Source organism: Dokdonia sp. Hel_I_53 (assembly GCF_007827465.1).
Classification (GTDB): Bacteria; Bacteroidota; Bacteroidia; order Flavobacteriales; family Flavobacteriaceae; genus Dokdonia.
On the sequence record NZ_VISL01000001.1, the window covers coordinates 2,540,757 to 2,930,000 of the forward strand.

The following is a 389,244-nucleotide window of genomic DNA, read 5'->3' on the forward strand; positions in this document are numbered from 1 at the left end:
AAGTAAGAATCAATAAAGAGTCCTGTTTGTTTATGTACATAATTATCAAGGCCCTGAGATTTAAGTTGTTCACAAATTTTGTTAGTGCGTTTGTCTAACCATACAATGGCGTTGTAAATGGGCTCGCTTGTATGTTTATCCCATACAACTGTAGTCTCCCGTTGATTTGTTATTCCTACAGCAGCTATCTCTTGGATATCAATCTCTGAGGTTTCAATTATTTCTTTTAAAGTTGCTTTTTGTGCTTCATAAATTTCTATGGGGTCATGTTCTACCCACCCTTTTTGAGGATGTTGTTGGGTAAGTTCTTTCTGAGCAATATTTCTAATGTTACCAGCGTCATCAAAAATAATTGAGCGGGTACTTGTGGTACCTTGATCAAAAGCAATTATATATTTCTTTTTCATAGAAGCGCTCTGTATGAGAGTTTCCTAAAATTAAGAAATATTATATGCCTAAGCCTTAGATTATGTGATTTCTATTTGATAAGCTCTAGTACTCGTTCCATTTTCATTCCTCTGGAGCCTTTTATAAGTATAGTACTATCTTTAGGTATTCTATAGGAAAATGACTGACTAAAGGCTTCATAGTTACAATGCACTTCTTGATTTTTGTGTTTTTTCGAAAAACCAAAATCTGGGCCTACCGCAAAAAGTTTATTGATAGTTAGTGTTGCTGCAAAGTCTAATATATTTTGATGTTCTTCTTTGGAAGTTTCACCTACTTCAAACATATCACCTATAAAGGCTATATGGTTTTTTGTAGGTTGCAAATCTAGATTCTCAAGAGCAGCAATCATACTAGTAGGATTTGCATTGTAAGCGTCTAAAATAATATGATAACCATCTCGTGAAATTATTTGAGATCGATTATTTTCTGGGATATATTTTTCAATACCATTCTTAATATTAATAGTTTCTAAATCAAAATATTTACCTATAGAAATCGCTGCTGCAATATTTGAAAAATTGTAACTTCCTATAAGGTTGCTTTCAATAAAGGTATCTTCAATTTTTATTTCAAGAGCCCCAGAACTATTGGTAAGCGAGATAGGACAGTCACTTTGACTATTTCCAAAGGTGATACGCTTTACCCCAGTTGATTTCTCGATTTGTATGCTGTCAGTATTGTTTACAAATGCAATGCCATCACTCTTTCTCATAAAGTCATATAATTCACTTTTTCCTTTAATTACTCCTTGAAAGCCGCCAAAACCTTCTAAGTGGGCTTTCCCAAAGTTTGTGATATATCCAAAATTAGGCTCAGCAATTTTAGAGAGCATATTTATTTCCCCTTGGTGATTAGCTCCCATTTCTACAATACCTATCTCTGTAGTTTCATCCATAGAAAGTAGAGTGAGTGGCACTCCGATATGGTTATTAAGATTTCCTTGAGTGGCAACAGTCCTGTATTTCTCAGATAGCACTGCGTTTATAAGTTCTTTAGTAGTAGTCTTCCCGTTACTGCCCGTAAGACCGATGATAGGTACATTAAGATAATTACGATGATAATGAGCTAATTTTTGTAATGTGATTAATACATCATCTACAAGTACAGATTTTTGTGCTAGATCTTTTTTTTCATCAACAATAGCAAGTATAGCTCCATTTTTGATAGCATTTGCTGCAAATTTGTTTCCATTAAAATTTTCTCCTTTTAGTGAAAAATAAATTTGTCCTTTTTTGAGTGTCCGTGTATCTGTGCATACTCCGGTACTATTTAAAAAGTGAAAGTGCAATTCAGCTATAGTCATAATTTCGAGGTTTTTATAATATAAAAAAGCCCTCAAAGAGGGCTTTTAAATATACTATAATAGATTAAGATTATCTTGGGCTTTTTGCTCTTTTAGATTTTGACCCTACTCTTGACATTGCATTACGGAAACCAATGTCGTCTGTAGCCATTCCTTGAGGAAGGAAGCGTCTTTGAGCTGGATCTAACCAATAAGCTCTATCTCTCCAAGACCCACCTTTATACACTCGTACTTCGTCATTTACTAAAGATGTTCTTTTATTTGAGTTATCGTAAGTACGATCTAATTCGCCATCTTCATTTTTATTAATACTGTGTGTAGGTGCATTGTACATGCGTCTCTCGGTATTATCTGCATCTTGATTAAAAGATTCAAAATATCTTGTAGATCGTCTGTCTCCATCTCTGTAGTTACGGTTGTCACTTGTTGAGAATTGAGTTCTTAAATATGTGTCTTCTTCTGTTACAGGAACTTGGAGTATTTCTCCAGGTAGGTCACGTGCGATGATAGTTCCATCAGCAATAGTGTCATATACAATAGAGTCTGTACTTACTACTTTTACCTTTCCATCTTCTCCTATAGCATTTTTTGTATAGACATTACCACGATAGTAGTTAAAATCGTTAAACTCATCATCAACTATTGGGCGATATACATCTGCTACCCATTCTGAAACATTACCAGCCATATCATATAACCCGAAATCATTAGGTTCATATGTTTTAACCTCTGCAGTAATATCTGCATTATCATCAGACCATCCAGCGATTCCTCCGTAATCTCCATCTGCTTGTTTAAAGTTTGCGAGATGATCTCCACGAGTACGGCGTTTTGAAGAACGTGTATAAGAACCATCCCAAGGATATTTCTTACGTCCACGGTATACATTGTAGCTCCTTAATTCTGTAAGGCCAAGTGCTGCATATTCCCACTCTGCTTCTGTTGGAAGTCTATATTTCGGTAAGAGAATACCGTCACTAAGTTGTACGAAAATGTCTGTACTGTCATTTGCTTTCATTCTGCGCTCACTCGATCTTCCTCCACGAGCAAGACTGTCGCTACCACCGTATGTAAGTGTAGGTGCATTCAAATAAGTATCGGTATCAAATGTGGAAGAAGCATCAACATCAAAACGGGCTCCACGAGCTGTATAGCCTTGCTCTTCTAAAATAAGTTCATTTACACGATTTGATCTCCAGTTTGAAAACTCGACTGCTTGTAACCAATTTACTCCAACTACTGGGTAGTTTGCATACGCAGGATGACGTAAGTAGTTTTCTGTCATCGTTTCGTTAAAACCTAAACGATTTCTCCACACTAAAGTGTCTGGAAGTGCCCCTTTATAAATATTTCTATAATTTGGATCAGAAGGAGGGAAGACCTTCTTTAACCAATCAAGGTATTCTAGGTACATACCATTTGTAACCTCAGTTTCATCTATGTAAAATGATTGAATGTGCTGTTGATTAGGAGCGTTATTCCAATCGTGCATTACATCATCCTGTACTTTACCCATGGTGAAAGTACCACCTTCTACGAATACTAAACCAGGCCCAGTAGCTTGTTCTTGATAATCCGTTTTTAGTTTAAAGCCGCCGTCTCTTCCGTCGACATTCCAACCTGTTCCTCGCGAGCTATCTTTGTAGTTGTTTGATTTACTACAACTTGCTAGCATAAAAGATAACGTTGCTAGCGCCAGCATTTTTAATGCAAAGTGTGATTTCATAGGTTTTTGTTCATTAGATTTAAGAGCGCAATATAGGAAAAACTCGTTAAAGTGCAAGTATTTTACGATGATATGCTCAAATTTATTTTCGGTGCTAATAATCTATATAATAACGCCGCTTTTATTTCTTTATTATTGTCTTGCAAAAATACTTTATTTGCACAAGTTTTTACTTATCATACTAAGAATAATACCCTTACGTTAGCTACATATGAAATTACTTTTTACCTGTCTTATTTTTTTTGCTACAAATTTGTACGCGCAAAAGGATTCTTTTTCTATTCAATGGGAATCAAGTAAAAATGATTCAGAAAAAAATGGGGAGCGTTTGTATTTGCATCTTACAGAAAGCGAAGAAGGTGTTTGGTCTTATCAAGAGCAATGGCTTTTACCGCAACCCATAAATGCTTCTTCAACAAAGCTGGTTAATATAAGTTATGAGCCAGTCCCTAGAAGCTGGCTTTCAAAATTGAACCCTAATAAAGTACCTAATGAACCCAGAGCGATTTTTGCAACTGCTACTTCAAGAAGTGATCATTATGCAGTTGTTAAATTTTCTCCATTTGTGAAGCAAAATGGGCAAATTTATAGAGTGGTCAGTGGTGAGGTTGATTACGCTTTCGCGAAAGCGCAACCTACTTCTTATAAATCGTCTTTACCAATTACTAATAGTATTCTTGCTAATGAAAACCTCTACAAATTTTATGTAGAAAATACTGGTGTCCATAGAATTGATAGAGAATTCTTAAGTAATTTAGGTGTCAATACTAATGCTATAAACCCTCAACGAATCAAGGTGTATGGTTTGGGTGGTTCTCCTTTACCCCTGCGTAATAGTGATAATAACACCTATGATTTAAGAGAAATCCCCGTACAAGTTACAGGTGAAGAAGATGGTTCTTTTGACTCAAATGATGATATTTTATTCTATGGTGAGAGTACTTATAAATATCACGAAGAGTTGAATACGCATATTAACCCTTATTCTAATAAGTCTTACTATTATATTACTGTAGAGGGAGCAAACGGTCTTAGAGTACAGCCATATACGGAGCCTGTAGGGACTCAAGTTGCGACTTTTTCAACATATGATCAGTATGCATTTCATGAAGAAGATAATACAAATATTGTGCGCATTGGCCGTCGTTGGTTTGGTGAGCGGTTTAATTTTGAAACAAATCAAAGTTTTGAGTTTAGTTTACCAAATGCTATTCCTGGAGAGATAGCTAGGCTCAAAGTAGTAGTCGCAGCTGTTTCAGAAAGTGCGACTTCTTTTGATATTTCCGTTAATGGAGTGGTAGTGGGTACAATACCCCTTGCTGCGATATCAACAATTTCCCTTGCACGTGGAAATCAGATAGAAATCGATGTTCCTATAAATAGCCAGTCTGCTATTGTAACACTTACATATAACAATAATGGTAATCCTTCAAGTACAGGGTATTTAGACTACATAAGTTTAGATGTTCCCTCCCAGTTAACGGGCACAGGTGATCAATTTATTTTTAAAAATAATTCAGCAGCAGCGCAGTCAGGAATTGGCGCTTATGAATTGAATGAAATGCAAGAATATACTCAAATATGGGAGGTGACAGATCAAACAGATATACGTGCGTTGCCTTTGGGAGGATCTCCGGATGTAGTTTTTAAGAGTATGCTCGGGAGTGAACGTAAGTTTGTAGCTGTTACTACTAGGGATTATTTCTTACCCTTGCGCGAAAGCGGAAATTCTCAAGTAACAAGACAAAATTTAAAAGGCACGGTTTTTCAAGGCCCTAACGGGACTTTTGAAGATGTAGATTATCTGATGGTGACAAGTAATTTATTGCGACCTCAGGCCGAAAGACTCGCGCAGCATAATAGATTATATCGTGGACTGAATGTCAAGACTGTTACTCTAGAAGAAATCTACGAAGAATTTGGTGGGGGACGACAAGATATAGGGGCAATACGTAATTTTATTAAGTATGTATATGATAATGCTTCAAGCGATGTTGAGAGGGTAAAATATGTTTGTCTTTTTGGAGATACTTCTGTAGATTATAAGGATCGCATACCTGCAAATAACAATGTGATGCCTACTTTTCAAACGTACGAAAGTTTTAGTCTTGTAAGCTCATTTATGAGTGACGACTTTTACGGATCTATGGATCCAGATGAAGGTACTATGCGTTCAACAGATAGATTAGATATAGCTGTAGGTCGAATTGTTGCAGATACTCCTCAACTTGCAGCAACCATAGTGGACAAAATTATAAATTATAATGACCGTTCATCTTATGGCCGATGGCGTAATAATTTTGTCCTTGTTTCTGATGATGTTGATGAGGTTTTTGAATTTACAGAGCTTCAAGGCACCTTAGATGATCTTGGTGATCAAATAAGTATGCAAAAACCTTTTGTAAACGTTTATAAAATACATAGTGATGCCTTTAGGCAGCAATCCTCTGCAGGGGGTAATAGGTACCCAAAAGTAAATGAGGCTATAGCAAATGCGATTGAGGTAGGCTCTCTAGTGGTTACCTATCTTGGTCATGGGGGCGAGGAATTACTTGCCTCAGAAGCTATTGTCACTCAAAATGATATCGATAGACTTGATAATGGGGAGAAACTCCCGCTTATTGTTACAGTTACTTGTGAATTTGGAAAATTTGACAATCCAGAACGACCTACTGGAGGAGAGCGTCTCTTGTGGAATCCCAATGGGGGTGCGGTTGGTATGGTTACAACAACCCGAGAGATAAGTGTTAGTTTAGGTGTGCAGTTTAATAATGTACTTGCGGGAGAAATATTCTCTTTTGGGAGTAATGTAGTTGAAAGTGTTGCCGAAAATCTGAGAGCATCAAAAAATACTATTCCTAACGGTTTGCGGCGAGTTATTTTTTTCTGCGGAGACCCAGCAATGAAGCTTGCGTTTCCAAAACCAGATATACAGCTTACTGCAATTAATGATATAGCTGTGGGCACCACATTGCCAGAATTAAAAGCCCTTGATCTTGTAAAAATGAGTGGAAGAGTGTTGAATGAATCTGGACAGATATTATCTGATTATAGCGGAACACTAGCGGTGACTCTTTTTGATAAGCGTATTGAAAGGCAAACGTTAGGAAACGACGGTACAACAAATGGTGCAGGTGAACTTCTCATAATGGATTTTACCACTCTAGGTGCGATTCTCTATAGGGGGCAAGCATCAGTGACTAATGGAAATTTTGAATTTACTTTTCGGATGCCTCGAGATACCTCAATTCCTTTAGGTAATGGGAGGCTTAATTTTTATGCCGAGCGCACGGGTGCCTTAGAGGATCAAACTGGTGTGAATATGAACATCATTGTAGGGGGGCTTAATGAAAATGCACCAGAAGATAACGAAGGTCCAAAAATAAGTCTCTTCATGAATGATGAAAACTTTGTGGATGGCGGTATCACAAATGACTCGCCTATTATATTAGCAAAGTTAGAAGATGAGAACGGAATTAATACAGCGAGTGGTATAGGTCATGATATGATTGCTATCATTGATGGTGACGAAACTAACCCTATTGTATTGAATGATTTTTATGAAACAGATGTTGATGATTTTATGAAAGGGACTGCTGCGAGGAAATTAAGGGATTTAGAATCTGGCTTACATACCCTTTCTTTTAAAGCTTGGGATGTTTATAATAACAGCTCAACAGCAGAATTGCAGTTTGTTGTGGCAGGTAATGAAGAGCTTGAAATTAATAACGTACTTAATTACCCAAACCCATTTGTTAATTATACAGAGTTTTGGTTTAATCATAATAGGCCTTTTGAGCCACTTGATGTTCAAGTTCAAATTTTTACTGTAACTGGCAAAGTGATCAAAACTATTAATCAGTCAATAGTTACAGATGGATTTTTATCTAGAGATATTACATGGAATGGGCTCGATGATTTTGGACAAGCTTTAGGAAAAGGTGTGTACGTGTATAAGATTACCGTAAAATCTACGTTAACTAACAAGCAAGTGGAAAAAATCGAGAAGCTCGTAATCCTCTAAACCTAAAAATATAAAAAGTCTATATTTGCCAAAATTCTATCTTTTATGAATAAGTTTTCTCTACTGCTTTTGGTAGTTTTTCTATTGTCTTCTACTATTGTGAGTGCTCAGCAAGATGACCGTAATGCAATAACAACAGCTGTTCCTTTTATTATAATCGCAGGTGATGCTAAAGCTGCTGGAATGGGGGAGCAGGGTGTTGCAACTAGCCCCGATGCTTACTCAGGGCAATGGAATCCAGCAAAAATGGCTTTTATAGAAAGTAAATACAGTGTAGGTTTCAATTATACGCCCTATTTAGGGAATCTTGTTAATGATATTGGTTTAATGCAATTGTCTTATGTAAATCGTCTTGACGAGCGTAGTGCATTTGGTGCTAGCTTACGATATTTTAGTTTAGGGACTATAAATACAAGAAGAGATGCTAGTGACGTGGGTCTTGATGTAAAGCCTAACGAGTTTGCTTTTGATGCTACGTACGCATTAAAACTTGATGATCAATTTTCAATGGCAGTGTCAGGACGCTTTTTACAGAGTAATTTGAGATTGAACGGTCTTGATGATTTACAAGATGCAAGTCCAGCGAGTTCTTTTGGGGTAGATATTGGGGCTTACTATCAATCTGAGCAAAAAACATATACAGATTTTGATGGTCGCTGGAGGGGAGGTCTTAATATCTCAAATATAGGTCCTAAGGTTAAATATAGTGATGCTGGAGAGGAAAATTTTATACCAACCAATCTAAAGATTGGGGGAGGTTTTGACTTCATACTAGATGATTATAATGAAGTGTTTGTGGGGTTAGAATTTAATAAATTACTGGTACCTACACCTCCAAGATTCGGGAGAGTAGATTCTAATGGTGATGGAGAAATTACAAATGATGACGATGTCGTGATTGTTGCGGGTCAAGATGATGATGTAAACTTTTTTACTGGAATTTTTCAATCATTTGGAGATGCTCCAGATGGGTTTAGTGAAGAACTCAAAGAGATAACATGGTCATTAGCGGCAGAGTATACCTATGATGATGTTTTTGCACTGAGATTGGGGTACTTTAACGAAAGTGATCTAAAAGGGGCTCGTAAGTTTGCAACCTTAGGAGCTGGCTTTGAATTTAACTCTATTGACTTAGACCTTTCTTATTTGTTCTCAACAGGTTCTGTGAGAAGTCCTTTAGAAAATACACTTCGATTTGGTCTTACATTTAGTTTTGGTGATAAATACGAAGAGTATTAATAGTATATGAAAAAAATAAAAATAGAATCGTTTTTGGAAGTTTTTGAATCAGTAGATGCACTTCCAGAAACGATTTCTGCATTAATGGAAACTGCATTTGAAGCTAGAGAGAAGGCATATGCACCTTATTCTAATTTCTACGTAGGTGCTGCACTATTGTTAAACAATGGAGAGACAATTTCTGGTAACAATCAAGAGAATGCAGCATATCCTTCTGGTCTTTGCGCAGAACGCACAGCAATCTACTATGCATCTGCAAAGTATCCGCACGCTAAGATGGTAGCTATGGCGATTACTGCTAGGGCAAAAGAAAAAGTCACTACAACGCCTATTCCGCCCTGCGGGTCATGTCGTCAGGCCATAGCAGAATATGAAATTAAACAAAAATCACCTATTCCATTATATTTTATGGGAGAGCGTGGTGAGGTGATGAAAAGTGATTCTTTGGAGAATTTACTACCATTCTTATTTACTGCAGATTACTTATAGGATAAATACGTTAATGATAATTATTAAATAAGTTGACTTCTTCTCTTTGCCTTATTTATTGCTATCCTTATAATTTTCGCGAAAGCGAAATCTTTTTGAATAAAGTCATTTTTTGACCAAAAGTTATTGTTAGATAAAGAATTTTCATTGTTTCAATTTACTCGTTTGCGTATTAATTTTTACAAGATACAGTTTCTCAAATCTCCTTAAAGTGTTATTTTTGATAGTAGTTCAAATTTGAGCTACTTTTATACGCGTATAGATGAAAAAAATTACCAAAAAGACGTATCTTAATTGGTACGAAGAAATGCTTTTCTGGCGTAAGTTTGAAGACAAACTTGCTCAAGTATATATTCAACAAAAAGTTCGAGGGTTCTTACACCTATACAACGGACAGGAGGCTATCCTGGCGGGATCTCTTCATGCAATGGATTTATCAAAGGATAAAATGATTACTGCTTATCGTAATCACGTACAACCTATAGGTATGGGGGTAGACCCTAAGCGCGTAATGGCAGAGCTTTTTGGGAAAGCAACAGGAACTTCTCAAGGGCTAGGTGGGTCTATGCATATTTTCTCTAAGGAAAAAGGATTCTATGGAGGTCACGGTATTGTGGGAGGTCAAATCCCATTAGGTGCGGGTATGGCTTTTGGAGATAAGTATAATGATACTGGAGCTGTCACGCTTTGCTTTTTTGGTGATGGTGCAGCACGTCAAGGCTCTCTACACGAAACATTCAACATGGCGATGCTTTGGAAACTACCTGTAGTATTTTGTGTTGAAAATAATGGTTATGCGATGGGTACCTCTGTGGCGCGTACTGCAAACCATGAAGATATTTGGAAGTTAGGTCTTGGCTATGAGATGCCTTGTGGTCCAGTAGACGCAATGGATCCAGTAGCTGTGGCTGAAGCAATAGATGAAGCAATGGAACGAGCACGTCGTGGTGATGGACCTACATTTTTGGAACTAAAAACCTATCGTTATAGAGGGCATTCCATGTCTGATGCGCAGCATTATAGAACTAAAGATGAGGTGGCAGAGTATCAAAAAATAGACCCTATAACTCAAGTAAAGCAAATTTTACTTGATAAGAAATATGCCACAGAAGAAGAAATCAAGGAGATGGATAAGAATGTAAAAAAACGTGTAGCAGCATGTGAAAAATTTGCAGATGAAAGCCCATTTCCAGATATTAATGTCATGTATGATGTCGTATATGAGCAAGAAGATTATCCATTTATATCTCATAAATTATAAGCTATGGCAGAAGTAATTAACATGCCGCGATTAAGCGACACTATGGAGGAAGGGACTGTTGCTACATGGCTTAAGAATGTAGGTGATGCAGTTTCAGAAGGTGATATTCTAGCAGAAATAGAGACCGATAAAGCAACCATGGAGTTTGAATCCTTCAATGAAGGAGTATTACTTCATATTGGTATTCAAGAAGGAGAAACTGCAAAGGTAGATACACTGCTAGCAATTATAGGAGAGGAAGGAGAGGATATTGCTGATTTAATATCAGGCGATAACGCTTCCGCGAAAGCAGATAAAAGCACAGACGATTCCGAAGAAAGAGATACATCTAATAAAGATGAAGGAGAATCAAGTGATGAAAATGAAAACTCTCCAGATGTAAATGATTCTAACGCTGGTTCAAAGGTGCCTGAAGGAGTTATTGTAGTTACAATGCCTAGGTTATCTGATACGATGGAAGAGGGAACTGTAGCCACTTGGCTCAAAGGAATTGGCGATGAAGTGGCAGAAGGAGATATTTTAGCCGAAATTGAAACAGATAAGGCTACTATGGAGTTCGAGTCATTTCAATCTGGGACTTTACTTCACATAGGTATTCAAGAAGGGGAAACAGCAAAAGTTGATGCATTGCTGGCTATAATAGGTCCAGCTGGTACAGACGTTTCTGAAATTGCCAAAGAACAAAAGACTGCGGCTTCAAAGAATACACCTAAAACAGAAAGCAAAAAAGAACCCACAAAAACAGAAAGCAAAGAAGGTAATTCTAAAATGCCCCCAAAAGCAAAGTCTAATGCAACACCAAGTTCAGGCAGTTCTTCTTCACCAACTGTAATAACCAGTGGCGGTAGAGTGATAGCTTCACCATTAGCTAAAAAAATAGCAGAAGAAAAAGGGATTAACCTAACTGAGGTGAAAGGATCTGGAGAGAATGGCCGTATAGTAAAAAGTGATGTTGAGAATTTCGTTCCTGGTAACAATACAGCTGGTTCAACCGTACAGCAATTTGTAGCAACGGGAGAAGAAAGCTATGAGGAAGTAGACAACTCACAAATGCGTAAAGCAATTGCAAAAAGTCTTGGTAAATCAAAATTTACAGCGCCTCATTACTACTTAAACGTAGAAATGAACATGGAAAATATGATGAACTTCCGAGGGCAGTTCAATCAACTTCCAGACACGAAGGTTTCTTATAATGATATAATCATTAAAGCAACGGCAATTGCGTTAAAGCAGCACCCACAGGTTAACTCTCAATGGTTTGATGATAAAATGCGTTTAAACCATCATGTCCATATTGGAGTAGCAGTAGCCGTTCCTGATGGATTAGTAGTTCCAGTAGTAGAATTTGCTAATGAGAAATCTTTACAACAAATAAATGCAGAAGTAAAGGTTCTTGCTGGAAAAGCTAGGGATAAAAAACTAAAGCCAGATGAGATGTCTGGATCAACGTTTACGATTTCAAATTTAGGGATGTTTGGAATAACAGATTTCACCTCTATAATTAATCAGCCTAACAGTGCAATTCTTTCAGTAGGTGCTATTGTTGAGAAGCCAGTTGTTAAAGAGGGACAGATTGTGGTAGGTCATACTATGAAGTTAACACTTGCTTGTGATCACAGAACGGTGGATGGAGCCACAGGGGCTCAATTTTTACAAACGTTACGTACTTATATTGAGAATCCAGTGCTAATGCTAGCGTAACCGTAATCTAAATTAAAAATGTATAACCCACGCAAACGCGTGGGTTTTTTTATCTTTACGATTATGAAAAACTTTGTTCTTATCACAGTAGCAGTACTTTTTATAGCTTGTGGATCTACTCCTCCACTAGTTCCAGTATCAACCACTAATATACCTGTTACTTCCACTATCTCTGATCCAGAGATGGATCAAGTGACAATGGTCTTGCCAGATATTTCAAAAATGACTTCTGTCCAAAAGACACTAGAATTTCTAGCAGCAGATGAGCTTCAGGGAAGAGATACAGGGAGTCCAGAAATTGAGATGGCAGCACAATTTATAGAAGCACGTTTTGAACATGCAGGTGTCAAGCCATATTATGAAACATATAGAGACGAGTTCATTGCAATGGGAAAGGAGGCTTTTAATATAGTAGGGGTATTGCACGGAAGCGATCCATTACTTAAAAAAGAAGTGGTTTTGATAGGAGCCCATTACGATCATATAGGAACTGGTAAAGCTATAGGAGGTGATACCATCGCAAATGGAGCAAATGATAACGCGGCGGGAACTACAGCAGTACTCGCTCTAGCAGATCACTTTGCCAAAACAAAATCAAATAAGAGAACACTCGTTTTTGCTTTATTTTCTGCCGAAGAAAAAGGGTTGTTAGGCTCAAAACATCTTGCAAAAAAAATGAAAGAGGCTGCTGTAGATCTTTATATGATGTACAATATTGAAATGATAGGAGTACCGATGGAAGGAAAAGACCATCTTGTCTATGCTTCTGGGTACGAGTTGTCTAACTTTCCAGAAAAATTCAATGAATATACAGGAAATAACTTAGTAGGTTTTTTACCAAAAGCAAAAGAGTTTAATCTTTTTATGCGTAGTGATAATTATCCCTTTTATCAAGAATTTACTGTTCCTGCACATACGGTCTCATCTTTTGACTTCACAAATTTCGAGCATTACCATAGTGTTAAAGATGAAGTTGAATTAATAGATATCCCTTTTATGGAAAAGCTTATTGCTCAGATGGCAACAGGCCTAGAGGGAATCTTAAGTAGTCCTACAAAGGAAATAATGATAAAATAGTAAAGCGGTCCTAACGTTACTCCTTCGATCACCCTTCAAATAATTGTATAGTATCTAAGAATGAAAAGAATCATAATAACTGGAACAAGTAGAGGAATAGGTTTTGAGCTGGCTAAAAAATTTGCTGCCGAGGGTCATCAGGTACTTGCGCTTTCGCGAAAGCATACTCAGTGTAGCGACTTGAATTTACAGAATCTTACAGCCTTTTCATTTGATATTACAAACGCAACACATTTTCAAAAAGTTATTGATTTTATCGAAAGCGATTGGGAAGGAGTAGATATCCTCATTAACAATGCTGGAGCTTTCCTTAATAAGCCATTTCAAGAAACGACAATTGCCGATTTTAAGGCAATTTATGATGTAAATGTTTTCGGAGTCGCAGAGCTCACCAAAATTGTCTTGCCTTATATGAATAAAGGTTCTCACGTAGTTACCGTTTCAAGTATGGGAGGTGTTCAAGGAAGCATGAAATTCCCAGGACTATCTGCATATAGCTCAAGTAAGGGAGCTGTAATTACTTGGAGCGAATTGCTTGCTGAGGAATACAAAGAACAAGGAATTTCCTTTAATGTATTAGCATTAGGAGCTGTACAAACAGAAATGCTAGAAGAAGCTTTTCCTGGATATGATGCGCCTCTTACAGCAAGTCAAATGGCAAATTACATTTTTGATTTTTCGCTCACGGGTCATCAATATTTTAACGGTAAGATGTTAGAGGTTTCTGCAACGACACCTTAATGAATGGTAGAGACACTTAAAAAATATATACCTGAGAGAGCAGCTGCTCCCATATTTGAGCTTATAAAAAGTCATGCAGTATATTTAAAGATCGTAAATGAACGCGTGAGTAGGCATGGGGATTATCGTGTGTTAAAAAATGGACAACATCAAATAACCGTAAATGTATCTCTCAATCAATATCGGTTTTTAATTACTCTAGTACATGAGATAGCCCATCTCGTTGCTTTTAAAAAATATGGTAGAGGTATTAAGCCCCATGGTCGCGAGTGGAAATATACTTTTCAAACCTTGATGCTCCCTTTTATACGGCCAGAGATTTTTCCTCAAGATGTATTGCCTTTCTTGGCTAGACATTTCAAAAGTCCCAAAGCAAGTAGTGATACAGATGCACATCTATCTGTTGCATTAAAAAAATATGATCCCCCCTCTGATAAAAATTTTATATTTGAAATACCCAGAGGGTCAATTTTTCAAATTTACAATGGAAAGATTTTTAAAAAAGGAGCTAAACGTGTGAAGCGATATGAATGTACAGAAATAAGCACAGGGAAAGTGTATTTGTTTCAACCCAATGCTGAGGTGGATAGACTTGAGTAATCTAAAGAAATATGAAAGATAATAGTAATTACTATGCCTTGTTAATGGCAGGTGGTGTAGGTTCCAGATTTTGGCCGGTTAGTACTCAATCGTTTCCTAAGCAGTTTCACGATATGCTTGGAACGGGAGAAACGTTATTACAAAAAACATTTAATAGACTAGCTGACCTTGTTCCAAGAGATCAAATCTTAGTACTTACAAATGTCGCTTATAACGATATTGTCAAAGAACAACTCCCAGAAATTGCTCAAAAAAACATTGTGCTTGAAAGTGCAATGCGTAATACGGCACCTTGTATTTTACTGTCTTCACTTAAGGTAGAAAAAGAGAACCCTGATGCGGTAATGATAGTTGCACCTAGCGATGCATGGATAGAGGATGAGAAAGCATTTTCAAAAGACCTAGAACTTGCTTTTGAGGCTGCACAACAACAAGAAACAATTGTTACTCTAGGGATTAAGCCTAGTTTTCCTAATACAGGCTATGGTTACATTAAGTACGACAAGGGTGATTCCGCTTTCGCGAAAGCGGTAGATCGTTTTACAGAGAAACCAGATTATAAGCAAGCAAAGAATTTTGTAGAAAGTGGCGCATACCTGTGGAATGCAGGCATGTTTATTTGGAGTGTAAAAACAGTGATTGCTAGCTTTAAAAAATTTTTGCCAGAGATGTATCATCTCTTAGCGGCCGGAAAAGATGTCTATAACCTCTCTCAAGAGCAAGAATTTATAGATAAAGAATACCCCAAGGCAGAAAACATATCTATTGACTTTGGGATCATGGAAAAGCATCAAAACGTAAAAGTGGTTCCAGCATCATTTGATTGGAATGATTTAGGTACTTGGGGCTCATTATATGATAAGAAAAAACGTTTTTCTGGCGCAGATGCAGTAATTAATTCAAAAGTTCTTTCTTCTAATTCCTCAGGAAACATCATCCGTACAGAGCACAATAAAGTAGTTGTTATAGATGGTTTAAAAGACTATATTGTTGTTGAAAATGATGATGTTTTAATGATCGTTCCAAAAAGTAAAGAGCAAGACATTAAACAAATTCGAGAAGAAGTGAAAAATAAATTTGGTAGTGATTTAGGCTAGTGGAGAACAAAAATAATATAGGATCAAATCCAGATGTTGAAAAGAAAGATTTAAACATCGGATTACCCCCAAAGGAGGGTATGCCTAAGGACGCCCAAGGTGTATGGCAAGTTATAAAGGCATTTTTACAAGACTTATTAGATATACGTACAGATACTGATCGAGATGCGACTATTTCTGCAGTTCGGAAAGATATTCCTTTTAAGGGACATAACGCTTGGATTCTAATCTTCTCTATTTTTGTAGCTAGTATTGGTCTTAATGTGAGCAGTACCGCTGTTGTTATAGGTGCCATGCTTATAAGTCCGCTTATGGGACCTATTGTAGGCGCTGGACTAGCAGTAGCTATTAATGACGGAGTCATGATGAAGCGGTCATTACTCAATCTTTTGGTGATGATGGTGCTTAGTGTTTTAACGGCTACGATTTACTTTAGTTTGTCTCCTATGAAAGAGGAGACGACTGAGTTACTAGCGCGCACTTACCCAACAATACTAGACGTGTTAGTTGCAATTTTTGGTGGTTTAGCATTGATAGTTGCAAAAACCAAGTCAGGAACCATTGCGAGTGTAATTTTTGGAGTTGCAATTGCCACTGCTTTAATGCCTCCATTATGTACTGTAGGGTATGGTATTGCTATTTCTAACTGGAACTACGCAAGCGGCGCATTGTATCTATTCTTTATAAATGCAGTATTTATTGCGCTATCTGCTTTTACTGTGGCTAAATTACTTAGGTTCCCATTGGTAAAGTATGCAAACCAAAAAAAGCGAAAACGTACTACAGCATATGCTACAATTATTGCATTACTAGTGCTCGTCCCAAGTATCTGGACATTTTATAAATTATTAAAAAAACAGGTATATATATCAAAAGCTGAGACATACATTACAGACACTGTACGGTATGATGGCGCAGAAATTTTAAAGAGAGTTGAGGACCCAGAAACAGAGACCATAGATATTTATTTTATAGGAGCTTTAATACCACAGTTTAAAATATCTGAATGGAAGGAGAAACTTAAAGGTATAAGTGGCTTAGAAACCTCAACATTAGTAATTCATCAAGGTGCAGATCAAAGTAATGAGCTGGCAGAGCGCTTAAGTACAGAGCTTCGTTCTGGTATTCTTGAAGATTTATATGTAAAAAATCAAGAGGCTTTGACTTCTAAAGACGCTAGGATTTCATTTTTAGAATCAAGATTGACAGATTTACAAGCTTCTAAAATTCCATTTGAAACTGTACGTAAAGAAGCAAAAATAAATTACGACGGCTTAGAAAGGTTCGGATATTCTACACTAATAACCTCAGATTTTGATAATGAGCCTGATACATTAACAGTAATTAAAGTTCAGTGGTCTAGAAAAATTAGGAGTAGAGATAGAATCAAGCAGCAGCAGAAGATGCAGTTATGGTTAAAAGAGCGTTTTAAACTAGATACGCTTGTTGTCGAAGGTAATACTCGTTAAAAGCATACTTAAATTAACATTCGTTTGCTTTCGCGAAAGCAGAAACTAACTTTCTATAAGTGGTATTGATTAAGCATTTTGCGCTTCTCTTACCATTTTGAATAGATTTGAAGAATATACAAAATTTGTAACATCTTTATTATCTGTTTTAAAGATCTCATTTTTAGTCCCCTCCCATGCGAGGTGACCTTTTTGTAAGTAAACAATATGATCGCCAATTTCCATCACAGAGTTCATATCATGCGTGTTAATAATGGTCGTCATATTATATTCAATCGTGATCTCGCGTATTAAGTTGTCTATGACTGTTGCGGTATTAGGATCGAGACCAGAATTAGGCTCATCACAAAATAAATATTTTGGATTATTTACGATTGCTCGTGCTATTGCCACCCTTTTTTGCATTCCACCAGAAATTTCTGAAGGTAGTTTATGATTTGCATTTTCTAGATTAACACGATCTATTACAATGTTTGCGCGTTCAATACGTTCACGTTTTTTCATTTTCGTAAACATCTTTAGCGGGAAGGCTATATTCTCTTCAACGGTCATAGAGTCAAAAAGTGCGCTTCCTTGAAAAACCATTCCTATTTGCTCACGAAGAACACGCTGCTCCTCGTCACTTATTTCGGAATAAGGATTACCATCATATATAATCTGGCCGCTATCAGGCTTAAAAAGACCTAGCATTGTTTTTAAAAAAACAGTCTTACCTGATCCAGAAGTACCAATGATCAAATTTGTTTGCCCAGGCTTGAAGATGGTAGAAAATCCTTTAAGAACTTCTACATCACCAAATCCCTTACGTATCTCTCTAACTTCTATCATTTAGCTTAATAATATTTGAGTTACTACAAAATTAACAAGTATGATAGATACACTCGTCCATACAAAAGAAGTGGTACTTGCCTTTCCTACCTCTAATGCTCCACCTTTCATATAGTATCCATGATATGCAGGTACGGTTGCTAGTAAAAAAGCAAACAGAAAAGTCTTAAAGAAGGCATAGAAAATTTGAAAAGGTATAAAGTCTTCTTGTAGGCCTGATAAAAATGCGCTACTTGGTGCAAATCCTCCGTAAACTGCTGCAAAATAAGCCCCTATAATCCCAAGAAACATACCGATGGCAATGAGAAAAGGATAAACAAACATAGCCACTATCTTGGGGAAAACAAGGTAGTTTAAAGAGTTGATCCCCATAACCTCTAGAGCATCTATTTGCTCTGTTACTCTCATGGTACCTATACTAGACGTGATGTAAGACCCTACTTTACCAGCCATAATGATAGACACAAAAGTGGGTGCAAATTCTAGAATGATAGATTGTCTTGCTGCAAACCCTATAAGAGATTTTGGTAATAAAGGATTGTTTAGGTTTAAAGCAGTTTGTATCGCAACAACGGCTCCCACGAAGAAAGCGATAAAGGCAACGATCCCTAATGAACCTATAATTAAGTCATCTATTTCTTTAAATATTAGATCTCGTAATACTTTACCCTTTGTAGGTTTTATAAAAGTATTCTTAATCATTAAAAAGTATTCACCTATGGAATGTAGGTACGACATTGGCTGTGTTTAGATGGCTAAAATAGTGATTTTGATATTTGTTAAAATAGGTTTTAAGATAGCTTTATGATGCTATTCTTTTAGTAATCTTTTCATTTTATCGTAGACGGCGGTATTTTCATAAATTCCAGAAAAGAGAGAAGACCCAGGGCCATAGGAAAATACAGGAACCATAGTTGCACTATGTCCTCCTGTAGAGAAAGAAGGCTTTAGCTTATTATAGTTTCCATTATCTGCAGCAAGCGTAAACCCTCCTGTTTCATGATCTGCAGTTACAATAACAAGCGTGTTTCCATCTTTCTCTGCATAATCAAGCACTAGGCCTAATACAGTGTCAAAATCGATGAGCTCACTTATTAAGTACTCAGCATCATTGTTATGTCCTCCCCAATCTACTTGTGAACCTTCAACCATTAAGAAGAACCCTTTTTTATTCTGTGATAATTTTTTAAGACCCAATTTTGTAGCGTCGTATAGAAAAGAGCCGCGTCCTTCTAGTATTTTAGGCATTCCGGCATCAGCTAGCAAGTAACCATATTTTTCATTTTTTTTCATTCGTTTAGAAGGGTCAAGTCTATCTAATTGCATTACATAGCCTAAATCTTCTAATGCTGCTACCAGATTAAGTTTATCTTCTCTATTTTCAAAAAACTTCCGTCCTCCACCTGCAAAAAAATCTACTCCAGAAGTAAGAAGATCTTCTGCAATTTCAAGCTCCATTTTTCTAAATTTCTGATGAGCATAAAAGCTTCCTGGTGTTGCGTGAGTGATAGTGGATGTAGCGATAACTCCAGTTGAGAATTGTCTTTTTTCGAGATCCTCTAAAATCGTAGGAACTGCAATAGTATCTGTATTCACTCCTATTGCTCCATTATATGTTTTAATACCTGCCGAAAATGCAGTTGCACCGGCTGCAGAATCAGTGATTAAATCACTAGATGAACTTGTTTTTATGAGACCTATGTTTTTAAAGCGCTCATAATTAGAAGGCTGGCTATTATAAAACTGACTTGCAGAGATTTGACTTAGACCAGTACCATCTGCTATCATTAAAATGATATTTTTAGGCTTTTTGTTTTGTGCAGTAGTAACGGTAGAGGCACATGAAATGGTAACAAATACAATAGCAATACTAAAGCATCTTAAAATTCTTCTAAGAGACATAGATTTATTTTTATTCAAAAATAACTATTGTCCAGATAGCTATCCCAAAAAAGTACGTTAAGAATTACAAAGAGAGCTTTGATTTAATACCATCCCACCTTAGTTTTCTGATAAACTCACCTTCTTTTTCAGACACTAAAAATTTTGTATTAGATCGCTTAGCGCGAAAATACCCATGCAGATAGTCCTTGAGTAAAGAGTAATTTCCTTTGCGATTTGCCAACTTTGCCGATGCAAATGAAGTTAACAGAAATCCATAACGCATTCTATAAAATGCTTCCCCTTGTTTAAACTGTGCGGCCTTATTGTAAGTGTTACCAGTAGGTTTAAGATGTTTAACCTGCAGTGAATCAACTGTTATAATTTCCCAGCCGTGATACTTTGCGAGTAGTTCATCAATTGTGTCCCAACCCATCGCCGCTTTTAAACCATCTATTTCTTGAAAGCATTCTTTTCTATACGCTTTTAAAGCTCCACGTATATGGTCTTTATTTGTGAGGTTTTCTAAAACCCACTCACCATTTTTTTCAATATAGCAGAATCCTCCAGCCATTCCGATTTTTGGATTTTTCTCAAAACTTTCTGCGATAGTTTCTAAATAATTCGAAGGGAAGATGAGGTCTGCATCAAACTTGCAAACGATGTCATAATTGTCGTCAAGAGTTACATAACCTTTGTGAAAAGCCTGTATGACTTTGCTGCCGGGTAGGTGTTCATCGCTACTTGTGATATCTAATAACTCAATGTAAGTGTACGCTTTCGCGAAAGCGGTAATAATTTCACCACTCGCGTCCGTGCTCTGGTCATTTACCACGACTATTTTCTTTGCAGGGAGCGTTTGTGTCACCAAAGATTCTAAAGTCTTCTTTATAAATGAAGCTTCATTGTGACAAGGAATAACGATGTAAAAATCCATTATGATTTTCTTTCTGCGTAAATCAAATAATAGCGAGGTGTGATTTTTCTTAAAAGAGGTCTGATACCTATTTTATTTACAGGATTTGTGAATTTTTCTCGTCTTATTATTTCCCAACCTGCCTTTTCAAAAAGCCAGTCAAATTGCCAATCTTCAAATTCGTGGTAATGTCGATCCCATGGATCTGTTTTAGAGCGATAGGCTGGAGAAAACCATAGTCTGAGAGGCACACTAGCCACTATTTTAGTTGCTTTGATATCTCTAAGGACATTAAAAGGCGCAAGTAAATGTTCAAAAATTTCAAAAGCGGTAATCACTTCTGCATCAGTTTGTAGAACAGCAGAGGTGTCTGTATCTAAATCTTCTCCAGAAGTATTTTGCACAGTATATCCCTCACGCTCCATATACTCTACAAAAGGATTACGTACCCCAAGGTCTAGAATCTTTTCATCTGTAGATACCACTTCTTTTAAGAAAGTGATTGTGTGCTTGTATCTTTTATTTGGAAAAGTGGTTTCGTACAATGTGAAAAATTTTGAAAGCTAGTATAACTTAATAACGATACACAATCGCATTAATATTCATCCCAGCACCTACACTTGCAAAAATAATAACATCTCCTTTATTTATTTCGTGATTTTCCAGTGCTCCAGTACGAACCAAATCAAATACAGTAGGAACGGTGGCAACAGAACTATTACCCAACTTTGCAATACTCATAGGCATGATGTGCTCAGGCATTTCTAGTTCGTGAAGTTTATAAAAACGACTTACAATAGCTTCGTCCATTTTCTCGTTTGCTTGATGAATAAAGATTTTCTTCACTTCATCTATAGAACAGCCACTATTTTCAAGACATGTTTTCATGGCTTGTGGTACTTGAGTAAGCGCAAAGTTGTAGATCTTACGACCATACATTTTAATGTATTTTGTTTGCTGCTCTGCTTCGGTATTATAGCTAGACCCATTAAAGAGAAAAAAAGCCTCATCATAGGTAAAAGTGGCAGTTTCAAATGCTAATATACCTGTATTGCTATCGTCTTGTTCAATGATAGAAGCACCCGCTCCATCACTGTAAATCATACTATCTCTATCGTGATTATCTACCACTCTAGAGAGCATCTCTGTGCCTATTACCAAGCATTTTCTTGCCATTCCGGCTTTAATGTATGCTTGTGCTTGTATCACACCTTCAATCCATCCTGGGCAACCAAATAAAATATCATAGGCCACACACTTAGGGTTCTTTATACGCAAATTGTATTTTATACGTGAGGCAAGACTAGGAACAATGTCAGAAAAGTTTGATCCTTTTTGTACATCTCCATAGTTATGTGCACAAATTATATAATCTAACGTTTCAGGATCTACACCAGCATCGTCAATCGCTTTTTGAGCTGCGCGTGTCCCTAAATCTGATGATTTTAACTCTGATGGAGCATAACGCCGCTCTTCAATACCTGTAATAGCTTTGAATTTTTCGATAATTATGGTGTTATCAGAATTAATGGCAGAACCATCCATGTTTAAAAATTGATGCTTTCCAAAAGAATCATTTGTAGTTACAACATCTGGAATGTAACTGCCTAAGCCTGTAATCTTAATTGCCATAAAGGGGTGTTTCTAAGCGGGTAAAGTTAAGGAATCATAACGGGATACAGACCGTTAAATCGCATTCCTAAATCTATTGCATTATTGATAATTATTAATCGAAATAATAGCTATTTTTTTATGAGGGATAAAGAAGATAGAAGTTTATTAAAGAATTGGTAATGAGTGCGATTCCGCTTTCGCGAAAGCGAATTCATAAACTTTAAAATTTAAACGGTCAAGAGCAAGATTGTCCTCTTGACCGAATATTCTTTGACTTAAATAAAGTAGATCATCCCTATCTCTTATGCTTCCATATATTCTTCTATAGGAGCACAGGTACAAATTAAATTACGATCTCCATATGCATCATCAACACGACGTACCGTTGGCCAAAATTTATTTTCAGCTACATAGCTTAAAGGGTAGGCCGCTTTCTCACGAGAATAAGGAAATTCCCAGGTATCTGCAGTAACCATGGCAAGCGTGTGTGGTGCGTTTTTCATGATGTGATTTCCGTTATCTTTTGTAGCTTCAGAAATTTCTTTGCGAATAGATAGCATGGCATCACAAAAACGATCAAGCTCTTCTTTGCTTTCACTTTCTGTAGGTTCTATCATAATCGTTCCTGCTACAGGAAAAGAAACTGTAGGAGCATGAAAACCATAATCCATCAATCTCTTTGCAATATCTGTAACCTCAATACCATTCTCTTTAAAAGGACGACAATCGATAATCATTTCGTGTGCTGCACGCCCACGTTCACCCGTATATAAACATTGATACTGTCCGTTAAGACGTTCCTTGATGTAGTTGGCGTTTAATATCGCATATTCCGTAGAGTGTCTTAAACCTGGTTCCCCTAGCATCGTGATGTATGCGTAAGAAATTAAACAAGCAAGAGCAGAACCCCAAGGAGCTGCGCTTATCGCAGTAATCGCTTTTTCACCACCAGTAGTTATAACTGGATTCGTAGGTAAGAACGGAACTAATTGCTTTGCTACACAAATGGGTCCTACTCCGGGACCACCACCACCATGAGGAATTGCAAAAGTTTTATGTAGGTTTAAGTGACAAACATCTGCACCAATAGCACCTGGATTTGTAAGTGCAACTTGCGCGTTCATATTTGCCCCATCCATATATACTTGGCCGCCGTTGTCATGAATAAGCTGTGTAATTTCTTTTACAGCACTCTCATACACCCCATGTGTAGAAGGATACGTAATCATTAAAGCAGCCAGATTGTCTTTGTGTTTTTCAGCCTTTTCACGAAGATCCTCTACATCTATGTTTCCATTTTCCAAGGCCTTAGTTACTACAACTTTCATACCCGCCATTACAGCACTGGCAGGGTTTGTTCCGTGTGCAGATGAAGGAATTAGACAAATATTTCTATGACTGTCACCTCGAGATTCGTGATATGCACGTATCACCATAAGACCTGCATATTCTCCTTGTGCACCAGAATTGGGTTGTAGAGATGTACCAGCAAACCCTGTGATTTCCGTAAGTTGATCTTCCAACTTTTTAAGCATTGTTTGATATCCTTCGGCTTGATCTAATGGTGCAAAAGGATGCATGTTTCCCCACTGTGGATCAGATAGGGGTAACATCTCAGAAGCAGCATTCAGTTTCATGGTACAAGAACCTAGGGAAATCATCGAGTGATTCAATGACAAATCTTTGCGTTCTAATTTTTTAATATAACGCATCAATTCTGTTTCAGAATGATAGGTATTAAATACGGGAAGCGTTAAAAATTCGGTTTCACGAGCCACGTTTGAAGGAATTCCTTTTCCTTCAATTATTTCAGCGACAGAAATAGTTTCTTTTGAGGACGCTTTCGCGAAAGCGGAAACAATATCATTTACATCTTGTAATGTAGTTGCCTCATGAATGGCGATACACACCGTGTCTGCATCTGGGTAGTAGAAATTGATTTCTAATTCTTCGGCGGCTTTAGCTACTTTGCTAGCATCTGCTTTTACCTGAATTGTATCGAAGTAATTTTCATTAATTTGATACAAACCTAACTTCTCGAGAGCGTCTGCTACTGTTGCAGCAGTGTTGTGTACTTTATTTGCAATATTTTTTAATCCTTCGGGACCGTGATAAACGCTGTACATTCCCGCCATAACAGCAAGAAGTACTTGAGCGGTACAGATATTTGAGGTTGCTTTATCTCTCTTGATATGTTGCTCACGTGTTTGTAATGCCATGCGTAAAGCACGCTTTCCATCTGTATCTTTTGTTACACCAATGATACGACCAGGAATACTTCTTTTATATTCTTCTTTTGTGGCAAAATAAGCGGCATGGGGTCCTCCGTAACCTAATGGAATTCCGAAACGTTGTGTTGTGCCCACTACTACATCTACACCAAATTCTCCTGGCGAACGAAGCTTAACGAGACTCAAGATGTCTGCGGCGACAGCGACTTTAATAGCTGCAGCATTTGCTTTTTCAACAAAACCTGCATAATCAAATACTTTTCCAGATACCCCTGGGTATTGTAAAATAGCCCCAAAGAATTCCGTTGAAAAGTCAAACTCTTCATGATTACCTACCACTAATTCAATCCCGATAGGAGTGGATCTAGTTTGTAGTAATGAAAGCGTTTGAGGAAGGATTTCTTCTGAAACAAAGAATTTATTGACATTAGCCTTTTTTTGGTCACGATTTCTCACAGAAAAAAGCAATGCCATTGCCTCTGCAGCAGCAGTTGACTCATCAAGTAATGATGCATTTGCCAGTTCCATACCTGTGAGGTCAGTAATCATGGTCTGGTAGTTAAGCAACGCCTCTAAACGACCTTGAGCAATCTCTGCTTGGTAAGGTGTATACGCAGTATACCATCCTGGATTTTCTAAAATATTACGTTGTATGACTGCAGGTGTAATTGCTTGGTGATATCCTAAACCTATAAATGATCTAAAGACCTTGTTTTTATTAGACAATGCCGTAATGTGGGCAGCAAACTCATGTTCACTCAATGCAGGATCAAGTTGCAAAGGATTACTTAAGCGTATGTTGTCTGGAATGGTCTCAAAAATGAGTTGCTCCATAGTATCTACCCCTACCGTCTTTAGCATCTTAGGAAGATCACTTCTACGTGGACCAATGTGGCGTAATGCAAATGAATCTGTATTCATTGTTGTTGTGTTTTTTAAGATGCACAAAAATACAGCAAATGATAGAGTTATTTTATCAATTTATACGCTTGAAATATTAATGTTTTCAACTAAAACTTAACTTATTAACAGTTGTGTTATTTTTGTTTCATGCACATCATGCGACGTTTATTTCATTTTTATATCAATAGTAGCATTCACGTAAGTTTTGCTGTACTTGCGCTAGCTTATGTCACGGCTATAAAGTTTGGAATTGAACTAGATATTAGATTTATAGCTTTCTTGTTTTTTGGAACAATTACCGCCTATAATTTTGTTAAGTATGCTGAGGTTGCAGGCTTGAATCACCGTAGCCTTGCACGTTCCTTAAAAGAGATTCAGTTTTTTTCTATACTCTCCTTAGTTGGTTTAATCATATCTGTTTTTTGGATCAATTTAGAAGTGATTTTAGTGTGCATTTTTTTAGGATTACTCACCCTTTTTTATGCAATACCTCTATTTTTTAAAGACAAAAATTTGAGGTCAATTAGCGGAATCAAAATTTTTATTATTGCTTTTGTATGGGCAGGGGTAACCGTTATACTGCCTATTTTACAAAATGAACTAAACATTACACAAGAAATATGGTGGATAGTCTTGCAACGTTTTTTTTACGTTCTTGCAGTAATGATTCCCTTTGAAATACGGGACTTAAAATACGATCATTCAGCGCTTAAGACACTTCCGCAGCAATTTGGTGTTTTAAGAACAAAGCTTGTAGGATATACAATCGTCATTTTTTTCTTTGCGATAAGCTTGATGTTGTATTTTAATTTACCAAAACATCTTTTGATAGACGGTATAGTAGCTTTAATTGTAAGCTTTGCGATAGGATATACAACTGTAAACAAAAGCCGATTTTATTCTTCTTTTTGGGTTGAGAGTATTCCTATACTGTGGGTGTTGTTATTAATTTTTGGATTGTGAGTTTATAAATCGCTGGACACGTTGTTGTAATATTTCTTTCTCAGATTTAGTGATGGTGAAGATCTTATTTTTATCTAAGAACTCAGATAATTTAGAGTTATTATTGGAATAATCTCTACAGGCCTTACAGTATAGTAAGTGAAAGTAGAGCTTTCCTTTTTCCCAAAAATTAGACTCTTTGTATTGTTTTTTATCGCAAAAATGATTTGCATCTTCACAAACTACTTTTAATTTCATCTCTTTTGTTTTTGTGCCTAAACTCAGTTTATAGCCAATTTTTCTCCATACAGCTTGCCATTGCAGTTCGAGCACGATGGATGATTACCCAAAAATTAGACGGAGTAATACTAAATTCATTACAAATTGCCTCCGTATCAAAATTTTCAATAGTTTTCATCTTAAAAATTTGAGCTTGTTTTTGCGGTAGTTTATCAAGACAATTGAAAATTGCATTTGACAGTTCTTCGTTCTCTAGAGAATCTTCTGCCGTTTTATCATAAGGATCTGCAACTCGTTCCTCTAGCCATTCTCCCTCGCTTTCCTCATCTCTATAATTGATACGTATTTCTGCCTTTCCTTTTTTCGAATTGTTTTTACGGTATTGATCAATTATTTTTCTCTTTAAAATTGAGGTCAACCAAGTGCGCTCTGTCGCCTCTCCTTTAAAGTTCTTCATTGATTTTAATGCTGCAAGAAAAGTTTCAGATATTAAATCTTTTGCCATTTCTCGATCATTAATTCGGGCAAAGGTGTAATTAAACAGGTAGTCTGAGTATAAATCTACCCATTTTGTAGGGTCTATTTGATTAGTAATCATAGTGATTGGGTAGCTAGTTGTACCAAAAATAATACATAAATGACAATGATTAATAGACTTAACATTTTATATAGAAAGGAGGATAATCGCTTTCGCGAAAGCATGAAAAACTAACCAAATACCTGAAATTTAGATATTAGCAGATTCTAACGAGCTTTTCAATGCTGCATTGCGGTGCTCAAGAAATCTTATGAGGTAGCCCTTCAAGAACAGTTTATCAAAAAGTTTCCCAATAACTCCATACGGTACTTTGTATGATAGACTGTCTGTCATCAATGTATAATCATCCTTTTGGCTGAAATGGTGTTCGTGAACAAACGAACTAAATTTACCTTCAATCATTTTATCCACAAAAAAATATGGAGGATTAAACTTCGATATTTTACTAGTGTGAGTGAGCCAAACACCAAAGTGCTTTCCTTTCCATTTTACAATCTCTCCAGAACCTATTAACCCAGTGGTTACTCCTGCGATTGCCTTTTCGCTAGTTTGAGACGCAGATTTCATGTGAAAATCGATATTTCTAGATAAGTCAAATACGTGTAATACGGGAGCGTTGATTTTTGTGATTAGCTTAATAACTGTCATTAAATTTTAATTAGGTGCATAAATTATTAAGGGCTTGATTTAAGTTCTGGTACTCGAATTTAAAGCCGTGCTTCATCAATTTTTCTGGAATTACATTTCTACTTTTTAGCAATAATTCCGTTTCAGTTCTAATTATAAAAGCTCCAATCTCTAATATGGGCTTTGGAGCAGGTATACCAAATGGCACATTCAAATTGCTGCGCATTAATTCCATAAGTTCTACATTGGTCGATGGATTGGGGGAAACAATATTTATAGGACCCTCCATGTCTGAATTATTAATAATATATTCTAAACCTCGTAAGAAATCGTCTTCATGAATCCAGCTGAATTTTTGATGACCGCTACCTTGCTTTCCACCCAAACCTATTTGAGTAATTGTTTTAATAGGTTGTAGTGCACCTCCATTTTTTCCTAAAACAATCGCAGTACGTAAAGCTACCTTACGAGTTTCTGGAGTATCACTCAAGAAAAATGCGTGTTCCCAGGCCTTTGCTACATCAACTGAGAACCCGCTACCAATCTCTCCATGATTTTCAGTCATTTCTTTGTTTAATGAATGCCTATAAATTGTAGCTGTAGAGGAGTTAAGCCACACCTTTGGCGGGTTATGGCAACGTGCAATAGCTTCTCCTAAAATTGTTGTGCTATCTACTCTAGAATTTAAAATAAGATTTTTGTTCTTCGATGTATAGCGACAGTCTACAGATCTTCCAGTCATATTAATGATCACTGCCTCTCCCTCTAGTTCATGTTCCCATCCTGTAAGTGTTTTGGCATCCCAAACCACGGTTCTTACATTATCTTGAGATGGAGTACGCTTTCGCGAAAGCGTAACTACTTCATCAAATGAATTTTTGAAATAAGATGCAATGGCAGAGCCTAAATAGCCCGACCCTCCTGCAATGATTAGCTTTTTCATAAGAGAGAAGTTTTAGGGTTTACTGTAGATTGGTTAGCAATTTTTGACTTTTTACGGCCTCTAAAAAACATAAATAAATTTAGAAAAAGCATTACCCCAAGATACATAGAAAAGCCACCTATTTTACTGCTTAAAATTTCTACTAGACTTTGATAGGTCTCATTAAAATTATAGTACTCTATTTTCAAGATAAGTAAACCAAAACCGAGGTTAAGTAGATAAAAGCCAACTTCAAAAAGTTTGTTGGTTGAATTTGCAATGTTTTCTTTTCCTTTAAATATATCTAGCATAAAGATTTTGCCATTTTTAAAAAGTGTTTTAGATACAAAATAAGTGAGCACAATGATTACAGGTAAATAAATAAAGTAACCGATAAGAATTTTTGAAGTTTCCATAATTTAAAGTTTTTGTGTTGATTGTTTATTAAAAAAGAATTGAATCCAAGCCATGTTAATGTAGTGTAACATACCAAGTAGTAAAATTATTTGAGCTGCATTTGTTGCTATGGTTGAGACTATATCTTCAATTGTGGTGATGAGATTCCAAGTTGACATCATATAGACGGTGTAACCAATGTTGACTAAGTAATAACCAGCTAAAAGTATTTTATTTAATTGCAGAGCAAAAGATGTCCTCGATGGCATAAGTTGATTCATTAATACAATACCGTTGCGATAACAAATCAATCCTACATGTATAATAATGAGACTCATGAATACGATATAGATGAGATAGGCTAGGAGATTATGATTGAGGTCCATTAACATTTGATTTTAAATATAGATCAGACAATTTTTTAGAGATATATAAAAAATAAAGCTCCAATAAACCAGAAATTATCAATAGCATAGATAGAATTAGGTCATTGTAATATTCTGATGCAGAACTATAGTAAATGCCTATAAAGATTATTAAACAAATTGCGACATACACGAGCAGCTGTTTTTTATTACTTTGAGGGATTTGGTTCCATTTCATTACGTAAATAAAAAATAGAATTATCTGTACAACCCCTGTTATTATCATAAAGAGTAAGCCGAAATATGGAATTATAAAAAGCCCTATATTTATTATGATTAGAATTTTATTTAATGAGTAGATCTTTTTCATGTATATTATATTTTCAGAAATAAATGAAACTTATTTTGATTTAAAAAGCACATATTTCAGTGCTTTTATCTATTTTTTGGTTACGATTACTTCATCAGTTTCATAATCGTTTTTGTAATCCAGTTCTCTTTATAATCAGTAATTTTTTCTAGCATGGTGTCGGCACGGGAAACAAACTCATACAGTTCGGCAGTTTTTGTTTTAAAATGTTGCGCTTCTGTAGTGGTTGTGTTATGTAGCGAACTCACTTCTTGTAACACTCTAAGCGTAGGTTTGATCTCACGCTTACTTCTTTCTTTGGCAATTTTACGAGCCAGCTCATCAATATTGCTTTCTGCTATAAAGTATTCTCTGCGCTCTCCCGGTTTATATTCCTTAAAAACAATTCCCCAGTCAATTAAATTACGCAAGTTCATACTCGCATTACCTCTAGAAATGTGCAACTCTGCCATTACATCTTCCATAGAAAGAGCCTCAGGAGATACCATTAATAAGGCATGGATTTGAGCCATGGTTTTATTAATACCCCATTGAGAACCTAAAGCTCCCCAAGTTTGAATGAATTTGTTTTTTGCTACGCTGAATTCCATACTACAAATATAATAATGTTATTGTAATTTCAAAAATATATGAAACATATTTTTCAAGTGAGGTTTTAATTTGATAGTATCTTTACCTCATGAAACTTCTAGTAATAAGTACAGTTTGGGTAGAACCTCGATCCTCGGCAGCTGGTAGTCGTATGTTACAGCTGTTAGCTCTTTTTCAAGAAATGTCGTTTGCTATAACCTATGCCAGTACTTCTGGACCTTCTAATCATAGCACAGACCTTCATTCTTTGGGTTTCCAGACTGCCTCAATAACTTTGAACGATCCCTCTTTTGATACATTCTTAAAAGAACTAAAACCTGATGTAGTGCTGTTTGATCGATTTATGGCAGAAGAGCAATTCGGCTGGCGTGTTGCCGACATACGTCCTAATGCTCTTAGAATTTTGGATACTGAAGATTTGCATTGTTTACGGAAGGCAAGAGAGGTAGCAGTAACTCAAAACAGAAAACTAAACGCAAAGGATTTACAGTCTGATGTTGCTCTGCGCGAGATCGCATCAATATTTCGTTGTGATCTTGCTCTCATGATTTCTGCTTATGAGATGGAATTACTTCAAACTTTTTTTAAAGTACCCGCTCACTTACTCTTATATATTCCGTTTTTACTTCCCGAACTAAATGGCAATTTTTTACGGTATGAAGATCGTCAGCATTTCGTGGCAATTGGTAATTTTTTACACAAACCTAATTGGGACGCCACCTTACAATTAAAAAACCAAGTGTGGCCGCTTATAAGAAAAGAGTTGCCCCAAGCAGAATTGCATATCTATGGAGCGTATAGTTCAGAAAAAGTGCATCAGCTTCATAATGAAAAACAAGGCTTTGTGATTAAAGGCAGAGCAGAAGGTGCCGCTGAGGTAATTTCTCAAGCGCGTGTTTTATTGGCACCGCTGCGATTTGGTGCTGGTCTAAAGGGAAAATTTATTGATGCTATGCAGCAGGGAACTCCTTCGGTCACCACAGCGATAGGAGCAGAGGCCATGACTGATGGTTTAGATTGGGGCGGAGCTATTGAGGATGAGAATTCCGCTTTCGCGAAAGCGGCCATACAACTTTACACCAATAAAGAAAATTGGTTAGTCGCACAGCTTAACGGAACTAGAATCATCAATAAAAATTTTCAAAAACGACACTTTTCAGACGATTTCAAATCAAAAATCTCATTCTTGCTAGAGCATATAGATGCACATCGTACATCAAACTTTACCGGTCAAATGCTCCAACATCAAAGTATGCGCAGTACAAAGTTCATGTCCTTGTGGATTGAGGCAAAAAACACATAAAAAAAAGCCGATTTAGATTAGTTTTCAAAAATCGGCTTCTTGTAATTATATCATTTTCTTGACTTCTAACAAGCCAGCTCTTTTGAGTAGGGCTTCTGGTTTTGGCTCATGACCACGAAAGCGTTTATAAAGTGTCATAGGATTTTCAGTACCTCCTTTTGATAACACATGCTCTTGGAATTTCTTACCTATCTCAGGATTAAAAATTCCTTCTTCTTTAAAGTACTCAAAAGCATCTGCATCGAGTACTTCGGCCCATTTGTAGCTGTAGTATCCAGAAGAATACCCACCTTGAAAGATATGAGCAAATGAGGTGCTCATACAAGTTTCTGGGGTTTCTGGGTATAAATTTGTTTCTTGAAATGCTTCTGTTTCAAACTTCTTTATATCCTCAATTCCAGAAGGGTCATTCCCGTGCCAAGACATATCTAACAATCCAAAACTCAATTGCCTCAAGGTTTGAATTCCTTCTTGAAATGTAGCAGCATCTTTTATCTTTTGTACTAGTTCCATAGGGATTACTTCGCCAGTCTCGTAGTGAGTTGCAAATAGCTCTAGAGCTTCTTTTTCATAACACCAGTTTTCTAAGACTTGGCTAGGTAATTCCACAAAGTCCCAGTATACAGATGTGCCAGATAGACTAGGGTACGTCGTGTTTGCAAGCATACCGTGTAGGCCGTGACCAAATTCATGAAACAAGGTAGTTACTTCATTAAAAGTAAGTAGCGATGGTTTGCTAGGTGTTGAAGGCGTGAAATTACATACATTAGAAATTTGTGGTCTTTCATTTATCCCATTTTCTATCTTCTGTCCTTTAAAAGAGGTCATCCAGGCGCCACCTCGTTTACCTTTACGGGGATGAAAATCAGCATAAAATAAGGCAATATAGTTACCATTATTATCAGTAACGCGATAGGTTTTTACGTCTTCATGATACACATCTACATCATGAACCTGTTCAAATTGTAAACCAAATAATTTCTCTGCTACCTTAAAAACGCCAGCAATCACATTTTCAAGTTTAAAATATGGTTTTAGCTGTTCGTCATCTAGACTAAAGAGTTGTTGCTTCAGTTTTTCACTATAATAAGCGCCATCCCATTTTTGAAGTGTAGCAATATTGTCCTGGTCTTTGGCAAAATTTTCTAGCTGTGCAAACTCTCTTTCAGCTGCGGGCTTAGCCTTCTCTAGGAGTTCATTTAAGAAGTTCTCTACTTTTTCTGGATTTTCTGCCATACGCTCCTCAAGAACAAAATGTGCGTGTGTCTGATACCCCAATAAGTTTGCACGCTCATGGCGAAGCTTGACAAGTTCCAAAATAGTAGCTTGATTATCATGTGCATTTCCTTTAAAAGCTCTACTTCCAAAGGCTAGGGCAAGTTCTTTTCTTAGCGCCCGATTATCGGCATATTTCATAAAAGGAATATAGCTTGGATAATTAAGTGTAATCACCCAGCCTTCTTTATCTCTTGACGTAGCTTCGGCAGCAGCGGCTTCCTTTGCACTATCTGGAAGTCCCTCGAGATCTTTCTCATTTGTGAGGTGAAGTTCGTAAGCATTAGTCTCTGCTAGTACATTTTCACCAAAAGTGAGCTTCAATTTTGAAAGTGCAGCATCAATTTCGCGTAAGCGTGACTTTTTATCTTCAGAGAGATTGGCTCCGTTACGTGTAAAACCTTTATACTTTTTTTCAAGTAATGTTTTTTCTTCAACAGAAAGATCTAAATCATCTTTCTGAGCGTATATATTTTTGATGCGTGAGAACAATTGCTCATTGAGCGTAATGTCATTACCTAGCGCTGATAACATAGGAGAAACCTCTTGAGCAATTTTTTGAATCTCGTCATTAGTCTCTGCACTATTAAGGTTAAAAAAGATAGACGAGATACGTTCCAGCTGCTCTCCGGAGTAATCCAGAGCTGCGATCGTATTTGCAAAAGTTGCTGGTGTTTTGTTATCTGAAATACCATCAATCTCTTTTCGAGTTTTTGCAATTGCTTCTTCAAAAGCCGGCATGAAGTGACTGTTTTCAATTTTTGAAAATGGTGCTTCAGAAAAAGGATTTAGTAGCGGATTAGTGTGTTGTGACATAGTATCTTAAGTAATGCTATTATATTAAATTGTGTATTTTGTCGAAAATAATGGTACATAAACGATAAATGACAGATTTTTCTTATATTTGTTTTTCTGTCAAAAAACGTAACGATCCCCCATTCAATGCAGCAATATAAAGTTTTGATTACTATTTAGAATGGTTAATAAATACAGCATCATTATCTTAAAACTGCATTGATTCGAGACCGCCTTTTAAGGCGGTCTTTTTTATTTAAGGCTTTTTGCTCCTTCTATAACTTTTTGTTTGAGATCTTCTTTATAGCTTATAATTTTTTCTTGTAAAACAGAATTAGTAGCTCCTAAGATTTGAGCAGCTAGAATTCCCGCATTTTTTGCACCATCAAGAGCTACCGTTGCGACTGGTACCCCACCAGGCATTTGTAAGATAGAGAGTACAGAGTCCCAACCGTCAATAGAGTTTCGAGATTTTACAGGAACCCCTATTACAGGCAGTGGTGACAAAGAAGCCACCATCCCAGGTAAATGTGCAGCACCTCCTGCACCAGCAATAATCACATTGATTCCTCGTGTATGTGCATTCTTACTAAAATCGAATAATTTTTCTGGAGTGCGATGTGCACTTACAATATCAACCTCGATGTCAATATCTAGATCTTTTAAGAAGTCTATGGCTTCTTGCATTACTGGTAAGTCACTAGTACTCCCCATGATGATAGCTACTTTCATAAAAATTTTTTAATTACGCTTTCGCGAAAATGTGATGATTATCAACAAATTCAAATCTATGTGGTTATGACTTCAATACAATTTTTTACTTGAGATGCAATTTCTCTTGCCTTGTAGAGGTCATGGTTTATAATAGTTACGTGTCCCATCTTTCTAAAGGGTCTCGTTTCTTTTTTTCCATATATATGTGGAGTCACACCATCCATTGCCATGATAGTTTCTATATTTTTATATGTGACACTACCCGTATGACCTTCTGATCCTACAAGATTGACCATAACGGAGGCTGTTTTATTTTCAGTGTTTCCTAGAGGTAGGTCTAATATAGCTCTCAAATGTTGTTCAAACTGACTAGTAAAGCTAGCTTCTATGGTATTGTGTCCACTATTATGTGGTCTAGGAGCAACCTCGTTGACTAAAATTTTATCGTCTTCGGTTTGAAATAACTCCACAGCAAGAAGCCCCACATGACTAAATGCATTTGAAACTTTGCTGGCAACCGCTCTTGCTTTTTGAGCAACTTCATCACTTATTCTTGCAGGACAGATCACATATTCAACTTGATTTGCCTCTGGATGAAATTCCATCTCTACAACTGGGTATGTCTCTACCTCACCAGAGGGATTACGAGCTACGATAACAGAAAGTTCATTTTTAAAAGGAATCATTTGCTCTGCAATACAGGGTACATGTGGTAGTGTATCTAGGTCTTCTATGTTTCTAATTACAGTTACTCCTTTTCCATCGTAACCCCCTTTACATGATTTCCAAATAAAAGGAAAGTCAAATGTAGATTTTCCCTCAGTAATAGCATTCTTTAAAATTTTCGCAGAAGCGTATTTTTCATAGCTAGCCGTAGGGATTTGATGTTTTTTATAAAAATCTTTTTGAACCCCTTTATCTTGAATGTTGCGCAACACAGCGGGTTGAGGAAAAACTTTAATGCCTTCTTTTTCTAAAGTTTCTAGCGCGTCTACATTAACACTTTCAATCTCAAAAGTAAGTATGTCAACCTTACGTCCGAAAGCTAATACGGCCTCATAATCTAGTAAATCTCCCTGCTCAAAGTGATTACATGCAATTTTACATGGTGCTTCTTCACTAGGGTCTAATACATAGGTCTGGATGTCGTATTTACGGGTGTCGTAGAGCATCATCTTGCCTAGCTGGCCTCCACCTAGAATGCCTAATTTAAAAGAAGAAGAGAAGTAATTTGTCATTGTGTATGTTGCTTTTAGACTCGCATATAAATCACTTCAAAAATACAAAATAGACTGAGAGTATTTCATAATTATACATTCATATCCGTATAACTATCGGGACTTAGTTTCAAGTAGTATCTTTGCCCTTTGTTACTTATGAAAAATACAATTACACTACACGATCTTACCTTTGAAAAATTTATTTCAAAAACAGAGGTACAGCAGGCTGTAAATGGTGTCGCTGTTAGGTTAAATGATGATTATCAAGGTAAGAGGCCAGTATTTCTTACAGTTCTCAACGGTGCTTTTTTGTTTAGTGCAGAGCTTATAAAAAAGTTTGACCATGAGTGTGAGATGAGCTTTATAAAGGTAGCTAGCTACGATGGGCTCAACCAAAGCGATGAGATTTCTACAGTTATGGGAGCAGAGCCTTCTCTTAAGGGTAGGGATGTAATTGTGGTAGAAGATATTGTTGACTCTGGAAACACGATAGAAACTATCATCCGTATTTTAGAGCAAGAAGAAGTAGCATCTTTTAGGATAGCTTCGCTATTTTACAAACCAGCAGCATATAATAAACCTTATACGATTGACTACGTAGGACTGGAGATTCCTAATGATTTTGTCGTAGGGTTTGGTTTAGACTACGATGGTCTAGGTCGTAATTTTACATCTATATATAAACTTAAAGAAACTCAAATGACTAATCTTGTTTTATTTGGCCCTCCAGGTGCTGGTAAAGGAACTCAAGCAGAAGTATTAAAAGAAAAGTATAATCTAGTACATATTTCTACAGGAGATGTTTTTAGATATAATATTAAAAACCAAACTGAGCTAGGGACTCTTGCTAAATCATTTATAGATAAAGGTCAATTAGTTCCAGATACGGTTACTATAGATATGCTAGCCGCTGAGGTTGAGAAGAACAATGAAGCGCAAGGTTTTATATTTGATGGTTTTCCACGTACAGAAGCACAAGCAGAAGCGTTAGATGCACTGTTGTCAAAAAAAGGAACAGAAGTAGCCGCTATGGTGGCTCTCGAGGTTGATGATGAAGTTCTTGTAGAGCGTTTACTAGCGCGTGGTAAAACGAGTGGTCGTGCAGATGATGCAGATGAAAATGTCATACGTAATCGTATAAAAGTCTATTATGCTGAGACGGCAATTTTAAAAAATCATTACGAGAAACAACATAAATACCACGGCGTGGACGGTGTAGGTTCCGTAGAAGACATTACAGAGCGTTTGAGTAATGCGATTGATAAGATTAAAAAATAATTACAGTAGTTTTAGTAGTACCTCAAATACGCTTTTGCGAAAGCATCTAATTACAATAGACAATTAAAGCCATTTTCTAATGACGGAAGGAAATTTTGTAGATTATGTAAAGATTCACACGACTTCAGGTAATGGAGGCAGTGGCTCTGCGCATTTACATAGAGAGAAATTTATAGAAAAAGGAGGTCCAGATGGTGGAGATGGAGGTCGTGGAGGGCATGTAATCGTGAGAGCAAATCCTAACTTATGGACACTATTGCACCTTAAATTTAAACGTCACATTCGTGCAGGCCATGGTGGTAACGGCGCAAAATCTAGGTCTACAGGTTATGATGGGGAAGATATGTATATCGACGTTCCTCTAGGGACTACCATTAAAGATACAGAGACAGACAAGGTTCTATTTGAAATTACTGAAGAAGGTCAAGAATATATTGCCACTGAAGGTGGAATGGGAGGCCGTGGTAACTGGCATTTTAAAAGTAGTACTAACCAAACCCCTAGATATTCACAACCAGGAATCGACGGCAAAGAAGTACAACTTACATTGGAACTCAAAGTGCTTGCAGATGTAGGACTAGTAGGGTTTCCAAACGTAGGTAAATCTACACTTCTTGCAGCTATTACTGCTGCAAAACCCAAAATAGCCAATTACGAGTTTACAACACTCAAACCTAATCTAGGAATTGTGCAATATCGCGACCATCGTTCATTTGTAATGGCAGATATTCCTGGTATCATAGAAGGCGCAGCAGAGGGTAAAGGTATCGGTCATCGTTTTTTGAGACATATAGAGCGTAACTCTACATTGCTCTTTATGATTCCAGCAGACGCAGATAGTATCTCTGAGCAATATAGAATTCTTTTGCATGAACTACAGAAATACAATCCAGAATTACTGGATAAAAGTAAATTTGTGGCTATTACAAAAAGTGATATGCTTGACGAAGAGCTTAAGGCAGAACTTACTGAAGAGTTAGATAATGAGCTCCCAACACCCTATCTATTTATCTCAGCAGTAGCACAGCAGGGTCTTGTTGAGTTGAAAGATGAACTTTGGAAAATGATGAATAGTTAATAAAAATTTAAACACAACAATCCGGATTTTTCTATGTTTACCTTTATGTAAAATTAGAATGATGCGGATTTTTTTATGCCTTATAACGATTGCTACTTTGAATAGTTGTGGCAGTACTTTTGTAGAGTACGATTATGACAAAAATGTAGATTTTTCTAAGTATCAAACTTTTGCTTATGATTATGAGAATATTAGTGGTTTTTCAGACTTTGATGAAAAACGATTTACAAAAGCAGTAGACACTGTATTAGAAGCTCGTGGCTGGGCTTTTTCTGAAACTGCAGAAATGCTCATAGGTGCACAATCAACAACATACGAAACTACATCCCGTAATGCACTAGGAGTGGGTATAGGTGGGAGTGGTGGAAGTGTGGGTGTAGGTGTAAGTGGAGGTATACCTATGGGAGGTAGAGAATTGCACCGAGTTTTAACACTCACTATGTATGATGAAAATAGTAAAGCAACAATTTGGGAGGCCATAAGTGAAAGTGATTTAAAAGTAAATGCTACTCCAGAACAGCGGGAGGAATATTTTTATAATCTCATTTCTAAAATTCTAAAGAAATTCCCGCCTGAGAGAAATTAATTTCTTTGGCATCATATTAGTATATATTTGCTCAAAATGAACACTATGATAAAATGGATTCTTTTATTTCTTATTCCATTCTTGAGTTTTGGTCAAGAGTATAACGCTTTCGCGAAAGCGGAATCCCTTTATAAAGCTGGAAAATATCAAAAAGCCAAACCTATATTTGAATCCTACTTAAAGTCACATCCTAATAATCTTCGAGTAATAGAGTACTTAGGTGATATTGAGGGGTACGCAAAAAGATGGGATGCAGCCATTCCCTATTACAAAACTTTAATTGAAAAGGATGTTAGAAATCCAGATTATCACTACAAATACGGTGGTGTACTAGGAATGAAAGCGCTGGAAGTAAATAAGTTTACGGCTCTTACGATGATAGGAGATATAAAAGAAGCCTTTGAAATGGCTGCTACCCTTGATCCTAAGCATATTGAAGTTAGGTGGGCATTAGTTGAATTTTACATACAATTGCCATCTATTGTTGGGGGTAGTATAAAGAAAGCTCAAAATTATGCAGACGAGTTACTTCGTATTTCTGAAGTAGATGGATATCTAGCTCATGGTCATATTGCAGATTACAATGATAACCCTAAGGATGCTGAAAGATTTTTTAAAAAAGCACTTTCTGTAGGTGGCTCTGTTACTTGTTATGAAAAGCTATCAGATCATTATGAGAAAAACGGAGTGCCAGAAAAATCTCAAAGCACTTTAAAAAAAGCCCAAGAAGTACATAAAACTTCAAATAGGTTGCACTATCAATTTGGCAAAATTGCGGGTCAATACGGGATCGGTTTAGATCAAGGTATTGCTTGTTTAAATCAATACATTAAAAATTATACAGTAAAAGATAGTGTACCCAAGGATTGGGCTTATTTTAGGTTAGCTCAGATCTATAAACATAAAGGGGACAAAGAAGCTGCACTTTCTTGGATAAACAAAGCTTTAAGTGATCGTAATAATTTTAAAGAAGCGATCGCAGAAAAGAAAAAAATACTTTCAATCTAACTCAATAGATCTGGGTTGATATCAAGGACATTGTCTTTTAGATAGCGATCTACAAATGTTGTTGTGAAGTTATCACTCCCCATGAGTCTATTAGATTGTAATATCTTGAGAATATCTAGTTTTTTATATTCATGTAAGTACTCTAGTGAAAGAGGTTTATAGCTGTAATGCCATGGCTCATACTTAAACCCCTTGCGATGATATGTATCTGTATACACAAGGTAGAAGCCATAAGCATTTGCATTCTCATTCATCCATAGCTTAAATTTACAAAAGGGTCCGTCTCCATGAAATTTTGAGGGCACTAATAAGTCTCCATTTGCGTTTTTGCTTCCATCAACAATATCTAAGTCTGTTCCCCAGTGATGTCTCGAGGTGCCTGGAATTGTAGAGTATTCAATTATTTTTTCAATGGCTTTTATTGGAGTGAGACCACTCTTAATAAATTTTCTATACTTACGTTCCCATATCCTGTTTTGATGGTTGTAATCTCTATAGCTAGACACTACTTTAAAATCAATACCATCCTTTGCCGCAGCAGAGCGCATATTCTCATAGGCTTTTGCGGCTTCTGGGCGTAGCTTATAAGAAACGGTTTCTATTAAGGCAGGAGAGCCTTTACCTAACAATTCATTTTTAGATAATATATTAAAAAAGGTGTTTGTAGCATTAACTGGTGCTGATGCAGCAATAATCCCTAGTGCGGATAGTTTTGAAAATGTGCGTCTATTCATAATTCTTTTTTCATTGTATAATGAGGGCCAACTTGTGAGATGTGAAACTCTTCACTTGTCATTTTATAGCCTAGGTTCTTATAAAAACTTAAAGCATTTGCTCTTGCGTTAAACCACAGTAGCGATCTGTTTCTGTTTTTAAGTATTTTTTCACCATGTTCTAATAACCATCGAGCAATCCCTTTCTTTCTGTACTCATCTAATACAGCCATTCCTCTCAACCTCGATTGAAATCCAGAAAAATCAGGGTGTGTGTCTTCCATAAAGCTAGCGACTCCCACAATTTTTGAGTTATGAAAAACGCCCAAATGAAATGTGCTTTCTTTTTCGTCTGACTCCATATACACGTCTTCCAGGGGTCTGTTTTTTCTAAGTACGGGGTGTCTTACAGGCCATGTCTCGGCTGCTGTGATCTCTCTAAGTTCAAATTCGGTATTTTTAAGATAATATAATAAGGTAGGTTGATTGTCGTAGATTATTTGCTCTTTTTCTGTAAAGCCGCATTTTATTAAAACAACTTGTGAGGCTTTATTATTGATATGTGCATGTGCAATTAATTGAATTAATTTAAGTTCTCTAAACGCATATTCAATCACTTTTCTTGCACTTTCTGTGGCAAAACCTCGGTTCCAAAAGTATTGATGAAAACGGAAACCCAGATCTACCGCATTGATTGTCGAATTAAATTTAAGACCGCACCATCCTAAAAAAACGTGGTCAGTTTTTCTCATTACCGCTAGACGCCCAAGGTGTGTAGGCGCTCCATTTGTAGGATTGTAATACACGTTTTTAAAGTAGTGATCTATAAATGCCTGTGTTTCTTGAGAGGATGTAAATGGAACATCTCCAGTAAACCTCAAAACTTCAGGATTATTGTTGAGCTGAAATAAATCCAACGTATCCCCTTTTATAAACTGTCTAAGATAGAGGCGATCTGTCTCTAGTATCTTCTTCATCAAGCAAGCACTTCCTTATATGCTGGGTTACGATCAAACTGCACTTCTGCAAACGGACAGAGAGGGTTTATTTTTAAATTGTGCTCCTTTGCATACTGTACTGCATGTGCAACCAGTTTTGATGCTAGGCCTTGACCTTCTTGAGCAACCTTAGTTTCCGTATGGTCTATTACCAATATATTAGAATTGTTGCGGGAATATGTGAGTTCTGACAAGACGCCATTCTCATCTTTTATATAGAAGATGCCTCTATCTTCTCTTTCTTTGTGTTGGATAGTCATTTTTCTTGAAAAATACGTATTAATATGATGCAACGCAATCCTTGATGTATTCTGTGCGTGTATAAATAGTGTAAATCTTAAGTGATATGTGTATTATTAGTTTAAATATTTGGTTAGTAGTTTATTAAGTCTATTTGACTTTACTCAAATCTTTTAAATGGCAGAAAAAAAATAAAAATCTATATTTTTATTTTTGTAAGACTAGTACAATTCAAAAATTATATTATTTTTGCTTCGCTTTAGAAACTAAGGTTTGCCAACAAACTTTGTAGTCGTTTCTATTTGTAATTGCGGGAGTAGCTCAGTTGGTAGAGCGTCAGCCTTCCAAGCTGAATGTCGCCAGTTCGAACCTGGTCTCCCGCTCAATAACCTCACAGTATGTGGGGTTTTTTTATGCTTTCGCGAAAGCGTACTTATCTAAGTAGTATTTCAGTTCCTGTGCTTACCTCATATGGCGTTACGCCTATTTTAAACACACGGGCACTCTTAGAACCTTGCAACACTATTTCATCACCTTTTACTTTGAGCCAGCTACCTTCTCTCAATCCCAATACAGGTACAGTATTATACGTGTGATACTCTTTGATACGAGTTTCTCTAGTTTCCCCCATATGTGTCGAGCCTTCTGTAGGATCAAGATAGTGGGCGTTTATGTTAAAAGGGATCACTCCTGTGGTCTTAAAACTAGGCGGATACACGATAGGCATGTCGTTTGTGTTTTGCATGGTCAACCCACAAATGTTACTACCAGCACTTGTGCCTAAATAAGGTGTTCCATTGAGAATTTTTGTACGTAATACTTGCATTATATCTTCTTGATATAACGTATTTACTAATACAAATGTATTGCCGCCGCCAGTAAAGATTCCTTTTGCTTGCGCTAAGGCTTCCTTTGCATTATCAAAAGTATGTATGCTTATTACCTTTTTATTAATTATTTGAAAGGCTTTACGTGCAACGGCTGTATACTCGTCATGTGAAATTCCTCCAGGCCGTGCATAGGGGATAAAAAGAATTTCTTCTATATCTTTAAAGAGCGTTTCTAACTCAGGTAGCAAATAGCTCAAATAATCACTACCGAAAATAGTAGAAGTGCTAGCTACAATAATATTTTTTGACATTTTTTATTTCAAAAATACTAAAAGCACTACCTAATTAAAGCACAAAGTAGCAATGAAGCATTAAACTATTAAATAGATTATGAATCTACTTATATGTGAGTAATTTATATCAATAATCATTTGTAATAATTTTGATCTCTCAGAGCTTACAAAATCGAAAGAGTCTTTTATTAAAAAACTATAATTCTTGAGGTTTTATAGTATAATTAATTAGCCCATGAAGCACAGCTATCTTTTACTTCTAATGCTTTTACTAAGTAGTTTATTTTTACAAGCTCAAGATACAATTGTCTTAGAAGGTCAAGTACTTAATGATACGATAGATAAATCTAACCTCACCATCGTTAACCGTACTTTAAAACGTGGGACGACCACTGCAAATAATGGTTCTTTTCGTATCGAGGTACAACTCAATGACACCATTAATATAAGTGCTGTACAATATGAATCTCGACAATTTGTAGTAAATGAAACTATTTTTATTAGGGGGCGCATTACACTATACCTCATCCCTAGAGTAACTGAACTTGACCAAGTCACTTTAAGCAATGTAGACCTTACAGGAGACATGAAAAAAGACGTACAAAATACGCCATACAAACCTACAATAACCGCAAGAGAACTAGGTATTCCAGAAAACACAGCTCCAGAGCGTACTGTGGAGGAAAGGCGCTATTATACGGCCATAAGTAGTGGAGGTGGTGTTCCGTTAGATGGTCTTATAAATTCAATTACAGGACGATTAAAAATGCTAAAAAAGCATATAGAAGTGTCTCGCTTTCAAAAATTAGTTGAGGAAAGCCGTTATACCTTTTCAGATAGTATTTATATGAAAGAGCTTGCTATTTCAAAAGAGTACATAGCAGACTTTGTATATTATGTTTTTGAAGACCCCAAAGCAAAATCTTTGGTAGATAATGATGATGTGTTGGGTCTTTTAGAATTTATGAAAGAAAAGGCGATTACCTATAAAGCAATCAATAAGAGAGAGTAATGGTATGTTTTTTGAATTGTGTGGAAGTAGTACATTTACGCTTTCGCGAAAGCGTGTAAGGCCTAATAATTATCCATTTATTAAGTTGATATATGAAAAGACTATTTATTTTAGTATTAATCACTCCTCTTTTAGTAGCTGCATCCATACATAAATACTATTTAAGTGTGACAGATGTCGTATATAATGAAGAGTCACAATCAGTACAAATGATTACAAGACTTTTTTATGATGATTTAGAAGATGTGCTACAGGAAAGATATGATAAGACACTAATTGTAGATGCTACTTATGATCAAGATAATCTTGATCGTTATCTCAAAAAATATTTATCTCAAAAAATCGTAATTACAATCAATGGGGAGAAAGAAGAAGCTGTGTATATAGGTAAAAAGTATGAAGATGATTATGTAGTATGTTACTTAGAAGTACCTAATATAAAGTCTGTAAGTGGTTTGCAAATTTACAATACACTTCTCACAGATTTATTTCCTGACCAAAAAAACATGGTTCACACAGAAGTTTACGGGAAGAAAAAAAGTTTTCTTTTTACTCGCGAAAAGCCTAAGGGCTTGTTAAAATTTTAATAATTAAGCCTTAAAGAGAAGGGCTTTTGGCTACTTTTAGAAGCTAAAATAAACTCAACATACACTTATGATTCGTTACACGTACACGCTACTTGCAGCTTTCTTACTTATAGGGGCGCCTACATTTGCTCAAGAAGAGCAGCAAGCAGAGGAAAAACGTCCTATGGGACATGAAAATACTAACAGGTTTAGACAACTTTATAACGAGATGTCTACACCTAATGAATACCGTACAGCTTCTGGTGCTCCTGGTCATGCTTATTATCAAAACCATGCCGATTACAAAATGAGCATCGAGCTTAATGATAATACACAAGTTCTTCAAGGATACGAGACAATAACTTATAAAAATAATTCTCCAGACGATCTAGAATACCTTTGGGTGCAACTCGATCAAAATGTACGTGAGAAAAATTCACCTGCTGCCGAAAAAAATGGAGGAGGAGTAGGAGCGGTATCTCAACCCGGTTCTTTTGTGGGAAGTTATATGAAAGGGGAGCCTTTTGACGGTGGTTTTAAAATCCAAGCGGTTACTGCAAATGGTAAACCACTCAAGCACACAATTAACTGGACAATGATGCGTATAGATATGCCAGCACCTTTGAAGGCTGGGGCATCTTACACCTTTTCAATAAAATGGAATTATAATATCCCAGAGCATACTGTAGATCGTGCTCGTTCTGGTTTTGAAACATACAAAGACGGAAATAAAGGATATATTATTGCACAATTCTTTCCAAGAATGGCTGTGTATAATGATGTAGAAGGATGGCAAAATTATCAGTTTTGGGGTAATGGAGAATTTGCACTTCCTTTCGGGAATTATGAAGTAGATATAACTGTTCCAGCAGACCACCTTCTAGACGGAACGGGAGAGATTACTAACCTAAAAGATGTCTACAGTAAGACAGAAATGAAGCGTTGGGAACAGGCAAAAAATTCTTACGAAAAACCAGTTATTATACGTACGCAAAAAGAAGCTGAAAAAATAGCTTCTGGCCGAGTGAAATCTACAAAAACTTGGAAACTCAAAGCAGAAAATGTACGTGACTTCGCCTGGACAAGTTCAAGAAGGTATATTATGGATGCACAAGCAGTAAAATTTCCAGAACGTGATGTGATGGCAATTTCTATTTATCCTCCAGAGGGTAATCCTCTTTGGGAAGAGTACTCTACTAAGGCAATTGTTCAAACACTTGATACGTATTCTAAATATACATTTAACTATCCTTATCCTAAAGCCATTTCTGTCCATGCAAAAGGTCAAGGAATGGAATACCCAATGATTTGCTGGAACTACGGACGTCCTAACGAAGATGGTACTTATAGTGACCGTACTAAGTACGGAATGATCTCAGTAATTATTCATGAAGTAGGGCATAACTATTTCCCTATGATTGTAAATAGTGATGAACGCCAATGGGGATGGATGGATGAAGGATTAGATACGTTTATGCAATACCTTACCGAGCAAGAATTTGGTCAAAATTTTCCAGAAGCAATAGGAGATAATGATACCTATCCTTCAAGACGTGGAGCTCCATCTAAAATTGTAAATTACATGAAAGGAGATCAAAATTTTATTGCCCCTATTATGTCTAATCCAGAAAATGCATATCAACTAGGGAACAATGCGTACGGAAAACCAGCCACTGCTCTAAATATTTTAAGAGAGACGGTTATGGGGCATGAGCTATTTGACCATGCTTTTAAAACCTATGCACAAAGATGGATGTTTAAGCATCCTACCCCAGATGATTTTTTCCGCACTATGGAGGATGCTTCTGCTGTAGATTTAGATTGGTATTGGAGAGGATGGTTTTATAGTACTGATTATGTAGACATAGGGGTTAAAGAAGTGAAATCATATTATGTAACAGATACAGCCACAGAAGCTGGAAAAGAAATGTTATTGCGATATGGGATTACTGATCCTAGTTCTATTGATGCCGTTTATGTCATTGATGAAGATAGTCCTGAGTTTAAAGAAGAGATGAAAAGTCAAGATATGCTGGCTGCCTCAAAAACGCTTCAAGAATATTTAATGGATAATTTTACACCTGCAGAACGTGCAAAAATCAAGTCTCCTAAACATTTGTATAAAATTGTATTTGAAAAACCAGGTGGGATTCCAATGCCTATTATTGTAGAATATGAGTACGCAGATGGTACTAAAGAAAAAATCACATATCCTGCACAAGTATGGAGAAAAAATGATACTGAGGTAAGTAAAGCAATTGCTACAGATAAAGAGATTGTTAAAGTAACAGTTGATCCAGATCTCGAAACAGCAGATATTGATACCGATAACAATAGCTGGCCTAAGGCAAAAAAGCTTGGGGAATTCAATAAGTTTAAGAACGAAGTAAAAGAATAATAAATTTATTTTACAATATTCTTTTTGAAATACTAAAGGCCGTTTAAGTTTTCTTAAACGGCTTTTGTATTTTATAAAAATATAATTCACTAACTACGTTTAAGTTCGATCAAAACTATATTCACATCTAAGAGTGTCTTTATATATACGCTTTTAAACTGCTCAAAATATCTTTGAGCTATTGCTAAAGTACTTTGTGAGATAACATTTTTTTCTATGTGTTGCAGTAAATGACCTTGTTGGGTCATACCTAAGTTCATAAAGCTAGACTTCATTTTATGAGCGATTAGGCTTGCCCTAGGATAGAATTCTCTATCCATACAAGCGCATAAGCTTTTATAATCCTCTGGTGTGTCTTCTATAAAAACTTCTAAAAGTGACATTATAAAAGCATCATCATTGTCAAAAGTTTCCCTAAGTTGATCGATCGCAATATAATTTCTGTCTGATTGGTTTTTTTGAGAGGCTACTATTTCTAAATTAGGATCTTCATCAGAAACAAGCCAAAACAATACCTCTTTTATCGCCTCTTCATCAACAGGCTTGGTTAAATAAAAATCAATGCCCGCTTTGATAGCTTCTTTTCTAGATTCAGGAAACACATCTGCAGAGCATATGACGATAGGAACTTTTTTGAGAGAATATTTTCTAGAATCTCTGATTTCCTTTATAGCATCTACACCTCCCATTATCGGCATATGCATATCCATTAAAATGAGATTATAATAATCGCCATCTTTAGATGTGTATATATCAATAGCTTCTTTTCCGTTTGTAGCAATATCAACCTCAATATCTAAGTTATTAAGCAACTGTTTGATGTAAAATTGATTCATTGTATTGTCTTCGGCTACAAGTACCTTAAGGCCTTTTAATTGATTTTCATTTTGATTATTACGACCATTAAAAGCTTGTATGTTTTCTAGTTTACTTTTGATAAGTGGTAGCGTGAAGTAGAAACTAGAACCTTTTCCTACTTTGCTAGTAGCCATTAATTCTCCTTCTTGTAGGGCAATAAGTTCTTTAGTTATAGCCAAACCTAGACCTGTACCTTTTACCTTAGAATTAGTTTCTTCTTGTACTTGATAAAAGCTTTCAAATATATTCTGTAGTTGATCTTGTGGGATGCCAATTCCAGAATCTTTTATTTCAAAAGAGACTTCTACCTTATCATCGGTAGCATCCTGTTGAGTTACTATAATTTCTACTTGACCAGTATTTGTGAATTTTATTGCATTTCCTACGAGATTTGTAAGTATCTGATTGAGTCTATATTGATCACCAGTAACAATATTAGGTATGTCTTCTGCTATATTTGTATTTAATTCTAGCCCTTTTTCATTTGCCTTAGTCAGAAACCCATCAGCAAGTGATGTGATTACTTTTCTGATGTTATAATCGTAAGATTGAATAGATAACTTGCCAGCTTCAATTTTAGAGAAGTCAAGGATATCATTTACGATAGAGAGCAAATTTTTTGCAGAAAAATCGATGCCATCTATGTTTTTTTTGAGTAGAGCAGCATCTTTAGTTTCATTCCTTTTAATAATCTCTGACAATCCTAAAATCACATTAAGAGGCGTTCTGATCTCGTGACTCATATTTGATAAGAATGTAGACTTTGCTTTCGCAGCTCTTTGGGCAGTTTCCATTTCCTTATTAATGGTAGCAATTGTATTTTTTTTCTTTGAAACATTCTTAAGTAACATACAATAAGTATCTACTTCTGTATAATTATTTGAAGTACTTATGTCAAAAAAAGTGGTGCTACCATCTGCGAGTTGTATAGGAGATTCTAAGCGTTTTCCAAGAAGATTTTTCTCTATCATATAGCTATTGGGAGCTATATCCTCTTTAAGTTTTTTTACAAGACCTTCGGATAACAGATCAAAAATATTAGATGCATTTTCTTTGCTGTTTTCTATTTTAAAGACAGATCTAGCACTTTCGTTGCTATATAAAATGGTTCCATTTCTATCAAAAACAATTGCTTTGTCAACAAGGTTTTCAAGAACTGCATGGTGGTCGTTATAATCATTTGTTTCTACTTTATAAGTAGGCGTAGTGTCTAAGAGTATATTTTTATAAGCAACAATTTCATTACTATCATTAGTATGTGTTGTAGGGTTAACGAAATCTTTGTCAGGATTTATATAATATTTTTCATCTAAAGGGTCATAAATCGTTGTAAATCTTTCAATCCAGTTTTTTATTAATAGTTGATCATATTCTTGGTTGACTACATTTAATATTTGAGTTTCTAACTCAACGAAGTATGCTTTAATAATTTTTTGAACATGAGCATAGTGCGAAAAGTCGGTTTCTAAGATTTCAAAATTAATTTGGCTTCTTAATCTTGAGTCAGGAGCTAATAGATGTATATTAGCAAAGTACATGGTTGCATTTGTGTAAAGAAAATATACTAATAATAGATTTAACTCAACTTCAAGACTCTTGTTTTGCTTAAATAAAACACTAAAGGGAAGCGTATTTGCAATTTCTGGATAATTGGTTTTGAGATCTTTTCTTAAGTCTTTTTGAGTACTTAAATTACCTTCATTATTCACTAAGTGATTTTCAATCTTAAGATAGTTTTTTGCGAGTTCAAAAAGTGAATGAATTTCATTTCTTTGGAAGTGGTCAGTGTTATCTTTAAAAGATTTGAAAAGATCTTTGAGTACTTCAGGCGCGCTTTTTTGAAAATACCGATTTTCTAGTTCGCTTGTATATGTATCAGAATTTCCAAAACTTGATTTTTGGTTTTCTTTTTCAGACTTAGGGAAGAATTTATTAAGTAAATAATTCATTAGCAGTCAATAATATAAGAAAGCACAATATATGTATTTATTAAAAATAGGCCTAATAAAATATAGATGTATGGTATAATTTAGAACCTTCTAGTTGCTTTGAGTTATATCTGTGTCCCCTCTAAATCTACACACTTTGAATTCTTAAAATAAAGTTAATTCTTTTTAGGTGGGTGTTTTTTAAAAACATATTTTTGGCTCTTTAATTTTTATTTCACAAATTATAACTAAGAAATTTTATTAATTATGAGATTATTATTACCTGTTTTTATACTAATAGCTTCTGTTGCTTTTGGTCAAAGCGCAAACATTGATAAAGAGACTATTAATGTTTCATATATTAAGCTACCAAGCTCACCTGTTTTAGAATTTGATAAAAGAACATTTAAAACAACTATTCCAGGTTTACGAATTAATGGATTTACTAAGACAGATTCCAATCCTACACTTGATATAGAATATACAGTAGATGGAACTATGGTTGATAATGTAGATGTCGAAAAGAAAAAATATGAAAAGAAGGACAAAGATGGGAATGTAATTTCTACATACTATAGATATAAAGCCAAAGCGACATATACAACAAATAGCACCTTGTATGTCACAAACAATAATGGAGGAGTCAATTACGATCGTAACTTCTCAGAGTCATTCGATTTTGAAAGTAGCGAGTACAATTCAAGTAGAGAAGCTTCTTCATTTTATAATACTAATAAAGGTAGTTTACTTAGTAAATATCGTAATAGCCAACGTAAATCTTTAGAAGGATCAGTAAAATCTGTTTTAGCATCAAAATATGCATACAGACCTCAAGATAAAAATTATTCTTACTTATGGATTTTACGCTCTAAAAAACATCCAGAACGTGATGCACATCACAAAGCTTACGAGGAGGCTAAAGCAGCATTTGATCTTATGACTCCAGAAGGATCTACAGAAGAGGTTGCTGCAGCACTTAAGCCAATCATGGATTATTTTGAGGCAGTAATCCCACGTTTTGAGGGTAAGAAAAAGAAAATGCGTAAAGTACGTTTTGCAAGTTTATATAATATTGCTACTATGTATTACTACTTAGATAATGTCGAAAAAACAGCCGAATACGGACAAAAAATAATTGATAATGATTACAGTAAGTCTGATGGTCGTCAGTTTATCAAGATGGCAGAAAATCTTAAGAAATCTTTAGAAACGAACCAAGTTGACTCACGTCATTTTGTAATCGAATCTCCAGAGGTAGAATAATTTCAAATCACACATCAAAAGATCCTCATCAATATGTTGATGAGGATTTTTTTGCTTTCGCGAAAGTGTAAAATGCAGAGAAGTATAGAAGAGGTTTACAATATTCCTTACCAGTCTCATCATTTTACAAAAAATTCAGGTGTATCAAAGAAGTTGTATGAAGCGTTAATAGATAATTTGTACCCAAGCTTTTATAGGTGATTTTAATTATTTTTTTTTCTCTTAAATTTCCGCCCGTACCATAATAATAAACCTGTAACAGGTAGGCTAGCTATTAGAAGACTCACCAGAAAAGCTATACATTTTCCTAAAACTCCACCAATAGCTCCTATATGAATATCATAATTCATGCGTAAAATTTTGTCAGCTATTTTTGCTTCTCTGTATTTGCCATAAATAGTTTCTGATACAATAGGTGTTAACGTGTATTGATCAAAAAATAAGAAATCTGAATCATAATATAATCCTTCACTATTATTGACCTCGACATAAATCGCATCTGAATCACTATAGGGATAGTGTATTTCAAAACTCTCTGCATTTGGATTTTCGTTTTTAAGCTTTGCCAGGAGGTTGTCAATTGGTAAAATAACCCTTGAAAATACAGCATCTTCACTCTTAGTTTCACTTTTAGGAATGAGAAATGTGGGGTTTTTATCACCACCTAGTATATTATAAATTGATTTTTGAAACCAATCATAAGACATCACAGTACCTGTAAATGCTAAAATGAGAGCTAGTGAGCACACATAAAAGCCTACAATTGAGTGTAGATCAAAATTTTTACGTTTCCAGCGTGTGGTTTTCTTCCAGTCAAAGAACATCCGTTTCTTGAGATTTTTACGTCTTTTGGGGAGCCAAAGAATGAATCCAGAAATAATAATTAAAATGAATAACAAAACAGAGATCCCTACCACTTGCTCTCCAATTTCTTTAGGCAACCAAAGCCTTGTATGTCCCTTCAAAACGAATGCAAAAAATCCAGAGAGATGATCTTCTATATGTATAATCTCTCCAGTATACGGATTGAGAAATATGCTTCTGTAAAACTCAGGATCTGCATCGTAGAAAATAACCTCAATGGCATCCTCTTTTTTTTTGAAGACTGTGCCGTGCACTAAGTTCTTTGAATAGACTTTTTCTGCAATAGCTCTAGCTTGCGAGGTACTAATAATAGGACTCTCTAGAGGCTTAACTTTTTTATGTCCATCATAAAGGCTTTCAATGTCTTCTTTGAATACCCAGCAGCAGCCAGTAATTGCAACAATAAATACTACAATGCCAGTAATTAAACCAAGAATTTTATGGAGTTGAAGAATGATTTTTTTTGATCTCATAGGAAAATTATAATAAAGGGAGTCTCAAAAAAAGACTCCCCATTTACAACAGCTAATTAAAATTTATAAGAAACATTTGCTAGCACGGCACGTGGCATTTGTGGATTTATAGTTGACCATCCTTTATAGTATTCTTTATTAAATACATTGTTTAATTTTAAACTAATCCGATAAGCAGCTGCTTCATAAAATAATGCTGCATTTGCAACAGTATAACTAGGAAGTGTAAAATTACCTGTAGTTGTGTAATTTTTTACAAAACGCTTGCTTGCGCCATTCATTCCAATACCTGCACCAAATCCAGCTAATGTTCCTGTTTGAAATGCATAATTTGCCCAAAGATTGTAAAGTGTCTTTGGTCCTGCTTCTAATGGACGCTTATTTAGAATTAAGGGATCGTCTGTCTTGGTAGTTTTACTTTCATTATAACTATAACCTGCTCTTATGTTCAATCCATTAATAGGATTTGCATTGAGTTCAAACTCTAAGCCTTGACTCTCAATTTCTCCACCTTGAATTCTATTAAATGGAGAACTAGGGTCTACGATAACTCTATCTTTGACCTTAATGTCATAATAGCTTAATGTTGTATTTATACGGTTAGTGAGTAGATTTGTTTTTATACCAATTTCTAATTGGTTTGCTTGCTCTGGTTTAAATGTTTCTAAGCGCTGAGGACCTTCGTCTGGATTTCCAACTAATTGTGGGGCTACATTGTTAAAGCCATTTTGGTAATTTATAAATAAGGAAAGCTCATCTTCTATTGGCTGGTATAAGAGTCCCAACTTAGGTGAAAAAGCTGTTTGCTCAAAATTATCCTCGCTAGATTTTACATCACCTTCATTATCAAAATGATCAATGCGTAATCCAAACATTGCAGAAAATTTGTTTGTGATATTTAATACATTAGAAGCATAGAGACTGTAAATACCATAAGATGATTTAATGTTTCCAACAGCTTGAGAGGCCAAAACATTATCTACACCTGCTGTAGATAACGGATACAAATCTGCTTCCACAATATCTGGTGTAAAGGGATTGTCACCATTAGATCCGCCTTCTGGAGTAACATTTCCATAAAATGCGTAGCCACTATTTTGACTAGTTTCTGTGGCAGAAAAATAATCTAACCCAACGACAATTCTGTTTCTTAGTGTAGCTACCTCAAAGTCACCTATAAAATTTTGTTGTATGTCGGCTGTTTGGGTGTTTGCATTTTGTTTGCTTATAAAACGGGAGAAAGTATCATTTCCAAGTATTCCATATTCAAAGAGGTATGAGTAATAACCTTTTGTAGAAGAATTACTGGTGGATACTAAAGTCTGTGACTTCCATGAGTCTGATAATTTATAGTCCATTTCTAGTCTATAATTCTGTGTAGGATTCTCTAATGTTAACTCATTGCTAGTAAAAGATAACTTATTATTATAGTTGAGCTGCGCTAGATTAGCAGACTCGGTGGGAGCGCTTCTATTTAAGAATAAAAATGTTGGATTTGTTTGTTCAGCCTGGGTGATTTCTCCATAAAAAGAAAAAGAAAGTCTATTATTTACTTTATAAGATATGGAGGGCGCAATAAAGAAGGACTTCCTAAAACCTGCATCTTGGAAACTTTGCTGTGTCGTGTAAGCGGTATTTACTCTAAAGAAAAGAGATTTTGATGCATCTAATGAGGTGTTGTAATCAGCTAAAAGTTGGTTCAGACCATAGCTCCCGGCGGTGTAGGAGAATTGACCTCCTGTACCTACATACGGTTTTTTTGTTACGACATTTATAAGCCCTCCGTAAGAGCTTACTGCATTTCCAAATAGAGTAGCAGAAGGACCTTTAATCACCTCAATACGCTCTACATTTGCAGCGTTAATGGTACCATTAGTTAGTCCTGGCAACCCATTTACTAGTTGAGGTTGTACAGAAAAGCCACGCAATGAATAATACCCTGCACCATCACCACTACGCCCAGTAGAGGACCATAATTGTTCCACGCCCGTTGCATTTTTAAGGGCATCATCAAAATTAGTAACAAGCTGACTTTCTATAAGTTCTGTAGTAATGGTACTGTAAACCTGAGTGTTCTCAATATCTTTGAGGGGCAACTTAGCAACATATGCTGTTTGCTTTCTAGAAAATTTATTTCTCCGTTTTCCACTGACAACGACCTCGTTTAAGATTTCATTTCCTTCATATAACGTTATTGGATCTAGAACTAATGATTGATCAGTTTTTAAAGTGACTGCTATATTTTTTGATTTATACCCAAGATGGGAAATGGAAACTATATAATTTCCAGCTTCTAGATTAAAAAAGGTAAAGGTCCCGTTCTGATCTGTAAGAGCCCCTTCAAGGCTGTTTTTTAAAATTACTGTGACAGCTTCAAGTTTGCGGTGAGAATTGTTGTAAATACTACCTCTTATCGAGGCATTTTGAGCAATACAAATAAGGGGACTTAGTAATATAAAAAAGAATATAATTTTTTTCATTTATTTTTATTTAGACTAATTACAAATAATAATTCAAGTCAAAAGTATCTTCTTTTGATTAAATACACAAATTATTTATAATAATTCTAAATAATATTCGAGTCTGCTTTCGCGAAAGCAGATTAAAAAAGATTAGAGGGAGTGATATAAGTTATATGAATGATTCAAAAAGGGAAATAGTGCACTTATTCTTAATCAAAAACTTGGTTAAAAAAATCGAATCGAAATAATAACATAGAATTAATTTAAAAGGTCTATACATTGGTTATTATTCACAATAGCCTAACAGAAATTTGAAGCCATAACTGTATGATTTATAGATATTTTGTAATGTTATTTCAGAGGAATGAAACAAAAGAAATACACTTTGCATTAGTTCAATTAGTCTCGATGCTACATGATTTATAAACGATATAAAATGTAAATAGAAGGTAGTCAAAGTGCTTTTTGCTGGAGAAACTGTTTATGAGCTTTTTAATTTTAAAATTAGATTTTCTATTTATGAATTATTTATATAGTAGAGCGAAACATTGTTTGAAATTTATAAAATTATACTCATCATTCATAAATTATTAAAAATTTGATACATTCGCTCCGCATTTAACAAATCATATATTAAAAACTTAAACACTTCGTATGAAAAAAACAATTACTCTGATTTTATTTAATTTTCTATTTGCTTGTAGCCTCTTTGCGCAACAGGATAGAGAATGTGCTACAATGGAAAATTTAGCACTTAGACAATCACAAGATTCAGACCTATTAAATAGGATGGCAGAAATCGAATCTTTTACTGAAAAAAAGATTTTAGAAATGAAATCTTCTCAGAACAGAAATGCAGCAACAGTGATTAGTATTCCTGTGGTTGTGCATGTTATTTACAGTAATTCTAATGAGAATATTAGTGATGCTCAAATCTTGTCTCAAATTCAAGTCTTAAACGATGATTTTAGAAGACAAAACTCAGATGCAGATAATACATGGTCTCAAGCTGCCGATACTCAAATTGAATTTTGTCTAGCGACGGTAGATCCAAATGGTAATGCAACTAACGGTATCACAAGAAAATCTTCTTCCAGAACCTCTTGGGGAACTAATGATGATATGAAAAGAGCATCGCAAGGAGGTGTCAACCCTTGGAATACTTCAGAGTATCTCAATATGTGGGTCTGTAACATTGGTGGCGGCACATTAGGATATGCACAATTTCCAGGTGGTAGTAGTGCAACTGACGGTGTAGTTATGGGACCTCAATATTTTGGAACATCAGATGCTGGTTCAGGTTTTTATCTATCTGCTCCATTTGATAAAGGAAGAACTACAACTCACGAAGTTGGTCATTTTTTTAACCTTAGACACATATGGGGAGATAGTAATTGTGGTAATGACTTTGTAAGTGATACTCCTACACATCAGTCTTCTAACGGTGGCTGTCCAGTAGGTCAAGTCTCATGTAGCTCAACAGATATGGTTCAGAATTATATGGATTATACAAACGATACATGTATGAACTTGTTTACGCTTGGTCAAAAAAACAGAATGAGAGCAGTACTTGAAGCTGGTGGAGTGAGAAGTTCACTTGCATCTTCTAATAAGTGTGGTGCTGTAGCACAACCTACATGTACTGATGGTGTACAAAATGGCGATGAGACGGGAATAGATTGTGGAGGTTCTTCGTGTACTCCTTGTCAGACTGCTGGACAATACTGTGCCTCTCAAGGAAATAGTGTTAATGATGAATATATCTCAAGAGTTCAAGTGGGAAGCATTAATAATGCTTCTGGAACTCAATTATATTCAGACTTTACAAGCACATCTACAGATTTAAATAAAGGTTCTAACTATACAATAACAGTTACTCCTACATGGACAGGTACTGCATATAGTGAAGGCTACGCTGCTTGGATAGATTATAATGAAGATGGTGACTTTTTAGATTCTGGCGAATTAATATTCTCTAAGGCTGCATCTACTACTTCTCCTGCTACAGGAACCTTTACAGTCCCATCTGGAGCAACTAATGGTGACAAAAGGTTACGTATTTCTATGAAGTATAATGGTATTCCTACATCTTGTGAAACATTTGATTATGGTGAGGTAGAAGACTATACCGTAACTATAAAAACTGGAGTAACAAATCCGCCAGCGCAGTGCTCTGGAGCAATTTCATCTTTCCCTTATAATGAAAGTTTTGAATCTGGGTTTGGGGCATGGACTCAAGCTTCTGGTGATGACTTTAACTGGACGAGAACTTCAGGTTCTACCCCTTCAGGTAGTACCGGTCCATCTAGTGCTAGTGATGGATCTCAATATGTGTTTATGGAATCATCTACGCCTAACTATGCTACAAAGAGAGCTATTTTGACATCTCCTTGTTTTGATTTGACAAGCCAGAGTGATGCAACTCTAAGTTTTGATTATCATATGTATGGAGCAGCGTCAATGGGTAACTTAAAATTAGCATTGAGTACAGATAGTGGTACAACTTGGTCTACAGTATGGACAAAGTCTGGAAATCAAGGAAACTCTTGGCAAACGGCAACAATTAATCTTTCTTCTTATGCAGGAAGTTCTATTAAATTAAGATTTGATGGAACTACAGGAACTACATGGCAGGGCGACATGGCTGTAGATGCTATAAGTATTGCTGATGTTTCAACACCAGCAGATAAATGTGCAGGCGTAGCACCTTATAACAGTACTCAATCTTATTTTGTAGGAGATCAAGTAACTTATCAAGGAAATTTATATGAGCGTACTTCTACAGGATGGACTAACCTAGGTGCTTGTGGAACAGCAAGAATAGCTAGTGAAGGTTCTGTTCAATATTTAGATGTACAAGTATCTGTATATCCAAACCCTGTAAGTGGTAACACGTTATTTATTGAGAGTAATGTAGAAAATTTATCTTTTACAGTAGTGAATCTTCTAGGTCAGAAAGTTTCTGAAGGTTCATCTAATACGGGTATAGATGTTGGTCGCCTTGAAGCAGGATTATATCTTATCCAATTTAATGTAAACGGTAAGACGCAAACTAGAAAATTTATCAAGAAATAACGATAAATACCTAGCATAGCCTATATTCAAAAGCCTCGGAATTTTCCGAGGCTTTTTTGTTTTATAATTTAATTTTCAATGCTATATTTTCATCGTATATAAACTAACTATTAGGAATTTGTGCATACGCTTTCGCGAAAGCGGAGAAGTATAGAAATAAAATATAATTCTCTTGTACATTTTAGATTAGGCAATCAAGGTCAAGTTATTGCGAAATATATATATTCATACTTCCAAGTCTCTCTATAGAAGTTAGCAACACATTTAAATATCAACGTCACAAACAGATTAAAATGAAAACAATATCGTTTGCCTTTTACAAAGAAACTACATTAAAGACTCAAGGTAATGTTTTATAAAACGCTAAGAGGTATGAAAATTCTGTAGAGTCGTATAAACTAAAATTTACTGCACAGCAATTGATTTGATAAATATCTCAAAGTTCTCTTCCTTTTTATTGCCTATTAATAATTGCATTTCAAGAATGTTTTCTCCTTTGTAATTAGGAACTTCAACAGGCTCACCACGAAATTTGGCTTTCATTTTATCAAAGGGTATGGTAATTGATTCCCAGTTACCAGTTGTATTTGTTTTAAAGGTAAAGCCATATGAATGGCGTCCATTAGGAGTTCGTACTCTAAAAGTGTAGTCTTTCCCATCTCCCATAACGACCAATTTGAAAGCACTTAAAGTTTCAGAAAGTACATAAGGCTCATTTTCTGTTGTCATGTGAATGGAACAGAATCCACCGTTATTTTTTAGAGAGACATGACCAGAGAAATGTGCAACTTTATTATCAGTTAATTTCAAGTTACTATCTGAGCGCCCACCCATAACTACATCATCTTGTACGCGCCATTTTCCTTGTCCCTGTTCTGGGAAGCTATAAAGTGTTTTTTCAGAACTATTATTTTTTTGAACTTCTGTATTATTTTTTGACATATCGCAGGTAGTTAGTAAGGTAAAAAGTATGGTAATTAATAATCGCATCAGATGATAGTTTTGCTGATTTTATTTTTAGAATATAAAAGTTACTCTTTTTCCATTTAATTTGTTCTCGTTTAACTTTATTATAGGGATTAAAATAATTTAAGATCTCTCTAATAGAACTAAAAAAGCTTTAAAGTAGCTCTTTGATAAAGAACAATTGATATGCCTTAAGATCCCCATTTGGGTTAGCTCTAAATTTAGGCCATTCCAAAATAAATACAGATTAGCGCAATAGTATCAAAAAAGCCATGTACTGCTATAATAAACCACAGATCATACTTACGTAAGTAAAATATAACAGCTAGAAGTCCTCCTACGATCCCTGTTACAAGTTGCCCTGTGATTCCTTGATAGCTATGCATAAAACCGAAAAAGCATGCAAATAAGAAAATATTAAATGAAATGCTGACTTTAGTTCCGCCAAAAAACTTCACAAATTGTCTCATAAAATAACCGCGAAAGATAATTTCTTCTCCAAACCCAGCAGATACCCATACCACTACTAACCCAACGACACATGCTGAAAGATTTCCTTCTAATTGCTTAAAACTTGCATAATCTATTGGGTCTCCTGTAAGTCTCGTAATTCCAGGTACAAGTACAAAAACCTTCGATTATTATATACTTTTTCAAGCATGCGAGCCCTCTAGCCAATCAGACTGCCACGTTGTTATATATGGTTTGTTGCGTGTTTCAAGCAACTAATTTAGTAAATAATTACCGACCAAGAAAGTCCGCGAGGACTTTCGAAAGTAAGCTAAAACTAGCAATAAATTATATACGGTGTTGCAAGCAGTACTTTTTTTAGTTCGTTATAATAAAGTTTTTTTTTCTTCGTTTCTCAAATAGCTAAAGAATATAATACACAATTACATATACTATTAACTAATTAAATCAAATATTATGAAACGTTTATTGTTGTGTTTTTCCATTATTGCATTTACTTTTTCTTGTACTGAATCAGATAATTCTGAAAATCAAATTAATCAACCTGATGTTAATTTTTTCGCTTTAACAATTGGTAATTCTTGGGTTTACAAAAATTACAAATACAATGCTGGCACAGAAATGTATGATGATACTGGTGTAATAGACTCGATAAGTATTGTTGGTATTCAAGATTTTTCAGGTGAATCCTACTATAAATTTAGAAGATTAACAACAGGAAATGAAGAAGGAATCACTTTTTGTAATCCTAATGGTGAACATTTCGAGTTTTTGAGAGAATTTGAGGGAAGCTTAATAAACGAAGAAGGTTCTATAATATTCACAAATAGTAATAATGAAGAACGTTTATTACAAGAAAATGAATGGGGAAATATTTATGAGATTCTTGTAGAAGGTAATACCGTAATTAGTGTTGAAGCGGGCGAGTTCGACTGCATAAATTCAGAACGATATGCTAAAAATTCAGATGGTGAGCAACTGCCAGGTTTAGACCGTTTTTATTACGCAAGTGGTATAGGACTTATTTATGATTCTTCATCATTTGTTTCTAATTCTACACCAAGTATTATAAGACGTTTAGATTCTTATGAAGTTCAATAATCAAAAGTAAATAAAATACAAAAAGAAACGTAATCTTAATTGAACGTTTTTTTTTGTCCGTATTGCTTGCAACAGGCCACTGCATAAAGCGAGTGCGGCATTTTGCTGATTTGCTTTAGTTGTGGGTCTGTCTTTGTTTTGTCTAAATATACACTTATTTGTGAATCTGTGGGCCGCACATTAAGCTTTCAAAAATGCCTCATTCGCTTTATGCTTGAGTTCTTGGATCCGACGCAGGAGCACAGCGACTAAGAGGAATGCACAAGTTGCAACTACGTTTCGATTTGGCTATAATTTTGCTGTATACTTTTAGGCATTTTTGAGCAGTGGCCTCTAGCCTCCGACGAATGAGGCATGAATGAGAGGAAGGCTTACTGATTAATTCCCATCACCAACGAAAGAGGTACGAATTAGAGGATGATGCTAGAAGCTGTAAAATTTACTTTTGATGTATTCCTAATTTTAACAAAGCCAGAAACATTGCCGTTTATGTATTACTTAAGATAATTATGAATTTTTCAGCGGAGCCATACGACCAAGCGGTTATTAGCATATGTGCAAGAACCTTAGATAATTATATACTTTTATAAGTATGCGAGTCCTCTAGCCAATCAGACTGCCACGGTTTCGTATAACCGTCAGTTACGGCTTAAAATTAACCAATATTTCGGCAGTGACCGACGGTAGCAATTCCGAGTGGATTCGGATGTAGTCGAATCCGCCGTAATTGCGGTTATACATTGTTGTGCTTCGTTTTCTTCAGAAATCTAAATTAGATTTATATTCTGATTCTTTTTTAATTATTTTTATAAATATTTGATTATTAAATTTACACCTTTTTTATGCCACTAATTAGAATAGATCTTCAAGAGGGAAGATCAGAAGAAGAAATTAAGAATATAATGGACACAGTTCAAGATTGTTCTGTGGAAGCTTTTAACGTTCCAGTAAAGGATCGCTACCAGATTGTTACGGAACACAAACCAGGTAGAATGATTTTGCTAGATACGGGCTTAGGTTTTGAACGTACCGAAGAAGCTATCGTTATTCAAGTTTTTACAAGCCCCAGAGCAACGATTAACAAAAATAAATTTTACTCATTATTGTCTGAAAAATTACAAGCGAATTGTAATCTAGCTCCTAAAAATTTGCTAGTTTCTGTTATGACTAATACTGATGTGGACTGGAGCTTTGGGTTTGGAGAGACTCAATATTTGTCTGGAGAGCTGCCTAAGGATAAGGATTCTTAAGAATTTGGATGGTTGATTTTAAATAAGAGCTTTATATTTTTATAAAGCTCTTGCATTTTTAGAGTAAGAGATTAAAGTATTTTGTAATATAAGTTTCTTGCAAGTTATTCTTTCCTTTTTTGCCAAGGAAACTTTCCTTCCAGTTCTACTTGTAATGATAAGCTTAGAAATGTTCTAATAAGTACAATTAAGCCTAAGATAGAAACAGATTTTAGTGTAGGTTCTGTAACAACAGTTGCCATAATATCTGCAGCTATCAGAATTTCCAGACCTAAAAGTATTGCTTTTCCAACAGAATGTCTCAGATTAACATATGTATTGTGGACATCTTTTTTTTGATGTATAATAAACCTAATTAGAGCAATTACGGTTCCTACAAATATGATTAGAACACCAATACCTTCTACAATAGCAGCTATATAATCAATGTATAATTTAATGTTTTCCATTATCTATTTTATTTATATCAAGTCTTCTTAGTTATTTAAACAATACACATAGAATATTTCTGGCTTATTTATAATTGAATTTTCCGTAACGTATAGAATTTGTTTTATCGCTACAGTTATTTAGATTCTTTTTCGGATATTAATTTCTTATTGATTAATTCTAACATAAAACAAAAGAAAATAATTCCTACAGAAATTAACACACCTACTTTATTACTGCCAAATTGCTGAATGAGAAGTGTAAAAAAGGCTAATAGGCATAATAAACTCGCTAGAATGTGTATCCATTTTTTTGAAGTTAATTCTTTATGCTTTTTATATCCAATGTAATTGACTATAGCAAAAATCAATAAAAAACCTGCGCTTCCAGCTGTGGATATACTTTGTAAATTGAAAACGTTAACCAGCGTTACAGATAATATCGTTGTTATGAGGAAACCAATTGGCTTGTTCCAAAACTTGTGTGTAAAATATTTAGGTAATTCATCATCCTCGGCGATGTCGTAATTCACACGACCACTTCCTAAGACAGTAGCATTAATAGCAGAAAATGTAGATATCAAAGCTGTAATAGTAATAATTGTAAAGCCTATTTGGCCTAAAGTAGGTTCTGCAGCCTTCGCTAAAACATAATCTTGAGCGCTCGCAATTTTTTCAAAAGGTAAAGCTCCCACAGTAACAATTGCTATTAAAATATAAAGAATAATTACAAAGCCAACGGCACCAAAATATGCCTTCTCTGTATTTTTTTCTCTGTCTTTTAGGTCTGAAATAGAATTAGCAATTAACTCAAATCCCTCATACGCCACAAAAATCACCATTCCACCAGAGAGTAGAAGTAGAGGATTCTCCCAATTTTCGGGTGATAATTGGCTTAAATTTTCAGGGTTAGTAGAAAGTCCATAAAAGCCCACGCCAATAAATCCTACTAAGATTAAGAGTTTAATAATTACTGCAACAGATTCTATTCCACTTACCAGCTTTACGCTTAAGTAATTTATAAGTAAAGCAATAATGAGAATGCTAGACTGATAAATGTGGACATCCAGAGTTTTAGAACCAGTGAGAGAAATCAACTCAGAACCATATGAACCAAAAGCTGAGGCATAGAGAGCGAGCATAACAATATAGCTTACCCAAAGTAAGTTATTGATACTACCTGAAAATATACCGTTACCAAATTGAACATTAACAAATTTTACAGTTCCACCATCCTGTGGATATTTTTTGGAAAGTTTAGCGTAAGAATATGCTGTTAACAAAGCAATTATGCCTGCGAATAAAAAGGCTATAGGTGTTCCGCCTTTAGCCAATGAAACTGCTAATCCTAAAACCGCAAATATTCCTCCACCAACCATTCCACCAATTCCTATAGAAATAGCATCTTTTAATCCAATTTTTTTATTCATAAGTATTACTTTAATGAAGCACAACAGGCCACTGCATAAAGCGAGTGCGGCATTTTGCTGATTTGCTTTACTTGTGGGTCTGTTTTTGTTTTGCCTAAATATATAGTTATTTGTGGTTCTGTGAGCCGCACATAGAGCTTTCAAAAATGCCTCATTCGCTTTATGCTTGAGTTCTTGCATCCGACGCAGGAGCGTATCGACTAAGAGGAATGCACAAGTTGCAACTACGTTTTGATTTTTATATAATCTAGCTGTATCCTTTTAGGCATTTTTGAGCAGTGGCCTCTAGCCTCCGACGAATGAGGCACGAATGAGAGGAAGGCTTATTGATTAAGTAGGGCGGGAGCTGTAAAATTTACTTTTGATATATTCCTAATTTTGATAAAGCCAGAGACTTTACCGTTTATGTATATCTTAAAATGGTTATGAATTTTTCAGCGAAGCCATACGACAAAGCGGTAATGAGCTGATGTGCAAATGCCTTCGATATTTATATACTTTTACAAGTATGCGAGTCCTCTTGCCAATCAGACTGCCACGGTTTTGTGTATGATTTCGTTGCGTGTTTAAACACTAAAGTTAGCGAATAAATCACATATATAAAGTCCACGAGGACTTTCGTAAGTAGGCTATAACTAGCAATGAATTATAAACGGTGTTGTGCGTTCGTTTTTATTTCAGTTCGTATTCAGTTAATTCCTCTTTTAGCTCTTCTGACGTCAAAAGCAGTTTCCTTTCCAGATGAGCAAAGCCATATCCATTTCCTTGAACAAAAGCAGGTAAATATTTTTTTCCAATTTCTAAAATTATTCCAACGTCAATTAAGTTTGAAAATTCTCCGTTTACTTTTTTAGCTTCATCTGAATTCGGTTTGCATATAATTTCGTCGTGATAACTACTTGTAGTTCCATCGAGTAATTTTTCGATTTCACTTTTTCTTATTCCGGCTATTTTACTTAACATTCTGTTCCATTTCGAGTCGACTTTTTCAGGTTCAGTTATCGTATCGGTAAAGTATAATAAAGTCCGAACAGATTTGATGTCCGTTATTGGTTTATTTTCTACAATTACTTTTGCATTTTTATAAGGCAAGTAACTTTTTTTAAATTCCCGAACTTTTAAAGTCATAGCTTCGTCCGCTTTATTTTGAGAACTTGCAATTTCTGGAACACATTCCAATTCAACATAATATTCATCAAACTCAAATATGACTTTAATAAATTCAGTCCATATTCGTTTTGGTTCAGAGTTTTTAAGCCTCTGAATAATGTCTTTTTCTATTTCGTTAAATGTGTAGTTCAATTTTTTCTTAAATGACGCACAACAGGCCACTGCATAAAGCGAGTGCGGCATTTTGCTGATTTGCTTTACTTGTGGGTCTGTAATTGTTTTGCCTAAATATACAGTTATTTGTGGTTCTGTAAGCCGCACATAGAGCTTTCAAAAATGCCTCATTCGCTTTATGCTTGAGTTCTTGCATCCGACGCAGGAGCACAGCGACTAAGAGGAATGCACAAGTTGCAACTACATTTCGATTTTTCTATAATTAAGCTGTATGCTTTTAGGCATTTTTGAGCAGTGGCCTCTAGCCTCCGACGAATGAGGCACGAATGAGAGGAAGGCTTATTGATTAAGTAGGGCGGGAGCTGTAAAATTTACTTTTGATGTATACCTCAAGTTTTGACAAAGCCAGAGACTTTACCGTTTATGAATTGATTAAGATGGTTATGAATTTTACAGCGGAGCCATACGACAAAGCGGTAATTAGCTGATGTGCAAATACCTTCGATAGCTATATACTTTTACAAGTATGCGAGCCCTCTAGCCAATCAGACTGCCACGGTTCGTATAACCGTCAGTTACGGGTTTGTATGCGTTAATTTTCGGTTAAGCACTGACGCTCGCAATTCCGAGTGGATTCGGACGTAGTCGAATCCGCCGTAATTGCAGTTATACATTGTTGTATGTAGTGCTTTCACATTTTTCTTTTAATTCATGGTTCGAGTATGTTATTTCATAAATCCATTTTCTTCCCTCATTTTCACGTTCTCGAATAAATTCCTCGGTTTTTTCGACACAAATGAATCCAGTACTTTTTGGATTAAATAAATAAATTTCGTCTTGGTCAATTTCGATTAAGTCAATCCAATTGTCACTTAATTTTTCCTTCGTTATTTTAATCAGTCCGAAGTTATAGTTCATAAGGAAAATATAAAGTTCAGAGTCTGTTATTAGGTCAAGAAAACTCTTTATGATATTTTGAATTATCAGAGTGTTTTCAATTTCGGTTTGAAAGTATAAGTTTTCTTTCCATTTGTCATTTGGCCAATCGTCCGTTTCAGATTGAAAAGAGTCAGATTCCTCAAAACTTAAAAAATCAAATGTGTTTTTTGGTAATATTGAATTAAGTTTCGGTTCGAGTTTTGCCCGTTTTTCTTTCCGTTCAATTTCCCACCTCAATTCTGCAATTCTATTTTTTTCTTTATCTATCATTTGAATTTCTCCGTTTTTACGGCATTACACACAACAGGCCACTGCATAAAGCGAGTGCGGCATTTTGCTGGAAGGCCTGTATTTGTTTGTATGTTAAATACTTGTATAAATATACACTTAATTTTGGGTCTGTCAGCCGCACTTAGAGCTTTCAAACCTGCCTCCGACGAGCAAAGCGAGAGGAAGGCATAACATTCGCTTTATGCTTGAGTTCTTGCATCCGACGCAGGAGCGTAGCGACTAAGAGGAATGCACAAGTTGCAATTACATTTCGATTGGTCTATAATTAAGCTGTATTCTATTGAGCATTTTTGAGCAGTGGCCTCTATCCTCCGACGAATGAGGCACGAATGAGAGGAAGGATCACTGATTGAGTCCCATCACCAACGAATGAGGTACGAATGAGAGGATGATGCAAGGAGCTGTAAAATTTACTTTTGATGTATACCTAATTTTAACAAAGCCAGAGACTTTACCGTTTATGTATTCATTAAGATGATTATGAATTTTACAGCGGAGCCATACGACCAAGCGGTAATGAGCTGATGTGCAAAAACCTTCGATAATTATAAACTTTTATAAGTATGCGAGCCCTCTAGCCAATCAGACTGCCACGGTTCGTGTAAGGATGGTTGCGTGATTGAGCAACTAACTTAGTAAAAATGGAACGAACCAAAGGAAAATCCGCAGGATTTTCCGAGTAGTCTAGAACCAAGCAATTATTTTTACACTTTGTTATATGCAGGTTTTATTTCAGTTTTTCCTTTAAACGCTTTTCAATCCGAAAAATAAGATGGAAAACAAAATCGAAATAAAGTTTAGCATTTTCTTTCGCAAAATTCTCCATTTGTAAAGCTTGAAAAGTCGGTATGATTTTTTGATTTATACTAACTTCTTTTAAATCAGCATTTGGATTTGTAAAACTTCCTTGAAACATAGGTGAATTATCAGGTAAGTCAGCTAAAATTTTACTTGGGTCAGCGTGTGAAAATCCATTTCTTATTAACTCACGAATTATATCGAATAGAAAGTTTTTTTCTTTGTCCGAAATTAGTTTAAGTTTTTTACATTTTTCAATTGAATTCCCTAATGGAATTGAACCATATTTTTCATTCGGTTCTTTAAACACGTCATTCCATTTTTCAATTGGTATTGGTCCAATTCCTGTGTCGTCTTTAATCAAAGCAAGTTTTAAAAGACGTTCCAGTAAGTTGTTAGTTAGTGTTATTGTAGCTCTATCAAATTCGAGAATTAGGCACTTGTTTATCTCAAAAATTAAAGTGTTAAATTCACAGAAAACTTCTAGATTAAAATCAAAATATTTAGATAACTCCGGAAAATTTTTGTCCAGTTTTTCAATAAAGCTTTTTTCGAAAACTACTTTTTCCATTTGAGTGATTTTTCAACTTGCATATAACAGGCCACTGCATAAAGCGAGTGCGGCATTTTGCTGGAAGGCCTGTATTTGTTTGTTTTTTAAATACTTGTATAAATATACATTTATTTATGAACCTATGAGTCGCGCATAGCATACTTCGACAAGCTTAAGTTACTCTTTTCGATCTTACTTCTATTATGATGATCGAATAAGCATAGCGACTAAGACAAATACACAGGTTTTCTCTACAATTTAAAAACGCTAGAACTTAACAAAATATATGATTTCTAAGTAATCAGACTGATTCTCTAGAAAGCTTTTAACTTTTCGTGAAAGCGTAAAAAAAAATCGGCTACCCTTTGTAGGATAACCGATTTTCTATAAAATATAAGCTGTAAATAGATATCTAGTACTAAAGACTAGTCTCTCTTACGATCATCACGTCTGTTGTCACGACCTCCACGATTACGATCACGGTCATTATTCTCTCTTGGTGGACGTGCTACATATCCTTCTGGCTTCTCCATAAGTGCCTTACGAGATACTTTTTCTTTACGCGTACGTTTGTCTAAGCCAAAGTATTTTACATCAAGCTCTTCACCCATAGAAAGTACATCAGAAGCATTTTCTGTGCGTTCCCATGCGATTTCAGATACGTGAAGTAATACTTCATTACCTGGAGCGTCAAGATATTCTACCACCGCACCAAAGTCTAGCATCTTAATAACCTTTACCTTGTAGGTATTTCCTACCACAGGCTTAAAAGTAATAGAGTCTATCTTAGCCAGTACAGCATCAATTCCTGCTTGTCCAGTTCCTAATATTTCAACAACACCTTCTTCAGTCACTGGATCTTCGTTTATTACGATTGTAGTTCCTGTCTCTTTTTGAAGTTCTTGTATTACTTTACCACCAGGTCCTATTAAGGCACCTATGTACTCATTAGGGATACGTACGCCTACCATTTTAGGAGCATATTCTTTTACGTCCTCACGTGGTGCTGCAATCGTATCAGTTATTTTCTCAAGAATGTGTAAACGACCTGCACGTGCTTGTTGTAAAGCATTTACAAGAATCTCGTAAGAAAGTCCTTTTACTTTAATATCCATTTGACATGCAGTAATACCATCTGCCGTACCAGTTACTTTAAAGTCCATATCTCCTAAGTGATCTTCATCACCAAGGATATCAGAAAGTACTGCATACTTTCCAGAGTCTGCATCTGAGATTAATCCCATCGCAATACCAGAAACTGGTTTTACCATCTGTATTCCTGCGTCCATCATCGCCATAGTTCCTGCACAAACAGTCGCCATAGAAGATGATCCGTTAGATTCTAATACCTCAGAAACCACACGTACCGTGTACGGGCAATCTTCTGGTACCATACCTTTTAACCCACGTTGTGCAAGGTTACCGTGACCTACCTCACGACGTGAAGTCCCACGTATAGGTCTCGCTTCACCAGTACAAAAAGGAGGGAAGTTATAGTGTAAGTAAAAACGCTCTTCACCTTCATAAGACGGCATATCAATTTGATTTGCATCTCTAGAAGTTCCTAGTGTTACCGTTGCAAGTGCTTGTGTCTCTCCACGAGTAAATACAGCAGATCCATGTACAGATGGAAGGTAATCTACCTCACACCAGATGTCTCTTACCTCTGTAGTTTTACGACCGTCTAGACGTAAACCTTCATTTAAAGTAAGGTCACGTATGGCAGCCTTTTCGGCAGCACGGTAATATTTAGATACCAGTCCGCCATAATCTTCTAGTTCTTCTTCAGAAAAAGTAGCTTTAATTTCTTCCTTTATTTCAGAGAACGCCATACCGCGTTCTTTTTTTGAAGATCCTGCTTGAGCGATAGCATATACTTTATCGTATGCCATGTCATGTACTTTTTTCTTAAGATCTGCATCTTCACGCTCTGCTGGGTACTCACGTACTTCTTTACGGCCTACAGCATCTGCAAGACGTAATTGCGCCTCACACTGTACTTTAATGTGATCGTGAGCAAATTTGATAGCGTCTGCCATTTCTTCTTCAGAAATTTCGTCCATCTCACCTTCTACCATCATCACAGAGTCTATAGAAGCTCCTATCATCATATCAATGTCAGACTCTTCTAGCTGTGCTCTGGTAGGGTTAATGATAAACTCACCGTTTACACGACCTACACGTGCCTCAGAAATCGCACACTCAAATGGGAAGTCAGATAACTGGATTGCTGCAGAAGCGGCAAGACCTGCCATTGCATCTGGCATTACATCATCATCATGAGACATTAGTTGGATCATTACCTGCGTTTCTGCATGGTAATCCTTTGGAAAAAGTGGGCGTAATACACGATCTACTAGACGCATGGTCAATACTTCCCCGTCAGATGGGCGAGCTTCTCTCTTAAAGAAACCTCCTGGGTAACGACCTGCAGCTGCAAACTTCTCACGGTAATCTACCGTAAGTGGTAAGAAGTCAAGATCTTTTGCTTCATAGTTAGACACTACAGTACAAAGCATCATACACTTACCAGACTGTACTACTACAGATCCGTGTGCTTGCTTTGCAAGTTTTCCTGTTTCGATAGAAATTTCTCTTCCATCACCAAGGTCAATGACCTCTTTGTAAACCTTTGGAATCATAAAATAAATTGTTTTTCATCCTCCCTAGAGAGAATTGTTTTTTGCAAGTGAGACGGGTAACGATACCTATCTCGCTTTCGCAAAAATGTTAGTTTCTGGAACACTCTTCGTGAGTATTCACCTGTGTCGTTGTGTTGTAGTTGTAGTTGTAAGGTGATAAAGAGGTAGTTACTTCTCCTTATCGAGACACCAATGAAAAACTAGCTGTTTCAGCTTTCTCGGCCATTTGTAAAACTAAAATGGTCTTAAGTATGTATTGCCTTTCGGCGAAAATGTGCTTCAATTATATAATCGCTACACATTTTTGATCCGTTTCTTAGGGTGCTACGCTTTCGCGAAAGCGGTAAAAGAAACATCAGAATTTTTAAATCTTCTTAGGACAAGTGTATCAAAACCTCCTGCCTAAATTTATTAAAATAAAAATGGGAGCTCTTTACAAGCTCCCATTTTTAATATATTATTTACGGATACCTAGTTCCTTAATAATAGCACGGTAACGTAAAATGTCTTTTTTGATTAAGTAATCAAGTAAAGAACGACGCTTACCTACGAGCATTACTAGTGCACGCTCTGTGTTATAATCTTTACGGTTCTTTTTTAAGTGCTCCGTAAGGTGACTAATGCGTTGTGTAAAAATTGCAATTTGTCCTTCTGCAGATCCAGTATCGTTTTTACCTTTTCCGTGTTTTGCAAAAAGATCTTCTTTTTGTTCTTTTGTTAAATACATTCCAATATTGTTTTAAATGAAATTCATGTATGTGATAGCGTATCTATCAGCGCGCAAAGATAGTATTTATTTTTAGGATGCTTTCGTTTGAGCGTAACAAATTTAGCCTAAAACCCAAAAATATTAGAGAACGTGAGAAAGATACCGTAGTTGTAGTCTAGTTGGCCTTTTTCATTCCCCAAAAATTCATAATTTTCTAAGAGCGCGTCGTTCATCTGATAATATATGGCCGCTTGTATGCCTAAGAAGATCTCAGGAGCCAGTTCTTTTTTATATTGAAATCTGGCAAAAGCAAGCTCACGGTATTTTTCAGTATGAGAAGCATATCTTTCATCTGGAATACCATTAAAACTGTTATTGTCCGTTTTAGTACTGTAAGTGTTTAATATAGTATTGCTTTTTGCACTTGTGAATCCGTTTGCTTTGTAATAGCCTGTAAAGAATTTCCAATCATCATATTGATAGCCTACAAAACCATAGATAGCGTTACCACTCATAAATGAGTAGGTGTCGTTACTTTCATTACTAGCACTATATAAACCATACATGGAGCCAAAAAGTACATTCTTTTGATTAAGATGATACGCATAAGCAACACCTAGAGCGGTACTGTTTAAATTGACTTTTAAGGATGCATCGTCATCAGAAAATCGATTTTTTTGATTGATTTGCCCACCTTTATGATAATAAATATGTTGTAGAGAGGTAGATAATTTACTTTTTGGAGTGCTTACAAATAGATGCTTGAAGTTGAGACCAAGAGTGAAGATTTCACGTTCTTTATCGAGGGGTTCGATAAAATTTTCCCAGTCTATCCAAGTTTCTAGATGGGTTTTCTCTGCACGATAGGTGTAGGAGAATCCAGTTTCTAACACTCGCTCGTTTAGTACTTTTTCATTACTCATTAATGGTTCTATGAGCCCATGGTTATCCCTTGCATCTAGGTTGCCTATGGTAAAGTGATGTGAGTTTTTAATGTATTGAGCCGTAAATACGGGGATTGCTGTATCCAGACGGTCTTCACCAAAGTTTTTGTATAAGAACACCCCTGCATACAAAGTAATTTCTTTACTAGCTTTGTAATATAATGAGGTCTGTAACTGGGTTCCTAAAATGGTCTCCCCATCTGCAATGTAATTAAAGTACTCTTTATTTTTAATACTATTTAAATTCCGTACTTCAATCCCTAGGCTAGTGTTAGTGCTGTCTACTAAAATTTTTTTCGTAAAAAAAACAGATTCTTGTGCCTGTAGTGATGGTAGATGGCTGCAGCAATAGAAAGCAATGAGGAGAATATAGCGCATATTATTTTTTAATTAACCGTGTACGTAATTCCAATTCCTGACTCAATATCTGGAGCATTATTTACACTTAGATCTTCTTTGAGGTACACATGATAGTTTATTTTTTTTCTCCCATGTGTATATTGTAGTGTCCAACTACTTAAATATTCTAATAAGGTAGTGTACCCATTATGCCATCCCGCATTGATCGATTCCCAATCTCCCTTCAAGTGAAAATAATCTTTTTCCTCTTTTTTTCTAAAAGGTGTTTGTAGTTGGTAGTGAATTTGTAAAGCATTAAAATTGCCTCGATTTGTATAGGTAGTCCATTCTAGTGACATTTCTGTGGCGCCTTGGATTCTATTATTTCCTAATGAAACGTTCTTTTTAAAGTCAATCACATTATTGTATTGCACGTTGATGCCAGTTGCAAAACGTAAAAACTGGTGATCTCTAAATGGCCATTTTTTTTGAATAGCTCCTTGAATCCCTATATCGACACTATGATTAAACCGAGTAGTGTTCCACCCTGCTGTAATCCCAATATTGGTAGCTATATGTTTGTTTGATAACCCGCGATTTGCTGGATAGTAGTTGTAAGTGGCATCAATTCCCCCAAGAAAAAATTCACCTCTTTTCATTGTTAATGTTCTTCCTCGATTGTCCGTGTATCTAAATTTTACTTGATCATAGCCGTAAAATTTTCTCCCAAAAGGGTCCTCACCGCCAGCTATATTACTATGAAACCATTCAATATTAGCATCGTTAGAAAAGATAGACCATGGGTTCTTTCCTGCTACAGCCATAAATCCCCTAGCGCCTATATGTAGATCTTGCTTTTTAGCTAGTGGAATTAGTAGGGTCGCACGGTATACTTTAATAACCGCGTCAAATTCGTATGAATATAGTTGAGCAGGTGTCTCTTCCTGATTCTCATAATCAAACACTCTGTAAAACCAAGGTAGCGAGCTAAACTGCTGACGGATGTTTGGGTCTTCAGGTAAATATGCGGTTACTTGCGGTTGGAAAACATTGCCACTTTGTTGTTGTAAGATGAGTTGCGTCTTTTTAACAGCATGCTCCCTAAAGTTTTGCGAGATCTGTGTGCTGTAGATTCCAAGAGGGTGGGTAGAGGCGAGGTTTAATTTAGTAATCCCATTTTTAGTGACCAGAGAATCGATAGACACAATTTGTCCTAACAAAGGGAAGGCAGCCAAAAAGAGTATAATTTCTAGTACTTTTGGACTCATAAAATAGTTTAGAACGTTCGACACACCTTTCTTTTATAGCATTTATGCCATGAAACTTCTATCACTTATCTTTCAGTAAGCTCTAGAAATAGGCTTTCCAGACTCACATTTTTCTGATTTAATTGTAAAATTTTAAGCTGATTGTCGTGGGCAAAGTCAAAAACCGTACTGCGCATATCCTCTTTTGTTGAGAAGGTAATTTCATAGGTAAAATCATGTGTATTTTTAACTCCAGTGACATTTGCTAGTCTACTAAGTGCAACTTCTTCCACGCGATAGTCAAATGCGACAACAACGATTTGCTGCTGGCCATCGCGTAATTCACTCATTTTTTTGTCTGCGACGATATGTCCTTTATTGATAATAATGACACGATCACAAATAGCTTCTACTTCTTGCATAATATGAGTGCTCATTAATACTGTTTTTGTTTTACCTACATTTTTAATAAGCGATCTTATCTCTAACAATTGGTTGGGGTCTAACCCAGTGGTAGGTTCGTCTAAAATTAACACTTCGGGATTGTGCAATAGTGCATTGGCCAGCCCTACACGTTGTCTGTATCCTTTTGAAAGTTGCCCTATTTTTTTGTGCGCCTCTGTCGTAAGTCCTGTAAGTTCAATAACCTCTTGAATTCGTTCCTTAGCAATACGGTATATCTCTGCATTAAACTTTAAATATTCTCGCACGTACATCTCAAGGTACAAAGGGTTGTGCTCAGGTAAATAGCCTATAGAATTGCGGACTTGCTGTATGTTTGTTGCAGTATCAAAATCATTTACCGTCGCTGTACCTGCACTAGGGGCAAGGTATGTTGTAAGGATTTTCATGAGGGTGCTTTTTCCTGCGCCATTAGGTCCTAAAAAACCTACGATCTCTCCCTTTCTGAGCGAAAAAGAAACACTGTCAAGTGCTTTTTGACTCCCATAACTCTTAGAAATCTCTTTTACTGTAATAGACATAGATGTATGTTTGAGAGTATCAAATGTAATAATTATGTATGGGTACTCGTATTTAAAATTAGGAGGCTTTAAAATTTTAATGGCAGCAGAGTGCATTTATAATGTAACGTCAAGATATTTACAGATTTCACAAAATAAGCGCTACAGCTAAATTTTTTTCACAAAAATTATTTATGGCTATTGTATAGGAGGATTTTTTTTCTACTTTAGCAGCATAACAAGTCATAATGTTAAATACAGTTTATTTCTGGAACAATTTCTTCTATTTCTTCTTTTATAAGAAGAGATCAGGATTGTTGTTGTGATAAGCTACCACTTAAAACTCATAAAAAGTCCTGATAAAATTATTTATCAGGACTTTTTTTTTAATAGCTAGTGATCAAAAGCATGAAAATAGGCATACAAGGCGTACGAGGTTCTTTTCACCATAAAGTGGCAGAGCACTACTTTGGAAAAAATGTAGATATTTTAGAATGTATGTCGTTTCCATCACTTATTGACGCATTACTAGATGATGAAATTACAGATGCCGTTATGGCTATAGAGAACTCTATTGCTGGTGCTATCTTACCCAATTATGCCTTACTTGATGCAAATCAATTACATATAGAAGGAGAATATTACCTAGATATACAGCACAATTTACTAGGTCTAGCGGGTCAAAGGATTACAGATATTAAGGAAGTATGGTCACACCCAATGGCTATTTTACAGTGTAGAGAATTTTTTAGAGATTATCCAGAAATAAAAATGGTAGAGGATAATGACACCGCTGCAGTAGCACAACGTATACAGCAAGAGCAATTATACGGTGTAGGGGCGATCGCGAGTCTAGAGGCAGCTCAGATTTACAAACTCAATACGATTGCCAGTAGTATACAGACCATACAGCAAAATGCTACTCGTTTTTTTATACTTAACAAAAACGCGCGATCCATGGGTGATGCTTTAAACAAAGCATCACTGAGGTTTACTACAGATCATAAAAGAGGAAGTCTAGCTGCTATATTAAATGTATTGAGTGATTGTAATATGAATCTCACCAAAATCCAATCGATGCCCGTAATTCAAACTCCTTGGAAATATGCTTTTTTTGTGGATGTAACTTTTGATTCCTACGAAGAGTTTAAAAAAGCAGAGGAGTTACTACGCATCATGGCGCTTGAATTTAAAGTGCTAGGTGTGTACAAAAACCAAAGAAATTAATGGAACCAGCAAATCGTCTACAAGAAACTAAAGAATACTATTTCTCTCGCAAACTGAAAGAAGTAAGATCTCTTGCTGCAGCAGGTTACCCTATTATTAATATGGGTATTGGCAGTCCAGATTTGCCAGCACCACAACTTGCAATAGATGCCTTAGTGGCCAGTCTCAATGATAAAGTTGCACATCAATATCAGAGTTATATCGGTATTCCGGAGTTGCGAGAAGCAATGGCGTGTTTTTATAAAAGCCAATACAACTTGACATTAGATGCAGAGCGTGAAGTATTGCCGCTTATGGGTTCTAAAGAAGGTATCATGCATATCTCCATGGCCTTTCTTAATCCTGGCGATAAAGTGCTTATACCTAATCCTGGTTACCCAACGTATGCTGCGGTTACTAAGTTAGTGGAGGCTCAAACTGTACCTTACAACCTTAGAGAAGAAAAGGGATGGCTACCTGATCTAGAAGAATTAGAAAAGCAAGATCTTTCGGCGGTAAAGTTAATGTGGGTCAACTATCCTCATATGCCTACGGGGGCAACTGTGCCAGAAGGTTTTTTTGAAAAGTTGATCGCTTTCGCGAAAGCAAATAAAATCCTTATCATTAATGACAATCCGTATAGCTTTATTCTCAATGAGCACCCGCAATCGTTACTAGCGACTAAAGGTGCCAAAGAAGTAGCGCTGGAATTAAATTCCCTCAGTAAAACATTTAATATGGCAGGCTGGCGTGTAGGAATGCTAGCAGGAAGCGCCGAACATTTAGGACATATTTTACGAGTAAAATCAAATATGGATAGCGGTATGTTTTATAGTTTACAAAAGGGAGCGATTGCTGCCTTAAATTTAGATCAAAAGTGGAATACAGAATTAAACACCATTTACAAAAAGCGACAGGCACTGGTGTTCCAGTTGGTTGAAAAATTGGGCTGTACTTATGATAAAAATCAAGTAGGTCTCTTTGTTTGGGCAAAGCTACCATACAACCAAGACGCTGAAATTTTTATTGATTCCGTTTTAAGAGAGAAGTTTATATTTATTACCCCTGGTACTGTTTTTGGGTCGATGGGTAAAGGGTATATAAGATTAAGCCTTTGTGTGACAGCAAAAGAAATTAAAGAAGCGATAACTAGATTTGATGCACAGTAGAGATGGAGCAACGAGAAGACATAAAAAATTACAGAGAAGTTTCACAGATAGTCAAAGTGTTAATCTCAATACTTAAACGATGAAAAAGATATACATCATAGGTTTAGGACTCATTGGCGGTTCATTTGCTAGAGACTTGAGGAGGCACATGCCTAAGACTCGTTTGTTCGGTATTGATACTAGTGAGCAACATCTACAAGAAGCTCTAGCTTTAGTACTTGTTGATGAGGTAGCAACGGTAGGAGATTTATCAGATGCAGATATGGTCGTGCTTGCTGTTCCCGTAGACACTGCAGTTCAAATACTTCCTACTGTTCTTGATAATATTGACGATAATACCATTGTGGTAGATATGGGTTCCACAAAGCAAGCGATTTGCGAAGCCGTTGTATCGCATCCTAAGCGACGTAATTTTTTAGCTTGTCACCCCATTGCTGGGACCGAATTTTCTGGACCAAATGCTGCTATCGATCAATTATTTAAGGGTAAAACTAATATTGTATGCGAGGTAGAAAAGACAGCTCCAAAACTGCAAGAAACCGTTCTTAATTTATTTAAAGAAATGGGGATGCGTATACGTTATATGGATCCTATTTCTCACGATAAACATATTGCATATGTATCACACCTGTCCCACATAAGCGCATTTATGTTAGGGAAGACTGTTATTGAAAAAGAGAAGAATGAGCGGGATATATTTGATATGGCGGGTAGTGGTTTTGCCTCTACGGTCAGGCTGGCAAAGAGTAATCCAGTAACTTGGACTTCTATTTTTAAACAAAATAAAACCAATGTTTTGGAGACTTTAGAAGAGTATATCTCAAATCTAACGCATTTTAAAACGCTATTAGAAGCTGAGAACTATCAGGGAATTCATGATGAGATGAAAAATACCAATCATATAAAAGAAATTTTAAACGGAATAAATTAAGAGATTTACGCTTTCGCGAAAGCGTACTAAATACAAATATCAAAAGTCCCTAGTGGCAATATTTAAAAGACTATGGAAAATAAAAAAGAACTTAGAAATTGGTTAGATGCTTATGGGCTGGATCACCCGCTCGTAATTGCAGGGCCTTGTAGTGCAGAAACAGAGGAGCAAGTACTCAAAATAGCTCACCAACTAAAGGATAGTGATGCTACCGTGTTTAGAGCAGGAATTTGGAAGCCTAGAACTAGACCAGGAAACTTTGAAGGTGTAGGCGCGTTAGGTCTCAAATGGTTGCAAAGAGCAAAAGAAGAAACGGGAATGCAGATTACCACAGAGGTGGCAAATGCAAATCACGTAGAACTTGCTTTAAAGCATGATGTAGATATCCTTTGGATAGGAGCACGAACAACGGTATCACCATTTATAGTACAAGAAATCGCAGAAGCCCTAAAAGGAACTGATAAACCGGTGCTTATTAAAAATCCCGTAAACCCAGATTTATCCCTATGGCTTGGTGCTGTAGAGCGATTTTATACTCAGGATATTAAAAACCTTGGAGTTATTCATAGAGGATTTTCAACGTACGAAAAAACACGATATAGAAATAATCCAGAATGGCAAATTGCAGTAGACCTTCAAAACAGGTTTCCAGATTTACCATTAATACTTGACCCTTCACATATTGCCGGGCGTAGAGATATTATTTTTGATTTATGTCAGACTGCTCTAGACCTTAATTATGACGGGATGATGGTGGAGACCCATTACGATCCAGATAATGCTTGGAGTGATGCTGCACAGCAAATTACTCCGGATGCATTAAAGCAAATGACTGTTGATTTAAAAATACGTAAGGAAGAAGGCACAGCAGTAGAGTATAAAAACAAGCTTAATACGCTCCGCACCAAGATTGACGTAGTAGATCACCAGCTTATTGAAAGCTTAGGGAAACGTATGAAAATCTCCGATCAGATAGGAGAACTCAAAGCCGATAATAATGTGGCGATCCTACAAACAAAAAGATGGAACGAAATCTTAGGTAAAATGATACTTGAGGGAGAACAAAATAACCTTAGTGAAGAATTTATCTTAAGAGTTTTTAAAGCCATACACCAAGAATCCATCAACCACCAGCAAAAAGTGGCAGACTTGCAGAGAAGTTAAACTGTAATCTAAAATTCGTGAAATAAAAAAGCAGAAACCGAGGTTTCTGCTTTTTTATAACTTTTCGTCAGTATTTTCTGTATAAAACTTACTCTATTTTTAGAGATCCTAACCTGGTTTCAGATCTATTTGATCCGTATATAATAGCTTCATTGTTATTTAACTGATATCCGACACCAGGTCTCACAACGATTTGCTTCTTTTCAAAGTCTTCTGGATCGATACGAGTCATTTCTCCTGTGCTATCATCAAATTCGAAAGCTACGGGAATCATTTTATTAATTCTCCTTACTTTTTTGACATCATCCATATTCGTAATACCTATATTTTTAGGATCATCATTTACTAATACCGTTAACTTATTGTCATTATAGAAAGGCATAGAGCTTAAATATTCAGGTCCGTCACCCATTGTGCCTATTGGGAACATTATTGCAGCAGATATTGAAACAGCACCACTAGAGCCACCCCCTATAAAACCTACTGAGATTACATTTACACCTGCTTTTTGTTCCTTTGGAATCACATTGCTCCACGCTAAAGTTCCGTCTGCATTAAGGGCAGTCACAATAATTTCATTTGTATCATAGATAATTGGTGTGGCAGAAACTCCTACTCCGGCGATTCCTATTCCTGTAGATCTGCCAATAGTTTTAAAGTAATATTCTGAAAGAACGATAACTCCTCCATTATCACGTTCAATAAGATCTGTATTTTTGTAGAATGGTTTTAGGTTTTTTCCTTTTTTAGCTCTTCGTTCTCCTATTAATTTACTTTTAGTTTCAACAGTAAAATCATTGAAGACTTTTTTGTTAATAGAATTATCTAATGTGCTTACTGCAATATCAAAAATACCTTCAATTTTATATTCAGACCTTCCGCTCTTTTTGAGTTTAGAATAAAACCCTACTAGCTGTACTTTGTTTTCTGTATAAATAAGATCACAGTTTACAACACGTTTTCCATCAAGAGGTATTTTTGTTTCAATCAATTCGTAATTATTGTTTCTATAATAAGTTTGAAGAGTAATGTTGTTCTTAGTTGTTTTTGCTTTTTTGTCTCTATAGCTTTCTGTGTACACTATAAAGGCGTCTCCATTCTCATTTACACCGAAATCTGCAAAATCAAAAAACAGATCTTTTCTGTCTTTAAAACTTACGGTGTTTGTATCTTCTTTTACCGCATTTAAGTCAGCATCTAATAATGAAAACTCATATTTCAGTAATTCTTTTCTATCGTTGATATACACATGAGTAATCATATAATTGATTTCATCATATGACATTTCAAAAAGAAAAACACCTTTTTTAGATCGACTGTCAACTTCTGAAGATAATACTGTAACAGGATCCCCCATTTGCAAATCTTCAAGTATTTCAAGAGCTGCAAAATTGTAGGTTTTATCGTCCTTGTTATAGTAAGAAGCCATTACATACGCTCTGTCCTCTATGACAACAATATCCTCTACATATGCCTTGCTATTATTTATTTTATCTAGCTTGAGTACTTCACTACCTGTGTTTTCTTTAGTGTCACTAGCAAAGGTTTGTAGGTAAAATTTCTTCCCTTTTTTTGATAGCGTATATATTTGGTTGTCTTTGATCCCAGCGATATTGATAATGTTTCCTTCTGTTTCAGAAATATCGGCACCAAAATCAAGTTTGACATTCCCTACTTCTAATTGTGCAAAAGTGGTAGACGCAATTAAAAAAAACAGGATACTGAGGTAGTGTTTCATAATTTTAAGATTTTTTTAAGAAGTGGCAAATCACGTGAATTACATTCGAACATCAAAACTTTTCTCAATAATTAATTTAAGAGATTTCTTTTTTGCTATAAAAAACTGATTATACGAACCTTTAAGGTTGTTTGAGAATTTTTTGATTTTCATGATAGCCTGTCATTAAAGTATTTTATTTTTACAGTCTATACAAATCTATGACAGGAACTGTTTATAAATCTACTGGAAGTTGGTACACCGTTAAAGCGGAAAATGGCCAGTGGTTTGAGTGTAGGATTAAAGGTAAATTTCGCATTCAAGGGATTAAAAGCACGAATCCTGTATCAGTAGGAGATGTAGTTGATTTTGAAATTGACACAAAGAGTGATGTAGAAACAGGAGTGATCACAAACATACACGACAGAGAGAACTATATCGTACGCAAATCTGTCAATCTCTCTAAGCAAACACATATTATTGCAAGTAATGTAGATGTTGTTTTTTTATTGGTCACGCTCAATAATCCGCCTACATTTACTCCATTTATAGATCGATTTTTAGTGACTGCAGAAGCATATCATATCAAAGCTGTATTGCTCTTTAATAAAATAGATACCTACGATGAAGAGGAATTACTGGAGATCAAATTTCTAGCAGCTATGTACCGAGAGATTGGTTATGAATGTGTAGGAATATCTGCAGCGACAGGAAAGAATATTGATATCGTTAAAGAAATGATGGAAGGTAAGACCTGTATGTTTACGGGTCATAGTGGTGTAGGGAAATCTACCTTAGTAAACGCTATTGAGCCATCCCTTGATTTAAGGACTAAGCAAATAAGTATTCAACACTCGCAAGGTCAACACACTACCACATTTGCAGAGATGTTTGACCTACACTTTGATGCTCGTATTATTGATACACCAGGAATTAAAGGCTTTGGAATTGTAGATATGGAGCGAGAAGAAATAGGTGATTATTTTCCCGAGTTTTTTGCTCTTAAAAATGAGTGTAAGTTTAATAATTGCTTGCATCTTGAAGAACCTAAATGCGCTGTAAAAGACGCCTTAGATAACGACGAGTTATTTTGGTCTCGTTATAAAAGTTACACCCAAATACTAGAGGGTGATGATGAGCAGCATTATCGAAAAGATCATTATCCAGAGGAACAATGAAAGCTGTAATACAAAGGGTAACTCAGGCTTCTGTCACAATAGACGGAGTGGTTAAGTCAAATATACATCAAGGCTTACTTGTGTTGTTAGGGGTAACACATACTGATACAAACCAAGATATTGACTGGCTTACAAACAAAATTATGGGACTCCGTATTTTTAACGATGCTCAAGGTGCCATGAATCTATCTGTGGGTGATGTAGATGGCGACATTTTAGTAATTAGTCAGTTTACGTTGTATGCTAGTACAAAAAAGGGAAATCGTCCTTCATTTTTGGAAGCAGCACGACCAGAAAAAGCCATCCCTATGTATGAGGAATTTGTGAATACGCTTTCGCGAAAACACAATAAGCCTATTTATACTGGTGAATTTGGTGCAGATATGAAAGTACAATTACTTAATGATGGACCAGTAACTATTATACTGGACACCAAAAATAAAACTTAAGAAAAAATGAGTATTTCTAATACACAACAGGCTGTAGATGATTGGATAAAAGCACACGGAGTACGTTATTTTAACGAGCTTACAAATATGGCACAGCTTACCGAAGAAGTAGGGGAGGTGGCACGCATAATCGCACGTCGCTATGGAGAGCAGAGTGAGAAAGAAAGTGATAAAAATAAAGACTTAGGAGAGGAGCTAGCAGATGTTCTGTTTGTGGTGTTGTGCCTTGCAAATCAGACGGGAGTCAATCTTGAAGAGGCATTTAAAAAGAAGCTTGCTATTAAAACTGAGCGAGATCACGACCGTCATCACAATAATAAAAAGTTACAGTAAAAAAAAGAATATGCTTCTTAAAATTCACCACCCAAATACACATTGCGAAGGAAGCATACAGATCACTGGATCAAAAAGTGAAACCAATAGACTGCTAATTTTGCAAGCGCTTTTTGAGGGTATAAGCTTGAAAAATGTTTCAAATAGTGATGATGCAAAAGTGATGCAGCAAGCATTATTGTCAGATCAAAAAGAAATAGATATTCATCATGCGGGCACAGCAATGCGCTTTCTTACAGCCTATTTTTCTATACAAAAAGGTCGCGAGACGTTACTCACTGGAAGCTCACGTATGCAAGAACGACCCATAGAAATCCTTGTAGATGCTGTAAGGCAATTAGGAGCAATTATTAGGTACACAAAAAAGGAAGGGTTTCCACCTATTCAAATTCACGGTAAAAATCTCACTAAAGACACCATAACTCTTAAAGCAGATGTGAGTAGTCAGTATATTTCTGCATTGATGATGATGGGAGCAAAACTTGAAAGTGGTCTGACGATTCACTTAGTGGGTAAAATTACTTCCATTCCTTATATCTATATGACTTTGGCGTTACTGAGACAAATAGATGTAGAAGCTACATTTAAAGACCAAACTATCGTTATTTCCTCTGGTAGAAAGACTAAAGTGGATCGCAAAGTGGTCGTAGAGTCAGACTGGAGTAGTGCTTCTTATTTTTATAGCATTATTGCGCTTTCGCGAAAGCGTATCTCTAACCCATCAATTATCTTAGGAAGCTATAGAGAGAATAGTCTTCAGGGCGATGCGGTGCTACAAGAAATTTATAAAAAATTAGGAGTAAGCTCTATTTTTAAAGATGACAAATTACAGCTAAAACTCATCAGAGATTTTGAGCTACCCAAAACCATAACTTTAGATCTAGTGCGTTGTCCAGACATTGCACAAACAATAGCGGTAACGTGCTTAGGACTAGGAGTGGGCTGTCATTTAACAGGATTACACACCCTTAAAATAAAAGAAACAGATAGGCTAGAAGCGCTCAAAGAGGAGATTACAAAACTAGGTGGAGCAATAATGGTTACAGAAAAAGACCTCACATTATTGCCTCAAAAAGCCCCTCTTAATGAGAATATAACCATCGCTACCTATCATGATCACCGTATGGCAATGTCATTTGCACCATTAGGATTACAGATACCTATGTTAATTGAAGATGCAAGAGTAGTTTCAAAATCTTACCCAGATTATTGGAATGACCTAAAAAGTTTAGGCTTTGTACAAGAGATAATTGGTTAAAGACTTGACAACCCCTATCCCGAAATTGTATATTTGCGGTCTTGCTAAAATCCCTTGTGTAAAGCACAAGAACACATATTTTAAAACGAGACACCTATATGAAATTATCACATTTTAATTTTGACTTGCCAGATGAATTACTAGCAGATCGCCCAGCAGAAAACCGCGACGAATCTCGCCTCATGGTAGTAGATAGAAAGAAGGGCACGATAGAGCACAAGATGTTCAAGGATCTCATTGATTATTTTGAGCCAGAAGATGTGATGGTACTCAACAATACGAAGGTTTTCCCAGCAAGACTGTATGGAAATAAAGAAAAAACAGGTGCCCGTATAGAGGTATTTCTTCTTCGTGAGCTTAACTCAGAAACACGTCTTTGGGACGTGCTTGTCGATCCAGCACGTAAGATACGTATAGGTAACAAGCTCTACTTTGGAGATGATGAAACACTAGTAGCAGAGGTAATTGATAATACGACATCAAGAGGACGTACTTTACGTTTTTTATATGACGGTTCTTACGAAGAGTTTAGAAATAAACTTACTTCTCTGGGGGAAACTCCATTGCCAAAATATATTAATCGAGAGGTAGAGCCAGAGGATGAAGAGCGTTACCAGACTATTTACGCTAAAGAGGAAGGAGCTGTAGCGGCGCCTACTGCTGGGCTACACTTCTCAAAACACCTATTAAAGCGTCTGGAAATTAAGGGTGTAAATTTTGCTGAGGTGACACTGCATGTAGGTTTAGGAACGTTTAGTCCAGTAGAGGTAGAAGATTTATCTAAACACAAAATGGATAGTGAAGAGGCTTACATACGCAAGCCAGCCACAGAAATTATTAATAAGGCCTTATCAGAAAAAAGACGCATTTGCGCAGTAGGAACAACTGCAATGCGTGTTATGGAAAGCGCTGTTTCAAGCAACAATAAATTGAATGAATTTGAAGGTTGGACAAACAAATTCATTTTTCCTCCTTATGATTTCAGTATTGCAAACTGTATGATTACGAATTTCCATACACCTAAATCAACTTTGTTAATGATGGTTTCTGCATTTGCTGGTCACGACCTCATGAAAAAAGCATACGATGAGGCAGTAAAAGAAAAATATAAATTCTACTCGTATGGAGATGCGATGCTTATCATCTAATGTTTAATGCATATAATAACAAGATCCAAACAGTATTGTTTGGATTTTTTTTTGGAGCAAAGGATTGTGGGGTACTAGTATGGGAGTATCCCGCTTTACGTTACAATTCCTCACGACGCCTCCGGCAGACCGCTGCGGGATTTTCACTACAATCGGGGCTATTAATGCAAGGCTAGGGTGACCCTAGTACCATAAGACAAGGAGTATATATTTAACAGTGAAATTTCTTCATTAAATGATTCTCAAAAACTTTGAAGAAGGTAGCACCTTCTTTTTGAAAGCCTAGCAATACAAGTTGAATTTTGAAATCTTACCTTTGCAACGTGAAAGCAGATAAAAAAGACATACGAAAGCTTACAAAAGAAGAATTAAGAGCATTTTTTGTCGCACAAGGTGATAAAGCATTTCGTGGTAATCAAGTATACGAGTGGCTCTGGCAAAAGGGTGCTCATGATTTTATTGATATGACTAATATCTCTAAAGAAACGCGCATACTTCTAGATGAACATTTTGTGATTAATCATATACGTGTTGACCAAATGCAACGTAGTAATGATGGTACTATCAAAAATGCGGTTAAACTGCACGACGGACTCGTTGTGGAATCTGTCTTGATTCCCACGGCAAAGCGCACTACAGCTTGTGTGTCTTCACAAGTGGGGTGTAGCCTTAATTGTAAATTTTGTGCTACAGCTCGTCTTAAACGCATGCGAAATCTTAATCCAGATGAGATTGTAGATCAAGTAGTGGTCATAGATCGTCAAAGCAAATTATATCATGACAGACCACTTTCAAATATTGTATTTATGGGAATGGGAGAACCACTCATGAATTACAACAATGTATTAAAAGCTATTGATAAAATTACAGATCCAGAAGGTCTAGGTATGTCACCCAAGCGTATCACGGTTTCTACTTCCGGGGTGCCTAAGATTATTAAGAAAATGGCAGATCAAGAGGTGAAATTTAACCTCGCGGTATCACTACACTCTGCTCTTGATGATGTGCGTACAGAAATAATGCCCTTTAATGAGCAAATGCCATTATCAGAATTAAAAGAAGCCCTTATTTACTGGTATGAAAAGACAGGTAAAAAGATTACCTATGAGTATGTGATTTGGGACGGTATTAATGATAGGCAAGTTGATATTATGGCATTATTAGATTTCTGTAAAGCAGTACCTAGTAAAGTTAACCTTATTGAATACAACCCTATAGATGATGGTCAATTTCAACAAGCAGATCCCGAAGCTATAGATAGATATGTTTCTGTATTAGAACGTAACGGTATTACCGTTACTGTAAGAAGATCTAGAGGAAAAGACATCGATGCGGCATGTGGTCAACTGGCTAATAAGCAATAACATAAACCTTAAGTATTAAGTATATTTACACGATGAAGGTAGTCTCACAGATTAAGGAACCCATTGCCTATGAAATGGAGCTTTTTGAAGAAAAGTTTGCCTTGTCTATGCGTTCTAAAGTTGCATTACTCAATCGTATTACCCATTATATTGTAAACAGAAAGGGAAAGCAAATGCGCCCTATGTTTGTATTCCTCACTGCAAAGATGTTAGGTAGTGGCGAGGTAAATGACCGCACCTACCGCGGAGCTTCTGTCATTGAGCTCATACATACAGCTAGTCTCGTACATGATGATGTAGTAGATGACAGCAATATGAGAAGAGGTTTCTTTTCACTTAACGCACTATGGAAAAATAAAATTGCTGTACTTGTAGGTGATTTTTTATTTTCAAAAGGATTACTGCTTTCAATTGATAATGGTGATACAGATTTATTACAGATTATTTCTGTTGCTGTTCGTGAGATTTCTGAAGGAGAACTTCTGCAGCTCGAAAAAGCTAGAAAACTAGATATTACAGAAGCACTTTATTACGAGATTATACGTCAGAAAACGGCTACACTTATTGCGGCCTGTTGTGCTATGGGTGCGCGAGCTGTACATAGCAAGGACGAAGATGTTAAAAAAATGCACACTTTTGGGGAGCTTATTGGAATGGCCTTTCAAATAAAAGATGATCTATTTGATTATGGTACAAGTAAAATAGGAAAGCCAACAGGAATAGATATTAAAGAGCAGAAAATGACATTACCTTTGATATATGTCCTTAATACTGTTTCTAAAAAAGATAAGGACTGGCTCATTAATAGTATAAAGAATAAAAATACTGACAAGAGACGTGTGAAAGAAGTAATTACATTTGTAAAAGAAAATGGCGGTCTTGAATACGCAGTAACAAAAATGAAATCTTTACAGATGGAAGCTTTAGAGCTCTTAATGACATATCCAAAGTCTAAATATAGAGATGCTCTAGAGCTCATGGTTAATTATGTAATTGATAGAAAAAAATAAAATACTCTTTCTATAACGTACCAACATAAAAAGCGGCCCTAATGAGTCCGCTTTTTATCTTCTATAATTTAGAATATTACTTACGCTCTTACAGGCCTGTTTAAAATAAGATCTAGATAGAGATTAATTTTGTCCTTGAGCTCTTGCCGTGGAGTGATAAAATCTAAGAAACCATGTTCTTGAACAAACTCTGCTGTTTGAAAACCATCAGGTAACTCCTTACCAGTTGTGTCGCGTACTACTCTTGGCCCTGCAAAACCTATCAAGGCTCCAGGTTCAGAAATATTAATATCTCCTAGCATTGCAAAGGATGCTGTAGTTCCTCCAGTGGTAGGGTCTGTACAAAGTGAGATGTATGGAATTCCAGCATCGGCAAGCTGGGCAAGCTTTGCACTTGTTTTTGCAAGTTGCATAAGCGATAAAGCAGCTTCCATCATACGTGCACCTCCAGATTTTGAGATAATCATAAAAGGAAGTTTGTTTTTTAGAGCATGATCTGCAGCACGGGCAATTTTTTCTCCCACAACACTACCCATAGAACCTCCTATAAATCTAAAGTCCATACAGGCTATCACAATATCTTCTCCCTTAGATTTTCCTACGGCAGTTCTAACAGCATCTTTTAAACCGGTCTTTGCCTGAGCATCCTTTAATCTATCTACATATTTCTTTTTGTCCTCAAACTTAAGAGGATCTTTAGAAGTAAGATTTGGATCTAGTTCTTCAAATTTGTTATCATCAAAGAGTATTTCAAAATATTCATTAGATCCTATTCTAACGTGATATCCATCCTCAGGGCTTATATAAAAGTTTTTTTCGAGCTCTTCTGTATCAATAATTTTTCCTGTAGGAGATTTATACCACAACCCTTTGGGTGTATCCTTCTTCTCTTCTGTAGGAGTATGTATTCCTTTTTCTTTACGTTTAAACCAAGCCATATCAGTATATGTTTGCATTAAGGGGGATTTATATGCTTTCGCGAAAGCGTTATTGAGTTAAAAATTCTCGCAAAAGCATCCTATTTAAATAATAACCAAAAATAAGCAAATCTCCTTACAACGTATCTACATTGTTTAAATCTTCAAAAGCCTTTTTTAAACGGTCTCCCATAGTGATCTCTGCCTTACGTAACCATACGCGAGGATCGTAATATTTTTTATTTGGTACATCGTCTCCTGTTGGGTTCCCAATTTGAGATTTTAAATAATCTGCATGTTCGTTGAAATAGTCTCGTATACCCTCAGCAGTGGCATATTGAAGATCTGTATCAATATTCATCTTGATAACCCCATAACTTATACCCTCTCTTATTTCTTCAAGAGTAGAACCACTCCCTCCGTGAAAGACAAAATCAATATGATTATGTTCTTTTCCGTACTTTTCTGAAATATATGTCTGTGAGTTTTTTAGAATCTTTGGAGTTAATTTTACATTACCAGGTTTGTAAACACCATGCACATTCCCAAATGCTGCAGCTATTGTAAATTGATCACTTACTTTGCTTAGTTCTTCGTATGCGTAAGCTACTTCCTCTGGCTGTGTGTATAACTTTGAATCATCTACATCTGTATTATCTACGCCGTCTTCCTCACCGCCTGTAATGCCTAGCTCAATTTCTAGCGTCATGTCCATTTTTGACATACGCTCTAGGTATGTTTTGCAAATTTCTATATTTTCTTCAATGGGCTCTTCACTAAGGTCAATCATATGAGAGCTGAAAAGGGAGTGACCATACTGCTTATAATATTCCTCACTCGCTTCTAATAATCCATCAATCCAAGGAAGTAATTTTTTTGCACAGTGGTCTGTATGTAATATCACGGTAGCTCCATAAGCTTTGGCTAGTTCGTGTACATGTTTAGCTCCAGCAACAGCTCCCGCTACAGCTGCACGTTGATTATCGTTATTTAAACCTTTACCAGCATTAAATTGTGCACCACCATTAGAAAATTGGATAATTACCGGGGCATTCAAGGTCGCAGCTGTTTCTAAGACTGTATTTATACTATTAGATCCAACAACATTTACAGCAGGAAGTGCAAAACCTTTTTCTTTTGCATAATTAAAAATTGCTTGTACTTCGTGTCCCGTAGCAACACCTGGCTTTATGGAATGTGACATTTTTTTGGTTTAAAAGTTATGAAGTAAAAATAACAATTATTACTGTGACATCCCATAATATATGCGGGTTAGTATGACAACGTTGTAGTAGATATACGCTTTCGCGAAAACGTACTCAGGGATTAAAATTTTATAATTAAAACCAAGGGAGGACACAGCAGTTGTAGAACTAGATTTGTTTATGCTTAAAAAGGGTAGTTAATTCCTACGTTATATACGGCATTAGAGAAGTTATAATCTCTGAACCATTTGTCACCATTGTCAAGAGCTGGATTATATGTTTTGAAGCCTATGTCAAAACGAAGGGCAAAAAAATCAAAATCCCAGCGCAACCCAAATCCTGTACCTATTGCAAGCTCTTCAAGACTTGATAACCCAGTAAATCGCGACGCTTCGTCTTCTACATTATCAAATACATTCCAGATGTTTCCTACATCAGTAAAAAGTGCTCCTTCTAAGGGTCCAATAAGATCAAAGCGATACTCCGCATTAAAAGCAAGCTTCATATTTGCTTCATTAAATTCGTTGGGACTGCCACTACTTCCTGGACCTAAGTCGTAGGGCCTCCAAGCCCTGTTATCATTGGATCCTCCTCCAAAGAAACTTCTTATGAAAGGAATACTATTAGAATTTCCGTAAGGAATTGCAATCCCTCCAAAGGCTCTTATTGCTATAATATTATTATCTCCCAAATCCCAGTGGCGGGCATAATCTAGCTCTGTCTTTACGTATTGGGAATATGTAACTCCAAATATTCTTCTACCAGTACTTCCAGTATCTTCATTATTAGTGAGATTCCCTGCTAGTGCGAGTACATTTCCTGCAAATTCTATTTTTGTTCTAAAACGACTAAAGGTCTCGTCAAAGATATTTTCTCTATTGTCAAAGGTATGACTCACACTTAAGGCTACTATTAAGTTGTCTTCCGTTAAGCGTTCTTGTCGCTCTGCTATGGCTTGTATGTCGTTAACTTGTGTGTTTGTAAAACCAGTTGTAGCTCCATTGTCTACTGCATTGATGAACGCTTCTGCTCCATTAGGTATACTTAGCCTTAAACCGCCATCTGCAGTCGTTGTAAAAAACGAAGGATCTACATTTGCCTGGTTATTTATAGCAAATCTATTGAGATCATTATACGTATTTCGGTAGATGTTAAAGTAGTTGTTTGGGTTGAGGTTTCTTACATATTGAGCATCTATGAGATTCACGTTAAATGACCTTTTCCAAGATGGACTCCAATTATATTTTAAACCACCAGTTACGGTCTGCTTATCCAGACCTATGTTTTTTTGGATACCAATACCTACATTCACTCGGGTATTGGGTTGCCACTCTGCAGGAATTATTTTTTTAGTATTAATTGGAAAAAATATTCTAGGGAAGGTGAGTCTAGCGTCTGCACCTATTTCTGAAATATTAAAAAAACTATCATCAGGGTTTGAGGCATCATCAGAAGCACCCAAGCTTCCACGACCTGAAAGCTCCAAGGTTTCAGCTCCTCTAAAAATATTTCGTATCAAAAGCGATCCAAAGCCAGCAATTCCAAAATCTTGAATATTTGAGGTAGATACATCAAAATCTGCTCTTAACTTATATTTTTCTAATGGTGTAAGGCGTATGCTCGCTACTAGATCTGTTCGAGTGCTATCTTGAGGGTCTTCGTTATATTGAATACTTGGGTATTTGAAAGTTCCTAAAAGACTTAGTCTGCTCAATGTTTGAACTCGGTCTGTATCTTTATAAATGGATCCAGGTTCTAATGGTATGATATCTGTGAGTGCTTTAGGTCTATAGTGTATTTTATCGTAAGCGTAGAGGTTGTACCCATCTGTAATAAGAGAGTCTTTAAATATTTGATCTCTATTGCTATAGTTATAGTCTGTGATAATATTCACTTTTGATACTTTGTGAACTTTATAAGGGCGATCATATACAGAATCACTAATGGTCTCTTTACGGTTGCTTATGATATAATCTAAGTTTGCTTTATTGTTTGTATTAACTGTATCCCCTATGATGCTAATAGCATTAGACTCAAAATGGTACATCCCGTTATTTCGAAACAAACTTGTAATTCTTTCTGTTTCTGCATTAATAGTTGCAGTTGTATAACGATTACCAGGTCTTAATAAAGATTTATCCTTATGTACATAGTAAATGGAATCTGCTACTGCGGAAGGTATAATGGGGATTAAAGAGTCTAAAAGATAGGGTTTGTTTTTTTCAACAAGATAATTTACAACAGCACGTTGATTGCTGTCACGAACTATTTTGTAATCTACAGCAGCGTTAAAATACCCGTTGTTTACATAATAAGCTGTAAGTCTATTAGCGCTTTTTTGAGTTATTTCTTCTGTGACAATCGCTGGGGCTTCACCAGTTGTTTTTATAGCCTCATTAAAATTTTTTTTAAATTTTCTTGAAGCTTCTACTTGTTTTTCAGAAAGAAGTTTCTCCCAGAAAGTAACTTTTCCAGCGCTTGCAACACGCTGTTGATTTAATATAGAGTCAATATTAGGTCGAGCTAGGTTGTAAATGTAAAGTCGTAAAGGAATATTGAGTAAGGGAAGTCTCGAATTAGGTTTTTGATATAAAAAATTATAAAGACGAGAGTCGCTTACCTTTTCTCCATTTTCATAAATAGTATTTTCGGTAAGTAAATAACCATCATCAGGTACCCGCTTTGTGGCATCACAGGCAGATAGAAATACTGCCACTAGCAGAAATAGTGATATTTTTGTAAACGGAGTTCTCAACAGGGCTTCTTCACAGTTTCAAAAGTACATTTAAATCGTGGTAAGCAAAAATACAATCAAACGAATAACGAGTTTAGGTCAAAAAAAGTACCGTAATCGAGAAGGTATCTTTGTTGCCGAAGGTATTAAAGTCATTACAGAGCTACTTCAATCTACTTTCTTGCTTAAAGAGTTGTATGTGGAAGATGAAAACGCTTTCGCGAAAGCGATCACAAAAAAAGAAGCGTCCAAAATTTTTAAAGCAACTCATACAGAATTAAAGAAACTAAGCTTTTTAAAGACCCCACAAAAAGCAGTTGCAGTTTTTAATATTCCCAAAGAAAGTATAATTGACAGAGGAGGTATTACGGTGGTAATTGACGATGTACGAGATCCAGGTAATTTAGGTACTATAATAAGACTCTGTGATTGGTTTGGTATTAAACAATTGATCTGTTCACCACAAACGGTAGATTGCTTTAATCCCAAGGTGGTGCAAGCAACTATGGGGTCGCTTACTAGAGTTCATATTATTTATACTAATTTAGAGGAGTATCTAAAAGAAGAGCATAGAACTATTTATGGAACTTTTATGGATGGAACAAACATCTATCAATGCACTCTTGAAAAAGAAGGAGTGCTTATTATGGGTAATGAAGCAAATGGAATTTCTTCAACAATAGAACACTATATCAATAGTAGAATAGCCATTCCAAGGTTTGGTGTTCAACAAGCGACAGAAAGTTTGAACGTAGCCACTGCAGCAGCCATTAGTTTAAGTGAATTTAAACGATAGAAGTTTTAGCTTGCTATTGGAAAGTAAAGTTTAAGAACACCCCACGAGATTGCATTCTATTTATATTTCCAGTCCACGGGCTGTTAGGTCTATTATCTCTTACAAGTTCGTCGCCAGTGGCAAAAACACCTTTAATACTAGGAGTAAATTTGAAGTAATAAAGGAAAAAGTCCATCCCTATACCTAACTCATAAAAAAAAGGTTTAGATGTAGTTCTAAATTTTCCAGCAAAATTGTCATCTGGATTGTCCTCATTACTAGAAAGATTAATTGCTGTCGCCACGCCCAGTGATACAAAAGGCTTAATGTTGTTAAGTCGTTTAGTGTTAATTCTCAAAAGTAAAGGGGCATAAATGTACGTAGATGGAACTTCTCTAAAGAGATCAGACTCTTTCTCAAAACGTGGATCAGGTGCGTACATTAAATTGCGTTGAGTGTATACAAGACCAGGTTCTGTTCTTAAGTCAAAATAATCAGATAATCTTAAATTACCTATAAGACCTACATTAAACCCTATAGTGCGTTCTACCTGAATATCTTCCTGTTGCTCTTGATAATCAAAATTATAATCAAGAGAATTTATGCCAAAGTAATAGCCCCATGACAGAGGTTTTTTATCAAAATTTTGGTTGTTTTGAACCCGAGGCTTTGTAAGCCACTGGCCATGTACAGTACTAAAAGAGAATAATAAAAGAAGTACAACAATAGTGGTGCGCATATGATTATTTTGTGGCTGTATAAATAGTTGCTACGCCAAAGGTTTGTGGTTTGTCTTGCACGTCTTTAAACCCAATTTTACGCAAAATATTGTTGAGTGCCTCACCAAAAGGAAATGCAATGGCACTTTCACTTAGGTAACCATAAGCTTTTTTGTCTTTAGAAAACAGTTTTCCAACTGCGGGTAAAATGACTTTAGAATGAAAGTTATAGCCTTGCTTAAAAGGCGTTCTAGTAGGTACAGAAGTTTCTAAAATTATAAAAACACCTCCTGGTTTAAGGACTCTCAAAATTTCAGAAAGGCCTTTTTCTAAATTCTCAAAATTTCGAACTCCAAAGGCGACCGTGACCGCGTCAAAACTATTATCATCAAATGGCATCTCTTCACTATCTGCTTGTATCATTTCGATACGACTGTCAAGATTTTTCGCTTTTATTTTTTTTCTACCTACGGAAAGCATCCCTTCAGATATGTCAAGACCCACCAGTTTTGTTGCGTCTGTGCTTGCCATATTTATGATGAGATCTCCTGTTCCCGTAGCAATATCTAAAATAGATTCAGGATCTGTATCTGCAACCAGCTGTACTACTTTATTTCGCCACTTTACATCTATCCCAAAAGAGATGACTCTATTTAAACCATCGTATTCACCAGAAATCGTATCAAACATTTTCTCGACCTGTTGCTTTTTTGACTTGTCAGAAGATTTATAAGGGGTTACCTTTTTAGTCATCACTATTTTTTTTGTAAATATACTACTTTCAAATAATGAGTCTTAATTTGCATATCACAAGATTTGAGCTAGTAACTTCTCAAATGAAGGCATTGCGATCAGATTAGAACTGTAAATATTCAATTATTCGCTTTCGCGAAAGCGAATACATACAAAGTCTCACATTCTTTTATATAGACTGGTAGATGTGCTATCTTTGTGTGCATTTTCTAGTAAATTTTTTATGAAAATAATCATTGCAGGAGCAGGGGAGGTAGGTTTTCACCTAGCGAAACTACTCTCATACGAGTCACAAGACATAACCCTCATTGATATAGATCGAGAGAATCTAGCCTATGCAGATACGCATCTAGATATCAGAACTATTAAAGGGGATGCTACTTCTATTTCGATTCTCCAAGACTCACGTGTAAACGGTGTTGATCTTCTTATAGCTGTGACAGCAAGTGAGACTACTAATATCACGGTGTGTGTGCTTGCAAAGCAATTAGGTGCGCAGCGTACGATTGCTCGAATCTCAAATACTGAGTTTATAGAACATAAAGAATTAGCAGGTTTTAAAAAGTTTGGTATAGATGAGCTCATTTCTCCAGAGAGTTTAGCAGCTGGTGAAATTGAGTTACTTCTTAATCAAAGCGGATTTACAGATAGTTTTGAGTTTGAGAATGGTGCTTTGACTATGGTTGGGACTACTTTATCGAGAACTGCCTCATTTGTAGGTAAAAGTGTAAAAGAGGCTGCAAAGATTTTTCCAGAACTACATTTTATGCCTATCGCAATACAGCGCGAGGGCACGCAATATACACTTATCCCACGAGGAGACACTGTATTTAAAGAGGGAGATCATATCTACTTTGTAACTGTTGCGGGTGGTGTGGAAGAAATATATAAGCTTACAGGGAAAGTACGTCAGAAAATCAAAAACGTAATGATCCTAGGCGGTAGTAATATTGGTTCAAAAACTGCAAAAGACCTTTGCGGTAATAAATTTAACGTGAAGCTTGTAGAGAAAAATAGAGATAAAGCAATTGATCTTGCAGATATGCTACCAAGAGCGTTAGTTATTAATGGTGATGGACGTAACGTTGAGCTGCTCGATGAAGAAAATATACACGATATGGACGCTTTTATCTCTGTAACGGGAGATAGTGAAACAAATATTATGTCTTGCTTAGTAGCTAAGTCAAAAGGAGTGCAAAAAACCATTGCTCTTGTAGAGAATATGGATTACTTCCAGCTTTCACAAAGTATAGGTATAGATACACTAATTAATAAAAAGCTACTTGCGGCAAATAATATATTTAGATATATACGCAAGGGAGAGGTTGTTGCGATGACAAAGCTCAACAATATGAATGCAGAGTTGCTAGAGTTTATTGTAAAAAAGAACTCTGAAGTAGAAGGTAAACTTATAAGAGATATAGACTTCCCCAGATCTGCAACTATCGCTGGTGTTGTACGTAATGAAGAGGGGCTTATAGCGCTTGGAGATTTTAAAATTGTGGCTGGAGATCGAGTGGTTGTTTGTTGCTTACCTAGATCTATTAAAAAGGTAGAAGAAATGTTTATCTAACTGTTCATGCCAAAACTTAATTACAAGATAATATTTCACCTTATGGGCTTGCTATTGCTCGTCAATGGTGGTTTTATGCTTATTGCTGCTTTTGTAAGCTTTATTACAAAAGATGGTGTGGGGCTTGAAGTATCTGCTGCGGCCTTAATTACTGCCTTTGTTGGTGTGTCACTCATGTTTTTGACTAGGGGGCACGAAAAAGAAGTTAAAAAGCGAGAGGGATACATTATTGTGACTTTTGGATGGTTATTCATGTCTCTTAGTGGGATGTTGCCTTATTTGTTCTCTGGCGCAATTCCAACACTAGCAAATGCTTTTTTTGAAACCATAAGTGGCTATACTACAACAGGTGCAACCATATTAACAGAGATAGAAGCGCTTCCTAAAAGTATTCTTTTTTGGAGGTCTACAACACACTGGATAGGCGGTATGGGTATTATTGTACTTGCGATAGCTATTTTACCGCTATTGGGTATAGGTGGGATGCAACTTTTTGCAGCAGAGGCGCCAGGGCCTAGTGCAGATAAACTACACCCTCGTATAACCGATACTGCTAAGCGCCTTTGGCTCATTTATTTTGGGTTTACGATACTTGAAACTATATTTTTAAAACTGGCAGGGATGTCATTTTTTGATGCTGCAAATCATGCAATGAGTACGCTATCTACAGGTGGTTTTTCTACAAAAAATGCCAGTGTAGCTCATTGGAACGACAAACCACTTATACAATATATTATCATATTTTTCATGCTGCTAGCGGGTACAAATTTTGTACTAAGTTATTTTGCTTTTAAAGGCAGAATTCAGCGTATTCTAAAAGACGAAGAATTTCGTTTATACATGTCATTTGTGATAGGGTTTTCTATAATTGCAGCAACGGTTATGTATTTAAATGCAGATTTCACGCTCTCTAGCATAGACCATCCTATGGTATTAGGAAGAGCAGAAAGTGCTATAAGACACGGGCTTTTTCAAGTACTAGCGGTGATTACTACCACAGGATTTGTAACGGCAGATTATACAATGTGGACACCATTTCTAACTATTATCTTTTTCGGTTTAATGTTTCTGGGAGGCTCAGCTGGGTCAACTTCTGGAGGTATAAAAGTAGTAAGGCATTTGCTTACTATCCGGAATGCCTTTGTAGAGTTTAAACGTACGTTACATCCTAATGCGATCTTGCCTGTACGTTATAATACTAGATCTGTAGATCGATCTATTATTTACAATATACTAGCATTTTTCATATTGTATATGTTATCCTGGATCGTAGGTGCTAGTGTTCTAGGGTCTTTAGGGCTAGATTTTAGGACTGCATTAGGGGGTGCGGCTTCTGCTTTAGGTAATGTAGGTCCAGCTTTTGGAAGCTTAGGACCTGTAGATAATTATGGCTGGCTACCTGTAGGAGCAAAATGGTGGATGGCATTTTTAATGCTTATAGGACGCCTAGAGCTTTTTACTGTTCTTATTTTATTAACCCCATTTTTTTGGCGTAATAGATGATTATGGACAACACTTCATATGACCTTGTAATTATTGGCGGAGGGCCCATAGGTATCGCTTGTGGTATAGAGGCACAAAAAAAAGATTTAAAGTATGTAATTCTTGAGAAAGGGGTATTGGTAAACGCGCTTTATAACTTTCCAGAAAACATGACCTTCTTTAGTACTTCAGAATTGTTAGAGATTGGAGAGGTTCCCTTCGTATCAGACAGAGATAAGCCTACACGTAAGGAATCGTTAGAATATTATCGTCGGGTTCAAGAAACTTACAATTTAAATATTAGTCTATATACAGAGGTGTTGAAAATGACTCCTAAAGAAGAAGGTTACACTATAGTAACTGGTAAGGGTGACGCTTTCGCAAAAGCGGTAATTGTTGCAACAGGCTTTTATGATACCCCTAGAGAACTAAAAATACCAGGAGCAAATCTTCCAAAGGTGAAATATTTTTATGACAGTCCACATCCTTATGTGGGCCAGAAAATAGTTATCATAGGCGCTGCAAACTCTGCCTGTGATGTAGCGCTAGAAACCTACTACAAAGGCGCAGAGGTAACTATGGTAGTGCGTGGTGCTGGAATTAATGAACGTACAAAATATTGGATAAAGCCTAATATTGAAAATCGAATCAAGGAAGGTGCTATAGCTGCTCACTTTAATTCACAAGTGACAAGTATTTCAAAGGAGAATGTTACAGTAAACACTCTAAATGGTGAGATTGTAATAGAAAATGATTTCGTGCTCGCTATGATAGGCTATAAGCCTAATTATACACTCTTTAAGAATATCGGGTTACCCATTGATGATGATGAGTTTAGAACACCTATCTTCAATGAGGAAACGTTAGAAACACCTTTGCCTAATGTTTTTATTGCGGGAGTTGCCGCAGGCGGACTAAAAACGAGCCGGTTTTTTATTGAAAATACTCGAATCCACGCAGAAATGATTCTAAATCATCTAGAAAAAAAGTTAAAAAAGTAGAAGTGCGCTTTCGCGAAAGCGTAAACTTATATTTCCAATAGAATTGATATAGTAATAAAATGAAAAAAATAGTACTGCTCTTATTACTCTGTATCTCTACTAAAGGTTTTGCTCAAAACACCTTAGAAATCAATGGAAAACGCGATTTCTCTATAGGTGAAATAGTGACTGTCCATTCTGAGATCTTACAGGAAGAGCGAGCGTTAAATATTTATCTTCCTAAAGGATATAATGATAGTGGAGATAAAAAATATCCAGTCATATATTTATTAGATGGTTCTTTAGAAGAAGATATCATACATATCGCTGGGCTTGTGCAATTTTGTTCTTTTTCTTGGATAAATATCATTCCAGAATCTATTGTGGTAGGTATTTCAAATATAGATCGAAAAAGAGATTTTACATTCCCTACAAAGAATAAGCAAGACAAAGCTGATTTTCCAACTGCAGGAGGATCTGATAAATTTATTAAATTTATAGAAAGAGAACTGCAGCCCACTATAATAGAGAATTACAGAGTGAGCGAGACATCCACTATAATAGGACAATCCCTTGGAGGCCTTCTAACAACAGAAGTATTATTAACTAGACCGTCGCTCTTTACAAATTATATAATAATTAGTCCGAGTCTATGGTGGGATGATGAGTCATTATTAACTAGACCTATACAAGAATTAAAACTTCCTGGAAGTGTATATGTTGGGGTTGGTAAGGAAGGAGAAATCATGGAGCGTACCGCGAAGGGCTTATTTGAAAAGATTTTAAAATATAGCAGCACTGAAAAAATACATTTTAACTCTTTTGAAAAACAAACACATGGCGACGCATTACATCTTGCGGTGTATGATGCCTTTGAAAAAATCTTTAATAAAAATCAGAATTAAGCATATATTGCTTTATTAGCACTTAAATACCTATGGCTTTACGACAAATAACGAACACTATATTAATGATTCGTCCAGTTCAATTTCGTATGAATGAACAAACGGCGGTAAATAATTACTTTCAAGAAGATATTTCTATTGCAAATGCAGAGATAAATAACAAAGCCCAAGAAGAGTTTGATGTATTTGTATCAAAACTGCGTACTGCGGGTGTCAATGTGATTGTAGAGAATGATGATGAGAAGGGAAATACACCAGACTCTGTATTTCCTAACAACTGGGTTTCTTTTCACGAAAATGGAAATGTAGCTATTTATCCTATGTTTGCGGAGAACCGTCGTAAAGAACGCCGAGATGAAGTTTTTATCCGTTTAGAGAAAGAGGGCTTTCAAATTAAAAATATTATAGATTATACTGCAGCAGAGGATGAAGGAGTTTTTTTAGAAGGTACTGGGAGTATTTTGATGGATCGTCAAAATGAAAGAGCTTACTGTGCACTTTCAGATAGAGCAGATGAAGGTTTATTTATAGAATTTTGTGAGGATTTTGAGTATACGCCTGTAGTTTTTACAGCAAATCAAACTGTTGAGGGGGAGCGACTAGCTATTTATCACACAAATGTAATGATGTGCCTTGCTGAAAATTTTTGTGTAATCTGTTTAGATACGATTGACGATAAAAAGGAACGTAAAAACGTATTAAAACATCTCAAGGAGACTGGTAAGGAAATCATTACTATTACAGAACAGCAAATGCATCAATTTGCTGGAAATATGTTACAAGTTTTAACGGCTTCTAATGAGAAATTACTAGTGATGAGTGCAGCAGCACATAAAAGTCTCACTAAGGATCAAATTCAAAAGATTGAAAAGTATTGTGAGATTTTAAGTAGCGACCTTACGACCATCGAAACTTGCGGAGGAGGAAGTGCTAGGTGTATGATGGCAGAAGTTTTTCTTCCAAAAAAATAATTTTATTCAACAAATGCTTTCTAGAAAAACAAAATACGGACTTAAGGCACTGACCTACATTGCAAAGCAGCCTGCAGATGAAATTGTACTCATTCAAGAAATTGCAGATGCCGAAAATATATCCAAAAAGTTTCTAGAAAGCATTTTATTATCTATCCGTAAGGCTGGTTTTTTAGGAAGTAAAAAAGGTAAAGGGGGTGGGTATTATATGATCAAAGACCCAGCTCAAATAAAAATGGCAACAATCATTAGAATATTAGAAGGCCCTATTGCACTACTGCCTTGTGTGAGTCTTAATTTTTACGAGCATTGTGAAGATTGTCCTACTGAAGATGAGTGTAGTATTCACAATCTAATGGTAGAAGTACGTGATCAAACATTGAAGGTATTAGAAAATAAAACGCTAGCAGATATCATCTAAGGAGAGTTTAGGTATATTTCTTTGTTGCTATATTACGTATCATTCCACCGAATATAAAGTAATGAAACGGAAGCATGCTATACCAATAGATCCTGCCAAATAATCCCCTGGGACGAAAGGTAGCTGTCTGATAGAGAATATTATCCTCATCTATTGTGAACTCTAACCAGGCTTCTCCAGGAACGCGCATCTCTGCAAAAAGGAGTAAGCGAGGCTCTTCTTTATTTGATAATAAAACGCGCCAAAAATCTAAGACATCACCAGTATAAATTCTGTCTGGATGCGTGCGGCCTCTTCTTAAACCTACACCGCCAAATAGTTTGTCTATATAACCTCTAATTTTCCACATCCAGTCTCCGTAATACCATCCTCGTTCTCCTCCTATAGCCCATATATTCTCAATGGCTAGCTCTTTATTTTTCAATTGTATCTTTTGAGTGTCTTTCAAACAGCCAAATTTTGGAACCTGAATGTAGTCATCCAGATTTACTTTTATACGACCACTTACAAGACTATCTTTCCAAGAGCTTGCAACTTGATTTTGTTCAATTTTGGCGAAAGCCAACTTTATAGCTGCATTGTAAGATATGGGTGTTATTTTTAGTAAATCTTGTAATCTGTTATCACGAGAGATCACCTCTACCTTCATGCTATCAACTAGATTTAGTGCAAGTTTATAGGATGTAGAGGTTATAAAATAGAGCCAGTACGAAGATAATTTTGGACTCATTACAGGTAATGTAACAATATAGAGTTTAAGATTACGCACCTTAGCATAATGTTGCATCATTTCTTTGTAGGTAAGTATGTCAGGGCCTCCTATGTCAAAATCATCATTATATGTTTTCTCATTACCAAGCACGCCTATCAAATAGTGCATTACATCACGTATGGCTATGGGCTGGCATTTTGTTTGCACCCATTTAGGTGTAATCATTATGGGAAGTTTCTCACAGAGATCTCTTATAATCTCAAAGGAGGAACTTCCTGAGCCCACAATTATTCCAGCACGTAAGACAGTAACGGCTGCTTTGCCTTTGTTTAAGGTGTTTTCTACATTTTGTCTAGATCTTAAATGCTTACTTAAATTTTCTTCATTTGCAATACCTCCAAGATAGATGACCTGCTTGCATTGTGTGTTTTTAAGATAGGTGTTGAAATGAACTGCAGATTTTTCTTCTTTTGTATCAAAATCTGTGGTAGAAGAACTCATAGAATGCAATAAATAATAAGCTGCATCGATATCTTGTGGTATTTTTGAGATATCTGGTGTATCTAAGAAGTCAATTTCTACAATCTCAATTTGCTCTCTTATTTTTTTACTTACAGAAAGCCTAGCGGCATCTCGTACTACGCAAACTACATCATGATCTGCCTCCAGTAATAGGGGTAGTAATCGCATCCCTATATATCCATTTGCGCCTGTAAGTAAAATTTTCATGAGTACAATGTATGTATAGTTAAAGATTGTTGAAGTTAAAATGCCGTTAACTTACATATGATTCAATTTTGTCGTAGCTTACCACATCTAAACTAGCAAATATGTTAAAGAATATTCTTATTGTCGTAGGTATTGTACTAGTCGCTTTTGGACTTTATAATGCATTTGTCCCACAGCAAATTCTTAATTTTGGACCTTTAGAAGTATCTGCAAAAGAGGGGTTGTCTAATGAAAGTTTACTGCTTATTGTGCTAGGAGTTGTGGCTGTCATAGCAGGTGTATTCTTAGGTAAGAAAAATTCATAATACCAATTGCTTTAAAGCTCATCTATATTTGTAGAAGTTTGCTTTGCTTTCTCGGCTAAGATGCGTTTTATAAAATTGTGTATTTTTTTATCGCTTGGTTTTGCCTCAATTTTTATAAAGTAAGTGTCACGATAAATACTGTATTCTTCTGCACGTCCTTTGTATAGCTTTAGCTTCCAGTAAGGGATTATAAGTGCATAGCTATCTAGTAAAGCTCTAAATCCTACAATAATCCCATTGGGTCGCAACTCGATATTACATTTATTGCGATACTTGTCAAGAGCAAGAAAATTCTGAATTTGTATACTTGATTCAGTGATATTGAGGTGTCCTATACCAATGCCTCCTTGCTTGATCCGTTCTCTTAGGCCAAAGGCAGGGCCTACCTCTGTATCAATCTTCCGTTTGATTTCTCGATTATTATAAGATACGTTTAGTAGCATTTTTTCTTTTAAAGATACTAGTTTAGGAGCGTTTGGGCTGTGTAGACTTTCATTTTTCACATATCTTTGTGCCTTTGTTAGGGGGTGTTTTATGCTTTCGCGAAAGCGTACTCAATCCTTATAGCATTAATTATAAAAAAAATATATGTCTTTACAAACTACCATTGAAGCTCACGTAAAAAATGCTATTGCAGAAATATTTAATGCAGATTTGCCTTCTGTAGAATTTCAAGCCACACGTAAAGAATTTGAGGGAGACATCACAGTTGTGGTTTTCCCAATGTTACGTGTGGTAAAAGGAAACCCTGTTCAAATAGGAACTCAAATAGGGGAGTATCTCGTTGAAAATGTTTCAGAAATTACAGCATTTAATGTGGTAAAAGGATTTTTAAATCTGGTCATTGCAGATACATACTACAATACAGATTTTAAAAATATTGTAAAAACAGCCGATTACGGAAAAGTTGCCGAACATGGCAAGGCAGTGATGATCGAATATTCATCACCCAATACTAATAAACCCCTACACCTAGGGCACGTGCGTAATGTGTTGCTCGGTTATTCTGTATCAGAAATTATAAAAGCAGCTGGATCAAAAGTGTATAAAACGCAGATTATTAACGATCGTGGGATACATATTTGTAAGTCTATGCTTGCTTGGGAGCGCTTCGGTAATGGTGAGACACCTGCTTCTACTGGATTGAAAGGTGATAAGTTGGTGGGAAACTATTACGTAAAATTTGACCAAGAATATAAAAAAGAAGTAGCTCAATTAGTGGCCCAAGGAAAAATTGAAGAAGAAGCAAAAAAGGAAGCGCCACTTTTACTCGAAGCACAAGAAATGCTGCGCAAATGGGAAGCCGGAGATGCTGAGGTGGTTGCGCTTTGGGAAAAAATGAACCAGTGGGTCTATGACGGATTTGAAGTCACCTATAAAAATATTGGAGTAGATTTTGACAGTTATTATTACGAAAGTAATACTTACTTATTAGGAAAGGATATTATCGCCGAGGGGTTAGAACGAGGTGTGTTTGAGAAAGACCCGGATGGTTCTGTATGGTGTAACCTTACAGATGATGGTCTGGATCGTAAAATTGTAATGCGCTCTGACGGGACAGCGGTATACATGACGCAGGATATTGGAACAGCTATCCAGCGCGTAAAAGACCACCCAGATGTTGGCGGAATGATTTATACGGTGGGTAACGAGCAAGATTACCACTTCCAAGTGTTATTTTTAATTTTAAAGAAATTAGGCTACGACTGGGCAGAAAATTTATTTCATCTAAGTTATGGAATGGTAGATCTTCCTTCTGGAAAAATGAAATCTAGAGAAGGAACAGTAGTAGATGCAGACGATCTAATTAACGAGGTGGCGGAGACCGCAGGAGCCATCTCAGAAGAGTTAGGAAAGCTTGATGGCTATTCTAAAGAGGAAAAACAAAAGCTTTATAAAACGATAGGTTTAGGTGCTTTGAAATATTATATTTTAAAGGTAGATCCTAAGAAACGAATTTTGTTTGACCCTAAAGAATCGGTAGATTTTCAAGGTAATACCGGACCATTTATTCAATATACGTATGCGCGTATTCAGTCAATTTTGCGTAAAGCAAAAGAGATGAATATTGAAACTGCTATTGAATCAGAAAGAGTGTTGCATCCTAAAGAAAAGGAACTCCTGAAGTTACTACAAGAGTACCCGGCAACAATACAACTTGCTGCAGCTCAAAAAAGCCCAGCAATTATTGCAAACTATACCTATGATATTGTAAAAGAGTACAATTCATTCTTTCAGCAAGTACAAATTTTAGGTACTGAGAATGTAGATGATCAGTCTTTTCGTGTAGAGTTAAGCGCCCAGGTTGGAAAAGTAATTAAAAGTGCATTTAGCTTATTAGGCATAGAAGTGCCAGAACGTATGTAGAAGATCTGTGCTGCTTAACGCAGCACAATTTTTTTTACAACTTCTCTTCCTAACTCTTCATTTATCATAGAGAGGATTTTGTCTTTTCCATAAGAGAGTTCTTCCCTAAAAACGGAGGAACTGAGGTTTACAAAAAGAGTTTCTCTATCAAAGCGTATGGAAGTCGTGTAGGTTTCAAAAGCTGGATTCAAAGCAAACCATGCTTTTGATACATCAACTTTATCGATGCCCTTGCTCAATTTGTTTTTTTGAACAAACTCACCTAGAGCTGTACTAATGGATATAGGATCTGTATTGCGCTTTGCCATTATTCTAGTGCTAACGGTTTGTATTTTCTGTACGTATAGATGATGCCAGCCTCATTAATGAGAACAAGTTCTTCTTTTGTGGCCTTCTTTACGATTTCTATCCAAGTATCGAGTGCAGTAGAATATTGAAGTTTAAAAAGACCATCCTCTTCAATTACGTCAATGTTCTCACTTGAGTTTGAGGTGACAAATTCCCCTAGCGCATTAGGTTGTACTTTTTTACGTATGCCCTTGCCATTAGGGTTGATCTCAAAGAAATCAATATTCTGGCTTATAGTAAATGCTTTTACCTCACCTGCTTCATTCTCAATTTCTGCGATCTCCCAATACCCGTTTATATTCGATATTTTTTGATCTTTAGACTGGGAGCAAGCCAGTAGAAATGGTAAAACTAAAAAGAATAAATATTTCACGAGATTGGTAATTTAAGTGTATAAAGATACTAGCTTAGGATCTATTACCTAAATGAAAAAGCTCATAACTCTGATGGATTTTTTTTACGACCTCTTCTGTACGTTCAGCATGAGTATCACTTATAAATAGCTGGCCAAAATCGTTAGTGTTTACCAGTTCAATAATATGTTGTACTCGATTTTCGTCTAACTTATCAAAGATATCATCCAGTAGTAATAAAGGCGTAGTACCACTTTCCTCTTTAATAAAATCAAACTGTGCAAGCTTAAGTGCAATCAAATAAGATTTTTGTTGTCCTTGACTACCAAATTTCTTTACGGGATGACCATTAATTTCAAACTGCAGGTCATCTTTATGAATCCCAACACTTGTGTACTGTAATCCTCGATCTTTATTAATGGCATTGGTGAGTAAATGCTGCAATGGCATTTTATGTAAAGCACTATCGTAAGTAAGTGATACAGCTTCTGTGTTTCCACTTATGGCTGCATATCGCTCTTGAAATATAGGAGTAAATCTTTCTAGGAATTTTCTTCTTTTTTCAAAAATAGGAGTGCCAAATCCTTCAAGCTGTTCGTTATAAACGGCTATAGAATCTGCATTAAATGTATTATTTGCAGCAAAATATTTTAATAATGCATTACGCTGGGAGAGTATTTTTGTGTAGCCTAGTAGGTTAGAGAGATAGCTCTTATCACTTTGTGAAATAACGCCATCAATAAACTTTCGGCGTGTGTCACTTCCTTCGGTAATAAGATCTCTATCTGCAGGGGAAATGATTACTAAGGGTAAAAAGCCAATGTGGTCTGCAAATCTATCGTAGATTTTAGCATTGCGTTTAATGATTTTTTTTTGCCCTTTTTTTGCGCTTACTACAACTCTTTCTTCTCGTTCGTTTTTGTTATAGACCCCATCTAAAACAAAGAAGTCTGCGTCGTGATTGATGTTTTGGCTTGTGACTGGATTAAAATAGCTCTTCCCAAAGGACAAATGATAGATAGCATCGAGCACATTGGTCTTTCCTACGCCATTATTACCGACAAAACAATTAATCTTTGCATCAAAGGTGAAACCTTGTGATTCAAAATTTTTATAGTTTATAAGAGAGAGAGATTTTAAGATCATAGGGTGAGGTAAGTGTAGGTACGCTTTCGCGAAAGCGCACAAACTCCAATACATAAGACTTAGGACGACTTCAAAATTAAGCAATAAATTCCCTTTCATAATTCAATAAATATTATATTTTTGCCCGACTAACAAAATTCGAATATGGCTACATATAATAAGAGAGGGTATAAACCAAAAACAAAACCTGAAAAGGAAGATGTTGAAGAGTTTATTGATGATAGCGAGAGCACAACAGCAGAGGTTTTTGGATCGCTAGATGAAGGAGCAAATAAAGCAGAAGAGTGGTTTGAAAAAAATCAAAAACCAGTAATAGGAGTAATTATTGCTGCCCTTGTAATCGCACTTTTATATTTAGGGTATACCAAGTTTATAGTAGAACCTAATGAGACTGAAGCTGCAAATGAGCTTGTAGTAGCACAAGAGAGTTTTACAACAGCACTTGAGTCTACAAATACTTCTGTTAAAGATTCGCTGTATATGGTGGCTCTTGAAGGTAGAAATGGTAAATATGGACTCTTGGATGTGGCAGAAAATTACGGAAGTACACCTTCTGGAAATCTTGCCCACTACTACGCAGGAATGTCATACTTAGAGATTAAAGAATACCAAAACGCAATCTCACATTTACAAGACTTCTCTAGTGATGATGATATCTTAGCGCCACTTGCAAAAGGAGCAATTGGTGATGCTTTTATGCAGTTAGGGCAAGCAGAAGAGGCTTATGACTATTATGAGGATGCAGCATCTATCAGTGTAAACACCTTTACAACACCACGCTTTTTATTCAAAGCTGGAATAACAGCAATAGACCTTGGTAATAATGATGCTGCTGTAAAGCATTTGTCACGTATTAAAGATGAGTTTAGCACGTCTGAGTATGCGAGCCAGGTAGACCTTTACTTAGGTCGTGCGCAAGCAGGAAAATAAATTATTAGCAGGTGAGACCGTTAATGGTGTAGCGAAACTTATAACCTGTTACATTCATAAAAAACAATTAGTATGGCAACAGTAGGGAACAATCTCTCAGCTTATGACAAAACAACAATCCCAAACTCGAAAGATTTCAAGTTTGGGATTGTTGTTTCTGAGTGGAACGAGGAAATCACAGAAGGATTATGGCAAGGGGCTTTTGATGCTTTAAAAGACTGTGGAGCCATTAATGAAAACATCGTACGATGGAATGTGCCAGGTGCATTTGAGCTCATTTATGGAGCAAAAAAAATGACACAAGCTTATGATATGCTCGACGCTGTTATCGTTATAGGAACAGTTATTCAAGGTGAGACAAAACACTTTGATTTTGTTTGTGAAGGGGTGACTCAAGGAATAAAAGATTTGAACGTACAGCAAGATATTCCTGTGATTTTTTGTGTGCTAACAGATAACAATATAGAGCAATCTCGTGCTCGAAGTGGAGGAGTGCATGGGAACAAAGGTACTGAAGCAGCTATTGCAGCCATTAAGATGGCACAACTACGTAAAGACGCTCGTTTTTAAATTGCCTAGCTGCTTATGGTAGGAATACGTAAAAGATACGCTTTCGCGAAAGCGTGCCTGCTTTTATTTAGTTTTGCCTTTGTACGTTTTTTATAAACATATATCACCAAAACATTCTTTTAATAGATCCCTAGGACATGATATTCGGTATGCTTTTTGGATACGATATTGTATCTTTGAAACAACAGTATTATGGGAATAGTAAAACGCACAAATAAGAAGTACGACTACCAGCCTCGCTATTATAAGAGCGATAAAGAAGGGAGTCCGTTTAAGATAGAAGGTCGCTTTGATGAGCAACGTAAAACACTCACCTACGGCGGCGGATTGAAAACACGGTTTCTTACAGCTTGGGATGAATTACAAGAAAGTAAAAAAGGGGGTTACAATCGAACTATCATATTTATTTTCTTAGTACTCTTGTTACTTTTTTTGTGGATAATAGATTTTGATCTTTCCATTTTTACCGCTCCTTCTTATTGATTATATCCAATGGCAGATATTATTAAACTTTTACCCGATCACGTAGCGAACCAGATCGCTGCGGGAGAAGTCGTACAGCGACCTGCATCGGTAGTGAAAGAATTGCTTGAAAATGCCATTGATGCTGGAGCCACCTCTATTAAACTCATCGTAAAGGATGCAGGTAAAACTCTTATTCAAATTATCGATGACGGTAAGGGAATGAGTGATACAGATGCTCGTATGAGCTTTGAGCGTCACGCAACCTCTAAGATAACTACAGCAGACGATCTTTTTAATCTAAATACAAAGGGTTTTAGGGGAGAGGCACTGGCCTCTATTGCGGCTGTTGCACATGTAGATTTAAAAACACGTCCGTCTGGTGTAGAAGTGGGTTCTCATATTGAAATAGAAGGCAGCACGATCAATCTTCAAGAGGTTTGTGCTTGTCCAAAAGGCACCTCATTATCTGTAAAAAACCTTTTTTTTAATATTCCTGCTCGACGTAACTTTTTAAAATCAAATAATGTAGAGCTACGACATATTATTGATGAATTTCAGCGGGTTGCGTTAGCACATCCAGCGATATCATTTACAATGTATCATAATGAAGGCGAACTATTTCGATTGCATAGCGGAAATCTAAAACAACGCATTGTTGCAATTTTTGGTGGAAAAACAAATGAAAAGTTAGTTCCTGTTCAAGAAGAAACAGATATCCTGACAATAGGTGGCTTTGTGGTTAAACCAGAGTTTTCAAAAAAAACTAGAGGCGAGCAATTCTTTTTTGTAAATGATCGATTTATAAAGAGCCCCTATCTTAATCATGCTGTGACCGCAGCATTTGATGGATTACTTCCCGATAAAGCAAGGGCAAGCTATTTTTTATATCTTAAAGTTGACCCTAGGACGATTGATATCAATATACATCCCACAAAAACAGAAATAAAATTTGATGATGAGCATGCACTCTATGCCATGCTACGTAGTACAATTAAACATAGCTTAGGGCAGTTTAGTATAACACCAGTGCTTGATTTTAATCGCGATAGTGAATTAGATACTCCTTACGAGTATAAAAATAAGGGGGTAGTTACTCCTAAGATTGAAGTAGATAGAACATTCAATCCATTCGAAAATGTAGGAGTTCCAAAGCGTGGGGTACAACGTTCAGAGTTTGAGAAGGTAGATACTTCAGGCTGGGAAAAAATGTACGAAGGAATACAACAATCGCATGGTATAGCGAGTACCATTACGATTGAGAAAGAGGTGAGTACGCCAGATATGTTTGAAAGTGGAATGAACGATAGTGAAGAAGATTTTGCTTTCGCGAAAGCGAATAAGAATCCAGATGCACAGCAATCATTAGAAGCAACTACTTATCAGTTAACTAATAAATATATCGTAAGCACAATTAAGAGTGGGATGGTAGTGATTGATCAACATCGGGCTCATCAACGAGTGTTGTACGAAGAATTTTTGAGAAATATCACGGTAAAAGAATCTGTAAGCCAACAATTACTTTTTCCACTTACATTGACCTACACTACTACAGAGTTTGAACTCCTCGAGGAACTAAAGGAAGGTCTAGAGAATACTGGATTTTTATTTGGAACCATTAGCGGTGATATTGTAGAAATATGCGGGATACCCACTTCTATAACTGAAAGCCAAGTACCTGTTGTAATTGAGCAATTATTGAGTGATCTTGAAAACGAAGTGCCAGATTCTAGTTTTAGTCAAACAGATACGCTGGCAAAAAGTATGGCAAAAAGTCTAGCTATACGTGGAGGAGAGTACCTTAATGCTAGGTCTAGGGAGCACTTAGTAAATAGTTTATTTGCTTGTAAAGAACCTAATAGATCACCACTAGGAAAGACAACTTTTATAACCATGACGGGTGAAGAGTTAGAACGAAAATTTAAATAAATAATGGGAAGAATCACAGAGACGGTAAAAATATTAATCATAGTTAATGTGATTTTTTTCTTGGGCTCTTATTTTATTATAAAGCCAGAGCCTGCCATGCAATTATTTGCACTTTGGTTTGTGGAGCACCCTAGTTTTCAAATATGGCAGCCTCTTACACATATGTTTATGCATGATCTGTCTAGTCCTATGCATATTCTTTTTAATATGTACGCTTTATGGATGTTTGGAAGCCCAATAGAAAATGCGCTAGGACAAAAGCGTTTTTTGTTTTTCTATTTTTCGGCAGGTTTAGGAGCTGCGTTAATACATACTCTAGTAAACTATTATCATTTTAATAGTGCGTATGATACTTTTATACAACTAGGCTTTACAGCTAATGATATGCAAGATATGATTTCACAAACAGCTCAACCGGGCTCATTAATGCAAGGGAAAGCTATCCCAGTAGATTTAGCTCAAGAGTTTTTTGGATCCTATAACATTCCCGCTGTTGGTGCATCTGGTGCAATTTATGGTGTATTAGTTGCGTTTGGAATGTTGTTTCCTAATGCATCTCTAGGACTAATATTTATACCTATCCCTATAAAAGCAAAGTACTTTATTCCAGGTCTTATTTTATTAGATTTGTTTTCTGGGGTAACTGGCTTCTCAATATTTGGGGCAAATATTGCAAACTGGGCACACTTAGGTGGGGCATTATTCGGGTTTATTATGATGTGGTATTGGAAGAAAAAGGGATTTGGTCAAGCAAACAGATGGAACTAATATGGAAAATACATCTCTGTTATATAAATATCAAACAGCTAATATTGCGATAAAATTAATTGTAATAAATGTAGGGGTATTCTTAGTATTTAACCTTCTTCCGTGGATCATTCAGATAGATGCCATAGTGCTCAATAGGTACTTTGTACTTCCATCTGATGTAATGCGGTTTATTGAACAGCCTTGGTCTATACTGTCCTATGCTTTTTTACACTCTGGTGTGTGGCATTTGCTATGGAATATGTTATATCTATATGTCTTTTCTAAATTTATTGTAAACTTATTTAGTGAGAAGCGGTTGCTCACTGTTTATTTATTAGGCGGGATTGCTGGTGGCATTGTATTTATACTTTTATATAATCTGTTACCAGCATTTCAAGGTAATAGTGTCTTATTAGGAGCCTCTGCTGCTGTAAATGCACTTATCGTTTTTATAGCAACGTATACACCTAATACGGAGATTAGAGTTTTCTTTTTTAATCTTAAATTATGGCACATTGCTTTAATTTTTGTTTTAATTGATTTACTAGGGTTACCAACTTCTGGGAATGCTGGAGGTTCTATAGCACATTTAGGCGGAGCGGCCTTTGGCTTTTTATATGCTCAACAATTACTAAAGGGAAATGATATAGGTATTTGGTTTGAAAAGCTAATGGATGCTGTAGTGAATTGGTTTTCAAAAACACCCAAACGAGAAAAAAAATCTCCTTTAAAAACAGTTCATAAGAGAACAAACACAAAAAGGACTTCTTCAAAAAAAGTGACCATTTCTAAGAGTGAACAACAGCATCGAGTAGACGCTATTTTAGATAAAATAAGTAAAAGTGGTTATGAAAGTCTGTCAAAAGATGAAAAAGATTTTCTTTTTAAGGCGGGTAAAGACTAAGTATGAAAAATCTAGGTTTTTTCGGTAAGCTGATCTTTTTTTTCAATAGTATATTTGCGTTGCTACTCTTGGCTAGTTATCTACTACCGTACATACCACCACATTTTTTTCCGGCATTATCGGTTTTAAGTCTTTTGTTACCCGTACTTATTATAGTTAATATATTATTTTTTCTCTATTGGATTATAAGAGGTAAAAGACAACTATTACTTTCGGCAGTGATATTGGCCATTGGTTTTTCACATATATTCTCGATGTTTCGATTGGGAAACTCAAGTGATCTGGATGTAATTCAAGACTTTAAAATACTTACATATAACGTGCGGCAGTTTAATCTAAATGGCTGGAGTAAGGAGGTGCGAGTAGGAGAGCGTGTGTTATCCTTTGTAAAGGAGCAGCAGCCAGATGTGGTATCTTTTCAAGAATATCACCCTAGCTTTGTTTTAGATAAAACTATTTATCCTCACAAGCATAGCGTGATGGCTAATGGAAGTAAAAGCTTCGGTCAAGTTATTTTTTCGAAATACCCTATAGTTTCAAAAGGATCTCTAGACTTTGAAAAAACTGGAAATAACGGAATTTATGCAGATATCGCTACGCTAACAGATACTTTACGCGTGTACAATATGCATTTTCAAAGTTTTAGTCTTTCACCAGATTTAAACAGTTTGCAAAAACAAGATTCAAAACGTTTATTAACTAGGCTAGGCCTGGCTTTTGAAAAGCAAGAACAACAAGTTCAAAAATACTTAATAAATGAAAAGTCATCGCCTTATCCAGTAATTGTTACAGGAGATTTTAATAATAGCGCAACTTCTTATATGTATCGTAAAGTAAAAGGGGATAAGAATGACGCTTTCGCGAAAGCGGGATCTGGAACGGGTGCTACATTCTGGTTTGATATTATTCCTTTACGAATAGATTTTATTCTATCCTCAGCAAAATTCCCTGTGGTTAATTTTGAAATATTTGATACTCCTTTAAGCGACCACAAACCGTCAATGGCTACACTGAAAATTAAATAGCTGTAAGATTAATATTTTCTAAATATCCTTGAGCACTGGGCCCTAAATTAAAAAGTAAATCTAATACAGTGAGGTTAGCTAAATATCCGTGATTTTCATTGAATAATTGATGATACTCTGGTAGCGGGTATGCGGGCTCTTTTTTTGCTTTTAAGAGATGTCTAAAGTCTCTTTGATCAGGTTCTCTAAAGTACTCTTTAGTATAAACAGGCGTTATCTCAAGCTGTAGACAGTCTAAAATTACTTGGTGACAAGCTTCGTTAAATTGGATAAGTGAGTCGTATCTAGTATGGTATAAAGGTTCAAATTCATCTTCGTAATACTCAAAATAAGGCGATGTTTGATACGCAATTTTTAAACTGCGCCAGTGATCACGCTGCCAGTGAAATTTATTTTCAATTCTAACATCAAAATATTGCTGTCTCTCAGTTTTATCTTTTCTGTGTAAGATTGGAATGATCAGAGTAAGCACCCCTGTAGAGGTAGCAATATTCATTCTTGTGCGATAGGATTGCTTCTGAAAATTTCCTTTTGCCTCTAGGTATAATTCTTTTGCCTGAGTGATGACTGCATACTGTATAATAGGAGCACAGTATCCAGGCGTAATAAGAGCAGCTTCCATCAAGTTATTTTTTAGTTTTAGAATCCTTCTTTTTTCTAAAGAATGACCACCCAAAATACAACAGCAAGGCGCCCAAGAACCAATACTTGTAACTTACTAAAGGCCCATTTCCTCCTACAGTTGTAAATACACGATCCCAGCGTATACTGTTAAAGAAACCTTTTTTATTTGCATCTAAACTTAACCACACAAAAACAGGCTTTCCTACCACATGATTAAAGGGTACATATCCCCAAGAACGTGCATCTTGTGAATTATGACGATTATCTCCCATAAGCCAGTAATAATCTTGCTTAAAGGTATATTCTGTAAGTTCCTCGCCATTGAGAAGTATCTGATTTCCATTTACGGTAATTTTTCGTTCTTCTCCCATCTCATACCCTTCATACACTTCAATAATGCGTTTGTAATAAGGTAAACTCTCTTGGGTAATAGCGACCGTTTTTCCTTCCTCAGGAATATAAATAGGTCCAAAGGTGTCTACACTTGAAGAACGACCGGGCTGGTGTCCAAAAATAGTATTGTTATTATCTATTGGCTGAAAAGTTCTACGTTCAATATTTACAATATTACTATTGTTCTTAAGTTTTGCTATAGCAGCTTCACTTGCGTGAGCAATATGTACATAAGGTCCATTTTCACCTTTTACATCGGCTAAAATGATGTCAGAAATTTCATAACGTTCATTTACAAGATCGGTTGGGAATGAGTAATTTCCAGTAGCATCAGTAGCTCTTTTTACTAATAGCTCATTAGATGTAATCTCGTAGCTAAACTGTATACGAGCTCTATCTGGTAAGTCATTCTCTTTCCCATTTATATATACATATCCATTGCGAACTTCTAGCGAATCTCCAGGAATACCTACTGCTCTTTTTACATAATTAGACTTTTTGTCTATAGGTTTGCGTACACTTCCACGCATACTCCCAGGGGTAATGTCTACAAGAGTATCTACTGGCCAGCTAAAAACGACAATGTCATTTCTCTTAATTTTTTGAAAGCCAGGGAGTCTAAAATAAGGTAGTTGAGGTTTTGATAAGTAACTCTTCGTTTTTGTACCATAAATGGTATCGTGAAGCATTGGGGTAGCTACCGTAGTGATGGGGGTGCGAGCACCATAATGAAACTTACTCACAAAAAGCCAATCTCCTACTAATAGAGTTTTTTCTAAAGAAGAGGTAGGAATTACAAAGGGTTGCATAAAATAGGTGTGAACTATTGTCGCAGCTACAATCGCAAAAAGTAAAGAACTTGTCCACTCACCGCTTGATGATTTTGGATTAATATCTCGATCTGCTCGGTACGGAGCAGTAGTGGCGTAGTTTATATAAAACAAATAGAGTCCTAGTGTAAGGATGGTAAGCGCTGTATCTTTATAGGAGGTAAAACCAAAACTTCTGGCAGTTTCTACCCATATTACTGGAATCATAATAAGATTCACAATAGGTATAAATAGCAGTATTGTCCACCATTTTGGCCTATTAATGATACCCATTAATACTACTGCATTGTAAACGGGCACCGCAGCTTCCCATGCTTTTCTACCAGCTCTTACATACAGTCTCCAAGTACCTGCAAAGTGGATTACTTGTATAATTAGGAAAAATATAAACCATTGTATTAATGTCATCGCTATGTTTTTTATGTGTGATAGGTATTCAAAGCAGGTTTTATGTTACAAATCCAATACATCTTTCATAGAAAAAATTCCTTTCTTCCCTTTAATCCACTCTGCAGCTATTATAGCGCCTAGTGCAAAACCTTGTCTAGAGTGTGCTTCGTGTTGAATGGTGATAGTATCAACATTACTTTTGTAATTAATGATGTGTGTGCCAGGAACATCTCCTGTTCTTTCTGATGTAATTACTAGAGTTTCATTACTATTACCTTTATTTTCTTCTTCAAGTTTCCAATTTGTATAGGTAGTATTTTCAATAATACCTTCGGCTAAAGTAATTGCTGTTCCACTGGGAGCATCTAACTTTTTTGTGTGATGAATTTCCGTTAGAGTAGCTTGATATTCATTCCTTGGAGCCATAACTTCAGCAAGTTTTTTGTTAAACTCAAAAAATAAATTTACACCTACGCTAAAATTAGAGGCGTACAAAAAAGCGCTTTCTTTTTTTTTGCAAAGAGCTGCCATTTCTTCAAACTTATCAAGCCAACCCGTCGTACCACAAATAACAGGGACTTGAGCTTTAAAGCACTTTTCTAAATGAGAGACTGCTACTTCAGGAATACTAAAATCTATGGCTACGTCAGCATTTTCTAAGGTAAATTCTTCGGGTCTATTAACACGTGCAACAATTGTATGCTTTCTATCAACTGCTATTTTTTCAATAGCTTTTCCCATTCTTCCGTAACCTAATAGTGCAATGTTCATAATTTTTAAAATCGGTAAGTGAGCTTTACACCATAGTTTACAGTTTCTGAAAGATTGTCTAGATTAATATCCGGAGAAAAGGTAAGATCTTCATCCACATCATACTGTGATAAATGTGCATCTACATTTGCTTCAAGTATTTGAAGTACATAAACACCAGCAGATATCAAGATAAATAAATCTCTACGTCTACGTAATTGTTTCTGAGCATCGAGTAATGCATCGTCAGAGAAAATATTTGTTATGGTGCCATTTTCATCTCTTTCACTAAACTCATCTACCTGTCCAGCTAATCTTAGTTTATACGCATCTCGAAAGCGTTCTGATTGTTCAGAGTTCCAGACTGCTCCGTAAATTGTAGATCCTAGTGCGCCATAAACCAAGGGTAATTTCCAGTAATCTTTATTATATACTTGTCCTAAACCTGGTAACACAGCCGCATAGAAAGCAGCTTTCGCAGGTCGTAAGGGGTCATAGGCCTCCTTTTGAACCACTGTTTCTATTGAATCAGCTTCGATGATGGTGTCTTCTGGATCTTCTTGTTGCGCTTTCGCGAAAGCGTAAAAGAAAAAAAACAAAACAAGCGCTATGATTCTTTTATTCTGCACCCTTTATGAGTTTCTGCAACCTTTTAAAATCTTCTTCCGATGAAAAAGGGATGGTAATCTTTCCACGCCCATTTCTTGCAACTTTAATGTCTACTTTAGCGCCAAAGTATTCTGCAAAATTTTCACTTCCTTTTTCAATAAAAGTGGGAATTTCTTCTTGTATAGGTTTTTTTGTAGAAGAGGTAGCGTGGTAATTTTTAACCATTGCCTCTGTTTGACGTACAGATAATTTTTCTTGAAGAATTTTTTCGTAAATATCTAGTTGATCACCAGTATTTTCAATATTAATCAAGGCACGTCCATGGCCCATTGATAAGAAACCATCTCGCATTCCAGTCTGAACAATAGGATCTAGTTTTAGAAGTCTTAGGTAGTTTGTTATCGTAGATCTATTTTTGCCTACACGGTCACTCATTTGTTCTTGAGTGAGGTTAATCTCATCTATTAATCGCTGGTAAGAAAGGGCAATCTCAATGGGGTCAAGATCTTGACGTTGTATGTTTTCAACCAGTGCCATGGTAAGGCTTTCCTGATCATTTGCAATACGGATGTACGCAGGAATTGTCTCATTACCTATGAGTTTTGAAGCTCTATAACGTCGCTCTCCAGAGACAAGCTGATACTTGCCGTAACTCACTTTACGTACAGTGATAGGTTGTATCACACCTAGTTCTTTTATAGAAGAAGCAAGTTCTCTAAGCGTCTCTTCATTAAAGCTAGTACGGGGTTGAAAAGGGTTGACGTCAATATCTTTGAGGTCGAGCTCAACAATACTTCCTACAACCTTATCTGCATTTTTATCTTCTGCACTTTTAATGTCATTCTCAGGATCTTTTAGCAATGCTGAAAGCCCGCGGCCTAGTGCTTGTTTTTTTGTTGCTTTAGCCATTTGTTTAGCTAGTTTGTTTTGTGATCAATTCTTGAGCAAGGCTCAAATAGTTTGTGGCACCTTTACTTGCAGCATCATAATTTATAATACTTTCTCCGTAGCTGGGTGCTTCACTTAAGCGTACATTGCGCTGTATAATTGTTTCAAATACCATCTCACTAAAGTGTTTTTGAACTTCTTCAACTACTTGATTGGATAGTCTCAAACGAGAATCAAACATAGTTAATAATAACCCTTCTATGTCTAGCTCTTTATTATGAATTTTCTGAACACTTTTAATAGTATTTAATAATTTGCCTAATCCTTCTAGGGCAAAGTATTCACACTGGATAGGAATCATTACAGAATCTGATGCAGTGAGTGCATTAAGTGTTAAGAGTCCTAGTGAGGGGGCACAATCAATAAGAATATAATCATAGGAATCACGTAAATGACCTATGGCATTTTTCATCATATATTCTCGTTGGTCCTTATCTACCAGCTCTATTTCAATAGCTACAAGGTCGATGTGAGCAGGGATAATATCTAAGTTAGGAGAGGAGGTTTTTATAATTGCTTCCTCTGGACGAATGGTATGTTCTAAGATTTGATACGTTCCTATTTCTATACTCTCTACATCTAAACCTAACCCTGAAGTTGCATTTGCTTGAGGATCTGCATCTATGAGTAGTACTTTTTTCTCGAGAACACCTAGAGAAGCTGCAAGGTTTACTGAGGTTGTAGTTTTACCTACACCACCTTTTTGATTTGCAATTGCTATTATTTTTCCCATAAAAATTGGAGGACAGTTAAGAGGTAAAAGTACAATTTAAAATGCGTAATCAAAATCTCTCTAATATGAAAAACACCTAATTTGTAGATTATGTTTTGAGAATACTTTGTTATTTAGAAATGGCTTTTACCATCTCTTCTGTTACCATAGTGTCTTGTGAGTTTCCCCAGCTATTCATAATGTAGTTCATCACATCTGCTACTTCATCATCATACAATTCAAGATTTGCCATTATGCCATTGTAGGTTTGGCCATTTACGGTTATTTTCCCTTCTTGCCCATATTTTACGACTTTGATAGCTTCTTTAAACCGCTTAGGTGTGAGCCAATTAGATTTTGCAAGAGGAGGAAATGTTCCAGAGACTCCTTCTCCTTTTCCTAAATGGCATTGGATGCAAAAATCTTTATAAACGCCTTCTCCACGGGTTATAGATTTTTTTAGGGAATCTTGAATTGAGTAGTCTAGGTTTTTTTCTTCAGGTTTAAACTTTGCTTTCGTAAAAAATGTAATCGTAATGATTAAAACAGCGATACTAAGAAATATAATTTTCATCGGTTTTCTAATTCTCAAAAATATTGAATTTTGTCTAGGATTATTTTTTGATCAGTTTTACAATACCTTTCCCTTCCACACCTACATAAATAGTACCATTGTGATTGATAACATTACGCACGCGACCAATGTCTTCTAATAGTTTTTCGCGAGCAACAACGCGCCCTTCTTTTAGAATATCAAGCTCTAAATATTCAAATTTTAAAGAACCTATGAGTAAATTTCCATCTAAGTGCTTATCCCCAGTTTCATATGCAAAAGCCATTCCCGATGGAGCGATGGAAGGCACCCAATAATATAGAGGTTGCTCCATTCCTTCTTTTTTTGTTATATCTGTAAACGAAGTGCCACTATAATTTACTCCGTAGGAAATAACGGGCCAGCCATAATTTTTACCTGACTCTGGAATATTAATCTCATCACCCCCGCGAGGGCCATGTTCGTGTATCCATATTTTTCCTGTTTCAGGATGAACTGCTATTCCTTGAGGGTTGCGGTGCCCATAAGAGTAAATCGCTTCTTTAGCATCAGCTTTACGTACAAAGGGATTGTCTTTAGGAACACTTCCGTCATCATAAAGTCTATATATCTTACCTCCATCTCTCGTAATGTCTTGTGGGTTTGCATCGCGCTCTCCACGCTCCCCTATTGAGAAAAAGAGATCTCCATTTTTATCAAATCGTACTCTCGACCCAAAATGTTGTCCTTTTCTAGTATTAGGACTCCCTTTGTAAAGAAGCTCTTTTTTTATAAGAGTATTATTAACCAGTTTTGCCCTCATTAGTGCTGTCATGGCGCCATCTTCTTCCCCTTCTGGAGAAGAATAGGTGAAGTAAATCCATCCATTAGATTCATAGTCTGGGTGCAAACGTATATCAAGCAATCCTCCTTGACCACGAGACACTACTTCTGGTACATTAGCTACCAATGTTTTTTTTCCGTTTTTAAAATGAATTAATTCACCGCTTTTTTCAGTAATTAACATAGAGCCATCTGGCAGTACTTCTAGACCCCAAGGGTTTGTAAGTTCTGATACAATTACTTCATAGGTATAGTTTGTATTTGAAGTTAGCGGTACATCATCAACTCGTTGTTTTTGAGCACAAGCAACCGTCCCTAAGAATAAGACGAGCATATATATAAAGTGATTTTTCATAAGTTCAATAGTTTATGGACAATTTACAGAATATTCGGCAATACAAAAAAGGTCTGACTGAGGGTCTTTATAAGGATTTGTGATAAAGGAATGGTTTTTCTTGATAAGTTGTCAGCAAGGTTTGGCTTGTAAATCCTACTTTTGTAATAGTATATAAGTTAAGAATCTAGCAATTGTGAAAGGGGAGGTACGCTTTCGCGAAAGCGAATAAAAAATAGATCATGTCAATAGAAAAAGTAAAATGCCTTATCATAGGTTCAGGACCAGCAGGATATACGGCGGCTATTTATGCCGCTAGAGCAAATATGAAACCAGTGCTCTATCAAGGACAACAACCAGGAGGTCAACTTACGACGACCAATGAGGTTGAAAATTTTCCAGGGTATGTTGATGGAGTAACAGGTCCAGAAATGATGGTGCAACTACAAAAGCAAGCTGAAAGGTTTGAAACAGATGTACGTGACGGATGGGTGACTAAAGTAGATTTTTCTGGGGATGTACATAAAGCGTGGATTAATGGAGAAAAGGAAATACACGCAGAGTCTGTGATTATCTCTACAGGCGCAAGTGCAAAATACTTAGGATTACCTTCTGAGCAAAAGTATTTGAAAATGGGTGGAGGTGTATCTGCTTGTGCTGTTTGTGATGGTTTTTTCTACAGAGGTCAGGAAGTGATTATTGTAGGAGCAGGAGATAGCGCTTGTGAAGAAGCACATTATCTTTCTAAACTTTGTAAAAAAGTAACGATGCTTGTGCGTCGTGATGAGTTTAGAGCTTCAAAAATTATGGCAGCTCGTGTGAAGAATACTGAGAATATAGAGATTTTATATAATACGGAAACTGTAGAAGTACTGGGTGATGATGTAGGTGTGACAGGTGCTAGAGTTAAAAATAACGTAAATGGTGAGGAGCACGATATCCCAGCAACAGGATTTTTTGTAGCGATAGGGCACAAGCCTAACACAGATATCTTTAAAGACTATTTAAAATTAGATGAGACAGGGTATATCATTAATACACCAGGATCTTCAAAGACAAATGTACCAGGTGTATTTGTTTCTGGAGATGCTGCAGATCATGTGTATCGCCAAGCAATAACCGCTGCTGGTACAGGATGTATGGCGGCACTAGACGCAGAACGTTACTTAGCCGCAATAGGTGAGGTACCACAAGATGAGCCAGGTGTAGGCTCTACTTATACTGATGAAGTTCCAGCGGAACAGCAATAATATTTCTAAAAATAATATATACAAAATACGACAGCTCTCGCTGTCGTATTTTTTTTTAAATAGTTTTTTTATTTTCCATAAGAAAAAAATTACCGCTCTAACCCTTTCTCTAGGGCTTTCTTAATCCCTTCTAGATTCTCGGTAAACTCCATCATTTGAGAGAGTACTTGTGCCACAACTAATGGTTGCGAAAATTTTCTGTAGAAATAAATAATAACAAAATTTATTTTTTAAACATTTTGCTAATTTTATTATTCTTAATAAAATTAGCAAAATATGTCGTGTTTTGGAAAAAATATTAGAAAAATCCGTAGTGTCAAAACGCTGAGTCAGCAGGCTATGGCTGATCTATTTGACTTGAAAAGAGGGACTTTGGGGGCTTATGAGGAGGGTAGGAGTGAACCCAAAATTGATACTATTATAAAAATTGCTAATCATTTTAGCATACCTATAGGTGATCTTCTTACTAAGGAGCTAACGGTAAATAGTTTACTTAAATTTAAGTCTGATCTTACCCTTAATCAAGAGCTTTCTAAACGAAAACAGTTTCCAGACATTCCGTTAATAACAGAAAAAAACACGCAAGACTACTTGCAGCATCATAGTAAAGAGGCGTTTACTAATGACTTACCGTTTTTACAGTTACCTGTAAATCCAGAAAAAACATTTAGGGCATATACGGTGACCAGTCTTGAAATGAGTAGCAATGATAAGGGGTTATTTCCTAAAGACATTGTGGTAGGAGAGCTTGTACCTAAGGAAGTTTATAAAAAACTTAATAATGGTCATCTTGTGCTAGCAGTGGTAAACGATGAACTCGTATTACGAAGAGGTTATTTCTCTGGCACTACGGTGACCTTACGCGCAGATCACAAAAATATAGACGATAAAGAATTTGAAATTAAGGAGGTCAAAGAGCTCTGGAGAATACGATATGTCTTTTACCATCGCATTCCAGAACTGGCAGATGGTCTAGAAGAAAAAATGGCCATGCTAGAAGCTCAAATGATTAAAATAAAGAATAGCATACATTAAGAGGGAAATTTATTTGAAGCTTGCTTTGCTAAATAAGAAGCTATTATTTTTTTTACTAAAAAAGTATATTATTGTAATTACCCAAAACTAACTTTTACTAACCTATATATTTTTTTTGTGAGAATTCCCCAATCCCCACTCTTCGTTATTTTTACTTTTTTTTGCTGTATCCTCAATGCATCTGCTCAAGTAGGTATCAACACTACAAATCCAGATCCATCAAGTGCTTTGGATATTCAAAGTGACAACTCAGGCTTGTTGATTCCTCGGATGACTGGTACACAAAGAGATTTAATTATTCAACCAGCCAATGGACTAATTTTCTTCAACACAGATACAGATGAAATTCAAGTCAATATAAATACGGCTGTTGCACCAATATGGGAGTCTATAAAGAGCTCAGCCATAGTCAATCAATCCGTGAAATATATTAATACTGATTTTACTACAAATGTTAATGTCTTTCCAGCAATTGATTGTCCAATTTATGGAAATAACATGTGGAATGATAATGCATCACTTTACAGTCTAGTAGATTCAGAAAACCTCAATATCTCAGAGGCTGGTCGATATGAAATAGTAGTAAATATTTCACTTAAAGGTGTCACTACAAATACACGTCAAAGCCCAGAAATACGTTTAGAAGTAAATGGATCCCCTGTTGGTTCTTATGGGTCTACAGGTTATATGAGACGATCTAGCGGCACAAATGAATCATCATTGCATCTTAGAGAAGTTTTAGAAATAGGTGCAAATTCAAATATATCTGTAGGAATTGTACGTAGTGGAGCTGCAGGAACAACAAGAATGCGCAGCGCAGGTACAAGTAATATTTACATAAATAAATTATTGTAAAAATATAGCTAAACGGTTTTTGTGTAGTTTAGCTATATTTTTTCAATAATACGTCAAAAAACTAATTCCCTGATTTTATCACACCTCCAGAAAAATTTTTTTCTGGCTTGTCTATATTTTTTGGGTTTCCATAATAGTTTATTACCCCACCAGAAGAAGCTTCTGCTTTTAAAGCTTCAGAAGCATTAATTTCTATAACACCTCCAGAGGATATATCTGCTTTTGCAATTTTAGATTTTAAGTTACGTAAATTTGAAACTCCCCCGCTAGATCCTGATGCATCTAATCGGCGGGTTCTTCCAGAAATCTTTAAAACTCCACCACTACTTACATCAGTCTCAACATCATTTGCAGCAACTTCAGCCTTTATGGAACCTCCTGAAGATGCATTAAATTCCATATCATTTCCCTTTATTACTTCATTTGCAAAGATGCTGGCGCCGCTACTAGCACTAATCTCTTCAAGTGATTGTGCATAGGTTACAAACACTTTTTTTGAACTAGCACTACTTATTCCTTGCTCACAACGAATTTTAAGTTTTCCGTTTTGAACATATACCTCTGCTGCATCTACAAGGTTTTCATCAGCTTCAATAATAACAGAGTTTGCAGCCCCTTTTTCTAAAATGACATCCCAGCCATTTCCTGCTGAAACCTCTGTAAAAGGTTCTGAAATATTCATGTCTTCTTTAATAACATTGCCATTTCCTCTCAATTGTCCGAAGCTGATATCAAAATTGCAAGAAGTAAGCATCAGGGCTGTCAAGATACCCACGATAAATTTAATAACTGTTGTCATACTTTTTGATTTATTGCTGTAAAATCTGTGTGTAACATATTACAGGTGGTTGGTTAATTGTTTGATTTCTATTTGTGGTTGTAAAATTGTAATTTATTACGCTTTCGCGAAAGCGTAACTTACTCAACTGTAGTATTTTTATGCTGAATTGTTAATGAAGACTAATTACTTTAGTCAGTTGCCAAATTTCTTTTTCATTTTTAGTGAGCAGATTAATGAAGCGACCTGGTTTTTGTTCTGCATCTGGTTCTTGTTTATTATAAAAGGTATGGTATCCCATCGCGACTACCCCATAATTTGGGATTTCATGAACTTCAAAACTGCCTTCTACAAGTGTGCGTTTAACTTTGCCACATATATTATTTTTTAAACTTTCTAATAATCCTTGTTTATCAGTTGTATAGCCTCCTTTATCATGAAAAAATTCTATCTTTTCTGATATCATTGCGTCTTGAGCATCAAGATCACAATTGTTGTAAGCTTCAAAAAACGCTGTGTCCATGGCTAGTATCTCTTTGTAAAGTGAACTCTCCTTAGGTAACTGAGCAAATGACTGCAAACAAAAAAGGAGCGTAAAACTTACTATAAAAATTATTTTCATGGTTTATATTATTTGGATGGATGGTATAATATATGTATCTAGTATCTCAGCAGTCTGGTTGTGAGCTTCAATGCCTTTTGTAAATAAAGAACTGGTGAGAACGACAACGAGGTTAAGGTCATCAAATACGGCGATTTTATTTCCTCCGTTACCCAGCATAAAGTAACCCGTTTGCTTTTTTTCTGAACCAAAGTCTCCTATCCACCATAAATACCCGTAATCATAGTTAGGAGCCTCCATTGATGCCTTAGGAGTTTTGGATGCCTCAGCAAAACTAGAACTTATGATTTGCTCGTTATTCCAAAGCCCATCATTGAGGTAAAGTTGCCCTATCTTAATTAAATCTCTACTATTTAGACCTAGCCCACCACCTGTCATAGGTATGCCTGTAGGAGTGATTTGCCAGTGATAATCCTCAATTCCAAGTTTAGAAAAAAGTGCTTTATCTGCATATGCTTGCAAAGACCCTGTGACATTCTGTATCACATCTCCCAGTACCACAGTACCCGCAGTACAATAGCTAAAGTCCCTTCCGTATGGCTGGTCGCTGGGTTTTGACACCCATTCTGGATACCCTTTTACAGGCAAATCCCAATAAAATTTTACCCAATCCTCAATGAGGTACATTTTCTCTTCCTGTCCACGAGATAATTCATTCCAGTCATCACACTCAAGCATTGATGACATGGTAAGTAAACTCTCAATCGTAATTTTTTCTTTACGACTGTCTGGATTAGAAATATTGGCTACTTTAGAATATTTCCAAGCCGGTTCTTCTACATTTTTTATAAGACCATCTTGTATAAGTGACCCTATTAATGTTCCAGTGATTGTTTTTGTTGAAGACCTAGTATTGTGAAGTGTAGCTGCATTAGCCTTGTTATAGTACTTCTCAAAAATAATTTTTCCTTTATGTGAAATCACCACACTAGAAATTTCTTTATACACTCCAGCCGTTATTAAGCTGTCCATCTCATTAAAAGTATTCTGTCCTCTTCCAGCCCATACACTTAAGAGCATAATTATAGATAGTGTTATCGTTTTCATACAATTTTAATTATTTAAAATGCTATTGCTCTGGGGTGTTGGCTCAATGAATAATTTAGCAGATTTAAGAGAAGCTACTATTGAAATATAAAAGCTGTTTTTCCAGTTTCATTAAAATTTCTTTCAAACTTCACACCCGTTTTAAGCAGTTTGTCACGACTACTTGTGAGTACCGCATCGTATCCATCATTTGTTGTTACAGATAGTGTCAAAGAAGCTATTTTGTCATCACTTCTAAAGGTAGACCCAGCGTAAGCCAGGGTAACACCTCTTTCTAGAAGTTTTTCTTGCACACGTCTAAGTTCATTTTCTGTGGCATTTGCTCCAATAAAAAGAGAGATTTTTTCTTGTGTCATTTTTAGCACTACGCCTGTATCTGTCTTATTCCAGTTAGTCACAGAATCTCCTTCTTCATAGCTGCGTTCTTGCCATCCATCATCATCTGTAAACTCCCAATCTTCACGATCTTGGTCAAGGCAGGTCTCACATAGTAGTTTGTCACTACCCACTTTGAGATAGCTCTCTTCTGTCCCATTATCTAAAATATCTCGATAGCGACTTTCATTTCTATGATAAGAATAGGTGTTTTCATCTGCGATCAAAGTTGCTCCTTCAGGCAAATACACAATAACTCTTACCTCCCTGTCATTCCATCTACCATATGAATTAATAGATGGAGATGTAAAGAAGCCATCTAAAGAGAGGATATTGTCTGAAAAATCCATATGGTAGTCTATAGATTCTGCCAGCTCTTTTGCGCTATCATAAGAGAGGTTAGTTGCACGCTTCTCTATTTTAATATAACCAGTGCTATCTTTTGTGCTACGCACAATTAAAAGTACATCTCTCTCTATAGCTACACTCTCATCACCTTTACGCAATGTTTTTACGTATCCATTAGATCTACCAAAAGGGATGTCATAAAGATCACTTTCTTGCATTTGTATTCTTATCGTATCATTTTGCGTAATAGCAAGCTCGGTACGTTCGATTGTCTTCCCAGTGGTCATATCTGCGTATTTTACGGCCTGTTGTACAGCTAGTATACCTCCCGTTATTGCTGCTACAAGCCACACGCCCAGTAAACTAAGCTTTGCAGAGGTGGGCATTGACTTCATATTAGAAGAGAGAATCTTTAACCCAAGATAAAAGAGGAAGAAAAATGGTATTCCTATCACTAAAAATGAAAGTAATAACACAAGCCATATTGGCAACCCGCTATCATTAGAAAACCAGGGCATCTCAGTTAAATTGGGCGTGAAAATATCTACCATACCTCCTGTGAGAAAAGTGATAAGTAAGGAAATTACTACTGTAGCTCCAGTGATAATGAGGATAACCCCCACAATTTTAGCTAGTACTTTTAAGAAAAACATAATCACGGTACTAAGCGTACTAAAAAAACCCTGAGCTCCAGTTTTTACACGGCTACCGTATTTATCATAATCAACACGTTGAACTCTATCTGCAACATTTCCAAATCCTTCTTTTACTTTTTCTGTGATATTATCAATGTTAACAGCCTTTCCCCGCATTGCGAGTTTATCTGCTGTGGTTTGTGCTTCAGGAACAAAAACCCATAGCGCAAGATAGATAAGTGCCGTACCTCCTAAGGTAAACCAAGTAAGTACAATAAGTGATACCCATCCTATACGAACCCATAGAGGATCTATGCCTAAATAATGAGCCATCCCACTAGAAACACCGCCTATATAAGCATTGTCTGTGTCTCTAAAGAAACGACGTTGTGATATACGTGGAGCTTGTCTTGATTGAGATGAAGATCCGGTAGTAGTTTCATCTTCAAAAATATCGTCATCTACACGATAATCTTCTGGTTGTCCCATGATAGCAATGACTTCATCTAATTCACTTAGTCCTATTACCTGGCGGTCGTCTTTTACTCGCTCTGAAAATAGCTCTGATATCCTTGCTTCAATATCAGCAATAATCTCATCCTCTCCCTGCACACCTTGAAATGAACTTTTTATGGCAGCGAGATATCGTTGTAATTTACCATACGCATCTTCATCTATATGAAAGAAAATCCCTGCTAAATTTATATTTACTGTCTTATTCATTTTTTTTCGGTTTTAGTGGTGGTTACAACTGTAACTGCAGTTTGCAACTCATCCCAAGTGGTTGAGAGTTCATTTAAAAATATCTTACCTGTTTCGGTAAGTCCGTAGTATTTACGTGGTGGGCCGCTGGTAGATTCTTCCCACCTGTAGTTTAGTAATCCAGCATTTTTGAGTCTAGTGAGAAGTGGGTAAATAGTTCCTTCTACCACTAGCAATTTTGCGTCTTTAAGAGTATCTAGTATTTCGGCTACATAAGCATCTTTGTCTTTAAGGACAGAGAGTATGCAATATTCTAGCACGCCCTTACGCATTTGTGCTTTTGTGTTTTCAATCTTCATAAGTGTCGATTTTAATGTGCATAACTGATTGTTTTTTGATTGATGATTTTAATTGATGATTTCTGAGGTTACGCTTTCGCGAAAGCGTATTACTTCAAATTCTCTTCTTCTTTTAACTCAGAAACAGTTTTTTCCTCATTTATGACTGTTTTCTTTATAAACTCTATAGTGATAGGGTATTTGTAAATTTCTCCGGTTGAAGCCTTCACAGCTGCTGATATTACACAGATAATTTCTGCCAAGAAAAATCCTATAAGTAAAATACCTAGGATTACAACTATTGTAAAAATTCCTCCTAACTCCTTTAATTCTGAAAAGTGATCTATATGTCCATTAACAAATAGTTGAGCTTCCGAGCTTTCAAAGGCTAAAAATTGATACAGAAAAAAAGGCAGGCTCAACAATACAATCGCTATCGTATATAGTAAAATGCTTAGTTGAAAGTTTATGGCTCCCCTGCCATGCTCATCTATAAATGAAGAATCTCGTTTTTGAGCACTCCATATTATGAGCGGAGCTATAAAGTTTCCAAAAGGGAAAAAATATTTAGAAAAGGTCGATAGGTGAATAAACGTGCCTACATTTTTTTGATGTGTGGGTATACTAGTTTTCATAGAGTGTTATTGTCTTATGCAAATATATGTCTAAAAAAAGGTACTTTGTTACGCATAGTACTAAAAATTAACAATAATTTAAGATAATGATATGTGCGCATAGTATTGATATTTATCTTATTTTTGATCTAAATACAATCCTATGTCGTTCCCTTCTCCAAGTAAATTCAATACTTTCACGATGTTTAAGCTGCCATCTGCATGGCTTACAGGGGTGCGAGTAAAATCGTTATCACCAGAGTCTTGTTCAACTACGGTAAAACATAAATGGATTAATCAAAATCCATTTAAAAGTATGTTTTGGGCCGTACAAGGGATGGCGGCAGAGCTAGCAACTGGAGCTTTAGTTATTGCACACATTCAAAAAAGTGGTAAGAAAATCTCTATGTTGGTTGCAAATAACAACGCCACTTTTACAAAAAAGGCAACTGGAAGAATCACTTTTGTATGTCAAGATGGTGAAGCAATTAAAGAGGCTATAGATAAAGCTGTGGCTACTGGAGATGGTCAAACATGCTGGATGAAAGCAACAGGTACAAATGAAGATGGCGTTCAGGTTTCCGAGTTTAATTTTGAATGGACTATTCTTCTTAAGAAGCCTCGATAGGGTGTACACTTTTAATAATTTATTGTAGTTCACGTTAAGCAATTTGCTTAGATAGTTTTTACCTTTGGTAAACAAATCTAACAGTTATCTAGATGTACATTTAGCTGTTTAAAGCATTTACCATGAACTATATTCTCTTTGACGGCAACGTACGCAATCAATTACTACCTTTTACTTATACTAGACCGGTCACAGATTTGCGTGTGGGAATTATGACCATACGTGAGAAATGGGAGTTCTTACTAGGCTCTACTACATCTACGGTTACAGAAGAATATCTCTCAGAAAAGTGGCCTATGGTAGAATTAGAAGAGAATGTGATGATCAACTCTTCATATTTGCCTTCAAAAAATCTTGCAAATATTGTAAAGGGGATTTCTGGAAAACAAGCTTTTTTTGATGGTGACGAAGTGATTGCCTTTTCAGTCACAGAAGGAGAAGAGGTTAATTTTGATGCGTATGAATGTATTCAATACAACGCACCAGATGTTTTACGAATCGAGCATACTTGGGACATATTTGCAAAAAATGGTGAGGCTATTGCTAGAGATTTTGAAATGATAACAGAAGGTAGGGAGTCTGAGCCTGTACCAGAAACAACAATGGTGCTCAATGATGGTCAAATTTTTATTGAGAAAGGAGCAAAACTACCATTGTGTTCTCTTAATGCAGAAGCTGGTCCTATCTACATCGGTAAAGATGCGGAAATTATGGAAGGTTCTATGATAAGAGGTCCATTTGCATTGTGTGATCATGCAACAGTTAAAATGGCGGCAAAAATCTACAGTGGTACAACTATAGGTCCTCATTGTAAAGTAGGGGGTGAGGTGAATAATGTGGTATTCATGGGGTATTCTAGTAAGGGTCATGACGGTTTCTTAGGCAATAGTGTACTAGGTGAGTGGTGCAATATAGGTGCAGATTCTAATAACTCAAACCTGAAAAATAATTATGCTTCGGTAAAATTATGGGATTATGAAACGGGAAGATTTGCAAACACTGGATTACAGTTTTGTGGTCTGATGATGGGAGATCACTCAAAATGTGGTATCAATACGATGTTTAATACTGGAACCGTAGTGGGCGTTGCTTCAAATATTTTTGGTAGCGGTTTCCCTCGTAACTTTGTTCCATCTTTTTCTTGGGGAGGTGCAAGTGGTTTTGTGACCCACAAAACTAATAAGGCCTATGAGACTGCAAAGATTGCGATGGCCAGACGTGATATAGAACTCTCCGAAGAAGATGAAGCAATTCTCAATCATGTTTATGAAGAGACAAAGCAGTATCGTAGGGATTAAACAAATATCAATTATGAAGGTTTATTTATTGAATTATACATAACTAACAGCATATGGAAACGGTAACCCCTTTTGAGTGGAAAAGAATATTCTTAGGAACGGAAAACGAGGCTTTATTCTTATTAGAAATTGGGTTTAGAGTTACCTTTATCTATTTATTTGCCGTCTTGGTCATGCGATTATTGGGAAAGCGTGGAAATAGAAGCCTTTCCATGTTTGAAAATGTTCTAATTATAGCCCTTGGTTCTGCTATAGGGGATACCATGTTTTACCCAAAAGTTCCTTTAATCTTTGCCTGCATCGTTATTGTGCTCATTGTAGCCATGTCTAGATATCTTCAGTATTTACAGATTAATTACAGAAATGTAAATACATTTCTTGATGGTAAGCCTACAACACTTATTAAAAAAGGAGAAATATTAGAGCAAGGATTAAAAGACTCACGAATTAGGAAAGAAGAGTTGTATGGGATGCTAAGAGAACATGCCATAAGAGATTTAGGGGATGTTGAGTATGCGATACTAGAGCGTACGGGGAAATTGAGTATTTTCACTTATAAGGTTGAAAATCCGACTACAAAATTCAATTTAATCGACGAAGTAATTAAAGATGAAGAATAGGATATGGGTTATGCTTTTAGAAATTCTATAGAATAGTAATCAATAAAATACTGATAAAAGCTAATCCAATCCCAATCCAATTTTTTGTAATAAGACGCTCTTTAAAAAGTAATATACCCAGAAGTGTGCTTACCATTACAATAGCCACATTATTTATAGTGAATAGCGTGGAGCTGTCAAATTCTGGTTGGCGCAAGGCTTGGACTAGCATATATATTGAAAAATAGTTTGGGATACCAAGACAAATTCCTGCAAAAATATTTTTGAATTCAAAATTGAATTTTTTTGTAAGCATTTGATAAATGACGATGCATAGACCAACAATAGCAGCAGCGCCAAATATAGTTGCGCTAAATATCGGTACATCACTCTTGCTTACGTAAGCTTCCTCAATAAACTTTATACTGGTTTCTATAGTGCCGCTTCCAATGAAAACTAAAATAGGAAAGATGAGATTTTCTTTCTTTATGCTAATTCCATCTTTTGTTTTAGTTGACGTGAGATACACAGCTATAAGAGCCAAGACAATTCCTATAATCTTATATATTCCTAATGCTTCTCGATAATAGAAAACACCAAATAATATTGGGACAACAACACTCATTTTTGTCGCAACAGACACTACGGATAAGCCACTACGCTGTGTCGTTATTGCCATTAAATTAAACACTATAATAAACAAAACACCGAGACTGATGGAAGGATAAAACCAAGACTGTTCATGAACGGCGCTTATTTCTGTAGATCCTTCATAAAGTAACATACCACAAGAAAAAGCAACAAAGTAATTTACAATAATGGCTTGAAGCGTATTGACCTCATACTTTGCAAATAATTTGAAAACGACAAATATTAAACTTGAGGCGGCTATGCTTAATGCTAGATAATAGATCAATGAGAACTGTTTTTGTAAATATTTAAAATATCTCCCTTAATTGATTCACTGCTCAATCTTACAAAATCAGAAGAGCGCTTAGGAGCTTTGGTGCCGTTCTTAAAATGAGATTGACCTACAAATACGCGTGCTTCATCCCAAAGATTTGAGTCAATAAACCGCTGTAAAGTCTGGGCGCCCCCTTCTATAATTACAGATTGTAATTCTTCTTTAAAAAGCAGCTCGCAAATTTTCTCAGGATCAGACTCTGATAAGACAATTGTTTTTGCGCTTGAGTCAAATATTGCAAGATCTTTTGAGAGTGTTCCTTTTGTGTCTATGACAATTCGCACTGGGGAATTTCCTTCCCAATCACGAGTAGTTAAACTTGGATTATCTGCAAGTACAGTTTTACCTCCTACGAGAATCCCCATTTCTTCGGCTCGCCATTTGTGCACGAGTTGTCTTGAGTACGTATTTGTAATCCAGACTGGGTTTTGAGCATCTCTAGTTTCAGGGGCAATAAAACCATCTATTGTTTCTGCCCATTTTAAAATGATATAGGGACGGTTTAATTTGTGGAAAGTGAAGAAACGTTTGTTGAGTTCATAGCATTCCGCTTCTAAAACACCTACAGTAACATCGATACCGGCTTGGATTAGTTTTTTTATTCCATTGCCAGCTACTTTGGCAAAAGGGTCAAGTGTTCCAACAACAACTTTTTTTATACCAGAATCAATTACAAGATCTGCACACGGAGGTGTTTTTCCATAATGACTGCAAGGCTCTAAAGAAACATATAAGGTAGACTTTTCAATTTTTTCAGGATGGTTCGCTTTCGCGAAAGCGATACAATTCACCTCTGCATGTGATCCACCATAGGCAGTTGTATACCCTTCTGCAATAATGGTGTCACCGTAAACAAGAACAGCACCCACAGATGGATTAGGCATCGCTTCTGGAAGGCCATTTTTTGCCAATTCTAAACAGCGTTTTATATAGGTGTTGTGTATCTTCACACCGCAAAAATAAACCTTTAAAAAGGATGAGCAAACCTATCATTAGACCCATTAAAAAAGAAGATAATTCTCAAGTAGCAGCCGTAGTGCGTAAGGTACTTATGGACTTAGGTGCTCCTAAAGTAGGTACTGCTTATGCAGACAAAGCACTGGACACCATGTATGAGCACTATAAACAACCTAAGGCAGCCTATTTTGTAGTGGAGGCAGATGGGAGAATATTAGGTTGTGCTGGGATTGCGCAGCTTGATAATTATGATGGGAATGTATGTGAGCTGCAAAAAATGTATTTTTTAGAAGAAGTTCGTGGCACTGGATTGGGAAAAGAAATGATGGATGTGTGTCTTCAAAAGGCGCGTGAATTTGGCTTTGACCAATGTTACTTGGAAACCATGCCTTATATGGAAGCTGCTCAAAAATTGTATAAACGCACGGGCTTTATATATATTGACGAACCGCTGGGAGATACTGGTCACTTTTCATGTCCCGTACATATGCTTATAGACTTATGAGCATAGATGATTTTAGAAATCTTTTTAGAAACACACTTTCAGGCATATCAGAGCCAGAGGAAATCGAGAATCTATGTTTTATAGCATTAGAATATGTGCTTAATAAGACTAGGGTAGAAATATCGCTTTCGCGAAAATGTGAGCTCTCAACAAAAGAAGAACAAGCATTAAAGGAGGTTCTTAATCGGCTAGAACAAAGCGAGCCTATTCAATACATCATAGGAAGTACAGAGTTTTATGGATTGAAATTTCTAGTAAATCCAGCAACTTTAATCCCAAGACCAGAAACTGAAGAATTGGTAGCGTGGGTTTTAGAATCAATTAGAGAGAATGTAAAGTCTAAAACGAACATTTTAGATATCGGTACGGGATCTGGCTGTATCGCTATTGCCATTGCAGCTCACGATAAAACAGCTAATGTTAGTGCTGTCGATATTTCTAAAGATGCACTAATGACAGCCAGAGAGAATGCACTTACAAATAATGTTGAGGTTGATTTTACTCACAAAGACATTCTTAAAGCAACAAAGCTTGATAGGGTATATGATATTTTTGTAAGCAATCCGCCATACATAAGAGCGCTTGAAAAAGCCGAAATGCGCGATAATGTTCTATTGAATGAACCAGATAGTGCGCTCTTTGTCCCTGATGACGACCCTTTAATTTTTTACAGGAAGATAGCACAGCTTGCTTATAAAAATTTAGCCAAAGATGGAATTTTATTTTTTGAAATAAACGAATATTTAGGTGCTGAAATGCTCTATCTTTTAAAAGAAATAGGATTCAACAATCTTGTGTTGAAAAAAGATATCTTTGGGAAAGAACGTATGATCAAAGCGAAGCGCTAGACAAAAATTAAAACCTATATAACTATGACTATACATTCAATTTGTGTTTACTGTGGGAGTAGTCCCGGGAATGATCCAGGTATTATTGAACAAGCAAGGTTACTAGGGCAAACACTGGCAAATGAAAAAATAACCTTAGTTTATGGCGCGGCTAAAATTGGTGTAATGGGAGCCGTGGCAGATGGAGCTTTAAGCAATGACGGTAGAGTGGTGGGAGTGATTCCAGAATTTTTAAAAATTAAAGAAGTAGTACATAATGGTTTATCTGAGCTTATAGTAAATGAAACTATGCACGAGCGTAAAATGAAGTTGCAAGAGCTTTCTGATGGTTTTATAACGCTACCTGGAGGATTTGGCACTATGGAAGAGCTCTTTGAAGTACTTACCTGGAGCCAGCTAGCTTTACATCAAAAACCAGTAGGTATGCTCAATGTAAATGGTTTTTATGATGATTTACTTTCTGCACTTAAAAATATGGTAGATAAAGGATTTCTGAAACAAGAAAATCTTGATATACTATTGGTAGACACAACTATCGAAGGGCTATTGCATAAAATGAAAAATTTCAAACCAATGGCGATGCCAAAATGGTTAAAAGCATCACTTGTAGAAAAAAAGTAGTTTATCATTTAGATTTTTATATGACTATTCAAGATCAAATACTCACCCTCCGTAGGGAGCTAAGAAAGCATAACGAAAATTATTATTTGCTAGATGCCCCTACCATATCAGATTTTGAATTTGATAAAAAGCTGGAACAACTAAAGCAATTAGAAAAAAAATACCCAGAATACAATGATATTAACTCTCCAACACATCAAGTAGGAGGCGCTATTACTAAAAACTTTAAAACCATTGTACATACACGACGTATGTATACTTTGGAAAATACATACTTAAAAAATGAACTGCAAGATTGGGTAGGTCAGATAAGCTCAACTCTCTCAGATAAGGTTAGCTTTTGTTGCGAGCCTAAATATGATGGTATCTCAATAAGTTTAACCTATAAACATGGCAATCTGTGGAGAGCAATAACCAGAGGCGACGGTTTACAAGGTGATGATGTAACAGCACACATAAGTAATATTAAAACAATTCCTTTAAAATTAATAGGTAATTACCCTCAAAAATTTGATATAAGGGGAGAAATTGTAATGCCTAAAGTTGATTTTGAAATTTTAAATAAGAAAAGAAAAGATAGAGGTGAAAGTGAATATAACTCGTCTCAAAGTGCGGCAAGCGCCTCCTTAAAGTTTGAGAATATTCATGAAATGTCTTGTAAAAATTTAATTTTTTTACCTTATTCAATTGTCGGCAAGGACTTAACAATAAACACCCATTCAGAAAGTATCTATATGGCAAAAACTTGGGGATTTAAGGTGTCTAATTTAATTAGTGAGGTCTCAAGCTTTGATGCAATTGTAAATTGTATCAATGACACATCAATTGAGCGTCAAAAACTGCCCTATGATATAGATGGAATTGTAATTAAGGTGAATCATTTAACACATCAGAAAGAATTAGGTTTTACAGAAAATGCCCCAAAGTGGGCAGTAGCATTTAAATTTGAAAGTTCGGATTTTTCTTTAAAAGAAAATGAATGGAGTTTCAAAAACTGGCTAAATGGTGTTTGGGGAGCCTAAAACCTAGCGCTACTAGTAATTAAACCAAAAAATTATAACTATTTGGTTTTTTATCTTGAATTGAAAAAAGCTAACTGATTCCTCCAAAAAAAAGATTTAGTCCATTAAATTTAGCATAACATATTTAGATTATTAATATGAACGTTAAAGATCAAATTCAGACACTTCGCAAAGAGTTACAAACTCATAATCATAGTTATTATGTATTAGACACCCCCACCATTTCAGATTTTGAATTTGACAAAAAACTTGAGCAACTACAGAGATTAGAGAAACAGCATCCAGAATTTGACGATCTTAATTCGCCCACTCATAGAGTAGGTGGAGGAGTGACAAAAAACTTTGAAACAATAGTTCATGATCATCGTATGTATTCTTTAGATAATTCATATTCAAAAGAAGATTTGCTTGATTGGGAGATTCGTGTAAAAAAAATGATTGACGGTGAAGTAAATTATAGTTGCGAGCTCAAGTATGACGGAGCCTCAATAAGCCTTACATATGAAAATGGAATTCTTTTAAGAGCAGTTACTCGAGGCGATGGTTTACAGGGTGATAATGTGACAACTAATATTAAAACCATCAAGTCAGTTCCTTTAAAATTAAAAGGCGCTTATCCAAATAAATTTGACATTAGAGGAGAGATAGTTTTGCCTTGGGAAGGATTTAATGCGATGAACAAAGATCGCGAGGCATTAGGTTTGGAGTTATATCGCAATCCAAGGAATACAGCAAGTGGTTCCTTAAAGCTTCAAGACAGTGCTGAAGTTGCAAAGAGGCCATTGCAGTGTTTGTTATATAATATTACGGGTAATAATTTAGGTATTACTACACAGATGGAAAGCCTAGAAAAAGCTAGAGAATGGGGTTTTAGGGTTCCTAAAGCAGCAAAATTGGCAAAGAATATTGATGAGGTTTTAGAGTTTATTAATCATTGGAATGAGGCCCGTCATGAGCTGCCTTACGAAACAGATGGAGTAGTTATAAAGGTTAACAATTTACAGCAACAAGAAGAGTTAGGTTATACTGCAAAAGCCCCAAGATGGGCTATGGCTTATAAGTTTAAAGCAGAACAAGTAACCACACGCTTGCGCGAAATTACGTATCAAGTAGGTCGTACTGGGGCCATTACACCCGTTGCAAATCTCTATCCTGTAGAACTTGCTGGAACAACAGTAAAAAGAGCAAGTTTGCATAATGCAGATCAAATTGAAAAACTTGATATACGCGTAGGAGATGAGGTTTTTGTCGAGAAAGGAGGAGAGATTATTCCTAAAATCATAGCAGTAGACCTTACGCAAAGGCCAGAGACATCAGAGCCCACTACATATATAACAAATTGTCCAGAATGTGATACAGAGCTCATTCGTAAAGAAGGAGAAGCGCAACACTATTGTCCTAATGATGAAGGATGTCCACCACAAATCATAGGTAGAATACAACACTATATCTCGCGTAAAGCAATGGATATAGATGGTTTAGGAGGAGAAACAGTTGCTTTGCTTGTTAAGGAGGGGCTTATTTCCAATTATGCAGATTTATATGTGCTTACGGTAGAGGAATTATTGCCCTTAGAAAGAATGGCCCAAAAAAGTGCAGAAAATCTAGTTCATGGTGTAAAAGCTTCTACACAAATCCCGTTTGAAAAAGTATTGTTCGGGCTAGGTATACGTTATGTGGGAGAGACAGTTGCAAAAAAGCTCGCAAAACATTACAAAAATATTACCTCTATCATGGAAGCTACAGTTCTTGAACTTATAACAGTAGACGAAATTGGAGAGAAAATAGCAGAAAGTGTAGTGTTGTTTTTTAGTAAGCCGGCTAGTATTGTTCTTGTAGAAAGATTACGATCATATGGAGTACAGCTAGAAATTGCACCAGAAAAGCTAGCAGGGAAGTCTGAAATTCTAGCAGGTAAGACATTTGTCGTTTCTGGTGTTTTTGATATGCCAAGGCCAGAGCTTAAAAAGCTTATTGAAGATAATGGGGGTAAAGTTTCTAGTGCGATTTCTAGTAAAACAACTTATCTTATTGCAGGTGATAAAATGGGTCCTAGTAAGCTTCAGAAAGCAAAAAAAATAGATGTTACCATAATTAGTGAACAAGATTTTTTAGATTTGGTTTATCGATAGATCAAAACATACTCACGGGAGAATCTATAGAACTGCGGCTGTTGCTGTTACTGGAGGCATTGTGTTACTCGCTCTAACCGCTCCTGATTATTACCAGTTTCTCTTATACCCATTCTATGCTTTATTTTTAATGCTATATTATTATAAAGCGACTGGAAAGCTTAATATTCTACTCTTCATTATGCTCTTTTTTGCTATGGTAGCAGAAGTGCTCTTTCAGTATAATTATTATAAATTTATTGAGATTGTTTCTATATCTGCATTAATCTTATTTATATGTATGATATACTTATTAAAGCCTATCATTCATTTTAACTCAAGAAGTTTTGCAAAACATAATCTCACAGAATTAACAATAGGTTTTCTTATAGTAGCCGGTTTACTTATGTATTGTCTTTATGTAATCATTCCTTCAATACCAAATTTATTTCTTTTTCTTCCAGCAGTTATAGGGTTTGTAACGGTTCTTGTAATTTTATATGGTGTACCGCAGTTTAATAACAATCCATCAAATTTACTTCTTACCGGTGTTGCTAGTGCACTACTTGTTGAAATGTTAGTAGCATTTGCCTATGAATTCATATTAGATTTAGACTTTTTTCTTGTAGTAGCTATATTATTTGGTGCGGCGGCAAAGATTTTTTTTACCATGTTCCTCATTCGTATGAAAGATGTAGGTTACCAAGATCATTTTTACTTTTAAAAGCTCGCTTTCGCGAAAGCGTGATAGAATTATATCAATTTTTTAAAACAAAATTTAAAATCTACTAAGCAATTTTTTATGCAAAAATCAATGAATTTTATTAGATTGTAAATCCCTAAATTATTTTTATGAAATTCCTTATTTACTTTATTTTATGTTTTATTTGCTTAGTCATAAGTGAGATTTCAATCTTCAGGAACGATTTTGTTATACACAACTCTACTAGAATTTTATTTAAAATTTTATTGTTGATGTTTTTTTTTAAATACAAACCCGTTAAAATTTCTACACGTTATTATCTATTTATCTTCATCATTTTTTTATCAGATATAATTTCTTTTTTCGCTTATTTTGATGATTTTGATTGGGGCTATAGCTTAGCTGCTTTTTCTTTTATCACCTATATTATTTTACTCTCTGATTGCTGGGGGCAATTCAAATTAGGAAGATTTAATGTAATTGCATTTTCATATACGCTCATATTGGTACTTAATGCTGTACTAATGATTTTTCAGCTAAAAGTCCTGTATAGCTCTATGGATACAAATAATTTACTATTTGCGGGTCAAGTTATATACCATGTAACTTTATTAAGCACTGTAGGCATCTCTGTAGCTTATTATTTAAACTCTTATTCTCACAAATCTATGCTATTTTTAATGGGGAGTTTGCTTTTCATTTGTGCAGATATATTGGCAGGGGCTCATTATTTCTATGGTATTGGGAATTTTATTTTGGCTTTTAGTAGTTTAATGGCGGCTAGTGGTTATTTTTTCTTCTTTAACTATTTTCATGTAAAAGAAGAGTCTTTACTCACAGAAGCTGAAATAATAGCGGATATTGAGGGTAAGAAAAAAACTAAACGTCCAGTATAAGACTAGAGTTTGTAACGTTCTTTGCGTCATCCAGAATAAAATCTATTCTCCCTAGATTAATCCCACCCCAACCTACTTGATTAATTAGCACAGATTGACCGTCTTTATTTTTTACTACTGTCGGCTTTTCTAAAAAGGTATGCGTATGTCCTCCTATAATGAGGTCAATCCCAGAAGTCTTTTTTGCTAGGGTCATGTCTGAAATTATAGTTTCATCCTTATAGCTGTATCCTAAATGAGATAGGCAAATAACGAGGTCGCAGTGTCCCTCATTTCTAAGTGTGTTTACAGTGTCGGTAGTTATTTCTACAGGGTCTAAATAAACGGTTTCTTTGTACATTTTTTTGTTAACTAAACCATCTAATTGCAACCCGATTCCAAAAACACCTATTCGTACCTCGTCTTTTATATATATGCTATAAGGATTTGTTAGTCCATCCATAATCGTATTCTTGAAGTCATAGTTGGCACTCAGTAGTTTGAACTTAGCATTAGGAACTTGAGCAGCCAGCCCACCTATGCCATTATCAAAATCATGATTCCCAATAGTGGCGGCGTCATACCCCATCATAGACATTAATTTGAATTCTAATTCTCCTCCATAAAAATTAAAATACGGAGTGCCTTGAAACATATCTCCAGCATCTAGTAGTAGGACATTAGGTTCTTGTTTTCTAATGTTTTCAATAATAGTTGACCGTCTTGAGACACCTCCCAGATTTGCATATTTTGAATCATTAGACGGAAAAGGCTCAATGTGACTGTGCACATCGTTTGTGTGTAGAATGGTAATATGTTTTTTAGTGCCTATGGAAAAAGCACTTGAAGTGAGCCCTCCTAAACTTAAAAAACTTCCTGCAGCGGCTGTTTGTTTTAAAAAATGTCTACGTATCATTTTGAGTCCTTTGTAAATCTGTTATCTGTAGTAGGAGCAATCGTGTCTTTTTTCTTAAAATAGTCTATAAGAACATTACGTATTTTATAGTCTAAAGAAAGTATACTTATTGGGTTTGAAAAGAAAGTCATATTGTCTCCTCCATTTTTTAAATAATCGCTAGTGGCTATAAAGTAAGTTTCATTTTCGACGATATTTCTTCCTTGAATTTGAGCTTTTTTTATACTCCCGTCACCGTTGAGTTCAAATTGTATCCCGCTTAATGGGTGTGCTACACCCTGCTTAAGGTATTTAAACATTTCATTTAATTGTTTTCCGCTAAGTTCTACAACGACCACTTCATTTTCGAATGGCATTAATTCGTAGGCAGTTCTTGTGGTTACTGGTCCTTTATTCAAAGCAGATCTAATTCCACCATAATTAAGAAGTACAGCATCAAAAGGGTATCCAGCTCGCTTTTGAAAAACGGGATTTGCTATTTCATAAATAGCGTCTGCCATCATATTGCCTACAGCCGTATTGTATTTACTATCTTTTTTTGAGTAGGATGCAGGTGCATAGGCTAAAATGCTATCCATTTCAAGTTGAATTGCATTTTTATATGGTTTTATAAAATCACTGAGTTCTTGATTTTTCGAAACACTATTGTTTACAGAAATAACTTCACTTTTAATTCTTTCAGGGCGGTATGATTTATTGTTAGTGCAGGAGATAGTTGTTGTACATATAACAATAGTTATTATCGTCGTTAAAAGTGAATTTCTACTTACTATTTGCATCTGTATGGAGGTAAATTTTTGGCTACATTTGTTTCAAAGTAAAGTTAATGTTTTTAAATAGCTTAAAGGTAACGTCCATTGCTAGAAAAATAGATAAACATTTAAGAGATCGGAAGTTCGAATCTTTTAAAAAAGAACCTGTGGCTATATGTATTTTACAATGTGATGCTAAAGCTTTTAAATCTGAATTTATAAGTGATTTAAAGAAAGCAATTACTAATAACCCATCTTTAGAGGTAGATGTTATTTCCTATGTAGAAGAACTTCCAAAAGATGATAATGGGAAACAGGCACTATTTTCTGATAAAGATATAGGGTGGAATGGGGTTCTTAAATCTGATGTTTTAAAAGATTTTTCGCAAAAGCGATATGATATCTTAATTAATTATTATGATGGCGAGAGAATTTCTTTGCAACTTCTTTCAGCAGCCTCACAGGCTTATTTCAAGGTGGGTATTTCGATGAATAACCAACAGCTCAATGACCTTATCATTCAAACAGGTATAGGAAAAGAACAAGATTTTATAAGAGAATTAAAAAAATATTTAAAGATTATCAAATAATGCAATTATTAAGAGGATTAGGGGTTGCGCTTGTCACGCCGTTTAATGAGGATTTGTCTATAGATTTCAGTGGTCTTACAAAGTTACTTGAGTATAACATTTCTAATGGAACAGATTATTTTGTAGTGATGGGCACCACAGCAGAAAGTGCGACACTTACCGCTGTAGAGAAAAGAGAAGTGCTTGATCATGTGATTAGAATAAATAATGGTCGTTTGCCTATTGTGTTAGGAATAGGTGGTAATCATACAACAGCAGTTGTAAGAGAAATCGAGGAGACAAATCTAGATGGAGTAACGGCTATTTTGTCTGTCTCTCCTTGTTATAATAAGCCAACTCAAGAAGGGATTTATCAACATTTTTCCGCTATAGCAAAAGTGAGTCCATTGCCAGTGATTTTGTATAATGTGCCTGGGAGAACCGCTAGTAATATGCTTCCTACTACCGTAGCAAGATTGGCCCGTGATTTTAAAAATATTGTAGGTGTTAAGGAAGCCATAGACGACATGGCTCAGGTCTTAAAACTTCTACATGATGTACCTGAAGGCTTTATAGTCCTTTCTGGAGATGATGCACTGGCACCTTCATTAATTTCAGCTGGTGGCCAGGGTGTGATTTCTGTAATAGGTCAAGGTCTTCCTAAAGCTTTTGGCGATGTAATTTCTGGTGTTCGCAATGGAGATGAAAGAAATGCATACAAGGAGCATTTGCAGTTGCTTGAAGTGATAGATCTTATCTTTGAAGAAGGCAATCCAGCTGGTATAAAAGCTTTACTTTCTCATTTAGAGATTTGTAAACCCTATGTGAGACTTCCACTTGTTGTAGCTACAGATGATCTTACTCATAGAATAAGCTCGTTTATGAAAGATTTATAATGCGATTAAACTTCCATACTAATAATTAATCCAAGTGGTATACACTAATTTAAGGCTTTAGGATTAAACGGTTATGATATATCGATGATTTTATGTAATTTTGCCTGCTGTTTTAGACCCTTATGAAGAATCTTTTTTTACTCTTTATTGCAATCATATTTTTGAGCTCCTGTTCTCCGTACCAAGATGTTCTTAAAAACGATGATATTGCTGCAAAATATTCATTTGCAGACTCCTTGTATAAACAAGGTAAATATAAAAAATCACTTAAGCTTTGGGAACAAATTGAACCTCTTTACAGAGGAAGGCCACAAGCAGAACGCGTATCTTTTTTATATGCAGATTCTTATTACCAAATAGGTGATTACTATCTGTCTGGGTATCAATTTGAACGTTTTACAAAAGCATTTCCAGAAAGTACTAAGAGAGAGGAAGCAGCTTTTAAAAGTGCAAAGAGTTATTACAAAAGATCTCCTAGGTATGATTTAGATCAGGGTGATACCTTTGTGGCTACAGAAAAACTACAAAATTTCATTAATGCCTACCCAGATTCTGAGAGGCTTACTGATGCAAATGAGATGGCTCAAGAACTTAGAGATAAGATTGAGTATAAAGCCTATAAAATTGCTAAAGGATATAATAAAATAGGTGCCAGTAGAGGTACTTTTCCTAATGCCATAAAGGCTTTTGATAATTTCTTGCAAGATTATCCAGGCTCTAAATATAGAGAAGATGCGTTATTCTGGAAATTCGACTCCGCATACCAATTAGGTTTAGGAAGTGTTCAACGATTAAAAGAAGAACGATTGCAGGCTGCAAAAAACGCTTACCTTGTACTAGAAAAATACTTTCCTCAAGGTAAATATGCAGAGGAAGCTGCAGAGCGATTAGAAATAATTAATAGGGAGCTACAAGATAGCTGAGAAGAATTAAATTAAAGAAGAATATTATGAATATTAAGGACATTGATGCCCCTTTAAGCACCACAACTATAGATAAAAATCTTGTAGATGCACCTACAGATAATATCTATGAAGCAATATCAATTATTGCTAAGCGTGCGTCTCAAATTAACACTGAGATTAAAAAAGAGCTTTCAGAAAAATTGGATGAATTTGCTACTTTCAACGATAGCCTTGAGGAAATTTTTGAAAATAAAGAACAAATCGAAGTTTCTAAGTTCTACGAACGTTTGCCTAAAGCACATGCGCTTGCAGTGCAAGAGTGGTTAGAAAATCGAATTTACCACAGAGATCCTTCGGTAACGGAGGAAGAAAGTAAGGCATAAGTCGATGTCGATTTTAAGCGGTAAACATATCCTATTAGGAGTCACCGCTGGCATAGCTGCATATAAAAGCGCCAGTCTTGTGAGGTCACTCATAAAGGCTGGCGCTTCTGTACGTGTAGTGATGACAGAAGCAGCAAAAGATTTTGTTACACCTCTTACATTAAGTACGCTTTCGCGAAATGAAGTACACTCCTCATTTACAAAGAAAGAAGATGTTAATGCTATGTGGACTAATCATGTAGAGCTTGGCCTTTGGGCAGACCTAATGATTATTGCCCCCGCAACTGCCAATACCTTATCTAAAATGGCTAATGGAGCAAGTGATAATTTGTTACTTGCCACCTATCTAAGTGCAAAGTGTCCAGTATATTTTGCCCCTGCTATGGATTTAGATATGTATAAACACCCATCTTCTGAAGCTTCCTTTTTGAAATTACAATCTTATGGTAATATCATGATTCCTGCAACTAGTGGGGAGCTTGCCTCTGGTCTTATAGGCAAAGGACGTATGGCAGAGCCAGATGATATTGTGACGTTTATCGAAAGCGATGTGCTTTCAAAATTACCTCTTAAAGGGAAAAGAGTATTGATCACTGCAGGCCCCACCTATGAAGCGATAGACCCTGTAAGGTTTATTGGAAATCACAGTAGTGGTATGATGGGGTGTAAACTGGCATTACAAGCAGCCGCATTAGGAGCAGAGGTAGACCTTATTCTTGGTCCTAGCAACATCAAAGTAGATCATAGTCTTATTAATGTACACAATGTTGTTTCTGGCGACGAGATGTATGAGGCAGCACATACTGTTTTTAAAAACTGTGATATTGTTATTGCAGCTGCTGCAGTAGCAGATTATAAGCCAGTAAATGTTGCTCCTGAAAAAATAAAAAAGGACGATAAGAATATACATATAGAACTTACTAAAACTAAAGACATACTCTCATCTTTAGGCGCTATAAAAGAGAAGCAGTACATTTTAGGTTTTGCACTTGAAACAGAAAATGAGGTTGATAATGCTACGAAGAAGCTCCATAAGAAAAATTTAGATGCAATAGTTTTAAATTCTTTAAATGATAAAGGAGCAGGTTTTAAGACCAAAACGAATAAAATTACGTTTATAGAGAAAAATGGTTCTGTTACTACTTATGATCTTAAAAGTAAAGCAGAAGTAGCAATTGATATTTTTGAAAAAATAACAGCACAAGTAGTATGAAAATTTTTACGATAGTTTTTGTTTTTCTTGTTTCTACAATTAGCATTGGACAAGAACTTAATGCGGTAGTGATAATTAATGCTGAACAAACCGCAAAGGCAGATTTACAAGTGTTTAAAACATTAGAGAGAGCGCTTACAGAGTTTGTTAACAATACTAAGTGGACAGATAGGGTCTACAAGCAGCAAGAAAAAATCGATTGCTCTTTTAATATAATTGTAACAGAGCTGGATGGGAATAGTTTTCGCGCCAGCGTGCAAGTAGGGGCCTCTCGACCTGTATATGGGTCTAATTATTTTACACCTACACTTAACTTTAATGATAAGCAATTTGATTTTAACTATACAGAATTTCAGCCTTTAGTTTTCAATCCTAATGTATATGAGTCAAATCTTGTTTCCGTGATGGCATTTTATGCTTATACAATTATAGGTATTGATGCTAGCACTTTTAAATTAGGTGATGGAGATTCTTTTTTTGAGGAGGCTAAACAAATTATAACAACCGCACAGCCTAGTTCAGAAACGGGATGGAATCCACAAGATGGGGCGCAGTCAAGATATAGACTCAATGAAGATTTGTTGTCACCTAATTTTAGAGAATTTAATGGTGTCATGTATAATTACCATCGCAACGGTCTAGATGTAATGGTTCAAGATAAGAAACGTAGCAAGCAAAAAATAGCAACAACCATTGTTCAGTTAGAGACAATGTATAGAAAGCGTCCAAATAATTTTTTAACGCGTGTATTTTTTGATACTAAAGCAGACGAGATTGCTTCTATGTTCTCTGGAGGCCCACAAGTAAGTATTACAGATCTTGTAGAAACACTCAATACGATAGCCCCAACAAAGTCTCAATATTGGAAGACGATTACTTTCTAAAGATTTACAAAAGCAAATTGTAATTTAAAATTACTTATAAGTTCTATATTTTGTAATTTTATTTTACAAGTTTAACCTCTTAATTAAAACTCATTTGCTTCAATCATTATCAATTAAAAATTATGCACTGATTGAAAAAGTGCAGCTAGACTTTAAAGAGGGTTTTACCGTAATAACTGGTGAGACAGGAGCGGGAAAATCCATTCTACTTGGTGCATTAGGATTGATTACAGGTAAAAGAGCAGATAGCTCTAGCGCTGGTGTAGCAAGTGAAAAATGTATCGTAGAAGGGGTGTTTGCCGTAAAGGATTATAATCTGGAGTACTTTTTTAAAAGAAATGATCTCGATTACGAAGTACAAACTATCATACGCCGCGAGTTATTACCCTCTGGTAAAAGTCGTGCATTCATAAATGATACTCCCGTCACTTTATCTCAATTAGCTTCACTTGGAGCGCTATTGGTTGATATTCACAGCCAGCACAAAACTCTGGAAGTGGTGGAGAACGAATTTCAGTTTAATATTCTTGACACCTATTCTGAGAATATTGATTTATTAGATGAGTATAGAACGTACTTTAAAGCATTTAAGAAAGCACAAAGTGACCTGAAAGTTTTAAAGGAAAAACAAGCAAAAGCACAACAGGAGTTTGATTATAAATCATTCTTGTATGCAGAGCTTGATGAAGCTCAGCTCACTGAGGGAGAGTATAAACTATTAGAAGACGAGCTAGATACGCTAAGTAATGCAGATAAGATTATGCAGCAATTAGTAGAGGCTATTCAAAAAATTGGACTTGAAGAGGCTGGAGCTATTGATCAATTAACCCAATCCAGAGCGGCACTGTCTAAGCTTACTAATTATGGATCTCAGTATAAAGAGTTATATAATCGAGTGCATAGTGTATTGATAGAGTTAGAAGATGTTTCTAGTACTCTTTCTGATCTGTCAGAGACAGTAGATGCAGATCCACTAACTCTTGAGCGTCATAATAATAGACTGCAGTTGTTGCACTCGTTAATGAAAAAGCATCAAGTGGACTCTTTAGAACAACTTATCGAAATAAAAGACAGTTTGGATATCTTCTTGCAAGAAGTTGAAGGGGCAGATGGTACTGCTCATACACTAGAGCAGAAAATAGAAAAAGAAAAGTCTAGTGCACTTGCTATTGCAGCACAATTAAATAAGAAGAGGAAAAATTCTATACCAAATCTTATAGCTCATGTAGAGCAAATACTTGGGGCTTTAGGGATGCCTAACGCTCAACTCAAAATAGAACTTACAGAAAAGGAGGTGTTAGATTTATCTGGGGATGTGGACCTAGAATTTCTATTTTCGGCAAATAAAGGGAGTGAGCTTAAACCTTTAGGGAAGGCAGCTTCTGGAGGAGAATTATCAAGAGTAATGCTAGCGCTCAAATCTGTATTGAGTAATCACAAACAACTTCCAACGCTTATTTTTGATGAGATAGATACGGGTGTAAGCGGTGACATTGCTGTAAAAATGGGTAATATTTTGAAGCAGATGGGACAAACTATGCAGCTTATAAGTATTACACATTTACCTCAGATAGCTGGACAAGGAAACGCCCATTTTAAAGTATTTAAGAAAGATGTTTCAGATAAAACACAGACTTTCATAGAACCTCTAGACAAGGAAGAGCGCATTAAGGAGATTGCAGGAATGCTAGGTGGAGGTAATACTGAAAGTAGCGCTGCTATTGAGCACGCAAAAAACCTTTTAAACTAATTATTTTTAAATAGAAACTACGATATTTACACTCTAAATTATAGCCAATGGCTATGTAAGTGTTTAGAAATATTAACCTAACTACAAAACTATCAACCATATTATGAGTTATAACTTACTAAAAGGCAAACGCGGAATTATATTTGGAGCATTGGATTCAAATTCTATAGCTTGGAAAACCGCAGAACGTGTACACGAAGAAGGAGGTAAATTTGTACTTACAAATGCTCCTATTGCAATGCGTATGGGTCAGATTAATGAGCTTGCAGAAAAAACAAGCTCAGAAATTATTCCAGCAGATGCAACATCTCTGGAAGATCTTGAAAATCTGATTGAAAAAGCTCAAGAAATTTTAGGTGGTAAATTAGATTTCGTTCTGCACTCTATTGGAATGTCAGTAAATGTGCGTAAAGGTAGAGCCTACACAGATCAAAAGTATGACTGGACACAAAAAGGAACAGACGTCTCTGCTACCTCTTTTCATAAAGTAATGCAAACGTTGTATCAAAAAGATGCAATGAACGAGTGGGGAAGTATCGTTGCCCTTACGTATATGGCAGCTCAACGAGTTTTTCCTGACTATAATGATATGGCAGATAATAAAGCTTTGTTAGAATCTATAGCACGTAGTTTTGGATACTTTTACGGCAAAGAAAAAAATGTTCGCGTAAATACAATTTCTCAATCTCCTACACCTACAACCGCAGGTCAGGGAGTAAAAGGATTTGATGGTTTCCTTGCTTATGCAGATAAAATGAGCCCATTAGGAAATGCAACAGCACAAGATTGTGCAGACTATACAATTACTTTATTTTCAGATCTTACAAAACGAGTTACAATGCAAAACCTTTACAATGATGGAGGCTTTAGCAATACAGGAGTAAGTAATGAAGTGATGGATTCTTTTATGAAAGCTGAAGGGCACTCATAAGATATACGCTTTCGCGAAAGCGAACTTATAATATTTAAACCACTGTAGTTATTTCTTCAGTGGTTTTTTATTGTAGGTGCAAACCATAAAACTTAGCTTTGTTCTAATGCAACGATCTTATTCATTTATCATTCCAGTTTACAATCGTCCTGATGAAATAGCAGAGTTGCTCGCTAGTTTTGCTTTACAGGAAGGTGTCATCCCTTTTGAAATTGTTATTATTGAAGATGGTTCTACAGTTCCTTGTCTTTCTGAGGTAGAAAAGTTTCCAGACTTAGATATAAGTTATTTCTCTAAAGGGAACTCAGGGCCAGGGAGTTCAAGAAATTATGGAATGCGTAAAGCAAAGGGTACTTACTTTATCATTTTGGATTCAGACTGTATTTTGCCTAGCACTTATGTCGCAAATATGCATAGTGAGCTAGAGGGAAATTATGTAGATTTTTTTGGAGGACCTGATGCTGCACACCCGGATTTTTCACATTTACAAAAAGCAATAAGCTATAGTATGACCTCTTTTCTTACCACTGGAGGCATAAGAGGAGGGAGTGAAGATGCCGGTAAATTCCAGCCGCGTAGCTTCAACATGGGCTTATCTAAACAGGCCTTTGAAATAAGCGGCGGTTTTGGAGATATTCATCCTGGTGAAGATCCAGACCTTGTCTTACGACTTTGGAAACAAGGTTTTGAAAGTAGATTAATCAAGAAAGCTTACGTATATCATAAAAGGCGTATATCTTGGAAGAAATTCTATACCCAAGTTCATAAATTTGGTCTTGTAAGACCTATTTTAAATAGCTGGCATCCTATGTCAAAAAAGACGACTTATTGGTTTCCCTCTCTATTTATTATTGGGTTAGCAGCTGCACTTATCATTTTGCCTTTTACGATCTCTTTATTGTGTCTTTATGTGGTTTACTTCATTATACTTGGATTACATTCTACACTGTTAAATAAAAATTTGACTATAGGAGTAATGAGTGTATTTGCAACACTTATTCAATTTTATGGCTACGGAACGGGCTTTTTGTCTTCTTCAGTTGAGATTAATTGGAGAGGTAAGCTTCCTAAAAAGCGATATCCTCATCTTTTTTTTAAGTAAATTAGATATAAAAATAAGTTTATGTCGATTTTAAAAAAGATCAAAATTAATAGCACTACAGCAAGAGAGTTTATATTCTTTTTATTGCTCACAACATTAGTGGCGGGCTTAATTAAATTATCAAAAACTTATACGACTAATTATGAACTGGCGCTTGATATCGTAGACCTGCCTTTAGAAAAATCTATCCGTTATATATCTCCAGAAGTGATCAATGTAAATGCAAGTCATACAGGTTTTGCCATGTTGCGCAATAGTGTAAGTGGATCAGAGATTAAAGTTTCTTTTTCCTCTATGAAGAAAACGGGAGATGGAGCATATACTTATGTGGTGAATGATCATGTAGAAGATTTACGAAACGCCCTACATGGAAATATAGATGTTACCAGTACAAAACCAACAGAGATTATTGTTGTTGTAGATTCTATGGCTAGTAAGAGGGTTGAAATTACAGCCGATGTAGATGTCAATTATGCACCAGGTTATGGCGCTACAGAGAAACTGTTGATTTCTCCAGACTCTGTGACAATAGTAGGGCCGAGTGCACTATTGAAAACCATAAATGAAGTGCAAACACAGAAGTATAGTGTGGAAGATGTAAGTAGTTCCATACATGAAGAATTAATTTTAGAAAAACCAGATAGTACAGAAATTTTAAAATATAGTATTAGCAAAGTAGTCATCGATCAGGATGTAAACCGTTTTACAGAAGGAACGGTAACTGTTCCCATTCAAGTAATAAATAACGTAGGAGGTAAATTAAAAATATTACCTAAAACGGTGCAAATCATTTATACTGTGCAGTTAGATGATTTTGATGAGGTTTCTTCTTCTGACTTTCTTGTGTCTTGTGTATATGATAAAAAATCTACGACTGATAATTATTTACCTTTAACTATTAGTAGAATGCCTAAAAATATCTCTTCAGTAAGGCTAGTAGATAAACAAGTACAGTTTATTTTAATAGACTAATTATATGAAGATTGTGGGACTCACAGGCGGAATAGGTAGTGGTAAGACCACCATTGCTAACTTTTTTAGTGAGCTAGGGGTTCCTATCTACACCGCAGATAAAGCAGCCAAAAATCTTATGGTTGAAAATGCTCAGTTAGTAAAAGAAATAAAAAAATTACTAGGTGAGGAGGCATACATAAAAAATGAGCTCAATAGAAAATGGATTGCTAATAAGGTTTTTAATAATAAAGAATTATTAGCAGCCCTCAACAATCTGGTACATCCCGCTGTAGTAGTTGACTTCAAAAACTGGTTGTCTGCACAAGACACACCTTATGTGATTAAGGAAGCTGCGATTCTTTTTGAAAATGGTGGATATAAAAATTGTGATTACCTTATTCTAGTAAAAGCACCGCAATCTTTGCGAATAGATCGAGTTATGAAAAGAGACAAAAGTAGCAAGGATGAAGTACTGTCCAGAATGAATATGCAATGGTCTGATAATCGAAAAGAAGCGCTCTCAGATGCTGCTATAGAGAATATTAATCTTGATTTAGCTCGACAATGCGTGGTTCGTCTTCATAAGCATATTGTAAAGCGCATAAGTTCAGGGTGGTAGGGGCTTTTTGACAGCTTGTTAACATTTGGTTAAACTGAAAAGAATGCAAATGTTAAAATCTTACTTTTGAGTAGTGAATAAAAAATTGTTTTACTCTTTAATTGTACTGATGAGTCTATCCCTCATCGGGATCATTTTTGTGCAGGGCTACTGGATTTCTAGTAGCGTTGATGCAAAGCGGGAGCAATTTAGTTTTAACGCGAGGCAGTCACTTGCTGCCACAATAGATCAAATAGAAAATAGAGAACTAGAGGATTATTATTACCCTATTCAAAAGCTAGCAGATAGCATCGGTATGTCAGATGATATCAGTTTTGATGAATATTTTTTCATAAATGAAGATCTCGTAAATAACGAACTCACATTATATAAAAACGGAATTCTCCAAGAAGATTTTAAGCTTACAGCTCCAGGATATGTATCAGAGCAAGGGGATAGCATTCAATTCAAAAGATATACCCAAAGGAAAACTACACAAATTTTAAAGAAAAATGCAATCGATGGAAATCAGGAGTCTACTTCTAACAGAATCCAAGAGTTTTCTAGACTTATAGATTTTGAAAAGAAACGTTTTGCAGAGATAGCTTATGAAATTACAAAGGATATACCTATACATAAGCGGTTAACTTCAGAGGAAATAAGAAGAATTCTAACTATAGAACTTGTAGAACGTAATGTAGAGACAGACTTTGACTTTGGAGTTTATAGCAACGGTCTTTTAACTAAAGTACATTCAGAAAATTTTAAATATAGTAAGGATGCCCCCTCATATGTAGAACAATTGTTTTCGTATGATAAAGATGTAAGTGATTATACCTTATATGTTCAATTTCCAGGAGAAAAAAGATTTGTCATTTCTTCAATAATTGGAATGGCCGTCCTGTCTATAATTTTTACGCTTATTATTGTAATCGCATATTCTAGTGCATTGCATCAGCTTAATAAACAGCGTCAGATATCAGAAATAAAAACTGATTTTATTAATAACATGACGCATGAATTTAAAACACCTATAGCTACTATAAATCTTGCATTAGATGCTTTAAAAAACCCAAAAATATCATCCTTTCCAGAAAAAGTATCTTACTACCATGGTCTTATACGAGAGGAAAATAAGAGGATGCATGCACAGGTAGAAAATGTATTGCGCATATCAAAACTTGAAAAAAACGAACTGGATATTCAAAAAGAGCGACTTGATATGAACGAACTGGTTGAAGATGCCATCAATCACATATCACTTATTGTTGAAGATAGAAATGGATATGTGAATATGCACTTAAACGCTGATCGTACCTCCGTGCTCGCAAATGAGTCGCATTTTACAAATGTGCTCGTCAACATTTTGGACAATGCTGTTAAATATACATCAGAAGAACGTTCTTTAGGTATAGATGTATATACAGAGAACGTAAAAGACCTTATTATAGTAAAAATAAGCGATAAAGGAGATGGCATGTCAAAGGCGGTTCAGAAAAAAGTTTTTGAAAAATTCTATCGTGAGCATACCGGAGACATACATAATGTAAAGGGACATGGGCTAGGTCTTGCCTATGCAAAACGTATCGTAGATGACCATCAAGGGGAAATTTACGTTGAAAGCGAACTAGGAAAAGGAAGCACATTTATAATTAAATTACCACTAATATCATAATATATGGAAACTGAAAACAAAAAGATTTTACTAGTAGAAGACGATCCAAACTTTGGTACAGTTCTTAAAGACTATTTAATGATGAATGACTATGATGTTACTCATGCAAAAAATGGTATGGAAGGATTTGAAAAATTCAAGAAAGACGATTATGATTTATGTATTCTTGATGTAATGATGCCTTACAAAGATGGATTTACACTAGCAAAAGAGATACGTGATAAAAACGAAGATGTTCCTATCATCTTTTTAACTGCAAAGGCACTTAAAGAAGATGTTCTTAAGGGGTATAAAGTTGGGGCTGATGATTATCTAAATAAGCCTTTCGATAGTGAAGTGCTTTTGATGAAAATTAAAGCAATAATACAGCGTAAAGCAGTAGATTCTGTTGCCGATAGCAAGCAGTTTGAATTCAATATTGGAAACTTCCACTTAAATTCTAAACTTCGTTTTCTAACTTTTAAAGAGGAGGAGCCTATAAAATTATCTCCTAAAGAAAATGAACTGTTACGCATGTTAGCATTACATGAAAATGATTTAATGCCTCGTGAACTAGCACTCACTAAGATATGGAGAGACGATAACTATTTTACCTCTAGAAGTATGGATGTATACATAGCAAAACTTCGTAAGTATCTTAAGGTAGATGATTCTGTTGAAATTCTTAACATTCACGGAGAAGGTTTCCGTCTTGTAGTTAAGAAAGAAGAATAATAAAAATACTATAAGATATTGGTGTATAAAACGTACCGCTAATTTAGCGGTGCGTTTTTGTGTTTAAGAATGAAATAATTTCAGAAAGCGGTGTTTTGTAGTCAAACCACTTAATACTTTCATCACGTCGATACCATGTTAATTGCCTTTTGGCAAAGCGACGAGTATTTGTCTTAATATTTTCAATAGCTCTTTCTAGCGTAACTTTTCCTTCAAAATATTCAAAAATTTCACGATACCCTACAGTGATAAGTGCGTTGTTGTGCTTTCGCGAAAGCAAACTGCGTACCTCTTCTACTAATCCATTTGCAATCATAATATCCACCCTTTTATTAATACGCTCATAGATTACTTCACGATCTGCAGATAGGCCTAATTTAATTGTCTGAAAATCTCTCTGAGTCCTAGGTTTGTTTCGATATGAAGAAAAAGAATTCCCAGAAGACAGACAGACTTCTAGTGCTCTTATAATCCGCTGTGCGTTAGATATGTCTACGATTCTGTAATATTCTGGGTCCTTCTCAAAAAGTAAATTTTGTAAGGCAACAACACCTTCACTTTTGAAAAGTTCTTGCAGTTGATCTCTTATTCCTGGTTTAACTTTAGGAAAATCATCAAGACCATTTATTACTGCATCTACATACATCCCAGAACCGCCTACCATTACAAGCTTGTCATGTTGTAAATGGAGTTGTTTTATTTTTGAAATGGCATCCTTTTCAAACTGTCCCACGCTATATGGATCATCGACAGATAGATGTTGTATGAAGTGGTGTGGTGCTGCAGCGATCTCATCAGGTTCTGGAACTGCAGTCCCGATATACATTTCTTTAAAGAATTGACGAGAATCTGCAGAAAGAATTTCAGTGTTATACTGCTGTGCAATTTTTATAGACAAGGCAGTTTTACCTATGGCAGTAGGGCCTACTATGGCTATGAGATATTTATTCATTTATAAAAAGTGAATGCCCACAATTATGACAAAAAAGAGCATCATCGCGATGTTTTCTAGCATTGCAATTTTCACAAGCTTGTGTATTCATATGAACGTAATCCTCTCCGTCTATAGTAATTTTACTTGCGTCTTGATCTTTTGCATATTCTGCACTCACAATTCCTGTAGGTACAGCAATAATGCCATATCCCATTATCATAATAATTGCGGCAATTAACTGTCCTAATGGAGTTACGGGAGCAATATCTCCAAAACCTACAGTAGTTAGAGTTACAATACACCAATAAACACTTACTGGAATACTTGAAAAACCACTTTCCTCACCTTCTATCATATACATTAGGGTTCCAGCAATGATGCACAGTATGAGAACGGCAAAAAGAAAAATACTCACTTTTGCTTTACTATCTTTTATTGCCTTTGCTAGTTTATTAGACTCCCCTACATACCGAGTTATTTTCAAAATTCTAAATACCCTAAGAAGTCTTAAAGCACGTATGGTAAGCAATGCGTTTGAACCGATAAAAAAGAAAGCAAGATATTGTGGTATGGTAGAGAAAAAATCTATTAGCCCGTAAAAACTAAAAATATAAGTGGATGGTTTTTTTACCGTGATAATACGCGCAAAATACTCTATGGTAAAAAATATAGTGATAATCCATTCACCTATTTCAAAAAAATCATGATACCTAGCACCTATACTTTTTACACTTTCTAACATAACAAGTATGATACTTGCAAGAATTAGAATGAGTAGTATTACGTCAAAAGATTTTCCAGCAGGAGTATCTGCTTCATATATAATATCGTGCAGCTTCTGTCGCCAGTTATATTTACTGTCTTTTTCCAAAGTGTAAATGTTTTATTACTTAAAAATACTTTTATATAAATTATACGCTCTTTAATTCATCAAGAGGAATAATTTTTAATTTTTTCTTACTTCGTGTGTAACTTTGGATAATATGTTGTGCATCTCTATTATTATCCATGGAGGTTATAATAGACTGTAGTGCATCTCTATCGGGAAGTTCTAAATTAGACTTATAATAACCTACTCCTTTAAAAATACCCTCTTCTATAAGAACAATCGAGCGTTCATCTTTATTACGACCTCTATCCATAATGACCATATTTCTATTTTGGAAACTATGCTTGCTTATGAAAGCTTCTACGCGGAGGTTGTACAGGTCTGGTGTTTCTTTTCCTACGCAAGCACCATTACATTTACCGATACCATGATTAAAGCAACTTCCAGATTTATTGTAAATTGATTTATTCAAGCACAAGTCGTAAGAACTAATAATTCGATCGAGATTTGCTCTTGCACTCATAGAGTTGCTAAAAGTGGTAATGGCTTGCTTGCGACCATCAGCTTTCTCTGTTTTTAAATGAATATAACCTTCTTGATCCTTAAAGTGAGTTAATTGAACTTTGAACTTTGAGCGCCTCAACGCCCTATTAAATTTAGGTTTGTGAAGTTTTATTTCCTCATTTTCTTTAAGTAATGCGATGAGTTCACTTCCCGTCTCTTCAAAAGAGACACTTTCTACATCTTCTTGAATTTTTTTACTCTTACGGTTGTCGTTTGTAAAATGCTGTGTAAGACGCTTTCTCATATTCTTGCTTTTTCCTATATAGATGATTGTATTGTTTACGTCATGTATATAGTACACCCCTGTTTCTGAAGGGACACTTTTAATGAGTTTTTTAAGCTTCGTATCCATATGTTTTTTAGGAAACGAGCGTACTGCAGCAGTAATTCTTTCGTTTTCAACATCTCGATCTTTTAAAACCTCAAAGAGTTTTACAGTTGCAAGGGCATCCCCATCTGCACGATGTCTGTTAGACATAGATATACCTAGGGCTTTGGTGAGTTTTCCTAAGCTATAGCTACTATGTCCAGGCAATAATTCTTGAGAAAGCTCAACAGTGCATAAGGTAGTTCTGTTAAATGTATAGCCCAGTCTATCAAACTCAAGGTTTAAAATGCGATAATCAAACTGAGCATTGTGAGCAACTAGGATGCAATTTTCTGTTATTTCTATAATTCGTTTGGCAATCTCATAAAATTTTGGGGATTCACGTAACATTTCGCTATTAATCCCTGTAAGTCCTACTACAAAAGCCTGTATGGGGCGTTCAGGATTTACTAGTGTTACAAATTGATCTACGATTTTAGTGCCGTCATATTTATATATGGCGATCTCTGTAATACCTTCTTCGTTGTATTTTCCTCCTGTAGTTTCTATGTCGAGTATAGCGTAGATAGAATTTGTATTTATTTGAAAAATTAGTTATTAAATGTATTAGTTATAATTTCGTTCCCCAAAAATACTACTTCCTACTCGTATCATAGTACTTCCATGATTAACAGCTAGTTTATAATCGCCACTCATTCCAGATGATAGAATTGAAAGTTTTGCGCTTTCGCGAAAGCGTATAAACAAACCTTCAAGCAACTCAAACTCTGCAGAGACTTGATCTTCATTATCTGTAAAGGTAGCCATACCCATCAATCCCAGTACTCGCACATGAGGGTAGTTTTCAGAAATTTTTTCATCAAAAAAGCTAATCACTTCAGAAACTGGCATCCCAAATTTTGAATCTTCTCGAGCAATTTTCACTTGAATCAATACATTGATCACACGATTATTTTCTTTTGCTTGTTTGTCTATTTCTTTGAGAAGCTTAAGTCTGTCTACAGCGTGTATAAGATCAACATAGGGTGCCATATATTTCACTTTATTAGTCTGTACGTGACCTATCATATGCCATTTAATATCCTTTGGCATCTGCTCCCACTTCTCTGTCATTTCTTGGACTTTATTTTCTCCAAAAATGCGTTGTCCAATTTCATAAGCTTCCATAAGATCGCTTACAGGCTTGGTTTTAGATACCGCGACTAAAGTAACTTGGTCAGGTATGCTTTCACGAAAGCGAACTATATTCTCTGCTATGCTCATTAAAATTCGTAAATGGTGATTCCGCTTCTTAGCTTAGGCTCAATATACGTACTTTTTGGGGGCATTTTAAGTCCAGCGTCTGCAATTTCTTTAAGTTCTTCGATTGTGACAGGAAGCATACCAAAGGCAACAGCATATTCTCCACTATCAACTCGATCTTTTATAGCACTTATTTCTTTACGACCGTCTACATAATCAATACGACGATCATTACGAACATCTTTAATCTTTAAAATGGGCTCTAGGATTGTTTCGCATAATATTTGAGTATCTAATTTATCTAATGGAGAATGAAACTCTCGTAGACTATGTCTTAAATAAAGACTGTAGTACTCTCCATCAAGGTACATGTTAAAATGGTGTTTTTTTGAGGGTTTGTATAAAACACTACCACGATTTTCTATGCGGAAATAACCATCAAGAGCAATTAAAAAAGACTCTTTAGTTAAGCCATTTAAATCCTTAATGAGTCTATTAAACTCATAAATCCTTAAATCTGATTCAGGGATTAAAAAACTCATAAAATGTTGAAAGGACTCTTGTTGTTGATGATCTTTTGAGAGCAGTGCAGATGAGGCTGACCTATGATGACCATCTGCAATGTAAAGGGTATCAATTTTAGAAAAAGAATCTTTTATTTTTCTTACCTGTACAGCATTAGTTACGGGCCATAAATAATGTGTGTCACGGTAAGTAGTAGTAAATTCATACTCTGCTCTTTGTGTCATTATTGTATCAATGATAGTTGTCAACGTGTCATTTTCTGGATATGTAATCAACACGGCTTCTGCATTAAAACCTACGGTTTCTAGATATTGTTTAAAGAGAGTCTCACGGTGCTCTATGGTGTTTTCATGTTTCTTGATACAGTCATTTTTATAATCATTTACACAGGCAGAAGCTATAATGCCTACATAGGAATTCTGTTCACGATCTACAATTTTATAAATATAATAGGCAGGTAATTCCTCTTGAAACAAAATACCCTCTTCTTTAAATTCTTGATATCTATTTTTTACTAATTTAAAACGTTCTTTGCCTAAAACTTCTTTGTCATACTTGTACCCAGGATTTATGATGTGTAGAAAAGAAAATGGATTCTGAGACATTCTAAAATCTCTTCCTTCTTGGTCGTAAAACTGATAAGCGCGTGTAGCTACCAGCCCCACTTTATCTCGTGTGGGTCGTACCGCTTTAAAAGGAAGAACATTTGCCATTTTATACTAGTATCTGAACCAAATGTTAAGAAAACATGGCTGCTACTTTTTCAGCTTTTCTATGTTCTGTATAATCATAAAACCCTTCTCCGGATTTTACACCAAATTTTCCTGCTCTTACCATATTAACAAGCAGTGGGCATGGAGCGTATTTAGGATTTTTAAAACCATCGTGCATCACTTCTAAGATAGAAAGACAAACATCTAAACCGATAAAATCGGCTAACTGTAAAGGGCCCATTGGGTGTGCCATACCAAGTTTCATCACAGTGTCAATTTCATATACACCAGCAACTCCATTGTATAAAGTCTCAATAGCTTCGTTTATCATAGGCATTAAGATGCGGTTAGCTACAAAACCTGGGTAGTCATTTACCTCTACAGGAGCTTTGCTAAGCTTCTTAGAAAGCTCCATGATAGTAGAAGTTGTCTCGTCACTGGTATTATAACCACGTATAATTTCTACAAGTTTCATGATAGGTACTGGATTCATAAAGTGCATTCCTATCACTTTATCAGATCGATCTGTTACAGCAGCTATTTGTGTGATGGAGATCGAAGATGTATTTGTCGCAAGTATGCAATCTTCTTTGGTAGCTTTGTTTAAAGATTCAAAGATTTTTAGCTTTAAATCTACATTTTCTGTAGCTGCTTCTACTACTAGATCGGCATGTTGAACACCTTCTTCAAGGTTTGTGTAGGTGGTAATGGCATCTAGAGTTTCTTGTTTTTCAATAGCGCTTATCTTTTCTTTGGCCACCATTCTATCTAAATTTTTAGAAATGGTATTCATGCCTCGGTCTAGTGAATCTTGTGAGATATCTACTAAATTAACTGAGTAGCCGCTTTGGGCAAATGTATGTGCGATACCATTACCCATTGTTCCTGCTCCTATAACTGCTATTTTCATATGTTTATTTTTATACTCCTGTATACACAGGTTATGTTATTGTTTTTCGAAAAACAAATTAATATATTAAAAGTCTGCAATAATCATTTTTGCAACACGTAAGGCCTCTGTTCCTGCTTGAAGAGAAACAATAGGGGGTGTGTTTTCTTTTATCGCTTTCGCGAAAGCGTCTAATTCATCTAAGATGGCATTATTACCAGCAACCTCTGGATTGTCAAAATAAATCTGCTTCTTTATACCCTCTGCATTTTGTAGAATCATCGCAAAATCATCAGTGTTTGCTGGTGCATCCTTCATTTTTACAACTTCCACTTTTTTCTCAAGAAAATCTACTGAAATATAAGCGTCTTTTTGAAAGAATCGGGATTTACGCATATTTTTCATAGAGATACGGCTTGCCGTGAGGTTTGCAACACAGCCATTTTCAAATTCAATACGAGCATTTGCAATATCTGGAGTTTCGGAAATAACAGAAACACCGCTAGCATTTACAGTTTTTACAGGGCTTTGCACCACGCTTAATATGGCATCAATATCATGAATCATTAAGTCTAAAACCACTGGTACATCTGTGCCACGAGGATTAAACTCTGCCAGTCTGTGTGACTCGATAAACATGGGTTTGTTTATGGCATTATTTACAGCCATAAACGCAGGATTAAAGCGCTCCACATGTCCTACTTGACCCAATACATTATATTCTTGCGCAAGTGCAAGTAATTTTTCTGCTTGGTTAACTGTATTCGTGATAGGCTTTTCTATAAAAAGATGTTTCCCCGCTTTAATTACTTTTTCTGCACTTTGATAGTGGAAGGTCGTTGGAGTCACAACATCTACCATGTCGCAGGCAGCTATTAAATCTTCTTCTGTGTCGAAAGCAGTGTATCCAAATTCTTTAGACACCCGTTCTCTCACTTCCTTAGAGCTGTCGTAAAAGCCTATAAGCTCATAATTTTTTGAAATATTGAGAAGTTTTAAGTGAATCTTCCCTAAGTGTCCTGCACCTAGAACGCCAGCTTTAAGCATAATTGAAAATTTTGTGTAAAAATAAGGTTTTACAAAAGATTATGTGGCTCCTTATAGTAATCCATCTAAAGATTATTGAGACAATAATTACAGCAAAAGTTTGAATAATAGTTTGTGTAAAAATTTTTAGCGTTTCATTTTTATAGCTACTTACTTTTGACCTATTTTAGTATCGATGAAAGATACTACTCGCCACCAAGGAAAAAGACGTTTGTTAGTCCAAGTTCTCCAAGATAAAGGCATTGCAAATGCTGCAGTGCTTAAGGCTATTGGTAAAATACCGCGTCATTTTTTTATGGACAGTAGTTTTGAAGATCACGCTTATCAAGACAAAGCCTTTCCTATCGCGGCAGATCAGACCATCTCACAGCCCTATACCGTGGCCTTTCAAAGTGAACTCATGCAAATAGAAAAAGGAGATATGGTTCTAGAAATAGGTACAGGCAGTGGGTACCAAACTGCTGTGCTCTGTGAATTGGGAGCTAAAGTATTTTCGATAGAGCGTCAGCAAGAATTGTATAAAAAAACAAAATTATTTCTTAGCAAACTTGGGTATCGTCCACGCTTTTTGAGTTTTGGAGATGGTTATAAAGGACTTCCAGAATATGCTCCCTTTAATAGTATCATTGTTACTGCTGGAGCACCCTACGTTCCTAAACCACTTCTCTCGCAACTCAAAGTAGGAGGGAGGCTCGTAATACCGGTGGGAGACGATCCGCAAATTATGCATTTGTATGTAAGAACTAGTGAGACTACATTTGAAAAAAAAGAATTTGGAGAATTTAGGTTTGTGCCCTTACTAGAAGATAAGAATTAGCGCGTACGCATAAGGTCTAGTATCTTTACAATTATGGAATTTTCTTCAAAACTTCTTGAGAATGCTGTGTATGAGATGTCTCAATTGCCTGGGATAGGTAAGCGTACAGCATTAAGACTTGTCCTTCATCTCTTGAGACAACCAGCCTCGCAAACGCATCACCTTGCCGAAGCTCTAAATACCATGAGGGATACAATAAAGTTCTGCAAACAATGTCATAACATCTCAGATGTAGAGTTGTGTGAGATTTGTTCTAACCCCCATAGGGATTCTAGTCTTGTTTGTGTTGTAGAAGATGTAAGAGATGTCATGGCTATTGAAAATACAAGTCAATATCGCGGGTTATACCACGTATTGGGTGGTAAAATTAGTCCGCTAGATGGTATAGGTCCTCAAGATTTAAATATATATTCTCTTATAGATAAGGCTAAAAGTGGAGAACTTAAAGAAGTCATATTTGCTTTAAGTTCAACAATGGAGGGTGATACAACAAACTTTTACATTTATCGGCAGTTAGAGTCATATGACATAGCGACTTCAACCATAGCTAGAGGAATATCTGTAGGTGATGAATTGGAGTTTGCAGATGAGGTTACCCTAGGTCGTAGTATATTACACCGTATTCCTTTTGAAAATTCACTTAAGAATTAAAGGCTTTGAATTAATAGAATAGATCAAAGTATAGATGTTTTTCACTAATAAGAGGTAGGCTTGAAACTTTCAATTATCATTGTGAACTATAACGTACAGCACTATTTAGAGTTGTGTCTCGATAGTGTGGTAGCAGCTACTCGTAATATAGATAGTGAAGTCATCGTTGTAGATAATGCTTCGGTAGATGAGAGTGTTGCTATGCTAGTTAGAAAGTTTCCAGATGTTATCGTTATCACTAATACTTCCAATTTAGGATTTTCCAAAGCAAATAATTTGGGAGTTGGGGCAGCTACGGGTGAATATATTTGTATTTTAAATCCGGATACTGTTCTAGGAGAGCATGTTTTTGATGAGGTTTTTGCTTTCGCGAAAGCAAAAAAAACACCAGGTATTATAGGTGTGCGATTAGTTGATGGTACAGGACATTTTTTGCCAGAAAGCAAGCGTAATATTCCTACACCAAGTGTGTCACTCAAAAAGATTTTAGGTTATGATAGCGCTTATTATGACTCGAAAATTACTGTAGAGGGAAGCGGAGAAGTAGCTGTTTTAGTAGGTGCCTTTATGTTTTTAAAAAAAACGTCTTATTTAGAGATAGGCGGTTTTGATGAGCGTTATTTTATGTATGGAGAGGATATTGATCTTTCCTATAGTATATTGAAACAAGGGTATAAAAATTATTATTTAGGTGCTAGTACCATCATTCACTTTAAAGGGGAAAGTACAATTAAGAATAAAGTGTATAGGGAGCGTTTCTTTGGAGCTATGACTCTTTTTTATACGAAGTACTTTAAAAGAAATAAACTAGAACAACTGCTCGTGCAGGTAGGGGTAAAAGTTGCTCTATTAAAATCAATACTGAGCCTTAAAATAGGAATACGTAAAGATCAACTAGAAAAGTACAGTCCTACAGCTTATATCCTTGTGAGTAATCAAGAAATTTTACTTGATAGATTACAAGTTGCGGTTTCAAAGCCTATAAGAATAGCAGGATGTCTAAAACATTTCTCAGCTGGCGAAGAAGTTTTTTTTGATGCCTCTTATGTCTCTTACATACATATTATTAAGGAAATTATAACACATAAGCATAGCGGACTCACATTTAAAATTATTCCTAAAAACAGTACTTTTGCAGTAGGAAGTAATAGTAGTGATGGGAGGGGAGATATAATACATTTTGGTGAAGAGAATTGATATATTCTTATCGTAAAATGTATTTTAATGTTATTTTTACAAAATTAATGATTTTAAACAGCTTCAGTTTACGAATATGGCAAGATTTGAATTAAAACTACCTAAAATGGGAGAGAGTGTTGCAGAAGCGACACTTACAGCATGGTTAAAAGAAGTAGGAGATACTATCGAGGCAGATGAACCTGTACTTGAGATCGCTACAGATAAGGTTGATAGTGAAGTGCCAAGTGAAGTAGATGGCGTCTTAGTGGAAAGATTATTCGAAGTAGATGACGTAATTGCTGTAGGGCAAACGATTGCCATTATAGAAATAGAAGGAGAGGGAAGTTCAGATGCTACACCTGAACAAGGAGAGACTGGACAAGATGCAAAGCCTACGATAGAGAACATAGCTGCCGTAGCTCGAACTGTATCCGCAGCTCAAGATACCCTAGCAACACCTGTAAGTTCTGGAGATCGATTCTACTCTCCATTAGTTCGTAATATGGCTAAGGAAGAAGGTGTTTCTCAAGAAGAACTTGATGCTGTCATGGGGACGGGTAAAGATAACCGCGTCACTAAAGATGATATGCTTGCTTATCTTAAAGATAGAGATACCTCAGGAAAGTCAACTGTAGATCAGAAAAACCCATCAGCAGCCTCTAAGCAAGCTACAGTAAAATCTCCAGCCACAAAAGCAGCTCCTGTAAGTGTTAATGGTGAAGATGAAATTATAGAAATGAGCCGTATGGGTAAACTTATTTCTCATCATATGGTAGCGTCTGTACAGACGAGTGCACATGTGCAGTCATTTATAGAGGCAGATGTTACAAACATTTGGAACTGGAGAAAGAAAAATAAAGATGCATTTATGAAACGTGAAGGTGAAAATTTAACCTTCACACCTATTTTCATGGAGGCAGTAGCAAAAGCGATACGTGATTTCCCTATGATTAATATATCTGTAGATGGAGATCGCATTATCAAAAGAAAAAATATTAACCTAGGTATGGCAGCCGCCTTGCCAGATGGTAACCTTATTGTTCCGGTAATCAAAAATGCAGATCAACTCAACCTCGTAGGTATGGCAAAATCTGTAAATGATATGGCTGGAAGAGCAAGAGATGGTAAGTTAAAGCCAGACGATACACAAGGAGGAACCTATACAGTTACTAATGTAGGTACCTTTGGTAGTATCATGGGAACACCTATAATTAATCAGCCACAAGTAGCTATCCTAGCTCTAGGAGCTATACGAAAAGTTCCAGCTGTAATTGAAACCCCAGAAGGAGATTTTATAGGAATACGTATGAAAATGTTCTTATCACACTCTTATGATCACAGAGTAGTCAATGGCGCATTAGGAGGTCAGTTTGTGCAAAGAGTGGCGCATTATTTAGAAAATTTTGACCCAAAAAGAGAATTATAATTTCAAGCGAAATTTAAGATTTATAATAAAGGAAAACGTGGCAAAAGCTGCGTTTTTCCTTTTAAAATACCTCTGGTTTTTTAGATACGCTTTCGCGAAAATCTGATTTTATTGAACAGTATGAATAGAAGTCATAACGGTCGAGAAGGTCATAAAAGTGAATATAAAAAGGTAGCCGATTGAAAAGTAGATTTTTTCTTAAAAGAAAGCACTCTTAAATCTAGCTCTAAAATCAGTATTTTTGTGACATGCAATTAAAACTAACAAGACCTATTTGCTTTTTTGATCTTGAAACAACAGGAATCAATGTCGCAAAAGACAGAATCGTAGAAATATCCATATTAAAAATTTTTCCAGACGGTAGAGAAGAAGAACTCACAGAGCGTATTAATCCAACGGTTCCCATTCCTGCTTCTACTACAGCTGTACATGGCATTACTGATGCAGATGTTGCAGACAAGCCCACCTTTGCAGAGCGTGCAAAAGATATTCACGATATGATTAAGGATGCAGACCTTGGAGGTTTTAACTCGAATCGCTTTGATATTCCTTTATTAGTAGAAGAATTATTAAGGACTGGTATAGATTTTGAAATGAAAAACCGAAATGCAGTAGATATTCAAAATATCTTTCATAAAATGGAACAACGTACGCTTGTAGCAGCTTATAAGTTTTATTGTGGCAAAGATTTGACAAATGCTCATAGCGCAGCTGCAGACACGCGTGCGACCTATGAGGTTTTAAAATCACAAATAGAGCGTTATGATGAGCTAGAAAATGACATGAAGTTTTTGGGAGAATTTAGTACTCGAAAAAAAAATGCTGACTTTGCTGGGTTTATTGGTTATGATAAGGATGGGATAGAAATTTTTACTTTTGGAAAGCATAGGGGTAAAAAAGTAGAAGAAGTATTAGATAGCGAGCCAGGGTACTTCGGTTGGATTCAAAATGCAGACTTTCCATTATATACTAAAAAAGTTCTTACAGCAATTAAATTAAGAAAGCTCAACACAAAGTAATAGGATGAAATTAATCTGTATAGGCCGAAACTACGCTAAGCATATTGAAGAATTGGAAAATGAGAGACCAGAGCATCCCGTGGTCTTTTTAAAGCCAGACTCTTCAATTTTACTCAAAAAACATCCATTTGTAATACCACCATTCTCAAATGATGTGCATCACGAAATAGAAATTCTTGTAAAGATTAATAAAATTGGTAAGCATATTGATGAGAAGTTTGCTCACACTTATTACAGTGAAGTAGGCTTAGGTATAGATTTTACGGCAAGAGATCTGCAGTCAGAGCTAAAAGCAAAAGGCTTACCGTGGGAAAAAGCAAAAGGCTTTGACGGAGCGGCAGTAATTGGAAATAAGTGGATTAATAAAGAAAATTTTAACTCTGTAGATGATATACCATTTAGATTAGAAAAAAATGGGGAAGTGGTACAAAAAAGTTCCACTAGCCAAATGCTTTGGAAAATAGATGCCTTAATAAGCTATGTTTCTCAGTATTTTACTCTTAAAATCGGTGATATTATATTTACGGGTACACCTGAAGGTGTAGGGCGCGTTCAAGAAGAAGATAAGTTAAAAGGATTCTTAGGAGATACGGAGTTGTTTTCTATAAATGTGAAATAATTATGTCAAAACACTATAATTTAAAACAAGTAAGGGAGATTGCAGGAGGAGATGAAGACTTTGTAGGAGTCATCGTAGCAACCTTTCTTGAAGAAATACCACCAGATTTAGAATCAATGCAAAACGCCATTGAGAATAATAATCATAAAATGGCGTATCAATTTGCACATAAAATGAAACCCAACTTAGATATGTTTGGTATTGATTTACTCGGGCAAATTAAAGCAATGGAAAAATGGAGTAATTCTAACAAGCCTACGAGTGCTATACAGTCACAGTTAGACGATATAACTAATACACTTATGATTGTTATAGAAGAGCTAAGAGAAGATTTTTAAATGACCGCAGAAATTATAACTATAGGAGATGAAATTCTTATAGGCCAGATAGTAGATACTAATAGCGTCTTTATTTCAAAAGAACTCAATAAAATTGGAGTGTCTGTGTATCAAATTACTTCGATTCAAGATGATAAGCAGCATATTCTGGAAGCGTTTGATGCTGCTCAATCTAGAGTTGATTTAGTAATCATTACTGGTGGTTTAGGACCTACAAAAGACGACATAACAAAGCATACCATTTGTGAGTATTTTGAAGATAGGTTAGTTCATAATCAAGAGGTGCTAGAACATATTACTTTTTTATTTAAAGAGTATGTAAAAAAACCATTGTTAGAAGCAAACAAAACACAGGCAGAAGTGCCTAGTAAAGCAGAGGTGTTGCTCAATCGGTTTGGGACGGCACCTGGAATGTGGTTAGTTAAGGGTAACACGATTTTCGTTTCTATGCCGGGAGTCCCTCATGAGATGAAAGGTATAATGACAAACGAAGTTTTGCCTAGGCTTCAAGAAAAATGTAAGCTTCCTTTCATACTTCATAAAACTTTTCTAACCTACGGAATGGGTGAAAGTGCAATCGCAGAGCGCATAGAAGCATTCGAAAGTGATTTACCTCCATCTATTAAACTTGCTTATCTTCCATCTCTTGGAAAAGTACGTTTGCGATTATCTTCTAAAGGAAGTGATCAAGCATTACTAAGCAAGAATGTAGAAGAACAGTGTGAAAAACTATTGCCGCTGATATCAGATATTTTTACGGGATACGAAGATGAAGGTGAATTTGAAGAGGTAATAGCTAATTTGCTAATTGCACAAGGTAAAACACTTGCAATAGCAGAAAGCTGTACGGGTGGTAATCTTGTAGAACGATTTACCTCACATCCCGGAGCTTCTAAATATTTAAAAGGAAGTCTGGTTACCTATGCGACACAATCTAAAATTGATATTTTAGGTGTTGATGCAGCAATTATTGAAAAGCATTCTGTTGTAAGCAGTCAGGTTGCAGAGCAAATGGCGGCAAATGCTCGCAAATTATATAAATCTGATATTGCTATAGCCACTACAGGTAATGCGGGTCCAACTAAAGGAGACTCTGACGTAGAGGTTGGAACTATATATATAGGCATTGCAACAAAAGATAAGGTGCAGAGCTATCATTTTATGATGGGCAATCATCGAGAACGAGTGATTGGAAAAACAGTAAATAAATCTTTGGAGCTTTTAAAAGCCCTTCTGATAAAGAAATAACATAGGAGTAAGTACGCTTTCGCGAAAGCGAATAATAGAGTTGTATATCTATCTATTAGTAAGATAGATCATGTCCTAGTAAAATAAACAGTAAAAAACTGTAAATAAGTTTTGCAGTGACTTATAAAATTGCGTATTTTTGCACCCTGTTTTGAAATAACTATATAAAGTTTTAGTAATGTCTAGAGTTTGTGAGCTTACAGGTAAGAGAGCGATGGTAGGAAACAATGTTTCTCACGCTATGAACAAGACCAAGCGTAAATTTAACGTGAATCTTGTAAAAAAACGTTTTTACCTTCCAGAAGAAGATAAATGGGTCACTTTAAAAGTGTCTACATCTGCTTTAAAAAATATCAATAAAAAAGGAATTGATGCCGTGATTAAAGAAGCACGTGCAAAAGGTTTCTTAACTAAATAATCCCATAAAGTAAACCGAGATGGCAAAGAAAGGGAACAGAGTTCAAGTAATACTAGAATGTACAGAGCATAAAGCAACTGGGCAACCAGGTACGTCTAGATATATCACGACAAAAAATAAAAAGAACACTCCAGATCGTATGGAGTTGAAGAAATTCAACCCTGTACTTAAGAAAATGACTGTTCATAAAGAAATTAAGTAAGTTATGGCAAAGAAATCAGTAGCATCTTTACAGACAGGATCTAAGCGTTTAACAAAAGCGATTAAAATGGTAAAGTCTCCAAAAACTGGAGCTTACACATTTGTTGAGTCAGTAATGGCTCCAGACTTAGTAAACGATTTCTTAGCTAAGAAATAAGTTTATATTCTAAGATATTGAAAGCCTGCTTCATCATATGAAGCGGGTTTTTTGTGTTTTAATGTGATTTTATTTGAATGCGTATATTAGTTGTAGTCTTAATAATTTGAGGTGTCATCTTTATAACCATCTCTAGCAAGTAGAGAGGCTTTTCAATGTAAAGAGTAGAGCTTTTTGTTTACTTAGAGAAGTTGATCAACATGCTTATTTTAGTTAGAATCATAGTCCGTTTTAAGTGCAGTTATATTAAAATATAATAAAGGCTCTCCAATCTAGGATCGTACAGGTGGCTCCTTTAAGAACACAACTCTTTGTATTCTAAAATCGATAGTATTCCCTAATTCTTTTAATAGATTTGTGTTGCCTGCTAAGCATAATTTATAAAACCCTCTATCTATTCTGCAGTTACTGGCTTTTTAACTAAGGCAGTAATTACAAAATAGAGTCCGATAAGTATAAAAGGTATACTCAAGACTTGACCCGTATTCAAATCAAAGATCCAATCTTCGCGACCTTCTACTTGTTCTCTTTTAAAGTTTTCTACTATAAGGCGTACCGTCATAAGGAGTAGTAGGAAAAGACCAAATAAAAGACCTGGTTTATTACGCGAGTTTGTTTTCCAATATAAACCGAATAAAATTAAAAAGACAAATACATATCCAAAGGCCTCCATTAATTGACCCGGATAACGATAAGGTATTGCACTTATAATTTCTGCAAACTGAGGATTATCTGTAAGTGCTTGATACGCTTCTTTAGGATTTTTAATAGAAGTAAGGGCTACAGCACGACGTTCTGATATCTCGTCTTGTACAAATTGCATTCCAATGGCGCTGTCTGTAATTTTCCCTACCATTTCAGAATTCAAAAAATTTCCAATTCTAACAAATATAGCTCCAGATGCACACGTGATTACTACGCGATCCAATATCCAAAGTACAGATTTGTGAAGTACTTTTTTATTATATAACCAAAGGCCAAAAATAGTAGCAATGGCTGCACCGTGACTTGCTAAACCTCTAAAGCCTGTAAATTCAAATTCTGGAACAAATCTAAATGGAAGAATTACAGATAACGGATCTTGCCATAGTAATTCGGTTTGATAAAAGAACACATGCCCAAGGCGAGCACCTACAAGTATAGATACTACAGCATAAATAAATAGGCTGTCTAGCTTTTCTACAGGAACATTCTCACGCTCAAACATTTTTTTCATTAAGTAAAATCCTAACGAAAAGGCAACGACAAACATTAAACTGTAAAAGTGAATGGTAAGAAATCCTAGGTCAAGACCAGATATTGGATTCCATGTAAATTTCAGTGGGAGTAACAAATTCATATTATTGTTTAGCTATTTTTTTAAACTTCTTTCCGTTGATGTAAATATACTTACCTTTTTTGCGGATATCTTTTTCTTTTGTAACAGATGTGATAAGATGATCTATAGAAGGTTGCAATACTACATTTAATTCTAAATTTTGCGGTTCTTCTAATTCTAGGCTAAAAGGTTCCATTTTACGACTAGTAACTAGTAATTGAATAGGAAAAGATATGTCATTAGCAAGAATTATTGTCTTAACCTCACCAATTCCTACTTTATAATTTTGATTATCACCTGTATATTGGAGAATGCTAATATTTGATTGCATATGTTTTTCATCAGGAACATTTACCTCGGTATTTATTTCAAAAGTGTATGGATTCGGAGAGGATTTTTTTACGGTGGCATTCGTTTTTTCTCTTTTAGGAGGTTTGCCAAATACCAGTTGAGTCCTAAATTTTTCTTGTTTGAAAGTGCCAATTCCTTCTTTCTCGTGACCTCCCATATCCGTAAAATAATTGTAGGTAAAGTTATCCCCATTAAATTGATATTTTTCTGAAACGAAATACATCGTATTATCATCAACAGCACTAGAATACGTTCCTTGAAGTTTAGGAACTGTACCACAGCTCGTGAAAAATATTATAACTAGGAGAATTAATAATTTATCATGATTGATCATATCGATTGCAAAAATGAGAAGATTAATTATTAATTGATGTTTCTCCTTTCTCAGGAACAGGGTCATGACCAGAACCTCCCCAAGGGTGACAAGAGAAAATCCGTTTGATAGCTAGTGCTCCACCTTTTAATAGTCCGTGTCTTTCTAAGGCAACCTTAGTGTAACTAGAGCAAGTGGGTGTAAACCTACAAGAACTAGGCGTCCATGAAGAAATAAATTTCTGATAAAACCATATAATGGCTAGAAATGGAGCAATCGCTATTTCTTTTGCTCTGGCCATTAATTTACAGTAAACGTAGTTCCTTCTCGACCATCTTTAAGCTGAATGCCCAGAGCAATAAGTTCATCCCGTATTTTGTCACTAGTAGCAAAATCTCTATTTTCCCGAGCCTCTTTTCTTAACTTAATTAGTAATTCAACTGTGCCATTTAGTTTTGAGTCATCCGCTTTCGCGAAAGCGTCACCATCTTCAAGACCTAATACATCAAAGACAAAACCATTTAAAGTTGTCATGAGCATTTTTAAATCCTCTGCTGTGAGTTCTGCCTTTCCATCTTTGATTAGATGGATTTGCTTCACTCCTTCAAATAGCTGAGCAATTAGAATAGGTGTGTTAAAGTCATCATTCATCGCATCATAACAAGACTGCTTCCACGCAGAAACATCAAAAGTACTTGTTGAAGATGTTGTAAGATTTTTTCCAATCTTTAAGGCTTCCATTAATCTGTTATGCCCTTTTTCACTAGCTAGTAATGCATCGTTACTAAAGTCCATTATACTTCTATAGGAAGTTTGAAGAATAAAGAATCGCGCTACGCTAGGGGCAAATCCTTTGCTAAGGTGCTCACTATCTCCAGTAAATATCTCACCTGGATTGATACTGTTCCCGGTGCTCTTTGCCATTTTTTGACCGTTGAGCGTAAGCATATTTGCGTGCATCCAGTAGCGTACAGGTTCTGTACCTAACGCAGCTTCATTTTGTGCAATTTCACATTCATGGTGCGGAAATTTAAGATCCATACCACCTCCGTGTATATCAAACTGTTCTCCTAAATATTTTGTACTCATCGCAGTACATTCTAAGTGCCAACCAGGAAAACCATCTCCCCATGGTGAAGGCCAGCGCATGATGTGTTCTGGTTCTGCTTTTTTCCAAAGGGCAAAATCCTGTGGATTTTCTTTTTCGTCTTGCGCACTTAGTGCTCGAGTATTTGCAATCATGTCTTCCAGCTTACGGCCAGAAAGCTTACCATAATTATGATCTTTATTAAATTTTACCACGTCAAAATAAACGGAGCCATTTTTTTCATACGCATAACCATTGTCCATTATTTTTTTAATGATCTCCATTTGCTCAATGATGTGACCTGTTGCCGTAGGCTCAATACTTGGCGGTAAAAAGTTGAATTTGTTGAGAATATCATGAAAGTCCACAGTGTATTGCTGTACAACTTCCATGGGCTCTATCTTTTCTAAACGTGCTTTTTTTGCAATTTTATCTTCACCTTGATCTCCATCATCCGTAAGGTGTCCAGCATCTGTAATGTTACGTACATAACGCACTTTGTACCCTAGATGCTTTAGGTATCTAAAGATCATATCAAAACTCATAAACGTACGCACATTTCCTAAATGTACATTGCTATACACTGTAGGTCCACATACGTACATACCTACATAGCCTTCTAATAGGGGCTCAAAAGGTTCTTTTTTACCAGTAAGCGAATTGTAAATGGATAATTTTTGATCTTTATATAGTGGCATTGGGTGCGTGTTTAATATCTAACGAAGGTAAATATCTTATTTGTAAAACTCAAAAAGCGGTCACTTATTAGAAACCGCTTTTTTGTATGGTGTTACGCTTTCGCGAAAGCGTACTTCTATCTAAAAAACCGTTTCTAGTTTTATATAATCTAGAAATTCTCTACGAGTAGCATCTTCTTTAAACTTACCGCCAAACTCACTAGTCACAGTGCTACTTTCAATATCTCTTATTCCTCTACTGTTTACACAAAGGTGCTTTGCGTCTATCACGCAAGCAACGTCATCTGTGCCTAAAACTTGTTGTAGTTCTTGAACAATTTGCATAGTAAGACGCTCTTGCACCTGTGGGCGCTTTGCATAATAATCTACAATACGGTTCATCTTACTTAAGCCCACTACAGTGCCATTTGAGATGTAGGCAACATGTGCTCTTCCAACGATAGGAAGCAAGTGATGCTCACAAGTTGAATATACAACGATGTTTTTTTCAACCAGCATCTCTCCGTATTTGTAATTGTTATCAAACGTAGAAGCACTCGGCTTTTTTGCAGGATTTAATCCGCCAAAAATTTCATTCACAAACATTTTTGCTACACGATTAGGTGTCCCTTTAAGGCTGTCGTCTGTAAGGTCCATACCTAATGTTTCAAGAATATTAGCAACATCTTTCTTTATGATTTCAATTTTTTCTGAGTCACTTAAGTCAAAAGCACCACTACGTAATGGCGTAGTTGCATTCGTACTTACGTGGTCATCGCCCATCTGTTCGTCTAAGAAGCTCTCGTCGTCTATTTGTATTCCTCTGTCTAAATCTGTTTTCATCTACAAAATAGCTGTATCACAGCATTTCTTTATCATTTTTACAAAAGTAAAAATGGTATTAATCTATATTTTACGACTCACATTTGCATGTTGAAATCGAGGTAACTCAATTATTTGTCGTAATTTTTTTTAAGGCTTGCAAAGATACGTAAATAGTGAGTTATTTAATAGGCGTCAAGACGTTGAAGTACAGCCTCACGATAGCTGCGACTTATAGGGATGACTTTTTTATCCACAATAAGATGCTCATTTGTAAAGCTTGAAATTTTTGCTATAGCAATTATAAAAGACCTATGGGTGCGTAAAAACTGGTGCTTGGGTAATTTTTCAACTATAGTGTTCATAGTTTCTCTGGTAGTGATAGTTCCGTTGGTTGTATGAACTTTTATATAATCACCTAAACTTTCAATATAAAAAATGTCATTAAAATTTACTTTTACCATCTTACGATCTGATCGAAAGAAAGTAAAATCCTCCGTAGGTTGAGGTGTTTCTTTTTGAATATTTTCTGCGTAAAATTTTTGAAGTGCTTTCATAAGCCGTTCTAAAGAAATCGGCTTGAGCAAATAATCTACCGCTTGAATATCAAAACCTTCTACCGCATACTCTCTATAAGCTGTTGTAAAAATCACCTTTGTTTTTCCTTGAATAGCCTTTGCAAACATGATTCCTGATACCTCAGGCATATTAATATCTAAAAACACAAGATCTACTTTGTATTTACTTAAAGCGCTGAAACCTTCAGCAGCATTTTTACATTGTGCAACTACGGTAATTTGGTCAATTTTAGATAAGTGTTCTTCAAGAATTTCCCGAGCCATAGGCTCATCATCGATAATGATTGCGTTGTACGTACTCATAGTTATAGAAAGATTTCAAGATTGAGAGTATACCAATTTTCTGTAGATACAGTGTTTAAAGCGTAAGCAGATGGGTACAAGGCGTCTAATCTTTTTCTGCTGTTTTCAATACCTAGACCATGATTTTCCTTAGGTATGTTTTGATCTGTTGTACTGTTTTTAATTTGAAACCAAAGCTTTTCATTGTTTACTTTAAGTTCAATGTAAACTTCTAGAAAGCCATTAACAGGAGCTCCATGTTTAAATGCATTTTCAATAAAAGCTATAAATAACATTGGAGGAATGTGAATGTCATTCTCAATTTGCTTATCAAAGTAAACGCGCACAGAGTCCTTGAACCGTACGCGTTCTAGTCCTATGTAAGATTCTAGATAACTCACTTCTTCTGTAATCGCTACCTTGGGTTTTTCGATTTGATTGAGTGTGTAATCTAATAAATTTGATAATTTTAAAATGAGATCTGGTGTGTCTTCAGATTTCTTAAGAGCTGCTCCGTAGATCGTATTGAGGGTGTTAAATAAAAAGTGAGGGTGAATTTGTTCTTTTAATAAGTGAAGTTCTTTTTCTTTAAGCTGTAATTGACCTTGAATAATCTTTTTTTCTAATTGGGTATTGTGATGTACTGTTTTATAATTATACCTCAGTAACTGTACAAAAGAAAAAAGGCCAGCTACTAAATACACTAAAATAAAAACAAATAGAAAATTTCGTGTAAGTAGCGGCATATTATTCATATCAAAATCAGATATGAAAATGTAATTTACAAATGTGATAATAATTATAAAAAACAGAGAGCATACCATAGTGTATATGAGGTATACGCCAAATTTTAAATAAAGCCGTTTAACTAAAAACTCAGGAATTAAAAAATATATAATTGTATAGGTGACTGCTATGGTAACTGGTAAAAGACTTGTAGAGAATGAGTAAACAAAATTTTCATTGTCTGAACCATAACTAAAGAAATAAATAAAAAATAGCCACACCAGTATCCATACAACTATGTGAATAGGGAGTAAAGCTATTTTTCGAAGTACCCATTTGTGCATTTTACAAATATGCATAATTTATGGTAAGCTAATTTCTAATTGCGGTCGATGGCTAGTTTAATATGTGTTTTGACAAAAAGGATAAACTCTTTGTAACTTGTCCTACTTATATGGTTAAAATTTGTGTTGATGTTGTAGGTGGTCTATTTATGCTTTCGCGAAAGCGTAACCGAAGTACTTTTATCACATATTAATCTTTTAAAACAAATTATTATGTCACAAATTATCGATCGCATCAACGAAGGAGGACCTGTGTTTATGGTTCCAATTTTACTTATTCTAATAGTAGTTGTGGTTCTATTTATTATAGGACTTATGGGGAAAAAGAAAATTCGCCATGTCATGGAATTATTAAGTCACCTGAGTCTCTTTGCGTTTATGTGGGGATTATTAGGATCTACCCTGGGGTTGATTCAGGCTTTTGATGCTATAGAAGGAAGTGGTGCAGTCTCTCAACCTATGATGGCTGGTGGGCTTAAAATTGCCCTGCTTTGTACAGTATTTGGTTTATTTTGTTTTGTCGTTGCAAGAGTGTTTATTCTCGTACTAGCCATTAAAGCACAACGCGCTGAAGACGCTCAGTTAATTTAAAAACTTAATTATAAATAAACGCAACTCTTATCTATATGAGTTGCGTTTTAAAATATTTTCTTTTTACGCAATTCGAAGTTTTGACCTAAATAAACTTTACGCACCATTTCATCTGCAGCGAGTTCTTCTGGTTCTCCATGTTTTAAAATGCTTCCTTCAAACATAAGATAAGTACGATCTGTAATAGCTAGTGTTTCTTGTACATTGTGATCTGTAATTAGAATCCCAATGTTCTTATCCTTGAGTTGCGCCACAATACGCTGGATGTCTTCTACTGCCACTGGGTCAACACCTGCAAAAGGTTCGTCTAACAGGATGAATGAAGGAGAGGTAGCAAGTGCTCTTGCGATTTCTGTACGACGGCGTTCACCTCCAGAAAGTAAATCACCACGGCTCTTACGAATGTGTCCCAAACTAAACTCTTCAATAAGCTCCTCCATTTTATGAAGTTGCTCTTTCTTAGAAAGTTTAGTGAGTTGTAATACACTTAGAATGTTATCTTCAATACTTAATTTTCTAAAGACAGAAGCCTCTTGTGCTAAATACCCTATGCCGTTTTGAGCACGCTTATACATTGGGTACTTAGTAATATTTTGCTGGTCTAAGTAAATATTTCCTCCATTGGGTTTTACAAGCCCAACAATCATATAAAAAGAAGTAGTTTTACCCGCCCCGTTAGGACCTAAAAGTCCTACAATCTCTCCTTGATTTACTTCTACAGAAATCCCTTTAACCACCTGGCGGCCTTTGTAGGATTTCATAAGATTTTCTGCTCGTAATTTCATAGTAGGTAAATATACAAATTGTTTAATCTGCAGTTTCAGTTTTGCTGAAACGAGTGAATGTAATTGCCATTACAAGACCAAAAAATAATCCTTGAAGTAGAATGCTAACCCTGTTAATCTCTCCTTCGCTGAAATATTCAAAGAAACACAGGAAAGTGCTTTGCAGTAGAAAAAAGGCTAAAAAGAGCTTAAAGAATTTAGAAGATTTTTTCATCACTCCTTAATTCGATTTTTTCTTTTCATCGAGCACTTCCCAATATTCATAAGCCCTACGCAAGTGAGGGATTACAATGGTACCTCCTACCAGTGTACCTATACTCAAGGTTTCCATTACTTCTTCTTTGGTGACACCTTCGTCATGGCAACTTTCTAAGTGATATTTTACACAATCATCACAACGTAAAACAGTTGACGCTACAAGACCCAAAAGTTCTTTAGTTTTTTTGTCAAGCGCCCCAGCAGTAAAGGCATTTGTGTCTAGATTAAATATACGTTTGACGATTTTATTATTATCGGCAAGTAATTTGTCGTTCATTTTAGAACGGTAGTCATTAAAGTCATCTACTATATTGCTCATGAATTGTTGGGGTTGTTACGCTTTCGCGAAAGCGTATAATTTTAATATTTAATGTTTAGACATATAATTAAGCAAGTCCTTGTTTTTTGAGTCGGCGTTTTTCTCTTCTTAAAACACCTCTAGAAATAAAGATACTCACTTCATACAATAAAATGATAGGCACTGCCACGATAACTTGAGTAGAAATATCTGGTGGTGTAATAATTGCTGCAAGTATTAAAACAATCACGAGTGCATATTTGCGATTTCTTCTAAGGAACTCAGGAGTTACTAGTCCTATTTTTGTCAAGAAATACATGATAATAGGGAGTTCAAAGATTAATCCTGATGCCAGTACAGAAGCTCTTACGAGCGCTATGTAATTATCAATGTCAAATTCATTCTGAATGGCGTCACTTATTTTGAAAGTTGCTAGAAAATTGATAGATAAAGGGGTTACAACGAAATAACCAAATCCAGCACCCAGGAAGAATAGGATAGAAGCAATCACAATAAAACCACGACTAGTTTTACGTTCATTCTCATATAACCCTGGTGATATAAATTTCCAAAATTCATATAAAATATATGGGAACCCTAACACGACTCCAGCCATAATAGACGTCCATATCGCGGCACTAAATTGCCCTGCTACTTTGCGGGATTGTATGACGAAGTCCATCTCTCCATCTGCAATGCAACCTTTTTCAGCACCAAAGAATTTTGAGATTTCACACAAAATTTCATAGGAAATAAAGTCTGCATCTTTAGGGCCAAAGATGACTGCAAACAATGTTTCCTTGAAAATAAAAGCAATTATTCCAATGGCTACTACGGCAATTGTAGCGCGTATAAGATGCCATCTTAATTCTTCTAAGTGGTCGAGAAAAGACATCTCGTCTGGATGTTTCTTAACTTTTTTTGCCATTATGCGATTCCTTCTTTTATAAGGTCGTGTATGTGTACAACACCTGCATATTTGCCGTTTTTAGTAACAAGCAATTGAGTAATATTGTTCTCTTCTAAAATTTCTTTTGCAGCAATAGCCATAGTGTCATGAGCAACACTTTTAGGGTTTTCGCTCATAATGGCTTGTGCTGTCAACCCGTCGAGAGAGTCATTCTTAGCTAGCATTCTACGTAAGTCTCCGTCTGTTATAATGCCTTGTATGACGCCATTAAGTACAACAGCGGTTACACCTAGCATCTTGTTTGTAATTTCTACAATCACTTCTTTTATACTTGCATCAGGGGCAACTTGCGGATTTTCATGTGCGGCACAAATATCGTTTACCGTAAGATATAATCGTTTTCCTAGCGCACCACCAGGATGATATCTCGCAAAGTCTTTTTCAGAAAATCCTCTAAGATTTAATAGCGCAACAGCAACAGCATCTCCAAGAACTAACTGAACTGTTGTACTAGTAGTTGGGGCTAAGTTATTAGGGCAAGCTTCTTCTGCTGTAAAGGCATGTAACACATAGTCCGCTTCAGTACCTAAAAAGGAAGCTCTATTAGAGGTGAGTGCAATGAGCGTATTCTCTGTTTTTTTAATAAGTGGGACTAAAACTTTAATCTCTGGAGTGTTGCCACTTTTTGAAATACAGATAACAATATCGTCTTTTAAGATACTTCCAAGGTCACCGTGTATGGCATCTGCAGCATGCATAAAAAGTGAAGGTGTACCAGTGCTGTTTAATGTTGCAACAATTTTTTGAGCGATTATTGCACTTTTTCCTATGCCTGTTATAACAACTCTGCCTTTTGATTTGTAAATTGTATATACCGCTTGAGCAAACTCATCATCTATTTGTGTTGAGAGATTTGAAATAGCATCACGTTCTATTATGATGGTTTTCTGTGCACTAGCAATAATTTGCTGGGAAGTATTCAAAACTTGGTTTCTTGAGATTTGTTTAACGAGTGGAAATTACTATCTTTAAAAAACACAAAGGTATGTAAAAATGCATTTGAATACATGGGAATAAGGGAAATAGACTTACACGCAGAGCTAAAAAAACATTTCGGTTTTGGCCAATTTAAGGGGTTGCAGGAAGATGTCATTAAAAGTGTCGTTGGAGGTGATCATTCATTTGTAATTATGCCCACTGGTGGCGGAAAATCTTTGACGTACCAGTTGCCTGCACTCATTGCAGAAGGAACGGCGATTGTGGTGTCACCACTTATCGCATTGATGAAAAATCAAGTGGATGCCTTACGAGGGATATCTCAAGAAAATGGTATTGCTCATGTTTTAAATAGCTCTTTAACTAAAGGAGAGGTAAAAACAGTAAAGGAGGATATAACCAGAGGAGTGACAAAACTTCTGTACGTTGCACCAGAATCGCTTACTAAAGAAGAGAATGTTGAGTTCCTAAGAGGTGTGAAAATATCATTTTTAGCTATTGATGAAGCTCATTGTATATCAGAATGGGGGCATGATTTTAGACCAGAATATCGCAATTTGCGTAAGATCATAGGCCGGATAGGTGAGAAAATACCCATCATTGCAGTAACTGCTACTGCAACACCTAAAGTGCAAGAAGATATTATTAAAAATTTAGGGATAGGTAATGCAAATACCTTTAAGGCTTCTTTCAATAGACCTAACTTGTATTATGAAGTACGACCTAAAACAGCTCAAGTAGATGCAGATATCATTCGGTTTGTTAAACAAAACGAAGGTAAAAGTGGAATTATTTACTGCTTAGCACGTAAACGAGTAGAAGAACTAGCTCAAGCATTGCAAGTGAATGGTATTAAAGCAGTACCATACCACGCTGGGTTAGATGCAAAAACGAGAGCAAAGCATCAAGACATGTTTTTGATGGAAGATACAGACGTGGTTGTTGCTACCATCGCTTTCGGAATGGGGATTGACAAGCCAGATGTGCGCTTTGTAATTCATCACGATATTCCTAAGAGTATAGAGAGTTATTATCAAGAAACAGGTAGAGCAGGGCGTGATGGAGGTGAAGGTCACTGTTTAGCTTTTTATGCATATAAGGACATTGAAAAACTCGAGAAGTTTATGAGTGGCAAGCCTGTTGCAGAGCAGGAAATAGGACATGCATTACTACAAGAGGTCGTTGCTTATGCTGAGACAAGTATGTCAAGGCGTAAATTTATTTTGCACTATTTTGGGGAGCAGTTTGATAACGAAACGGGTGAAGGAGGAATGCTGGATGATAATATGCGATTCCCAAAAAAGAAGCATGAAGCAAAAGATGAACTTATAAAAGTACTATCTGTAATTAGGGATACTAAGGAAATTTATAAAAGCAAAGAGATTGTTCTAACTTTAAGAGGGAAGGAAAATGCAATCATCAACTCTCATAAAACAGATGATCAAGCTTTTTTTGGAATAGGAAAAGATCAGAAAAAAGAATATTGGTTTGCTCTGCTTAGACAGGCGCTTGTAGCTGGATTTATAAAAAAAGATATTGAGACCTATGGAGTGGTAAAAATGACTCAAAAAGGTTTAGATTATTTGAAAAATCCGGAGTCTTTTATGATGACAGACGATCATGTATTTGATGAAGATACAGATAACAGTATAATTTCTGCTCAAAAGTCAGGTGTTGGAGCAGATAAACAACTCATTGCGCTACTAAAAGATCTCCGTAAAAAAGTATCAAAAAAACTAGACGTACCACCGTTTGTTGTTTTTCAAGATCCATCTATTGAGGATATGGCTATTAAATATCCCATTACCTTACAAGAATTGGGAAATGTGCATGGAGTAGGTGATGGGAAAGCAAAAAAATTCGGTAAAGAATTCGTGTCTTTAATTGCACAGTATGTAGAAGATAATGATGTATTGCGTCCCGATGATTTGGTAGTCAAAAGCACAGGAGCAAATAGTGCTCTCAAACTATATATCATTCAAAATGTAGATCGTAAACTTCCCCTAGATGATATTGCTGCTGCTAAGGGGAAAGAAATGCCAGACTTTATTAAAGAGATGGAGGCAATTGTTTTCAGCGGAACAAAACTCAATATCGATTATTGGATAGATGATCTTTTAGATGAAGACCAGCAAGAAGAGCTTCATGACTATTTTATGGAGGCAGAAACTGATGGAATTGAAACAGCTCTAGAGGAGTTTGATGGAGACTATGAAGAAGAAGAAATACGATTGTACCGCATCAAGTTTATGAGTGAGGAAGCAAACTAGATATTAAAATTAAATGCTAATTTTACGATTGTAGCTTTTTGATTTATAGCTTTCGCGAAAGCTATAAAAAAGATTAATACCTAATCTAAATTTCTCTAATTATTAGTTTTAGATTATTGATTTTTCAATTGAATTTGTAAGCTTATATTTAAGTTCATTTACTACCTTCACCTTATGCTATCACTTGTATATGATATTCGACATTACTTTGAAAAACACGGTTTTTACGTGTCTTCACGACTTGCAGATAGGTTAGGTATGCGTGCAAAAAACGTACGGCTGTTTTTTATATATGTCTCTTTTGCAACACTTGGAATTGGTTTTGCATTGTATTTAACTGTTGCATTCTGGCTTAGGTTAAAAGATTTAGTATATACCAAGCGAACTTCAGTTTTTGACCTTTAGATGTTTTCTCTTTTTAAAAATAAAATATATCTCGCCTTAACGCTTTTAGTTTTTACTATAGGTGTGGGTATTTTTGGCTATAGATTCATAGCAAATTTTAGTTGGGTAGATGCTATTTATATGACGGTAATCACAATCACAACGGTAGGTTTTGGAGAGGTGATGCCGCTTACCGCAGAAGCCAAAATTTTTACAGTCATTCTTATATTGTGTAGTGTAGTGATTGTGGGTTTTGCAATTTCGGTCATCTCAGAATACATTATAAGTAAGAGCTCGTATAATGATCTAAAACATAAGAAAATGCAGGATACAATTGACAATTTTAAAGACCATGTAATTGTTTGTGGTTATGGTCGCAACGGCCAGCAAGCTGTTCAAAAACTAATGGCTTATAAAAAGCAATTTGTAATTGTGGAGCTAGATGAAGATTTAATTGAGCGCTATGACGATAATGATGGAATTCTTTTTGTACACGGTAATGCAAATGAAGATGAGACATTAGAGCTTGCAGGTATCACGAGAGCTTCAACACTTATATGTGCATTGCCAGATGATGCAGATAATTTATTTATTGTTTTGAGCGCTAGACAGCTCAATAGTGATTTAAAAATTATAAGCAGAGCTACTGTAGAAACTTCACAAAAAAAACTTATGCTTGCTGGAGCAAATAATGTTGTCATGCCAGACCGAATAGGTGGTGACCATATGGCTTCACTCGTAGTAGTCCCAGACTTAGTTAACTTTTTAGATAATTTATCAGTAAGTGGTGAAGGTGATAGTATTAATGTACAAGAAGTTGCTTTTGATAAGGTATGTCCAGATGGAAAAGAGCTCACTATCAGAGAAGTAGATTTAAGGAATAGAACGGGGTGTTCGATAATAGGTTATAAGACACCTTCTGGAAAATATACTGTTAACCCTGCAGCAAACCAGAAAATAGAGCATGATTCAAAACTTATAGTTTTAGGTCGTCCAGAGCAAATAAAGAATTTACATGAAGCCTTTGGTGTTTAGTGTTGTTAAAGATTTTAAGAAACTTTCCTTTGAGAAAGGGTGTTTTTTTTAGATATTGCTAGCCAATTTAAAAATAACTTAACATAAACTAAATGATGAAGAAATATCTTCTAGTACTTATTTCTGTAATGACTCCCTTATTATCTTTTGCGCAAGAAACAGAAGAAGTGGGTATTGACCAGCAAATTGACCAGGCTTTTCAACCTATTTCTGATTTCTTTTCAGCAATGGTATTCTTTGAAATATATGGCACCCCCTTCGTTCTTATTTTATTAGTATCTAGTGCATTATTTTTTACGATTTATTTTGGTTTTCCTAACATTCGTTTTTTCTGGAGAGCTATTCAGACTGTTCGTGGTAAATATGAAGATATAGAAAAACATGGGGCTGCAGAGCTTTATGGTGAAGATGGTATTGCACAAGGTCAGGACTTGTCTAATGTAGATATAGAAGATCATATTGATAATTTAGAAGTTGATGACGATTTAGCTATTGATGGAGATATTGTAGATACCATAAGAGACGAGAGCTCTGCTGGTGAGGTGTCTCACTTTCAAGCTCTTGCAACTGCTGTTTCTGGTACTGTAGGAAATGGTAACATTGCAGGTGTGGCATTAGCTATTGCATTGGGAGGACCAGGTGCAACCTTCTGGATGATTATTTGTGGTTTATTAGGAATGTCAACAAAGTTTGTAGAATGTACGTTAGGTGTACAATATAGAGATGTTGGTGAAGATGGGACCGTATATGGAGGTCCAATGTATTACTTAACTAAAGGTCTTAAGGCTAAAGGGTTCAAAACATTAGGAAAAGTCGCAGCAGTTATTTTTGCAATTTTCTGTATCGGTGGTTCTTTTGGAGGTGGTAATGCTGCCCAGTCTAATCAAGCAACCATTGTATTAAAAGAAATGTTTAATATGACAAGTGCTGCTTCTGGATTTATCGTGGGAGTTGTTCTAGCGATTGTAGTAGGTATTATCATCATCGGGGGTATAAAGAGAATTGCTCAGGTAACAGAAAAGGTTGTTCCATTTATGGCTGTTATGTATGTAGTTGCCTGTTTATATATCATATTTAGTAATTTTTCTTTAATTGATGATGCGGTTGGTCTTATTGTTCAAGAGGCATTTAATCCTACGGCCATTGGTGTAGGAGGTTTTATTGGAGTTTTGTTAGTTGGTTTTAAGCGAGCAGCATTTTCAAATGAAGCTGGAGCTGGATCTGCTTCTATTGCCCACTCTGCAGTACGTACTAAGTATTCAGCTAGTGAAGGTTTGGTAGCGTTATTAGAACCTTTTATCGACACGGTTTTAATTTGCACGATGACAGCTTTAGTAATAATTATTTTTAATTTTAGTGGTGCTTTCCAATATGGAGGAGACGGCCTTGGAGCTGTAATTATAGACGGAGAATCTTTTGAAGGCGCAGGAATTACAGCCAAAGCATTTGCTGAGTACATTCCTTATTCTAATATATTCTTAACAATAGCTGTGGTGTTATTTGCTGTTTCTACAATGATTTCTTGGTCTTACTATGGACTTCAGTCATGGAAATTCTTATTTGGACGAGGTAAAGTAGCAGATTTAGTGTATAAAATACTATTCTTAACATTTGTGGTTGTAGGAGCCTCTGCAAGTATGAAATCAATTTGGGATTTTTCTGATGCTATGATTTTTGCAATGGTATTTCCTAATATGGTAGGTCTATTTTTCCTTTTCCCAGTAGTGAAGAAGCAACTTAATCGTTACTTAGATGCTATAAAATTAAAAAAGGAAGCCATAGAATAACGCCTTAGTATATGAAAAGTTTTAAATCCCACGTCATTTACGATTCACGTAAAAGACGTGGGATTTTATTTTTTGCTGGAATTCTAGTTTTATGTATTCTAGCTATAATCTGGTATCCTCCAGAGGAGGATATTACGGTAGCAAAAGAGGAGAAGGTAATAGTTACATCTGTTCAAGAAAAAATCGATTCACTTAAAAAGATTGAGCTTGAAAGCCGGAAACCTAAAATTTTTCCATTTAACCCTAATTATATTACAGATTACAAAGGGTACACTCTAGGTATGAGCGTGCAGGAAATAGATAGGTTATTACGCTTTCGCGAAAGCGGAAAATGGGTTAACTCTATTGCTGACTTTAAGAAAGTGACGGGTGTTTCTGACTCCTTGCTCAGTAGGATTTCCCCTTATTTCAAATTTCCAGATTGGGTTACAAATAAAAAATCTAATAAACGATCTGCAACTAAGTGGAAAACTGCAGCTCAAAAATCTGATTTAAACAGTGTTACTTATGAATCGCTCATAGCAATTGAAGGCGTTACTAATGAGGCTGCTACGAAGATTTACCAACACCTAAAAAAGCTGGGTGGTTATCAAGTAGATAATCAGATTTATGATGTGTACGGTGTATCAACAAAAATAAAAAGAAGCATTCTCAATGAATATACGGTTAAGAATAAACCCGACCTTGACTTAATTAATGTAAACGAAGCCAGCGCATCTGAGCTTGCAACGGTTCCGTTACTCACCTTTGATATTGCAAAAGAGATTGTAGATTATCGTATTCTTAGAGGTGGCATCACATCACTTGAAGAATTGAAAGATATAGAAGGTATGACACCATATAAATATGATAGAATAAAGTTATATTTACATATTGATTAAAAAGAATTACGATTGCTTGTATTATTCTTAAAATACAAGCTTAAAAAAGAGAAAATGACAAATTTATATTACACAGAAGAGCATCATCTTTTTAGAGAAAGCTTAAAAGATTTTCTTCAAAAAGAAGTGGTACCGCATATTGACAAATGGGAATCAACAGGAAAGATTGAACGTTTTATTTGGAAGAAGTTTGGTGATATGGGATTTTTTGGGATTCCTTATCCTGAAGAATATGGAGGAATGAATTTAGATTTCTTCTATACCGTTATTCTTCTTGAAGAGTTACAGAAAATAAATAGCGGAGGATTTGCTGCTGCAATTTGGGCACACGCATACCTAGCTATGACCCACCTCAATGCAGAGGGTGATGAAAGAATAAAAGCAGAATATTTAGCGCCAAGCATCGCGGGTGATAAAATAGGTTGTTTATGTATTACAGAACCTTTTGGAGGTAGTGATGTAGCAGGTATGCGCACTACGGCAGTAAAAAATGGTGATCACTATATAATCAATGGATCTAAGACTTTTATTACAAATGGCGTATATTCAGATTATCTCGTAGTCGCTGCAAAGACCGCTCCAGAACTGGGTGGGAAAGGCATGAGTATATTTCTTGTAGACCGCGATACACCAGGAGTGAGCGCTACTAAACTTGATAAATTAGGATGGCGCGCATCAGATACTGGGGAAATTGCCTTTGATAATGTAAAAATACCTGTAGAGAATTTAATGGGAGAAGAAAATGCTGGTTTTGGCTACATTATGCAGCATTTTGCTACAGAACGCCTCATTATGGGAATTAATGCACATGCAAGAGCAGAATATGCAATTGAATATGCTCTTGACTATATGAAAGAGCGAACTGCATTTGGCAAAACAATTAATAGTTTTCAAGCACTTAGGCATAAAATGGCAGAGCGTACTGCAGAAGTAGAAATGTCTAAAGCTTTTAATTATAATGTTGCTTACAGGCTAGATAAAGGTGAGTATGTTGTGAAAGAGGCGACAATGTCTAAGCTTACAGCGACAAAAATTGCAGATGAGGTCATTTATGATTGTCTACAAATGTTAGGTGGTTATGGCTATATGGAAGAATATCCTATGGCTAGAATGTTGCGAGATAGTAGATTGGGCCCTATAGGTGGTGGTACATCAGAAATTTTGCGAGAAATTATCGCAAAAATGGTTATTGATAAAAAGACATATAAGCCTAAGACAGAAGAAATTTTAAAAAATTAAAGATCAAAGTTGTGTGATTGCATTTTAAATGTATCTTTGCAGTCTGAAAACTGAATAAGAATTTAAAGAAAGGAGGTCCCATTATGTTAATCATACCAGTAAAAGACGGAGAAAATATAGATAGAGCGCTTAAACGTTTCAAAAGAAAATTTGATCGTACGAAGACAATGCGTAATCTAAGAGAGCGTAAGCAGTTTACGAAGCCTTCTGTTCAAAGAAGACGTCAGATTCAAAAAGCTTCTTATATTCAAGGTCTAAGAGACGCAGAAAATATTTAATATTTTCACTTAATCCGTCGTGCAATTATTGCATATTGGATTAACAGGGAGACTCATACTCTCTCAATCATATAACCGTTGTATCTTTGTGATGCAACGGTTTTTTTGTTTAAATGCTGTTGTGATTCAATTTTATTGATTAAATAGTAACGGTATAATGGCCATAACTTCTTTTGTAGCGTATCTTAACTTGGAAAAAAACTATAGCCAGCACACCGTTTTGGCTTACAGAAAGGACGTGGAGGTCTTTTTTGCTTTCGCGAAAGCGAATTATGATATTTTTCATCTTGAAGAAGTAGGGTATACGATAATAAGGAGTTGGATAGTACTTCTTGTAGATGCAGGCGTCTCTAACCGGTCTATTAATAGAAAGATAGCTTCATTAAAATCGTATTATAACTTTCTTCTCAAGGTAGGAGCTATTGAAAGTTCTCCACTAGCAAAACATAAAGCTCTCAAAACCCCAAAAAAAATACAAATACCCTTTTCTCAAAAAGAAGTGAGTGCTGTTTTGTGTAAAATTAAAGATACGGGTGACTTTGAGTCTTTGCGGGATCTTTTGATGATAGAGCTACTCTATGGCACTGGAATGCGTAGAGCGGAGTTAATTGGTTTAAAAAGTTCTTCAATTGATAGATTTCAGAAAACCATACGAGTAGTAGGAAAGCGTAATAAAGAACGGCTTGTGCCTTTGTTGCCATCTATAGAAATGACTTTAGAAAAATATTTAATAGAGCGTGATAAGCTTTTCGATGCAGTTTGTGATGCGCCGTTACTTGTAACAAAGAAGGGTGTTAAATTATATGATACACTTGTTTATAGGGTAATAAAAGCCTATTTTAGTGAGACGTCAGATAAGCTAAAAACGAGTCCGCATATACTAAGACATTCATTTGCGACTCATTTGCTTAACCAGGGGGCTGATTTAAATACGGTAAAGGAGTTGCTCGGGCATTCTAGTTTGGCTTCTACGCAAGTATACACTCATAATAATATTCAAACATTAAAAGATGTATATGCAAAATCCCACCCTCGCAATAAAAAATAACTTCTGACAAGTTTTGTGTGGCACAGAAATGTGTCAAAGTTCTAACCAAATAATTCAATAAGCTTATGAAAGTAACTGTAGAAGCGCCAAAGTTTGACGCAGATGTAAAACTGACAGCATTTATTAAAAAAAGGGTAGCTAAACTAGAGCATTATTATGATAAAATTATTGCAACAGACGTGTTTTTAAAATTAGAGCCTAATGTGCGACCTAATAATAAATATGTTGAAGTTTTAGTAAGTGTTCCTGGAGATGAATTTATTGTAAAGAAGTCTGCAAAGAGTTTTGAAGAGGCAACAGATGTGTGTGTACAGTCCCTAGAAAGGGCATTGGTAAAACGAAAACAAAAAATAAGAGCACGCGCTTAGAAAAAAAATTAAAAATATTTTTGGGTAAGAATAAAAATTACCTACATTTGCAGTCCGTTAGAAATAGCGGACTTTTTTATGCTTCTTTTGAGAGGTTTATTAAAGTAAAAAGCCGATGTAGCTCAGCTGGCTAGAGCAGCTGATTTGTAATCAGCAGGTCGTGGGTTCGAGTCCCTCCATCGGCTCTTTTTTAACTAAATAAATTAAGTTAAAAAGTTCTTTAAAATTTTGTTTTTATATCGATTTAAATTGCGTAGTTTTGCGCACTCAAAATAGATATTAAACGGGGAGATACTCAAGCGGCCAACGAGGACTGACTGTAACTCAGTTGTTTTTAACTTCGCAGGTTCGAATCCTGCTCTCCCCACACCTTTAATTTTTAATTTACCTCGGTGAATTGAGGATTATAAAAGCGGGAGTAGCTCAGTTGGTAGAGCGTCAGCCTTCCAAGCTGAATGTCGCCAGTTCGAACCTGGTCTCCCGCTCAAAATACCTTTGAGGTATTGGGCTTTCGCGAAAGCGTAAAAACAACCGCCGACGTAGCTCAGGGGTAGAGCGTTTCCTTGGTAAGGAAGAGGCCACGGGTTCAATTCCCGTCGTTGGCTCAAAATCAAATTAATAATGAGTGCTGGTCGCACTCACTTTTTGTGCTTACATAAAAAGGAATGAGATCATATTAAAAGAGTACACTAATAATAACTAAGATTAAATAATTTCATTATGGCAAAGGAAACATATGATCGTTCGAAACCCCATTTAAATGTTGGTACTATCGGGCACGTAGATCACGGTAAAACTACATTAACAGCTGCGATTACTAAAGTATTGGCAGATGCAGGGTATTCAGAAGCTTCAGCTTTTGATCAAATTGATAATGCTCCTGAGGAAAAAGAAAGAGGTATCACAATTAACTCTTCTCACGTTGAGTATGCGACTGAGAATCGTCACTATGCACACGTTGATTGTCCAGGTCACGCCGATTATGTGAAGAACATGGTTACTGGTGCTGCTCAAATGGACGGTGCTATTCTTGTTGTTGCTGCCACTGATGGTCCTATGCCACAAACACGTGAGCACATCCTTTTAGGTCGCCAAGTAGGTATTCCTCGTATTGTTGTTTTTATGAACAAAGTTGATATGGTGGATGATGAAGAGTTACTTGAGCTTGTTGAGATGGAAATTAGAGATCTTCTTTCTTTCTACGAGTATGATGGTGATAATGGACCTGTAGTTGCTGGTTCTGCTCTTGGTGCACTTAATGGTGAGCAAAAATGGGTTGATACAGTATTAGAGCTTATGGCTGCTGTAGATTCTTGGATTGAAGAGCCACTTCGTGAAACTGAAAAAGATTTCTTAATGCCTATCGAGGATGTATTCTCTATTACTGGTCGTGGAACTGTTGCTACAGGTCGTATTGAAACTGGTATCGCAAACACTGGGGATCCAGTTGAGATCATCGGTATGGGTGCAGAGAAATTAACATCTACAATTACTGGTATTGAAATGTTCCGTCAGATCCTTGATAGAGGTGAGGCTGGAGATAATGCAGGTATCCTTTTAAGAGGTATTGAGAAATCTCAAATCTCTAGAGGTATGGTAATTGTTAAGCCAGGATCTGTAACGCCACACGCTAAATTTAAAGCTGAGGTTTATATCCTTAAAAAAGAAGAAGGTGGACGTCACACTCCATTCCACAATAACTACCGTCCACAGTTTTATGTACGTACAACTGATGTAACTGGTAATATCGCACTTCCTGATGGAGTTGAGATGGTTATGCCTGGAGATAACTTAACTATTACTGTTGAGCTTATCCAGCCTATCGCACTTAACTTAGGTCTTCGTTTCGCTGTCCGTGAAGGTGGTAGAACTGTAGGAGCTGGTCAGGTGACTGAGATACTAGATTAATTTCTAGATAAATTATAGAAGTAAAGGTGTCTTGCTTTGAGCAAGACGCCTTGACTTTTGTTAAGAGGTCTGTATTTCTTTTGCTTTTGCGAAATATAATATGTTCCTTTTTTAATACGGGTTTAGCTCAGTTGGTAGAGCACTGGTCTCCAAAACCAGGTGTCGTGAGTTCGAGTCTCTCAACCCGTGCATATTAAAAATGAATAGTTATAAGTCATTTTTAGAGTCAATTGAAAACTAAGATGTTGTGTTAATCGCAACTGTCTTTATAAGAAATAAGAATTATGGCTGGATTTGTCAATTATGTTCAAGAATCATATAATGAGCTTAAAAACCACGTAACTTGGACACCGCTTTCTGAAGCGCAACGTCTTATGGTTGTTGTTGCGGTATTTTCAATCCTTTTTTCGTTAGCGATTTGGGGTGTAGATACTGTTTTTAGCAATGTGATTAAATTGTATTTTGATAAAATAGTAGGAGCATAATTCTTAAGCAAATGGCTAAAACAAGCAACACAAAACAGTGGTATGTAGTAAGGGCCGTAAGTGGTCAAGAAAATAAAGTTAAAGCATACATTGAGCAAGAAATTTCTAGATTAAATCTTGAAGAATCAATAGAAGAAGTTCTTGTTCCTACTGAAAAAGTTATTCAAATCCGTAATGGAAAGAAGGTAAATAAAGAAAGAGTTTATTTTCCTGGGTATATAATGGTTAAAGCAAACCTAGCGGGTGAAATTCCTCACATTATTAAATCTATTAACGGAGTTATAGGTTTCTTAGGTGAAGTTAAAGGAGGTGATCCTGTGCCGCTTCGTAAATCAGAAGTTAATCGTATGCTTGGAAAAGTAGATGAATTATCTGTGAAGCAAGATAGCGTTGCTATACCTTTCACTATGGGTGAAACGATTAAGGTTATCGATGGTCCTTTTAATGGATTTAATGGTACTGTTGAGAAAGTAAATGAAGAAAAGCGCAAACTAGAAGTAATGGTAAAGATCTTTGGAAGAAAGACGCCATTAGAGTTGAGCTATATGCAGGTTGAGAAAGTATAAGAAATTAATTGTTACATTAATATATTTCGGATTTTGTTCTATTGCTTCCACTTTATGAACAGATCAATTTAAATTTTTAGAAATGGCAAAAGAAGTAAGTAAGGTTGTAAAGTTACAAGTACGAGGAGGTGCCGCAAACCCTTCTCCACCAGTAGGACCTGCTTTGGGTGCGGCCGGCGTTAATATAATGGAGTTCTGTAAGCAGTTTAATGCTAGAACGCAAGATAAAGCTGGTAAAGTTCTTCCTGTTGCGATTACTGTTTATAAGGATAAGTCATTTGATTTTGTAATCAAGACTCCTCCTGCAGCAGTTCAGTTATTGGAAGCAGCCAAAGTTAAAGGTGGTTCTGGTGAGCCTAACCGTAAAAAAGTTGCAAAAGTTACTTGGGATCAAGTAAGAGCAATTGCAGAGGACAAGATGCCTGACCTTAATGCATTCACTGTTGACAGTGCAATGAAAATGGTAGCAGGTACTGCGCGTTCAATGGGAATAACGGTTAAAGGCGGAGACGCACCAGCTTAACAGCTTAAAACAAAATTAAAATGGCAAAATTAACAAAAAAGCAAAAAGAAAATCAGTCTAAGATTGAAGCGGGTCAGACCTACAATCTTGCTGATGCTTCTGCTTTAATAAAAGAAGTAAGTAACGTAAACTTTGATCCTTCTGTAGATATTGCTGTACGTCTTAATGTGGATCCACGTAAAGCAAACCAAATGGTTCGTGGCGTGGTTACATTACCTCACGGTACTGGTAAAGATGTAAAAGTGCTTGCACTTGTTACACCAGATAAGGCTGCAGAGGCAGAAGAAGCAGGTGCAGATTACGTAGGTCTAGATGAATACCTTGAAAAAATTAAAGGTGGTTGGACAGATGTAGATGTAATTGTAACAATGCCTAGCGTTATGGGTAAATTAGGGCCATTAGGACGTGTCTTAGGACCACGTGGTTTAATGCCTAACCCTAAAACGGGTACAGTAACTATGGATATAGCAAAAGCGGTATCTGATGTAAAAGCTGGTAAAATTGATTTCAAAGTTGATAAAACAGGAATCATTCACGCATCTGTAGGGAAAGCATCTTTTGATGCTGAAAAAATTGCAGGTAATGCAAGAGAATTAATAACAACATTAGTAAAGCTTAAACCTACAACGGCAAAGGGTGTGTACATTAAGAGCATTTTTATGTCAAGTACAATGAGTCCTTCTGTAGAAGTAGATACAAAGCGTTTCGCTACGGAGTAGATTAAATTTTAGATTATGACAAGAGAAGAAAAATCAATAGTAATTAAAGATTTAACTGCACAATTAGCTGATAATGCTCATATTTACTTAGCAGATATCTCTGGACTAGATGCTGGTTCGACGTCTAATTTACGTCGCGCTTGTTTTAAAGCAGGAGTTAGTCTAGCAGTTGTTAAAAATACATTGCTTGCAAAGGCAATGGAGGCATCAGATAAGGATTTTGCAGAGCTTCCTTCAGTATTGAAAGGAAATACCGCAATCATGTTTGCAGAGACAGGTAATGCACCAGCAAAGGTTATCAAAGAATTTCGTAAGAAATCTGAAAAGCCTTTACTTAAGGGAGCATTTATAGAAGAAGCTATCTATGTTGGTGATGATCAACTAGAGAGTCTGGTAAATATCAAGTCGAGAGAAGAGCTTATTGGAGAAATCGTTGGATTACTTCAGTCACCTGCTAAGAACGTCGTTAGCGCGCTTAAGTCAGGAGGAAGCACAATCGCTGGTATTATCAAAACCCTTTCTGAGAAGGAAGGTTAAACAGTACGCACTTTATTTATTATATAACAATTACAATTTTCAAAAACGATAGAAAATGGCAGATTTAAAAGATTTCGCAGAACAATTAGTTAACCTTACTGTAAAAGAAGTAAACGAGTTAGCAACAATATTAAAAGACGAGTACGGTATCGAGCCTGCTGCTGCTGCTGTAGCTGTAGCTGCTGGTGGAGCTGGTGGCGGAGAAGCTGCTGAGGAAAAGTCAGAATTTGACGTAGTACTTACGGCTGCTGGTGGTTCTAAACTTGCTGTAGTTAAGCTTGTAAAAGAATTAACTGGTGCTGGTCTTAAAGACGCAAAAGAGCTTGTTGATAATGCTCCATCTCCAATTAAGGAAGGAGTTTCTAAAGACGAAGCAGAAGCACTTAAAGCTCAATTAGAAGAAGCTGGTGCAGAGGTTGAGCTTAAGTAAGCTTACCATAATAATTAGATAAAGGTTTAGGTTAGTTGCGCTTTCGCGAAAGCGTAATTTGACCTAAACCATTTGTCGTATAAGATGGTTGCCTTAATTGTAACTCGATGTTTCTTGATTTTTAATCGTAGTAAAAAATCAAATTTTGAACTTGCTAAGGGGCAAGTTTAGTTCTAATCAAATTCCGTTCGTTGATGATGCAAGATGCAAAACAAGGAGAAAGAATCAGTTTCTCATCGGTAAAGAATAGACCTGACTATCCAGACTTTTTGGATATTCAAGTAAAGTCTTTCCAAGATTTTTTCCAACTGGAAACCAAATCTGATGAGAGAGGTGATGAGGGTCTTTACAATACTTTTTTAGAGAACTTCCCAATTACAGACACTCGTAACAATTTTGTACTCGAGTTTTTAGATTATTTTGTAGACCCACCAAGATATTCTATACAAGAGTGTATAGAACGTGGTCTTACCTATAGTGTGCCTTTAAAAGCACGTCTAAAATTATACTGTACTGACGAAGAACACGAAGATTTTGAAACAATAGTTCAAGATGTATATCTTGGAACAATCCCATATATGACTCCTAGTGGTACATTTGTGATCAACGGCGCAGAGCGTGTTGTTGTATCTCAATTACACCGTTCTCCAGGGGTATTCTTTGGACAATCGTTCCACGCAAATGGAACAAAATTATATTCTGCTCGTGTGATCCCATTTAAAGGATCATGGATAGAATTTGCTACCGATATAAATAGTGTAATGTATGCTTATATCGATCGTAAGAAAAAATTACCAGTTACTACGCTTTTCCGTGCTATAGGTTTTGAAAGAGACAAAGATATTCTTGAGATCTTTGATCTAGCAGAGGAAGTAAAAGTATCAAAAACTGGACTTAAAAAATATCTTGGTCGTAAACTTGCTGCTCGTGTTCTTAATACATGGCATGAAGATTTTGTAGATGAAGATACAGGTGAAGTTGTATCTATTGAGCGTAATGAAATTGTGCTTGATCGTGATACTGTTTTAGAAAAAGAGCATGTAGAAGAAATTCTTGAGGCAGGCGCTAAAACTATCTTACTTCATAAAGAAGATAATCAGCAGGCAGATTATGCGATTATCCACAACACGTTACAAAAAGATCCAACAAACTCTGAAAAAGAGGCTGTTGAACATATTTATAGACAACTACGTAATGCTGAGCCGCCAGATGAGGAAACAGCACGTGGTATCATCGATAAGTTATTCTTCTCAGACCAACGCTATAACTTAGGTGAAGTAGGTCGTTATAGAATGAATAAAAAATTAGGTCTTGATATCGAGATGGATAAGCAAGTGCTTACAAAACTTGATATCATTACTATCATTAAGTATTTAATAGAGCTGATCAATGCAAAGGCAGAGATTGATGATATTGATCACTTATCAAATCGTCGTGTACGTACTGTAGGAGAGCAACTTTCTGCACAGTTTGGTGTAGGACTTGCACGTATGGCTCGTACCATACGTGAGCGTATGAATGTGCGTGACAATGAGGTTTTTACACCTATTGATTTGATTAACGCAAAGACGTTGTCTTCTGTGATTAATTCTTTCTTTGGTACAAATCAGTTGTCTCAATTCATGGACCAGACTAATCCACTTGCAGAAATTACGCATAAGCGTCGTCTTTCTGCTCTTGGACCTGGAGGTTTATCTCGTGAGCGTGCTGGTTTTGAGGTGCGAGATGTACACTATACACATTACGGTAGACTTTGTCCTATTGAAACACCAGAAGGTCCAAATATTGGACTTATTTCTTCACTTTCTGTATATGCAAAAGTGAATAATATGGGATTCATTGAGACTCCATACCGTAAAGTAGAAAATGGTAAGATAGATTTAAAATCTGAACCGCAATATTTAAGTGCAGAGGAGGAAGAAGGTAAGTTGATTGCACAAGCAAACAATCCAATGACGGATGACGGAGCTATTACTGACGAAAAAGTAATTGCTCGTATGGAAGGTGATTTTCCTGTTGTAGATCCAGATACGGTTCATTATGCAGATGTTTCTCCTAATCAAATTGCATCTATTTCTGCATCATTGATTCCTTTCTTGGAACATGATGATGCAAACCGTGCATTGATGGGATCAAACATGATGCGCCAGGCAGTACCACTTATTATGGCAGATGCTCCTATTGTAGGAACAGGTCTCGAGCGTCAAGTGGCTACAGATTCAAGAGTTCTTATCAACGCAGAAGGTGAAGGTACCGTTGAGTATGTAGATGCAAATATGATCACGATTAAGTATGATCGTACAGATGATGAGCGTCTAGTAAGTTTTGATGATGATAATAAGTCTTATAACCTTATTAAATTCCGTAAAACGAATCAAGGGACAAATATCAATTTGAAGCCTATTGTTAAGGTAGGTGATAGAGTTTCTAAAGGTCAAGTTTTATGTCAAGGGTATGCTACTGAAAAAGGTGAGCTTGCACTTGGACGTAATATGAAGGTAGCCTTCATGCCTTGGAAAGGATACAACTTTGAGGATGCGATTGTAATCTCAGAGAAAGTTGTACGTGATGATATATTTACTTCTATTCACGTAGATGAATATTCGCTAGATGTACGTGATACAAAACTTGGAAATGAAGAGTTAACTAATGATATTCCTAACGTTTCTGAAGAGGCTACAAAAGACCTTGACGAGCATGGAATGATCCGTATTGGTGCAGAAGTAAAACCTGGAGATATATTAATAGGTAAGATTACTCCTAAAGGAGAGTCAGATCCTACTCCAGAAGAAAAACTTCTTCGTGCGATATTTGGTGACAAAGCAGGAGATGTAAAAGATGCTTCTCTTAAAGCGTCTCCATCTTTACACGGTGTCGTTATAAATAAGAAATTATTTGCACGTGCTATTAAGGACAAACGTAAGAGAGCTAAGGATAAAGAGGATATAGCAGTACTAGAAGATCAGTACGATGTGAAGTTTGACGATCTACAAGCAGTTTTAATTGAAAAATTATTCAAACTTGTAAATGGTAAGACTGCTCAAGGTGTTATGAATGATCTAGGTGAAGAAGTTCTTCCTAAAGGAAAGAAATTCACGCTTAAGATGCTTAATTCTGTAGACGATTATACACACCTCACGCAAGGTACTTGGACTACAGACAATGCAACTAATGCATTGGTTGCAGATCTTTTACACAATTACAAGATTAAAGAAAACGATCTACAAGGAAACTTACGTCGTGAGAAATTTACAATTTCGGTAGGAGATGAGTTACCAGCTGGTATCATCAAACTTGCTAAAGTGTACATTGCTAAAAAACGTAAGCTTAAAGTAGGAGATAAGATGGCAGGACGTCACGGTAACAAAGGTATTGTTGCCCGTATCGTTCGTCAAGAGGATATGCCGTTCCTAGAGGATGGAACTCCAGTAGACATCGTATTGAATCCACTAGGGGTACCATCACGTATGAACATTGGTCAGATTTATGAGACCGTTCTTGGTTGGGCAGGTCAAAAACTAGGTCGCACCTATGCTACACCTATTTTTGATGGAGCGACACTAGATCAAATTAATGCGCTTACAGATGAGGCAGGGATTCCACGATTCGGACATACCTATTTATATGATGGTGGAACAGGAGATCGTTTTGATCAACCAGCAACCGTAGGAGTTATTTACATGCTAAAATTAGGGCACATGGTAGACGATAAGATGCACGCGCGTTCTATCGGGCCATACTCACTTATTACGCAACAACCTCTTGGAGGTAAAGCGCAATTTGGAGGTCAGCGTTTTGGTGAGATGGAGGTTTGGGCTCTTGAGGCATATGGAGCTTCGGCGACATTGCGTGAGATCTTAACCGTAAAATCTGATGACGTAATCGGTCGTGCTAAGACGTATGAAAGTATCGTAAAAGGAGAGCCTATGCCTGAGCCAGGTCTTCCAGAATCTTTCAACGTATTGATGCATGAACTTAAAGGACTCGGACTAGACATTCGTCTAGAAGACAAGTAAATAGTTTTTGGGAAGCGGATTCTCTCTAGGGATTCCGCTTTCGCGAAAGCGTAACAACAACTATTTACAACAATATTTAATTCGACATATTAGAATTATGGCAAGAAATAATAATCAAGTAGAACAACCGAAGTTTAACGCAATTTCCATAGGTCTCGCATCTCCAGAATCAATCTTGGGAGCGTCTAAAGGAGAGGTGTTAAAGCCGGAAACGATAAACTATCGTACGCACAAACCTGAGCGTGATGGTTTATTTTGTGAGCGTATTTTTGGCCCTGTAAAGGACTATGAGTGTGCTTGTGGAAAATATAAAAGAATACGCTACAAAGGAATCGTTTGTGATCGATGTGGGGTAGAGGTGACAGAGAAGAAAGTGCGTCGTGACCGTGTAGGACACATCTCGCTTGTAGTGCCGGTAGCACACATTTGGTACTTCAGATCTTTACCAAATAAAATAGGATACTTACTAGGTCTTCCATCTAAGAAATTAGATATGATCATTTATTACGAGCGTTACGTGGTTATTCAACCAGGTATAGCAAAGAATGAAGAAGGTGAGGAGCTTAACAAAATGGATTTCCTTACAGAAGAAGAGTATTTAAATATTCTTGATAGTCTTCCACAGGAGAACCTATATCTTGATGACGAAGATCCAAACAAATTTATCGCCAAAATGGGTGCTGAATGTTTGATCGAACTTTTAAGAAGAATTGATCTAAACGAACTTTCTTACGAGCTACGTCACAAGGCAAACAACGAAACTTCTAAACAACGTAAAACGGAAGCACTTAAGCGTCTTCAAGTTGTTGAGGCGCTACGTGATGCAAACAAAAACCGTGAGAATCTTCCAGAATGGATGATTATGAAGGTTGTACCAGTAATTCCGCCAGAATTACGCCCATTGGTGCCACTAGATGGAGGACGTTTTGCAACTTCAGATTTAAATGATTTATACCGTCGTGTAATTATACGTAACAATCGTTTGAAGCGCTTGATGGAAATCAAAGCTCCAGAAGTAATTTTACGTAATGAAAAGCGTATGCTACAGGAATCTGTAGATTCACTTTTTGATAACACTCGTAAGTCATCGGCTGTAAAAACAGATTCAAACAGACCATTAAAGTCATTATCAGATTCACTTAAAGGTAAGCAAGGACGTTTTCGTCAAAACTTACTTGGTAAGCGTGTAGATTACTCTGCTCGTTCTGTAATTGTTGTAGGACCAGAACTTAAATTATTTGAGTGTGGTTTACCTAAAGGTATGGCAGCAGAGCTTTATAAGCCATTTGTAATACGTAAGCTTATTGAGCGTGGTATTGTAAAAACTGTAAAATCTGCAAAGAAAATAATAGATAAAAAAGAGCCAGTAGTTTGGGATATCTTGGAAAATGTTCTTAAAGGACATCCAGTACTCCTTAACCGTGCTCCTACGCTTCACCGTTTAGGTATACAGGCATTTCAGCCTAAACTTATCGAAGGTAAAGCGATACAATTACACCCATTAGTTTGTACGGCATTTAACGCCGATTTTGATGGGGATCAAATGGCAGTACACTTACCGTTAGGGCCAGAAGCTATTCTTGAGGCGCAACTATTAATGCTTGCTTCTCACAATATTTTAAACCCTGCAAACGGTGCACCGGTAGCAGTACCTTCTCAGGATATGGTTTTAGGTCTTTACTATATGACAAAGGCCAGAAAATCGACTCCAGAATTTCATGTTAAGGGTGAAGGAATTACTTTTTATTCTGCAGAGGAGGTAAATATCGCTTATAACGAGAAAAGAGTAGACATTAATGCTATCATAAAGGTAAGAGCATTAGATTTTAACGAGAATAAAGAATTAGTATATCAAGTAATTGAGACTACTGTAGGACGTGTACTTTTTAACGAAGCTGTACCAAAAGAAGCTGGTTATATTAATGAAGTACTAACTAAGAAGTCACTACGTGATATTATTGGTGGTATTTTAAAAGTAACTAGTGTACCAGCTACGGCTGCATTCCTTGACCGTATCAAAACGATGGGTTATGGTTTTGCATTCCGTGGAGGGTTATCTTTCTCACTCGGGGATATCATTATTCCAGCTGAGAAACAATCTATGATTGACGAAGCTAATGAGCAAGTAGAAGGTATTACAGGATCTTATAACATGGGTCTTATTACTAATACAGAACGTTATAACCAAGTTATTGATGTATGGACATCAACTAACGCGACACTTACAGAGCTTTCTATGAAGCGTATACGTGAGGATCAGCAAGGATTTAACTCGGTATATATGATGCTTGACTCTGGAGCACGTGGATCTAAAGAGCAAATACGTCAGCTTACAGGTATGCGTGGTCTAATGGCAAAACCTAAGAAGTCTAACGATGGAGGTGGAGCTATTATTGAAAACCCGATTCTTTCTAACTTTAAAGAAGGTTTATCAATTCTTGAGTACTTTATTTCTACGCACGGTGCGCGTAAAGGACTTGCAGATACCGCTCTTAAAACGGCAGATGCAGGATACCTAACACGTCGTCTTGTAGATGTATCGCAAGATGTTATTATAAACAGTACAGATTGTGGTACGTTAAGAGGTGTAGAAGTAGCTGCTCTTAAGAAAAATGAAGAAGTAATAGAGAAATTAAGCGCACGTATCGTGGGTCGTACTTCTCTTAATGACGTTATCAACCCTCTTACAAATGAAGTAATTGTTGAAGCTGGTGTGGAGATTACAGATGATCTAGCAGATTTAATTGGACAAGCGCCTATTGAAACTGTAGAAGTTCGTTCTGCACTTACGTGTGAGGCTAAGAAAGGAATTTGTGTAAAATGTTACGGTCGTAACCTAGCTACCAACAAAACGGTACAAATGGGCGAAGCTGTAGGAGTTGTTGCAGCACAGTCTATTGGAGAGCCAGGAACTCAGCTTACACTACGTACCTTCCACGTTGGAGGGGTAGCAGGAGGTGTGTCTGAGGATAACTCTGTGACTGCAAAGTTTGATGGAAAACTTGAAATTGAAGATCTCAAAACTGTAATGGGAGAAGACAATGAAGGAAACCCAGCAGAGATTGTAATTTCAAGAACATCTGAAGCTAAAGTTACAGATCCTAAGACAGGAATAACACTTAGTACAAATACAATTCCTTACGGTTCTCAACTTTTTACTAAATCTGGTAAAGTTAAGGCGGGAGAGGTTATCTGTAAGTGGGATCCATTTAACGGAGTTGTAATTTCAGAATTTGCAGGAAAAATTAAGTTCGAAGATATTGACCTTGGTGTTACATATCGTGTAGAAACTGATGAGCAAACTGGTTTCCAAGAAAAAGTTATTTCAGAATCTAGAGATAAAAAGAAGATACCAACATTAATCATAGAAGACAGCAAAGGGAATGCACTGCGTTCTTACAACCTACCAGTTGGCGCTCACTTAATGATTGATGACGGTGATAAGATAAAAGAAGGTAAGATTCTTGTAAAAATACCTCGTAAGTCTGCAAAGGCTGGTGATATTACAGGAGGTCTTCCGCGTGTAACAGAACTTTTTGAAGCTCGTAACCCATCTAACCCAGCAGTAGTTTCTGAGATAGACGGTGTGGTTTCGTTCGGAAAAATTAAGCGTGGTAACCGTGAGATTATTGTTGAGTCTAAACTTGGTGAAGTGAAAAAATACTTAGTGAAGCTATCTAATCAAATTCTTGTACAAGAAAATGATTATGTACGTGCCGGTATGCCACTTTCTGATGGTTCTGTTACTCCTAACGACATTCTTAATATTAAAGGGCCATCTGCTGTACAGCAGTATCTCGTAAACGAAGTACAGGAAGTATATCGTCTACAAGGGGTTAAGATTAATGACAAGCACTTTGAAGTAGTAGTACGACAGATGATGCGTAAAGTTCGAATTCAAGATCCAGGAGATACGATCTTCCTAGAAAACCAATTGGTTCATAAGGATGACTTTATCGAGGAGAATGATGGATTGTACGGTAAGAAGGTAGTAGAAGACGCCGGAGATTCAGAAACGCTCAAAGCTGGTCAACTAGTAACTCCTCGTGAGTTGCGCGATGAGAACTCATTACTAAGAAGAGAGGATAAAAATCAAGTTACGGCTAGAGAAGTATCTCAAGCAACAGCTTCACCTGTACTTCAGGGTATTACGAGGGCATCGCTACAGACGAAGTCATTTATCTCTGCAGCATCCTTCCAAGAGACAACAAAAGTATTGAACGAAGCAGCTGTAGCTGGTAAGGTTGATATGCTAGAAGGCCTTAAGGAGAATGTAATTGTAGGTCACAAGATACCAGCTGGTACTGGTATGCGTCGTTATGATGATATTCTAGTAGGAAGCAAGGAAGATCTTGAAAATATGATGGCAGAAAAGCAAGAGGTTAACTATAACTAATTGTTTTAAGTACGCTTTCGCGAAAGCGTAAATAACTTAAAATCCCGTTTAACAGCTGTTAAGCGGGATTTTTTTATAAAAAAAATTCTTCTACTGAAAGACAATCGGTATCTTTCTAGAGAAGAAAATAATTCATTAAAAAATAAAATTTATGAGCCCCTATTGCGCTCAACGATTTAAACATAATTATGGCAGATCAAAAAAAAGAACAAAATAATCAACAGGGAAAGATAAATATTGAACTAGATGAGGCAATGGCACAAGGAACTTATTCAAATCTTGCTATTATAAATCATTCAGTATCAGAATTTGTGGTGGATTTCGTGAATATCATGCCAGGAACCCCAAAAAGCAAAGTTAAAAGCCGCATTATTCTAACTCCTCAACATGCAAAAAGATTGGCTAAAGCACTGGCTGAAAATGTGAAACGTTTTGAGAACGCACACGGAGCTATTAAGGATTATGAAAAAAATCCTATCCCTGTAAACTTTGGGCCTACCGGTCAAGCATAATATTTAAAAAAAATGGTATTGGTGTACGTCCTTGTAATAAAATTGCAAGGACTTTTTTGTTTTATACAGTTGCTACTTTTAGTGGTGTTATATAACTAACAAGTCGCATGTTTTTGAGCTTTAAAAAACTACGATACGTGTTAAATATAAGTGAGGTTTACCAGATAAAAGTGTAGTTTTTGAATTGTTAAAATTATTGTAACTTTGAGTATGTTTAATAATTAAAATGTCTTTTATGTCAGTAATGATAGGGATTCATAAAGATAGACTCTATTGGTGTAAATGTTAACGTTTTTGATTAAAATTTAAATATTGAAGGAAAGAAAGCATATAATAGTAGCTGTTGGAGCTAGTGCAGGAGGACTGGATGCACTCAATGGATTTTTCGATAATGTAGTTGAAAATGCAGATTACAGTTATATTATTATACAACATTTATCTCCAGACCATAAAAGTTTAATGGCGGAACTACTTGCAAAAAAGACAAATGTTCCCATAGTTGCTGTGTCTAATGATTCTGAGATTAAGAGAAGTCATATTTATGTGATACCTCCTACGATGAATTTAATAATTGAGAACAATCATCTTATACTTCTCGAAAAGCCCAAATCTCAAAAGCTGAATTTACCTATAGATATGTTTATGGAATCTCTATCCAAGGCCTATGGTAAATCTGCAGTTGGAATAATTTTGAGCGGTACAGGTAGTGATGGTACAAAAGGAGTAAGAGCTATAAAAGAAGCTGGAGGTGTTGTATTTGTACAGCAGCCAGATGAAGCGGGTTTTGATGGAATGCCTACTAGCGCAATTGCTACTGGTGTTGTTGATTACATTCTTCCTGCGGGAGAGATGATTGATGAAATTTATCGTTATTTTCAAGACGATGACCTTGCTAATTTTGAAAGTGACATATCTAATGCAGATTTAGAGTTACTTCGTGAAATTTTAAATATTTTACACAAGCAGACAAATATTAATTTTAACTATTATAAAAGGCCCACTATACTTAGACGTACTGAGCGTCGTATTAAAACTCTTAAAATGGACGGCTTTGAGGAGTATTTAGGCTACCTTAAAATACATCCTGACGAAATTGAAATTTTATATAAAGAGTTTCTAATTGGGGTTACAAATTTTTTTAGAGATCGAAAAGCGTGGAATCTGTTGGAAACAGAAACGATACCTGAACTTGTAAATTCAAAAAGTGATGGTGACACCTTAAAAGTGTGGGACGTTGCTTGTTCCACAGGAGAAGAGGCATATTCTCTAGCAATTTTGTTTGAAGAAGAAATACAAAAGCAGGATAAAGATATTTTATTAAAAATCTTTGCGACTGATATTTCTGAAGAGCATATTAAAATTGCCAGCCTAGGTAAGTTTAAAAAAGACATAGAATCAAATATATCACCTAAAAAACTAGATAAGTATTTTGTAGAGGATGGTGAAGGTTATATCATAAATCCAGATCTCCGTAAGCGTATTATATTTTCAAATCATGATATTCTCAAGGATCCTCCATTTAAGAATATGGATATGGTGGCATGTAGAAACTTATTGATTTACCTAAAACCAGATGTTCAATCTGCTGTGTTACATACGTTGCATTATGCACTGAGAATTAATGGTGTCATGTTTTTGGGCTCAAGTGAATCTAATACTGCCCTACGTAATTATTTTAAGACGGTAAGTGAAAAGTTTAAGATTTTTAAAAACATTCATGTTTCAGAACGCTTACATAGTGAATTATTAACCTCTAATTTAGATAAAAGTAATTTTATGCTTTCGCGAAAGCAAAAGAGCCCGGTAGAAGTGAGTAAAGAAACTTTTTCTGAAGATGTTAAGTCAACTATAAGTAATACAATTATTAATCAGTTTGATGTAGCTAGTGTTTATATTGATTCTGATTTTAAGGTTATTGATGCAATGGGATCATTCTCAAAATATGCAGAATTACCTTCGCAGGGCTTTACATTAGACCTTCTTAAAATGCTTCCAGACTCGATAAAAACTGCCGTGAATTCTGGAGCGAGAAAGGCTAGAAGATCAAGGAAAGATTTTATTTTTAAAGATGTTATCACCCAAAAAGCAGGGAATGATACAGTAATCGATGTACTTGTAAAGCCCGTTTTCCATACTAATGATGAAATCTGTAATTATGTAATTACCTTCATTGAACAAGAGTTGAATCCAGACCTTATATTCCAGAGGGAATCTTTAAATTTTTCCAATAAGACAGATGAAAGAATTACTGATTTAATCGAAGAGATTGAGGAAACTCGTTCTGAATTGAAGAAGGCGCTAGAAGATGCAGAAACAAGTAATGAGGAACTACAAACACTTAATGAAGAGTTATTAGCTTCAAACGAAGAACTTCAAAGCACAAATGAGGAGCTTCAAAGTGTAAATGAAGAGTTACATACTGTAAATGTAGAGCATGTAGAAAAAATGGATGACCTAGCGATGCTCAATGCAGATATGGATAACCTTTTGAATAGCACTCAAATAGCTACAATTTTTTTAGATCGTGGCTTAACTATTAGAAAATTTACACCCTCAATACAACAACATTTTAAGCTATTGAAGCAAGATGTAGGACGGCCTATAGATCATTTTTTAGTACAATTAGGAGATGGTAAAAAATTGACACTCAAGGAGAAGATTGAGAAAGTCATGAAAAATGGCAATATCAATGAGGTTAATATAACTAACAATGAGGGCAAAACTTTTATACGAAGGATATCTCCCTTTTACACTAATTTCAGGAAAATAGAGGGGGCAGTTATTACTTTTATTGATATTACTAAAACTGTAGAGTCACAAAATAAATTAAAGGAAAGTCAGAAAAAATTTAAAGAATTTTACGAAAATGATCCTGTCATGCATGCGAGTGTGGACCCTTCCACTGGACAGATCTTAGAGTGTAATAATATATTTATTGATACCCTAAAATTAGATTCCAAAAAAGAGGCTATTGGTAAGCGTATTTTTAATTTTTACAGCGATGAATCCAAAACTAAAGCTCTTAAGCTTTTGGACCAGATCCAAAAGACAGGATTTGTAGAAGGGGAACAAATGACTATGATCAACACAGAAGGTGAGGAGATTCCAATTATTTTAAACTCTGAGTTAGTCATCCCTGATGTTGGGCCAAGTTACACTAGATCAACCCTTGTAGATATATCAGATTTACAGAAAGCACAACAATTAATGTATGATAAAAATGCAGAGCTTTTACGTATAAATAGTGATCTAGAGCAATTTGTTTCTATCTGTTCACATGATTTGCAAGAACCATTAGGTACTATAAAATTTAGTAGTGATGTAATTCTAAAGAAATTTGGAACTGACCTTGAGCCTAAGGTTACTGAATATCTTGGTTATATTTATGGTGCGGCTGGACGAATGGCAGAACAAATAAAAGGATTGTTAGAGCATAGTCGTATAGGTCAAGACCTAGAGCGTACCCAAGTAGACGTAGAGGAGCTTTTAAATATTGTAGAGTATGATTTAGGTAAACGTCTAAAAGAATGTAATGGAAAGCTTCACGTAGGAAAAATGCCAGTGATACAAGCCTATAAAGTGGAATTGCGTTTATTGTTTCAAAACCTAATAGGTAATTCTTTAAAATATTGTAGGGAAGGTATTAATCCAGAAGTAAGAGTTTCTGCCTTTGAAGACGGTGATTTTTGGACTTTTTCTATTAGTGATAATGGGATAGGTATAGCAGAGGATGATCTTGAGAATGTTTTTAAAATCTTTGGCAGAGCGGCAACACAACACAAGTATGAAGGGACTGGAGTGGGGCTTGCTCATTGTGAAAAAATAGTAAAATTACACGAAGGAACTATATGGGCAGATTCACAAGTAGGTGTGGGTAGTACATTTTATTTTAAAATTAAAAAGTAATTTATTATGGAAAGCCCCTCATCTTTATACCCGAAAACAGTTGATTTGACTAATTGTGATAAAGAACCTATTCATATTTTAGGTTATATCCAGTCTCATGGCATGCTCATTGTCTTTGATAAGAGCAGTTTTGAAATTGAGAGAGTTTCTGAAAATGTACTAAATAATTTTTCGCGAAAGCGTGATGATTTATTGCAATCTAATTTATTTGATAGCCTTACTATCGATGAAGCAGACGAAATAAAAAGTTATATAAATAAGAAAGAGACTTATGCTCTTGAACTTACCATTGAAGGATTTTCCTTTAATGGTATTGTGCATTATGATAATGATCTAGTTTACTTAGAGCTAGAAGGGGCTACATTAACAAAGAACAGAGAAATCCCACAGAGCCATTTATCTGATATTGTTTCAGAATTGAGTGATGCGACAGATGTTGCTCACATGTGTGATGAAGCTGCGGTTTTAATAAAAAATCTACTCAACTATGATAGAGTTATGATCTATCAATTTGATGAGAACTGGAATGGAAAAGTGATTTCTGAAGCTCGAGATAGCAATCTTGAAAGTTGGTTAAATATGTCATATCCAGCTACAGATATACCACAACAGGCGAGGAAATTATTTTTAAAGCAAGGTGTTCGTATTATAGTGGATGTAAACGATGAGCCGGTTAAGGTTGTACCTGAATTAGACGTTAACGATAAACCGCTCGACTTATCCAGATGTGAATTACGCGCAGTATCTCCTATACATATTGAATATCTTAAGAATATGGAGGTAGGCGCAACGCTTACAGCTGCGATTATAAGCAACGGGGAACTCTGGGGATTAATTGCATGTCATCATTATAGTCCGAAATTTATTTCCTATTACAAGAGATTATCAATAAAATTTTTGACACAAGTATTTTCAACTCAACTCACTTTAAGAGATTCTAATCGTGTTTTAGGTAAAGTAAACGAAGTCTCTAAAAATCGCGGTATTCTAGTAGAGCAAATGAGTAATGGTTGGGATGTACACAGTGGTTTGACTACAATCAATGGTCATACCTTACTTTCTATTAATGAATCTACTGGAGGTGCCATTTTGTTGGAGGATAAATTATCTGTTGTTGGAGAGACCCCAGAAGAAAAAGAAATTCAAAATCTTATAGATTGGATTTATAATAGAAAAGATGGAGTGTTGTTTCATTCTAAAAGTTTACCTAAAGAATATGATGCAGCTGTAAATTTTTCAGGAGTAGCATCGGGAGTGCTGTGTTTGTTTTTTTCAGAAAATAAGAAGGATTGTTTATTATGGTTTAAAAAGGAATCTAAGCAAACCATCTCATGGGCTGGTAATCCTGATAAACCCGTAGATGCTACAGCAGGAACATTGAGTCCAAGAAAATCTTTTGAAAAATGGAATGAAGAGCAGGTTCATACTTCTGAGTCTTGGAAAGATTATGAAATAGCATCTGCAAAGGCACTAAGAGAAAATATTTCAAGTGTAATTTTAAATAAATATGAAGAAGTAAAAAGTCTCAATGATAAACTTAATGAGGCTTATAAAGACTTAGAAACGTTTAGTTATAGTGTATCTCACGATTTGAGATCTCCATTACGGGGTATTGATGGTTTTGCACAAATAATAAAGGAAGATTATTATGATACTCTCGATGACTTTGGAAAATCTGCAATAGAACGTATTATTAATTCATCGAATAAAATGAATGCCTTAATTGATGATATTCTTGAATTTTCTACGTTAGGAAAGGAAGAGATTAAGTTTATTACAATTCATATGGGTGAAGTCGTTTCTGAGGTCATAGATTTCATTGATGCACGTACAGCGTATCCTGATACTCAAATTGATATCCAAGAAAATTTTCCAGAAGTAAAAGGAGATAAGACAATGTTGTTTCAATTGTGGAACAACCTTATTTCAAATGCATTAAAGTATTCTAGCAAATCTGAGAACGCTATTGTTGAGATTGGTTTTGAGGAAAAAGAGGATTCTATCGTATTTTACGTAAAAGACAATGGTATAGGGTTCGATAGTAAGCATTCGGAAAAAATATTTGGAGTATTTAATAGGTTGGTTAGTGAAGAATATCAAGGCACAGGTATAGGATTATCTATTGTCAAACGCGTTATTGATAGGCATAATGGTACAATTTGGTCAGAAAGTGAAGTTGGTGTTGGAACAACTTTTTATTTCAAACTGCCTAGTATTGAAAATTATAATTCTTAGTTGTAAATTCACGAGCGAATTGAAAATTTAAGGAATTACATACACATTTCATATTATGATGAAGTAGCATACAAACAAGTAATATCAATATAATGCCACTATTGTGGTTTGTTTTAAAAATACACCCATGAATATATCTGATTTGCATATACTTTTAGTTGAGGACACAACTTCTGATGCAGAGTTAATCAAAAGACAAATTCATAAAATAGATAAGGATATACAAACACAAGTTGTAGATAATTTATCTGATTTAAAAGTTACGATTGCAACTTTTAACCCACAAATTATTTTATCAGATTATAACCTACCCACTTGTACGGGGATGGATGTTTTGAAGGTAGCAAGGGAAAACTCTCCTAGTGCCACCTTTGTTTTTCTTACGGGCACTCTTCAAGATGAAGAACTAGCGGCAGAAACTATATTAAACGGAGCAGACGGATTTATTCTAAAAAAGCATATAAATGATTTAGTCAGCAGACTTAAACCTTTTATTGAAAAAGTGCGAAACAAACCTAACATTGTTCAAGATGCTCAAAATCGAATAAAAAAGAGCTCTGATCTGATTAGCAATATCAAGGAGTACATGGAAAATATTAATAACGAAAATATGACGCATCAAGAACGCCTTGATAAGATTAGACTTCACCTCGATAATATAAAAAAATCCCTTTGATACTAGAAAAACTTAAGGCAGATACCTTTGAGATCCATAAAGAGGTAGAAAAAGACAATCTTGCAAAATTCATAATGGATGAGTCTATTACTCAAACACAATATGAAATTCTTTTAAGACAAAATTTTAAGGTTTATAAAGCCGTAGAAGACTTTGTAAATTCCCATTATGATATTTTGCCTCAAGAACTAAAAGCTTTTACAGGTTATGAAAAAACAAATAGACTTGCAAAAGACATAAATTCTTTTTCCAATTTACCATTGCCTCAACCTTATAAAATTGCCAGTAATAGAGATCTCGCTACTGTAATTGGACTTCTTTATGTAATTGAAGGTTCTATGTTGGGAGGGATGATGATGTCAAAAAAAATTCAAAGTTGCGCCCACCTATCTCATATAGATACACATCATTTCTATCACTCTAATGTAAAGGAAAGCGCAGCAAGATGGAAAAACTTTAAAGCTGTTTTAACTTCTATTACATTTTCAGATCAAGAGTCTGAAAATGCAGTAGCAAGTGCAATGAAGACTTTTTCGCTATTTCAAGAGTCTTATAAGTCTAAAAATATATAGCAGGCATACAGAATTGTCGAATTCCTTTTTTAAGCAAAATTAAATTTAACATTAAGAATAGTACTATGAAATCATATAAACTAAAAATCGAACAAGTTGATGATTTTGTTCCAGAACTGGCAGATGCATTTGGTGTTAATTTCACAAATAATTTTGGAGAATTTTCAGTAGAGGTTCCGGATCATATAGGAGAAGGTACTATTAAGGGTATAAATTTTCCTAATGGGATAGGCTTGCATATCATTCAATGCGAAATGAAGGATGATACAGAGTTTTACTTTAAAAATAATGCTATCAATTCCCTCCGTTTTATCTATTGTATGAAAGGGGTAGTGGGTCATAAATTTTCCAGTTCAACTGAGGAAACAACCATTAGAAGAGCAGAACACCTTATAGCCGCGGCTAGATATAATGAAGATCAAATGTATATCATTAAAAAGCAAACCCCAGCGATTATTTGTTATTTGGAGCTCGATAAAATGAAATTTCAAAAACAGTTATCTTATGATTTGTCAAAAATAGACCCTGTTCATTATCCACTTTTTGCAGACGTAAACGCACTTACACAAATTTGTAATAAAGGCTACTATAGTCTTCAAATATCTGATATTATTGATGATATTCTTACAAATGACGATGTAGGATTAGTGCGCACAAATTACTTAGGAGCAAAAGCGCTAGAGTGTACTTCTTTAATGCTCAAATTATATAAAGAAGACTCCTTACAAGGAGGAAAACGTACTACACTACGTTTATCAGATTTAGATAATGTTGCAGCTGCAGTACAGTATATTCAGAAACATATATCAGACTTGAGTACAATACCAGAAATAGCAGAGGCTGTTGGTATAGAATCCTATAGGCTGCAAGATGGTTTCAAAAGAAATTATGGGGTAACTGTAAATGATTACATTAAAGATTACCGTTTAAAGAGAGCACTTGCAATGCTCACAGCAGAAGATATGAATGTATCTGAGGTTGTATATGCTTTAGGGCTATCTAGCCGAAGTTATTTTTCCAAAATTTTCAAAGAAAAATATGGCATAAGTCCATCTTCTTTACGTAAAAACCCTGAAGAATAATTATCAAAAAAAAATAGGTGTCTATAATAATTCAAGGTTGTTTGTCTAGAGATATGGTGCTCCAAGCTTCTGGCTTTCCAGAAAACTTTGTTTTAGTTTGAGACCAAATATTCTTGAAAAACGCAGAGTTTCGATAATTTTCTAAGTCCTGTATGCTTCTCCAGTGGCTATGTGTAAAAAATATACACACATCATCTGTATCTTGTAATAATTCTAAATACTCACAACCATCAAAGGAGCGAATGGTTGATTTTATTTCTTCAAAATTTATTAGAAACGAAGAAATCTCGCTTTCGCGAAAGCGTAATTTTACCAATCTTACAATCATTTTTCACTAAAATTTATAAGTATGATATCTCTGTAAGTAAGTCCAAAAAGTGTTGATGCACTTCCTACTGTATTAGGGTTACTTTTGTATATAGCAAGCTCTATGTAATTTCCAGAATTAAATATGGCAAGTTTCTTTCCTTCCTCTTCTCTCTTTCCTTTTTCCTTGTCAAAATTTATAGCATCACTATAAGTATTGTAAATTTTTGTGATTTCAACTCCTCTTGCAACCATCTTAAACGTACGTCCTTTTCCCACTTCGTCAAAAAGTTTCTTTGTGATAGTACTCACCACATTACCATAATTGTCTATATATATTACACTTCCAGAAATTTGGTTGCGAGCGTTGTTTACCACAGGGCTGATGCCTGTGAGTTGGCGTATTTTTTCTATAGGTTTTCCTATAACTCCTAATGTACCACCACGAGCAATGTGACAAGCAGCTTTTACAAACACATCTAATACTGTGAAATTAGTCTGAGTTCGAGAGTGTATATTAATTTCAACTTTCTCCTCTGGGACAATATCTTTTGTGAGCAAAGAAATGATCCCATTATTTGCACATATGAAGTAATGACCGTCTAGCTTTACGGCAATATGATTATTTTCTGGGGTAAGTTCACTATCTACTCCTATAATATGGATCGTTCCTAGTGGGAAATTTTTATAAGAATTCTGAATTATATAAGCAGCCTCTCTTAAATGAAACGGAGATACAGAGTGAGATACATCAACTATGCGTACCGTCTCTAACTCAGAGTATATTGCACCTTTTACAGCACCTGCAAAGTGGTCCTTCTCCCCAAAGTCTGTCGTAAGAGTTATAATTTTCATTAGAATGTATGAGTTACGCTTTCGCGAAAGCGTGCAATACCACCACTACTTATTTACAAACAATTGTTCATTAATTCTTACCACAGCGTTATGTTAATTAGCCTTTAAACTCCCTAAAAAAAGCGTATTTTGGTATAGTATTTTATGAAAAGTGTTTATACAAACAAATCTAAAATAATTTAACCAAGTAACTCACCTACCAATGAAGTTTTACAAAACTATTTGGTAACAAAATATTCTGCCTTTTGAACGAATTAATCTTAGAACTTTCAGAGATAAACCCGCGCGAATTTTTTGGACAGCGCAATCAAAATATTGAGCTATTAAAACAATATTACCCTAAGTTAAAAATTGTAGCAAGAGGTAATAAAATCAAAGCATATGGAGATGAAGATCTTCTAGAAGAATTTGATAGACGTATGGAAATGCTTATGGAGCATTTTGGGAAGTATAATAAATTAGATGAAAACTCTATAGAACGTGTCTTAACGAGTGTAAGTAAGGCAGACTATGAAACTCCAGTTGAGAGTGGAGAAATTCTTGTGCACGGTGTTAGTGGGAAGCTTATCAAACCGCAAACAGCAAATCAACGTAAGCTTGTAGAGCTTTCAAAAAAAAATGATCTTACTTTTGCTATAGGTCCTGCGGGAACAGGCAAAACATATGTAGGTGTTGCTCTCGCTGTAAAGGCGCTTAAGGAAAAACAAGTAAAACGAATAATTCTTACCAGACCAGCGGTAGAGGCAGGAGAGAATCTTGGTTTTTTACCAGGAGACTTAAAAGAAAAATTAGACCCTTACATGCAGCCGCTATATGATGCATTGCGAGATATGATACCGCATGAGAAGCTAGAGACATTTATTGAAAAGGGAGTGATTCAAATTGCACCTATGGCATTTATGAGAGGACGTACGTTAGATAATGCTTTCGTCATTCTTGACGAAGCTCAAAATACCACTCATGCGCAGATGAAAATGTTTTTAACACGTATGGGGCGCAATGCAAAATTCATGATAACGGGTGATCCTGGTCAGATAGATTTGCCTCGTCGTGTAACTAGTGGCCTTAAGGAAGCATTGCTTATACTTAAGACAGTAAAAGGTGTGGGAATGATTTACTTAGATGATAAAGATGTGGTGCGTCACCCTCTTGTTAAAAAAATGATTGCCGCTTACCGCGAAATTGAAAATAGGAATGACTGATTTTGACTTGCAATAGTCAATTAACGGAACCAAAATTTTTATTTTTGACTTTTATTTAAAGCCTTTTTTACAATTGGTATTGCTTTTGTTTACTAACCACTAATGATCAATTTTTGTGAATACTATTATAGACACTAATTTTAATTTTCCAGGACAGCAATCACTTTACAAAGGCAAAGTGCGAGAAGTCTACACTTTAGAAGATGATCTGCTTTTAATGGTGGCAACAGATAGGTTGAGTGCTTTTGATGTAGTAATGCCAAAAGGAATTCCTTACAAAGGACAGATTCTTAATCAAATAGCTACTAAAATGATGAAGGATACTGAGGATATAGTTCCTAACTGGCTGGTTGCTACACCAGATCCCAATGTGGCTATAGGTAAACGCTGTGAACCATTTAAAGTAGAAATGGTGATAAGAGGTTATATGTCTGGTCACGCTGCTAGAGAGTATAAACAAGGAAAGAGATGGCTTTGTGGTGTTGAAATGCCAGAGGGTATGAAAGAAAATGATGCATTTCCTACTCCTATAATAACACCTGCAACAAAAGCAGAAATGGGTGATCATGATGAAGATATTTCTCGTGAGGAAATCTTAAAAAGAGGAATTGTTTCTCAAGAGGATTATATTATTTTAGAAGACTATACACGGAAGCTTTTTGCTAGAGGAACTGAGATCGCTGCATCTAGAGGCCTTATTCTTGTAGACACAAAATACGAGTTTGGAAAAACTGCACAAGGCGAGATTGTACTTATAGATGAAATACACACTCCAGATTCTTCTCGCTATTTCTATGCAGAAGGATATGAGGAACGTCAAAATAAAGAAGAGCCACAAAAACAACTTTCAAAAGAATTTGTAAGACAATGGCTTATTAGTAATAATTTTCAGGGATTGGAAGGGCAGACCGTGCCAGAAATGAGTGATGCATATATACAATCAGTCTCAGAGAGATATATTGAGCTATATGAGAATATTACTGGGGAAAATTTTCACAAAGCAGATACAGAAAATATACAGCGGCGTATAGAAAATAATGTGTTAGCCTATTTAAGCTAATAGGCTTATTTCTTTTTATGTAGACTTGGATGTAGTAGTTTCATTGAGCATATTATTTATTTTTTGTACCTGTGTAAGTGCTTTAAATAACTTATCTATTTCTATAGGCTTCCATAAAAAACCATTAAAATGATGCGCGTATTCATGAGAGTTTGCCGCTGTGACGTCAGCTGTTAAAGCAAATATAGGTGTGGTTTGATTTACATTAGGAATTGTCCGAATTGATCGTGTTGCATCAAAACCATTTAACTCTGGCATATGGATGTCCATAAGTATAAAATCAACACGCTCTTCACTAGCTATTTTGACTGCTTCTAATCCATTTTTTACACGCTTTATTTTTACACCCCATTTAGTAAGTAGTTTATTCATCACTAAGGCATTAATTTTATTGTCCTCGGCCAGAATAGCAACTTTTCCCATTAATGTGTGTTTTTCCTGCTTTGAATACTGGAAGGGTATACTTGTTTTTTCTAAATTAAATTTAAAAAGAAAGGTAGATCCTGCATTGACCTCACTTTTAATTCTAATAGAGCTATTGTGCAATTCTACAAGCTTCTTTACGATAGCCAGACCAAGTCCTGTACCACCATCATTTCTAGTGGTTATAGATTTAGGAATGTAAAAACTTTCAAAAAGCTTTTCTTGCTCCTCTGGGGATATACCAATACCTGTGTCTATTACTTCAAATGTAATGGTGTCATACTGATCACCTTCATAATCTAAAATTACATTTATCTTAATACCACCGTTATCAGTAAATTTTATAGCATTACTAATTAAATTGCCTAGAATTTGAAAGAGCTTGGTTTCATCAAGTAGGTAAGCCTCACTTACTTTAGGGTCTATTGTTAAAGAAAGTTTGATGTTTTTTTCATCTGCGAGACTTGAATAAGTTTGCTTTATATTATTTAATAATTTTTTAAACTCAACAGGATATATTTCTAACTGCATATTATCTGATTCTAGTTTGGAAAAATCTAGAATATCATTAATAATTCGCAATAGATTTTTTGAAGAAAATTGAAGAGAAGTTAACAACTCTTTTTCTCCTTCATCAGATCTTTCATGTAGAAGAGAGATGATACTTGTAATTGCATTTAGAGGAGTCCTAATTTCATGACTCATAGCAGATAAAAAGTTCTGCTTCATGGCTGCAGTTTGTTCTGCGCGCTCTTGTTTTTGAGCTATTTCAAATTTTTGACGCTCTAGACGTGCTTGGTTTTCTTTAGATTGTAGCTTAGAAATACGCTCATAATTTTCAATCACTTTTAAAGTTTGAGAATTAACAGCATCATCCTTTTCATCTATATATTTCTCCAAGTAATTTAAAGCCTTCTTTGTATTACCTTCATCTTTATAAATACTATACATGAAATGATAGCATTTATATTTCATTACAGAAAGTTCATTTTTATCACTGAGATCTATAGCTTTTTTTAAAAAAAATTTTGCTTTTTCAGAATCTCCTTGTCTCACAAATAAATGAGCAATTTTATTATAACACATAGCTATACCAAAAACATCATCTACTTCCCTGTGGATAGCTAATGCTTCTTGAAAATCACTGAGAGCATCCGAGTATTTTTCTAAATACGTAAGTATTTTACCTCTACCATATACAGCAAAAGCATAACCTCTTCTATCACCAGTAGAAATTTTAATAGAAATCGACTTTGTAATTAGATTGAGAGCTAGATTAATTTTCTTTTGCTTCAGGAGTATTCCTGAGAGAGGATTGTAAACGTTAGATTCTAAATTAAGATTCTCAGCTTGTTGTGCACAATTTATAGCATTTTCATAAGCGACAATGGCATTGGGTTGATCTCCTAAAATTTCAAATATAGTTCCAAGAGATTTATGGGCTCTTGACTCGTTGTGCTTATCACCATATTTCCTGTAAATTGTCAAACAATCTATCAAGTGAAACATTCCTAGGTGATAATTATTAGTTTTGTAATATACTCCAGCAATGTTATAATTTGCATTAGCAATCCCAAGCTCATCATTATCTTCTGCGAAATATTGTATTGCTTCCTCAGACATAGCAATAGCCTTTTCATTCTCTGCACTTATCATATGATAGAGAGAGATTTTTGTTAGGCATTTACCAATGAGTGATGGGTTCTGTAAATTTCTACTTAAAGCAAGGGCATGGTATGAAATTTCAAGACTTTTATTAAGGTCATCGCCACGTTTTAAATAGGCGTGATCAAGAAGTTCTAAAACATTAGCTTCTACATCAAGTTGTAGACTCATATTCTTGGGGGATGTTGATTTTATAAATCCATTTTCTGTTTTAGGGAAATCAAATTTACTTATAATAAATAGTATTTGTAATCTATTTTTCTGAAATTTAGAAGATTAGGTTTTAATTGTGATTGTTATTTAGACTCAGTCAAATTGTTTTAGATAGTTTTACAGTATATCTACTTCCACTAAAGTAGTATATCGATTTATTCATCTTTACTGCTAAATTTAAATTTACGATAATAAGAGTGCAATAGTTTTTCTATATTATCAATTTCAATTAAAAGTACTTAGTTTTAGAGAATTATTCTTACTATGAAAAATCAATTTCAAATTTTGAGATCATTTGAAGTAATATTTCTTCAGTCTCTGTAAAGAAAGGCCGAGGAGAAGTCTGGCTATCAATTTTGTCGAAATATTCAATAATACTTCCCGTTTCATAAGCATCTACTACCTGAGGGTGTACGTAGTAATTCCTGCAAACATTTCTAGTATTACCTAATGCTTCTGCAGCAGCATCAAATCCTCTTAAAACATTGGATTTATTTTCTTTTTCATCTGGAGTATAGCCAATATCATAAACGGTCTCAAAAAAAGTTTTTGTCGCTCCCCATGTTCTGAAGTCTTTTGCTGAGAATAAATCACCACTTATTTCTTTGATATAGTCATTTACCATCCCGCTATCAATACGATGCTTTTCTCCTATAGAGTCGTAAAATTGAAATAGCTCCCAACCAGGTATTTCCTCGCATCTATTTACAAGCTTTGCAAGCTTTTTATTACGAATAGTGATTGCGTGCTTTTTTCCTTTTTTACCAGTAAATTCAAATTTAATTCTGTTTTTAGATGTAGTGACATGCCTGGTTCTTAACGTAGATAATCCATAGGTTTTATTTCTTTTTGCATAATAATCATTACCGATTCTAATGTGAGTTTCTTCCATCAATCTAAGAATGAGCGCAAGAACCTTGCGTTGTGTCATCCCTGGTAGATCCAGATCTTGATCAACTCGATCTCTAATAAGTGGTAGAGCCTTACCGAAACTAGCCAACTTATAGAACTTAGTCTGGTTTCTTATTTTAGACCATAAATCATGATAACGATACACCTTTCTATTCTTTGCATCACGACCTACTACTTGCAAATGTCCGTTTGGAGGATAAGCAATACGTACCTTCTCCCAGTTAGGGGGTATCACAAGTTTATTTATGCGGTCTAATTCTTTTTTATCTTTAAGTGGTTTATTATTAAAAACATAGTCATACTTTTCTTTATTTTTCTTTCTGCGTATGTTGAGGTCCGCATCAGATACGTAGATTAGGTTTGCTATTGAAGCTGTCTCTTCTGGATTCTTAAGAATTTTTTCTATTTGGCTAGCTGTAAGTGTCATTGTACTAAAATACCGCCATAAACAAAATCGATTTCAAAAAAATGTGTGAACCTTTTCGTAAACTGCTCTTAAATTTTGTTACTTCACTTTCTAAAGTATGAGAACTATGATTATGCAAACCTCTTTTTATGAGCAACTCAATACTATAATTTCAGATTTTTCTAGTGCCATGTGGGGTATTCCTCTGGTATGCTTACTCATAGGAGGAGGATTATTCTTGTTGATTTATTCCAGATTTCTTCCATTTAGATATCTAGGTCATGCCATAGCGGTGTTACGTGGTAAATATGATGATGAGCAAGATGAAGGCGAGATTTCACATTTTGAAGCGCTCACTACAGCCTTAAGTGCAACAGTGGGAATGGGAAATATTGCAGGAGTAGCAGTAGCTATAGCAATAGGTGGTCCAGGAGCAGTTTTTTGGATGTGGATGAGCGCTATTGTAGGTATGGCAACCAAATTTTTTACAGGATCGCTAGCCATTATGTATAGAGGTAAGGATAGTGAAGGTAAACTTCAAGGAGGACCTATGTACTTTATAATGGAAGGAATGGGAAAGGCATGGAAACCTCTTGCAGCTATTTTTAGTGTCGCTGGACTCGTAGGGGCATTGCCTGTATTTAATGTCAATCAGCTTACACAAGCCATCAACGATATTTTATTAGTGCCTCAAGGAATTGCTGTTGGATTGCAAACCAATCTTATTATTGGGTTAGTGCTTGTTATTATCACTGGATTTGTAATTCTTGGTGGTTTAGACCGTATTTCAAAAACAGCAGCAAAGCTAGTTCCGGCTATGGTATTACTATATTTTCTAGCTGTTTTAGCTATATTATTTGTTAATATAGAAGTGGTTCCTAGCTATTTAATGCTCATTTTTACAGATGCCTTTAGTGCAGATTTTTATAAAACTGACGAGCTGTTAGGAGGCGTTTTAGGCGGTTTGATTTTACTTGGTATCAAACGTGGTGCATTTTCTAATGAAGCAGGTGTTGGTACGGCACCTATGGCACATGGAGCGGCAAAAACAGCTCAGCCCATACGCGAAGGGTTAGTTGCTATGCTTGGGCCAGCTATTGATACCATTATTGTTTGTACACTTACGGCGCTGGCAATATTGGTAACAGATGTTTGGCAAACAAGTGATGCAAATGGAGTAAGTTTGACGGCTTCCGCTTTCGCGAAAGCGTTATCACCCGCAGGTAAATACATCTTACTAATATGCATCGCTGTATTTAGTATCTCATCCCTGTTTTCGTATAGCTATTACGGAACAAAATGTTTGAGTTTCCTTTTCGGAGCACAAAATAAGAAATACTATAACATCATATACATCGCAAGTATATTGCTAGGAGCCACAACATCTTTAAGCATGATGATTAATCTCATTGATGGTTTTTTTGCGATAATGGCAATCCCAACAATGATCGCCACACTTTACCTTGCACCTAGGGTTATGAAAGAAGCAAAGCGTTATTTTAAAGATTTAAAATAACGCTTTGTTAATAGTTTTATGTGATGATTTAAACTTGTATTATCCCAAGATTAAATGGCTTTTCGATAGGTGCATGATCTGCAGCTTCAATTCCCATTGAGATCCATTTGCGCGTATCTCGTGGGTCTATGATTCCATCTGTCCAAATGCGTGAGGCTGCATAGTATGGAGAAACTTGATCGTCATACTTAGATTTAATTTTTTCAAATAAAGCTTTTTCCACCTCTGGAGTAATTTCCTTTCCTTTTTTCTTTAAAGAGGCAGTTTCTATTTGCAATAGCACTTTTGCTGCACTATTTCCAGACATTACGGCTAGCTCTGCACTAGGCCAGGCAACTATTAACCTAGGGTCATAAGCTTTACCACACATCGCATAATTTCCAGCCCCGTAAGAATTCCCTATTACAATTGTAAATTTTGGAACCACAGAATTTGAAACAGCATTTACCATTTTAGCACCGTCTTTAATTATACCTCCGTGCTCGCTTTTACTACCCACCATAAATCCAGTCACATCTTGTAAAAACACCAGCGGTATTTTTTTCTGGTTACAATTAGCTATAAATCGTGTTGCCTTATCTGCGCTATCAGAATAAATAACTCCCCCAAACTGCATTTCACCTTTTTTTGTTTTTACGAGTTTACGTTGGTTTGCCACAATTCCTACTGCCCAACCATTTATTCTAGCATATCCAGTTAGTATTGTCTGACCGTATCCTTCCTTATATTCATCAAATTCAGAGTTATCTACCAATCTGTCTATGATATCTCGCATATCATATTGGTCTGCACGAGATGCAGGTAAAATACCAAAAAGTTCTTCTGGGTCTTTTGCAGGTTTTGCAGATTCAATACGATTATAACCCGCTTTTGTATAATCGCCGATCTTTCCCATCAATTTTTTGATGGTATCAAGAGCGTCTTTGTCATCTTTAGACTTATAATCTGTAACCCCAGAAATCTCACAGTGTGTTGTAGCACCACCTAGGGTCTCATTATCAATAGATTCACCAATAGCCGCTTTTACAAGATAACTTCCAGCTAAGAAAATACTACCTGTTTTGTCAACAATAAGTGCTTCGTCACTCATGATAGGCAAATAAGCACCTCCTGCAACACAGCTTCCCATGACTGCAGAAATTTGAGTAATTCCCATACTGCTCATCACTGCGTTATTTCTAAAAATACGGCCAAAATGTTCCTTGTCTGGAAAGATTTCATCTTGCATAGGTAAATACACACCGGCACTATCAACTAAGTAGATTATAGGTAATTTATTTTCCATTGCAATTTCTTGCGCTCTTAGGTTCTTTTTACCAGTTATAGGAAACCAAGCCCCAGCTTTTACGGTAGCATCATTCGCAACAATAACACATTGCTTACCAGATACATGTCCTATTTTAATGACCACACCACCAGATGGACATCCACCATGATCTTCATACATTCCATCTCCAGCAAATGCAGCGATTTCTATACACTTATCTGGATTATCTACAAGATAATTAACACGCTCACGTGCGGTCATTTTACCTTTCTCGTGATGCTTATCTATTCTCTTTTGTCCACCTCCTAATTTAACTTGGGCAAGACGCTGACGCATGTCAGAGAGTAACAATTTGTTATGATCTTCGTTTTTATTAAATTTTAAATCCATAGATGGAATGCTATTGTTTTTAAGAGGCATAAAGGTACATAAAGAAGCGCAGGAGAAAAATGGTAAATGAGCAATCTTATAGTGTGAGATTTAGGTTTTTTCTAAGGAAACAAATCTTTGGGTTTAAAGAAGTATTTTTACATTAAAACCGACTCATTTTGACAATTAATTGCCTAGGAAAACTTGTTGACCTTTCAACTCCCAGTGTTATGGGGATTCTTAACCTAACTCCAGATAGCTTTTACGATGGGGGCAGCTATCAAGATTTGGACAAAGCCTTGGTTCATACGGCAAAGATGCTTGATGAAGGAGCGACCTTTATAGATGTAGGAGCATATAGTTCGAGACCAGGTGCTCAAAATATATCAGAAGAAGAAGAAGAAAAGCGATTGATACCCATTGTAATAGAACTAGTAAAGGCTTTTCCTGACATTTTAATTTCTGTAGATACTTTTCGTGCAAGCGTAGCAAAAAAAGCTATTGAAAGTGGTGCCGCTCTAATTAACGATATAAGTGCGGGTCAACTAGATCCAAATATGATGGAAATCGTAGGTAACCTTGGCGCCCCCTATATTATGATGCATATGCGTGGTACTCCACAAACAATGAAATCTTTCACTAGTTATGATGATATCACAAAAGACGTAATACACTATTTTTCTGAACGTGTTGCGCTTTCGCGAAAGCATAAAATAAATGATCTCATTTTAGATCCAGGTTTTGGATTTGCAAAAGACACAAGTCAAAACTTTGAGTTGCTTAAAAATTTAAGCTTATTAAAAAGTTTTGAGTTACCAATTTTAACTGGTCTTTCAAGGAAATCTATGATTTACAAGACTTTAGGTGTCTCTCCAAAAGAAGCTCTAAATGGAACGACAGCGTTGCATATGGTTGCCTTGCAAAACGGCACTAAGATTTTAAGAGCACATGATGTAAAAGAGGCTGTAGAGTGTGTAAACCTTTTTAATGTTCTTAAATGAAGATGGTTTTAATTTTCAGTATTTAACAATTGTGAGTTCTTAATTTATTCTAATAATATTAAGTCTATAATAGTATTACTCTATAGTGTAGAGCGTTAGTCATTACTCTGACATAAGAAAATTTATAATTGCTTTCTTGGACTGCTATAAAAAAACCTCTCCAGAGGAGAGGTTTTTAAAAGTGCAATTTGGTATTGGTCAGTGAATAATTACTTGTTATCGGTATCTATAAAGACACCAGGTATATTTTCAATATATTATGCTTCTTACTTTATCTTCAGCCTATAAAAGCAGTATTTGTTGTGAGTACTAACTCAGACATTTACTAAAAAGTGATGCAAATATTTTTCAAATTCAGCGCTTAAATCGAGCACTAAGATATTAAAATTTAAACGATTATCAAATTATACAACAGCAAATGTTAATGAGGAATTCATGAATTAATTATCGCTACTTTGCAAGCTTAGTAACTGTAAATTAGTTTAGTAAGGCTGTACTTCGTAATATAACTATTTGTGAGGTATACGCTTTCGCGAAAGCGTACTCGCAACCACAGAAATAATACGCCATCTCTAGCTATTGTTTTCAACATTTGTGTCGTCTAAAGTTTTTAGAAAGGCGATGAGAGCTTCAATTTCTTCTTGACTAAGCTCAAGTTCGTCAAATGGTAACGTTTGGTGTGGAAGATCAAAACCTAATCCAGCACCTCCTCCTTTATTGTAAAAATCGAGCACTTCATCTAGGGTACTATATACTCCATTATGCATGTACGGTGCTGTAAGAGAGGCATTTCTTACGGTAGGAGTTTTAAACATTCCTCTATGTTTTTCTTCTTCAAATGTAGGGTAGTATCCCAAATCGTCATCAAGCTCCTCATTTGCTGAGGTTGCAGGGACTCCGATAACTTCCCGTTCTGTTTCTGAAAAAAATGGAGGTACCGTACCATTTGTAAGCGGCACAAAATGACAGGTAGCACATAATGCTTTGCCCATAAATAAATTCAATCCTTTTTTTTCTATTCTTGTAAAACTACGCTCGTCATCCCTCATATTCTTATCAAATTTCGAGTTAAAACCATTTAGCGTGGCTACATAACTAGAAATAGCTTTGATAACATCTGTATTTCTTGTGGAAATACCACCGTAAGCCTCAGTGAATAAATCCTGATAGGCAGGGTCTCCTAGTATTTTATTAGAAAATTGATGTACACCAGAGTTAAACTCATCCTTATTTAAAAATACAGAGGATACTTGATCAATGATTGTACTGGATCTACCATCCCAAAAGAAATTTTGCTGAAAGATAGTGTTTAGTAACGTAGGAGTGTTACGTTTAAGTAGTTGACCCTTATTACTTATGCTTACTTTGCGAGCATCTGCATAGCCTTTTTCTGGAATGTGGCAAGTAGCACACGACATAGTTTCATTAGCAGATAATTTTACATCATTAAATAATTTTTTTCCAAGAGCAATTTGTGCCGGGGTTTGATTTTGATTTGTATTGGGCATAAAATAAGATGCATTGTAAGCATCCGTTTGGAAGAAAGTTGGCGCGTTATAATTAAAAGGTTGATTTGTAACGGGAGACCACAAATTACTGGCTTGACGTATACGTAACCAAGATTTAGTTATTGGCGTAAAGTGTTGTTGTATAAAGGTGTACCTATCGAAGGTTGCAAAATCGCTTTGTTCTTTTATATAACTTACGGCTTGCTGGATTTGTTGCAAGAAAGTTTTACTTAAGTCAGGATCTTTTGATTCAATAATTTCCTTTAAGCTTATATTATAGGTGTCTCTTAAATTTTCCAAGGAAATACCACTTTCTAGTATTCCTAAATGACTTACAGGTGTGTCAAACCCTGTGATACTAAAACTCATGATCCTAAAAAGTTGCTGGTGGGTTGCTATAAAATACCTTTGAGGATTGAGCGCTCTCTTTTCTATGTTTTTTTGCAAATTAAGTAATAAGCCTTTGGTCGTTTTAAGTTCGCCTTGGTATTGACTATTTTGGGTACCTCCATCATAGATACTCTCTTCAATTTTTTGAAAACCAACAGGGTGTAGTGTCTTTCCATTATCTTCCTTATAAATGGGTAGTGCTGGACCATTTACACGATGACCCACAGGTGGATTAAGGTAAGAAGCATAGGGTTCTGCCTTTTTAAATGCTATACGCGTATTTTTAAATATAGCTTTTGCATTAGGGTCTTGTGCGTCTATGGTAGCCAGAGAGTCGATGCCTTTAATGGTTTTTTTTATTTCGGATAAATAAATAGCTCTAGCACCATCCCAGTCGGGTACAATTTGAACGCTGTAATTTTCTTTTTGATCGCAACTTAAAATGGAAAAAAAACCAAAAAGGCCTAATATGAAATATTGAAGTACTTTAGTAGTCATAGTTTTAATTAAAAAACGTAGCCCTCGGTTGCAAAACCGAAGACTACGTACCTAAGCATTATAAAAATTTATTTTTCAAAGATTAACGAGGTAACCCTTTAAGAAGTACTACTTGAGAAGCTTGGTTATCTTCTCTACTTGTATTTGTATGACCGTCAAGTGATGCAAAACTGTCATCTTTCCAATAGTGAGGCTGTATATTCAATATGAAAGTGTTAGGAACTCCTACTTTGTCAGAAATGTCAATAAGCGCTCCAAATTCTCCACTCAATCCAGTACTATTGTCTTGCGCTAAATCCTGGCGTACCACGAGCTCTAAAACTTGCTGAATATTTGTTCCAGAGAGGTCAGATTGATAGATGTAAGCTGCATGTCCTCTATCAAAAGAGTTTGGATCTTCCTGTACATACACAAAGTTTTCAGTAACACATATATTGTCTGGACTTTGAAGATCTGCTAGATTTCCATCCTGATTATTCGTGTTTGTATTTCCACTTATGATTTGTGTAAGATTTCCTTCTAGTGGATTAGAAGAATCGAGTTCAAGTTTATAAACCGTCCCCCAATCATTATATGTACCACGTCCAGGACCTCTACCAGTCACTGCAAAAAATACATTTCTACCATTTGCATCACTTCCTTTTTGATAATCTACGTCTTCTACACGCATAAACTGAGAAGCATTTACAGCGGTACACGCATCTTCCATTTCATTTTTAGTAAGTGAGCTTCCATTAGGAATTTCAACAAATTCTACAGCATACGAAGTTTGAAAATCTAAAGACCCCTCGTTGTAAGTAGTTGCGGCAGCAACGTCTTGCTTACCACCTTGTCCATCTGCTATTTCTTTAAAACGCAATACATAGATAGAACCACCTGTAAAATCTGCATCACCCGCTGTAGAGTAATACATAGAAACTTGCCCTTCTGACCCACTAGAATCGTCGTCTCCACCTATAATAACTGTACTTCCACTATAAGCATCTTTAGGTAATGGAGTAGCGTTTTCCCAAGAAAATTCACCCAATGCATCTAATCCAAAATCTGCTTGTGGTGTAGGAGTAGTTACTCTAGGGTCTATAGCTTTCACATCGTAATTAATGCTTTCTGAAGCAGATAAGAAAATATCTTCAGAACCACCATGAACAGAAGCTTCCCACATAGTTGCAGAACATTGTCTTGCAAAATCTGCTACACCAGAGTTCAATAAATAATCTCCCGCGATAGGGATAAGATTTTCGTCTAAGCGTACACGAGCTACTGCATAACTATCTTCACAGTTTGTAACAAATATGTAGTCGTCGCCATCTTTTAAAAATCCTGCACCATCGGCAGATCCTGCTAGTTGAAAATCATTACCTATTACATCAGGAGTAGATATAAGAGAATATGCCTCTACATAATTAAATTGTGAGGACATTGCAATAAGTGGCGGCGTAGATGATTTATCAGAAAACATAGTTGTTCCCATTTCAAAATCTTCTCCATCTTCGCCATCGAGTCCGTCTTGACCATCTTCTCCATCAACACCGTCGATCCCATCCATACCGTCAATTCCGTCTTTTCCATCCTCACAACTTAATAGAAAGGTTCCTACTGCAAATACCATAAGTATTCTTTTGCAAATTAAATTTACTGTTTTCATTAGTTTAATGTTTGTTAGTTTTTGTTGGTTTTGAGGTTTAAAAGTACCCTGAGATTACTTTTGGAAGGTTATGTAAACATGGCGTTTTGTTTACTAAAGAGTTGTCTTACTGTTAAGGGATTAACGATTATATAACAATAGATTTTACCTTAATTTTATACAAGTTTTTTTTCTATCGACTATTTTTAGAGGTTCTATTAATTGGAAATACTGCGAGTTACGCTTTCGCGAAAGCGTAAAAATTATTTTACAACCTTAGGTTCTTTTACAAATCAAAATGACGTGTTAAAATTCAAACTGTAAGTATATTATTTTAAAAACCGCGTCCAAGAAATGTAGCACAGGCAAAAAGTACTATAAGGTTTTATCAATTCTAAGTTGTAATTTTAAAGTACCTATAAAAAGTTTACAGATGACGAAGAGAGCCTCAAATGCCTTAGAAAAACTATACACAGCCTTTTATGAAGGGCGGCTACACCCAGCGTGTTGTACCGCTTGTGCTGTGGGTAACATATGTGACGCTAGTGATGTTTGGAAACATTTTACAGATGCTCATGGGTCTCAAAAACTTACCTATGTGGGAAGTGTAAATGAAACTTTTAAAAAACGCATAAATGGCTATTTGCCTAGTGAATTGTTAGCCATTGAAGCTACTTTTCTTAGAGGCTGTGGGTATGATCTTCCAATTAGAAGGGGCAGTTTTAAACCAACACATCCTCAATCTGAAGAAGTATTATTTAATGGCTTAAGAGCTGTAGTTCACCATATATGTGAGCTAGATGGGATTTCAGATGTAATGGCAATTTCAGATTCTTTTTTAGAAAGGTTGCTCTCTGTTTGTGATAAACGCTCTATTAAACCTTCTGTTTCTATTAGTTAAATGGAAACGAATTGATAAAGATTTATTAAAACCTAGTGAAGTAGTAGGGTAATAGGTTGTACTCTCGTATTTTTGATGCTTAAAATAGAAATTATGAGTGATTTAAAACTAGGAGCAATAGCACCAGATTTTACAGCCCAAACCACCGAAGGAGAAATTAATTTTCACAGTTGGCTAGGAGAGCAGTGGGGAATTCTTTTTTCTCACCCTGCAGATTATACTCCTGTGTGCACCACTGAGTTGGGTATGGCGGCAAAATATAAAGGGGAATTTGATAAACGTAATGTAAGAATGATAGCCCTAAGTGTAGACGGAGTTGCGTCACACTTAGACTGGATAAAGGATATCAATGAAACTCAACAGACTACTATAAACTTTCCTATTATAGCAGATGAAGATAGGAAGGTTGCAGAGCTGTACGACATGATTCACCCAGAGGCAGATGATAAACTTACCATAAGATCAGTTTTTATTGTAGGACCAGATAAGAAAATTAAATTAGTATTATCATATCCAGCATCTACCGGACGTAATTTTGATGAATTACTCCGTGTAATTGATTCCTTACAATTAACTGCATATCGTAAACTGGCTACTCCAGCAAACTGGAAACATGGTGATGATTGTGTAATATCTCCATCTGTCAAGAATGAAGAGATAGCAGAATTATTTCCAAAAGGTCATACTGAAATAAAACCTTATTTACGCATGACACCCATGCCAGAATAACGTATTAGTCGTACTTAATTTTTCAAAGCCAATACTTTTTTAGTGTTGGCTTTTCTATATATAATACTGTTAAAAAAACCAATAATTACTTCGGTATATAGCGTAATAACGCAAGAGTGTGTTAAAATTTTATGAGATTATTAAGATTTTATTAATACATATTCAAAATTTATTTCTGATCTTCAATCGCTTTTAATAATCAAGTAGTCAATCAACATATATACTTATGAAAAGAAGAAATTTTGTTCAGATGGCAGGTATGGGCGCTGGAGCCCTTATGGTACCTTCCATGCTGCTAGGTAATTCAATTCCCACGGAGGCACTTTTAGAGCCAGGAATGGATACACTAGTTAAAAAACAACTTGCAGATGTAGCCCTAAATACAGCAAAAAGCTTAGGTGCAACGTACGCAGATGCTCGTATAGGAAGATATTTAAATCAATATGTATTTACGCGTGAAGAGAAAGTGCAAAATGTTGTGAATACAGAATCATTTGGTATTGGCGTTCGTGTGATTGCAAATGGAACTTGGGGTTTTGCTTCAACAAATGATGTAACAGATAGTGGTATCAAAAAAGCGACACAAGAGGCGGTTGCCATCGCAAAAGCAAATTCAAAATTTCAGAAAGAACCTGTGGTGCTGGCGCCGGTAGATTCTTACGGTGAAGTGTCTTGGAAAACTCCTTTGAAAAAAGATTTTAAAGACGTTCCAGTATCAGAAAAGGTAGATTTACTACTTACTGCAAATGCAGCGGCCATGAATAATGGTGCGAGCTATGTAAACTCTGCTCTATTTATGGTAAATGAGCAGAAATATTTTGCCTCTACAGAAGGGTCATACATAGATCAAGATGTACACCGTATCTGGCCTACGTTTGGGGTGACTGCAATAGGTGATGGTAAATTTAAAACTCGTCAGGCAATGAGCGCACCTATGGGAATGGGCTATGAGTACTTAGATGGTTTAGAATCTGAAAAACTGGAAGGACCAGCAGGTCTTAAGTTATACAGAAATAGTTACGATATCATAGAAGATGCTACTACCGCAGCAAAGCAAGCTAAAGAGATGCTCACAGCAAAATCTGTAGATGCAGGTAAGTATGATCTTGTTTTAGAACCTAATCATCTTGGATTAACCATCCATGAGTCTGTAGGACACCCCACAGAATTAGATCGTGTTCTTGGTTATGAGGCAAACTATGCAGGTACAAGTTTTGCAACTATTGATAAATGGAAATCTGGCGACTTTAAGTACGGTAGTGATATAGTAAATATAGTTGCAGATAAGGTACAGCAAGGTTCTCTAGGGGCTGTAGGATGGGATGACGAAGGAGTTAAAACCAAGCAATGGGATATTATTCGTGATGGAGTATTGGTAAATTACCAAGCTATACGCGATCAAGTGAAAATGATAGATCAGAACGAGTCACACGGATGCTGCTACGCGCAAAGCTGGAACGATGTGCAATTCCAACGTATGCCTAACATCTCGCTAGAAGCAGGAAAAGAACCTTATTCTATAAGTGAGATGATAAAAGATGTAGAGAAGGGAATCTATATTGCCGGTCGTGGATCATATTCTATAGATCAACAACGCTACAACTTCCAGTTTGGTGGGACTGTATTCTATGAGATAAAAGACGGTAAGATCGTAGGAATGCTTAATGATGTAGCGTATCAATCAAATACTCAAGAATTTTGGAATTCTTGCGCAAAAATATGTGATCAAAGTGACTATAGACTTTTTGGATCCTTCTTTGATGGTAAGGGGCAGCCTTCTCAAGTAAGCGCAGTGTCACATGGTAGTGCGACTACGCGTTTTAACGATATAAATGTCATCAATACAGGCCGTAACGTCTAGTATATATTTTCTTACTCAAAATAAAAAATACAATGGGAATATTTTCAAAAGAAGAGGCTAGAAAGATATTAGAAAAAGCAATGAGCTTTTCTACTGCTGATGCCTGTGTTATAAATTTAAGCGGGAGCGATAGCGGTAATATACGCTATGCTCGTAATACTGTATCCACATCGGGATCACAGTCTAATCAAAGCATGGCCGTAAACGCAAGTTTTGGTAAAAAGTCTGGTACTGCTACTATTGATGAATTTGATGATGCCTCACTGGAAAAGGTAGTGCGTCGGGCAGAGGAGCTAGCAAAGCTTTCACCAGAGAATCCAGAATTTATGGAACCACTAGGACCACAATCCTATGATGAGTCTAAAACGTACGTAGAAGCCACAGCAAACATCACCCCAGAATATAGAGCTGAGGTGGCAAATAGCAGTATCTCTCCAGCCGTTGCAAATGATGTTACTGCAGCAGGCTTTTTGGATGGTGGAGCAGGATTTAGTGCAATGATGAATTCAAATGGTTTATTTGCATATAATAAATCTACTAATGTAGAATTTACCGTGACGATGCGTACAAATGATGGTACTGGTTCTGGATGGGTAACAAGAGACTATAACGACATTACAAAGTTTGACGCTGCCGAAGCATCAAAGGTCGCCATCGATAAAGCGGTAATGTCTCGTGAAGCAAAAGCGATAGAGCCTGGAAAATACACTGTAATTTTAGAGCCCTCTGCTGGTTTAGGACTCTTGCAGGGATTAGGTAGGTCTATAGATGCTCGATCTGCAGATGAAGGTCGTAGCTTTATGTCAAAAGAAGGTGGAACTAAGTTAGGAGAAAAAATTGTAGATGAACGTGTGAACTTATGGTCAGACCCACTCAACGAGGAAGTACCTGCGGCAACATGGGATGGAGAGGGACAACCGCTTAAGAAAACAACTTGGATTGAAAATGGTGTAGTTAAAAACCTTGCCTATGGACGTTATTGGGCAAAGCAAAAAGGAGTAGATCCAGTACCATTTCCAAGTAATTTTATCATGGGCGGAGGTGATGCCTCGCTAGAAGATTTAATTAAAAGTACTAAGAAAGGAATATTAGTTACGCGACTATGGTACATACGTTCAGTAGATCCTCAAACATTACTCTATACGGGACTTACACGTGATGGGACGTTTTATATTGAGAATGGAAAAATTAAGTACCCGGTAAAGAACTTCCGCTTTAACGAGAGTCCTATTATTATGCTTAATAATTTAGAGACATTAGGAAAGCAAGTACGTGTAGACGGAAGTCTCATTCCATATATGAAAATACGTGACTTTACCTTTACAAGTCTTTCAGACGCTGTTTAAGAAAAAAATAAACAACAAGGCTGGCTATTGCAAATTGTGATAGCCAGTTTTATATTTTTATACGCTTTCGCGAAAGCGTAAAAGAACAATTATGAATCATCCATACGTATAAATGAATAAGTTTTTCTTCACACGCTTGCAGTATGAGTCTGGAGATTGGGATGTAGACCAGCGTATGCCGTCTAATTTGCTAAATTCTTTAGTTGAATATACGACACTGCCTATTGATACTCAGGAAAATATTATTCCCTTAGCCAGTGACGATATTTTTAAATGTCCATTTTGTTATATATCTGGTCATAAACTGGTGCAATTCACCGAAAAAGAAAAGGAAAATTTCAAGAAGTATGTAGAAAATGGAGGTTTTGTATTTGCAGATGATTGTAATCATGATATTGACGGCCTCTTTGCAAAATCATTTGAACGACAGATGGATGAAATTTTTGGAACAGAAGCCTTGAAAAAGATTTCAAATAACCACGAGATTTATTCTGCTTTTTTTGAATTTGAAGATGGACCTCCTACTACGAGCCAGGAGCTGAATGGCTGGGGAGATGACTTGGTACACGATTATCTAAAAGCCATCATAATAAAGGACAGAATTGGAGTACTTTATAGTAATAAGGATTATGGATGCGAGTGGGATTATGATTTTAGAAATAAGCGGTGGTATAAAATAGATAACACAAAGTTTGGCGTAAACATCGTGATGTATGCACTTACATCATAATACATTTAAGTATGAATAACGAATTAGAGGAACTACAACGGGAAGTAACAACCTTAACAAAAAAGTTGGCAGCTCTTAAAGTAGAGATTGCTAAAGTAATAATAGGTCAAGAAGAGACCGTAGATCAGTTGCTTATTGCGTTGCTTGCAAGAGGGCACGCATTACTAGAAGGAGTACCTGGTTTAGCAAAAACTTTGATGATCCGCACGCTTTCCCAAGCTATTGATCTTAAGTTTAAACGCATACAATTTACTCCCGATCTGATGCCTTCAGATATTATAGGTACAGAAATTTTAGAAGAAGATCACACCACTGGCAAGAAATCTTTTGAGTTTAAGCAAGGTCCAATTTTCTCTAATATTATTCTAGCCGATGAGATTAATCGTACTCCACCAAAAACCCAGGCGGCTTTATTAGAGGCGATGCAAGAGTTTGAAGTTACCTATTCTGGGAAAACCTACACTTTAGAAAAACCTTTTTTTATTCTTGCTACCCAAAACCCAATTGAGCAATCGGGAACCTTTCCTTTACCAGAAGCCCAGCAGGACAGGTTTTTATTTTATATTAAAATAGCGTATCCTACTGCTCAGGAAGAAGTAGCTATTTTAAAAGCCACTACGGGCGGAAAACTTGAAAAGGTGAACCCCATACTTAGTGGGAAAGACATTATTAAACTTCAAGAATTTGTACGGGAAGTCCCCATAAGCGACCAGCTCATTGCTTATGTGAGTGCTATTGTAAGAGCTACGAGGCCAGAAACAACTACTAATGCTTACGTAAAGCAGTGGGTAGGATGGGGTGCAGGTCCGCGTGCTGGACAAGCGCTTATTCTTACAGCAAAGGCTAGAGCCCTGTTTCAAGGAAGAATGGCAGTTACTTTAGAAGACCTTCATAATGTAGCGTTACCTGTTTTACGCCATCGTATTATTGTAAATTTTAAAGCAGAGGCAGAGGGAATTACATCAGACCAAGTAACCAAGACGCTATTAAAAGAAACCAATTTTTCCAAATAGAACAAAGTAAACGTGCCTACAGATTACAAAGAGCTTCTCAAACCTGAAGTGATAAACAGTGTTTCTGGATTATCACTCATTGCGCGTGTGGTTGTAGAGGGATATTTATCTGGGCTTAATCGAAGTAGACGGGTAGGAGCGGGTTTAGAATTTAGTCAATATAGAGGTTATGAGCCAGGAGATGATTTACGATTGCTAGACTGGAAAATGCTAGCACGCTCTGGTAGATATTACATAAAACAGTCCGAACTTGATACGCATATTAATGTTAAGTTTATTATAGATAACAGCAACTCAATGCTTCATCAAGAAGATGAATTATCAAAGGCAGCCTATGCAAATGTACTTGTGGCCTGTCTTGCCCACCTTGCACACAGTCAAGGAGATGCAGTAGGTTTACATATCATTAATAACAAAAAAATAGAAACTATTCAACCAGCGATAGGTAAACAACACTTTAATCGATTTTTATATCAATTGATAGAAAGAGAGGTGTCAGGAACATGGCCACAAAATTTGACTAGTGAAAAACTACATCACCGTAATGACAAAGAATTACTATTTTTTATAACTGACTTTTATGAAAATAGTGAAGAAATTACAAAGACAATTCAACAATTGAAAACCACACGGAATGAGGTAATAGTCATTCACTTAATGGGAAACTCAGAACTAGCGTTTAACTATGAAGGACAAATTATTTTTGAGGACTTAGAAAACAGAAATAAAATTAAAGTCAATACAAAGGACGGAAAAAAGGAATACTTAAAACATCTTACAGCACATATGAGTGCTATAAAAGAACTTTTACTAAGGAAGAATATAGGTTATGAGTTAATTACACTCGAAAGTGATGTTGCTGAGGCGCTACAACTTTTTCTAAAAAAGCGTAGAAATTTAGTTTGATATGACCTTGCTGCAACCTTCATATCTTTGGGGATTATCCTCACTATTAGTACCTATCGCTATTCATTTATGGAGTAGAAATAAGGTGCGTGTGATTAAGGTAGGTAGCACACAGTTTATAGCACAAACAAAATCAAATAAAAGCACTACCATACAACTTAATGAATTGTGGCTTCTGGTTCTTAGATGCTTGATGCTAACTGTATTAGTTTTTATCATCGCAAAGCCTTTTTGGACTACAAAATCAGATCAAAAGCAAGTGGTTTATGTATTTGAACCTTCACTACTTGCTACTGCCACTGCTAGAGAAAAATTTAAGGATATACCTCAAGAGGATAGACTTTTGTTAGCCAGTGGCTTCCCAGAATGGCGTGAAGATCTTGAAATTAATCATATTGCACCGCCAAATTATTGGCAACTGGCTCAGGAAACCACAACGATAGCGGCAGATAGTATTGTTATTTTTACGAACGCTTTCGCGAAAGCTATAAAAGGTAAACGACCTACTATTAACTCAAAAATTAATTGGATCGTCGTAGATTCATACCCTCAAGAAGATACTCCTATAGTAGCAGTACAAAGAGTAGACAGTACAGCAGTGATCTACGCTCAAATGAAAGAAGGCAATCTTTCATTTTATGATAAAATGCAACCCTCTCAAAGTAGAATTTCTCAAGGAGATAGTATTTCTGTAGGTCCAGTGGATAACGATAAAGTAGTGCCTTTAATCATTAAAGAGCCTATACAAGTAACCATTCTTTCAGACCAATCTACCATAGCCGAATTGTATTACTTAGAAGCAGCATTCCGGGCAATTTCTAAGTATACCTATCGGGATATTAGGACTCAAAAAATCTCAAAATTGGATACTTTAGAGAATAGAGATATGGATTACTTGATTTCTTTAATAGAGGCTCCAACGCAATATTATATAGTCCCTACCTTAGAATTAAGTCCTGACCCAATAGCCCGCAAACTTATAGCACCTACCAGCATAGCACTTAAACATACACTTACCAGAAGGCTTTCGCCAAAAATTATAGAGGAAAAGGACTTTGTACCTCAGTTACTAGACTGGATGCAGTTAGATATCCCTATTAAGAAAATTGCTGTTGATTATGATTATAGAACAGTTCCAGAAGAAACGATCCAAACCAATTATATAAACGCAGGTAACCAACGAAACAAAGTAGTTCAATCGAGTTTGTCAAGTGTACTCTGGGTAATTTTGATATTACTACTATTTATGGAACGTCTTGTAGCTAGCGCACGTAAACAATAATGGAGGAAGGAAGTAATACCATACAACGCTTTACTACAGCCTGGCGACAGCAAGAGCTCTTACTGGCATTTTGCTATGCTTTTGGCAGTGCCGTATTTGTAGGTTTTCTTACGTGCAATATTTGGGTTAGTTGTATTGCTTTTCTACTTGTTTTCGGAATCATTATCCTATTTAGAAAACCTTGGAATATTACAGTTCATAGTAGTAGTGACTATTTAGACACCCATCTTCATACCACAGAATTTAGTACTAGTCTATTGCTTTCTGATTCTAATAATCTATCGAGAATAGCACAGCTACAGCGTGCAAAAGTCGATTTGCAATTGCAAAACGATGTGCATTTGGTTAGGCCGCAAACTAATTTAAAAAGGGCAATTTCCATTGCTGTCATTTTGATTTTTACGGGCTTTATTCTCTCACAGTTTTATTCCTATGGCACTGGAAGTGAAGCTTTAGTCGTACCAGAGAAAGAAAAAATAAATTTTCAATCTTCAGCTGCTGTACTTCCTTCATATGAGCCCCCAACATTAGAGTCACAAAAACTCACCATTTCATATCCCGTTTATACTCGAAAATCAGCTGAGAGTACTAGTTCAATGAATGCAAAAATTCTAGAGGGATCTAATTTATATTGGCAGTTAGATTTTAAAGGCTCAGTACGCAAGGTTGAAATGGAAGGTATGTTTTCGAATATAGAAATGGGTGTTATGCGTACCAATATTGGGGGTAATTCCGCTTTCGCGAAAGCGTACACACCCAAAACCTCAGGGTATTATAATTTTAAATTTTATGATTCCCTAGGAGCCAGCTATATTTCTGATATGTACGCTATAGAAATCATTAAAGACAAAGCACCAGAGATTAAAATTAATGGACTACCACAATTTACTTCTTTTGATCATCAAGATGTGAAAGAGCTTTCTTTTACTACAGAAATTAGTGACGATTATGGTATTTCCCATGCTGCTATTGTAGCAACCGTAAGTAAAGGAGCAGGGGAGTCTGTAAAATTTAGAGAAGAAAGACTCGCTTTTGATCAACCAGTACCTACGGGGCAAAAAGTTGTGACACTTTTCAAAAAAATCAACCTTGAAGAACTCAAAATGGAAATAGGAGATGAGCTGTATTTCTATATTGAGACTTCAGATGAGAAGGCACCAAAGCCTAATATCGCGAGAAGTGAAACATATTTTGCAGTAATTAAAGACACGGTAAGTGACAGCTTTGCTGTAGAAGGTACTTTAGGTGCAGATCTAATGCCAGACTATTTTAGAAGTCAGCGACAATTAATTATCGACACTGAGAAATTGCTCAAAGAGCGACCTACACTTAGTCTGGCAGAATTTACATCGAGAAGTAATGCGTTGGGATTTGATCAAAAGGCGTTAAGGCTAAAGTATGGACAGTTTATGGGCGATGAAGATGATTCTGGAATAGCAGTAGATCAAGAAATCCACATGGATGAAAGCCCAGATGATGACCCAACGGCAGGGTACAGGCACGACCACGATAGTGAGAATGAACATAACCTTGTAGAAGAAGCATCTCATGATCATGATACGGATGAAAACTCCCCATTAGAAAACTATGTGCATAACCACGATGACCCAGAGGAGGCTACCTTATTTACTGCATCCTTACGCGGCAAGCTTAAGCAAGCCATGGCCGAAATGTGGGACTCTGAGTTGCACTTAAGATTGTCAGATCCCAAGACATCATTACCGTATCAATATAGGGCGTTGCAATTAATTCAAGAGATAAAAAATACGGCTCGAATTTATGTACATCGTATAGGTTTTGATCCGCCACCCATCAAAGAAGAAAAGCGCTTAACGGGTGAAATTAAGGATCTAACAAATATATATGAGAGCAAAACAATAGATACTGCAGATCCTTTATCTGCTATAAGAGAAAGTATCGAAATTATCGAAAATAGATTGCAACAGAATACTACACTGAGTGTAGGGGATAAAACCGCTTTCGCGAAAGCGGGACAGCAACTAGCAATGATCGCTATTAATGAACCCACAAAACACCTTAAGACGTTACAGCTATTGAAATGGCTTACAGAGGAAAAGCCACAATCTAGAGAGGTTTGGAAATCTGTACAAAGAGGACTATTACGTGCCTTACCTACTAATGATTTACAAATATCTAAGGGCTATAAATCTACAGGGAGTTTAGAACGAATGTTTTACAAAGAATTACAGCAAGGTGATAGATAAGGTAACATTTCTTAAGCAGGATATGGTATGGCTTGTTGCTGTAATTGCACTAGTTATGTGGTTACTTTTTGTTTTGAAAGATGCCCGTCAAGTGAAGGGTAGTAAGCTTTTAATAAGGGCACTACTAGGATTTGTCGCGGTTGCAAGTCTTGCCCTATTATATTTAGAACCACAAATACCAACTGCTAGGAGCAAGAGTCTAGGAATCATTCTCACAGAAAACTATAACAAAAAACAGCTAGATAGTTTAAAGAATTTACATACCAGTCTTATTGAAATACCCTATAACGAAGATGGTTTTAGACAAGAACAGCTAGACTCCATAGATAAATTTTACATTTTAGGAAATGGAATTGAGTCCTATGACTTTTGGCAACTTCATGCTAGAAATACCTCTTATTTAGGCGGAAATGAGGTAAGGGGAATAATAAGATTAAATTATAATGAACGTTTTACGCTGGGCGATTCCTTAAAAATTTTAGGAGCCTACCGAAAACCCCAAGGTACACAACTCATATTGAAAGATCCAGCTGGAACCAGCGTAGATTCATTACAGCTTACGACTAGTCTTGAAGATCAGCTTATTTCGCTAGGAGAAACACCTAAGGCGACGGGAATGTATATATATACCCTTGTTGAAAAAGATAGTTTAGGTAAAGTACAACGTATAGATCCATTACCTATAATCGTTTCGAAAAAAGAAGTACTTAATATTTTAATGCTACAGACATTCCCTACGTTTGAATCTAAATATTTAAAAAATTATCTAACAGCTGATGGACATAGGATTTTGTCTCGTGTAGCGCTTACAAAAGGCAAATACAAATTTGAAAGTTTGAACAGGGCAAAAGGAACTATTTACGGCTTGACCAAGTCTAATCTTGAAAATTTTGACCTCATTATTATGGATATAGCATCTTATAGGCAATTATCTCGCAGCTCTAATGGTGCCTTGGTGTCTAGTCTGCAAGATGGGTTAGGGATGTTTATATATTCTGATGGCAATCAAATAAATACCTTATCATCGTTTGGTTTTAAGTTTAAAAGAGCCTCTCAGCAGGTACTAACATTACCTCAGTATCCAGCGGTAACTATACCGAGCATACCGTATAAATTTATAGATACTCCTATGCATGAACCAATCCTTTCTACAAACAGTAAGAATATCACTGCATATAGTCTTCAAGGGAACGGGAAAGTGGGTACTTCATTACTTACAGATACGTATCAGTTACAGCTAAGAGGGAATGCTGCAGTTTACAATTATATATGGGCAACTACATTAAAGGCATTACGAAAAAAAAGTAACGTGTCCACATGGTGGAGTGCAGAGGATATAATGGCTACGGCAGATAAGCCTTATAAGGTTAATCTAAGATCTAATTTAAAGATGCCAACGGCTCTTAATAATAGAGGAAATCATATAGGTCTTAAGCAAGATCTAACCCAAAAAAATAAATGGTCTACAACTATATATCCTAAAACTATTGGATGGGACAGTATAAACATACAACAAGACCCTACAGCCACCCATTATTTTTACGTAAGTGATAGTCTCGCTTGGGAACACAAGAAAGCCTATACTACAACAACAAAAAATAAAGCGCAATTTAATAATAGTGCAAAGGAAAAGACCTCATTGGCAAAAATTACACCGCTCAACCCCTTATGGTTATGTGGTGCTTTTCTAATAGCTATGGGATGTTTATGGTTGTTCCCAAAATGGAGAGGTTAAAAGGGAGTTATTGATTTTTTAAATTCTTTATTTTCTGCTGGTCATTCGCTTTTCTTATTTCTTCTTTTTCAACAAACTTTTGATGCTCGAGGTGAGCGTAGTGATCTTTTTTTCTTCTGTATATACTTTCAATACCTTCTGCTTTTCCATAAATGGTTACCTTATCTAGTGGTAGCATTTTAAAAGTTCCTGAAGGGGAGCCAAAATACCCGGCACCCTTGCGTTGTATTCCTAAGATGGTGATGCCTTCTTCTCTTAGGTCCAATTCTTCTAGAGTACGATGGCACATCCATCCATCTACATCAACCTCTGCTTCTACAATTTTAAAATCGTCTTTAAGATGCAGTACAGCCTCATAGTCGTGTATTTGAAGATCTGTATACCTCTTTAACATATTTGTAATAATTTTTGAAAGTCCATTATTGACCCATTTGCTTCGTATAGCAAGCCATAGAAATGACATTCCTCCTACAATTATTAAAAATCCGTATAATCTGGAAGCATTGGATTCTGGTAGCACAAATGTGAGTATAAGCGAGGACATGGCAGTTACAATACCTGCGTTTCCAATAAGCATCAGGTTATAAATAATCTTCCGCCTCACAGGGTGATTCATAATATTCTCTGTTTCCTTAGTACTTAGGCCAGCACCTGTGTAAGCAGACCGAGACTGAAATTTTGCTATTTCTTCAGATAATCCTGTATGTACAAGAGCTATGGTACAAATTTTTGTAATGAGGACAGAGAATGTTATAATGAGGAATAATGAAACAGCAGCAATCATAGAAAAATATACTGTAAAACTAGCTATTTAAAAATACATTACTAAAAACCTTTTAAAGAATTTGTAATCTGAAGAAATTGAGGTTTTTTTTAAATTAATTTGAAAATTTATCATTTGGCTTATCAAAAGTATCAAATGAAATCTCAACTTCTCTTTTACCCCAATTTATAGCCGCTTCATGATCTAAACCCATATAGATATCAATCTTTTTTCTCCAACGTTTATTCATTTTATCTTTGACGATATAATCACCATTTAAACCTTTTATTTCCACTTCCTCATTGTGATCTAGCCCTAATTTTATAAGATCTCTAGAAACAGCGATGGCTCGTTCTCCAGGTTCAAGAATGTCTCCCCATGCTGCCAGGAATGGATTTCCTTTTTTTGTTTGTCTTTCGAAAGAATTATAAGCTGTTGCAGTTACATCTAAAGAAATTCTTTTTTTTACAGGTTTTTCATACAGATTTTTTACATCTGTTTCTACACCTTTTTCAGAGTAGTTTTCATCAGCAATTTCTCTTAGAGACTCATTAATTTCATCTGAAGAGCATGCCGTAGAGATTAAAATTATTAAAATACAGTTTAGAATATTTTTTGCTATGTTGTTTTTAAGTTTCATAATTTTAATATAAAGCTATGAATTTCAAAAAACTAGGGATTTACAAATGATTTATAAGTTTTACCAAGGTATTTAACATAGATTAAGAATATCACATAGTGAGGATAGGCTTTATTACTTTGCCATCGTGCATGTCTAATAATGCCTCATTAATATCTTTAAAATCATAAAAGGTCACTAGTTTATCAAATGGGAATTTTCCCTGCTTGTATAATTCAATAAGACGTGGAATGTAAATTTTTACAATACTATCACCTTCAACAACTCCAATAATTTTTCTTCCAGATAGAATTAAATCATTCGCATCAAAACCGTACATTGTTTCTCCTGGAGGGGCCCCAACAATAGCTAAGGTTCCTCTTTGAGCTAATGAGTTGAAAGCTAATTGAGCAACTTTTTCAATTCCTGATGCTTCTATTGCAAAATCCACTCCCTTTTCAACAATTTTTTTAATAGCTTTTATTGGATTCTTAACTTCCTTACTATTTACTGTATCAGTAGCGCCTAATTCTTTTGCAAGTGAAAGTCTTTCTGTATTAATATCTACAGCGATGATCTTAGAGCATCCAGCATTTTTTGCAGCCATTATTGCAGATAGACCAACAGAACCTACGCCATACACAGCTATAGATGTTCCAGGATTTGGATTAAGAGTGTTCATTACTGTTCCAGCTCCTGTTTGTATTCCGCAACCAAGAGGTCCCATAAGTTTTAAATCTACCTCCTTGGTAATTTTCACAACATTACGATGATGTGCGAGGGCATATGTCCCGAAAGATGACTGTTGAAAGAAAGCTCCGTTAATATTTTTATGCTCATTTTTATAAATAGGATCTTCTCCACCTTGGCGTTTATTCATAAAATTAAGAGGATTAAAATCTTCACAGTACGCTGGATCCCCTTCTTGACAAGGCTTACAAGCACCGCAAGATCCATAAGATAGAACGACATGATCTCCTTTTCTTATATCTTTAATATGTGAACCTACTTTTTCTACAACTCCTGCGCCTTCATGACCAAGTACAACAGGATAATTTGTAGGGAGGTTACCATCTTTGACAGCGACATCTGTATGGCATAAACCCGTCGCAACTATTTTAATTAATATTTCATGTGAATTAGGTTCTGAAATGTTGACATGCTTCATAGTAAATTCTTCTCCAGCTTCCTCTATTACTGCTATTTGTGCTTTCATTTGATTAGGTTTTCAATAATTTTAAAAATAATGTGGAGCGCATCTCTTAAAGATTCAAACTTAGAACATAATTGAATAGTAATTAATAGTTTTTTAAGACTGAAAAACTTTAATGAATACCGCTTTCGCGAAAGCAAAAGAGGCACTCTTACATCACCTATTAGTAATAAATTTAATTTTTTCCAATAAAAGGTCCTCCTTAAGTTTTAAGGAGGACCTTCATAGAGTAATACATACAATTAACGCTTGATAAGTTTTATACTTTTTTTACCAAACGATGTCGTAAGTTTTGCAATGTAAATCCCAGCTTTTAATACTGTCGCATCAATACTTAGAATTTCTTTTGAATTGTTGATTTCTAATACTTTTCGTCCAGCTATATCATAAAGACTTACTTGTGTAATGAGGCTATTCTTGCTTTCTATTTTCCACTCATTTAGTGCTGGATTAGGATACACGTTTACTACTGTGGTATCAAAATTTTCTGTGCTAAGTACAGTATTATTATGTAGATAAATATTATCTAAAAAAAGTGTTCTAGATCCATTATCTGCACCTACCACAGTTAGAATAAATTGTCTCAAGGCATCTCTTTGCTGTGTGGAGTCATCAAAATCGAAATCTGATAAAGGAACATCAACAGATACCCATTCACCGAAGGTTGATATAGGATTTGTTAGTCCAAATGCAGATGTTTCTCCACTGTCTCCTACGTGGTTTGAAAATTTTGGATTAGCGATAAGTCCAGCACTAAGATTGGTTTGAATCCAATAATCCATATGGAAATGCGATAAGTCTGAGTTATTTACTACCGTTCCCCAGTCAATAAGCAAGAATTGCGGATCGGGTTGCGTAAAAACAATTTTTTGAAAGTTGTCGCCATCTATAGTTTGTTCAGAAATATCTGTAGTTCCTTCGTTAAAAGCACCAAATACCACATTTGGCTGGTCTGTATAAGTATCACTATATATAGAGAAAACGGTTTCTGCATCTCTTGCTGGAGGCGCAGGTGCTGCTACAGTTGGTACAGAATCTCCACCAGTTGCTGTATCATCAAGAACGAGTGATACGTTGTCTATAATTACAATACCTGTATCTGCTCCCATATCAAACAGTACACGTCCATCTGTGGAGCTAAAGTTTGCAACTAGAGTTAAGGTAAAGGTTTGTGAGTTTTCAGTAAGAGTTACCTCTTCTACTTGCGCTGTAAAGGGATCTACAAATAATCCTATACCTGCAATCATCGTTCTACTAGCTGTAGTAGCATCTGTATTTGCATCAAAGGTCAAAATATAGGTTTCTCCTTCTGTAATAGCAAGGCCTCTCTGACTTAGATTTACATTAAATGCATCACCTGCGGTCGTAACGTCTGCAAAGTTAAAGCTATTTCCTCCTTCTGTCTGTAAATTAAAGGCGTTACCTTCCCATGCCGTTGCACCTTCTTCGAAATCACCGTTAGATAACAATTCGTCTCCAGCCGCTGGAGTATCATCAAGAACGAGTGATACGTTGTCTATAATTACAGTACCTGTATCTGCTCCCATATCAAACAGTACACGTCCATCTGTGGAGCTAAAGTTTGCAACTAGAGTTAAGGTAAAGGTTTGTGAATTTTCAGTAAGAGTTACCTCTTCTACTTGCGAAGTAAAGGGATCTACAAATAGTCCTATACCTGCAATCATCGTTCTACTAGCTGTAGTAGCATCTGTATTTGCATCAAAGGTTAAAATATAGGTTTCTCCTTCAGTAATAGCAAGACCTCTCTGACTTAGATTTACATTAAATGCATCACCTGCGGTCGTAACGTCTGCAAAGTTAAAGCTGTTTCCTCCTTCTGTCTGTACATTAAAGGCGTTACCTTCCCATGCCGTTGCACCTTCTTCGAAATCACCGTTAGATAACAATTCGTCTCCAGCCGCTGGAGTATCATCAAGAACGAGTGATACGTTGTCTATAATTACAATACCTGTATCTGCTCCCATATCAAACAGTACACGTCCATCTGTGGAGCTAAAGTTTGCAACTAGAGTTAAGGTAAAGGTTTGTGAATTTTCAGTAAGAGTTACCTCTTCTACTTGCGCTGTAAAGGGATCTACAAATAATCCTATACCTGCAATCATCGTTCTACTAGCTGTAGTAGCATCTGTATTTGCATCAAAGGTCAAAATATAGGTTTCTCCTTCTGTAATAGCAAGGCCTCTCTGACTTAGATTTACATTAAATGCATCACCTGCGGTCGTAACGTCTGCAAAGTTAAAGCTGTTTCCTCCTTCTGTCTGTACATTAAAGGCGTTACCTTCCCATGCCGTTGCACCTTCTTCGAAATCACCGTTAGATAACAATTCGTCTCCAGCCGCTGGAGTATCATCAAGAACGAGTGATACGTTGTCTATAATTACAGTACCTGTATCTGCTCCCATATCAAACAGTACACGTCCATCTGTGGAGCTAAAGTTTGCAACTAGAGTTAAGGTAAAGGTTTGTGAATTTTCAGTAAGAGTTACCTCTTCTACTTGCGAAGTAAAGGGATCTACAAATAGTCCTATACCTGCAATCATCGTTCTACTAGCTGTAGTAGCATCTGTATTTGCATCAAAGGTTAAAATATAGGTTTCTCCTTCAGTAATAGCAAGACCTCTCTGACTTAGATTTACATTAAATGCATCACCTGCGGTCGTAACGTCTGCAAAGTTAAAGCTATTTCCTCCTTCTGTCTGCACATTAAAGGCGTTACCTTCCCATACCGTTGCACCTTCTTCGAAGTCACCATTAGTCAGCATATTTGTTTGAGCAAACAGGAAGTTACAAGCCGTAAATATTAAACAAGTTAATAGTGTAATTTTTTTCATAAGTTTTTATTTAAGTATTGGATCTTGATGTAATAAGATAATTTCATAAAATTAACAGAATAACTGCATTATTACGCGAAATGTTTTGTTAAATTTAAAAATAATGACTTTGCAGACTTATATTTTGAGGATATAATAAACTTAGCATTTGTTGCGGTAATTCATATTATTGAATAGATACTTAATTTAAAAAACTTTACAATCATTCAGTTTATGATGTTTATTTATATTTTATAATTATAAATGATTTGAGTAATTTGGAAAAAAATAATGGCTATATGAAAAATTACTATGCATTAATTTTACTCTTTATTCTTCCACTATACGCTTTTGCTCAAAGTAAAAACGTAACAATTGAGACTACAACAGAGGGATCAAAACTTATTGTTGGGGGAGAAGATTTTATTATTAATGGAATGAATTGGGATTATGTTCCAATAGGAACTACAATAGCAACTACAGCATACCAATTCTGGAACCAGCCTGATGAAATTATTGCTACTGCATTAGATTCAGAAATGGCGCTTCTCAAAAATATGGGCGTAAACACTGTACGTTTATATACTGGTGTTCAACCAAAATGGGTAAAATATATCTATGAGAAATATGGGATTTATACAATGCTCAACCATTCTTTTGGAAGGTATGGGCTAACTATAGATGGTTCTTGGAAACCTAATACTGATTATGGTGACCCCAAAGTCAGAGAATTGTTGTTAAGAGAAACTACAGCGTTAGCAAATCAATTTAAAGGAACTCCTGGATTATTAATGTTTCTTTTGGGAAATGAAAATAATTATGGTCTTTTTTGGGATGGAGCAGAAACAGAAGATATTCCTGTAGAAGATAGAAAATCTACAAAAAGAGCTCGAGAGATGTATACGCTTTTTAACGAGGCTGCTATCGCAATGAAGATTAGTGATAATAAACACCCAATTGCTATTTGTAATGGAGATGTTTTGTTTTTAGATATAATAGCAAAGGAGTGCCCTGACATCGATATTTACGGGACTAATATGTATAGAGGAGCTTCTTTTGGAGATGCTTTTGAAAAAGTAAAAACGATGTACGGGAAGCCTTTGATGTTTACAGAATTTGGAGCAGATGCTTTCAACACTAAGGAAAACCAAGAAGATGAAGAATCACAAGCGCATTATTTAGTTAAGAATTGGGAAGAGATCTACGCAAATGTTGCTGGGCTTGGAAAAACAGGAAATTCAATTGGCGGATTTACATTTCAGTTTAGCGATGGTTGGTGGAAAATTGGACAGACAACTAATCTTGATATTCACGATACAGATGCAACCTGGCCTAATGGAGGGTATCAAAATGATTTTGTTGAAGGACAAAACAATATGAATGAGGAGTGGTTCGGAATATGCGCAAAAGGTCCAACTAATGAAAAGGGACTCTACACTCTTTATCCAAGGGCTGCTTATTACGCACTAAAAGAAGCACATAACTTTAGCCCTTTTGAATCTACAGCTTCCGACTTGCAGAATCATTTTAACAATATTCAAATTATGGAAGCATTGTTAAAGGCTCGTGGGGATCAAGCTGCTTTAAAAGCCTCTACTGGAGGCTCAAAAATAGGCATAAGCTCTTTAAGAGCAGAGTTTACAACATTTAATACTGGAGGAAAACGTATAACTACACCAGAAAATGCAGACCCTAATGCTTCAATTTTTCCTGATGAGTTAGGTTTTGATAATATGGAATCTTATTATATTGGTGTAGAAGCAAATCCTTCTCCAGGATTAAGAGCAAATGTAGTCACAAACATTATTGGAAACGTAGCCAGCAATCCTATAAATGAAATATTTTATGAGAATAGAGGGAGGCCAGTATCTGTAACATCAGATTCTGGAGAGGTCACGCTAGTTGATAATAATAGAGTACAGATTTATCAAGCAGAAGTAAATTGGCAATCAAAGTATGTAGATTCAAAAGCATTTTATCGTACAGGACATTATCATTGGGGTTATGAGGGAGATTTCTTTGGGCTATATCCTGAGGCAAACTATGGCCCTAATATTGACATTTATAACGGAGTAGCCCCTTTTGGCTTTGAATTTGAGGGCAAAAAGGAGTTAGATGGTTTTAAAGTAGCCTTTGGACCAGAGTTATGGTGGGGAGCAAATCCAGCGGTGTTAGTGAAGTATCAAACCCAAATTGGAAAATATAAAATGGCTGGTATTTTTCATGAAGATATAGCAGATCGTGGTGCGGGAATTAGTTCTGTAGCGATTCCTCAGCCAAGAACCCGTAGAGCTACAGCTTATATTCAACGTGGATTTAATAAATTTACAGTTGAACTAGGCGGTATTTGGGGAGGGCAACCATTAAATGGAAGAGACTATCAAGTGGTTAAAGAAGAAGATAATGTGACCAATGTATACATTAACAAGGTTAATACCAAAGATAACTGGGGAGGTAAAGCTAAGGTTACTTACGCAGGTGGTAAAATTAATTGGTATGCACAAGCAGCCGCACAAGGGCTCGTAGCTTTTGGAGGCGCAGACTACACACAGACCTTTACTGGGTGGAGATTAAAAGATAGTGGTAGTGGAAATCAATATAATTTTTTAACAGGATTTACCTATACCGTAGGCAATTTACAAATTGCACCCAACTTTTTGTGGCAAGAGCCCATAGTGGATCCCATTCCGCTTGGCTCTCCAGCACCTGCAAGAGCTAGAAATATATTAGTAGATCCTTTTGTGGTGAGAGCTAACCGTAAAACTACTGCGGGGGAGCTATTACTTACGTACGATCCTACACCAGGTTCTTGGTTTTATCAATGGGATAATGATCGAGCAGAAGACGCAACATTTGCAGCAAACTTAGGATTTGTATATAGAGCACAGCCTACTACACAAGATGCTGCAATTGGATTTTTTGGAGATAGCAGAGAGCCAGTAGCCTTTGATGCGGCTCCACCAGCTCAAGATTTATGGGAATTTCATGGTAGAGTGGTCTCTAAAATCACGCCTAGTTTTGGAGTGATAGGTAACTTTTACGGTGGAAATGCGCAGGCGAGAGGAAGCGATAATCGCTTAATATATAGATACGGAGCAGATGCTCGTGTGATCTATGAAAAATTTAAATTGATATCTGAAATTAAGGTTGATGACTGGGGTCCATACGATTACCACAGAGATTTTAACTTGACCTTCCCTTTACAATTACAATTAGACCTGTCTACAACATTTGGAAAACAAGATTGGTTTATACTTCCTAGTACCCGTTTTGGTGTGCGCTACACATGGCGTTCATTGAATAATTTTTCACCTCGATATGAATTTCAAAATCCAATAGACTTGGGTTTTGCTAATGGTTCTGAGTGGGAAATTAGAACCTATTTACACCTTAATATTGGAAAATAAAAGATTATGAAATATACTTTTTTAAATAAGACTTTTTACGCTTTCGCGAAAGCGGTCATCCTTTTATTATTTGTGGGCTGTCAGCCAGATGATGAAAATTTAGAACTAGCAACCTTTCCTACAACTGCAGAAATCTTTATTGATGGATTCAGTGCTGGATTGCAATACGATGCTTTTGGAGAATCAAAGGTAACAGCATTTGATGTGGATACCCAAAATACATTTGAAGGAGCTGCATCGATGCGTTTTGATATTCCTAATACGAGTGATCCTCAAGGTGGATTTGCCGGTGGTGTTTTTTCTACATCAAGTGGAAGAGATTTAACGGGCTATAACGTATTAACTTTTTATGCTAGAGCATCTAGAGGTGAGACTATTAATCAAATTGGTTTTGGCCTCACTTTTCAAGGTGAAACCTATAGAACCCAGGTGTCTAATCTTCAAGTAGGGACAGCTTGGCAAAAATATTACATTCCAATTCCTAATGCAGCAAAGCTTACCCAAGAAAGAGGGATGCTATGGATTGCAGAAGCGGCAGATAATGGTGAAGCGTATCAATTATATATAGATGAGGTTAAGTTTGAAAACCTAAATACTCTTATATTGGAAGAAGCTGGTATTGTAGAGGGGCAAGATCGTGTATTTCCAGCAAACCTTGGAAGTACAATTCCAGTAAATGGAAGTTTTGCAAACTATAACCTCCCAGATGGATTATTGCAACGCGTAGAAGCTGCGCCAGGTTATTTTGATTTTACTTCTTCTAATACGGCCGTAGCCACGGTAGATGAAATAGGTGTTATTTTTGTGGAGGGATCTGAAGGTTTTTCCATTGTTACGGCTATGCTAGTCGATGTTCCTGCAGTAGGCTCTATTACTGTAGGGATGGAGCCCTTACCACCATCGCCTAATGTAGACGATTCTCAGGCTTTAGGGTTTACGATGCCAATAGGTTTTGAATCCAGTACTGTAAATTATGCAATAGAAGGATTTGAAGGAGCATCTTCTGCAATAGTCACAAACCCAAATATAACGGGAATTAATACAACAAACACTGTCTTAAGATCAGAAAAAACACAAGGATCACAGTTCTTTGCAGGAACATTACTCAACTTAGAGGCACCTATTGACTTTGCAACTTCTGAAATTTTAAGCATAAAGACACTATCGCCCAAAGGTGATATCCCAGTAAGGATTGCCATAGAAAATCAAGCAATAGGTGGAGATTCTCAAGTTTTTGTGGATGTAAATACGACAGCTATAAATGAGTGGGAAGAATTATTATTTAACTTTTCAGGACAGCTAGACCCCAACGTTTCTTATGATCGTATTGTGATCTTTTTTGAATTTGTGACAGACTTAGCGGGTGATGGATCTACCTACTACGCAGACGACTTTTTTGTCATAGGCTCAGATCCAATAAACACAGGAGAAAACAATAATGGAGATAATTTATTATCAAATGGTGATTTTGAACAAGGTATGGTAGACTGGTTTGGTAATGCTTTTAATGTTCAAATGGAGGGCGGTAATAGTTATAATTTTGCAAACGTTGTCACCGCGGGTAATGCTTTTGATGTAAATTTAAGTCAGTCTGTAACATTAATAGAGGGAGAGATTTATACGTTAACTTTTGATGCATCTTCTGATACAAATCGCTCTATAATCGCAGGAATAGGTCTTAATGAAAATCCTTTTACATCTGTAACTGAAACTATAAACTTAACACCCACATCTCAAACATACACACTTACTCTAACTGCCACAGGCGTAGGGTCTTCAAATGGAAGGGTGCTTTTTGATATGGGAGCAGATACTGGAGTAGTTGCAATAGACAACGTTATACTTACTTTTGGTGATACTGGAGGAGGAGGTTCTAGCGGAGAACTTTTAGGTAATGGAGATTTTGAACAAGGAGCCACGGTCTGGGAAGGAAATGCTTTTAATGTGCAGACAGATGGTGGTAATAGCTATAATTTTGCAAACGTAGCTACAGCAGGAAATGCCTTTGATGTAAATCTCAGTCAGCGTTTAACTATAGTCGAGAATGAAACATATACTCTTACATTTGAAGCATCATCTGACGGGAATAGAACCATGGTGGTTGGTATAGGACTATTTGAAGCTCCATTTACAGCAGTAACAGAAACTGTAAGTTTAACAAATACAACACAAACATTTACGCTCACTTTAACGGCAACTGGTTTTGGCAATTCTAATAGTCGTGTACTGTTTGATATGGGAGCAGATACTGGGGTAGTGGTTATTGATAATGTATCGCTTATTCAGAATTAGGTAAATACTATTTTAAAAAGAAATTGAGATGAAATTACTAAATACATTGAAACTATTGTTTTTGACAACAATAATTTCATCAGGATTACTAAGCTGTGTTGACGATGAGGGAACTTCTGCAGGAACACAATTAAATTTACAACTCCTTTTTGAAGATAACTTTGATGGGGCAGCTGGCGAGTCGATAAATACTGATAATTGGAATTTTGATATAGGTACTGGCTCTAATGGATGGGGTAACCAAGAATTACAATACTATACAGATCGTCCAGAGAATATTTCTTTAGACGGTAACGGTCACATGGTTATTACAGCACGAAGAGAATCATATTTAGGATCACAATTTACATCTGCTAGAATCAATACAAAAGATAAAGTAGAGCAAAAGTACGGTCGGTTTGAGGCTCGTATAAAAATGCCCGGAGGACGTGGTGTATGGCCTGCATTTTGGATGCTAGGTAGTGTTATAGAGACGACTCCAGATAATGACCCCGCGACTTTACAATGGCCTTTTGTAGGAGAAATCGATATTTCAGAAATACGGGGGCAAGAACCATATCGAACTAACGCTGCACTTCATGGGCCTGGCTATTCTGGTGGTGGAGCAATTACTGGAAATTACGATCTTGTAAATGATCGATTTGATGCAGGTTTCCATACCTATGCAACAGAGTGGAATCCAGGTTTTATAGATTTTTTTATTGATGACATACGATATTTGAGATTTTCAAGAGATGATATTCCAGAAGATGGGGAATGGGTTTTTGATGACCATTCGTTTTTCATGCTTCTTAATGTAGCGGTAGGAGGCTCCTTTGTCGGTTTTCCTGTAGATCAAACGCCGCTTCCACAAACTATGGTAGTAGATTACGTAAGAATCTATGATTTAGGTAACTAATAATATTGTCTTTTTTGAGACTACCAATTTTGAAAACTTTTCTTTTTATTTAAAAAAATAGACAATCCTATCTTTCAAAATACATTATAGTAGTGTAGGAATTCATAAGACTGGTCCTAAGCTGTGCTATTCTTTTGAAAATAGTACAGAATGTTGAGAGTGCTCTTTAGCCAAGAGAGTTGCTAAAAAAAAATTTAAACTGGAAAAAATGAAAGAGATTTAAGGCTTATCTTCCTTCTTCTGAAAATAATCTAGCACACGCAAACTGCTTAGTCCGTGTACTAAAATGCTAAAAAGGATTACATAGCTAGTAATTCCAAAAAGTTCTTCATACTCAGAAAAATTTCCGTTGAGTAGTGCATAACTTAGATAAAAAAAACTGCCGATACCTCTAATCCCAAAAAAACTAATGGCCCATTTTTTTGCGATAGAAAATTCTGTAGTACACATGGCTAGGTAACCAAAAAGAGGTCTTAAGACCAATACAAATAGAAGACTAGCTAAAACTCCCCAGCCGTCTGTATACGACAATATTCCTGAGAGTAATGCGCCACCAAAAAAAATGGTCCAGAGAGAAACTAAAAGCTTTTCAGTTTCTTCTGCAAATTGTAGCATACTCGTATTTTCATTGTTTTGAACGTCCTTATGACAATAATATTGAATGAAAACACCTGCCGTAAACACGCTTAAAAAACCATAAGTACCTAAAACCTCTGCTAATCCGTAAGAGAGAAAGGTAAGTGATACAGCTATAAATCCGTTGAGAATATATTGTTGATGTTCTTTACCATGGTATTGAATAAACCAGCTATAAATGAAACCTATCACAGCACCTATAAGTATTCCTCCTATGATCTTGAAGAAAAAGTAATAGCCGATAAAATGAGGCCAATCTATTTCTGAAAAGCTAGCCTCATTACTCCATAGTATAGCAAGAAATACAAAAGGAAATGCAAAACCATCATTTATTCCAGCTTCTGCTGTAAGTGTGAATCTTAAGCCTGTATTTTTTTGCTTATAGTCTTGATTTTTTTCTAATTGGAGTTCGCTTGCAAGTACAGGATCTGTTGGGGCTAGAATTGCAGCTAGTAATAATGATACAGGACCATTTAAATCTAAAAGATAATGTGCAATCAAAAATACTGCGACCATAAATAAAGGCATTGTAATCGCAATAAGGGAAAGTGGTTTTTTCCAATCCCTCCATTGGTAACTAGTCCCTATTTTTAATCCAGCAGTCATTAAACTAATAATAACAATTACTTCACTTACAATCTTTCCAAATTTTAATTCCCATAAAGGATCTGGCCAAGGTAGAGGAGCACCTACACTAAAGAGTGCCATACCCAATAGGAGTAGTGGAATTATATATGTAATTTTTATTTTTTTAGAATATACGGGTATAAATGCCATTAGTGATATAGCAAATCCTAAAAAGGCTAAAGCAGTAATATAGGTGGGTATTTTTACTAAAAAAATCATTTACTCTATCTTAGTTTCTATAGTGATTTTATAACTTTCATTAGGGGCAAGCGCCTTATAGGATTCTTTCTGTGTGATATCTAAAGATTCATTTATATGATCAGGAAGACCTAACCAAGGTTCTATGCATATATAATCTGCTTTTGGTTTTGACCAAAGTGCCAAATTAGGATACCCTTCAAAATGAACGACAATTCCTTTTTTTCTAGATTTTTCGCGTAAGCGCACCCAATTATAATCTATGTCAGAAAAAATAAGTGCATCCTCGTTAAAGAGTGTTGCAGAGAGCGATAGGAATCCGTTCTTATACTCAATGTCTCTAAATTTTGATGTAAGTAACCCTGAAGGATCAAGCATATGTGATTTTAGAGGCTTTTTAGTGGGTATTTCAATAACATAATCAGATAATTTTTTCGTAGAAGTTATCGGGCAAGCGTATGCAGTGTGCCCTCCACAAGTAAAATACAGATCAACAGAATCTAAATTATGAATTTCATAGGTCATTTGTAAACAATGTTTTTCCAGTGTATAGGTAACTTTAAAGAAAAATGCAAAAGGATATTGCTTAAGTGTACGCTGAGAATTTGAGAGCATAAAAGAACAAGATTCACCTGTTTTTTTATGGAAAGTTAAGTTTTTATTATCCCTAACAATACCATGTTTAGGCATATCGTAGCTTACTCCTTTATATAGAATCTTATCTCCTTTAATTGTCCCTATGGCTGGAAAGAGTATAGGTGAACTGCTACGCCAGACGGTTGGATCAACTTGCCAGATAGACTCTTTCCCTGTTTGCTTACTTTTTAAGGAGCGTATTTCTGCTCCATCTGGGCTTATATCACAGGTAAGAAAATCATTTTCGATAGAATACATATTTTCGCTAATATAGCTTTACTGTTAATTTTTAAAATACCGTAATAAAGATAGCATGAGTAGTTCTAGTTACTTAGTTTTAACTATTCTACGTTTAGCGCACTATAACGTGAATATTATTTTATAGGGACATCAATAGCGTGATACATCTCCATCACAGCCTCTTTACCATATAATCTTTCTAATCTTCTTACGGTAAAATGAGCAGTGGCTACTTTTTGAAAGTGTGTAATAAAAAGTAAATTAAGTCCTGCACCAGTAGCAGCACCTACAAAAGGTATGGCCTGTGTAGCGAACTTATCAAGCACTTGTGTGCTGTATCTAGAAATAACTTTACCCATAAAACCACCCATAGCTCCAGGAGTATTTGCAGCGATAGATTGTAAAAACTTTTTAGTGCCTTCTTTTGCTATGGTAGATGCCACTTGGGAAAGAGCTTGATCTAGGGCAATGCGAGTACCGTAATAACTGCTATCTAAAGCGTCGTCATCTAAAGAGCCACCACCTAGTGCAAACACTTGCAGGCAATTAAGTTGCACCTCGGGATCTGTAATATCTTCTCCCTGACTTCGTGCAATGTCCATAATAGACCTCATTAAGAATTTTGTGCTTAGTAAGATGTCTGTTGTTAAGCCAGCAATACCAAAGAAACCACCCACAAGTCCCGTTCCAGTGGTTACTACTTTGTACATTCTGTTAGAGGCTGTAGGTTGTATTTTTTTGCTTTTAAGCGTTTTTAAATTTGCTTTTACACTTAACTGTAACGCTTTCTTTACGGTCTCTGTAATTTTACTTTGGTATTTCTCTGGAACTAATGCGATGCCTTTTTCTATAGGAGTGCCTACAGTGTTGAGTGCCTTCATAGCAAAAGGAACCGCAGTGAGATTTTTTTTTGCTTTGCTAAGAATCGCAATGTCTTCCTCTGGAATTTGTTGCGTTATATGATGTTTTTGGTTTGATAGCTTATTCATAGATAATCATGCCATTTTAAGTAAAGTTACGGGATTATAAATGAATTGTCTTTTTTTGCTTTCGCGAAAGCGGGAACTAAATAGATACTACATTCTAAATTTCCTAATTATATGTTTATAATTTCATGTGTTGACATTTTTTAGTAGGATAACGGTACATATTTTAATAAGGAATAAGTAATTTTCCTATTACTAATTTATTACTCAATACTAGTTTAAAACCTTGTACATTAAATCGCTTTAAATGCCAGAGTTACCAGAAGTTTACGGATATCAACAATATATTAATAGTACCTGTTTGCAGCAAAAAATACTGTCAATAGATGTTAGAGATACAAGGCTTATTAAAATGCCACTAAGTGATCTTAAAAAGATGCTTATTGGAAATAGCTGGGTAGGTACAGAACGTATAGGTAAATATCTCTTTATACATGTAAATACTGGTGAAGTGTTAGTGATGCATTTTGGTATGACAGGTAGGCCTAGCTATTATCATGAGTCTGTAGAGCGTCCACGCTTTGGGCATATCGAGATTGTATTTGATAATGGATATCACTTTGCGTTTGAAAACAAGCGTAAGTTTGGCTGGTGGGATATGACTCGTTCAGTTGAGGAGTATCGCACAGCACATAAGCTTAATGTAGATGCCAGAGATCTTAACTATGGGCAGTTTAAAGAAGTAGTAGCTCATCGTAAGACAGCCATTAAAAATGTTCTTATGAATCAAAGTGTAACTACAGGCGTGGGAAACTGGATAGCAGATGATGTGTTGTATCAGTCTCAAATACACCCACTCAAAAAAGCAAATGAATTAACAGAGGAAGAACTCAAAACAGTCTATGCAAAGTTGCAACATGTATTAGAAGTAGCTATTAGTCATGAAGCGAGATACCAAGATTTTCCAGATTACTTTTTAATACACAATCGTAAAGGACGAGAGGGGTGTTATCATACAGGAGTAACACTTGAAAAAATTAAAATAGGAGGGAGGACGACTTATTATAGTCCAGAGTGGCAGAAAATATAGTTGGTATAGTAGAGATTGAATCCTCTCCTAATTATAAATATTCTAATTATTTTAAAATCATCTTATTTAATTTTATGTACCAAATTAATTATAGCTTTTTCAATGCGAGTAAATTATACTACATTTAAATAAAAAGGATATAACCATTCTAAGAAATATCCTTTTAATTATCTAAAACCATTGATAATTATTTATTCAATAATTATTTTCTTGAGCATAGTAGAATTTGGAGTTTCAACTAGAATGAAATAAACTCCTGCGGGAACACTTAAATTGAAACTTTCTGAATAGAAGACTTGATCTTCTAATAATCTTGAATCAATAACATTATTGCTGTTAATTCCAAAAATTTTAATACTTAAAGGCATTGCTTCCCTCAATTCTATATCTACACTAAAGATTCCAGAAGAAGGATTCGGATATACGATTAACGAAGATATTAAAGGATCATTAGATGAGTTTAATTCTACATTAAAATCTTCTCCATCTATAACCACAATTTGCTTAATTTGAATATCAGTACAATTTCCATTAGTTATCATTAAAACAATCTCATACTCACCCGCTGTATCGAAGCTTAGTTCTACATAATCTGTATCCATTTCCAAAATAGATGCTTCATCAGGAAGAATCCACTCAACAGTATTCGGGAAAGGTTCACTTACTTGAACCATGATAAATGGTTGATTAGTAAATACTTGTGAAGAGACTAAAAATTCAGCATTGATTGGTTGTTGAGCAGTGGCCACAAAAATTTCATCAGTTACAATACAACCACTTGTATTAGTGGCTGTGACCGTATATGACCCTTCTTCGAAAAGAACAACTTGTGCGCTTGAACTTGTGAATCCATTATCTGAGAACCATTCATAAGTAACTCCATCAATAATAGTTGCGTCTAGTTCTAAAGTTTGATCTAAGCAAAGAGTAATATCTGATCCAAGATCAATGATTGTTTCTGTAGGTTCTGTAACCTCATAAGTTTCAATATATTCACATCCTTTACTGTCAATAATAGAAACCTGATAATTCCCAGCTTCTAAGTCACTAATATAGTCAGTTGAGTCTCCATTGTCCCAGACATATGTATAGGGTGGCGTTCCACCGTTAGCTATTAATTGAATACTACCATCATTCCCACCATAACAGGTAGTATTTGTAATAGTATTACTTGCCACTAAATCTGGCGGTGGAATTAGTGTTATCATTTTACTAGTGACACATCCAAATTGATCAGACACCGTGAGTACATATTCACCTGGTAGCGTATTTGAGAGATCTGGTGTTGTAGCTCCTGTATTCCAAATGTAATTGTAATTTGAAATTCCACCAGTAACTAGTGATGTGATGGTCCAGTCGTTACCATCTCCACATAAACTATATTCTGCAGTTAATGTTACGATTAACGCATCTGGTTCGGTAATTTCTATGATCTCACTAGAGGTAATATTAGCATTAGCGTCAGTGATCACTACATAATAAGTTCCAGCATTTATGGCAGCAAGTACAGCATTTGTACCAATAACTTCTGTAGTCGACGTATCAAACCATTCAAAATTGTAATCATTAGGAGCGTTTGAGAAAGGTACGCCTCCTATTGCAGTTGCAGATAGAATTCCAGACGAATCACCATTACATAAAATAATGTTTGTAATTTCAGCACTTACTGTTAGCGGATCTGGTTCTGTTACTTCAAATTCTGTTGGGGTGATAGTACAGCCATTTGCATCCGTAACTATGAGTGTGTAGGTTCCTGCACTTACATTTGTTATAGAATCTGATGTTGAGATGATAGTACCGAGATTGTCAACCCATAAATACTCATAATTAAGAGTTCCTCCAGATATCATCACAGAAACACTACCATTACTTAATCCATTACCTGAGCTATTAATAACGTTTGTACTTGCGATAGTTAGTTTGTCAGGCTGTGCTACTGATACAGGAACATTTACTAGACTTCCGTTGTTATTATAGGTACAATCGAGAGTATCTCTTACTCTTATTTCATAATCACCTTCTGGAAGATTAGAAATTGTTGTAGAGGTACCATTATCAAAAGTAATCCAGCCAGTAGGATAACTCGACCCTACTAAACGATAAACATATTCGTAGGTGCCATTTCCTCCCTCTGCTGTTACTGTAATAGTTCCATTTGATTGATCAAAACATTTTACCTCTGTAGTACTGGCACTAGCTATTACTGCATCGGGTTCTGTAATAACTATAGGAGCACTAATTTCTGTAATAGATTGAATTGCGTCATAGACTTCCACGTAATAAGTGCCAGCTGGTACTTGAACTATAGATGTAAATAAATTTGAGAGTGGTACAGGTGGATTAAAAGAAGCATCATACCAAGTAAAGGTATTAACCCCAGTATTTGTAGTTACAGTTATTTCTCCATCATTACCTCCAAAACAAGAGACAGAATTTGTTTGTTCAATATCAACAAGTAACTCTCCAGGAAGCCCCAATGTAAACGTATTTGTAATTGTACAAGAGAAAGGGCTACTGTCTGTAATGGTCAAGGTATAATCACCTTCTGGAAGGTTAGAAATACTAGTTGCAGCAGCTCCAACAGAACTAGATATAATTGTACCATTTTCATCCCTCCAGTTATATGTAAATGGAGCAGTCCCGCCAAACACATTGAGACTTATAGAACCGTCGTTATTTGAGGAAGAGGGAGTTGTTACGATGATATTATTTATACCGTAGGGTTGTGGTTCTTGTATGGTAAAGCTTTCTGTAAGAATGCAAGAGGTATCAAGTTGGTCTACGATAGTTACAGTATATGTGCCTCCTGATAAACCAGAAGCCATCAAGCCTGTGTTGTTAATATCATGATTCCAAGAAATATCATAAGCTCCAGAACCACCCGTAACATTGAGATTAATAATTCCATCTCTTGCGTTGTAGCAGGTGACATTTGTCAAAATGCCGCTGATTTCTAAAACACTTGGCTCTGTAAATTCGTAACCAATAATAGAGGTTGTATTTCCATTTCGATCTTCAATAAAAATAGTATAAAAGCCTGCTATTATATTTCCAGAATTTGAGGAGTTACTAATCTCCGTATTCGTCGAGTCTATCCAAGAGTAGGTATAAGGAGGTACACCTCCATCTACGGCAGCCTCTAAGCTACCAAAATCACCATTACAGGTAATACTTAATTCATTAATATTTAATGATAGCGCCTCTGGTTCTGCTACTTCAAAATCTGTTGGTGTAACGGTACAGCCGTTTATATCTGTAACTTCCAGCGTATAGGTTCCAGCTGGAACATTTGAAATAATATTTGTATTAGAAAGGATAGCCCCGTTAACATCAGTCCACTCATAAGTATACCCAGGAGTACCTCCATTTATTACTACAGAAACACTACCATTACTTAGTCCATTACCAGAGGTATTAGTAACAGTGCTGTTATCAATCTCTAATGTTGGAGGTTCAGAGATGTTTATAGATAAGTTTGTCTGACAGTTATTAGCATCTGTTATGGTTACCGTGTAGCTACCTATACTTAAATTTGAAATATCTTCAGTAGTTTCACCATTACTCCAGATATAGCTATAGGCAGCTCCCGTAGTAAATGGTGTTCCTCCATTAACGGTGATATCTATTGTTCCGGTTGCCCCTCCATTACAAAGAACATCTGTATGTATCTCAGAAACTGTAAAGTCTTCTGGTTGAGCAACTACAATATTAGTGTCTTGAGCGATATTACCATTTATATCTTGAACGATTAGCGTGTATATACCTACCGCACGATCCGATAATATATTTGTTGTTGAAAGTATAATCGAGGGATTCGTATTCAAATACCATGTGTAGGAATATGAAGGTACACCACCCACAGCGGTCGCTTCAATATCTGTTGTACTATCGCCAAAACATAAATTAAGATTTGTTTGGTTAATCGTAGTGATCTCTAGAAGTGGTGGCTCTGCCACAATAAAACTCTCTTGGATGATACAATTTTTAGCATCTGTAATAGTGACGTTGTAAGTCCCTTCATCCAGTGCACTCAAGTCCTCTGTTGTAGCGTTAAAATTGATATCACCATCTTTTGTCCAGTTGTATGAATAGCCAGGAGTACCTCCGTTAGTTGTAATTGTGATGGAACCGTCTCCAGTCTCAAAACCACTTAAATTGGAAATGGCATTTGTTGTAATTGATAGTGCTGAACTAGGTTGATTTATGGTGATCGGATTTGATGTAATGCTACAACCATTTGCATCAGAAACTGTAAGCGTATATATACCTTCTGTTGTATTTAAAAGGTCTTCTGTTGAGCTTACGGTCATATTTGATTCATCCTTCCAATCATAGGTATATGCACCTGTTCCTCCAGAGACATCTAGTAGGATACTCCCTGTAGCAGTATTAAAACAAGCAACATTTTCAGATTGAATGTTTGAAAGCGAGATAGGTGGTGGCTCTGTGAGATCAAAATCATTAGATACCATCGCGCCATTACTATCAACTACTTCTACGCGATAGTTTCCATCACTTACATTTATTAATTGTGATGTGGAAGCAGAAGCAGTTGGGATATCAACATACGCACCTGAAATAAATTCTTGCCATTGATACGTGTAATTCATAACTCCACCAGTAACCATAGCATCTAGAATGCCCAAAGCATCTCCATTACAAGGGATTCCTGTATTCTTCAATATATCAACAGTTAACTGATCAGGTTCTGTGAGCGTAAATAATTGAGAAAAAGTACAACCATTATTTCCAGATCCCGTATTGAAATTTGAATCTGTTACAAGAAGTGTATAGGTCCCAGCAGATAGATTAAATATATCTTCTGTAGTTTCTGTAAAAGCCGCATCTCCCGTCTTAGTCCAAGTATATGAATAGCCAGGAGTACCACCAGATACGCTCACTTCAAGGCTTCCTGTACTTTCTCCATTTATTGCTATATCAATCTGATTATCAAGATTTATTACTACTGGGCTAGAAGGTTCATTTATAGTGATTGTTGTTGTGATAAAGCAGTTAACGCCTCCTGAAGCATCGTCTACTCTTACAGTATAAGTACCGGCAGTAAGATCAGTTATAGCAGCAGTAGAAGCAGAAAATGATGCATCACCCGCTTTAGACCAAGCATACGTATATGTATTACTTCCTCCTGTTACATTAACGTTACCACTTCCATTGTTTCCTCCGTTACAACTTACGTCAGTACTGTTGGTGGCAGTAAATGATAATGCAGTAGGCTCCATTAGATTAAAATCATCTTGCACGGTAATACCATTATTATCAGTAATAATAACGCTATAATTTCCTGCCGTGAGATTATTAGCGATTGCAGTTGTAATTCCGATATTTACAGGGCTACCAGTAGTTACATTAAACCATTGATATGTATAGGGATCAGCATTAGAAGCAATACCACCATTGCCTATTGCTTCAAGAATTCCAGTTCCTCCGTTACAACTAATAGCTGCGTTTTCTTGAATGGCAACTACTAGTGGTAATGGATCTTCTAGGGTTTCCTCGAATACCTCTTCACAACCATTTTCATCGATGACTGTCACTTCATAAATACCTGCGTCAAGAGCAGAAATCACTCTAGTTGTAAAGAGAATTGCAGTACTACCATTTTTACGCCATTGATAATCATAAGGTGCTCCTGTAGTTTTAGGTGTGCCACCCGTAAACATTATATCTATAGAACCATCCATCGCTCCTGGACTAGTAGGGTCAATAATTATAGGAGTAGGAGTAGATGATGTTGTAATCGTACTCGTGGGTTCTGTAATAGAAGCAATAGATAATTCGCCCATAGGTACTGTACCGGCGCAATTATTAGTATCTTTTACATTTAATGTATAGGTTCCAGCAGTAACATTTTCAAGATTCTGGCTGCTACTAGAGAAATTACTATCCTCACTTTTTGTCCAAGAAAAGTTATACGAGCTGCTACCTCCAGTTACAGTAACAAATATGGAGCCATCGCTTCCATTTAAACACGAGACATCTGTAGGAGTGCCAAGAGAAAAGATTACAGGACTTACAGCGTTGATTGAAAAGATATCTGACAGAATGGATCCGTTTCCAGAACCATTAGAATCTTTTACCTCTATTCTATAATTTGCTGGGGCTAAACCAGTCGCTATATAATTCGTGGCAGTATCTCTATCAGCACTAGGACCATCATTTATATAAGTACCTGATCCTGCTGGAGTTTCTTTTAAAAGTTGGTATTGATAGTCTGGCAATCCTCCTTGAGCGCGCACAGTAATTTGCCCTACATCTCCATTACAGGTTGGTTGCGATATGGTGGTAATACTAGTATTTAAAACAAAAGGTTGCGGCTCATCAATTTCCAAGCTACTTAAACTCTTCATACATCCATTTGCATCCGTAACACTAACGCTATAGCTATTCGTTCCAACTCCGGCATCAAGGCTACCAAAAGTCACTTCATATATAGATCCGTTGACTGTGCCATTCGTTGTAGCACCTGAATAGGCAGTACCATTCTTTAGTAATGTCACTGTGTAGGGAGATAAGGTCATACTACCAATAGGGGTGCCACCCTGGATACCTACAATTAGAAAACCATCATCATCTCCATTTACGGTGACATCACTAGTCGTTATTTCAGAAATTAAGATATCGTCAGGTTCTTGGAAGTTTACAGTTACAATTTTATCACCAAGAGTTGATCCTGCTGTGGTATCATAACTTATTTGTATATCTGTTTGCGCTTTCGCGAAAACAAAAACAAATAAAATTAAGCTTAAGAGTAGAAGTTGCTTTTTCATAAGGCTATTGTCTTTGTGTGCAATCATTTTGATCATACACTTGAATATTGTAACTATTGGGAGTTAGGTTTTGTATGGTAGTTGTAGCACTTGAAAACCCGATAGGAGAACTACCATTTATGATATAATAATAAGGTGAATCTCCTAGATTGTTAGGGTCGATGGTTATTGTGATCGTTCCATCATTATCATTAAAACAATTGATTTCATTTGCGGTGATTTCGTAAGCAAATGCAGGAGGATTTCCGATTGTTATAGGTCCGAACGTTCTAGCACAGCCATTGGGAAGTTTTTGATACGTGAGATAGTAGTTATTGGGAGTAAGTGGGGCAGGCCACGAATATGTCGTGCCATTTATAGTTTCTACATCAGTAAATAGAGGACCAGAGGGAGATCCTTCTCTAAGATTAAATTGCAATTGATCTCCATTTATACTCGAATCAAAGAGTATTAAAAAACTACCATCACTTGTATACACGCAACTCGTATCTATTTCAGTAAGGGTTTGAATGCCTGGTGTTTTAGGCGCAACGGTAATCGTATAAATATCTGAAGTGTATATAGTAGAAGAAAATTGTGCTTGGATTCTATATCTTACTTTCAAATTACCAGTAAATGAATTCTCATAATTGGCACCAAAAATTTCTGTTATGGACCGATCTAATGGGTAGCGGTTTCTGTTGTTTGGTAAGTTTTGCCATTGACCATTATCTCTCTCGTATTGCCACGTTAGATAAGGTATGTTAATCGAGTTGCCGCTATAAAAATTAAATAAAGGTTCAGAATCACATACAGCGCCTGTAGGGGTCATGCTTTGTGGTATGTAAACTGCTACATAATTTACGGGCAAGCAAGTATCCCCTACATCGTAAGGTCCCAAATCTGCTGGACCGTCGTACGTAATTCTTTTGAAACTATTTAGAGTAATATTTTGATTATAGTCGAGATCTGCTGTATCTGAAGGAAAGGGTGAACTAGGATCGCAATAATAAGAAAACTGTCCGCAAGGGCCATTACATCCATAGCCAGGGTCATCATTATAACCCATTCTATAGTCAATAGCAAGTTGTATAGAACTTTGACTACGCGTACTTTCTCCCTCGTTTTCTGTAAATAACCACCCTGCTTCAAAATCATCAAAACTTTGATCATTTGTAGCGTAGGCTTCGTTGTGAGTAGCTCTCTTGGAGAGTACGTAAAATTTGTTCTGGGCGACTAGTGACCCAGAACACAATAATAGAAGAATGATATGTAATTGATTCAAGTTCATTTATTGTTTCTCTGTGCAATTATTAGCATCAAATACTTTAATGCTGAAGGCTGTACTTGATAAATTTGAAACAACCGTAGTTATTCCAGAAAAGGAAATAGGGGTTGATCCATTTATAGCATATTTATACCCTCCAGATCCTGTGCTACCATTATTATTAGGGTTTATATTTATTCTAATTTGACCATCTGACTCCCCGAAGCATGAGATTTCAGATTCTAATAGTACTTCAAATTCTAACGGAGGTGAGTCTGTATATGTGAATGTCTGAGTAGAAGTTATAAAGCCAGGAACGAGAATACCATTCTGTTTCATTTGATACCTTATAAAATAAGTGCGATTGTTCTCGAGCTCATTAATATTTGAAAAAGTAAATATGTTTCCTCCGTTGGTATCTGTAGTCACATCAATCTCTTGACCAAACTGAATACCATTCATAAGATCTACTATAGTAATCTGTGAGAAAGTTTCATCGTTTTCTAGTATTCTATCAAATGTGACGATAATATTAACTGATTCACCATTACAATTTGGTGGGATATAATTAAGAACATCTACTAGAGGAGCACAAGGAGAATATAAAATCGATATCGTGTTATTTGAAAACATTCTTTTATCATTTTGACCTACTCTAAAAACAATATTCTCTCCTAAATGATCTAAATGAGTCGGACCAATTATCTCCTCTAAGGTTGCAGCAATGGATTCAGTCTTATTAAACGAAGAAGGAAAATCTACCCAAGACGCACCATTGTTCGTTGAAAATTGCCAACTGTACGCAGCATTGGGAAATCCAGGAGGAGCATTTATAATAAGTTGATTGCCGATACAAATTTCAGAAGTTAATCCATTTCCTAATGAAATATTTCCTATTCTAGGAATAAGTTTTACTCTCAAAAAATTGGCATCACAACCTTTTATAGTTACTACCTGTTCTATAGCCTGTGTTGAATTTAAAACTGCGGTTTGATTAAGAGATAAACATTGAGGAGGAGTAACAGCTACATTAGATCTTTCTTTAAGTTGTAGCGATGCGAGTCCGTTAAAATTTAAGGTCTCGTTTATAGTTGTTATTTCCAGAGTAGCACCTGCTCCGAAAGCAACGTATTTTTTTAATTCGATTCCATTACGAAGAACTGTAGCATCACTTCGTCTAATAAGACCATTTGAAAATTGTAAACTACCAGTAACGTCAAGTTCATAATTTTGCCCTATGGCAGTTATTCCCGTTAGAAAGGTGACTAACAGAATAATTCTATTCTTTATGGTTCTATTAAATATTATCGTTTTCACAGTCGTTGAGTACAGTTATTAGAGTCAAAGACTTTGATCGTTTTTAGTCCTGTTCCTAAATTGATAATCGTAGTACTTGTTCCTGAAAATGGAATTTCATTACCACCATTCATTATATATTTATAGGGAGCAGTACCTATACGGCCATTATTATTGGGGTTTATTGTGATGATTATCTCACCATCATCTGTATTAAAACACGTAATGTCATTTGCCGTAATACCATATTCTAAAGGCGGACCACTTGTTATGATGATAGGATCATAAATTACTAAAGAGTTTGCTCCGTCACTCTGATAGCTTAAGCGATACGTGCCTTCTGGAATTTGTTGAGGCCAAGTAAACTGATTAGATGAATAGGTAGTACTAGTAATATTTTGAAAAGGTGAGATGTCATCTGCTGTATCCAAGATGTTGTCATTTCCAGCGGATCTCAATGATAAGCTAGTGAGGAGCTCTCCAGTGCTTGAATCTAAAGGTCTATTAAAAGTGACTGTAAAACCTCCATCTTCTGTATAAGTACAGCTTGTATTTGATATAGAAACGTTGGTGACCTGAGGACTTTCTTTAATAAAACTATAGATATATGGAAATCCTGATGGTACCCATCCATTACAAAGGGCTATTCTATATTGAATACTCACACCATAAAAGTTGGAAGCATTCGCGCCAAATAAATCTTCAGCATCAAAGGTTATCGAACTTTGCCCTAAAAATGCAGCAGGAAAAGGGGTCCAATTATTTGTAGTGGGGTGAAAGAATTCCCATTTATAAACCAAAGGATCATATCCAGGAGTCATTTCGAGTGTAATTTGAGGTACAGTATTATTTGTTCCAGGATTTGGGGTTATTATGGAGTAATTAGGAACAATTTTAAAACTCACATCTATATCTTCACAACAACCACTCAAATACTCTTCAAAAATATTACATAAAGAATTTGTTGGTGATAAAGATCGAGTATATGAGTCATCATAATCACAAACATACCCATCTACGGTGGCTGATCCACTCTTGATAACACGATAGCCGTTTGGTGAATTACCATTTTGGATAATGTCAATAGAAAGCCTATCTGGACTATAATTTGTGGTTGTTTGACCACAATAACCACTGTCTTGATAATCTTGGGTCACATAAAGTTTTCTATAAGACTGACCTGTAATATCAGATGATACAAAAACTATGAGTATGAATAATATAAAAGGAATCGCTCTCATAATCTTTCTGTACAGTTTTTATAATCAAAAACTTTAATTTCTCTTACTCCTTCCCCTAATGAACTTATCGTAGTCGAAAGAGTATCAAAAGTCACTGGTGTACCTCCATTTATCGTATAATAATATCTTGGGTTAGATCCTGTATTACCAGCATAATAAGGATCGATTGTAATGGTGATGGTACCATTATTTTCTTCAAAACAAGAGATATCTGTTGCGGTGATGGTATATGCTAGACTAGGAGGGCTAGTTATGGTAAATGGGTCAGATAATTCATCAGAGCTTGCATTAGTCGCTTGATAACTTAGTATGTATTCCCCAGCAGGTAAAGGGTTGGGATAGGTGTAGGTTGATCCAGTGTAGGGAGCTGTAGGTGGTGAAGCACTCGTAAATATATCATCACTCGTATTTATAACACCATCAGGGCCCGCTGAGTAAACACCTATATTGGTAAGTTGCTCTCCATTATCTAAATCTAGTGGTCGGTCAAATGTAACGGTAAACTCTCCGTCATTACTATAATTGCAGGACGTATTTGTGACTGAGGGTGTACCTATAATTTTTGGAGAGCATAATATATAATTTAATGGTAATATTTTCTGGCTTTGATTGCTATTGCTTTGGTCATACGAAACTCTTAATCGTAGAGGGGTATTTGAGTTTATTCCAGGGAAATCGCTACCCTGGATATCAAAATTAGAACTTCTCCGAGCATATGGTAAAAACGAAGACCAAGATGAGGTGTTCGGGCCTAATTGATAGTCAACTCTGTAGCTCAATCCAACATTTGAGTGATTTAGTCTAATGGTTCGTGGTTCACAACTCGTTAAAATGTTGTTGCCATTAGAGGTATTAAGCTCTTGCAAATCCTTAATCTTAAACATCACAGGAATTACCCCATTATATGTAGGTCTAGAGCAACTATTGTTTGTAGGAAGAAAAATGAGGGCGTCAATATTACTATTGTAGTCCCTTTGTTGAGTATATCGGAACTCACAAGGAACGGATCCTACAGCAGCAGCTTGTGCAGAAAACTCTACTCTATTAGGATTAAAGGACAGATTGGCTATTAAATCAACTGTTTTAGTATTGGAGGCACTCGTTTCGACGCCATCACGATAATAAAGAAAACTACCGCTGGTAGATGTAGAAATAAAGCGTATTTGATAGTCTACATAAGTAAATTCAGTGCCAGAAAATGGGCTTGTAAGTGTAAGATCGTATTCAACTTTATATAGATTTTGACCTACGGATACGGTGCTAAATAACAGCGCTGCCATTAAAGCATAGTTCTTTTTCAAGTTCATATGACGCAAATTTATCATCATAATCTTTCTGTACAGTTTTTATAATCAAAAACTTTAATTTCTCTTACTCCTACTCCTAATGAATTTATCGTAGTTGAGTGAGTATCAAAAGTCACTGGTGTACCTCCATTTATCGTATAATAATATGTTGGGTTAGATCCTGTGTTACCAGCATAAGAAGGATCGATTGTAATGGTGATGGTGCCATTATCTTCTTCAAAACAAGATATATCTGTTGCGGTGATGGTATACGCTAGAGACGGAGGGTTATTAATTACAAACGGATCAGATAATTCATCAGAACTCGCATTAGTTGCTTGATAGCTAAGTATGTATTCTCCAGCAGGCAAAGGATTGGGATAGGTGTAGGTTGATCCAGTGTAGGAAGCTGTAGGTGGTGATGCACTCGTAAATACATCATCACTCGTATTTATAACACCATCAGGACCCGCTGAGTAAACACCTATATTGGTGAGCTGCTCTCCATTATCTAAATCTAGTGGTCGGTCAAATGTAACGGTAAACTCTCCATCATTACTATAATTACAAGTGGTCTGTTTTGTTTCAGGCTGACCAACTATCTCTGGAGAGCAACTTGTAATAGTATATGTTACAATATCTGATAACACACCATTTCCATAATCTAGTCTAAATCTAACAATGCCAGGTGTGTTGAGGTTAGGAAGCGAGTTTAAATCTACCGTATAGGAGCTTCTAGGTTCAAGAAAAATAAATTCTATAGATTCAAAGGTGCTCATGGTATTTGTACTATACAAAACACGTCGAATAGAAGCTCCCCAATTTTGAGGATCTAATAAGATTGCTTCATCAATACATCGGGGTTTATCGGGTTGTGGTAGGTCATTTAATCGCCAAACTTGGAAAAATTGAGCTGGACCAGAGGCTATAATCTCGTCACACCCAAAATAAGTGCCACCATTTCCTCCAAAAGGCCCCAAAAATAAATTGTTTGAGGTATTTGCATTATTTGTAGTAGATCCACCTAATCCGTCTGGATAACAAGAATTAGTTCCCCCTCCATCAGGTGGAGCTATGGAAGCACCTGAGATGTAATCATAAAATTGAACCTGACTTGGAAAGAATCCGTTAAAAGCATTATTGACAACTTGCCTTCTACCTCCAGAATTCATATTACCATCAGTTGTAGAACTCAGATCAATAATAGCATTGCCATTTATTTTTATTTTAAGCTCTGTGTTAAAACCACCTAAAACGTCACTATCTGCGATAGTAATATCAGAACGCACCCAGTATTGTGCATTCGCCTCACCCAAGGCTAGGAGTAATAGAAGCTTGATTAATATTTTAGTGTAGCTATACATAGGTATCTTTACGAGTACGCTTTCGCGAAAGCGTACTAATATTTAATAGTCATTTTTTTAAGTTTAGAAATACGTCCGTCTTTAAAAACTGCACGTATACCGTATGTGTAACTCGTATTGATTTTAAGCGTGGGATCTATTAAACGTCTAATGTCTGCTGGAACGATACGAAGTAGTCTCATTTTTTCTCCAGTAATTGATTTATATAGTTCAAACTCTACGATATCGTCACTTCTATAAGACCAGCTTAATTGTATTGATTTATCCTGCTTATTTACGGCACCATAAAAATTACGCACCTGATTATCTTTATTGTTTTTAGGAATTTTTATAGAAACTGATGGCGAGGGTAGGGACTCGAGTTTACTTTCATCTATAGCTATAAGTGTATAACTGTAAAGAGTGCCCTCAGTGCCATCATTGTCAACATATTGTTCTATGTCATTTTCACCTTCATACACAAGGAGCCAGTCTTTGCTATCATTTTCTTTTCTATACAGCTGCGTAGTAACCGCATCTCTGCTAGAGCTCTTTGCCCAGCTAAGATTGATTTTTTGTTCATCTACTTTAAAGGTTTTAAAAACTGGCGAGGTAGGGGGTATAATATCTGGTTTTTTAAGAACAAGAGGTTCTGAATAGTCACTTTGATTATATCGGTAATCAATAGCTACAATTTTATAATACACCTTGCTATTTAAATTTTTTATAGAAACAGAATCTCTGAAGGCTGTTGTTGAAATAGGTTTTGAAGTAATTTGACTATACTCCTCGTTTTCTAGATTCCCTCTAAAAACGCGGTACCCAAAGATATCTACATCTGTGTTTGCCTTCCATTTTATATGTACGACACCAGAGCTGTCTATTTTACCAGTGAGACCTATAGGTCGAGATGGGGGGATAGAATCTACTGGCTGTACTAGCATAGGGAATGACTTTTTTTGCGAGCCATATTTCCCTATAGCGCTTACTGTAAAATAATTAGAGGGTAAAAGTTTATTATATTTTATGGACCTAGCAGTAGGAGGTATGTCTTTAATTAAAACTTCTTGAGTCTCTCCCAAGCCATTAGATCTATTAAGCGAAAAGCTTGAGAGCTCACCATTTGCCTCTTCTGGAAATTCCCAAGTGAGTTTTACAGTGTTGATATCTAGAAATTCTTTAGTCGTTAGAAAGGGCGTGAAGCCAAGAGCGGCTCTACCCGTTCCTCCAGCTTCATCTGAGTAAGGACTCGTTTCTCCAAAGACGGAAATACCCTGTACACGATACTTATAACCTTTATTATTTGCAATAGAATCCATATAATAGATCCTACCCGTACGCTCATCTGCAGCTTGATTTAATAGTGTGTAGGGTCGTTTATTAATTTTTTTAAAAGCTTCTCCCTCTTGAGCTCTTTCTATATTGTAACTAGTAAATATATCTTTATGTATTTTAAAATTCCAACTTAGCGAAGTCGCTGCATCTGTAAATGTGCTTACTAAATCGATAGGTTTTGGAAGGGGTTCATAATCTTGATATCCTTGAAAAACACCACCGTATTGAATGTCATTTATTTGCTCTGGTACTGCAGAAATAACGCGATACACATACTTCTCATTGGGAGCTGCAGTATTATCTTTATATCCTAAACCAGCCATCTCTGCTACTTTAAAATCTTGATCTGCAGTGTATAAAGCAAATGTGTGGCGTTGCTCAATATCTTCTGAAAGAGCAACGATGGATTCTATTTTATCAGTTCCCGTTACATCAAAAGTTTCTCCATAAATAGCCTGAGCAACAATAGCTGCATTATCATTAATCTGAACAATTGATTCCCATGCCGCTAGAGGTTGAGGAACGATAGGAGCAGAAGAAAGCGTTCGAGCTTCTGGTTGAGCAAGCGTTTTTCCATCTCTTATAATTGTATAACGCTCTAATATATATCCATATCTATTAAGTTGTTTCCAAGATATCGGCTTTGTGGGAGCCCAGCGTATAAGTGCTTCATTCTCGGTAACTCTTGCTAGTACTTCTATACGATTCTCCCTTTTTAATAGTGTGTCAGTCACAGACTGTCCTTGGCTCGTAAGAGTGAGAAGGAGTGAAAATATAATAATTGTATTTTTCATCTTTCTAGTTCGGCTTATTGTAATTGTAATCAGTTGTACTAGTTATTGTTCCATCAGGAAGCACATACTTAATCCTAGTATTGTAATTTCCTTGTTTCATATATGGAAATATGCCATTTATAATGTATTCATATTGGGAAATTTGTTGTGCATAGGCTGTTGGATTATTCAAATAAGCATTTACCACTTTATATTGAATATCAATAAAATCTTGTTTGAAGGTAAGTGGTAGTAGATATCTAAAAGGTACTCGTTCTTTTAACAAATAATTATTTGGATCTGTGACTGTATAAATAGGATACCATTCAAGTAGATCCATTGACTTTACAGGTGGTACCCCTAAAACTGACTCATTTCTATTTACCGTAAAGTTATTGATAGGGTAATTTTGATAGATCAGAGGATAGATCTCATTTTGATAATATGTATTGTTACTTAAATCTGCTTCCATTTGCATCATAGGCTTATATCCAGTAAGTTCTGTACCTTCAATCTCCTCGAGGTCAAAGCGTTCTGTTTCATTTGATCTTGTATGAAGTGCATGAACGTCTGAATAGATGATTTCCACCATAGGTTGTATATATACTTTTGAGGCCAGTTTTGCCGCAAAAGTGCTATAAGCACTAGTATGAAAATCAAATGAAAGAATTTCAACTGCTTCAGCATTTATGACAGATTCTCCTAAACTTACTTCAAGCACTTCGACTTCTGTGTCTTCTCCTAAGTTTTGATCTGAATAGGTTTGATCAAGACTACCTTGACTTCCAGTATTAGTAGGTTCTGTAACCATCGTTAAAGTATAATCAAGATTATTACTCATGGGTGGCATATTCAAGTATACTCTATTATCACTTCCGCGGTATGAAATAGCAACTTCGCTATTTCCTTGATCAGTGATGAAGTAGGCTTTTTGAGTGAATCCTTCGATGTTTTCAAAAAGATAATCTTGGCCCGTTTTGAGTTTCACAAAAACCTCTCCGTGCTCATCTTTATGAACAAATTTTTGATCCATAGTAGGATACATATAAGCAATGTTCTCATGGGGGATATAATCAGGAGCTTCTCCTGTAGTGAAATTACGTATTTCTGTTTCTATAGCTTCTTGACCATTGTCCATTAATACTTTCCATACCCCATTAGTGCGCTCTTCAAAGTTAACAGATACTTTTAATTGTAAATCCGTCATAGGTGGGAGTATGTCCTCTGAAGCAAAAGTGAGTAAGTCGCCAGTATCGTTCCAACTCATTTCGCCTACAATTGGAGATCCCGCATCAGTTACCTCAAACTCTTTGAGTTTAATACGGTAGGTCTTTACTCCTTGCTCATCCTCAAGTTCAAAAATATGATTCACTCTCATATTGAAACCAACTTGGGGTGCGGTAAAAACATCTACATCTGAGGTGTTATCACCGGGTTGTATATCTGCTATTATTTTCAATCCACCTAAAGGCGCCCCATTCACAAAAGTACATTGCTCACCCAATTCTACTTTCATTCTAAATCGTCCTTTTACAAGGCCACCTAGCACGCTAAAGTGCCCACCAGCATATCCTCGAAACCAAACAGGATTAGGTAATTTAGCCTGCATCAATACTGCAAGTCCAGCACTTATTATTGGGACATCTTTTTTAATAAAGAGTAAACGTACTCTTACCCCAAGTTCTCCTTGAAGATAGGCGTAGGCTTGTCCGTTTGCATACCATCCATTGAGGCCTATTTGACCACTACCTTCACACTCTGCAGTTCCATAATCTTTAACCATGATATCAAATCCAACACCAGCCTGAAGTCTCGCATAAAAGATTAAAAAACTTATGTCTCCAGTATCTAAGCTAAAATCTGCTCCAAAGGCAAAACCACGACCGTCACCTAACATGTTTTCCTCTCGCATAGAATCTAGCTCTGCTAGTTCTACACCTAATATGTCTGCGACAATTGCTGGGGGAGCTGGACTACCGGGTATATTATCTCCCAGCATAAAGTAACCACCACTTTCGATAGAGGCTCCACCAATACCTATTTTAAGACCTAACCGGTCAGTAGGCGTTCCCATATGAACATACCATGTGCTTGGAGCAAAATGTAACACAGCCCATCCAGCGCGGTTACCAGAGGCACGACCTCTAAAGAGACCTCCTGCAGCGTCGATATATAAATCAAATGTTCCATGTAGCGTGCTCGTGGTAAAGTCATATTCTATTGCTGCATACGCATTTAGACCGGCTTGTCCAGCAACGTTGTCAGGATACACTTGCTTAGATGCTTCTACTAAGTTTGTTTCTTTTAGTTGGTTTAGAACGTCATCAGAAAATCCTGCTTCATTTTGTACCACTTCTGCTAAGGTTCCTTTCAATTTTGCGGCAGGATTCGGTATGTCAAAATCTTGCATAACATGTCCTTCTCCATAAATACTAATGCGGTTAAGACCACCAGAATTATTAAATGCAATTTCAAACCCGGCCCCTCCATTCAGGGCTTTTGAAGTTCCTGAAGTAGCAAAAAGAATCATTGCTTTAATTCCTAGTCCGCTATCTAAATCAGGCACATATTCTGATCCAGAGGCTGTAAAACTAGAACTAAAACCAGCTTTCTTCATACGGTAAAAGGCACCACCACCAAAACCTTTTATAGTAAATCCAGTACCGGTTTCAATACTTAGATTATCTACAAGGGCATCTACATACCAATATCTAAATTCTGTTTTTCCAAAAATTGCATTTGCACTTACGGTGAGTTCCTCGGACCCCAATCCTTTAAATCGTGCGGTTAGATTTCCTTTAAAACCATCTCCATAAGTTGGATCATTATCCATAAGGGTAATACTTCCTTCAAACTTAGCCCCACCAATATCTGCATTGATAGCGATTTCTGAAAAAGTAATATTCTTATATTTCCATTTGGTGAGACCTTCTTCTTCTCCAAAGGTTCCATTAACAGCCAATCGAGTAGACGCGCCAAAGGCATCTGCCTGCAGGTTAAGCATTAAATCGAACTCCAACGTAGCCGTATTGTTTGTAGTGGTGAGCTCGATGTCTGCAATAGAGATCGGAAAGTTGGCTACTTTAACTTCACCTTCATACCCTAAATATCCTACTTTAAAAATAGGAGCATCTGTTTTTAGGTGCAGGCCTTCAAATACAACTCCCTCAAACTCTACCGTTTTTTTAGCATTTGTATCTGGGGGTGTTTCAGAAGATTCATTCCCTGGCGGATCTGTATTATCTGCATAGATACCCATACTACCATGAAGCATCGCTTCTGGTTTAAATGTATTATCAGCAACTGTAAGACGCACGTAGGAGTTAGGTGCTATGGTTGCTGTGGCTTTCCACACATTAAAACGTATGGCTTCTGTAGGACTTGCGGTAAGAATGTACTCATCTGTCGCAGGATTGATGACTGCTGTATAGGAAAGTGCTAGTGTACTGCTAGGAGTAGAAAGCTCTTCTGCGGTAGGTGGTGTAACTGGCTGCGGATTATTTATGGCTTCTTGTTGTGCTAATGCATCTGCTTCTGCGGCTTCTTTTGATATAGGAAGTACAATCCCCCCAGCAAATTCTGCTTTGGTAAAATTATTTGCAATAAAGGAAGCTTCGATATGGTCTACAGAGAATTGCCATTTTGAGGCAACCCCTTCATCTAATGGTAATACATTATCCACTGAAAAGTCACCCGACACTCCCATGCCATCAATAAGCATATTTGTTGCATTTAAGGTGATGCGTTCATCACTACCTTTAGCTTTAAATTGTTCGGGTAGGGCTATGGTTAAGGAGTTAATATAGACGCCTTTCCAGAGTTCTGGAAAATCTTCGTCTAGGTAGTCTTGCTGGTAATTAGGGGGCCAGGTGATATTATCACTATTTCTGATATCACTAAAATCAAATACTGCGGTGTTTAGTTCAAACACAAATCCTTTTTCCCAACCTGTGATTGCAAATCTCGGTAGTGAGATATCTACAAGAATGTCATTCCAATCACCAACGACTAAATTAAATTCTGCACCCACACGCTTTTGTATTCCTTGTGGATTTGCAGTAGACTGCGTGTTTGGATAGTAACTATTATCTACCGTGTAGTCAGGTTTGAGAGGTACAATCATAGAACGTGCAAATTGCACTTCTGCTTGCACGGCCAGTTCTTTAAAGCCATCACAATCTATAGTTACGTACGTCTTATCATCTACGTTTCCAGACTGCATATTCATACCACCTTTAAGAATAATGGCACCACGACCTCCACTTATAGCAATAGGGAAATCTCCCAATAAGACAAGATTTGTATCTCCTTCAAGACCTCCACCGTGTGATAATCGTATGTCGTTTGCACCAAAAAACAACTGTTTTTGATGACCATCTGCCCCTTCTTGCGGCAAGATAATACGTACGAATGCCGTGAGTTCTGTATATTCGGCAGTAAAGTTTGCGCCACTTATACCTACCATATATTGAACATTGCCAATGGTCTTACGTATACCCACAGGTAACGCTACAAGGTCTGAGGGTTCTAAGGTTTCTATCCAATTCCCACTTTCATCTAGCGCCTGGAAGGTGGTTTCTGCCTTAGCGAGATGCTGCTCAATACTTACCGTGCTATCTTGTACTTGAGTTGTCAAGGCCCATAAGTTATCTTCTGTAAACTCTGGAGCTGCATCATTAAGTAAGTGCTTATAGTGTTTTGAAATTTGACTATCTAACTCCTCAAAAGAACGAGACTTCACCATAGTCGTTGTGGAGGAAGGCTTCTTTTTGCTTGGGGTTTTGACATCAACGATTGCGGCACTCACCACAGGAGAAGTTGCAAACGTACGTGTACGTTTCCCAACAGCTAGTGAGTCTTTACCAGTTGAGGCAAAGGTTACTGAGCATATTAGGAATGCGAGGAGTGTAAATATGGGGGTAGTGTTTTTCATAATTCAGACTCGTTTTCTTCACTCTTTACTCTCCAAAAATCTTCAGTTAGATTTCTGTAAAACTTATTCGCAGGAATTCCATTGATTAAGTCTTTATGAACCATTTTAATATCATTCACAAAATCAATTATATTGGAAGCTTTCGGAGTAAATCTTTGTTTAGAAAACCTATCTTCTAATACTATTAGGTCTTTATTATTTTGACCTGTACCTAGTAATATATACTGATCAGTTGCACATTCTGCAATGGGTATATATTTCAATTCATGAATTTCATCGTCCTTATCAAAAGCCATCTTTAATACGCTTAGTCCCTCATTTAATGAAAGAAAATTATAAATGAGAAGCCTGCCCTCATCAGGAGTATAAAGTTGTTCTAACATCTCAGTCTTTATATTCATCCTTGGGTCGAGATATTCAAATTTTTTCAATTTTGACCTACCTATCAAAAAGTTTTCGTAAAAATTTTTGTATATAGGAGGTAGATCAATATTTTCAGAAACATAATCGACTGTGTTTCTGATTTCAAATAGTTGTAAGCCTTCGAACATGTTCTAATTATTTGATGGAAAAAATCCAATTATAGGTGTATAACTTTTTATGATTGTAGCGCCTCCCGTATGAGAAGACCCATTTTCACAAGCCCTATTGTGTGTTTCAATAGGAACAGGTATTAAAGTTTTTCCATCTTCATGATGATGCCAAACACATAATACCCAGCCCTCTGAATCAGCATAAATTGACGTAGCATCCTTGATAGCGCATTGTCCACTTATTTTTCTAAAATTTTCTTGTCCATTTTGATTGTATTGTAAAAAAGCCCAATTATTGGCAGCTGTCATATCCGTACCAAATCCTGTCAAAGGACTCTGCCCGCTTAGTTCATCTGGTCTATATCTTATTTTTCCATAGCCATTAGCCATAATAGGGACTTCATTTTGGAAATTTGGATGTCCTAAATTATCAAATGGTGTCCCATTATGAGTAAAAGGAGGAGCACCTTCGGAACCAGGTTTTTGATGAATGGAGTAGTAGCTTCCTACAGTTTCCATTATTTGATCTGATTTAGACGACATTCTTCGTAACAGTGGCAAGCTCGTTCTGGTCCATTCTCTCTTTCCTGTCAAATCACTAACATAGAACCAAGAAGCCACCATTCTACTGTTTGAGTTGATTTCTGATAAAATACTATTAGTTAAAGGATTATAATCAGAACTGAAATCAATTAATTTATCGCTATCTAACTTAATCACGAGAGAATCCTTTAAAGTTGTATAGTTATTAATATTAATTCTCTCAAAAAGATTAAGTGATATGTTCTTCTTTCTGGCTAGTGCCTTACTTAAAATAACTTTCCAAGCTTTAACTCTGGCTAAAGTTAAAGATGCAAGATTAATACATAATTCATTTTCTGAATTACACGCGCCACCAGCTTGACCTTGAATGTCTGTTAAGAATAATGTTTGCTCTTCAACTTCATAAGTGAGTAATTCATCAACAATCTCCTCTAAATTAGGTACCAAACATAGTCTGTGTACTGCATTACTTTTGTTAGTATTTGAAACTAATGTATTTAGTTTTTCACATAATTGCGAGTTAAAGAGGTTTCCTGGGCGGTCTGGACAATATTCACATTTATTGTTTGGATCGTTTTCATCAATATTTTCTTCATATATATATAGTTGAGTAATGTTATCCCCTTGCATTTGAGAAATTACGTGTATAATCTGCTGCGATATTGACATAGACGTAATTATGTAATCAACGTCATTGATATTATCAAGGACGGTACCTACTTTACCGTTTTGAAAGGCAGATGAAGGGGAAGTCTTTATCTTAATTGTAGGTTGTTTAGCAATGTTCTGTGTGATTTTAGAGGTATTGTTCGTTAATGCCATGGCTGCATCCTGAGAAAGGTTGGTTAGACCACTGGAAACTTTAGCAACCCATTCGACTTGATTTGCGGTTTTTGTAAGTGTAAAAACATCTGGTAAATTATTAGCAGAGACATTTATAGCTAAGAGAGTTCCCGCGACTGCACTCTTAAACCTTGCACTAAGTTGAGCTGAAACCTTGAAATAATTCGTGAGTTTAGTCATTTGCATTACATCAATCGATGCTCCCCCAGCGGCAGCTTTAAAATTGTCTAATTGATTTGCAATGAAACTACCTGATTGAGTTAAGTTTTGAAGTTTTAGTAGACCTTTTGATAGATTTACTTTGGATAAACTTGTAAAGCTTTTAACTCCTAAGTTGGTTACATTTGTGCCTGCCTCAACTAAGGTATACACTGTATAGAAGTCATTCCATGTTTTGTATAGTTCTGAATCTGGGTTGATTCTTTGTGCACTAATCTCAGAGGTTACATATGCATCTATTGTTCCAACAACTACACCTGCTGTTGTTATTGTAGCAGCAACAGCGGTGAGTGATGTTCCTCCAGAGAATGGTGCTGCAAGTACTCCAGTCACTATTAATGTTGCATTTCCAATTTGACGTAACATTAATTCTTTAGCTTCTGCTTCAAGAGTACCTTGTAATGATAAGGCATATATAGCTGGAACTACATATTCTTTCCCAACTTCTAAATCAAATTTATTGTCATTACCAGTAATTATAGTTACTGGTTCAAAGGGATTATAAGATTCATCATAATTAAAAATATCACCATAAACTGTAACATACCCACCTCCATATGGACTATAATAATTATCTGTGCCTACAGAATCTGTATATTTATTTTTTAAAATAACCTTCCCATCAGCTACATCTACACTAGTATTTATGATGTTGTAATCTAGTCCGTTAATAGTGTAAGATATCGCGGTGTTATCTGTGCCAATTAAGAACGGTTGTTCCCCCGGATAGTAGTTTTGAATGGTACCACTCAAATTAATTTGTTTTTGATTTTTCTGTAAATCAAAACCACTGTTCTTATTTGCATCCCACGCCCATTTGCCTAATTTCAGAAAAAGAGAAGTTATTTCACTAAAATCTACATCGTTATTAAGGACGTCATTGGGATTTGCTTCATTAAACAATTGTTGAATCCAATTATAGTTGTCATTTTTGATGTGGGTTAAAAGAGTTACTCTATCGGAAATAGGAGTGGATAGAATTAAATTATCTAAGTAAAAGACATCATCTATAAAAAGATCTTTTTCAAATTGCCAAACTTCATCATCGCCAGTCATTAATTTGTCTAAAATAGCCAAACGAGTAGATATTGATATCAAAGGAAATACGCAAGCAGAATAGTTTGCTCTTAAAATATCACGCACTTCTGCAGGAGTCTGTACACTCAAATTAATATTTTCAATAATTTGAGTTTTCTCATACACTACGTTACTATTTTCAGGTAGAGAGCAATCTAATGGTATTGAATTCCAGTCTTTTGTTGCTTCTTCAGAGCCGCCACAGTTTACAGCTTCAGCTTTACTAGTATTACTCGCGATTAGATTATTAATCGCTTCTTCTTTATCAAATTCGGAAGCCCCACTTGTCAAATACTGAAAAGTTTGACTAGCCTCACCATATGTTAAAGTTATATAAGCTTTCCTTCCGCAGTCTGATGATAAATTATATAAGAGATTAATCTTGCTGTTACTTGATAGAGTTGTTTTAGTTTCTACCACGTAAATGTCATTATCATCATTGACATTGGTATACTTATTTTTAGTGAAATTCCAAGTGTATTTTTTTTCACTGTCAAGTCCTCTATTTGCTATAAATCCAGGTAAGGTCCCTGATATGATATCAATTCCCGAGGTTAAATTTTGATGATATAATGTTTTTGAATCTTGAATGAATACAAATTTGAAATCTGGAGTTATTGCATACTTTCCTGCGAACTCCCCATCCTCATCATCTTGAAACAAATAAAAATTAAATCCTGGATTATGCATTTGCGCCCAGTCAGTATGAACGAGACGTGTACCATCAGCATAGTCCATCACCCAATCCGTTTGCTTTTCGAGTGCAGGGTCAAACTGCGTAAACGGATGCTCTAGTCCGAAAATACCGTGACCTAGCTCGTGCGCCATGAGTTTTACACGGTTACTAATCCCTTCTTCTGTAGGTATGTTATCTGGAGTATTAAATATAAATCCGTACTGCCTACGCAAAGGCATAAAACCGTCAATAGGGCGATTAGGTTGTATATCATTCCCAAAAACGAATAAGTAATACGTATTTACATCGTAGCTATGGGAGGCTTTAAATTCACTAATGATTTGGTTTTGCTCAGCGGTGTATGTACTTAACATACCGCTCTCTCCAACTTCCAATGTAGTATCACCTCCGTATTTTTCTGGTGTTATATTAAAATTAATAACAGGAGCATACGTAAAGTTAATTGCTGCCTTCCCGTAAATATTGGTAAGTCCTTGCTCATAGTTTGCCGGTAATTGTGCCTCATTAACTCTCACTACGGTAATATTTGCTTCACGCTCGGCAAGATGCCATAGCCTAAAGGTACCCGCCACCGTTTGTTGTGGATTGGCTTGTGTAGTGTCTGCTTTTAAAGTCGCGTAAACGAGCTCATTTTCAAAGGTAAATAGCCCATTTGCTTCAAGATCTAATACATTTGATTGCCCTATACGTGTGTGTTCTATAAGGCGCCCTGTCTCAGTTTTGAACAATAAACGATCATATAAACTATCATTATCTGTATTGACAGTAGCCCTAATTGTTTCAGAATTATCTTTCTTAACCGCTTTATGTATAATGTCATAAGGAGCACCTGCTGCATCCTGAATACGATCATACACACTGCTCAAGGAACTGTACTGTCCTTCTGGAACTTTATCGTACCCATATTTATACTGTGGGTCTTCATTAAATAAAACTTTTATACCAGGAGCTGAGAGTTGTGTAATCGTTCCATTAAGGTCAAAACCAGGGGTGTTTTGTGTGTCTAACGCTCCGCCTTCTGCCTCTGTGCCGCCATAGGTAACATTTCCATCCTCGTCAACAATAAATATGTCATTAGGTCCACCTGGGTTATTATCTACAATCTGTACGTCATCTCCTCCAGGATAGGTAATACTTACATTGGTATTAGGATCTGTAATAGTGATTGTACCATCATTATTTACTTCAATGTACGCTTCGTAGTTATCTGAAGGTATATCAAACTCGACGGTAATATTATCTAAATCATTATCGCCTTCAAAAACTTCAAAAACATCATCTATAAATTGGACATTACCCCAATCTGCATCATAAGTCGTTTCTACATTACCAGATAGGAGTTGCATATCTGTATTGATCTGTATGCCCTCAAAAGCAACTGAAATTTTTGTGTCTCCTAGCCACGGTACTACAACATACCCACCTCCGCTAAAGGGAGCCGTAGCGTTATCTACTTGAAGCACGGTAACCGGGAAGTCACCTGCTGTAAATTGATCATTTATAAACAATTCAGGTAATACCTCTTGATTCTCCAGCTGGATAGGATCTGGCTCGATCGCACATCCTTGATAGGCAGACGCGGCCTCAGATAAGGTGGTTAACTCATATACAAGTGTCTCTCCATAGCTGCCAAATGTACAGTTGCCTCTAACTTTGAACTCATAGGTGGTTTCAGCTTTGAGATCATTTACGGTCGCATACTCACGTGGCGTAGTGACATCATACCAGTCTGAACTTGCGTTTTTCTCTCGATACTGTAGGGTATAATCAAGATGATCAAAATTACCTTGCCAAGCGATTTTTGCACTGCGATTTGTTAATTCTTCTACCTCTGGAAACAGGGGCGCATCGCATTGCGTTTGATAGTCAAAGTAATAGATCTCACTAAAACCATTGTTAGTAAAAAGTCCTATTTCTTCTATGCCTACCGTAGCAAAGGCACGCACACGCCATCCATAGCGCTTGCCAGGGATGAGTGATGGCTGTAAACCATCATAGATAAAGGTAGTTTGCTGGGTGGTGGTCTGAAAAATAGGTGGTGAGGATAAAAATGCCGCTTGTGGATCAATGTTGAGATCCCAAATTTCAGAAATGATAAGCTCATATTGTACATTAGACACATTGATATGTCTGGGCGTCCATTGAAACACTATATTAAGCGGATTCATCTCTTGAATGCCAGCTGCATTTAAAGGAAGATTAAGCAGTGGCGGATCATTATCAAAGAGCACAAAATTAGTACAGGTCTTTGAAGAAACTTTGTTTCCTGTAAATAGGTCATAGACTTCAAAACAAATACTATATGGGCCTTCAGGTAGCGCGCTTCCATATACAGATGGAGAAATTCCTTGTAAATTCTGAAAACTAAAGTAGGGGGCTAGCTCTCGAGTGCCAAGCGTTGTAGTAACACCACCTTCTAAAAAAATAGGATTTGCACCTACCACAACATCATTGCTTTGCGCATTGATGCCTTGCCCAGAGATAAAAATTTTAAGTCGTACCTCTCGATTGAGCTCTGTAAGATCGTTTAAGATAAATTGTACACGTACCTTATCATTAATAGATGCTTCATTTGCATAATCAGATAACAGTACAGGTCTGGGCGGGATAGTTTGCGGGATCACCTGCACAGGAAATTGTTGCGCTAGTAAAAGTTGCGCTGTAAAAAGCAAGAAGAAGAGATGTAGTAATTGTTGCTTCATAGTGACACGTTAGTTTTGTGAGAGATATTTCAAGGTGTACGCCTCTTCATTTGCAAATGAATTTGCTAGATTTTGATAATATAATATGAGATCTACCGTAAGTAATTTACTTATGGAAGTTGGATTTTGTGCAATGTTACTGTAGGCATCATAAACCTTTTTTATCTGTTCTTTCTTAAACTGCTGTAGCTGTGGTTCTTTTTTGAGATCCTTAGGCGTTCGTATTTGGCTTGTGTGCTCTAGCATATAGCGGTGATTTATAAAGCCTTTGCGGTGCATTAAATATCTCTTATATAGATTGGTATAAGCTTTGTAATTTACAGTATTTTTATTTTCAATAGTCGATGGCTCTATACCTTTATATTCAGAACTCATAATAGTCCCGAGTGCGGTGGTATATTTTTTCTCAATACCACTGTCAGATCTGGTGGCATCTCTAGTTAAATCCTTTATCGCTATAAGTAAGGCTTGATCGTACGCTTTCGCGAAAGCGTTATACGCCTCAACCTCCTCTAAGTAATCTAATGCAGCATCTTTAAGATCTTTATCATCTGCCGTTTTAAGGTCAAGCATTTTTAGTTGTGCGCTATTCACCTTACCCAAGGCACTTGAAGGTGCTATGTTGAAATAGGCGTCATCTTTAAGCGCAATAAATTGCTTATCTAAAGAAATAGCATCCCCTTCATAGATCGTTCCGTTTGCTCTAAACTGTATGATAGTATAATCAGCCAATGTCTTATTACGGGAGGGTGCGCCGGTATTGTTTTGCTTTTTTCCACCTGTGGAGAAGGAGTAGTTATACCCTATGGTTGCAGTAAAATCATTTGCAATAGGGTCACTAGTAGCGATCGCGTTATTTCTAAAAAGAGAGAGAAGACTGAGATTAAACTGATGCTTCTCAAACAGCTGATAGCCTGCATTAAGTCTAACGTTAAAGATTGTATTTTGTAATGCTCCATTTGCACTGCTTTGATTGTAAGAAGCCGCAAAAGAAGAGCGGAGCTTTTTGTCAAAAAACAACTTGGATATTGCTAATGTGGGGCCAATTACTGTATTATCTGTATCTAGCGTTTTATTAAAAGAGGCATTAATTCCCGCAGTGATACTTAAGTCTATGGGTACAAAACTAAGGGAATAGTTACCACCCGTATTGTAAAATGTAGTAGCGCCTATAGTACTTTGATTGCCAGAAAGAAATTGTTCTTGTAGATCTTCTGTGTCTTGTAACGATAGATTTATGCTTGCGTTTTGTACTCGTGTTTTTGTTTTTGATATGGCGTACGTCATATTTAAAGTCGCACTGCGAGACAACTGTCTAAAATTTAAGGTATCTATATTATCAAAAGGAGTTACGGCGTTTATGTAGTCAAACTGGTCTCTAATGTTAGTAACACTTTGAAAGTTAGAGTAGGAGCTATTGATATTTAATTTATCAGATGCTTTTACACTTACATTTACAGCTGCGACCACGCGCTGTAATTCTGAGGTTTTTGATTTATCTAAATTGTCTCTTTGTAAACCAGCATTAACGGCCACGTTTACAGCATTATTAAAAATAGATTGTGACGCATTTACTGCGATATTTTCTAAATCATTGTTGAAAAAATAAGCCCCTAGCGTTTTATAGTTTGGGTCTATACGTTCATAAGTAGCGCCCACACTTCCGTTACCAATACTTGTAGCTACTTGCACATTAAAAGCGTTGTAGTATTGTGTCGTAGCATTTCCTTTAAAAAAGATATTTACAGGTCCGCTATTCTCAGGGGTTCCACTTGCTCTTGCGTCTGCTGTTAATCCAGAGGTGGCATACTCTGCAGTTAAGATCGTGTTTCCAAAAAGATTTACTTTTCCATCTATACTTACCACAAGATTTTCCTGTGGATTTACGCCTGTTTCTACAGGAAATGGATTTTCTATAGAATTTTCATCATCTTTTGCAGCAAAGACAGTAAGACCTAAGGAATATTTCTCAAAACCGTATGCAGTTTTTAAACCATAGCCTATTCGTTTATAGGCAGGAATTGACTGTGGGTCTTCTAGGTCATATTCGTTAGGACGGATCAAACGTCCGTACATCGTACTAATTTTTAAATTAGAAGTTGGAGTTGCGTCAAGACCAAGCCCACTAAATTGATGCCCGCTAAGTGTGTAAGGCGAAAATGTCATCGCAACATCACCTATATGTGCAGTAATCCACTTGTAAGATGGATTTAAACTGAGTCTATTAAATTTAAATGGCTGACTATAATTGAATTCTTGATTAGAGTACGCAAACGATATCGGAACATTATAAATACCGCTTATATTTAGGTTGAGATTTCCATTAAGTACATATGTAAAAGGATCGCGTTCACTCTCACCATCATAAAATACAGAGTTTGCAGAGACACCACCTCCAAGCGTAAAGAGTCTAGCCTTCCCTATTTGAGTAAGATCTTGTGCAGATAAGTTATAAACTGTAACTATAAACACAGAGAGTAGGAGGAAATAAGCTTTTGTCAAAGTATAGGGATCTCTAAATTAAGCGCCAAAAGTATTGTTAAAAAATGTTAAAACAAAAATTTATTTTATTTATTTACAAGTACATATAAACAAATTTTAGCAATCTCATCTAAGTTTAATGTGTACAAACAGTTTATGCAGTATGAAATACTCTTCTCTTGAATGATAAGATTGATTTTTGGTATAATTATCCTTCAAAAATTATTGCTATATTTTATTTATGACGTTAATAGATTTGCTATCTATAGATGTCCAATGTTTTACGCAGTAGTTAGTTTGATATCAAATTATCAGGAAGTTTTATTAGATATGAATAAGTCTTTAAGATAATGGTAACATAGTATTACAATTTTATAGGGAGCATAATAGCGTGTTGTTTAAGTACTTTGTAAAAGCAACATCATATAACTTGATGAAGCTTATTATAGAGCCTTCTATTTCTGTTAGGGAATAGAAAATTTTAATAACTAATAACCAATATAACTATTATGAAAATTCAAGCATATTTAGCTTTTTCGGGGGCATGTGAACAAGCATTTAATTTCTACAAAAACCTTTTTGGAGGTTCTTTACAAAATAAAGAGACTTGGGAAGGAAAGGGACAAGACATTCCAGAGCACTACAGAGATAAGATTCAGCATATTGAATTAAAAGGATCAGGTGTTCACTTTATGGGCTATGATGCCTCACCAGATACTCCTATCAATAATGGAAGTAATATTTGCATGAGTATAGATCTTGATTCTAAAGAGAAGGCAGATGAAATTTTTAATGCTTTATCTAAATCTGGAACGGTGCATTCACCTATGCAAGGCTCAAGTTGGGGAGAATATTATGGAAGATGTTCAGATCAATTTGACGTCATGTGGATGATTAACGCAAAATAATATTACAAAATCATTTTTAGATTAATTAAATAATAAAAATAGTATGGAAAAGACAGTAGTAGAAATAGCACAAGAAGATGAACATAAAAAGTTAGTAGATAATCTTCAAAATCTGATTGAAAAAAATTACGACGCAGAGGAAGGTTACAAAAAAGCTATGGAGAAAGCAGATAATATGGAGTTGAAAAAATACTTGAATAATAGGGCGGTACTAAGAAATGGCTTTGCTCAAGAATTAAGCAATACCGTCTTAGGCTTAAATGAAACTCCTAAAACATCTGGGAGCACTACTGGAGTGTTGCATAGAACTTGGATGAATCTTGTGGATGCTTTTAGCTCAAACTCAGATGAAGGGATTCTTGAGGAGTGTATACGAGGGGAAAAAGCAAGTGTTGAAGAATACAAAGAATTTCTTGAAGATACCCGTTTACCAGAAAATATTACAGCTACAGTGACCAATCAAATGTTTAAGGTGGAAGAGACGCTTTCTGAAATCAAATATCTTGAAGATATTGTATAGTGAACTATAATATTTCATAAAAAACCTCCTTTTTAATGGAGGTTTTTTTATGAAATAAAGGTCCATATTATAATTGTTTCACCTTATCATTCTAACTTTTGTAAGAGATATGTATTCACTATGGCAAAATAATACGGAGTGAAAAATTTGTCTATATTTTAAAAATTTAGAATATACAAAACTAACAACTCCGTAATCATGAAGGCATTAGGCTTTAAAAAGTGGAGTCGGAGACGGCCTAGCGTCAAGAAAATGTCTGGGAGACATTTTTAGCAAGGAGCGAGTGGTAGCGTTGGGCAAATCCCCCGGATACAAGAACACCCGTCCAAGGACGGGTGTGAAGTGGAGTCGGAGGGATTCGAACCCTCGTCCAAACAAGCAATACTACTGCTTTCTACGTGTGTAGTTTCAAATTAAATTTTCGAAAGCTTGCCGGTTAGAAACTACCAACGCACTTCTTATCTTCAATTAAGTTTCTCTCTTATATCAAAGCCCTATAAGAGATAGGTTTACTTTTACGAAGTCACTATATCGATTGCCGTAAACCAAGGCTCTCGAGTGACTTCCTGCTTGTCTACCTTGTAGACCGAGGCGTAATCTTACTATAATTCAGATTATGCAGCTAGGGCGTAGTTATTCTCGCCGTTTAAAAAAGATGAAATATGAGATTTACGAGCTATTTTCCAGCGCTCGACACGCTTACAATACTATTGATCTCGCTGTCAAAACCAGTCGACCCCAAAAGTGTAAATTTCCTATTCTTGCTATTTTAAAGACTTATTAAAGAACTCAAAATAAACAGAACTTCGCTTTCGCGAAAGCGGAACAACAAATATACTACTAAACGTTATATTTGCTCTTAATAAAACGCAAAAGGTATACCAATTAATACACCTATAAAAGAAATCTCAGACATATGAAATTTGCTATCATTAAAGAACGTAAAAATCCACCAGATCGCCGTGTAGTTTTTTCACCAGAAAAGCTAGCGGAGGCTAGAGAACAGTTCTCAAAAGCAAAGTTTATAGTAGAATCTTCTGATATACGTATTTTTCCTAACGATCTATATAGACTAAACGGTTTTAAAGTCACAAAAGATGTATCAAAGGCTGATGTCCTGATTGGTGTAAAGGAAGTCCCGATAGATGCACTCATCCCCGATAAAAAATATTTTTTCTTTAGCCATACAATTAAGAAGCAACCATACAATAGAGCTTTGTTACAAGCTGTTTTAGAAAAAAACATTGAGCTTTACGATCACGAGGTTATTACTTCAGAAAATTCTTCAAGGCTTATAGGTTTTGGTCGATATGCCGGATTAGTAGGAGCTTATAATGGTTTTAGATTGTTGGGTAAAAGAAATCTATTATTTGACCTCCCTAAAGTGGAAGAACTCTCAGACCTGAATGCCGTTAAAAAAGAGCTAGATAAATTAGCACTTCCTAAAATTAAAATTTGCCTTACAGGCTCTGGAAAAGTAGCGATGGGGGCAAAAGAAATTCTTGATCATCTACAAATTAGGGAAGTTACCATAGCAGACTATCTGTCTAATGATTTTGAATACCCTGTATATTGTCACATTGACGTATTAGATTATAATAAACGAATAGATGGTGCTATAGGAGATAAATATGAATTTTATAAGGATCCCTCTGGTTATAAAAGTGACTTTATGAAGTTTGCCCAAGTGACAGATTATTTTATTGCTGGTCACTTTTATGGGGATGGAGCTCCTTATCTTTTTACTAGAGAACAAGCAAAAGACCCTAACTTCAATATTCAAGTAATTGCAGATGTTTCTTGTGACATAAACGGTCCAGTAGCCAGCACGATTAAACCCTCCACCATTGCAGATCCTTTTTATGGATATAATCCTCTTACCGAAAAAGAAGATAATTATACGAAAGAAGGAGTAATTGCCGTTATGGCGGTAGATAATCTACCTTGTGAACTCCCAAGAGATGCAAGTGAAGGATTTGGTGAGATGTTTTTAGAGCATGTAATTCCTGCTTTTTTTAATGGAGATGAAGACGGTGTATTAGAAAGAGCATTGATGACTAAGAATGGAAAGCTTACGCCTAGGTATTCCTATTTACAAGGATATGTAGATGGCAAGTAGTGCGCCTTAGTTTTTGATTATCTTCATGACTTGTGTGGTGTGGAAATCTTACATGTATTATATTTACTAAAACCCTATAATGAAAATATTAATAACAGGAGCCACAGGATTGGTAGGTTCTGCACTAAGTGATTTGTGTCGCACAGATGGTATCCATGTAAATTATCTCACAACATCAAAGAAAAAAATACGTTCAGAAAAAAACTTACAAGGTTTCTATTGGAACCCAAAAGAGGATTATCTTGACGAAGAATCTATGGCAGATGTTGAGGTGATTGTTCACTTGGCTGGAGCTACTATTGCACAACGATGGACACCAGAAAATAAGGAAGCCATCTTTGATAGTAGAATTAAAACGGCTAGGATGTTGTTTAGTACGCTTTCGCGAAAGCGTAAAGAAAACGAGCCTAAAACAGTTATGCACTATATTTCTGCAAGTGCGATAGGAGGCTACCCCTCATCTCTTACAAAGCTATATAACGAGACATATCCAGAGTATGCCACAGGGTTTCTTGGAGAAATTGTGGAGGAGTGGGAAAAATCTGCGACGGAATTTCAACGTCTAGACATAATAACTACCTGCGTGCGTACGGGAATTATACTTGATAAAGAGGATGGTGCACTTCCTAAAATAATGAAGCCTATTACCTATGGTGCTGGTGCTCCACTAGGGAGTGGTAAGCAATGGCAATCGTGGATTCATACGGAAGATATGGCTGGCATCTACCATTATATTATTAAAAACAGACTTTCTGGAATTTATAATGCCGTGGCCCCTTATCCTGTAACAAATATGGAAATGACAGAGGTGCTTGCAGCACAATTAGACAAGCCTTTATTACTTCCTAAAGTTCCTAAGTTTGCTTTAAAATTAGTCTTAGGCGATATGGCCGCAATTGTTCTAGAAAGTCAAAAAGTAAGTGCAAAAAAGATTAGAGAAGAAGGGTATTTATTTAAATATAAAAAGATAGACCAGGCAATTAAAGATATTCTAGACATCTAGACATCTAGCTATTAGTACTATAATATACTTTTGAAAAATAAATACCTCAAAAAAAAAGAGCCACTTCATTTAAGAAGTGGCTCTTTTTAATACATTAAAAAAATGTATTAAGCTTTTGTAGCTTTTATGTTTACAGTAAGAGCTACATCATCACTGATGAATTTGTCTCCTAAGTTGTCAAAAACTGATTGTGAACCGTAGTTCACACCCCATTCTGTACGATCAATCATAAATGTCTCACTCATAAGTGTCATTTGATTTCCATTTACAGAATAGTTTACAGGAAATTCGATGCTTTTTTTCTGATCTCTAATTGTTAGATTTCCTTGCATCATTTTCTTTCCATCTTTCTCAGTCACACCTGTTACTTCAAAAGCAGCTGTAGGATATTTTGCAACGTTGAAGAAATGATCTTCTTTTTCTTTAGCAGTTCCTTTAAGGTGACCTTCTAGGTCTTCTTTTCCTTCTCCTGCTTTAAGGTCAGTAACTTCAATAGAAGTCATGTCGATTAAGAATGTTCCAGTAACAACATCACCAGCAACATTTACAACACCATTATCGATGTTTATAGTTCCCATGTGTTTTCCAGTAGGCTTGCTTCCTTCCCACATAATTGTAGAGGCATCTGCATCAACCATAAATTTTTGTGCATCAGCTACAACAGAAACTTCTTGAGCTTCACCAACTTCTGTTTTGTTTTTGTCTTCTTCTTTACAAGAAACAACTCCTGCCATAAGAGCAACTACAGCAAGTGTATTTAGAATTTGTTTTTTCATTTTGATAGTTTTGGTTTAGTAAAGTGCAAAATTAACTTATTATTAAATTTGGTTTCTTAAATTTATATTAAATAGTCTATGAATATGGAGTGCTGAGCTATTGATACGAATATTTTCAATGTAAACATCTAAGAGGTTTATTTTAATTGAGAATGTTTCATTGTTAACAGAAAGCAATGCTACGGTACTTCATGGCTATTTAATTCTTATTAAGGTTTTTATCTATTAAGAATCGATGAAGATTTATTTTTTACCGATGAACGTCTATATTTGTGTAGCTTAACCCTTCTTAAATGAGATATATTATTTTAGTGCTGTTACTTAGCATGGTTGCACTTACTTCTTCTTGTGTGCCACTTAAAGACATCACCTATTTGCGTGAATCAGAAATGAAATCAGATAGTCTTATTTCGGTACAGGTACAACAAAGACCATATCGTGTACAAGTGGGAGATATTCTCAGTATACGTCTTAAAGCTCTAGATCAACAACTTGTAGACTTTTTCAATCCAGCAGGATCTGGAGGCGTTTCGCTTGATGAAGGATTTTATTATGATGGTTTTGCGATTGATACACATGGTAATATCAGAGTACCAGAATTAGGAGAGATCAACGTATTAGGAAGAACTACAGAAGAGATTAGAGAAATTATTGAAAAACGATTGCTGGCAGATTATATTAAAGACGAAGCAGATCTTTTTGTGACTGTAAAGCTTCCTGGAATTCGATACACCCTAGTGGGAGAGATAGGAAGTCCAGGAACTCAAAACGTGTTAGCAGAAAAGGTGTCTATTCTTGAGGCAATAGCAAATGCTGGAGGCGTTCCTCTCACAGGTGATTTGACAGATATTTTGATTATAAGACAATATCCAGGAGGGCAACGTGTTCATCATATAGACTTAACAACTATTGATGTGATGCAATCTCCATTTTATTATATTCAACCCAATGATATCATTACGGTAAATCCTTTGCCGCAAAAAGCCATTGGTGTAGGTACAACTGGATTACAGGCCCTTACAACAATAATAAGCATTGTCACAACAATCGCCACAGTTATTCTACTAGCAACACGATAAACGATGGAAGAAGATTTTGATGTACAAAGTTCCGGAGGTTTTTTTGATTTTAAAGGGTTCCTTTTTAGGTTAGTAAGTTTTTGGTGGTTATTTCTTATATCTCTTGCTATTGCTTTTGGGATTGCTAGATACATTAACGTACGGAAGGTTCCTATTTATAGAGAGACGAGTGTGATTTCTATTAAGGACGACCAGAACCAAATGTTTGGGGGTAATACCAGCTTGGTTTTTAATTGGGGAGGGACCACAGATAAGGTACAAACAAGTATCATAATGCTTAAGTCGCGTTCACACGCAGAGCGAGTCGTTCAATACCTACAGTATTACATTAACTACCAGAAACAAGGAGAATACCACATTGAAGATGTGTATGGAAATACCCCTTTTAGGTTAAAGCTAAATGACTCTTTCCCGCAACTGTATGGAAAACGAATGACATTTATAGACCAAGGTAACGGCTTGGTACGCATCAAAATTCCTTTTAATGGAGAAAATATTTCATTGTATAATTATAGAACTCTTCAACCTGCTATAATTCCTGGTCCAACGGAAAGTTTTGATGAGGTATTAAAAATAGGAGATACGATTGAAACACCATTTTTAAAAGGCGTCTTACTTCCTACAGAAGTCTACCCTCAGGAAGGGGATGCATATTTAGTGAGTTTAGGCAATTTTAATGCTACGGCTGGTAGATACCGAGGTATAGGGATTACCCAAACTCCTCGAGGAAGCTCTATTTTGGAACTTAGCCTAGTGGGGACTAATAAAAAGAGGCTTATTGATTATCTTAATGCTAGTATTGCCGTACGTACCGATGAGCAATTACGTCAAAAGAATCTTTTTGCTACTAAGACTATAAAATACATAGATAGTAGTTTAAAGTCTAGCAATAGAGATTTAGATAAAGCGCTTGCAGACCTTAACTATTTTCAAAGTAAAAATAGAGATGTTGCACTGTCTGGTGGGGCAGAGCAAATAAGTAGTGAGTTGCAGTCTCTAGATAATAAAAAGGATGAACTGGCAAGACAATTGGTCTATTACAAACAATTAGAAAATTATCTTACTACCAGAACAGATTATACAAATGTCCCAGCACCATCTGTTACGCTTATTAATGAAGGGAGTATAACTAATGGCGTTTCAAGTATTGTACAACTAGCATTACAGAGAAGTAATCTTTCTTATACAGCAAAGGAAGGGAATCCGGCCTTTAGAGACCTTGACAGACGTATAAATGCAGAGAAGGAAGTGTTGTTTGAAAATATACGTTCTAGCAAAGAGCAAATTAATTACCAGATAGCAACTCTTAATCAAGATATTAGAGAAGCGCAAGGACAGCTGCGACAGTTTCCTAAAGAGGAGCAAGAACTAGCCGAAATACAGCGCCGCTTTTCTATAAGTCAAGAAGCATATGATCTATACACCACAAAGCGAAGCGAGGCTGAAATTATAAAGGCATCCAATGTTTCAGATATTCTTTTTATAGACAAAGCAAAAGATGTGGGGAGAGGTCCCATAGGCCCTAATACACAACTTAATAAAGTGATGGCTGCATTTTTCGGGAGTGTTATACCAATCGCATTGGTGCTAATTCTATTTTTTCTTGATGCTAAGATTGGAACTCCAGAAGATGTAAAAAAAAGATCTAGCATAAATATATTAGGAGTTATAGGTAAAAACAAGAGAGGCTCAGTACTTGTAGTGCGAGATCACCCAAGATCTGCTATTGCTGAGGCTTTTAGAGGGTTGCGATCAAGCCTACAATTTATTTATAAGAAGAAAGGTTTAACTGGTGCCAAAACAGTATTAGTTACCTCTAGTATAAGCGGAGAGGGTAAGACGTTTACCTCTATAAATCTTGCTTCCGTTTTCGCTTTAAGCGAAAAGAAAACAGTTCTTGTGGGATTAGATTTACGGAAACCAAAAATATTTGACGACTTTAATATTGATAATGACAAAGGGGTTGTAAACTATTTGATAGGGGATGCAGCGATCAAGGAGATTAAGCAACCCTCTGGAATACCACATTTAGATGTGATTTTATCGGGACCGATCCCACCTAATCCTTCAGAATTGATTATAAGTGGTGCTATGGAGGAATTTGTGGCGGAACTTAAAGAGCAATATGATTACATCATTTTTGACACACCTCCTTTAGGTTTGGTTTCTGATGCTTTTGAACTAATGCCGTATGCAGACGCTTCTCTTTATATCGTTAGACAAGGATATACTAAAAAAGATATGCTACGTCTTGTTAATGATAAGTATGAGAAGGGAGAGATTAAAAATATTAGTTTTGTGCTTAATTATTTTCAGCAGAAGAAAAAGTACGGCTACGGCTACAGCTATGGCTATGGAGCCTATAATAATGGATATCACGAGGAGGAGAAATCTGGAATCTTTCATCGTTTAAGAAGCGTATTGACAAAAAGAAAGTAAACCTGAGCGAATGGCTGGAGATAAAGTGATACAAGACGATTGGCTCTATGAGATTAAACCGAAAGGAAAATTTATAGATCTTAATTTTAAAGAAATCTGGAGGTACAGAGATCTCTTGGTTTTGTTTGTAAAACGGGATATTGTTACGGTTTATAAACAAACGGTTCTAGGGCCTTTGTGGTTTTTAATACAACCCTTATTTACGAGTGTGGTATTTACACTCATATTTAATAATATTGGGAATATAAACACGGGAGCTGTTCCCGCTTTCTTGTTTAATCTCATTGGGATTACTTTATGGAATTATTTTAAAGATTGCTTATCCTCTACGAGCGTAACGTTTACCAGTAATGCAGGACTTTTTGGAAAAGTTTATTTCCCTCGTTTTATTGTTCCTGCTTCTAAAGTAGTATCTGGACTCTTCAAGTATACCATACAGCTATTGATCTTCTTTGGTTTTTACGTCTATTATATCTTTGTTAAGGGTATTGATGTGCGTCCTTCTTTGTGGGTTTGGTTAGTGCCCATCTGCATCCTCAACATGGCCCTCATAAGTTTAGGAGTGGGGATGATATTAAGCGCAATGACCACAAAGTATAGAGATTTGACGGTGTTGGTCTCATTTGGGTTAAATTTATTAATGTATATCAGCGCGGTGATGTATCCATTAGAAGAGATCCGAAAAAAGCTCCCTAAGTATTTCTGGCTTATAGAGTACAATCCCTTGGCTCAAATAATTGAAACCTATCGCGGGTTACTTTTAGGGGCTACTTCTATAAATTTTAATGCGATACTCATTACTTTTTTAATTGGAATCTGTAGTTTTCTTATTGGACTAGTCATTTTCAATAAAACGGAAAAAACATTTATAGATACGGTGTAGGATGGAAGATATTATTTTAAAGGTAGAGAATCTTTCTAAACAATATAGGCTAGGGACTGTTGGAACTGGTACTTTAGGTCACGACTTAAATAGAGTCTGGCATCGCATACTTGGTAAAGAAGATCCGTATTTAAAGATTGGAGCTGTAAATGATCGCTCGGGCACTACAACATCAGAGTATGTATGGGCATTGAAAGACATTAATTTTGAAGTAAAACGGGGAGAGATTCTTGGAATCATTGGTAAAAACGGAGCGGGCAAATCTACCTTACTTAAAATTTTATCAAGAGTCACAAGTCCCTCTACGGGAGGTATAAAAACTAAGGGAAGAATTGCGAGTCTTTTGGAAGTTGGTACGGGAATGCATCCAGAGCTAACAGGCTTGGAAAATATCTATTTAAACGGAGCTATTTTAGGAATGACGAAGTCTGAGATACGTTTAAAGATTGACGAGATTGTTGAATTTTCTGGCTGCCAGATGTATATAGATACCCCAGTAAAAAGATATTCAAGCGGGATGCGGGTACGCTTAGGGTTTGCAGTTGCAGCTTTTTTGGAGCCCGATATTTTAGTCGTTGATGAGGTGCTGGCTGTTGGTGATGCAGAGTTCCAGAGGAAAGCAATTGGTAAGATGCAAGATATAAGTAACACAAGCGAAAGAACTGTTTTGTTTGTGAGTCATAATATGGCTAGTGTACAACAGTTGTGTACTAAAAGTATTTTATTAATAAACGGTAGTATTGTTTTCACAGGAGATACAGAGAAGGCAATTGAAAAATATTTATCATCAGAAAGAATTGTAGAGGATACATCTTATCTAAAACAATATATTAAGGAGCAAGATGATGAAATTTTTAAATTGCAAAGCTTAGAAATTACTCAATCAAACACTCAAAATAAAATTTTCTATTCAAGTAGTAAAGTTGAAATAACGTACATTTTTGAAATTTTCAAAGAGACTATGGGTCTTCGTATTGGATTTGATTTATATGATACCAAAACGGGAGGCATCCTTTGGAGATCTTACCACGATGATCTTGGTTCAGAAATTATGACACTACCAATAGGTAATTATTCTTTTAAGGCTATTATACCAAGGAATCTACTAAAAGCTGGATCCTATGCATTAAAGCCTATCGTTGGGATTCACAACAATAGATGGATAATATATGAGGATAGGCTTGTATTAGGCTTTGAAATTGAAAATACAAAAGGAATAGACACCCTATTTACAGGTGAAAGACCAGGGGTCATACTGCCAGCAATTGAATGGAGCCATGAATAAAAAAAATGAACATTAAAAATTATGAATATTCATAACTTAAGATATCGGCTGGCTAAAAAAATAGGTAGTAAGCTTCAAAAATATGCTAGTAATAGGAACGCCACTTCGAAAAAGAATATTGAAAAAGTATGGACCTCAAAATTTATAAATAGTAATTTTTTCGAACATAATTTAGAAGAGGGAATTAAAATAAATTTGTATGAGGACAGTATATTATCTCAATACATATATAATGGCTTTGAAGAGCTAGAACTAAATTTTGTAAAAAAAAATCTCAGTACTGGTGACACTTTTCTTGATATAGGTTCTAATGTCGGGTTATTCAGTCTAGTAGCTTCTAAAGCTGTTGGTGATCGCGGTAGCGTGATTGCTTTTGAGCCTAATCCTGAAACTTATAGAAGACTACAAGAAAATATTGATCTTAATAATTTTCATAATATAACTACTCACAACATTGGCTTATCAGATAGAAAAAATACTCTCGATTTTTTCATTTCTGATACGGGGTTTGATGCTTGGAATTCATTTGCTCCCGAACCTTCTAAACTCCAAAATGTAATCAAAGTTGATGTTCTTTCACTGGATAAATTTTTAGAAAAATTTGATAAGGAAAAAATTAAACTGATAAAGATAGATGTTGAGGGCTGGGAAAAATTTGTTTTAAAGGGTGGTGAGTCATTTTTAAATAATTATAATCCAATTTTAATAATAGAATTTGGAGAAGAAAATACATTAAATGCAAACTATCACGTGCAAGAACTTTTTGGGATTTTAGAAAGTTACGGTTATAAATGGTACGATATTCAAAAGGATTTAACATTAATATCTCACAAAAAAGTACTCAATTACCCATATTCAAACCTAATCGCCAAGAAGAACTAAATAGCTATATGTCTCGTGTTCACAAATATACCATCAATTTGAAGCAGCTCTCCAGTTTCATAACTATAGAAACCTGGTTCAACAGACCAAAGTTGAAAATTTAAGTCTTTTAAATATTTAATCATTTCATCATAGGTTTTTTCGCCTTCATACAATGGAATTAGAGACATCTCAATTTGAATCATTTTAATATTATTTAGAATGTCACGACCACTTTCTAATATATTGTACTCATAACCCTGCGTGTCAATTTTTAGAAAAATATTATCATCCAGAGAACAATGAGCTTTAAATACTGTAGTAAGTGTATTAAGAGTAATAGTTTCCTCATCTACGTAAATAGACTCTGGTGCATTATTTAAATGAGAAGGGAGCATTTTTAAAAGGGAGCTGCTATATGAGTTTTGAGCTATATTGATTACGGAGGTTTTATTTTTCAAGCCTAATCCTATGTTTTCTACTTTCCAAGAATTATATTGCTCCGAGAATTTTAATAAATCTTGAAAAGGTTTTTGCATAGGTTCAAATGAAATAATTGAGCCTTTGAATCCCATGTTATTTAATTGTTGAAGAGCATATTGACCACTATTTGCACCCACATCAAGAATCTTATCGATATTACAGTGGTTTTGTATCTTCTTTCTTCTGATAAGGTCACCTTGCAGATTTGATTTTTCTGTCAGATTAAACCTTTTTTTTATTAGATTGACTATTTTGCGTTTTATTCGATTTGATAACATATAAAAGTTTTATTCAAAAGTATTTCATTTTAAATTGATTTTACTAGAAACTAATAGAATGTGTTTTAAAAGACAGAGTAAGAATTTGAGTTACATGTTTTCACTTAGATAAAATAGCTCATGTATGAATAATGAATTTTAAAATCATTTATTTAAATTAACATAGATGCTTCCTTTTTTCTCAATAATAATCCCAACATATAATGCACAAAAAAAATTAAATTTTGCACTGAATAGTTTGTTACAGCAAGATTTTAAAGACTTTGAGATTATCATAATGGATGGAGCATCTTCTGATATGACATTAAATGTTATAAATTACTATGCTTCTGAGGATTCTCGCATTAGAGTTTTTTCAGAAGAAGATTTAGGAATATATGATGCAATGAATAAAGGAATTATAAAAGGAAGAGGCCAGTATCTATATTTCTTAGGGAGTGATGATATTTTGTTTGGGGATAAAGTATTATCGCAAATTTTTGAAGTCCTTCAAGAAAATGCGGTAGATGTACTTTATGGGAATGTTTTTAGCAGTAGATTTGATGGTTTATATGATGGACTATTTACAGCAAGTAAACTTTATAATAAAAACATATGCCATCAATCAATTTTCTTTAAGCGTTCAGTTTTTCAAACCATCGGAGTTTTTGATTTAAAGTATAAGTCTCAAGCAGATTACGACCACAATTTAAAATGGTTTTTTAGTGATAAGTTATCTCACTCTTATAGTAAAATTACGATAGCAAATTATGCTGATGGAGGTTTTAGCTCTCTTAACAATGACCTATTATTTATAAAAAATAAAAAACGACTTTTTTTTAGGTTAGGTCGAGGGAAATTATCGTTAAATTTTTATATGAAAGTAGTAATTTCTTTCATATCTCAATATTATTATAAATTAAAAAATAGATTTTGAACCCAAGCCCGTTAGTTTCTATTTGTATACCCGTTTATAATGGTGCTCTTTATTTAAAAGAGGCACTTGATTCGATTAAACATCAGTCATACAAAAATATTGAAGTTATTATAAGTGATGATCACTCCAGTGACAATAGCTTGGAGATTATTTCTATCTTTAAAGAAAAAGCAACTTTTCCAGTTTATTTACACGCTCATAAACCTAATGGTATTGGAGCAAACTGGAATAATACTATAAAGCTTGCTAACGGATATTTCATTAAATTTCTTTTTCAAGATGACGTCTTATTACCTGATTGTATAACTAAAATGGTGAATACATTTAGATTATATCCATATATTGGTATGGTCGCTTGTAAACGTAATTTTCTTGTTGAAGGGATGAAAAGCGATGTAATTAAGAAATGGATTTCACAATATGAAGATTTACAGAAAGAATTTGTCAAGCCCTATGATGAGAGTAATCACGTTGTAATTGATGCATCAATATTTTCTTTACCATCCTTTTATAAATCCCCACTTAATAAAATTGGAGAGCCACCTACGACAATGTTTAAAAGAAGTATTGTTAATGATGTTGGATTATTTAGTGAAGATTTAAAACAAATTTTGGATTACGAATTTTATTATAGAATTTTAAAAAAATACCCGATTATAATTTTAAAAGAAAAGTTAGTTAATTTTCGGATACACTCATTGCAGGCAACAAATGTCAATAGAACAACTACAATTAATGATTATGAGATCTATCCTAAAATATTATATCAACATTATCTACATTTATTGCATCCTAATCTTCAGCATAAATTAAAAATGAAGTACAAACTATTATATAATTATTTTTACAAGGTAAAGAATCATTTTGCGTGAATACATATATTATTATAGTGACCTATAATGCAATGCAATGGATTGAAAAATGCTTGGCTTCTATTCCTGTGACTTATCCTATAGTTATTATAGACAATAACTCTAGTGACAGTACTTTAAAATTTATAGAGACTCATCATCCTCGAGTAAAAATTTTCAAACAACAAAAAAATTTAGGTTTTGGCGCGGCCAATAATATTGGTTTAACGTATGCATTATCGAAAGAAGCTGAGTCAGTTTTTTTGATGAATCAGGATGTATATTTAAGACCTAACACAATTTCAAAAATAGCTGATATTTCACGTGAGAATTATGAATATGGCATTCTTAGTCCTATTCATTTAAATGGAAAAGGAAATAGATTAGACCGTAATTTTTCTTTATATCTTAATTATGATAGCAACAATGACTTTTATAGTGACGCCATATTTAATCAGCTCAACGGAGTATATCAAGTTCCTTTCGTAAACGCGGCGGCCTGGTATATTCCCAAAAGAATATTAAAAAGTGTTGGAGGTTTTGATCCTATTTTTTTTCATTATGGTGAAGATAATAATTACTGTCAAAGAATTCATTACCACGGATTCAAAGTGGGAGTGGTGGCAGATACTTTCGTAATGCACGACCGGCAAGATAGAGAAGTGAATAACATTAAAATTTTCACAGAAGAATTTCTAAAAAAAAAAGAACGTCACTTTAAAAATCAAATTGCAAATCCTAACAATAATGATTATCAACGACATTGGCTCTTAATTAAAAGAGGTGACTATAAAAAAATGCTTATTTCTTTACTCAAAGGGAATTATAAGAACTTCCTAGGTTATAAGAGATTATTGAATTTTAGAATATTGTGGTTCAAGCAATGTGAAAAAAGTAGAGAAGAAGTAATTTCATTGAAAAGTCATTATTTATGATAGAACCACTCGTCTCCATAATCATACCTTCCTATAATCGTGCTACCTTAATTGGGGAGACACTCGATAGTGTTTTGAACCAGACTTATACAAACTGGGAATGTATTGTGGTAGATGATGGTAGTACTGATCATACTATTGAGATTGTGAGGGCTTTCGCGAAATCGGATAAAAGATTTAAAATATTAGAACGCCCAAAAAATCGAGTGAAGGGAGCAAATGCTTGTCGAAATTTTGGATATGAGAACTCTAAAGGAGATTATATAAATTGGCTCGATAGCGACGACCTTTTTAGTCCAAATAAATTAAAAGAACAAATAAAAATATTGACAATTAATAGTACAATTGGTGAAATTTCAACGTGTGGATGGAACAAATTTAGGAACACAACAAATGGTATTAGTGCACGAGATATTCACCTAAGCAAAGACTATGTTTCTGGAAGAGAGTTATTAAAAGATTTTAATAGAAATGTTGCTTTTTTTCCTTGCCATTGTTATCTTTCAGACCGCAGTATTTTTAAAAAATCGGGTCTTTGGGATGAGAGTCTTGAAGTAAATCAAGATGGTGAATTCTTTACTAGAGTTCTCTTAAGTAGTAATTCAGTTCTATTTGCTAAGAGAGCAATAGCCTATTATCGCATACCAGAATCAAGCAATGTTAGTCAAATCGGAACTTCTAAAAAAGCAATTGCTGCAATTGAAAGTTGGAAGCTTATAGAAAGACATTTAGAAAAAGTAACTCCAAAGTATTCTTATGACTATGTTGCAAACGCAAAAGAATATTTATTTAGTAGGATTGTAAACCGCCCGATAGTAAAAGACTACCCTTCATTTTTTAAAAAACAATTGAGCACGACATATAAGCTCAAATCTTATTGGCAAAGACTTTTTAAGAAAATAAAGACTATATGGAAATCTCATAATGGCTATGGATAAACCTTCAATACTACTCATTGGTCCAGCTGGTGAATATGGAGGTAGAGAGGTAGAAATGAATCAGGTTTATCATTCCCTTTCTAAGTCCTATGATGTTTTCTTGTATTCTACTGGAGCTATTACATCGCATTCTACAGCATTAGATAACGTAGATGATACGAGCTGGAGCTGTCTTTATGATAATATTTATAAAAAATCTTTTACATTAAAAGTTCTAACATATTTATCCTATTTCAAAAACATAACACGTGGTAATAGATATCAGTACGTAAATAATAAGTTAGCAAAAGAATATTTTGGTTTTGAAGAAAAAGCAATTAGTGTCTTGAAAGAAAAAATTAACGATTACGAATTGATTTTTATCTGCGCTCAGGTCACAAGTAAATATCTACTAACTATTATAGACGTAGCTTCTAGTTTAAATAAACCTATAGGATTTAGGGTGACAGGTACTATTTTCTATGTGCCAGAGGAATTAAAGTCGCGATTGAACGTTGTAAATACATTCAGTTATCATAGCCTGCTAAACAAGGCTAATTTAGATATTTACCATCCACAGCAATCTTATCTTATTATAGATCAATATGCCATTTTAGAAAAGCAACTTCTTAAAATTCCTTTGAAAAATACTAAGATCAGAACATTTGGTTTTTTAGGAAGATTAAGCTCAGAAAAGGGTGTCGATGTACTTTTAGATGCTTTTAAGCAGATTGATAGTGATTTAATTATAGCTGGTGATGGCCCTTTAAAAGAGAAAGTAGAGATTACAAGTAGTCAAAACGATAATATTCAATTTATAGGCTTTATTAAGAAAAAAGAAATAGTTGATTTTTTTAGTGACATCGATTGTTTGATTATTTGTTCTCTAGAAGAAACTGGACCTTTAGTAGCTTTAGAAGCTATGGCATCTGGAACTCCTATAATTTCAACACGCGTGGGTGCTATGATGGAGAGATTTGAGCAAAGAGATAGTATATATTGGATTGAAAATAGCAGTAGTTTAGATTTGCAACAGGCCGTAGTCAAAATAAAAGACCTTAGTAATCGAGAAATTATGAGATTAGGACTTGACTTAAGAGGTAGATATTTAAACGGGTATGCAAAGGCAAAGATTCAAAAGCAATACCTTAATTTTATTAATGATATTTTATAGATTGAAGATTTTGATAAATAGTTGATTAGTTGACATAATTTAGTTTGTAAATTTTAAGTTGAAAAATCTATCCATAATAACCATAAACTATAACAATGCAAATAGTACACAGCGAACATCTGATTTATTTAAAACTTAAAGCATCAGATATATTTTAAATTCATTGTTTTGGATTCGACTTTTAGTGATATAAGTATGAACATATTTCAAGATCACAAAGTGTATATCTAAGCAGAAATAGAATAATATCTAAATTTTGTTAATTAGAAAACACTTGATTTGTAAGGTAAGCATCATCCAAATTATAAATGCTCTGAATAATGTCTAAATTACCCGAACTATTAATTAATTTCTCAGACTTTTATCCGGGTTTCAGCAAGACTGAGAATTACTTTTATAGCATTCTTTCCAGAGATTACACACTTATTTTGTCGTCAGAGCCGGAGGTCCTTATCTATTCTTGTTTTGGCTATGATTATCTGGATTTTAATTGTTTACGAATATTTTATACCGGAGAGAATCGAAAGTCTGACTTTTCTGCCTGCGATTTCTCAATATCCTTTGAATATTTAAATAAGGAGAATCACTATCGCCTTCCTTGTTATTCTGTCAGGGCTTTTTATTTCAACTTTCTCCCTGAACTTGTGCGAGAATTAACGAGAGACGAAGCACTGGTTGAATGGAATAGAAAATCAAAATTTTGTTGTACTGTAGTTTCGAACGGAAAGTCGGCGGTTCGGAATGATTTTTTTCATAAACTGAATGCCACAAAGCAAGTCGATTCCGGAGGTAGATATTTAAACAATATTGGTGGCGCAGTAGAGGATAAATTTAAGTTCACAGAGGATTACAAATTTGTGTTTGCGTTTGAAAATCAACGATATCCAGGGTATTTGACTGAAAAGCTTATGGATGCTATACTAGTCAACTCAATTCCAATATATTGGGGAGATCCTAAGGTTAATAAGGATTTTAATCCAAAACGTTTTTTAAACTACAGTGATTATATTGATGAAGAAGCTCTTATTCAAGATATACTAGCTATTGAAAATGACAAAGATCGTTTTATATCAATGATTTCGCAACCAGTTTTCAATCTTAATGTAATACCGCAGCATCTAGAAGAAGATAAATTACTTTTATTTTTAAATAAGGCTATTTCAAAAAGGAAAGAAGTTATTCCTGTAGCACGAACCGCAAAAGCAGAAAGACACCGAATCAAATTAAAAATAAGAAGTCTTATCAAAAAATCCCCTTTCTTGAGAGAAAGACTTCTAATTGAATTTAAAATGTAGAATGAATAGCTTCTCCATCATCACCATAAACTACAACAACGCAAAGGGTTTACAAAGAACCCTTCAAAGTGTAGCAAAACAAAAGCAGCACCTCGCGCTACAGTACATTGTGATAGATGGAGCATCTACAGATGAGAGCGCAAACATACTAAAGGAGTTTGAGGAACACATTGATATCTACATTTCAAAAAAAGACAATGGAGTATATGATGCAATGAATAAAGGAATTGCGAGAGCGACTGGGGATTATATTTTATTCTTGAATAGTGGAGACCATTTTGCACAAGAAATTCAGTTACAGCAACTATTAATGCCTATCGAGGACCAAGATATTATAGCTTACGATATAGAACTCGTAGGAAACAAAAAGAAAATTAAGAGGCATCCAGAAGTAATGACATTTTCCTATTTGTACAATACTTCACCAGCACATCAAGCACTCTTATTTAAGCGAAGTCTGTTCGATAAGTTGGGTGGTTATCGTACCGACTTAAAAATGGTGTCGGACTGGAAGTTTGTTTTGGATGCGGTCGTTCTGTTAAAAGCCACGTATGTCTATATTCCTGAGGTGCTCACGACCTATTATATGGATGGTATGAGTTCTACACCGCAAGGTTTAAAAGAAGGAGCTTTAGCGAAGAAAGGTATACTAGAAGCCGAATACCCAGCTTTTATCGATGATTATGAAAGACTCAGGCACTTTAAAAAACGACGTTTCCAGCTATTAGAAAAAATAGAAAAGGCGGGTGGTTTACGTAAAAAAATAACAACAGCTATTCTGTCATTGCTTAGCACAGGTACGCGTACAAAATAAGTAATATCATAATCGTATTTTTACCCCTAACCTATGATTCACATTGTTTATCCATATCGCAATCGTGATCTAAAACGCATTCGTTTTAGTCTTAACTCGTTGGCTGCGCAAAACAATACAAACTTTAGGGTACATTTTGTAGACTACGGGAGCACTCCCGAGCGAGCTAAAGAAGTAAAAATAGTAGTAGAGTCATACGATTTTGTAACCTATCGCTACGTGTACTGCCCTTATACAATGTGGAATAAGAGCCACGCACTTAATATTGTACTTAAAGAACTAGCAGACGGACATTTTTTTGTGGCAGATGTAGATGGCATATTTCATCCCGAACTTGTACAAACACTTCATAATGTAGCTGCAGCCGACAGAGTGACTTATTTTCAGGTAGGTTTCCTCACAGAAGAGGCGTCGAGGGAGGAACGACCGTTTGAAACCTATCCCATAAAATTCTTATCTACTTACGAGGCGACAGGTCTCAGTCTTTTTCCCGTAAAAGCACTTAAGGAAATTAAAGGGTTTAATGAATATTATCATCTTTGGGGTTCGGAGGATACGGACGTGCACGTACGGTGTAAGCACCACGGGCTAGATGTTCAATTTTTTGATGAAACGCTGCTTATTTTACACCAGTGGCATACCATTTATAGAGCACTGGACGATAAGAGACTTACAGATGATATAACGATACGTAATATCTCTCGGCTTAATATGTATTATCTCAAAGACCTAAAAGAGAGTAATCAAATACTGGCTAATGAAGGTTTTCATTGGGGCAATGATATTACTAAATCAGTGCAGCAGTGCTTTGAAAAGCAACCTGATAGGGTCATCAATGTATCACTGAATAAAACCAAAAGAAACGCCCAGCTAGCATCTATCGCTACCCACACAAACCAAATGGTACGATTACAGTGGCATCGTAAAAAACTAATAGTATCCCGTTTAAAATCCCTAGCTATAGGTATGCAATGGGAAAAGCATGTGAGTGATAGCATATTAAAGTTCCACATCGAAGTTTTGAGAGATAAACCTTATCAATATAAGGTAGATCCTGTTCAGCGCACGTTCACATATACGGTCCAGTTATGAAGCAAAGACCAGTAGTGTTTTTTTCTAATTTTGCACTTCCATACGATGGTATAGGTAGTTGGACGGTGATGTACGATTATTACTTGTCAGGAAATCATCGTGTAGATGCTTTACTATGTCCGCAACCTTCTCGTGAGCATTCTAATGTGGAATATATACCTATAAATGATGGACTTTTTAACAAGGTGAATCGAAAATTAAAGCGTTCTTCAAAATATGCTCCTCACTTTAAAGCCCTACAAAAATATATAGAACAAAATGGAGCTATTATCCTTCACGTAATAGATAATGCGGGTTTTATATTGGAGCTACATCAATTTTTAGAAGAGAATAACTTGCGCGATAGGTGTTATGTCCAGTTTGGATACCACGGTTTTAGACCTTTTTACGATGCCGCCCGAGCGATTCCTTTCTTGGAGACTATTGATGAATTCTTATTTTTAACAGAGGCTTCAAAAGAATATCATCTCAAAGCATATCCAACTTATAATTGCCATTCCACCGTTTTAAGTAATGGTGTCGATAAGGATAAATTTGAACGAAGTAGTGATGATGGTGGAGTCCGCTTTCGCGAAAGCGTAATCAACAAAAATCGAACAGAGAGTCAAAATACAGATACTTGTGTGTATCTATGGCTTTCAAGAGATGTTCCTAAAAAAGGACTAGATGTAATATTAGGAATTTGGGATACCTTTCATAGTGATTATTCTGACACAGAACTTTGGGTTATAGGCAGTGAGCGGAATATAAAGGGTGAAGGTATAAGGAATTTTGGTAAATTACCAAATTATAGCCTGCCACAATATTATCAAGCGGCACAGGTGTATTTGTTCCCTACTTTATGTGAAGAAGGTTTTGGTTTATCACTAGTAGAGGCATTATCTTGTGGGTGCTATGCCATCGCCTCTACTTATGGAGGTGTTCCAGAAGTTTTAAAGGAGGGTGAACTGGGAGTACTCATTACTGCTCCTCAAAACAAAAGCCGCTGGATGGAGGAAATGAAAAAGGCGTATGGTTATTTTAAAGAAGGCACATTGCCTTCAAAGTATGAACTTCCACAAGAAACCTATGGATTAGAGGAGTGGAGCATACAAATGTCAGAAATTATAATAAATGCTCAAGAACGCATATCTCAAATAAATAAAAATGCCTAATATCTTAATTACAGGCGGAGCCGGAAATGTAGGAAGTGCTCTAGCTCAGAGGCTTGCACAATCCTCTGAAAACAATATTACTGTCGTAGATAATTTACTTACTGGAAAAGCAAGTAAAGTTCCTAATGCTACTAATGTTAGTTTTATAAAAGCTAATGCAAATGATTTTAATGACATTTCGGCTATTTTTATGTCCTATCGGTTTGATTATGTCTTTCACTTTGCGGCAGTAGTGGGCGTGCAACGTACGTTGAGCAATCCGCTATGGGTGCTGGATGATATTAAGGGATTTGAAAATATTTTGAAACTCTCTAAGAACACTGGAGTGAAGAAGGTGTATTTCTCATCCTCATCCGAGGTATATGGAGAGCCTTTCGAATTTCCGCAAAATGAACAGACGACTCCGCTCAATTCTAAATTGCCGTATGCCATTGTAAAAAATGTAGGAGAGGCCTTTTTACGTTCCTACAAAGAGGAGTATGGTCTTGAGTATACTATTTTCAGGTTTTTTAATACCTACGGGCCCCAACAGAGTGAGGATTTTGTGATACCGAAGTTCATTGACCTTGCAATACGCAATGAACCCATTACTATTTATGGTGATGGCTCACAAACGAGAACATATTGTTACATAGATGATAATATAGATACGATTATCAAGATACATAATGAGAGGCTCCTGGATGGAGATGTCATTAATATAGGGAACGACCACGAGCTTTCTGTACTTGAGCTTGCTCAAATCATTATTGATTTATGTGATAGTGAATCTGATATTGTTCATCTCCCCGCACTTAAAGAAGGAGACATGACCCGCAGATGTCCTGATATTTCAAAAATGAAAACCGTATTAGGTCGTGAGTTGATGCAAGTCGAGCAGGGAGTTAAAACCTATTTGAAAACCTATAATAGCTAATTATACGTTATGCGAGTAGGAGTGAGCGCGGCAAAGCAGGACTCAAAATTAGAGTTAAACACCTATCATAGGGTTATTATACCTGTGTATATACCTAACCTTAAAGAAGAATATTTTGAAGATGGTTTAGAAATTCTAAAATTTTGCATTGACTCTTTATTAAAAACTATTCACTCTAAAACACGGGTGACCATAATAAATAATGGTTGTTGTGACATTGTAGTTGCCTATCTCTATGATAAGTACCAAAAGGAAGATACCATCGACCAGCTGTTTCATTCGGACATCAACCTGGGTAAGGTAAATGCCATTTATGGTGCTCTCAAGTCTAATCTTGAACCGTTAATTACAATTACAGATGCAGATGTGATGTTCCTCCCGCAATGGCAAAATGCTGTAGAGCATATATTTGAACAGTTCCCAAAAGCGGGAATGGTTTCTCCCGTTCCTTCCAGCATAGCATTTGAAAATGAGATGGGAAGTTCAACTATCGGATATGCAATTTTAAAGGGAGCTTTAAGCATAGAAAAAACAATCAACCGGAAAGGTCTAGAGCGTTTTCAGGAAAGTATAGGGCGTACACTTTACGAAGAGCCTCATCTGGAAGAAATACCTGTATTGAGAATGGGTGAGAAAGCCGCAGCCATAGGCTGTGGTCATTTTGTAGTCACGATGAAGCGGTCCAGTTTTGATAATGCTCCAGTGCGCCCATCAGCGCATAAGATTGTGGGGGGAAGTGAACGTAGATATATAGACAAACCCAACAATGATGGAGGTTTTTTGCGGCTCGCTACGTTAGACAACTACGCATATCACCTAGGCAATAAAGTAGAAGAATGGATGGTTGCCGAAAAGCCAAAATCAAAGCAAACCATAAAAACTAGACCGCTAGAAAAACTGCATTTTGAAGAAAAAGGGCTTTCTAAAAGGTTCAGAATATTTGGGCTCATTGTTTTGAAACTATTCAAAAAGAATCCATCTTTAAAAATGTGGTATTTTAAGAAGAAGGGACTGACCTATGATAAATACTAGATAATGGCCAAGACAAAAATCATAGCAGAAATAGGACAAGCCCACGATGGTAGCTTGGGTACCTTGCACGCATATATTGATGCTGTTGCGACCACAGGAGTAGATGCGATAAAGTTTCAAACCCATATTGCTCAGGCAGAAAGCAGCATACACGAACCCTTTAGGATTAAATTTTCTAAGCAGGATACTACTAGATATGACTACTGGAAGCGTATGGAATTTACCCAAGAGCAATGGATAGAAATCGGGAAACATTGTGAGGAAGTAGGCTTGAAATTTATAAGTAGTCCCTTTAGTAATGCAGCGGTAGATGTTCTTGAGAAAGCAAATGTAGCAGTATACAAAGTAGGAAGCGGTGAAGTAAACAATCATTTACTGCTTAAAAAGATTTTGAAGACGGGTAAACCTATTATTATTTCAAGTGGTATGAGTTCGTATGCAGAGCTTGATGAAACAGTAAAGCTGCTCAAAGAACACAATGCGCAGTTCTCTATCTTACAGTGTACAACAAGTTATCCGACAGCGCCAAAACAATACGGTCTCAACATTATCAACGAATTAAAAGAGCGATATAATGTGACAGTTGGCTTTTCAGACCATTCTGCAAAGGTTGCAACGGGAATTGCAGCAGTTACGCTGGGAGCAAATATTTTAGAGTTTCATGCAGTATTTGATAAAAAAATGTTTGGACCAGACGTGTCTTCTTCTTTAACAATAGAGGAAATAAAGCAGTTAGTTCAAGGGATCAGGGATATTGAGGTTGCCATGAACCATCCAGTGGATAAACAGGATAATTCCGCTTTCGCGAAAGCAAAACAAATGTTTGAAAAATCTTTAGCAGTTAATAAAGATTTAGAACTAGGACATATCTTAACTTTTGAAGATTTAGAAGCTAAGAAGCCAAAAGGTTTTGGAATATTAGCATCTTCCTTTGCTGATGTTTTAGGAAGACCACTAGTTCGAAATATGAGTGCTTGGGAATTTTTAAATAGTGAAGACATTAATTAAATGAAGCAACCTAGAACAATATGTGCCGTAATCACCGCGCGACCTAGTTATAGCCGTGTAAAGACCGTTTTAAAGGCTATAAAAAATCATCCAGATTTAAAATTACAACTCGTTGTTGCGGGTTCTGCCCTTCTTGATAGGTATGGCAACGCTGTTGATTTTATTGAAAAAGATGGTTTTGTTATTAACGAGAAGGTCTATATGGTTTTAGAAGGGGAGAATAATACTGTAATGGCCAAAACTACGGGACTCGGCTTAATGGAACTGGCGAATGTATTTTATAATTTACAGCCAGATGCAGTCCTTACTATTGCTGACCGTTTTGAAACAATAGCGACATCTATCGCCGCTGCATATCAAAATATACCCCTCATTCACCTACAAGGTGGTGAAGTCACGGGAAATATAGATGAGAAAGTACGCCACGCAAATACGAAACTGGCAGATATTCACTTTGTGACCTCAGAAGACGCGCGAGAACGGGTTTTAAAACTAGGGGAGGATCCAGATTATGTTTTTAATACGGGTTGTCCCTCCATAGATATTGCAAAAGATATGGTCGATCTAACCTCCTTAGATTTTGACCCTATAGAGAAATATGGAGGTGTAGGCGCGATGATTTCCAAAAGTGAAGATTACATCGTGGTTATGCAACACCCAGTAACCACAGAATATAGTGAAGCTAAAGCAGATATTCTTAAAACACTCGAAGTAGTGGATGCATTGGGAATCCCAACGTTTTGGTTTTGGCCTAATGTAGATGCAGGAGCAGATGGTACTTCTAACGGAATACGCTCCTACAGAGAAAAACATAATCCTTCAAAAATCAGGTTTTTTAAAAATATGGAGCCTATAGATTTTTTAAAACTACTATCACATAGTAAATGCCTTATAGGGAATAGTAGTGTGGGCATACGAGAATGTTCGTACCTAGGGGTTCCAGTAGTAAATATTGGGACACGACAGAATAGGAGGTTGAGAGGAAATAATGTAATTGATGTGGATTATAACAATATTGCTATCAAAGAGGCAATTCAAAAGCAAATTTTACATCCCAAGAACACTAAAAGTATTATTTATGGGTCTGGAGATAGTGGTAGTAAAATTGCAGACATTCTTTCCACCATTGAATTACGATTTCATAAAACGATAACCTACTAATGAGAATTTTAGGTATCATTCCAGCCCGTGGTGGAAGTAAAGGTGTTCCTTACAAAAATCGAAAGCTGCTCGAGGGAAAACCTTTAATGCAATATACCGTAGAGGCGGCATTGCAATCTAAGGAACTTGATGATGTTATTTTCTCTTCTGAAGATGCTACTCTTATAGGGATGGCTAAGAACATGGGAGTTGAGGTTCCCTTCATACGACCTGCTACACTGGCCACAGATAGTGCTGGTTCTCTAGAAGTTGTGCAACACGCAATCTCATTTTTAAAAGATATTGGGCGTACCTATGATGCGGTTTGTTTGCTACAGGTGACTACACCTTTTAGGTCTTCTCAAGATATAGATATGGCTATACATCAGTTCAAAGCGCAGCAGACAGATGCATTGATATCCGTTCAAAAAGTACCTCACGAGTATAATCCACATTGGGTTTTTGAAGAGCGTTCTTCAGGACATCTAAAAATTGCAACAGGAGAAGATGAAATTATAAAAAGGCGTCAAGACTTACCTGATGCTTTTATAAGGGATGGATCAATCTATATAACAAAGAGTGATATACTCACCTTAGGAAACTCATTTTACGGTGAAACACTTCAATATATCCTCACGGATTCAAGCAGATATGTAAATATTGATACTTTAGAAGATTGGGAGAAAGCGTCACGTATTGCAAAGCGTATAAGTAACGAGTAGCATTTTTCTTACAACGTCCAACTTCTTTTTTAAAAGGTATATTTGTACTTTCTGTAGCCTTTATTGTAAAAGATGTCCCCAAAAAAATCCATATTTATTTTTCTTCCAGATGGCGTAGGATTGCGCAACTTTGCATATACCTCATTTCCAGCTATAGGAATGGAGAGCGGTTGGGACATTACATATTGGAATAGCACACCTTTTGATTTGACTTCATTAGGGTTTAAAGAAGTACGACTTGAAGGAAAGGCCTCTCCTAGAACGGACATATATAAACGGGCAAGAAAGGAAATAGAGCTCGATAATTTTATTGCTAAATTTGATGATTCAATCTACAATGCATATCGCTTTAAACCTTCAAACAGAGGATTGAAGAACAAGGTTAAAAATTTACTTGTAGATATAATTTCTAAGAAGTATTCAGGTACTAGACTGAGTACACTTAGAGATAAAATAAAGAAGAGCGAACGAAAAACTCAGTATTATAAAAGCTGTAAGCAGCAGCTGGAAGAAGCACAACCAGATATTGTTTTCTGCACAAACCAAAGGCCTCTGCAAGCCATTGCTCCATTGCTAGCTGCTCAAGATTTAGGGATTCCAACAGTTACTTTTATTTTTTCTTGGGATAACATTCCTAAAGCCACTATGGTGGTCGAAACAGACTTTTACTATGTTTGGAGTGAATTAATGAAACAGCAACTTTTGGATTATTACCCCTATGTAAAAGAGGAGCAGATTGTTATTACAGGATCGCCTCAGTTTGAGCCACATTTCGATGCTTATTTATTACAGTCACGTGAAGAATTCTTAATGAAACATTCTCTTCCCAACAATTTTGATTATATCTGTTTTTCTGGAGATGATGTGACGACTTCACCCCACGACCCTATATATTTAGACCATCTGGCGACCACCATTAGAAATAGAAATAGAAATGAAACGGAATCACCATTGGCCATTATTTTTAGGCGTTGTCCAGTGGATTTTTCTAATCGGTTTGATGAAGTGCTTGAGGAAAATAATGACATCATTTTTAGCATCGCTCCAGCCTGGGAAAAGTTAGGTGATGGCTGGAATACTGCTTTGCCCAAAAAAGAAGATATGGCCTTGCTTACCAATACTGTAGCGCATACAAAATTTGCTGTTAATTTAGGTTCATCAATAGCCTTTGACTACGTAAGTCAGAGTAAACCGGGTCTATATATAAATTACAACCCTTCTGGGATTGAATTGAAGAAGGACGTGCATAAAGTGTATAACTATATTCATTTTAGGTCGATGCCGTCTAAGGATGCTGTTTTATGGGTTAATGGTAAGGAAGATTTTGAGATTAAAATTGATACTGCACTTAATAGTCCGGAGCACACCGTGCTTAAGGCTCGAGAGTGGTTTAAAAAGGTTAATGGTATTCCAGTGCCAGAAGCTTCAAGTAGAATTTGGCAAGCATTTAATAAACACAGTCTATAATGCACATAGCCTTCCTTACTCCAGAATATCCACATCCAGATCTTGCAAAAAGTGGTGGATTAGGAACAAGCATTAAGAATATAGCTACCGCGATGGCAGCAAGAGGATTACAAGTAAGTGTTATAGTTCCATATCAATCTAAGGATTTTACCTTTAAAGACGACGGCATTTCAATTTATGCTTTAGGAAAAAAAGAATATCTCTTTGCAAATTGGTATTTTTATAAAAAGTACATTTCAAAAAAGATAGAGGAACTCTGCACGCAACATAACATCAACTTAATTGAAGGGCCAGATTGGACTGGAATAGGAACCTTTATTAAGTTCAAAGTACCTTATGTAGTAAGGCTTAATGGGAGTGATGCCTATTTTTGTCGTATGGATAGAAGGGTTCAAAAAAGGAAAAATTTTTTTTTAGAAAAGAAGAATTTGCAAAAAGCAAATGCAATTCTTTCTGCGAGTCAATATACTGCAGATATCACTGCTAAGATTTTTAAGTTGAAAAATAAAATTACAACCATACATAATGCAATAGATGTGGAACATTTTGTTCCAAATCATTCAAAAACGAAAAATCAAATTTTGTATTTTGGGACGGTCATTAGAAAAAAGGGTGTTCTTGATATTGCACACGCTTTTAATCTCGTAATATTACAAAAACCAGACACGGAGCTACTTTTCTTAGGTAAGGACGTAATAGACATGCTTTTTTGTGTATCTACTATATCTCTTATTAAGGATATCTTAAGTCCTCAAGCACTGGAAAAGACAACTTTTGTAAATAATGTTCCTTATAAAGAGGTTCAGCAATATATCGCTCAGGCAGGTGTGGTTTGTTTACCCAGTTATGCTGAAGCATTTCCTATGACTTGGCTAGAGGCAATGAGTATGGAGAAGGCATTAGTTACGTCGGATATAGGTTGGGCACAAGAAATGGTGATACACGGTATAACAGGATTTATGGTAAACCCATCTCATCATACTGAGATGAGCGAGTATTTATTAAATTTTCTAAGAAACCCTGATTTAAAAAAAGAGCTGGGAAATGGTGCACGTGAAAGAGTTAAAAGTCACTTTTCAACTCAGGTTATTGTAGAAAAGAATATTGCATACTACAAAAAGCAAATAGGAGTATGATTTTTTTTTATCATAACGGGACTGAAACTACGCAAATTCTAGATGAACACGGTAAAGAATTACCCTTAACTAGAGAAAAATCAATTAGTTTTCAATTTTTTCTAATTGCATCCCAATATCCCGATAAAACAATTTTTTGGCTAGATGAATCTTTAAAAACTCAAGAAAAAATTATAAGAGAAAAACTACTCAAAACTTTTACTCGTAATACAATAATATGCAGCTTAGGCAATATTAAGAATCATTTTTTATACCCAGAAATAGGGTATGTTACAGATAGTCCATTTGCAGCTATTTCTACAAACAATATTTATCCTACTTGGTTAATGTTGGGAACTGCTGGAATTGTCCATACAAGCATTATTAATAAATTTGATAGAAGGGATTATCAAAATACTAGTTTGGAATTTACATTGACATCGGTGGCTAAAATTGCACAAGAAAAAGGTCTTTTTTGCTATCATGTCCCAGATGATATCTTAACGGAACCAGCTAGCAAGAAATGTCAAAATGAGTTCTTTGACTTCGTTGTACAACATTATAAGAGAGTCTGGAGTTTTATCGCTCTGGTATTGATTTCTAAATACAACGGAGTTTTTCCTATTATCGCTTTCGCGAAAGCGCAATTAAAATCAAAGTTAAAAACTGGAAAAACACTAAATTTTCAGCATAGAACTAAGTTCTCTAATTACCACTTAAATTACGATGTTGTCATTCCAACAATGGGCCGAAAGGAATATCTAAAAGATGTATTACTGGATTTATCCAACCAGTCGATACTTCCTGAAAAAGTTATTATTGTCGAGCAAGATCTGTCCCTACAAGGTATGTCTGAACTTGATTACATTTCTAAACAAAGTTGGCCTTATAAAATAGATCACATTATAATAAATAAAGTAGGAGCGTGTAATGCTCGCAACATTGCATTAGAGAAGGTAAGTTCGGATTGGATTTTATTATTTGATGATGATGTGCATATTAATCCAGATTTTATAAATGGGGCGATTAAAGCTATAGAAGATACTAATGGTCTCGCATTTACATTTGCTTGTTTACAAAAAGGAGAACAAGAAGACAGAATGTGGTATTTACAATGGGGAAATTTTGGTTCAGGATGTAGTTTAGTTCATAAAAATATTGCTAGAAATCTACGTTTTGATAAAACTTTAGAGTACGGCTACGGAGAGGATTCGGATTATGGTATGCAAATACGAAACGGAGGTTTTGATATTATTTATGTACCTAAAGTTCAAATTCAACATTTTAAAGCTCCTACAGGTGGCTTCAGGTTAATTTCAAAATTTCCTTGGAGCTTAGAATTAATTCAACCGAAACCTTCTCCATTTATTATGTATCAGCGAAAGAAAAATTATACAGTCGAACAGCTTAGGGGGTATAAGTTAGTATTATTCTTGAAGTTTTATAAAACTTATGGCTTTAAAAATCCTTATACATATTATCGCTATTTTAAAAAAGCTTGGAAAATAAGTGAAAAATGGTCAGAAAAACTTCCATTACATGGCTAAAAAATTCTCACTCATCATATGCACATATATGCGTCCAGAACCTTTGACTACCTTGCTGGACTCGGTTCAAGAGCAGACGGCCTACCCCGATGAGATACTAATCATAGATGGTAGTACTGATGATGAAACAGATATACGCTTTCGCGAAAGCGGAATAAAAAACCTTCAATACTTTAAAGTTTCCTCTAAGCATCGAGGGCTCACCAAACAGCGTAATTACGGAATTAATCGTGTAGAGACGTCCACAGATATTGTTTGTTTTCTAGACGATGATACGATTTTAAAACCGACATATTTTGAGCGTATCTTGGATGTATACCATAAGTTTCCAGAAACAAAAGGAGTAGGGGGGTATATTACTAATGAGGTAGTATGGGAAAAAGTAAAAAAGGAAGATGCAAAGGATATTAATCATTTTTATTATGATAACTACCGAAGAACCGAAGGTAGCCGATTCAAACTGAGAAGAAAATTGGGACTAGCACCTAATACTGCTCCAGGCATACTACCAAAATTTGGACATGGAAGACCCACAAGTTTTTTGCCTCCTTCAGGCAAAATTTACGAAGTAAAACAACTAATGGGTGGTGTATCTAGTTTCCCATTGCAGATTTTAAAGGAAAATAAATTTTCAGAATACTTCCAAGGGTATGGTCTTTATGAAGATGCTGATTTTACTTTTCGAATATCAAAATTAGGATCTATGTATATTCATACAGGAGCAAAATTAGAGCACCATCATGCTTCCTCAGGAAGACCCAACCAATACAATTATGGGAAGATGGTATCTAGAAATGGTTGGTATGTTTGGAAAACAATGTATCCTAATCCAGGCATGGATAATATTTTGAAATGGTATATTATTAGTGGGTTGCTAGCTATAATCCGTTTGACTAATGTTGTGACATCTTCCAGACGCCAAGAGGCACTGACAGAGTTTCTAGGAAGATTAGTTGGGCTTTTGAGTCTTATATTTTATAAACCTAAATTTAAGTAATCTAACTGTGAAATTTCTCGTAATCTCAGATGCGCATCTTATAGAGCAAGGAGGAAAAAAAGTAGCCTATGCTCCTTATGTAAAAGAGATGGATTTATGGATGCCACTTGTAGATCAAACGATATTTGTTTGTCCAAAAAGGATAGATGGAGATCTCTTGGCTCAGCCCTTTATAATTCAAGATTTTGAACAGGTAGGTCTGCGGCGTCTAGAGTTTCACACACCATTGTATGCAATAATTTCCTTCATAACTCTTCCTTACCAAGCGCTTGTATTGTGGAATCAAATGCGTAAGGCAGACCATATACACCTTCGCTGCCCTGGAAACTTGGCATTGCTCGCTTGTTTTGTACAAATCCTTTTCCCGTGGAAAAAGAAAACCGGAAAGTATGCTGGAAATTGGAATCCAAGTTCAAAACAACCTTTTTCCTATAAAATACAAAAGTGGCTATTATCAAACACGTTCCTCACTAGAAATATGAAAGTTCTTGTGTATGGGGAATGGGAAGGAATGACGAAAAATATAAAACCATTCTTTACTGCGACATATTATGCGAAAGAAGCTAGAGAATCAATCAAAAGAGATTTTCAACCACCCTTGAGAGCAATCTTTGTGGGGACTATGTCAGAAAATAAACGACCTTATGAAACCGTTCAACTTGTTGAAAGGTTAAACGATATGGGTCTTAAAATCTCCTTAGACATGTATGGTGAGGGCAACGAAATTGCTAGAATTAAAAGATATATACTAACACATAATCTTGAGCACTTGGTCAGAATTCATGGTAATCAACCAGAAGACATCATTAAAGAAGCTTATTTTAAAAGTGATATTTTAATATTACTTTCCAAAAGTGAAGGATGGCCAAAGGTAGTAGCAGAAGCTATGTATTGGGGAGTAATACCTATTGCAACATCAATATCTTCAGTACCGTGGATGTTAGGGTATGGAGAAAGAGGTGTCATTATTAATAATATAGATTTTATTAAAATGAACTGGATATCAAGTATACTCGATGATACAATCAAACTTTCAGAGATGAGTAAAAAAGCTCAAAAATGGTCTAGACAATACACACTTGATGCTTTTCAGGAAAAGATCAAAAAAATTTTATAAATGAGAGTTCTCCAGCTTATTGATACATTAGAGGCAGGTGGTGCAGAGCGTATGGCAGTAAATATTGCAAATGGTTTGTTGTCTCATAATGTAAACTCTTATATATGTGCGACAAGGCACGAAGGTCAATTAAAATCATCCTTAGCAAGCAGTGTTACATATTTATTTTTAGAAAAAAAAAGTAAATGGGATATACGTGCGTATTTAAATTTTTTCAGGTGGATCAAGAGAGAAGAAATTGAAATAATCCACGCGCATTCTACCTCCATTTATTTAGCAGTCTTGGCTAAAATTAAAAATCCAAAACTTAAAATCATTTGGCACGATCATTACGGTTTGAGTGAGAAACTTCAAGAAAGACCTAGAACTTTATTAAAATTTGTTTCTAAGTATTTTGATCAAGTTATAGCTGTAAATTTTGCTCTAGTCAATTGGTCTCGAGACATTTTGAGCGTTAAGAAAGTAGCATATATACCCAATTTTGCTAGTTTCTCTAATGATGAAATTAAAAAAACAAATCTCATGGGTATAGAGGGCAAAAGAGTGGTTTGCTTAGCAAACTTAAGACCTCAAAAAAATCATATAGAACTTATTGAAGCTTTTAGACAGAGCATTGTTGAATTCTCAGACTGGACACTCCATCTAGTAGGTCAATCATTTGATGATCTATATGCCTTTTCTATTAATGAATATATTAATAACTATAAATTACAGAATAAAGTCTTTTTGTACGGGAGTTGTCAAGATGTCCAGAATATTTTAAATCAATCGGATATTGGAGTTTTAGTGTCTCATTCAGAAGGGCTTCCGGTATCCTTATTAGAGTATGGAAATGCCACTCTTCCTGCAATTGTAACTAATGTTGGACAGTGTGCAGCGGTTGTAGACGAGAATGGTATTGTGATAGATAACGTTTCCCGAGAACTTAAAGAAGCATTACTTAAATATTACAATCTAAGTAATGAGGAAGCTAGTCTCGTAGGTAAACGCTTTCGCGAAAGCGTAAGAAAAAGTTATAGTAAGGAAGCTTTTTTTAAAAAATTAATCCCTATCTATAGACGGTTATTATTTTAGGCAAGTGATAGTATTAAAACAACAGCGCTACATATTATTTATGGTGACTCATATCATCATAGGGTTTTTGATCTATTTCTTTCGATCGCTGTCTCTTGTTTATTTTACTGGAACTATCTTATATTTTGTTTACAATATTATTAAATCTGGCAACAAAAATAATGAAGCATTGATGGCTGCGGCCTATATGACTGGAGGAGAGGTTTTTTTTAGAATGACACAAGCTGTACCTATTTATGAGGCTGGAAAATACTCTGTGATAGCATTCATGTTTATGGGACTTGTTTTTACAGGTACTAGTCGTAAGTCAGGAATATATTGGGTATATATTTTCTTACTGTTACCTAGTGTTTTGGTAGCAGCGATCACTCTAAACTTAGGAACTGATGTTAAAAATGCAATTTTCTTTAATTTGAGTGGTCCCATATGCCTAGGTCTTGCGGCACTCTACTGCATTGATAGAAAAATTACGTATAGACAGCTTTCTGATCTGACTAAATGGATTCTTCTTCCCGTTGTAGCGATGGCGATTTATATAACATTAGGAACTCCAGATTTGAGAGAATCGTTGAGTAGTACTGGCGCAAATTATGCGGCTACAGGTGGATTTGGACCTAATCAAGTTTCGACAGTTTTAGGATTGGGAATGTTTGCGGCTTTAGCACAGTTGGTTGTTCAAAGCAAAAGTCGAGTGCTATTTCTTATGCACCTCATAATCACAAGTTTTTTGTTATATAAGGGAATTATTACTTTTTCTAGAGGAGGTATTTTAACTGGATTTGTTATAAGTGTAGCTTTCTTAATAATTTATTTTGTGGGCTCTAAAGGAAAGGCCCGTGGGCGTATGTTGGTCTATGTAATTTTACTGGTAGGTGTTCTTGTCGGTGTTATAGCTTATAGTTCGTTTCAAACAAATGGCCTTATAAATAAGAGGTATACAAACAGAGATGCTGCAGGACGCCTTAAGAGTGATATAACAACGGGTAGAGGAGAGCTATTAGAAACTGAGCTTTCTGCATTTTATGAAAACCCCTTAATAGGTGTAGGGGTAGGCAAGGTAAAAGAGGTAAGGGCAGAGGAAACAGGTACAATAGCGGCCTCTCACAATGAAATAAGTAGGCTTTTATCTGAACACGGAATATTAGGTGTTGTCATACTAGCTATCTTAAGTATTTATCCATTGATTTACAGATCTCGCAACAGACGTAATTATCTATTTTATTCTGCATTAGGTTTCTGGTTTTTGACTATTAACCATTCTTCTATGCGTATTGCTGCTCCTGCTTTTATCTATGCTTTGTCTCTTTTAAATGTTGTCTATGAAAAGAAAAAATATCCTATACGTAGGCAACGCACTATCGTCTAGTGGAAATACGTTGACACATATTGAATCCCTCAGTCAAGATCTACGGTTTGAGGGGTATAATGTAGTGGTAACTTCAAATAAAAAAAATAAAATTTTGAGAATGGTAGCTATGATTGTTACTTTTTTTAGAGAGTACAATTCTGTTGACTACGTATTGATTGACACCTACAGCACGACCAATTTTTGGTATGCCGTTATAATTGGACATTTATGTCGAATGTATAACAAATCGTACATCCCTATTTTACACGGAGGGAATTTACCCTCTCGGTTAGAGAAAAACTCAAAGGTGTCTAGAAAGTTTTTTGATGGTGCTCATATTAATGTTGCCCCAAGTGATTATTTACTTAACGCTTTCGTGAAAGCAAAATTCTTTAAGCTCATTAAAATACCTAATTCTATTAGGTTATCACTTTATCCATTTCACACACGCAAGATTTTAAGACCTAAGCTTTTGTGGGTTCGCTCCTTTACAGAGATTTACAACCCTATGATGGCTATTTATATTTTAGAAGAGTTATTAAAAATATATCCAGAAGCTTCACTTTCAATGGTAGGTCCAGAAAAAGATGGTAGCTTAGAAAAATGTAAAGCCTATATAGCAGCTAAAAAATTACCGGTGAACTTTACGGGTAAACTGTCTAAGAAGGATTGGGTTTTACATTCCTTAAATTCTGATATTTTTATAAACACCACAAATTATGACAATACTCCTGTAAGTGTAATTGAGGCTATGGCGTTGGGACTGCCAATTGTTTCTACTAATGTAGGGGGTATTCCGTTTCTAATTAATAATAGTGAGGATGGGATACTTGTACCTCGAGATAATGTTATGGAGTTTAAAAAAAGTATTGAATTTCTTATCAAAAATCCAACTGATGCCTATGTAATAGCCAAAAAAGCTAGAAGTAAAGTGGAAGCTTATGATTGGGAGCGGGTAAAAGAATTATGGAACAGACTCCTCTACTAAATTTATGATATATTTACCCTAATTTACTTATCCCCCTTATGCCTTTAATACCAGATATCCATTTCAATATTTCTGAGAGGAGAATTCTACTCCGAATTATGGATGTTCTCATAGTATTGAGCACACTTCATCTCACAAACGTATTTTTTAAGTTTGATTATTTTGAAGTATCAGAAACTAATAGAACTGGTATTCTAGTTCTTGTTTTTTATTTGACTGTATTTGGGACCGTATTTGAGCTGTATTTTTTACCTAAGACTGTCAAGTTCCAGACAATGTTAAAAAATACCATCTTGACAGTATCTTCAACGGTATTATTTTATCTATTAACCCCGTTTTATACGCCCTCACTACCAGATAATAGACTGCAGATTATATATTTCTATGTATCCATGATTGTTGCTATTCTATTATGGAGGTGGTTGTATGTGACAGTTATTGCAGCTCCAAGATTTTATAAAAAAGCTTTGGTAGTAGGAGATTCTTTTGATATTGAAAAAGTAATTTCAAACTTAGAATCTGCAGATCCTAATTATAAAATTGTCGGGTATATCAATACAGATCCCATGACAATAGAAGCTGTAATAACTACAGATATAAAGCGCTATCCTATTGAAAATTTAACTAATACCGTAGTAGAGAATGGTGTGTCTGAAATTATAGTGGCAAGTATTTACTCAAGTGGTGTGACTTTACCGTTATACAATGAGCTTATCATATTGCTTAAAAAGGGATTCCCTATACGGGAATATATGCAAGTATTTGAAGAAATTACACAGCGAGTACCAGTACAGTATGTAGATAAAGATTTTTATAGATATTTCCCATTTAGCAGGAGTAATCAAAACAAGTTCTATAAGTTACTTCATCGGTTTTTTGATATTGCTATGTCTTTGCTGGGTATTCTCATATTTATTTTTCTCTTACCTCTCATTATCTTAGGAAACCTTTTGGCTAATCGAGGTCCTCTTTTTTATAAACAGACCCGTGTCGGGCAAAACGGAAAGCCATTCAGCATCATAAAACTCAGAACAATGATTATCAATGCAGAGGAAGGTGGTGCTCAATGGGCAAAGAAAAATGATACTCGAATTACGTTATTTGGAAATTTTTTGAGAAGAAGCCGTTTAGATGAAATGCCTCAATTTTTTAACATAATGATAGGTGATATGAGTGTAATTGGCCCTCGTCCCGAAAGGCCTGTTTTTGTGAAGGAATTGTCTAAGGAAATACCATTTTATGAAACACGACATATCATAAAACCAGGTCTTACTGGATGGGCTCAAGTGATGGGAAATTACGCAAACTCAGAAGAAGATACACTAAAAAAGCTACAGTATGATCTCTACTATATAAAACACCGTAATTTATTTATTGATCTAAGTATCATTCTCAAAACTATTAGTACAGTCATTAACTTTAGGGGTCAGTAGTTAGCGAGATTATTTGTTTAAGCTAGCTTATTTGTTTTAGGCTTCGCTAATTTAAAAATTAGGAATCTCTTAAGGTTCTCAAGCTTCTCAAAATAAATAGATACCTCATCGTAATTGCTATAAGTAGCGGTAACAAGGCAAATGGATACTTTTGAACACCAATAATCCAATGAAAAAATAATAAAAGCATAAGAATAATTGCCAGTTTCATATATGGGTAAATCCACCTAGGAGGATTAGATTTTGAAATAATAAATGCAGCAAGAATATGAAAAGGAAAGGCCCACAACAAGTTGTAATTCCAAGCTGTTGCCGTATGATCAGTTCCTAACCATAAGAATGAAATAAGTATTCCTATAAAACCAGTGAGTGATAATAGTAAAACATCTAACCATCCTATTTTATATTTTTTAATATAATCTTTATACGTTTTGTATATGATTAAAAGTGATAAAATACTAAAAATGAAAAGTGGAGATAATACAAATATGCTCCCATACGAGTGAGATTCTGTTGGGATGTATGCTGTTATAGTGTCTAAGGTAAAGGGCTTATTTCCTTCAGAAGTAGAGATTTTTGCTTTCGCGAAAGCGGATAATAACTCATTTGGTAAAAATAAGTATTCCTCTGGTGTAGCTTCTCTATCAATAACAGACCCTAAGGCGACATCAATACCTAAGCTACCCCAACTATTCCATGGAATATATTGATGAATAAGATCGCGATGACTCAACCCTTTTTCTTGTTGGCTATAATCCATTTGAAGGGAGTTCCCAAGACCTGAAGCAATTGCGTAGTATGGCCTTGTAGCACAATTATCATAAAAAAAATCGTATTTATAATATTTATTTTCTTCTTGAAGATTATGCATCAAAAACCTAAAAGTTGCTTGACGATTTTCTAAGTCTAAATTGAGTTCTTGTAATTTAATCCAACGTTCTTGAGCTTTATAGTTATAAATAAAATCATCATAAGATGTTGCTGCGAGCTTGTAAAGTAATTTACCTCGAGCAAATTTTAAGTAAAAATTTGGGGTGTCAAAATCAAAAACACCATAGTTAAAGACCACGTTGATATCATTTGATTTATCAAAAACTTGTATTGCTGTATGGCCAAAAGCGTCATAAAGTTCAGGTCCAGGACCAATTGTGATAAGATTGATTTCAGAATCTTCTGATAATACAGGATATTTTAATTGTGAGCTCGCACAAAGAGAACATAAAAAACAAAGGACGACAAATAGTTGTTTCATATGTGTAAAGATAGGCGAGGGTTTGACATCTTGCAATTGTAAATACTATATATTAGAAAAGGTCAAGACATGAGTCTCGACCTTTTCAATTTAATCCTTTAAATAGAATTAATGATTTATGCTAAAACTGCTTGTACTTTATCTGCAGCCTCTTGGAACTCGATAGCACTTTGTACATCAAGACCACTGTTGTCTATAAGCTCTTTTGCGATATCTGCATTTGTACCTTGAAGACGTACAATAATAGGTACACTAATTGTTCCCATATTCTTGTATGCATCTACAATACCTTGTGCCACACGGTCACAACGTACAATACCTCCAAAGATGTTTACTAATATTGCTTTTACTGCTGGATCCTTAAGGATTAATTGAAAAGCTGCTTCAACGCGCTCAGCATCTGCAGTACCTCCTACATCTAGAAAGTTTGCAGGCTCTCCACCAGCTTGTTTAATTAAATCCATAGTTGCCATCGCAAGACCAGCACCATTTACCATACAACCTACATTTCCATCTAGATCTACATAGTTAAGTCCTTTCTCACCAGCTTCTACTTCTACTGGATTTTCTTCACGCACATCACGCATTGCTGCATAATCTTTGTGACGGTATAGTGCATTTGCATCTAACGATACTTTTGCATCTACTGCCATTATTTTATCATCACTCGTTTTAAGAACAGGATTGATTTCAAATAATGAACTGTCAGATTTCTCAAAAGCTTCATATAAAGCAAAAACAAATTTTGTCATTTCCTTAAATGCAGCTCCGCTTAAACCTAAGTTAAAAGCTATTTTACGCGCTTGGAAACCTAGTAATCCCGTTGCAGGATCTATTTCTTCGTGAAAAATCAGGTGTGGAGTTTCCTCTGCCACCGTCTCAATATCCATTCCTCCTTCTGTAGAATACATGATCATATTACGGCCCGTACTACGGTTAAGAAGTACAGACATATAGTATTCTTCTGGTTCATTATCTCCAGGATAGTACACATCTTCTGCTACTAGCACTTGGTGTACTCTTTTACCTTCTGCACTTGTTTGAGGTGTCACTAGATCCATCCCAATGATGTCGTCTGCTATACTTCTTACTTCGTCAAGATTTTTTGCAAGTTTTACACCACCACCTTTACCACGTCCACCAGCGTGAACTTGAGCCTTAATTACATGCCATCCGGTTCCGGTTTCTTCTGTAAGTTTTTTTGCAGCTGCAACAGCTTCGTCTGGTGTTTGAGCTACATACCCACGTTGGATACGTACGCCAAAACTATTTAATATCTCTTTTCCTTGATATTCGTGTAGATTCATAATCTCTATTTAAGGTGCTTAAAATTGCCTAGCAAAAATAACAAATGCGCTACGGGAGCGCAATAATTTTGTTATATAATTTTTAGAATGAGTTTAAACGATTTCGGCACTTAATCCAGCTTGTAAAAGTTTTGAACAACGAGGTTTCAAATCTTTATAATCTCCTGTTTTTACAGAACACTTACCTTTGTAGTGAACTAGTAGAGCGCATTGATGTGCTTGCTCTTCCTCATGATCACAAGCATAAACAAGCGAATTAATCACATGGTCAAATGTATTTACATCGTCATTATACAATATAATTTCATGAGAAGGAGTCTCCTCTGTCAGTACATCTAAATCTTCTTGATATTTTTCTTGGGTACTCATAATGGGGTTGTTATCAATGCAAAAATACAAAATATACTGTTTTCGCTTTCGCGAAAATCTCACAGTCCTAAATTAATCATGAAATTTCTGAACAATATAATCGTAGGTTAAAAATCCACTCAGTTTACTGAAAAGACAAAAATGTTTTAATAAATTAAATTATCTTCTCTCAAACTTACAGGCTACCCAATTATTTCGTTCATAATTACTAACGAAGTAAAGGCCATGTTCATTGCATTTTTCTGAAATTAATGGAATATCTTCTGTGTAAAATCCACTCAATAATAAGATACCATCCTCAGGTAAACATTTCGCGTAAGCGGGAATATCTTGAAGCAAGATGTTGCGATTTATATTTGCGATAATGACGTCATAGTTCTTGTCTTCAAGTAGTTTTACATCACCTTCATAAACATCAATATGTTTACAATTGTTTCTTTCTGCATTTTCTATGCTATTTAAATAACACCAGTTGTCTATGTCTATAGCGTCTATGGGTTTGGCTTCACGCATTTCAGCTAGAATAGCCAGTACACCTGTGCCGCAACCCATATCTAGTGTTTTTTTATCTTTTAGATCAAGTTTAAGTAGATGCTTAATCATCATATGAGTAGTCTCGTGATGACCAGTCCCAAAAGACATTTTTGGTTCTATTACGATATCGTACAACACATCAGTTTTGTCATGAAAGGGAGCTCTTACCGCGCATTTACCATCTACCTCTATAGGTTCAAAATTCTTTTCCCACTCTTCATTCCAGTTTACTTGTTCAATTTCTTCTGCTACATAAGTAATCGTAAACTCATCAGAATTCATAATTTGAATATCGGTAAGTAGTGAATCATAGTCTACATCCTGAGAATTAGGAAAAGCTTCATCTTTTTGAATGTAAGCAATTACTCCTGCTTCATTTTCAGTAAAACTTTCAAAGCCTGCGTAGCCTAGTTCTGCAATTAGTATTTCGGTTGCAGGATCTCGGGGTTCAATAGTAAAGGTGTAGCCTAAATAAATTGGAGTCATTTTATCCTATTTAAAAATTTTGTGAGTGCAAAAATAAGGTTTATAAAACTACAAATCCTCTATGCTGCACAATAGCGAGCAGTGCATAGAGGATTAATATAAAATTCTATTTTTATAATAAATGGCCTATTGCTGAAAGGCATTAACAATCTCAAAAAAGTCTGTAGCATTTAGTGCAGCGCCACCTATAAGTCCACCGTCTACATCTTTTTTGTTAAAAATTTCTTTTGCGTTAGTAGGTTTTACAGAACCTCCATATAAGATACTCACTCCATCTGCGACTTCTTGCCCGTATGTTGAAGCGATAGTGTTGCGAATAAATTGGTGCATCTCTTGTGCCTGCTCAGGTGAAGCTGTTTCTCCAGTACCTATAGCCCAAACAGGTTCATAAGCAAGTATTATGTTTGACCATGCATCTTTATCTAGATGAAATAATGCATTTTCAAGCTGAGTTGCTACCACGTCTTCATGTTTCTCATCCTTACGATCTTGCAGTTCTTCTCCAAAACAAAAAATGATTCTCAATTCATTTTTTAGTGCACTATTTACTTTTTTTGCTAGCAATTCGTCTGTTTCATGAAAATATGCGCGTCGCTCACTATGACCCAAGATAACGGTGTTTATACCTATTCCCTTAAGCATCTTTGCAGAGATTTCACCTGTGAATGCACCACTTTCTTCTTGGTGCATATTTTGTGCAGCAACTTTGATGTTGCTATCACTTAGACTTTCAAATGCTTTATATAGATTCACAAATGTAGGTGCAATAATAACCTCTGCATCTCCTAAGTTTCTTTCTTTCTTTAGATTCGTAATAAGTCCTGCGGTATCTGCTAGGTCATTATTCATTTTCCAGTTTCCTGCTACAATATGTTTTCTCATAATATATAGTATACCCTTACAAAGAAGGTGTTTAAATTTTTAATTCAACAAATTCACGATCTGTTCTCAAATATAGCAACCTGTTTGTTAGTTCAACTTGGATTTAACCCAATTTTCACGATTATAAAGTTTACAGTTTCTAAGTATGAAAATGTGGTTGATAGATATAAGTTCGCTTTCGCGAAAGCGTAAAAAAAACATTTATTTCTACAAATCTTAATCAGATGAAGGTCTTATTCCAACTTTATTTTTGGATCCAGCCAAGCATAGATAAAGTCTACAAGAATATTAATGGTGACAAAGAGGCTGGCAATGACAAGCACCGCACCCATTATAATAGGTAAGTCTAAAGTATTTAATGCATCTACAATTTCTTTTCCTAAGCCATTCCACCCAAAAATATACTCCACAAAGACGGCTCCTGCGAGCATAGAGGCAAACCATCCTGAAACAGCAGTGACTACAGGATTTAATGCATTTTTTAATGCATGATTTTTAATGATTTTATAGGAAGATAGCCCTTTTGCTCTTGCGGTTCGGATATATTCTTGATTATATACTTCTAACAAAGAATTACGCATAAGCTGAATGACAACAGCAAGCGGTCTAATTCCTAAAACAAGTGCAGGTAAAATGAGATTTTTCCACTGGATACGTACGCTTTCGCCAAAATCATCCATGGCATATAAACTTCCCGTCATATTAAGGTTTGTATACTCATGTAACACATACCCGAAAAGCCAAGCAAATAAAATAGCGCTGAAAAAACTTGGTACACTCATCCCAAAGGTACTTACAATTTGGATGGTTTTATCAACCCACGTATCTCGCATTTGTGCAGAAATTATTCCTAAAAAAACACCTATAAGTATTGCTATGGTAATGGCAGACACCGCCAGAACCATAGTGTTAGGTAATGTTTCTGCAATAACCTGAGTAACTGGCTTTCCTGTTTTTTGAAAACTTTCTCTTAAGTAAGGATATTTGAGAGCTAATGTTTTATTTCCAATTGTAAAAAGTGGAGTTGCGGTATATTTTCCAGTTTCTAGCGAGGTATAATTATCTGTATCGTTTGAGTGGATAGAAAGGAGGGAGAGGTCATTCAGATAATACGCGTATTGCGTCAAAATAGGCTGATCAAAGCCATACTTTGCTCGCACTTTTGCAAGTTGTTCTGGATCCTCATTTTGATCTAACATCATTCTCGCAGGATCCCCAGGAAGCACTGTAAATAAAAAAAATATAACTGTGACAACACCTAGGAGTGTTAGAAAAGCATAGCCAAGTTTTTTTAAAAGGTACTGCAACATTATTGAGGATTGTTTGACTTGTTTTTTCTTCTAAGTGCCTCCTCTAAAGTAATTGACTCGTATTGAAAATCATTTCCAAAAAGATCAGTTGCATAAGATTCGATTGTTTGAGAAAAGCCAGCGTCTTTTCTTCGATCATTAACTGATTCAGAATTTTTAATTGGCCAGATAAAGGAGGGGCCTTCTCCATAATTGACTCCTTGAGTGCCGTATAGTTGCATCTTTTCCAAATTCATTAAATATCTATCTTCCATCATAGCAACCAATTTATAAGGGATTTCTCCATTCATTCCAGCTTCTTTAATTATAGGTAAGTATGCTTCTATATATTCAGGGTTGTGTTGTATGACATACCAAGCTGCGGTATTTGTGGGTACTCCTACTAAACTTTTACCAGGATACCCCTGAGTATCTAATAATCTGAGTATCCTTTTTAAATTACTGGTGTCTAACGCAAGTTGTTTTTGCCATAAATCACCAGTATAGTCTGCAGCTTCAAGACCCATTTTCTTGCCTTCTAAAGCTCGCTTTTCTGGGTTATTTATATGCATTAATTTCCTGTATTTCTGGTCTAAAACTGCAATACTATCTAACTCTCGCTTTAGTTTGAAATTAAGTTTTGGCTGCGCTGTAGGAAGTTTTTTGAGTTTCAAATCTGAAGCATCATTATAATGAAGTTTTTGAAGAATTGTCCCTTCATCAAGGCTTAAAATCCCTGGGCTAGCTCTAACGATTGTTTTTAAGACAGTTTCATCCGTATAGTAAAAACTAAAAGGCAATTTAAAATTTTTTGCAAATTGCTCTGCGTCTATCTGTGCAGATGAACTTAAACCAATAACTTTATAGCCTTTTCGTATGGCTTCTTCAGAAATTTTACGAATGTTATAATACCCTTCACGCTCTGTAGTAGCAAGATTATAGGCTATAATGATAATTAGGTTTTTTTGTTTAAGAAATTCTGAAGTATAGTCCTTACCATCACGCTCTATGGTAAAATCATGGACAGGTGGTATGTAGCCAACTTGTGTTTGTACGACTTCATAATCTATAAAAGTTCCCTTTACTGTTGGGTAGCCACCACTTGTAGTGATGATTTCTTCCTCTCCATCAACATTAAATTTCCACTGATATTCAAAAATAGCTTCAGGTGCGCCCTCAGGAATTATCATTCCTTCGGAAATATTATTACCAACTTTATAGGCTCTAAAGTCTAACCAAGGGAGATGCATTAATACATAATATCCAAAAGCCATACAGGCAATAAAGGCAATAAAAATAATAATGGAATTTACCATTTTGGCGAAAGCCGGTTGAATAAATTTTTGGTGTAAAATTAGAAATACAATAAGCACCAGTAAAATCACATCTTTAGCAAAGGATTCCCAAGGTACAAGTGGAATAGCATCTCCAAAACAACCACAATCTGTTACTTTATTAAAGTAAGCAGAGTAGAAAGTTAAAAACGTAAAAAAGGCAATCATGGCTAGTAATAACCATAAGACAATTTTTTTGCGATGCCCTATAAGTAAAGCGATTCCCAATAATATTTCAACAATAACGAGAATGATTGCAATTAGTAATGCATAGGGAGATAGAAATTCTAAACTAAGTACTTCGGGACTAAAATATTCTTGGAGTTTATATGAAAACCCCAGTGGGTCATTCAGTTTAATAAAACCACTGAAAATAAAAAGTATTCCTACTATAAATCTTACTATATGTGTGAGAATTTTCAAGACGTGTATAAATTAATTAAGATGAATGAGCGCAAATACAGCGTAGTTTATCATGTCTTGATAATTCGCATCAATTCCTTCTGAAACTAAAGTTTTTCCTTGATTATCTTCTATTTGTTTTACGCGTAAAAGTTTTTGTAAGATAAGATCTGTAAGTGAGCTTACTCGCATATCACGCCAAGCTTCACCGTAATCATGATTTTTATCCATCATGAGTTGTTTGGTAAGTGCTATTTTTTCATCATAGTACCGAGTGGCTTCGAGTACATTGAGATCTGGTTGTTCTACAATACCGAGTTCTAATTGTACTAGTGCCATCGCACAATAATTGATAATCCCTATAAATTCTGACTGCTGGCCTTCATCCACTTTTTGCACTTCATTTTGCTGTAGGCCTCGTATGCGTTGTGCTTTGATAAAAATTTGATCTGTGAGAGAAGGGAGCCTTAAGATGCGCCATGCACTACCATAATCTTTCATTTTTTTAATGAATAAATCTCTACATTGCGTAATTACAGCATCATACTGAGCAGAAGTATCGGCCATTAGTGGTGTATTGGTTTTGCGTAAATTTCGGTTAAAATACTCAATTATTAAAATGAGATAGTGCTATTCTATTTGCTTGATGGATGCTCTTAAAAAAATTACGATATTTGTAGACTTCGTTTAATGGAATTTTTCCTTTTAAAATAAAATTATGAGTATGAATAAAAATACCGTTTTAGGATGGGCCACATTTATAATGATATTAGTAGGATTAGGTCTTATAGGCTTAGGAGCATTTAGATATAACGAAATTGCTGGCTGGGGATTTGCCTCTGTGGGTATAGGTTTTTTTGCAATTGCTTGGGTATTTAACGCACTCAAGGGGCGTGTTTAATTTTAAAAAGTAGCGTATGCTTGAAGCTTTTAAGCAGTATAGCGCACAACATTTTCCATTCCTTTTTTCATCTAAGGTATTGATCACCGTTAGTGGTGGCCTGGATAGCATGGTCTTATTTCATCTGTGTAAAACATTACGGTTTGACGTGAGTGTGGCGCATTGTAATTTTAGGTTACGAGGAGATGAGAGTGAAGCCGATACGCAATTTGTTACTTCCTATTGTGAAAATCAAAATATTTCTCTTTATAAAAAGTATTTTGATACAACCGCTTACGCGAAAATAGCCAAAACCTCAACCCAAATCGCCGCAAGAAAGCTTCGTTACCAGTGGTTTTATGAACTTTCTGAAGCCAAAGGTTTTGAGTATATACTTACTGCTCATCACCTGAATGATGATGTAGAAACATTTTTAATCAATCTAGGGAGAGGTAGTGGATTAGAAGGCTTGACTGGAATACCTGCAATCAATGGTAAAGTTGTGAGACCATTACTTACCTTTTCGCGAAAGCAAATAAAAGAGTATGCACAACTTCATAATATAGTGTGGAGAGAGGATAGTTCTAATGCTTCAGATAAGTATTTGCGAAACCAATTAAGGCATCATGCTGTTCCAGCATTGCAGAATGCACAACCTAATTTTGTCAAAGGGTATGAAAACACAAAAGCCCACTTGCAGCAAACAAGTGATTTGTTAAGTGTATATACACAACAATTAAAACAAGAATACCTCATTGCAGAAGACAATGTGTTAAGTATTAAGTTGGAACGTATACAGCGTCATCCAGCACCAAATGCTGTTTTATATGCCATTCTCAATGACTACAATTTTACTGCTTGGGAAGATATATATGACTTACTATCAGCACAATCTGGAAAGCAAGTATTTTCTAGCACACATAAAATTTTAAAGGATAGAGATGTCTTGCTACTTACGTCACTTATTAATTTAGATCACGAATTGTTTACTTGGGAGTCTAAAGAAAATGAAGTTACTGGACCTTTTGGTATGTTAGTTAAAGAGCGTATCAATTCTATTAAAAATTCATCTCAAAAAGAAATCTATATTGATTCAGCTCTAGTTAAATTTCCACTTACAATTCGCACACGAAGAGAGGGAGATGTTTTTTATCCTTTTGGCCTATCAGGTAAGAAAAAATTGAGTAAGTATTTTAAGGATGAAAAGCTATCTTTGATAGCTAAAGATAAAACCTGGCTCCTCTGTCAAGGTAACACTATTATTTGGGTAATAGGCATGCGGGCAGATGATCGTTTCAAAGTAACAAAAAGCACTCAAAGTATTATAAAATTATCATGGTATGATGCGTAAAGCACAGTTCATTTTTTCATTTATTTTTTTTATTTCACTCATAACTTTTAGTCAAGGCTTTGGTCTTGCTGGGAATAATACTTCTTACGATCCCGTACGCTGGAGTGGGAGTGTAGAGAAAATTTCAGATGCTACTTACATTTTACATTATAATGCTACGGTAGAGAAGGACTGGTATATCTATGCTCAAGAGAGTGAGAGTGGGATCCCATTTTCATTTGAATTTTTAAACAGTGAAAATAATATTGTTAGAGATGGATTAGCAAAAGAATCTGAAACGATCACTTTTTACGACGATGTTTTTCAAGAAAATGCAACAAAATTTTTAGGGCAAACCCCCTCACTATCACAAAATATAACACTCTTAAATACAGACATAAAAATTATAAAATCTGTGATTAGTTATCAAGTTTGTAAAGAAGTGTGTATTCCTCAGGAATTCTATATAACGCATCAGTTAGAAACTAAGGAAGTGAAGGTGTTCACAAACTTTACCGAGTTTGAAAATTACGGAACCTCAAAAACTATAGCATCTCCTTCCTCTGATCTTCAAGAAGAAGTTGCATCTCAAAATGATACCAATAGTAATTGGACCGTTTTTATATTATCATTTTTAGGAGGACTTGCCGCATTACTTACACCATGTGTATTTCCAATGATTCCTATGACGGTGAGTTACTTTACAAAACAAAGTAAATCCAGAGCAGCAGGTATAAAAAATGCCATAATCTATGGCCTTTCAATAATTGTGATATATGTGTTTATTGGATTTGCAGTAACTACAATATTTGGTGAAACAGCAATTGTTGAGCTTTCTACAAGTGTTACATTCAATGTCATTTTCTTTGTGTTGTTGGTCATATTTGCCATTTCATTTTTTGGTGCCTTTGAAATCATGCTACCTCAAAAGTGGGCCAATAAAATTGACAGCCAAGCGGATCGTGGTGGTCTCATCGGGATATTCTTTATGGCACTGGCGCTTGCTATCGTTAGTTTTAGCTGTACGGGACCCATTGTTGGAACAGCGTTGGTTCAGTCAGTAGTTGAGGGTGGTATTACTCCTGTTATTAGTATGCTTGGATTTTCAACTGCTATTGCTTTACCGTTTGCCTTATTTGCACTATTCCCTGGATGGCTCAATACGTTGCCTAAATCTGGAGGATGGCTTAATACTGTAAAAGTAGTTTTAGGTTTTCTAGAACTTGCGCTAGCCTTCAAATTCTTATCAAACGCAGATTTAGTGTCGCAATCACATTTCTTAGAAAGGGAAGTTTTTCTGGCTCTAATAATCGCAATTATGGTTGGAATGGCACTCTATCTCTTTGGTAAACTAAAATTACCGCATGACAGTGATCTGTCTCATATTTCTGTAGGTCGATTACTTCTAGGTATTCTAACAGTGTCATTTGTTGTGTATATGATTCCAGGTTTGTGGGGTGCACCATTAAAATTAATTAGTGGCTTTCCGCCACCATTACATTATAGTGAGTCCCCATATGGAGTAGGAGGCGGAAATGCTAACGCTGCTAAAGATCAAGACATACCAAATGGCGCAGAATTAGGACCTCACGATATTATATCATTCACAGATTATGAGGCTGGGATTGCCTATGCTAAACAGCAAAATAAACCCATACTGCTTGATTTTACAGGATATGCTTGCATTAATTGCCGTCGTATGGAAGAGCGTGTGTGGTCTGACCCAAAGGTTCTTAATATTCTGAAAAATGACATTGTTCTCATTTCTCTTTACGGAGATTCAAGGGAGCTATTGCCAGAATCTGAGCAAACTGTAAGTCCTTCAGGGAGACGTATTAAAACTGTAGGTAATAAATGGAGTAACTTTCAGATCGAGAATTACAATATTCTAGCAGCACCTTACTATGTGCTATTAGATCATGATGAATCACCTTTAAATCAGCCAGTAGCTTATACACCAGACATTGACGTTTATTTAGCTTGGCTTGAAGAAGGAATAACAAATTTTAATAGAAACTAAGATGAAGAAAATAGTTGCACTACTGTTATTAAGTTGCTTTTTCGCTTTCGCGAAAGCGTATGCTCAAGAAGAACCTTCATACATTGTTGAAGAAAACTACACAAAAAAGGAGGTGCAGATTGAGATGAGAGATGGTATAAAATTGCATACCACCATCTACTCGCCGAAGGACACAACTAGAACCTATCCTATTTTAATGCAGCGTACGCCATATAGCTGTAAACCTTACGGTGAAGATGAATATAGAACTAAAATTGCTCCTAATTCTTATTTAATGGAAGAGGGGAATATTATAGTCTATCAAGACGTACGCGGAAGATGGATGAGTGAAGGAACATATGATAATATGCGCGCCTTTATTCCCAATAAAACAGGAACACAAACTGATGAAGCAAGTGATACTTATGACACTATTGAGTGGCTCGTAAATAACGTATCAAATAATAATGGAAGGGTAGGAACTTGGGGAATTTCATATCCTGGTTTTTATGCAACCTATTCTCTGTTAAGTGGTCACCCTGCGCTTAAAGCTAGTTCGCCACAAGCTTGTATTGGTGATTTCTTTTTTGATGATTTTCACCATAACGGAGCTTATCTGTTGAGTTACTGGAGAGCTACTGCAGTTTTTGGCTATCAAAAAGAAGAGCCTACTACCGAGTCTTGGTATGAATTTCCAGATCTAGAAAGTGATGATCAATTTGATTTCTTCTTGAAAACTGGACCATTGTCAAATCTTGATAAATATTATGATCAGACTAATGAATTTTGGACTCAGCTAAAAGAACACCCTAATTATGATGAATTCTGGAAATCAAGAGGTATTATTCAGCACTTAGAAAACATTGAGCCAGCGGTAATGACCGTAGGTGGGCTTTATGATGCGGAGGATTTGTACGGACCGTGGGAAACGTATAAAAACATAGAAAAACGCAGCGATAATTACAATACTGTTGTTTTTGGACCGTGGAGTCATGGTGACTGGGCTAGAACCTCAGAAAGACAAGCGGTAGGAAATGTTTATTTTGGTGATAATATTTCAGATTATTTTCAAAAAGATATTGAAACCAAGTTTTTTAATCACTTTTTGAAGGGAGATGGTGCAGGTGAGACGGGATTGCCAGAGGCACACGTTTTTGACTCTGGAAGCAAGGAGTGGATGTCTTTTGACCAATGGCCACCAAAAGCGACTATGAATGTTTCGTTCTTTTTAGGAGACCATAATGCATTGACGGGAAGCGCTTCAACAAAAAATGGTGCTGAAACTTTTGTAAGTGATCCAGCAAACCCTGTACCGTATGCAGAGGGCAAGAAAATGGTATTTACACCTCGTAAATATATGTCAGACGATCAGCGATTTGCAGCTAAGCGCGATGATGTATTAGTTTATGAAACGCCAGTGCTTGAAGATGATCTTACCATTGTAGGAGATATTATGGCAAAGCTCAAAGTAGCAACTACAGGAACAGCTGCAGACTGGATTGTAAAAGTAATTGATGTCTATCCAGATGATGTAGAAAACACGATAGAAACTGAAGAAGGAATGGAAATGGCTGGTTATCATCAGATGGTACGCAGTGAGGTAATGCGTGGTCGTTTTAGAAGGAGTTTCTCAAAGCCACAGCCGTTTGAACCTGAAAAGCAAGATGAAGTTTTTATAAAACTCCAAGACGTACTTCACACTTTTAAAAAGGGTCATAAATTACAAATACAAGTACAAAGTACGTGGTTTCCTCTTATTGACTTAAACCCTCAGACTTACGTCGATACTATTTTTAAAGCCAAAGAGGAAGATTTTACAAAAGAAACACACTCTGTATTTCATCAATCAAAAATTGAATTGAACGTATTGCGTAAATAAGATATTTTAGATTGAGAAAATCGCCCTGAAAACCAGTATGTTAAAAACAGAAAAGGACCTCCGTGCGTACGAAGATGCCTGTCATTCCTAACTTTTGAGATAAATACTATTATAAAGAGGTTTTTTTTAATTGTATGATCCCATAATAAACCTTATCCTTAACTAAGTTGTAAAGATATCGTCAAAGCTTAAACAGAAGCAGGGGTATTTACCCCTAATTGCATAATAATGCCAATAATTCAAGCAATAGGGTTTAAAGAAATTACTCAAGCGTTATGTTTATCCAGATTAGAAAAATATATTTACACTATCAGAAAAACTAAGTTGGGGAACTATTTCTGTAGACGAATCTTATAGCGATAAGGTTCGTTTTTTTTTTTCGTAGTTTTCAGAAGTATTCGATTTGATTGAATCTTACTATATTTAAAGAAATAATGATATAGATGCTCACAAAAGTTTATGGAAGTGCCGTTTTTGGTGTAGACGCGACCACAATAACCATTGAAGTTAACGTGGATAAAGGGGTAGGTTATCACCTCGTAGGTTTGCCAGATAATGCTATTAAAGAAAGTAGTTATCGTATTGCAGCTGCGCTTCAAAATAATGGATATAAAATTCCTGGCAAAAAACTTATTATAAATATGTCTCCAGCAGACCTCCGCAAAGAAGGTTCTGCTTATGATTTAACACTTGCTACAGGAATCTTGATTGCAACAGAGCAGATCAGAGGAGAAGAAGTGGGAAAATACATCATCATGGGAGAGCTCTCGCTTGATGGTGGTTTACAGCCCATAAAAGGAGCTTTGCCCATTGCTATTAAAGCAAGAGAAGAAGGATACAAAGGTTTTATACTACCCGTACAGAACGCAAAAGAAGCAGCAATTGTAGATGGACTTGACGTATATGGTGTTGAGAACATAAGTGAAGTGATTGACTTTTTTGACAACAAAGTTCCACTGGAAAATACAGTGATTGATACTCGAGCAGAATTCTATAAAAGCTTAGAGCATCCCGAGTTTGATTTTGCAGATGTGAAAGGGCAGGAGAGTATAAAAAGATGTATGGAAATAGCTGCAGCTGGAGGTCATAATATTATTTTAATAGGTCCTCCCGGTTCTGGAAAAACAATGTTAAGTAAAAGACTGCCTAGTATTTTACCTCCCATGTCGTTAAGAGAAGCATTAGAAACTACTAAAATTCATAGTGTGGTAGGCCGTGTAAAAGATAACCAAGGTTTGATGTCAGAGAGACCTTTCAGATCTCCACATCACACCATAAGTGATGTAGCTTTAGTTGGTGGCGGTGCATATCCACAGCCTGGAGAAATTTCATTGTCACACAATGGTGTTTTATTTCTTGACGAGCTACCTGAATTTAAAAGATCGGTATTAGAGGTAATGCGACAGCCACTCGAAGATAGAGAGGTTACCATATCACGCGCGCGTTTTACAGTTACCTATCCTTCTAGCTTTATGTTGGTGGCGAGTATGAATCCTAGTCCTGGAGGGTATTTTAATGATCCAGACGCCCCAGTAACAAGCAGCCCAGCAGAGATGCAGCGCTATCTTGGTAAAATTTCTGGACCTCTTTTGGATAGAATCGATATACACATAGAGGTGACTCCTGTCCCTTTTGAGAAGTTAAGTGATGAGACTAAAGCAGAGTCTAGTGTTGAAATTCGTAAGCGTGTTACCGCAGCACGAGAAGTGCAAGTAGAACGCTTCCGCGAAAGCGAAAAAACTAATTATAACGCTCAAATGAATGTGAAACAAATACGCAAGTATTGTGCATTAGATGAAGCATCAAAGCAGCTTCTCAAAACAGCTATGGAGCGTTTAAATCTCTCAGCCAGAGCTTATGATAGAATTTTAAAAGTATCAAGAACTATCGCAGATCTAGAGGGTGTTGAAACTGTCACTGGTGCTCATATCAGTGAGGCAATACAGTACCGTAGCCTTGACCGAGAAGGGTGGCTAGGGTAGCATGTATCTAAGAATTATAAGCAAAAAATAAAAGTAATAGTTCTGTAATAAATACTAGTAATAATTAAGTTTAGACATTACTCCAGTTTTTTTGATGATCCATAACAATATCACTTAAAAGTTGAATGACATCACCAGTACCTAGCATATCTTCTATTTTTAAAGCATCTTTTTTAAATGAGCTGTGGGTGAGCATCATGTTCCATAAATTATGAATAAAATCAGCATAATCATGTTGTTCATTCCAATGCGAGAGTTGAAGCCTTCTACTTCGTGCATACAGTTTCTGTAAGTTTAATTTACAGAAGGTTAATGTAGAGGGCATGACAATAGGTCTTGCTTTTTCTAATCTTTCAGTTTTAGTGGGTCGTCCCATAATATTTTGGTTTTAATATTTAGGGGGGAATTTCTTGACGTATGTAAAAGTACTCGTACTAGTCTTTATAAAGCGGGGGTAAATACCCTATTTTAATATATAAATACACCTTTATAACCACTTCATAAAATTTTTAAGCAATCCAATTTTACCTTTATAAGGAGCGTATCGTATTGGAATATCAAGCCACGTTCCTCTTTTTGCAACAGACTTTTCGTGAGAAAATGTAAAAAAACTTTTTTTACCGTGATAGCTTCCTATTCCAGAATGTCCCACACCACCAAATGGTAGCCGATCGTTTAAAAAGTGGACTAGTGTATCGTTTATTACACCTCCTCCGTAAGAAAAAGTTTCATTAAACCAATTTTTAAAAGATCTTTTCTGTGAAAACACATATGCGCTTAAAGGCTTCTCATAAGATACGATAATTTTTTTAATTTCTTCTTTTGTGTCATAGGTTAAAACAGGAAGTACTGGGCCAAATATTTCTTCTTGCATTACTGTATCACTTAATGAAACATCCGTGAGAACTGTTGGCGCTATATATAAATCATTTTTATCAGTTTGCCCTCCTTTAAATATGACACTGTCACTTAGCATATTATTAAGCCTTTCAAAATTCTTCTCGTTAATAATACGTGCAAAATCTGGAGAAACCTTTGGGTCTGCACCTAGCGCTTTTGTAATTTCTATATCTAACGCGGTTAGGAATGCATCCTTTATTGAAGAGTGAACAAGGATATAATCTGGTGCAATACATGTTTGTCCTGCGTTCACAAATTTACCCCAGACAATTCGCTTCGCGGTAAGTTGTATTTTTGCAGTTTCATCAATAACGCAAGGGCTCTTACCGCCTAATTCTAAAGTAATTGGGGTGAGATTTTTTGCAGCTGCTTTATACACAATCTTTCCTACGGGAACACTCCCTGTAAAGAAAATATAATCCCAACGTTCTGCTAGTAATCTTGTAGAGGTTTCCTTGCCACCTAGAACAGTTGTCACATGGTTTTCATCGAAGACATCAGAAATAATTTTTGCTAAGAGTCCAGAGGTTTTAGGTGTAAGTTCGCTAGGTTTTAAAACTACTGTATTTCCGGCAGCAATGGCTCCAATCATAGGGCCTACAGCAAGTTGAAAAGGATAATTCCATGGAGCAATTATCAAGGTCGAGCCATAAGGCTCATACATAATAGCATCGCTCGATGGAAAGTTAAGTAGAGAGGGTTTTACTCTCTTGGGTTTGTTCCATTTATAGAGGTTTTTTATAGCTAGATTTAGCTCTTTTAAAACAATACTTATTTCTGTGGCAACACTTTCAAAAGGAGGTTTTTTAAAATCTGCCGCTAAAACATTTATAATTTCTTGTTCATTTCTTTTTATGCTTTCGCGAAAGCGAATTAAAGCCGCTTTCCTAAAGTTTACATCTTTTGTGTATCCGCTCAAGAAGTAAGTACGCTGTTTTTGAATTAATTCTGATATTTCCAAAGTCGCTGTTTTCTTTAAAAGTACTATTCTTTTGTACTCTTAGAAAGTAATTAAGGTGACTTTAGTAATCTATTAATGAAAGGTTTTGGCTGTTTTAAGTATAAGACTTCTATAATTATAGAAACTTAAAGAGATTGAGACTTTTTAAAAACTCAAATACTTATAAAGATTATAAGATCAGATTTATGCTACCTAAATAGACCCCAGTCTAACGTTACTGAAAATACATTAGAATAGATGGCAGCACTCTGATCACCGATATCTGTAAGTGCATAGTCAACGTGAATTCCTTTATATTCAAAACCAACGCCAATATTTGGTTGAAAGCCTATGGTACTGCTATTGTCAAGAGATGTAAGTTCCTGAAAATTCCCCACACCTCCACGTACATAAACTAATTCTGCATAACCAAACTCGAAACCTACTGCAGGTGTGGCGCTTAATGAAGAAGAAGAAAAGAAATCGTTAGTTTGTGTAAATCGTACATTGAGGTCTATCTCAGCCCTTAAGCTATAATCGTAGCTAAATATCCATTTGCGACCTAAACCCATTTGTAATTTAGGAATAGTTATTTCTCGAGTTTCTGGTACTTCTTGATTTTGCCCTTCAACGGCTGCGCTTATGGTGGCAAACTCTTCTTCGTCAATACTCCAAGCATTTACTGTGGTTGAAATATCTCTGGCCATAACTCCAAAATCCCAATTATTTTTTTTCCATTGAAGACCAACATCGAGCCCAAACCCCCAACTATTTGCAAAATCTCCAATGACTCTACGTACCACTTTTGCATTTACTCCCAGGTTTAACCCATCTAGAGGCAATGCGCGTGCATAAGAAAAAGTGACAGCATAATCTGCAGTAGAAAATAAGCTAATGCGATTGTAATCTATATTACCTTGCTCATCAATAAGCTGTGTGGTATTTAAAATATCATCTACTCCAAAACGTATGATTGATAACCCCATAGCGCTAAGGTCGTCTAAGGGTTTTGCAAATGCTATATAATCATAGTTTGCAATATTTGCAAAATAAGAAGCATGCATTAAAGAGATTTGATTGTCTTCTAGTTGTGTAAGTCCAGCAGGATTCCAGTATCCTGCATTTACATCTTGTGTACCTGCAACAACAGCATTACTCATACCAAGTGCCGCCGCATCAACACCTATATTCAAAAATTCATTAGAATAAGAGCGTACCGTTTGTGATACAACAGTGGCACAAAAACACATCATTAATAATGTAAGAGTCTTTTTCAATAGTAAAATGTAGATGGGCAAATATCCCACTTTTAGTACACTTTGTAAACATTAAAAGTAGAGAGATATTGCATAGAAGTATTGTACTACAATATTCTTCCCTATTTTTACTCAAAATCTCTATAATGTCTATAAATAAATACGTGCCTAATGCTATAACCATGGGCAATTTGCTCTCTGGTTGTATCGCAGTTGTTTTTGCAGTAAATGATCGTTTAGAATATGCCGCTATTTTTGTGGCTTTGGGAATTTTCTTTGATTTTTTTGATGGTTTTTTTGCTCGTATTCTCAATGCTTCTAGTGAGGTGGGACTACAGCTGGATTCGCTTGCAGATATGGTTACTAGTGGTGTAGTTCCTGGTGTTGTAATGTATCAACTTCTCGAGGATGCTAGTGATGTTCCTTGGGGTGCACAACTTACGGAGCAACATATTCACTTGGGGTATTTTGGGTTTGCGATTACACTAGCTTCAGCATATAGACTAGCAAAGTTTAATGTAGATGATCGTCAAACAAGTTCATTCATAGGGCTGCCCACACCTGCAAATACCCTATTTATTTTAAGTTTACCACTTATTTTAATATTTGAGGAATACGCTTTCGCGAAAGCGGTATTAGAAAATCCATATGTACTTCTTGCAATTACTGCCTTAAGTTGTTTCATGCTTAATGCAGAGTTGCCTTTGTTTGCACTTAAATTTAAAACATGGTCTTTTGCTGAAAATAAAGTACGTTACTTATTCTTGCTAGCAAGTGTATTGTTACTCGTGTTTTTTCAATTTTCAGGAATTCCTTTACTTATCATTCTCTACATCTTGTTATCCATCATTTTTAAAGATTAGTACAATTTTATAACATTTTCATAAGTGGAGAGTCATTCTCATAGGGACCGATTATCTTTGTTGCAAAACAGAATAAATGGATAACCAAGAAATAAGAAATCTAGAACCTAAAGCACTTTGGAATAAATTTGCAGATCTCAATGCGGTACCGCGTCCTTCTAAAAAAGAGGATCGCGTAATTGCATTTATGAAAGATTTTGGGAAGAACTTAGGTTTAGAAACGATAGAAGATGAGGTAGGAAATGTAATTATACGTAAGCCAGCTACCGTAGAACACAAAGATAAAAAAATGGTTGTTATGCAGTCTCATTTGGATATGGTGCATCAAAAGAACAACGACACAGAATTTGATTTTGATACACAAGGTATAGACATGTATGTAGATGGTGATTGGGTAAGAGCTCGAGGCACCACCTTAGGAGCTGATAATGGTCTTGGGGTAGCTACAATCATGGCAATACTAGAAAGTAATACTATAGAGCATCCTGCCATCGAAGCCCTATTTACAATAGATGAAGAGACTGGCATGACAGGAGCAATGGGTTTAAAAGGAGGTATTCTAAAAGGGGATATACTTTTAAATCTAGACACAGAGGAAGATGATGAGATAGGAGTAGGTTGTGCTGGTGGAGTTGATATTACAGCAACAAGAAGCTATAATGAAGTTTCTGTAGAAAAAGGAATGGTAGGCTATGAAATGACTGTAAAAGGATTACAAGGCGGTCACTCTGGAATGGATATCATTAGAGGGCTAGGCAACGCTAATAAAATTATGAATCGTTTGCTTTACAATGCTTCAACTAATTTTGATATAGGGATAACTTCTATAGACGGAGGCAGTTTACGTAATGCGATTCCAAGAGAAAGTAATGCGATTATCTCAGTAGACGAAAATCAAGTAGCTGCCTTTGAAGCAGATTTTACGGATAATGCTTCTGCGATACATGGAGAGTATAAAACGCTAGAAGAAAAATTAGAGCTTTCAATTAAGAAAATCGATGCTCCAGAAAAAGTGATGGATCTTGAGGATCAAGAAAAGGTACTCAAATCTATCTATGCGGCACATAATGGAGTGTATCGTATGAGTCCAGATATCGATGATCTTGTAGAAACCTCAAATAATATAGCTCGTATTATTTTAAAGGAAGGAAAGATCAAGATAGGTTGTCTTACAAGGTCTTCTGTGGATAGTTCTAAAGATGATCTTGCAAATACGCTTACTGCTGTATTTGAGCTTGCAGGTTTTGATGTGGAGCTTTCTGGAGATTACCCAGGATGGGCACCAAATATGGATAGCCCTATATTAAAAGTTCTTGAGAAAATGTATATAGAGATCAATAATCAAAAGCCTCACGTAGCTGCTTGTCATGCTGGTTTAGAGTGTGGTATTTTAGGGAAAAATTATCCAGAAATGGATATGATTTCTTTTGGTCCTACTATTAAAGGCGCTCACTCACCAGATGAACGTGCAAGCATTTCTAGTGCTCAAAAATACTGGGATTTTGTAATAGAAATATTGAAAGATATTCCCAAAGCATCTTAATATAAGATATTTAAAACATAAAAGAGCTTATCATCATGATAAGCTCTTTTTTTATAAAGTTATTTCGCTTTCGCGAAAGCGAAATAAAATATTTATTTTACAATTTCTAGTAATTCCAGTTCGAAGATTAAATCTGCCTTAGGAGGAATGGCACCAGGGTATCCCTGCTCTCCATACCCTAGGTGATAGGGAATAAATAATGTTGCCTTATCTCCTACAGACATTTGTTGTAAACCTTCTTTAAACCCAGCAATGAGTCTAGCCTCTTGACTGTAAACTGCATCCATAGGCTTATATTGTCCTGCTGCGAGCTTGCGTTCATCAAGTTTATCGTTTGCACGCGCTACAGATTCCATACTTGTGTCAAACAATTCACCGGTTGTAAAGTAACCTGCATAATCTACTTTTACCTTTGCTCCAAGTGCTGGTTTTTGACCTTTTCCTTTTTTATCAAAATGTATTTCTAAACCACTAGGAAGCTTTACAAGGTCAACACGCTTTGCGTCTAACTCTGCTTTTTTACCTGAAAATTTCTTTGCTTTTTCAGCTTCTTCTTTTATTTGACGCTCTTCATATGCCGCAAGTTCTGCAGTAAACGTTTCTGCCGCGTTATAATTTGCTACAGCATCCCCTTCACGAATAATGTTTACCTGTTGGATGATTACATCTTCTTTAGGAGTACCAGCACGAGGGTCTTGCATCTCAACAGCTGCAATACTATCTATTACCTCAAGCCCTTGAATAACACGTCCCCATACTGTATGACAACTAACTCTTGGATTTTCACAATTCTTCAACACACCATTTGCGTCATAACCATCTAAGTGAGGAGTTGCTTTATGTGTGATAAAAAACTGACTCCCGTTTGTTCCGTAACCAGAATTTGCCATAGATAGAGTTCCTACTGAGTCATGTTTACGATCAGGACTAAGCTCGTCAAAAAATTTGTATCCTGGACCTCCACGACCAGTACCATCTGGATCACCACCTTGAATCATAAAATCTTTTATAATTCTGTGAAATTTTAATCCGTTATAAAATGGTTTACCTGTAAAAGTAGTATCTGTTAGTGGGTGGGTGCCTTCTGCAAGTGCCACAAAGTTTGCCACGGTTGCCGGAGCATCTTTGTAAAATAACTCAGCAAGCATTGTTCCCTTATCTGTTACAATCTCTGCATATAAACCTTCTTCGATATCTGGATATTTATCATTACACGAAAAAAGTGAAAAAATTACTGCAATTAATAACATACTTGTTTTCTTCATTGTTAAGGATTTAATTAATTTTTTGTTTGGTCTTTGATTTCTAATAATGTGACAGTACTTTGTATTGGTATATTACTACGTATTTTACCGTCTAGCCCGTAATAGCCATAAGCCTTGTGGCTTGGGAATAAAAAGGTTACAGTCTCTCCTTCTTTCATAAGTTTGAGACCTTCTCGTATTCCAGAAATTAACTCTTGATTACTTTGATCTATTTGAGTAACAGTATTTCCTATCTCTTCTTGACTAACGAGTGTTTCACGTTGCAAAGTTGCAATATTGTAATTAAAAAGGACAAGGTCTCCTATTTGAGGAGCACTATTACCTAGAGTATCTTTTTGAATATAGGTATACCAAAATCCATTTGGCGAGGATTCATATACTTTAGAAGTATCTTTTTTTATAAGATTTAGAATTGCTTTTTCCTCTTGAGCAATTAAATCTTTATTTCGTTGTACAGATTTATTTATGTAGGAGCCAGATTTCTGAGAAACGGGCTCTCTTGCAACTTGATCAGCACAAGAAGTAAAAAATATGAAACATATAAAAATTAGTATTCTCATCATGTAAGCTGTTCTTTATATCTAGGTAGTAACGTTTTGAAATGAGCAACAGTCTCTTGAAGTCCCAAATCACTTTTTCCACCAGCTGCGTTGGTGTGGCCGCCACCTTGATAATGGGTTCTGGCAAACTCATTTACAGAAAATGTACCTTTTGATCTTAACGACATTTTAATGATAGAGTCAGATAAATTTTCTATAAATATAACAGCAAATATAATACCTTGTAGTGATAAGCAATAATTTACAAAACCCTCTGTGTCGCCTTTTTGAAAATTGTGATCATCAAGTTCTTTTTGAGACATGGTTATATATGCAGTACGGTACTCTTTTAAAACGACTAGATTGTTTAGAGCAACACCTAATAGCTGTAATTTAGATTCACTATTTGTGTCGTAAATTTTCTCATGGATTTTTGAATTCTCAGCTCCCTTATCAATTAATGACGCTATAACCCGATGGGTGGTTGCCGTGGTTGAAGGAAATCTAAAAGATCCGGTATCTGTCATAATACCTGTATAAAGACAACTAGCCATTTCAGAATCAATCATATCTTGATCTCCTAAGGCTTTGATAAAATGAAATACCATCTCACAAGTACTAGACATGGCAGTATCACTATAAGTGACAATAGCATAGTCTGCGGGCTGCTGGTGATGGTCTATCATTACAAAGGGCGCCTTTACCTGTTCTAATTCATTCTGCAAATCACCAGTACGGGAAAAATGATTAAAGTCGAGTGTAAAAACAAGGTCTGCATTTAAGATGATTTCTTGAGCAATTTCAATATCACGATTGTAATTAACCGCTTGATCATTACCTGGAAGCCATTGTAAGAAATGCGGGTATTCATTAGGTGATACAACAGTTGCTTTATGCCCTTTTTTATTGAGATAGCTAGCAAGAGCAAGAGTACTACCCATGGCATCTCCATCTGGGTTTTTATGTGGTATGATAGCAATGTTTTTTGAGCCACTTAGTAGGCTTTTTGACATTGCAATTTGTTCTTCATTCATAAGTGGCGAATATACGATTTATCGCTTGCTTGGTTTTGGCTTGTTATCAAATATTTAGTAATTTAAATCTGATTAAACTTAATGTTGTCATAATATAGAAAAACTGTATTTTTGCACCCGATTTCAAGAAAGATTATCTTGCTTTCGCCAAAATTTAAATTGAATTTACTAATTGAGTCTCAAATTTATAGGCACTCATAAAATCTAGGTACTTTTATTAGGTATTATCCAGTATGGCAACAAACAGAACTTTTACAATGATTAAGCCTGATGGCGTTGAGAACGGACACATCGGAGCAATTTTAGAAAAAATTACTGCAAGCGGTTTTCGTATTGTAGCAATGAAACTTACGCAAATGACTAAAGCAGATGCAGAGGAGTTTTATGGAGTACACAGTGAGCGTCCATTTTTTGGTGAGCTTGTAGAATTTATGACACGTGGTCCTATCGTTGCTGCAATATTAGAAAAAGAAAATGCAGTTGCAGATTTCCGTACATTGATTGGAGCAACAAATCCAGCAGATGCAGCAGAAGGAACAATTCGTGCATTATATGCAGCTTCTGTGGGAGAAAATGCAGTACATGGATCTGATAGTGATGAGAACGCAGCTATTGAAGGTGCTTTCCATTTTTCTGGACGTGAGATTTTTTAATAAAGGTCTAAACAACTTTTGATATCCTTATAATAGTAAGGACATAAATTTTAAAAGCCTTTCCTTTTTGGAAAGGCTTTTTTGTTACGCTAAACTCTTAATTCTTTTTAAAATAGGTCAATTTTAGAAGTGATGGTAGAGATGCTATTAGTCAGTAGTTTATGTAATAAAATATGATTAAAATTTTACAATAACTATATATTAATGTATTGTATAATTTATTCATAAATAATACCTACTTTTGCACCGCTTAAAATAAGGCATTAATACAACCCATTATGGACGTAAGGAATATCGCGATTATCGCCCACGTAGACCACGGTAAGACAACCTTGGTTGACAAAATTATGTATCACTGTGAAACCTTTAGAGAAAATGAATCTAAAGGAGAACTTATATTAGATAATAATGATCTTGAGCGTGAGCGTGGGATTACCATTACTTCTAAGAATGTTTCTGTAATGTACAAAGGAACAAAGATTAATATTATAGACACTCCTGGTCACGCCGATTTTGGTGGAGAAGTAGAGCGTGTACTTAATATGGCAGATGGTGTTTGTCTTCTTGTTGATGCTTTTGAAGGACCAATGCCACAAACACGCTTTGTTTTGCAAAAAGCTATTGACTTAGGACTTAAGCCTTGTGTGGTTGTTAATAAGGTAGATAAAGAAAATTGTACACCTGAGGAGGTACATGAAAAGGTTTTTGACCTAATGTTTGAATTAGGAGCAGAAGAATGGCAGTTAGATTTTCCAACAGTTTATGGTTCAGCTAAGAATAACTGGATGTCAGACGATTGGAAAAAAGAGACAGATTCTATTGAGCCTCTTTTAGAAATGGTAATGGAGCACATCCCTGCACCAAAAATAGAAGAAGGTAATACACAAATGCTTATTACTTCTCTTGACTTCTCTTCTTTTACTGGTCGTATTGCGATAGGTAGATTAAATCGTGGAGAGCTTAAAGAGGGCATGCAAGTTTCATTAGTAAAACGTGATGGAACAATTAAGAAAACAAGAATTAAAGAATTACATATTTTTGACGGTTTAGGTCGTGTGAAAGTTGAAAGTGTTCAAGCTGGAGATATTTGTGCAATAGTAGGTCTTGAAGGTTTTGAAATAGGTGATACCGTTGCCGATTTTGAAAATCCAGAAGGGCTCGCAACCATAGATATTGATGAGCCTACTATGAGTATGCTTTTTTCAATTAATGATTCACCATTTTTTGGAAAAGATGGAAAATTTGTTACTTCACGTCATATTAAAGAGCGCTTAACTAAAGAATTAGAAAAGAATCTTGCCCTTCGTGTTAATGATACAGATAGTGCAGATAAATTTTTAGTTTATGGTCGTGGTGTCATGCACTTGTCTGTTTTAATTGAGACAATGCGTCGTGAAGGGTATGAACTTCAAATAGGTCAGCCTCAAGTTATCATTAAGGAGATTGACGGGGTAAAGTGCGAGCCTATTGAAGAACTCACAATTGATCTTCCAGAAAGTGTATCTGGTAGAGCAGTAGAGTTTGTTACTATGCGTAAAGGAGAAATGCTTTCAATGGAGGCTAAAGGTGACCGTATGGTGATTGAATTTTTAATTCCATCTAGAGGAATTATTGGTTTACGTAACCAACTTCTCACTGCAACTGCAGGTGAAGCAATAATGGCTCACCGTTTTAAAGAATACCAGCCATTTAAAGGAGATATTCCAGGACGTATTTCTGGATCATTAGTTTCTATGGAAAACGGAACAGCAATACCTTACTCAATTGATAAACTTCAAGATAGAGGTAAGTTTTTCGTATCCCCAGGAGAAGATATTTATGAAGGTCAAGTAATTGGTGAGAATTCTCGTCAAGATGACATGAATATAAATATTACCAAAGCTAAGAAGCAGTCTAACGTACGTTCATCTGGTGCAGATGATAAAGCAAAGATTGTTCCTGCTATAAAATTCTCATTAGAGGAAGCATTGGAATATATTCAAAAGGATGAGTATGTTGAAGTTACACCTAATCACTTAAGATTACGTAAGATATACCTCAAAGAAGTTGATCGTAAGCGTAATAAAATTGCTTAATAAAAGTAACTTCTTTATATAATTTAGAACCCCACTCGAGTAGAGTGGGGTTTTTCGTTTGTAGCCAGAGTATTTTTCTAGGTTATAATATTCTGCTTTGAGAATACATACTATATTGTAGATTGTATTATTTTAGAGTCACCATTATTAAAAACATTAAAATCTATACCGTTAATAAATATTCAAGTCGCGATAAACAAGATTGGGATAATTTTATCTCAAACTCAAGAAATGCTACATTTTTACATTATCGTGATTTTATGGAGTATCACTCCGATAGATTTGACGATCATTCACTAGTTGTAAAGAAAAAAGGTAGTATAATCGCGGTTATGCCAGCAAATATCATGGACAACACATTATACAGTCATCGGGGTTTGACTTATGGTGGACTCCTGCTTTCGCGAAAGCAAAAACTTAAAGATGTTTTAGAAATTTTCTTGCAGGTTTTAAATTACCTATCTGAAATACAAATCTCTACGCTAAAGGTGAAGTTAGTTCCTTCATTCTACGCTCAAGAAGCTAGTTCAGAACTTCAATATCTAATGCAGTTAGTAAATGCAGAATGTGTCAAAGTAGAAACTGCTTCAGTGATAGACTATAGAAACACGTTTTCCATACAAACTAATAGGATAGAGGGTGTGAAAAAAGCCGACTCAAATGGGCTATTACTAATTGAAGAAAATAACTTTGGTGAATTTTGGAGTAAAATTTTAATTCCTAACCTTAAGCAAAGATTTCAAGCAAAACCAACTCACAGCCTAGAAGAAATTCAACGGCTCAGTGAACGCTTTCCTAAACATATTAGACAATTTAACGTTTACCATGATAATAAGCTTGTAGGTGGCGCAACTATATTTGAAACTAAAACAACCGCACACGTTCAATATATTTCTGGAAATGATGATAAACAAAAATTAGGAACCCTGGATTATCTCTTTCACAATCTGATTACAGAAATTTTTGCGCATAAATGGTATTTTGATTTTGGAACATCAAACGAAAATAATGGGAAGCAGATTAATGCCGGTCTCACGTACTGGAAAGAAAGTTTTGGTGCTAGAACTATGCTTCAATATCAATATGCAGTACAGACCAAGAATCACTCACTTCTAAATAATGTGTTGGTATGATTCCGTTTCTCGATTTAAAAAAATTAAATAAACCTTACCAAGACAATTTCAAATCCTACTTTTCGAGGTTTTTAGACAGTGGCTGGTTTGTTTTAGGAGAAGAAGTAGAAAATTTTGAAAATGAATATGCTGCATATTGTGGAACTACGCATTGTATAGGCACAGCAAATGGTCTCGATGCATTACGAATAATTTTTGAAGGATATAAAATCCTAGGAAAAATTAAAGCTGGAGATCATGTTCTTGTGGCGAGCAATACTTATATCGCAACAATTCTGGCCATAAAGCAAGCTGGTCTTATTCCAATATTGGTTGAAGCTTCCTTGGAGACATTTAATTTTGACCTTGAAGACTTAAAAAGAAAAATAACAAGCCAGACTAAGGTAATACTCCCTACTCATCTGTACGGTTTGCTGGCAGATATGGATAGGGTTTCCGATTTCGCGAAAGCGAACCAACTCTTAATCGTTTCAGACTGCGCCCAGTCTCATGGGGCGAGAGACAAGCATGGAAACAGAAGCGGATCACTTGCTCATGCTGCTGCACATAGCTTTTATCCAACCAAAAATCTAGGGGCACTAGGAGACGGCGGTGCTGTGACAACCAGCGATGAGCAACTTGCTAAAATAATATCTCAGTATCGTAATTATGGTTTTAGAAAACGATATGTGGCGCAATACGCTGGAGTAAATTCCCGCTTAGATGAACTACAAGCGGGTTTTTTGAGAATTAAACTCAAAGATCTTGATGCTCTTAATCAGAAACGTAAAGCCATCGCCATGCGATATTTCTCTGAAATTGACAATGAACACATTATTTTATCAAAATACAATGAAAAGGAAGATCATGTTTTCCATTTATTTGTAGTGCGCTGTAAACATCGTGATTTGTTGCAAGAATATTTGAGCAAAAGAAAAATCACAACTATTATTCACTATCCGGTTCCTCCTCATAAGCAAGAAGCACTCTCAGAATTGAATGGATTATCGTTTCCAGTTTGTGAGCAAATACACGATGAGGTATTGAGTATTTCTACAGATCCAAATCTAACACAAGCAGAAGTCTCGACAATAATTAATGCTTTAAAAGAATTTACATGCTAGGGAAACTGCGACAAAGTTTTGCTAGTAACGTATTATTAAAGGTTACTTCTCTCAACAGTATTGCTGTTTTTATTCAAATTATTGGAGGGTTAATTACTTCAAAACTAATTGCTATTTATTTAGGAGAACGTGGAATGGCATTACTTGGCTATTTGCGTAATTTTCTTACGAGTACTCAAGCTGTAGGAAGTCTAGGCTACACAAATGGAATTGTAAAATATGTGGCTTCTAAAGAAGAAGATCATCTTTTTAGAAGATTGATTTCTACAGCTATCATATCAAGTGTGTTCATATCTGTAGTACTAGCGATAATATTATATGTAGGTTCAGATTTTTGGAACGATTACATTTTTGATGGAGAGGAGGGCTATTCTTTTGTTTTTAAAAGTCTTGCAGTAGCAATCCCATTTATTACTATTAATGGAATCTTGATGGCTGTTATTAATGGTCAATCTGCCTATAAAAAAGTAATTTGGATACAGATAGCTACAAACCTTATGGCGATCGCGATCGCTGTATATTTTATAATCAATTTTGGTATTGAGGGAGCGTTGCAAGCACTAATTATTAGTCCAGCAATTGCCTTGCTAATCACACTATTTATAATTGGGAAAGAGAGTGCTATTTTAAAAAAAATAACCTTTAACTTTTCTTCTCAAGCCTTTAAAAAATTAAGTTCTTACACTATAATGGCTCTGTTTTCAATGGTAGTTTTGCCACTTGTTTATATCGCCATTAGAAATAAAATAGTAGAAGTAGATAACCTGACACAGGCGGGATATTGGGATGCGATGTCACGTATTTCTGACTATTATCTAAAATTTGTTGCTACAGTAATGACACTATATATATTACCACAGCTTGCAAAAACAAACTCTATTCAAGGCTTTAGAAAAGAGATTTTTACTTTTTATAAAACGATTCTACCTATTTTTGGAATAGGGCTCGTGATTATCTTTCTCGCACGTAACTTTATCATACAACTATTATTTACTCAAGACTTTTTACCCATGGAAAATTTGTTCAAATGGCAACTGCTAGGAGACTTTTTCAAAGTGGCCTCCATTGTCATTGGGTATCAGATTATAGCTAAAAATAATTTAAAGCTATTTTTAATTACTGAAATCATTTCACTCTTAGTAATTTATCTCTCGGGAATGTATTTTGTAAATCATTATGGTTATGAGGGAGCCAGTATAAGCCATTGTTTGAGCTATTTTGTGCATTTACTAGTATTACTGTTTATATTTAGAAAACCTCTTTTCGGGAAAATCACAGAAGCACGTGCTTAAACTAGGAATTATCATACAAAGCTTCCGGATTTGGAAGTATAAATTACTCTCAACTAATGAGTCAATTGAGGGAGCTGCCATATTGCACCAACCTGCTCAAATTAATGGAAAAGGCCATGTACGCTTTCGCGAAAGCGTACACATAGGTGTCACAAATTCGCCTCAATTTTATAATACATACGCTTATATTGAAGCGAGGCAAATGGGTAGTGAAATTACTTTTGGGAGCAATGTGGCGATTAATAATAATTTTTGTGCCATTGCAAATGAATCTTATATTCACATAGGAGACAATACAACCATAGGGATGAATTGTGCTATATACAATTGCAATTTTCATAGCCTAGATCCTGAAAAAAGAAGACTAGAGACAGGAGAAAGTACACCTGTCATTATCGGGAAAAACGTTTTTATTGGGAATAATGTGAGTATTTGGAAGGGTGTCACTATAGCTGATAATGTTGTGATTCCAGCGGGTAGTATAGTGACAAAAGATATCGCTAATTAAATTCGCTAATTATTATTCCACACGTCAAGATATTGTTGAGCAATAGTGATGTAATTGTGTTGTTCCTCAATAAATGCTCTTGCATTTTTACTAATATTATCCAGTTTTTCAGGATGTTCAATTAGGGTTTCTAAACTTTTAACGAGGTCTTCAACGCTTGGTGTTGCATCTATGGCAACAGTGTGATCTAAATTATGATATTTTAAAAAATGTTTTCCTGCGCCCGTAAAAACTACTTTTCCCTTTGCCATAGCCTCAAGTGCATTATAACCTTGATCGTGGGAGTATATTTGATCTAAAAGGATATGAGAGTCATTATAGGTTTTGATATATTCTGTATAAGGCAGGCTTTCTACAGTAATGACAGAAACTTTGTTAGGATATTTTTTCTGAATAATATCGAGCGCGGCTTCAAAAAGATCATTTCCTTTTTTAAAATAATTTGTCCGATTTATACCATGAAAGATCCTAATTTCCCCAGTTATGTTTAAAGACTTATAGGGTAAAATGTCAACATTAATCGGATTAGGAATAAGACCCAAATATTTTGGATGGTTTACAAGAGGTAAGTGATAATCCATATCTGTAGAAATTACTCCATCTATTAACTCGTATAGCTCCTCGCTTAATTTTTTATACTCTGGTTTGAGGTATTTAAGTGTAGGGTAAAACGAGTTTTCCTCAATTTTACCCTCTTTATAAGGAGTAGCAATAGTGTAGAGTAATTCGTTAGAAAATGCATGGGTCACACTTATATGATCCGTCCCACAAGAGAGTAGAAATAGTTTTTTATTATGTTCTTTGAGGAATTTGGCTGTTTCTAGTTCAAGTTCTGGAGTAGTTTGAAAACTAGATTCATTAATCAATTGTACAACATCATAGCCTGAGAGTTTTGATTTATGCTTTTGAAATTTTCCTCGTAGATCTACAGCTGCAATATCAATTGTAGTGAGTTTGAGGATCGCAAGTCTGAGTTTTTTTTTCAATCCTTTTTGAAACCCGAGTTTAAGGGTTATATCTACAGGATAATTTTTGAAACCGTCACCAGAGCCTACAATGGTCACTTGATGACCTAAACCTAGCAACCCTTCTTTTAATGAGTTGTGTAAACGACTATATTCGCCTATAAGTAAGATGCGCATTTGCTATATTTGATAGACTTTAAAATTACTTCTCTTGCCGAAAGATACTCATAAAAAAATTGCGTTAGTCACTATTTCACTATCTGGAGGAGGAGCAGAGCGGTCTACAGCAATGCTTTCTAGAATGCTCGTAAGTCAAGGATTTAAAGTCCATATTATTACCCTTAATGATGAGGTTAGTTACGAGTATGCAGGTGTGCTTTATAATATGGGCTTAGAAAAAAATAAGGGAGATAATTTTTTAAAGAGAATCGCCAGATTCATGAATTTATCTAAGTATTTAAAGAATGAAAACTTTGATTTTATAATTGACAATAGAAGTAGGAACAATGTTTTAAAGGAGTGGATTTACCTTCATTACATCTATAGAAATCATAATTTAATTTATGTAAATCATAGTTCACTATTGTCTAATTATTTTACTTCCAATCAGCGTTTGTCAGAAAAAATGGCTCACTCAGCAGTTGGGTTGATTGGTGTTTCACAGCACATCACGGAAGCTATTAATTCGAATTTTAAAGTTAAGAAAGCGAAGACGATTTTTAATCCCATTGAAAACGTCGAAACAATAGAGCATATTGATTCCAAACATCCATATTTCATCTTTGTGGGACGAATTGAAGATAAGGTGAAGAATTTAAGTTTGTTAATACACGCTTTCGCGAAAGCAAAAAAAGAAAATTACCATTTGAGAATCTATGGTGATGGAAGTGATAAAAATAAAATGCATCAATTAGTAAAGACGCTGAACATGGAATCTCGCATAAAGTTTTATCCATTTCAACAGGATATCACAAATGAAATAGCATCAGCTAGAGCATTATTACTTACGAGTCATTATGAAGGTTTTCCTCGCGCCTTAATAGAATCATTAAGTGTAGGTACTCCAGTCATATCTGTTAACTGCGTTAGTGGCCCAGCCGAAATAATTACGAATAATCACAACGGTTTGCTGGTTGAAAATCACAATGAGGACAAGTTTTCTAACGCAATCGAATCTTTTATCTTTGATGAGCAGCTCTATATGAACTGTAAGTCTAATGCAAAAAATAGTGTTTCACATTTATCACTAGTTAAGATAGCACAGGAGTGGAGCAATTATATTACTAGTTTATGATAGAAAAATCACTCGTACATTGGATAGACATACCAAGAATAACTGATCCACGTGGTAATCTTGCTGTGATTGAAGGCACAACGATACCTTATAAAATAGAGCGTGTGTATTATTTGCATGATGTGCCTAGTGATGCTTATCGTGGAGGTCATGCGCACAATGAATGTCAAGAATTGCTTATTCCAGTTAGTGGTAGTTTTGAAGTGCTTCTCGATAATGGAAATTGCCAAGAAAGAGTGACGCTCAATAAACCAAATAAAGGATTACTTATCAATAAAGGAATATGGAGGGAGCTAGATAATTTTTCTTCTGGTGCAGTATGTTTGGTACTGGCTTCTCATGAGTTTGATGAAGGTGATTATATACGTGATTTTAATAATTTTAAGGAATCAAAATGAGGAGAGTCTAATTCCAAGTTTTTCTAATCCGCCTTGGGTTTTTAAAGCCATTTTAAGCATCGATATAGGTAAACCTACGAGCCATCGCTGCCTCCGGGTAAGATTTTTTTTATCTAAATTTTTTAAATAATCTTTTGCTTGCTGTTTCTCTCCCCATAATCTAGCTCTTAAGGTTAATGAATATCGATTTAAGTCTAAGTACTTTTTGAGGGCTTTATTTTCTTTTTCTTCTTCTTTAAATTTATTTAATTTTAAACAATCTTTTGTTGATTTGATACTTTTATAAAGGCTCTTAGGGGCAAATTTATAAATAACGAGTGGAGTAGTAGAAAATGCAATCCTATATGCAAGACCTATACGTATCCAAAGATCTGTATCTTGACCACTCTTTATTGTAGGATCATAATTGCCTATGTTGTTAAAGACTTCGCGGTGTAGGGTAGTAGAACTGCTGTGTAGGACACATTGTTTAAAACTACTTTTGAAAAAGTCTAAATCTAACATTTTTGTGTTTCCGGCTGTTGAAAAACTATAGTTGCATAGCGAGCTACTATTTTTTGTTTCTCGTATTAACTGTGCAGTAAAAACGCGGTGATTTTTAAAAGCTTTTATAAGGGCCATCATTTCTTTTAAATAGTCAGGTTTCCATAAATCATCTCCATCAAGCAATGAAATATAATCTCCTTTAGCGATATTAATACCGATATTCCTAGCAGCCCCTGCACCCACATTTTTATCAAGAAGGATATATTTTATTTTTTTTTTAGATATAGAATTGATAATCTCATCACTACGATCAGTAGAAGCGTCATTTACCACAATAATTTCATAATCTGTAAATGTCTGACGTAAGACACTATCTAAGGTCTCCTTAATATGGGACGCTTTATTATAAACAGATATGATGACGGAAAATTTAGGCAATTTCAGTTTGTTTTATCTTAACTAAAGATACATCATAGAGAATTGAAATATTAAATAAAAATCTTTGTTTATTTGTGATAGGTAGGTAAATACGAATTTTTAAAATTTTAAATCTTATAACACTTTCTATAATTATACCCGCATGGAATCAACTCGCATTACTAAAAAAGTGTGTGGATTCCATTATGAATCAATCTTTTACGGAGTATGAAGTTTGGATTATTGATGGAAATTCTACGGATGGTTCTAAAGAGTATTTAAAATTATTGCCCTCTCAGTATAAGTGGATTTCAGAAAATGATACAGGCATTTATGAAGCAATGAATAAGGGAATAAAGAGATCAAAAGGTGATTGGCTTTACTTTTTGGGTACAGACGATGTTTTATATGACACTGAAGTATTCTCAAAAGCATCAAAACACTTTAATAGTAATGACAAGGTAGTTTTAGGGAGCATTGTGATGAATGACCAAAGTAATTCGCTAAAAACAAATAACCATAGGGTACTGTCCTCAAATTTAACTAGATTGTTATGGTTTAAAAATACAGTTCACCATCAGGGAGCTTTTTATCATAAGAATGTTTTTGAAAATAATATGTATGATGAGTCCTTAAAAGTGCTGGGAGATTATAAAATCAATTTAAAGCTTTTTATAGAAAAAAAATCTTTTAAGAAAATTGATTTAATCATTGCGAAATGCGGCAATAATGGTATTTCAAAAAAATATAATTGGTCTTTATATAAAGAAGAAATAGCTATAAAAAGTGAACTAAGCTCTTTTGTCATAAGACCCTTTTATCTTGTGATAGCTTTTTTGAAATATTGTTATAAAAATAGATAGTTTAGACGGTTTTTTGTACCACTTCAAATATTTTGTTTCCATCACATTTTAGTGTTTTTGATGGATATTTTAGAAGTAAGGCATAGTCATGAGTAGCCATTAATATAGTATTTCCATTTTTATTAATTTCTTGCAGAACCTCCATGATTTCAACGCTTGTTTGAGGATCAAGATTTCCTGTAGGCTCATCTGCAAGAATAAGTTCTGGGTCATTAAGAAGTGCTCTTGCAATGGCAACACGTTGTTGCTCTCCACCAGATAACTGATAAGGATATTTAAATCCCTTACTTTTCATACCCACTTTATCAAGTACGGCTTCTATTTTAGAATCAATAGCGACTTTTTCCTTCCATCCAGTTGCTCTCAAAACAAATCGTAAGTTATCATTAATGGTACGATCATTAAGTAACTTGAAATCTTGAAAAACAACACCTAGCTTACGACGTAAAAAAGGTATTTGTTTTTCTTTAAGACCGTTGAGGTCAAAACCTACAATACTACCCTTGCCTTCGTTAAGGGGAAGGTCACCATATAAGGTTTTCATAAAACTACTCTTTCCTGATCCTGTTTTACCAATGAGATATACGAAATCACCTGATTCTATAGTAACATTTACTTCAGATAGAATTAGATTTTCCCTTTGGTAAATTGCAGCGTGTGAGAGTTGTAATACAGGTTGAGCCATTATATAGATTTTCTAGATGTCAAAGTAACGCAATTTTAAGCAGCGCCGCAAAGCAGATACCTTTGAAATAATATTAATGAGCTATAAAAAAATGAATAGTTGAATGATGTTAAGAATCAAAAGCTAAGCAAATATTTCATTCAAAGAACAGGAGCAATAAGTTTAAAGTAGAGTATTTGTGTAGAATGCTATATGCTCATCTCTTGTTAAAATCCTTTTCACAACTTCACATAATTAACTATAAAATCTGGCGTTATCCTAGAGGAAGAAAAGTAACTTTGAAAAGATGGTGTGCTATTTTGTATATCCCATTATAAAGTAGTTTGTATCAAACTTTGTCACATTAAGGTTACATCCATCATCAAATCAAAAATAAAACTAAATTTGTATTATGCACAGAATCAAGTTTCTACTTGTTGCATTTATTTTATATTCAACAATATCAACAGCTCAACAATCTGCTATCTATACCAATGACTTAGCAAAATATAATAAGGCTTTGTCTTTATACAATAGTGAGCAATATCTTGCCTCTCAAACCTTATTTGAAGAAGTACAAAGAGAGTCTAAAGATAACGCTGTAAAAGGTGATTGTGCCTATTATATAGCAAATGCTGCAGTGCGACTCAATCAACAAGGTGCAGATGACTTAATGCTCACCTTTGTCACAGAGTATCCTACTAGCACAAAACGCAATAGTGCATTTTTAGATGTAGCTTCCTATTATTTTGAAAATGGAAAATATGCGTACGCCCGTAAATGGTATGATCGAGTAGAGGAAAAGAATCTATCACTTGGAGAAAGAGAAACTTACAATTTTAATAATGGATATGCGTATTTCAAAAGCAACCGTTTTGATGATGCTAAGAAATATTTTAACCGTGTTAGAGACTCAAAAAAATATGGATCCCAAGCAAAATATTACATAGGCTTTATGGCTTATGAAGGGGATGATTATGAATCGGCGTCAGAGTTATTTGACCAAGTAGAAGCAGAAACAAGCGGGGAGTATAATGAAGATCTTGCTTACTTTAAAGCAGATCTTAATTTTAAACTTGGCAAATTTGATGAAGCAATTACTGAGGGTAAATCTCAGCTCCCAAAAGCAAACCCTAAAGAAAAATCAGAGCTTAACAAGATCATCGGAGAAAGTTACTTTAATAAAGAAAACTACGCCCAAGCCTTACCTTATTTAAAGGAATATAAAGGCAAACGCGGTAAATGGAATAACACAGATTATTATCAACTAGGTTATGCGTACTATAAGCAAAAAGATTACTTAAATGCTATTAATGAATTCAATAAGATAATTGACGGTCGCAATAGCACTGCTCAAAATGCTTATTACCATCTTGCAGAGTCATACTTGAAGCTAGAAAAAAAACAAGAAGCATTGAATGCATTTAAAAATGCATCAGAAATGAATTTTATAGATAAAATCAAAGAGGATAGTGGTTTGAATTATGCAAAACTTAGTTATGAGATTGGGAATGCCTATAAACCTACTCCTACTGTTATTGCAGATTATCTAGAAGAATACCCTAAAACTTCAGCAAAAGCAGAGTTAGAAATTTTACTTATTGATTCTTATATCACATCGAAGAATTATAAAGAGGCAATGCGTTTGCTAGAAAGTAAAAACAATACAAATAATAATAAGGCATATCAAAAAGTAGCTTTCTTATATGGACTAGAATTATTTAATGAAGCAGACTACATAACAGCAAAAGAGACATTTCAAAAATCATTAAAAGAACCAATAGATCCATTTTACATAACGAGAGCGACTTATTGGGATGCAGAGACTGATTTCGTTACAAATAATTTTGAACAAGCCATTATTGGATATAAGCAGTTTCTTGGGTTTGCTAATGCAGCAACTACGCCAGAATATGAAGATATAAATTACAATCTAGCATATGCTTATTTTTCAAATAAACAGTATGAGCAAGCAGCTACTTATTTTGAAAATTATACAAAAGAATCAAAAGAGGATATTACAAGATTAAATGATGCCTACCTTCGTTTGGGTGATAGTAAATTTATATCCAGTAAATATTGGCCAGCTCTAGAAGCCTACAATCAATCCATTGCTCTAAATAACTCTGGACAAGATTATGCTACTTTTCAAAAATCTATGAGCTATGGATTTATTAATAAGAACTCAGAGAAAATCGAAGGACTTCAGAGTTTTGCACGTAAATTTCCAACATCTTCATACCGCGACGATGCACTCTATGAACTAGGAAATATATATGTCTCTCAAAATAAAAAAGATCAAGCTGTATCAGCTTACAATCAATTAATTAGTGATGTTCCAGGTAGTTCATATGTGTCAAAAGCCCTACTTAAAAAGGCATTGATTTATGATAACAGTAACCGCTCAGACGAGGCACTTACTATATTAAAACAAGTAGCTAGTGACTACCCAGGAACTCCAGAAGCATTGCAAGCTGTTACTACTGCTAAATTAATTTACATTGATCTAGGACGTGTTAATGAGTACGGTCAGTGGGTGAGTACTTTAGATTTTATTGATGTAGAAGATTCAGAGCTTGACGAGGCGTCTTACACACAGGCAGAAAAGCAATATTTAGACAACAACACAAGTCAAGCAGAAAAACTATTTCAAGAGTATTTAGGGAGATATCCTAATGGACAGAGAGCATTACAATCACATTTTTATTTAGGACAAATCGCTTTCGCGAAAGCGCAATACCCTAAAACAATTCCACACTATCAATTTGTTTTGGAAAGAGAGCGCAATGAGTTTACAGAGCAAGCCCTTGCTAGGTTAGGACAAGTGTTTTTAACGCAGAAGAATTATATGGACGCTACACCAGTTCTTAAAAGACTAGAAACGGAAGCAGATTTTCCTCAAAACGTAATTTTTGCGCAATCAAATTTGATGAAATCATATTATGAGCAAAGTAATTATCAAGAGGCAATTTCATACGCAGAAAAAGTATTAACCAACAGTAAAATTGACAATAAAATTAAGAGCGACGCTCAAGTCGTTATTGCAAGATCTTCAATACAAAATAATAATCAAGAACGTGCAAAAAAAGCGTATGCAGAGGTTCGAAAAATAGCGACAGGCTCTCTAGCCGCTGAAGCGTTATATTATGATGCTTACTTTAAAAATAGTGAAAAGCGTTATAAAGATTCAAATACCTCAGTTCAGAAATTAGCAAAAGAATATAGTGGGTATAAGGAGTATGGAGCGAGAGGTCTAGTACTTATGGCAAAGAACTTTTATGGTCTAGGAGATGCTTATCAAGCTACTTATATTTTAGAAAGTGTCACTAAGAATTTTACTGACTTTCCAGACGTAGTAGAAGAGGCTAAGGATGAGCTCATCATTATTAAATCAAATGAGTCTAAAACTAATGCTTCTGTCGAGGAGGGTTAACTCTACAAAAGGAAAGTTAGCCAAGAATAAGCAATCGATGAGAATCGTTTTACTATAAGAATGCGCTAGGGGGGAGGTCAACATAAAATTAATTTGAATAAGTATACAAGTCATATGAATAAGTCATTCAATAAATTACATATATTAAGTTTTACTATTATGACAATATTTTTTGTGCAAATAGGAAATGCACAAGAGGAAGAGTCTACTTTAGGAACAGAGGTTGTTAATGTGGTGAAGCCCTATACTCCTACGATAAGTGATGCTTTTAAGGTTAAAGCAGCGCCAAAACTTAACGACTCTGTTACAACAACAAAGAAAAAAGTAACGTATAGTATTTTTTCAGTACCCGTAGCCAGCACTTTTACCCCAGCAAAAGGAAAGGCTGCAGTAGTTAAAAAAAGTCAGAAATCAACCTTATATGATAACTATGCAACATTAGGATTTGGTAGTTACACATCGATACTAGCCGAACTTTACAGCAATTTTCAGATTAGTAGAACAGAAGACTTTGGGGTTTTTGTAAATCACAATTCATCACAGGGAGGTATTGAAGGTACTATTGTAGAGGATTTTTTCTATGATAGTAGATTAAATTTAAATTATGGCGCTCGAGAAATAGATTATAATTGGCGAGCAGATTTAGATGCAAAACACCAAGTATACAATTGGTACGGTATTCCAGAAAATTTAGAAAGTATTACTTCTGGAATGAATGAGCCACTTTTTAACAAGGACTTTGATGTTTCACACTCATATTTGACGGGAGCTATAAACGGATCTATTAATTTTAAAGAGTCGTTTTTTAAAGGGGCTAAAGCTACTTTTCGATATTTTGGGGATGACGAAGAAAGTACAGAACTAAGAGCATTTGTAAAACCCACATTAGAACTACCTATTGCAGGAGAGCTTATCACCACTACAATCACGGCAGATTATATTAATGGTTCTTTTGCAGATTCTTATGGGCCTCCAGAGCAAGAGATAAACTATAGTTTCATCAATGCTGGAATAAACCCTAGTCTTACCATATTGCGGGATGACTTAGAAGTAAATTTAGGAGTTGCTGCATTCGTATCTTTAGACACAGAAAATAGTGATACAGACATTTATTTTTACCCAAAAATCACAGCATCTTATCAGGTAGTAGGAGATACATTTATAGCTTATGCTGGTTTGGAAGGAGATTTAAAACAAAATAATTACCATGACTTTGCACAAGAAAACCCATTCATTTCACCTACACTCTTAATACAGCCTACAGATACTCAATACGACGGATATATTGGAATGAAAGGAAAGCTATCTGAAGCAATGAGTTATAACTTACGTGGAAGCTATACTTCAGAAAGTAATAAAGCATTTATTAGGCATAATGCGTACTCACAAAGCGGTAATGGGTTCGGTTTAAATGGGTATTCTAATGGAAATTCTTTTAATGTGGTGTACGATGATACAAAGACCATAAGCGGATTTGCAGAACTAAATTTTGATGTGAATGCAAACTTTAAATTAAAAATAAACGGGCAATACAATACCTACACATTAGATACAGAAGAAGAAGCCTGGAATTTACCAGAGCTCCAAGCATCTCTTTTTGCAGATTATCAGATCACAGAACAGTGGTTTGCAGGTGTAAATCTTTTTTATACTGGGGAACGTAAAGATTTAATTTATAGTGAAGACCCAGCAGATATTCTTATTCCACAATCAATAGCAACGCTTGATGCTTATTTTGACGCAAATGCACATGTGGGTTATAGATTCAATGATAAACTGTCTGTTTTCGGTCGTGTGAATAATATTTTAAATACTAATTACGAAAAGTGGCTCAATTATAATGTTCAGGGTATACAAGGATTAGCAGGAGCAACCTATAAGTTTGATTTTTAAGCACCCATAATCGTTGATGATTGTAAAGGTTTTGTGCTATTTTAGCGCAAAACCTTTTTTATGAAACTCTTTTCAGCAATTTTATTGTCTATTCTATGTTTTTCCTGCGATAAAAAACAATCGGTAGATCTTATTGTTACGAATGCAAATGTGTATACAGTAGATAGCGCTTTCGCGAAAGCGGAATCTTTTGCCATCCAAGACGGTAAGTTCATAGCGGTCGGATCTTCTGCTGAAATTGCCGAAACTTATGAAGCTGAAAAAATAATTGACCTAAGTGGAAAAACAGTGCTGCCTGGATTGATTGATGGACATTGTCATTTTTATGGACTAGGGCAAAATCTTCAAATCGCAAATTTAGTAGGAACCAATAGCTTTGATGAGGTTGTTGATAAGATAAGTGCTTTTGCTAAAGTAAACAGGGAAGCAACAGTCATCAGAGGGAGAGGTTGGGATCAAAATGACTGGGAAAACAAAGATTTCCCTATAAAAGATACATTAGATATATTATTTCCAAATCTTCCGGTAGTTTTAGAGAGAATAGATGGACACGCATACCTTGTTAATCAAAAGGCACTAGATCTAGCGGGTATTAATGAGAATACAATTGTTGACGGAGGAGAGATCGTTGTACAAAATGGCAAAATTTCTGGGGTACTTATAGATAATCCACAACGATTAATAGACGATGTATTACCAACAGAAACAAAAACTCAGATTGCAAATAATTTACTAGAAGCTCAAGAAGTATGTTTTTCATACGGTCTTACCACTGTAAATGATGCAGGTTTAGACAAGGCTATTATTGAGATGATTGATAGTTTGCAAGTGAGTGGCGCTTTAAAAATGCGTGTTTATGCAATGATTAGTAACAACAAAGAAAACCTTGATCACTATCTAATAAATGGGAAAGTGAAAACAGATAGACTTAATGTCCGTTCTGTAAAAGTTTACGGCGACGGGGCGTTAGGCTCTCGTGGAGCTGTTCTAAAAGAGGCTTACAATGACAAGGCGGGACATTTTGGGGCGATGGTAACCCCAGTAAAAGAAATAAATGAACTCGCAAGAAGGGTTGCAAATGCAGATTTTCAAATGAATACACACGCAATAGGAGATAGTGCAAATGTGGTTGTTTTAAGAGCATACAATAAGGTATTGCAATCTAAAAATGATCCAAGATGGAAGGTAGAACATGCACAAGTAGTATCTAAAGAAGATTTTGATGTATTTAGCAACAAAATTTTACCTTCTGTACAACCTACTCATGCTACAAGCGATATGTACTGGGCAGAAGATAGAGTAGGAGCAAAACGAATTAAAGGAGCTTATGCGTATAAAGATTTACTTAATCAATCAGGACTTGTTGTGTTAGGAACAGACTTTCCGGTAGAACAGGTAAACCCATTTTATACTTTTTATGCAGCAGTTGCACGTAAAGATTTAAAACAATATCCTAAAGGGGGTTATCAAATGCAAAATGCGCTTTCGCGAAAAGAAACTCTTAAAGGAATGACCATTTGGGCAGCATACTCAAATTTTGAAGAGACCGAAAAAGGAAGCATTGAGCAAGGTAAATTTGCAGATTTTATCATAATGGATGAAGATATTATGACAATTGCTGAAGATAAAATTCCTTCACTTCAAGTATCAGCTACGTATGTAAATGGAGAAAAGGTTTATGGCAACTAGTAAGCCTCAAAAATCACCTCAAGATCATCTCATTGAACTAGCACACTATAGAATGCCCTTTGGAAAATACAAGGGGAAGTATCTTGTTGATATACCAGAATCGTACTATGTGTGGTTTCGACAAAAGGGATTTCCAGAAGGAAAATTGGGGAGTCTGTTGCAAGAAATGATGGAGATCAAAATTAATGGCTTAGAGCCAATGATACGTAAAGTGCAAAGGGCTTACTTAAAACCCAATAATCTCAAGTAAATGAATATTAATAGCTATCGGCAGTACTTAACCGCCTTGATGTATAATAAAAATAGCTGGTCTTTTGTGTAGGTCTGGAGCGTTGTTTTTCCAGAATGATGCGCTTTTAGTAATAATATATTCTGTGGGTAAAGTAATGTCACAAGCAATGCAAACCTGCGTTTCAGGATGGACAGTATTTACAATGTCTTCCAGCATTTTATTGTTGCGATAAGGAGTCTCAATAAATAATTGCGTTTGTCCTTGTTCTGCAGAGAGCCTTTCTAGTCTTTTCAACTCTTGCTTGCGTTGCTTTGAATCTATGGGTAAATAACCATTAAAAGCAAAGTTTTGTCCGTTCATACCACTAGCCATCATAGCCATAAGTATAGATGAGGGTCCCACTAGGGGAACCACTTGAATACCTTTTTGATGGGCTATTTTCACAACATCTGCCCCAGGGTCTGCAACACCAGGAACTCCAGCTTCTGATAAAAGCCCAACAGATTCTCCAGCAAGGCAGGGCTCTAGAAAAGCAGGGATCTCTGCTATATCTGTATATTTATTAAGTAAGTGCAATTGTAGGGACGGTTGTGATTTACCGGAGTGAATAGCCTTAATTGAGCGTCGTGCAGTTTTTTCGTTCTCTACAATATAGATATCAATAAGCTCTACGACCTTCTTTACAGAAATAGGCATGACCTCAAGCGCACTCGTATCACCTAGGGTGGTAGGTATTAAATAAAGCTTACCAGTTGTTGTAAAAGCATTCATAATCTAATAGACAGGTTTTTATGTTTGGGGCATTCCTTGTCATAGTTGCAATATAAATACATGCGGGTAAATGCACAAGATCTTTATATAGATTCTAAGTTTATGCAAGTTGCTTTGCTATAACATTTGATGCTTCTTCTAACATTTCATAAACTCTTTCAAAATCTTCAATAGTACCATTATACGGATCTGGAACATCTACTTTTTCTGTAGGAAAAACAGCGTCAAGAACCATTAATACCTTTCGTTTTTGCTCATCAGTAGTAGTCATTTCCAAAACATCATCTAAATTATTCTGATCCATTACATAAATATGATCAAATTTTTCTAAATCTTCTTTAGATAGTTGACGTCCTCGTAAATGACTAATATCGATATTGTGTTTGGCTCCTACTTTTATACTTCTTGCATCTGGTGAATTTCCTACATGCCACGACCCTGTACCTACAGAATCTACCTCAAAATTTTTATCATCCAGCTTTGATCTCAAAATTCCTTCCGCTAGCGGTGATCTACAGATATTACCTAAGCAAACCATCAATATTTTAGTTTTTGGCATAATTTATTTTTTATAGGTAAATGTAAGAAACCTAATTTCAGTTTATCTGTTATTCTATCTTAGAGATGTGAAAGTTAGCTTTCGCGAAAGCGTTATAAGTAAAAAGCCTCAAATAGATTATATTAGAGGCTTTTGTTAATTTTTTATTTCTTGTTAATACAGGAAGTTAATTGGATAATTTTTTACCAAGATCTTCCACATACTTTCTAAATTGTTTGTCTGTACTAGCGAGGTTATCTACAGTTTTACAGGCATGTAGTACGGTAGCATGATCACGTTGTCCTATTTGAGAACCTATACTTGCAAGAGATGCTTTGGTTAATTTCTTTGCAAAAAACATGGCCAGCTGGCGTGCCTGTACAATATGACGCTTACGGGTTTTAGACTGAAGTGTTTCAACATCCATCTGGAAATAATCAGATACAATTTTTTGTATGTAATCGATTGATACTTCCCTCTTCGTGTGCTTAACGTAATTATCAACAATTTTCTTAGCAAGATCAAGTGTAATTTCTTTCTTGTTAAAAGAAGAATGGGCAATTAAAGAGATGATTGCTCCTTCGAGCTCTCTTATGTTAGTTTTGATGTTATTTGCTAGAAACTCAACTATATCTTCAGGCATATCTACACCATCTTGATATAGCTTATGCTTTATAATGGAAATGCGAGTTTCAAAGCCTGGATGTTGCAACTCTGCGCTTAAACCCCATTTAAATCTAGACAATAATCGTTGCTCGATATCTTGCATATCCACAGGCGCTTTGTCACTTGTTAAGATGACTTGTTTGCCATTTTGGTGAAGATGATTAAAGATATGGAAAAAGACATCTTGAGTTCCCGCTTTACCACTTAATAGCTGTATATCATCTACAATAAGGACATCTATCACTTGGTAAAAGTGAATAAAGTCGTTTCTGTTATTCTTTTTTACAGACTCTATGTATTGTTGAGTAAATTTTTCAGCAGAAATATATAGAACTGTCTTTGCAGGATATTGATCTTTGATTTGAACTCCAATAGCGTGTGCCAAGTGGGTTTTCCCTAATCCTACGCCTCCAAAAATAAGAAGTGGATTAAAAGAAGTACCACCGGGTTTATTTGCCACTGCCATACCAGCAGATCGTGCTAGGCGATTAGACTCTCCTTCTAAAAAGTTATCAAAATTATAGTTAGGATTGAGCTGCGATTCTATTTGTAAATTACGGATACCCGGGATAACAAATGGATTTTTAAGCTCAGGATTTTTGTTTTTAAGAGGGGCATCTACCTCTTGAGATTTCATAGTGCTACGGTTTGCGCTAGGAATCTTTTCAGTAAAGGGTTGGTTATTACCGTAGGTGTTCTCCATTTTGATCACATAGACCAGTTTTGCATGCTCACCTAATTCTTTATTTAATGCTACCTTAAGTAATTTTACGTAGTGCTCCTCAAGCCATTCATAGAAAAATTTACTAGGGACCTGAATGCTTAAAGCATTGTCAGTAAGTTTAACTGCTTTGATAGGCTCAAACCAAGTTTTATACGCTTGGGGAGTTATATTGTCCTTTATAAAAGAGAGACAATTATCCCATACAGATTGCGCAGTTATAGTCATTGGTTAAGTTAAATTATTGGTTTTATTTGTAATAGAAATCCCCTAAAAAGAATATATCGCATCAGGATATGTTACTCTTTTAAAGCAAGGCAAATATGTGAACAAAAAATCTAATAAAAAAGTGATGTAGGGGTTGTTTTTTTATAAAATTTGTTGCATCATACGTAAGGTTTAAAACTACAAAAAAATAATCCTGTTGCCTTTGAAAAATCACAGAACTTTTGTTAAAGTTAGATATGCAGAAACAGATCAAATGGGTATAGTACACCATGGTAATTATGCTCAATACCTTGAAATCGCTAGACTCGAGTGGTTAGGTGAGCTTGGTATTTCATATAAATGGATGGAGGAAAATGGCGTAATGCTTCCCGTCCATAACTTAAATATAGATTTTAAAAAGTCTGCCTATTTTGATGAAGAACTTACTATAACGACTACTCTTAGAGCGATTCCCAGTGTTCGTATTATATTTGATTATCAAATCACAAATAGTTCACAAGAAATACTCACAAATGCAAGTACAGAATTGATTTTTGTAAACACAAAAACAGGTAAACCTATGAGGTGCCCAGATTACATACTTGATAAATTATAATTAGTTATTTTCTAATAGTTCAATCCCATAGACTTCTTCAAAAGATCTAATTACTTTGCTAGCTTCCTTTCTACGTATTGCTAGGTCGAATTTGCAATTTAATTGCATCTCTTGCTCTATAACTTTTACATCAAAGTCGTTTATTAAGCGCATCACCTTATTGAGTAAAGGATATTCAAATTGTATAGAAAAAGAAATATCTATCGTGCGTGTTATTATTTTAGAATTTTCTAAAGCAAGTTGGGCTCCAGAGCGATATGCATTGATCAATCCTCCTACGCCAAGTTTTGTACCGCCAAAATAACGCACCACTACCACCAATACGTTGGTCACATCATAAGATTGTAATTGTCCATAAATTGGTGCCCCCGCGCTATTAGATGGCTCACCATCATCATTTGCTCTATACTGATCATATTCCTCTCCCAGGACATATGCGTAACACCAGTGTCTAGCTTGATAGTGTTCTTTCTTTAAGCTCTCTATATGTCCTTTGACATCTTCTTCGGTTTTAACAGGAAATGCATACCCATAAAACTTACTATTACGATCCTTAAAAAGCGCTTCTTGAGAAGGTTTTAAAATGGTTTTGTAGGTATCCTTCATTAGGTATCTGTGTTCGCTTTCGTAAAAATTTATTTCTTCTTGACTTCCATTTATTGATAATCCCAGCGAAATCGAGTGATTTAGTTTTCTAATTTTTCTTTTTTTACTCTTTTCAGAACTAAAAAGTTTTGAGCATTTGGTGTAAAACCAGAGATAGTTTTTTGAGTAAATCGTATTATTTCATCATAATAAAGAGGTATGATAGGCGCTTCTGAAATAATTAAAGAGTCCATTTTGTAATAAAGTTCTTTCCTATTATTAATATCCGTCATTCCTAAGCTGCGTTCGTACAAATTATCAAACGCCTCACTTTTAAAATGGGTGTAATTTGGACCATTAGGAGTGAAATTTTCACTGTAAAATAAGCTCAAATAATTTTCAGCATCGGGGTAATCTGCAATCCAACTTGCTCTAAAGGCGTCAAGATCACCACTACTTTTCATCTGCCGTAATGTCGATGGAGGCATGACATCTATGCTAATGTTGAGTCCTACTTTTTGAAGCTCACGTTGTATGTATTCACAAATATCAAGATATTGACTATTAGTACCGATAGTAAGTTCTGGATTTGTATCCCCAGACTCCTGTATGTATTGTTTAATAAGATTTCTAGCTTTTGTAGGATCATAGGTATAGCCATTAATTTTACTATAACCTGGTAATCCTTTAGGAATAAATCCATGAACGGCAGGTTGCCCTATACCGTTGCGCAAATAAGTAATCATTTTTGTACGGTCAAAACCATAATTAATTGCCTTGCGTATTAATTTTGATTGAACTTCTGGCGTACTGCTGTCAAGATAAAAACCTATATATTCCGTGTTGAGATGTGGATTCTTTACAAGATTAACTTTATCTATGTACTTTTCTCTCAATGATCCTGAAGCTGTTAAAAGCTCATCTTTATAAGAAGGGTCAAGACTATTTAAAAAATCAATATTACCTTGAGCAAATTGTAAGAACTCACTCTGCTTATCAGGTAAAAAAGTAATTGCGACCGCTTCTAGATAGGGAAGTTGTACTCCGTTTTCATCTCTTTCATAATAAAGTTCATTTTTTCTAAAAACGAGTTTAACCCCTTCTTCCCATTTTTTAAATTTAAATGGCCCTGTTCCTATAGGATGTGAACGGAAATTACTACCATAATAGGATACCACTTCTTCTGGCACGACAGAACAATATCGCATACTCAGTAATCCTAAATATGCTGGGAATGGTTTTTTAAGTGTAATCTCAAATACAGAGTCGTTTTTTGCTATATAGCGGTCAACATTACTAAGCACCCAGCTGCCTGGAGATGCTATTTGAGGGTCTGTAAGTCTATCAAAGGAATAGACAAAGTCTTTGGATTTTACCGCACGAGTGCTATCGTTATTTTTAAATGCCTCGTGTTTATGAAAGTATACATCATCTCTAAGTATAAAAGAATACGTGAGTGCATCATCAGAAATTGTCCACGATTTTGCAATATCTGGAACAACATTGAGATTATTATCAAGCTGTACTAAACCATTAAAAAGCTGATTAACGGGCCATATAATTGATGGGTTTCTAGCAAATGCAGGGTCTAACGTAGAGATTTGGTACTGTTCATTGTAGCGAAAAACGAGGTGGTCACGGTTATCATCTTTAGATGAATCGCAAGATAGGATTACTAACAAAGTGATAAATGAAATCCCAAGTTTTATTGCTTTAGTTTGAAAACGCATCAATTTTAAAAGGCAAATATTTATAGTTATTTTTGCGCACCTTTTTAAAGACGCTACATCACACAAATATAACTCAATGTCTACTACTAAGAAAGTCGCATTTTATACACTAGGCTGCAAGCTTAACTTTTCTGAAACTAGTACTATAGCAAGAAGCTTTAGCAAAGAAGGTTTTGATAAGGTTGAGTTTACAGATATAGCAGACATTTATGTTATTAATACCTGTAGTGTTACAGAAAATGCAGACAAGCGTTTTATGTCTATTGTAAAACAAGCTCAAAAGATTAACCCAGAGGCTTTAACAGTTGCTGTAGGGTGCTATGCGCAACTTAAGCCAGAAGAACTTGCTGCGGTAGATGGGGTAGATTTAGTTCTTGGTGCTACAGAAAAATTTAATGTAACAAGTTATATTAATGATTTGCTGGACAACCCAGATAGATCAAGTAGTAATGGAGGTGAAGTTCATGCTTGTGAAATACAGGAAGCAGATTTTTATGTAAGTTCTTATTCTATTGGAGATAGAACACGTGCTTTTTTAAAAGTACAAGATGGTTGCGATTACAAGTGTACCTATTGTACGATCCCACTTGCTAGAGGAATATCCCGGAGTGATACACTACAGAATGTTTTAGACAATGCTGCAAATATTGCTTCCCAAGACATCAAAGAAATAGTTTTAACGGGAGTTAATATAGGTGACTACGGAAAAGGTGAATTTGGTAATAAAAAGCATGAACATACATTTTTAGAATTAGTGCAAGCTTTAGATAAGGTTGAAGGAATAGAAAGACTTCGTATTTCGTCGATTGAACCAAATCTTCTTAAAAATGAAACAATAGAGGTGGTATCTCAGTCGAGAGCTTTTGTTCCGCATTTTCATATTCCACTTCAAAGCGGTAGTAATAAAATCTTAGGATTAATGCGCCGTCGGTATCAGCGAGAATTATACGTAGACCGTGTTGCAAAAATTAAAGAAGTCATGCCACATGCCTGTATAGGTGTAGATGTGATTGTAGGTTTTCCAGGTGAAACAGACGATGATTTTATTGAAACCTACAACTTTTTAAATTTGCTGGATATTTCATATTTACACGTTTTTACGTATTCAGAGCGTGATAATACGACCGCTGCCTCAATGGATGGTGTAGTACCTAAAAAGGTAAGGAGTAAACGTAGCAAGATGCTTCGTGGGCTTTCTGCAAAAATGAGAAGAGCCTTTTATGAGTCTCAACTAAAAACAAAACGAACAGTGCTTTTTGAGAACGAAAACAAAGCGGGATATATCCATGGATTTACAGAGAACTATGTAAAAGTAAAGTTTCCATGGAATCCAGAACTCATTAATCAATTACATGAAGTTGAGCTTACCTCCATTGATGAAGATGGGTTAGTACGTATTGAGTTTTTAGAGATATATGTATGAGGTTACGCTTTCGCGAAAGCGTAATATTTAAGAATCTTCTTTTAAAATACTCAGAAACTTAGTTTTCTTAATTTCTGGCCACTCATTTTTTAAGATAGAATAGCAGCAAGAATTACGCCTTCTTCCATTTTTTGTAATGATGTCTTTACGTAAAATACCCTCTAGGGTTGCGCCTAATTTTTCTACAGCCTTACGACTTTGTTCATTCCGTTCGTCAATACGGAATTCTACACGCTCATAGCCTAGCTTGTCAAAGGCATATCTAAGCATTAAATATTTGATATGTAAATTAAGGCCTGTACCTCTAAAGTCTTTACCAAGCCACGTCCAGCCTATATGCACGACTTTATTAACCTTATCAATATTCCCAAAACGAGTACTACCTGCAAAGCGACATAATTTTTTATCAAAGATGATAAAAGGCAATGCTGTGTTTGAATCACGCCTAGCGATTGCGTCTTTGATGTAGTTCTTTAATTTTGAAGGGGTAGAGATATCTGAACCTCCGTACGCATTGAGATCTACTTCTTTTGAAAGCGGCTTTAAGTCTTGATAGTGATAGCTTTCTAAAGCAAGAAGCTTAGCTCTTTTGTTTTCTAACGTCTTAATTTTCATAAAAAAATGTGTCGTATTTAAAAGTACGACACATTTATGAGATGATTTAGACAGATATTGTTATTAAAGTCCTAAAATCTTAGCGTCTACTCTAAAATTAGTATAAATATTTATAACATGATCCTCTTCAATGGTTTGATCTGTAACAGATTGAGTGCGTAATGTGTAAGAATCTTTGAGAATATATTCTCTAAGTTCAACATTTTCAACATCAAGATCTAGAGTCTGAGAACCATCTTCTTGAATTCCTGATTTTGAAGCAATCAAAATTTCCTCAAGTCCATCTGCATTGATATAAATAAAGATTTCATTTAGAAAATCAAAATCTCCTGTTGTAGGTGATTGAATGGTAAGTGTGAGATCTCTTAATTTAACACTCTCTACAAGATCTGCATTAGTATCGTTATTTTCAAATTCTTGCTGGGAGTTTGTAGTAACCTCAGGAGTAACGAATTCAAATGGCGTTCCTAGAATAGAGGAGGCCGGAATAGTGTATTCTGTATTATAGTCTATATTAAACTTTGTAAGATCATCGAGCTTATCACAGCATACAATCGTTAGAAAAAGTGCCGCAAGGGCAAGGGTCTTTTTAATCATAATTATGGGGTTTTGTGCACAATATTAACGAAATTTGAATTAATCTAGTTTTTGAATGCATCAGATTTAACATATGATAAACAATAGTAAAGAAGAAATATTGTCTCGACTTGCCGAAAGCTGTAAGAATACATTGATGGAGACTCTGGATATTGAATATATTGATTTTGGCGAAGACTATTTAGTGGCTCAAATGCCTGTAAATTCTAGAGTGCATCAGCCAGATGGTGTCTTGCATGGAGGCGCTATGGTCGCGCTAGCAGAAAGTGTTGGCAGCGCAGCAAGTTTTATGTTTCTTGACCAAGAAAGTACCATACGCGGTATTGAAATTTCTGCAAATCATGTAAAAAGTAAAAAGGACGGAATGGTGTATGCCAAAGCTACATTTATTCACAAAGGACGCACCACTCAGTTATGGAATATTGATGTCGTAGATGAAAATGATGCGCTTATATCAAAGGTCAAGTTAACCACAATTGCTTTACCTAGAAGGTAATGGAGAGAGAGACTTTTTTTGCTTCACTTCAAATACAGTTTAATAATGCGTTACCATTTGTAGTATATCGCAAACCTAACACTAAAACGATTACTGCTTTTTTACAGGAAGATAATACGCTTTATGAAGTAACAGACTTTACAGAGAGCGGTTTTGTATTTGCACCTTTTGATGCATCACATGCAAAAACGATAATCATACCGTCAGATCACTCTAAAGTTCTCATCTCAGAAAGTTTTGAGAATGCTATCAAAATCGATTCGGAGAAAGCTTCAGAAAATTTAGTTATTACAGATGATGATTACCATCAACATACTTCCTTAGTATCAAAAGCTATAGATCAAATTTCTCAAGGTAAAATGTATAAGGTTGTGCTTTCGCGAAAGCAAAATATCCCGCACTCTTATGAGTCTCCATTGAAAATATTAAGAAGATTATTATCAACATATTCCTCAGCGTTTGTGTATTGTTGGTATCATCCTAAGGTAGGTCTATGGCTAGGAGCTACTCCAGAAACGTTACTATCGATCCAAAACCGAAAGTTGCATACGATGTCACTAGCGGGTACTCAAAAATTTAATGGAACAGAAGATGTCTTTTGGGGTTCTAAAGAAAATAAAGAGCAACAATTTGTAACAGATGCAATTGTAAAAAACCTAAGTCCATTTGTTACTAATCTTAACGTCTCAAATGCAATCACACATAGGGCGGGAGATTTGCTACACATTAAAACTAGCATTGATGCCACTATTGATCAAGTTAAAATACCTCTTATAAAAATTATTACGGCATTACACCCCACTCCAGCAGTATGTGGTTTGCCTAGAGAAAAAGCTAAAGAGTTTATCCTCAAAAATGAGCACTATGAACGCACTTTTTACACCGGTTATCTTGGAGAACTTAATATAAAATCAAAAAAGAAAAGAGCGCGTACCACAAGAAACATTGAAAATCAAGTTTATGCCGCGGTTAAGAAAAGTACACATCTTTTTGTGAATTTACGCTGCATGGAAATAGATGCTACAGGTGCACAGTTATATGTAGGAGGAGGAATTACAGAGGATAGCATTCCAGAGGATGAATGGAAAGAGACGGTAAATAAATTAAGTACGATCACTGCTGCTTTAAAATAATTAAAAGGTATACATTCTATAATAGGATATAGGTGTGTATTTTTGTTTTAATGACGCACTCTAAAATTCCAGTTGCACAAGCTATTGTACACCTTTGTTTAAGCAAAGGAATTGATACCGTAATAATTTCTCCAGGCTCTCGTAATGCCCCACTTACTATAGAATTTATAAAGAATAAACATATTCAAGCATACAGTATTGTAGATGAGCGCTGTGCTGCATTTGTAGGACTAGGGATTGCACAGCAAACTGGAAAACCCGTAGCATTACTCTGTACTTCTGGTAGTGCTTTACTTAATTATTACCCAGCAATTTCTGAAGCTTTTTATAGCGATGTTCCATTAATAGCTATAAGTGCAGATAGACCCATAGAGAGAATAGATATAGGGGATGGACAAACAATAAGGCAGAAAAATGTTTTTGAAAATCATATATTATATTCAGCAAATTTATATTCAGAGTTGGTTCCTACAGATGAGGTGACAGATCTAAAGGTAGCCCAGAAGATTAAAGAGAGCCAAAGACACAATGATCAACAAATTAATAAGGCACTTAACATAGCTATTGAACAATGTGGTCCAGTGCATATAAATGTTCCTTTTTATGAGCCACTTTATGAGATGACAGATACAAAGACTGTGACTCCTATTGAAGTAAACCCACATCTAGTAGAACAGGAGATTTCCAGTGAAGAATTAGCTCCTTTTATGAAGGATTGGAGTAAGGCAAAGCGCAAACTAGTAGTGATAGGTGTACAAGCACCTAATCAAATTTCACAAAGTTTACTTGATGTTTTAGGAAACAATCCTAGTGTGATTGTTTTTACCGAAACCACATCAAATGTCATGCATCCCAATTTTTTTACGCGAATTGATAATATAATAGGGAGTCTAGATGATACTGGTTTTCAAGAATTACAGCCAGAAATCTTACTCACCTTTGGCGGTATGGTTGTTTCAAAGAAAATTAAAGCCTTTCTAAGAAATTACCAGCCAGCGCAACACTGGCATGTTGACACAAAAAAAGCATATGACACTTATTTCTGTCTCAATAAACATTTTGAAGTATCTGCATCTTACTTTTTAAATAAAATAAAAGCGATGACTACTTCTATTGAAAGTGGATATCAACAACATTGGCTATCAATTAGAAAACGACGAGATTTCTTACATACTAAATATGTAAACCAAATGCCCTGGTGTGATTTTAAGGCTTTTGATCAGGTTTTAAATGGTATTCCAGATCATACAATGTTGCAGTTAAGTAATAGTAGCACAATACGTTATGCACAACTATTTGACGTAAACAGTACACTAGATGTATTTTGCAATAGAGGAACGAGCGGTATTGATGGAAGTACAAGTACTGCCATAGGTGCTGCGATGACATGTAAATCTATCACCACTCTTATCACAGGGGACTTAAGCTTTTTTTATGATAGTAACGCATTGTGGAACAATTATATACCCTCTAATTTCAAGATAATTATTATCAATAATAATGGAGGAGGGATTTTTAGAATCCTGCCTAACAAAGATAAAAACACGACAGATTTTGATACTTTTTTTGAAACTGAACACAGCTTATCTGCAAAGCAATTGTGTGTAATGTACGGGTTTAAGTATTTAAAAGCAGAAAATGAGGAGGAATGCGCTTTCGCGAAAGCAGAATTATATAATTCTAACGAACAACCTACCTTACTTGAGGTGTTTACTCCCCGTAAAATTAATGACCAAGTATTATTAGATTACTTTAAATTCATAAAATAAGTTTTAGTAAGCAATCACTTTTTCAGTATCTTTAAAGTGAAATTATATATTAACCTAAATAAGTAACTTATTAATTATGAGCAAAAAAGACGAACTCATCGAAAAATATGCAGATGATTTAAAAAACAAATGTGGGATGACTCCAGATATGGATCTTCTTAAAAAAGTAACCATAGGTTGTGGTCCCTCTATCTATAATAAAGATTCTTCTACAGTATCTGGCGGTTCAGATTCAGAAATTGCGACTGTTAAAAATAATTTCCTTATCAAAAAGTTAGGCCTTAAGGATAGTGGAGACTTAGATAAAGCTATCACGAGTGTTCTTGATACGTATGGTCAATCTAATAGAAATAAATACCGCCCAGTAGTTTATTATATGCTTACAAAGCATTTCAAAAAAGAGTCTGTGTATAAATAGACTTTTAATAAATAATTATAAAACGCTTTGACATTAGTCAAGGCGTTTTTTGTTTTGTAGAATCGTATTTTTGCACTTTATAAAATATTATGTTAGAAATAGGAAAGTACCATATAATGAGAATTGACAGAGAGACAGAGCCTGGGCTCTTTCTTTCAAATGAGGAGGGAGACGATGTTTTATTACCTAATAAATATGTTCCAGAAACATATAAGATATGGGATGAACTCAACGTTTACGTGTACTTAGATCATGAAGAGCGACCAGTTGCCACCACACTTAAGCCGTATATCGAGCTTAATGATTTTGGGTACTTGCGCTGTACCGCTGTAAATAATGTAGGAGCTTTTTTAGATTGGGGTCTTGAGAAAGAATTGTTTGTGCCATTTGCACAGCAAGCAAGACCTATGAAAGTAGGAAGCTGGTACATTGTTTATATGTATTTAGATGAGAAAACCAATAGACTTGCAGCGACGAGCAAGACTATGAAGTATTTATCAAATGATAACGTTGAGGTTAAAAAGTTTGACAAAGTTTCAGTTATTATATCACATATTACAGATCGCGGTGCAAATGCAATTGTAAATGGAAAGCATAAGGGTCTTATCTACAAAGAAGATATTTACGAAGATATTAGAACAGGGGATAAGCTAGATGCTTGGGTGAAGAAAGTTCGTCCAGATGGTAAAATTGATTTGGTATTGCAGGAAGAAGGCTATAAAAGTATAGAGCCTAATGCACAATATATTTTTGATGAGTTACAAGCAAACGATGGATTTATGCCGTTGCATGATAAATCAGATCCTGTAGATATTCAAAACCAACTGGGATTGTCTAAAAAAAGTTTCAAAAAAGCTATAGGAACCTTATATAAAGATAGAAAGATTCTTATTAAGGAAGATGGTATACATCTGATAGATTAAAGATTGGTTAGATAACGCTTTCGCGAAAGCGTAAAAAACCATTAAAATTTAAGTGAGATTAAAAGATTTAAGATTATACAATGGAACAGCCAGAGTGGAAAGTAGCAAAAGAATATAAAGACATTACTTACAAAAAAAGTAACGGAGTAGCGCGGATTGCATTTAACAGACCAGATGTACGTAATGCTTTTAGACCTAATACTACAAAGGAATTATACGATGCATTTTATGATGCAAATGAAGACACCTCTATAGGAGTGGTATTATTATCTGCCGAAGGTCCTTCTACAAAAGATGGTGTATACAGTTTTTGTTCTGGAGGAGATCAAAAAGCTAGAGGAAAAGAGGGATATGTAGGTGAAGATGGTTACCATAGGCTTAACATTTTAGAAGTACAACGTCTTATCAGATTTATGCCTAAGGCAGTAATTGCTGTGGTTCCTGGTTGGGCAGTAGGCGGTGGTCATAGTTTACACGTGGTTTGCGACCTTACTTTAGCCAGTAAGGAGCATGCAATTTTTAAACAAACGGATGCAGATGTAACTTCGTTTGACGGAGGTTACGGATCAGCTTATCTGGCGAAAATGGTAGGGCAGAAAAAGGCGAGAGAAATTTTTTTCTTAGGCAGGAATTATTCTGCTCAAGAAGCATACGAGATGGGAATGGTAAATGCCGTGATCCCACATGCTGAATTAGAGGCTACTGCTTACGAGTGGGCGCAAGAAATTTTAGCTAAATCACCTATATCAATTAAGATGCTCAAGTTTGCTATGAATCTTACAGATGATGGTATGGTAGGGCAACAAGTTTTTGCAGGTGAAGCCACGAGACTTGCTTATATGACAGATGAGGCGGTGGAAGGGCGTAATGCTTTTTTAGAAAAGCGCGCGCCTAATTTTGATAAAAAATGGATTCCATAAAACTTTATATAATTTATAAAATTTTAAAAAAGCTTGTTCTTGTATTAGAGCAAGCTTTTTTCTTACCGTAAATTCATGTTCTTTTATAAGTGAGTTGTTTATTTTTAGACTTCAAAATTCAATTTATTTATGAAATATTATTTCTCTTTTCTATGTCTCTTTATGCTATCTGCAGTATTTGCACAAGAAAATCCGCAATGGCTTAGGCATAGCCGTATTTCTCCAGATGGAACAGAAATAGCATTTACTTACAAAGGTGATATTTACAAAGTACCTACATCAGGTGGTACTGCTATACAGCTCACTTTCCATCAAGCACATGATTATGAAGTGGTTTGGAGTCACGACGGTTCAAAACTGGCATTCATGTCAGATCGATATGGCAATTTTGATGTATTTGTAATGTCATCAAATGGTGGTACGGCTACGAGGCTTACTTATCACTCTGCAATAGAAAGGCCATTTTCATTCTCACCAGATGATCGTATGGTTTATTTCGGAGCAGCACGTATGGATGATGTGCATCATAGGCAATACCCTACAACTTCTCAACCTGAGTTATACTCGGTTCCAGTTACAGGAGGTAAAGTTGATCAGTTCACAACGTTACCGGTTGAATATGTAGATTTTTCTAAAGATGGTAAGACTATGTTATATCATGATAAAAAGGGAGGTGAAAACATTTGGAGAAAACATCATGTGTCTGCTATTACTAGAGATATATGGCAATATGATGTAGTAAATGATACGCATACTATGATAACTTCCTTCAATGGCGAAGATAGGAGACCAATTTTCACAGCAGATGAAAAAGGAATGTATTACCTCAGTGAGGAAAGCGGTTCTTTTAATATCCATAAGAAAGACCTTTCGCTTAAAGCTAAAAGCAAGCAAATTACAAACTACACATTACACCCTGTACGTTTTTTAAGTATGGGTAACGGTATTCTCTCTTACGGTTACGATGGGGAGCTTTATACTATGAAAGAAGGAGAGCAGCCAAAAAAGGTTAATGTTGATATTACAACACAAGAAATTTCAAATAGCGATAAATACATTTCTGTTAATGGAGATATTAAAGAGATGGAAGTATCGCCTAGTGGTAAAGAAATTGCCTTTATAGCAAGAGGAGAAGTTTTTGTGACATCTGTAGATAATTCAATTACAAAAAGGATTACAAACACACCAGAAGCCGAACGTTTTGTGACTTGGGGACCAGAAGGGAAATCTGTCGTTTACAGTAGTGAGAGAAATGGAAACTGGAGTATTTACAAATCTGAAATAGTGAGCAACGAGGAGCCTTTCTTTTTTGCAGCCACTCTTGTAAAAGAAACAGCAGTCTTAGAAAATGGCAAAGACAACTACTTACCAAATTTTGCTCCAGATGGCAAGAGGATGGCGTTTATAGAAGATCGGCGTACGCTTAAAGTAAGAGATATGAATTCTGGAGAGGATAAGGCATTGCTTACTCCAAAAGATCTTTTTCACATGAGTGATGGAGATAAATATTATACATGGAGTCCCGATAGTAAATGGTTATTAGTAGACTGGAGTAAATCACTAAGCAATAGTGAAGTGCTTTTAATGGCAGCCGATGGTTCTAAGAGAATTAACCTAACAGAAAGTGGCTATCGTGATGTGTACCCAAAGTGGACTAATGGCGGTAAACAGATGTTATGGATGAGTAATCGTCATGGCTTAAAGTCATATGCAACTAGCGGGCAGTCTCAATTAGATGTCTATAGTATGTTTTTTACACAAGAAGTCTGGGATAATTTTAATTTATCAAAAGAAGATTTTGAATTGAAAGAGCAAATAGAAAAGCTTGCGCAAGAAAATAAGAAAGACGGAGAAAAGGAAAAGGATAAAAGCTCAAAAAAGAAATCTAAAGAAAAGAATAAGGAAGAGGTAAAAGATACGCTACTCAGTTTTGACTGGGATCGTATGAAAGATTATACTAAACGATTGACGATTCATTCTTCTAGTCTAAGTGATGCAGTTCTCTCCAAGGATGCAAAAACCTTATACTATCTAGCCCGTTTTGAAGATAAACTCAACCTCTGGAGCACTAATCTAAGGACAAAGGAAACAAAAATGGCAATAAAACTGGGAGCTAGGTCAGGAAGCTTACAGTGGGATCGTAAGATGGAAAACCTATACCTTTTGAGTAATGGTAAAATCTTTAAAATCGACCTTAAGGGTAATAAAAAGGAGGCCGTAAAAATTAATTCTGAATTAGAGTTTGATGCTCAAGCAGAGCGACAGGCTATGTTTGATCATGTCTGGATAAGAACCAATGCCATTTTTTACCATCCAGATTTTCATGGTATTGATTGGAATTTAATGAAAGAAGAGTACAGCAAGTATATTCCACACGTTGGAAATGCGCACGAATTTGCCGAAGTTCTTTCAGAAATGCTAGGAGAACTCAACGTCTCTCATGCAGGAGCAGGCGGGAAGGGTCATGATGTTAAGAACGCCGATGCGACAGGTGCTTTAGGAATTTTCTTTGATTACAAACATGATGGTAATGGTATATTAATTACAGAAATTATAAAAGATGGTCCACTTGATAAATCAAAGTTCAATGTAAAGTCTGGAATGATTATAAAGAGTATTAATGGGAAAACGATAGATACGAATCGCGACCATGCAAGTCTTTTAAATAGAACAGCGGGAAAATTTACACTTCTAGAATTATTAGATCCTACAACAGGAAAGTCAAGTCAAATTACCATGAAGCCAATAACTCAAAATCAACAAAATCGCTTACTTTACAAGAGATGGGTGAAGATAAACGAGGATGAAGTAAATGAAAAAAGTAATGGTCAGCTTGGTTATGTGCATATTCCTGGTATGAGCGATGGTCCTTATCGTAGCATTTATAAAGACATGATGGGTAAGTACTTTGAAAGAAAAGGGATTATTGTAGATACTCGTTTTAATGGAGGAGGTGACCTTGTGGCAGATTTAGCTATGTTTTTTACTGGCGAACCATTTATCAGCTATGAAACTGAAGAAAAAGTGGTAGGTGGAGAACCTACATCTAGATGGACAAAACCTACACTCGCCATTTTTAATGAAAGTATGTATAGTGATGGTCACTGTTTTGCATCTGGCTATACAGACCTTAAGATTGGAAAAACTGTAGGTATGCCAGTTCCTGGAACCTGTAGTTTTGCAGGATGGGAATCTCTACCTAATGGTACTTATTGGGGTGTGGTACCCGTAAGTGCAAAAGATAAACAAGGAGACTGGATGGAGAATAACCAAACAGAACCTCAAATAAGAGTAAAAAATATGCCTGGAAAGATAAATAAGAATATAGATCAACAATTAGACAGATCTATCCGCGAGTTGTTGCAGGAAGTAAAATAATAAGTACGCTTTCGCGAAAGCGTAACCTCATAAAAAAATCCAGTAGTCAAGTGATAGACTACTGGATTTTCATTTGTACTTAAAACTTATTTATTCAAAATAGCTAAAAGTTTCACCATCCTCAATAGTAAGTAATGTTTCATATATAAGCTTTATCACGTTTTCCATATCGTCTTTATGTATCATTTCGACGGTGGTATGCATATAACGCAACGGCAATGAAATAAGAGCAGAGGCAACACCACTCCCACTATATGCAAAAGCATCTGTGTCTGTTCCTGTAGCGCGTGATAATGCAGCACGCTGGAATGGAATCTCATGTTTATTTGCAGTTTCAGTAATACGATCTCTCAATTTTTGTTGTACCGCAGGAGCATACGCCACTACTGGTCCTAGTCCAAGCTCAACATGTCCTTGCTTTTTCATGTCAATCATAGGGGTAGAAGTATCGTGAGTAACATCTGTCACAATTGCCATATTTGGTTTAATACGTTCAGCGATCATTTGAGCACCTCTCAAACCTATTTCTTCTTGAACAGAGTTTGTAATATATAATCCAAAAGGTAGCTTTTTACCATTCTCATGGAGTAAACGCGCAACTTCAGCAATCATAAAACCACCCGCTCTATTATCAATAGCACGACAGACAAATTTATCATCATTTAAAATATGAAACGTGTCTGGATAAGTGATTACACAGCCTACATGCACACCCATTTTTAAAACCTCCTCTTTATCTTTTGCGCCTATGTCAATAAAAATGTTCTCAGGTTTTGGCGCTTCTTCTTTTGCTTTATTGCGTGTGTGTATAGCTGGCCATCCAAAAACTCCTTTCACAATCCCATCAGCGGTATGAACATCTACGATTTTTGACGGAGCAATTTGATGGTCACTTCCTCCATTACGTACCACGTAGATCAAGCCATTATCGGCTATGTAGTTTACGTACCAAGAAATTTCGTCTGCGTGTCCCTCAATTACAACCTTATAAGGTGCGTCTGGGTTAATTACTGCCACGGCCGTTCCATAGGTGTCAGTTATAAACTCATCTACATAGGGCTTGAGGTACTCCATCCATAGTTTTTGCCCACCCCATTCATAACCTGTAGGTGATGCGTTATTCAAATATTTTTCTAGAAAATTAATAGACTCGTCTGTAAGTATGCTTTTTGAAGCCATAAAATGTATTTTTTTTAAAAATAATAATATTAAGATTAAGAAGTGCACGTTATCATAAGGGAATAATTAATTTTGGAACGGTTTTAGCTTAAAGCGAAATAAAAAAAATGCGCAACTTCCTTCTTATACATATTATTGTAATTTTCTGGTGTGCTAAGCTTTTTGGGCAGGAGCAAGCAGAGGACTCTATAGATGTTAATATAGAATACTATGTAATAGAAGGAGATACGATCCCGCGTAGTTCGATAGATTTGAATGAGGTTATTGTTTTTAAAAAATTAAAATTTGATAACAGACAAGCTCGAAGACGGTATTTGATTTTGAGAAGAAAAACTCGAAAAGTCTTTCCGTATGCAAAGTTAGCAGCAGATAGATTAACTACTCTTAACAATAGATTGGATTCTATTAAATCAAAAAGAGGGAAAAAGAAATATACTAAAGTAATACATAAATACCTAGAAGGTGAGTTTGCTGCAGAGTTGAAGAAGCTTACTAGGACTGAAGGTCAAATTCTCATTAAGCTCATACATAGACAAACTGGAGAGACGGCATTTGACCTTATTAAGAGATTGCGAAGTGGTTGGAGAGCATTTTGGTATAATACAACAGCCAGTGCTTTTGATTTATCACTCAAAAGACAATTTGACCCAGTTAATAATCAAGAAGATTATTTAATCGAAGATATTTTACAAAGATCTTTTCAGTCTGGGATTCTTGAAAAACAGCCAACAGCTTTGGATTTTGAGTTTTTTGATTTGTCTAATAAGTGGAAAGGAAACTAAAAACTTCTTAAATTTATAAACTTTCCTCCGCTTCCGCGAAAATTTTCACCACCTATAATCTGCTCAATAATAGGGTAGTGGTATTGTATTTTAAGTGTATTTAAGAGCGTCTAAAATAAATCCTTAAATTTTCTTAATATTTTTCTTGTTTAGGACAAAGAAGTGTGTATCTTTGCCGTCCGTTTAAACGAGAGCGGGTAGTTCATTGAGAGTTTTTTACTGGAATAAATTATTTTAAAATATTTTTTAAAAAAGTGCTTTAGAATATAAAAAAGGGTTGTAGTTTTGCGCCCGCTTTGAGGGGTAAGATATTCGGAGATAAGTTCAGTAAAAGATTTGCGAGTTGAGGTTTAAATTTTCTTTAATTTTTTTTCTAAAAAAGTTGTCAGGATAAATTTAAGTTGTATATTTGCACCCGCTTAGAAAAACAGTAGTTAGCTAGGCGAAGTTCAGGAGTATTTTTAGAGAATGTTATGGTATAAAAGAAAGGTTCGATTCCTTTGCATTTAACAAAGAGTTTTTTGGTTTTGTTTTGAATAGAAATAGGATTAAAAAAAGTTCATTGATTTATTGAATTGACAGCGCGTATTAATACTTTCGGGTATTATTACAAAGAATTTGAAAACTAGAAGTTTATTATTGACCGGATATTTCTGTATTGTGAGTAGTTTAATATTATTAAAAACACACGATGAAGAGTTTGATCCTGGCTCAGGATGAACGCTAGCGGCAGGCTTAACACATGCAAGTCGAGGGGTAACATAAAGTGCTTGCACTTTGATGACGACCGGCGCACGGGTGCGTAACGCGTATAGAATCTACCTTATACTGGGGAATAGCCTTTGGAAACGAAGATTAATACCCCATAGTAAGTATTTATGGCATCATTTATACTTTAAAGTTTCGGCGGTATAAGATGACTATGCGTTCTATTAGTTTGTTGGTAAGGTAACGGCTTACCAAGACTACGATAGATAGGGGTCCTGAGAGGGAGATCCCCCACACTGGTACTGAGACACGGACCAGACTCCTACGGGAGGCAGCAGTGAGGAATATTGGACAATGGAGGCAACTCTGATCCAGCCATGCCGCGTGTAGGAAGACTGCCCTATGGGTTGTAAACTACTTTTATATGGGAAGAATAAGGTATATGTATATACTGATGACGGTACCATAAGAATAAGCACCGGCTAACTCCGTGCCAGCAGCCGCGGTAATACGGAGGGTGCAAGCGTTATCCGGAATCATTGGGTTTAAAGGGTCCGTAGGCGGGCTTGTAAGTCAGTGGTGAAAGTCTGTGGCTCAACCATAGAATTGCCATTGATACTGCAGGTCTTGAATTATTGTGAAGTGGTTAGAATATGTAGTGTAGCGGTGAAATGCTTAGAGATTACATAGAATACCGATTGCGAAGGCAGATCACTAACAATATATTGACGCTGATGGACGAAAGCGTAGGTAGCGAACAGGATTAGATACCCTGGTAGTCTACGCCGTAAACGATGGATACTAGTTGTTTGGCTTTCGGGCTGAGTGACTAAGCGAAAGTGATAAGTATCCCACCTGGGGAGTACGTTCGCAAGAATGAAACTCAAAGGAATTGACGGGGGCCCGCACAAGCGGTGGAGCATGTGGTTTAATTCGATGATACGCGAGGAACCTTACCAGGGCTTAAATGTAGTCTGACAGGGCCAGAGATGGCTTTTTCTTCGGACAGATTACAAGGTGCTGCATGGTTGTCGTCAGCTCGTGCCGTGAGGTGTCAGGTTAAGTCCTATAACGAGCGCAACCCCTGTGGTTAGTTGCCAGCGAGTAATGTCGGGAACTCTAGCCAGACTGCCGGTGCAAACCGTGAGGAAGGTGGGGATGACGTCAAATCATCACGGCCCTTACGTCCTGGGCCACACACGTGCTACAATGGTAGGGACAGAGAGCAGCCACTGGGCGACCAGGAGCGAATCTATAAACCCTATCTCAGTTCGGATTGGAGTCTGCAACTCGACTCCATGAAGCTGGAATCGCTAGTAATCGGATATCAGCCATGATCCGGTGAATACGTTCCCGGGCCTTGTACACACCGCCCGTCAAGCCATGGAAGCTGGGGGTACCTGAAGTCCGTTACCGCAAGGAGCGGCCTAGGGTAAAACTGGTAACTGGGGCTAAGTCGTAACAAGGTAGCCGTACCGGAAGGTGCGGCTGGAACACCTCCTTTCTAGAGCTTGTCCCTGCACTTGTGCTTACTAATTTATTAGTAAAACATCAAGAGTATACAGCAAAGCGACTTACGATACTGAAAGGTCAGTAATAGGTTTTAGTTTTCAATAGCTGTCGATTTAATTATAATTTAATAAGTACATAGTAGTTTTACTTTAGTAATTAGTTTTTACTAGTAACTATTGTTTATTGACTATAGACTTATAGACAGTCTCATAGCTCAGCTGGTTAGAGCGCTACACTGATAATGTAGAGGTCGGCAGTTCGAGTCTGCCTGAGACTACTGGTCAATGACCAGACATATTTTCAGGAGTATGTTTGATTATTGAATACCGCTTTCGCGAAAGCATATAAATCGCAATGTTCATAAAAATTACATTTTGAAGGAAATTTTAGAAGTTGAGAATCATTACTTCGTCATTCGAAATCTGATGTCATCATCTTGATTTCATAGAAATGGGGGATTAGCTCAGCTGGCTAGAGCGCCTGCCTTGCACGCAGGAGGTCATCGGTTCGACTCCGATATTCTCCACCAGGCAATACCTGGAGATATTTTATCTCTAGCGTATTGCGAGTGAGAGCACAGATAGTTTTAATTGTCTGTCGCGACTCGCGACGTTCATTGACATATTGGGAAATAATTAAAGAATACGAGAAGTCGTGTATAGCTTTAGCAGTTATATACGCAAATTAATATGAATTAAGAATAACTCATTATAATATAAAGGTTTATGTATTTTATACATAAGCCCTTAAAAGAGCAATTAAGTACAATAAGCTAATTAAGGGCGTATGGGGAATGCCTAGGCTCTCAGAGGCGATGAAGGACGTGATAAGCTGCGAAAAGTTGCGGGGATCTGCACACAAGAATTGATCCGCAAATATCCGAATGGGGCAACCCACTATATTGAAGATATAGTATCCGCAAGGAGGCAAACCCGGAGAACTGAAACATCTAAGTACCCGGAGGAGAAGAAAACAAAAGTGATTCCGCTAGTAGTGGCGAGCGAACGCGGATTAGCCCAAACCAGTAATGTTACGGCATTGCTGGGGTTGTAGGACTACGATATTTTGTGCTTTATGAATTAGAACACTTTGGAAAGAGTGGCCATAGACGGTGATAGCCCGGTATAAGTAAAGACAGTTACAGATAGTAGTATCCTGAGTAGTGCGGGGCACGTGAAACCCTGTATGAATCTGTGGGGACCATCCCATAAGGCTAAATACTCCTGAGAGACCGATAGTGAACCAGTACCGTGAGGGAAAGGTGAAAAGAACCCTGAATAAGGGAGTGAAATAGAACCTGAAACCATACGCTTACAAGCGGTCGGAGGTCTTCGGACTGACGGCGTGCCTTTTGCATAATGAGCCTACGAGTTACTTTAACTAGCAAGGTTAAAACTTTAAGAGTTGGAGCCGTAGCGAAAGCGAGTCTGAATAGGGCGACCATAGTTAGTTTGAGTAGACGCGAAACCGTGTGATCTACCCATGGGCAGGTTGAAGCTTTGTTAACCCAAAGTGGAGGACCGAACCCGTTGACGTTGAAAAGTCTTGGGATGACCTGTGGGTAGG

The 389,244-nt window shown here is 35.8% G+C and carries 330 protein-coding genes, 8 tRNA genes, 2 rRNA genes and 1 other RNA gene (2 of these 341 running past the window's edge); 202 read left to right on the forward strand and 139 right to left on the reverse strand.

Going from position 1 to position 389,244, the window contains the following annotated elements; all coding sequences use genetic code 11:
- The 3 genes from glpK to gldJ all read right to left on the reverse strand — a co-directional run.
- Positions 1-407: the start of a glycerol kinase GlpK gene (glpK, locus tag OD90_RS11375; RefSeq protein WP_144669286.1), read on the reverse strand. It extends 2,773 nt beyond the left edge of the window; only the first 407 of its 3,180 coding nucleotides appear in the window; the start codon lies at positions 405-407; its stop codon lies beyond the left edge, outside the window.
- Positions 408-478: 71 nt separating this feature from the next.
- Complete coding sequence (murF, locus tag OD90_RS11380) at positions 479-1,753, reverse strand: UDP-N-acetylmuramoyl-tripeptide--D-alanyl-D-alanine ligase (RefSeq protein ID WP_144669287.1); 1,275 nt, start codon at positions 1,751-1,753, stop codon at positions 479-481.
- A gap of 70 nt (positions 1,754-1,823) precedes the next feature.
- Entirely contained in the window at positions 1,824-3,479 is a 1,656-nt protein-coding gene (gene gldJ / locus OD90_RS11385) for a gliding motility lipoprotein GldJ (RefSeq protein WP_144669288.1), read from the reverse strand.
- Positions 3,480-3,690: 211 nt separating this feature from the next.
- Here gldJ and porU point away from each other — a divergent pair, with 211 nt between their 5' ends.
- From porU to OD90_RS11435, 10 genes are all read left to right on the forward strand, one after another.
- The gene (porU, locus tag OD90_RS11390; protein ID WP_144669289.1) at positions 3,691-7,503 is read left to right on the forward strand and encodes a type IX secretion system sortase PorU; all 3,813 of its coding nucleotides are present in this window, start codon (positions 3,691-3,693) and stop codon (positions 7,501-7,503) included.
- 45 nt (positions 7,504-7,548) lie between these two features.
- Positions 7,549-8,742, forward strand: coding sequence for a type IX secretion system outer membrane channel protein PorV (porV, locus tag OD90_RS11395; RefSeq protein WP_144669290.1), 1,194 nt, complete (start codon positions 7,549-7,551; stop codon positions 8,740-8,742).
- 6 nt (positions 8,743-8,748) lie between these two features.
- On the forward strand, positions 8,749-9,231 hold the full coding sequence (gene cdd / locus OD90_RS11400; protein ID WP_144669291.1) for a cytidine deaminase: 483 nt from the start codon (positions 8,749-8,751) through the stop codon (positions 9,229-9,231).
- Positions 9,232-9,493: 262 nt separating this feature from the next.
- Positions 9,494-10,492: a pyruvate dehydrogenase (acetyl-transferring) E1 component subunit alpha gene (pdhA, locus tag OD90_RS11405; RefSeq protein ID WP_144669292.1), complete on the forward strand. Its 999-nt coding sequence runs from the start codon at positions 9,494-9,496 to the stop codon at positions 10,490-10,492.
- Positions 10,493-10,495: 3 nt separating this feature from the next.
- Positions 10,496-12,193 carry a pyruvate dehydrogenase complex dihydrolipoamide acetyltransferase gene (locus OD90_RS11410; RefSeq protein WP_144669293.1) on the forward strand — a complete coding sequence of 566 codons (1,698 nt, stop codon included), beginning with the start codon at positions 10,496-10,498 and terminating at the stop codon, positions 12,191-12,193.
- A 63-nt stretch (positions 12,194-12,256) separates the two neighbouring features.
- Positions 12,257-13,270, forward strand: a complete 1,014-nt coding sequence (locus tag OD90_RS11415) for a M20/M25/M40 family metallo-hydrolase (protein WP_186434756.1) — start codon at positions 12,257-12,259, stop codon at positions 13,268-13,270.
- 60 nt (positions 13,271-13,330) lie between these two features.
- Positions 13,331-14,011: an SDR family NAD(P)-dependent oxidoreductase gene (locus OD90_RS11420; protein ID WP_144669295.1), complete on the forward strand. Its 681-nt coding sequence runs from the start codon at positions 13,331-13,333 to the stop codon at positions 14,009-14,011.
- 3 nt (positions 14,012-14,014) lie between these two features.
- The gene (locus tag OD90_RS11425; RefSeq protein WP_144669296.1) at positions 14,015-14,611 is read left to right on the forward strand and encodes a SprT-like domain-containing protein; all 597 of its coding nucleotides are present in this window, start codon (positions 14,015-14,017) and stop codon (positions 14,609-14,611) included.
- Positions 14,612-14,622: 11 nt separating this feature from the next.
- Positions 14,623-15,708: a mannose-1-phosphate guanylyltransferase gene (locus tag OD90_RS11430; RefSeq protein ID WP_144669297.1), complete on the forward strand. Its 1,086-nt coding sequence runs from the start codon at positions 14,623-14,625 to the stop codon at positions 15,706-15,708.
- The gene (locus OD90_RS11435) at positions 15,708-17,177 is read left to right on the forward strand and encodes a DUF389 domain-containing protein (protein WP_261374501.1); all 1,470 of its coding nucleotides are present in this window, start codon (positions 15,708-15,710) and stop codon (positions 17,175-17,177) included. The genes OD90_RS11430 and OD90_RS11435 overlap by 1 nt, the downstream gene beginning before the upstream one ends.
- A 69-nt stretch (positions 17,178-17,246) precedes the next feature.
- Here the strand turns inward: OD90_RS11435 and OD90_RS11440 are convergent, their stop codons facing one another.
- The 7 genes from OD90_RS11440 to gcvP all read right to left on the reverse strand — a co-directional run bounded on the left by OD90_RS11440 (position 17,247) and on the right by gcvP (position 25,568).
- Entirely contained in the window at positions 17,247-18,005 is a 759-nt protein-coding gene (locus OD90_RS11440) for an ABC transporter ATP-binding protein (protein ID WP_144669298.1), read from the reverse strand.
- On the reverse strand, positions 18,006-18,743 hold the full coding sequence (locus OD90_RS11445) for an MlaE family ABC transporter permease (RefSeq protein ID WP_144669299.1): 738 nt from the start codon (positions 18,741-18,743) through the stop codon (positions 18,006-18,008). It abuts the gene before it with no gap.
- A 72-nt stretch (positions 18,744-18,815) separates the two neighbouring features.
- Positions 18,816-19,907: an alkaline phosphatase gene (locus tag OD90_RS11450; RefSeq protein ID WP_144669300.1), complete on the reverse strand. Its 1,092-nt coding sequence runs from the start codon at positions 19,905-19,907 to the stop codon at positions 18,816-18,818.
- Between the two features lie 64 nt (positions 19,908-19,971).
- Positions 19,972-20,823: a glycosyltransferase gene (locus tag OD90_RS11455; RefSeq protein ID WP_144669301.1), complete on the reverse strand. Its 852-nt coding sequence runs from the start codon at positions 20,821-20,823 to the stop codon at positions 19,972-19,974.
- Positions 20,823-21,347 carry a class I SAM-dependent methyltransferase gene (locus OD90_RS11460; RefSeq protein ID WP_144669302.1) on the reverse strand — a complete coding sequence of 175 codons (525 nt, stop codon included), beginning with the start codon at positions 21,345-21,347 and terminating at the stop codon, positions 20,823-20,825. The genes OD90_RS11455 and OD90_RS11460 overlap by 1 nt, the downstream gene beginning before the upstream one ends.
- Positions 21,348-21,375: 28 nt before the next feature.
- Positions 21,376-22,434 (reverse strand): 3-oxoacyl-ACP synthase III family protein, encoded by a 1,059-nt coding sequence (locus tag OD90_RS11465; protein WP_144669303.1) that lies wholly within the window; start codon positions 22,432-22,434, stop codon positions 21,376-21,378.
- Positions 22,435-22,718: 284 nt separating this feature from the next.
- The gene (gene gcvP / locus OD90_RS11470) at positions 22,719-25,568 is read right to left on the reverse strand and encodes an aminomethyl-transferring glycine dehydrogenase (protein ID WP_144669304.1); all 2,850 of its coding nucleotides are present in this window, start codon (positions 25,566-25,568) and stop codon (positions 22,719-22,721) included.
- A 138-nt stretch (positions 25,569-25,706) separates the two neighbouring features.
- Between gcvP and OD90_RS11475 the strand changes: the two genes are divergently transcribed.
- Positions 25,707-26,513 (forward strand): hypothetical protein, encoded by an 807-nt coding sequence (locus tag OD90_RS11475; RefSeq protein ID WP_144669305.1) that lies wholly within the window; start codon positions 25,707-25,709, stop codon positions 26,511-26,513.
- On the opposite strand, the gene OD90_RS11480 is transcribed toward OD90_RS11475, so the two are convergent.
- The 7 genes from OD90_RS11480 to OD90_RS11510 form a co-directional block, all read right to left on the reverse strand.
- Positions 26,496-26,750: a hypothetical protein gene (locus tag OD90_RS11480; RefSeq protein WP_144669306.1), complete on the reverse strand. Its 255-nt coding sequence runs from the start codon at positions 26,748-26,750 to the stop codon at positions 26,496-26,498. The two genes, OD90_RS11475 and OD90_RS11480, sit on opposite strands and share 18 nt — an antisense overlap.
- Positions 26,751-26,778: 28 nt before the next feature.
- Positions 26,779-27,330 carry a sigma-70 family RNA polymerase sigma factor gene (locus OD90_RS11485; protein ID WP_144669307.1) on the reverse strand — a complete coding sequence of 184 codons (552 nt, stop codon included), beginning with the start codon at positions 27,328-27,330 and terminating at the stop codon, positions 26,779-26,781.
- Between the two features lie 129 nt (positions 27,331-27,459).
- Positions 27,460-27,918, reverse strand: a complete 459-nt coding sequence (locus OD90_RS11490) for an SRPBCC family protein (protein ID WP_144669308.1) — start codon at positions 27,916-27,918, stop codon at positions 27,460-27,462.
- A 10-nt stretch (positions 27,919-27,928) separates the two neighbouring features.
- A complete protein-coding gene (locus OD90_RS11495; protein WP_144669309.1) occupies positions 27,929-28,840 on the reverse strand; it encodes a TIGR01777 family oxidoreductase in 912 nt (303 codons plus the stop codon).
- Positions 28,837-29,235, reverse strand: coding sequence for a hypothetical protein (locus tag OD90_RS11500; RefSeq protein ID WP_144669310.1), 399 nt, complete (start codon positions 29,233-29,235; stop codon positions 28,837-28,839). Before OD90_RS11500 ends, OD90_RS11495 begins: the two co-directional genes overlap by 4 nt.
- Positions 29,236-29,238: 3 nt before the next feature.
- A complete protein-coding gene (locus tag OD90_RS11505) occupies positions 29,239-29,601 on the reverse strand; it encodes a hypothetical protein (RefSeq protein ID WP_144669311.1) in 363 nt (120 codons plus the stop codon).
- 435 nt (positions 29,602-30,036) lie between these two features.
- Positions 30,037-30,540: a GbsR/MarR family transcriptional regulator gene (locus OD90_RS11510; protein WP_144669312.1), complete on the reverse strand. Its 504-nt coding sequence runs from the start codon at positions 30,538-30,540 to the stop codon at positions 30,037-30,039.
- Between the two features lie 89 nt (positions 30,541-30,629).
- On the opposite strand from OD90_RS11510, the gene OD90_RS11515 reads away from it, so the two are divergent.
- A complete protein-coding gene (locus tag OD90_RS11515) occupies positions 30,630-31,844 on the forward strand; it encodes a glycosyltransferase (RefSeq protein WP_144669313.1) in 1,215 nt (404 codons plus the stop codon).
- A gap of 45 nt (positions 31,845-31,889) precedes the next feature.
- On the opposite strand, the gene OD90_RS11520 is transcribed toward OD90_RS11515, so the two are convergent.
- The 3 genes from OD90_RS11520 to OD90_RS11530 form a co-directional block, all read right to left on the reverse strand.
- Positions 31,890-33,935: a M3 family metallopeptidase gene (locus OD90_RS11520; protein WP_144669314.1), complete on the reverse strand. Its 2,046-nt coding sequence runs from the start codon at positions 33,933-33,935 to the stop codon at positions 31,890-31,892.
- 231 nt (positions 33,936-34,166) lie between these two features.
- Positions 34,167-34,646, reverse strand: coding sequence for a 5-(carboxyamino)imidazole ribonucleotide mutase (gene purE / locus OD90_RS11525; RefSeq protein ID WP_144669315.1), 480 nt, complete (start codon positions 34,644-34,646; stop codon positions 34,167-34,169).
- Between the two features lie 56 nt (positions 34,647-34,702).
- Positions 34,703-35,866, reverse strand: coding sequence for a 5-(carboxyamino)imidazole ribonucleotide synthase (locus OD90_RS11530; RefSeq protein ID WP_144669316.1), 1,164 nt, complete (start codon positions 35,864-35,866; stop codon positions 34,703-34,705).
- A gap of 138 nt (positions 35,867-36,004) precedes the next feature.
- Here OD90_RS11530 and OD90_RS11535 point away from each other — a divergent pair, with 138 nt between their 5' ends.
- The 4 genes from OD90_RS11535 to OD90_RS11550 all read left to right on the forward strand — a co-directional run bounded on the left by OD90_RS11535 (position 36,005) and on the right by OD90_RS11550 (position 39,798).
- Positions 36,005-37,126, forward strand: a complete 1,122-nt coding sequence (locus tag OD90_RS11535) for an adenylate kinase (protein WP_144669317.1) — start codon at positions 36,005-36,007, stop codon at positions 37,124-37,126.
- A 79-nt stretch (positions 37,127-37,205) separates the two neighbouring features.
- Positions 37,206-38,204 (forward strand): GTPase ObgE, encoded by a 999-nt coding sequence (obgE, locus tag OD90_RS11540; RefSeq protein WP_144669318.1) that lies wholly within the window; start codon positions 37,206-37,208, stop codon positions 38,202-38,204.
- Positions 38,205-38,262: 58 nt separating this feature from the next.
- Entirely contained in the window at positions 38,263-38,790 is a 528-nt protein-coding gene (locus OD90_RS11545; RefSeq protein WP_144669319.1) for a DUF4136 domain-containing protein, read from the forward strand.
- Positions 38,791-38,826: 36 nt separating this feature from the next.
- A complete protein-coding gene (locus OD90_RS11550; protein WP_261374503.1) occupies positions 38,827-39,798 on the forward strand; it encodes a tetratricopeptide repeat protein in 972 nt (323 codons plus the stop codon).
- On the opposite strand, the gene OD90_RS11555 is transcribed toward OD90_RS11550, so the two are convergent.
- Genes OD90_RS11555 through OD90_RS11565 form a run of 3 tightly spaced genes read right to left on the reverse strand, consistent with a single transcriptional unit; the run spans position 39,795 to position 41,769 of the window.
- Positions 39,795-40,532, reverse strand: a complete 738-nt coding sequence (locus OD90_RS11555; protein WP_144669321.1) for a M15 family metallopeptidase — start codon at positions 40,530-40,532, stop codon at positions 39,795-39,797. The two genes, OD90_RS11550 and OD90_RS11555, sit on opposite strands and share 4 nt — an antisense overlap.
- Positions 40,529-41,488 (reverse strand): GNAT family N-acetyltransferase, encoded by a 960-nt coding sequence (locus OD90_RS11560; protein WP_144669322.1) that lies wholly within the window; start codon positions 41,486-41,488, stop codon positions 40,529-40,531. Before OD90_RS11560 ends, OD90_RS11555 begins: the two co-directional genes overlap by 4 nt.
- The gene (locus OD90_RS11565) at positions 41,488-41,769 is read right to left on the reverse strand and encodes a GNAT family N-acetyltransferase (protein WP_144669323.1); all 282 of its coding nucleotides are present in this window, start codon (positions 41,767-41,769) and stop codon (positions 41,488-41,490) included. Before OD90_RS11565 ends, OD90_RS11560 begins: the two co-directional genes overlap by 1 nt.
- Positions 41,770-42,059: 290 nt before the next feature.
- Between OD90_RS11565 and OD90_RS11570 the strand changes: the two genes are divergently transcribed.
- Positions 42,060-42,132, forward strand: a tRNA-Gly gene (locus tag OD90_RS11570).
- Positions 42,133-42,182: 50 nt separating this feature from the next.
- On the opposite strand, the gene pepE is transcribed toward OD90_RS11570, so the two are convergent.
- Complete coding sequence (gene pepE, locus OD90_RS11575) at positions 42,183-42,890, reverse strand: dipeptidase PepE (RefSeq protein ID WP_144669324.1); 708 nt, start codon at positions 42,888-42,890, stop codon at positions 42,183-42,185.
- A gap of 217 nt (positions 42,891-43,107) precedes the next feature.
- Between pepE and OD90_RS11580 the strand changes: the two genes are divergently transcribed.
- The 3 genes from OD90_RS11580 to OD90_RS11590 all read left to right on the forward strand — a co-directional run bounded on the left by OD90_RS11580 (position 43,108) and on the right by OD90_RS11590 (position 46,848).
- The gene (locus OD90_RS11580) at positions 43,108-43,884 is read left to right on the forward strand and encodes a hypothetical protein (RefSeq protein ID WP_144669325.1); all 777 of its coding nucleotides are present in this window, start codon (positions 43,108-43,110) and stop codon (positions 43,882-43,884) included.
- A 92-nt stretch (positions 43,885-43,976) separates the two neighbouring features.
- Positions 43,977-44,471: a DUF6702 family protein gene (locus OD90_RS11585; RefSeq protein ID WP_144669326.1), complete on the forward strand. Its 495-nt coding sequence runs from the start codon at positions 43,977-43,979 to the stop codon at positions 44,469-44,471.
- A gap of 67 nt (positions 44,472-44,538) precedes the next feature.
- Positions 44,539-46,848: a M1 family metallopeptidase gene (locus OD90_RS11590; protein ID WP_144669327.1), complete on the forward strand. Its 2,310-nt coding sequence runs from the start codon at positions 44,539-44,541 to the stop codon at positions 46,846-46,848.
- An 89-nt stretch (positions 46,849-46,937) separates the two neighbouring features.
- Here the strand turns inward: OD90_RS11590 and OD90_RS11595 are convergent, their stop codons facing one another.
- Positions 46,938-49,655 (reverse strand): ATP-binding protein, encoded by a 2,718-nt coding sequence (locus tag OD90_RS11595; protein WP_144669328.1) that lies wholly within the window; start codon positions 49,653-49,655, stop codon positions 46,938-46,940.
- Positions 49,656-49,901: 246 nt separating this feature from the next.
- On the opposite strand from OD90_RS11595, the gene OD90_RS11600 reads away from it, so the two are divergent.
- The gene (locus OD90_RS11600) at positions 49,902-50,897 is read left to right on the forward strand and encodes a hypothetical protein (protein WP_144669329.1); all 996 of its coding nucleotides are present in this window, start codon (positions 49,902-49,904) and stop codon (positions 50,895-50,897) included.
- A 203-nt stretch (positions 50,898-51,100) separates the two neighbouring features.
- Here OD90_RS11600 and OD90_RS11605 read toward each other — a convergent pair whose 3' ends face one another.
- Entirely contained in the window at positions 51,101-52,234 is a 1,134-nt protein-coding gene (locus tag OD90_RS11605) for a PepSY-associated TM helix domain-containing protein (protein ID WP_144669330.1), read from the reverse strand.
- 56 nt (positions 52,235-52,290) lie between these two features.
- The gene (locus tag OD90_RS11610) at positions 52,291-54,714 is read right to left on the reverse strand and encodes a TonB-dependent receptor (RefSeq protein WP_144669331.1); all 2,424 of its coding nucleotides are present in this window, start codon (positions 54,712-54,714) and stop codon (positions 52,291-52,293) included.
- A gap of 636 nt (positions 54,715-55,350) precedes the next feature.
- Between OD90_RS11610 and OD90_RS11615 the strand changes: the two genes are divergently transcribed.
- Positions 55,351-57,771, forward strand: a complete 2,421-nt coding sequence (locus tag OD90_RS11615) for a GEVED domain-containing protein (protein WP_144669332.1) — start codon at positions 55,351-55,353, stop codon at positions 57,769-57,771.
- A gap of 405 nt (positions 57,772-58,176) precedes the next feature.
- Here OD90_RS11615 and OD90_RS11620 read toward each other — a convergent pair whose 3' ends face one another.
- Together OD90_RS11620 and OD90_RS11625 are read right to left on the reverse strand one after the other, a co-directional pair.
- Positions 58,177-58,713 (reverse strand): CIA30 family protein, encoded by a 537-nt coding sequence (locus OD90_RS11620; protein ID WP_186434757.1) that lies wholly within the window; start codon positions 58,711-58,713, stop codon positions 58,177-58,179.
- A 245-nt stretch (positions 58,714-58,958) separates the two neighbouring features.
- Positions 58,959-59,348, reverse strand: a complete 390-nt coding sequence (locus OD90_RS11625; RefSeq protein WP_315897484.1) for a CPBP family intramembrane glutamic endopeptidase — start codon at positions 59,346-59,348, stop codon at positions 58,959-58,961.
- A 316-nt stretch (positions 59,349-59,664) separates the two neighbouring features.
- On the opposite strand from OD90_RS11625, the gene OD90_RS11630 reads away from it, so the two are divergent.
- Positions 59,665-60,309, forward strand: coding sequence for a hypothetical protein (locus OD90_RS11630; RefSeq protein WP_144669334.1), 645 nt, complete (start codon positions 59,665-59,667; stop codon positions 60,307-60,309).
- A gap of 842 nt (positions 60,310-61,151) precedes the next feature.
- Positions 61,152-61,559 (forward strand): tautomerase family protein, encoded by a 408-nt coding sequence (locus OD90_RS11635; protein WP_144669335.1) that lies wholly within the window; start codon positions 61,152-61,154, stop codon positions 61,557-61,559.
- A 104-nt stretch (positions 61,560-61,663) separates the two neighbouring features.
- Here OD90_RS11635 and OD90_RS11640 read toward each other — a convergent pair whose 3' ends face one another.
- From OD90_RS11640 to gldA, 10 genes are all read right to left on the reverse strand, one after another.
- On the reverse strand, positions 61,664-62,008 hold the full coding sequence (locus OD90_RS11640; protein WP_144669336.1) for a DUF1622 domain-containing protein: 345 nt from the start codon (positions 62,006-62,008) through the stop codon (positions 61,664-61,666).
- A 116-nt stretch (positions 62,009-62,124) separates the two neighbouring features.
- Positions 62,125-63,417, reverse strand: a complete 1,293-nt coding sequence (locus OD90_RS11645; protein WP_144669337.1) for an APC family permease — start codon at positions 63,415-63,417, stop codon at positions 62,125-62,127.
- Positions 63,418-64,089: 672 nt separating this feature from the next.
- A complete protein-coding gene (locus OD90_RS11650) occupies positions 64,090-64,848 on the reverse strand; it encodes a hypothetical protein (RefSeq protein ID WP_144669338.1) in 759 nt (252 codons plus the stop codon).
- Positions 64,849-65,367: 519 nt separating this feature from the next.
- A complete protein-coding gene (locus OD90_RS11655) occupies positions 65,368-65,910 on the reverse strand; it encodes a hypothetical protein (protein ID WP_144669339.1) in 543 nt (180 codons plus the stop codon).
- 748 nt (positions 65,911-66,658) lie between these two features.
- Positions 66,659-67,300 carry a hypothetical protein gene (locus OD90_RS11660; RefSeq protein WP_144669340.1) on the reverse strand — a complete coding sequence of 214 codons (642 nt, stop codon included), beginning with the start codon at positions 67,298-67,300 and terminating at the stop codon, positions 66,659-66,661.
- Positions 67,301-67,707: 407 nt separating this feature from the next.
- On the reverse strand, positions 67,708-69,924 hold the full coding sequence (locus OD90_RS11665) for a polyribonucleotide nucleotidyltransferase (RefSeq protein ID WP_144669341.1): 2,217 nt from the start codon (positions 69,922-69,924) through the stop codon (positions 67,708-67,710).
- A gap of 457 nt (positions 69,925-70,381) precedes the next feature.
- Positions 70,382-70,651 carry a 30S ribosomal protein S15 gene (gene rpsO / locus OD90_RS11670; protein WP_144669342.1) on the reverse strand — a complete coding sequence of 90 codons (270 nt, stop codon included), beginning with the start codon at positions 70,649-70,651 and terminating at the stop codon, positions 70,382-70,384.
- Positions 70,652-70,758: 107 nt separating this feature from the next.
- Positions 70,759-71,955 (reverse strand): hypothetical protein, encoded by a 1,197-nt coding sequence (locus tag OD90_RS11675; protein WP_144669343.1) that lies wholly within the window; start codon positions 71,953-71,955, stop codon positions 70,759-70,761.
- Between the two features lie 8 nt (positions 71,956-71,963).
- Complete coding sequence (locus tag OD90_RS11680; RefSeq protein WP_144669344.1) at positions 71,964-73,184, reverse strand: hypothetical protein; 1,221 nt, start codon at positions 73,182-73,184, stop codon at positions 71,964-71,966.
- 65 nt (positions 73,185-73,249) lie between these two features.
- The gene (gldA, locus tag OD90_RS11685; protein WP_144669345.1) at positions 73,250-74,146 is read right to left on the reverse strand and encodes a gliding motility-associated ABC transporter ATP-binding subunit GldA; all 897 of its coding nucleotides are present in this window, start codon (positions 74,144-74,146) and stop codon (positions 73,250-73,252) included.
- Positions 74,147-74,533: 387 nt separating this feature from the next.
- Between gldA and OD90_RS11690 the strand changes: the two genes are divergently transcribed.
- The 4 genes from OD90_RS11690 to OD90_RS11705 all read left to right on the forward strand — a co-directional run bounded on the left by OD90_RS11690 (position 74,534) and on the right by OD90_RS11705 (position 78,595).
- Positions 74,534-75,352 (forward strand): prephenate dehydratase, encoded by an 819-nt coding sequence (locus OD90_RS11690; RefSeq protein WP_144669346.1) that lies wholly within the window; start codon positions 74,534-74,536, stop codon positions 75,350-75,352.
- Entirely contained in the window at positions 75,352-76,500 is a 1,149-nt protein-coding gene (locus OD90_RS11695; RefSeq protein ID WP_144669347.1) for a pyridoxal phosphate-dependent aminotransferase, read from the forward strand. The genes OD90_RS11690 and OD90_RS11695 overlap by 1 nt, the downstream gene beginning before the upstream one ends.
- A 79-nt stretch (positions 76,501-76,579) precedes the next feature.
- Positions 76,580-77,431, forward strand: coding sequence for a prephenate dehydrogenase (locus OD90_RS11700; protein ID WP_144669348.1), 852 nt, complete (start codon positions 76,580-76,582; stop codon positions 77,429-77,431).
- 72 nt (positions 77,432-77,503) lie between these two features.
- Positions 77,504-78,595, forward strand: a complete 1,092-nt coding sequence (locus OD90_RS11705; RefSeq protein ID WP_144669349.1) for a bifunctional 3-deoxy-7-phosphoheptulonate synthase/chorismate mutase type II — start codon at positions 77,504-77,506, stop codon at positions 78,593-78,595.
- Between the two features lie 88 nt (positions 78,596-78,683).
- Here the strand turns inward: OD90_RS11705 and OD90_RS11710 are convergent, their stop codons facing one another.
- Entirely contained in the window at positions 78,684-80,333 is a 1,650-nt protein-coding gene (locus tag OD90_RS11710) for a hypothetical protein (RefSeq protein ID WP_144669350.1), read from the reverse strand.
- Positions 80,334-80,533: 200 nt separating this feature from the next.
- On the opposite strand from OD90_RS11710, the gene rsgA reads away from it, so the two are divergent.
- The 7 genes from rsgA (at position 80,534) to OD90_RS11745 (ending at position 87,052) form a co-directional block, all read left to right on the forward strand.
- Positions 80,534-81,490 carry a ribosome small subunit-dependent GTPase A gene (rsgA, locus tag OD90_RS11715; protein WP_144669351.1) on the forward strand — a complete coding sequence of 319 codons (957 nt, stop codon included), beginning with the start codon at positions 80,534-80,536 and terminating at the stop codon, positions 81,488-81,490.
- Positions 81,487-81,939 (forward strand): D-aminoacyl-tRNA deacylase, encoded by a 453-nt coding sequence (gene dtd / locus OD90_RS11720; protein WP_144669352.1) that lies wholly within the window; start codon positions 81,487-81,489, stop codon positions 81,937-81,939. The genes rsgA and dtd overlap by 4 nt, the downstream gene beginning before the upstream one ends.
- A gap of 6 nt (positions 81,940-81,945) precedes the next feature.
- Positions 81,946-82,272 (forward strand): nucleotide pyrophosphohydrolase, encoded by a 327-nt coding sequence (locus OD90_RS11725; protein WP_144669353.1) that lies wholly within the window; start codon positions 81,946-81,948, stop codon positions 82,270-82,272.
- 10 nt (positions 82,273-82,282) lie between these two features.
- Positions 82,283-83,530, forward strand: coding sequence for a 3-phosphoshikimate 1-carboxyvinyltransferase (locus OD90_RS11730; protein WP_144669354.1), 1,248 nt, complete (start codon positions 82,283-82,285; stop codon positions 83,528-83,530).
- Positions 83,531-83,628: 98 nt separating this feature from the next.
- The gene (queA, locus tag OD90_RS11735) at positions 83,629-84,678 is read left to right on the forward strand and encodes a tRNA preQ1(34) S-adenosylmethionine ribosyltransferase-isomerase QueA (RefSeq protein WP_144669355.1); all 1,050 of its coding nucleotides are present in this window, start codon (positions 83,629-83,631) and stop codon (positions 84,676-84,678) included.
- A gap of 323 nt (positions 84,679-85,001) precedes the next feature.
- Positions 85,002-86,042 (forward strand): 23S rRNA (adenine(2503)-C(2))-methyltransferase RlmN, encoded by a 1,041-nt coding sequence (rlmN, locus tag OD90_RS11740; protein WP_144669356.1) that lies wholly within the window; start codon positions 85,002-85,004, stop codon positions 86,040-86,042.
- A gap of 32 nt (positions 86,043-86,074) precedes the next feature.
- Positions 86,075-87,052 (forward strand): polyprenyl synthetase family protein, encoded by a 978-nt coding sequence (locus tag OD90_RS11745; RefSeq protein WP_144669357.1) that lies wholly within the window; start codon positions 86,075-86,077, stop codon positions 87,050-87,052.
- Between the two features lie 80 nt (positions 87,053-87,132).
- Here OD90_RS11745 and accD read toward each other — a convergent pair whose 3' ends face one another.
- From accD to OD90_RS11760, 3 genes are all read right to left on the reverse strand, one after another.
- Entirely contained in the window at positions 87,133-87,990 is an 858-nt protein-coding gene (gene accD, locus OD90_RS11750) for an acetyl-CoA carboxylase, carboxyltransferase subunit beta (RefSeq protein WP_144669701.1), read from the reverse strand.
- Positions 87,991-88,105: 115 nt separating this feature from the next.
- Complete coding sequence (fbaA, locus tag OD90_RS11755) at positions 88,106-89,173, reverse strand: class II fructose-bisphosphate aldolase (RefSeq protein WP_144669358.1); 1,068 nt, start codon at positions 89,171-89,173, stop codon at positions 88,106-88,108.
- A 185-nt stretch (positions 89,174-89,358) separates the two neighbouring features.
- Positions 89,359-91,890 carry an outer membrane protein assembly factor gene (locus tag OD90_RS11760; protein ID WP_261374504.1) on the reverse strand — a complete coding sequence of 844 codons (2,532 nt, stop codon included), beginning with the start codon at positions 91,888-91,890 and terminating at the stop codon, positions 89,359-89,361.
- 76 nt (positions 91,891-91,966) lie between these two features.
- Here OD90_RS11760 and OD90_RS11765 point away from each other — a divergent pair, with 76 nt between their 5' ends.
- The gene (locus OD90_RS11765) at positions 91,967-92,704 is read left to right on the forward strand and encodes a TrmH family RNA methyltransferase (RefSeq protein WP_144669360.1); all 738 of its coding nucleotides are present in this window, start codon (positions 91,967-91,969) and stop codon (positions 92,702-92,704) included.
- A 13-nt stretch (positions 92,705-92,717) separates the two neighbouring features.
- Here the strand turns inward: OD90_RS11765 and OD90_RS11770 are convergent, their stop codons facing one another.
- A complete protein-coding gene (locus OD90_RS11770) occupies positions 92,718-93,422 on the reverse strand; it encodes a porin family protein (protein WP_144669361.1) in 705 nt (234 codons plus the stop codon).
- A gap of 4 nt (positions 93,423-93,426) precedes the next feature.
- A complete protein-coding gene (ubiE, locus tag OD90_RS11775; protein ID WP_144669362.1) occupies positions 93,427-94,155 on the reverse strand; it encodes a bifunctional demethylmenaquinone methyltransferase/2-methoxy-6-polyprenyl-1,4-benzoquinol methylase UbiE in 729 nt (242 codons plus the stop codon).
- A gap of 223 nt (positions 94,156-94,378) precedes the next feature.
- On the opposite strand from ubiE, the gene trkA reads away from it, so the two are divergent.
- From trkA to OD90_RS11805, 6 genes are all read left to right on the forward strand, one after another.
- Positions 94,379-95,728: a Trk system potassium transporter TrkA gene (gene trkA, locus OD90_RS11780; RefSeq protein WP_144669363.1), complete on the forward strand. Its 1,350-nt coding sequence runs from the start codon at positions 94,379-94,381 to the stop codon at positions 95,726-95,728.
- A gap of 6 nt (positions 95,729-95,734) precedes the next feature.
- A complete protein-coding gene (locus OD90_RS11785) occupies positions 95,735-97,231 on the forward strand; it encodes a TrkH family potassium uptake protein (RefSeq protein WP_144669364.1) in 1,497 nt (498 codons plus the stop codon).
- Positions 97,232-97,233: 2 nt separating this feature from the next.
- Positions 97,234-98,211, forward strand: a complete 978-nt coding sequence (locus tag OD90_RS11790; protein ID WP_186434758.1) for a YpdA family putative bacillithiol disulfide reductase — start codon at positions 97,234-97,236, stop codon at positions 98,209-98,211.
- A gap of 59 nt (positions 98,212-98,270) precedes the next feature.
- A complete protein-coding gene (locus OD90_RS11795) occupies positions 98,271-99,095 on the forward strand; it encodes an alpha/beta hydrolase (RefSeq protein ID WP_144669365.1) in 825 nt (274 codons plus the stop codon).
- 65 nt (positions 99,096-99,160) lie between these two features.
- Positions 99,161-100,066 (forward strand): citrulline utilization hydrolase CtlX, encoded by a 906-nt coding sequence (ctlX, locus tag OD90_RS11800; RefSeq protein ID WP_261374506.1) that lies wholly within the window; start codon positions 99,161-99,163, stop codon positions 100,064-100,066.
- 13 nt (positions 100,067-100,079) lie between these two features.
- Positions 100,080-100,487, forward strand: a complete 408-nt coding sequence (locus OD90_RS11805; protein WP_144669367.1) for an RrF2 family transcriptional regulator — start codon at positions 100,080-100,082, stop codon at positions 100,485-100,487.
- Positions 100,488-100,494: 7 nt separating this feature from the next.
- Here the strand turns inward: OD90_RS11805 and OD90_RS11810 are convergent, their stop codons facing one another.
- Positions 100,495-101,928, reverse strand: coding sequence for an SDR family oxidoreductase (locus OD90_RS11810; protein WP_144669368.1), 1,434 nt, complete (start codon positions 101,926-101,928; stop codon positions 100,495-100,497).
- Positions 101,929-102,029: 101 nt separating this feature from the next.
- On the opposite strand from OD90_RS11810, the gene OD90_RS11815 reads away from it, so the two are divergent.
- Positions 102,030-102,233 carry a hypothetical protein gene (locus OD90_RS11815; RefSeq protein WP_144669369.1) on the forward strand — a complete coding sequence of 68 codons (204 nt, stop codon included), beginning with the start codon at positions 102,030-102,032 and terminating at the stop codon, positions 102,231-102,233.
- An 11-nt stretch (positions 102,234-102,244) separates the two neighbouring features.
- Here OD90_RS11815 and OD90_RS11820 read toward each other — a convergent pair whose 3' ends face one another.
- Positions 102,245-102,676, reverse strand: coding sequence for a hypothetical protein (locus OD90_RS11820; RefSeq protein WP_144669370.1), 432 nt, complete (start codon positions 102,674-102,676; stop codon positions 102,245-102,247).
- A 145-nt stretch (positions 102,677-102,821) separates the two neighbouring features.
- Between OD90_RS11820 and argS the strand changes: the two genes are divergently transcribed.
- Positions 102,822-104,600 carry an arginine--tRNA ligase gene (gene argS, locus OD90_RS11825; protein ID WP_144669371.1) on the forward strand — a complete coding sequence of 593 codons (1,779 nt, stop codon included), beginning with the start codon at positions 102,822-102,824 and terminating at the stop codon, positions 104,598-104,600.
- A 14-nt stretch (positions 104,601-104,614) separates the two neighbouring features.
- On the opposite strand, the gene OD90_RS11830 is transcribed toward argS, so the two are convergent.
- The 3 genes from OD90_RS11830 to recF are packed head-to-tail and all read right to left on the reverse strand — an operon-like array spanning position 104,615 to position 106,447.
- Entirely contained in the window at positions 104,615-104,908 is a 294-nt protein-coding gene (locus OD90_RS11830; protein WP_144669372.1) for a DUF721 domain-containing protein, read from the reverse strand.
- Positions 104,908-105,321: a hypothetical protein gene (locus OD90_RS11835; protein WP_144669373.1), complete on the reverse strand. Its 414-nt coding sequence runs from the start codon at positions 105,319-105,321 to the stop codon at positions 104,908-104,910. The genes OD90_RS11830 and OD90_RS11835 overlap by 1 nt, the downstream gene beginning before the upstream one ends.
- 34 nt (positions 105,322-105,355) lie before the next feature.
- Positions 105,356-106,447 carry a DNA replication/repair protein RecF gene (recF, locus tag OD90_RS11840; RefSeq protein WP_144669703.1) on the reverse strand — a complete coding sequence of 364 codons (1,092 nt, stop codon included), beginning with the start codon at positions 106,445-106,447 and terminating at the stop codon, positions 105,356-105,358.
- A 144-nt stretch (positions 106,448-106,591) separates the two neighbouring features.
- Between recF and OD90_RS11845 the strand changes: the two genes are divergently transcribed.
- The 7 genes from OD90_RS11845 (at position 106,592) to OD90_RS11875 (ending at position 113,017) form a co-directional block, all read left to right on the forward strand.
- Complete coding sequence (locus OD90_RS11845) at positions 106,592-107,377, forward strand: tetratricopeptide repeat protein (RefSeq protein ID WP_144669374.1); 786 nt, start codon at positions 106,592-106,594, stop codon at positions 107,375-107,377.
- Between the two features lie 72 nt (positions 107,378-107,449).
- Positions 107,450-107,947, forward strand: a complete 498-nt coding sequence (gene ribH / locus OD90_RS11850; protein ID WP_144669375.1) for a 6,7-dimethyl-8-ribityllumazine synthase — start codon at positions 107,450-107,452, stop codon at positions 107,945-107,947.
- 192 nt (positions 107,948-108,139) lie between these two features.
- Positions 108,140-108,430, forward strand: a complete 291-nt coding sequence (locus OD90_RS11855) for a riboflavin synthase subunit beta (RefSeq protein WP_144669376.1) — start codon at positions 108,140-108,142, stop codon at positions 108,428-108,430.
- A 9-nt stretch (positions 108,431-108,439) separates the two neighbouring features.
- A complete protein-coding gene (gene mutL / locus OD90_RS11860; RefSeq protein ID WP_144669377.1) occupies positions 108,440-110,338 on the forward strand; it encodes a DNA mismatch repair endonuclease MutL in 1,899 nt (632 codons plus the stop codon).
- Positions 110,339-110,341: 3 nt separating this feature from the next.
- A complete protein-coding gene (locus OD90_RS11865) occupies positions 110,342-111,106 on the forward strand; it encodes a rhomboid family intramembrane serine protease (RefSeq protein ID WP_144669378.1) in 765 nt (254 codons plus the stop codon).
- The gene (locus tag OD90_RS11870; protein WP_315897477.1) at positions 111,081-111,992 is read left to right on the forward strand and encodes a rhomboid family protein; all 912 of its coding nucleotides are present in this window, start codon (positions 111,081-111,083) and stop codon (positions 111,990-111,992) included. Before OD90_RS11865 ends, OD90_RS11870 begins: the two co-directional genes overlap by 26 nt.
- A gap of 254 nt (positions 111,993-112,246) precedes the next feature.
- Positions 112,247-113,017: an endonuclease/exonuclease/phosphatase family protein gene (locus tag OD90_RS11875; RefSeq protein WP_186434759.1), complete on the forward strand. Its 771-nt coding sequence runs from the start codon at positions 112,247-112,249 to the stop codon at positions 113,015-113,017.
- Here the strand turns inward: OD90_RS11875 and OD90_RS11880 are convergent.
- The 8 genes from OD90_RS11880 to OD90_RS11915 all read right to left on the reverse strand — a co-directional run bounded on the left by OD90_RS11880 (position 113,010) and on the right by OD90_RS11915 (position 120,003).
- Positions 113,010-113,639 (reverse strand): WbqC family protein, encoded by a 630-nt coding sequence (locus OD90_RS11880; RefSeq protein ID WP_144669380.1) that lies wholly within the window; start codon positions 113,637-113,639, stop codon positions 113,010-113,012. The genes OD90_RS11875 and OD90_RS11880 overlap by 8 nt on opposite strands.
- A gap of 4 nt (positions 113,640-113,643) precedes the next feature.
- Positions 113,644-115,272, reverse strand: coding sequence for a signal peptidase I (lepB, locus tag OD90_RS11885; protein ID WP_144669381.1), 1,629 nt, complete (start codon positions 115,270-115,272; stop codon positions 113,644-113,646).
- A gap of 45 nt (positions 115,273-115,317) precedes the next feature.
- Positions 115,318-116,025 (reverse strand): 4-hydroxy-tetrahydrodipicolinate reductase, encoded by a 708-nt coding sequence (dapB, locus tag OD90_RS11890; RefSeq protein ID WP_144669382.1) that lies wholly within the window; start codon positions 116,023-116,025, stop codon positions 115,318-115,320.
- Between the two features lie 5 nt (positions 116,026-116,030).
- Positions 116,031-116,633, reverse strand: coding sequence for a DUF5683 domain-containing protein (locus tag OD90_RS11895; protein WP_144669383.1), 603 nt, complete (start codon positions 116,631-116,633; stop codon positions 116,031-116,033).
- On the reverse strand, positions 116,623-117,522 hold the full coding sequence (locus OD90_RS11900) for a ParB/RepB/Spo0J family partition protein (protein ID WP_144669384.1): 900 nt from the start codon (positions 117,520-117,522) through the stop codon (positions 116,623-116,625). Before OD90_RS11900 ends, OD90_RS11895 begins: the two co-directional genes overlap by 11 nt.
- 4 nt (positions 117,523-117,526) lie before the next feature.
- Positions 117,527-118,294, reverse strand: coding sequence for a ParA family protein (locus OD90_RS11905; protein ID WP_144669385.1), 768 nt, complete (start codon positions 118,292-118,294; stop codon positions 117,527-117,529).
- Positions 118,295-118,403: 109 nt separating this feature from the next.
- Positions 118,404-118,847 (reverse strand): c-type cytochrome, encoded by a 444-nt coding sequence (locus tag OD90_RS11910; RefSeq protein ID WP_144669386.1) that lies wholly within the window; start codon positions 118,845-118,847, stop codon positions 118,404-118,406.
- 40 nt (positions 118,848-118,887) lie between these two features.
- Positions 118,888-120,003, reverse strand: a complete 1,116-nt coding sequence (locus OD90_RS11915; protein ID WP_144669387.1) for a PQQ-dependent sugar dehydrogenase — start codon at positions 120,001-120,003, stop codon at positions 118,888-118,890.
- Positions 120,004-120,224: 221 nt separating this feature from the next.
- Between OD90_RS11915 and trxB the strand changes: the two genes are divergently transcribed.
- From trxB to OD90_RS11930, 3 genes are all read left to right on the forward strand, one after another.
- Positions 120,225-121,232 carry a thioredoxin-disulfide reductase gene (gene trxB, locus OD90_RS11920; protein WP_144669388.1) on the forward strand — a complete coding sequence of 336 codons (1,008 nt, stop codon included), beginning with the start codon at positions 120,225-120,227 and terminating at the stop codon, positions 121,230-121,232.
- A gap of 276 nt (positions 121,233-121,508) precedes the next feature.
- A complete protein-coding gene (locus OD90_RS11925) occupies positions 121,509-122,267 on the forward strand; it encodes a helix-turn-helix domain-containing protein (RefSeq protein ID WP_144669389.1) in 759 nt (252 codons plus the stop codon).
- A gap of 117 nt (positions 122,268-122,384) precedes the next feature.
- Positions 122,385-123,122: a hypothetical protein gene (locus OD90_RS11930; protein ID WP_144669390.1), complete on the forward strand. Its 738-nt coding sequence runs from the start codon at positions 122,385-122,387 to the stop codon at positions 123,120-123,122.
- Between the two features lie 61 nt (positions 123,123-123,183).
- On the opposite strand, the gene OD90_RS11935 is transcribed toward OD90_RS11930, so the two are convergent.
- The 6 genes from OD90_RS11935 to OD90_RS11960 all read right to left on the reverse strand — a co-directional run bounded on the left by OD90_RS11935 (position 123,184) and on the right by OD90_RS11960 (position 128,602).
- Complete coding sequence (locus OD90_RS11935; protein WP_144669391.1) at positions 123,184-123,921, reverse strand: head GIN domain-containing protein; 738 nt, start codon at positions 123,919-123,921, stop codon at positions 123,184-123,186.
- A gap of 151 nt (positions 123,922-124,072) precedes the next feature.
- Positions 124,073-124,522, reverse strand: a complete 450-nt coding sequence (locus OD90_RS11940) for a nuclear transport factor 2 family protein (RefSeq protein WP_261374508.1) — start codon at positions 124,520-124,522, stop codon at positions 124,073-124,075.
- A gap of 3 nt (positions 124,523-124,525) precedes the next feature.
- Positions 124,526-125,569 (reverse strand): serine hydrolase domain-containing protein, encoded by a 1,044-nt coding sequence (locus OD90_RS11945; protein ID WP_144669392.1) that lies wholly within the window; start codon positions 125,567-125,569, stop codon positions 124,526-124,528.
- Positions 125,570-125,646: 77 nt separating this feature from the next.
- Positions 125,647-127,650, reverse strand: coding sequence for a PspC domain-containing protein (locus OD90_RS11950; protein WP_144669393.1), 2,004 nt, complete (start codon positions 127,648-127,650; stop codon positions 125,647-125,649).
- The gene (locus OD90_RS11955; RefSeq protein WP_144669394.1) at positions 127,647-127,988 is read right to left on the reverse strand and encodes a PadR family transcriptional regulator; all 342 of its coding nucleotides are present in this window, start codon (positions 127,986-127,988) and stop codon (positions 127,647-127,649) included. Before OD90_RS11955 ends, OD90_RS11950 begins: the two co-directional genes overlap by 4 nt.
- Positions 127,989-128,077: 89 nt before the next feature.
- Positions 128,078-128,602: a DUF4870 domain-containing protein gene (locus OD90_RS11960; protein WP_144669395.1), complete on the reverse strand. Its 525-nt coding sequence runs from the start codon at positions 128,600-128,602 to the stop codon at positions 128,078-128,080.
- 142 nt (positions 128,603-128,744) lie between these two features.
- Here OD90_RS11960 and OD90_RS11965 point away from each other — a divergent pair, with 142 nt between their 5' ends.
- The 3 genes from OD90_RS11965 (at position 128,745) to OD90_RS11975 (ending at position 131,127) form a co-directional block, all read left to right on the forward strand.
- Positions 128,745-129,209, forward strand: coding sequence for a DUF4442 domain-containing protein (locus OD90_RS11965; protein WP_144669396.1), 465 nt, complete (start codon positions 128,745-128,747; stop codon positions 129,207-129,209).
- A 122-nt stretch (positions 129,210-129,331) separates the two neighbouring features.
- Entirely contained in the window at positions 129,332-130,507 is a 1,176-nt protein-coding gene (locus tag OD90_RS11970) for a GlmU family protein (RefSeq protein WP_144669397.1), read from the forward strand.
- Positions 130,508-130,560: 53 nt separating this feature from the next.
- Positions 130,561-131,127 carry a DUF421 domain-containing protein gene (locus OD90_RS11975; protein ID WP_144669398.1) on the forward strand — a complete coding sequence of 189 codons (567 nt, stop codon included), beginning with the start codon at positions 130,561-130,563 and terminating at the stop codon, positions 131,125-131,127.
- 25 nt (positions 131,128-131,152) lie between these two features.
- Here the strand turns inward: OD90_RS11975 and OD90_RS11980 are convergent, their stop codons facing one another.
- Positions 131,153-132,019, reverse strand: coding sequence for an EamA family transporter (locus OD90_RS11980; protein WP_144669706.1), 867 nt, complete (start codon positions 132,017-132,019; stop codon positions 131,153-131,155).
- Positions 132,019-133,020 carry a bifunctional diaminohydroxyphosphoribosylaminopyrimidine deaminase/5-amino-6-(5-phosphoribosylamino)uracil reductase RibD gene (ribD, locus tag OD90_RS11985; RefSeq protein WP_144669399.1) on the reverse strand — a complete coding sequence of 334 codons (1,002 nt, stop codon included), beginning with the start codon at positions 133,018-133,020 and terminating at the stop codon, positions 132,019-132,021. The genes OD90_RS11980 and ribD overlap by 1 nt, the downstream gene beginning before the upstream one ends.
- 26 nt (positions 133,021-133,046) lie before the next feature.
- On the opposite strand from ribD, the gene OD90_RS11990 reads away from it, so the two are divergent.
- From OD90_RS11990 to OD90_RS12020, 7 genes are all read left to right on the forward strand, one after another.
- The gene (locus tag OD90_RS11990) at positions 133,047-133,532 is read left to right on the forward strand and encodes a GNAT family N-acetyltransferase (RefSeq protein WP_144669400.1); all 486 of its coding nucleotides are present in this window, start codon (positions 133,047-133,049) and stop codon (positions 133,530-133,532) included.
- Positions 133,529-134,380, forward strand: a complete 852-nt coding sequence (gene prmC / locus OD90_RS11995) for a peptide chain release factor N(5)-glutamine methyltransferase (protein ID WP_144669401.1) — start codon at positions 133,529-133,531, stop codon at positions 134,378-134,380. Before OD90_RS11990 ends, prmC begins: the two co-directional genes overlap by 4 nt.
- Positions 134,381-134,404: 24 nt before the next feature.
- Positions 134,405-135,001, forward strand: coding sequence for a TIGR00730 family Rossman fold protein (locus tag OD90_RS12000; RefSeq protein WP_144669402.1), 597 nt, complete (start codon positions 134,405-134,407; stop codon positions 134,999-135,001).
- A gap of 20 nt (positions 135,002-135,021) precedes the next feature.
- Positions 135,022-136,023: a DNA ligase LigA-related protein gene (locus tag OD90_RS12005; protein WP_186434760.1), complete on the forward strand. Its 1,002-nt coding sequence runs from the start codon at positions 135,022-135,024 to the stop codon at positions 136,021-136,023.
- A 137-nt stretch (positions 136,024-136,160) separates the two neighbouring features.
- Positions 136,161-138,155: an NAD-dependent DNA ligase LigA gene (gene ligA, locus OD90_RS12010; protein WP_144669404.1), complete on the forward strand. Its 1,995-nt coding sequence runs from the start codon at positions 136,161-136,163 to the stop codon at positions 138,153-138,155.
- A 130-nt stretch (positions 138,156-138,285) separates the two neighbouring features.
- A complete protein-coding gene (locus OD90_RS12015) occupies positions 138,286-138,858 on the forward strand; it encodes a hypothetical protein (RefSeq protein ID WP_144669405.1) in 573 nt (190 codons plus the stop codon).
- Between the two features lie 251 nt (positions 138,859-139,109).
- Positions 139,110-139,733 (forward strand): hypothetical protein, encoded by a 624-nt coding sequence (locus OD90_RS12020; protein ID WP_144669406.1) that lies wholly within the window; start codon positions 139,110-139,112, stop codon positions 139,731-139,733.
- On the opposite strand, the gene OD90_RS12025 is transcribed toward OD90_RS12020, so the two are convergent.
- Both OD90_RS12025 and OD90_RS12030 read right to left on the reverse strand, forming a co-directional pair.
- Positions 139,717-140,628 (reverse strand): bifunctional metallophosphatase/5'-nucleotidase, encoded by a 912-nt coding sequence (locus OD90_RS12025; RefSeq protein WP_144669407.1) that lies wholly within the window; start codon positions 140,626-140,628, stop codon positions 139,717-139,719. The genes OD90_RS12020 and OD90_RS12025 overlap by 17 nt on opposite strands.
- Positions 140,625-141,206, reverse strand: coding sequence for a 5'-nucleotidase C-terminal domain-containing protein (locus OD90_RS12030; protein WP_261374509.1), 582 nt, complete (start codon positions 141,204-141,206; stop codon positions 140,625-140,627). The genes OD90_RS12025 and OD90_RS12030 overlap by 4 nt, the downstream gene beginning before the upstream one ends.
- Positions 141,207-141,454: 248 nt before the next feature.
- On the opposite strand from OD90_RS12030, the gene OD90_RS12035 reads away from it, so the two are divergent.
- From OD90_RS12035 to OD90_RS12095, 13 genes are all read left to right on the forward strand, one after another.
- Positions 141,455-141,970 carry a DUF6913 domain-containing protein gene (locus OD90_RS12035; protein ID WP_144669409.1) on the forward strand — a complete coding sequence of 172 codons (516 nt, stop codon included), beginning with the start codon at positions 141,455-141,457 and terminating at the stop codon, positions 141,968-141,970.
- On the forward strand, positions 141,970-142,845 hold the full coding sequence (gene dapA / locus OD90_RS12040; protein WP_144669410.1) for a 4-hydroxy-tetrahydrodipicolinate synthase: 876 nt from the start codon (positions 141,970-141,972) through the stop codon (positions 142,843-142,845). The genes OD90_RS12035 and dapA overlap by 1 nt, the downstream gene beginning before the upstream one ends.
- A 122-nt stretch (positions 142,846-142,967) precedes the next feature.
- Entirely contained in the window at positions 142,968-143,768 is an 801-nt protein-coding gene (locus OD90_RS12045) for an outer membrane protein assembly factor BamD (RefSeq protein ID WP_144669411.1), read from the forward strand.
- Positions 143,769-143,794: 26 nt separating this feature from the next.
- On the forward strand, positions 143,795-144,133 hold the full coding sequence (locus OD90_RS12050; RefSeq protein WP_144669412.1) for a DNA-directed RNA polymerase subunit omega: 339 nt from the start codon (positions 143,795-143,797) through the stop codon (positions 144,131-144,133).
- Between the two features lie 4 nt (positions 144,134-144,137).
- Entirely contained in the window at positions 144,138-145,346 is a 1,209-nt protein-coding gene (gene coaBC / locus OD90_RS12055) for a bifunctional phosphopantothenoylcysteine decarboxylase/phosphopantothenate--cysteine ligase CoaBC (protein ID WP_144669413.1), read from the forward strand.
- Positions 145,343-146,230: a DUF4835 family protein gene (locus OD90_RS12060; RefSeq protein WP_144669414.1), complete on the forward strand. Its 888-nt coding sequence runs from the start codon at positions 145,343-145,345 to the stop codon at positions 146,228-146,230. Before coaBC ends, OD90_RS12060 begins: the two co-directional genes overlap by 4 nt.
- A gap of 94 nt (positions 146,231-146,324) precedes the next feature.
- Positions 146,325-147,980 carry a DNA repair protein RecN gene (recN, locus tag OD90_RS12065; protein WP_144669415.1) on the forward strand — a complete coding sequence of 552 codons (1,656 nt, stop codon included), beginning with the start codon at positions 146,325-146,327 and terminating at the stop codon, positions 147,978-147,980.
- 103 nt (positions 147,981-148,083) lie between these two features.
- Positions 148,084-148,911, forward strand: coding sequence for an enoyl-ACP reductase (locus tag OD90_RS12070; RefSeq protein ID WP_144669416.1), 828 nt, complete (start codon positions 148,084-148,086; stop codon positions 148,909-148,911).
- 106 nt (positions 148,912-149,017) lie between these two features.
- Positions 149,018-150,013 (forward strand): glycosyltransferase, encoded by a 996-nt coding sequence (locus OD90_RS12075; protein WP_144669417.1) that lies wholly within the window; start codon positions 149,018-149,020, stop codon positions 150,011-150,013.
- 21 nt (positions 150,014-150,034) lie between these two features.
- The gene (locus OD90_RS12080) at positions 150,035-150,985 is read left to right on the forward strand and encodes a hypothetical protein (protein ID WP_144669418.1); all 951 of its coding nucleotides are present in this window, start codon (positions 150,035-150,037) and stop codon (positions 150,983-150,985) included.
- A 4-nt stretch (positions 150,986-150,989) separates the two neighbouring features.
- The gene (gene coaE / locus OD90_RS12085; protein WP_144669419.1) at positions 150,990-151,586 is read left to right on the forward strand and encodes a dephospho-CoA kinase; all 597 of its coding nucleotides are present in this window, start codon (positions 150,990-150,992) and stop codon (positions 151,584-151,586) included.
- A 109-nt stretch (positions 151,587-151,695) separates the two neighbouring features.
- Complete coding sequence (locus OD90_RS12090) at positions 151,696-153,240, forward strand: sensor histidine kinase (RefSeq protein ID WP_261374510.1); 1,545 nt, start codon at positions 151,696-151,698, stop codon at positions 153,238-153,240.
- A gap of 3 nt (positions 153,241-153,243) precedes the next feature.
- Positions 153,244-153,954 carry a response regulator transcription factor gene (locus OD90_RS12095; RefSeq protein WP_144669421.1) on the forward strand — a complete coding sequence of 237 codons (711 nt, stop codon included), beginning with the start codon at positions 153,244-153,246 and terminating at the stop codon, positions 153,952-153,954.
- Between the two features lie 43 nt (positions 153,955-153,997).
- On the opposite strand, the gene miaA is transcribed toward OD90_RS12095, so the two are convergent.
- The 7 genes from miaA to OD90_RS12130 form a co-directional block, all read right to left on the reverse strand.
- Positions 153,998-154,906, reverse strand: coding sequence for a tRNA (adenosine(37)-N6)-dimethylallyltransferase MiaA (gene miaA, locus OD90_RS12100; protein WP_144669422.1), 909 nt, complete (start codon positions 154,904-154,906; stop codon positions 153,998-154,000).
- Complete coding sequence (locus OD90_RS12105; RefSeq protein WP_144669423.1) at positions 154,899-155,759, reverse strand: ion transporter; 861 nt, start codon at positions 155,757-155,759, stop codon at positions 154,899-154,901. The genes miaA and OD90_RS12105 overlap by 8 nt, the downstream gene beginning before the upstream one ends.
- Positions 155,760-155,799: 40 nt before the next feature.
- Complete coding sequence (locus OD90_RS12110) at positions 155,800-157,176, reverse strand: exonuclease domain-containing protein (RefSeq protein ID WP_144669424.1); 1,377 nt, start codon at positions 157,174-157,176, stop codon at positions 155,800-155,802.
- Between the two features lie 39 nt (positions 157,177-157,215).
- Positions 157,216-157,872, reverse strand: coding sequence for a YggS family pyridoxal phosphate-dependent enzyme (locus OD90_RS12115; protein WP_144669425.1), 657 nt, complete (start codon positions 157,870-157,872; stop codon positions 157,216-157,218).
- Positions 157,872-159,089: a DUF1015 domain-containing protein gene (locus tag OD90_RS12120; protein WP_144669426.1), complete on the reverse strand. Its 1,218-nt coding sequence runs from the start codon at positions 159,087-159,089 to the stop codon at positions 157,872-157,874. The genes OD90_RS12115 and OD90_RS12120 overlap by 1 nt, the downstream gene beginning before the upstream one ends.
- Positions 159,090-159,114: 25 nt before the next feature.
- Positions 159,115-159,999 (reverse strand): 3-hydroxyacyl-CoA dehydrogenase family protein, encoded by an 885-nt coding sequence (locus OD90_RS12125; protein WP_144669427.1) that lies wholly within the window; start codon positions 159,997-159,999, stop codon positions 159,115-159,117.
- Between the two features lie 66 nt (positions 160,000-160,065).
- Positions 160,066-161,025, reverse strand: coding sequence for a Gfo/Idh/MocA family protein (locus OD90_RS12130; RefSeq protein ID WP_144669428.1), 960 nt, complete (start codon positions 161,023-161,025; stop codon positions 160,066-160,068).
- 175 nt (positions 161,026-161,200) lie between these two features.
- Here OD90_RS12130 and OD90_RS12135 point away from each other — a divergent pair, with 175 nt between their 5' ends.
- From OD90_RS12135 to OD90_RS12185, 11 genes are all read left to right on the forward strand, one after another.
- On the forward strand, positions 161,201-161,842 hold the full coding sequence (locus OD90_RS12135) for a protein-L-isoaspartate(D-aspartate) O-methyltransferase (protein ID WP_144669429.1): 642 nt from the start codon (positions 161,201-161,203) through the stop codon (positions 161,840-161,842).
- 33 nt (positions 161,843-161,875) lie between these two features.
- Positions 161,876-162,493 (forward strand): recombination mediator RecR, encoded by a 618-nt coding sequence (recR, locus tag OD90_RS12140; protein ID WP_144669430.1) that lies wholly within the window; start codon positions 161,876-161,878, stop codon positions 162,491-162,493.
- A 60-nt stretch (positions 162,494-162,553) separates the two neighbouring features.
- A complete protein-coding gene (locus OD90_RS12145; RefSeq protein ID WP_144669431.1) occupies positions 162,554-163,690 on the forward strand; it encodes a glycosyltransferase family 2 protein in 1,137 nt (378 codons plus the stop codon).
- 76 nt (positions 163,691-163,766) lie between these two features.
- Positions 163,767-165,098: a dihydrolipoamide acetyltransferase family protein gene (locus OD90_RS12150; RefSeq protein WP_144669432.1), complete on the forward strand. Its 1,332-nt coding sequence runs from the start codon at positions 163,767-163,769 to the stop codon at positions 165,096-165,098.
- A gap of 248 nt (positions 165,099-165,346) precedes the next feature.
- Positions 165,347-166,117, forward strand: a complete 771-nt coding sequence (locus OD90_RS12155; RefSeq protein WP_144669433.1) for a 3'-5' exonuclease — start codon at positions 165,347-165,349, stop codon at positions 166,115-166,117.
- A 4-nt stretch (positions 166,118-166,121) separates the two neighbouring features.
- The gene (locus OD90_RS12160; protein WP_144669434.1) at positions 166,122-166,736 is read left to right on the forward strand and encodes a fumarylacetoacetate hydrolase family protein; all 615 of its coding nucleotides are present in this window, start codon (positions 166,122-166,124) and stop codon (positions 166,734-166,736) included.
- 2 nt (positions 166,737-166,738) lie between these two features.
- A complete protein-coding gene (locus tag OD90_RS12165) occupies positions 166,739-167,074 on the forward strand; it encodes an Hpt domain-containing protein (RefSeq protein WP_144669435.1) in 336 nt (111 codons plus the stop codon).
- Entirely contained in the window at positions 167,075-168,322 is a 1,248-nt protein-coding gene (locus OD90_RS12170; RefSeq protein ID WP_144669436.1) for a competence/damage-inducible protein A, read from the forward strand.
- Positions 168,323-168,500: 178 nt separating this feature from the next.
- Positions 168,501-168,740 (forward strand): 50S ribosomal protein L28, encoded by a 240-nt coding sequence (rpmB, locus tag OD90_RS12175; RefSeq protein WP_144669437.1) that lies wholly within the window; start codon positions 168,501-168,503, stop codon positions 168,738-168,740.
- A gap of 19 nt (positions 168,741-168,759) precedes the next feature.
- On the forward strand, positions 168,760-168,942 hold the full coding sequence (gene rpmG / locus OD90_RS12180) for a 50S ribosomal protein L33 (RefSeq protein WP_079721361.1): 183 nt from the start codon (positions 168,760-168,762) through the stop codon (positions 168,940-168,942).
- 3 nt (positions 168,943-168,945) lie between these two features.
- Complete coding sequence (locus OD90_RS12185) at positions 168,946-169,098, forward strand: DUF4295 domain-containing protein (protein ID WP_144669438.1); 153 nt, start codon at positions 168,946-168,948, stop codon at positions 169,096-169,098.
- Positions 169,099-169,492: 394 nt separating this feature from the next.
- On the opposite strand, the gene lgt is transcribed toward OD90_RS12185, so the two are convergent.
- From lgt to OD90_RS12220, 7 genes are all read right to left on the reverse strand, one after another.
- Positions 169,493-170,437, reverse strand: a complete 945-nt coding sequence (gene lgt, locus OD90_RS12190; protein WP_144669439.1) for a prolipoprotein diacylglyceryl transferase — start codon at positions 170,435-170,437, stop codon at positions 169,493-169,495.
- Position 170,438: 1 nt separating this feature from the next.
- Complete coding sequence (locus OD90_RS12195; protein ID WP_186434761.1) at positions 170,439-171,167, reverse strand: hypothetical protein; 729 nt, start codon at positions 171,165-171,167, stop codon at positions 170,439-170,441.
- Complete coding sequence (yidD, locus tag OD90_RS12200) at positions 171,124-171,381, reverse strand: membrane protein insertion efficiency factor YidD (RefSeq protein ID WP_144669441.1); 258 nt, start codon at positions 171,379-171,381, stop codon at positions 171,124-171,126. Before yidD ends, OD90_RS12195 begins: the two co-directional genes overlap by 44 nt.
- A complete protein-coding gene (cysS, locus tag OD90_RS12205; protein ID WP_144669442.1) occupies positions 171,381-172,865 on the reverse strand; it encodes a cysteine--tRNA ligase in 1,485 nt (494 codons plus the stop codon). Before cysS ends, yidD begins: the two co-directional genes overlap by 1 nt.
- Before the next feature lie 120 nt (positions 172,866-172,985).
- Entirely contained in the window at positions 172,986-173,687 is a 702-nt protein-coding gene (folE, locus tag OD90_RS12210; protein ID WP_144669443.1) for a GTP cyclohydrolase I FolE, read from the reverse strand.
- A 164-nt stretch (positions 173,688-173,851) separates the two neighbouring features.
- Positions 173,852-174,547 (reverse strand): LytR/AlgR family response regulator transcription factor, encoded by a 696-nt coding sequence (locus OD90_RS12215; RefSeq protein WP_144669444.1) that lies wholly within the window; start codon positions 174,545-174,547, stop codon positions 173,852-173,854.
- A 2-nt stretch (positions 174,548-174,549) separates the two neighbouring features.
- Positions 174,550-175,272 (reverse strand): sensor histidine kinase, encoded by a 723-nt coding sequence (locus OD90_RS12220; protein WP_261374513.1) that lies wholly within the window; start codon positions 175,270-175,272, stop codon positions 174,550-174,552.
- A gap of 537 nt (positions 175,273-175,809) precedes the next feature.
- Here OD90_RS12220 and OD90_RS12225 point away from each other — a divergent pair.
- Positions 175,810-176,187, forward strand: a complete 378-nt coding sequence (locus OD90_RS12225) for a MotA/TolQ/ExbB proton channel family protein (protein WP_144669445.1) — start codon at positions 175,810-175,812, stop codon at positions 176,185-176,187.
- A 47-nt stretch (positions 176,188-176,234) separates the two neighbouring features.
- On the opposite strand, the gene lptB is transcribed toward OD90_RS12225, so the two are convergent.
- The 4 genes from lptB to OD90_RS12245 form a co-directional block, all read right to left on the reverse strand.
- Entirely contained in the window at positions 176,235-176,972 is a 738-nt protein-coding gene (gene lptB / locus OD90_RS12230; RefSeq protein WP_144669446.1) for an LPS export ABC transporter ATP-binding protein, read from the reverse strand.
- A 220-nt stretch (positions 176,973-177,192) separates the two neighbouring features.
- A complete protein-coding gene (locus OD90_RS12235; protein WP_144669447.1) occupies positions 177,193-177,549 on the reverse strand; it encodes a carboxymuconolactone decarboxylase family protein in 357 nt (118 codons plus the stop codon).
- Positions 177,550-177,616: 67 nt separating this feature from the next.
- Positions 177,617-178,456 carry a twin-arginine translocase subunit TatC gene (gene tatC, locus OD90_RS12240; RefSeq protein WP_144669448.1) on the reverse strand — a complete coding sequence of 280 codons (840 nt, stop codon included), beginning with the start codon at positions 178,454-178,456 and terminating at the stop codon, positions 177,617-177,619.
- Positions 178,456-179,421, reverse strand: a complete 966-nt coding sequence (locus tag OD90_RS12245; RefSeq protein ID WP_144669449.1) for an SIS domain-containing protein — start codon at positions 179,419-179,421, stop codon at positions 178,456-178,458. Before OD90_RS12245 ends, tatC begins: the two co-directional genes overlap by 1 nt.
- Before the next feature lie 84 nt (positions 179,422-179,505).
- Between OD90_RS12245 and OD90_RS12250 the strand changes: the two genes are divergently transcribed.
- From OD90_RS12250 to OD90_RS12390, 29 genes are all read left to right on the forward strand, one after another.
- Positions 179,506-181,704 carry an ATP-dependent DNA helicase RecQ gene (locus OD90_RS12250; protein ID WP_144669450.1) on the forward strand — a complete coding sequence of 733 codons (2,199 nt, stop codon included), beginning with the start codon at positions 179,506-179,508 and terminating at the stop codon, positions 181,702-181,704.
- Positions 181,705-181,878: 174 nt separating this feature from the next.
- Entirely contained in the window at positions 181,879-182,109 is a 231-nt protein-coding gene (locus OD90_RS12255; protein WP_144669451.1) for a PspC domain-containing protein, read from the forward strand.
- A complete protein-coding gene (locus OD90_RS12260) occupies positions 182,110-183,123 on the forward strand; it encodes a potassium channel family protein (RefSeq protein ID WP_144669452.1) in 1,014 nt (337 codons plus the stop codon).
- A 95-nt stretch (positions 183,124-183,218) separates the two neighbouring features.
- Positions 183,219-184,910: an alanine/glycine:cation symporter family protein gene (locus OD90_RS12265; protein ID WP_144669708.1), complete on the forward strand. Its 1,692-nt coding sequence runs from the start codon at positions 183,219-183,221 to the stop codon at positions 184,908-184,910.
- Positions 184,911-184,921: 11 nt separating this feature from the next.
- Positions 184,922-185,791, forward strand: a complete 870-nt coding sequence (locus OD90_RS12270) for a helix-hairpin-helix domain-containing protein (RefSeq protein ID WP_144669453.1) — start codon at positions 184,922-184,924, stop codon at positions 185,789-185,791.
- Positions 185,792-185,845: 54 nt separating this feature from the next.
- Entirely contained in the window at positions 185,846-187,030 is a 1,185-nt protein-coding gene (locus OD90_RS12275) for an acyl-CoA dehydrogenase family protein (protein ID WP_144669454.1), read from the forward strand.
- Positions 187,031-187,113: 83 nt separating this feature from the next.
- Complete coding sequence (gene rpsU, locus OD90_RS12280) at positions 187,114-187,308, forward strand: 30S ribosomal protein S21 (RefSeq protein ID WP_144669455.1); 195 nt, start codon at positions 187,114-187,116, stop codon at positions 187,306-187,308.
- 157 nt (positions 187,309-187,465) lie between these two features.
- Positions 187,466-188,356: a tyrosine-type recombinase/integrase gene (locus OD90_RS12285; RefSeq protein ID WP_144669456.1), complete on the forward strand. Its 891-nt coding sequence runs from the start codon at positions 187,466-187,468 to the stop codon at positions 188,354-188,356.
- Positions 188,357-188,421: 65 nt separating this feature from the next.
- Positions 188,422-188,724, forward strand: a complete 303-nt coding sequence (gene hpf, locus OD90_RS12290) for a ribosome hibernation-promoting factor, HPF/YfiA family (RefSeq protein WP_144669457.1) — start codon at positions 188,422-188,424, stop codon at positions 188,722-188,724.
- Positions 188,725-188,835: 111 nt separating this feature from the next.
- Positions 188,836-188,909 (forward strand) — tRNA-Thr (locus tag OD90_RS12295).
- A gap of 100 nt (positions 188,910-189,009) precedes the next feature.
- A tRNA-Tyr gene (locus tag OD90_RS12300) sits at positions 189,010-189,091 on the forward strand.
- Between the two features lie 45 nt (positions 189,092-189,136).
- Positions 189,137-189,209: transfer RNA gene (locus OD90_RS12305), tRNA-Gly, on the forward strand.
- 48 nt (positions 189,210-189,257) lie between these two features.
- Positions 189,258-189,329 (forward strand) — tRNA-Thr (locus OD90_RS12310).
- A gap of 115 nt (positions 189,330-189,444) precedes the next feature.
- Positions 189,445-190,632: an elongation factor Tu gene (tuf, locus tag OD90_RS12315; protein WP_144669458.1), complete on the forward strand. Its 1,188-nt coding sequence runs from the start codon at positions 189,445-189,447 to the stop codon at positions 190,630-190,632.
- Positions 190,633-190,748: 116 nt separating this feature from the next.
- Positions 190,749-190,821: transfer RNA gene (locus OD90_RS12320), tRNA-Trp, on the forward strand.
- A 95-nt stretch (positions 190,822-190,916) separates the two neighbouring features.
- Entirely contained in the window at positions 190,917-191,117 is a 201-nt protein-coding gene (gene secE / locus OD90_RS12325; protein ID WP_144669459.1) for a preprotein translocase subunit SecE, read from the forward strand.
- Between the two features lie 11 nt (positions 191,118-191,128).
- Entirely contained in the window at positions 191,129-191,683 is a 555-nt protein-coding gene (gene nusG, locus OD90_RS12330) for a transcription termination/antitermination protein NusG (RefSeq protein ID WP_144669460.1), read from the forward strand.
- Positions 191,684-191,765: 82 nt separating this feature from the next.
- Positions 191,766-192,206, forward strand: coding sequence for a 50S ribosomal protein L11 (gene rplK / locus OD90_RS12335; RefSeq protein WP_144669461.1), 441 nt, complete (start codon positions 191,766-191,768; stop codon positions 192,204-192,206).
- Positions 192,207-192,226: 20 nt separating this feature from the next.
- Complete coding sequence (gene rplA, locus OD90_RS12340) at positions 192,227-192,925, forward strand: 50S ribosomal protein L1 (RefSeq protein ID WP_144669462.1); 699 nt, start codon at positions 192,227-192,229, stop codon at positions 192,923-192,925.
- Positions 192,926-192,940: 15 nt separating this feature from the next.
- Positions 192,941-193,462, forward strand: a complete 522-nt coding sequence (gene rplJ / locus OD90_RS12345; RefSeq protein WP_144669463.1) for a 50S ribosomal protein L10 — start codon at positions 192,941-192,943, stop codon at positions 193,460-193,462.
- 55 nt (positions 193,463-193,517) lie between these two features.
- Positions 193,518-193,892: a 50S ribosomal protein L7/L12 gene (gene rplL, locus OD90_RS12350; protein ID WP_144669464.1), complete on the forward strand. Its 375-nt coding sequence runs from the start codon at positions 193,518-193,520 to the stop codon at positions 193,890-193,892.
- 194 nt (positions 193,893-194,086) lie between these two features.
- Positions 194,087-197,908 (forward strand): DNA-directed RNA polymerase subunit beta, encoded by a 3,822-nt coding sequence (gene rpoB / locus OD90_RS12355; protein WP_186434762.1) that lies wholly within the window; start codon positions 194,087-194,089, stop codon positions 197,906-197,908.
- Between the two features lie 97 nt (positions 197,909-198,005).
- A complete protein-coding gene (gene rpoC, locus OD90_RS12360) occupies positions 198,006-202,304 on the forward strand; it encodes a DNA-directed RNA polymerase subunit beta' (RefSeq protein WP_144669710.1) in 4,299 nt (1,432 codons plus the stop codon).
- Between the two features lie 188 nt (positions 202,305-202,492).
- Positions 202,493-202,816 (forward strand): DUF3467 domain-containing protein, encoded by a 324-nt coding sequence (locus OD90_RS12365; RefSeq protein ID WP_144669465.1) that lies wholly within the window; start codon positions 202,493-202,495, stop codon positions 202,814-202,816.
- A 312-nt stretch (positions 202,817-203,128) separates the two neighbouring features.
- Complete coding sequence (locus OD90_RS12370; RefSeq protein WP_261374514.1) at positions 203,129-206,722, forward strand: chemotaxis protein CheB; 3,594 nt, start codon at positions 203,129-203,131, stop codon at positions 206,720-206,722.
- Positions 206,723-206,728: 6 nt separating this feature from the next.
- Positions 206,729-208,957: an ATP-binding protein gene (locus OD90_RS12375; RefSeq protein WP_144669467.1), complete on the forward strand. Its 2,229-nt coding sequence runs from the start codon at positions 206,729-206,731 to the stop codon at positions 208,955-208,957.
- Positions 208,958-209,084: 127 nt separating this feature from the next.
- Entirely contained in the window at positions 209,085-209,633 is a 549-nt protein-coding gene (locus tag OD90_RS12380; protein ID WP_144669468.1) for a response regulator, read from the forward strand.
- A complete protein-coding gene (locus OD90_RS12385) occupies positions 209,630-210,205 on the forward strand; it encodes a biliverdin-producing heme oxygenase (RefSeq protein ID WP_186434763.1) in 576 nt (191 codons plus the stop codon). The genes OD90_RS12380 and OD90_RS12385 overlap by 4 nt, the downstream gene beginning before the upstream one ends.
- A 65-nt stretch (positions 210,206-210,270) precedes the next feature.
- Entirely contained in the window at positions 210,271-211,287 is a 1,017-nt protein-coding gene (locus OD90_RS12390; protein WP_144669470.1) for a helix-turn-helix domain-containing protein, read from the forward strand.
- A 31-nt stretch (positions 211,288-211,318) separates the two neighbouring features.
- Here the strand turns inward: OD90_RS12390 and OD90_RS12395 are convergent, their stop codons facing one another.
- Both OD90_RS12395 and OD90_RS12400 read right to left on the reverse strand, forming a co-directional pair.
- Entirely contained in the window at positions 211,319-211,615 is a 297-nt protein-coding gene (locus tag OD90_RS12395; protein ID WP_144669471.1) for a putative quinol monooxygenase, read from the reverse strand.
- The gene (locus OD90_RS12400; protein ID WP_144669472.1) at positions 211,612-212,448 is read right to left on the reverse strand and encodes an S-adenosyl-l-methionine hydroxide adenosyltransferase family protein; all 837 of its coding nucleotides are present in this window, start codon (positions 212,446-212,448) and stop codon (positions 211,612-211,614) included. The genes OD90_RS12395 and OD90_RS12400 overlap by 4 nt, the downstream gene beginning before the upstream one ends.
- Before the next feature lie 245 nt (positions 212,449-212,693).
- Between OD90_RS12400 and OD90_RS12405 the strand changes: the two genes are divergently transcribed.
- Both OD90_RS12405 and OD90_RS12410 read left to right on the forward strand, forming a co-directional pair.
- Positions 212,694-213,650: a PhoH family protein gene (locus OD90_RS12405; protein ID WP_144669473.1), complete on the forward strand. Its 957-nt coding sequence runs from the start codon at positions 212,694-212,696 to the stop codon at positions 213,648-213,650.
- A 115-nt stretch (positions 213,651-213,765) separates the two neighbouring features.
- Positions 213,766-214,710: a phosphoribosylaminoimidazolesuccinocarboxamide synthase gene (locus tag OD90_RS12410; protein WP_144669474.1), complete on the forward strand. Its 945-nt coding sequence runs from the start codon at positions 213,766-213,768 to the stop codon at positions 214,708-214,710.
- Positions 214,711-214,725: 15 nt separating this feature from the next.
- On the opposite strand, the gene OD90_RS12415 is transcribed toward OD90_RS12410, so the two are convergent.
- Together OD90_RS12415 and OD90_RS12420 are read right to left on the reverse strand one after the other, a co-directional pair.
- On the reverse strand, positions 214,726-216,969 hold the full coding sequence (locus OD90_RS12415; RefSeq protein WP_144669475.1) for an ATP-binding protein: 2,244 nt from the start codon (positions 216,967-216,969) through the stop codon (positions 214,726-214,728).
- Positions 216,970-217,273: 304 nt separating this feature from the next.
- Positions 217,274-218,350: a DNA topoisomerase IB gene (locus tag OD90_RS12420; RefSeq protein ID WP_144669476.1), complete on the reverse strand. Its 1,077-nt coding sequence runs from the start codon at positions 218,348-218,350 to the stop codon at positions 217,274-217,276.
- 106 nt (positions 218,351-218,456) lie between these two features.
- Between OD90_RS12420 and OD90_RS12425 the strand changes: the two genes are divergently transcribed.
- A complete protein-coding gene (locus OD90_RS12425) occupies positions 218,457-219,845 on the forward strand; it encodes an alanine/glycine:cation symporter family protein (RefSeq protein ID WP_144669711.1) in 1,389 nt (462 codons plus the stop codon).
- Between the two features lie 28 nt (positions 219,846-219,873).
- On the opposite strand, the gene OD90_RS12430 is transcribed toward OD90_RS12425, so the two are convergent.
- Entirely contained in the window at positions 219,874-221,502 is a 1,629-nt protein-coding gene (locus OD90_RS12430; RefSeq protein ID WP_144669477.1) for an acyl-CoA carboxylase subunit beta, read from the reverse strand.
- 158 nt (positions 221,503-221,660) lie between these two features.
- Between OD90_RS12430 and folP the strand changes: the two genes are divergently transcribed.
- Positions 221,661-222,482, forward strand: a complete 822-nt coding sequence (folP, locus tag OD90_RS12435) for a dihydropteroate synthase (protein ID WP_144669478.1) — start codon at positions 221,661-221,663, stop codon at positions 222,480-222,482.
- Between the two features lie 572 nt (positions 222,483-223,054).
- Here folP and OD90_RS12440 read toward each other — a convergent pair.
- Both OD90_RS12440 and OD90_RS12445 read right to left on the reverse strand, forming a co-directional pair.
- Complete coding sequence (locus OD90_RS12440; protein WP_144669479.1) at positions 223,055-224,878, reverse strand: cytochrome c peroxidase; 1,824 nt, start codon at positions 224,876-224,878, stop codon at positions 223,055-223,057.
- A gap of 82 nt (positions 224,879-224,960) precedes the next feature.
- Positions 224,961-226,523: a PhoX family protein gene (locus OD90_RS12445; RefSeq protein ID WP_261374515.1), complete on the reverse strand. Its 1,563-nt coding sequence runs from the start codon at positions 226,521-226,523 to the stop codon at positions 224,961-224,963.
- A 412-nt stretch (positions 226,524-226,935) separates the two neighbouring features.
- On the opposite strand from OD90_RS12445, the gene OD90_RS12450 reads away from it, so the two are divergent.
- The 10 genes from OD90_RS12450 (at position 226,936) to OD90_RS12495 (ending at position 239,230) form a co-directional block, all read left to right on the forward strand.
- Complete coding sequence (locus tag OD90_RS12450; RefSeq protein ID WP_144669480.1) at positions 226,936-227,403, forward strand: Na(+)-translocating NADH-quinone reductase subunit F; 468 nt, start codon at positions 226,936-226,938, stop codon at positions 227,401-227,403.
- 93 nt (positions 227,404-227,496) lie between these two features.
- Positions 227,497-228,132: a peroxiredoxin gene (locus OD90_RS12455; RefSeq protein WP_144669481.1), complete on the forward strand. Its 636-nt coding sequence runs from the start codon at positions 227,497-227,499 to the stop codon at positions 228,130-228,132.
- A 226-nt stretch (positions 228,133-228,358) separates the two neighbouring features.
- Complete coding sequence (locus OD90_RS12460; protein ID WP_144669482.1) at positions 228,359-229,993, forward strand: TldD/PmbA family protein; 1,635 nt, start codon at positions 228,359-228,361, stop codon at positions 229,991-229,993.
- Between the two features lie 32 nt (positions 229,994-230,025).
- The gene (locus OD90_RS12465) at positions 230,026-231,339 is read left to right on the forward strand and encodes a TldD/PmbA family protein (RefSeq protein ID WP_144669483.1); all 1,314 of its coding nucleotides are present in this window, start codon (positions 230,026-230,028) and stop codon (positions 231,337-231,339) included.
- A 112-nt stretch (positions 231,340-231,451) separates the two neighbouring features.
- The gene (locus OD90_RS12470; protein WP_144669484.1) at positions 231,452-232,069 is read left to right on the forward strand and encodes a DUF4159 domain-containing protein; all 618 of its coding nucleotides are present in this window, start codon (positions 231,452-231,454) and stop codon (positions 232,067-232,069) included.
- An 11-nt stretch (positions 232,070-232,080) separates the two neighbouring features.
- Positions 232,081-233,082 (forward strand): AAA family ATPase, encoded by a 1,002-nt coding sequence (locus OD90_RS12475; protein WP_144669485.1) that lies wholly within the window; start codon positions 232,081-232,083, stop codon positions 233,080-233,082.
- Between the two features lie 12 nt (positions 233,083-233,094).
- On the forward strand, positions 233,095-233,988 hold the full coding sequence (locus OD90_RS12480; RefSeq protein ID WP_144669486.1) for a DUF58 domain-containing protein: 894 nt from the start codon (positions 233,095-233,097) through the stop codon (positions 233,986-233,988).
- 1 nt (position 233,989) lies between these two features.
- Positions 233,990-235,270 carry a BatA domain-containing protein gene (locus OD90_RS12485; protein WP_144669487.1) on the forward strand — a complete coding sequence of 427 codons (1,281 nt, stop codon included), beginning with the start codon at positions 233,990-233,992 and terminating at the stop codon, positions 235,268-235,270.
- Positions 235,270-237,495 (forward strand): tryptophan-rich sensory protein, encoded by a 2,226-nt coding sequence (locus OD90_RS12490; protein ID WP_144669488.1) that lies wholly within the window; start codon positions 235,270-235,272, stop codon positions 237,493-237,495. Before OD90_RS12485 ends, OD90_RS12490 begins: the two co-directional genes overlap by 1 nt.
- Positions 237,485-239,230 (forward strand): hypothetical protein, encoded by a 1,746-nt coding sequence (locus OD90_RS12495; RefSeq protein WP_144669489.1) that lies wholly within the window; start codon positions 237,485-237,487, stop codon positions 239,228-239,230. The genes OD90_RS12490 and OD90_RS12495 overlap by 11 nt, the downstream gene beginning before the upstream one ends.
- Before the next feature lie 7 nt (positions 239,231-239,237).
- Here OD90_RS12495 and OD90_RS12500 read toward each other — a convergent pair whose 3' ends face one another.
- The 4 genes from OD90_RS12500 to OD90_RS12515 all read right to left on the reverse strand — a co-directional run bounded on the left by OD90_RS12500 (position 239,238) and on the right by OD90_RS12515 (position 244,677).
- Entirely contained in the window at positions 239,238-240,014 is a 777-nt protein-coding gene (locus tag OD90_RS12500) for a TrkA C-terminal domain-containing protein (protein ID WP_144669490.1), read from the reverse strand.
- A 94-nt stretch (positions 240,015-240,108) separates the two neighbouring features.
- Positions 240,109-240,633 (reverse strand): 3D domain-containing protein, encoded by a 525-nt coding sequence (locus OD90_RS12505; RefSeq protein WP_261374517.1) that lies wholly within the window; start codon positions 240,631-240,633, stop codon positions 240,109-240,111.
- A 91-nt stretch (positions 240,634-240,724) separates the two neighbouring features.
- Positions 240,725-241,828: an NAD(P)-dependent alcohol dehydrogenase gene (locus OD90_RS12510; RefSeq protein ID WP_144669491.1), complete on the reverse strand. Its 1,104-nt coding sequence runs from the start codon at positions 241,826-241,828 to the stop codon at positions 240,725-240,727.
- A gap of 239 nt (positions 241,829-242,067) precedes the next feature.
- The gene (locus OD90_RS12515) at positions 242,068-244,677 is read right to left on the reverse strand and encodes a T9SS type A sorting domain-containing protein (protein ID WP_144669492.1); all 2,610 of its coding nucleotides are present in this window, start codon (positions 244,675-244,677) and stop codon (positions 242,068-242,070) included.
- A 278-nt stretch (positions 244,678-244,955) separates the two neighbouring features.
- Between OD90_RS12515 and OD90_RS12520 the strand changes: the two genes are divergently transcribed.
- The 3 genes from OD90_RS12520 to OD90_RS12530 all read left to right on the forward strand — a co-directional run bounded on the left by OD90_RS12520 (position 244,956) and on the right by OD90_RS12530 (position 251,253).
- A complete protein-coding gene (locus OD90_RS12520) occupies positions 244,956-248,063 on the forward strand; it encodes a glycosidase (protein WP_144669493.1) in 3,108 nt (1,035 codons plus the stop codon).
- 6 nt (positions 248,064-248,069) lie between these two features.
- Complete coding sequence (locus tag OD90_RS12525) at positions 248,070-250,355, forward strand: carbohydrate binding domain-containing protein (RefSeq protein ID WP_144669494.1); 2,286 nt, start codon at positions 248,070-248,072, stop codon at positions 250,353-250,355.
- Positions 250,356-250,416: 61 nt separating this feature from the next.
- Entirely contained in the window at positions 250,417-251,253 is an 837-nt protein-coding gene (locus OD90_RS12530) for a glycoside hydrolase family 16 protein (RefSeq protein ID WP_261374518.1), read from the forward strand.
- A gap of 219 nt (positions 251,254-251,472) precedes the next feature.
- Here the strand turns inward: OD90_RS12530 and OD90_RS12535 are convergent, their stop codons facing one another.
- The 3 genes from OD90_RS12535 to OD90_RS12545 all read right to left on the reverse strand — a co-directional run bounded on the left by OD90_RS12535 (position 251,473) and on the right by OD90_RS12545 (position 254,579).
- Entirely contained in the window at positions 251,473-252,735 is a 1,263-nt protein-coding gene (locus OD90_RS12535) for a cation:proton antiporter (RefSeq protein WP_144669496.1), read from the reverse strand.
- Entirely contained in the window at positions 252,736-253,608 is an 873-nt protein-coding gene (locus OD90_RS12540; protein ID WP_144669497.1) for an aldose 1-epimerase family protein, read from the reverse strand.
- Between the two features lie 116 nt (positions 253,609-253,724).
- Positions 253,725-254,579 carry an EcsC family protein gene (locus OD90_RS12545; protein ID WP_144669498.1) on the reverse strand — a complete coding sequence of 285 codons (855 nt, stop codon included), beginning with the start codon at positions 254,577-254,579 and terminating at the stop codon, positions 253,725-253,727.
- 244 nt (positions 254,580-254,823) lie between these two features.
- Here OD90_RS12545 and OD90_RS12550 point away from each other — a divergent pair, with 244 nt between their 5' ends.
- Positions 254,824-255,606 (forward strand): Fpg/Nei family DNA glycosylase, encoded by a 783-nt coding sequence (locus OD90_RS12550; RefSeq protein WP_144669499.1) that lies wholly within the window; start codon positions 254,824-254,826, stop codon positions 255,604-255,606.
- A 191-nt stretch (positions 255,607-255,797) separates the two neighbouring features.
- On the opposite strand, the gene OD90_RS12555 is transcribed toward OD90_RS12550, so the two are convergent.
- From OD90_RS12555 to OD90_RS12605, 11 genes are read right to left on the reverse strand one after another with little or no spacing between them, the layout of a single operon-like run.
- On the reverse strand, positions 255,798-262,394 hold the full coding sequence (locus OD90_RS12555) for a T9SS type A sorting domain-containing protein (RefSeq protein ID WP_186434764.1): 6,597 nt from the start codon (positions 262,392-262,394) through the stop codon (positions 255,798-255,800).
- Between the two features lie 4 nt (positions 262,395-262,398).
- The gene (locus OD90_RS12560; RefSeq protein WP_186434765.1) at positions 262,399-263,664 is read right to left on the reverse strand and encodes a hypothetical protein; all 1,266 of its coding nucleotides are present in this window, start codon (positions 263,662-263,664) and stop codon (positions 262,399-262,401) included.
- Positions 263,665-264,957: a hypothetical protein gene (locus tag OD90_RS12565; RefSeq protein WP_144669502.1), complete on the reverse strand. Its 1,293-nt coding sequence runs from the start codon at positions 264,955-264,957 to the stop codon at positions 263,665-263,667. It lies immediately after the preceding gene.
- The gene (locus tag OD90_RS12570) at positions 264,954-266,177 is read right to left on the reverse strand and encodes a hypothetical protein (RefSeq protein ID WP_144669503.1); all 1,224 of its coding nucleotides are present in this window, start codon (positions 266,175-266,177) and stop codon (positions 264,954-264,956) included. Before OD90_RS12570 ends, OD90_RS12565 begins: the two co-directional genes overlap by 4 nt.
- Complete coding sequence (locus OD90_RS12575; protein ID WP_144669504.1) at positions 266,174-267,484, reverse strand: SprB repeat-containing protein; 1,311 nt, start codon at positions 267,482-267,484, stop codon at positions 266,174-266,176. The genes OD90_RS12570 and OD90_RS12575 overlap by 4 nt, the downstream gene beginning before the upstream one ends.
- Positions 267,485-267,501: 17 nt before the next feature.
- Positions 267,502-268,827 carry a SprB repeat-containing protein gene (locus OD90_RS12580; RefSeq protein ID WP_144669505.1) on the reverse strand — a complete coding sequence of 442 codons (1,326 nt, stop codon included), beginning with the start codon at positions 268,825-268,827 and terminating at the stop codon, positions 267,502-267,504.
- 35 nt (positions 268,828-268,862) lie between these two features.
- Complete coding sequence (locus OD90_RS12585; RefSeq protein WP_144669506.1) at positions 268,863-270,935, reverse strand: fibronectin type III domain-containing protein; 2,073 nt, start codon at positions 270,933-270,935, stop codon at positions 268,863-268,865.
- A gap of 4 nt (positions 270,936-270,939) precedes the next feature.
- Entirely contained in the window at positions 270,940-275,847 is a 4,908-nt protein-coding gene (locus OD90_RS12590; RefSeq protein ID WP_144669507.1) for a hypothetical protein, read from the reverse strand.
- A complete protein-coding gene (locus tag OD90_RS12595) occupies positions 275,844-276,398 on the reverse strand; it encodes a hypothetical protein (RefSeq protein ID WP_144669508.1) in 555 nt (184 codons plus the stop codon). Before OD90_RS12595 ends, OD90_RS12590 begins: the two co-directional genes overlap by 4 nt.
- Positions 276,399-276,401: 3 nt before the next feature.
- Complete coding sequence (locus OD90_RS12600) at positions 276,402-282,461, reverse strand: fibronectin type III domain-containing protein (RefSeq protein ID WP_144669509.1); 6,060 nt, start codon at positions 282,459-282,461, stop codon at positions 276,402-276,404.
- 9 nt (positions 282,462-282,470) lie between these two features.
- On the reverse strand, positions 282,471-284,963 hold the full coding sequence (locus OD90_RS12605) for a hypothetical protein (RefSeq protein ID WP_144669510.1): 2,493 nt from the start codon (positions 284,961-284,963) through the stop codon (positions 282,471-282,473).
- A gap of 488 nt (positions 284,964-285,451) precedes the next feature.
- Here OD90_RS12605 and OD90_RS12610 point away from each other — a divergent pair, with 488 nt between their 5' ends.
- Positions 285,452-285,850 carry a VOC family protein gene (locus OD90_RS12610; protein ID WP_144669511.1) on the forward strand — a complete coding sequence of 133 codons (399 nt, stop codon included), beginning with the start codon at positions 285,452-285,454 and terminating at the stop codon, positions 285,848-285,850.
- A gap of 43 nt (positions 285,851-285,893) precedes the next feature.
- Entirely contained in the window at positions 285,894-286,370 is a 477-nt protein-coding gene (locus OD90_RS12615; protein WP_144669512.1) for a ferritin-like domain-containing protein, read from the forward strand.
- Between the two features lie 340 nt (positions 286,371-286,710).
- Here OD90_RS12615 and ssrA read toward each other — a convergent pair.
- Positions 286,711-287,110, reverse strand: a transfer-messenger RNA (tmRNA) gene (ssrA, locus tag OD90_RS12620).
- 176 nt (positions 287,111-287,286) lie between these two features.
- Between ssrA and OD90_RS12625 the strand changes: the two genes are divergently transcribed.
- Together OD90_RS12625 and OD90_RS12630 are read left to right on the forward strand one after the other, a co-directional pair.
- Complete coding sequence (locus OD90_RS12625; RefSeq protein WP_144669513.1) at positions 287,287-288,489, forward strand: NAD(P)-dependent oxidoreductase; 1,203 nt, start codon at positions 287,287-287,289, stop codon at positions 288,487-288,489.
- 79 nt (positions 288,490-288,568) lie between these two features.
- Complete coding sequence (locus OD90_RS12630) at positions 288,569-289,492, forward strand: TIGR01777 family oxidoreductase (protein WP_144669514.1); 924 nt, start codon at positions 288,569-288,571, stop codon at positions 289,490-289,492.
- Between the two features lie 107 nt (positions 289,493-289,599).
- Here the strand turns inward: OD90_RS12630 and OD90_RS12635 are convergent, their stop codons facing one another.
- Positions 289,600-290,268, reverse strand: a complete 669-nt coding sequence (locus tag OD90_RS12635) for a YceI family protein (RefSeq protein WP_144669515.1) — start codon at positions 290,266-290,268, stop codon at positions 289,600-289,602.
- Between the two features lie 293 nt (positions 290,269-290,561).
- On the opposite strand from OD90_RS12635, the gene OD90_RS12640 reads away from it, so the two are divergent.
- Genes OD90_RS12640 through OD90_RS12660 form a run of 5 tightly spaced genes read left to right on the forward strand, consistent with a single transcriptional unit; the run spans position 290,562 to position 296,836 of the window.
- Complete coding sequence (locus OD90_RS12640) at positions 290,562-291,347, forward strand: polysaccharide biosynthesis/export family protein (protein ID WP_144669516.1); 786 nt, start codon at positions 290,562-290,564, stop codon at positions 291,345-291,347.
- A 3-nt stretch (positions 291,348-291,350) separates the two neighbouring features.
- The gene (locus OD90_RS12645; protein ID WP_144669517.1) at positions 291,351-293,786 is read left to right on the forward strand and encodes an exopolysaccharide transport family protein; all 2,436 of its coding nucleotides are present in this window, start codon (positions 291,351-291,353) and stop codon (positions 293,784-293,786) included.
- Between the two features lie 10 nt (positions 293,787-293,796).
- Positions 293,797-294,669, forward strand: a complete 873-nt coding sequence (locus OD90_RS12650) for an ABC transporter permease (protein WP_144669518.1) — start codon at positions 293,797-293,799, stop codon at positions 294,667-294,669.
- Position 294,670: 1 nt separating this feature from the next.
- A complete protein-coding gene (locus OD90_RS12655; protein ID WP_144669519.1) occupies positions 294,671-295,954 on the forward strand; it encodes a polysaccharide ABC transporter ATP-binding protein in 1,284 nt (427 codons plus the stop codon).
- Between the two features lie 21 nt (positions 295,955-295,975).
- Complete coding sequence (locus tag OD90_RS12660; protein WP_144669520.1) at positions 295,976-296,836, forward strand: FkbM family methyltransferase; 861 nt, start codon at positions 295,976-295,978, stop codon at positions 296,834-296,836.
- Here OD90_RS12660 and OD90_RS12665 read toward each other — a convergent pair.
- On the reverse strand, positions 296,833-297,576 hold the full coding sequence (locus tag OD90_RS12665) for an FkbM family methyltransferase (RefSeq protein WP_144669521.1): 744 nt from the start codon (positions 297,574-297,576) through the stop codon (positions 296,833-296,835). The genes OD90_RS12660 and OD90_RS12665 overlap by 4 nt on opposite strands.
- Before the next feature lie 166 nt (positions 297,577-297,742).
- Here OD90_RS12665 and OD90_RS12670 point away from each other — a divergent pair, with 166 nt between their 5' ends.
- The 23 genes from OD90_RS12670 to OD90_RS12780 all read left to right on the forward strand — a co-directional run bounded on the left by OD90_RS12670 (position 297,743) and on the right by OD90_RS12780 (position 322,628).
- Positions 297,743-298,492: a glycosyltransferase family 2 protein gene (locus tag OD90_RS12670; RefSeq protein WP_144669522.1), complete on the forward strand. Its 750-nt coding sequence runs from the start codon at positions 297,743-297,745 to the stop codon at positions 298,490-298,492.
- Positions 298,489-299,364 carry a glycosyltransferase family 2 protein gene (locus OD90_RS12675; RefSeq protein WP_186434766.1) on the forward strand — a complete coding sequence of 292 codons (876 nt, stop codon included), beginning with the start codon at positions 298,489-298,491 and terminating at the stop codon, positions 299,362-299,364. The genes OD90_RS12670 and OD90_RS12675 overlap by 4 nt, the downstream gene beginning before the upstream one ends.
- Positions 299,361-300,278, forward strand: a complete 918-nt coding sequence (locus OD90_RS12680; protein ID WP_144669524.1) for a glycosyltransferase family 2 protein — start codon at positions 299,361-299,363, stop codon at positions 300,276-300,278. Before OD90_RS12675 ends, OD90_RS12680 begins: the two co-directional genes overlap by 4 nt.
- Positions 300,275-301,216, forward strand: a complete 942-nt coding sequence (locus tag OD90_RS12685; RefSeq protein ID WP_144669525.1) for a glycosyltransferase family 2 protein — start codon at positions 300,275-300,277, stop codon at positions 301,214-301,216. Before OD90_RS12680 ends, OD90_RS12685 begins: the two co-directional genes overlap by 4 nt.
- Entirely contained in the window at positions 301,209-302,369 is a 1,161-nt protein-coding gene (locus OD90_RS12690; protein ID WP_186434767.1) for a glycosyltransferase family 4 protein, read from the forward strand. The genes OD90_RS12685 and OD90_RS12690 overlap by 8 nt, the downstream gene beginning before the upstream one ends.
- A 320-nt stretch (positions 302,370-302,689) precedes the next feature.
- Positions 302,690-303,664: a glycosyltransferase family 10 domain-containing protein gene (locus tag OD90_RS12695; protein WP_144669527.1), complete on the forward strand. Its 975-nt coding sequence runs from the start codon at positions 302,690-302,692 to the stop codon at positions 303,662-303,664.
- Between the two features lies 1 nt (position 303,665).
- Positions 303,666-304,478 (forward strand): glycosyltransferase family 2 protein, encoded by an 813-nt coding sequence (locus OD90_RS12700; protein WP_144669528.1) that lies wholly within the window; start codon positions 303,666-303,668, stop codon positions 304,476-304,478.
- 33 nt (positions 304,479-304,511) lie between these two features.
- Positions 304,512-305,570, forward strand: a complete 1,059-nt coding sequence (locus OD90_RS12705) for a glycosyltransferase family 2 protein (protein ID WP_144669529.1) — start codon at positions 304,512-304,514, stop codon at positions 305,568-305,570.
- Entirely contained in the window at positions 305,567-306,724 is a 1,158-nt protein-coding gene (locus OD90_RS12710; protein WP_144669530.1) for a glycosyltransferase family 4 protein, read from the forward strand. The genes OD90_RS12705 and OD90_RS12710 overlap by 4 nt, the downstream gene beginning before the upstream one ends.
- A complete protein-coding gene (locus tag OD90_RS12715) occupies positions 306,717-307,640 on the forward strand; it encodes an NAD-dependent epimerase/dehydratase family protein (protein ID WP_144669531.1) in 924 nt (307 codons plus the stop codon). Before OD90_RS12710 ends, OD90_RS12715 begins: the two co-directional genes overlap by 8 nt.
- A gap of 9 nt (positions 307,641-307,649) precedes the next feature.
- Positions 307,650-308,672, forward strand: coding sequence for a glycosyltransferase family A protein (locus OD90_RS12720; protein WP_144669532.1), 1,023 nt, complete (start codon positions 307,650-307,652; stop codon positions 308,670-308,672).
- A gap of 3 nt (positions 308,673-308,675) precedes the next feature.
- Positions 308,676-309,680 carry an N-acetylneuraminate synthase family protein gene (locus OD90_RS12725; protein WP_144669533.1) on the forward strand — a complete coding sequence of 335 codons (1,005 nt, stop codon included), beginning with the start codon at positions 308,676-308,678 and terminating at the stop codon, positions 309,678-309,680.
- Positions 309,681-310,841, forward strand: coding sequence for a UDP-N-acetylglucosamine 2-epimerase (neuC, locus tag OD90_RS12730; RefSeq protein ID WP_144669534.1), 1,161 nt, complete (start codon positions 309,681-309,683; stop codon positions 310,839-310,841).
- Positions 310,841-311,542 carry a cytidylyltransferase domain-containing protein gene (locus OD90_RS12735; protein WP_144669535.1) on the forward strand — a complete coding sequence of 234 codons (702 nt, stop codon included), beginning with the start codon at positions 310,841-310,843 and terminating at the stop codon, positions 311,540-311,542. The genes neuC and OD90_RS12735 overlap by 1 nt, the downstream gene beginning before the upstream one ends.
- A gap of 72 nt (positions 311,543-311,614) precedes the next feature.
- Positions 311,615-313,009, forward strand: a complete 1,395-nt coding sequence (locus OD90_RS12740; RefSeq protein WP_144669536.1) for a UDP-glycosyltransferase — start codon at positions 311,615-311,617, stop codon at positions 313,007-313,009.
- Complete coding sequence (locus OD90_RS12745; RefSeq protein WP_144669537.1) at positions 313,009-314,145, forward strand: glycosyltransferase family 4 protein; 1,137 nt, start codon at positions 313,009-313,011, stop codon at positions 314,143-314,145. Before OD90_RS12740 ends, OD90_RS12745 begins: the two co-directional genes overlap by 1 nt.
- Positions 314,142-315,671: a glycosyltransferase family 2 protein gene (locus OD90_RS12750; RefSeq protein ID WP_144669538.1), complete on the forward strand. Its 1,530-nt coding sequence runs from the start codon at positions 314,142-314,144 to the stop codon at positions 315,669-315,671. Before OD90_RS12745 ends, OD90_RS12750 begins: the two co-directional genes overlap by 4 nt.
- Positions 315,664-316,668 (forward strand): glycosyltransferase family 2 protein, encoded by a 1,005-nt coding sequence (locus tag OD90_RS12755; protein ID WP_144669539.1) that lies wholly within the window; start codon positions 315,664-315,666, stop codon positions 316,666-316,668. The genes OD90_RS12750 and OD90_RS12755 overlap by 8 nt, the downstream gene beginning before the upstream one ends.
- Positions 316,669-316,675: 7 nt before the next feature.
- Positions 316,676-317,785 carry a glycosyltransferase gene (locus OD90_RS12760; protein WP_144669540.1) on the forward strand — a complete coding sequence of 370 codons (1,110 nt, stop codon included), beginning with the start codon at positions 316,676-316,678 and terminating at the stop codon, positions 317,783-317,785.
- On the forward strand, positions 317,786-318,859 hold the full coding sequence (locus OD90_RS12765) for a glycosyltransferase (RefSeq protein WP_144669541.1): 1,074 nt from the start codon (positions 317,786-317,788) through the stop codon (positions 318,857-318,859).
- A 40-nt stretch (positions 318,860-318,899) separates the two neighbouring features.
- Positions 318,900-320,225 (forward strand): O-antigen ligase family protein, encoded by a 1,326-nt coding sequence (locus tag OD90_RS12770; RefSeq protein WP_144669713.1) that lies wholly within the window; start codon positions 318,900-318,902, stop codon positions 320,223-320,225.
- Positions 320,179-321,195 carry a glycosyltransferase family 4 protein gene (locus OD90_RS12775; RefSeq protein WP_144669542.1) on the forward strand — a complete coding sequence of 339 codons (1,017 nt, stop codon included), beginning with the start codon at positions 320,179-320,181 and terminating at the stop codon, positions 321,193-321,195. Before OD90_RS12770 ends, OD90_RS12775 begins: the two co-directional genes overlap by 47 nt.
- A 98-nt stretch (positions 321,196-321,293) precedes the next feature.
- The gene (locus OD90_RS12780; RefSeq protein ID WP_315897478.1) at positions 321,294-322,628 is read left to right on the forward strand and encodes a sugar transferase; all 1,335 of its coding nucleotides are present in this window, start codon (positions 321,294-321,296) and stop codon (positions 322,626-322,628) included.
- A gap of 58 nt (positions 322,629-322,686) precedes the next feature.
- On the opposite strand, the gene OD90_RS12785 is transcribed toward OD90_RS12780, so the two are convergent.
- The 8 genes from OD90_RS12785 to OD90_RS12820 all read right to left on the reverse strand — a co-directional run bounded on the left by OD90_RS12785 (position 322,687) and on the right by OD90_RS12820 (position 331,050).
- Positions 322,687-323,880 carry a DUF4105 domain-containing protein gene (locus tag OD90_RS12785; RefSeq protein WP_144669544.1) on the reverse strand — a complete coding sequence of 398 codons (1,194 nt, stop codon included), beginning with the start codon at positions 323,878-323,880 and terminating at the stop codon, positions 322,687-322,689.
- A 116-nt stretch (positions 323,881-323,996) separates the two neighbouring features.
- A complete protein-coding gene (gene sucC, locus OD90_RS12790) occupies positions 323,997-325,187 on the reverse strand; it encodes an ADP-forming succinate--CoA ligase subunit beta (RefSeq protein ID WP_144669545.1) in 1,191 nt (396 codons plus the stop codon).
- A 93-nt stretch (positions 325,188-325,280) separates the two neighbouring features.
- Positions 325,281-325,556 (reverse strand): ATP-dependent Clp protease adaptor ClpS, encoded by a 276-nt coding sequence (locus OD90_RS12795; RefSeq protein WP_144669546.1) that lies wholly within the window; start codon positions 325,554-325,556, stop codon positions 325,281-325,283.
- 159 nt (positions 325,557-325,715) lie between these two features.
- Positions 325,716-326,576 carry a 50S ribosomal protein L11 methyltransferase gene (gene prmA / locus OD90_RS12800; protein WP_144669547.1) on the reverse strand — a complete coding sequence of 287 codons (861 nt, stop codon included), beginning with the start codon at positions 326,574-326,576 and terminating at the stop codon, positions 325,716-325,718.
- Between the two features lie 126 nt (positions 326,577-326,702).
- Positions 326,703-327,458 (reverse strand): triose-phosphate isomerase, encoded by a 756-nt coding sequence (tpiA, locus tag OD90_RS12805; RefSeq protein ID WP_144669548.1) that lies wholly within the window; start codon positions 327,456-327,458, stop codon positions 326,703-326,705.
- Positions 327,459-327,691: 233 nt separating this feature from the next.
- Positions 327,692-328,768, reverse strand: a complete 1,077-nt coding sequence (locus OD90_RS12810) for an ABC transporter permease (RefSeq protein ID WP_144669549.1) — start codon at positions 328,766-328,768, stop codon at positions 327,692-327,694.
- Positions 328,768-330,504 (reverse strand): BT_3928 family protein, encoded by a 1,737-nt coding sequence (locus OD90_RS12815; RefSeq protein WP_144669550.1) that lies wholly within the window; start codon positions 330,502-330,504, stop codon positions 328,768-328,770. Before OD90_RS12815 ends, OD90_RS12810 begins: the two co-directional genes overlap by 1 nt.
- A gap of 12 nt (positions 330,505-330,516) precedes the next feature.
- Entirely contained in the window at positions 330,517-331,050 is a 534-nt protein-coding gene (locus OD90_RS12820) for a DUF1599 domain-containing protein (RefSeq protein ID WP_144669551.1), read from the reverse strand.
- 157 nt (positions 331,051-331,207) lie between these two features.
- Between OD90_RS12820 and OD90_RS13215 the strand changes: the two genes are divergently transcribed.
- The 5 genes from OD90_RS13215 (at position 331,208) to OD90_RS12840 (ending at position 338,553) form a co-directional block, all read left to right on the forward strand.
- On the forward strand, positions 331,208-331,384 hold the full coding sequence (locus OD90_RS13215; protein ID WP_186434768.1) for a CAL67264 family membrane protein: 177 nt from the start codon (positions 331,208-331,210) through the stop codon (positions 331,382-331,384).
- 16 nt (positions 331,385-331,400) lie between these two features.
- Positions 331,401-332,714, forward strand: a complete 1,314-nt coding sequence (gene tilS / locus OD90_RS12825) for a tRNA lysidine(34) synthetase TilS (RefSeq protein ID WP_144669552.1) — start codon at positions 331,401-331,403, stop codon at positions 332,712-332,714.
- Positions 332,707-334,713, forward strand: a complete 2,007-nt coding sequence (locus OD90_RS12830; RefSeq protein ID WP_144669714.1) for a protein-disulfide reductase DsbD family protein — start codon at positions 332,707-332,709, stop codon at positions 334,711-334,713. The genes tilS and OD90_RS12830 overlap by 8 nt, the downstream gene beginning before the upstream one ends.
- A 1-nt stretch (position 334,714) precedes the next feature.
- Positions 334,715-336,571 (forward strand): CocE/NonD family hydrolase, encoded by a 1,857-nt coding sequence (locus OD90_RS12835; protein WP_144669553.1) that lies wholly within the window; start codon positions 334,715-334,717, stop codon positions 336,569-336,571.
- Positions 336,572-337,014: 443 nt separating this feature from the next.
- Positions 337,015-338,553, forward strand: a complete 1,539-nt coding sequence (locus OD90_RS12840; protein ID WP_144669554.1) for a YifB family Mg chelatase-like AAA ATPase — start codon at positions 337,015-337,017, stop codon at positions 338,551-338,553.
- Positions 338,554-338,623: 70 nt separating this feature from the next.
- On the opposite strand, the gene OD90_RS12845 is transcribed toward OD90_RS12840, so the two are convergent.
- From OD90_RS12845 to OD90_RS12855, 3 genes are all read right to left on the reverse strand, one after another.
- Positions 338,624-338,929: a hypothetical protein gene (locus OD90_RS12845; RefSeq protein ID WP_144669555.1), complete on the reverse strand. Its 306-nt coding sequence runs from the start codon at positions 338,927-338,929 to the stop codon at positions 338,624-338,626.
- Between the two features lie 111 nt (positions 338,930-339,040).
- Positions 339,041-340,414 (reverse strand): aldehyde dehydrogenase, encoded by a 1,374-nt coding sequence (locus tag OD90_RS12850; protein ID WP_144669556.1) that lies wholly within the window; start codon positions 340,412-340,414, stop codon positions 339,041-339,043.
- A 188-nt stretch (positions 340,415-340,602) separates the two neighbouring features.
- Positions 340,603-341,646, reverse strand: a complete 1,044-nt coding sequence (locus OD90_RS12855) for a PorV/PorQ family protein (RefSeq protein WP_144669715.1) — start codon at positions 341,644-341,646, stop codon at positions 340,603-340,605.
- A gap of 149 nt (positions 341,647-341,795) precedes the next feature.
- Between OD90_RS12855 and OD90_RS12860 the strand changes: the two genes are divergently transcribed.
- The gene (locus OD90_RS12860) at positions 341,796-342,512 is read left to right on the forward strand and encodes a CDP-alcohol phosphatidyltransferase family protein (protein ID WP_144669557.1); all 717 of its coding nucleotides are present in this window, start codon (positions 341,796-341,798) and stop codon (positions 342,510-342,512) included.
- A 76-nt stretch (positions 342,513-342,588) separates the two neighbouring features.
- The gene (locus OD90_RS12865; RefSeq protein WP_144669558.1) at positions 342,589-344,055 is read left to right on the forward strand and encodes an aminoacyl-histidine dipeptidase; all 1,467 of its coding nucleotides are present in this window, start codon (positions 342,589-342,591) and stop codon (positions 344,053-344,055) included.
- 92 nt (positions 344,056-344,147) lie between these two features.
- Here the strand turns inward: OD90_RS12865 and OD90_RS12870 are convergent, their stop codons facing one another.
- From OD90_RS12870 to OD90_RS12880, 3 genes are read right to left on the reverse strand one after another with little or no spacing between them, the layout of a single operon-like run.
- Positions 344,148-345,320: a peptidylprolyl isomerase gene (locus tag OD90_RS12870; protein WP_144669559.1), complete on the reverse strand. Its 1,173-nt coding sequence runs from the start codon at positions 345,318-345,320 to the stop codon at positions 344,148-344,150.
- A gap of 14 nt (positions 345,321-345,334) precedes the next feature.
- Complete coding sequence (gldI, locus tag OD90_RS12875) at positions 345,335-345,883, reverse strand: gliding motility-associated peptidyl-prolyl isomerase GldI (RefSeq protein ID WP_261374521.1); 549 nt, start codon at positions 345,881-345,883, stop codon at positions 345,335-345,337.
- A complete protein-coding gene (locus OD90_RS12880) occupies positions 345,880-346,893 on the reverse strand; it encodes a DHH family phosphoesterase (protein ID WP_144669560.1) in 1,014 nt (337 codons plus the stop codon). The genes gldI and OD90_RS12880 overlap by 4 nt, the downstream gene beginning before the upstream one ends.
- A gap of 233 nt (positions 346,894-347,126) precedes the next feature.
- Here OD90_RS12880 and OD90_RS12885 point away from each other — a divergent pair, with 233 nt between their 5' ends.
- The 6 genes from OD90_RS12885 (at position 347,127) to OD90_RS12910 (ending at position 353,657) form a co-directional block, all read left to right on the forward strand.
- On the forward strand, positions 347,127-347,546 hold the full coding sequence (locus tag OD90_RS12885; protein ID WP_144669561.1) for a nucleoside-diphosphate kinase: 420 nt from the start codon (positions 347,127-347,129) through the stop codon (positions 347,544-347,546).
- 278 nt (positions 347,547-347,824) lie between these two features.
- Positions 347,825-349,621: a translational GTPase TypA gene (gene typA, locus OD90_RS12890; RefSeq protein WP_261374522.1), complete on the forward strand. Its 1,797-nt coding sequence runs from the start codon at positions 347,825-347,827 to the stop codon at positions 349,619-349,621.
- A 260-nt stretch (positions 349,622-349,881) separates the two neighbouring features.
- Positions 349,882-350,754, forward strand: a complete 873-nt coding sequence (locus OD90_RS12895) for a GNAT family N-acetyltransferase (protein ID WP_261374523.1) — start codon at positions 349,882-349,884, stop codon at positions 350,752-350,754.
- Positions 350,751-351,857: a DegT/DnrJ/EryC1/StrS family aminotransferase gene (locus OD90_RS12900; protein WP_144669563.1), complete on the forward strand. Its 1,107-nt coding sequence runs from the start codon at positions 350,751-350,753 to the stop codon at positions 351,855-351,857. Before OD90_RS12895 ends, OD90_RS12900 begins: the two co-directional genes overlap by 4 nt.
- Positions 351,851-353,149, forward strand: a complete 1,299-nt coding sequence (locus tag OD90_RS12905; protein WP_144669564.1) for an O-antigen translocase — start codon at positions 351,851-351,853, stop codon at positions 353,147-353,149. Before OD90_RS12900 ends, OD90_RS12905 begins: the two co-directional genes overlap by 7 nt.
- Positions 353,142-353,657, forward strand: a complete 516-nt coding sequence (locus OD90_RS12910; protein ID WP_144669565.1) for a DapH/DapD/GlmU-related protein — start codon at positions 353,142-353,144, stop codon at positions 353,655-353,657. Before OD90_RS12905 ends, OD90_RS12910 begins: the two co-directional genes overlap by 8 nt.
- 5 nt (positions 353,658-353,662) lie before the next feature.
- Here OD90_RS12910 and OD90_RS12915 read toward each other — a convergent pair whose 3' ends face one another.
- Positions 353,663-354,799, reverse strand: coding sequence for a glycosyltransferase (locus OD90_RS12915; protein ID WP_144669566.1), 1,137 nt, complete (start codon positions 354,797-354,799; stop codon positions 353,663-353,665).
- 34 nt (positions 354,800-354,833) lie between these two features.
- Between OD90_RS12915 and OD90_RS12920 the strand changes: the two genes are divergently transcribed.
- Both OD90_RS12920 and OD90_RS12925 read left to right on the forward strand, forming a co-directional pair.
- Positions 354,834-355,916: a glycosyltransferase gene (locus OD90_RS12920; RefSeq protein WP_144669567.1), complete on the forward strand. Its 1,083-nt coding sequence runs from the start codon at positions 354,834-354,836 to the stop codon at positions 355,914-355,916.
- Entirely contained in the window at positions 355,913-356,314 is a 402-nt protein-coding gene (locus OD90_RS12925) for a sugar 3,4-ketoisomerase (RefSeq protein ID WP_144669568.1), read from the forward strand. The genes OD90_RS12920 and OD90_RS12925 overlap by 4 nt, the downstream gene beginning before the upstream one ends.
- Here the strand turns inward: OD90_RS12925 and OD90_RS12930 are convergent.
- Positions 356,306-357,238: a glycosyltransferase family 2 protein gene (locus OD90_RS12930; protein ID WP_186434769.1), complete on the reverse strand. Its 933-nt coding sequence runs from the start codon at positions 357,236-357,238 to the stop codon at positions 356,306-356,308. The two genes, OD90_RS12925 and OD90_RS12930, sit on opposite strands and share 9 nt — an antisense overlap.
- A 134-nt stretch (positions 357,239-357,372) precedes the next feature.
- Between OD90_RS12930 and OD90_RS12935 the strand changes: the two genes are divergently transcribed.
- Positions 357,373-358,080, forward strand: coding sequence for a glycosyltransferase (locus OD90_RS12935; protein WP_261374538.1), 708 nt, complete (start codon positions 357,373-357,375; stop codon positions 358,078-358,080).
- Between the two features lies 1 nt (position 358,081).
- Here OD90_RS12935 and OD90_RS12940 read toward each other — a convergent pair whose 3' ends face one another.
- Positions 358,082-358,765 carry a cell division ATP-binding protein FtsE gene (locus OD90_RS12940; protein WP_144669571.1) on the reverse strand — a complete coding sequence of 228 codons (684 nt, stop codon included), beginning with the start codon at positions 358,763-358,765 and terminating at the stop codon, positions 358,082-358,084.
- A gap of 391 nt (positions 358,766-359,156) precedes the next feature.
- On the opposite strand from OD90_RS12940, the gene OD90_RS12945 reads away from it, so the two are divergent.
- From OD90_RS12945 to OD90_RS12960, 4 genes are all read left to right on the forward strand, one after another.
- Positions 359,157-362,177, forward strand: a complete 3,021-nt coding sequence (locus tag OD90_RS12945; protein ID WP_144669572.1) for a tetratricopeptide repeat protein — start codon at positions 359,157-359,159, stop codon at positions 362,175-362,177.
- A gap of 159 nt (positions 362,178-362,336) precedes the next feature.
- Entirely contained in the window at positions 362,337-364,070 is a 1,734-nt protein-coding gene (locus OD90_RS12950; RefSeq protein WP_261374524.1) for a TonB-dependent receptor domain-containing protein, read from the forward strand.
- A 60-nt stretch (positions 364,071-364,130) separates the two neighbouring features.
- Positions 364,131-365,759, forward strand: coding sequence for an amidohydrolase (locus OD90_RS12955; RefSeq protein ID WP_144669574.1), 1,629 nt, complete (start codon positions 364,131-364,133; stop codon positions 365,757-365,759).
- Positions 365,749-366,009 carry a DUF3820 family protein gene (locus OD90_RS12960; RefSeq protein WP_144669575.1) on the forward strand — a complete coding sequence of 87 codons (261 nt, stop codon included), beginning with the start codon at positions 365,749-365,751 and terminating at the stop codon, positions 366,007-366,009. The genes OD90_RS12955 and OD90_RS12960 overlap by 11 nt, the downstream gene beginning before the upstream one ends.
- A gap of 27 nt (positions 366,010-366,036) precedes the next feature.
- Here OD90_RS12960 and OD90_RS12965 read toward each other — a convergent pair whose 3' ends face one another.
- The 3 genes from OD90_RS12965 to dnaA all read right to left on the reverse strand — a co-directional run bounded on the left by OD90_RS12965 (position 366,037) and on the right by dnaA (position 368,915).
- Entirely contained in the window at positions 366,037-366,762 is a 726-nt protein-coding gene (locus OD90_RS12965; protein ID WP_144669576.1) for an SAM-dependent methyltransferase, read from the reverse strand.
- Positions 366,763-366,862: 100 nt separating this feature from the next.
- A complete protein-coding gene (locus tag OD90_RS12970; RefSeq protein WP_261374525.1) occupies positions 366,863-367,321 on the reverse strand; it encodes a low molecular weight protein-tyrosine-phosphatase in 459 nt (152 codons plus the stop codon).
- Between the two features lie 166 nt (positions 367,322-367,487).
- Positions 367,488-368,915: a chromosomal replication initiator protein DnaA gene (dnaA, locus tag OD90_RS12975; RefSeq protein WP_144669577.1), complete on the reverse strand. Its 1,428-nt coding sequence runs from the start codon at positions 368,913-368,915 to the stop codon at positions 367,488-367,490.
- A 202-nt stretch (positions 368,916-369,117) separates the two neighbouring features.
- Between dnaA and OD90_RS12980 the strand changes: the two genes are divergently transcribed.
- Complete coding sequence (locus OD90_RS12980; protein ID WP_144669578.1) at positions 369,118-369,510, forward strand: acyl-CoA thioesterase; 393 nt, start codon at positions 369,118-369,120, stop codon at positions 369,508-369,510.
- Here the strand turns inward: OD90_RS12980 and OD90_RS12985 are convergent, their stop codons facing one another.
- Together OD90_RS12985 and OD90_RS12990 are read right to left on the reverse strand one after the other, a co-directional pair.
- A complete protein-coding gene (locus OD90_RS12985; protein ID WP_144669579.1) occupies positions 369,511-370,116 on the reverse strand; it encodes an IMPACT family protein in 606 nt (201 codons plus the stop codon). It abuts the gene before it with no gap.
- 80 nt (positions 370,117-370,196) lie between these two features.
- Complete coding sequence (locus OD90_RS12990; RefSeq protein ID WP_144669580.1) at positions 370,197-371,825, reverse strand: ABC transporter substrate-binding protein; 1,629 nt, start codon at positions 371,823-371,825, stop codon at positions 370,197-370,199.
- A 76-nt stretch (positions 371,826-371,901) separates the two neighbouring features.
- On the opposite strand from OD90_RS12990, the gene mtaB reads away from it, so the two are divergent.
- Positions 371,902-373,248, forward strand: a complete 1,347-nt coding sequence (gene mtaB, locus OD90_RS12995; protein ID WP_144669581.1) for a tRNA (N(6)-L-threonylcarbamoyladenosine(37)-C(2))-methylthiotransferase MtaB — start codon at positions 371,902-371,904, stop codon at positions 373,246-373,248.
- Positions 373,249-373,275: 27 nt separating this feature from the next.
- Here mtaB and OD90_RS13000 read toward each other — a convergent pair whose 3' ends face one another.
- Both OD90_RS13000 and OD90_RS13005 read right to left on the reverse strand, forming a co-directional pair.
- Complete coding sequence (locus OD90_RS13000) at positions 373,276-373,863, reverse strand: GNAT family N-acetyltransferase (RefSeq protein ID WP_144669582.1); 588 nt, start codon at positions 373,861-373,863, stop codon at positions 373,276-373,278.
- Between the two features lie 63 nt (positions 373,864-373,926).
- Positions 373,927-374,460: a hypothetical protein gene (locus tag OD90_RS13005; RefSeq protein WP_144669583.1), complete on the reverse strand. Its 534-nt coding sequence runs from the start codon at positions 374,458-374,460 to the stop codon at positions 373,927-373,929.
- 73 nt (positions 374,461-374,533) lie between these two features.
- On the opposite strand from OD90_RS13005, the gene OD90_RS13010 reads away from it, so the two are divergent.
- The 7 genes from OD90_RS13010 (at position 374,534) to OD90_RS13040 (ending at position 383,497) form a co-directional block, all read left to right on the forward strand.
- The gene (locus tag OD90_RS13010; RefSeq protein ID WP_186434770.1) at positions 374,534-374,956 is read left to right on the forward strand and encodes a PaaI family thioesterase; all 423 of its coding nucleotides are present in this window, start codon (positions 374,534-374,536) and stop codon (positions 374,954-374,956) included.
- The gene (locus OD90_RS13015) at positions 374,956-376,089 is read left to right on the forward strand and encodes a chorismate-binding protein (protein WP_144669584.1); all 1,134 of its coding nucleotides are present in this window, start codon (positions 374,956-374,958) and stop codon (positions 376,087-376,089) included. The genes OD90_RS13010 and OD90_RS13015 overlap by 1 nt, the downstream gene beginning before the upstream one ends.
- Before the next feature lie 50 nt (positions 376,090-376,139).
- On the forward strand, positions 376,140-377,858 hold the full coding sequence (gene menD, locus OD90_RS13020; RefSeq protein ID WP_144669585.1) for a 2-succinyl-5-enolpyruvyl-6-hydroxy-3-cyclohexene-1-carboxylic-acid synthase: 1,719 nt from the start codon (positions 376,140-376,142) through the stop codon (positions 377,856-377,858).
- A gap of 76 nt (positions 377,859-377,934) precedes the next feature.
- Positions 377,935-378,276, forward strand: coding sequence for a DUF2853 family protein (locus OD90_RS13025; protein ID WP_144669586.1), 342 nt, complete (start codon positions 377,935-377,937; stop codon positions 378,274-378,276).
- 89 nt (positions 378,277-378,365) lie between these two features.
- Complete coding sequence (locus OD90_RS13030) at positions 378,366-379,199, forward strand: S1 RNA-binding domain-containing protein (protein WP_144669587.1); 834 nt, start codon at positions 378,366-378,368, stop codon at positions 379,197-379,199.
- A gap of 80 nt (positions 379,200-379,279) precedes the next feature.
- Positions 379,280-380,119, forward strand: a complete 840-nt coding sequence (locus OD90_RS13035) for a 1,4-dihydroxy-2-naphthoyl-CoA synthase (RefSeq protein WP_144669588.1) — start codon at positions 379,280-379,282, stop codon at positions 380,117-380,119.
- 129 nt (positions 380,120-380,248) lie between these two features.
- Positions 380,249-383,497: a S41 family peptidase gene (locus OD90_RS13040; RefSeq protein WP_144669589.1), complete on the forward strand. Its 3,249-nt coding sequence runs from the start codon at positions 380,249-380,251 to the stop codon at positions 383,495-383,497.
- 90 nt (positions 383,498-383,587) lie between these two features.
- Here OD90_RS13040 and OD90_RS13045 read toward each other — a convergent pair whose 3' ends face one another.
- The gene (locus OD90_RS13045; protein ID WP_144669590.1) at positions 383,588-384,676 is read right to left on the reverse strand and encodes a M42 family metallopeptidase; all 1,089 of its coding nucleotides are present in this window, start codon (positions 384,674-384,676) and stop codon (positions 383,588-383,590) included.
- Positions 384,677-384,783: 107 nt separating this feature from the next.
- On the opposite strand from OD90_RS13045, the gene OD90_RS13050 reads away from it, so the two are divergent.
- The 5 genes from OD90_RS13050 to OD90_RS13070 form a co-directional block, all read left to right on the forward strand.
- Positions 384,784-385,458: a DUF4294 domain-containing protein gene (locus OD90_RS13050; protein WP_144669591.1), complete on the forward strand. Its 675-nt coding sequence runs from the start codon at positions 384,784-384,786 to the stop codon at positions 385,456-385,458.
- Between the two features lie 688 nt (positions 385,459-386,146).
- A 16S ribosomal RNA gene (locus OD90_RS13055) occupies positions 386,147-387,670 on the forward strand.
- A 211-nt stretch (positions 387,671-387,881) separates the two neighbouring features.
- Positions 387,882-387,955, forward strand: a tRNA-Ile gene (locus OD90_RS13060).
- A 175-nt stretch (positions 387,956-388,130) separates the two neighbouring features.
- Positions 388,131-388,207: transfer RNA gene (locus tag OD90_RS13065), tRNA-Ala, on the forward strand.
- 237 nt (positions 388,208-388,444) lie between these two features.
- Positions 388,445-389,244 (forward strand): 23S ribosomal RNA (locus OD90_RS13070); it runs 2,030 nt beyond the window's last position.
- The 16S and 23S rRNA genes sit together here with 2 tRNA genes alongside, the layout of an rRNA operon.

Bases quoted from the DNA above. Each gene is read 5' to 3' on its own strand.
- murF (WP_144669287.1), bottom strand. From the start codon at position 1,753: ATGACTATAGCTGAATTGCACTTTCACTTTTTAAATAGTACCGGAGTA.
- gldJ (WP_144669288.1), bottom strand. From the start codon at position 3,479: ATGAAATCACACTTTGCATTAAAAATGCTGGCGCTAGCAACGTTATCT.
- porU (WP_144669289.1), top strand. From the start codon at position 3,691: ATGAAATTACTTTTTACCTGTCTTATTTTTTTTGCTACAAATTTGTAC.
- porV (WP_144669290.1), top strand. From the start codon at position 7,549: ATGAATAAGTTTTCTCTACTGCTTTTGGTAGTTTTTCTATTGTCTTCT.
- cdd (WP_144669291.1), top strand. From the start codon at position 8,749: ATGAAAAAAATAAAAATAGAATCGTTTTTGGAAGTTTTTGAATCAGTA.
- pdhA (WP_144669292.1), top strand. From the start codon at position 9,494: ATGAAAAAAATTACCAAAAAGACGTATCTTAATTGGTACGAAGAAATG.
- OD90_RS11410 (WP_144669293.1), top strand. From the start codon at position 10,496: ATGGCAGAAGTAATTAACATGCCGCGATTAAGCGACACTATGGAGGAA.
- OD90_RS11415 (WP_186434756.1), top strand. From the start codon at position 12,257: ATGAAAAACTTTGTTCTTATCACAGTAGCAGTACTTTTTATAGCTTGT.
- OD90_RS11420 (WP_144669295.1), top strand. From the start codon at position 13,331: ATGAAAAGAATCATAATAACTGGAACAAGTAGAGGAATAGGTTTTGAG.
- OD90_RS11425 (WP_144669296.1), top strand. From the start codon at position 14,015: ATGGTAGAGACACTTAAAAAATATATACCTGAGAGAGCAGCTGCTCCC.
- OD90_RS11430 (WP_144669297.1), top strand. From the start codon at position 14,623: ATGAAAGATAATAGTAATTACTATGCCTTGTTAATGGCAGGTGGTGTA.
- OD90_RS11440 (WP_144669298.1), bottom strand. From the start codon at position 18,005: ATGATAGAAGTTAGAGAGATACGTAAGGGATTTGGTGATGTAGAAGTT.
- OD90_RS11445 (WP_144669299.1), bottom strand. From the start codon at position 18,743: ATGTCGTACCTACATTCCATAGGTGAATACTTTTTAATGATTAAGAAT.
- OD90_RS11450 (WP_144669300.1), bottom strand. From the start codon at position 19,907: ATGTCTCTTAGAAGAATTTTAAGATGCTTTAGTATTGCTATTGTATTT.
- OD90_RS11455 (WP_144669301.1), bottom strand. From the start codon at position 20,823: ATGGATTTTTACATCGTTATTCCTTGTCACAATGAAGCTTCATTTATA.
- OD90_RS11465 (WP_144669303.1), bottom strand. From the start codon at position 22,434: ATGGCAATTAAGATTACAGGCTTAGGCAGTTACATTCCAGATGTTGTA.
- gcvP (WP_144669304.1), bottom strand. From the start codon at position 25,568: ATGAATACAGATTCATTTGCATTACGCCACATTGGTCCACGTAGAAGT.
- OD90_RS11475 (WP_144669305.1), top strand. From the start codon at position 25,707: ATGCGACGTTTATTTCATTTTTATATCAATAGTAGCATTCACGTAAGT.
- OD90_RS11480 (WP_144669306.1), bottom strand. From the start codon at position 26,750: ATGAAATTAAAAGTAGTTTGTGAAGATGCAAATCATTTTTGCGATAAA.
- OD90_RS11485 (WP_144669307.1), bottom strand. From the start codon at position 27,330: ATGATTACTAATCAAATAGACCCTACAAAATGGGTAGATTTATACTCA.
- OD90_RS11490 (WP_144669308.1), bottom strand. From the start codon at position 27,918: ATGACAGTTATTAAGCTAATCACAAAAATCAACGCTCCCGTATTACAC.
- OD90_RS11495 (WP_144669309.1), bottom strand. From the start codon at position 28,840: ATGAAAAAGCTAATCATTGCAGGAGGGTCGGGCTATTTAGGCTCTGCC.
- OD90_RS11500 (WP_144669310.1), bottom strand. From the start codon at position 29,235: ATGGAAACTTCAAAAATTCTTATCGGTTACTTTATTTATTTACCTGTA.
- OD90_RS11505 (WP_144669311.1), bottom strand. From the start codon at position 29,601: ATGGACCTCAATCATAATCTCCTAGCCTATCTCATCTATATCGTATTC.
- OD90_RS11510 (WP_144669312.1), bottom strand. From the start codon at position 30,540: ATGGAATTCAGCGTAGCAAAAAACAAATTCATTCAAACTTGGGGAGCT.
- OD90_RS11515 (WP_144669313.1), top strand. From the start codon at position 30,630: ATGAAACTTCTAGTAATAAGTACAGTTTGGGTAGAACCTCGATCCTCG.
- OD90_RS11520 (WP_144669314.1), bottom strand. From the start codon at position 33,935: ATGTCACAACACACTAATCCGCTACTAAATCCTTTTTCTGAAGCACCA.
- purE (WP_144669315.1), bottom strand. From the start codon at position 34,646: ATGAAAGTAGCTATCATCATGGGGAGTACTAGTGACTTACCAGTAATG.
- OD90_RS11530 (WP_144669316.1), bottom strand. From the start codon at position 35,866: ATGACAAATTACTTCTCTTCTTCTTTTAAATTAGGCATTCTAGGTGGA.
- OD90_RS11535 (WP_144669317.1), top strand. From the start codon at position 36,005: ATGAAAAATACAATTACACTACACGATCTTACCTTTGAAAAATTTATT.
- obgE (WP_144669318.1), top strand. From the start codon at position 37,206: ATGACGGAAGGAAATTTTGTAGATTATGTAAAGATTCACACGACTTCA.
- OD90_RS11545 (WP_144669319.1), top strand. From the start codon at position 38,263: ATGATGCGGATTTTTTTATGCCTTATAACGATTGCTACTTTGAATAGT.
- OD90_RS11550 (WP_261374503.1), top strand. From the start codon at position 38,827: ATGAACACTATGATAAAATGGATTCTTTTATTTCTTATTCCATTCTTG.
- OD90_RS11555 (WP_144669321.1), bottom strand. From the start codon at position 40,532: ATGAATAGACGCACATTTTCAAAACTATCCGCACTAGGGATTATTGCT.
- OD90_RS11560 (WP_144669322.1), bottom strand. From the start codon at position 41,488: ATGAAGAAGATACTAGAGACAGATCGCCTCTATCTTAGACAGTTTATA.
- OD90_RS11565 (WP_144669323.1), bottom strand. From the start codon at position 41,769: ATGACTATCCAACACAAAGAAAGAGAAGATAGAGGCATCTTCTATATA.
- pepE (WP_144669324.1), bottom strand. From the start codon at position 42,890: ATGTCAAAAAATATTATTGTAGCTAGCACTTCTACTATTTTCGGTAGT.
- OD90_RS11580 (WP_144669325.1), top strand. From the start codon at position 43,108: ATGAAGCACAGCTATCTTTTACTTCTAATGCTTTTACTAAGTAGTTTA.
- OD90_RS11585 (WP_144669326.1), top strand. From the start codon at position 43,977: ATGAAAAGACTATTTATTTTAGTATTAATCACTCCTCTTTTAGTAGCT.
- OD90_RS11590 (WP_144669327.1), top strand. From the start codon at position 44,539: ATGATTCGTTACACGTACACGCTACTTGCAGCTTTCTTACTTATAGGG.
- OD90_RS11595 (WP_144669328.1), bottom strand. From the start codon at position 49,655: ATGAATTATTTACTTAATAAATTCTTCCCTAAGTCTGAAAAAGAAAAC.
- OD90_RS11600 (WP_144669329.1), top strand. From the start codon at position 49,902: ATGAGATTATTATTACCTGTTTTTATACTAATAGCTTCTGTTGCTTTT.
- OD90_RS11605 (WP_144669330.1), bottom strand. From the start codon at position 52,234: ATGAGATCAAAAAAAATCATTCTTCAACTCCATAAAATTCTTGGTTTA.
- OD90_RS11610 (WP_144669331.1), bottom strand. From the start codon at position 54,714: ATGAAAAAAATTATATTCTTTTTTATATTACTAAGTCCCCTTATTTGT.
- OD90_RS11615 (WP_144669332.1), top strand. From the start codon at position 55,351: ATGAAAAAAACAATTACTCTGATTTTATTTAATTTTCTATTTGCTTGT.
- OD90_RS11620 (WP_186434757.1), bottom strand. From the start codon at position 58,713: ATGTCAAAAAATAATACAGAAGTTCAAAAAAATAATAGTTCTGAAAAA.
- OD90_RS11630 (WP_144669334.1), top strand. From the start codon at position 59,665: ATGAAACGTTTATTGTTGTGTTTTTCCATTATTGCATTTACTTTTTCT.
- OD90_RS11635 (WP_144669335.1), top strand. From the start codon at position 61,152: ATGCCACTAATTAGAATAGATCTTCAAGAGGGAAGATCAGAAGAAGAA.
- OD90_RS11640 (WP_144669336.1), bottom strand. From the start codon at position 62,008: ATGGAAAACATTAAATTATACATTGATTATATAGCTGCTATTGTAGAA.
- OD90_RS11645 (WP_144669337.1), bottom strand. From the start codon at position 63,417: ATGAATAAAAAAATTGGATTAAAAGATGCTATTTCTATAGGAATTGGT.
- OD90_RS11655 (WP_144669339.1), bottom strand. From the start codon at position 65,910: ATGATAGATAAAGAAAAAAATAGAATTGCAGAATTGAGGTGGGAAATT.
- OD90_RS11660 (WP_144669340.1), bottom strand. From the start codon at position 67,300: ATGGAAAAAGTAGTTTTCGAAAAAAGCTTTATTGAAAAACTGGACAAA.
- OD90_RS11665 (WP_144669341.1), bottom strand. From the start codon at position 69,924: ATGATTCCAAAGGTTTACAAAGAGGTCATTGACCTTGGTGATGGAAGA.
- rpsO (WP_144669342.1), bottom strand. From the start codon at position 70,651: ATGTATTTAACAAAAGAACAAAAAGAAGATCTTTTTGCAAAACACGGA.
- OD90_RS11675 (WP_144669343.1), bottom strand. From the start codon at position 71,955: ATGCGCTATATTCTCCTCATTGCTTTCTATTGCTGCAGCCATCTACCA.
- OD90_RS11680 (WP_144669344.1), bottom strand. From the start codon at position 73,184: ATGAGTCCAAAAGTACTAGAAATTATACTCTTTTTGGCTGCCTTCCCT.
- gldA (WP_144669345.1), bottom strand. From the start codon at position 74,146: ATGTCTATTACAGTAAAAGAGATTTCTAAGAGTTATGGGAGTCAAAAA.
- OD90_RS11690 (WP_144669346.1), top strand. From the start codon at position 74,534: ATGAAAATAGGCATACAAGGCGTACGAGGTTCTTTTCACCATAAAGTG.
- OD90_RS11695 (WP_144669347.1), top strand. From the start codon at position 75,352: ATGGAACCAGCAAATCGTCTACAAGAAACTAAAGAATACTATTTCTCT.
- OD90_RS11700 (WP_144669348.1), top strand. From the start codon at position 76,580: ATGAAAAAGATATACATCATAGGTTTAGGACTCATTGGCGGTTCATTT.
- OD90_RS11705 (WP_144669349.1), top strand. From the start codon at position 77,504: ATGGAAAATAAAAAAGAACTTAGAAATTGGTTAGATGCTTATGGGCTG.
- OD90_RS11710 (WP_144669350.1), bottom strand. From the start codon at position 80,333: ATGAAACACTACCTCAGTATCCTGTTTTTTTTAATTGCGTCTACCACT.
- rsgA (WP_144669351.1), top strand. From the start codon at position 80,534: ATGACAGGAACTGTTTATAAATCTACTGGAAGTTGGTACACCGTTAAA.
- dtd (WP_144669352.1), top strand. From the start codon at position 81,487: ATGAAAGCTGTAATACAAAGGGTAACTCAGGCTTCTGTCACAATAGAC.
- OD90_RS11725 (WP_144669353.1), top strand. From the start codon at position 81,946: ATGAGTATTTCTAATACACAACAGGCTGTAGATGATTGGATAAAAGCA.
- OD90_RS11730 (WP_144669354.1), top strand. From the start codon at position 82,283: ATGCTTCTTAAAATTCACCACCCAAATACACATTGCGAAGGAAGCATA.
- queA (WP_144669355.1), top strand. From the start codon at position 83,629: ATGAAATTATCACATTTTAATTTTGACTTGCCAGATGAATTACTAGCA.
- OD90_RS11745 (WP_144669357.1), top strand. From the start codon at position 86,075: ATGAAGGTAGTCTCACAGATTAAGGAACCCATTGCCTATGAAATGGAG.
- accD (WP_144669701.1), bottom strand. From the start codon at position 87,990: ATGGCTTGGTTTAAACGTAAAGAAAAAGGAATACATACTCCTACAGAA.
- fbaA (WP_144669358.1), bottom strand. From the start codon at position 89,173: ATGTCACATTCCATAAAGCCAGGTGTTGCTACGGGACACGAAGTACAA.
- OD90_RS11770 (WP_144669361.1), bottom strand. From the start codon at position 93,422: ATGCGCACCACTATTGTTGTACTTCTTTTATTATTCTCTTTTAGTACT.
- ubiE (WP_144669362.1), bottom strand. From the start codon at position 94,155: ATGACTAAAAAGGTAACCCCTTATAAATCTTCTGACAAGTCAAAAAAG.
- trkA (WP_144669363.1), top strand. From the start codon at position 94,379: ATGAAAATAATCATTGCAGGAGCAGGGGAGGTAGGTTTTCACCTAGCG.
- OD90_RS11785 (WP_144669364.1), top strand. From the start codon at position 95,735: ATGCCAAAACTTAATTACAAGATAATATTTCACCTTATGGGCTTGCTA.
- OD90_RS11790 (WP_186434758.1), top strand. From the start codon at position 97,234: ATGGACAACACTTCATATGACCTTGTAATTATTGGCGGAGGGCCCATA.
- OD90_RS11795 (WP_144669365.1), top strand. From the start codon at position 98,271: ATGAAAAAAATAGTACTGCTCTTATTACTCTGTATCTCTACTAAAGGT.
- ctlX (WP_261374506.1), top strand. From the start codon at position 99,161: ATGATTCGTCCAGTTCAATTTCGTATGAATGAACAAACGGCGGTAAAT.
- OD90_RS11805 (WP_144669367.1), top strand. From the start codon at position 100,080: ATGCTTTCTAGAAAAACAAAATACGGACTTAAGGCACTGACCTACATT.
- OD90_RS11810 (WP_144669368.1), bottom strand. From the start codon at position 101,928: ATGAAAATTTTACTTACAGGCGCAAATGGATATATAGGGATGCGATTA.
- OD90_RS11815 (WP_144669369.1), top strand. From the start codon at position 102,030: ATGTTAAAGAATATTCTTATTGTCGTAGGTATTGTACTAGTCGCTTTT.
- OD90_RS11820 (WP_144669370.1), bottom strand. From the start codon at position 102,676: ATGCTACTAAACGTATCTTATAATAATCGAGAAATCAAACGGAAGATT.
- argS (WP_144669371.1), top strand. From the start codon at position 102,822: ATGTCTTTACAAACTACCATTGAAGCTCACGTAAAAAATGCTATTGCA.
- OD90_RS11830 (WP_144669372.1), bottom strand. From the start codon at position 104,908: ATGGCAAAGCGCAATACAGATCCTATATCCATTAGTACAGCTCTAGGT.
- recF (WP_144669703.1), bottom strand. From the start codon at position 106,447: ATGATCTTAAAATCTCTCTCTCTTATAAACTATAAAAATTTTGAATCA.
- OD90_RS11845 (WP_144669374.1), top strand. From the start codon at position 106,592: ATGGCTACATATAATAAGAGAGGGTATAAACCAAAAACAAAACCTGAA.
- ribH (WP_144669375.1), top strand. From the start codon at position 107,450: ATGGCAACAGTAGGGAACAATCTCTCAGCTTATGACAAAACAACAATC.
- OD90_RS11855 (WP_144669376.1), top strand. From the start codon at position 108,140: ATGGGAATAGTAAAACGCACAAATAAGAAGTACGACTACCAGCCTCGC.
- mutL (WP_144669377.1), top strand. From the start codon at position 108,440: ATGGCAGATATTATTAAACTTTTACCCGATCACGTAGCGAACCAGATC.
- OD90_RS11865 (WP_144669378.1), top strand. From the start codon at position 110,342: ATGGGAAGAATCACAGAGACGGTAAAAATATTAATCATAGTTAATGTG.
- OD90_RS11875 (WP_186434759.1), top strand. From the start codon at position 112,247: ATGTTTCGATTGGGAAACTCAAGTGATCTGGATGTAATTCAAGACTTT.
- OD90_RS11880 (WP_144669380.1), bottom strand. From the start codon at position 113,639: ATGGAAGCTGCTCTTATTACGCCTGGATACTGTGCTCCTATTATACAG.
- lepB (WP_144669381.1), bottom strand. From the start codon at position 115,272: ATGACATTAATACAATGGTTTATATTTTTCCTAATTATACAAGTAATC.
- dapB (WP_144669382.1), bottom strand. From the start codon at position 116,025: ATGAACATTGCACTATTAGGTTACGGAAGAATGGGAAAAGCTATTGAA.
- OD90_RS11900 (WP_144669384.1), bottom strand. From the start codon at position 117,522: ATGGCTAAAGCAACAAAAAAACAAGCACTAGGCCGCGGGCTTTCAGCA.
- OD90_RS11905 (WP_144669385.1), bottom strand. From the start codon at position 118,294: ATGGGAAAAATAATAGCAATTGCAAATCAAAAAGGTGGTGTAGGTAAA.
- OD90_RS11910 (WP_144669386.1), bottom strand. From the start codon at position 118,847: ATGAAAATTATATTTCTTAGTATCGCTGTTTTAATCATTACGATTACA.
- OD90_RS11915 (WP_144669387.1), bottom strand. From the start codon at position 120,003: ATGAAAAATCACTTTATATATATGCTCGTCTTATTCTTAGGGACGGTT.
- trxB (WP_144669388.1), top strand. From the start codon at position 120,225: ATGTCAATAGAAAAAGTAAAATGCCTTATCATAGGTTCAGGACCAGCA.
- OD90_RS11925 (WP_144669389.1), top strand. From the start codon at position 121,509: ATGTCGTGTTTTGGAAAAAATATTAGAAAAATCCGTAGTGTCAAAACG.
- OD90_RS11935 (WP_144669391.1), bottom strand. From the start codon at position 123,921: ATGACAACAGTTATTAAATTTATCGTGGGTATCTTGACAGCCCTGATG.
- OD90_RS11940 (WP_261374508.1), bottom strand. From the start codon at position 124,522: ATGAAAATAATTTTTATAGTAAGTTTTACGCTCCTTTTTTGTTTGCAG.
- OD90_RS11945 (WP_144669392.1), bottom strand. From the start codon at position 125,569: ATGAAAACGATAACACTATCTATAATTATGCTCTTAAGTGTATGGGCT.
- OD90_RS11950 (WP_144669393.1), bottom strand. From the start codon at position 127,650: ATGAATAAGACAGTAAATATAAATTTAGCAGGGATTTTCTTTCATATA.
- OD90_RS11955 (WP_144669394.1), bottom strand. From the start codon at position 127,988: ATGAAGATTGAAAACACAAAAGCACAAATGCGTAAGGGCGTGCTAGAA.
- OD90_RS11960 (WP_144669395.1), bottom strand. From the start codon at position 128,602: ATGAAAACTAGTATACCCACACATCAAAAAAATGTAGGCACGTTTATT.
- OD90_RS11965 (WP_144669396.1), top strand. From the start codon at position 128,745: ATGTCGTTCCCTTCTCCAAGTAAATTCAATACTTTCACGATGTTTAAG.
- OD90_RS11970 (WP_144669397.1), top strand. From the start codon at position 129,332: ATGAACTATATTCTCTTTGACGGCAACGTACGCAATCAATTACTACCT.
- OD90_RS11975 (WP_144669398.1), top strand. From the start codon at position 130,561: ATGGAAACGGTAACCCCTTTTGAGTGGAAAAGAATATTCTTAGGAACG.
- OD90_RS11990 (WP_144669400.1), top strand. From the start codon at position 133,047: ATGAGCAAACCTATCATTAGACCCATTAAAAAAGAAGATAATTCTCAA.
- prmC (WP_144669401.1), top strand. From the start codon at position 133,529: ATGAGCATAGATGATTTTAGAAATCTTTTTAGAAACACACTTTCAGGC.
- OD90_RS12000 (WP_144669402.1), top strand. From the start codon at position 134,405: ATGACTATACATTCAATTTGTGTTTACTGTGGGAGTAGTCCCGGGAAT.
- OD90_RS12005 (WP_186434760.1), top strand. From the start codon at position 135,022: ATGACTATTCAAGATCAAATACTCACCCTCCGTAGGGAGCTAAGAAAG.
- ligA (WP_144669404.1), top strand. From the start codon at position 136,161: ATGAACGTTAAAGATCAAATTCAGACACTTCGCAAAGAGTTACAAACT.
- OD90_RS12015 (WP_144669405.1), top strand. From the start codon at position 138,286: ATGCTATATTATTATAAAGCGACTGGAAAGCTTAATATTCTACTCTTC.
- OD90_RS12020 (WP_144669406.1), top strand. From the start codon at position 139,110: ATGTTTTTTTTTAAATACAAACCCGTTAAAATTTCTACACGTTATTAT.
- OD90_RS12025 (WP_144669407.1), bottom strand. From the start codon at position 140,628: ATGATACGTAGACATTTTTTAAAACAAACAGCCGCTGCAGGAAGTTTT.
- OD90_RS12030 (WP_261374509.1), bottom strand. From the start codon at position 141,206: ATGGATAGCATTTTAGCCTATGCACCTGCATCCTACTCAAAAAAAGAT.
- OD90_RS12035 (WP_144669409.1), top strand. From the start codon at position 141,455: ATGTTTTTAAATAGCTTAAAGGTAACGTCCATTGCTAGAAAAATAGAT.
- dapA (WP_144669410.1), top strand. From the start codon at position 141,970: ATGCAATTATTAAGAGGATTAGGGGTTGCGCTTGTCACGCCGTTTAAT.
- OD90_RS12045 (WP_144669411.1), top strand. From the start codon at position 142,968: ATGAAGAATCTTTTTTTACTCTTTATTGCAATCATATTTTTGAGCTCC.
- OD90_RS12050 (WP_144669412.1), top strand. From the start codon at position 143,795: ATGAATATTAAGGACATTGATGCCCCTTTAAGCACCACAACTATAGAT.
- coaBC (WP_144669413.1), top strand. From the start codon at position 144,138: ATGTCGATTTTAAGCGGTAAACATATCCTATTAGGAGTCACCGCTGGC.
- OD90_RS12060 (WP_144669414.1), top strand. From the start codon at position 145,343: ATGAAAATTTTTACGATAGTTTTTGTTTTTCTTGTTTCTACAATTAGC.
- OD90_RS12070 (WP_144669416.1), top strand. From the start codon at position 148,084: ATGAGTTATAACTTACTAAAAGGCAAACGCGGAATTATATTTGGAGCA.
- OD90_RS12075 (WP_144669417.1), top strand. From the start codon at position 149,018: ATGCAACGATCTTATTCATTTATCATTCCAGTTTACAATCGTCCTGAT.
- OD90_RS12080 (WP_144669418.1), top strand. From the start codon at position 150,035: ATGTCGATTTTAAAAAAGATCAAAATTAATAGCACTACAGCAAGAGAG.
- coaE (WP_144669419.1), top strand. From the start codon at position 150,990: ATGAAGATTGTGGGACTCACAGGCGGAATAGGTAGTGGTAAGACCACC.
- OD90_RS12090 (WP_261374510.1), top strand. From the start codon at position 151,696: ATGAGTCTATCCCTCATCGGGATCATTTTTGTGCAGGGCTACTGGATT.
- OD90_RS12095 (WP_144669421.1), top strand. From the start codon at position 153,244: ATGGAAACTGAAAACAAAAAGATTTTACTAGTAGAAGACGATCCAAAC.
- miaA (WP_144669422.1), bottom strand. From the start codon at position 154,906: ATGAATAAATATCTCATAGCCATAGTAGGCCCTACTGCCATAGGTAAA.
- OD90_RS12115 (WP_144669425.1), bottom strand. From the start codon at position 157,872: ATGAGCATAGCAGAGAATATAGTTCGCTTTCGTGAAAGCATACCTGAC.
- OD90_RS12120 (WP_144669426.1), bottom strand. From the start codon at position 159,089: ATGGCAAATGTTCTTCCTTTTAAAGCGGTACGACCCACACGAGATAAA.
- OD90_RS12125 (WP_144669427.1), bottom strand. From the start codon at position 159,999: ATGAAAATAGCAGTTATAGGAGCAGGAACAATGGGTAATGGTATCGCA.
- OD90_RS12130 (WP_144669428.1), bottom strand. From the start codon at position 161,025: ATGCTTAAAGCTGGCGTTCTAGGTGCAGGACACTTAGGGAAGATTCAC.
- OD90_RS12135 (WP_144669429.1), top strand. From the start codon at position 161,201: ATGAAAGATACTACTCGCCACCAAGGAAAAAGACGTTTGTTAGTCCAA.
- recR (WP_144669430.1), top strand. From the start codon at position 161,876: ATGGAATTTTCTTCAAAACTTCTTGAGAATGCTGTGTATGAGATGTCT.
- OD90_RS12150 (WP_144669432.1), top strand. From the start codon at position 163,767: ATGGCAAGATTTGAATTAAAACTACCTAAAATGGGAGAGAGTGTTGCA.
- OD90_RS12155 (WP_144669433.1), top strand. From the start codon at position 165,347: ATGCAATTAAAACTAACAAGACCTATTTGCTTTTTTGATCTTGAAACA.
- OD90_RS12160 (WP_144669434.1), top strand. From the start codon at position 166,122: ATGAAATTAATCTGTATAGGCCGAAACTACGCTAAGCATATTGAAGAA.
- OD90_RS12165 (WP_144669435.1), top strand. From the start codon at position 166,739: ATGTCAAAACACTATAATTTAAAACAAGTAAGGGAGATTGCAGGAGGA.
- OD90_RS12170 (WP_144669436.1), top strand. From the start codon at position 167,075: ATGACCGCAGAAATTATAACTATAGGAGATGAAATTCTTATAGGCCAG.
- rpmB (WP_144669437.1), top strand. From the start codon at position 168,501: ATGTCTAGAGTTTGTGAGCTTACAGGTAAGAGAGCGATGGTAGGAAAC.
- rpmG (WP_079721361.1), top strand. From the start codon at position 168,760: ATGGCAAAGAAAGGGAACAGAGTTCAAGTAATACTAGAATGTACAGAG.
- OD90_RS12185 (WP_144669438.1), top strand. From the start codon at position 168,946: ATGGCAAAGAAATCAGTAGCATCTTTACAGACAGGATCTAAGCGTTTA.
- lgt (WP_144669439.1), bottom strand. From the start codon at position 170,437: ATGAATTTGTTACTCCCACTGAAATTTACATGGAATCCAATATCTGGT.
- OD90_RS12195 (WP_186434761.1), bottom strand. From the start codon at position 171,167: ATGACCCTGTTCCTGAGAAAGGAGAAACATCAATTAATAATTAATCTT.
- yidD (WP_144669441.1), bottom strand. From the start codon at position 171,381: ATGGCCAGAGCAAAAGAAATAGCGATTGCTCCATTTCTAGCCATTATA.
- cysS (WP_144669442.1), bottom strand. From the start codon at position 172,865: ATGCCACTATATAAAGATCAAAAATTATCCATTTACAATTCGCTTACT.
- folE (WP_144669443.1), bottom strand. From the start codon at position 173,687: ATGAAAACAGATTTAGACAGAGGAATACAAATAGACGACGAGAGCTTC.
- OD90_RS12215 (WP_144669444.1), bottom strand. From the start codon at position 174,547: ATGAGTACGTACAACGCAATCATTATCGATGATGAGCCTATGGCTCGG.
- OD90_RS12220 (WP_261374513.1), bottom strand. From the start codon at position 175,272: ATGCCGCTACTTACACGAAATTTTCTATTTGTTTTTATTTTAGTGTAT.
- OD90_RS12225 (WP_144669445.1), top strand. From the start codon at position 175,810: ATGTCACAAATTATCGATCGCATCAACGAAGGAGGACCTGTGTTTATG.
- lptB (WP_144669446.1), bottom strand. From the start codon at position 176,972: ATGAAATTACGAGCAGAAAATCTTATGAAATCCTACAAAGGCCGCCAG.
- OD90_RS12235 (WP_144669447.1), bottom strand. From the start codon at position 177,549: ATGAGCAATATAGTAGATGACTTTAATGACTACCGTTCTAAAATGAAC.
- tatC (WP_144669448.1), bottom strand. From the start codon at position 178,456: ATGGCAAAAAAAGTTAAGAAACATCCAGACGAGATGTCTTTTCTCGAC.
- OD90_RS12250 (WP_144669450.1), top strand. From the start codon at position 179,506: ATGGGAATAAGGGAAATAGACTTACACGCAGAGCTAAAAAAACATTTC.
- OD90_RS12255 (WP_144669451.1), top strand. From the start codon at position 181,879: ATGCTATCACTTGTATATGATATTCGACATTACTTTGAAAAACACGGT.
- OD90_RS12260 (WP_144669452.1), top strand. From the start codon at position 182,110: ATGTTTTCTCTTTTTAAAAATAAAATATATCTCGCCTTAACGCTTTTA.
- OD90_RS12265 (WP_144669708.1), top strand. From the start codon at position 183,219: ATGAAGAAATATCTTCTAGTACTTATTTCTGTAATGACTCCCTTATTA.
- OD90_RS12270 (WP_144669453.1), top strand. From the start codon at position 184,922: ATGAAAAGTTTTAAATCCCACGTCATTTACGATTCACGTAAAAGACGT.
- OD90_RS12275 (WP_144669454.1), top strand. From the start codon at position 185,846: ATGACAAATTTATATTACACAGAAGAGCATCATCTTTTTAGAGAAAGC.
- rpsU (WP_144669455.1), top strand. From the start codon at position 187,114: ATGTTAATCATACCAGTAAAAGACGGAGAAAATATAGATAGAGCGCTT.
- OD90_RS12285 (WP_144669456.1), top strand. From the start codon at position 187,466: ATGGCCATAACTTCTTTTGTAGCGTATCTTAACTTGGAAAAAAACTAT.
- hpf (WP_144669457.1), top strand. From the start codon at position 188,422: ATGAAAGTAACTGTAGAAGCGCCAAAGTTTGACGCAGATGTAAAACTG.
- tuf (WP_144669458.1), top strand. From the start codon at position 189,445: ATGGCAAAGGAAACATATGATCGTTCGAAACCCCATTTAAATGTTGGT.
- secE (WP_144669459.1), top strand. From the start codon at position 190,917: ATGGCTGGATTTGTCAATTATGTTCAAGAATCATATAATGAGCTTAAA.
- nusG (WP_144669460.1), top strand. From the start codon at position 191,129: ATGGCTAAAACAAGCAACACAAAACAGTGGTATGTAGTAAGGGCCGTA.
- rplK (WP_144669461.1), top strand. From the start codon at position 191,766: ATGGCAAAAGAAGTAAGTAAGGTTGTAAAGTTACAAGTACGAGGAGGT.
- rplA (WP_144669462.1), top strand. From the start codon at position 192,227: ATGGCAAAATTAACAAAAAAGCAAAAAGAAAATCAGTCTAAGATTGAA.
- rplJ (WP_144669463.1), top strand. From the start codon at position 192,941: ATGACAAGAGAAGAAAAATCAATAGTAATTAAAGATTTAACTGCACAA.
- rplL (WP_144669464.1), top strand. From the start codon at position 193,518: ATGGCAGATTTAAAAGATTTCGCAGAACAATTAGTTAACCTTACTGTA.
- rpoB (WP_186434762.1), top strand. From the start codon at position 194,087: ATGATGCAAGATGCAAAACAAGGAGAAAGAATCAGTTTCTCATCGGTA.
- rpoC (WP_144669710.1), top strand. From the start codon at position 198,006: ATGGCAAGAAATAATAATCAAGTAGAACAACCGAAGTTTAACGCAATT.
- OD90_RS12365 (WP_144669465.1), top strand. From the start codon at position 202,493: ATGGCAGATCAAAAAAAAGAACAAAATAATCAACAGGGAAAGATAAAT.
- OD90_RS12375 (WP_144669467.1), top strand. From the start codon at position 206,729: ATGGAAAGCCCCTCATCTTTATACCCGAAAACAGTTGATTTGACTAAT.
- OD90_RS12380 (WP_144669468.1), top strand. From the start codon at position 209,085: ATGAATATATCTGATTTGCATATACTTTTAGTTGAGGACACAACTTCT.
- OD90_RS12390 (WP_144669470.1), top strand. From the start codon at position 210,271: ATGAAATCATATAAACTAAAAATCGAACAAGTTGATGATTTTGTTCCA.
- OD90_RS12395 (WP_144669471.1), bottom strand. From the start codon at position 211,615: ATGATTGTAAGATTGGTAAAATTACGCTTTCGCGAAAGCGAGATTTCT.
- OD90_RS12400 (WP_144669472.1), bottom strand. From the start codon at position 212,448: ATGAAAATTATAACTCTTACGACAGACTTTGGGGAGAAGGACCACTTT.
- OD90_RS12415 (WP_144669475.1), bottom strand. From the start codon at position 216,969: ATGAGTCTACAACTTGATGTAGAAGCTAATGTTTTAGAACTTCTTGAT.
- OD90_RS12420 (WP_144669476.1), bottom strand. From the start codon at position 218,350: ATGACACTTACAGCTAGCCAAATAGAAAAAATTCTTAAGAATCCAGAA.
- OD90_RS12425 (WP_144669711.1), top strand. From the start codon at position 218,457: ATGATTATGCAAACCTCTTTTTATGAGCAACTCAATACTATAATTTCA.
- OD90_RS12430 (WP_144669477.1), bottom strand. From the start codon at position 221,502: ATGGATTTAAAATTTAATAAAAACGAAGATCATAACAAATTGTTACTC.
- OD90_RS12440 (WP_144669479.1), bottom strand. From the start codon at position 224,878: ATGACTACTAAAGTACTTCAATATTTCATATTAGGCCTTTTTGGTTTT.
- OD90_RS12445 (WP_261374515.1), bottom strand. From the start codon at position 226,523: ATGAAAACAGTAAATTTAATTTGCAAAAGAATACTTATGGTATTTGCA.
- OD90_RS12450 (WP_144669480.1), top strand. From the start codon at position 226,936: ATGACGAAGAGAGCCTCAAATGCCTTAGAAAAACTATACACAGCCTTT.
- OD90_RS12455 (WP_144669481.1), top strand. From the start codon at position 227,497: ATGAGTGATTTAAAACTAGGAGCAATAGCACCAGATTTTACAGCCCAA.
- OD90_RS12460 (WP_144669482.1), top strand. From the start codon at position 228,359: ATGAAAAGAAGAAATTTTGTTCAGATGGCAGGTATGGGCGCTGGAGCC.
- OD90_RS12465 (WP_144669483.1), top strand. From the start codon at position 230,026: ATGGGAATATTTTCAAAAGAAGAGGCTAGAAAGATATTAGAAAAAGCA.
- OD90_RS12470 (WP_144669484.1), top strand. From the start codon at position 231,452: ATGAATAAGTTTTTCTTCACACGCTTGCAGTATGAGTCTGGAGATTGG.
- OD90_RS12475 (WP_144669485.1), top strand. From the start codon at position 232,081: ATGAATAACGAATTAGAGGAACTACAACGGGAAGTAACAACCTTAACA.
- OD90_RS12485 (WP_144669487.1), top strand. From the start codon at position 233,990: ATGACCTTGCTGCAACCTTCATATCTTTGGGGATTATCCTCACTATTA.
- OD90_RS12490 (WP_144669488.1), top strand. From the start codon at position 235,270: ATGGAGGAAGGAAGTAATACCATACAACGCTTTACTACAGCCTGGCGA.
- OD90_RS12500 (WP_144669490.1), bottom strand. From the start codon at position 240,014: ATGATTGCTGCTGTTTCATTATTCCTCATTATAACATTCTCTGTCCTC.
- OD90_RS12505 (WP_261374517.1), bottom strand. From the start codon at position 240,633: ATGAAACTTAAAAACAACATAGCAAAAAATATTCTAAACTGTATTTTA.
- OD90_RS12510 (WP_144669491.1), bottom strand. From the start codon at position 241,828: ATGAAAGCACAAATAGCAGTAATAGAGGAAGCTGGAGAAGAATTTACT.
- OD90_RS12515 (WP_144669492.1), bottom strand. From the start codon at position 244,677: ATGAAAAAAATTACACTATTAACTTGTTTAATATTTACGGCTTGTAAC.
- OD90_RS12520 (WP_144669493.1), top strand. From the start codon at position 244,956: ATGAAAAATTACTATGCATTAATTTTACTCTTTATTCTTCCACTATAC.
- OD90_RS12525 (WP_144669494.1), top strand. From the start codon at position 248,070: ATGAAATATACTTTTTTAAATAAGACTTTTTACGCTTTCGCGAAAGCG.
- OD90_RS12535 (WP_144669496.1), bottom strand. From the start codon at position 252,735: ATGATTTTTTTAGTAAAAATACCCACCTATATTACTGCTTTAGCCTTT.
- OD90_RS12540 (WP_144669497.1), bottom strand. From the start codon at position 253,608: ATGTATTCTATCGAAAATGATTTTCTTACCTGTGATATAAGCCCAGAT.
- OD90_RS12545 (WP_144669498.1), bottom strand. From the start codon at position 254,579: ATGAATAAGCTATCAAACCAAAAACATCATATAACGCAACAAATTCCA.
- OD90_RS12550 (WP_144669499.1), top strand. From the start codon at position 254,824: ATGCCAGAGTTACCAGAAGTTTACGGATATCAACAATATATTAATAGT.
- OD90_RS12555 (WP_186434764.1), bottom strand. From the start codon at position 262,394: ATGAAAAAGCAACTTCTACTCTTAAGCTTAATTTTATTTGTTTTTGTT.
- OD90_RS12560 (WP_186434765.1), bottom strand. From the start codon at position 263,664: ATGAACTTGAATCAATTACATATCATTCTTCTATTATTGTGTTCTGGG.
- OD90_RS12570 (WP_144669503.1), bottom strand. From the start codon at position 266,177: ATGAGAGCGATTCCTTTTATATTATTCATACTCATAGTTTTTGTATCA.
- OD90_RS12575 (WP_144669504.1), bottom strand. From the start codon at position 267,484: ATGAACTTGAAAAAGAACTATGCTTTAATGGCAGCGCTGTTATTTAGC.
- OD90_RS12580 (WP_144669505.1), bottom strand. From the start codon at position 268,827: ATGTATAGCTACACTAAAATATTAATCAAGCTTCTATTACTCCTAGCC.
- OD90_RS12585 (WP_144669506.1), bottom strand. From the start codon at position 270,935: ATGAAAAATACAATTATTATATTTTCACTCCTTCTCACTCTTACGAGC.
- OD90_RS12590 (WP_144669507.1), bottom strand. From the start codon at position 275,847: ATGAAAAACACTACCCCCATATTTACACTCCTCGCATTCCTAATATGC.
- OD90_RS12595 (WP_144669508.1), bottom strand. From the start codon at position 276,398: ATGTTCGAAGGCTTACAACTATTTGAAATCAGAAACACAGTCGATTAT.
- OD90_RS12600 (WP_144669509.1), bottom strand. From the start codon at position 282,461: ATGAAGCAACAATTACTACATCTCTTCTTCTTGCTTTTTACAGCGCAA.
- OD90_RS12610 (WP_144669511.1), top strand. From the start codon at position 285,452: ATGAAAATTCAAGCATATTTAGCTTTTTCGGGGGCATGTGAACAAGCA.
- OD90_RS12615 (WP_144669512.1), top strand. From the start codon at position 285,894: ATGGAAAAGACAGTAGTAGAAATAGCACAAGAAGATGAACATAAAAAG.
- OD90_RS12625 (WP_144669513.1), top strand. From the start codon at position 287,287: ATGAAATTTGCTATCATTAAAGAACGTAAAAATCCACCAGATCGCCGT.
- OD90_RS12630 (WP_144669514.1), top strand. From the start codon at position 288,569: ATGAAAATATTAATAACAGGAGCCACAGGATTGGTAGGTTCTGCACTA.
- OD90_RS12635 (WP_144669515.1), bottom strand. From the start codon at position 290,268: ATGAAAAAACAAATTCTAAATACACTTGCTGTAGTTGCTCTTATGGCA.
- OD90_RS12640 (WP_144669516.1), top strand. From the start codon at position 290,562: ATGAGATATATTATTTTAGTGCTGTTACTTAGCATGGTTGCACTTACT.
- OD90_RS12645 (WP_144669517.1), top strand. From the start codon at position 291,351: ATGGAAGAAGATTTTGATGTACAAAGTTCCGGAGGTTTTTTTGATTTT.
- OD90_RS12650 (WP_144669518.1), top strand. From the start codon at position 293,797: ATGGCTGGAGATAAAGTGATACAAGACGATTGGCTCTATGAGATTAAA.
- OD90_RS12655 (WP_144669519.1), top strand. From the start codon at position 294,671: ATGGAAGATATTATTTTAAAGGTAGAGAATCTTTCTAAACAATATAGG.
- OD90_RS12660 (WP_144669520.1), top strand. From the start codon at position 295,976: ATGAATATTCATAACTTAAGATATCGGCTGGCTAAAAAAATAGGTAGT.
- OD90_RS12665 (WP_144669521.1), bottom strand. From the start codon at position 297,576: ATGTTATCAAATCGAATAAAACGCAAAATAGTCAATCTAATAAAAAAA.
- OD90_RS12670 (WP_144669522.1), top strand. From the start codon at position 297,743: ATGCTTCCTTTTTTCTCAATAATAATCCCAACATATAATGCACAAAAA.
- OD90_RS12685 (WP_144669525.1), top strand. From the start codon at position 300,275: ATGATAGAACCACTCGTCTCCATAATCATACCTTCCTATAATCGTGCT.
- OD90_RS12690 (WP_186434767.1), top strand. From the start codon at position 301,209: ATGGATAAACCTTCAATACTACTCATTGGTCCAGCTGGTGAATATGGA.
- OD90_RS12695 (WP_144669527.1), top strand. From the start codon at position 302,690: ATGTCTAAATTACCCGAACTATTAATTAATTTCTCAGACTTTTATCCG.
- OD90_RS12700 (WP_144669528.1), top strand. From the start codon at position 303,666: ATGAATAGCTTCTCCATCATCACCATAAACTACAACAACGCAAAGGGT.
- OD90_RS12705 (WP_144669529.1), top strand. From the start codon at position 304,512: ATGATTCACATTGTTTATCCATATCGCAATCGTGATCTAAAACGCATT.
- OD90_RS12710 (WP_144669530.1), top strand. From the start codon at position 305,567: ATGAAGCAAAGACCAGTAGTGTTTTTTTCTAATTTTGCACTTCCATAC.
- OD90_RS12715 (WP_144669531.1), top strand. From the start codon at position 306,717: ATGCCTAATATCTTAATTACAGGCGGAGCCGGAAATGTAGGAAGTGCT.
- OD90_RS12720 (WP_144669532.1), top strand. From the start codon at position 307,650: ATGCGAGTAGGAGTGAGCGCGGCAAAGCAGGACTCAAAATTAGAGTTA.
- OD90_RS12725 (WP_144669533.1), top strand. From the start codon at position 308,676: ATGGCCAAGACAAAAATCATAGCAGAAATAGGACAAGCCCACGATGGT.
- neuC (WP_144669534.1), top strand. From the start codon at position 309,681: ATGAAGCAACCTAGAACAATATGTGCCGTAATCACCGCGCGACCTAGT.
- OD90_RS12735 (WP_144669535.1), top strand. From the start codon at position 310,841: ATGAGAATTTTAGGTATCATTCCAGCCCGTGGTGGAAGTAAAGGTGTT.
- OD90_RS12740 (WP_144669536.1), top strand. From the start codon at position 311,615: ATGTCCCCAAAAAAATCCATATTTATTTTTCTTCCAGATGGCGTAGGA.
- OD90_RS12745 (WP_144669537.1), top strand. From the start codon at position 313,009: ATGCACATAGCCTTCCTTACTCCAGAATATCCACATCCAGATCTTGCA.
- OD90_RS12750 (WP_144669538.1), top strand. From the start codon at position 314,142: ATGATTTTTTTTTATCATAACGGGACTGAAACTACGCAAATTCTAGAT.
- OD90_RS12755 (WP_144669539.1), top strand. From the start codon at position 315,664: ATGGCTAAAAAATTCTCACTCATCATATGCACATATATGCGTCCAGAA.
- OD90_RS12765 (WP_144669541.1), top strand. From the start codon at position 317,786: ATGAGAGTTCTCCAGCTTATTGATACATTAGAGGCAGGTGGTGCAGAG.
- OD90_RS12770 (WP_144669713.1), top strand. From the start codon at position 318,900: ATGGTGACTCATATCATCATAGGGTTTTTGATCTATTTCTTTCGATCG.
- OD90_RS12775 (WP_144669542.1), top strand. From the start codon at position 320,179: ATGAAAAGAAAAAATATCCTATACGTAGGCAACGCACTATCGTCTAGT.
- OD90_RS12780 (WP_315897478.1), top strand. From the start codon at position 321,294: ATGGATGTTCTCATAGTATTGAGCACACTTCATCTCACAAACGTATTT.
- OD90_RS12785 (WP_144669544.1), bottom strand. From the start codon at position 323,880: ATGAAACAACTATTTGTCGTCCTTTGTTTTTTATGTTCTCTTTGTGCG.
- sucC (WP_144669545.1), bottom strand. From the start codon at position 325,187: ATGAATCTACACGAATATCAAGGAAAAGAGATATTAAATAGTTTTGGC.
- OD90_RS12795 (WP_144669546.1), bottom strand. From the start codon at position 325,556: ATGAGTACCCAAGAAAAATATCAAGAAGATTTAGATGTACTGACAGAG.
- prmA (WP_144669547.1), bottom strand. From the start codon at position 326,576: ATGACTCCAATTTATTTAGGCTACACCTTTACTATTGAACCCCGAGAT.
- tpiA (WP_144669548.1), bottom strand. From the start codon at position 327,458: ATGAGAAAACATATTGTAGCAGGAAACTGGAAAATGAATAATGACCTA.
- OD90_RS12810 (WP_144669549.1), bottom strand. From the start codon at position 328,768: ATGTTGCAGTACCTTTTAAAAAAACTTGGCTATGCTTTTCTAACACTC.
- OD90_RS12820 (WP_144669551.1), bottom strand. From the start codon at position 331,050: ATGGCCGATACTTCTGCTCAGTATGATGCTGTAATTACGCAATGTAGA.
- OD90_RS13215 (WP_186434768.1), top strand. From the start codon at position 331,208: ATGAATAAAAATACCGTTTTAGGATGGGCCACATTTATAATGATATTA.
- tilS (WP_144669552.1), top strand. From the start codon at position 331,401: ATGCTTGAAGCTTTTAAGCAGTATAGCGCACAACATTTTCCATTCCTT.
- OD90_RS12830 (WP_144669714.1), top strand. From the start codon at position 332,707: ATGCGTAAAGCACAGTTCATTTTTTCATTTATTTTTTTTATTTCACTC.
- OD90_RS12835 (WP_144669553.1), top strand. From the start codon at position 334,715: ATGAAGAAAATAGTTGCACTACTGTTATTAAGTTGCTTTTTCGCTTTC.
- OD90_RS12840 (WP_144669554.1), top strand. From the start codon at position 337,015: ATGCTCACAAAAGTTTATGGAAGTGCCGTTTTTGGTGTAGACGCGACC.
- OD90_RS12845 (WP_144669555.1), bottom strand. From the start codon at position 338,929: ATGGGACGACCCACTAAAACTGAAAGATTAGAAAAAGCAAGACCTATT.
- OD90_RS12855 (WP_144669715.1), bottom strand. From the start codon at position 341,646: ATGATGTGTTTTTGTGCCACTGTTGTATCACAAACGGTACGCTCTTAT.
- OD90_RS12860 (WP_144669557.1), top strand. From the start codon at position 341,796: ATGTCTATAAATAAATACGTGCCTAATGCTATAACCATGGGCAATTTG.
- OD90_RS12865 (WP_144669558.1), top strand. From the start codon at position 342,589: ATGGATAACCAAGAAATAAGAAATCTAGAACCTAAAGCACTTTGGAAT.
- OD90_RS12870 (WP_144669559.1), bottom strand. From the start codon at position 345,320: ATGAAGAAAACAAGTATGTTATTAATTGCAGTAATTTTTTCACTTTTT.
- gldI (WP_261374521.1), bottom strand. From the start codon at position 345,883: ATGATGAGAATACTAATTTTTATATGTTTCATATTTTTTACTTCTTGT.
- OD90_RS12880 (WP_144669560.1), bottom strand. From the start codon at position 346,893: ATGAATGAAGAACAAATTGCAATGTCAAAAAGCCTACTAAGTGGCTCA.
- OD90_RS12885 (WP_144669561.1), top strand. From the start codon at position 347,127: ATGGCAACAAACAGAACTTTTACAATGATTAAGCCTGATGGCGTTGAG.
- typA (WP_261374522.1), top strand. From the start codon at position 347,825: ATGGACGTAAGGAATATCGCGATTATCGCCCACGTAGACCACGGTAAG.
- OD90_RS12895 (WP_261374523.1), top strand. From the start codon at position 349,882: ATGGAGTATCACTCCGATAGATTTGACGATCATTCACTAGTTGTAAAG.
- OD90_RS12900 (WP_144669563.1), top strand. From the start codon at position 350,751: ATGATTCCGTTTCTCGATTTAAAAAAATTAAATAAACCTTACCAAGAC.
- OD90_RS12905 (WP_144669564.1), top strand. From the start codon at position 351,851: ATGCTAGGGAAACTGCGACAAAGTTTTGCTAGTAACGTATTATTAAAG.
- OD90_RS12915 (WP_144669566.1), bottom strand. From the start codon at position 354,799: ATGCGCATCTTACTTATAGGCGAATATAGTCGTTTACACAACTCATTA.
- OD90_RS12925 (WP_144669568.1), top strand. From the start codon at position 355,913: ATGATAGAAAAATCACTCGTACATTGGATAGACATACCAAGAATAACT.
- OD90_RS12940 (WP_144669571.1), bottom strand. From the start codon at position 358,765: ATGGCTCAACCTGTATTACAACTCTCACACGCTGCAATTTACCAAAGG.
- OD90_RS12945 (WP_144669572.1), top strand. From the start codon at position 359,157: ATGCACAGAATCAAGTTTCTACTTGTTGCATTTATTTTATATTCAACA.
- OD90_RS12950 (WP_261374524.1), top strand. From the start codon at position 362,337: ATGACAATATTTTTTGTGCAAATAGGAAATGCACAAGAGGAAGAGTCT.
- OD90_RS12955 (WP_144669574.1), top strand. From the start codon at position 364,131: ATGAAACTCTTTTCAGCAATTTTATTGTCTATTCTATGTTTTTCCTGC.
- OD90_RS12960 (WP_144669575.1), top strand. From the start codon at position 365,749: ATGGCAACTAGTAAGCCTCAAAAATCACCTCAAGATCATCTCATTGAA.
- OD90_RS12965 (WP_144669576.1), bottom strand. From the start codon at position 366,762: ATGAATGCTTTTACAACAACTGGTAAGCTTTATTTAATACCTACCACC.
- OD90_RS12970 (WP_261374525.1), bottom strand. From the start codon at position 367,321: ATGCCAAAAACTAAAATATTGATGGTTTGCTTAGGTAATATCTGTAGA.
- dnaA (WP_144669577.1), bottom strand. From the start codon at position 368,915: ATGACTATAACTGCGCAATCTGTATGGGATAATTGTCTCTCTTTTATA.
- OD90_RS12985 (WP_144669579.1), bottom strand. From the start codon at position 370,116: ATGAAGGATACCTACAAAACCATTTTAAAACCTTCTCAAGAAGCGCTT.
- OD90_RS12990 (WP_144669580.1), bottom strand. From the start codon at position 371,825: ATGCGTTTTCAAACTAAAGCAATAAAACTTGGGATTTCATTTATCACT.
- mtaB (WP_144669581.1), top strand. From the start codon at position 371,902: ATGTCTACTACTAAGAAAGTCGCATTTTATACACTAGGCTGCAAGCTT.
- OD90_RS13000 (WP_144669582.1), bottom strand. From the start codon at position 373,863: ATGAAAATTAAGACGTTAGAAAACAAAAGAGCTAAGCTTCTTGCTTTA.
- OD90_RS13005 (WP_144669583.1), bottom strand. From the start codon at position 374,460: ATGATTAAAAAGACCCTTGCCCTTGCGGCACTTTTTCTAACGATTGTA.
- OD90_RS13010 (WP_186434770.1), top strand. From the start codon at position 374,534: ATGATAAACAATAGTAAAGAAGAAATATTGTCTCGACTTGCCGAAAGC.
- OD90_RS13015 (WP_144669584.1), top strand. From the start codon at position 374,956: ATGGAGAGAGAGACTTTTTTTGCTTCACTTCAAATACAGTTTAATAAT.
- menD (WP_144669585.1), top strand. From the start codon at position 376,140: ATGACGCACTCTAAAATTCCAGTTGCACAAGCTATTGTACACCTTTGT.
- OD90_RS13025 (WP_144669586.1), top strand. From the start codon at position 377,935: ATGAGCAAAAAAGACGAACTCATCGAAAAATATGCAGATGATTTAAAA.
- OD90_RS13030 (WP_144669587.1), top strand. From the start codon at position 378,366: ATGTTAGAAATAGGAAAGTACCATATAATGAGAATTGACAGAGAGACA.
- OD90_RS13035 (WP_144669588.1), top strand. From the start codon at position 379,280: ATGGAACAGCCAGAGTGGAAAGTAGCAAAAGAATATAAAGACATTACT.
- OD90_RS13040 (WP_144669589.1), top strand. From the start codon at position 380,249: ATGAAATATTATTTCTCTTTTCTATGTCTCTTTATGCTATCTGCAGTA.
- OD90_RS13045 (WP_144669590.1), bottom strand. From the start codon at position 384,676: ATGGCTTCAAAAAGCATACTTACAGACGAGTCTATTAATTTTCTAGAA.
- OD90_RS13050 (WP_144669591.1), top strand. From the start codon at position 384,784: ATGCGCAACTTCCTTCTTATACATATTATTGTAATTTTCTGGTGTGCT.